Annotated in this window: 320 protein-coding genes and 3 tRNA genes (2 of these 323 running past the window's edge); 144 read left to right on the top strand and 179 right to left on the bottom strand. The window is 46.0% G+C overall.

Translation table 11 applies throughout. From position 1 onward, the window contains the following. Positions 1-2,320, top strand: the 3' portion of a protein-coding gene (locus BEL04_RS12710) for an outer membrane beta-barrel family protein (protein ID WP_066005258.1). It extends 89 nt beyond the left edge of the window; only the last 2,320 of its 2,409 coding nucleotides appear in the window; its start codon lies beyond the left edge, outside the window; it ends in the stop codon at positions 2,318-2,320. Positions 2,321-2,451: 131 nt separating this feature from the next. On the opposite strand, the gene BEL04_RS12705 is transcribed toward BEL04_RS12710, so the two are convergent. The 17 genes from BEL04_RS12705 to BEL04_RS12625 all read right to left on the bottom strand — a co-directional run bounded on the left by BEL04_RS12705 (position 2,452) and on the right by BEL04_RS12625 (position 24,173). Next, positions 2,452-3,990 (bottom strand): MFS transporter, encoded by a 1,539-nt coding sequence (locus BEL04_RS12705; RefSeq protein ID WP_066004375.1) that lies wholly within the window; start codon positions 3,988-3,990, stop codon positions 2,452-2,454. Positions 3,991-3,996: 6 nt separating this feature from the next. Then, on the bottom strand, positions 3,997-4,797 hold the full coding sequence (locus BEL04_RS12700) for a DoxX family protein (RefSeq protein ID WP_066004372.1): 801 nt from the start codon (positions 4,795-4,797) through the stop codon (positions 3,997-3,999). A 108-nt stretch (positions 4,798-4,905) separates the two neighbouring features. Further along, entirely contained in the window at positions 4,906-7,137 is a 2,232-nt protein-coding gene (gene bglX, locus BEL04_RS12695; RefSeq protein ID WP_066004370.1) for a beta-glucosidase BglX, read from the bottom strand. Between the two features lie 17 nt (positions 7,138-7,154). After that, positions 7,155-8,579: a glycoside hydrolase family 30 beta sandwich domain-containing protein gene (locus BEL04_RS12690; RefSeq protein WP_066004368.1), complete on the bottom strand. Its 1,425-nt coding sequence runs from the start codon at positions 8,577-8,579 to the stop codon at positions 7,155-7,157. Continuing rightward, positions 8,576-9,802, bottom strand: a complete 1,227-nt coding sequence (locus tag BEL04_RS12685; RefSeq protein ID WP_066004365.1) for a cytochrome c3 family protein — start codon at positions 9,800-9,802, stop codon at positions 8,576-8,578. The genes BEL04_RS12690 and BEL04_RS12685 overlap by 4 nt, the downstream gene beginning before the upstream one ends. A 20-nt stretch (positions 9,803-9,822) precedes the next feature. Beyond that, complete coding sequence (locus BEL04_RS12680; protein ID WP_066004362.1) at positions 9,823-11,286, bottom strand: glycoside hydrolase family 30 beta sandwich domain-containing protein; 1,464 nt, start codon at positions 11,284-11,286, stop codon at positions 9,823-9,825. A gap of 79 nt (positions 11,287-11,365) precedes the next feature. Then, positions 11,366-12,214, bottom strand: a complete 849-nt coding sequence (locus tag BEL04_RS12675; RefSeq protein ID WP_066005255.1) for a family 16 glycosylhydrolase — start codon at positions 12,212-12,214, stop codon at positions 11,366-11,368. Between the two features lie 61 nt (positions 12,215-12,275). Then, positions 12,276-13,142 (bottom strand): PKD domain-containing protein, encoded by an 867-nt coding sequence (locus tag BEL04_RS12670; protein ID WP_066004360.1) that lies wholly within the window; start codon positions 13,140-13,142, stop codon positions 12,276-12,278. A gap of 28 nt (positions 13,143-13,170) precedes the next feature. After that, positions 13,171-14,715 carry a RagB/SusD family nutrient uptake outer membrane protein gene (locus BEL04_RS12665; protein ID WP_066004354.1) on the bottom strand — a complete coding sequence of 515 codons (1,545 nt, stop codon included), beginning with the start codon at positions 14,713-14,715 and terminating at the stop codon, positions 13,171-13,173. Positions 14,716-14,729: 14 nt separating this feature from the next. Then, complete coding sequence (locus BEL04_RS12660; protein WP_083227912.1) at positions 14,730-18,164, bottom strand: TonB-dependent receptor; 3,435 nt, start codon at positions 18,162-18,164, stop codon at positions 14,730-14,732. 258 nt (positions 18,165-18,422) lie between these two features. Further along, entirely contained in the window at positions 18,423-19,454 is a 1,032-nt protein-coding gene (locus BEL04_RS12655; protein ID WP_066004349.1) for a FecR family protein, read from the bottom strand. A gap of 140 nt (positions 19,455-19,594) precedes the next feature. Beyond that, a complete protein-coding gene (locus tag BEL04_RS12650; RefSeq protein WP_066004345.1) occupies positions 19,595-20,215 on the bottom strand; it encodes a trans-aconitate 2-methyltransferase in 621 nt (206 codons plus the stop codon). A 217-nt stretch (positions 20,216-20,432) separates the two neighbouring features. After that, entirely contained in the window at positions 20,433-20,843 is a 411-nt protein-coding gene (locus BEL04_RS12645; RefSeq protein WP_066004342.1) for a YciI family protein, read from the bottom strand. A 4-nt stretch (positions 20,844-20,847) separates the two neighbouring features. After that, the gene (locus BEL04_RS12640; RefSeq protein WP_066004337.1) at positions 20,848-21,363 is read right to left on the bottom strand and encodes a DUF4199 domain-containing protein; all 516 of its coding nucleotides are present in this window, start codon (positions 21,361-21,363) and stop codon (positions 20,848-20,850) included. Positions 21,364-21,392: 29 nt separating this feature from the next. Beyond that, a complete protein-coding gene (locus BEL04_RS12635; protein ID WP_066004335.1) occupies positions 21,393-21,848 on the bottom strand; it encodes a response regulator transcription factor in 456 nt (151 codons plus the stop codon). A gap of 65 nt (positions 21,849-21,913) precedes the next feature. Continuing rightward, entirely contained in the window at positions 21,914-22,510 is a 597-nt protein-coding gene (locus BEL04_RS12630) for an RNA polymerase sigma-70 factor (RefSeq protein ID WP_066004334.1), read from the bottom strand. Positions 22,511-22,730: 220 nt separating this feature from the next. Then, positions 22,731-24,173, bottom strand: coding sequence for an NAD(P)/FAD-dependent oxidoreductase (locus BEL04_RS12625; protein WP_066004333.1), 1,443 nt, complete (start codon positions 24,171-24,173; stop codon positions 22,731-22,733). 128 nt (positions 24,174-24,301) lie between these two features. Between BEL04_RS12625 and BEL04_RS12620 the strand changes: the two genes are divergently transcribed. Beyond that, positions 24,302-25,090 carry a DUF4239 domain-containing protein gene (locus BEL04_RS12620; RefSeq protein WP_066004332.1) on the top strand — a complete coding sequence of 263 codons (789 nt, stop codon included), beginning with the start codon at positions 24,302-24,304 and terminating at the stop codon, positions 25,088-25,090. Positions 25,091-25,184: 94 nt separating this feature from the next. Here BEL04_RS12620 and BEL04_RS12615 read toward each other — a convergent pair whose 3' ends face one another. The 4 genes from BEL04_RS12615 to BEL04_RS12600 all read right to left on the bottom strand — a co-directional run bounded on the left by BEL04_RS12615 (position 25,185) and on the right by BEL04_RS12600 (position 32,882). After that, positions 25,185-30,671, bottom strand: coding sequence for an FG-GAP-like repeat-containing protein (locus tag BEL04_RS12615; RefSeq protein ID WP_139113029.1), 5,487 nt, complete (start codon positions 30,669-30,671; stop codon positions 25,185-25,187). Between the two features lie 98 nt (positions 30,672-30,769). Further along, positions 30,770-31,264 (bottom strand): hypothetical protein, encoded by a 495-nt coding sequence (locus tag BEL04_RS12610; RefSeq protein WP_066004326.1) that lies wholly within the window; start codon positions 31,262-31,264, stop codon positions 30,770-30,772. After that, complete coding sequence (locus BEL04_RS12605) at positions 31,254-31,724, bottom strand: sigma factor-like helix-turn-helix DNA-binding protein (protein ID WP_066004324.1); 471 nt, start codon at positions 31,722-31,724, stop codon at positions 31,254-31,256. Before BEL04_RS12605 ends, BEL04_RS12610 begins: the two co-directional genes overlap by 11 nt. Positions 31,725-31,853: 129 nt before the next feature. Then, positions 31,854-32,882: a class I fructose-bisphosphate aldolase gene (locus BEL04_RS12600; RefSeq protein WP_066004321.1), complete on the bottom strand. Its 1,029-nt coding sequence runs from the start codon at positions 32,880-32,882 to the stop codon at positions 31,854-31,856. Between the two features lie 176 nt (positions 32,883-33,058). Between BEL04_RS12600 and porV the strand changes: the two genes are divergently transcribed. Further along, the gene (gene porV, locus BEL04_RS12595; protein WP_254659572.1) at positions 33,059-34,195 is read left to right on the top strand and encodes a type IX secretion system outer membrane channel protein PorV; all 1,137 of its coding nucleotides are present in this window, start codon (positions 33,059-33,061) and stop codon (positions 34,193-34,195) included. Positions 34,196-34,334: 139 nt separating this feature from the next. On the opposite strand, the gene BEL04_RS12590 is transcribed toward porV, so the two are convergent. After that, entirely contained in the window at positions 34,335-35,363 is a 1,029-nt protein-coding gene (locus BEL04_RS12590) for a terminase small subunit (RefSeq protein ID WP_066004314.1), read from the bottom strand. Between the two features lie 767 nt (positions 35,364-36,130). Here BEL04_RS12590 and BEL04_RS12585 point away from each other — a divergent pair. The 12 genes from BEL04_RS12585 (at position 36,131) to BEL04_RS12530 (ending at position 46,140) form a co-directional block, all read left to right on the top strand. Further along, entirely contained in the window at positions 36,131-37,573 is a 1,443-nt protein-coding gene (locus tag BEL04_RS12585; RefSeq protein ID WP_066004313.1) for a hypothetical protein, read from the top strand. A 567-nt stretch (positions 37,574-38,140) separates the two neighbouring features. Beyond that, positions 38,141-38,716 carry a TerD family protein gene (locus BEL04_RS12580; RefSeq protein ID WP_066004312.1) on the top strand — a complete coding sequence of 192 codons (576 nt, stop codon included), beginning with the start codon at positions 38,141-38,143 and terminating at the stop codon, positions 38,714-38,716. A 10-nt stretch (positions 38,717-38,726) separates the two neighbouring features. Next, positions 38,727-39,392: a TerD family protein gene (locus BEL04_RS12575; RefSeq protein ID WP_066004311.1), complete on the top strand. Its 666-nt coding sequence runs from the start codon at positions 38,727-38,729 to the stop codon at positions 39,390-39,392. A 214-nt stretch (positions 39,393-39,606) separates the two neighbouring features. Beyond that, a complete protein-coding gene (locus tag BEL04_RS12570) occupies positions 39,607-40,320 on the top strand; it encodes an HAD family hydrolase (RefSeq protein ID WP_066004310.1) in 714 nt (237 codons plus the stop codon). Beyond that, positions 40,292-41,128 (top strand): phosphoribosyltransferase family protein, encoded by an 837-nt coding sequence (locus tag BEL04_RS12565; protein ID WP_066004309.1) that lies wholly within the window; start codon positions 40,292-40,294, stop codon positions 41,126-41,128. The genes BEL04_RS12570 and BEL04_RS12565 overlap by 29 nt, the downstream gene beginning before the upstream one ends. A 1-nt stretch (position 41,129) precedes the next feature. Beyond that, entirely contained in the window at positions 41,130-41,684 is a 555-nt protein-coding gene (locus BEL04_RS12560; RefSeq protein ID WP_066004308.1) for a TerD family protein, read from the top strand. Positions 41,685-41,781: 97 nt separating this feature from the next. Further along, on the top strand, positions 41,782-42,996 hold the full coding sequence (locus tag BEL04_RS12555; RefSeq protein ID WP_083227911.1) for a toxic anion resistance protein: 1,215 nt from the start codon (positions 41,782-41,784) through the stop codon (positions 42,994-42,996). Between the two features lie 9 nt (positions 42,997-43,005). Continuing rightward, on the top strand, positions 43,006-43,968 hold the full coding sequence (locus BEL04_RS12550) for a hypothetical protein (protein ID WP_066004306.1): 963 nt from the start codon (positions 43,006-43,008) through the stop codon (positions 43,966-43,968). An 8-nt stretch (positions 43,969-43,976) separates the two neighbouring features. Further along, positions 43,977-44,795: a DUF475 domain-containing protein gene (locus tag BEL04_RS12545; RefSeq protein WP_066004304.1), complete on the top strand. Its 819-nt coding sequence runs from the start codon at positions 43,977-43,979 to the stop codon at positions 44,793-44,795. 151 nt (positions 44,796-44,946) lie between these two features. Continuing rightward, entirely contained in the window at positions 44,947-45,399 is a 453-nt protein-coding gene (locus BEL04_RS12540; protein ID WP_066004302.1) for a phosphatidylglycerophosphatase A, read from the top strand. Between the two features lie 248 nt (positions 45,400-45,647). Then, positions 45,648-45,830: a hypothetical protein gene (locus tag BEL04_RS12535; RefSeq protein WP_066004300.1), complete on the top strand. Its 183-nt coding sequence runs from the start codon at positions 45,648-45,650 to the stop codon at positions 45,828-45,830. 85 nt (positions 45,831-45,915) lie between these two features. Then, positions 45,916-46,140: a hypothetical protein gene (locus BEL04_RS12530; protein WP_066004298.1), complete on the top strand. Its 225-nt coding sequence runs from the start codon at positions 45,916-45,918 to the stop codon at positions 46,138-46,140. Here the strand turns inward: BEL04_RS12530 and BEL04_RS12525 are convergent. From BEL04_RS12525 to BEL04_RS12510, 4 genes are read right to left on the bottom strand one after another with little or no spacing between them, the layout of a single operon-like run. After that, positions 46,131-46,883: a DUF72 domain-containing protein gene (locus BEL04_RS12525; protein WP_066004296.1), complete on the bottom strand. Its 753-nt coding sequence runs from the start codon at positions 46,881-46,883 to the stop codon at positions 46,131-46,133. The two genes, BEL04_RS12530 and BEL04_RS12525, sit on opposite strands and share 10 nt — an antisense overlap. Beyond that, a complete protein-coding gene (locus BEL04_RS12520; RefSeq protein WP_066004294.1) occupies positions 46,880-47,488 on the bottom strand; it encodes an alpha-ketoglutarate-dependent dioxygenase AlkB in 609 nt (202 codons plus the stop codon). The genes BEL04_RS12525 and BEL04_RS12520 overlap by 4 nt, the downstream gene beginning before the upstream one ends. Positions 47,489-47,518: 30 nt before the next feature. Continuing rightward, the gene (locus BEL04_RS12515) at positions 47,519-49,783 is read right to left on the bottom strand and encodes a M56 family metallopeptidase (protein ID WP_066004293.1); all 2,265 of its coding nucleotides are present in this window, start codon (positions 49,781-49,783) and stop codon (positions 47,519-47,521) included. A gap of 6 nt (positions 49,784-49,789) precedes the next feature. Further along, a complete protein-coding gene (locus BEL04_RS12510; RefSeq protein WP_066004290.1) occupies positions 49,790-50,191 on the bottom strand; it encodes a BlaI/MecI/CopY family transcriptional regulator in 402 nt (133 codons plus the stop codon). Positions 50,192-50,319: 128 nt separating this feature from the next. Between BEL04_RS12510 and BEL04_RS12505 the strand changes: the two genes are divergently transcribed. Continuing rightward, on the top strand, positions 50,320-51,675 hold the full coding sequence (locus BEL04_RS12505; protein WP_066004287.1) for a serine hydrolase: 1,356 nt from the start codon (positions 50,320-50,322) through the stop codon (positions 51,673-51,675). An 82-nt stretch (positions 51,676-51,757) separates the two neighbouring features. Here the strand turns inward: BEL04_RS12505 and BEL04_RS12500 are convergent, their stop codons facing one another. The 3 genes from BEL04_RS12500 to katG all read right to left on the bottom strand — a co-directional run bounded on the left by BEL04_RS12500 (position 51,758) and on the right by katG (position 56,339). Then, the gene (locus BEL04_RS12500; protein ID WP_066004286.1) at positions 51,758-53,056 is read right to left on the bottom strand and encodes a DUF885 domain-containing protein; all 1,299 of its coding nucleotides are present in this window, start codon (positions 53,054-53,056) and stop codon (positions 51,758-51,760) included. Between the two features lie 87 nt (positions 53,057-53,143). Further along, entirely contained in the window at positions 53,144-53,839 is a 696-nt protein-coding gene (locus tag BEL04_RS12495; protein WP_083227910.1) for a GDSL-type esterase/lipase family protein, read from the bottom strand. A 232-nt stretch (positions 53,840-54,071) separates the two neighbouring features. Next, positions 54,072-56,339 (bottom strand): catalase/peroxidase HPI, encoded by a 2,268-nt coding sequence (katG, locus tag BEL04_RS12490; protein ID WP_066004284.1) that lies wholly within the window; start codon positions 56,337-56,339, stop codon positions 54,072-54,074. Positions 56,340-56,559: 220 nt separating this feature from the next. On the opposite strand from katG, the gene BEL04_RS12485 reads away from it, so the two are divergent. After that, positions 56,560-57,141 carry a Crp/Fnr family transcriptional regulator gene (locus tag BEL04_RS12485; RefSeq protein WP_066004283.1) on the top strand — a complete coding sequence of 194 codons (582 nt, stop codon included), beginning with the start codon at positions 56,560-56,562 and terminating at the stop codon, positions 57,139-57,141. Positions 57,142-57,298: 157 nt separating this feature from the next. Then, positions 57,299-58,189: an SDR family oxidoreductase gene (locus BEL04_RS12480; protein ID WP_066004281.1), complete on the top strand. Its 891-nt coding sequence runs from the start codon at positions 57,299-57,301 to the stop codon at positions 58,187-58,189. 41 nt (positions 58,190-58,230) lie between these two features. Here the strand turns inward: BEL04_RS12480 and BEL04_RS12475 are convergent, their stop codons facing one another. The 7 genes from BEL04_RS12475 to BEL04_RS12445 form a co-directional block, all read right to left on the bottom strand. Further along, on the bottom strand, positions 58,231-60,426 hold the full coding sequence (locus BEL04_RS12475) for an alpha-N-acetylglucosaminidase (RefSeq protein ID WP_066004279.1): 2,196 nt from the start codon (positions 60,424-60,426) through the stop codon (positions 58,231-58,233). A gap of 13 nt (positions 60,427-60,439) precedes the next feature. Then, on the bottom strand, positions 60,440-62,008 hold the full coding sequence (locus tag BEL04_RS12470) for a glycoside hydrolase family 28 protein (protein ID WP_066004276.1): 1,569 nt from the start codon (positions 62,006-62,008) through the stop codon (positions 60,440-60,442). A 7-nt stretch (positions 62,009-62,015) separates the two neighbouring features. Next, positions 62,016-63,641 (bottom strand): sodium/sugar symporter, encoded by a 1,626-nt coding sequence (locus tag BEL04_RS12465; protein WP_066004272.1) that lies wholly within the window; start codon positions 63,639-63,641, stop codon positions 62,016-62,018. A gap of 59 nt (positions 63,642-63,700) precedes the next feature. Next, positions 63,701-64,912, bottom strand: coding sequence for an acyltransferase family protein (locus BEL04_RS12460; protein WP_066004270.1), 1,212 nt, complete (start codon positions 64,910-64,912; stop codon positions 63,701-63,703). 146 nt (positions 64,913-65,058) lie between these two features. Next, complete coding sequence (locus BEL04_RS12455; protein WP_066004269.1) at positions 65,059-66,735, bottom strand: RagB/SusD family nutrient uptake outer membrane protein; 1,677 nt, start codon at positions 66,733-66,735, stop codon at positions 65,059-65,061. 19 nt (positions 66,736-66,754) lie between these two features. After that, a complete protein-coding gene (locus BEL04_RS12450; protein ID WP_066004268.1) occupies positions 66,755-69,805 on the bottom strand; it encodes a TonB-dependent receptor in 3,051 nt (1,016 codons plus the stop codon). A gap of 52 nt (positions 69,806-69,857) precedes the next feature. After that, entirely contained in the window at positions 69,858-70,748 is an 891-nt protein-coding gene (locus tag BEL04_RS12445) for an inositol oxygenase family protein (RefSeq protein WP_066004266.1), read from the bottom strand. Between the two features lie 179 nt (positions 70,749-70,927). On the opposite strand from BEL04_RS12445, the gene BEL04_RS12440 reads away from it, so the two are divergent. Continuing rightward, on the top strand, positions 70,928-71,959 hold the full coding sequence (locus BEL04_RS12440; protein ID WP_066004265.1) for a LacI family DNA-binding transcriptional regulator: 1,032 nt from the start codon (positions 70,928-70,930) through the stop codon (positions 71,957-71,959). Here the strand turns inward: BEL04_RS12440 and BEL04_RS12435 are convergent. The 4 genes from BEL04_RS12435 to BEL04_RS12420 form a co-directional block, all read right to left on the bottom strand. After that, positions 71,956-74,250, bottom strand: a complete 2,295-nt coding sequence (locus BEL04_RS12435) for a GH92 family glycosyl hydrolase (RefSeq protein ID WP_066004263.1) — start codon at positions 74,248-74,250, stop codon at positions 71,956-71,958. The two genes, BEL04_RS12440 and BEL04_RS12435, sit on opposite strands and share 4 nt — an antisense overlap. 8 nt (positions 74,251-74,258) lie before the next feature. Further along, positions 74,259-76,568 (bottom strand): GH92 family glycosyl hydrolase, encoded by a 2,310-nt coding sequence (locus tag BEL04_RS12430; RefSeq protein WP_066005251.1) that lies wholly within the window; start codon positions 76,566-76,568, stop codon positions 74,259-74,261. A gap of 266 nt (positions 76,569-76,834) precedes the next feature. Then, positions 76,835-78,169, bottom strand: a complete 1,335-nt coding sequence (locus tag BEL04_RS12425; RefSeq protein ID WP_139113028.1) for a hypothetical protein — start codon at positions 78,167-78,169, stop codon at positions 76,835-76,837. After that, positions 78,166-79,494: a YCF48-related protein gene (locus tag BEL04_RS12420; RefSeq protein WP_066004258.1), complete on the bottom strand. Its 1,329-nt coding sequence runs from the start codon at positions 79,492-79,494 to the stop codon at positions 78,166-78,168. Before BEL04_RS12420 ends, BEL04_RS12425 begins: the two co-directional genes overlap by 4 nt. A gap of 585 nt (positions 79,495-80,079) precedes the next feature. Here BEL04_RS12420 and BEL04_RS12415 point away from each other — a divergent pair. Next, positions 80,080-82,515 (top strand): T9SS type A sorting domain-containing protein, encoded by a 2,436-nt coding sequence (locus tag BEL04_RS12415; RefSeq protein WP_066004255.1) that lies wholly within the window; start codon positions 80,080-80,082, stop codon positions 82,513-82,515. A gap of 30 nt (positions 82,516-82,545) precedes the next feature. Here BEL04_RS12415 and BEL04_RS12410 read toward each other — a convergent pair whose 3' ends face one another. Beyond that, a complete protein-coding gene (locus tag BEL04_RS12410; protein ID WP_139113027.1) occupies positions 82,546-82,806 on the bottom strand; it encodes a hypothetical protein in 261 nt (86 codons plus the stop codon). Positions 82,807-83,027: 221 nt separating this feature from the next. Between BEL04_RS12410 and BEL04_RS12405 the strand changes: the two genes are divergently transcribed. Genes BEL04_RS12405 through BEL04_RS12395 form a run of 3 tightly spaced genes read left to right on the top strand, consistent with a single transcriptional unit; the run spans position 83,028 to position 85,748 of the window. Further along, entirely contained in the window at positions 83,028-83,801 is a 774-nt protein-coding gene (locus BEL04_RS12405; RefSeq protein ID WP_139113026.1) for an NEW3 domain-containing protein, read from the top strand. 23 nt (positions 83,802-83,824) lie between these two features. Beyond that, on the top strand, positions 83,825-84,793 hold the full coding sequence (locus BEL04_RS12400) for an ABC transporter ATP-binding protein (RefSeq protein WP_066004247.1): 969 nt from the start codon (positions 83,825-83,827) through the stop codon (positions 84,791-84,793). Beyond that, positions 84,726-85,748 (top strand): ABC transporter permease, encoded by a 1,023-nt coding sequence (locus BEL04_RS12395; RefSeq protein WP_083227909.1) that lies wholly within the window; start codon positions 84,726-84,728, stop codon positions 85,746-85,748. Before BEL04_RS12400 ends, BEL04_RS12395 begins: the two co-directional genes overlap by 68 nt. Positions 85,749-85,916: 168 nt before the next feature. On the opposite strand, the gene BEL04_RS24705 is transcribed toward BEL04_RS12395, so the two are convergent. Beyond that, positions 85,917-86,045 (bottom strand): hypothetical protein, encoded by a 129-nt coding sequence (locus BEL04_RS24705; RefSeq protein WP_256389404.1) that lies wholly within the window; start codon positions 86,043-86,045, stop codon positions 85,917-85,919. 396 nt (positions 86,046-86,441) lie between these two features. Between BEL04_RS24705 and BEL04_RS24320 the strand changes: the two genes are divergently transcribed. The 10 genes from BEL04_RS24320 (at position 86,442) to BEL04_RS24700 (ending at position 103,539) form a co-directional block, all read left to right on the top strand. Continuing rightward, a complete protein-coding gene (locus BEL04_RS24320) occupies positions 86,442-86,594 on the top strand; it encodes a hypothetical protein (RefSeq protein ID WP_175404073.1) in 153 nt (50 codons plus the stop codon). A gap of 167 nt (positions 86,595-86,761) precedes the next feature. After that, positions 86,762-90,820 (top strand): two-component regulator propeller domain-containing protein, encoded by a 4,059-nt coding sequence (locus tag BEL04_RS12390; protein WP_175404072.1) that lies wholly within the window; start codon positions 86,762-86,764, stop codon positions 90,818-90,820. A 203-nt stretch (positions 90,821-91,023) separates the two neighbouring features. Next, the gene (locus BEL04_RS23870; RefSeq protein ID WP_139113025.1) at positions 91,024-91,632 is read left to right on the top strand and encodes an RNA polymerase sigma factor; all 609 of its coding nucleotides are present in this window, start codon (positions 91,024-91,026) and stop codon (positions 91,630-91,632) included. 626 nt (positions 91,633-92,258) lie between these two features. Next, complete coding sequence (locus BEL04_RS12380; RefSeq protein ID WP_066004238.1) at positions 92,259-92,594, top strand: L-rhamnose mutarotase; 336 nt, start codon at positions 92,259-92,261, stop codon at positions 92,592-92,594. 59 nt (positions 92,595-92,653) lie between these two features. Beyond that, positions 92,654-94,315, top strand: coding sequence for an alpha-L-fucosidase (locus tag BEL04_RS12375; RefSeq protein ID WP_066004237.1), 1,662 nt, complete (start codon positions 92,654-92,656; stop codon positions 94,313-94,315). 279 nt (positions 94,316-94,594) lie between these two features. Continuing rightward, on the top strand, positions 94,595-96,394 hold the full coding sequence (locus BEL04_RS12370) for a glycoside hydrolase family 97 protein (protein WP_254659571.1): 1,800 nt from the start codon (positions 94,595-94,597) through the stop codon (positions 96,392-96,394). A gap of 258 nt (positions 96,395-96,652) precedes the next feature. Next, positions 96,653-99,103, top strand: a complete 2,451-nt coding sequence (locus BEL04_RS12365; RefSeq protein ID WP_066004233.1) for a beta-galactosidase — start codon at positions 96,653-96,655, stop codon at positions 99,101-99,103. 93 nt (positions 99,104-99,196) lie between these two features. Further along, positions 99,197-100,618 carry a family 43 glycosylhydrolase gene (locus BEL04_RS12360; protein WP_066004231.1) on the top strand — a complete coding sequence of 474 codons (1,422 nt, stop codon included), beginning with the start codon at positions 99,197-99,199 and terminating at the stop codon, positions 100,616-100,618. A gap of 219 nt (positions 100,619-100,837) precedes the next feature. Then, on the top strand, positions 100,838-103,297 hold the full coding sequence (locus tag BEL04_RS12355) for a glycoside hydrolase N-terminal domain-containing protein (protein ID WP_066004230.1): 2,460 nt from the start codon (positions 100,838-100,840) through the stop codon (positions 103,295-103,297). 107 nt (positions 103,298-103,404) lie between these two features. Further along, positions 103,405-103,539, top strand: a complete 135-nt coding sequence (locus BEL04_RS24700) for a hypothetical protein (RefSeq protein ID WP_256389402.1) — start codon at positions 103,405-103,407, stop codon at positions 103,537-103,539. Positions 103,540-103,919: 380 nt separating this feature from the next. Here BEL04_RS24700 and BEL04_RS12350 read toward each other — a convergent pair whose 3' ends face one another. Genes BEL04_RS12350 through BEL04_RS12310 form a run of 9 tightly spaced genes read right to left on the bottom strand, consistent with a single transcriptional unit; the run spans position 103,920 to position 119,628 of the window. After that, positions 103,920-105,650, bottom strand: coding sequence for a LamG-like jellyroll fold domain-containing protein (locus BEL04_RS12350; RefSeq protein ID WP_066004228.1), 1,731 nt, complete (start codon positions 105,648-105,650; stop codon positions 103,920-103,922). Positions 105,651-105,680: 30 nt separating this feature from the next. Then, the gene (locus BEL04_RS12345) at positions 105,681-107,318 is read right to left on the bottom strand and encodes a DUF5008 domain-containing protein (protein ID WP_066004223.1); all 1,638 of its coding nucleotides are present in this window, start codon (positions 107,316-107,318) and stop codon (positions 105,681-105,683) included. 21 nt (positions 107,319-107,339) lie between these two features. Next, positions 107,340-108,050, bottom strand: coding sequence for a fasciclin domain-containing protein (locus tag BEL04_RS12340; RefSeq protein WP_066004222.1), 711 nt, complete (start codon positions 108,048-108,050; stop codon positions 107,340-107,342). 15 nt (positions 108,051-108,065) lie between these two features. Further along, positions 108,066-109,646 carry a RagB/SusD family nutrient uptake outer membrane protein gene (locus tag BEL04_RS12335; RefSeq protein WP_066004221.1) on the bottom strand — a complete coding sequence of 527 codons (1,581 nt, stop codon included), beginning with the start codon at positions 109,644-109,646 and terminating at the stop codon, positions 108,066-108,068. 12 nt (positions 109,647-109,658) lie between these two features. Then, complete coding sequence (locus BEL04_RS12330) at positions 109,659-112,769, bottom strand: SusC/RagA family TonB-linked outer membrane protein (protein WP_066005249.1); 3,111 nt, start codon at positions 112,767-112,769, stop codon at positions 109,659-109,661. A gap of 50 nt (positions 112,770-112,819) precedes the next feature. Beyond that, positions 112,820-113,905, bottom strand: coding sequence for a DUF5007 domain-containing protein (locus BEL04_RS12325; RefSeq protein ID WP_066004219.1), 1,086 nt, complete (start codon positions 113,903-113,905; stop codon positions 112,820-112,822). 5 nt (positions 113,906-113,910) lie between these two features. Next, positions 113,911-115,122, bottom strand: a complete 1,212-nt coding sequence (locus BEL04_RS12320) for a carbohydrate-binding protein (protein WP_066004217.1) — start codon at positions 115,120-115,122, stop codon at positions 113,911-113,913. Positions 115,123-115,133: 11 nt separating this feature from the next. Continuing rightward, on the bottom strand, positions 115,134-116,711 hold the full coding sequence (locus tag BEL04_RS12315; RefSeq protein WP_066004216.1) for a RagB/SusD family nutrient uptake outer membrane protein: 1,578 nt from the start codon (positions 116,709-116,711) through the stop codon (positions 115,134-115,136). A 28-nt stretch (positions 116,712-116,739) separates the two neighbouring features. Next, positions 116,740-119,628, bottom strand: a complete 2,889-nt coding sequence (locus BEL04_RS12310; protein ID WP_175404071.1) for a SusC/RagA family TonB-linked outer membrane protein — start codon at positions 119,626-119,628, stop codon at positions 116,740-116,742. A gap of 870 nt (positions 119,629-120,498) precedes the next feature. On the opposite strand from BEL04_RS12310, the gene BEL04_RS12305 reads away from it, so the two are divergent. Further along, positions 120,499-121,518 (top strand): LacI family DNA-binding transcriptional regulator, encoded by a 1,020-nt coding sequence (locus BEL04_RS12305; protein ID WP_066004211.1) that lies wholly within the window; start codon positions 120,499-120,501, stop codon positions 121,516-121,518. A 30-nt stretch (positions 121,519-121,548) separates the two neighbouring features. On the opposite strand, the gene BEL04_RS12300 is transcribed toward BEL04_RS12305, so the two are convergent. The 3 genes from BEL04_RS12300 to BEL04_RS12290 form a co-directional block, all read right to left on the bottom strand. Continuing rightward, positions 121,549-123,183, bottom strand: a complete 1,635-nt coding sequence (locus tag BEL04_RS12300) for a hypothetical protein (protein WP_066004210.1) — start codon at positions 123,181-123,183, stop codon at positions 121,549-121,551. 51 nt (positions 123,184-123,234) lie between these two features. Continuing rightward, entirely contained in the window at positions 123,235-124,191 is a 957-nt protein-coding gene (locus BEL04_RS12295; protein ID WP_083227905.1) for an ROK family protein, read from the bottom strand. 191 nt (positions 124,192-124,382) lie between these two features. Then, on the bottom strand, positions 124,383-125,414 hold the full coding sequence (locus tag BEL04_RS12290; RefSeq protein WP_083227904.1) for a family 43 glycosylhydrolase: 1,032 nt from the start codon (positions 125,412-125,414) through the stop codon (positions 124,383-124,385). A gap of 431 nt (positions 125,415-125,845) precedes the next feature. On the opposite strand from BEL04_RS12290, the gene BEL04_RS12285 reads away from it, so the two are divergent. Beyond that, the gene (locus BEL04_RS12285) at positions 125,846-126,967 is read left to right on the top strand and encodes an alginate lyase family protein (protein ID WP_139113024.1); all 1,122 of its coding nucleotides are present in this window, start codon (positions 125,846-125,848) and stop codon (positions 126,965-126,967) included. A gap of 59 nt (positions 126,968-127,026) precedes the next feature. On the opposite strand, the gene BEL04_RS12280 is transcribed toward BEL04_RS12285, so the two are convergent. From BEL04_RS12280 to BEL04_RS12260, 5 genes are all read right to left on the bottom strand, one after another. Continuing rightward, positions 127,027-128,895: a glycoside hydrolase family 97 protein gene (locus BEL04_RS12280; RefSeq protein ID WP_066004203.1), complete on the bottom strand. Its 1,869-nt coding sequence runs from the start codon at positions 128,893-128,895 to the stop codon at positions 127,027-127,029. A 166-nt stretch (positions 128,896-129,061) separates the two neighbouring features. Then, positions 129,062-129,577, bottom strand: a complete 516-nt coding sequence (locus BEL04_RS12275; protein ID WP_066004201.1) for a CHRD domain-containing protein — start codon at positions 129,575-129,577, stop codon at positions 129,062-129,064. A gap of 22 nt (positions 129,578-129,599) precedes the next feature. Further along, positions 129,600-130,514, bottom strand: a complete 915-nt coding sequence (locus BEL04_RS12270) for a DUF5017 domain-containing protein (RefSeq protein ID WP_066004199.1) — start codon at positions 130,512-130,514, stop codon at positions 129,600-129,602. Positions 130,515-130,533: 19 nt separating this feature from the next. Then, on the bottom strand, positions 130,534-132,594 hold the full coding sequence (locus BEL04_RS12265; RefSeq protein WP_066004193.1) for a RagB/SusD family nutrient uptake outer membrane protein: 2,061 nt from the start codon (positions 132,592-132,594) through the stop codon (positions 130,534-130,536). A 13-nt stretch (positions 132,595-132,607) separates the two neighbouring features. Further along, entirely contained in the window at positions 132,608-135,937 is a 3,330-nt protein-coding gene (locus tag BEL04_RS12260) for a TonB-dependent receptor (RefSeq protein ID WP_254659570.1), read from the bottom strand. Between the two features lie 652 nt (positions 135,938-136,589). Here BEL04_RS12260 and BEL04_RS12255 point away from each other — a divergent pair. The 5 genes from BEL04_RS12255 (at position 136,590) to BEL04_RS12235 (ending at position 146,019) form a co-directional block, all read left to right on the top strand. Next, positions 136,590-137,804, top strand: a complete 1,215-nt coding sequence (locus BEL04_RS12255; protein WP_066004192.1) for a glycoside hydrolase family 88 protein — start codon at positions 136,590-136,592, stop codon at positions 137,802-137,804. 86 nt (positions 137,805-137,890) lie between these two features. Further along, positions 137,891-139,807, top strand: a complete 1,917-nt coding sequence (locus tag BEL04_RS12250; protein ID WP_066004190.1) for a glycoside hydrolase family 97 protein — start codon at positions 137,891-137,893, stop codon at positions 139,805-139,807. Between the two features lie 16 nt (positions 139,808-139,823). Next, entirely contained in the window at positions 139,824-141,074 is a 1,251-nt protein-coding gene (fucP, locus tag BEL04_RS12245; RefSeq protein WP_066004188.1) for an L-fucose:H+ symporter permease, read from the top strand. Between the two features lie 125 nt (positions 141,075-141,199). Then, positions 141,200-142,816, top strand: coding sequence for a glycoside hydrolase 43 family protein (locus BEL04_RS12240; protein ID WP_217493639.1), 1,617 nt, complete (start codon positions 141,200-141,202; stop codon positions 142,814-142,816). 584 nt (positions 142,817-143,400) lie between these two features. Then, positions 143,401-146,019 carry a TIM-barrel domain-containing protein gene (locus tag BEL04_RS12235; RefSeq protein WP_254659569.1) on the top strand — a complete coding sequence of 873 codons (2,619 nt, stop codon included), beginning with the start codon at positions 143,401-143,403 and terminating at the stop codon, positions 146,017-146,019. A gap of 238 nt (positions 146,020-146,257) precedes the next feature. Here the strand turns inward: BEL04_RS12235 and BEL04_RS12230 are convergent. Next, positions 146,258-146,331: transfer RNA gene (locus BEL04_RS12230), tRNA-Asn, on the bottom strand. An 88-nt stretch (positions 146,332-146,419) separates the two neighbouring features. On the opposite strand from BEL04_RS12230, the gene BEL04_RS12225 reads away from it, so the two are divergent. After that, positions 146,420-147,337: a PfkB family carbohydrate kinase gene (locus tag BEL04_RS12225; RefSeq protein ID WP_066004186.1), complete on the top strand. Its 918-nt coding sequence runs from the start codon at positions 146,420-146,422 to the stop codon at positions 147,335-147,337. A 225-nt stretch (positions 147,338-147,562) separates the two neighbouring features. Here the strand turns inward: BEL04_RS12225 and BEL04_RS12220 are convergent, their stop codons facing one another. Both BEL04_RS12220 and BEL04_RS12215 read right to left on the bottom strand, forming a co-directional pair. After that, on the bottom strand, positions 147,563-148,996 hold the full coding sequence (locus BEL04_RS12220; protein WP_066004184.1) for a RagB/SusD family nutrient uptake outer membrane protein: 1,434 nt from the start codon (positions 148,994-148,996) through the stop codon (positions 147,563-147,565). A gap of 17 nt (positions 148,997-149,013) precedes the next feature. Further along, positions 149,014-152,202 carry a SusC/RagA family TonB-linked outer membrane protein gene (locus tag BEL04_RS12215; RefSeq protein ID WP_066004179.1) on the bottom strand — a complete coding sequence of 1,063 codons (3,189 nt, stop codon included), beginning with the start codon at positions 152,200-152,202 and terminating at the stop codon, positions 149,014-149,016. A gap of 568 nt (positions 152,203-152,770) precedes the next feature. On the opposite strand from BEL04_RS12215, the gene BEL04_RS12210 reads away from it, so the two are divergent. Together BEL04_RS12210 and BEL04_RS12205 are read left to right on the top strand one after the other, a co-directional pair. After that, positions 152,771-153,757 (top strand): aldo/keto reductase, encoded by a 987-nt coding sequence (locus BEL04_RS12210; protein WP_066004176.1) that lies wholly within the window; start codon positions 152,771-152,773, stop codon positions 153,755-153,757. Positions 153,758-153,895: 138 nt separating this feature from the next. Continuing rightward, positions 153,896-154,381 carry a hypothetical protein gene (locus BEL04_RS12205; protein WP_066004173.1) on the top strand — a complete coding sequence of 162 codons (486 nt, stop codon included), beginning with the start codon at positions 153,896-153,898 and terminating at the stop codon, positions 154,379-154,381. Here BEL04_RS12205 and BEL04_RS12200 read toward each other — a convergent pair. Then, positions 154,378-154,968, bottom strand: coding sequence for a TMEM175 family protein (locus BEL04_RS12200; protein WP_066004172.1), 591 nt, complete (start codon positions 154,966-154,968; stop codon positions 154,378-154,380). The two genes, BEL04_RS12205 and BEL04_RS12200, sit on opposite strands and share 4 nt — an antisense overlap. A gap of 198 nt (positions 154,969-155,166) precedes the next feature. Here BEL04_RS12200 and BEL04_RS12195 point away from each other — a divergent pair, with 198 nt between their 5' ends. The 3 genes from BEL04_RS12195 to BEL04_RS12185 are packed head-to-tail and all read left to right on the top strand — an operon-like array spanning position 155,167 to position 156,645. Then, on the top strand, positions 155,167-155,703 hold the full coding sequence (locus BEL04_RS12195) for an RNA polymerase sigma factor (protein WP_066004171.1): 537 nt from the start codon (positions 155,167-155,169) through the stop codon (positions 155,701-155,703). Then, on the top strand, positions 155,684-155,953 hold the full coding sequence (locus BEL04_RS12190; protein WP_139113023.1) for a hypothetical protein: 270 nt from the start codon (positions 155,684-155,686) through the stop codon (positions 155,951-155,953). The genes BEL04_RS12195 and BEL04_RS12190 overlap by 20 nt, the downstream gene beginning before the upstream one ends. Positions 155,954-155,958: 5 nt before the next feature. Further along, on the top strand, positions 155,959-156,645 hold the full coding sequence (locus BEL04_RS12185) for an ATP-dependent Clp protease proteolytic subunit (protein ID WP_066004166.1): 687 nt from the start codon (positions 155,959-155,961) through the stop codon (positions 156,643-156,645). A 114-nt stretch (positions 156,646-156,759) separates the two neighbouring features. Here the strand turns inward: BEL04_RS12185 and BEL04_RS12180 are convergent, their stop codons facing one another. The 3 genes from BEL04_RS12180 to prfB all read right to left on the bottom strand — a co-directional run bounded on the left by BEL04_RS12180 (position 156,760) and on the right by prfB (position 159,680). Then, entirely contained in the window at positions 156,760-157,437 is a 678-nt protein-coding gene (locus tag BEL04_RS12180) for a DUF4386 domain-containing protein (protein ID WP_254659568.1), read from the bottom strand. A gap of 87 nt (positions 157,438-157,524) precedes the next feature. Continuing rightward, positions 157,525-158,418 (bottom strand): alpha/beta hydrolase, encoded by an 894-nt coding sequence (locus tag BEL04_RS12175; protein ID WP_254659567.1) that lies wholly within the window; start codon positions 158,416-158,418, stop codon positions 157,525-157,527. A 172-nt stretch (positions 158,419-158,590) separates the two neighbouring features. Then, positions 158,591-159,680, bottom strand: a protein-coding gene (prfB, locus tag BEL04_RS12170; protein ID WP_217493638.1) for a peptide chain release factor 2 whose coding sequence is annotated in 2 segments (ribosomal slippage) — positions 158,591-159,619 and positions 159,621-159,680 — 1,089 coding nt in all. Because the reading frame shifts where the segments join, the coding sequence is not laid out codon by codon here. A gap of 155 nt (positions 159,681-159,835) precedes the next feature. Here prfB and BEL04_RS24315 point away from each other — a divergent pair. Next, entirely contained in the window at positions 159,836-160,033 is a 198-nt protein-coding gene (locus BEL04_RS24315; protein ID WP_066004159.1) for a hypothetical protein, read from the top strand. A gap of 24 nt (positions 160,034-160,057) precedes the next feature. On the opposite strand, the gene BEL04_RS12160 is transcribed toward BEL04_RS24315, so the two are convergent. The 3 genes from BEL04_RS12160 to BEL04_RS12150 form a co-directional block, all read right to left on the bottom strand. Continuing rightward, positions 160,058-162,481: a hypothetical protein gene (locus tag BEL04_RS12160; protein ID WP_139113022.1), complete on the bottom strand. Its 2,424-nt coding sequence runs from the start codon at positions 162,479-162,481 to the stop codon at positions 160,058-160,060. Positions 162,482-162,669: 188 nt separating this feature from the next. Continuing rightward, a complete protein-coding gene (locus BEL04_RS12155; RefSeq protein ID WP_066004157.1) occupies positions 162,670-162,849 on the bottom strand; it encodes a hypothetical protein in 180 nt (59 codons plus the stop codon). A gap of 6 nt (positions 162,850-162,855) precedes the next feature. Further along, positions 162,856-163,974 (bottom strand): DUF4407 domain-containing protein, encoded by a 1,119-nt coding sequence (locus tag BEL04_RS12150; RefSeq protein WP_066004156.1) that lies wholly within the window; start codon positions 163,972-163,974, stop codon positions 162,856-162,858. 261 nt (positions 163,975-164,235) lie between these two features. Here BEL04_RS12150 and BEL04_RS12145 point away from each other — a divergent pair, with 261 nt between their 5' ends. The 4 genes from BEL04_RS12145 to BEL04_RS12130 all read left to right on the top strand — a co-directional run bounded on the left by BEL04_RS12145 (position 164,236) and on the right by BEL04_RS12130 (position 167,557). Then, positions 164,236-164,550: a rhodanese-like domain-containing protein gene (locus BEL04_RS12145; protein ID WP_066005232.1), complete on the top strand. Its 315-nt coding sequence runs from the start codon at positions 164,236-164,238 to the stop codon at positions 164,548-164,550. Then, positions 164,550-164,738 (top strand): DUF6358 family protein, encoded by a 189-nt coding sequence (locus tag BEL04_RS12140; RefSeq protein WP_066004155.1) that lies wholly within the window; start codon positions 164,550-164,552, stop codon positions 164,736-164,738. Before BEL04_RS12145 ends, BEL04_RS12140 begins: the two co-directional genes overlap by 1 nt. Positions 164,739-164,763: 25 nt before the next feature. Beyond that, complete coding sequence (locus BEL04_RS12135) at positions 164,764-165,666, top strand: prohibitin family protein (RefSeq protein ID WP_066004153.1); 903 nt, start codon at positions 164,764-164,766, stop codon at positions 165,664-165,666. A 61-nt stretch (positions 165,667-165,727) separates the two neighbouring features. After that, positions 165,728-167,557 carry an ABC transporter ATP-binding protein gene (locus BEL04_RS12130; protein ID WP_066004150.1) on the top strand — a complete coding sequence of 610 codons (1,830 nt, stop codon included), beginning with the start codon at positions 165,728-165,730 and terminating at the stop codon, positions 167,555-167,557. Between the two features lie 195 nt (positions 167,558-167,752). Here BEL04_RS12130 and BEL04_RS12125 read toward each other — a convergent pair whose 3' ends face one another. From BEL04_RS12125 to BEL04_RS12110, 4 genes are all read right to left on the bottom strand, one after another. After that, entirely contained in the window at positions 167,753-168,451 is a 699-nt protein-coding gene (locus BEL04_RS12125) for a L,D-transpeptidase family protein (RefSeq protein WP_175404070.1), read from the bottom strand. 129 nt (positions 168,452-168,580) lie between these two features. Continuing rightward, positions 168,581-169,588: an inorganic phosphate transporter gene (locus BEL04_RS12120; protein WP_066004142.1), complete on the bottom strand. Its 1,008-nt coding sequence runs from the start codon at positions 169,586-169,588 to the stop codon at positions 168,581-168,583. 3 nt (positions 169,589-169,591) lie between these two features. Further along, positions 169,592-170,242, bottom strand: a complete 651-nt coding sequence (locus BEL04_RS12115) for a DUF47 domain-containing protein (protein ID WP_066004140.1) — start codon at positions 170,240-170,242, stop codon at positions 169,592-169,594. 197 nt (positions 170,243-170,439) lie between these two features. Beyond that, on the bottom strand, positions 170,440-171,816 hold the full coding sequence (locus tag BEL04_RS12110) for an aspartate kinase (protein WP_066004138.1): 1,377 nt from the start codon (positions 171,814-171,816) through the stop codon (positions 170,440-170,442). Between the two features lie 232 nt (positions 171,817-172,048). On the opposite strand from BEL04_RS12110, the gene BEL04_RS12105 reads away from it, so the two are divergent. Next, entirely contained in the window at positions 172,049-172,630 is a 582-nt protein-coding gene (locus BEL04_RS12105) for an RNA polymerase sigma factor (protein ID WP_066004136.1), read from the top strand. Then, a complete protein-coding gene (locus tag BEL04_RS12100) occupies positions 172,627-173,136 on the top strand; it encodes a hypothetical protein (RefSeq protein WP_066004134.1) in 510 nt (169 codons plus the stop codon). Before BEL04_RS12105 ends, BEL04_RS12100 begins: the two co-directional genes overlap by 4 nt. A gap of 274 nt (positions 173,137-173,410) precedes the next feature. Here BEL04_RS12100 and BEL04_RS12095 read toward each other — a convergent pair whose 3' ends face one another. Both BEL04_RS12095 and BEL04_RS12090 read right to left on the bottom strand, forming a co-directional pair. After that, on the bottom strand, positions 173,411-173,602 hold the full coding sequence (locus tag BEL04_RS12095) for a hypothetical protein (protein WP_066004132.1): 192 nt from the start codon (positions 173,600-173,602) through the stop codon (positions 173,411-173,413). A gap of 142 nt (positions 173,603-173,744) precedes the next feature. Next, on the bottom strand, positions 173,745-173,945 hold the full coding sequence (locus tag BEL04_RS12090; protein WP_066004130.1) for a hypothetical protein: 201 nt from the start codon (positions 173,943-173,945) through the stop codon (positions 173,745-173,747). Positions 173,946-174,151: 206 nt separating this feature from the next. On the opposite strand from BEL04_RS12090, the gene BEL04_RS12085 reads away from it, so the two are divergent. Further along, complete coding sequence (locus tag BEL04_RS12085) at positions 174,152-174,997, top strand: DUF2911 domain-containing protein (RefSeq protein ID WP_066004128.1); 846 nt, start codon at positions 174,152-174,154, stop codon at positions 174,995-174,997. A gap of 71 nt (positions 174,998-175,068) precedes the next feature. On the opposite strand, the gene BEL04_RS12080 is transcribed toward BEL04_RS12085, so the two are convergent. Further along, complete coding sequence (locus BEL04_RS12080; RefSeq protein ID WP_066004125.1) at positions 175,069-175,836, bottom strand: MBL fold metallo-hydrolase; 768 nt, start codon at positions 175,834-175,836, stop codon at positions 175,069-175,071. Positions 175,837-175,932: 96 nt separating this feature from the next. Here BEL04_RS12080 and BEL04_RS12075 point away from each other — a divergent pair, with 96 nt between their 5' ends. Then, complete coding sequence (locus tag BEL04_RS12075) at positions 175,933-176,292, top strand: helix-turn-helix domain-containing protein (RefSeq protein ID WP_066004122.1); 360 nt, start codon at positions 175,933-175,935, stop codon at positions 176,290-176,292. A 9-nt stretch (positions 176,293-176,301) separates the two neighbouring features. Here the strand turns inward: BEL04_RS12075 and BEL04_RS12070 are convergent, their stop codons facing one another. Then, positions 176,302-177,996 carry a sodium:solute symporter gene (locus tag BEL04_RS12070; RefSeq protein WP_066004116.1) on the bottom strand — a complete coding sequence of 565 codons (1,695 nt, stop codon included), beginning with the start codon at positions 177,994-177,996 and terminating at the stop codon, positions 176,302-176,304. Positions 177,997-178,104: 108 nt separating this feature from the next. Continuing rightward, a complete protein-coding gene (locus tag BEL04_RS12065) occupies positions 178,105-178,299 on the bottom strand; it encodes a hypothetical protein (RefSeq protein ID WP_066004115.1) in 195 nt (64 codons plus the stop codon). Between the two features lie 112 nt (positions 178,300-178,411). Here BEL04_RS12065 and BEL04_RS24310 point away from each other — a divergent pair, with 112 nt between their 5' ends. Next, a complete protein-coding gene (locus tag BEL04_RS24310) occupies positions 178,412-178,609 on the top strand; it encodes a hypothetical protein (RefSeq protein WP_066004114.1) in 198 nt (65 codons plus the stop codon). A 173-nt stretch (positions 178,610-178,782) separates the two neighbouring features. Continuing rightward, complete coding sequence (locus BEL04_RS12055; RefSeq protein ID WP_066004109.1) at positions 178,783-180,111, top strand: carbohydrate porin; 1,329 nt, start codon at positions 178,783-178,785, stop codon at positions 180,109-180,111. A gap of 287 nt (positions 180,112-180,398) precedes the next feature. On the opposite strand, the gene BEL04_RS12045 is transcribed toward BEL04_RS12055, so the two are convergent. After that, positions 180,399-181,412 carry a dipeptide epimerase gene (locus tag BEL04_RS12045; protein WP_066005230.1) on the bottom strand — a complete coding sequence of 338 codons (1,014 nt, stop codon included), beginning with the start codon at positions 181,410-181,412 and terminating at the stop codon, positions 180,399-180,401. A gap of 65 nt (positions 181,413-181,477) precedes the next feature. On the opposite strand from BEL04_RS12045, the gene BEL04_RS12040 reads away from it, so the two are divergent. Continuing rightward, positions 181,478-182,467, top strand: a complete 990-nt coding sequence (locus BEL04_RS12040; RefSeq protein WP_066004105.1) for a hypothetical protein — start codon at positions 181,478-181,480, stop codon at positions 182,465-182,467. Here the strand turns inward: BEL04_RS12040 and BEL04_RS12035 are convergent. The 4 genes from BEL04_RS12035 to BEL04_RS12020 form a co-directional block, all read right to left on the bottom strand. After that, the gene (locus tag BEL04_RS12035) at positions 182,464-183,099 is read right to left on the bottom strand and encodes a rhomboid family intramembrane serine protease (protein WP_371327588.1); all 636 of its coding nucleotides are present in this window, start codon (positions 183,097-183,099) and stop codon (positions 182,464-182,466) included. The genes BEL04_RS12040 and BEL04_RS12035 overlap by 4 nt on opposite strands. 117 nt (positions 183,100-183,216) lie before the next feature. Further along, positions 183,217-184,935, bottom strand: a complete 1,719-nt coding sequence (locus BEL04_RS12030; RefSeq protein ID WP_066004102.1) for a sodium/sugar symporter — start codon at positions 184,933-184,935, stop codon at positions 183,217-183,219. Between the two features lie 66 nt (positions 184,936-185,001). Further along, positions 185,002-186,333, bottom strand: a complete 1,332-nt coding sequence (gene xylA / locus BEL04_RS12025; protein ID WP_066004096.1) for a xylose isomerase — start codon at positions 186,331-186,333, stop codon at positions 185,002-185,004. A gap of 126 nt (positions 186,334-186,459) precedes the next feature. After that, complete coding sequence (locus BEL04_RS12020) at positions 186,460-187,941, bottom strand: xylulokinase (protein WP_066004095.1); 1,482 nt, start codon at positions 187,939-187,941, stop codon at positions 186,460-186,462. 169 nt (positions 187,942-188,110) lie between these two features. On the opposite strand from BEL04_RS12020, the gene BEL04_RS12015 reads away from it, so the two are divergent. Both BEL04_RS12015 and BEL04_RS24305 read left to right on the top strand, forming a co-directional pair. After that, positions 188,111-189,142: a LacI family DNA-binding transcriptional regulator gene (locus tag BEL04_RS12015; RefSeq protein WP_066004094.1), complete on the top strand. Its 1,032-nt coding sequence runs from the start codon at positions 188,111-188,113 to the stop codon at positions 189,140-189,142. Between the two features lie 66 nt (positions 189,143-189,208). Next, positions 189,209-189,379 (top strand): hypothetical protein, encoded by a 171-nt coding sequence (locus BEL04_RS24305; RefSeq protein WP_175404069.1) that lies wholly within the window; start codon positions 189,209-189,211, stop codon positions 189,377-189,379. Between the two features lie 304 nt (positions 189,380-189,683). Here BEL04_RS24305 and BEL04_RS12005 read toward each other — a convergent pair whose 3' ends face one another. Next, the gene (locus tag BEL04_RS12005) at positions 189,684-190,445 is read right to left on the bottom strand and encodes a hypothetical protein (protein WP_066004089.1); all 762 of its coding nucleotides are present in this window, start codon (positions 190,443-190,445) and stop codon (positions 189,684-189,686) included. Between the two features lie 240 nt (positions 190,446-190,685). Here BEL04_RS12005 and BEL04_RS12000 point away from each other — a divergent pair, with 240 nt between their 5' ends. Beyond that, positions 190,686-191,036: a DUF6249 domain-containing protein gene (locus BEL04_RS12000; protein ID WP_083227898.1), complete on the top strand. Its 351-nt coding sequence runs from the start codon at positions 190,686-190,688 to the stop codon at positions 191,034-191,036. A 58-nt stretch (positions 191,037-191,094) separates the two neighbouring features. Here BEL04_RS12000 and BEL04_RS11995 read toward each other — a convergent pair whose 3' ends face one another. From BEL04_RS11995 to BEL04_RS11985, 3 genes are read right to left on the bottom strand one after another with little or no spacing between them, the layout of a single operon-like run. Continuing rightward, on the bottom strand, positions 191,095-191,520 hold the full coding sequence (locus BEL04_RS11995) for a hotdog fold thioesterase (RefSeq protein ID WP_066004086.1): 426 nt from the start codon (positions 191,518-191,520) through the stop codon (positions 191,095-191,097). Continuing rightward, a complete protein-coding gene (locus tag BEL04_RS11990; protein ID WP_066004082.1) occupies positions 191,517-192,026 on the bottom strand; it encodes a DinB family protein in 510 nt (169 codons plus the stop codon). The genes BEL04_RS11995 and BEL04_RS11990 overlap by 4 nt, the downstream gene beginning before the upstream one ends. After that, the gene (locus BEL04_RS11985) at positions 192,023-193,237 is read right to left on the bottom strand and encodes a HAMP domain-containing sensor histidine kinase (RefSeq protein WP_066004079.1); all 1,215 of its coding nucleotides are present in this window, start codon (positions 193,235-193,237) and stop codon (positions 192,023-192,025) included. The genes BEL04_RS11990 and BEL04_RS11985 overlap by 4 nt, the downstream gene beginning before the upstream one ends. Before the next feature lie 227 nt (positions 193,238-193,464). On the opposite strand from BEL04_RS11985, the gene gltX reads away from it, so the two are divergent. Continuing rightward, positions 193,465-194,988 (top strand): glutamate--tRNA ligase, encoded by a 1,524-nt coding sequence (gene gltX, locus BEL04_RS11980; RefSeq protein ID WP_066004078.1) that lies wholly within the window; start codon positions 193,465-193,467, stop codon positions 194,986-194,988. A 42-nt stretch (positions 194,989-195,030) separates the two neighbouring features. On the opposite strand, the gene BEL04_RS11975 is transcribed toward gltX, so the two are convergent. Beyond that, the gene (locus BEL04_RS11975) at positions 195,031-197,262 is read right to left on the bottom strand and encodes a transferrin receptor-like dimerization domain-containing protein (RefSeq protein ID WP_066004076.1); all 2,232 of its coding nucleotides are present in this window, start codon (positions 197,260-197,262) and stop codon (positions 195,031-195,033) included. Between the two features lie 485 nt (positions 197,263-197,747). Between BEL04_RS11975 and BEL04_RS11970 the strand changes: the two genes are divergently transcribed. Beyond that, positions 197,748-198,644 (top strand): pirin family protein, encoded by an 897-nt coding sequence (locus tag BEL04_RS11970; RefSeq protein ID WP_066004075.1) that lies wholly within the window; start codon positions 197,748-197,750, stop codon positions 198,642-198,644. Positions 198,645-198,647: 3 nt separating this feature from the next. Here the strand turns inward: BEL04_RS11970 and purU are convergent, their stop codons facing one another. From purU to BEL04_RS11945, 5 genes are all read right to left on the bottom strand, one after another. Continuing rightward, positions 198,648-199,475: a formyltetrahydrofolate deformylase gene (purU, locus tag BEL04_RS11965; protein ID WP_066004073.1), complete on the bottom strand. Its 828-nt coding sequence runs from the start codon at positions 199,473-199,475 to the stop codon at positions 198,648-198,650. A gap of 35 nt (positions 199,476-199,510) precedes the next feature. Further along, positions 199,511-201,622: a beta-galactosidase gene (locus BEL04_RS11960; RefSeq protein WP_083227897.1), complete on the bottom strand. Its 2,112-nt coding sequence runs from the start codon at positions 201,620-201,622 to the stop codon at positions 199,511-199,513. A 153-nt stretch (positions 201,623-201,775) separates the two neighbouring features. Beyond that, on the bottom strand, positions 201,776-202,129 hold the full coding sequence (locus BEL04_RS11955) for a hypothetical protein (protein WP_066004070.1): 354 nt from the start codon (positions 202,127-202,129) through the stop codon (positions 201,776-201,778). A 171-nt stretch (positions 202,130-202,300) separates the two neighbouring features. Continuing rightward, positions 202,301-203,644, bottom strand: coding sequence for a PAS domain-containing sensor histidine kinase (locus tag BEL04_RS11950; protein ID WP_066004068.1), 1,344 nt, complete (start codon positions 203,642-203,644; stop codon positions 202,301-202,303). Next, entirely contained in the window at positions 203,634-204,989 is a 1,356-nt protein-coding gene (locus tag BEL04_RS11945; RefSeq protein ID WP_066005223.1) for a sigma-54 dependent transcriptional regulator, read from the bottom strand. The genes BEL04_RS11950 and BEL04_RS11945 overlap by 11 nt, the downstream gene beginning before the upstream one ends. A gap of 249 nt (positions 204,990-205,238) precedes the next feature. On the opposite strand from BEL04_RS11945, the gene BEL04_RS11940 reads away from it, so the two are divergent. The 13 genes from BEL04_RS11940 (at position 205,239) to BEL04_RS11880 (ending at position 232,243) form a co-directional block, all read left to right on the top strand. Then, complete coding sequence (locus BEL04_RS11940; protein ID WP_066004065.1) at positions 205,239-206,492, top strand: efflux RND transporter periplasmic adaptor subunit; 1,254 nt, start codon at positions 205,239-205,241, stop codon at positions 206,490-206,492. 117 nt (positions 206,493-206,609) lie between these two features. Next, positions 206,610-207,287: an ABC transporter ATP-binding protein gene (locus BEL04_RS11935; RefSeq protein WP_066004062.1), complete on the top strand. Its 678-nt coding sequence runs from the start codon at positions 206,610-206,612 to the stop codon at positions 207,285-207,287. Positions 207,288-207,430: 143 nt separating this feature from the next. Continuing rightward, positions 207,431-209,854 carry an ABC transporter permease gene (locus BEL04_RS11930; protein WP_066004059.1) on the top strand — a complete coding sequence of 808 codons (2,424 nt, stop codon included), beginning with the start codon at positions 207,431-207,433 and terminating at the stop codon, positions 209,852-209,854. Positions 209,855-209,963: 109 nt separating this feature from the next. Continuing rightward, on the top strand, positions 209,964-212,375 hold the full coding sequence (locus tag BEL04_RS11925) for an ABC transporter permease (protein WP_066004056.1): 2,412 nt from the start codon (positions 209,964-209,966) through the stop codon (positions 212,373-212,375). Positions 212,376-212,479: 104 nt separating this feature from the next. Next, positions 212,480-214,885 (top strand): ABC transporter permease, encoded by a 2,406-nt coding sequence (locus BEL04_RS11920; RefSeq protein WP_066004054.1) that lies wholly within the window; start codon positions 212,480-212,482, stop codon positions 214,883-214,885. Between the two features lie 118 nt (positions 214,886-215,003). Continuing rightward, positions 215,004-217,427, top strand: coding sequence for an ABC transporter permease (locus BEL04_RS11915; RefSeq protein WP_066004052.1), 2,424 nt, complete (start codon positions 215,004-215,006; stop codon positions 217,425-217,427). 99 nt (positions 217,428-217,526) lie between these two features. Next, positions 217,527-219,914, top strand: a complete 2,388-nt coding sequence (locus BEL04_RS11910; protein ID WP_066004051.1) for an ABC transporter permease — start codon at positions 217,527-217,529, stop codon at positions 219,912-219,914. A gap of 106 nt (positions 219,915-220,020) precedes the next feature. Next, positions 220,021-222,495, top strand: coding sequence for an ABC transporter permease (locus tag BEL04_RS11905; RefSeq protein WP_066004049.1), 2,475 nt, complete (start codon positions 220,021-220,023; stop codon positions 222,493-222,495). Positions 222,496-222,540: 45 nt separating this feature from the next. Then, positions 222,541-224,949 (top strand): ABC transporter permease, encoded by a 2,409-nt coding sequence (locus BEL04_RS11900; RefSeq protein ID WP_066004047.1) that lies wholly within the window; start codon positions 222,541-222,543, stop codon positions 224,947-224,949. Between the two features lie 215 nt (positions 224,950-225,164). Further along, on the top strand, positions 225,165-227,609 hold the full coding sequence (locus tag BEL04_RS11895) for an ABC transporter permease (protein WP_066004045.1): 2,445 nt from the start codon (positions 225,165-225,167) through the stop codon (positions 227,607-227,609). An 89-nt stretch (positions 227,610-227,698) separates the two neighbouring features. After that, positions 227,699-230,089, top strand: a complete 2,391-nt coding sequence (locus BEL04_RS11890; protein WP_066004044.1) for an ABC transporter permease — start codon at positions 227,699-227,701, stop codon at positions 230,087-230,089. Positions 230,090-230,216: 127 nt separating this feature from the next. Continuing rightward, positions 230,217-230,894 (top strand): ABC transporter ATP-binding protein, encoded by a 678-nt coding sequence (locus BEL04_RS11885; protein ID WP_066004040.1) that lies wholly within the window; start codon positions 230,217-230,219, stop codon positions 230,892-230,894. An 11-nt stretch (positions 230,895-230,905) separates the two neighbouring features. Continuing rightward, positions 230,906-232,243 (top strand): TolC family protein, encoded by a 1,338-nt coding sequence (locus BEL04_RS11880; protein ID WP_066004039.1) that lies wholly within the window; start codon positions 230,906-230,908, stop codon positions 232,241-232,243. Here BEL04_RS11880 and BEL04_RS11875 read toward each other — a convergent pair. From BEL04_RS11875 to BEL04_RS11825, 10 genes are all read right to left on the bottom strand, one after another. Then, positions 232,238-233,110, bottom strand: coding sequence for a DUF6268 family outer membrane beta-barrel protein (locus tag BEL04_RS11875; protein WP_066004036.1), 873 nt, complete (start codon positions 233,108-233,110; stop codon positions 232,238-232,240). The genes BEL04_RS11880 and BEL04_RS11875 overlap by 6 nt on opposite strands. Before the next feature lie 54 nt (positions 233,111-233,164). Further along, the gene (locus tag BEL04_RS11870) at positions 233,165-233,989 is read right to left on the bottom strand and encodes an N-acetylmuramoyl-L-alanine amidase (protein WP_066004035.1); all 825 of its coding nucleotides are present in this window, start codon (positions 233,987-233,989) and stop codon (positions 233,165-233,167) included. A 70-nt stretch (positions 233,990-234,059) separates the two neighbouring features. Further along, positions 234,060-235,287 (bottom strand): IS3 family transposase gene (locus tag BEL04_RS11865; protein ID WP_371327587.1). Its coding sequence is split into 2 segments (ribosomal slippage): positions 234,060-234,939 and positions 234,938-235,287, totalling 1,230 coding nucleotides; the frame shifts between segments, so codons are not numbered across the junction. Positions 235,288-235,392: 105 nt separating this feature from the next. Then, the gene (locus BEL04_RS11855; protein WP_175404068.1) at positions 235,393-240,240 is read right to left on the bottom strand and encodes a gliding motility-associated C-terminal domain-containing protein; all 4,848 of its coding nucleotides are present in this window, start codon (positions 240,238-240,240) and stop codon (positions 235,393-235,395) included. 231 nt (positions 240,241-240,471) lie between these two features. After that, positions 240,472-241,455, bottom strand: coding sequence for a glycoside hydrolase family 43 protein (locus tag BEL04_RS11850; RefSeq protein ID WP_066004029.1), 984 nt, complete (start codon positions 241,453-241,455; stop codon positions 240,472-240,474). A 2-nt stretch (positions 241,456-241,457) separates the two neighbouring features. Continuing rightward, positions 241,458-242,510: a LacI family DNA-binding transcriptional regulator gene (locus BEL04_RS11845; protein WP_066004028.1), complete on the bottom strand. Its 1,053-nt coding sequence runs from the start codon at positions 242,508-242,510 to the stop codon at positions 241,458-241,460. A gap of 92 nt (positions 242,511-242,602) precedes the next feature. Then, on the bottom strand, positions 242,603-244,462 hold the full coding sequence (locus BEL04_RS11840) for a PQQ-binding-like beta-propeller repeat protein (protein WP_066004025.1): 1,860 nt from the start codon (positions 244,460-244,462) through the stop codon (positions 242,603-242,605). Between the two features lie 85 nt (positions 244,463-244,547). Then, positions 244,548-245,447: a hypothetical protein gene (locus BEL04_RS11835; protein WP_066004023.1), complete on the bottom strand. Its 900-nt coding sequence runs from the start codon at positions 245,445-245,447 to the stop codon at positions 244,548-244,550. Between the two features lie 90 nt (positions 245,448-245,537). Beyond that, entirely contained in the window at positions 245,538-246,419 is an 882-nt protein-coding gene (locus tag BEL04_RS11830) for an AraC family transcriptional regulator (RefSeq protein WP_066004021.1), read from the bottom strand. A 202-nt stretch (positions 246,420-246,621) separates the two neighbouring features. Continuing rightward, positions 246,622-250,740, bottom strand: coding sequence for a two-component regulator propeller domain-containing protein (locus tag BEL04_RS11825; RefSeq protein ID WP_066004019.1), 4,119 nt, complete (start codon positions 250,738-250,740; stop codon positions 246,622-246,624). A gap of 246 nt (positions 250,741-250,986) precedes the next feature. On the opposite strand from BEL04_RS11825, the gene BEL04_RS11820 reads away from it, so the two are divergent. Then, a complete protein-coding gene (locus BEL04_RS11820; protein WP_066004017.1) occupies positions 250,987-252,648 on the top strand; it encodes a UxaA family hydrolase in 1,662 nt (553 codons plus the stop codon). 50 nt (positions 252,649-252,698) lie between these two features. Here the strand turns inward: BEL04_RS11820 and BEL04_RS11815 are convergent, their stop codons facing one another. The 10 genes from BEL04_RS11815 to BEL04_RS11770 all read right to left on the bottom strand — a co-directional run bounded on the left by BEL04_RS11815 (position 252,699) and on the right by BEL04_RS11770 (position 271,867). Continuing rightward, entirely contained in the window at positions 252,699-253,874 is a 1,176-nt protein-coding gene (locus BEL04_RS11815; RefSeq protein ID WP_066004016.1) for an alginate lyase family protein, read from the bottom strand. A gap of 140 nt (positions 253,875-254,014) precedes the next feature. After that, complete coding sequence (locus BEL04_RS11810) at positions 254,015-256,168, bottom strand: TIM-barrel domain-containing protein (protein WP_066004015.1); 2,154 nt, start codon at positions 256,166-256,168, stop codon at positions 254,015-254,017. Positions 256,169-256,250: 82 nt separating this feature from the next. Next, positions 256,251-257,234 (bottom strand): alpha-L-fucosidase, encoded by a 984-nt coding sequence (locus BEL04_RS11805; protein WP_066004014.1) that lies wholly within the window; start codon positions 257,232-257,234, stop codon positions 256,251-256,253. A 10-nt stretch (positions 257,235-257,244) separates the two neighbouring features. After that, positions 257,245-259,812 carry a glycoside hydrolase N-terminal domain-containing protein gene (locus BEL04_RS11800; RefSeq protein ID WP_066004013.1) on the bottom strand — a complete coding sequence of 856 codons (2,568 nt, stop codon included), beginning with the start codon at positions 259,810-259,812 and terminating at the stop codon, positions 257,245-257,247. A 112-nt stretch (positions 259,813-259,924) separates the two neighbouring features. Further along, positions 259,925-260,623 carry a hypothetical protein gene (locus BEL04_RS11795; protein ID WP_066004011.1) on the bottom strand — a complete coding sequence of 233 codons (699 nt, stop codon included), beginning with the start codon at positions 260,621-260,623 and terminating at the stop codon, positions 259,925-259,927. A gap of 19 nt (positions 260,624-260,642) precedes the next feature. Continuing rightward, positions 260,643-262,151 (bottom strand): RagB/SusD family nutrient uptake outer membrane protein, encoded by a 1,509-nt coding sequence (locus tag BEL04_RS11790; RefSeq protein ID WP_254659566.1) that lies wholly within the window; start codon positions 262,149-262,151, stop codon positions 260,643-260,645. A gap of 125 nt (positions 262,152-262,276) precedes the next feature. Continuing rightward, positions 262,277-265,414 (bottom strand): TonB-dependent receptor, encoded by a 3,138-nt coding sequence (locus tag BEL04_RS11785; RefSeq protein ID WP_066004008.1) that lies wholly within the window; start codon positions 265,412-265,414, stop codon positions 262,277-262,279. Between the two features lie 335 nt (positions 265,415-265,749). Continuing rightward, a complete protein-coding gene (locus tag BEL04_RS11780) occupies positions 265,750-267,108 on the bottom strand; it encodes a polysaccharide lyase 6 family protein (RefSeq protein WP_066004006.1) in 1,359 nt (452 codons plus the stop codon). 20 nt (positions 267,109-267,128) lie between these two features. Next, entirely contained in the window at positions 267,129-269,552 is a 2,424-nt protein-coding gene (locus BEL04_RS11775) for a glycoside hydrolase family 3 N-terminal domain-containing protein (protein WP_083227895.1), read from the bottom strand. A 146-nt stretch (positions 269,553-269,698) separates the two neighbouring features. Continuing rightward, a complete protein-coding gene (locus tag BEL04_RS11770; RefSeq protein ID WP_254659565.1) occupies positions 269,699-271,867 on the bottom strand; it encodes an alpha-galactosidase in 2,169 nt (722 codons plus the stop codon). Between the two features lie 221 nt (positions 271,868-272,088). On the opposite strand from BEL04_RS11770, the gene BEL04_RS11765 reads away from it, so the two are divergent. Continuing rightward, on the top strand, positions 272,089-273,342 hold the full coding sequence (locus tag BEL04_RS11765) for an MFS transporter (RefSeq protein WP_083227894.1): 1,254 nt from the start codon (positions 272,089-272,091) through the stop codon (positions 273,340-273,342). Between the two features lie 106 nt (positions 273,343-273,448). Here the strand turns inward: BEL04_RS11765 and BEL04_RS11760 are convergent, their stop codons facing one another. The 5 genes from BEL04_RS11760 to BEL04_RS11740 all read right to left on the bottom strand — a co-directional run bounded on the left by BEL04_RS11760 (position 273,449) and on the right by BEL04_RS11740 (position 281,242). Beyond that, on the bottom strand, positions 273,449-276,586 hold the full coding sequence (locus BEL04_RS11760; protein WP_066004001.1) for an efflux RND transporter permease subunit: 3,138 nt from the start codon (positions 276,584-276,586) through the stop codon (positions 273,449-273,451). A gap of 131 nt (positions 276,587-276,717) precedes the next feature. Continuing rightward, on the bottom strand, positions 276,718-277,815 hold the full coding sequence (locus BEL04_RS11755; protein WP_066003999.1) for an efflux RND transporter periplasmic adaptor subunit: 1,098 nt from the start codon (positions 277,813-277,815) through the stop codon (positions 276,718-276,720). A 34-nt stretch (positions 277,816-277,849) separates the two neighbouring features. Next, positions 277,850-279,121: a TolC family protein gene (locus BEL04_RS11750; protein ID WP_066003996.1), complete on the bottom strand. Its 1,272-nt coding sequence runs from the start codon at positions 279,119-279,121 to the stop codon at positions 277,850-277,852. A 74-nt stretch (positions 279,122-279,195) separates the two neighbouring features. Further along, positions 279,196-280,560 carry an ATP-binding protein gene (locus tag BEL04_RS11745; RefSeq protein ID WP_066003990.1) on the bottom strand — a complete coding sequence of 455 codons (1,365 nt, stop codon included), beginning with the start codon at positions 280,558-280,560 and terminating at the stop codon, positions 279,196-279,198. Between the two features lies 1 nt (position 280,561). Then, the gene (locus BEL04_RS11740) at positions 280,562-281,242 is read right to left on the bottom strand and encodes a response regulator transcription factor (RefSeq protein WP_066003989.1); all 681 of its coding nucleotides are present in this window, start codon (positions 281,240-281,242) and stop codon (positions 280,562-280,564) included. A 453-nt stretch (positions 281,243-281,695) separates the two neighbouring features. Here BEL04_RS11740 and BEL04_RS24760 point away from each other — a divergent pair, with 453 nt between their 5' ends. The 8 genes from BEL04_RS24760 to BEL04_RS11705 all read left to right on the top strand — a co-directional run bounded on the left by BEL04_RS24760 (position 281,696) and on the right by BEL04_RS11705 (position 290,824). After that, positions 281,696-281,773: a potassium-transporting ATPase subunit F gene (locus BEL04_RS24760; RefSeq protein WP_083227938.1), complete on the top strand. Its 78-nt coding sequence runs from the start codon at positions 281,696-281,698 to the stop codon at positions 281,771-281,773. Between the two features lie 25 nt (positions 281,774-281,798). Next, positions 281,799-283,514, top strand: a complete 1,716-nt coding sequence (kdpA, locus tag BEL04_RS11735; protein WP_066003988.1) for a potassium-transporting ATPase subunit KdpA — start codon at positions 281,799-281,801, stop codon at positions 283,512-283,514. An 82-nt stretch (positions 283,515-283,596) separates the two neighbouring features. Further along, positions 283,597-285,624, top strand: coding sequence for a potassium-transporting ATPase subunit KdpB (gene kdpB, locus BEL04_RS11730; RefSeq protein ID WP_066005213.1), 2,028 nt, complete (start codon positions 283,597-283,599; stop codon positions 285,622-285,624). A 102-nt stretch (positions 285,625-285,726) separates the two neighbouring features. Continuing rightward, positions 285,727-286,293 (top strand): K(+)-transporting ATPase subunit C, encoded by a 567-nt coding sequence (locus BEL04_RS11725; RefSeq protein WP_066003986.1) that lies wholly within the window; start codon positions 285,727-285,729, stop codon positions 286,291-286,293. 123 nt (positions 286,294-286,416) lie between these two features. Continuing rightward, positions 286,417-287,541 (top strand): histidine kinase, encoded by a 1,125-nt coding sequence (locus tag BEL04_RS11720; protein ID WP_066003982.1) that lies wholly within the window; start codon positions 286,417-286,419, stop codon positions 287,539-287,541. A 2-nt stretch (positions 287,542-287,543) separates the two neighbouring features. Further along, positions 287,544-289,256, top strand: a complete 1,713-nt coding sequence (locus BEL04_RS11715) for an ATP-binding protein (protein WP_066003981.1) — start codon at positions 287,544-287,546, stop codon at positions 289,254-289,256. 32 nt (positions 289,257-289,288) lie between these two features. After that, positions 289,289-289,468 (top strand): hypothetical protein, encoded by a 180-nt coding sequence (locus BEL04_RS11710; RefSeq protein WP_066003980.1) that lies wholly within the window; start codon positions 289,289-289,291, stop codon positions 289,466-289,468. Positions 289,469-289,477: 9 nt separating this feature from the next. Beyond that, complete coding sequence (locus tag BEL04_RS11705) at positions 289,478-290,824, top strand: sigma-54 dependent transcriptional regulator (RefSeq protein WP_066003978.1); 1,347 nt, start codon at positions 289,478-289,480, stop codon at positions 290,822-290,824. A gap of 185 nt (positions 290,825-291,009) precedes the next feature. Here BEL04_RS11705 and BEL04_RS11700 read toward each other — a convergent pair whose 3' ends face one another. From BEL04_RS11700 to BEL04_RS11685, 4 genes are all read right to left on the bottom strand, one after another. After that, positions 291,010-292,299 carry a leucine-rich repeat-containing protein kinase family protein gene (locus BEL04_RS11700; RefSeq protein WP_066003976.1) on the bottom strand — a complete coding sequence of 430 codons (1,290 nt, stop codon included), beginning with the start codon at positions 292,297-292,299 and terminating at the stop codon, positions 291,010-291,012. A gap of 102 nt (positions 292,300-292,401) precedes the next feature. Continuing rightward, positions 292,402-294,015, bottom strand: a complete 1,614-nt coding sequence (locus BEL04_RS11695; RefSeq protein ID WP_066003974.1) for a Na+/H+ antiporter — start codon at positions 294,013-294,015, stop codon at positions 292,402-292,404. Positions 294,016-294,117: 102 nt separating this feature from the next. Beyond that, positions 294,118-295,881, bottom strand: a complete 1,764-nt coding sequence (locus BEL04_RS11690) for a hypothetical protein (RefSeq protein WP_066003972.1) — start codon at positions 295,879-295,881, stop codon at positions 294,118-294,120. A gap of 154 nt (positions 295,882-296,035) precedes the next feature. Continuing rightward, complete coding sequence (locus BEL04_RS11685) at positions 296,036-297,568, bottom strand: hypothetical protein (RefSeq protein ID WP_066003970.1); 1,533 nt, start codon at positions 297,566-297,568, stop codon at positions 296,036-296,038. A 350-nt stretch (positions 297,569-297,918) separates the two neighbouring features. Here BEL04_RS11685 and BEL04_RS11680 point away from each other — a divergent pair, with 350 nt between their 5' ends. From BEL04_RS11680 to BEL04_RS11660, 5 genes are all read left to right on the top strand, one after another. After that, positions 297,919-298,512 carry a hypothetical protein gene (locus BEL04_RS11680; RefSeq protein WP_066003968.1) on the top strand — a complete coding sequence of 198 codons (594 nt, stop codon included), beginning with the start codon at positions 297,919-297,921 and terminating at the stop codon, positions 298,510-298,512. Positions 298,513-298,530: 18 nt separating this feature from the next. Next, complete coding sequence (locus tag BEL04_RS11675) at positions 298,531-299,187, top strand: hypothetical protein (protein WP_066003966.1); 657 nt, start codon at positions 298,531-298,533, stop codon at positions 299,185-299,187. A gap of 26 nt (positions 299,188-299,213) precedes the next feature. Further along, positions 299,214-299,972 (top strand): sensor histidine kinase, encoded by a 759-nt coding sequence (locus BEL04_RS11670; RefSeq protein WP_175404067.1) that lies wholly within the window; start codon positions 299,214-299,216, stop codon positions 299,970-299,972. A 2-nt stretch (positions 299,973-299,974) separates the two neighbouring features. After that, on the top strand, positions 299,975-300,652 hold the full coding sequence (locus BEL04_RS11665; RefSeq protein WP_066003961.1) for a response regulator transcription factor: 678 nt from the start codon (positions 299,975-299,977) through the stop codon (positions 300,650-300,652). A gap of 63 nt (positions 300,653-300,715) precedes the next feature. Then, positions 300,716-301,333, top strand: coding sequence for a hypothetical protein (locus tag BEL04_RS11660; protein WP_066003959.1), 618 nt, complete (start codon positions 300,716-300,718; stop codon positions 301,331-301,333). A gap of 72 nt (positions 301,334-301,405) precedes the next feature. On the opposite strand, the gene BEL04_RS11655 is transcribed toward BEL04_RS11660, so the two are convergent. After that, the gene (locus BEL04_RS11655) at positions 301,406-302,149 is read right to left on the bottom strand and encodes a hypothetical protein (protein ID WP_139113018.1); all 744 of its coding nucleotides are present in this window, start codon (positions 302,147-302,149) and stop codon (positions 301,406-301,408) included. 517 nt (positions 302,150-302,666) lie between these two features. Next, entirely contained in the window at positions 302,667-303,860 is a 1,194-nt protein-coding gene (locus BEL04_RS11650; RefSeq protein WP_139113017.1) for a hypothetical protein, read from the bottom strand. Between the two features lie 277 nt (positions 303,861-304,137). Between BEL04_RS11650 and BEL04_RS11645 the strand changes: the two genes are divergently transcribed. Further along, positions 304,138-309,738: an alpha-2-macroglobulin gene (locus BEL04_RS11645; RefSeq protein ID WP_066003952.1), complete on the top strand. Its 5,601-nt coding sequence runs from the start codon at positions 304,138-304,140 to the stop codon at positions 309,736-309,738. 197 nt (positions 309,739-309,935) lie between these two features. Continuing rightward, on the top strand, positions 309,936-312,302 hold the full coding sequence (gene pbpC / locus BEL04_RS11640; protein ID WP_066003950.1) for a penicillin-binding protein 1C: 2,367 nt from the start codon (positions 309,936-309,938) through the stop codon (positions 312,300-312,302). 48 nt (positions 312,303-312,350) lie between these two features. Here the strand turns inward: pbpC and BEL04_RS11635 are convergent, their stop codons facing one another. Beyond that, positions 312,351-316,742, bottom strand: coding sequence for a hybrid sensor histidine kinase/response regulator transcription factor (locus BEL04_RS11635; RefSeq protein WP_066003948.1), 4,392 nt, complete (start codon positions 316,740-316,742; stop codon positions 312,351-312,353). Between the two features lie 557 nt (positions 316,743-317,299). Between BEL04_RS11635 and BEL04_RS11625 the strand changes: the two genes are divergently transcribed. From BEL04_RS11625 to BEL04_RS11590, 8 genes are read left to right on the top strand one after another with little or no spacing between them, the layout of a single operon-like run. Next, on the top strand, positions 317,300-319,564 hold the full coding sequence (locus tag BEL04_RS11625) for a fasciclin domain-containing protein (RefSeq protein WP_175404066.1): 2,265 nt from the start codon (positions 317,300-317,302) through the stop codon (positions 319,562-319,564). 31 nt (positions 319,565-319,595) lie between these two features. After that, positions 319,596-322,865, top strand: a complete 3,270-nt coding sequence (locus BEL04_RS11620) for a SusC/RagA family TonB-linked outer membrane protein (RefSeq protein WP_066003945.1) — start codon at positions 319,596-319,598, stop codon at positions 322,863-322,865. Between the two features lie 19 nt (positions 322,866-322,884). Continuing rightward, the gene (locus BEL04_RS11615) at positions 322,885-324,453 is read left to right on the top strand and encodes a RagB/SusD family nutrient uptake outer membrane protein (RefSeq protein WP_066003943.1); all 1,569 of its coding nucleotides are present in this window, start codon (positions 322,885-322,887) and stop codon (positions 324,451-324,453) included. A gap of 11 nt (positions 324,454-324,464) precedes the next feature. Further along, on the top strand, positions 324,465-326,231 hold the full coding sequence (locus BEL04_RS11610) for a fasciclin domain-containing protein (RefSeq protein WP_066003941.1): 1,767 nt from the start codon (positions 324,465-324,467) through the stop codon (positions 326,229-326,231). A gap of 42 nt (positions 326,232-326,273) precedes the next feature. Further along, a complete protein-coding gene (locus tag BEL04_RS11605) occupies positions 326,274-327,746 on the top strand; it encodes a fasciclin domain-containing protein (protein ID WP_066003936.1) in 1,473 nt (490 codons plus the stop codon). Positions 327,747-327,770: 24 nt separating this feature from the next. Continuing rightward, positions 327,771-330,962 carry a SusC/RagA family TonB-linked outer membrane protein gene (locus tag BEL04_RS11600; RefSeq protein ID WP_066003933.1) on the top strand — a complete coding sequence of 1,064 codons (3,192 nt, stop codon included), beginning with the start codon at positions 327,771-327,773 and terminating at the stop codon, positions 330,960-330,962. A 37-nt stretch (positions 330,963-330,999) separates the two neighbouring features. Beyond that, positions 331,000-332,712, top strand: a complete 1,713-nt coding sequence (locus BEL04_RS11595) for a RagB/SusD family nutrient uptake outer membrane protein (protein WP_175404065.1) — start codon at positions 331,000-331,002, stop codon at positions 332,710-332,712. Positions 332,713-332,740: 28 nt separating this feature from the next. Continuing rightward, the gene (locus BEL04_RS11590) at positions 332,741-334,036 is read left to right on the top strand and encodes a hypothetical protein (RefSeq protein WP_066003931.1); all 1,296 of its coding nucleotides are present in this window, start codon (positions 332,741-332,743) and stop codon (positions 334,034-334,036) included. 562 nt (positions 334,037-334,598) lie between these two features. Here the strand turns inward: BEL04_RS11590 and BEL04_RS11585 are convergent. Together BEL04_RS11585 and BEL04_RS11580 are read right to left on the bottom strand one after the other, a co-directional pair. Next, entirely contained in the window at positions 334,599-335,378 is a 780-nt protein-coding gene (locus BEL04_RS11585) for an alpha/beta hydrolase (RefSeq protein ID WP_066003930.1), read from the bottom strand. Positions 335,379-335,499: 121 nt separating this feature from the next. Next, positions 335,500-336,027: a YceI family protein gene (locus tag BEL04_RS11580; protein ID WP_066005211.1), complete on the bottom strand. Its 528-nt coding sequence runs from the start codon at positions 336,025-336,027 to the stop codon at positions 335,500-335,502. Positions 336,028-336,494: 467 nt separating this feature from the next. Between BEL04_RS11580 and BEL04_RS11575 the strand changes: the two genes are divergently transcribed. Both BEL04_RS11575 and BEL04_RS11570 read left to right on the top strand, forming a co-directional pair. Then, positions 336,495-338,750: a histidine kinase dimerization/phosphoacceptor domain -containing protein gene (locus BEL04_RS11575; protein WP_066003928.1), complete on the top strand. Its 2,256-nt coding sequence runs from the start codon at positions 336,495-336,497 to the stop codon at positions 338,748-338,750. Then, complete coding sequence (locus BEL04_RS11570) at positions 338,747-340,696, top strand: sigma 54-interacting response regulator (RefSeq protein ID WP_066003926.1); 1,950 nt, start codon at positions 338,747-338,749, stop codon at positions 340,694-340,696. Before BEL04_RS11575 ends, BEL04_RS11570 begins: the two co-directional genes overlap by 4 nt. On the opposite strand, the gene BEL04_RS11565 is transcribed toward BEL04_RS11570, so the two are convergent. Genes BEL04_RS11565 through BEL04_RS11555 form a run of 3 tightly spaced genes read right to left on the bottom strand, consistent with a single transcriptional unit; the run spans position 340,697 to position 343,265 of the window. Beyond that, a complete protein-coding gene (locus BEL04_RS11565; RefSeq protein WP_066003923.1) occupies positions 340,697-341,371 on the bottom strand; it encodes a YoaK family protein in 675 nt (224 codons plus the stop codon). A gap of 2 nt (positions 341,372-341,373) precedes the next feature. Beyond that, positions 341,374-341,847, bottom strand: coding sequence for a Dps family protein (locus BEL04_RS11560; protein WP_066003921.1), 474 nt, complete (start codon positions 341,845-341,847; stop codon positions 341,374-341,376). Positions 341,848-341,894: 47 nt separating this feature from the next. Next, a complete protein-coding gene (locus tag BEL04_RS11555; protein ID WP_066005208.1) occupies positions 341,895-343,265 on the bottom strand; it encodes an alginate export family protein in 1,371 nt (456 codons plus the stop codon). Between the two features lie 404 nt (positions 343,266-343,669). On the opposite strand from BEL04_RS11555, the gene BEL04_RS11550 reads away from it, so the two are divergent. Together BEL04_RS11550 and BEL04_RS11545 are read left to right on the top strand one after the other, a co-directional pair. Next, entirely contained in the window at positions 343,670-343,903 is a 234-nt protein-coding gene (locus BEL04_RS11550) for a hypothetical protein (protein ID WP_175404064.1), read from the top strand. Between the two features lie 6 nt (positions 343,904-343,909). Continuing rightward, positions 343,910-344,281, top strand: coding sequence for a hypothetical protein (locus BEL04_RS11545; protein WP_139113016.1), 372 nt, complete (start codon positions 343,910-343,912; stop codon positions 344,279-344,281). On the opposite strand, the gene BEL04_RS11540 is transcribed toward BEL04_RS11545, so the two are convergent. From BEL04_RS11540 to BEL04_RS11530, 3 genes are all read right to left on the bottom strand, one after another. Continuing rightward, positions 344,278-346,236, bottom strand: coding sequence for a sigma 54-interacting transcriptional regulator (locus BEL04_RS11540; RefSeq protein WP_066005203.1), 1,959 nt, complete (start codon positions 346,234-346,236; stop codon positions 344,278-344,280). The genes BEL04_RS11545 and BEL04_RS11540 overlap by 4 nt on opposite strands. A gap of 10 nt (positions 346,237-346,246) precedes the next feature. Further along, the gene (locus BEL04_RS11535) at positions 346,247-348,529 is read right to left on the bottom strand and encodes a histidine kinase dimerization/phosphoacceptor domain -containing protein (protein WP_066003914.1); all 2,283 of its coding nucleotides are present in this window, start codon (positions 348,527-348,529) and stop codon (positions 346,247-346,249) included. 94 nt (positions 348,530-348,623) lie between these two features. Continuing rightward, the gene (locus BEL04_RS11530) at positions 348,624-349,829 is read right to left on the bottom strand and encodes a sensor histidine kinase (RefSeq protein ID WP_066003911.1); all 1,206 of its coding nucleotides are present in this window, start codon (positions 349,827-349,829) and stop codon (positions 348,624-348,626) included. A gap of 329 nt (positions 349,830-350,158) precedes the next feature. On the opposite strand from BEL04_RS11530, the gene BEL04_RS11525 reads away from it, so the two are divergent. The 6 genes from BEL04_RS11525 (at position 350,159) to BEL04_RS11500 (ending at position 358,175) form a co-directional block, all read left to right on the top strand. After that, on the top strand, positions 350,159-350,962 hold the full coding sequence (locus BEL04_RS11525) for an alpha/beta hydrolase (protein ID WP_066003908.1): 804 nt from the start codon (positions 350,159-350,161) through the stop codon (positions 350,960-350,962). Between the two features lie 19 nt (positions 350,963-350,981). Continuing rightward, positions 350,982-352,772: an amidohydrolase gene (locus BEL04_RS11520; RefSeq protein ID WP_066003906.1), complete on the top strand. Its 1,791-nt coding sequence runs from the start codon at positions 350,982-350,984 to the stop codon at positions 352,770-352,772. Positions 352,773-352,804: 32 nt separating this feature from the next. Continuing rightward, positions 352,805-353,815, top strand: a complete 1,011-nt coding sequence (locus BEL04_RS11515) for an MBL fold metallo-hydrolase (protein ID WP_083227891.1) — start codon at positions 352,805-352,807, stop codon at positions 353,813-353,815. A gap of 31 nt (positions 353,816-353,846) precedes the next feature. Further along, positions 353,847-354,773, top strand: coding sequence for an alpha/beta fold hydrolase (locus BEL04_RS11510; protein WP_066003901.1), 927 nt, complete (start codon positions 353,847-353,849; stop codon positions 354,771-354,773). A 131-nt stretch (positions 354,774-354,904) separates the two neighbouring features. After that, positions 354,905-357,157, top strand: a complete 2,253-nt coding sequence (locus BEL04_RS11505) for a histidine kinase dimerization/phosphoacceptor domain -containing protein (RefSeq protein ID WP_066003899.1) — start codon at positions 354,905-354,907, stop codon at positions 357,155-357,157. Positions 357,158-357,596: 439 nt separating this feature from the next. Then, positions 357,597-358,175: an outer membrane beta-barrel protein gene (locus tag BEL04_RS11500; RefSeq protein ID WP_066003897.1), complete on the top strand. Its 579-nt coding sequence runs from the start codon at positions 357,597-357,599 to the stop codon at positions 358,173-358,175. Positions 358,176-358,530: 355 nt separating this feature from the next. On the opposite strand, the gene BEL04_RS11495 is transcribed toward BEL04_RS11500, so the two are convergent. From BEL04_RS11495 to BEL04_RS11450, 10 genes are all read right to left on the bottom strand, one after another. After that, a complete protein-coding gene (locus BEL04_RS11495; protein WP_066003892.1) occupies positions 358,531-359,868 on the bottom strand; it encodes a TldD/PmbA family protein in 1,338 nt (445 codons plus the stop codon). Positions 359,869-359,874: 6 nt separating this feature from the next. Further along, a complete protein-coding gene (locus BEL04_RS11490) occupies positions 359,875-361,512 on the bottom strand; it encodes a TldD/PmbA family protein (protein WP_066003890.1) in 1,638 nt (545 codons plus the stop codon). Between the two features lie 530 nt (positions 361,513-362,042). Beyond that, entirely contained in the window at positions 362,043-362,420 is a 378-nt protein-coding gene (locus tag BEL04_RS11485; protein WP_066003888.1) for a hypothetical protein, read from the bottom strand. Between the two features lie 139 nt (positions 362,421-362,559). Then, positions 362,560-363,891, bottom strand: coding sequence for a TldD/PmbA family protein (locus tag BEL04_RS11480; protein ID WP_066005199.1), 1,332 nt, complete (start codon positions 363,889-363,891; stop codon positions 362,560-362,562). A gap of 4 nt (positions 363,892-363,895) precedes the next feature. Continuing rightward, positions 363,896-365,533, bottom strand: coding sequence for a TldD/PmbA family protein (locus BEL04_RS11475; RefSeq protein ID WP_066003886.1), 1,638 nt, complete (start codon positions 365,531-365,533; stop codon positions 363,896-363,898). A gap of 51 nt (positions 365,534-365,584) precedes the next feature. Next, positions 365,585-367,372 carry a hypothetical protein gene (locus tag BEL04_RS11470; RefSeq protein ID WP_139113015.1) on the bottom strand — a complete coding sequence of 596 codons (1,788 nt, stop codon included), beginning with the start codon at positions 367,370-367,372 and terminating at the stop codon, positions 365,585-365,587. Further along, the gene (locus BEL04_RS11465; RefSeq protein ID WP_066003881.1) at positions 367,369-369,471 is read right to left on the bottom strand and encodes a DUF4175 family protein; all 2,103 of its coding nucleotides are present in this window, start codon (positions 369,469-369,471) and stop codon (positions 367,369-367,371) included. The genes BEL04_RS11470 and BEL04_RS11465 overlap by 4 nt, the downstream gene beginning before the upstream one ends. After that, a complete protein-coding gene (locus tag BEL04_RS11460) occupies positions 369,464-370,975 on the bottom strand; it encodes a BatA domain-containing protein (protein WP_066003879.1) in 1,512 nt (503 codons plus the stop codon). Before BEL04_RS11460 ends, BEL04_RS11465 begins: the two co-directional genes overlap by 8 nt. Positions 370,976-371,063: 88 nt before the next feature. Then, the gene (locus tag BEL04_RS11455; protein ID WP_254659564.1) at positions 371,064-371,936 is read right to left on the bottom strand and encodes a DUF58 domain-containing protein; all 873 of its coding nucleotides are present in this window, start codon (positions 371,934-371,936) and stop codon (positions 371,064-371,066) included. Positions 371,937-372,075: 139 nt separating this feature from the next. Beyond that, complete coding sequence (locus BEL04_RS11450; RefSeq protein ID WP_066003877.1) at positions 372,076-373,077, bottom strand: MoxR family ATPase; 1,002 nt, start codon at positions 373,075-373,077, stop codon at positions 372,076-372,078. 153 nt (positions 373,078-373,230) lie between these two features. Here BEL04_RS11450 and BEL04_RS11445 point away from each other — a divergent pair, with 153 nt between their 5' ends. Beyond that, the gene (locus BEL04_RS11445; RefSeq protein WP_254659563.1) at positions 373,231-373,866 is read left to right on the top strand and encodes a DUF4159 domain-containing protein; all 636 of its coding nucleotides are present in this window, start codon (positions 373,231-373,233) and stop codon (positions 373,864-373,866) included. A gap of 77 nt (positions 373,867-373,943) precedes the next feature. On the opposite strand, the gene BEL04_RS11440 is transcribed toward BEL04_RS11445, so the two are convergent. Together BEL04_RS11440 and metG are read right to left on the bottom strand one after the other, a co-directional pair. Beyond that, positions 373,944-374,015, bottom strand: a tRNA-Arg gene (locus BEL04_RS11440). A gap of 132 nt (positions 374,016-374,147) precedes the next feature. After that, positions 374,148-376,214, bottom strand: coding sequence for a methionine--tRNA ligase (gene metG / locus BEL04_RS11435; RefSeq protein WP_066003871.1), 2,067 nt, complete (start codon positions 376,212-376,214; stop codon positions 374,148-374,150). 165 nt (positions 376,215-376,379) lie between these two features. Between metG and BEL04_RS11430 the strand changes: the two genes are divergently transcribed. Continuing rightward, positions 376,380-377,273, top strand: a complete 894-nt coding sequence (locus tag BEL04_RS11430) for an LD-carboxypeptidase (protein ID WP_066003869.1) — start codon at positions 376,380-376,382, stop codon at positions 377,271-377,273. Between the two features lie 2 nt (positions 377,274-377,275). Then, positions 377,276-377,683, top strand: coding sequence for a DoxX family protein (locus BEL04_RS11425; protein WP_066003868.1), 408 nt, complete (start codon positions 377,276-377,278; stop codon positions 377,681-377,683). A gap of 42 nt (positions 377,684-377,725) precedes the next feature. Here BEL04_RS11425 and BEL04_RS11420 read toward each other — a convergent pair whose 3' ends face one another. The 4 genes from BEL04_RS11420 to BEL04_RS11405 form a co-directional block, all read right to left on the bottom strand. After that, positions 377,726-378,091, bottom strand: a complete 366-nt coding sequence (locus BEL04_RS11420; protein WP_066003867.1) for a hypothetical protein — start codon at positions 378,089-378,091, stop codon at positions 377,726-377,728. 200 nt (positions 378,092-378,291) lie between these two features. Then, positions 378,292-379,293 carry a hypothetical protein gene (locus BEL04_RS11415; protein WP_066003866.1) on the bottom strand — a complete coding sequence of 334 codons (1,002 nt, stop codon included), beginning with the start codon at positions 379,291-379,293 and terminating at the stop codon, positions 378,292-378,294. A 31-nt stretch (positions 379,294-379,324) separates the two neighbouring features. Next, entirely contained in the window at positions 379,325-380,818 is a 1,494-nt protein-coding gene (locus BEL04_RS11410; protein ID WP_066003864.1) for a SusD/RagB family nutrient-binding outer membrane lipoprotein, read from the bottom strand. Positions 380,819-380,857: 39 nt separating this feature from the next. Further along, on the bottom strand, positions 380,858-384,112 hold the full coding sequence (locus BEL04_RS11405) for a SusC/RagA family TonB-linked outer membrane protein (protein ID WP_083227890.1): 3,255 nt from the start codon (positions 384,110-384,112) through the stop codon (positions 380,858-380,860). A 331-nt stretch (positions 384,113-384,443) separates the two neighbouring features. Between BEL04_RS11405 and BEL04_RS11400 the strand changes: the two genes are divergently transcribed. The 6 genes from BEL04_RS11400 (at position 384,444) to BEL04_RS11375 (ending at position 391,119) form a co-directional block, all read left to right on the top strand. Further along, on the top strand, positions 384,444-384,800 hold the full coding sequence (locus BEL04_RS11400; protein ID WP_066003856.1) for a PadR family transcriptional regulator: 357 nt from the start codon (positions 384,444-384,446) through the stop codon (positions 384,798-384,800). A gap of 33 nt (positions 384,801-384,833) precedes the next feature. Continuing rightward, positions 384,834-386,456 carry a PspC domain-containing protein gene (locus BEL04_RS11395; protein WP_066003853.1) on the top strand — a complete coding sequence of 541 codons (1,623 nt, stop codon included), beginning with the start codon at positions 384,834-384,836 and terminating at the stop codon, positions 386,454-386,456. A gap of 7 nt (positions 386,457-386,463) precedes the next feature. After that, positions 386,464-386,730 (top strand): hypothetical protein, encoded by a 267-nt coding sequence (locus BEL04_RS24300; RefSeq protein WP_175404063.1) that lies wholly within the window; start codon positions 386,464-386,466, stop codon positions 386,728-386,730. 196 nt (positions 386,731-386,926) lie between these two features. Beyond that, positions 386,927-389,392 carry an outer membrane beta-barrel family protein gene (locus tag BEL04_RS11385; protein ID WP_066003844.1) on the top strand — a complete coding sequence of 822 codons (2,466 nt, stop codon included), beginning with the start codon at positions 386,927-386,929 and terminating at the stop codon, positions 389,390-389,392. 802 nt (positions 389,393-390,194) lie between these two features. Next, positions 390,195-390,692 carry a hypothetical protein gene (locus BEL04_RS11380; RefSeq protein WP_139113014.1) on the top strand — a complete coding sequence of 166 codons (498 nt, stop codon included), beginning with the start codon at positions 390,195-390,197 and terminating at the stop codon, positions 390,690-390,692. Beyond that, complete coding sequence (locus tag BEL04_RS11375) at positions 390,685-391,119, top strand: putative toxin-antitoxin system toxin component, PIN family (protein WP_066003839.1); 435 nt, start codon at positions 390,685-390,687, stop codon at positions 391,117-391,119. The genes BEL04_RS11380 and BEL04_RS11375 overlap by 8 nt, the downstream gene beginning before the upstream one ends. Here the strand turns inward: BEL04_RS11375 and BEL04_RS24695 are convergent. The 3 genes from BEL04_RS24695 to BEL04_RS11365 form a co-directional block, all read right to left on the bottom strand. Beyond that, the gene (locus BEL04_RS24695; protein ID WP_256389372.1) at positions 391,103-391,231 is read right to left on the bottom strand and encodes a hypothetical protein; all 129 of its coding nucleotides are present in this window, start codon (positions 391,229-391,231) and stop codon (positions 391,103-391,105) included. The two genes, BEL04_RS11375 and BEL04_RS24695, sit on opposite strands and share 17 nt — an antisense overlap. Positions 391,232-391,311: 80 nt before the next feature. Further along, positions 391,312-393,378 carry a RagB/SusD family nutrient uptake outer membrane protein gene (locus BEL04_RS11370; RefSeq protein WP_083227889.1) on the bottom strand — a complete coding sequence of 689 codons (2,067 nt, stop codon included), beginning with the start codon at positions 393,376-393,378 and terminating at the stop codon, positions 391,312-391,314. A 44-nt stretch (positions 393,379-393,422) separates the two neighbouring features. After that, positions 393,423-396,683: a TonB-dependent receptor gene (locus tag BEL04_RS11365; RefSeq protein WP_083227888.1), complete on the bottom strand. Its 3,261-nt coding sequence runs from the start codon at positions 396,681-396,683 to the stop codon at positions 393,423-393,425. Positions 396,684-396,974: 291 nt separating this feature from the next. On the opposite strand from BEL04_RS11365, the gene BEL04_RS11360 reads away from it, so the two are divergent. The 3 genes from BEL04_RS11360 (at position 396,975) to BEL04_RS11350 (ending at position 398,789) form a co-directional block, all read left to right on the top strand. Continuing rightward, positions 396,975-397,178, top strand: a complete 204-nt coding sequence (locus BEL04_RS11360) for a helix-turn-helix transcriptional regulator (RefSeq protein ID WP_256389444.1) — start codon at positions 396,975-396,977, stop codon at positions 397,176-397,178. A gap of 83 nt (positions 397,179-397,261) precedes the next feature. Beyond that, on the top strand, positions 397,262-398,452 hold the full coding sequence (locus BEL04_RS11355; RefSeq protein WP_066003836.1) for a hypothetical protein: 1,191 nt from the start codon (positions 397,262-397,264) through the stop codon (positions 398,450-398,452). 67 nt (positions 398,453-398,519) lie between these two features. After that, positions 398,520-398,789, top strand: coding sequence for a hypothetical protein (locus BEL04_RS11350; RefSeq protein ID WP_066003833.1), 270 nt, complete (start codon positions 398,520-398,522; stop codon positions 398,787-398,789). Between the two features lie 3 nt (positions 398,790-398,792). Here the strand turns inward: BEL04_RS11350 and BEL04_RS11345 are convergent, their stop codons facing one another. From BEL04_RS11345 to BEL04_RS11295, 11 genes are all read right to left on the bottom strand, one after another. After that, on the bottom strand, positions 398,793-399,866 hold the full coding sequence (locus BEL04_RS11345; protein ID WP_066003830.1) for a hypothetical protein: 1,074 nt from the start codon (positions 399,864-399,866) through the stop codon (positions 398,793-398,795). A gap of 101 nt (positions 399,867-399,967) precedes the next feature. Further along, positions 399,968-401,017 (bottom strand): glycosyl hydrolase 53 family protein, encoded by a 1,050-nt coding sequence (locus tag BEL04_RS11340; RefSeq protein WP_066003828.1) that lies wholly within the window; start codon positions 401,015-401,017, stop codon positions 399,968-399,970. A gap of 13 nt (positions 401,018-401,030) precedes the next feature. Then, positions 401,031-403,019: a type I pullulanase gene (gene pulA, locus BEL04_RS11335; protein ID WP_066003825.1), complete on the bottom strand. Its 1,989-nt coding sequence runs from the start codon at positions 403,017-403,019 to the stop codon at positions 401,031-401,033. 68 nt (positions 403,020-403,087) lie between these two features. Next, positions 403,088-404,980, bottom strand: a complete 1,893-nt coding sequence (locus tag BEL04_RS11330) for an alpha-amylase family glycosyl hydrolase (RefSeq protein ID WP_066003823.1) — start codon at positions 404,978-404,980, stop codon at positions 403,088-403,090. Further along, positions 404,934-406,361: an MFS transporter gene (locus BEL04_RS11325; RefSeq protein ID WP_254659562.1), complete on the bottom strand. Its 1,428-nt coding sequence runs from the start codon at positions 406,359-406,361 to the stop codon at positions 404,934-404,936. The genes BEL04_RS11330 and BEL04_RS11325 overlap by 47 nt, the downstream gene beginning before the upstream one ends. A 35-nt stretch (positions 406,362-406,396) precedes the next feature. Then, positions 406,397-408,250: a glycoside hydrolase family 13 protein gene (locus BEL04_RS11320; RefSeq protein ID WP_066005189.1), complete on the bottom strand. Its 1,854-nt coding sequence runs from the start codon at positions 408,248-408,250 to the stop codon at positions 406,397-406,399. A gap of 11 nt (positions 408,251-408,261) precedes the next feature. Then, entirely contained in the window at positions 408,262-410,712 is a 2,451-nt protein-coding gene (locus BEL04_RS11315) for a TIM-barrel domain-containing protein (protein ID WP_066003820.1), read from the bottom strand. 137 nt (positions 410,713-410,849) lie between these two features. Beyond that, complete coding sequence (locus tag BEL04_RS11310) at positions 410,850-411,971, bottom strand: SusE domain-containing protein (RefSeq protein WP_175404062.1); 1,122 nt, start codon at positions 411,969-411,971, stop codon at positions 410,850-410,852. Positions 411,972-411,994: 23 nt separating this feature from the next. After that, on the bottom strand, positions 411,995-413,584 hold the full coding sequence (locus BEL04_RS11305; RefSeq protein WP_066003816.1) for a RagB/SusD family nutrient uptake outer membrane protein: 1,590 nt from the start codon (positions 413,582-413,584) through the stop codon (positions 411,995-411,997). A gap of 17 nt (positions 413,585-413,601) precedes the next feature. Continuing rightward, positions 413,602-416,583, bottom strand: coding sequence for a SusC/RagA family TonB-linked outer membrane protein (locus BEL04_RS11300; protein ID WP_066003813.1), 2,982 nt, complete (start codon positions 416,581-416,583; stop codon positions 413,602-413,604). 586 nt (positions 416,584-417,169) lie between these two features. Next, positions 417,170-418,777, bottom strand: coding sequence for a DUF6377 domain-containing protein (locus tag BEL04_RS11295; protein ID WP_139113012.1), 1,608 nt, complete (start codon positions 418,775-418,777; stop codon positions 417,170-417,172). Between the two features lie 237 nt (positions 418,778-419,014). On the opposite strand from BEL04_RS11295, the gene BEL04_RS11290 reads away from it, so the two are divergent. After that, positions 419,015-420,184, top strand: a complete 1,170-nt coding sequence (locus BEL04_RS11290) for a serine hydrolase (RefSeq protein WP_066003812.1) — start codon at positions 419,015-419,017, stop codon at positions 420,182-420,184. Here the strand turns inward: BEL04_RS11290 and BEL04_RS11285 are convergent, their stop codons facing one another. Then, complete coding sequence (locus tag BEL04_RS11285) at positions 420,185-420,670, bottom strand: YdeI/OmpD-associated family protein (protein ID WP_066003811.1); 486 nt, start codon at positions 420,668-420,670, stop codon at positions 420,185-420,187. It abuts the gene before it with no gap. 65 nt (positions 420,671-420,735) lie between these two features. On the opposite strand from BEL04_RS11285, the gene BEL04_RS11280 reads away from it, so the two are divergent. Continuing rightward, positions 420,736-421,662 carry a lysophospholipid acyltransferase family protein gene (locus BEL04_RS11280; protein ID WP_083227885.1) on the top strand — a complete coding sequence of 309 codons (927 nt, stop codon included), beginning with the start codon at positions 420,736-420,738 and terminating at the stop codon, positions 421,660-421,662. Between the two features lie 6 nt (positions 421,663-421,668). Here BEL04_RS11280 and BEL04_RS11275 read toward each other — a convergent pair whose 3' ends face one another. The 4 genes from BEL04_RS11275 to BEL04_RS11255 form a co-directional block, all read right to left on the bottom strand. Next, the gene (locus tag BEL04_RS11275; RefSeq protein ID WP_066003810.1) at positions 421,669-422,952 is read right to left on the bottom strand and encodes a glycoside hydrolase family 28 protein; all 1,284 of its coding nucleotides are present in this window, start codon (positions 422,950-422,952) and stop codon (positions 421,669-421,671) included. A gap of 353 nt (positions 422,953-423,305) precedes the next feature. Then, positions 423,306-423,959: a response regulator transcription factor gene (locus BEL04_RS11270; RefSeq protein WP_066003806.1), complete on the bottom strand. Its 654-nt coding sequence runs from the start codon at positions 423,957-423,959 to the stop codon at positions 423,306-423,308. A 6-nt stretch (positions 423,960-423,965) separates the two neighbouring features. Next, positions 423,966-424,751, bottom strand: coding sequence for a sensor histidine kinase (locus tag BEL04_RS11265; RefSeq protein WP_066003804.1), 786 nt, complete (start codon positions 424,749-424,751; stop codon positions 423,966-423,968). A gap of 625 nt (positions 424,752-425,376) precedes the next feature. Continuing rightward, positions 425,377-425,916, bottom strand: a complete 540-nt coding sequence (locus BEL04_RS11255) for a hypothetical protein (RefSeq protein ID WP_066003796.1) — start codon at positions 425,914-425,916, stop codon at positions 425,377-425,379. A 461-nt stretch (positions 425,917-426,377) separates the two neighbouring features. Between BEL04_RS11255 and BEL04_RS11245 the strand changes: the two genes are divergently transcribed. Continuing rightward, positions 426,378-427,151, top strand: coding sequence for a hypothetical protein (locus BEL04_RS11245; protein WP_066003792.1), 774 nt, complete (start codon positions 426,378-426,380; stop codon positions 427,149-427,151). 393 nt (positions 427,152-427,544) lie between these two features. Here BEL04_RS11245 and BEL04_RS11240 read toward each other — a convergent pair. Further along, positions 427,545-427,616, bottom strand: a tRNA-Glu gene (locus tag BEL04_RS11240). A 232-nt stretch (positions 427,617-427,848) separates the two neighbouring features. Between BEL04_RS11240 and BEL04_RS11235 the strand changes: the two genes are divergently transcribed. After that, positions 427,849-428,589, top strand: coding sequence for a glycosyltransferase family 2 protein (locus BEL04_RS11235; protein WP_066003790.1), 741 nt, complete (start codon positions 427,849-427,851; stop codon positions 428,587-428,589). 1 nt (position 428,590) lies between these two features. Here BEL04_RS11235 and BEL04_RS11230 read toward each other — a convergent pair whose 3' ends face one another. Further along, positions 428,591-430,465, bottom strand: a complete 1,875-nt coding sequence (locus BEL04_RS11230) for a hypothetical protein (protein WP_066003787.1) — start codon at positions 430,463-430,465, stop codon at positions 428,591-428,593. 103 nt (positions 430,466-430,568) lie between these two features. Next, entirely contained in the window at positions 430,569-431,432 is an 864-nt protein-coding gene (locus tag BEL04_RS11225) for a LysR family transcriptional regulator (RefSeq protein WP_066003784.1), read from the bottom strand. 84 nt (positions 431,433-431,516) lie between these two features. Between BEL04_RS11225 and BEL04_RS11220 the strand changes: the two genes are divergently transcribed. The 3 genes from BEL04_RS11220 to BEL04_RS11210 are packed head-to-tail and all read left to right on the top strand — an operon-like array spanning position 431,517 to position 433,922. After that, positions 431,517-432,107, top strand: coding sequence for a cysteine hydrolase family protein (locus BEL04_RS11220; RefSeq protein WP_066003782.1), 591 nt, complete (start codon positions 431,517-431,519; stop codon positions 432,105-432,107). Then, positions 432,104-433,228 carry a DUF2911 domain-containing protein gene (locus tag BEL04_RS11215; RefSeq protein WP_066003780.1) on the top strand — a complete coding sequence of 375 codons (1,125 nt, stop codon included), beginning with the start codon at positions 432,104-432,106 and terminating at the stop codon, positions 433,226-433,228. The genes BEL04_RS11220 and BEL04_RS11215 overlap by 4 nt, the downstream gene beginning before the upstream one ends. Before the next feature lie 19 nt (positions 433,229-433,247). Continuing rightward, positions 433,248-433,922, top strand: coding sequence for a M24 family metallopeptidase (locus BEL04_RS11210; protein ID WP_066005184.1), 675 nt, complete (start codon positions 433,248-433,250; stop codon positions 433,920-433,922). Here the strand turns inward: BEL04_RS11210 and map are convergent. Then, a complete protein-coding gene (gene map / locus BEL04_RS11205; protein ID WP_066003779.1) occupies positions 433,919-434,683 on the bottom strand; it encodes a type I methionyl aminopeptidase in 765 nt (254 codons plus the stop codon). The genes BEL04_RS11210 and map overlap by 4 nt on opposite strands. On the opposite strand from map, the gene BEL04_RS24295 reads away from it, so the two are divergent. Then, positions 434,670-434,927, top strand: coding sequence for a hypothetical protein (locus BEL04_RS24295; protein ID WP_175404061.1), 258 nt, complete (start codon positions 434,670-434,672; stop codon positions 434,925-434,927). The two genes, map and BEL04_RS24295, sit on opposite strands and share 14 nt — an antisense overlap. A gap of 15 nt (positions 434,928-434,942) precedes the next feature. Here the strand turns inward: BEL04_RS24295 and BEL04_RS11200 are convergent, their stop codons facing one another. From BEL04_RS11200 to BEL04_RS11190, 3 genes are all read right to left on the bottom strand, one after another. Continuing rightward, positions 434,943-435,365, bottom strand: a complete 423-nt coding sequence (locus BEL04_RS11200; RefSeq protein ID WP_066003775.1) for a hypothetical protein — start codon at positions 435,363-435,365, stop codon at positions 434,943-434,945. Between the two features lie 3 nt (positions 435,366-435,368). Then, entirely contained in the window at positions 435,369-435,737 is a 369-nt protein-coding gene (locus tag BEL04_RS11195) for a SnoaL-like domain-containing protein (RefSeq protein WP_139113011.1), read from the bottom strand. 94 nt (positions 435,738-435,831) lie between these two features. Next, positions 435,832-436,674 (bottom strand): AraC family transcriptional regulator, encoded by an 843-nt coding sequence (locus BEL04_RS11190; RefSeq protein ID WP_066003768.1) that lies wholly within the window; start codon positions 436,672-436,674, stop codon positions 435,832-435,834. A gap of 276 nt (positions 436,675-436,950) precedes the next feature. Between BEL04_RS11190 and BEL04_RS11185 the strand changes: the two genes are divergently transcribed. The 8 genes from BEL04_RS11185 (at position 436,951) to BEL04_RS11150 (ending at position 451,221) form a co-directional block, all read left to right on the top strand. Then, entirely contained in the window at positions 436,951-438,126 is a 1,176-nt protein-coding gene (locus BEL04_RS11185) for a FecR family protein (RefSeq protein ID WP_066003766.1), read from the top strand. A 181-nt stretch (positions 438,127-438,307) separates the two neighbouring features. After that, positions 438,308-441,925 carry a SusC/RagA family TonB-linked outer membrane protein gene (locus BEL04_RS11180; RefSeq protein WP_066003763.1) on the top strand — a complete coding sequence of 1,206 codons (3,618 nt, stop codon included), beginning with the start codon at positions 438,308-438,310 and terminating at the stop codon, positions 441,923-441,925. A gap of 16 nt (positions 441,926-441,941) precedes the next feature. Beyond that, the gene (locus tag BEL04_RS11175) at positions 441,942-443,495 is read left to right on the top strand and encodes a RagB/SusD family nutrient uptake outer membrane protein (protein WP_066003761.1); all 1,554 of its coding nucleotides are present in this window, start codon (positions 441,942-441,944) and stop codon (positions 443,493-443,495) included. A 34-nt stretch (positions 443,496-443,529) separates the two neighbouring features. Next, positions 443,530-444,489, top strand: coding sequence for a putative zinc-binding metallopeptidase (locus tag BEL04_RS11170; protein ID WP_066003758.1), 960 nt, complete (start codon positions 443,530-443,532; stop codon positions 444,487-444,489). Positions 444,490-444,517: 28 nt separating this feature from the next. Then, entirely contained in the window at positions 444,518-445,615 is a 1,098-nt protein-coding gene (locus tag BEL04_RS11165; RefSeq protein WP_139113010.1) for a thioredoxin family protein, read from the top strand. Positions 445,616-445,682: 67 nt separating this feature from the next. Continuing rightward, a complete protein-coding gene (locus BEL04_RS11160; protein ID WP_066003754.1) occupies positions 445,683-447,920 on the top strand; it encodes a DPP IV N-terminal domain-containing protein in 2,238 nt (745 codons plus the stop codon). Between the two features lie 31 nt (positions 447,921-447,951). After that, positions 447,952-450,459, top strand: coding sequence for a zinc-dependent metalloprotease (locus BEL04_RS11155; RefSeq protein ID WP_066003752.1), 2,508 nt, complete (start codon positions 447,952-447,954; stop codon positions 450,457-450,459). A 186-nt stretch (positions 450,460-450,645) separates the two neighbouring features. Then, entirely contained in the window at positions 450,646-451,221 is a 576-nt protein-coding gene (locus BEL04_RS11150; protein ID WP_175404060.1) for an RNA polymerase sigma factor, read from the top strand. Between the two features lie 164 nt (positions 451,222-451,385). On the opposite strand, the gene BEL04_RS11145 is transcribed toward BEL04_RS11150, so the two are convergent. The 4 genes from BEL04_RS11145 to BEL04_RS11125 all read right to left on the bottom strand — a co-directional run bounded on the left by BEL04_RS11145 (position 451,386) and on the right by BEL04_RS11125 (position 457,736). Then, on the bottom strand, positions 451,386-452,777 hold the full coding sequence (locus BEL04_RS11145; RefSeq protein WP_066003748.1) for a glycoside hydrolase family 43 protein: 1,392 nt from the start codon (positions 452,775-452,777) through the stop codon (positions 451,386-451,388). Between the two features lie 5 nt (positions 452,778-452,782). Beyond that, positions 452,783-454,861, bottom strand: coding sequence for an NPCBM/NEW2 domain-containing protein (locus BEL04_RS11140; RefSeq protein WP_066003747.1), 2,079 nt, complete (start codon positions 454,859-454,861; stop codon positions 452,783-452,785). Positions 454,862-454,894: 33 nt separating this feature from the next. Next, entirely contained in the window at positions 454,895-456,277 is a 1,383-nt protein-coding gene (locus BEL04_RS11135) for a glycoside hydrolase family 43 protein (protein WP_217493637.1), read from the bottom strand. A 460-nt stretch (positions 456,278-456,737) separates the two neighbouring features. Beyond that, a complete protein-coding gene (locus BEL04_RS11125; RefSeq protein ID WP_139113009.1) occupies positions 456,738-457,736 on the bottom strand; it encodes a hypothetical protein in 999 nt (332 codons plus the stop codon). Positions 457,737-458,219: 483 nt separating this feature from the next. On the opposite strand from BEL04_RS11125, the gene BEL04_RS11120 reads away from it, so the two are divergent. The 5 genes from BEL04_RS11120 to BEL04_RS11100 all read left to right on the top strand — a co-directional run. Beyond that, positions 458,220-459,071 (top strand): AraC family transcriptional regulator, encoded by an 852-nt coding sequence (locus tag BEL04_RS11120; protein WP_066003736.1) that lies wholly within the window; start codon positions 458,220-458,222, stop codon positions 459,069-459,071. An 87-nt stretch (positions 459,072-459,158) separates the two neighbouring features. Then, positions 459,159-459,575, top strand: a complete 417-nt coding sequence (locus tag BEL04_RS11115) for an OsmC family protein (protein ID WP_066003734.1) — start codon at positions 459,159-459,161, stop codon at positions 459,573-459,575. 38 nt (positions 459,576-459,613) lie between these two features. Beyond that, on the top strand, positions 459,614-459,826 hold the full coding sequence (locus tag BEL04_RS24510; RefSeq protein ID WP_217493636.1) for a hypothetical protein: 213 nt from the start codon (positions 459,614-459,616) through the stop codon (positions 459,824-459,826). A gap of 705 nt (positions 459,827-460,531) precedes the next feature. Further along, positions 460,532-461,155 carry an RNA polymerase sigma factor gene (locus BEL04_RS11105; protein ID WP_066003731.1) on the top strand — a complete coding sequence of 208 codons (624 nt, stop codon included), beginning with the start codon at positions 460,532-460,534 and terminating at the stop codon, positions 461,153-461,155. A gap of 48 nt (positions 461,156-461,203) precedes the next feature. Next, on the top strand, positions 461,204-461,373 hold the 5' end (the start) of the coding sequence (locus BEL04_RS11100) for a FecR family protein (protein WP_066003729.1). It continues 859 nt past the right edge of the window; 170 of the gene's 1,029 nt are visible here — the first part of the coding sequence; it begins with the start codon at positions 461,204-461,206; the stop codon falls past the right edge of the window.

The following is a 461,373-nucleotide window of genomic DNA, read 5'->3' as shown; positions in this document are numbered from 1 at the left end:
TAAAGGCTCCGTTACCGATTCGGTATCGCATAAGCCGGTAGAATTTGCAACACTCACCTTAAAAAACGCGGCTAAGCAGCCTGTTAAATCAACCCTCACCAAAACCAATGGTAACTTTATTTTCGAAAAGCTTACTCCCGGCAAATACAACCTGGTTTTGGTAAGTGTAGGTTATGTAACCAGGCAGGTACCCGTTGAGCTTACCGATAATCCGTCAAAAATTGTTGATCTGGGCGGCATAGCTTTTACCCCCAACAGCAAACAGCTTAAAGCGGTTAACATCAATGCCGATAAGCCCGTGGTAAGCCAGCAGGCCGACCGTTTGGTTTACGACCTCCAGGCCGACCCCGAGAGTAAGGTTTACAGCGTGCTTGAGATGATGCGCAAAGTACCGATGCTTTCGCTGGACGGGGATGATAACATTAAGCTAAAAGGTAACGATAACTATAAGATACTCATCAACGGCAAACCATCGAGCATGGTGGCGCGTAATCCCAAAGATGTTTTACGTGCGATGCCCGCCTCGAGTATCGATCGTATCGAGGTGATCACCACGCCGCCGGCCAAATACGATGCCGAAGGCCTTGTGGGTATCATCAATATCGTTACCCATAAAACTATCGACAACGGCTATAACGGTTCGGTTAACATCAGCGGGCGTTTCCCTGTTGGCGGCCCGGGCCTGGGCGGCAGCTTAACGCTAAAGCAGGGCAAGTTTGGCCTGTTTGTACAAAGCGGCGGCAACACTTACAACTCGCCCGAGGCCGGCAATTCGCTGAACCGCCTGACCACGGGGACAGACCCAACCAACCTTTTGCAAAACGGGTCACAATCGTCCGACAGCCGAAGCGGTTATTTTGGCACCGAACTGAGCTATGAGATCGATACGCTGAACCTCATAGCGGGCAACTTTAATATCAACGGCAACAGTTCATACCGCACCAGCGATCAGTCATCGTTGCTTACCGGAAGTACAGGGGTTTTGCAGGGTTACAACCTGGGCAACATCAGCAACGGCAACGGGCATGGTATGGATGCGGCTATCAATTACCAATTGGGCTTTAAGCATAGTAAAATCCAACTGCTCACGTTTTCGTACCGCTACCTGCGCTCCGAAGATATAACGTACAGTAATTTACTGGTAATCAATCCAGTGAACTATACACAGCCCAACTACCACCAAAATAATGATGCACTATCAAAAGAGCAGACACTGCAGGTTGATTACACCCACCCTTTCAGTAAAAAGTTAACGATGGATGTGGGCGTGAAGGCCATATGGCGTAATAACAACAGCGATTTTGAGTACCTGTCGCAAAGCGGCAGCGGTGAGTTTGTTACTGATCCGTTACGCTCAAACCTGTTTGATAATACCCAAAATATTTATGGTGCTTACAACAGTTACCAGTACACCCTGAAAGACTGGGATTTTAAAGGCGGCATCCGTATAGAGGAAACTGATTTTAACGGTGCAGGTATCAGCCGTACATACTTCAATGTTGTTCCTTCGATCTCGGTTAACCGGAAATTTAAAAACAATACCGGCATAAACTTTGGTTTTTCGCAGCGCATACAAAGGCCGGGCATTAATCAGCTCAATCCGTTTGTCGACCGCTCAAACCCCAACTTTTATAGCGGTGGCAACCCGGCTTTGAACCCTACAACGGCCAACAGCTATTCGGTAGGTTTTAACTCGTCTAAAAAAGTGCAGCTTAACGTTAACCTGGGTTATATCGGGTTTCGCAACCTCATCATGCCTGGTGTAACTTACGATCCGGCTACCCATGTCGTGATCAACATTCTGCAAAACACCGGTAAGGCACAGTTATTTACCTTTAGCTCTAATGTCAATTACAATATCACGCCAAAATGGAGCCTGAGTGCCAATGCCAACGTTGCGCACGGGCATGTGGTGGCTGTAGTAAGCGGTCAGCCACTCGAAAACCAGGGTTTTATGGAAAACGGGTACCTTTCAACCAATTACCGTTTTGCATCAGGCATGCGTTTAGGTGCTACCCTGAATGTGAGCGGCCCCGACCTGAGTTTGCAGGGTACCTCCAACTGGAACATCAACTCATCGTTTAGCGTGGGTAAGGATATCGTGAAGAACAGGCTTTCGTTCTCCTTCGTTACCAATAACCCCTTTGCCCAGTTTCGTAACTATCAGCGTGAGTTCTTTGGCCCCGATTTTGACCAGTTTACCACCCGGCAAAACTTTTACCGCTCGTTTAACTGCAGCCTGAATTACCGGTTTGGTAAGCTGAAAGACAATCTGAAAAAAGCTAAAAAAGGTATCCAGAATGATGATGGCGTTAATTGAGTTGATGTGCGAATGCGTGAATGTGCAAATGATTTCTACAGTGCATTAATTTTAATCCGCACATTAATTAAGAATTGGTTTATATGGTTCCCCGTCCGGCAGGCGTGCCGGGCGGGTTTTTTGTAAAAGGGTTACTTTTTTACCGCGCTGTTGCGGATGAAAGCTACGGCCATTAAAGCGCCGAGGAAACCCAGGCCGGCACTCAGTTTCATTATTTTCGAATAGGCGCTGATGAAACTGGTGTGATAGGCTGTTTCGATCTGGGCTTTACCCTTATCGGAGATGCCGGCCGGAGCGTGAGCATTACCTAAGTTGACCACCTGTTGTGCGACGGCCCGTTTCTGCTGCGCGTTGAGTGGCATCGCCTTGATCTCATTCTGTAAAGCGCCAGTGAAAAACAACACGGCCAAAGCGCCGAAAATAGCATTGGCAAACACTCCCGATATGCGCGACATGGCATTGTTTATGCCCGAGGCCGTCCCGCTGAAATGGTCGCTTACGGAGCCCATTACTGCCGCAGTTAAAGGAGCTACAGTAACCGACATGCCGAAGCCAAATATTAATATGCCGGGGAAAAAGGTTGTCCAGTAATCGGCAGAGCCATGGGTTTGTTTGATGAACGACAGGTACAACAACCCAAGCCCGGCAATAGCCGGTCCGCAAATCAAAAATAACCGCGGCCCGTGCTTATCGGCCAATGCACCGGCAAAGCGCGCTATCGAGATCATGAGGATGGTAAAGGGTAAAAACGTTAAGCCCGATTGCAATTGGGTATAGCCTTGTATCTGCACCATATTCAATCCCATAAAGAGCATGCCTGCCCCAAGCCCGGCATATAAAAAGAAAGTAAGCAGGTTTGCTCCCGTAAAGGTGGAACTTTTAAATAACGACAGCGGCATCATCGGGTGCTTGCTGCGCTTTTCTATCATGATAAAAAGTACCAGCAGCAACAGCCCGGCAATAACCGAACCGTAAGCCTGTATATGATCAAACCCAATAGCCGGTACACGCAAAAAGCCAAACGTAAGCAGCCCAAGGCCCAAAGCAATAGCTATGGCGCCGGGATAATCCAGGCGATGTTCGGGGCTGTCGTCCTTGCTTTCGTTAACACGGGTAGCTAATATCAACAGAGCTATCAAACCTATCGGGATATTGATGAAAAAGATATAACGCCACAAACCGGCATCCGCGAAAGCGCCGCCCAAAACCGGCCCGCCCATGGTAACTACCGTAGTAAATGCCGACCAGGTGCCGATGGCCTTACCCCGTTCCTGCGCGTTGATGGAGGAGGAAATGAGCGACAGGCTGCCCGGTATCATCAGCGCGCCGCCTATACCCTGTAAAGCTCTGAAGACAATAAGCATAATAACACCGGGAGCAAAACCGCAGGCCGCCGACCCGCAGATGAAAATAGCGATGCCAACCATAAACACCTTTTTACGTCCGAGCTGGTCGCCCAGCGAGCCTCCGATCAGGATCAGGGCAGCCAGCATTAACAGGTAGGCATTCAATATCCAGAAGAGATCGGTACCGCTGGCGTTTAAACTTTTTTGCAGGGCAGGCAACACCACGTTTAAGGCAGTACCGTCAATAAACGCCATGGATGAGGCCAGGATAGATGAGATCATGATCCATTTTCCGGCTTTACTGCTCAGCGCAACTGTTTCCATAATTGATTAGTTAACCACTGACAATTGATTTTGATTGTCCTTACCGTTTGCCGCTATTAAAAAGGCAATGCCGCTAAAGCCAAGCGCTTCGAAAACGCTGGTAATTTCATTACCGTTTTCCATGTGCGGATAAGCTATAGCACGGGGTATATGTAATACAATAAGCCAGATAAAGATCATAATACCAAGCAAATTTGCCGCGAGGCGTAGCTGGATATTAAAAATGATAGCCAGGCCCGAAATGATGAGCGCCACACCTGCAAAATAAGTCCAGAAAGTGTGGCCTGGTATCCAGGCAGGTACCAGCATAGCCACAAAAGTGGGATACATAAAATGCATGATACCGAAAGCCGTCATGGTTACCCCAAACAGGCAACGCCCGGATGGTATCAGTTTCTCTAACCAGGAGTTTACCAGGTTGACATGCCCCGGCGTTTGCGCGGCCGATTTAGCCACCACAAAAGCGCCGCCCGCATAAGCCATGATTTTAAAGGGATTACCCCAGCCGCCAAAAAAACGAATATGAGGAAATAATAGCCAGGGCAGGTGGAAAATAATCAGCAACAGCAATAACATCGTGCCCAGATAAACCGATACCAAATGCGCCCGGATATTTAGCAGAATGGCCGCACAGGCCAGTATCAATACGATACTTACCAGCCACAGGCAGGCCGTGTAGCCTGCAAACGATGTCGGCGACGGCGGTAAAATAACCGGTTTAAAGCCACCGTCCACTAATTGCTGTACGGCTATGGCCATCAGCGAAAGCGCAAAAAAAGCCCGCCATAGTTTGCTGTATCTTTCCATAAGGCTATTGGTTTTATGCAAGTTACAAATTAATAAACACTAATATTCGTAAAATAAAAAAGCGGCAGGCCATCACTGCCTGCCGCCACCAATCAACAAATAAACCGGTCAGTTAACCAATTCAAACTTGTCCTGCAGCAAAATATGGTCGCTCGAGTTGCCGATCATCAGCCTGAACTCGCCGGGCTCGGTGCCCCATTGCATTTGCTGGTTGTAAAATGATAATTGCTCCTTACCGATGACAAAGCTTACCGTTTTGCTTTCGCCGGGTTTGAGGGATATTTTTTCGAAGCCTTTTAATTCTTTTACCGGCCGGGTTACGGTGCCAACCAGTTGGCGCAGGTATAATTGCACCACCTCTTCACCGGCATATGGGCCGGTATTTTTAATGGTACAGGTTACGGTGGTGCTTTCGTTCTTGCTGAATTTGTTCTTACTGAGCTTCAGGTCGCTGAAGGCAAATGTGGTATAGCTTAAGCCATAACCAAAGGCATAACGCGGGCTGTTGGGCAGGTCGTTATATCCCGAGCGGTAGTTGATGCCCAGATCGTTTTGCGACGGCCTGCCTGTACTTTTGTAATTATAGTAAACTGGGATCTGCCCTTCGCTGCGCGGAAATGACATCGGCAGTTTACCCGATGGGTTATAATCGCCGAACAGTACGTCGGCAATGGCGTTGCCTGCCTCGCTGCCCAGCCACCAGGTTTGTAAAATGGCGTTGGCATGGTCGGCAGTGTAGTTGAATATCATGGGGCGGCCGCTCATGGTTAATACCACTACAGGCTTGCCGGTCTCAACAATGGCTTTTACCAAGTCTTCCTGTATACCGGGGATATGGATATTGGCCCGGCTTTTGGCCTCGCCGCTCATATCAAAATGCTCGCCAACGGCCATGATCACCACTTCGGCTTGTTTAGCTGCCGCGATGGCTTCGGCAAAGCCACGTTTGGAAGTATCGGTTACATCGCAACCTTGCGAATAAAGCAGGTTGGTATTGTTACCCAGTTTATTTTGCAGGCCTTCGTACAAGGATACCAAATGATCGTTCTCCCACATTACCGACCAAAAGCCCATCATATCTTTATCCGCCTTGGCCAGCGGACCGATCAGGGCAATATTTTTCAGGTTTTTTGACAGGGGAAGCAGTTCGTTGTCGTTTTTTAGCAGTACGATGCTTTTGCGGGCCACATCGCGGGCTATTTCGTGGTTCGGCGCCAAGTTCAGCACCTTGCTTTCGCGATCCTCGTTGCTGAAGCGGTACGGATCGTCGAACAAGCCCATCTCAAATTTTTTACGTAGGATTCGGCGAACGGCATCGTCCACACGGCTCATTGGCACTTTCTTTTCCTTAACCAGTTGCGCCAGGTTATTGATATAGCTATGACCTTCCATATCCATATCGTTACCGGCGTTAATGGCTTCTTCGCCGGCTTGTTTGCCGTCTTTGGCAAAACCATGGGCAACCATCTCGCTTATGGAGCCCCAATCGCTCACAATAAAGCCCTTGAAATGCCATTTGCCTTTCAGGATATCGGTTTGCAGGTAACGGTTGCCCGATGCGGGTATGCCGTTTAGTTCGTTAAACGAGTTCATGAAAGTGGCCGCGCCTGCATCGGCGGCAGCTTTAAACGGCGGCAAATAGGTTTCCCAAAGGGTACGGTCGCTGATATCGACGGTGTTATAATCGCGCCCGCCGATGGCTGCGCCATAAGCCGCGAAGTGCTTTACGCAGGCCATTACCGCATCCAGATTGCCTAAACCATTACCCTGGAAACCATGAACGCGTGCCGCTGCTATCATCGAACCTAAATAGGGGTCCTCGCCGGCGCCCTCCATTACCCGGCCCCAGCGTGGGTCGCGGGCGATGTCCACCATGGGTGCAAACGTCCAGTGTATGCCGCCTGCCGCCGCCTCGGTAGCCGATACTCGCGCCGATGATTGGATGGCCCGCATATCCCAACTCGCGGCTTCGGCCAAAGGGATTGGAAAGGTGGTTCGGTAACCGTGTATCACATCCAAACCGAATAGCAGCGGTATTTTTAGGCGCGATTGCATGGCATAACCCTGCACCATGCGGGTGTCTTTAGCGCCGCGCACGTTGAGCATAGCGCCAACTTTACCTTCTTTTATCTGCTGAAATTTATTGCCGTTTTCGGTAAGCGGGCCGGTAGCCAGTCCGTCGGCCGAGTATTGGTTCAATTGGCCGATTTTTTCATCCAAAGTCATTTTGGCTAAAAGCGCTTCCACCTTTTTATCGATGGCGGATAGTGGTTTTTGCTGGGCAAAAGTTACGCTGCCCAGCAGCAAAATGGTTAAGGCCGGTAAGGGTTTAAGTAACATAGGTTTGTGTGTGGTTATCAGTCGATTACTAAGGTAGCGATTGAATGTGGTAAAGCTGTTATTGCTGCACCCTGGCCTTTGATCAGTAATGAATAAGGGATGGCGGCATCGCCGCTGTTCATTACCACTACGGCAATTTTACCATCGGGGTTTTGGAAAGCGGTGGTCAGCAACTTGTCCCTGCTGGCCGAAACGGCTATCCTTTTTGCGCCGGGACGGATGTATTTGGATAGATGCCCGATGTAGTAATACTCGCTGGTGTAAATCAAACTGCCGTTGCGCGTATCGGCAATAATAGGCGAGAAACAGTAGTTGCCTACGTGGTTAGGGCCGCCTTTTTCGTCGAGCAGCACGTTCCAGTCCGTCCAGGCTACGGTGCCGATGTTGAGATCGTTGATCATGGAATACCCATATTTTTCGCCCAGGCTCCATTCGTTCACCCTGTCCATATTGAAACTCTCGGCGCAGCCTTCGGTAAATACCAGGTGCTTGCCGGGGAAGGCTTCGGCCACGCGGCGGGTATTTTCGAAAGCCATGCCGGCGCCTGTCCAGGTTTCGTACCAGTGGTAGCCTACACCCCAAACGTATTTGGCGGCGGCAGGGTCTTCCAATATGGTGCTCGCGCGATCGTAAACCAGATCGCGGTTATGATCCCAAACCATGAGTTTTTTATCGGCCAGGCCTGCTTTTTGTAAAGTCGGACCTAAATAATTCTTCACAAAGTCGCGCTCTTCGGTAGCGGTGAAAATGCAGCTTTCCCATTTTTGGGTGGCCATAGGTTCGTTCTGTACAGTCAAACCAAATATTTTGATGCCTTCCTTTTCGTATGCTTTGATGTATTTGGTGAAAAAGGTAGCCCAGCTTTGGTCGTACTCAGGCAGCAACTTACCGCCATGCAGCACATCGTTGTTGGTTTTCATAAATGCAGGCGGGCTCCATGGGCTAATGAACAATTTAAGTTTGCCGCCGGTAACTGCATCCACCGCTTTGATAAAAGGGATACGGTATTTTTTATCGTGACTGATATCGAAAGTTTTCAAATCCTTATCACCGGGTTGCACATAGCTGTACATATCGCTCGAAAAATCGCAGCTTTGCATATTGGTACGGCCCCAGGTGTAACCTATGCCTTTATCGGTGTCATAATAGGCAGTCAGAAACTCTTTCTGTTTATCTGCAGGCAGCTTGTAAAAAGTTTCGGCAGCAGCATCGGTTAAAGCGCCGCCAATGCCGATCAGGGTTTGGAATTTTTTGTTGGGATCGACAAAGATGGCCACTTCGGTTTCCACGGTTTGCCCCTTTGCCGAAAGATCGAGCGTTTCGGTTTTTGACAGCCGATGATCTGTTCCCCTGGCACTAACATATACAGTTACTTTGTGATGCTGCGCCTGTGCCTGCAAAAAGCAGCCGATAGCCAGCGATAATATCAGGTATTTTTTCATTTGATGTTTTTAAGATAGTCCATAATTTTTTGAGGTTGCTCAGGATAGACCGCAATGCGGTGCGTGCGTACCTGGTAGGGCGTAGTATTGCGTTCGGTGGCTGTTTGTACTGCGATGGCGCCCGATGCCTGCTCAGGCATGTGGCAGTCGATACAGTTTGTTTTAGTGGCGGCTCCCATTTTTTGCGTGCAGGCATTATGGTTAGCGGCGTTATGGCAGTTGATGCATTTTTGCGAATACATAGCCAGGTTGCCGCGATCGGTATTGTGGGCGTTATGGCAGGTCATGCAATCCATATTGCTCATTAAAAAACATTTGCTGGCGCTTAACAGGCCGTTTTGATTGCCGTGCACGTCGAGGTCGGCAAGGTTGAGCTTTTGCGGGAAATAATCGTGCACCTTAAAGTTTTCCAGCGTATCGCCGGGTTTAAAGTTAAAGGTCGATATCTCGAATTGATCGCGGTTGCCCGAATGGCAAACGGCACAGGTATTCAGTTTCTGATCGCGCGTAAGCGATTTATAGCTCACCATAAAATGCGTCTTCTTTTCGGCCGGGTTAGCCAGGTGAAACTCCACATGTTGTGCCGCAGGGCCGTGGCAGCGTTCACAGTCTATGCCGTATATCAGGCTGTTTTTTTCGAATTCGGGCTGCTGCCTGATGGCCGATTGCTGCGGCAATGCGTAAATGTACGAGGTATGGCACTCCAGGCAACGGGTAACGATCGGCCGGTCGAAATTGATGATGCCCTTGGCATAGCCGGGGCTGTTTGTCCACCCGTGCAGGCTTTTAAAGTACGACATCGGCAACTCGAACAATTTATTGCCTTTCCAGTACAGGTAGGTTTCGGCTTTTATACCGCCAATGGCTATATCAAAGCGTTCGGTTTCAATCTGCCGGCCGTTTACATAACCGGTTTGGTACAAGCCGCTGTCGCGTTTTTCCATTACCATTTTTTGCCCGGTACCAAAGTCGAACGTGTTTTGCCCCGCTGCAAAACTGCCATGCACCGTTTCGCTGCCGGCGGGTTTTGAGGTTTGCATGTGCGCCGTGTGCAGGTACGATGAATACACATCCTTATGACATTGCATGCAGCTTGCCGACCCGGCATAGGCCCTGCCGCGCGGATCCTGCGCTTTGCTTTGATAAAGGCACCGGGTAAGACAGGCGGCAATGGGTAAAAGCGCTATCAAAAAAACGATCGATGTTTTTTTATTGGGGATCATCAATAATAACCTGTATGTGTTTACCAAATATAGGTAGCCACTGCGCCGCCCGGCAACGATGTGCTTACTATTTTTGAGTTGAAGCCAACGTTGAATTGCTGTGCCGAGGCGCTGGTGTTCAGCACGATCAGCACTTTACTGCCATCCGTGTTTTTAAAGGCTACGTTAAGCAGGGTGTTCTGCTGATCGGATGCAATGCGCACAGCACCCGGACGAACAAACTTGGACGCATGGGCAATAATGTAATACGATACATTGCGGGTAACATTAGCTCCGCCGATGGTTACCGCGCCTAAGCAGGTTGAGCAGCCGCCCGATGTATGCGGGCCGTAGTTCGGGTCGGAGGCCAGGTTCCACTCCAGCACATTACGGCACCAGTTGCGGATAGCGCCCACGATCAGGTTGCTGATATGCCAGGCCAGGTCGCCGCCGAAATTACCGCCGCCAAAAGTGGCCTGCTCCGTAAAATACAGGTTTTTGTTAGGGTAAGCGTTATGCACCGGCCCGATGGAGTTGACTGATCCCCCGTAAAGGTGAAAGGCCGAACCATCCACATAAGGATTGGCAGCAGCATCGCCCAGGATGGTCGTTGCGTATTCGGGGTGGTCCGCATTATGATCGTAACAGATGATCTTGGTAGTAATATTAGCCGCTTTAAAAGCCGGGCCGAGGTTGTTTTTGATAAAATTTGCCTCATCGGCAGCTACCATCAGCATAGCCGGGTTATTGTAAGCGTTTAGGGGTTCGTTTTGCGGGGTAACGGCGTCGATGGTTATGCCATTGGCTTTCATCCCCTGGATGTATTTTACAAAGTAGTTGGCGTAGGCACCATAATATTGCGCCTGCAGGCTGCCGCCATAAAAGTTGTTATTATCTTTCATCCAGGCCGGTGCGCTCCAGGGGCAGGCCAGTATTTTAATGTTGGGGTTGATAGCGATGATCTTTTGCAGGATGGGGATAAGGTCGGCTTTTTCTTTATCGAGGCTGAAGTTCGATAAACTCACATCGCCGGGCACATCATCGTAACTAAATGTAGCGGCGCTCATATCCGATGCCCCGATGGTTATCCGCAGGTAGCTGATACCAATGTGTGCGCTATCCGTAGCAAAAAGCTCATTCAATAAGGCGGTTTTATGGGTCGCATCCAAACTATTCAGTAAATAGGCGCTGCCGCCCGTGAGCGCGAACCCAAAGCCATCGATGGTTTGATAAGTTTGCGTGGTATCTACATTGATGGTGGTATTGGAATTGGTTCCGGATGCAAATAACAGGGAAACGTTTTGTTTTTTGAGCAGTTGCGACTGATCGGCCTGGGTGAGCCACATATTGACATCGGTTTTAACCGGGGTTACGGGCGGAGGAGTAACCGGGGTAGTACCCCCGCCGTCATCGCCACCGTTTGATGATTTTTTTGTGCAGGCCGCGCCCAGTGCCAGTAAACCCGAAAGCAGCAAAGGGTAAATATATCGTTTTGTATTTTTCATCGGTTTAAAATTTTGGCAAATAGCTGGTTAGGGCTATCTCAAAACAGCCTTTTTAAGATCGTTAAGCAGGATTAGGATATCAGTTGGTGATCATTTTATAAAAACGCACATAATCTATCTGCATCGTTTCGGGAAAAGCGGTGTCGTCTACACCCTGTAAACCGCCCCAGTTGCCGCCGATAGCCAGGTTAAGCATTACATGGAATGGTTTATCAAAAGGCCAGGTAGCCGACGATTGCTTGCCATCGTTTAAATAAGTAAACACCAGGGTATCGTCGTAATAACCTTTAATGCCGTCGGGTGTCCAGTCGACCCGGTACAGGTGGAACGCGGTATTCGATGTCGGGATATTATAGGTGCTGGTTTTGGAGTTGCCGCCGTTATTCACCTGGTCGTGTATGCTGAAATGCACGTTGTTCGGGTCGTAACCAACCTGTTCCATAATATCGATCTCGCCCGAGTTTGGCCAGCCGCCGTAAGCATAATCGTTAGGTAACATCCAGATCGCAGGCCAGTTGCCTTTGCCCGCCGGTAATTGTGCTTTAACTTCGATACGGCCATAAAGCATGGTGTTACTGAATTTTGACGCCATGCGTGCCGAAGTATAGTTCATACCGCCCATGCTCTCTTTTTTGGCAACGATGTTAAGTATGCCGTTTTTTACAAAGGCGTTGTTGGTAGTATTGGTATAATATTCCAGTTCGTTATTTCCCCAGCCGCCGCCACCGGTATCATATTGCCATTTGGTTACATCGGGAGCGCCATCGGTGCTGAACTCGTCCGACCAGGTGACATTGGTATCGAAAGTATAGGTCTTGGGCGGTTGAGTGATGGGTACAAAAGGCGCCAGGTCGCCGTCGCCCGATTTTTTCGAACAGGCCATGCTTGCCAGCAGCAAAGGGTATATTAAAAAATGCATCTTTTTCATGGGTGTGACTTTTTTAGAAACAACCGGCGGACATGCCCGCCGGTTGTTAGCATAATTATTTTTATTGAACGCCACGCAATGTTACGTTGGTGAACGATACCCCGGTAACGCCGGTATTACTGCCGCCATTTTTAATGACCAGGTAATAAGTACCGGTAGTTGGTACGGTGAATGGGTTACCATTGCCCGCGCAGTTTAAGGTTGATAATTTACCGTTGAAAGCATTACCACCACAACCCGACCAGGTGTTAAGCGACATAATTTTTTGCCCGGTATTATAATCCTGCCCGTTAACCGGCGCTTTGGTATCCACCCAAACCTCAAACCAGCTATCGGTCATGCCGCTGCCCGATACCACCATATCAACAGCATACTTTTTGCCCGCCGTTAGCGTTAAAGCCTGCGCGATAGCGCCCGCGTTATAACCGGTTTGATTGGATGTCATTACGCTTTTGCTGGTATTGATCACCATGTTGTTGCCGGGGCCTACTACAAAATGTATCCATTTGGCATCGTCGGCAGCGCTGGTGAATTTACCACCCAAAACCAGGTTGCCAGAGTTAGGGTCGGATGTGGCAACGTTGATGGTTTGCGATGCCGTAGCCGTTGCGCCGCCAACGCCTATGGCGGTAAGTACCACATTGTATGAGCCTGCATCGGGGTAGAACACCGTATCGATAGCTTTGCTGATATTTGAGCCGCCGCCATCGCCTAAATCCCATTTAAGCGCGAGCAAGCCGCTTTCGTTTGCTTTTAATACGTAATAATTGTTTTTGCCCGATACCGGCGTTACGGTGAAAGACGCCGTTAAACCATTTGAGGTAATGCCGTTGCCGTTACCAAAGGTTTCGGGTTTGCAACCTTCGTATAAGGCTATGCCCAGCAAAGCGAAAGCTACGGAGCATACTTTTATCAGTTTTAATTTCATGATCTTTAATGTCTGCTATAGTTAATGATTAAAGGGTACCGCCCCACTCTTTACTCTGTTTAATTTTGGTATTGCTTAACTCGTTAAGCGGCACGGGCAATATTTCGTTTTTGCCGGCCACAAAGCCACGCGGGCCGAGCACTGTCGGTGCATCGCCCCAGCGCACCAGATCGAACCAGCGGTGTCCTTCGCCGGCCAGTTCCAGGCGGCGTTCCAGCTTAAGCGCTGCAAAGGTTGCAGGCAGCGGGTGGGTTAAGCCATCGCCGTAAGCGCGGCTGTGCACGGCGGTCATTAACGCTGCGGCGCGCACCAGGTCGCCGCCGCCGCGTATCAGGGCTTCTGCTTCCATCAGGTAAGTATCGGCTAAACGGATCTCATAAATATCCTGCGGGAAGTTAAGTTCGAAGTTGCCCGCGCCGGTTGATTTGTTTGATACCCGGCCGATGAATTTTTCCAGAAAGAAGCCGGTATTCATATAACCAGGCGTATAATCGGCAATGCCGTTAGCCTTTAAACTATCCAGGTTGGCAACGGTTGGTTTGTTGCGCGGATCAAAATGGATGGTGTTGAAAAACTCTGCTGTAAAAGGCAGGAAGCTGTACCCCGAAACATAGTCGGGCGCGCCTGCAACTTTTGTTGTGTAACCGCGCGGGCCGGTCATAATATTCAACACGTTACCTTCGGTACAAGCTATGCAGCCCCAGTTACCTGCAGATTGCGAAGTATGCGCCACCTCGAGTATCGATTCGCTGTTGAATTTGTTGTTCACGTTCCACAGGTCGCCGAATTTTGCCAGCAATTTATACCCATAGGTTGCGTTCAGCTGGCCCGGCGTGCCGTTAACTATAGCCAGTTCGGCAGCAGCCTGGGTCCATTTTTGCTCGTACAGGTAAACCTTGCCTAACAGTGCATGCAAAGCGCCCTGGGTTAAACGGCCGCCATCGGTACTTACATTAACGGTGTTAGGCAGGTTAGATTCGCCAATGGCGTCTTTCAGGTCCTGCTCTATCTGCGCATAAACGGCGCTTGGTGCAGCTTGCTCAACATTATCGATCTGGTCGGCCGGAACAGTGGATGTGATGAGCGGAACGTTTTTGAACAAACGCACCAGGTCGAAATAGAAATAGGCGCGTAACCCTTTGCATTCGGCAATAAAGCGCTTTCTCAGGTTATCATCCATCGGTACGGCAGGCAGTTTGCCTAACAGTACATTAGCGCGGAAAACGCCCGAGTAACCCGCTTTCCACAATTCGCCCTGCGGGCCGGCGGCAGGTGTGAGTGTGTAATTCGAAAACACCTGCAGGTCGCTGATGTCGGTTGCGTTACCACCGCCGGCAACATGGTCGTCGCTACCGGCATCCATGGCATTCTCTTTAGTTACGAAACCTCCGCCCTGCCAGCCAACAACATCATACACGGCAACAAGGCCATTAAATGCCTGGGTAGCATTCTGGTAATAGTTTGCTTCGAGGTTCGTGCCTTTAGGTGTGATATCCAGAAAGCTCTTTTTACAGGCGGTGAATAAAGTACCGCCTATCGCACAAATAACTATATACTTACTATACTTTTTCATTTTAGTTTCTTTAATTAAAATCCAACACTTAAACCAACCATGAACGAGCGTGCCTGCGGATAAAAACCACGGTCGATACTGAAGATGCCGCCACCGATTTCGGGGTCGTAGCCACTGTACTTGGTGAAGGTTAACACGTTTTCGGCGTTAACATAAATGCGCGCACGTTGTATGGCAACTTTTTGGGTGATTGCTTTAGGTATGGTATAACCTAACTGCAGCTCTTTAACACGGAAATACGATCCATCTTCGAGATAGAAGCTCGAGTTATAGGTAAAGTTGTGATTCAGATCGTTATCAGTTAAACGAGGGAAAGAGGTCGAAGTACCCGGGCCAGTCCAGCGGGTTAAGGCTTTGGTAGTATAGTTGGCATTGGCAATATCCAGGCGGTGTAAGCCCTGGAATATTTTGTTGCCAGCCTGCCCCTGGCCGAACATGATGAAATCAAAACCTTTGTAGCTCAGGTTAATGGTTAAACCATATTGCCAGCTTGGCGTAGGGTTGCCGATAAACGTACGGTCGGCATCGGTAATAACGCCGTCGCCGTTAAGGTCGCCCCATTTAAAGTCGCCCGGTTTGGCATTAGGCTGTATCCTTGTGCCGTTTTTGGTATAGGCATCAATTTCGGCCTGTGTTTGAAAAATACCCAGGTTTTGATAACCGTAAAACGCGTTATAGGGTTGGCCAACGGTAATGCGCGTAATACCGCCCTGAACGTTCTGGAAGCCTGCCCCATCTAAAAATGCCTGGCCGTTACCTAAGTAAGTAACCTGGTTTTTAAGGTGCGATACATTTGCATCAACACTTAGCTGGAATTTGCCTAACTTTTTCTGATAGTCGATATGCAGCTCCTCGCCGGTGTTTTCCATATCGCCGATGTTGGCTGCAGGGTTCGATATAGCGCCTATGTATAACGGGATAGGCGGATATTGCAGGATACCGCTGGTTTTCTTTTTATACCACTCGAAGGTTACGTTAAAATCGTGGAACACCATCGCATCAAAACCGATATTGGTTTGCGAGGTCGATTCCCATTTCAGGTTGGGGTTTGACGGTGCATCGGGGCTGTAGCCGCTGATGTAGCCGCCCGAAGTACCGAAAGCATAGTTACGGCCGCCGCCGATGGTTGAAAGGAAAGCGTTATCTTTAATGGCGTCGCTGCCCACCGAGCCATAGCTGCCGCGGATCTTCAGAAAGTCGATCACTTCATTCTTTGGCCAGAAGTTTTCTTTCGAGGGTACCCAGCCAACAGAAACGCCCGGGAACACGCCATATTTGTTATTTGTACCAAACCTCGACGAACCGTCGCGGCGCACAACACCCTGTACAATATAACGCTCGTCGAAATCGTAATCCAAACGGGCAAACAACGAGCTGATGGTGTGCTCCTGGCCTTCGCCGCCTGTTGCAATAATGCTGGTTGCCGGCAGGCTGAAGTTCATCGAGGCATCGTTAAAGTTATCAACCGGCAGGTTGTAGTACGTAACGTTGGAAGTGTACGAGCTGTTATCAGAATAAGCCCCCTGGCCCAACAGCGCGGTGATCGTATGTTTTTTGATGACTTTGGTGTACGATGCCGTGTTCTCCAGGTTCCAGTTCAGCAAACGGGTGCTGCTGCGGTTATAATTGTTTTGCGAGTTGGTGGTCGACGAATTAAGGTAGAATGTAGGGGTAAACGATTCGCTGCCATAAAACGCGATCTTGGTACCGATCGTCGAACGCAATTTTAACCCTTTGATGGGCTCGAGCTCTAAAAAGGCATTGCTTACGCTGTTATGTGCCCAGCCGTAATTGCCCAGGCGGGTTGAGATATAGGCCAGCGGGTTGGTGATCTCTTGCCCTACCACGCCCGATATGCCATAAGGATAGCCTTGTGCATTACGGCGCACCGGGTTGTTTGAATATGGCGGAGCCGATGCTGCAGCAACATCTGTCACCACGGCCGGGGTAATCGGGTCGAGGTTGATAGCCGAGCTCAGCGGGCCGCCGAACTCGCTGTTGGTATTGCCCAAACCCCTGCTTTTGTTATAGGTGTAGCCGGCATTGATACCGATGCTGATCCATTTGGCAGGTTTGATGGTTTCGTTAAGGCGGAAGTTGATGCGTTTGTAGTTTGATATATCGGTAGCAACAATACCATCCTGGCTCAGGTAGCCAAACGAAGTATAATACTGGTTTTTTTCGCTGCCGCCGCCCAGGCTTATCTCCTGGTTTTGGCGTTTGGCGCTGTTGTTAAAAATAAGCGATTGCCAGTCGGTACCGGCGCCCAATGCCGCCGGGTTTGCATATAGGGGCGCGTTGCCTGCAGCTACCGCCGCCTCGTTACGCAGGGTTGCGTATTGGGTTGCATTCAGCAGGTCGAGCTTACGGGCCGGGCCGGATATGCCGTAATAGCCATTATAATTAATTTGCGATGTGCCGGCTTTACCTTTTTTGGTAGTTACCAGGATAACACCTGCTGCAGCGCGTGTACCGTAAATAGCGGCCGAGGTAGCATCTTTCAACACCTCGATCGATTCGATATCCGACTGGTTAAGGTAACCTATGCCGCCGTTATCAACTACTACACCGTCGACAACCCAAAGCGGATCGTTATTGTTGAACGAGGTGATACCGCGGACACGTACCGTAGCGCCGTCGCCCGGCTGCCCGTCGTTCGAGGCGATAGTTACGCCCGACGTACGGCCCTGTAATATCTGCTCGATGCGGGTTACCGGCTGATCTTCAAACTGCTTTGAGGTAACGCCCGATATAGCGCCGGTGGTTACGCTCTTTTTTTGCACGCCATAGCCTACAACAACCACTTCGCTCAGGTTTTTGATCTCCTCAACCATGGTTACGTTGATAACATGTTGATCGCCTACCGGTATCTCCATTTTTTTGTAACCGATAAAGGCAATTACCAGCACGGCGTTGGGCCCGCTCACGTTTAATTTAAAGCTACCGTCGATACTGGTGTTGGTGCCGTTACTGGTGCCTTTTTCTAACACCGAAGCGCCAATGATAGGCTCGCCTTTGTCGTCGGTAACCTTGCCGGTTACCGGTATGCCTGCCTTCACTTCGGCCGATTCGATTTTATCGCCACTTTCGTTGCTGATCTCGTTTACCTGGTTTTCTCCGACGTGTACCGGCGAACGGCCCAATACTATCCGGTTTTTTAAAATCTCGTAATCGATGCCGTTTGGCTTTAATATTTGGTCCAGTACATTTTTTAACGGCTGGTTAACCGCATCGATCGATACCTTTTTTTGCATGTTGATCGAACTTTTGCTGTAGATGAACTTTACACTGCTGTTTTTTTGCAGGTCGGCCAGCGCATCCATCAGGGTGATGTTCTGCACGGTGAGGTTCACTTTTTTATCGAGCATATCCTGTGCCTTGAGCGAGTTGGAATAAGCAACGCCTGTTAACAGTATGGCCAGTAATATTTGATTTAATGTAATCTTCATGATTTGAAACCAGGGAATAGGTTTTCGTAAATGAAATTTCATATATTTGATTTTGTTTCTAAGTAAAAATGAGACAATTGAGGCCCCTTCACCATCAAAAATGGCGTTACAACCGGGCTGACTAAAACTTAGGAGTGGTCGCAACACTTCTAAGTTTTTTTGTTTTATGTAGCTGGGATTTTCTCTCCTCCGCGGCTGCGGCTTACGTAGGTAATTTGTTTTTCATATGCTAATTGGTTTTATGGTTAAATAACTGGTTTATTCGAGTTCGATGGTATTATCTTTAATTTCGTAGTTTACGTTAAGCGATTTCTTGAATGCTTCCAATACATCGGCCAGGTTAAAGCCGGCCATATCCGCGTTTAAGATGTAGTGGTTTACCCTTTCGTTTGTTACCTTGATATGAACATGGAATTTTGAGTTCAGTACAGGTACAATTTCGCTTAATGGTTTATTGTCAAAATTGAGGTTGGTGCGGTTCCAGGCCAAAATGCCCTGATCGGTCTCATTTTCGGGTTTCAGCAGGTTTTTATCAACCAGGAAAACCACTTTTTGATGCGGATAAAGCATCACATCGCCCTTTTTCAATACCAATTCGGCAGTGGGCTGATCATTACTTTTTATGCTTACCGATACCTTGCCGGTCAATACCGATACGTCGGCCGAATTGCTCAGGTCATTATCGCGCACGCGGAAACTGGTGCCCCAAACCTTAGTGATAATGGCGCGGCTGGTAATGATAAAGGGCTGCTGAGGGTTTTTGGTCACCTCGAAAAAGCATTCGCCCGACATGCTGATGCCGCGGAAACGTTTGTCGAATATCTTCGGAAACTTGATCTGTGAGTTGGGGCTCAGCCATACCACGCTATTATCGGGCAGTGTTGATTTATAGATCTGGCTGGTATTGTTGGTGATCACCACCAGTTCCTGCGCGGCGGCAGAAGCAATAGTATTATCCTTTAACCGGCCGGTTTGGGCAAGCCATACCCCGCCAAAAATTAAAAGCGACGCGGCTATGCCTGCAACAGCGTACCACGGCCTGAAGCCCCTGCGGCGCTCCGGTTCTTCGGTTACCCCGGGCACTGCTTCAACCTGAGGGGTAATATTGGTTAATATACGGTTGTATATCTGTTCTTCTAAAAGTTTTTCTTCGAAGATGGATAGGTTCGAAACATGATCGGGCTCTCCTTCCAAAGAGTAATACCAGTCTTTGATCAGGGCTGTTTCTTCGGCTGTACATTTCCCATTAATGTACTTTTCGAGCAACTCGGTTGATGGGATGTTTTTCATAAAAGGGAATAAAAGGTCGGTTTATAATAGTATAACGTTTAGCAAACGCGTACCCCCTACTCCCTTTTGAAATTTTTTAGAATATTATGATTTTTCTCTTTTAATAGTCTGTTTTTCCACTTATGACAGACTCGCGGGAATTACCGCACTGTTTTTGTTTTAAAGCTGCAAAAAAGAAAATTTTGCGTTGTCCCAAACGGGGTAACGTGGTCTTCTTTAATACACTTAACTTTTATGAATGCCGGATTTAAGCGCTCCTGCAACTGCTTTTCCGAATATTGTTTAACCGGCAAACCGCTACATTTTTCAGGGCCATTTTCAGAAAAGGTACCGATCACCATAAAGCGGGTTACTGCTTTTCCGGCGATTCTCAAATAAGTATCGATTTCTTGAGAAGTTGTTAAGAAATGAAATGCGGCACGATCATGCCACAGATCATACTGTCTGTCCGGCCGGAATGCTGTAATATCGGACATCACCCAATTAACTGTCGCGGCTTTGTCGCCAAGCCTGGTTTTAGCTCTTTCTAATGCTTCGCCGGAAATATCCAAAACGGTAATATCGGTAAATCCATCTTGCAGCAAATAGTCAACCAATTTGCTGTCGCCACCGCCAATGTCAATAATCCCGGCATTTTTAGGCAGGTCAAGATCGTTGATAAGGTCGAGCGAGATCCGCGGCACATCCTGCGCCCAGCTTACCTGCCCGGGCGCCTTGGTCCGATAAATATTTTCCCAGTGATCTTTCCTGTTCTCTTCCAACACCGATCTTAGGTTTTTAGCGTTTTTTGTTTGTTGTGCAGCATGATCATGGCTTTATCGGCCCCGACCTTCCGGATCTCTTTCTGTTAGCCAAACCGGCCCGATTATGATAACCTTGCCTGCAGGATTTTGACAAGCTTTCAAAAAAGGCATAGGCCCGGCAGTACCTTCAACCCGGTTGGGATGCCTTCAATATGTTCTCCCTTTTTCAGCATGATCAGTTAGTAGCCGTATTTTGTACAGCCCTTACTTCCACCGTTCCGCCCAACTCAAAGGTAGGACATTTGGCTGCAATTTGTTTGGCTTCATTCAGGTCGGCGGCATTGATAATTAGGAACGAACTCACCAGCTCTCCGTTCGCAATATACGCACCTGGTTTAGCATCCCCGTCGGCTTTTATTATTGTGGTACCCTCCGTTGGGAAACGGTAGCCTGCAGCGATTTTACCATGCCGGCCTAAGTCGGTCATCCATGCCGTCCAGTGCGCAATGTTGATTTTGATTGTTTCCGGGGATGCTCTTATATCTCCTTTTGAGCGGATGATCAATACGAACTGGCTGCTCTTTTGCTGCGCAAATACGGAGGTGGCAAGTAATGCGATGCCGATCGATAACAGGTATTTTTTCATGATGCTATTTTTTGGTTTTTACAAAGATGCCCATCACCAGGGCGATCACAACCCCGCAAATGGTTTGCCCGACCAGCGCCTGCACCACCTGGCCGCCGGTTGACCATTGCTGCTGCAAAGCAGGTGTGGCAGCGGTAACATCTGCCGGGCTTTTCCCGCTGGCCAATAGCGCTTTTTGGCTTTCCGATATCATATAGGCCGAATAACCCGGATCAACGGCCGTGCAGTAAACGACGCTCACAAGGGCCGTTATCATACCGGTAACCACCGCAATAATAAATCCGGTAAATACCGCCTGCCCGTAGGTCAGGTTGCCGCTGTTCGCGGTTTTGATACTTTGCATACCAATATAAATACCAATTCCTAAGATCACCAGGGTCAACAATCCTGTCAGTCCGCGTAAGGTTGCTGCATTGATATTCAGGTGCGCCTGCTTGCCCAGGCTGAAGGTAGTAACGGCGACTAAACCAACCGCAATGCCGGTGATGATCGCTTGCTTCCAGGGATATTTTTTATTCATGATGCAAAAGTGTAGGATTTATTGAATATCTATCTGCTTTCGGGGGATGGAGAAAAGGATGATTTTATCGTAAAAGCATACCGGGCATATATTTTTGAGGCCGATTTACGATCATTGACCTCCAATTTTGCATAAAGATTGTTTACGTGTGTTTTGACAGTAGTCAGCTCAACAAAATTGATGGCGGCTATTTCCTTATTTGTTTTTCCTTCATGGATCATTATCAATATTTGCAATTCTTTAGGTGTGAGGCAGTCTAAGGGGTTTTTATCTAAGTCGTTTTCTGCGGCGCGTTCTTTAGCACCATATTTTTTTGTGAGGAAAATCCCGGTGCCCAATGCGATAAGCACTGCAATAAGTATGGCATACTCATATTTTAAATAACGATAAACCAGGAAAAGGTTGGCTAACTGATAAAGTACGACAGCCCCGGCTGTTATCAGACTTATTCGCAATAGAATTTTTAGTGCCGGTAATTGAAGCATTCCCAAAGTTAAAAAGTTAACGGCTTGCTGAATACAGTCGGCCTCACTAAAAGTGAAAAACAGTCTTACTTAACAAACAGCTCGCGGATAGCGATCAGCAATGCCAGCGTAAGGTAATGGCTAAGCCCCAGTTGCAATTTTTTAAGGGCCTTGGTGAGGTGATTTTCGACGGTCTTTTCTGAAATGCCCAGGTAAAGAGCGATCTCTTTGTTCGATTTGTGCTCCTTGCGGCTTAAGGTATATACCGAGCGGCATTTATCGGGCAGCTGGTTGATCTCCAGCTCGAGGGTATCGGCCAGGTCTTTTAACAATATCTGTTCTTCTGTCGAATTATCGGTATCGGTATGGATCACCTTAAACGCTTCACGGTATTTTTCGCGTACCGACTCTTTGCGGAAGTGATCGATAACCAGGTGCATTACTGATGCATATAAAAAGGCATCGACACCATGATTAATGTGGAACGAGTGCCGCTTAAACCAAAGGTTGGTAAACAGTTCCTGTACTATTTCTTCTGATATTTCCTTATTTTTCAGGCGCTTGAATGCCGCGCCGTACAGCTTTTTCCAATACCTTTTATAAATCTCTTTAAAGGCATTAAGCTCGTCTTCCCTCAGTAATTCTACAAGTTCAACTTCCGACAGCTTAGCGTAATCAGTCATTTTTAGACGGCAATAAGTTTAGAAGGTCAATTGGTAAATATTAGGTGAAATTCCAGAAAATTATCATAATTAACAAAAAAATTACATAGAAATATAAGTATACAGCCAATGTGCTGGTTTTAATGAGGTTATTTGTAACGATCGCAAATCAATGTTACCAAAATGGCAACAAGTGTAAAATTGACAATAGTGTACTTTTTACACGAAGCCGGGATAGCCCCTATAAAGCTTTTAGCGGGATGTTAAAAATATCCCTTAATGCCTGCCGGGCGGAATGATAGCCGCACATGCCATGCACGCCGCCGCCCGGCGGCGTTGACGATGAGCAGATATAGATGCCTTTTGCCGATGTGCGGTACGGCGACCAGCGTAAAGCCGGGCGGGTAAACAACTGGCCAAGATCGGTAACTCCGCCGCCGATATCGCCGCCGATATAGTTGGGGTTATAAGCTTCAACCTGGGCGGCGTTCATGGTATGGCGGGCCAGGATACGGTCCTTAAAACCCGGCGCAAAACGCTCAACCTGGTTTTCTATCCGGTCGGTCATGTCGCGTACCGACCCATGCGGTACATGGCAGTAGGCCCAGGCAGTATGTTTGCCCTGCGGCGCCCTGCTGTTATCGAACAAGCTTTGCTGTGCCAGCAATACAAAAGGCTTTTCGGGGTGTTGGCCCTGCCACGTCTGTTTTTCGGAAGCGGCAATTTCGTTGATGGCGTTGCCGATGTGCACGGTACCGGCATGCCGGCATTGCCCGGCGGTGAACGGGATGGGCCCATCGAGCGCCCAGTCGACCTTGAACACGCCCATGCCATAGCGATAACGCTGCAATTGCCATTTATAAATATTCGAGAACCGGTGCCCGGCTATCTGCAGCAATTGCCGGGGTGTTACATCAAACAAAACAGCTTTTGCCGATGGCAGTTGCCCCATCGACCGGATATAAGTACCGGTTTCGATCTTCCCGCCCAGCGAAATAAAATAGCCTGCAAGCGCATGAGCTATCTGTTGCGAACCCCCTTTAGGTAAGGGCCAGCCGTTCAGGTGTCCGGCTGCCAGTAAAACCAAAGCCACTGCCGATGATGCCGGGTTGCTGATAGGCTGCATGCAGTGCGCCGCCATGCCCGCCAGTAAACCTTTGGCTTCGGGCGTTTTAAACCGCCCGGACAATGTGGTAGCCGGTTGTAGTGCTGCCAGGCCAAACCTGGCCATTTTTAGCGGGTGCTGCGGAAAACGCAATGGCCCCAGCACATTAGTGGCAATGGCGGGCCAATTGTTTACAATAGGCTGCATCAGTTTACGATAAGCGCCTTCGTCGGCGCCAAGTGTATGCGCAGTATCTGTTATTGGTTGATAGAGCGCGGCTGCTTTGCCATTATCAAACGGGTGCGCCGCAGCTATAGCGGGGTAAATAAATTCTAACCCGAATTTTTGCAGGGGCAGTGTTTTAAAAAAGGGCGAGGCTGCCGCAAGCGGATGAATAGCCGAACAAACATCATGAATATATCCCGGTAGAGTTAATTGCTCTGAGCGTAAACCGCCGCCGATGCTGTCCTTACCTTCGGTCAGCAGAACCGACAGGCCATGCTGCTGCAATAAAATGGCTGCCGCCAACCCATTTGGCCCCGAACCTACTACTACAGCGTCATAATCAGTTTTCACGATGGCTTATTGTTGATCAAGTATATCAATAAAAAATAAACCTCAAAAACTGAAAGTTTGGAACGTATCATTTTTAACTGCTGTTTTTATATATTTAAACTATCATATTAACCCTAAACCTTAGCGGCATCATGTATTACATCCTTCAATTACCACCGTTTTTATTGCTGTTTATCATTTTTGTGCTCTTTGGCAGTATCGGTGTAGCAGGTGTTTACATATTCAGAAAGTATATCAGGATCAGGTATAAGCGCGCCCATAACGAAGCCGTGGGTTTTACATTCGCCATACTGGGCGGTTTTTATGGCCTGCTGCTCGGCTTTGTGGTATTTTTTGTTTGGGATTCGATGAAAGAAGGACATAATAATGCCGACCGTGAAGGCAGCCTGGCCAAGGGTTTGTATCGTAACATCCGTTATTACGCGGATAACGACCCTGCCCAGCGCGAACTGATGAAGAGCTACCTGAAATATGTAAATTATGTGCTGTACAAAGAATATCCGGATATGGAGCACCTGCGCTCGCAGGGCGATAGCGGCCGTTTGTATTTTAACGATGTGTTTTACAAAATGGAGAAATTAAAAGGCAATGATGTACGGATGGCCGAAATGTTTGAACAGTTGAACGAACTGGCCACTTACCGTAGCCTGCGGCAACTGGATGGCGACTCGGCCATGAGCATAGAAATATGGGTGCCTATACTCATCGGCGCGTTTATTTTACTGGTATCGGCATTGATGATCGATATGGAGAGCGTGCGCCTGCACATGACGATTACCGCCATGCTGGGTATTTTTATCGGGATGGTAATGTATATCATTATTTTGCTCGATCATCCGTTTACCGGGAAAATACGCATTGAGCCTACAGGGTACCGCGATGTGATCACGATGACGCACGATGTTGACAGGAGCAATTAATTAAGATACGGATACCATCAGGAATTCGTACGAGATACGTTATCTTGCCTTGTTTAGGGTTGATGATGCTATGCTTAATATGATGATCTGCTTCTCATTGTTTTACTACTTTAAATACTTTCTCCAACTGATCTGTTGATAATTTGAGCATATAGATGCCTGGCATGAGGTTGCCCGGTGCTATCTCCACTTCGCCCGATACGTTATTAAATTGTTTACTGTAAACTTTTAATCCGGCAGTGTTGTATAATTCGATCGTTGCCGACGCTACCTGGTCATTGCCAATATTTACATGCAGCGTTGATGTGAACGGGTTCGGGTAAGCCGATACGCCGGTAGAAAGATCGATACGCTTTTGATAGGTGCCCTGGCAGGGTTTATCTGTAGTCACCATCAGGTCGTTTATCCCTTTGTTTAACGCCAGGCTGATGTTACTGTTCGTGGTTGTCGTCGTTACTCCATTCAGGGTAATAAAATAGGTATTGCCCCCATCCAGGGTAAGGTTTACACTTTGGATGGTATTGTTTACTGCTGCATATACCGACAGATCTTTCGGCTCAGTGATCACCACGGTAAAACACTGCTGGTAGCTACTTTGCCCGGCTACCGTAAAGCAAACATTATAGGTGCCGGCTGCCAGGTTACTGATGGTTTTGTTTGTAGTAAACGGATAGGTCGCGTTTACGCTGCCACCTGTTATGGTTGCCGTATAATTTAAATTCTGTGCTGCTGCAATACTGATCGTACCGTTGGCCGAGCCATGGCAGGTGGCACTGTTGGCCGATAAACTAAAGTTGGAGGCCGGGAGGGTGAAAACGCTGGAAACTATGGTAGTTGCCGATGTTTGGTTGACGCCGTTTAAAGTAATAGACACTGTATATGCTCCGCTTTGCGTAGCGGTATAACTTGCTGCAGTAGCGCCGTTTATGGCAACACCATCTTTAAACCATTGGTAGGCATAACCTGTACCCGGGCTGGCGGTTAATACTACGTTGCCCCCTTGCGTAAAGGTGGTTGAACCACCGGCGGTGATAGTTGGTACAGGTACAAAAATGAAACCGGGCAAATTACCTGTACCGCCAAAGGTTGTAACGCTTACGTTGCCCGTTGTGCCGGATGCCACCACGGCGGTAATAACGCTGGTTGATACCAGATTGTATGATGCCGCCGCCGTGCCCCCGAAGGATACCGCCGTAGCGTTATCCAGGTTTGCGCCACGTATAGTTATGGTAGTGCCCGCAGATGCCGTAGTTGGTGTGAATGAGGCAATGGCAGGTGGCTGCGGAACCGGTGGCGCATAGCGATAAATAGCGATCTTATTACCAGAAGTTGTTACCAGATCGGCCTTGCCATCACCGTCCAGATCGCCTATAGAAGTGCCTGCTGCTCCGGTATTAGTAATATTTACCATTGGCGAAAAAGACATGTTGCTGCTTGTGCTGGTATTGCGAAATATAGATAGACTCTGATAAGCCGTTAAAACTATATCTGGCTTTCCATCTCCATCAATATCTGTTAAAATTGTCGCAGCAGAGGGTAATGCCTTTAATTGAAATGCTGAAGCAAAATTGATGTTTGCGGTGGTTGATGTATTGCGTAAAATAAACAGGGTGCTGTCTGAGAAATCCGATACAATCAAATCCGGTTTGCCGTCACCGTCGATATCCCCCGAAGTAATACTTGTGAGCATATACTTAGTAAGTGAGGTATTTACACACGGTGCAAATGAATTATCAATTATACCGGGCACAGCCTTGTTTTTCAGTATCGATACACTTCCACTCTGACTTGTAACGGCAAAATCAGGCTTCCCATCACCGTCCAGATCATCAACCGCCAGCGCGGTTAAGCCTAAGTGGTTCTGAGCATCGGTGGCCGGTGCTGCCAGATAACTTTTAGGAGGCGAAAAAGTAAATGGCGTGCGGGAAATATTATGCATAACCCAGGCCGAGTTTGAAGGATAACCGGTATCTCCGCTGGCTCCGATAAGGTCGGGTAACCCGTCGCCGTCAATATCAACAAAACCACTTGCTGCCGGTATAGATTGTGTTATTGTTGTACCTGTGTAATTGGCGAAAGTAATGTTACCGGCAGTTGATATGTTCTTTTTAAAATAATATGCGTTTTGGCCGCCGTTATACGAACCGAAAAATATAATGTCGGGTTTACCGTCAGCATCCATATCCGCTACATAATATAATCCGTAAACAGCTTCGGTAAACACAACAGGTGCGGCAAATGATGATGTTGTCAGGCTGCCCGTGGTAGAAATATTTCGATATATCAACAATGAATTTAAACTGGTGATAACGTCGTAGCTAAACACAAGCAGATCAAGCTTGCCATCACCGTCAATATCTTTCAGCAGGGTATTGTTTCTAATCGCATTGACGCCGAGGGTTAATATCACGGGTGCAGCAAAATCGGTTGCTGCTATGCTCTGTTTTGAATTGAAAGTAACACTTACCGGAGTGTATGAATATCCGGCAAGACCGTTATCGGTATTTATTACCGATAAATTACTGTAGTTATTTCCAACCGGCACAGTAACTGATAAGTTAGTTGCCGATGCCGAAGTTATTTTTGCCTGAACATCGCCAAATAAAACAATGTTTTTTTGCGCTTGCGGGTTAAACCCGCTTCCGGTTATGGTAACTGTGCTGCCAATGGCTACCCGGGTTGGCGCAATCGAGGTAATAATCGGCGGTGTACTTTGGCTGACATTAAGCGGGCGATAATAAAATGGTTGGATATTATATCCTGTGGGCACCAATATATCGGGTAAACCGTCGCCATCTATATCTCCGATTGCCATATGGTAAGCGGTTGAGCGGATATTAAGATCAGTAACATAATCGAATGCAAGGTTACTGTTTGTTGTAGCATTATGTAGTATACCTATAGTGCTTTGTCCGTATTGGTCGCCGTTTATAGTAAATATGTCGGGTTTACCATCTCCATCCATATCTGCAATATAGACATCCGTTGGGCGGTCGCTATGTGCATCGAGCGTAACAAGCGCAGCAAAAGAGGCCGCCGAGATAGCACCCGGTACTGCTGTGTTTCTAAGTATGCCAACCCCGGTATTTCCATTCGATGGCAGTATGATATCAAGTTTGCCGTCGCCATCAAGATCGGCCAATTTAACCGACCAGCTTAAATTTGTTAAGCTTACCGGCGCGTCAAAACTTATCGAAGTGTTAGTAGATGTGTTTCGAAACACCGCCGCGCCATAGGTCACAATATCCGGTTTGCCATCGCCATCAATATCGCCGATCTGCGTGCCTGCGGTTGACGATAGATAATTATTCAGAATAACCGGTTGTGCAAATGAAATGGCGCCGGAAGTTGATGTATTGCGATGGACCGAGATATATCCTGCATTACCGCCCGATAATATAACATCGGGTTTACCATCCATGTTAATATCCGCCAAAGCTATCTCGGTGTATAAAAGATTGGCATATACCGTAAAGTCTATCCGTTTATCAAAAGCTACATGACCTGGAGTCGAAATATTATGCAGTATTGATAGTATTTGGGTTTTGCTGTTTATAGTGGCTATATCCGGTTTGCCGTCACCATCCAGATCTGCAATTTTAAACATGTCTATAGCGTCGCCTCCGTCAAAAAATACTACACCCGCAAATTGGCCCGTAAGCTGCTGATTCACCGACCCGGTATTCAACCATACGCCAATATTTTTAGTACTCAGGTCGGCTGTTATCATGTCGGGTTTACCGTCACCATCAATATCTGCAAGTTCAATACCCGTTTGCGATGCTGTTGTGGTATATGCATTGCCAGGTGTAGCAAAGTCGATCGTTTTGATAACCGAATTGTTCGGGTAGGTTACATTAAATGGCTTAATTGAAAAGCCTGTACGCCGGGTTTCTGAATTTAAAACGGATATTGGTTGATATGTTGAACCGGGAGGAACTGTAACCGCCAGTTGTGTATTTGTTGCCGATATTACTGTAGCGCGTGTAGCGCCGAAATATACTATGTTGTTGCCAACGGCATCTTTATTAAAGTTTAAACCGGTGATAGTAACCGTTGAACCGACGGGGCCGCTCCACGGTGAGACCGCACTGATGACCGGCGGGTTTGTTGGGTTGTTACGATATAATGAAAACGAGGCACCGCTACATACAGCAATTTCAGGCCTGCCGTCGCCATCTATATCACCTGTTACTGTTCCAGATGGCCCAAGGCCTGTAGCCAGATCGACCTTTGGAGAGAAAGATGAAGAGGTTATTGCTCCGCCGGTGTAAACATTGTGAAACAACGATATCGTATTATCGGTAAAATTTGATACAACAATATCCACCTGTCCGTCACCATCGATATCATTGACAGTGATAAAATTTGGCGATTTACCTGTAGTAAAATCAACTTCTGCACCAAACGAACTGCTGTTAATTACGCCGCCGTTGGTGGAGTTCTGTAAAATACAAATCGCATTGTTTAAATAATAACCTACTATCAGATCAAGCTTACCGTCACCCGTTACATCGGCAGCAATAATTGAACTTGGACTCTTGCTTGTTGCAAAATCAACCTTGGTGCCAAAAGATGCTGCACTTACAGAGCCTGTGACCGTCATAATGTTATGCAATACAGATACAGTATTCTGTGGGGTGTTGATTCCGGCAATGTCAAGCTTGCCGTCATTATCCAAATCGGCTACGGCAAATCGATAACATGCAATCGGAATATCAACTTTGGCAGCAAACGAATTTGAGTTAATGCTGCCTGTTGTAGTTTTATTTAACAAAATGGATAGCGTGGTTCCAGCGTTATCGGTTACCAGGATATCGGGTTTTCCATCACCGTCGATATCGGCTATATGTACATCGGAAAACGAAGATGTTAATATCGTGAAATCAACTTTAGGCGCGAAAGAAGAAGCATTTATAACTCCCGCGGTGGCATTGTTATGGTAGATGGAAACGGTGCCGCCGGCTGCGGCTATCAGATCGGGCCTGCCATCGCCATCTATATCTTGCACCATTAATAAACTTGGATTATTGTTGGTAGCAATATCAACCCTGGTTGCAAATGATGATGTGCTAAATGGCACATTTCTGGTTGAAGTATTGCGAAAAAGCGATATACTATTGCTTGTGTAGTTAGTGTTTAAAACGGCAACATCCAATTTGCCGTCACCGTCCAGATCACTCATGCATATAGGCTGAGGCACTACACCCGTATTAAAATCTACTTTAGCCTCGAGATCAGAACTGGTAAAATTCCCTTTGTTATCCGCAGTAACAATAAACGGCCTTACCGAATTGCCAGATAAACCATTGGCGGTATTTAAAACCGCTATAGGTTGATAAGTGCCGCCTGGGGGTACAGTGATGGTTAACGATGTTGGAGATGCAGCTGAAACGGTAGCCCGCACTCCGCCAAAAGAAACAATATTCGCAGAAGCAGAAGGGTTGAAATAAAAGCCGCTGATAGTTACCATGGTGCCTACCGGTCCGCTTGCCGGACTAAACGAAGTCACCAACGGCGCCTGCGCTACAGCCAATAATGTTATCAGGTATAACAGACAGAAAAGTAAATATTTTTTCAAACAGTTATCAGTATAGTTAAGTTAATAATTTACAGAAATTTTAACATATACAAGTATACAGTAAAACATGTGACGTTTCTATAAAACCATATCATAAATCAAGGCTGTACCGGCTGTTTCAACTCAGTTTTCAGCTCCAGTATCTGCTGCTGTGCCTGGCGGTTCTCTAAATAAAAATAAATGGCGCAGGCCAAAAATATCTTACCTAAAATAAATACGGCCGCAAAAATCCATCTCCAGTTTTTATGCACGCGTATATGGGTGCTTTCGGCTTCGATATCGATATATTGCTGGCCGCTGCCCTGTTGTGCCTGCCGTTCATAGCGGCGGCCGTTGAGTTGCAAGGTTTCAATTTCGGGCGTGGTGATGAGCTCGTTTATGCTATTCTCAATACGGTTCCACATACCGGGCGGCGGAGCAACAGCCATGTGTTCGGCAATGCGTTGCATATCAATTTCAAGCTCGTTTAAGGCTCGCTGTATCTCGGGATATTGTTTTTTTAAACGCAGCAATTCGAGGGCCTCTTCTTCCGAAGCCGAGCCCAGCACATACGATTCGAGAATACCGCTATCTATGTATTCCTTAATATTCATGCGATTGCTTTATAATAGTAAATGCTTCCTTTAAAATCTTGTTAACTGCAGCTTCGGTTTTATCGAGACCGAGCGCCAGTTGTGCCACGGTATACTGGTGATAATAAATATTGCAGAAAACCTGTCGCTGTTCATCAGTCATGCGGCTAACATATTTGTTGCCGGTTAACGTCGCATCCGGCTGTCCGCCGTAGTATCCGCATGCCTTTACCGTATCGGTAAAGGCAGATAACTCTTGACTGGCCAAACGCCGTAACTGGTGCCATGCACTGCTTTCGTCCCATTCGATGTGAGCAAACCGGGCAGCAATACAACCGAACACTTTCACAAGATAGTTTTCGGCCAGTTCCTTATCCTTAACAATAGCAATAATATAACCTAAAAGCATAGCGCCGTAGCTTTCGTACAGGCTCTGTATACTTACAGTTTTAGTTTTTAACCCCCGCTCGTTATTTAACATATCCACTTTCAATTGATCAAATCAAAAGTTCCCCATAGGTAGGTTTAAAGGCCGGCCAGTTAACCTGCCCACTAAAATATAAAAAAATGACAGAGCAGGAGTTTCGTTTTAACAAAAACGAAATTTTTTTCAGGCAGGCGATTGTTCTAACAATGTGCTGTATTTTGCTGCCCGGGCTATGGTATTGAGCTTTGCACGATGGTAAAGCAGCCTTTGGGCTCCGGCTACATTTTCGTCTTTACCTTTCCAGTAATCCATGGCTGGCTGCTGTATGGCCCTTGCAAAAGAGAACGTCAGGGCCCAGGGTAAATTATCGTGGTATTTTACATGCATGGCATTCAGGTGTGCCGTCGCATCGGTTTCTGATTGCCCGCCCGATAAAAATGCGATACCAGGCACGGCGGCCGGTACGCAGCGCAGCAGGCATTTGATGGTTTCGTAAGCTACCCTGCCGGCATCAACCTGTTGTGCCGACCTTAGCCCCGGTAAAACCATGTTGGGTTTAAGTATCATCCCTTCCAGGCATATGCGCTGTTTAACGAGCACCTCAAAAACAATGTGCAGTACCCTTTGGGTTACCTCAAAACAACGCTCAATCGTATTATCGCCATCCATCAGTACTTCGGGCTCGACGATCGGCACCAATCCTGCCTCCTGGCAAAGCGCAGCATAACGTGCAAGGGTATAAGCGTTTGTGTAGATATTCCCTTCGGTAGGCAGGCCATCGCCAATGGTAATTACCGCGCGCCATTTAGCAAATTTCAACCCGGCTTTGACATAAGCGGCTAAACGTTCGCGCAGGCCATCCAGTCCTTCGGTTATTTTTTCGCCCGGAAAAGCGGCCATATCCTTAGCCCCTTCGTCGAGTTTGATCCCCGGAATTATCCCCTGTTGATGTAAGATATCTAAAAACGGTGTGCCATCGGCTGTTGCCTGGCGGATAGTTTCGTCGAACAAAATAGCGCCGCTGATGTGCTCGCCCAAGCCGGGTGTTGTTACAATCAGCTCGCGATATTTACGCCGGTATTCGACGGTTTGCGGTATACCGGCTTCGGCAAAACGTTTATTGGCCGTAGGTATGCTCTCATCCATAGCCAGCAGGCCCTTATTACCGGCCATTAGCTTCAGGGCGGTATCGTTCAAAGCTTCCTTATTCATAGCTTAAAGATAATGTGTTTATAACAGTTTTTGGACATTTTCGTTTGCCGGTACCGCACAATATACATCCGCGGTAAATATTTTTTTGGGACTTACATATTTTAGTAGTTATATTTAACTTTCGGTAGTTTATTGCAAGCCGGTAAATATTGATGGAAACCCCAATACCCCGCATCATGAGATACATTTATGCATTAATTATATGCTCAGGTTTTTCGACGATGGCCTTGGCGCAAAGCAGCTCACAACCCATCAATACAGCTTTACCGTTTTTAAATATCTCGCCCGATGCGCGCTCCGGTGCCATGGGCGATGCCGGTGTGGCGCTTTCGCCCGATGCGAACTCGCAATACTGGAACGCCTCGAAGCTTGCTTTTTTGGAGAAAGAAACAAATTTCTCGCTGTCATACAGCCCCTGGCTGCGTAACCTCGTGTCGGACGTTAGCCTCGCCAACCTCAATTTTTCGCAAAAGCTCGACGACCGCAACACCATCGGTGCATCGCTGCGTTACTTTAACCTGGGTACGCTGAGCCTGTATGATGATAACCAAAACTCGCTGGGTACATCAAAACCTACCGAATTTGCTTTTGATGTGTCGCTGGCCCGTAAATTCAGCCCGAACTTATCATTGGGCCTGGCTTTGCGCTATATTCATTCCAACCTTTCGCAGGGCATAGCTACCGGCGCCCAGCAATACAATGCCGTGAATGCAATAGCTGCCGATGTATCGATGTTTTCGACACACGATGTGCGCGAGTTTGGCGGCGACGCTGTTTTTGCCTACGGTGTCAACATCAGCAACATTGGCCCCAAAGTGAGTTATGTAACCAACGGGCAGCAGTATTTTTTACCTGCCAACCTCAAAATAGGCGCCGCCAACACCTGGATATTTAACGATGATACCAAACTCACCCTGGCGCTCGATCTGAACAAGCTTTTGGTACCTACCCCGCCCCTGCGCGATGCCAACGGCAAGATCGTCAGCGGTACGGATGATAACCGCTCGGTGGTATCGGGCATCTTCGGCTCTTTCAGCGATGCCCCCGGCGGTATGAGCGAAGAAATGCAGGAGATCACCTACTCAACCGGCGCCGAACTGTGGTTCCATAACCAGTTTGCCTTGCGCGGGGGGTATTTTTACGAAAACCCCAACAAAGGCAACCGCCAGTTTTTTACCCTGGGCGCAGGCTTCCGCTACAACAACATCGCGATCGATTTTTCGTACCTCTTCTCGCAAACCCAATACAATGCTTTATCCAATACTTTGAGGTTTAGCCTGGGCTATAATTTGGATGGCAAGGGGAAGAAGTAGGCTTAATTTCGAACGTTCAATTTCGAATTTATTTTTTTTGATTTCTTCTTTTTGAAGTCATGCCGAACTTGTTTTGGCACCTCACAGGCAGAGATGTTTGCAAGTCATTTTTGAATTTTGAATTTTTCCTTTTGACTTTTTAAAGGGCGTTGCCTGCGGCCCGGGCTGTCCGCTCATACTGCACGACCTGTCCCGATACCCATCGGGAGGCCTTAGCCACGGGGCCGGTATCCGCTGCCATCCCTAACGCAGTTTCAGTCCGAAAGTCCGGTGTCCGAAAGTCCGCAAGATGCTTTTTACTTTCGGTCTTTCCCGACTTTCCGACTTCCGGACTTCTTCCAGCCAGGGGGGAAATTGTAAGCATATTTTCGATGTTTTCAGTTCCATCCTTCAAAAAAGCTTCTCGCTTCATGCTTCCGCCTTCTTGCTCACCCCCATCTTGATACTCGATACTTGCTACTTGATACTCCCGGGCACCCGGGCTAACATCCACCCCCTCCAGCGCCATCAGCGTCTTCAGCTCTATCCCCTCCAGCTCAAAATCCTCCTCCGGGTAATCCATCGGCAAGTTATCCAGGCTCCGGTCAACAACTGCAGTTGCTGCTACTTCTTCCGTCTTTCCGACTTCCGGACTTTCGGACATCGGACTTTCCTCATCTTGATACTTGATACCCGCTACCTGATACTTCTTCACCCCCACCGTTCCATAAAAATCCAAATGCCGCGCTATCTTATCCAGCGCGCTCATCTTGTTATGCAGCTTGATCTTGCTCTGCATCCCCACCCGGTAACCCTCGCCGTCCTGTATCTCCACAATATCATAACTGGCAATGGCTGCTTTCTCGTCAACGGTCAGTTCGTTCATCCGTTTCAGGCAGGCATATTCGTCGTAATAATTGCCCATATTGCTGAAGGCTATCTTTGATAGTTCCCGCAGGATCATATCATGCGTAATTTCCAGCCGCCGGCTGCGCCGGTTCATCGCCTCTTTTAAATAATGCTGAATTTTAGGCACATGCAAAAGTGCTCCTTTGCGGCTCGTGTTCTCGCTGTAGCCGCTGTTGATGGCAGCCTTAAAAGCATTAAAATGGGTCAGGTACTCATCGCAAAAGCGCTGCTGCTGGTGCGTGAGTTTGCCATAAAGTTCGTTTGTTTCGTCTGTGTTCATCGGGTTGGTCTATTTAAGTTTGATTATTACTATAGTAATGTAAAATCTTAAATATACGGAAAATTGTGGAAATTAACAAGATTAATTTATTACAAAACAAACCAACCATCGCCACTATGTCATTGCGGGGGACGAAGCAATCTCTCAGGACAAGTCTACTTGTGCAAAGTCTCAAACGGCCATTTTTTACCGGCGCAAGTTTAAGGGCTGGCTGTCATGGTGAGCCTGTCGAACCAGGGTGCGGTGCCTGCCTGCCGGACAGGGATTAACTTGTGGCTGAAATGGGTGCAGGGGCGCTTGCGATGGCTTATCGGCCCCGCTCGCCGCCGCGGGAGGGCTCGATACTTTTTCTTGATAAAAAGTATCCAAAAATCAAGAGAATACGATCCTTCGGCGCGCAAGGCCAACTCCCGGCCCGGCGTATTCTCGGCCCCACGCTCCAGTTAAATATTATTTGTGGGTTACCTCACAGATGCCTGTTTTATCCTGCACGTTGTTGGTGTTGTCACCAACAACTTTTGCCGCGCAAATTTGAAGGCTGGTGGTGCGGCGGGTTAACTTGTGCCTAAAGATTATTGAAGGCACAAGTACACTGCGCTCATTTGCCTGCGCTGCATACTTGCGCCAGAAGGGTGCTTAAGATGGAGTAAGCGTATTGCTTACTCTTTAATGTAGTAGTATTATCAGGAAGGTTACAATATTACAATTTTAATTATTTATATATTTACAATTCACCCTAACTATTATTAACCTAAACTTTAAACTCCATGGGAAAATCAGATTATGAATATCTTGACGAGGAAAGAAAAAAACTCTGGCACAAGGTAAATACAATTGAGAATGAACTACATAGCCGAATAGATTATGAAATATCAAAAATACCCGAGGATTATGTTAATGAATCTAAACAAGCTTCAAGAAAAGCCTCTGAATATAGAAACAAAAGTGAAGAATCGAAAAATACTATATCTCAATATTTAAGCGAAGTTGAAGAAAAAACAAATGAAATCAACCAAATTTCAGCTTCCATATCATCTTTAAGCGAAAAAATTAATACTGAGACAACGGAAGCAATAGAAAATAATCAAAGGATAAAAACCATACTTAACGAAATTGAAATAAGTAAAACTGGAATCACTGGAAATATTGAGGAATTAGAAGAAGTCTTTGAAGATTTTGATGAATTAACTGAGAAAGTTAAAAAACTTCAAGATCTTCTAACAGATGGTGACGATACATCAGCGAAAATAGAGACATTACATAGATCATTATTAACAAGAAAAAAGGAAATAGATCAAATCTACTACGATATATTTGGATATACGACAACTGAAGAAAATTCTAAAACAGAAGTAAAGGGCTTAAAGGATGAATTGGAAAGTGCCTATAACGAGTTAAATGAGCAGATAAGAACAGCAGTGGATACAGTTGAAGAAATCAAAACCAAAACCACTACCGACTATCAAAATATATTAACCGACATTAAAATGACCTATGCCACCCAAGCTAGTGGTTGGGATTTAAAATACACATTATTAGCCAATAAAATTGAAGCTTTATTACCAAATGCATTAACTGCTGGCTTGAGCTCTGCTTATTCGGAAAAAAAGGATGCTGAAATCAAAGAATATACGATTCTTAATAGAGCTTTCATTGGAGCGATTTGGGGTTTAGTATTTGTCTCACTTATACCTTTTATTATAAGTATAGTTTCATTAGTCAAAGAAAAACCTTTTGATAAAGTCCTTTTGGATATGCCAAGGTTAGTGCTTTCAATTTTACCGTTATACATTCCTGTGTTATGGGTTGCCTATTCATCAAATCGAAAGATGAACTTATCCAAACGACTCAGTGAAGAATACAGCCACAAGGAAGTATTAAGTAAAACATTTGAGGGATTGTCCACTCAGATTGACAACATATCCGATCAAAAAGTTTCAACCGATTTACGAAATAAGCTCTTATATAATATTTTGGAAGTTAGTTCTGAAAATCCAGGAAAACTCATATCTGATTACAATAAATCAGATCACCCTTTGATGGATGCATTGGACAAAAGCGTTCAGCTTAGCAAAGCATTTGAAAAACTTGAAAAAATACCTGGTTTAGCTATGATTGCTAATAAAATGAACAAGAAATCAAAGTCAATTTTGAATAAAGAAAATGAACGGATAAACAATGCCATTGAAAAAATAGAGGATGATGATTAACCACTTACTACCGCAAGCTCCGCGCTACCACAAGCGTCTCCCCGCTACCGCAAGCGTGCCGCTTGTGGTAAACTATGCAGGTCCGCTCAGCCAACGTTAACCCATAAATAATATTCAACTGGAGCGCAGGCCCGAGAATACGCCGGGCCGGGAGTATGGCCTTGCGCGCCGAAGGATCGTATTCTCTTGATTTATTCACGATGTGTTTATTTTTTTATCGGTGTTCATGAGCTCGCTCGCGCTCGGTTTTTGTTACTTTTTTATCAAGAAAAAAGTAAGAGCCCTCCCGCGGCGGCGAGCGGGAACCCAGATGCTATCGCAAGCGCCTTTGCAACCATTTCAGGCACAAGTTAAGCCACCGCACCACCAGCCCTTAAACTTGCGCCGGTAAGTAAACAAAACAATCCTAAGCTTTCAACATTCAAACTTTACAACCTTCCAATCACCACATCCCAATCAAAATCAACTAAATCCGAATTCCCACATCCGAATTCCAAAATTTCACCCAACATGTAATATTTTAGCGTAACATTACTCTAAATTTTATAATAAGCATTTACTAAAACAATGGCTATAAATCTTCAGAAAGGGCAGCGCATTGATATCGGCCTGTCGAAAATAAGTGTGGGTTTGGGCTGGAACCCCCACGAAGGCACCGGGTACGATTTTGACCTGGATGCCTCGGCGTTCATGATCGACCAGAACAGGTTGATCCCACAGGAGGAATTCTTTATTTTTTATGGTAATACCGACTCGCCCGACCGCGCCCTGCACCACAGCGGCGACGACCCGACAGGCGGCAACAGCGACGGCGGCGACGATGAGACGATATCGGTCGACCTGGCTAAAGTCGACCCGCGCATCGGCGAGATCTTATTCGTGGTGACCATACACGAGGCGCTGGCGCGCAGGCAAAATTACGGGCAGGTGCGCGATTCGTATATCCGCATCGTCGACGATGTAACCGGCCGCGAGATTGCCAAATACGAGCTGGGTGAAGATTTCTCTATCGAAACGGCGGTCGAGTTCGGTCGCCTGTACAAACATAACGGGCAGTGGAAGTTCGAGGCATCGGGTATTGGCTACCGAGAGGACCTGGCTTTCTTTTTATCCAAATATTACAAAGGGCAGATCATTAAATAAACCTAAAAATATGGCAATCAATCTGGTAAAGGGTCAAACCATCGACCTGAGAAAAAATGATAAAGGCGACACTTTCGACCTGTCGCAGGTAACTATCGGCCTCGGTTGGGACGTTCGGCAAAAAAGCGGCGGCCTGCTGGGAAAACTGTTCGGCGGCGGCGAAAGCGATGAGTACGACCTGGACGCGATAGCCTTTCTGCTCAACAGCAGCGGCAAAGTGGCCAACATGGGCCGGGCAATTGATAAAGGCGGCCGCCACATCAATATGTACGAGGGCGACGTGGTCTATTTTAACTCGATGATACACCCGTCGGGCCACATCTGGCTAACGGGCGATAACCGCACCGGTGCCGGCGACGGCGACGATGAACAGATCATCGTCAAGCTCGACAGCCTCGAACCGCAGTTCGACCGCATCGTATTCGTGGTAGCTATTTACCAGGGCAGGCAAAACCACCAGCATTTCGGCATGGTCGAGAACGCCTTTATCCGCGCGGTGGATGCCCGCGGGCGCGAGATAGCGCGCTTCAGCCTGTCGGGCGATGCCACCTTTAACGGGATGTGCGCCATGACCTTTGCCGAGGTTTACCGCCGCGACGGCACCTGGAAGTTCCGCGCCCTGGGCGAGCCGCACCCAACCGATAACTTTGTTGAGATACTGAAACAGTATACGTAATTGATTTAGGTTAAATCAAAAGCGAGGGCAATGTGCGATTCCCTCCCCCGGGAGGGTGCAGGGAGGGGTTTATGTAATGTGCAAAGCGTATGATACCCCTCCCTGCCAAATCACAGGCCAATACACCCCTCCCAAGGGAGGGAATTGAAAAAACCGGTTAACGGGGTTCGATCTTATAAAAACGGTATCTGATTACGAATAAAAGCAAACAAACATGCCCGCCTACCAACATTATTCGTTCGATCTGTGGTTAACGCTGATCAGATCAAACCCGCTGTTCAAGCAGCAACGGGCCTCGTATTTTCATCAGCACTACAACAGCCTGCACAAGCCGCTGGAGGAGGTGGAACGGATATTCCGCCAGGTCGACCAGCTGGGCAACAGCATCAACGAGGCCACCGGCAAAAATATCGGTGCCGACGAGCTGTACCTGATGGCGATCAGCCTCATTAACGACGGGCAGATAGCTTTAACGGATATCGGCCTGCCGGTTTTGTTTGCCGATATGGAGGCTTTGCTGTTTAAGTATATGCCTTTGCTTTACAGCGATGATACGGCGCCGGTGCTATCGCAATTAAAACAAACTGGCTGCACCATGAGCATTTTAAGCAATACCGGCTTTATCAAAGGCAGTACGCTGTGCAAGGTTTTAAATGAGTTAGGCATCGGCCGGTATTTCGATTTTCAGTTGTATTCGGACGAGGCCGGTCTGTCAAAACCCAACAAAGCATTTTTTAGGCTGATGCTGGATGAAATTTCAGCGTTAAGATATGTACCTTTAGATCAGATCATCCATATCGGCGATAACCCCCGGGCCGATATCGAAGGCGCACAGTCGGTAGGCATTAACAGCCTGCTGGTTAATTCGAACGATATAGCTATCAAAAAACTAATCTACGATGCTGCACAACATTTATTCGTTACATAAAATAAGCAACAGCACCAGCTTTGGTTTTGATGCCGGCCATTACAGCCGCTTTAAATTTGGCGATGGCGAAGTTTCGGCACGGTTCGGCACTGCGCTGGCCGAGGGTTTTATCAGCGATGTACTGGCCGAAAATCCAATCCATAATCAGACTGTAGTGATATCGAGCCCGTACTCGTTTATCCCGACGGCAACCTTCGCCATGAAGAACGCTTTTGTTTACAGGCTCAACCACTACCTCGCGGGGTATGGCTTACCCGTTGTGCAGGAAACCAAGGTTCACCGCACGATCACCTACAAGGAAGATTACGGCGAGCTGAATGCCGAGCAGCGCATGAACCTGATCGGCAACGACTCGTTCCACATCGATGCCGAATTTTTGAAAGGCAAAACGCTGCTATTTTTAGACGATATCAAAATAACCGGCAGCCACGAGCGCATGATACAGAAAATGATAACGCAGTACAACCTGCACAACGATATCCACATGCTGTACTTTGCCGAGCTGGCTAATGCCGACATCCATCCCAATATCGAAAACTACCTCAATTATTACGAGGTAAAATCGATTTTCGACCTGGAGCCCATCATCAATAGCGACAGCTTTTGCATTAACACCCGCATCGTCAAATACATTTTAAACTACGATCACGATAGTTTTACGGTGTTTTTAAATAACCAAAACAAAGCCTTTATTACCGAACTTTATAATATGGCTTTAGGCAACAGCTACCATACCATGGAGAGCTACCAGCCTAACCTCAACTACATTAAATATTATTTATTTACCGATAACAAAATATTAGCATAACATGGCAATCAATCTGCAAAAAGGGCAACGCGAGGCCATTAACGCGCCCAAATTTACCATAGGTTTAGGCTGGGATACCAATACCTCATCAACAGGCGCCGATTTCGACCTGGATGCCTCGGTATTTATCGTTGGTGATAACAAAAAAATACTGGCCGATGAGTACTTTGTGTTTTACAATAACCTCAAATCGCCGGACGGCGCGGTGGAGCATACCGGCGACAACCTGACCGGCGAAGGCGACGGCGATGACGAGCAGATCAGGGTCGACCTGTCGAAAATAGATTCGCGCGTGAGCGAAATTAATGTGGTGGTAACCATACACGAGGCTGATGCCCGACGCCAGAATTTCGGGCAGGTGCGCAACTCGTTCATCCGCATTTTTGATGGTGTTACCAACGAAGAATTGTTGAAATATGAACTCGACGAGGATTTTTCGATAGAGACTGCGGTAGAGTTTGGCCGCATCTACAAAAAAGACGACAAATGGAAGTTTGAGGCCATCGGCGCAGGCATGAAAGGCGGCCTGGCCGATTATTTAAAAAAGTACAACTAAAGTTATTTATCGCTAATTTTAATCACGGTAAAACGGCAGGTTTGTAACTTACTGTTGTTTTATCAGTCAAAAAATCAAAACCAAAAAATTGTCTGCAATGGAAACAACACCCGAAAATACAAACACCAACCCAACCGGCGAAACACCGGCTCCGGCTCCAGAGCCGACTCCGGTTCCGACGGTGCCGGTAACAGCCGAAACGCCTGCCGTTGTTAACGATATACCCGAACTAACGGTTAACCTGCCATCCACACTCAAAGTAGATAAGGACGGCAACGTGAACACCGCGGTAGTTACCGCCGCAGATCAGAAAAAATACGGCGAGATTAGCAAAAGCCTCGACCCGCACGACGTTAACTCGGTTTTAAACTTCGGCTCCGAGGTACAGGGTTCGATGGAAAAATACAGTAACCAGTTTTTAACTTCGGTACGCACCTATAATTCGGGCGAAGTTGGCGGCTTAATCACCGAATTGCTAACCGAACTGAACTATATCGATGTTGATGAGCTGAACCAGAGCGGCCTGAAAGGTTTTTTAATGAAGGTGCCTTTCCTGAAAGGCCTGGTAATGGATGCCAAAAAACTGTTCGCCAAGTATGATACCGTGGTGGATAACATCGATAAGATCACCAACAAGATCAAAGCCGGCCGTTTAAACTCCATCAAGGATAACAGTTCGCTGCAAACCATGTTCGACAGCAATGTGGATTATATCCACCAGATGGAAGACCTGATCATTGCGGGCCAGTTAAAATACAACGAGCTGAGCATTAAACTGGCCGAAATGGAAGGCCGACCTGCCGATTACAACGATTACGAAATTGCCGATATGCGCGAGTTTGTAACCCGTTTGGATAAACGCCTGGCCGACCTGAAAGTGGTTCGCTTTATCATGATGCAATCGTTGGCGCAGATACGCGTGGTACAAAACAACAACACCTCCATCGCCGATAAGGCACAGTCCATTATCTCGACAACCATCCCGGTTTGGAAAAACCAGCTCACTATTGCCGTGGCCCTGCAAAGGCAAAAAGCCAATGTAGAGATGCAGAAAAAGATATCCGACACCACCAACACCATCCTGCAAAAGAACGCCGACATGCTGAAACAGAACAGTATAGACGTGGCGCGCGAAGGTGAAAAGACCGTGGTATCGTTAGAAACATTGAAAAAAACAACGGCATCGCTGATCGATACGCTGAACGAAGTGAAACGCATACACGAAGAAGGCGCGCAAAACCGCAAGACTTTAAACTCCGAATTACAAAATTTAGAGGCCGAACTAAAGAAAAATGTGACGCAGGTTGGCTAAATTTGAATAATGGATGATAACCGGAAGGCGATATTAAACGATTCGAACAGGATAATCAGTAAACTACAGTTACTTTCTGTTTTTTTTGGCGACGATATTATTTACAAAATTTATCTGCGCAGCCAGGTTATTCATCAATTATTTGAAGATAACATCGAACTCGACATCAATAAACTGGAGTTGTTTCACCTCCAGTTTACTCAAACTTTAATCGAACTGCTGCGGCAGATAAAAAAGAACAACGAGAAGAGCATCCTCATTTTGCTCGATGAGATACAGATCAATAAGGACCTGATCGACAAGCTCAAAAGTTCTTTATTATCTGCCGACCAGTTTCGTAACGATCAGCAGCGGCAGGCACTGAAGATCAACACTTCGCTGCGCAAGCTGTACCAGGCCCTGTCGGATAATACGTCAGACTATCCTTTTTCAAAAAACATCAACGCGTTCAGCAACACCTACGCTGCCGACTTTTTTTACACCGTGGAGCCTTCGCTCATCAGCGAAATGACGCAGTATAACCCAACCGAAATTTACAGCAACGCCTACGCCACCATCCACAAAAAACTGATGGGCTTGTTGTGCAAGTACGATTTCAGGAGCAGTTTTTATTGCGGATTGAAGGCCGGCGAGCAGGTGCTCGAGGTATACAGCCTGAACGAAACCGACCGCTATTTTATCTACTCGCCGGCCAGGCAGCTTTTCCTGTTTTGCGATGTAACTCAAATCGATACCGCTAATCTGAATAATGAGCTGTCGAAAAAAGGGCAATTCATCCAGGAACTGACCGACAAGAACGACCAGCTGAACAACAGCATCAACAACATTAAAACAACTATCCCGGCCGAAATTAAAACCCTGCTGGTCGAAAATTACCGTAAATTAAACGATATTAATTTCTTACAAAGCATCAGCGAGGTTGATGTGCAGGCCAACATGCTCAAAAGCATGCTCAACACCGATATGATATAATACACAAAATGGATATACTACACACCCTGTTAGGCAACGACATTAAAGCCGGCCTGTTAGTTATTTTAAACCTGATCGTTATCGAAAGCCTGCTATCGGTTGATAATGCCGCCGTGTTGGCCACCATGGTGCTCGATCTGCCTAAAAAGCAGCGCAGCAAGGCCTTACGTTATGGCATTTTAGGCGCATATGTATTGCGCGGCGTGTGTTTGTTCCTGGCAGCCTGGCTGGTTAAAATATGGTGGCTAAAACCATTGGGCGGCCTTTACCTGTTATACCTCTCGTTTGGTTACTTTAAAGGCAAAATAAGCGAAGGTGAAGGTGGCGGCGATGACGCCGTTGATAAAGAGCAAAACTGGGTGTACAAAAAAATCGTCGGCTTGATCGGTACGCTTTGGGCAACCATCGTATTGGTCGAGATCATGGACCTCGCCTTCTCTATCGATAACGTATTTGCTGCCGTGGCCTTTACCGACCATGTGTTTCTGATCTATACCGGTGTGTTTATCGGCATACTGGCCATGCGTTTTGTGGCGCAGGCCTTCGTAAAGCTGATGGAAAAATTTACGTTTTTAGAGACCATCGCCTTTATCGTGATCGGCGTACTGGGCATTAAGCTCACCTTTTCGCTATACATTCACTTTTACCCGGATAGCGGCATAACCAAAGCCATGAGCGGCGAAAAGGCTGATATTTTCGTATCGGTATTTACGGTGGCTATTTTTGTTTTGCCGGTATTAAGCTCGCTGCTGTTCAACTTCCCGAAAAGGAATGTGATCAAGCCCGAGATTGCCGAAGAGGCCGAAGATGTACTGGATAAGCAATAGACAAAAATAAGCCGGGGCAGTGCGATTCCCTCCCACGGGAGGGTGCAGGGAGGGGTTTATATAAGCAGCATAACGTACAGGCCCCTCCCTGCCAAACCACAGTCTGCCCCGCCCCTCCCCAGGGAAGGAATAAAAAATATATCAATACACTATGATCAAGCTCTTAGCCACCTGGTTTGGCATCGGTTATATCAAAGGCGGCGGCACCATCGCAGCAGCGGTTACCTGCGGGCTGATCTGGCTGTTATGGCCAACCCAAGCCGGGCAAAACAACTGGATCTTTATCGCCATCACGGTTTTAATTACCCTTTTGGGGATATGGCTTGGCGATAAGGTTGAACCCTATTGGGGAAAAGACAGTTACCGGGTAGTGATCGATGAGGTAGCCGGGATGCTGGTAACCATGATCTGGGTACCGCATAACGTGTGGCTGCTGCTGGCCGGTTTCATCCTGTTCCGCTTTTTTGATATGGTAAAGCCCTTAGGCATACGCAAACTCGAAGACCTGCCTGGTGGCGCTGGCGTAATGCTCGACGATGTTTTGGCGGGTATTTACGGCAACATTATTTTGCAGGTTGCTGTATTGGCTCTAAGTTTGCGTTAAGGATTGCAGCGCCTGCCTGTCGGCAGACAGGGATACCGGCCCTGTGACTAATGCCTGAAGGCGTATGAGCGAAAAGCCTACCCCACAGGGGAACGCCCACACAACTGATACGATATAACAAGTCGGCCCCGGCATACCTGTCAAATCTATTTTTCTGCTTGTTTATTCAAAAGCTTTAGTTATCTTAGTGATATAGAGGTTATTCAACCCAAACCTGTTTTTAACCAATTATTAAAAAACCTAACGTTATGCCCTGGATGAAAGGCGAATACCCGCCATCGTACAAAAAATTGCCTGCCAAGATCAGGAACAAGGCTGTAGAGATCGCTAACGCGTTATTGCTTTATCATGGCGCAGATGAGCATGCAGCTATTGCCCTGGGTGCGCATAGCGCCAAAGAGTGGGCAAAAAAGCAGCCCTCAAAAAGATAGCGCAAGATCGCTGCTGTTTTGAATTTAACAGGCTTTTGCAAGCTTATATAATAATTTATGCTGTGTTTTTGCATAAATTGGCAGCATGCAAAACACACCGAGAGAAAAAAAGCAATGGGCAATCCCCGAACTGTTCATCATTGCCAGTACCGAAATCGAGAATAAAAGCCAGGCGAAGTACAACGAAAAAACTTTCATCAGTTCGCAGCTATTCCATACTCCAAGCGGCACCTTCAACCAGTTATTTTTTAAGAATGCCCCCGGCGGCGGGGTAGTTGGCTTTAATACAAAAAATGCCTATCACTCCTGATCGTTTACATACGCATTAAGTGTTTGCAGATTTTGCAAGGCGCTGCCGAGCGTATTGTTAAAGTAAGCGTAAACTGTTTTCCCACCGTTGCGCCAATCGTTAATATATCCCGCGTATTCGGCTAAATAATCGTCGGCGTAGCTTCCGCGATAATTGCTTTCTGTTCCGTGAAAGCGCAGGTACACAAAATCGGCTTCAGTTTCCATCATCGGTGCTGCAGATGCGGGCATATCGTGCAATACCAAACCCATTTTATGCTCATCCAGCAGCTTAAAGACGGTATCGGTATACCAGGTTTTGCTCCTGAATTCGATAGCGATATCCCACCGGTCGCCAGGATCATTATCCTGCAGGCAACCTAACAACCTCTCCAATTGCTTACCGTAAGTAATGGTAACACTTGCCGGGAACTGCACCAGTAAACAACCTGCTTTTGCGCCTGCACCGGTTATTACCTGCATAAACCGCCTAACGTCCTCTTCGGCAAAAGCCAAACCTTTATTGTGGGTTATACCGCGCCACAATTTAAAGGTAAATTTAAAGTCATCGGGCACCTCGGTAGCCCAGCGCTCAATGGTCCGCGCTAAGGGTATTTTGTAAAAAGTGCTGTTTATCTCTAAACTATTAAGCAGCGATCCATAATAACACAATCTGCTTTTACATTGGTACGCTTGAGGAAACAGCGTTTTATTGGCGACCGGCAACACAATATTACTGGTGCCTGAGTAAAATTGCCCTCTCATAAAATTACCCTGAAAGTCAGATTTACCCGTGCGCGCATTGGCCTGGTTGATTTGGCAATACGGTGCTCCCATTTTTGCTGCAGTTCGCCTTTCATTAACAGCAGTGAGCCGTTTTCGAGGTTTAGGGCATATTTACGGTGATGATCCTGCTTATGGCGGATGTCGAAACGGCGTACCTGCCCAAAACTTACCGAGGCGATGAGCGGCTGTTTGCCCAATTCGTTCTCATTATCACTATGCCAGGCAACCGAGTCGTTTGCATCGCGATAATAATTGAGCAATACACTGTTAAATCTTATGCCGGCGAAAGGTTCTATGCGGTTTTTAATTTCAAGCAGTTCGGGCAACCAGGGCATTGGTTTAAAACTCCCGCCGGTATAGGCGTAATTTTTACCGGTATCGCCATACCAGGCTGTTAATCTTGGCGTAACCACTTCTTTACCGTACATGGTCACTACACGCTGCTCCCAGGGCACAGTACCAATAAAATACTGTAAAAAGTGTTCGCTTTCGCTGATGCTGAATATCCCTGAATGATATTCAAGCACGTCGGCCGGTAAGCCGGGCGTTTGCCCTGCCTCGCTAAAAAAGCTCAGTTGCTCCATAGCTTAGCAACAGCATAAATGTTTTTCTGTTTACCTGCTCATATCTCTTTTATCCAAAAACACCCCGGTGCCGGTCATCTTAACGGGGCCATAGTACAGGCCGTTATTCGGACCGATACCATATTGCGCCTTCAGTTTTTGATGCAGGGCTTCGGGTTGTTTGTTGCCGTTAACGATCAGCTCATCATTGCTCAATCCAAACCAATCAACCGATGATGGATCGGGTATTACTTTTTCGTTGACCAAAGCAGCTATTACCCCCCGCACGCGTTCCTGATCGTTCGAGATATCTGCATGGTGCGCTTTCTTTGCACGCACACTATCCCTGGTTCGTGGTTTTGCATCGTAACCAGCTTGTGGTTTATCATAGCGGCTTTCAGGTTTGGTATGGTCCTTATCCCAGTCAGGCTTCGCAAATACATCACCTTTGCGCATTTTCCATTTTGCTAACTTTAACGTGTCGCCTGTCTTGCCGTCGCGTAGCATCATCGTACTGCCGTTTGTTTCGTTTTTCATTTCTACAACATTGCCATTCTCATCGATCTGCAAAAGCTTATCCTTTGTCGCCCGGGCCTTATCAGCACGCGCTTTGTCCTTTTCGGCACGTTCTTTATCCCTGGTCTGCATTTCGGCATCACGTTCTTTAGCTCTTTCATTGCGCTCTTTATCCTTACCATCATTCCTGGCTTTATATTCCTTATCTTTCTGGTTACGCACTTCTTCCTTAGCCCGCATTTCATCTCCGTGGGCCGCTTGCTTTTGTCGTTTGGCATCCATCTTCGCCATCTCGATATCGTGTTCATTATTCAGCAACTGCACTTTACCTCTTACCCTCCGGTCTTTATCCATACGGGTTTTGGTTATCATCCGGTCAATCCGGCTGATCAGCGATTGGTAATGGCCAAACTCCGTTTCGGGTATCACCACACCGTTGATGGTCAAAGCAGTTAACTTGCCATTCACAGTTTTTAAATAGTAGGTATTATTGATATCGTCCGTCACGGTAACTTCACGGTTCAGGCTGTCGGCATCGGTTTTGTTAAACTGCAGGCGCACCAGTTTGGGCAAAGTATCATTTAGCTGCTGAATGGCCCCGGTCATCTTTAATGTATCGGCCTTTAACTTCATGCCGTTTAAACCGGTTGCTTTTGCAGATAATGGAGGCGGCAAAGGCGCAGTATGCGGCACAATATGATTAACCATCGCCATAACCTGCTTTTTGATAAAATGCGCGCCATGCTTCACTTCCGACTGCGCCCTGGGCACAAAAACAAACATAGCCAGCAGCAGCATGCCCGATAACAACACCACTTTTTCGGCAGCGCTTAGCTTCTGGTTTTCGTGGCTCACCATCCGGCGCAGGCGGTTCATCAACTGGTTTTTGCGCAGACTCAGGGCCATGGCATAACCACCCTTACCGGCCCGGCAATCTTCAAAAGCCATCAGCGCTTCCAGGTAGTTGCGCTTGTGCTGCACGTGCGCCAGTACAATATCGTCGCAGCTGTTCTCGCGTTCCTCACGGATCAAGGCAGATATCCACCAGATGGCCGGGTTAAAAAAGAACACCGTTTCGACCACGCTTTGCAAAATATTCACCAGGTAATCGCGGCGCAGGATGTGTGCCAGTTCGTGATAGATCACCGATTCGATCTGCCCCGGCGAAAGTTGCATGATCATCTCCGCAGGCAATAAAATAATCGGTTTAAAATAACCTATGGTAACCGGCACGCTGATCAGTTTTGATTCTTTAAGGCCGACCGCTCTTGTAATACCGAGCTTTTCGGCAAAAGCGGTAACCTTATCCCGCCAAACATCGCCTATATCAAAAACGTTTACACTCCGTACCCTCCTTACATATAAAAGTTCGCGGGTGAGTTTTATGCACTTAAAAGCGAAGCACAACAGCCATACGGCAAAAATGATGGTCGAGTATTGATCGAGTAAACGAATAACGCGGGTATAGTTGAACCCGTCGACGGTTACCTCTGCATTGGTTGCAGTAACTACTGTTTGCCCCGCAATATCACTGCTTAAAGTGATCAGCGTATTGTTATCAGGATGTACGGGCTTGCCCAATTCGCTAAAAAAGGTAACCGCGACGGCTGTTACAAACAACATCAGTATCCCGCACAACAGGCGGTACCGCAGCTGAGCGGCAGCTCTGTTAGTCAGGGCAATAACCAGGCCGGCAAGTGCGGCGGCGATAATGCCGATCCAAAGCGAGTGGATAAACGTCCAGCAGATGGCTTTGATGGCATGATCGGACAGGTACGGGTTTAAAAATATTGTTTTCATAACCTTTTACTTTTGATCTATCTTTTTAATCAGTTCTTCAAACTCGGCGCGCTCTTCGGCCGAAAGTTTTTTGTTGCCTAACAACTGCATCATCAGGCTGCCTGCCGAACCATTGAACAGGTTATCGACCACTCTATCCAGCATGGCGCCTTTGGTTTTGTTTTCCTCAACGGCGGCGCGGTAAATATGCGTCATCTGGCTATCGTCCTTTTTCAGCAGGCCTTTCTCTATCATGATCTGCATCAGCTTTAAGGTCGACATATAAATTACCGGGCGTTTTTCCTGGTTGATCTGGTCGTTCACAAAACGGGCGGTCGAGGGGCCGTACTGCCACAGCACCTGTAGTATCTCCAGTTCGGATTTGGTAGGCTCGGATGATGCTGATTTTTCCTTTTTAGGTGATTTCATAAGTCAAACATAAGAATAATTTCTTATGTTCCAAATTTTTATTTAATATTGCCGGCAGATAACTGGCCATCAGCGCAATAAACATAAGAATAATTTCTTATTTAACCGTAAAAATTAAATCAAAAACAATGAAAAATCTAATTCTAACGCTATTTGCACTATTTACCGGCACAATAGTTTTTTCGCAAACAACATCCAAAATAAAGTTCGATCAGATCATCGATTCGCACTTTAAAGCCGATGAACCAGGTGGTACAGTAATTATAGCACGCCATGGCAAAATTATTTACGAACGAACTTTTGGCATGGCAAACCTTGAGCTTAACACAAAAATGCAGCCCGGTATGGTGTTTAATATTGGCTCCATGACCAAACAGTTTACCGCTGTGTGTATTTTGCAGCTAATGGAGCACGGCAAGCTCAATGTTACCGATCATATTAATAAATACATTGCCAATTGCCCCGATAGCTGGCAACAGATCACCATCGAAAACCTGCTGAGCCATACTTCGGGCATTGCCGATCAGCCCTTGCCCGACAGCAAGCCCGAAAACGTGGTAAGAGTGTACGCGTCAAAGCCGCTGTCATACCCAACCGGCACCAAATATTTTTATGCTAACTCGGAGTATGTGTTGTTAGGTTATATTATTGAAAAGGTGAGCGGCATGCCTTATGCCAAATATCTAAAAAACAACATTTTGATACCTGTTGGCATGACGAACACTTACATTCAGGATGAAGACAGTGTTATACCCAATAGGGCATCAGCCTATGTAAAAGGTAAAACGGGCTTCCGTAACGTAACTTTGCAGGGCGGCCCGGGCACCGCCGCGGGCATCATACTATCAACCACGCACGATATGCTGCTGTGGAACCAGGCCCTTGTTAACGGCAGGGTGATCCAAACAACATCGCTCTTTAAGGCCTGGACTCCCTTTAAACTCAACGATGGCAAACTTATAAACTATGGCTACGGTTGGCAAGCAGGCGGCAGTATACAGGGCAGCCCCATAATTGAGCACGGCGGTGTTGCCATTGGCTACGTTACAGATGCCCTGTATATGCCCCAAGAGGGTATTTATGTGGCCGTTTTTCTTAACCAGCGCAGTGCCCTGTCCGATTTTATCGCCAGCGAACTGGCGGCCTTATTTATCAATAAGCCATTTGTTATAAGCGCGGTTACTTTAAGTGATGATAGCCTTAAACGCTACTGCGGCACTTATGCCGATAGCACAGGTGCGCGTACAGTTACTTTGGTTGATCATAAATTATTTTATCAGCATGGCAGCGGCCCAAAATTGCCGCTTACCCCTTGCGGTATCGATTGGTTTTATTTTGATAATACCCAGGTAACGGGCGTTATCGGGCGCGATCCTCACGGACGAATTTTAGGTATGGCGCTGATAGACCGCCGCTACCCGGGCCAACGTCCACCAATGATGAAGCGAATTGATAGCCCGGACATACAAAGCCAGGCCAGGTAAGCTCAGTGGCATAAAATAAGCAAACGCCTGCGGGACTTTAAAAACAGAAGGTCCGTAGGCGTTTCGTCTAAAATGCACGCTGTCACCCATTACCCTTAAACACATTCTCCCGCACCATAAACAGCGGCAGCGAGCCGTGGTTCAGGATGCGGCCGTGGAAGTTTTTGATGTTGAAGTTTTTACCTTGTTTTTTGGCTAAAGCTTCTTTCCAGCTGAGGATTTGTACCGCGCCGTATTTGTAGGTAACGGCCTGTGCGGGCCAGCGGCGCACCCGGGCAATCTCGCGCAAGGCGATATCGTCCTGCCCGCGGATGTTCTTCTTCCAGAAAGCCAGGGCCTGCTCATCCGTCCAGCCGTAATAGTTAAGCGCCACATCCAAAGGCACACGCACCGCACGAACAATGTCCCACTGCCATTTGCCCATCTCATCATAAGGGGTTTGATACGCGCCCAACTGCTTGCCCAGTTCTTCGGCGTAAGCGCCCCAACCCTCGGCAAAACCTATGTAAAAAAACAATTCCTGCACTTTGGACACTTTGGTACCAGCTACAATGGAGTTTTGATAATGATGCCCCGGCACGCCTTCATGGATAAACAGCCAGTCGTACTGGCGTTTATTATAAGGCTTATCAAAAAGGTTATAATAAAAAGTGTTGTTGTTATAATAGCCCGGCGTTTGCGCCAGGGCGGCGGCTTCGCCGCGTTTAATCTGCAGGCTGGGTACGGTGGTTACGCTGAAAAGTTTAGGCAGGTGGGCATAAATCACAGCCCTGGTATGTTCGAAAGCATTTTTCACTTCATTAGTATCCGATGTAAAGAACGACGGATCATCCAGTTGTTTGTAAAAGGCATCTTCGCTTAAACCGGTTTGTTTACGCACAGCTTCAATATGCGCCTGTACACGCTTCACTTCGGCCAGCCCGAACCGGTAGATCTGATCTGGCGTCACATCATCGCTCACCCAGCGCTTTAAATAGTAGGCATACCACTCTTTACCATCGGGCAGGGTTATGATGCCTTTGATCGGCACTTCTTGTGCGGCGGCCTGCCTCCAGCGCAATTCGAGGTCAACACGCTGCAGGTTGATACCAGTCTCGTAAGCCATCAGCTGATAGTCGGTTTTTTGCAACGGGCTAAGCCTGGTTTGGTCGTACGCCGCCAACCCTGCTTTTATTTGTGTAAAGAAAGCCTGCTGATCTTTAATTTGTGCGACAGTACCAATATGCTGCAAATTGGTAACGTAGCTCAGATCAAGCTGCGGCATTTTAAGCGCCTTATAACCACTTACAAAATCGTCGGCAAATTCGTCGAAGTTTTTTTGCTGCGCCGATGCGGATAAAGAAATTACGGTAATAATTATAACAAGGCGTAGGGTCTTCATTGTCTTACGGGGTTTAACCGGTATGACAACGAAAAACAAAGGTTGTTACATGCCGGGGCAACACTTTAACTACGAGGATCAGCGAGTTTATCTGATCATCTTGGCCACAATCGGTTCGATCAGCTTTCGCGACCCGGCAGCATCCATGTGCAAGCCATCGGGCGACATGGTTTCCATATCCAATCCCGGGGTTTTAAAGCCGTTCACAAAAATACAGCCGGTTTTTTTAGCAATTTTTTCGAAAGCAATGCTTAAAGCTTCTACCCTTTTAGCGCCGCCGTCGTATTTTTCGGTACCGATGGTTTTTGAGCCATAAGGCGGTGGTGCGATGATGATGATCTTAGCTCTGCTAATAACAGGGTAACTGCTATGTTTGATCTTGTTGATCAGCTTTTCGAGGTTTGCAATTACTTCCTCCTGTTTATCGGCGAATATCTTTTTACAATCGTTGGTGCCCAGTTCCATCACCACAAAATCGTACGGGCGGTCTTTGGTATGTTCGGCAGCTTTTTTCAGGTTCTCGTCAATCACCATCAACGAGTTGAGCGTGGTATCGTTCAGATTAACAAAACCTATCGTCCGGCCCGATTTGCTGATATTGAACACCTGTGCCTTAGGCAGCGCATATTCGATCTGATGCGGCCAGCTCCAGGCAAAAGTGCCGTTGCTATCGCCAAGGGTAAAGATATTCAAGGGTTTGTCAGACAGTGCCGGGCCCTGCGCATGCAGCATAAACGGAATGGTTAAAAGCAATGCGAAGATAATGTTGATCTTGGATCTCATAGTGCGTAGAAATTGGACGGACTAATATACGATGTTATGGCTATCGCTCACTGCATATTGTGGTTTTGCACCGGTTGCCGAATGTACGTTGATAAACTTCAACCGGTCGGCATCTTTAATTCGGTTTATAAAACCAGCCATCATAGTTTAGGTCACTGTCCCGTGCTGTTATGTGATATCCATAAAAAAAGCGGCCGGTGACCCGGCCGCTTTCTACATCATCATAGTCAGATTATTTCAGGTCGAACCTGTCGAGGTCCATCACTTTGGCCCAGGCGGCCACAAAATCCTTAACGAGTTTGTCTTCGCCGCCTGCCTCGCCGTAAACTTCGGCAATGGCCCTTAACTCGGCGTGCGAACCAAAAACCAGGTCGGCGCGGGTGGCCGTCCATTTACGTGCACCGGTTTTACGGTCGCGGCCCTCGTATAGTTCCTTATCGGGGCCGGCAGCCGTCCATGCGGTGCTCATATCGAGCAGGTTCACAAAAAAGTCGTTGGTCAGTTGCCCCGGGCGTTTGGTCAACACACCATGTGCCGAGCCATCGTAATTGGTATTCAGCACACGCATACCGCCAACCAGCACTGTCAGTTCGGGCGCAGTAAGCGTCAATAATTGCGCCTTGTCTATCAGCAGGTCTTCGGTACGAACACGGGCCGTTGCTTTACGGTAATTACGGAAACCATCGGCTGGCGGCTCCATATAGTGGAACGATTCTACATCGGTCTGCTCCTGCGAGGCGTCGGTACGGCCGGGAGTAAACGGAACAGAGATATGATGCCCGGCATCTTTAGCCGCTTTCTCAACTGCGGCGCTGCCTGCCAGTACGATCAGGTCGGCAAGAGAAACTTTCTTACCGCTGTTATTGAATTCTTTCTGAATGCCTTCCAAAATACCCAGCACTTTAGTCAATTGTGCCGGGTCGTTCACTTCCCAATCCTTTTGCGGGGCCAAACGGATACGCGCGCCATTGGCGCCGCCGCGTTTATCGCCACCGCGAAAGGTAGATGCCGAAGCCCAGGCAGTAGATACCAGTTGCGAAACGCTCAAACCGGATGCCAGCACTTTTGCTTTTAAAGCCTCAATATCATTGCCATCGATCAAAGCATGATCAACTGCCGGAACCGGGTCCTGCCATATCAACACTTCCGCAGGCACATCCGCACCTAAATAACGGGCACGCGGGCCCATATCGCGATGGGTTAATTTAAACCATGCACGGGCAAAGGCATCGGCAAACTGGTCGGGATGCTCAAGGAAACGCCTCGATATTTTTTCGTATACCGGGTCGAAGCGCAGGGCCAGGTCGGTCGTCAGCATTTTAGGTGCATGTTTTTTGTTGGGATCGAATGCATCGGGTATCACCTCGCCTGCATTTTTGGCTACCCACTGGTGGGCGCCGCCCGGGCTCTTGCTCAGTTCCCATTCAAAACCGAACAGGTGCTCAAAAAAGTCGTTGCTCCATTTGGTCGGCGTTTTTGTCCAGGTTACTTCCAAACCGCTGGTGATGGCATCGGCGCCTTTGCCCGAGCCGTAGCTGTTTACCCAGCCGAAACCCTGCAATTCAATTCCCGCTGCCTCCGGCTCTTTATCTACATGGTCGGATGTGGACGCACCGTGGGTTTTGCCAAAAGTATGCCCGCCTGCAATCAGTGCCACGGTCTCCTCGTCGTTCATGGCCATGCGGCCAAAGGTATCGCGTATATCGCGCCCTGCGGCTATTGGGTCGGGGTTACCATCAGGGCCTTCGGGGTTTACGTAGATCAGGCCCATCTGCACGGCCGCAAGCGGCTTTTCAAGATTGCGTGCATGTATGTCGCCATCTGCTTTATCGTCAGACACCAATGTTGCACCGGGTTTTTCCACGCCTTCGGATCCGTGCGCATAACGCAGGTCGCCGCCGAGCCAGGTATTTTCGGCTCCCCAGTATACCGATTCATCGGCCTCCCACACATCTTCGCGGCCTCCGGCAAAGCCAAAGGTTTTAAAACCCATCGATTCGAGCGCAACGTTGCCGGCGAGGATCATCAGGTCGGCCCAGGATATTTTGTTACCATATTTTTGTTTGATTGGCCATAACAACCTGCGCGCCTTATCAAGGCTCACGTTATCGGGCCAGCTGTTCAGGGGCGCAAAACGCTGCAAACCCTGGCCTCCGCCGCCGCGCCCGTCGGTTATACGATAAGTACCTGCGCTGTGCCAGGCCATACGGATGAACAAGCCGCCGTAGTGGCCAAAATCTGCCGGCCACCAATCCTGCGAGTCGGTCATGAGTGCATGCAGGTCATTTTTCAACGCTTCCAGGTCGAGGCTTTTAAAAGCTTCGGCATAATTAAAATCCTTATCCATCGGGTTCGACAACGATGAGTGCTGCCGCAGGATGCTCAGCTTAAGCTGATCGGGCCACCAATCGCCGTTGCGGGTACCTGCACCGCCAACATTACTTTTCATACTCCCGTTATGAAAAGGGCATTTGCTGATGTCGTTTGAATTGTTTTCCATTGTTTAACTATTTGAGCGGTTATTAACTATGAACTAATTTGAATGGGTTATAAAGGTTACGTGGTAAACAGGTTGTATACAAACTTACCGATATTGTTCAAATATTTTTATCGATTGTTTTGATGTGCGATAGTTAAAATCTATTGGTTCGCAAGGGGCTTATAAAACACTCCAATTGGGTTGTGCCGGCAGTTTTGATTGTTTAATTTTGGATTTACCGATGATAACAGCATTTGAAAACTATCTCCGGCAGGAAACCAGTCTCAGCGATGCCGACATTCACCAGATCAGCTCACTGGCCATCCGGCGAAAGCTGCGCCGTAATGAATTCCTGTTTCGTGAGGGCGAGGTTTGCCGCCATAAGGTTTTTGTGATAAGCGGCTTGCTCCGGATTTTCGGTATGACACCGGATGGAGGCGAACATATCCTGCAATTCTCGCCCGAAACTACCTGGACCATCGATGCCGAAAGTTACGACAGGCAAACGCCATCGATCTATAATATTGATGCCGTGGAGCCAAGCGAACTGCTGTTATGGACCAAGGCCGATTTCGACAGCCTGCTGACCCGTATACCCCAACTGAAAAAATTTGCCGAGCAACTCATATCGGGCAATACCTATAGCGGCCGCCGCCGTTTGCTTACTGCCCTGAGCGCCACCCCCGAGCAAAAGTATGAGGATTTTGTACAGACATTCCCCCGCTTGCTCTCGCGCCTGCCCTTAAGGATGATTGCGGGCTACCTGGGCATATCGCTCAAAACACTTAACCGCGTTAGGCAGGCACAGTTGCTGCGCTCATAAAATCGGTTGTATATTTCTTATCAATGCCTGTATTGAAAAGGACGAGCTTGCTTGCGCGATGGTAATTGCGGTTCGATCATTACAGAAATTAAGGTCAAATGACCTTTTTTTAGCGCCCGCCTTCGCCCAATTTTGTTATCAATAAAATTGAAATGTTATGCATGTATTTGTAACAGGGGCCTCAGGCTTTGTTGGCTCCGCTGTAGTGAACGAATTGTTAGCCGCCGGGCACCAGGTACTGGGCCTGGTACGATCAGGTAAAGGTGCCCAACAGGTAAAAGCCGCAGGCGCCGGAGTTTTAATGGGCGATGTGAATGACCCGGCAATATTAAAACAAGGGGCCACTACCTGCGATGCCGTGATCCACACGGCTTTTAACCACGATTTTTCGCAGTATAAGGCCAATTGCGAAGCCGACCGCAAAGTGATAGGGACATTAGGCGATGTACTGGCAGGCACCGGCAAAACGCTGGTCATCACGTCGGGTATAGGCTTGTTGAGCTATGACCGCCTGGTAACCGAAGACGATCGGGTCGGGGCAGGTTCGGATGTGGTACCCCGGGCCGCCTCGGAGGAAGCCGCTGCCGCGGTAGCAGCCAAAGGCGTTAATGTTTATACGGTACGCCTGCCGCCAAGCGTGCACGATGCCGGCGATCATGGCTTTGTACCTATGGTGATCAATATCGCGCGTGAAAAAGGCGAATCGGCATACGTGGGCGACGGACAGAACCTGTGGCCTGCCGTACACCGCGCCGATGCGGCCGTGCTTTACCGGCTGATTATAGAAAGGCAACCCGAACTGAAAACACTTCACGCTGTCGGCCAAACGGGTGTACTCTTCCGCGATATTGCTGCTGCTATCGGCCGGGGCTTGAATCTCCCGGTAGCAAGCAAGAGTGGCGACGACATTGCGGCACATTTCGGCTGGTTTGCACACTTTGCGGCCCTGGGCTGCCAGGCTTCGGGACAGAAAACGGAGGACGCCTTAGGCTGGGCGCCCAAAGGCCCCGGGCTGATACAGGATATTGACGAGCACTACTTCAGCTGATCTTGACCACACCCCAACCGCAGTTTGAAACCACATTGTGGTTAGGGTGTGGTATTTACTTTATCCCCGTATTTACGATAAAGCCTCCGGGCCTCCTGTATGGCATCGCCCTGTGGTTTTACCGGGTAATCTTTCCTGGTGTTTGCCCATTGCCACTCCCAGTTTCTGATCTGACCGGCAAAGGCATCTTTGTCAAACGGCTTTTTGCCGGTTATGTCCAAAGTAAGCAGCCCAAAAAACTGCTCCCAGCGGGATTTATAAAAATCGTTAAACAAGCCGCTCCACTGCCGGCAGGCATATTCGTTAAGCGGGCAGTCTTTATCGCCCCAAAGAGTTATCAGATCTTTGGCGTTCATTTCATAGAGGTTCTTTTCGGCACCGGTTTTACCACAGCGGCGGGCATCGGCAACCCAGCGGCCCAGTAAAAAATCGTTCCGGGTGGCCAGCAGTTTGTCCATGTCAGTTATCAGATCAATAAACTCCGTGCTGTATTTTTTGAACCCGGCCAGATCTTTTTGCTGATAAGCCAAAACAAACTTGCGCTGTAGTGGGAGGGCATAATTGGCCAGTACCTGCCGGGTCAAGTCAACCAGGTCGAACCGGAAGCCGTCGCTTGCCGACAGATCGCCGGAGGCTTTGATCATCGCCTGCCATGCGGGCAGCAGGCCTTTGGCATGATAGTTTAACGACGTTCGTGCCCAGTGCGCTGTGCTATCGGTAGTCGGCCTGGCCTGGATGATGGATTCGGCGCCATCGCGTACGTACATATCGGCCGGTACGCTGTAAACGGTCTTGCGTAAAATATCCCACGCTTTAAAAGCGTCCGCGTTCTGTTTACCGTAGCGGTTAAGTACATATTCCGGCAGCCATTCATTTACGTTGATGGGTTGATCTCGCCAGGTATTAGCGGTTAAAAGCTCATACAGCACCGGGTTTTGTTCGATGCCTTCCATCGTGAGGCCGATGCCTTTCATCCGGCCGCTTTTAGGGTCGTGATAAGCTTCGGACGGTGCTTGTGCGGCTACATCCATCCTGCCGAAAAGATTGGTATTCGCACCAAAATTGTTCAGCATGTTCCATATCCAGGGCTTGCCGTAAAAGGCATTGGTACGTTTCCACACCGGTTCGATCTCGGTGGCGAGGTCGAGGATGATCATTTTATCATCAGGCACAGCTTTTAACAAAGCCTGGGTTTGCGGTTCTTTCCAAAATTTACGGTCGCTGTAAAACAACCAGCCCTGCATCACCCAAACGGCGGCAGTATCGGCCTGGTGCATCCCCTCGTATACCCTTGCGCTCAACTTACTGAGATACTCCGGTTCGTCTGACGGCGGCTCGTTCTCGTTAAAGGTATCGGCCGAGTACAAGTGGTCGGTACCCAGCAAAGCGGTTTGCTTTTGCAGGAACAGCTTGCCTATGCGGGCAAACATCGGGTCGGCCGAGTCGAGGATATAGGTATCTGCAAAGCCGTTCTTCCAGTTGGTAGCTTTCAACCTGGCATCGGGGAACTTATTTCTGAAAGCGGCGGGTACATGCCCGGTAAAGGCAGGCAACACGGGTTTCATACCCAAAGCGCGTTCGCGGGCGACGATCTTTTTTTGCAGATCGAAATGATCCTGCATCCACTGCACTGGTAAAGGGCCGCCCCAGCTATCCATGTTACCCATCCAAAACCACGAAAAGTACGATGGCCCGGTGAAAAAGCCTTTCAGCTCATCATCGGTAAAGCCAAGCTCTTTATAAACCTTGTACCAGGTATACTCTTCGCCGGTAATGGCCAGCGGCATGTTGATGCCGTGCAAAGCCATCCAGTCGATCTCTTTTTCCCAGCGCGGCCAGTCCCACCAGCTCATGCTGTAATTAAAGGTGCAGTAGTTAAGATAATAGCGGTATTGGTAAGGTGTTTCTTTCCTGATCTTTTTGGTAATCAGGGGTAATTTAGCCGGTAGTTTGAGGTTAGTGCCGTTCCAGGTAACCTGGCAATGGCAATATTCGGTGAGATAGTAGTACAGCGCTGACGCAATGGCAACACCGTTATTGCCCCGCAGAATAATCCTGCCGTTTTTACTCCCGAGTTCAAAGCAATCGTGGGTTGAATGCATATCGGCCTGCTGCACTACAAAAGAGTTTGCCCTTTGCGGGATTAGCCGTCTGATCAGTGCGTACGAGTCGTTCTGAGCCGATGCCAAAAATGGCAACAAACACCATGTAAGAAATAAAAATTTCGGTATTCTCATCGTTGGCGCGGCTTTACTTGATCAGGATATCCTTTGTTTGCTTACCTGCTACGTTAACGTTTACAGCAGCTGTTGTTGAGCTTTTGATCACCACCACCGGGCTGCTCTGTTTTTTATTGATGTGCAAACCATCAAGGTTCAAATTCTTCACATCATCAAAGATACAAGCCGTGCGCAGATCGTTTTTCTGACAGCTCAGTTTAACATTTTTAAAGTTGATGCCTTCGGCATGGCGCACAAAAAAGCCCCAGGCCGGTAGTTCGCCAAACATCGAAAACTCGGGGTAATTGCTGATAACCTCGGGGATTGCCGGGAGGTTATCGATGTTAAATTTTACGTAATCGGTTTTTGCGGTAGTGCCTTCGTAGGCGATGTCGATATTTTCCAGTGTTACGTCCTGTACAATGTATCCCGGGATGCCGTCTATACCCGATGGAAACACATGGTGCTTAAAGTTCACCGGCGGCCCTTCCATATGGTAACCCGCGTCGGGCTTACCGGCAGGCACCTGCGCTCTTACATTGCCGATGTAAACCCGGCGCAATGTGCCCGGAGCGGCATTTTTGTTGCGCTGCCCCAAGCGGATAAATATGGCGTTGCCTGTGTTTTTGGCGTTTACGTTCCTGATATCGATATCCTCTATAGCGCCACCGTCGACAGTTTCGATGGCGACAGCAGAGCGATAGGTATCGTAAACTTCGATATCGTGCACTTTGATCTTTTTAAAGCCACCAAAAGAAGCCGTACCCATTTTAAATGCACTGGCGCTTGAGCGGATGCGGCAATGGGATATCTCGATATTTTCACAGGCGCTGTTCGGATCAGATGATTTTAAACATACTCCATCATCAGCAACGTTAAAAAAACTATTGGTGACTTTAACATTCTTACAATCCACCAGGTCGATACCGTCATTATTCCAAAAGGTATTGCTGATCACGGTAATGTTGTCGAACACCATATCCAGGCAATCGCGGTAATCCTGTATCCAGCATAAACCATCCCTGATGGTGATATTTTTAACGGCGACATCTTTACAACCGGTAAAATCGATGAGGTGCGGACGGTTATTTTCTTCAGGGCGCATCTGGTGCCAGGGGTTATAAGTTTGCCATTCGTCATCTTTCAAAGTACCGGCCCTGAGCATGCGGTATATGTCTTTCAACAGCGCATCGCCGCGGCCGTCGATGGTTCCGGCGCCGGTGATAGAGACGTGCTGCGCCTTGTTAGCCACGATCAGTGCCGATGCCTTTTGCGGGCCGTAGTCGCTGCGGTTAACCGTGGCCAGCAGGGCTGCGCCTTTTTCGAAATGCAGTTCGATGTTCGATTTAAGCTCGATAACGCCCGTCACAAATTTACCCAGGGGTACCAGCACGGTACCGCCGCCGCTTTCGGATGCCGTGTTGACTGCCTTTTGTATGGCTTTGGTATTATCGGTTTTTCCATCGCCAACTGCGCCGTAGCGGGTTATCGGGTAGGTAGTGGTTTGCGCAAAACTGGTGGTTGCGAGTACAAAAGGCAGTACTAATACCGGTAGATATTTTCTGCGCAATGCAGCGAAATTATTAGCTGTAGTTTTCATAATTGTATTACCAAAAGATAGTATATAAAGCGGTAAGCACGCCGCAAATAATAACAGACCCAACGACAAAACTTCTGCTGGTACGGAACATCGAAGTATCGACTGCCAGCACGTGCTCTCCGGAAGGTTTTTTAGTGTTCAGGCTAATTGCTACCATTACGATTGTTATCACTACAAAGTCGATCGTCATCCTGTCCAGAAACGGATAGTCGGGAAAAGAGCCACGTGTCCACACCGGCAAAAACTTCAGTACTGTCGACAGTGGTATGGTGAGTATGGCACCTGTTAAAGCGGCAGCAGCGGTCGTACGTTTCCAAAAGAAACCCAGCAGGAAGATAGCCAGTACACCGGGCGAAATAAAGCCCACATACTCCTGGATAAACTGGTAAGCCTGATCCAAAGAACGGAGCGCCGGCGTAACGATAGCGGCTATCACCATAGCGATAACCACAGCCGTACGGCCTACAAACACCATCCTCTTTTCGCCGGCCTCTTTATTGATATACTTTTTATAGATATCCAGCGAAAAAATAGTACAGATGCTGTTGGCCTTGCCCGCCAGCGAGGCTACTATCGCCGCGGTAAGCGCGGCAAAAGCAACACCCTTTAAACCGGGGGGCAGCAAATTGATGAGTGTGGGATAAGCATGATCGGGTTTAACAACGCCGCCATCGCTCATCTCGGCTGTGAACATGCCTTTGCTGTGCAGCAGGTACATAATAATACCGGGCAGCACGGCAATTACCGGTACCAGCAGTTTTAAAAAAGCTGCAAACAATATACCCTTGCGTGCGGTAGGCAGGTCGGCACCGAGGGCACGCTGTACAATATATTGGTTGCAGCCCCAGTAGGCCAGGTTGTTGATGAGCATACCGCCTATCAATACCGAAATGCCGGGTAACTCTTTGTAGTTTTTGTTGGACGAATCGAAGATCATGTGGAAATGCTCCGGTGCATCGCGGCGCAAAACCGTTAGGGCCTTAAATATATTGTCACCGAAGCCGTAGTGCTGGGCCAGCAGCTCTAAAGCCAGGTAAGTGGTGATTAAGCCGCCGATAATTAAAACCAATACCTGTATCACATCGGTATAACCGATCACTTTCATCCCGCCAAGGGTAACGATCATCGAAAAAAAGCAAAGCCCGAAAATACTCCAACCAAAACTGATGGTCGAGATGGACGAGATCGCCAGCGCGCCCAGGTAGATGATGGAGGTAAGGTTTACAAAAACATAAACCAGCAGCCAGAATACGGCCATAATGGTACTCACATGATCGTTATACCTCACCGAAAGGAACTGCGGCATGGTGAAGATCTTATTTTTAAGATACACCGGGATAATGAAAATTGCTACCAGGATAAGGGTAGCAGCGGCCATCCACTCGTACGATGAAATAGCAAGGCCAAGGGCAAAACCCGAGCCAGACATGCCGATAAAGTGCTCGGCCGATATGTTGGACGCGATAAGCGAGGCCCCGATGGCCCACCAGGTTAACGACCCTTCGGCAAGGAAATACTCTTTGGCGTTAAGGCTTTTTGTGCGTTTTTTATAATAGATATAATAGCCGTAAACGGATACCATAATAAAATAGATAAAAAACACCACGTAATCGAGGGTATGTAATTTATTCATTAATTGGTTTATAATGGTTAGTACGTATCGTCAGACAAACATGCCCGACTGTATTATGCTCATAATTTAAGGAAAATCTTTTTGCGGTAAAGAAACCGCAGCAACAAAAGCTGGATAATCAATACCCCTATCCATACCAAAGCGTGCTGCCAGGGTGCAGGTACTTTATTGATCATCCCGCCAAAAACAAACTGCGCCGTCGATTCGAAATTGACCAAGCCGTGCGCGGCAATATAGATCAGGATAGAATTGGTACCTATCCAGATGAACGGCTGGCACCAGTTCTTAAATCCTGCAACATCAATAAGGCCGTAAAACGCTGCGAATAAAAGCAAGCTCCAGCCGCCGGCGTAAATAGTGAACGAGCTTGTCCACATATTCTTGTTAATAGGGAAGCTCATATTCCAAACGAGGCCAAGCGCTATTAAAGCAATGGCCATGAAAAGCATGATCCACATTTTTTTTAACGGAGATAGTTTACTTGCATCCCATTGCAAAAACCGGCCGGCAAATATGCCCATCATAGCCGTCGCTATTGCAGGTATGGTTGAAAGTAAACCTTCGGGGTCGTACACCTTGCGGTGCAGCTTTCCGGGTAAAAAGTGCTGATCTACCCATGCAGATAGATTCTCGCCCGGTGTTAACATCCCGGCGCCATGACCCGGAACAGGAACGCAAGTCAATAACAGCCAATATCCCATCAAAATAGCAACGAACCAGGTAATCTGCCATTTTAACGAGCTGTTTAAATAAATAACCGCGGCAAAAAAACAGGCAAGTGCAATGCGGCCCAGTACACTTGCAACCCTGGTTTGCTCATATCCGTTAAATTGTAAAGCTTTGTTTACTACCATTCCCAATAATATCAGCAGCACGGTGCGTTTAATGAGCCTGAGATAATGTTGCCTGGCGGGGATATTGGTATGTTGACCCTGTGCCCCCTGCCTGTTGTACGAAAACGGCATCGAAACGCCTGCAATAAATATAAATAAGGGGAAAATCAGATCATAAAAGGTAAAACCGTTCCAGGGTGAGTGGTGCAGTTGGTTACTGATGCCTACGGCGATACGTTCTATAACCGAAAGGTTGGCATTGGTGCTGATCTGCCAGTCAATATGGTTTTGGGTCAGATGGTATTTATCCTTAACTACGCCGGCAAAACCATGAAATATCTCCTCGCCGCTGATGATCCAGAACATATCGAAACCACGCAGGGCGTCGAGCGATAAAAGCCTGGCTTTTTTAGGTGGTGGAGTATCGGTTACCGGCATATCTCAGTTTTTACGATCAGCAAAATACATTTAACAATATACGGTTAAGCTGGGAGTAATAAAACGGTATATCAAATTGGCGCTTAATAAAAACCCCCGGCGTGGTGTGTGCCGCCGGAGGTTTTATCACAGTTAAGTTGCTTTTATTAATATCCCGGGTTTTGAGTCAGTCTCGAATTGGTAGCCAAAGCCGTAGTTGGGATAGGGAACAAACGGTGGTTAACATCAGCATCGGTTTTGCCTATGCCATAGCTGTTTTCAAACTGGCCGAACCTGATCATATCGTTACGGTGCCAGTTTTCCCATGCAAGCTCTTTGCAACGCTCTTTGTAAATATCAGTCAGTGTAACACTGGTTAAAGCGGCAGTAGTAGTGCGTACGGCTTTGATCTGGTTAACTAACGATAATGCTGTAGCACCCAAAGTAGCGGTACCGCCACGTAAAATAGCCTCTGCTTTCATCAGGATAATATCAGAGTAGCGGAACAAGGGTACATCGTTATTCTGGTTACGGCTGATGGTATTGGTATAATCGGCCAGGAACTTGATGTTACGGATGCCGGTATTCCAGGCAATCTCGTCGTTACCCAGGTCAAACGAGCCGCCGGTTCCAGGCCGAACCGAAGTTGACGAAAGCGGCGTGATCACCAAAGAATAAACATAAGCTGCCGAGGGGCTGCCGCCGCTATAGAATTGGTTATAACCTATGTTGGTAGTGCTCACCATAATCGGGGTTCCATCCTGCCAGTATTGCTGGCCGCTTAACCATTGTTTGTTACGGATATCGTTCGGATCGTCAAAATTAGCATAGTACTCGGCGGTGGTCATACGCGGGCCGCTTGGCTGGTTATTGGCCAAGCCGTTGCCTTTGTCCTTGTTCATTACCGGGTCGGTATAGGCGCCGGCTGTTGAGCCGGAGTATGAATAGCGGATACCCAGGTTACGGTTCAAATCATAACGCGCAAAAAACATATTGCCGCTGGTTGTCGACGCATCGTAAGGTATGGCAAAAATGAACTCTTTTTGCGATGGGCCATTTGTCGGATAAAATTGTTGCAGATAGGTCGACATTGGCTCGAGCGAGTAATTACCCGAACTGATGATCTGATCGCAGGCTGCTATGCAATCGTCATTACGTGATGTGCCTGTGTATACCTGTGCATTGAGGTACATTTTGGCTAATATAGCGTAAGCCAGGTATTTGGTTGGCAGGCCGTAGGTAGCAGTGCTTGGGTTTTTTAAGTAGGGGATAGCTAATTTTAGTTCGCTTTCTACAAAATTAAACACCTGCGACCTTGATGATGTAGGATTAGGGGTAGTAACACCATACAACGTATCCAGAGGTACGTTGCCGTACGAATCCAGCATATAGTAATAAGCCAGCGCGCGTACTGTTTTTAATTCGGCTAAGCTGGTGCTTTTGGCCGGACCTGCAGGGGCAGACGCCCTGATAACCGAAATAGTTTGGTTTGCTGTGCCGATAATGTTGGCCAGGTATGTCCAGGCCGAGTTTACCCAGGCATTATCTTTTGTCCAGGTGTGGCGGTGCAGCTCCACATATTTATTACCATCTATCCAGTTGGGTCCGAAGGTGGCTAATACGGCTTCATCGCTCGAGCAACTTTGCAGGAACCAGTATGACGTAGCGTAATCGGCACGCAGAGCAACAAATACCGGGCCCTCTGCCGAAGTAAACTGTGCATCGGTTTTTGGATACGAATCGGGCGTTATCTCTGAGGTAACGGCCACATTGAGTTTTTGGCAGGATGAGATGACGCCTGCAAGGGCAACCAAGCTCAATATCCCTAAAAATATCTTTTTCATGTCTTTTTAACTGTTTATTTTAAAACGATACGTTTAAACCAAGTAATAAAGTGCGTGTTTTAGGGTAAAAGTTGTTGTAATCGATACCCGGCGAAACACCGCCCTGGTTTATCTCAGGGTCGATACCTTTGTAGCCTGTAAGCGTAAACACGTTGTTGGCAGTAAAATACACCCTTATGCTGCTCACGTTAGTGAAAGGTTTCTTTAAAGTATAACCAAGCGTCGCGTTATCTAAGCGTACATACGATCCGTCTTCGAGGTACCTGTCGGAGTAGTAGGAGTTTTTGATGTCGGTGATCTTATCGCCCGAAGCGCTGTTAACAATGTTATTGATGGTAGCGGCTGATACGTTCGACAGGTCGGCACGAGTGGCATCCATGATCTTGCCGCCAAACGAACCCCTGAAAAAGAAGCCCAGATCAAACTTCTTATAGTTAATGGTATTGCTCCAGCCCACCAGCGCTTTTGGTTGAGGGCTGCCTAAATAAAAATAATCGGTACGGATGGCAGGTGCAGTAGTTGTGCCTGTGCCGTCGCCTTTATAAAAAAGCGAGTTACCGCTTGCATCTTTACCGGCATATCTCAGGCTGTAAAACTCGCCCAGTGGCTGCCCAACCTTTAATATTTGTAAAGTGGCATTGGTTTGGCCCGCACCTTCAGGGTCTGAGTACAAGGTATTATCGCTATTGCCATAGGCGTTTTGCAAGCTTGTTATGGTGTTTTGATTAGCCGCCAGGTTAAGCGAGGTCGACCAGCTGATATCGCCTTTAGATACAGGTGTAGCATTTAATACTACTTCGATACCTTTGTTATTGATACTGCCGCCGTTGGCATAGATCCAACCGCCCGGAACGATTGAAGACGATGCCGCGATACCAAACAACATGCCACTGGTATTTTTGTTATACCAATCGACAGAGCCTGAAATTTTACCGCCAAATAAGCCAAAATCAAGACCAATATTGGTGCTGGCGGTAGTCTCCCACTTCAGGTCGGGGTTTTGACCCTGGATAGGGCCATAAGCGCCGGCCTGTACACCGTTATTGTAATAAGTGCCTTTCGTTCCGTAAAGTAACTGCCCGGTGTAAGGGCCGATACCCGACGAGTTACCTGTTTGGCCATAGCTTGCACGTAATTTCAGATCGGATATCAGCGATTGTTTCTTCATAAAATCTTCTTCGCTTATCCTCCATGCAACGCTTACCGAAGGGAAATTACCCCAGCTGTTGTTTGCGCCAAATACCGAGCTGCCGTCTCTCCTGATCGACCCCTGCAACAGGTATTTATTTTTATAGCTGTAGTTTAACCTGAAGAAATCCGAGATCAGCAGGTATTCGCCGTAGGTTTGATCGTTGCCAAGGTTGATCCTGTATCCCGAAATAGCGTATGGGTTGCCTAACGACAGGTTTTGGAAACCCAGGTTATCCGTAGGGAAATTGGTGCTTGATGCGGTTAAACCATCACCATTGATGTTGTCCTGGTACGAATAGCCCAAAACTGCCGTGATCGAATGATCGCCGAAAGATTTATCCCAGGTTAAGAAGGTTTCTAATGTTTTGGCAGTGTTTTCGTATTCGCTGCGCAAAGCCGAACCGTTCGAGCCAAACAACGAACCTATCAGGGTATGTGATATCCCAATACCCGGATCGGGGTTGTTATAAAAGTTTGATGTCGGGTATTTACTAAAATAGCTGCTGTAAAACTCGCCGTGTAAGGCCGATGTTTTTTGGTACGACAGGTTTACATTGTAGGTCAGATCGAACGGCAGTTTAAGCTGGGTGTTAAACGCAGCCATGGTTGTGTTATATTTGGTTTGATCCTGCGCATTGCCAACTATGGCCAGCGGGTTAAAATAACCGGTGGTATTCAGGTTTTCAAAATAACTGCCATCGGTATTGTATATCGGTGAAATCGGCATGTGTTTAGCAGCCTGCAGTAACACAATATTTTGTAAAGGCTCGTTATTGGCAGCGCTGCTCATGTTGGATAAGCTTAAGCTGAATTTAAGCTTATCGTTTAAAGCATACTGATCGACATTTAAGCGGCCGATCACGCGCTCTAATGAGCTGGCAGCCAGTATACCCTGCTTGTTGAAGTAGTTGAGGCTGGCGCTGTAAGTGCTATGTTCGCCACCGCCGGAGAGCGAAATGTTGTGGCTGTGCGATATTCCTGTTGAACGCTCGATAGCGGCCATCCAATCGGTATTGATATTACCGGCGCTGATATCGTCGTTAGGCGAGAAAGCGGTATTGTTTGCAGTTACATACGAGCGCAATTGGCTGGCATTCATTAAATCGAGCTTGCTGCTCACTTTTTCCATACCCACATAGCCGTTGTAAGCCACCTGCGATTGACCTTTTTTGCCGCGTTTGGTAGTTATCATAATAACACCGCTGCTGGCACGGTTACCGTAGATCGCTGTCGCGGCGGCATCTTTCAATACATCGATTGACGCGATATCAGCAGGTGCAACCGAAGTAATATCAGCTCCCGGAATTCCATCGATCACATAAAACGGGGTGCTTGAGCCGTTAATGGTAGATGCGCCACGTAAAACAACGGCAGCCGGTTTGTTAGGATCGCCGCTCGAAGTAATATTAAGACCGGGAACTTTACCTTGTAACAACTGGCCCACATCGGCAATGGCGCCTTTGTTCAGTTCTTCGGGTTTAACGGTAGAAATTGAGCTCGACAAGGTTTTACGCGAGCTTGTGCCGTAACCCACTACTACCACCTCTTTAAGGGCCTTGTTAGCTTCTTCCAGAGTGATCTTATAGTTTTTTGCTGCCGTAACCGTCACTTCTTTAGTTGCGTATGATACAGAGGAAACTACCAGCACATCCCCCTCTTTAGCTACGATACTAAAGGCTCCGTTAGGGGTAGTAGCGGTACCCTTGCCGGTACCTTTTACGCCAATTGTGGCGCCAGGTATGGGTACGCCCTGGCTGTCTGATACAGTACCTGTTATCTTACCATCCTGCGCGAAGGTTTGCGATAAGCTAAAGGTGAGAAGCACCAGGAGCAGCAAACTCGTCCACTTGCTCCTGCTAAATTTTAGGTTTAATCTCATGATTACAGTAAAATTAGGTTCATATATTTCGGTTTATTAATTGTGTGGCTTTTTAAAATTTAAGCGTTGCAGGCAGATACTTAGCTACCAAATCCTCGTAGTAAGGTTTCAACTCCTGCCAGCTCTTCTGGTTAGGGTTTTTCGAATACAGGTCGTACGGGTTAAACAACGCTACCCATTTAAACATTTCATGATCATGGCCGTTCATCAAATGGTCGTAAGCGTTTTCGCGGTGCTGCGAATAAAACGAGTGGTAGCGCAGCATGTATAAGCCCGGTTCGGGGATATAATCTTTCATCATGTGGTACACATACTCATCGTGCCCCCACGACATGTGCACATTATCCAAACCGCAATTACGGGTATACACCCCAAGCTCCGTGTTGTACTGTTTATTGTACTTATCGGGGTTATCTGCAAAAAACTCCGGGTAAACTATCTTATCCGAAAAAGCGCATCCTACCGGGAAAGTATCGCCCACCACGCCCCATTGCGGCTCGTCGAACAGGCAAAGCACCTTGCCCATATCATGTATCAAACCCACCAATACCATCCAGTCGGGGTGCTTGTCGTTGCGTATCGCTTCCGATGTTTGCAACAGATGCTGCATCTGGTCGAGGTCGGTATCCGGGTCCGAATCGTCAACCAGTTGGTTCAAAAAGCTGAAAGCATCCCATATAGGCATTTCCTTACGGTTGAACCTTAGGTAATCGGCCTTTTTCTGTGTTACGTACTCATAGGTTTGAAATTTATGATTAAGACGGTAAAACTCTTTTACCCCGCTTTTTTCAGTTTCCCCATAGTTCCTAAACTCTTCTGCTTTTTTATCCTCGTTGATGCTTGAAGGGTCGGGGTAGCGGCGTAATACATCGTGCTCCCACTCGTCAAGATTAGATAAGGGCGTTAAGCTTTCGCCCGATAAATTGTTTCCATCCGAATTCATAAAATCTATATTTTATTAGTTAGTGGCAATAATTGGTTTGCCTGATAATTGGGTTATCGAGAATAAAATTGAGTAAATTACTTGTTACATTTTTTATTTGAACCAAGTATATTTACTTAACCGTTTAAGTAAAAAATGATAATTTGCACCCTTAAATATGATAGTTAACACATTTTTTCATGAGCAGCGTCACTATTAAGCAACTTGCCGAGCAACTACAACTGTCCACTGCAACCATCTCAAAAGCCTTGGGCGATAGCTATGAAATAAGCGAAAGCACGAAAAAAAGAGTACTGGCGCTCGCCAAGGAATTGAACTATATACCCAATGCCTATGCCGGCAGCCTGCGGCATAACAAGAGTAAAACCATCGGGGTGCTGGTACCCGAGGTTACCGATAGTTTTTTTTCGCTGGCGCTCAACGGTATCGAAGAAGTTGCGCTCGAAAAAGGATATCATACGCTGATTTACCTGACCCACGAAAAACTAAGCCGCGAAGAAGCTATTTTAAAAGCACTTGTTGGCGGGCGCGTTGATGGCGTGATCATGTCGGTAACGGTGGAGACCGATTCGTTCGGTCATATACACGAGTTTAACAGGCACCTGCCGGTAGTTTTTTTCGACAGGGTTTGCCCCGAAATAGATACGGCCAAAATTACAACCGACGATTTTGAATGTGGGTACAAGGCAACCCAGCACCTGATTGAGGCGGGATGCCACAAGATTGTTTTGCTGTCGATATCGAACAGCCTCTCCATTATCTCAGAGCGCACCAAAGGCTTTAAAAAGGCAATTGCCGAATATAATTTGAATGAGGACGACTGCCGGATTGTGAATTGTACCGAAGACCCGCAGCACAACTACGAACTGATAAAAGAGATGATGCAGAGTGATAACCGGCCCGATGGCATACTGGCTACCGTTGAAAAATTAACCACCGAGATATACCTGGCTTGCCAGCACCTTAACATCAATATACCCGGGCAGGTAAAAGTAGTGTGCTTCTCCAATCAGCCATCTGCTATAATACTTACCCCATCGTTAACCACCATTACGCAGCCGGCTTTTGAAATGGGAAAGGTCGCCGCCACAACACTGCTTAAATTATTGAAAAACAACACACTGAGATTGAAAGACGAATGCACGGTCATCCCGTCAAAGCTGATCATCCGCAACTCAACAACAGGGCAGGTTAACGATACCATCATTTAATGATCACCTGCCATTGAAGGCGGGGTTACCGCCGCCCCCCAACCTGTTTGTTTAGGCCCCATTTGCAGTACCAGTTCGCCGCCGCCCGCAATATCCTGGTGCTCTATCCACGATCGGCTATATGGCTTGCCATTCAAAAATGCGGCCTGTATAAACTGGTTATTGTCCGACAGGTCTTTAGCGATTATCTTAAAATCTTTACCATTGGTTTGATGCAGAACAGACTGTTTTACCATTGGCGAATTGATCAGATAGTAGGATTGCCCGGCATTAGGATACAGGCCCAGCATGTGAAATGCCAGCCATGACGACATCGCGCCCGAATCGTCATTCCCGGGCAGGCCGGCGCGGGTGCTGTTATAGTTTACGCTGATGATCTGCTTTATCCGGCTGCTGCTCAAATCGGGCCGGCCTATCCAATGGTACAGGTTGGGCGATAAAAACGACGGCTCGTTGCCCACATTGTAGTAACCGTTGGCAAAAAAGGTATCGAGCCTTTGACGAAATGCATCCGGCCCGCCGCAGGCATCAATTAACGCGGCTACGTTGTGCGGTACATAAAACGAATATTCCCACGAGCTGGCCTCGTAAAAAAAACCGCACCACCAGCAAACGCAGTTGGGCCAGTCCTGCGCGAGAGGGGTATAAGGTATGGATGTGATGCGCCCGTTGCTTTCGCCGCAAATAATACTGTCTATCCAGTGGCCGGCAGCATCTTTAGGCATAATAAAACCAGTCGCACCATGATCGGTTACCGGCCGCCAAAGGTTTTTCCAGTTATCGGCTTGTTTAAAAAAACGCCGGGCTTCGCCTTTACGGTTAAGCCCGTCGGCTACAACTGCCAGGCAGTAATCGTTATAGGCATATTCAACAGTGCGGTTACCGGCGCGTACAAAACGGTTTGATACATAGCCCAGGCTGTTATAATCGGTCAACCCGCCCCGCCCCTCCTTTTCCTCATTCCCGCCAGGCGGGATGGTCGCATCTTTAAGCATCGCTTCCAGCCCAAGGCTGTAATTAATGCCCTTTAGTTTTTTAACGTAAGCGTCGGCAATCAGCACATCGGCGTTCGAGCCGCCCTGCGTTCGCCCGTTACAGTTCCCGCTGCGGGCATCGGGCATATAACCATCATGCTGGTAGATGTTGAGCAAAGAGTTAACGATGGCCGCTTCGCGCGCTGGATCGATAAGGGTGATCAGCGGGTTCGACGAGCGGAAAGTATCCCATATCGCATAAAAATCATCATAATAAGGCGTTGCCGATTGCCATAGAGGGTTTTCGCCCGAGCGGTCGACCGGCATGAGCATGGTATGATACAAGCCGGTATAGAACATTGTTTTTTGTTCGGCAGAGGCCGAATTATCGAGTTCAACACGCTTTAACAGGTCTTCCCAACTATCCCGGCTATCGGCCAGTACCTTTTCAAAACTCCAGTGAGGCGCTTCTTCTTCAATATTCTGCCTGGCTTTCAATTCGCTGATGAACGATATGCCTATTTTTACCTGTACCTGCTGCAAGGCGGTATCATCAAAGTAAGCAAGCACCCCGGTTTTATTACCATCGTCGGCCTGCAATTTTACGCCGGGGTATAGTTTATCAGCTTTGTAACTGCTAAAACTATCGAAGGGTTTACTGGTAATGGCATAAAAATAAACTGTATAGGCGCTGCCGTTGTTCCAGCCGCCACGAATGCGGCTGTACCCTCGTATTTCGGTGCCGGATACCACTTCAATTTCCGACCCGACAAATTGCTGGGCTTCCCTTGCATCCGGGACAGGTTTTTCGCCCAAAAAGTCGCCCGCATCAAACTTAATGGCTTTGCGTGTGCCCGGCTTAAAGCCAAACCGATAGAACGCCACCTTGTTCGTACTGGTTATTTCAGCATTGATATCATATTGTTTCAGTTGCACACTATAATAACCAACACCGGCCTTTTCGTTCGCCCTCAGCGACTCCTGCTTAACCCGGTCGAAATTTCCCGCGAAAGGCATGACCAGGATGTTGCCGTATTTTGGGCCGCCGCCTGTGCCACTCACATGCGTCTGACTAAAGCCATAAAGCGGTATATCGAGGTCGGGCGAGTAACCGCTGTTGGAAGCTTTGTTAACGTCGGGCCCGGGTTTGATCATCCCATAAGGTCGCGATGGACCTACAAAAACATTACCCTGGCCTTCGGAGCCGATAAAAGGGTCGACATAGCGGTTATATGGATTGGTTTGAGCAGATGCAGGTATACCTGCTGTTAAAAGCAACAGCAAAACCCCGCATCGTTTTAAATGTGATAATATCATAGCTTATTCTATTGTGTTAATGAGGCCGGCTGATCTGCCGGGTTTACCGCCCAGTTTTTATCGGGCCTATCGGTTAAATAAAACTCCAGCAGACCGCCAGTCATGATCATGTTATGGGTGATGTAATTTTTACTGTAATACTTACCGTTAAACTTTACCGCGGTAATATAAGCGGCTTTAGCCGATGTAGCATGGGTACGCACGCTAAAATGTTTGCCGTTGGGCAACGCTATACTGTATTGACTAAACAGAGGGCTTGTTAACAGGTACTGGCCCGAAACGGGGTCTAAGGGGTAAAAACCCAGGGATGCAAAAACATACCATGCCGACATTTGCCCGGCATCGTCGTTACCGCTTAACCCGCCGGGGCCGTCGCTGTACTCTTCTTCCAATATTTGCTTTACCCTGAGTTGCGTTTTCCACGGCGATGGGGTATAGTTATACATAAAAGGTATCTGGTGACCGGGTTCGTTGCCGTGCCAGTATTCGCCCGCATCAAAAAGTTTATCCAAGGCGGTTTCCAGTTTACCGGCGCCCCCCATCAGCCTGGCCAGGCCTTTTACATCCTGTGGCACATAAAAAGTATACTGCTGGGGTGTGCCTTCGGTAATGTAAAACTCTTTTGATGACGGCCTGAAAGGCTGATACCAGCTTTGATCGGCATGTCGCGCCCTAACCATGCCAACCGACGGATCGAACACATTGCGGTAATTAAAGCTACGCGCCGTAAGCAGGGCGGCATCTGCGGTTTTATGGAGTGCTTTTGCTATCCGCGATAAGGCGTAATCATCATAAGCATACTCCATGGTACGGCTTACCTGCTCCTTTTTGTGAAAAGCTTCCTGTACCGAATCTTCAACGGGTATATAGCCATATTTAAGGTACGAAGTCAACGCCCTGCGGCCCTTACCGTCCTGATAATCCGTTTCCGAGGGGGTATCAAAAGCATTCTGCCGGCTCAACCGGTAAGCCTCATTGATATCGTAACCACGGATACCTTTCAGATAGGCCGAAGCGATGAACGCCGTAACATGATCGCCGATCATTTCGCCGGTATAACTGTTCCAGCAGGGAAAGATCGGCAACCACCCGCCTTGTTGCCCCTTTAGTATCATCGACCGCGCGCAATTATTGATCAGCTCCGGATTCAATACCCCGAACAAAGGCAGCTGCGCACGGTAAATATCCCACATCGAAAAATCGTCAAAATATTCGCCCTTAGCCGTCTTATTGATTTGATAATTACCGGCAAATTGCGGATAAGCGCCGGTTACATCATTAAATAACCTGGGCATCTGCATAGCATGGTACATCGCTGTATAGAATATACGTTTATTTTGCAGATCGGCGGTCTGCACTTTTATCTTACCCAGAGCTCTTTGCCATACCTGTTTGTTTTTGGCAACCAGGCGGCCGAAATCCCAGTCGGTTATCTCTGCTCTCAGATTGTCGAAAGCGGCGTTTAAACTGGTAAAAGAGGAGCCGACCCTTATGCAAAGCTTTTCGCCCTGCTGCATTTTAAAGCCAACATAAGCGCCAATATCTTTACTATTCTGCAGGCTGTCCGCTTTAATAAGCCGGGCGCCGCTATAGACGCCCGAAGTGCCGACCGGCCTTTCAAACTGTATCACAAAATAACCGCTGAACCCGGCAGGCTTACCCCAGCCCTGGTAAATACGATGAGCTGGGTTATAACCCCAAACCAGGCCCCGTTTGGCATCAACTTTGATAAAACCTTCGCCGCGATCGCTGTTGGGTGTAATGAGCAGGTATAAGCTATCCGTTTTTTCGGCTGTAAACTGCAGCATGCCGCAACGCCGGGTAGCTGTTATTTCGGTACGTAGGTGGTAGGCCGGTAACTTAACGCTATAATAATTGGGGGCAGTAACCTCATCCCGGTGCGAAAAAGCAGTGCGGTAATCAGCCGGCGATGTTTTAAGATGCCCGCCTACGGGCATAATAGTGAGGCTTCCGTAATCCTGTGTGCACGAGCCGCTCAACCAGTGCGTAGCCCTGAAGCCGGTTATCTGCGCATCGGCATAAGCGTAAGGCGGTTGGCACTTGGTCTCCGCGCGGCGGGTCTCGGCCGTCCACTGCGTCATGGCGAAGGGCAGGGTTACGGCAGGGATGGTATTGGCATTGAGCTCGGTGCCGCTGCCGTGCCTGGTTGCCGCGGCGGTTGTAGCGCCCGCTGTTCCGGATAAGGGTTGAACATAGGGTATAAGATCCTGCCCGTATAAGTTGCCGCCAAGCATCAGGGCTAAACAGCAAAGTGTAAGAATCAGCCTCAATCTCACTTTATTTATTTTGGATTGCATGTTTCTAAAAAATCTTTTTATGTAAAAAGATACGACGCTGCGTTGCGCAGCAGAGATCGCCCGCCGTATGCTGGTTAATAACTGATACACGAAATTATCAACTATGCCGGCTTTTCCTGCCTGCCGGCCCAAATTAGTTACGAAATCGTTTACGCAAAAATATCCCTCAAAGCGGCTAAAGCTGATACCGGTTAGCTAATAATAACGGGTATTTTATTTAGCTGTAACCCGGCGTGTAAGTGCCAAACCAGGCTCAATGAAAACGGCTAATTATGGTAATAAAAACCGTCGCCGCTGCCCAATATAAATGTCCCGTCGGGTTTAACGAAGTAGTAACTGATGGTTGCGGTAAAGCCGGTATTTATTTTGGTGTAGTTATTAACTGTACCATTGTATACACCTGCGTTTGGACTGGTATTCACCAAAAAATAAACCTTGTTATTATAAAACTGTATATTATTTACGGCTTGGGTAGAGGCATTATACTGGTAATAACTTTTATAGGTCCATTGATTTCTCGCCGGTGAAAAATTCGCTATCGTAGCATTATCCGAACCTATGTAGATACTGCTGTCGGGGGCTATCTGCAAGTCATAAGCTGCATAATTTACAGTTTGACCTGTTGTTGAAATTAACTGCCAGGTTTGCCCGTTATTAGCTGATGTCAGAAAATTGGTCCAGTCGTTAAAAAGGTAAATGGACCCGTTTGGTGCCTGTTTTGCGAGGTAATATCGCTGCGAACCATAGCCCACCAATAGCTTTTGCCAGAAACCGCCATTGTTGGTACTAAGATAAGGCCCATCAGAATAAAAACTAACCATTAAAACATTATCTGTAACCATGAACATCGTCGGCGAACCTGGGTAAAGTATCCCATTATTAATAGCTATCCAATTTTGCTGATCCTGTGTGTAATAAACACCTGTATTGGTAAGGATATACATCCAGCCTTTGCTGTTAAACTGAACATCGGTTATGCTCGACCAATTTGGCGCATTTGTTACCTTGTACCAGTTTATACCTCCATCTGCCGAAGAATAAAGGCCGTTATTGGCCATATACAATGTCTTTTTATCAAAAGTGGCAATTTTAGCATTGTAGGTAGGTGTACCGCAGCCGCATGCCCTTGCCCAACCTGTGGGCTTGGTACCCGTAGCACTAACAGTAACCGAATCATCGGGACCAGCGGTGGCAACGCCAGTATTTAAATTAATAAGGCTACTATTGTACAGGTATATTACCAGTTTTTGACTGGGATTATCGCAGCCTAGCCTCCATTTAATCCTGACCAAGCCGTCCGGACCGATGGTACCGTTGTAAAACTGCGATAAGATATTTTCGATCTGGCCGTTACCCTGAGCCATATTAAATTTAATGACATATTTATTCAAAGCCAGCCCGGCAGCAGGAGTAACTTTCACGATGATCGAATCGGTCAAATCCCGACCATAAACTCCACTTTGCGAATTTCCGCTCTTCAATGCCAGCGTACCTTTTGATGCGGATGAATTGCCTGGGTTATTATCCTTTTTGCAGCCCATTACGGCACAAAGCAAAATAAGTATTAAATATACTCCTTTAAAACCTCGAGGCTGTTTCATGGCTGAGTAAGGTCGAAGGTAAAGATCGCCGCCTGCTGCAATCCAAATATTGTTGTTTGATCTTTAATCACGGCTTTGTTGAGGCTGTAAACGCCGTAGTTATCTGCGCAGCGCGTGGTCCAGGTTAACCCGCCATCTTTACTTTCGGCCACCTCGCCGCTATTGCTCACAATGTAGCCGTGCTGCGCATTAAAAAAACGGATAGCTATAATTGGAAAGCGCAGCCCTGTTTTTACTACCGACCAGTTAATACCGTCTGTGGTCCTAATCAAAACGCCGGCTTCACCACCTGCAAAACCAAAATTATTGGTTACAAAAAACAACGTATTTAAGTAGTTATTAAGCTGAAGTGGTTGCTCCAGCCATGTTTTACCGGCATTGGTTGTTTTTACAATCTTACCTACGTCTCCACAGGCATACAAGGTATCCTTACCTTTAACAGCCATATCGCGAAAATTATTCAGAAAAGTAAAACCCTCTTGTGCCCAGGTTACCCCGCCGTCGGTAGTTTTTGCAATCTGCCCGCGCCAGCCGGCGGTATAAATAACCTTCCTGCTCAACATTTTATACACAGCCGAACTTCGGTCGCCCACAAAAGGCGGTGTCCAGTTCTCCTGCTTGTAAGTTGCTCCGCCATCGTATGTAAACCATGCATAATTATTTACCAGGATAACCAAACCGGTATCAGGGCCCGAAAACGCCAACTGCTCCATATCGTTATCCGATCTTATCGGCGCTCCCTGTATCCATGTTTTTCCGCCGTCTGCTGTTCTTATAACGCCCGAGCCTTCGCCTAATGCAATCGCATGATTCAGGTCTGTCATACTCAGATCATACAATACATTATACCCGCCCTGAGCACCTGTATAGATACTTGCCCAAGGCTTCCTGACGGTTGCCGATAACTTAACAGAATCGATAGCCTTACAGTTTACCGAACTACCCTGGGCAATATTACAACCTGTATTAGTGTAAAATGTTATTGAAGGCGCCGTAGCATTGGTGGCAAGCATCCAAAGAGCCTTTATATATATAGTTCCATTACTGCTTGTTCTGCCAATTACAGTGAACTGCCCGTAAGCAGCACCGGTTGTTGTAAAACCCAGCTTCGCCGTGTCTGCGGGATTGCCTGGTGTTACCTTCAATACAATTGTATCTGGCAATCGCTTCCCGGCATACCCCAGTTGGTTATTGCCGCTAACAACCTGGATGCTTGCAGTAACAGCACCGCTATTTGGTGTTTGATTTGCAGGGTCGCTTTTTTTACAACCGGCCAGGCTTAAACACAGCAGCGATAAAATTTTAAATTTGGTCTTAGATTTCATTATGGGTTCAGGTCTGCTAAGCTAATATTTATTTACCAAAAATTATTATTAGTAAGATATAGACAACTTACAATAACACGCGATGAACTTCGCGAATCGTTATCAGTATATTTTTCTACTTGCAAAACAGGGGTAACCCAACCTCTTCAAAGGTATAACCGCACCATCTTCCGCCAGTTGCGCGGGTTGTGCGCATACCCTTGCCAGGTATAAAACTGATGGCGCATGCCTTTCCATCCTAATAGCTCGCTAAACTCATAGTTATCCTCCCTAAACGGGTCGGTTTCGCCTATGGCCAGAGCATATCAATCCGGCGAATGTCCTGCAGCACATGCTCATTATCCATATTCGCCGTAAATTGCCGGGGCATGTTAAAGTAAATGTTTTTCGCAATCAGAAATGCAGGAACATTAGAATTAGCTCCGATAACATGACTGTAATAAAGCTAAAGGCATTTCCTGGCCGGGTAGCGAAAACATAGATTCTTAAAAAATATGGTACTCGGTAATGTAACCAACGCTGTTTGAATTATGCTTTGATTATAAGAATTATAGCTATATTTATTTAAGTTTTTAAATTTTAATTATGAGGAAGTTTTTTTTACCATTTTTCTTCCTGTTTCAATTTATCTACGCTTTTTCACAGGCTCCTAATATCTCATATACCAGCCCGCAAAACTATGTTGCCGGTACTGCAATTTCCCCCTTAACTCCAGTCAATACAGGTGGAGCGGTGCCCGTAGGTGGATATGGGCAAATTACCAACCTCGCGAATTTTACTAAACCTTGGGGATGTGTGACGGACGCTGCAGGGAATGTTTACGTTGCCGATCCGAGCCATTACGTTATTAAAAAAATTACACCATCCGGAGTAACATCTGTCTATGCCGGCAACGGGGTACAAGGAACGGCCGATGGCACTCTTACTACGGCGAGTTTTGGGGCGCCCCGCAACCTGGCTATTGATAATGCCGGGAATATCTATGTAACCGAAAACTCCTTACCATATACTTCGGTAAGGAAAATCTCACCTTTAGGTATAGTGAGCACTCTGGCAAAAGAAGGTAGCCCATCAACAGATGGGTCAGGTCCGCTTGTTAATTTCTCGCCAACTTGTATAGCAATAGATGTTGCTGGCAATATTTACGTAGGTGAGCACTATGACATCCGCAAAATAGATCAGACGGGAGGTATCAGTACATTCGCAGGTATCGGCGGAAACGGAGGCAACGCCATTGGTTATGTAGATGCAACGGGCACGACCGCCCGTTTCAACGGTATTGACGGTTTAGTTATAGATGCAGCCGGGAATATGTATGCGGCCGATTATTTCAATAACCATATACGCAAAATAACGCCATCGGCTGCAGTATCAACCATAGCAGGCGATGCAATGCCTTTCGGCACTACGCCAAAGATTGCAGATGGTCCGGCCCTCTCCGTTGATTTACCCGAACCACAGGGCCTCGCGATAGATAATTTAGGTAATATATACTTTAGTGAGAATGGGGTTTCCAGCCTGAGGGTGCTTACTCCCGCGGGTATGATAGTTACTGTGCCCACAGCAGGCGCTGCTCTTGGCAGCGTTTATGGAATAACCTATTGTAGCCAGAATAATAGCTTATATGTTTCCGATTATGATAATTCGGTGATCAGGAATATTTCTCTTTCGGGTTATAGCGTTAATCCCGCCTTGCCTGTCGGATTAATTTTAGATTCTTCGACTGGCCAGATCAGTGGCACGCCAACCTCCGCCAGCCCGTCAACAACCTATACTATAACTGCACGCAACCTATCGGGAATCGGCAGCGCGTCATTAACCATTACAGTTATCACCACTGCGCCGACGATTTCAGCTATCACACCAACAACAGCCGCCACAGGCAGCACAATTACTATTACCGGCACCAACTTTATCGGCGCCACGGCGGTGACTTTCGGAGGCGTAAACGCGGCAACATTCAGCGTTGTATCTGCTACTACCGCTACTGCAGTGGTAGGTGCAGGCGCATCAGGCAGCGTATCACTTACCACACCTGCTGGAACAGCTACTTTACCAGGATTTAAATATGTACCCGCGCCGACTATAACGGCTGGCGGCGAAACGACATTTATCATCGGAGGCAGTGTGGTATTATCAGCCAGTACAGGCACGGGCTATACTTATCAATGGATGAAAGATGGGGTAAATATTAGCGGCGCCACTACGTCAACTTATACAGCAACACAAAGTGGTTCGTATACCGCAAGCGTAACAGTGAGTGGCATTAAACAAATATCTAACGCAATAGCAGTTACAACAGTATTTGCGCTTCCGGCAACAAATTTTAACTTAACTGTAACCAGCGCATCATGCAGGGGTTCGAGCACCGGGTCTGTCAGTATTACGGCTGGGAGAGTTTTAAATTATGTCGTAACCATTACCGGCGGCTCTGTAAATGCAAGTTACCAGTTTGTTACAACAACTACAATTAACAACCTTGCTGCAGGCACGTATAATGTTTGCTTCAAAGTAATAGGCGAAAGCAACTATCAACAATGTTTTACGATAGTAATAGACGAACCAAAAGATTTAGCTGTTTATGTGGCCCTTAATAAAACAGGCAACAGCATTACACTGACAATGAATGGCGGCAGCGTTTATAATATCAAGCTAAATGGGGTAACAACAACCACTACCAATAGTTCCATTAACCTGAATTTATCAAACGGTATAAATAATATTGAAATTTCTACAGATAAAGCTTGTCAGGGTACTATCACTAAGCAGATTACACTATCAGACACGCCTGCGCCTTACCCAAATCCTTTTTCAAATACGCTGAATATAAACCTGGGAGATAAGATTCAGCCATTCGTGGAGATTTATAATCAAAACGGCTTGAAAGTATACAGTAAGCATTTTGCCGACCAATCGGGTATTGTCCAAGTCGATCTTTCTGCGTTAAGTACCGATGTATATATAGTTAGGATATCTTCAAAGACCGCTGACAACGTATTTAAAATTATAAAGAATAAATAACCCCTGCATCGACTATCGCTCGCGATTTTCTTATTGGAAAAATGGAATAATTGCTCCTAACTCCACCCGGTAGCGGGTCGTACCAAAAAAATAAATTAGTTCAGCTTTAGTTTCCACCAGGTCCAGGTGCAGCACAGCGTTATTGCTGCCTTCGTACTTGCCCGGCAAACGGGCCAGCATAACAACAATGCGGGCTAAGTTTTTACAAACGGTGATCAGGCAACCGCCGGCGCTGACAACAAAAAACAACCGCTGAGCTGCTATCCTGAACAAAGAGGAACTATGTCGCAATTGTTAAAAAATGTTAAAGCTATTGCATTTTTTGGGTCGGCTTTTTTTATTTGGACCGTCAATTTTAAACACTTTAAACCAACATTTTTCGAAGCATTTTTTGAAAGCTATTATTTAATCGTTTTAGTTCTTAGATCATGTTATTTAAATTCTCTACCCCCCGTTCCGGCGTATTGTGCCAATCTATTTATCTGTTTTTAATCTTGTCTACCAGCGGCTTCATGGCCCGCGCACAGCAGTCAGCTTCCGTGGCCCCTGGCAAATCAGGTTTCAGCGCCAAGCTGATGAATATTGAAGCGGCGACCAATGAAACTTTCCGTTACACTACAACACTGCACAATGGCTCGCCAAGCGCACATGTTTACGAGTTAAAGACAGACCTACCGGCCGGTTGGATGATCGCTTTCAAAGTAGACGGCAGCCAGCTGACCTCGATCAACATGGACGCCGGTAAATCGCAGGACATCGCCGTAGAGATCAATGCCGCTCCGAACGCTTCCCCTAAAAAATACATGATCCCTATCAAGGCGGCATCCAATGCAGATACGCTGTCGCTAAAGCTGGAGGCCGTGGTTAAAGGTTCTTACGGTATAACGCTAAGCACACCCACCGGCAAGCTAAGCGACGAGGTGACCTCGGGCAGCCAAAAACAGTTCCAGTTAGCCGTTAAAAATTCCGGTACGCTTCCGCTGAATGATCTGCAACTCTCCGGGCAGCTTCCTACCGGGTGGGAGGCTACCTATGACCCCGCTTCGGTCAAGCAGCTGGCGCCGGGTCAGACGGTAAATATAACCGCCACCTTAAAAGTGCCGGATAAAACACTGGCCGGTGATTATGCAGCCACCTTTACGGCTACTTCCAGCAGTACCAATGCGCAGATCGCTTACCGGCTGACCGTTAAAACCTCACTCCTTTCGGGTTGGATCGGCATCCTGGTGATTTTCCTGGCCATTGGCATCGTGTATTACCTCATTCGTAAATACGGGAGGAGATAAACCGCCCATTACCGTTTTTACCGATGAAAGATCCTATTATACAGCTAAAAGGCTTAACCAAGCTTTATGGCTCACAAAAAGCGGTCGATAACCTGAACTTAAATGTTGACCAGGGCGAGATCTTCGGGCTGCTCGGCCCGAATGGCGCAGGCAAAACGACAACGATACTCATGATGCTGGGATTGACTGAACCCACCAAAGGCTTGGCACAGGTTTGTGGATATAACGCGACGCGGAACCCGATGGAAGTGAAGCGGAAAGTAGGTTACATGCCTGACAGTGTCGGTTTTTACGACAACATGAGTGCCATGGAAAACCTGCTGTACATTGGCAGGCTGAACGGTATACCCGAAGACGGACTGCAGGCGCGTGCCGCCGAGACCCTGGAAACGGTCGGCCTGACCGCTGACAGGGATAAAAAGACCGCCGCCTTTTCAAGGGGCATGAAGCAGCGCCTCGGCTTAGCCGACGTACTGATCAAGCAGCCGGAGGTGATCATCTTAGATGAGCCGACCCTTGGTATTGATCCGGCAGGTGTCAAAGATTTCCTGGCATTGATCAAACAACTGAGCCGGCAGCAGGGCCTCACTGTTCTGCTTTCCTCGCACCATTTGCACCATGTGCAGCAGGTGTGCGACAGGGTTGGCATCTTCGTGGAGGGAAGGTTACTGGCAGAAGGCAACATGGAGAAACTGTCCGGCCAGTTATTCGGTGCGGCAGGGTATGTTACTTCAATTGCGCTGGAAGAACCGATAGCCCATCCACGGGCTTTAGAACCAGTTTTAAAAGGCTGGGAAGATATCGAGCAGGTATCTGTACAGGAAAACGAAATTGAGTTTACGTGCAGCCGGAACATTACACCGGCCCTGGTGCGTCTCCTGGTGGAAAATGGTTATAACATCACCCGTGTTAATCAAAAAAATTATGGACTTGAAGATATCTATCAAAAATATTTTGAATCCGGCATTCAAAAAGCCGGTAGCCCAAAATAGTTCCGGGGCAGGGCCATTCAGCGTAATGGTCCGTAAGGAGATAACCGATCATATCCGCAGCTGGCGTTTTGCCATACTCATCGGGCTGATCATTTTAACGTTTGTTGCCTCTTTGTATGTGTCGCTTAGCAATATCAAAGCAGCCATCGGGAACGTGAATGACCCGGACCATACTTTTCTGTATCTTAAATTGCTGACCACGACCGACAATTCTATCCCGCCGTTCCATATCTTTTTGAGCTTTCTGGCGCCCCTGCTGGGCATTAGCATGGGTTTTGATGCCATCAATGCTGAGCAAAATAGTGGCACCCAAACCCGGTTGATGGCCCAGCCGGTATACCGGGACAATATTTTGCTGGCCAAGTTTATAAGCGCACTGGTCGTCGTAAGCAGCTTATTTGCAACCCTTGCCCTGCTCATGATCGGCGGAGGGCTGTTATTAACGGGTGTACGCATGGAACCCCAGGAGTTGCTGCGCATACTCGGATTTTTGGTCGTCACCATCGCCTATGTCGCTTTCTGGTTAAGTTTATCCATTACATTGTCTATTGTTTTCCGGCAGGCGGCAACATCCGCACTCACCGCTATCGGCATCTGGTTGTTCTTTACCATCTTTTACCAGCTGGTGGTCAACCTGGTCATCCGGTCATTTTTACCAGACCCCGCCATGCTGACGCAGGAAGAGGTGATCAGGTACAACAACATCATTTTAAATATACTTCGGATAGCGCCTAACCATCTTTACACTGATGCGGTTGCTACTTTGCTGATGCCCTCTGTCCGCAGCCTGGGGCCACTGACGATGGAGCAGATGGCTGGGGCGGTCCCGTCGCCGCTGCCGTTCAAAGAAAGCCTGATGCTGGTGTGGCCACAGGTAAGCGGCCTGCTGGCATCCATGACCGGATGCTTTGCGCTGGCCTATTACCTGTTTATGCGGCGCGAAGTGCGGAGTTAAAAAACATGGTTTAATTTTAGCAAAAGTGGAATCGCAGCTTGCTTATTCGTTAGTAATGCTCCTGGTTATTAAGATGGTTGCGAAACGATTCTGAAAAGGGTCTTAACTATTTAGAAGGCCGGTAAACGCTATATATTTAAATGGCGTGGAAGGATAAGTATCGGTCACTCAGTAAGCCGGAAATACAGACGATTGCTTGCCGGTGACGCTGACCATGCCATGTGTCGCCGGTTCGCCGCAATAAGTCGCTGGCGTCACCTGCCAGAATCGCCATTGCAGAAAGATCGGCTGGGCCATTGGGTATTTTATTAAGGTGAAAAACCAAACCGGCTACGGCCTCAAAGTCAGTATTTACTTATACGCGCAAACTGCCGTCGACGACCTCTTGCCTTTCGTTTAGCAAGTATTGCCGCCACCACAGGGTGTCTATGAGTTTAATATAGCGTATGAGTATAAAGTATTAACAACATTGTCCATATAGCAGGTGTCCAGTCTCTCAAAGCAGGATAAAATGAGCATTCAATAAATCTTAAAGGAATGACAGATCTCTGATTTAACTATTCCCCGGGAAAGGATAAGCATATTATTAATCCATGAAACGACAGTCCAAACGTTGTGGTGCGATTAACTCAGTATGAAAATGATACGATCTGTAAAATTTTACAAAGCAAGGAAATACTTTTAAATTGCGTAATGAAAAAAAAACCGGAGCCAATTGACAAAATGTTTGATTTTAAAATTAAAAAGCTTCACGTTAGCCGGGAGCAAACATTATTGCACTGGAACGAAGTAAAATATAAGATCATGCAGATAGAATTAAACCGCAACAGGGCGGCCGGTAAATAACTTATGTTAATATCCGTACTTGCCTAATTAACCAATAAATCTTCAGCGCTGCTCCTGCTGAGTTAAATTAACTAATTAATAAAAAAGTACCCTGCTTTTTTAATATGGCATACATTTTTAATGTAAAATATAGTAGCCGCTGTTTGCGGGCAGCATCCATAAGCCTTTTGTGGGCTTTATGTCTGTCGATCAGAGCCGCTACGCCATACGTGCAGCAACTCGGAATAAAAGACGGGCTTTCAAACAACGAGGTCAGAACTATATTTCAGGATAGCAAGGGATATATTTGGTTTGGCACTTACGATGGTCTTAACCGGTACGATGGATATGAGTTTAAGGTATACCGCAGTAATCCTAACAAGCCAGGGGCAATTATTCATAGCTTTATCAATGCAATAGCCGAAGATCGATATCACAATATTTGGGTTGGTACACGACAGGGTGTAAGCGTTTTAAATATCCTGGAGGACAAATTTTCGCCAGCTTTTGCAATTCAGCCGGGTAATGGAAAACCTTTTCAGATACGCTCATATATCAACGACATCAAGTCGGACAAAGAGGGTAATATTTTTGTCGGCACGCAAAAATCCGGACTGATCCTGTTTAATAAAACCTCCGGCAAAACCGGCCTCGCCATACCTTTAAAAACTGGCGCAGGTACGCAATGGGACTATAATGTTTCGGCTATAACAATAATAGAAGGGCGCATGTACCTTTTCATAGAGAACATCGGGCTCTGTTATTATGACGCTTCAAGGCAAAGTATTGCTTTCATTGACGAAAAAATAAAAATAGCGACCTGCCTGTATGGAAACAAGCAAGATCTTTGGGTAGGCACCAATAACGGCCTGTATCATTATGATATAACCCGGCATGAATTTGATAAAGCATATTCTGAAAACAACAACGGCTTAAGCTTTAACCGGGTAAAAGGGATGCAAATTATGCCCGACGGGCAATTGTGGATTGGTACCGATGGTGGCGGAATAAATATCTTAAATACTGTGTCGGGCAAGATGAGCTACTTATTTGGCGGAAGTGATCATTATTCGTTATCAAGCAATTCTGTATTTTCAATTTTTTTGGATAAGGACGGCCGTAAATGGATAGGCACGTTGCGCGGCGGGGTGAATATTATTGATGATATAAAAGATCGTTTCCAAAATATAGTTCATGAGCCAACAAAATCCAATAGCCTGATCAATGATTTTGTTAAATCACTTTTGGAAGATAGGGACGGCCGTTTATGGATAGGGACAGACGGCGGCGGATTAAGTATCTGGGATAGGTCGAAAGATCGTTTTGAAAATTTTTTGCATAAAACCAACGTTGCCGGAACGTTGAGTTCTAACTTTATAACCAGTATTAAGCAGGATCATACCGGGAAAATATGGATCGCCACGTTTGGTGGTGGAATAGATCTTTATCAGAAGAGCACCAACACTTTTAAAACCTACACTGGCATTGATGCGAACGGCAAACCAGGACCGGTCGTATTTTTTATCCTGTACGAAGATAAAGACAGAAATTTATGGGCAAGCGGGCTGCAGGACGGATTATTTTTATATGACAGGGCCGCAGACCAGTTTAGGGTATTTGACCCAAAGCTGAAACACCTGATCTCTTTAGCTGAAGATAATGATGGTAACCTTTGGGGCGGTACTTTTGATGGAATATACCGCATTGATACCAGATATAAGAGTCATCACTATTTTGCTACCGGAGCACCGGTTAGGGCAATCCGATCCGCCGGAGCACAGCAGCTTTGGCTGGGTACAGAAGCAGGCCTGATACTTTTTGACCAGGGCAAAGATAAAGTAATTAAACAATACACCACTGATGATGGGCTAAGTAATAACAACGTATTGACCATAGAGCAGGACAAAAACGGCAGGCTTTGGATGAGCACCTATAATGGCTTATCAAGGTTTGATGTCAACCGGCGGGTATTTATCAATTTAAATCAAAGTGACGGCCTGCTAAATAAAGAATTTAATTATAACGCTTCTCTTGCTTTAAAAGATGGAGAAATGGCGTTTGGCGGTATTAACGGGCTAAGCCTGTTTTCCCCGGAGAAAATACTACCACTCGAAAGCATAAAGCAATTACTGATTACATCAATAAAAATCAACGACGATGCGTTGAGCGCACACCCGGAGTATATTACCAATACCAGTGGGCAAGATATCAAAGCCGTAACGATCCCTTATGATCAGGCATCGTTGTTGGTAAATTTTGCAGCCATCGCATTTACCGCACAGGAACGCATCAATTACCGTTACATCATGCAAGGATGGGATAGGCACTGGAACAACGCTGCTCAAGGGCGGAACGCATTCTACAGCCGGCTTGATCCGGGGGACTACGAGCTAAAAATAAATTGCAGCGATCGTGAGGGGCAGTGGACCGGACCGACCTTATCTTTAAAGGTCACTATCCTACCGCCCTGGTACCGGACGCTGTGGGCATATATGGGCTATCTCACTATATTAATATTAAGTATTTATTGGTATTGGCATCGTCGTTTACGCGAGGCGCGCCTGAAGTACGAAATACAACTGGCTAACGCAAGGGCCGAACACCAGCGAAGCCTCCAGGAAAAAGAGCATGAAATCAATGAGCGCCGGATTGAGTTTTTTACAGGTATTTCGCACGAATTCCGCACGCCGTTATCGCTGATTATCAATCCAATAAAAGACCTTTTGTCGCTCCCTGAAAATGAATATAGCAATGAGATGAATATTGTTTACCGTAATGCGCGGCGTTTATTAAGTTTAGTAGACCAACTGTTACTGTTTAGAAAAGCGGAAAAAGGGGCGGCCGATATGAACATCGCTCCTATGGATATCGCTGAAGTTTGTAAAGGCGCATATCTGTGCTTCGTACAGCAGGCTAAGGTTTCATCGATAGATTTTAAGTTGGTTCTTCCTGATGATGAGGTGATCATTTATGGCGACCGGGAAAAAATAGAGATCATTATTTTTAATTTGATATCGAATGCGATTAAATACACCCCTTCTGGCCAAAAAGTGCTGGTAAGCGTATTGACGGCGCCTGATGATGACTGGATAGAAATACAGGTATCAGACACAGGCAACGGAATTGCTCCCGATAGGGGCGGGCGCATTTTCGATAAGTTTTATCGGTCTGCAGAAGCTGTCAGCCTTACAAAGGCAGGGTTTGGAATTGGTTTGTACCTGGCTAAAAAGTTTACGGATGATCATCACGGCGAATTAAGCTATGAAAGCCGACCTGGCCAGGGAACAACTTTTCATCTGCGTCTAAGGCCGGGATTTGCACATTTCCCGGAACCTCATATTTGGGCAACGCCGCCGGCATCAACAGGCCTGTTAAGCGAATTGGCTGTTGAACCAGTGAATACAGAAGAGAAAGCAAAAAAAATTGGAATACCCAAGAAAAAAGACATCGTTACAGACAGCAAGGCGATCCTCATTATCGATGACGACAACGACATGCGTAAATACATCTGCAGCGTTTTGGAGCCGCTGTATCTGATTTATGAAGCAGAAAATGCCGAAAGCGGCCTAATCGCCGCAAAGGAAAAACGACCGGACCTGATCATATGCGACGTGATGATGCCGGGAATGAACGGGTTGGAACTTTGTGCCATTATCAAACAAACCCCGGCCCTAAGTTTTATCCCGATGATATTACTGACGGCCAGTTCATCACCAGGGAACAAAATAAAGGGACTTGAAAGCGGGGCGGACGATTATATCAGCAAACCTTTTGAAAAGGATATTTTAATGGCACGAGTGGCCAATCTATTACAAAACAGGAGCACCCTACAGAGTTACTTTTATGATGCCATTACATTTAAATCAACCAATGCCGATATATCAGAAGAATATAAGCTTTTTTTAGAAAAGTGTATCGAAGTAGTTGAGCAGCATATGACCGATACTGATTTCAACATCAAATTTCTTTCGGATGCGCTCGGCATGAGCCGGTCGAACATCTTCCGTAAAGTTAAGTCGTTATCCGGTCATAACATCACGGGCTTCGTCAGGTACATCCGCCTACGGAAAGCTGCCGAATTACTCATCCAAACAGATATGAATGTTAATGAGGTTGCGCTCGCTGTCGGCTTCAATGATATCAAATACTTTCGCACACAATTTTCAAAACTTTTCAACGTCAGCCCTTCCGATTTTGCCAAGCAAAATCGCCAGATATTTAAAAAGCGGTACACCCGGATCAGGTAAAACAACCACATCCGCCATATTTGGCCATATTACACCCTATAATTGGTCAGTTCATACCCGTTTTTTCTGAACGAATGATGTCATATTCGTTTTATAAACCAATTATGATCCTGCAACAAAATTTGATTACTCATCGCGACTGATATGATGTGGCGGTCAGGTATCAACGAACCAAACAGGGATCTGTATACAAAAAACCTAAAATGAATATCAATGATCAATTATCAGATTGGTGGAACGAATCCCTTCAGGGAAACATCGACTCCTTTGGCTGTATCCATTGTACCTTGCATGCCTCCCTGTACCATTACCTCATCAAAATATTAAAAGATGAGGATACCTGCGAGGACGTGTTGCAAGATATGTTTGTGAAATTATGGGAGCGAAAAGAAAGACTCGGGCCCATTAGCTTCGTTAAAGTTTACTTTTTCAGATGTGCGCGATCAATGGCTATCAACCACCTCAAAAATAAGCACAACCAGAATGTGCCTTTAGCCGAAGATATGGACGTGGATGTTGTTTTTTCGCACGAAGAGATTTTGGTAAAAAAGGAACACAATCTCCAAATGTCGCACATGCTCACCACCGCCTTGAATGATCTGCCCAAAAGACAACGTGAAATGATCTTTCTGAAATATTTTGATGGGTGGAAATATGAAGAGATTGCACAGGTAACCGGGATAAATTACCAATCGGTAGTAAATCATGTACACCGGGGAATATTGCAATTGCGTACTAATATGGTAGATAACAGATTTTCAAGAGCCGGTTGTATGGCCTTTTTATTTATTATTTTTACTAAATTGATTTAGTACATTAATCAACCGCTTGCAGTGCTTGGTTTCGGCGTAGTCAATTTACCCCCGTATTAAGCTTTTCTATCTTTAATAACCGCTTTATCAATACAACCAATACAGTCCCGTTCACGCCTTACAACACCTGTGAAAACTCTGACCAAACCATTATCCCGAGCGGAGGCCGTAGTACGATGCGGCCAGGCTGGGAACTTGTTTTTAAAGTAAAGGGGGCCAACGCGCCTTATAAAACTCGATTTGTAACAGCAATTTGCCCCGAGGGCGGTGGTGGTGACTATAGTACGACCAGCGGCACCTATGATCAATTAAGTTTTCGGGACCCTGACGTTTTCCCGCTAACAAAATAAATTAAAGCGAACGCTATTAAGGGCTCCAGCTTTCCGGCCGAAGTCTATTGTTTCGAAATCGCACAAAAAACCAATCACTGTTTGATTAAGGACCTGGCGGAGATATATAGTTATCTTTAATAGTCTGATTTGTACAAAAAAAAGTCAGATTAATATAATTTGAAACAAATACCGGTAAATATATTTGTTGATAGGGTTGCAACGCCAACGTATTCAATCCGCATATATATATTCACTTCAAAAACCAGCACCTGCCGTTTTTTATAACCTAATAAAATGAAAAGATACTGTTTGGCAGTTGACCTCAAAGATAATCCGGAATTAATTACCCAATATGACGACTGGCACAAAAAAGAGAATGCATGGCCTGCGGTCACAAAGAGTATTACCGATTCGGGCATCCATCTTATGGAAATTTACCGGACGGGTAACCGGTTATTTATGATCATGGAAACTGACGATAATTTTAGTTTTGAACATAAGGCAACCATGGATATCACGAACCCAAAAGTTCAGGAGTGGGAACAATTGATGTGGGAGTTTCAACAACCCCTGCCATGGGCCAAAAGCGGGGAGAAATGGATTTTGATGGACAAGATCTTCCAATTATAATACCAAACCGACTTTTATATCAAACCAACTTTATAAGTTCTTTATAAACCTCTTTTAAAATGAAACGCAGAACATTAATTAAAGGAATGGCTGTTGCTTTGCCGTCGCTGTACTTATCGCCGGCATTGGGCAGTAATCTTTTTGGCAGTCAACTTTTAAACGAGCCGATCGCAAAAGGCCCGTTCGAACCAACTTGGGAATCACTGCAGAATTATCAAACCCCTGAGTGGTATCGCGACGCCAAATTTGGCATGTGGGCGCACTGGGGGCCGCAATGCGAGCCTGAAGCAGGCGACTGGTATGCAAGAGCCATGTACGAGGAAGGCTCGTGGCAGTATAAACTTCATCTTCAAAAATACGGGCATCCGTCAAAGTTCGGATTTAAGGATGTGATCAATGTATGGAAAGCCGAAAACTGGAACCCCGAAGAATTGGTGAGTTTGTATAAAAATGCAGGCGCGCAATATTTTATGGCGCTTGCCAACCATCACGACAACTTTGACTTATACGATAGTAAGTATCAAAAACAATGGAACTCTACTAAGGTCGGCCCTAAAAAAGATTTGATTGGCGGTTGGGCAAAGGCAGCAAAACATAACGGGCTTCCATTTGGTGTGAGTGTTCACGCCTCCCATGCGTGGCGCTGGTATGAAGTGGCACAACGTTCGGATAAATCAGGCCCTTTTGCAGGCATCCCTTACGACGGAAAACTCACAAAAGCGGATGGAAAAGGGCAATGGTGGGATGGCCTGGATCCGCAGGCGTTGTATGCCCAGGACCATCCGTTAAGCCAGCGTAGTTTAGAAGATAATTCAATACACTCCCAATGGGGTTGGGAGAACGGCGCATACCCGCCAACACAAGCATATATCGACAAGTTTTATAACCGTACGATAGACCTTATCAACAAATACGATCCCGATGTCGTTTATTTCGACGATTCGCAGTTCCCGCTTTGGCCCATCAGCGATGCCGGCCTGCGCATAGCTGCCCATTTATATAATAAAAGCATTAAAGAACACGGCGAAGTTAGAGCTGTAATCAATGGAAAAATATTGAACGAAAATCAACGTAAGGCCATGGTATGGGATATTGAACGTGGCCAGGCTAACGAAATTGAGCCGTTGCCATGGCAAACCGATACCTGCATCGGCAACTGGCATTATCAACGGAGTTTGTACGAACACAATGGTTACAAAACAGCAAAAACAGTGATACAAACTTTAGTTGATATTGTAGCGAAAAATGGCAACCTGATGCTGAATATCCCTGTCAGGGGAGATGGCACCATTGATGAAAAAGAAAGAAAGGTAGTTGAAGGGATCGGCAAATGGATGAAAGCAAATAGTGAAAGTATTTATGCCACAAGGCCATGGAAGATATTCGGCGAAGGCCCGGCGCAGGATGCGGCATCAAAATTAAATGCACAAGGCTTTAACGAAGGTAAAGGGAAACCGTTTACTTCTCAGGATATTCGTTTTGCTACTAAAAATGATATCTTGTATGCCACTGCAATGGGTTGGCCGGAAGACGGAAAGCTGGTTGTAAAAAGTTTGGCCAGGGGCAAGGAGTATTTTCCAAAGGAAATTCAAAAAATAGAATGGTTGCCAACAAAACAACCTTTAAGTTTTGAAAGAAACCAGGATGGCTTAGTTATTTCATTGCCCGAAAAAACATCGGACGAGTTTAACTATGCAAATGTGGTGAAGATTTTTTCATAGCGCTTATGCGTCATTTGTTTAAAAATAATTGCTTTATAAACCCACGCTAAAACAACGACACGTCAAATACAATAAATCAACAACTTCGGGTGGATCGCTCAGCTAATCTTATAAAACTTTGAACATATCCGCATAGCCCGGTGGTATAAATATCGAAGTTGGTTGTCTGTCCCATAAATTAATAACATGAAATATCCATCAACCCGCAAAAGATCTTTTTTATTAAGTGTCATTCTGTTATCCCTGTGCCCGATCGTGGCCCGGGGCCAACAAAAAACAATGATTGTCAGCAGCCCCGACGGACAGATCAACGCCAGGGTTTATATATCAAAGGGTAAGTTAGTATATGATGTCATAGCCAACAAAGTAAAGCTGATCACGTCTTCGCGTTTAGGTTTAACTGTAGATGGTAGCGACCTGGGTGCAGATCCTCAATTTATCGCCGGACCTTCAAGTAGAAAGATCAGGGAGAACTATGACATCTATGGTTCCCATAAAAACGCACACAATGAGGCTAACGAAATAACTATCCCTGTAATATCAGCCAAAAAGCCATTCAAACTGATCCTTCGCGCTTATAATGACGGCGTAGCTATCCGCTATACTTTACCTGGTGATGCGAAATATATCAATGCCGACTCAACCACGTGGAATTTTTCGGGGAAGGTGAGCCAGGTAGCCTGGTCTGAACTAAATTCAAGTTATGAGGGGCTTAGCCATGTTACTTCGCTGCAATCGGTTCCTCAGGCAAAGCCGATAATGGGGCCGTTAACTTTCGATATAAATGGTTTTTTTGCCTCTATCTCGGAAGCGGATTGCGAAGACTTTTCGGATATGTCATTTATCAGGAACGAAAATTCTTTTATTGCGACTTTTCCATACGCCCCGGCCGGATGGACGATCCGGCCCCGTGCTGACAGCGCCCAGGCTATACTTAACGGCACTTACGACGGGCAAAAGGTAAGCCCCTGGAGAACAACGATCATTGCCAGGAACCTAACTGAACTGGTAAATTCAGACCTGCTTATGAATCTGTGCCCCGCACCCCAAAAAGGGAGCGACTTTAGCTGGGTAGAGCCCGGCCGTTGCCTGTGGCAATGGTGGAGCGTTGGCGCTCCGAAATTTGCTGATCAAAAAAATTGGTACGATGCAGCAGCCAGATTAAAGTGGGAATATTATTTAGTGGATGACGGGTGGCGCAACTGGAAGGAACCCGGCAAAGATCAATGGCAGTTGCTGGGTGAAGTGATAGACTATGGCAAAAGCATTGGCGTGAAGACACTTGTTTGGGCGAATTCGAATGAAATGCGGTCAGCAACAACGCGTTATTCGTATTTAAAACGAATTAAAGATCTTGGAGCATCCGGTATCAAGATCGATTTTATCCCTGATGCAACTTCTTCGATCATGCAATGGTACATGGCAGCTATGGAAGATTGTGCTGCCCTTAAACTGATACTAAATTTCCATGGAGCTGTAAAGCCAACGGGTTTAACAAGAACGTTCCCTGTGAATATTACCAGGGAAGCCGTCCGTGGAAACGAATATCATATGAGCCGGTATAAAAGAGTGGCTCCGTTCGAACAGGATGTTTCGTTACCATTTACCCGCCTGATGGCCGGCGCGGCAGACTTTACACCGGTGATACTCGACCCTGAGCAACTGTTATCACAAAAATTCACCTGGGCGCATCAGTTTGCACAAGCCATTGTATATCTTTCTCCGATTACACATTTCGCGGATAATTATAAATTTTACCTGGCCAGCCAAATGTTTGACCTGTTCCAGGAGATCCCTACAACATGGGATGAAACAAGGGTTTTGAATTGTACCAAAATGGGAGAAATTGTTGCTTTTGCCCGCAGAAAAGGTAATACCTGGTGGGTAGGGGTTATGAATGGGGCAAATGCGAGCGAAGTCAAAATCCCGTTAAACTTTCTTGCACACCCAACAAAGGGAACTTTGGTTTACGACGGTGTGAATAATGTATCCATAAACCGGCAGGAACAATTGATGAAGCCGGCCGATACGCTTACTTTACAGCTGTCGCCGGGAGGTGGCTTCGTAGCTAAATTATGACAGGCGAACCATTAATGTGATTCACCCAGGGTATTGTTACAGGGTCAAATATTTTCACGCTTGTTCGTAATAATCGCAGGTTTCAACGTCTTTTAACAAGAGTACAACGATTTAAGAATGAACAGCAGCAGTACCCAGCCTGTGTGCTTGCTTAAGATGGACATTTATAAGAGTATAGATTGCTTTTCATGTTGTCTATGGTTTGGATAGATGATGTAATCTATTTGACCATTATTTTATTTTTATCTTTTTGTTCTGATGTTAAAAAAAAAGCTTTTTCAGTTGCTCGTGTTGATGGCAGCATGCCTGTCATTAAGATCTCAGGATCTTCCACCGAAAAAATATTTTCCTTTTCCTGGCAAGATCAAATATGACGGCGCCTGCTTATATATCGAAGGTAAAGAAACCTTTATTTATAGTGCAGCTTTTCACTATTTCAGAACTCCCAAAGCACTTTGGAGAGACCGTTTTGCAAAAATAAAAGCAGCCGGTTTTAATACGGTCGAGACCTACGTTCCCTGGAATTTATGTGAACTGAATATGCCCAAGGGGCTTGATGACTATTCACAATTTAACTTTACTGACCTGGCCGACTGGCTGCACATGGCCCAGGACGAATTTGGATTATACACGGTTTTACGCCCGGGAGCATTTATTTGTGCCGAGTTTGCGGGCGGAGGATATCCGCGCTGGCTGGCCAGGTTTCGCCCGGCCGATGTTAACGGATTTTGGCTGCGAAGTGCCGACAAGCGCTATCTGGATTGGCACGACCACTGGTATAAAGCGTTCTGCAGGATTATAAAAACCGAACAGATCACCACCAGAGCACCCGGTAAAAAGGGTGTGATCCTCGTTCAGATCGAGAACGAGTATAACGCCCACAAAACTGGCAATAAGGCCTATGCATTGCAGCGTATGTACCAATGCATGCACGGTGCCGGCATCACTGTTCCAATCTTTACCTGCCTTACATCAGAGTGCCGAGGTAGCAAAGACGCCGTTTTATCGCAGGTGTTCGACTGCGATAACTATTATGTTGGGCTAAGAGACGCTGTTAGCTGTACGCGACGCATGGAAAACCTGAAGCAACAGCAGCCTGATGCGCCCGGCTTTGTTACAGAATTACAAGGAGGGTGGTTCTCTACCGTAGGGGGTACGTTAAGCGAAGATCATTACTCAAACGACCGGCACTTTTACGCGCTGGCCATGATGTCTATCGCTGGCGGGGCTACCGGCATTTTTCCGTATGTTTTTGTAGGAGGCACTCATTTTGCCGGCTGGGGCGCGAGAGGACAAACTACCACATATGATTATAATGCGGCTGTCCGCGAGAACGGGGCGCTATCAGCAAAATATTATGCCGCACAAAATGTGGGCGATTTTATTAAGCAATACGGCGCTCAACTCATCCATTCTAAAGGAGGAGTGTGCGCTTTTGACAATGCCTCTGACGAAATTGTCGGAGGGCTGCGTATTGCTGCGGATGGTACCCGGTTTGTATTTATTCATAATAATTCCCCTCAACACAGTCACACCGGCGCCGCGCAGGTTAAGCCCGGTAAAAACACCACCATCCAACCTATGTATAACATCGATCAGGACGGAAATAAAGTGCTGATAGGCGGTCAACATACGGCAGATACGGCTATGTCTTCGTTAACGGCCTTCCCTATCAATTATGACCTGGCGCCTATGGAAACCAAAGTACTTATTATTCCGCCCCACGGAAACCCTGAAACGGGTAAATGGTGGTTTTTCCAAGCACCTGCTACTAAATCACAGCCGCAGTTAAGCTTCCGTTTTAAGGATGTAAAAAAATATAATGAGGGTGCTGAGGGTGTTTGGCATCCATTGCCCGAAGGCATCTCTTTACCGGAAATGGGCATAAACGATGCCCGGTATGTTCGCTATCGAACTAAGTTTGATTTGGATGCGGCTGAAGCAGGCAAATATTCCCGAATGCTGTTTAACACTTTTTCGCGCGACATTATTAGTATAGAAGTCAACGGTAAAATCGCGCCCAGGATATATCCAGGTGAAAAATGGGCATCGGAGGTAACGCGCGAACGGGATAAATCGTTTACCTTCTTAAAAGATACCGAGTACGACAATCGTTTTGACTTAACCGGATTACTCAAAAAAGGGCATAATGAAGTGTGGCTGGTGTATGAAAATATCGGACATGAACATGGCTATTTCCCGATGGAGGAACTCTGTGGTATACGGGCAGCAGGGCTTGCCGTGAGCGACTCTTTGATTAATAAGAAACTTAAATGGGAATACGCGGATAACCTGGATGGTGTCCAGCAGGGATTTACCGTTGCTGCATTCCACCCTGAAAACTGGACCAGTGTTCGGCTGGATACCGTTTATAATATTCCGCGTAAGGGAAATCATATACAGCCTAAAGGCACGCAAGATGCTTTATTCACCTGGTACCAGTCTGAATTTATTTTGCCCGAAAATGCCGAAAAACATACCTGGCGATTGCTTATCAACGCTTCTGGCAATGGCTATATTTATGTCAACGGACACAACATTGGCCGTCATTGGGAACTGGGCCCGCAACGTGAATATTATATTCCCGAATGTTGGTTAAACTTCAAAAAGGGACAAAAAAACAACATTGTTCTGGGCTTGCGGCAAACCGTTAACGGGGCGACTATCAGAGCTATGGAAGTACGCAGCTACGACAATGAAGGTATCTAAACATGGAAGATTGGAGTGTTCCGAAACTTTTGGCTCGCACCGCGCCTGTCGCATCTCCTGTTTTTATTCACTAACCTAACTATAGCACATACTATGCCGTCAAAACTTAATTTTTTAAAACCCGAAAGAACAAAGGTTATTGCATACATCGCTTTCTCACTTTGCATAAACCACCTGAAGGCGCAAACAAATAATCCGTTTGGTCATCCTTTGATACCTGATATGATCGCCGACGCCAGCATTCAGGTGATCGATCATACTTTTTATTGTTATGCAACAACCGATGGTTATGATAACGGCTTAAAAACTTCCGGCCCGCCGGTAGTATGGAAATCAAAAGATTTTGTTCACTGGAGCTTTTCCGGCTGCTATTTTCCGTCGGCTGCAAAACAAAAATACTGGGCTCCAAGTAAAGTCATAGCCGCCAATGCTAAGTATTATATTTACCCTACTGTGAATGGCTTTATGTATGCGGCGGCAGCAAACTCGCCCGACGGGCCTTTCGAGTTAGTTATAAAGCCCGACACTTTTTACAATCCGTATACCTCATCAACACTCCTTAAGCCTGTAAAGGCCAGGCCGCCTGCCGGCATTGATGCCGAAGTTTTTGTCGACGACGATAAACAGGCCTACCTGTTCTGGCAAAGACGCAAAGCTGCAAGATTATATCCTGATATGATAACCGTTGATACCAATAGCATAACGATACCAACGCCCCGTTCGGGGTATTCTGAAGGTCCTATCTTTTTTAAGCGAAAAGGTATTTATTATTATCTCTACACACTTGGAGGGGCAGAAAACTATCAGTATGCCTATGTTACCAGTAAGGTGTCTCCGCTTGGGCCGTTTGATTTTCCGGCTAAAAATGACATCGTCACAACTACAAACCATGAGCTTGGTATTTATGGGCCGGGGCATGGCTGTGTATTTAACCTGCCTGGAACTGATGATTATTATTTTGCTTATCTGGAATTTGGCCGTGGAAGCACCAACAGGCAAACCTATGTTAACCGGTTGGAATTTGATGATGCCGGTGCCATCAAGCCCGTGCAGCTCAGTAAAGATGGGGTTGGCGCTTTGTTTAAAACAAAATGGCCTGAGCCTAAAAAGGTTTTTAATGCAACTTCGTCCAGTACACGTGCTGACTTGAAGATCAAACCTGAAGGTGATACCTCATTACATCGCAAAGAATCGTTTTTTCCATTGTTTGCTTTTGATGGTTCCAATGGTTCGCGGTGGATGGCCGCACCGGGCGATACAGAAAACTGGCTAATGGCAGATTTAGGTAAACCGGTCAAAATCAGTAGCAGTGAGGTTTATTTTGTGAGGCCAACAGCCGGCCACTCCTACCTTCTGGAGTATTCTGTTGATGGAAAGAACTGGACTCCCTGCGGCGGACGATCAGAAATACAAATGGTATCGCCACATACTGATAAATTTGACATAAAGGCCCGCTATTTACGCGTTAAGATACTAAACGGGATAAAGGGTGTTTGGGAATGGGACATTTACTGAACTACAAAACCGATTATTGTAATATACACTGATGATTACTAACTACAATTTCGAAAACATCAGATCAGCAAAAAGGGATATGGATTATTGCCCTGCAGACTGTCGTTTATCTGGCAAAGCGACAAACTTACGAAGCGAAAAATGTATCAATCCTAAACAATACAGCAGCCAGGGATCCGCGACGCTTCAATAAAACGAACAAAGACAACCATTTATCAGATGAGAAAACTTATATTTTTAATGTTATGCCTGCCCTTCGCCGTTGCGGCTCAGTCAACGCTGAAATTGTGGTACAAGCAACCGGCCAGACTCTGGACACAGGCCCTGCCCGTTGGAAACGGCCGTTTGGGCGGAATGATCTTCGGAAAAACCGCAGATGAGTTGATCCAGCTTAACGAAAGTACTTTATGGTCTGGAGGGCCGGTAAGCAAATCAGTTAATCCGGATGCGGCCAAATATCTGGCCGAAGTGCGGAATGCCGTTTTTGCAGGCGATTATCAAAAAGCCGAACTGCTCAGCAAGAAGATGCAGGGTGTATACTCAGAGAGCTATCTGCCGTTAGCCGATCTCCGGATCAAGCAAGACCTCGTTCGGGAAGAACCCGCAGCATATTACCGTGATCTTGATATCGCAACCGCTGTATCGAAAACGCAGTTCGTAGCCAACGGTGTACACTTTACCCGCGAAATATTTTCCTCTGCACCCGACCAGGTGATCGTCATTCGTTTGACCGCAGATAAACCACATGCGTTAACGATGAAGATCGGTGCCCATAGTGCCTTGCATTACCGCAACTCAGTCAGATCCGACAGCGTACTGGTATTAAGCGGCAATGCGCCGGCGCACGTTGAGCCTAATTATATCCGAAAACCAGATCCGGTCGTTTACGACAGTTCGGCAACGGCTTGTAAAGGCATGCGCTATGTGCTTTTAACCAGGGCCATACAAAACGGGGGTACAAGCACGATCGATTCCTCAGGTATAGCGATCAGCAATGCGACGGACGTACTCATTCTGCTTTCCGCAGCAACAAGCTTCAACGGCTTTGATCACTGCCCCGTAACCGAAGGCCGTGACGAGCTGAAACTGGCCGGACAATACCTAAGGAACGCCCAGGCAAAAAGCTATGAAGAATTACTAAAGCGGCATATTGCGGATTATCAGCAATATTTCAACAGGATGTCCTTAACGTTATACGGTGGTATGCCTGACCAGGGCGCCACCTTGCCGACGGATCAGCGGCTGGCAGCTTATTCCAATGGAAACGAAGATGCCGGGCTGGAAGCACTGTATTTTCAATATGGCCGTTATCTGTTGATTTCCAGTTCCCGACAAGGGGGCACACCCGCTAACCTGCAGGGAATTTGGAATAACATGATGCGAGCGCCCTGGAGCTCCAACTTTACGACAAACATTAACGTGCAGATGAATTACTGGCCTGCGGAAACAACAAACTTATCCGAATTGCACCAACCCCTGCTGGACCTCACGAGAGAACTCGCGGTAACCGGACATCGGACCGCCAGGGAGTTTTACGGGCTCGATGGCTGGGTTGTGCATCACAACAGTGATATCTGGGCACTTTCAAACCCGGTTGGTGAGGGCTCCGGCAACCCGATGTGGGCTAACTGGGCTATGGGCGCAAACTGGCTTTGCCGCCATTTGTGGGATCACTACCTGTTCACCCAGAATAAAGAATTCCTTAAAACCAGCGCCTATCCGCTGATGCGTGGGGCAGTCGTCTTTTCGCTGGGGTGGCTGGTCAAAGACAAGAGTGGCTACTGGGTAACAGCGCCATCCGGCTCTCCGGAGAACTCCTTCAAGGATGAGAACGGCAAACGCGGCTCGATCGCGATGGCCAGCACGATGGACATGTCCATCATCCGCGATCTGTTCACCCATTATTTGAAAGCCGCTGACCTGTTGCATCAAAACGACAAACTGAGGGATTCTGTTGCAGAAATGCTGCCGAAACTGTATCCCTTCCAAATCGGCAGACAAGGTAATCTCGTCGAATGGTTTAAGGACTTTGGAGAAACCGATCCGCACCACCGGCATGTTTCTCATTTATTTGGCTTATATCCTGGTGAGCAAATCTCACCGCTAACAACACCGGACCTGGCACAGGCGGCAAAAAAAACGTTGGAGATCAGAGGAGATGAGGGCACCGGATGGAGCAAGGCCTGGAAGATCAATTTTTGGGCTCGGCTGCTGGACGGTAATCATGCGCATCTGTTGATCCGCGATCTGCTGCGTCTGACCGGCGAGGAAGGCGGCAATTATGCCAAGGGCGGCGGTACCTATGCCAACATGTTCGATGCGCATCCCCCCTTTCAGATCGATGGAAATTTTGGCGCTGCTGCCGGAATAGCGGAAATGCTGTTGCAGAGTCAGGGGCAGGAAATTTACTTGCTGCCTGCGCTACCCGATGCCTGGAAGAGCGGCATAGTAAAAGGGCTGAAAGCGAGGGGTAACTTTGAAGTCAGCATCGCATGGAACAATAATCGCTTAACAGGCGGCACCATTACCGCTTTAACCGGAGGAGTTTGCCGGCTACGCGTGAATACGCCGGTTAAAATTGATGGTGCAGGTATATCTAAGGCAAGCGGTAAAGGTTATGTACTCGTCTTTAACACAGAAAAGGGGAAAAGTTACCGGATCGTACCTGGCGGCAAGTAATAAACCATCCTGCGGGGAGGTAATACCTTGCAGTATCAGAATTCACTGCGGTGGCCTGATTTGTAATAATTTAGGCCTCTCAGGCCACAACAGGAGAGCAATACACATTGGAATACCTGCCGGGTTCTACGCCTAATTATTACCTGTCGATAACCATGAAAAATTATGAGATGATGGATTTACTGAAAGTAATATCTGGCACCAGCGGGCTGGGTAACCTGCAGGCCGGGTTACCCGGATAAGAGAAACCGGCCATTGTCAGCGAATGCCTGTGTTTTGGGCAGTACCTAAACGAAGAACCGCACTATAAGAAGGGCAAAAACGGTTGAACTGCGCAAACAGGTTGTTTTAGATGTATCCTAAAAACCTGTGCTTTGACGGAATACGCGCCAGCCCCCTAATTAAACACTTCGTTTGACCCCGGCATGCAGACTAACATACAATTAAAGGAAAAAAACAAAGGGGAAATATCAATGTACATTTCCCCTTTGTTCGCAAATCAATCGCACCGGGCAACGTTTAAAAGTACCTCCGGCCCGGTTTTTGGGAATCAGCCTTCCAATGACAAAATGAAGGATGCCGGTTCCGTATTTTGATGGCGGCGAAAAAACGCTATGACCGATTAATTTAACCACACCCGGCCATCCAGCAGCCAGTTATCAGGAGGCGAAATCGTGAACCAGCTCAATATTTGCCTCGGTAGGTCGACATTGCGGGGCACCAACGTTGATAAAAAGGCTGTAGAAGGCGGGCAAATAATATCGCTCAAGCTATTCCATTGCAGGGTGGTAGTTGTACCGACGGAAATATTAAAATTATTATTTGCAGGGCTTAAATCCTTAATTACCAGCCCGCTTCCATCATTTCCAGGCCAGTAACCTATAATATAATTCCAATACGGATGACTTTTGTCAATTGTAGTATTGCAGGCATATTGTGCAATCACCGCGTCTGGCACGGCAACTTTCCATATCCGGATATCGCTTAAATAACCATCGAAAGTATTGGTATTATCTGTTTTAATGTACCCCATTCTAAGTGGTGCACTATTGTCTATGTTACCGATAGTTGCCGGTATAACAGTTTCTGAACCAACCAATAATCCATCCTGGTACATTCGCACTACTCTGTTAAAATTCTTATTGGTTATTACTACCGCACAGCTATGCCAGTTGCCATCCAAAAGGTTGCCACCGTTAATGGCAAAGCTCACATTGTTTGCATTATATAAAAGCAAGCGCCATGTATTGATCTCTATTGCGAGACTCCACCCTCGCCCGGTACGTACCGTAAGCGATGTATCCTTTTTTGACAATATGATTGGCCAATTATAACTATATACTCCGGCCCTGATGCTCTTTTTCACCTTAAACTCGATGGTAAAAGAAGAAGTATCACCCAAATTATAAATGGCATTATTGTTTTTAACTTTAGCAAATACAGAATTTACATCGTTATTCGCTGTCGAATATAAGTGCAGGAAGTTGCCTATATATTTATTCCCGGTGAAGGGCTTATCGATGAGTTTAGGCTGATAAGATGCATTATAAATAATGGTAAATGTGCTTACCGGTGTATAACTGAACACGGTGCCATCATTTTGAGCTGCCGGGATAGACGCCGGTCCGCCATGGTTTGATGTCACGACCACGAGCCAGTTTTCTTTGGCGTAGGTTTTTCTCGCTTTCAATGCCGTCATGATCTGGCCGAGGTACTGATCAAATTGCAAAATTGCATTTTTATATTGCGGAAAGGAGTTGTCGTAACCATATTGCATGCCTGCCGCGTTCACGCCATTAAATTCACCCACGATCAATGAAGCCGCATCATTCCCAAGTTCGCCAATGATCCCTGTTGCTACTGCCGCGTCGTTGGCAAACAGCTGGCTCTGATCAGTATTAGCCGAAAAATTGGCATTGAAAATAGGCGAGGCGGCAAACATGGCTATCCTGGTGTCGGGTTTTTGGTCCCTTATTCGTCTAAAAATGGTAGGATATTGGTTAAGATTATTACCGTTGAAAGTGTTGTCGATAACTTTGTGTTTCGCCTTGGTCACGCCGGTGAGCAGGTCGGCCCACCCATTACCGTCATTGGCTAAACTATCGCTGACAGAATACCACGAATAAATAGCATTATTTGTTAAAGCGGCGATATTGGTAGTGCCTGCATCGCGTACCGACCATCCCCTGGCTCCGTCAACTATCAGGTAAAGCACCTTCGGCGTTTTACTTACCGACTTGGTGGTATCTGAATAGCTCGCGTTAGACAACATCCTGTCAAATGGTTTACTGCATGCAGCCACCAGCCCAACCAGTGTCAGAAAAAACAGGGCTACGTTTCTTTGATTTTTCATATAATACTTTTATTTACTTTAATGACAGATTTATGGCTCGAATACTATTCTCGAAATATTGTTGACCGGAACTCCGTCTATCTGACTAAAACTGCCCATTAGTAAAACCGTCAGCTTTCCGGAAGAATTTATTGATTCGCTGATGTCTTTGATCGACCCTGTGAAATCACCAAGGGAGTTATAATCTGTTGCCAGGTCCCCAGTCGGGGTTAAGATCATTAAGCCGGCCCGCCGTACGTTGTTATAGGTTGTAAAACCGCCGTTAACCAGTATAAGTCCGTTTGACAATTGCCTGGCAAACGTAGGCAGCCCCTGCGGGGTAAACCCTTTTGAAACAAAGGTGGTGTAGAGCGAGCCATCTGCATTTAACATCGCGATACCTTTGGCATCCTGCCCATCATACGTAGTGAACGCGCCTGTAATCAAAAACTTGTTGGTTACGGGGCTATAACTGATTGAGTTGATTGCCCTGTCAGTACCCGCACCGCTTTTAAACGTTTGGTCGATCGAACCATTGGTATTTAAACGAACGATGCGAACAGCGGGGATACTATCAAATTTCACAAAATTTCCTACCAGGATAAGCTTACCGTCCGGTTGTAACACACCATCCGTTACCGAGCCGTTACCGCCGAGGCCGCCCCTGTGCGTCGATAGGTCGAACCGATAAGTTGAGTCGATGGAGCCATCAAAATTAAATCCGACCACTTGAAACGCCGGAATAGTGTCGACCTGTATCCTGTTCGTATAAACCTGATCATACCTGCGTTTGAGATAGTACCGGAAATTACCTATCGCAATCAGCCTATTTTGAAAATTGAGTAATTTAGTAATAGATCCACTAGTTCCTCCAAAGAAAGCCGGGACCCCCTTTTTCTTCGTGGAGTTGATAACAGGTACCTGTATAGAATCGGCAAATCCGTTGACATTAAGACGCGTAATGTTGCTCATATTGGTCAACGTCGATTTACCGTTATTGAAAAAGAAACTTCCGAAGCTACCCGCAACAAACATGTTTGTAGACGTAACCACAATACTGTTCAATGGCCCGTCGGCGCCACCGGATGTAAATGACAGATCGCAAGGCCCGTCTTTAAAGCTGCGTACAATACGGCGTATCGGCGAAATGATGCCTTTTGTGTCGTAATCCGTAAAAGCTCCAACCAATAAGTAGCGCCCGTCAGACATTTGATAGGCATTATTCACAGCACCGTTGGCACCGTTGAGTACCGCAAATGCAGGGTCGACACTAATTTTTCCAAGCACCTTGAAACGCGGGCCGAAAAAAACCTGGTCGCCAATAATCAAAGTGGTAATACCGGTGCTTGAATTTACCGGTACTTTTACTGTTATCGAAGCATCGTCTATGCTAACGACCTCTGCTTTTGTTCCGTTGAATAAAAAAGATAATTGATCTTTATAAGCTACAAGACCCGTAGCTGCAAAAGTCACAATAGTACCCGGGGCACCTTGCTGAGGGTTCGGCGCTGTGAGCAAGCTCAGCTGTATGCCAAGCGCAGGTTTACCCCCTGCGTACGGATTATCAAAAGCCTGATTCTTTTTGCAGCTATTCATACCCAGCAGGATGGTTAGTGCCAGTATTATTACATGGTAAAAACGATCCCGACCCTGAGTCGACCGTCTATATTTTTTTTTGGAGATATTCATGATATGCGTTTGGTGTTAACTTTATCGGGTAGCAAAAACATCTGTTACAAAATCATTATTGAAGCCGAACGTAGTATAATCATTCAGGGTGTGCACCACTCCGTTTGTCGGTTTAATGTCGGATGAGGCAATATCGTTTCTGATCCAGGTCGGGTAATAGTTAGGGTTGTTAAGATTTTGGATATACGAGATCGCGAGGTGCCTGTAACCACCGTATTTTATGCCGTTAACATCATCATAAATGACGCCTATGTTCAGGATGGTGTTGTTGTACGAGTAAAAATCCTGGCCGGGATAAAGGTTTAAAAGGCTAACGTCTAACTGCGGATAGTCCTTCAACCGGTTCGAACCTTTAAACATATACCGCATCAGATACTTGCGCCATATTTCCGGGCTGATCTCGTCCAATCGCAAAACAGTATCTTTACCGGCCTGATAAAGCATTTTGTTGGTACTGATCAATATTCTTTTAATAGAATGATTAGTTGGCGCAAAAAATGTCATATCATCTTGCTGAAAATTTTGCTCCAAACCCGCGATCTTGATGACCTTAGCGAGCGTGTCAAAATAAAATGTCTTCGCCTGCAAATATTGAAGCATATTACCTGGGTAATTCGGGTCCGATACGCCTCCGTCTACGTAGTATTTGTCTTTATTACAGCTAAAAACAAGCACTAAGAACGCGAGGACGATACTTAATTTGGAGATATTGTATAGTTTTGATAGCGTCATGTTCTTCTCTTTTTATTATTGCCAGTATTGGTTAAGTCTCATGTAAGGGTTATTTAACAAGGCAGAATTATCGATCGGCCATGTCCATCCCCCTCTGTCAAATTGGTCTTGTGTTAGAGGGTCGGCAGTCCAGGCGGGGTCCAGTATCCTGCCTGTGCGGATCAGGTCAAAATATAAATGCCCTTCACCCATCAGTTCCTTACATCTTTCATTAAAAATGGCGTCTTTGAGGTCTTTTCCGCCAGCTCCGGCATAATTAGGAGCGCCGGCACGTTGACGAATCATATTGAGCATGGCAGCTGCATCGCTGTCTATGCCCAGATCCGCAAGAGCTTCTGCACGAAGTAAAATGGCTTCGGCATACCTGAAGATGATGAGTCCCCATTCCGGAACGGCAAATATCCCGGTGGCCCCTGAAACTATATTACCCTTAAACTTAAGGAGCTGAAAATTCCCGTTCTCACTAAGCATATAACTATCGAACCATAGCGTCGCCCTCTTATCTGCGACGCCAGCCGGATACAAACGCTGTAAATAAGCCGCCTGAAAATAGGCATGACTGGAATTATTATCTGAGGCTACCCCTTTATTAGGATATCTCAACATCATTTCTCCAAAAAACGCCCGGGGATTTGGCTGGCCTTCATAGTTGATACTTTGGTCAAACTCAAAAATACCTTCGGTACTTCTCCCCCGCATTACCTGGTCAAAATTTTCTATGGGTAATAATTGATAAACATTACTTTTTATCAGCTCGTCACCAAGGCCGGCGGCATCCTGGTAATAAGCGTTCTGATTTGCTTTATCAAAACCGGCATTCCACATGTCCATATTCATCAGCAAGTCGTCGGCCGCACCCCGTGTAGCTCTGATGGCTAAAAAGGTAGGGTCGGGATAGACGAGGTAAAGGTTATCTTTATACGCTTTCAGATCTGCGATGCACTTATTGATCACAGATACCATATTTTCGCGGGGAAGCGGGGCTTGCTGGTAAGGAGCGGTGTAATAGGTCACATCACCATATATGCGGACCATCACGAAATACGCGAGACAACGGATAAAAACAGCTTCGGCCAGATAACGCTTTTGAGTTTGCGCATCGACACCCGGAACGCCCTTATTTACCCTGTCGAACATAATATTGGCGCCCTGTATTACCGAATAAAACTCATACCATTTAGTGATACTCGAAAAATTATATCCGATGCTGGTACCGAAATTTGCGTTAGAATTGAATGTGTTCCATACCTGCGACGCATCTAGCACGCCCGCAGCATTTCGTTGTAAATTATTGATTGCAAATTGATTATAGACTTTCCTGATATTGATCTCTCCCCCCGTATTGCTATTAGCAGAAGTCGCCGTGAGTATATATCCTGAACGCAATTCTCCGGTTGCGGCCACAAAAGCGGTAGAAGTATACTTATTTCTGAACTGCGCATACAGGTCGCTCACGAATGACTCGATATCAGATTGCGACTGCCAAAAGGTTACCCCGGTCAGTTTATCCAACGGTGTTACATTCAGGAACTTTTTACAACTGTACTGGCAGGTAAAACTCAATATTGCTATTAAACAAGCTATTCTCTTTTTCATAAATCGCTAATGTTAAAGATCCAGGTTAAGGCCCACATTATATGTCCGTGAAACGGGGTAACCTCCCGAAGCATCGTAGCCTAAGGCTGTCACATTTTCAGGGTTCGGGCCCGAATAAGGCGAAAATGTAATGATATTATTGGCCGAAAAATACAGCCTCAAACCGCTCAGCCCCAGTCTGCTGATAAATTTCTTATCAAATGAGTAAGCCAGGGTCACACTGTTGATCTTAAAATAAGATCCGCTTTCCTGGAACAAAGTCTGATCAGCCCTGAAAGGATTGATCGCAGCAGAACGGCTGTAGTCAAAAGGATTCGGATAGACGGCCTGGTCGCCGGGCCGTTTCCAATAATTCAGATCGCTTAATGGCAAAATCGCACTTGTATTAAAAGGATTATTTACCAGCGTTAAACGGGATGACAAAGCGCCATTGATGATATCCCGCTTGAATGTATACGACGCATTGACATTGATAGAAAAGCTTTTATAAGTTAGCACAGAACTCAAACCGCCTGTAACCACAGGCTGCGAATTACCTGTAACCTGTTTATCGTTATTATCAATCACATAATCGCCGTTTACATCCTGCCATATCGGGTCGCCTGCTTTAAAAAAGGCAGTAGAATTAGTGCTGGAACGCAACTTCAACCCTGTTACCGGGTCTACCGGTACCTGTTGATCGGTAGAATAGACGCCTTTTGTCTTTAATAAATAATTTGACAGGGTATTCCGGCCAACCTGCAAAACAGTCGAACCGCCCACAATGATCAGGTTTTTATTACCGGGTAGTTGTATCAGGAAGTCCTTATTAATGGCACCATTTGCCGTTATTGACCAAAACACTTTACTCTTATTAGAAAGCGGTCTGGCCGTTACAGCCAATTCATATCCATAGTCAAGCACGCCGGCATCGTTACTCAATACCGAAGAAAAACCGGTGGTGGTCGCCAAAGAAATAGATCGCTGCAGATTGGTTACCCTTTTATAATAGGTATCAAATATCAGCTCCAGCTTGCTGTCAAAAAACCCGAGATCCAGGCCCAGGTTGACGTCTGTCGTGGTAGTGGGCCTGAGTACGCTGTTAGGGATAGTCGTATAATCGATAGCAACCCTCGAACTACCCATATAATTGCCATTAGGAAAATAAGTACCGTATAATGAATATACATTACCCGATGGTTTTACGTTCCTTCCGGTACTTAATCGGATATCGCCAAAAGTGAGCCATTTAAGCTTTTCAAAAAAATGTTCCTTATTAAAGTTCCATTTAGTAGCAACAGAATAGTTTTTGGCAAAAGGGTTGTCAAAGCCCGACAAAGAGGAAGCGTCGAGCCTGTAGGTCAGATCTATAATGTACTTTTTCTTAAAATCATAAGAAAAAGCGCTGGCATACGAAACCGTATGTTCGTCGTGAAAGCTTTTAAGAACGCCACCGCCGAACGAGCCGGAATTGGCTCCCAGCGGCCCTTGTAACTGATCATTTGGTGTATTTTTCTGCCTGATGTAACCTGCTTGAAAACCTTTTACATATATCTCTCCGAACGTGTTCAGATTAATATTATGCTTGCCTTTACCAAAACTGTGAGTGTAGGAGAACCCTCCTCGCCCATATAGGTTCGAGCCTCTGTCGTTATAGGCATATACACCAGAATAGTTGTTATTTGCGGCAGCTGGTGTATACGTTTCCTCGGTATTTACAGAATAATCGTAGCTCGCTGTGGCACTCAGGTTCAGACCTTTAAACAGCTGGTAACCTAACTGCAGGTTAGGGCGGATATTTTTAGAATTATTATAATCCTTTACCGTCAGGTCGGCCAGAACGCCACTTGTTTCTTGAAACAAGGACGGACCGGGCAATAATGACGAAGCTGCTGCATTGGTAGCAACCCCGGTCTGAAACAGCCCTTGTCCATTACCTTTATTTTTCTTTCCTAAACCGCCCGAAACACCAAAAAAGATATGTAATTTATCATCAGGACGATAGTCGACATTCATGTTAATACTATAACGATCGAAGCCCGTATTCTGAATAATCCCGCTTTCTGAGTAATATCCGATATTAGCTTTGTAGTTGAACTTATTATCGCCGCCATCAATACTAACATTCTGGGTCGTATTGTAAGTGGTTCCATAATAAATCCCTTGCCAATCGGTAGAGTTCCTGTAAAACGCGTTCAAGCTGTCGGCCAGGATGGGGGTACCTGATATCCTTAAATAATCAGCATACGAACCCATTGCCTGGATCTCTTGTATTTTGGCGTCGCGTTCAGCCTTACCTCCTAATGTTGTCCGCAATTTTGGTGGTGTGTTCACAAAATAATTTGAGGTATAGCGTAAACGCGGCTTTGCTGAGTTACCTCTTTTCGTTGTGATAAGGATGACCCCATATGCGCCTCTGGATCCATATAAAGAGGTCGCCTGAACATCTTTTAACACTTCAATGCTGGCTATATCTTCTACGGGTATCAGCGACAGCGGACTGACACCGGGGCCGGGAGAATTATATCCGTAATCGGCCGTCGCGTCAGCTTCTACCGGTATGCCATCAATAACGTAAAGCGGCGATGTAGGTGTCAAATAGGACTGATCACCGGAGCCGCTCACATCAATACTCGAAACACCCCTGATCGCTACTGTTCCCCTGTAACCCGGGGCCCCTGTGTTTACCTGCACATTCAGGCCAGGCACTCTTCCCTGGAGCAAAGCTTCGGCATTAGATACCGGTATGTCCTGTATCTCTTTACCGGTAACAATAAAAGAGGAACCGGTAGTCTCCTCCCGGCTTCTCGCCTGATATCCCCTGATTACGACATCTTGCATGATGGAGGCATTTTGAGTCATTGCGACTGTTAGCTCTGTTTTACCGGGGTTAATGGTTACTTTCAGCTCTGCGTAACCTATATATTTGAAAACAAGGGTAGAGCCTTCGGGAACTGATACCTTAAAATTGCCCTTACTATCAGTAGCACCCAAGCCCTGAAGTTTCTTTCCGGATAAGGAAATCGTCACACCGATTAAGCTTTCGTTGGTTTCCCGATCGATGACCGACCCCTTGATGACCACTGATCTTACCTGTGCCAATAAACGGGCAGGCAGGCATAAGATCACTATAGGAATCATCATTAAAAATACTTTTCTGATCATACTGCGTAGTTGTTAATGTATTGAAGTATTTAATATTCGTTTTGAAACCTCGGGCTGTCGTTTCGGAAATGGAAATCTATCTCCCAGTCGCCTTGCCTGAATATGCTGAAATTAAAGTCTAACTTTCCCGTCTCACGGATGCCATTGAAACCCAAACGGGTATAACTAAACTCAACGGCCGCCTTTGTACCATCGGCCGTTGTATAGGCAGTTGGTAACATAACCAGTGGTATGGGATAAGCCACATCATAGCGTACGTACTGGTTGGTCATTTGCATATTAAAACCATGAACCAGCGTGGCCCATTTGGTTTGGTTGAACAAGGACGGATCTATCGGATTTTTCGCAGGATCTAAAAATTTAAAAGTTAATGAGTTACCGTTCCCCGTCCTTTTAAAATAGATGTAAACGTCCTTATTACCATTGCTCAGCGGCTGCCTGTTGTTCAGGCCAACCATGCCGGTCAATACCGTAGGCAGGATAGAATCTGTAGCAGCAGCGGGTGCTCCGGTTAGTGCGTTTAGGTTAGATGGATCGTACGGGCGTTCTCTGAACGGGGTAAGAGCCAGGTTTTTTAAAATCCTGCTGCCCCCGCTGTTGCTGATCTTAACATCGAACAAATAACCCAGCGGGGCGGTTGAACCTTGAAAATTAGGCAGCATGGCGTTGGTGGTTACCGGCCATAAAACAAATTCTCCCGACTTTCTTACCTCCCACAACGGATGATTCTCTAATGTGCGCTTGGCTTCGATTTCGGCAATGCTTTTTTCGAGACCGGTATAGGCTGCCGTCCATACTAAAGTTGGCTGCACCTGTAACGGCTGGGTTGCGGGCAAACCGGTGCCAGCATCGCGCATGTTGATGATCTCGAAAGTTAAAGGCAGCGTCGACCCGTCCGGGTTAAAAGATCCGCTGAATAAATTAGTACGCCCGATAATGGGTGAAAATGTCCTTACAGTATAATCTGCTTGTTCACTTAAAAAATCACTATCCGGTGGCACCCCGTACCATTTTTTGCAACCGGAGGCAGCACTTATAACGATTAAAATAGCCAGCAAAGACAACCGTGCCGACCGTTCTTTCGCGCCTTGTATCGTATTTTTTTTAAGATTCATATGTTTTAATTGACACGTTTAATAGCCATATTATTTACCTGAGTATCATTAGTTTCCCAATAAAAGCGCATAAGATGGACGCCGGCGGTTAGGTGGATTACCGGACTTGCTACCAGTTGCCATACCCACCACCCTTTGTTGTTTGGGAAGGTCATACTACCGGTCACATTCTTGGAATCAAACTCGATGTGGAACTTTTGTACCGGCGTAGCCGTACTGCCGTTACCCGCCCTGGTGGTAATCACATAATCTCCGTCATTCGGAACCTTTACTGTGTACAGGGTCCATTCCCCGGTTACCGTCCAACCGATAGAATAACTCGACGGATAAGCTCCTGCGGCATCGGAACCCGCCGGAACAGGGACGTCGATATCTACGCCTTCGTTAGGGCGGTAGTTACCCCCATTGTTTTTGGTTTCATTATCATGATAAGCGACGCCTTCGCCACCAGAATCGTAATCCTCCGCTTCAAGCACGGTATAGCTCCCTACCGTTGCCGGGAATAGAAATGGCCCCGTATAATTTACAGGCCTGAACGCACTGAGTTGGAACGGATACGATGTGGGCTTGATGTATTCGCCAAAACCAAATGGATGCGTAGATTCCAAAATATGGATAACGCCATTTTTGGTAGTGATATTGATAGCTGTTGCATTCGCCGTTACCCAGTCCTTGGTGAAAAGGCTCCTTTTAGTATATGAAAAAACGAGTTTAGCCGGCCCGCCACCAACATAGCCGGATGAGTTTGCCTTACTCAGTTTTCCGTTCATTGGGTATGAATAACGGACACCTTTAAGCATCAGCCCGTCACTATAAACCAGCGAATCAGCCAGATATTTGCCCCGGATAATATATCGGCATACCATGCTGTCCAACAGATTGGGAGCCATATCGTTCAAATAGACCGGCGGATTACCCAGAAGCTTCCTTGAGATATTTAATTTACTGACTACCTGCTGGAAACTTGAATTCGTACACGCAAATAAGGTGACGTTGTTATTTTTTAACGTATCTGTTAACTTCAGTTTGTCTACCACGAATAAAAGAGAGTCAAATACACCCGGCTGGCTTTTGAGGTAATCATAAATAGTTCCTTCAAAAGGAACCGTCGAATTTTGATAAGCATAGTCGCCGTTAACTTTGTTACAGGCTGGTAAAAAACAAGTAAGGGCCAGAAAGACTAAAACATATCCTCGAAATGAATTTAATTTTTTCATCTTCTTTATTTTTATTTATTCCAATAGGGGTTTTGCACCAGTAACGGGTTTTCGGCCAGTAATGACTTTGAAATAGGCCAGTATATACCCCCGTTCTGGATCAGCGCATTAAATACGGGATCATTATTTTTGATTTTTTTATACCTGATGAGATCAAACCACCGTTGCCCTTCGCCCATCAGTTCTTTCCGCCGTTCGGTAAAGATGGCATCGATCAGGCTTCCGTTCTTGAGTGGGTCATAATTGGTTAAACCGCGGTTGACCCGTGCAGCATTCAAATTGGCCGTAGCATTAGCCACATCGCCCAAAACAGCATCAGCTTCAGCCAACAAAAGTTCCATATCTTCGGGTCTGGAAAAAACGATGGAACTGGCATAGGAAGTAATCGACCCGTCTGATCCGGGGCCCGTGATCGTATTTAATGGTGGGTTATTATCCCTTATAATAAATACTTTCGTAAAAACAGGGATGGCCCGGTCAAAGGCGCCGAAATACCGGTCAGAATTCGGAGTTGCTGTAGCCGGATCCAGGTAGAAGCGGGTATCGTTAAGTTCATTAAAAATTGACAGAACACTGTCTTTAGGTACGTAGATATCCGGCAAAGACCTTTTTATTACATATGGAGCAGCTAAGGTCAGTTCCTCTAAACAGCCCGAATTAGTCGCCTCGCCGTTGATCATCGCATGATCAAAACCCCAAAGGATATTGTACTGGTTATTACCGAACTCGCCCCTGAACATCTGCCGCATCTGATCGACATTCATAAAGAACATTGTCTGATTACGATAGCCGATTGCTAAGGCCGGCAACTTCATATTATCAAGTACCCATTTGGCGCATTTCGCAGCATCTGCATATTTACCTTCCCAGGCGTATACATGTGCCAATATCGCATACGCGGAATGCTTCTTGGCTGGTTCCCATTCTCCCAGATACCAGGGATCGCGCGATTCTTCGGGTTGCGTGCCATTGTAAACAGTTGGCAGGTCTGTGATCGTGGCCAGTAGTTCTGATTCAATGAATGCTAATATCGTTTGCTGCTTTTCACGCGGTTTATTCGGGAATTGTCCGTCGTGTGAGGACAAAATAAGCGGCACATCGCCCCATAGCCTGACGAGGTAAAAATAGGTAAACGCTCTCAGCAGGCGGGCATGGGCTATATCAAGCTTCAGATCAGCCGGCAGATAATGCGGGTCGCGCTGTAAAATATTCGGAGCATTTTCCAAAAAATCGTTGGCAGCATTGATCACTGCATAAAATCTGCGCCAGTTGCATAAGGCGTCTACAACCGGATAAGTCGCAGTGAGGTTGTTTTCAGAAATGGCTTTCAGATCTAACCGGATAGTGCTTCTAAAATCGCCGCCACGCCCCTGAACCCCGCGCAGGTCGCCATACAGCCAGTAACAATCGTTATCACAAAGCGCCGCACGTGCCAGCCCGTATACGCCCATTAACCCGGCCCTGGCGTCGGCGATGCTGTTCCACATATTGATCTCGCCTACCAAACGGGTGGATGGCACATCAAGTATCTTGTTGCATGATAGGCTTACCATGCATAAAATGGCAATGAATGTGATTCTGAGTTTCATTTTGAATTGATAATGACGTTTCGGTTTTTTAAAGATCCATTTTAACACCTATGCTATAGGTACGGGCGATAGGCTGACCATAACCCGTATCATAACCTGTATAATCGACCAGTTCAGGATCGCGACCGGTATACGGTGTAATCGTAAAAACATTACTAATACTTGTGTAAATCAACATCTTACTGATAGTGGATTTTTTGCGCGCAAAAAAACTTGTCAGATCATAACTTAACGACAGGGAGCGCATTTTTATAAAGGAAGCATTCTCAAGAAAAAGGTCCTGATCTGTGCGGTAAGGTATCACAGGGCTCCATGGGTTGTAAATAGGATATCTGCCGTAATCTCCCCTCTTCTCCCAAAAAGTAATCTCCTTAACGGCGTTGATATTATTTGTACTCTCCTGATTGATAAAATCAAAACGTTTAGCCATATCCTGGTTAACAATGTTCCGGCCCAGATTATAATACATATTAATGGCCAATCCCCAGTTCTTGTACCTGAAATCGTTATTGAAGCCGCCGGATACTACCGGCATCGAATGCCCCTTTAGTACTTTGTCGTTGTTATCAACCGTATAGTCGCCGTTGTTATCCTTCCATTTTGGATCTCCGGCCTGGAAAGGGATGCCTTGAAAAGTTATCGGACTGCCGGTATTTGGATTCAGGGGCACTTCGGCTGAGTTGTTGTATATTCCCTGATTTTGGAATACCCAATATTGATCCACGGCATTACCTACTCGTAGCAGGTGGGTGCCGATGACGATCTGGCTCAGCCCTCCCGGTAATGCTTTTAATTCATTATGGTTATAATTTATATTAACCGATGATGTCCATTTCAGCTTGCTTTTTACAGGCAGTAATTCGGCAGTTATCTCTGCATCAACCCCTGTATTATTAATTTTCATCCCCGGCATTACGGCCGACGCATATCCATATTCAGCAAAACCGGGAACGTTGATCAGCTCATTATGATCAGTGCGCGAATAAAAATCCACGGAGGCCTGTAATTTGTTTTTCCATAGCGCGATATCCAAACCGGCATTTAACTGTTCAACATAAGCCCATGGTATGCCGTAGCCCACCCAGCCTGCCGTATAAGGGCGGTTTAAGGTTGCATCACCGGTATACGTTCCTAAACGAGGCTCGTTGGTATAGCCGATATCTACGGTATATTGCGGGCCTGCGGCGAAACGATCATCCTGCTGAACATGTCCTGCAAAACCATAGCTGGCTTTTGCATCGAGCATGTTTATTGTGGAATTCGCTTTAAGCAAATCATTCTTGATATGCCACGTTGCAGACAGTATGGGCGAATAAAACCAACGACTTGTGGGCTGCTGATTGGAAGACCCATCTGCACGTAACATCAAAGAAAACTGATATTTGTCCTGATAACGGTAGTTGGCGTTGGCATAGAAAGACTCCAGGTTATTTTTTGTCTGATCAACAAACCGGTAAGACAAAGTATTTAAAAACCCGAGTGTTGGATTATATGAAAAAAACGCAAGCGTTGGCGTAGTCGGACTATCGAATATGTTCAATTTGATATAATCGCTCGTCCCGTGATAAGCGTAACCATAGTTATAACGATAAGTATCCATTTGGAGATCCTGTCCTGCTTCGAGCTCAAGGAAATGCGTTTTGCGCCAGTCCGTTTTGTATGAAATAGTGTTGTTTATCACGACACGCTGGTCATACCCGAAATAATTGGCGACATAACTATTTGTCTCCAGCAAGGTACTCGGAAAAAACTCATCGCGATATCCTTCACGGTAATCAACAGCCAAGCGGGTGTTAACAGTAAATTTGCCAAATGTGAGTTTAGAGTTCAGGTATCCATCAGCAATATTGGATTTATTGTTGTCGAATGACTTATTATACTCGTTAAGGTACTGACCGTAATACAATTTATTGGGAGAGACGGGGTTTGTCAGATCGGGCAAATACCGCACATCGGCAAAGCGGTCACGTAAATTCTTGTTCCTATCCCTTAATAATTGAGTCCCATCAAAGGATATGGTCAGATCCAGCCACTTCGCAGGTTGCATATCTAATGCCATAGCAGCATTGAAGCGGGTGAGAGCAGTGCCATCGGCTACCCCGCTACTGCGTCCGTTACCAACGGCGATCCTGAAAGCGGTATTTTTATTACCTCCGGAAACCGAGATATTCGCATTGTATTGCAATGCATTTTTATAATATAGATCGGTCCAGTTTGAAGGACCGTAATAAACATTATACAAAGAATCTCTCAAATAAGGAGCGATACTTTGCTTTTGATCTTTGGTGGCGTATTTAGTATAAAAGGGCTTTCTGAAGTTGTTTTCTGATGCACCGTTTAAGGTAGTTACCGAATTTGGTGTTGCCACGCCAATATAGGTATTGAAGGATATCTTCTTTTGAGAGCCCGGCTTTTTCGTGGTAATGTAAATAATTCCATTCGCCGCCCTCGGACCATACTTACCGGATTCTGAAAAATCTTTAAGGACCTCAATAGATGCGATATTATCCAGGTCGAGGTTGCCCAGTAGATTTGTAGCAGGCCCGATCCGCGTGAAATCGTATTGTTGAATATCATAGGCGAAGGGGTGATCTTCTGAAATGACGGGGATGCCATCTACCACGACTGTTGGCTGTGTTTCATAAGCACTTCTTGCCGAAATGAGAGGCACCGAAGTGCCGCGTATAAAAAAATGCTGAACTGACCCCGGCTCGCCCGTGGGCTCCTCAATATAGAGGCCCGATGCTCGTCCTTTCAGATACTGTTGCAATACAAATCCGGGCAGCTTTGTTATTTCAGCACTATCCAGCAGCACCGCAGACGCTTTTTTTAAGCTGTCCCGTTTCTTTGGTTTGTTCAAATTCCTGGGCGCTGCTGCCTGCCCGGCAGGCTTCCGTTTACTGGCAGTCGTATCCAACTCTGAGCTTAAATTAGAATCAGACTTATTTTTTCCTGTTCCAAAGCTTAACGCTGGCAGTACTAAAAATGTCAACAATAAAAGTGTCGTAAAACGCATAATTAATTGGTTAGTTTCTGAGGGCAAACATTGCCTTACTTATAACGGTTCAACCTAATGGTCTTCAGTCTTCTTATCACCCTTTGACCTACCTCACATGTTTAACACGATCAAAGACATAAATCAAGTCGCACGGAGACCTGTATTTATATCGTGCTAACTGACATATAAGAGTTTTTGATAAATCGGGTTAGCCCTCGGATATGGACAAATTGCTGGCAGAAATTGAGTAAAAATCTTCTCATTCGATTATGGGTTAATATTCGGTTTAAATTATTGGTATGGTTAGCTAAGATTCGCACCCTGAAAGGGGGATATCTCTACATGGTAACATGGATAAGACAGTATCCCTTTTGTTTTATACTCTATTTTTAAAAAAAATTTCATTAATCCGATTTAAATAGCCAACAATCAGCTACTTACTATAAAAATCATTGAAGCCTTTACGCTGCTGCATGAATATTGCCATCAAGCGCCTTTTAAATGGCCCCGAAGTATTAGTATTTAAGCAGGTATAACTGAAATATCTAACCTGGCTAAAACCAATTTATGCCAGGATGACGCCTGTAAACACGTCAAATCCCTAAAATCGGTTTAGTATATTTTGACAGGAATTATTCAGAGACTACTCTCAGGTGTTCCTGATCTTTGCAAGATGGCTTTTTTTCTTACGGTTATCCGGGAAATTTGAACTAAAAGCATTCACCAATTCCGTGCTTTTTTTATATTTTGCATCCATTATCTATCAGCAAATTAATTTCACTACCTGTAATGAAAAAAAAGTTATCCATAAAAGATGTTGCCGAACAACTGAATGTATCCAAAACAACAGTTTCGTTTGTTTTGAATGGGAAAGCAGAGGAAAACGGAATCAGTAAAGCGGTACAGAAAAAGGTACTCAAGCACATTGAAAAGGTAGGCTACCGTCCTAATCGTATGGCTCAGGGTTTAAGGACCGGAAAAAGTAAAACCATCGGGATGCTCATTGAAGACATTTCAGATGCTTTTTTTTCATCTATTGCCCGAAAATTTGAAGAGATCTTCGGACAGAAAGGATACCGTATTATTTATGGGAGCACCGGCAACGACACCCAGGTCACTAAAGATCTCATTCAGGTGTTCCGTAACCATCAGGTCGACGGCTTTATCATCGCTCCCTCACCCGGGATCGAGAAAGATATTGAAGAACTGCTCCAAGACCATATCCCGGTCGTTATTTTCGACCGTCCGACAGAAGATATGGATATCAACTGTGTGCTGGTAGATAATTTCATGGGTACCTGTAAAGCAATGCAGCATCTTGCCGACAATAAATATACAAATACGGCCATGATCACATTGACTTCAGAGCAAAGTCAAATGAAAGAGCGTGAGCGCGGTTATCGTTCCTGTATGGCAAACACAGGCGTGGAACCAAGTATCATGAAAGTGAAATATCATGAACAAAAAGAAAAAGCGATCACTGATATCGAACAATTCCTCAAAAACAACCCTAAGATAGATTCCGTGTTCTTTACAACCAACTATCTTGCAGAAGCCGGACTGGAAGCTATAACAAATTTAGGCCTGACTATTCCCGGGCAACTTGGTATAGTTGTATTTGATGACGCAAACCTGTTTCGCCTGTTTAAGCCACCTATTACAGCAGTTTCTCAACCTATCGAACGCATATGCGACCAGGCTGTACTGCTTCTGTTCGAGCAGATGGAAGGCAAGGAAGCAACCGGCCCTAAAGTTATTCAATTGCCTACAACACTACATGTCAGAAACTCTACGATCAGGCAAGAATGACGGTTCAGCGCTACTGGCCGATTATTGGAATCATTTAATCCAGAAAGTCCGGAGCACTGGGTCTGCCGTTTGTATCTTCGGCTCATTACTATGCCCGTATTGCCAGGCAACCACCGTTACTTTAACAGGATATCTGGCGGAAGGTGGTATTAAAGTAAGACAGATCGAGCCGTTTTTGATTTCCGCAGGCCCCTCAGCAATATAAAACCCTACCGGCAACCCGGCGTCGCTGGATGCGGAAATATGTACCGATCTTGTTCCTCTCGGAACATCGGCGATGGCTGGAAAATCAATATGCTGCGGGATACCACTTTTATTAATCGGTGGGATGCGCAGCAGTGATTGTTGCACAACTGGCTTGAAATAATTATCCGACCGCGAAACAGCAGCGAACCAGCCTTCATAACTATGCGGGTTAGGAAAGAAACCGAGCTGAGGGCTCACCTGAAAGGTATTTTCATCGAGCTGGGTTATCGGTCCGGTTATCCTGCCGATTGTAATGTCTGTTCTTGCCGGATGATTAATCAGTTCTCCCTCCTTCTTTTCACTCCAGATGACAGGTCGCGGGCTACCTCCCGGTACGGTATCATAAAAAGCCGCGTGAACCTGGAAAGTAATCCCATCAGGTAAAGGCTGAAACTTCAATTCGACCTGCTGGTGGGTTGGAGATTGTTGTATAAATTTCCCGCCTTGCAGGTATCCGATCAATGGAATTTGCAAATGACGGTATTTTTCCTGGTAGGCAACTACTTTTAACGCTGTCTCGCGGTCAAAAAACCAAAAAGCATCAGCCCTGTTACCTTGATAATTCCTGACAGGTGCAGCCATTACAGGCGATGGATCGTGCCTGCTCCATTTCCCGACCAGCCAGCCAGTTTTAGTAGGATCTATAGGAATTAATACCGATGTTCCTTTACTTCCTGGTAGCCGGTATCGGATCACTTTTTTTATGTAAAACGCCAAAAAGTTTATTTTATCCTGGGTTGCGGCAAAATGCCCTTCACCGGGGCACGCAAGCATTGAAAGTGGCAAATAAGGATGTAATTGTCTTTCTTTAAGCCCTTCGGCAGACCAGTTGTCCGCTGCCTCGTATTCTCCCATCGTTTCCAAACAGGGGATAAAGTCAAGATTTCCGTTACCCCATATATCGGGCGCAAATTTAGGATCCCGGAAATAAGGCCATTGTCCGCTTACCGATAATGCTGCAAGCGCCCGCCCGGGCTTCCATACGGCCATATTGTATGGCGCGCTTGCAGCTGCCGAATGACCGATGCCAATAAAAGGGGCAGTTTTCAATTCTTCGTAGCCCGACGCGGTAGCTAAATCGCACATAAGCGTATCAAACATCCTGCCTGCTCCCTGGGCAAAATTGAAGCTGAGATCATATGCAGGACTCACCCATACTTCGGCGATATTCATTCTGGCAAGCTGATCGCGAAACGAGGCGTTCTCCAGAATGGACTGTTCCTCCATGTTATTCTGGCCAAATATAAATGCCCTGACCCGCTTGCAATGTTCTGGAATCCACAAGTAAGCACGTGCGTTGGGCAGCTCAGGATGCCCTGTCCTCACCGGCACCGACCATTGCCAGACCGCAGCGCACAGCGGTAGGCGGAGAAGTGAAATAAATAGCAGCAACCCCATCTTCAAAAAAAACCGTCTCATTTTGATCTGGGTATCAAAGTAACGTTGATCGTCAATGGTTTGTTATAAAGCTTAGAATGGTTCATAAAGAGGCTGAAACAATTCCACGGCGCCCTTAAGGGGGGCAATTTCACCCAATGCACCGATCTCTACCTTAACCGGAAGCCGTTTCCTCAAGTTACGGATAAAATAATTTGAGGCCTTAGTTATATTCCCGCAAAGTATCAAAAGATCTGGTTGAAGATCTGACAGATAGGGCATTAAAAAATCGCTTAAGTTAACCGCAAACTCATTAAAGATGACTTTTGCCGTCGGGTGATCGTTTGCCAGGGCAGCCAGCTCTTTAACTCCTGTCACGCTGATCCCGGTTTGCTCAAAATATCTTTTCAAAAACCAACGCGTAGAAAAATAATCATCAGCAATACTGTCCTTGTGGCGCTCACTTCCGAGGTTAATATCTCTTGTCGTCCGGCCATCAAACAATGCTGAACCAAAACCGGTACCCAACGTAACGCCGAGAACTTTTGTCCCGGTAAGCCTTGAAACCTCTCCGGCGATCGTGGACTCTGCGTCATTCCTGAATTGGATTCGTTCCGGCGGGACTCCAAGGCGGCCTGAAAGCGCTTTCCGAATATTCAAACCATATAGGGCCTCGTATTTATTAAGCCCCTTAATGTAGCAGATACCCTGCTCGTAATCGAAGGGGCCAGGCATAGCGATAGCTACCCCCAGAGGGTCGGGCCATTTCGCTGCGAACGATCCAAGCAGACATTTGCACCAGGCATCCAGAATACGATCAGCACTGGTCTTACTGCTAAATTCCACACGTTGGATGGTGTCATCCACAACCATGCGGGCGTTAACATCAAATAATGCGCTTGTGATATGGGAGCCCCCGATATCTGCTGTCAGAACGTAACTTTTTGGGTGCGTATTATTATTAATAAAGTTCATTTTCTTATTGGTAAGCATATCAGGAACAGTCGTTTGCGTAAAAGCGAGACCGACGACTTGGGGATATATTGTCATCGAGCAGCAATCAAAGTTATTTAACTTAATCGATTAAGTAAAACTTTTGACTAATTAATAGATAATTTATTGGATAATAATAACCGATTTACTAAACCATATTAGTAAGTATTGCCAATCAAGATAACCGGGCGAAACAGCTTCTGTTGTTTAGACGAATATTACAAATTTAGTACAGCACAGATCCCTTTTTAGTCGACTGCACTCGCCTTTCCACTTTTAACGTCAATAGTGAAAGGGCGAGGTGACGGCAACCACAGTTTCCCGTCGTCTATTTTAAGCGGCATCCATAAATAACGCGAATCCCACTGTTGCTGAGGCCGCCACTGGTCTCCCATAAAGAGCACGGTTGTTTCCTGTTGGCCGACCACCTTCAACAACATCGTTGACTGGGCGCCGTAAGTATTCGTTGCTGGTGGAGCAATGTCCTGAAATTCGGACCACGGACCAGAGAGCCTTGTTGCTGTCGCATATTTGTTTGGATTAGGCCGCCATCCGGTCAAGGCGGAACCGACTACATAGTAAAGCCCTTTATAGTGTACGATTGCTCCACCTTCCAATGGGGCTTGAATGAATGCGATCTCACGGTCGGCATCCAGGTAATCGTCGGATAGCCCTGCAATATAAAATCCTTTGGATGGCCTGCTCTCAAAGATTAAATAAGGGGTTCCGTCATCATCAACAAATTGTCCGATGTCGCGGCTCTCCAATCCTAAAGGCCGGAAAGATCTGATATATTTGAAGGGCCCCGTCGGTTTATCGCTTACAGCCACGCCAACCCTTGCATAAGCATAGCCCCATCCCGGGGTCTTCCGGTCGGTCCCGCGAACACTCCCGTCTATATGCATGTACATTACATATTTACCGGTTTTGGAATTAAAAAATACTTTCGGTCTTTCCAAAACCCATTTTCCTAACACCGTATCCGGTTTGGATAATACCAGTGCATTACCCCGAAATTTCCAGTTCATCAAATCTTTAGAACTATAACAACTCACATATCTGAAATTAGTATCTATCTCTTTACTCCGCTGCTCGCCATACCAGTAAAATGTGTCTTTAATTTTAATGATTCCGCCACCATGGGCCTGCACGTGATTACCCTGGTCATCTGGCCAAAGCTCACCAGGCTTTATTGTATCTGTTTTAATATCAATAGCATACGACACAGATATCTGGAACAATAGAATACTTAGTGAATAAATGAGTTTTTTGATTTTCATAAAACTATCTCGGATTTTTAAACTTTTGCCACAGGGCCTTAACCGCGCCGGCCATGTAATTTCAATTAAAGACCATTGATGCATGTTTCTATACTCATTTTTTTTGTGGTTTTGTTTTCATGAGGAATGATCTGTATCGATCTTGCGAAATTGTATTGTTTTAGTGTGCACCGCTATCGTCTCTGCGGTTCCCTGTTGATATTACTATCTTATATGACTTTTTTAGGCAGAATTACTTTATCCGTCATATTATTAATAACCTGAAAACGATTCCATATCAGCAACCATTAATGAATCATCAGTTTCTTTACAAGAAACTGAAAAGCGAAAATTATTATCAAATCAACAAAAATGTAATCTCTCTAAAACGTTTTAGCATTTTACTATCTTTGTTTTCTAACCATACTCTTAATAGTAAAATCGTTTGCTTTATGAAAAGAACTTTTTCAACGATAACTTTCGTAATTACGACAACATGCTGTTCGATTGCCCAAAAGACCTTTGTTCATCCAGGTATATTGCAAAACAAAGAAGACTTTGAGCACCTTTACCAAGTCGTTCAAAAACAGATACAACCAGCTTACAGTTCTTATCTGTTACTGCGTGATAATCCCCGGGCTTCGGCCAACTATACGATGAATGGTCCTTTCGAAACAATATCACGGGATGGTGAGTTTAGTTATACCAAACCTAAGTTTGAAGCCGACTTGAGCGCAGCCTATTTGAATTCGATCATGTGGATGGTAACTAAAGACGAATCTCATGCCAGGAAGTCCCTGGATATACTGGATGCCTATGCGTTAAAGTTACGGACCATACCACCTACCAATGATGCACCGCTACTGGCTGGCCTTGAAGGATTTAAGGTTGTGTATGCCACCGAGGTGCTTCGTTATACCTATAAAGGGATATCCTCCCAGCAATTGGCTCGGATTACCAAAATGATCACTGGTATTTTTCAACCTGTGCTGGACACATTTTATCATGTGCCGGCATATACAAATGGCAACTGGGGAGGAATCGTCACTAAAACGTACATGGCGATGGCGATATTTTTAAACAATGAGGCCATGTACAAAAAAGCAATTGATTTTTATTACAACGGACGTGACAACGGTACGATAAGAAATTATATAGACGGGGATACCGGTCAAATACAGGAAAGCGGCAGAGACCAGGGTCATTGCCAGTTAGGGTTAGGCGCATTGGCAACTATCTGCGAAATAGCCTATCATCAGGGCGATGATCTCTATTCTGCATTAGATAACCGTTTGTTAAAAGGTTTTGAATATGTAGCACGTTATAATTTAGGCGATGACGATGTGCCCTTTCGCAAGTGGAAAGATATGAGTGGCCGGTATAACAATTGGCCGGTGATCTCATCTATTGGTCGCGGCAAATTCCAACCGGTTTATTTTATGCCTTACCATCATTTTGTCTTGAGGAAAGGATTAAGTATGCCTTATACCAAAATGGTAATTGAAAAGATGGGAGTTGAGGATTTTGACCGGGACCAACCTGCTTTCGGCACATTTTTATTTTCTGGTAAGTAAAAAGTATAAACAATAAAAAAACCGAGGCCTCTTGACATCGGTTTTTTTATTGCAATTAGCTAAAGCGGCCTGATAATTACCGCCTGCCCAGTTGCGCTGCTGAGATCGAGTTGTAAATCACTTTTTTTGTTTACCCTAAGTTTCCTTATTCGAATACTCTTATGTCCGTCGTCCTCATAAATCGTTGCCTCATAGGATCTGTCGCCATCCAAAAAACCGAGCTTTAACCTGGTGTGCCAGGGATCATTCCCGGTGGCGCTGCCGATGTACCAAATATTGTCCCTTTTTCTGGCGACACTTATATTTTGAGCGATCTCACCTGCCAGATAACGGCTTTCATCCCAAACCGTGGGTAAGAATTTGAAAAAATCAATCTCCTCCTCATTGGTATAGTCGGATGGTTTGCCGTACCAGAAAATGCTCGGCAGCGGGCTAAAATAGATCACCGATAAAGCAAGCTGCTCACCCATGCTCACTTTTAGATTTTTGCTGAAATTAGAACGGCTGTTGGGATAACAAAATGTGAAATCTGCGGCTCCCGCCAAAAATCGTGTATACGGCAACACCATCGTATGAAACGCATCAGGACTGTTCTCATCTCCGCGGATACCTTCCTGGGATAACTGGTAAGGATAAGTACGGCTCAACCCGGTAGGTTTATAATGATCGTGGACGTTTAGTATAAAGCCGAAGTCATTCACTTTTCGCATAGCCGTGTCAAGCCATGACAAACCTTTTTGTGTACCACCGTCGACAAACCCAAACTTTAGCCCACTGACTCCCCATTTCTTGTATAACGGCAGGATGGTATCGAGTTTTTGCCTGAGGCCTACATAGTTGACATACAAGATCAAACCAATGTTTTTTCCCTTACCGTAAGCAACAATCTTTGGTATGTCTACCGCAGGTATCGGTACCGTAGGATCCGACGTTGTTCTAAACTCCGCTCCGTACCAGCCGGCATCGATTAAAATATAGCTAAAATTATGTTTTGCTGCAAAATCGATCCCGGCTATTGCAGCATCGGTGTTCACCTCGACCCTGACTACTTTCCCCGGTTTGACCACACCTGGATCTGTATGCGCGGCCGGCTCTGCGAGTCTGATATAAAGGTCGCTGTACTCATGAAGGCCGATCGCACTTTCGGCACAACAGATCGTTCTCCATGGCGTCTTAAAGCTGCCTTGATAACGGATCAGGGTATCTTTCTTAATTGCTGAGACCTTTTTGTTTCGGTATAAAGTATCGATATAGAAATGAAGCTTCAGATCGTTACGCCCCTGCCCTTTAATCAATACGCACTTGGAGTAATCCCGGTTATCCGCTTCTCCTATACTGAGATACAATTGACCAGGGTCGCACATTGTTGTCGGCAGATCCGAGGCATTGGTCAACTCGCTTAATTTTTGCGGGCTAAACACCGATTCCTCGTGGTATTGATAAACCGTAAAGTCGCGGGTCAGGTTAAATTGCGTTAGTTCTTCATCTATCATACTGGGTTCAGCAGTCGGTCCGTTTACCAGGTACCGAAAAGCGACTCCACCATTGAATACCCGGATCACGATACTGAAACTCATGCTCCGTGCTTTACATTTCAATATCAGCTCTTTATAATAGTTTTGGACGGTACTGGATTCGCCAAGCGGCCATGCAAATGTGTCTAAGTGGTCTACCGTGGTCTTTCCTGTAATGTTTACAGAGTCTCCTAAGGATCTCCCATTAATTTTTAATCCCATAGCAGACCAGGCCGTTATGTTTTTTTTATGATAGGTAAGCTGATAAAATATGGCGTTCTTGGGCCCGACACCGATCTGGAACGTTGTCTTTCCATCATGTGAGGTGACCTTTTCAATTGTTTTTACCTGGCTGTAACCCCAATAAAAAAAACATAGAGATAAAAATAAGGTTAGCATCGACTTTTTCTTCATCTCATTTTTTTGGTTTATTAGCTGTCAAATATAACTCTTAATCGATTTAGTATTGCATGTAATGTTACAACAGGACGGTTATTCGTTCCGTGATATCAGCCAGGCCCCATTGCATACGTACTCCGCGAAAACCCCCAATACTGCGTTAAAGGCTGATATATGTTCTTTAATGATCCGCGTAGGTAGTTGTGACATAAGATATCCTTCCCCTTACCGCGCCCGTCGGACTTGCCGTTGTATTAACCACAAAGTACCACAAGCCATTCCGGAGGTTGTCAAGATCAAAGTCGGATAAGGCATTAAGCTGAAAAATGGCATAGCTCGTGCTGCCTGCATTACCCGTAGGGAGCGGCGTACCAAACGTCGTAGGTGTACGCAATAATACGTAAGGCTGGGATGTGCTATAGGGCCCATAAAAAGAAACGGATGTGGCCGTACTGTCGAGTTGTGACCATTTCACCGTGTAATTAAAAACCTTGTTATTCGCATCAAAATATGCCGAAATGGTAGCAGTACCATTACCTGTCTTAGCGGGAATTGCTTGTGTGGCTGTTGCCGTCCCGGTGTACACTTGCGTACCCTGATCAACGAATGTTTCGTAATGCTCTTTATTACACCCCAACCATGTCATCGTTATCATAAATGATAGCCCGAGTAAAATCTCTTTAGAATTTATTTTCATAACTACTGGCGTTAACGGATATTTAATTTGTAATATTTAAGGTAATCTGCCGGATCGTTTTTGCCAGGCCTCCTGAACTTACGTTTTCACCGACAAAAGTTACCACGTAGGTGCCTGCCTTCTTAAATGTATACTTGTATTGTGAAAGCAAAACGGTGGTATTTTTGATATTCACCCCCAGGTCTGATGAGATGATAGACAGGTTCATCGGCCGGGAGATAGCCCAATCTTCGTCGCTGGAACTACCAATAGCCGGTGCATTAAACGTTAAAGAGGCGTTAGCAAATGACCATGTATTGGCAGGGTTAAGTACGGATAATATATTGCTAAAGCCAGCGGTTTGAATACTCCCGGCAACCACATTCGTGGTATCCCTAAAATAGCTTTTGATGGCCAGCGGTGTAACCGTCCATTTCCTTGACTGTGAAACCGCTGTAGCCGTGTCGGCCACGTACTTAAAAGCGATATATAGTGGTGCTGATCCTTTTGTCAAATCTTCTAAATGAACATTTCCAGAGGAAACTGAAGTTGTAGCAGTTGCAAATTTGGCCCGTGCCGTAATATCGGTCCAGCTTGCTTTTTTTATATTGGCAATATCCAAGATACCCGAATAATCTGTAGAAGCGAGCACAGTGATGTTATTGACGGAGGTTGACTGCGTGGTTGCGGATGGGGCCGTGGTCACGGTCGAGAAAGTCAAAATTGTGGAATCGGGCTGATCGCTCGTCCGGCTGGCGTTCGCATAGTTATGGTTGGGCTCACCCGAATAAAAAGTGATCTGGTCAGGATTAGCAGTAAAGATAAACTTTACCGTATCTCGTATAGTGTACGTAGTAGACGACGTTGTCACGGTAAAATCGTCAGGAGCTTTAATATCGACTTTATTGCACGCTGCGAGCACTCCGGCGATACACAATAGCGAAAGTATCTTTTTCATCTTTTTGGATTTAGCTAAATCAATAACCAGGGTTTTGTGTTAGTTTAAAATTATATTGCAGATCGTACGAGGGTATAGGCCACAGCAAGTCTCTGTTGCTGATGCCCTGGATTGGTGCAGTAGGTATGCTGGGATCGGTAAATTCGGTAGTATAAGCAGGGATCGGTGTATAATATTGCGAAGCCGAAGTACCGGCAAGGTCTGTAGCCAGGCTTTGAACTGTCTGAACAAAAATGCCCCATCTCTTCAGGTCGGGTTTACGCAATGATTCAAAGGCCAGTTCAAGATAGCGTTCCTTTTGCACGGCCTGTCTGAACTGGTCTTTATTCAAACCCGATAGCTGACAATTAGCGGAGGTTGTTGTCGTAAGGTTTACCGTGGCAGTAGCGGCGAGCCCGGCATAAGTAAATACGGCGCCTGTCGTTGCGGCACTCGACGCCCCGGAGGTTTGTGTAGGCGCAGTCGATGTTGAGGTACCCGCAGTGGTTACCGTATATAGTTTACCGGCGTTAACTACCTGCGCATTCACCGTATATGCGGTACCGGCGGCCCAGGGTGTGCCAATGATGACTGTCGGCGCCGACGTATATCCCGAACCCGCGTTGACAATGATGATCTGGGATATGGCCTTGCTTATCGTCGTAGGATAAGCGATCGCTGTTGCCCCCGAACCTCCCCCGCCTGTGATGGTAACCGTTGCAGGTGCCGTCGATGTGGAGGTATAGCCACTACCATTAGAGGTAATATTAAATGAATAAATGATAGGTGTCGAACTATAAGCCCTTGCGCGTACCTGATTAATCGCATTGTAAGCCACCGAAGTTGGCCCGTTGTTCACTTCGTTGTCCGCTTCGGCCAGCATCAGCAAAACATCAGAATAGCGCAGTACCGGGAAATTGGTGCAAGAGATGGTTTGCTGGGCAAGGCTTAATGGGGTTTCATATTCACGTCGCCATTTGCCTATTTGCCGGGACCAGATCTGGCCTGGCAAATAATACGACCTGGCCGACGAGGCATTGATCGTGTTATTGTTGCTGACCGTCCATCCATAGTTGCTCAGCGTCCAATCGCGACGAAGATCGCCTGGCTCATAGCTGCAATAAAGCCTCGCCTGGGTCTTTACATAGCCGTAATCGTAACCGTAATAGACGGTACTTGCTCCGGTGGCGATCTGACTGTTACCGATACCCGTAAAAACACTGAACTGCCCGCCCGAAGAAGCGGTGCCCGCTGGCATGACATTGAATCCTATCTCCCACATGTTTTCGGTATTGTAAGCATCCTGCATTTCGTTAATAAATACATTTTGGAAACTGGGCACCAGGGAATGCTGGCCCGAATTGACCACCTTAAGGGCCCAGCCTCTGGCATCCGCATAGCGTTTAGTGTCGTTCACCGGGCTTCCGGCCGCATACAGGCAAACCCGTGCCAAAATACCTTCGACAGCGGTTACCGATATCTTTTCCGAATAGCCAAGTGAGGCAAAGGTCTGATCATACAACATACCTTCTGCAGCAGTCATATCGGCAATGATCTGATCATAAACGGCTTTTACCGGTGTGCGTTCTATCTGTCCTTGTAAGGGATCTGTAGTAGCATGTAGCATAAGAGGTACATCCCCGTACCATTGCGCCAAAAGGAAATAGTAATACCCGCGTAAGAATAACGCTTCCCCTTTAGCCCTCCTGACGATATTAGCATCCACATTGCCTGATGTATTATCTACATTGTCAAGGAATGTATTACAATAGTCGATCGATTGGTAGCAGGCCCGCCAAAAACTGGTCAGATCCCCGTCATTCGGACCGGGGCTTGTATAATTGTACGTATTGTAACCATAGTTTGTGTTATAGTAATATGTTTCGTCGGTCCCCACCATTTCCTGGGTGGTATAATTTTTACTGTATAGCGCAGATTGCCTCAGGTTATTATACATGCCCGATAACGCCGCGTTGATCTGTTTAACCGTTCCATAACCGGTTATTGGCGTTAAAGCTCCTGTGGGTACGGTATTGAGTTGTTTGTTGCAGCTTGTGGCAACTAATGCGATTAGCGTGAGTATAATCAAAATTCGTTTCATGGTCTGTTGAATTTTATAAGCTAAGATTTACACCTAACGTTACCACTCTGGTTCTTGGATATGGAGAAAAGTCAAATCCGGGCGTCAGGTTATTGCCCGAAGCGGTTGAAACCTCTGGGTCAGGGCCGGTATATTTTGAAAGTGTCAGCAAATTCTGGCCACTCAGCGATAAGCGAAGCGATTTCATGCCTAAACGGGCAGCAATCTTTTTATCCATGGTATAACCAAATGACACGGTTTTCAGGCGGATAAAAGAGCCATCTTCTATGATCCGCGTAGAATACTGTCGTGTGCCATTGGTATTGGCATTAACCCTCGGATAATAATTGCTTGGATTCGTGGGGGTCCAGCGATTCACATAAACTTCCCACATATTTTTATTAACACCGCCCTGGTTGGCCGTTAAAGAAGAGCCGGACTGCGGAGCATCGTTACCACCTTCAAATTTTAGAATATTGGCATCCATGATCTGATTACCATATGACCACTGCATAAATACGCTCAGATCAAAATTTTGGTAAGTAAAATTATTGGTAAGGCCGCCGAAATGTTTTGGGTATGGATTCCCGATAGCGGTATAATCGCTGGCGTTGATCACGCCGTCGCCATTCAGATCTTTGAATTTGGGATCGCCTGGCTGTACTACAAGGGCCTGATTAGTATTGGGGCTTGCTAAAGTGTTTTTCCCTGCATAATAAGGTATGTTCTCTTTAAGTACATAATAAAAGCCGCTGGTGCCGTTAGGGACTTTGTAAAAATCATTCAGTTGATATAAACCGTCGGAGATATAGCCATAAAACTGCGCCACAGGTTGACCAACTTTAGCAATGTAATTCGCTTGTCCTTCGGCTGACTCGAACGACTTGGTTGTCAATAAAGCATTCTGTCCATTAGCCAGGGACAATACCTTATTTCGATTAAAGGAGATATTAAAACTGGTCGACCACATAAAATTTCTCTTTGCTATGTTGACTGTCGAAACAGTGAGCTCAAATCCTTCATTGCTAATGCTGCCCACATTTTCATAAGCAGTAGAGAAACCTGTAGAATAGGGGACATTCGCATTTAGCAATAAATTTTTTGTAGTTCTGTGGTAATAGTCGATGTCGGAGGTCAGGCGCCCCTTGAAAAGCGATACTTCAGAACCAAGGTCTGTCTCGTAGGTGGTTTCCCATTTCAGGTTATAGTTTGAGAGCGTTGAAACAGTCGTAGCATTAACATTCACATTATTAAAGGAAGTAAAGGCCGTTGAACCCGTCGCCAGCAGGGATTGGTAGGCAAAATCGCTGACCCTGTTGTTGCCAATCACCCCGTAACTTACCTTTAACTTTGCATCATCTATCCAGCTAAGTTTCTTCATGAAATTTTCAGAAGATATCCGCCACGCAAAAGCTCCCGAAGGAAAAAATCCCCATCTATTGTCTGCATAAAGTTTCGAGGTGCCGTCTGCTCTGAAATTAACAGTAAACAAGTACCTTTCTTTATAAGCATAATTCACTCTCGCCAAATATGATTCCAGTGCGTTTAAACTTGCGCCAGAATTTATTTGATACGGGGTACCTTGCCCAAGACCGGCGATACCGAGCGATTCATTAGGCAGATTTGACGCAGAAAAATAATCACTGTTTGAGCTGTTATATTGATAGGTGTGACCTATCAGTGCGGACACATGATTATATTTATTGAAATTTCTGGAATAATTCAATGTGGTTTCATTGATGAAAGAGAATGCTCCGCTCCTGGATATTGATCCGTTCACGCCATAGGTCTGGCCTGCGGCGGTCAGTGGGCTTCCAGACGCAGTGTTAGAATTGTTGAAGATATTTACCTGCCCGTTGATCGTTGTAAGACCGGCAGTTACCCGCAATACCAGGCCGGGAATGAATGTATATTCTGCATAGGTATTGCCTGTCAGCGTTGTATTAAATCGGTCGTTAACCTGGTTTTGTGTATTGATCAACGGGTTGATACTGGTCGTTCCGGGAACACCGCCATCATTGATATTGTTATCGACCAGTTGATCCAGGTAAAAACTCGGATCGCTCCCCGCATTTGAACCCAGCACCGGGCGATACGACCAGATGACATTCATTAAATTAAAAGCCGCAAGGTTCTGACCGTTTCCTGTGGGATTAGCTTGTACCGAGGGTATTTGACCAAAAGACTTCGTGTTGGCATAATTTACGTTAACACCTACCTTGAGCTTATCGGTGACATTTTGGTCGAGCACAATTCGAGCTTGATAACGCCTGAATCCGCTTTTAATGATCAATCCGTCCTGATCTGCTATATTGGCCGAAACGATATAAGATGTTTTATTGGTATTACCGCTAAGAGAAAGCGTGTGGTTCTGGAATGCAGGCCGCGCATTAAAAAGTAGCTTTTGCCAATCAATCGTCGGAGCGTTCCGGTAATCGGCCAATGTTTTCCCGTTGCTAAAATAAGCGGCGTTTGCCCAATATGGGTTGATATCATTTTGCAGTTCGACGAATTGATAGGCATTCATCAACTTTACATTATTGATAGACTGCTGGATCCCGCCGTTTGCATTATAATTGATCGTCGGTGTTGGTGAAGTTCCCTTCTTGGTGGCTATCACAATAACACCATTTGCACCGCGTGAACCATAAAGTGCCGTAGCAGAAGCATCTTTCAAAACGGTGATTGATGCAACATCCTGAGGGTTGATCGAATTGAAGTTCGCATCTTCCTGAGGAAATCCGTCAATCACATAAAGCGGCGCACTCGACTGGGTAACTGATCCAGGTCCCCGGATGATGATGTCCGCATTTGCGCCAGGCTGTCCGTCACCAGATACCACCTGAACACCCGCCACACGACCGGCCAAAGCCGCATCAAGAGTGGGGACCGGCGCCTTTTGAATGTCATTCATATTAACGACTCCAACTGATCCTGTTAAGTCTTGTTTCTTAACTGATCCGTAAGCCACAACAACGACATCGTTCAATTGTGATCGTGTGGCTTGCAAAATAACATTAATGACCGATTGACTACCAACCTGCACTTCCTTGATATTGTAACCGATAAAACTATAAACCAGGATGGCCGAAGGCCCGGGAACGTTAATACTATATTTTCCGTTGACATCAGTAGCGACTGCAACAGTACTACCCTTAATTTTAACGGTAACACCTGCTAAAGCCTCCTTGTCATCGCGTACCTGCCCGGTTACACGCAGGTTTTGTGCAAATGTTGCCATCACACTTAATACCAGTAATAGCGCAAGCACGAACGTCCTAACGATCAAACTACGCCAGAAGAGATGACATGGCCGGGTACGCAAAACATTTAGCTCCGAGGCTTTGGTAAGATTTTCGATCATAATTACTAATAGGTTAGTATGTTATTGGCTATCCAATACAATCAGGATTGTATATATTGAATCGATCAAAAGTATTATACTAAATCGATTTATCAAAATTTTTTAGGCAAAACTGTCAATCGATATTGCAATTATTGTAAATAAATAACTTTAACGATTTAGTTAATGATAATTTGTTAAAAAAAACGCAAAAAATTTGCTGCCTGACAAAACAAACGCTTTGTGTAGGTTTGGGCACTCTATAACGTACCGACTTAACCGGCTGTTTATTTCGTTCCCGCAATTTTTTGTTCAGGAAACGCCGTCCAATACCCGCTGATTACTCTAACATTGGATATTTAAATAAATCGTTTTAGTTAATTGGGTCGATTAGGACCTGAAATGAAGAAAAATATGATTGGATAAAAGGGTATTTTGATCAAATATCGTGCATTTCGAAATACGACACATTAAAGCCTAAATAGATATTTTATTCATTATTATAAAAAAATAGAGTAATACAAAAACAACTCTCAAAAAAAAATCACATTTATTACCAAATTTAAAAAAGTAGTTGATTTGATTTACTAAATCGATTAAACTGTTAGCTTTGAAGTTATTTATTTGAACGCACATAGGCCTGACCAGCACGACCGGGATTCCAACAAGTGTTATGATAAAAACATTAAAACAAAGACGAGTAATTACATTCCTTTCATTTTCACTCGTATCGTTAAGTCCGCTGTACGCACAAACGCTTAATGCGGATAAAGAGATCCACTATTGTGAACAACAGGCCAGTAAAACGCTTTTGCAGCTGCCACCCTTATCTAATGACCTTCCGCGCAGTATCGACGGTGGTAAAACAACCTGGCGCTGTACTGATTATGCCGACTGGTGTAGTGGCTTTTGGCCAGGAATACTCTGGAATTTATATGCATCTACCGGCAAAAGCGCTTGGAAAATGGCCGCAGAAAAATACACGGCCCAGCTTAAACCATTAGTTAACCATAGCGGATTCGATCATGACCTGGGCTTTATGATCTTCAACAGCTTTGGCCGCGGTTACCAGCTTACAAAACGCACAACTTATCATCAGCTTTTGCTGGCTGCTGCCGATTCGTTGGCAACACTTTACAATCCGAAGATAGGTACTATTCTCTCATGGCCAAAAATGGTTCAAAAAATGGGGTGGCCGCATAATACCATCATTGATAACATGATGAACCTGGAACTTTTATTCTGGGCATCGAAGCATGGCGGGGATAAAAAACTCTACGACATTGCTGTAAAGCATGCCCAAACAACCCTTCACAATCACTTTCGATCTGATTATTCAGCTTATCACGTGGTCGTATATGACACCATTTCTGGTAAAAGGATCAAGGGCGTTACGCATCAGGGATATGATGATAACAGCATGTGGGCGCGCGGCCAGGCATGGGCGATCTATGGATTTACCATGTGTTACAGGGAATCCAAGGACCCGGCATTCCTGACATTTGCACAAAAGGTAGCAGATGTATACCTGGACAGGCTACCTGAAGATCTCATACCTTTTTGGGATTTTAATGACCCTGCTATACCGCATGCCGCGAAAGACGCCTCTGCGGCTTGTATAACCGCTTCGGCCCTGCTTGAGTTATACGGCTATGTAAAAGACAGGCGCAAAGCCCGGCAATATAAGTCAAAAGCGATTAAAATGCTTAGTCAGCTGTCAACCTCAAAATACCAGAGCGGTGATACCAATCCGGCATTTTTACTGCATTCTACGGGTAATCATCCTGCGGGAACCGAAATTGATGCATCTATTATTTATGCGGATTATTATTACCTCGAAGCTTTAATGAGAGTAAAAAAACTACAAGCCGGCGTTAAAAAAATTTGATAATTAAGGATGCAGCCTGAATTTTCCGCCATAAACAGTCATCATTATCGCTCATATCACGATCGTAACAATATCTCTGATCAACCATGAAAAAAATATCATTACCCTACCTGCTTATCCTCGTCCTGGGAGCCATTTGGGCCTCTTCCCGCGCACAGCAAACTTCTATAACAACACCTGTCAAGCTATATTCACCTGATCACAGGCTTGAAATACAAGTTTATCAAAAGGCCGACGCACAGCAACATCGGGCCTTGTATTATCGCGTATATTTTAAAAACCAGCCCGTTATTCTGGAATCGCTTATGGAATTGGAAATGGATAATAATCTTTCAGAGCGGGCCATGGCACTTAAAGTAGACACACACCAACGTTGGTTCGAAAATTTATCGGTCAGTGCTGTCGACACTTTCTCTACGAATACCTCCTGGGTTCCGGTGGCTGGTGAACGGCATCAGTTACCTGATCATTACAATAGCGCAGTCATTAAGATGGTTAAAGACGATAATCCTATTTATACGTTAGATCTTGAGGTCCGCGCATATGATGAAGGCGCAGCGTTTCGATTCAGGTTCCCTGAAAATGCCAAAGGCACCTATTATAATATCACGGCCGAGCACACCGAGTTTTCACTACCCGAAGGCTCCAGGGCCTGGGTGGCAAGATGGGCCCAGGCTCCTTATGAGCTGCTGCCATTGAAAGATTGGCCGGATGAGAGTGAAAGACCATTAACCATCCAATTGCCGGACGGTACGTTTGCTGCACTGGCAGAAGGACAAATGACCGACTACGCCCGCACCAAATTCAGATTAAGCCCTGATAAGCCCAATACTATTTTAACATCGATGTTCGGCGGCGCAGAACTGATATCTCCCTTCGTTACACCATGGCGGGTAATTATGGTCGCAGACCGCGCGGGCGATCTTATCGAACATAATTACTTGTTGCCGACACTTAACCCAATCTCGCCTATCAAGGATGTTTCCTGGATCAAACCCGGCAAGATCATGCGGGTGATGAATCTAACGACTGCGGACGCAAAAGCGAATATTGATTTTGCCGTGCAACAACATTTACAGTATGTACTTTTCGATGCTAAATGGTACGGCCAGGTATTCAGCTTCAGTTCGGACGCGACGAAGGTCGCGATACCCGATTTTAACTTGCCTGAGATCATTCGCTACGGTACTCAGAACGGCATAGGCATTTGGCTATACGTTAACCAGCAGGCTCTTCTTGCGCAAAGCGACAGCCTTTTCAGCATATATCACAAGTGGGGGGTTAAAGGTGTCAAGTTTGGTTTTGTCCAGGTAGGCTCCCACCGGTGGTCGACGTGGACGGAAAAGGCGATCCGGCAAGCCGCCGACAACCAGTTGATGGTGAATATTCATGACGACTGGCGCCCCACCGGCGAGCAGCGTACCTGGCCAAACTTGATGACGGCAGAAGGTATAAGAGGCAACGAAGAGATGCCGGATGCTACACATAATACAGTTGTACCGTTTACGCGTTACCTGGCCGGCCCTGCAGATTATACGATCTGTTATTTTGATAAGCGGATTAAAACCACCCATGCACACCAGTTGGCTTTAGCTGCCGTTTATTACAGTCCGGTTCAAACATTATTCTGGTATGATTCGCCTTCCCGTTTTAAAAACGAACCGGAGCTGGAATTTTGGAGAGCTATCCCCACTACCTGGGACGATACCAAAGTAATTGACGGGGCTCCTGGTAAATTTATCATAACCGCCAGGCGGAAAAATGCCGAATGGTTCATAGGAGCCATCACCAACAACGATTCGCGCTCATTAAATATCTCGTTTTCGTTTTTACCCAAGGGGATAACCTATGATGCAACGATCTACAGCGATGATCCGAACGTTGCAACGGCTACGCATGTACGGCTACAACATTTACTGGTAAACCAGGGCTCTGTGCTTAAAGCTAACTTGCTTGCGTCGGGAGGCGAAGCGATCCATTTGATACCGGCAAACAACAAATAAATCTAAATAATTCGTTATGACAACAAAACCAGCTTTTACCGAGAAGCGATTTGTGATTACTTTTATTTTTGTAACCTCCCTTTTTCTCATGTGGGGCCTTCTTCACTCGATGAGTGATCTTCTGAATAAACATTTTCAGGATGTACTGCATGTTTCGAAAAGCCAATCCGGACTCATCCAGTTCTCCGTTTTTGTCGCTTACTTTGCCATGAGCGTTCCGGCAGGATATTTCCTTAAACGCTTCGGTTATAAATCCGGAGTCCTGTTGGGCCTGTTGCTTTTTGCTACCGGGTTGTTCCTATTCGTCCCCGCAGCGAACACAGCGTCATTCAGTTTTTTCCGGGTAGCCTTGTTTGTCGTAGGCTGCGGAATGGCAACATTAGAAACCGTGGCGCATCCCTTCGCTGCAGCTTTAGGCGATCAGCGAACGAGCGATCAGCGGGTAAATTTCTCCCAATCCTTCAATGCCGTAGGAACGATCATCGGACCAACATTAGCCTCTTTTTTTCTTTTTCATGGGATTAACGCCTCGTCTACCGATTTATCATCGGTTAAAACACTTTATGTCGGCATTGGCTGCGTGATCGTATTGATCGCAGTTGCATTCTTGTTTCTTCAAGTCCCTGTGCTGACTGATCCCCATGCCATCACCTCTTCAGCCGATGATGCAGCATTTAACGTCGACACAGAGCCCGGCAAAAAGCTATATCAGCACTCTCATTTTATTGCGGCCGTTATCGCACAATTTTTTAACGTGGCAGCCCAAAGCGGGACATGGGCTTACTTTATAAACTACGGACACGACGTGATGGGATTCGATAATGAAACAGCGGCCCGGTACATGAGTGTTTTTATGGCCATGATGGCCGCCGGGCGTTTTATGGGAACCTATCTTATGCGTTTTATCGCACCTAATAAGCTTTTAGCAACATTTGCGATGGGGAGTATTATCATGTGCGTCATAGTAGCACAAGGTTGGGGCTGGACATCTTATATCTCATTAATGCTGATCAATTTTTTCTTCAGTATTATGTTTCCGACCATATTCAGCCTGGGCCTGAAAAATCTCGGCAGCCATACTCAACAAGCTTCGTCATTTATTTCGATGGGGGTTGTTGGCGGCGCGTTTTTTCCGATGCTGATGGGCTTGATTGCCAATCATGACGTGGCCAAGGCTTATTACCTGCCGATCATTTGTTATGTAATTATTTTCTTGTTCGGTTTGCGATTATATAAAGTAAAGGTAGGCGGCTTGGCAGTAAAATAGGCCTGATTCAAATCGGATGTGAAGTCAACGGATGACGACAACTAAGCCTGAAGGCTTCATAGCTCCTTTACGGGCACGATGAACTCACGGTAGGTTTTAATGATGACTCTAACATATTCCTAATTATGACAAACACTATAAAAATTTTCGCTTTAGTAATGTGCTGCCAGTTTTTTTCGCAGCATGCGTCCGGTCAATTCAGCAATCGCTGGGGTGATCAGAGTGACGGAACATTTATTAATCCGGTGCTGCCTGCAGACTATAGTGACCTCGACGCTATACGCGTAGGTGATGATTTTTATGCCATTTCATCAACCATGCAATTCTCACCGGGCATGGTTATATTACATTCTAAAGATTTAGTTAACTGGGATATTTTGGGGCATGTGGTCGATGATCTTACCCGTATCAGTCCCGGGTTGAACTGGGATAAAATGAACCATTATGGCCGTGGCATATGGGCTGGATCCATCCGTTACTATAAAAAACGATTTTGGGTATACTTCGGCACACCGGATGAGGGCTTTTTTATGAGTTCGGCATCTAACCCATCCGGCCCATGGGAACCTGTGCACCCGCTATGGAAAGTAAGCGGGTGGGATGACTGTTGCTCTTTTTGCGACGACGACGGTCAGTTATACTTTGTGGCAACCAATTTCACACTCGACCGAACAACGAATAAAAAATATAATATCCACTTATTTAAAATGACCGACGATGGTAAAAGCCTTATCCTGTCATCCGATCGCATCATTCATCAATCAAGTGGAAGCGAAGCCAATAAACTGTACAAGTTTGGCCAGGTTTATTATCACTTCTTTAGTGAGGTAAAGTCCGAAGGCCGGGTGATCATGATGGAGCGCTCGAAAAGCCTTTCCGGGCCATGGGAGGTAAAGCAACTGAATCATGTGAATAAAACGGTTGATAGGGAACCTAATCAAGGCGGTTTAATACAACTTGCCAACAACGAATCTTGGTTCTTTACACATCATGGCACTGGCGATTGGGAAGGAAGGGCAGCAAGCTTGCTGCCGGTTAAATGGGTTGATGGTTGGCCGATAATCGGTTCGGTGGGAGCGGATGGGATTGGTAATATGGTCTGGCAGTCAAAAAAACCAATTAACCTTAGGAAAACCGCAACTGGGCTGGTTGCTAATGATTCCTTTAATCAGAAAGCCCTTCTGCCGCAATGGGAATGGAACTACCAGCCACGGGCAAATTCCTGGTCGCTGGCCGAACGTAAGGGCTTTTTGAGGCTTCGGTCCTTCCGCCCGATCGATCCGGAAAATTTACATAAAATAATCCTCAGGGCGGGTAATACCATTACACAGCGCAGCTTACGTACCGATAGTAATGTTGTCACCATTAAGCTGGACATCGCTAATATGGCCGATGGACAATATGCAGGTTTAACTCATTTTTCTACGGCCTTTTACACATGGGCCGGCGTTAAACAGGACGGACCGAACCGCTATCTGATCCTGATGGATAATGATAGAGAAACGGTTGCGGAAAAGCTGGATACCAATTGGTTATGGCTGCGGTCAGTGTGGGATCTTGCGGGCAATAACTATTATCTCTATAGCGTCGACGGAAAAAATTTCCTTCCTTTAGGCGGCACGTCAAAATTGGTTTGGGGCAGCTACCGTGGCGACCGTATAGGGATAGTTAATTATAACCTCAAAAATGATAGCGGGTATATCGATGTGGATTTCTTTAAGTATGAGTATTCAATGCAATAAGTCGGACCCAAATAATCCGGTCTTTTCTTTGAAGCTGAACAAACAGATCTGAAATACATGTTGAAACCGGAGCCGGACCGTTTGCTTGCTCAGTTTTTGCCGGAAGCAGGCTTCAGCTTAAAGCTGTCGAATGTTTTAGGATAAAGGCACATTTAATCTTCGTTATTTATTGGTGTTACAACGCGGTTAGAAAGGGCTAAAGCAATACGACTAACCATGTTTATAGCGCATCACTAAAATATTGTTCACAATTAATGTGGTTGGCTAATAATCGCAATAAATGATTAAAAAAAAGAGTATCAATATTTCCAAAAGGTGTCTATTTAAAAATGTCTACAATGAAAGATAACTCTCAAATGAAATTAAACTTAAAATTAATTGCTTTGCCAGTCATCATCTGTATTTGTTTTGTAGAAAAGGCCAGCCCACAACAACTAAACCGTTGAATGGCTGCTATTAAAAAAGATTGTATCCCCGTTGCCTCACCCTATGTTTTTTGACCAGGAAGCCATTCATTGTGGTCCACCATTTCAGGAATCTTTAAAATGCTAACCAACATCATCCCTCACTAATAATTATCAAAAATGACCATGAAATTGAAGTTTTTATTGTTCATTACGCTCCTGCCTGCCGTTACTTCAGGACAGGTTTATCAACGATATATTTTATTAAAAGATCAACTTATTGTACAGCTAACGGAGGGTAACCTGCACATCATTCCATTATCCGATGAGGCAATCCGCGTTCAATGGGAAAAGGGGCGCCTTAAAGAAGATCGTGAATTTGTTTTAGTCAATAAATTTCCTCCTCCGAATTTCAAATTCGAGGAAACATCGTTCAATCTTAAAATAATTACCGAAGCAATTACCGTTCTTTTTAATAAAAAAAATGGCAGTATCGAGTATGCAGATCAGGCCGGTAATATATTCCTTAGAGAAAAGCCGGGTGGAAGAAAGCTGAGGGCAGATAGTTTACTCCATCAGGCATGTTATGTTGCAGAGCAAACCTTCGACTCTCCAAAAGATGAATGTCTGTTCGGGCTCGGCCAGTTCCAGGACGGGCAATACAACCTGCGGAATATCAGCCGTAAATTAATACAAGTCAATACGCAGATATCTATTCCGTTCGTTTACTCCAGCCGGGGGTATGGGGTTTTGTGGCATCAATACGGCATAACTTATTTTAATCCTGCTGATAGCATTATCCCGCTTGTAAAAAAAGATACCTTTGGCGGAGTAGCGGGCGACAAGGAGGTTACAACCACATCCGGATCACAAAAAGTATCTCAAAAGCAATCACTTTATTCGGGCCAATTTAATGTTGACAAAGATGGTGAGTATACCTTTATGCTTGATCTAAAAAACATGGGTAATCGCCATCTTGTAATTATCGATGGGAAACCCTGTATAGATCAGTCAAATTTGTGGCTTCCCCCGGCAGCCAGCAAATTGGTACACCTTGCCAAAGGAAAACATAACGTGCAGGTTGTTTGCAATTCAGCCAACATACCATTACTCACATGGAAACCGGCAGAAGATGAGACGGTTTTTCGTTCTCCGAACGCCAAGTCGCTGGATTATGTCGTTTTTCATGGGGAAAGTGCTGATGAAGTTATAGGTGAATACAGAAAATTTTCGGGAAATGTTCCGTTGCTTCCTTTATGGGCTTACGGATTCTGGCAATGCAGAGAACGTTATACTTCGGGCCAGGACCTTGTAGAAACGATGAAGACATTCAGGCAAAAAAAACTGCCTGTGGACGTCATTGTTCAGGACTGGCAATACTGGGGTAAAAATGGCTGGGGTATTCCAAAATTTGATACGACCCACTATCCCAACCCACAGCAATTTATTCAAAAATTGCACGATTTGCATGCACACTTCTGTATATCTGTTTGGGAAAATCCGGCCAAGAACTCAGATATAGCCAAAGAAGAATATCTTGCAAAGGAACTCTATATACCTAATAGTCTGTGGCTTGATATATACAATCCCAAAGCTCAACAAACACATTGGAATGTGATCAACGAGAACTTATTTCGCTACGGCGTTGACGCCTGGTGGATGGATGCAACAGAGCCTGAAAACGATGCCTTAGCGGGAAAGAAAACTTACTTTGGTTTAGGAGATTTTTACAGGCTTACTTACCCTTTGTTTGTCAGCAAAACAATCTATGAAGGGCAGCGTAAAACCGACCCGCAAAAAAGAGTCACTATTCTTACCCGATCGGCTTTTGCCGGGCAGCAGCGCTATGGCACCATCAACTGGTCGGGCGACATTGGCTCAGACTGGGATGCCTATAAACGACAAATTGTAGCTGGCCTTAATTATTCACTGACTGGTATGCCCTACTGGACGACAGACATAGGTGGTTTCTTCCGCCCCGGCCCTTCACAATATACGGATGTGAAATACCATGATCTCCTTATCCGTTGGTTTCAATGGGGTGCCTTTAATAGCATATTCCGCATACACGGCTACCAGACAGCGACAGAACCCTGGAATTTCGGCCCCGAGGTGGAAGCCAGTATGCGCACCATGCTTAATTTACGTTACCGACTGTTGCCATATATTTATTCCGAAGCCTGGCAGGTGTCCGGTAAGGGATCAACTATTATACGGCCACTGGTAATGGATTTCAAGGATGATACAACAGCGAGGACTCTCCCCTATGAATACATGTTTGGTAAATCATTCCTTATTGCTCCGGTTACCGAGCCTGGTGTCTCTAAATGGTCTGTGTATTTACCCAAATCAACGGTGTGGTATAACTTTTGGAACGGTACAAAGCATAGTGGGAGCCAAACGGTAATGACTGATGCGCCAAAAAATCAGATCCCTGTTTTCGTAAAAGCCGGCTCCATTGTTCCCCTCGGTAAATTCGTACAATATTCTTCCGAAAAAACCATGGATACGCTGGAGATTCGGGTATACACGGGCAAAAACGGCGAGTTTAATCTTTACGAAGACGCCGGTGACGGTTATGATTATGAAAAAGGGGAATATACGATCACCGCCTTTAAGTGGAATGACCAAAAACAACTGTTAACCATTGCAGGATTAAAGGGCTCCTATCAAAAGCATCTGACGAACAGGGTGTTTAATATCGTTTTTGTCGACGATAATCACGGCGGTGGGATCGAAATGGGGAACCCTCAGCGAATAGTACACTATAATGGAAAGCTTATTGTGTTGAAGAGGTAGCGCCGGGAGATGACCGGTTAACCTTCGGGCACGAACATCAGTTCATCCGGATCACGATGAACGTGTGGTGCAGGGCGGCCCATTTGTTTCGGTGCTACTACAGCTTCCAAACAGGAGGGTATTTGTTGATCGAACCACTGGTGCGAACAAATTTTTCCTTCTTTTTGATAGGACTAAGGCAGATTTAGGTATTGAGAAAGCAAAAGGGCCAGCATTTCTGCTGGCCCGTCTACTTAAGCTCCTGAGGCTGGGCTCGAACCAGCGACCCTCTGATTAACAGTCAGATGCTCTAACCGGCTGAGCTACTCAGGAAGGCATTTCCGGTTTGGAGTGTGCAAAAGTATGATTTCCCATCTAAATTCACAATCTTTGTCAAAAAAATTTTAAAAAAGATTTATTCATGAGTTTAGTTGTTATTGGTACTGTGGCTTTTGACGCCATCGAAACGCCTTTTGGTAAAACAGATAAGATTGTTGGCGGCGCAGCCACTTATGCCGGTTTAGCTGCTTCCTATTTTTATGATAAAGTAAAGATCGTAGCTGTAGTAGGCGACGATTTCCCCGAGGCCGAGATTAAAGATTTCAATGCCCATAATATCGATACAGAAGGCTTGCAAATCAAAAAGGGCGAGAAGTCTTTTTTCTGGAGCGGCAAGTACCATAATGATATGAACAGCCGCGACACGCTGGTTACCGAATTGAATGTACTGGCAGATTTTGACCCGATTATCCCGGCAAGCTATCAGGACTGCGAATACCTGATGCTGGGCAACCTTACCCCGACCATACAGCAAACAGTGATCGGCAGGTTGCACAACCGCCCTAAGCTGATTGTGATGGATACTATGAACTTCTGGATGGACATCGCGATGGACGACCTGTTGAAAACTATTTCGATGGTCGACGTACTGACCATTAACGACAGCGAAGCGCGACAGCTATCGGGTGAACATTCGCTGGTAAAGGCCGCTAAAAAAATACTGGCCATGGGGCCTAAATATCTTATTATTAAAAAAGGCGAACACGGCGCATTACTGTTTGGCGAGGGCCAGATCTTCTCGGCACCGGCATTACCGCTGGCCGACGTGTTCGACCCAACCGGCGCGGGTGACACCTTCGCAGGCGGTTTTATTGGTTACCTGGCAAAAGTTGGTACCATTAATTTCAATAACATGAAGAATGCCATCATCTACGGTTCGGCCCTGGCGTCATTCTGCGTTGAAAAGTTTGGCACCGAACGCCTTAAAAACCTGGGAGATACCGACGTAGCGGCCCGTGTACAGGAGTTTGTAAGGCTTGCGCAGTTTACCATCGTTTAGTTGCGGATGGTTCATGGATAGCAGTTCATGGTGAAAGCTTTCGCTGATTCGTTGTTAACCATTTGACAGCTGGCCAGGCAAATCGTATGCCCACTTAAAAAGTTCAACAAATATTTGCCGGGGCCTGAAATCCCGGCCCATAAAAAAGCCGCCCTGAATTGCTTCGGGGCGGCTTTACTAAAAACTGATATATTTGCACGAACAGGTAGTATGCTTACCCTAAAACTATCTGCCTATCAGCGGATTATTTAACTGCTCGGCGTTAGACATCGGCCAGATATAGGTTGACCCAAAACCACCAACCGGAATAGCAGTAATTGTGCCTTTTGCCGGTATTGGAAGCCCCAGGCGCAACAAATCGGCCCAACGTAAACCCTCACCCAAAAATTCGATATTTCTTTCCTGGTAAATAGAAGGAAGGTCGGCTGTTGTAAACACGGTAGTAGGATCGGACCGCTGTCTCACCGCGTTTAAAAGTGCAATTGCCTGCGCATCCGAAGCTCCGTTTATCTTTACCCGCGCCTCTGCTAAATTTAAAAGCACTTCAGAATAACGCATTACGTTTGCCCAATCGAGGTATGGCGAACCTAACGACCATTTGGTGAGGTTCATCTTAGTGCCTGTTGTTTTAATAAATCCCCTCCGTGCATCGGTAGCTTTCCAGTTAACATCGGTAAACAACGCACTGCTTGGGTTAATGTAGTATTCGGTTGCCCCCGTGGTATTAAAATAATCGGCTAACGCGTTTTGCGAACCAACGGCTTCGGTCGTGGTGAACGGTTCGGAGAACACAGATTCGGTTGTCGTATACGGGCTTTTAAACACGTTGGCAATATTAGCCTGTAAGGCATACGCCACACCTGTTGTAGCTGTAAACGGCGCTGTAGCGGTAACAATTTTATTGGCTTCGGTAATTACGTTATTGTATTGCCCCATTGCCAGATAAATACGTGTTTTAAAGGCGATGGCCGTATTACGGGATGCCCGGATTGTATTGGATGTTGCATCGGTACCATACGATATAGGTAAAGACGCTTCAGCAGCATTCAGATCGCTTATAATTTGTGCATAAACCTGTGCTACCGTTGCCGGCGCAGCCGAAAAATCGCCGTAAGCCGAGTTTCCGGTTAAACGTAATGGCACACCGGGGGTAGCGCCAGAGCTAACCGAATAAGCCTGGCAATACATATCTAATAAAGCATAGTAGGATATAGCACGTAAGAACTGGGCCTCACCAACGTAATTTGCCGCTACTGCTGTACCGACGACAGCTGTGCCGTAAGTTTTCATACCGTCAATAAACAGGTTGCAATCATTAATGGCCGTGTAGCATTGTGCCCATAAATTCAGTGCTTCCGAACTGGTACCCTGTATGGTACCGTTCCAGGTTTGCAAACCTGTAACTGAGTTGTTGGTGGAGTTTATCCAGTTATCGGCTTTAATGTCGTTATAAATCTGAAAACGGCCGCCATATAGCTGGCCCGACCTTAGCGGAGCATACAACCCTGTAACCTGTGCCGAAATACGCGCCGCAGTTGAAAACGGAGCGCCATCCTGGTTTGAAATCGAAGTAGGCAACGGTTGGTATAACTGATCTTTTTGGCAGGAGTATGTACTTAGTACTACCAGGCCCAATAAAAATATGATTTTCTTTTTCATTTCGTTTAAATTAATAGTTAGAACTTAACGGAGAAACCCGCAGTAAGCGTCCTTCCGTTACCTATGGTATTCCTGTCTACACCCGGGCTATTATTGCTGGTGCCGTTTGAACTCACTTCGGGATCAGGACCCGGATATTTGGTAAAGATGAACAGGTTTTGACCAGTAACATACAAACGCACGCTCCTGATACCAACTTTACTCAATATTGTTTTAGGGAGAGTATAACCCAGGTTGATGGTTTTAACTTTCAAGAAATTGCCGTTATAAACGTTAAAGTCGGTAGGGAAAGAAGTACCGTTTGAAACGTTATCGCCAAAAATAACCTTAGGATAAGCGGCTTGTTGGCCGGGTGTGGTCCAATGGTCTAAAATGATGGTCGAGTTGTTCCAGAAACGCTGATCGGTTAAGGTGGCCTGCGTTCCGTAATAAACATAAAAACCAAGCTGATAGGTCATTAAAACATTCAGATCGAAGTTTTTGTAGTGAAATGTATTACTAATGCCCCCTACATATTTGGGTACACCGTTGCCATAATCAACAGCATCGGCAGTTTGGTTTATAGTATTTAAGCCCGTGCCCGCTGCGTTAAGATAAGGGCTGCCGTCGAGGTTAAAATACAATGCCTTACCGTAGATTGTAGTTGCGCCAAGAAAGTTAAACTCAACCGGCTGGCCGGCGGCATTCAAAAATATCCTTTCGCCGTTTTTAGGATCGACACCGGCCGACCTGATGATGTACAGGTCGCCAACAGAGCCACCAACACGGTTAATATTGGTTATTTCGAGGCTTGATGTCGAATAAGTGATAGGCGCCGGAGGGTTGCCCGGTATTAAAGAAGTTATTGCGTTTTTATTAAAGCTGATATTAAAGTTGGCGTCCCATTTGAAGGATCTTGAATTGATAACACCGGCGTTTAAATCAAACTCGAGGCCTTTATTATACAACGAACCTATATTTACTGACGGGGAACCCGGCAAACCTGCCGAAGGCGGCTCGGGGTAAGTTAATATCAAACCGGTAGTATTATTGTAATAAGCTCCTATCGAACCGGTGATGCGATCGTTCAGCACACCAAACTCAATGGCCATATCTGTTTTCGAGGTAAGCTCCCAGGCCAGTTGGTTATTGCCTGTTGCCGCCGGGAGAAGCGTGGGGACAGCATTAAACAAACCGCTCGAAGAATAAGTACCGTAAGACGAGTAGCTGTTAAGGCCGCTGTTGTTACCCGCACGCCCCCAGCCACCTTTGATCTTTAAGCTGCTGAATATTTTGTCGGCACCAATGTTTTTCCAGAAATCCTCTTTAGCGATCTCGTAAGCGGCTGCCACACTTGGGAAAATACCATATTTTTTATCCGCCCCAAACACCGACGACCCATCGCGCCTTAATGTAGCGGTTAAAAAATATTTCTGATTGAAGTTATAGCTTAAACGGCCAAAAAACGATACCAGGTAATCCTTACTCAAACTGTTTCCTGCTGTGGCTACGTTTACATAACCTGCCTGTATTACGTTAAAAGCCGGATCGGATAGTATGGTGCGCCCTTCGCCAAAACCATTAACCGAAGTTCCCTGTTGCTCGTTACCTAAAAGTAAAGATAAATTATGCTTCCCAAAGCTGTAGTCAAACTGGGCCGTGTTATCCCATAGCCACCGTTGGGTGGTACTATTCGTCATGGTAGCCGAGGCCGAATTGGTTGCAGCGCTGCCAGAGAAATTGTCTACCGGGTCGAGGAAGTTATCGTTAACAGCTGTGATATAATCGAGCCCGTATGTTGTTTTAAGGGTGATCCACGGCAGCGGTTTTAATTGCAGGTACACGTTGCTGGCCATGTGCGTGATCTCGCTGTTGGAGCGGTCGAGATCAATCGCTACCTGAGGGTTTGTGTAACTGATGGTAAAGCCCTTATTCTGCCCGATCCCGATAGCTCCGGTAGAGGGGTTGAGGTTGTATGTACCGTCGGGGTTGTAAACGGGTAAGTTTGGAGGAAGCAGCAAAGCTAACCGGCCCAAACCGGCGGTAGCATAAGCTTCGCCCGCTAATGAACCCGAAGTTGTCGGGGCAAGATCCGTCTGATCAGAATAAGACAGCTTCATACCGAGAGAGATGATTTTATTGGCATTGTGGCTGACATTCATCAAAATGCTTTTATTATTAAATTCGGTCGCTTTTAAAATCCCCCCTTGTTTACTATAGTTTGCCGAGAAATAATAATTTGTTTTTTCTGTACCACCCGATACATTAGCCGTAGTGTTATAGGCGATACCGCGCTGGTACACCACATTTTTCCAGTTTGTATTAATCGGGTTGCCATCAGCGCCGATACTTGCAACTACGGCAGTGCTTGCGCTTGCACCGGCATTGGCTATGGATTCTGTTTTAATGGCAATGTATTGGTCGGCATTTAATACGTCAGGCAATCTGTTTACAGTGGTTACCCCCATCCAGCTATCAAGCCCTACTACTGCATCGCCTTTTTTACCTTTTTTAGTAGTAATAAATACTACGCCGTTTGCCGCCCTGCTACCATAAATAGCCGTTGCAGATGCGTCTTTAGCAACATCTATACTTTCAATATCATCAGGATTAATGTTGGATAAAGCGTTACCGCCGCCTTCACCGCCGCTGTAATCGCCCGAAAGTGATGCAACGCCATCTACCACGATGAGTGGCTGCGAACCCAGGTTAATAGAGTTGGTACCGCGTATATGGAAAACCGGGGGGGTGTTTAATACTCCATTGGGTATAGTAATCTGTATACCCGATCCTTTACCGGCAAGCGCCTGCTCAAAGTTTTGCACCGGCTGCTCAACAAGGTCGCTGCCGCTAATGTGGGCAATACTACCTACGTTTTGCTTAGCCGATTGTGTACCATAACCAACCACCAAAACCTCGGTCAACGCTTTTGATGAAGGTTCTAATGCAATATTTATCACCGGGCCCGTGACAGGTACCGTTTGTGTTAAATATCCTATAAATGAAACCTGTAGCGATTGCTGCCCCGCCGGCACGCTGATACTGAATTTACCCGATATGTTGGTTTGGGTACCGGTTTTTGTGCCTTTTACAACCACGCTTACACCGGGTATCGGGTTTCCGTCATCTTTCCCGGTAACGGTTCCGGTAATTGTTCGGTTTTGCGCCTGGGCATGAGATGCCAGCAACAACAAAACCACCATACTGCTGAGTAGGAGTTTTTTCATTTTCGTTAATTAAAAGGTCAGTTAATAAATAAATCGACTTAATTTAATTAAGAAATGATAAAAAATCAATGTTAAGATTATAACAAACGTATTACTTTCGCATTTTTATTAAAACAATTAAAAATAATACAGTTTTTATAGGATTTTTTTTCTAAAATTTAAAAAAAGACTTGTTTTTTAAACTAATTATAACTTAATAATTAGTTTAAAATGAATTAATACTAAAATTATGGTGATTTTTATCTTAAAAATCACCATAATTTTAGATTTTTCTCAAAAAAACTTCAAAACACAATCTATTTTTGAGAATTATTCATCAGTAACACTCAAAATCAACCAATTATACTTAACAAATATTTCCTTCTAATTAACTTCGAAACATTAAAAAACACCGGAGTTTTTTGCTTTAATTACGATACCCGGCAACAACATCAGGCAAACTATTCTCCCAGGATGCCAAATGACTGGTGTATGATGATCTGGTTAACAGGAAAAGCCTAAATTTGTAAACAAATGTCAGGCAACGAACTGCCGGCCATGATCCCTTACCATTAACTACCGATGAACTATGAAATACAGGCAATTAGGCAATACCGGCGAACAGCTGTCGGCAATTGGTTTAGGCTGCATGGGCATGACCCACGCCTACGGCGAGCGCGATGATGCGGAATCGATCCGCGTGCTTGAGCTCGCGCTCGATCTGGGCATCAACTTTTGGGACACTGCCGATATTTACGGCCCGCATACCAACGAAGAACTGATAGCCAAAGTATTAAAGCCCAACCGCAGCAAGGCATTTATTGCTACCAAGTTTGGTTTTACCGGCGGCGCAGCCGGTGCGCGCAGTTTCGATGGCTCGCCGGCGTATATGCGCAAAGCTGTTGAAGGCAGTCTCAAGCGTCTGAATATCGATACCATCGACCTGTATTATGCCCATCGCATCGACCCGCAGGTACCGGTTGAGGAAATGGTTGGCGCAATGGCCGAACTGGTGAAAGAAGGCAAGGTGCGTTATCTCGGCCTGTCGGAAGCCTCAGCCGAAACGCTTAAAAAGGCTTGTATCGTTCACCAAATTGCCGCTTTACAAAGCGAGTATTCGTTACTTACGCGCGACCCTGAGCCTGAAATATTACCGGCCTGCCGTGCATTGGGCATTGGATTTGTACCTTTCAGCCCGCTGTCGCGGGGGTTGTTCAGCGCTGCACTGCCCGAGAGCGAGTCGGGCTTTAAGGCCGACGATTTCAGGATGACGATACCACGCTTTAAAGGCGAATATTACGAAAACAATACCCGGCTGGCTGCTGCTTTCGCAGAGCTTGCCCATGGTAAAGGCTGCACACCTGCGCAGTTGGCTTTGGCCTGGGTACTGGCGCAGGGCGATGACATCGTCCCGATACCGGGCACCAAGAAGCAGAAATACCTGCGGGAGAACGCCGCTTCGGTAGATATTTCACTGACAACGACCGACCTTTCCGATATACAGGCCGTAATAAACAAATACCCCAACACCGGCCCGCGTTATACCGAAGCCGGTATGAAGATGGTAAACCGGTAGATGTGCAGATGACTTGGATAATCTGCACATTTACGCATTTGCACATCAAATGTCAATATTCCTCAATAGTTGGCCAATTGCCGATAGGCTATGCTGCAAAATATGCTTTTACTTTGGCACAGCTAACCTGTTACCACGATGAACCGATACCTGTTTGGCCTGACTGGCCTTTTATTATGCGGCATGTTATTTGCCTTTGCACCTAAAAAAGATAATGCAGCCAAAGGCGAAAAGATATTTATGAGCCATGCCGACGATGCGCTTGCCGTTATTGAGCAGGGCGCCCTCAAACTGAACATTAAAGGCGTGGCCATGGTGATATTTGTGCCGGGCGACAGCACCCGCAGCTGGGTATCAAAAATGAAGGTGGTGGGCCTGATGAAAAAAGGCTCATCAAACCTGCTTGGCGTTGCCAGCACCAAGGCCGCCGAAATGGCCGATACTTACCAGGATAGCGGCAGCGGCATACGCCCGCCGCTACGGGGCGAATATGGCTATAAAGGAGGCGTGATCCGCAGAATGGGCCCGGGGTATATCATGGCGGTATTTTCGGGCGGCAGCCCCGACCAGGACAGGGAAGCGGCCACAAACGGCGCCGAGTTGCTGGTTAAATATTTTAATTAGTCGGGTTTGGTTTCGCTTACGAGGCGATTTTCGATGCGCCTGTCGGGGATGAACCAGATACAGGCCACCACCACATACAGCCCGAAGCTTACCCATGGGCAGAAAAAAGCCAGGACGATGGCCGTAGCATAAATAGCAAGTGATATTTTGCCTTTAAAATCGTTGCCGATAGCTTTGGCCAGCACCGAGTTTTCGCCATGATGACGCACTAAGGTAATGATCATGATGGTATAAGCGCTGGCGCACATAATCAGCATTGCGCCATAGGTGATAATGGGCCATTTGCTAAAATGGCTGTCGCCCATCCAGTTGGTTACAAACGGTATCAGCGAAAGCCAGAACAACAAATGCAGGTTTGCCCACAATACCCTCCCGTTGATACTATGCACGGCCTGGAAGGTATGGTGATGGTTGTTCCAGTAAATGCCTACATAAATGAAGCTAAGGGCGTAGCTGATAAATTTCCAGCTAAGCGGCTGCAGATCGTGCAGGTTAAAATGATCTGGCACTTTTAACTCGAGCACCATAATGGTAATGATAATAGCGATAACACCATCGCTGAAAGCTTCCAAACGGCCTTTATGCATAATTGAACTAAGATAGGGATTTGCTCAGCAAGTTTGAAATAAAGTAGCAGTAGCGGTTTTGTGGTTAGAAAAGTGACGTACTGACGAATTGCATTACTGCCACTGCTACTGTCACTTTTTCGCGCTTCCAAAAAAATATTTCTAAACTTCGGGTGATATTTCTTCACTAACTTACACTTGTATAAAAAAGGATAACTAATGGCAGAGCAAGTTGTACTCAAATCGGCTACGGACCGCGAAGCTTTCTTCATCGGCTTATACAAAAAGGCCTTCCCGGCTGTAGCACGCTATGTGGCGCGCATGGGTGGCACATTCGAACAGGCGCAGGATGTTTTTCAGGACGCGCTGGTGGTTTATTATGAAAAAACAATATCGCCGCAGGCAGATATCCGCGTAAGCGAAAAAGCTTATTTGTTAGGCATAGCCAGACACCTGTGGAACCGGGCTTATAAGGTCGTCGGCAAAAACCAGCCGCTGGACGATACCGATATCCCGGCAGAACAAGATGAGCAGCCATCTGCCGGTAAACTGATGCACTACCTCGAAACTGCCGGCCGGAAGTGCATGGAATTGCTGAGGGCCTATTATTACGATTACTTACCAGTTGGCGATGTGGCACAACAATTCGGTTACAACGGCGAACGCTCTGCCACCGTAGCCAAATACAAATGCCTCGAAAAAGTACGCGATACCGCTAAACAAAATTCACTCAGCTATGCGGACTTCATTGAATAATATCAAAGCCATCGAAGATCATCTTTTTGGCCGCGCCGATACGGGCGAAACCTTATTATTCGAAGCGAATATGATACTGAACAGCAACTTACGCGAGGACGTTCAGCATCAGCAAAACACCTATGCAGCCATCAAACAATACAGCCGCAAACAGCTTAAAGCCGAAATTGCCACCGTTCAGCAAAAGCTAACCGGACCTCAACACCAGGGTTTTATGCAGCGCATCATCAATCTGTTCAAAAAATCTTAAAATCTATGAATATCGATCGTCACGAATTTCGCAAATATGCCGTAAAGCATCACCGCATCGGCAGCCAGCATGTGGATAGTTATATTGGCCGCGCCGCCAATATCCCGACAGCCATGACGCCCTACATCACCGAAGAACGCCAGCTCAACGTAGCGCAAATGGATGTGTTCTCGCGACTGATGATGGACCGCATCATCTTTTTAGGCGAACCTGTGGGCGACCGCATGGCCAACATCATCCAGGCACAATTGCTTTTTCTGCAATCTGTGGATGCTAAAAAGGATATCCAGCTATATGTAAACTCGCCCGGCGGCGACGTTTACTCGGGTATGGGCATTTACGATACCATGCAGCTCATCTCGCCCGATGTAGGTACGATATGCATTGGCATGGCCTGTTCTATGAGTGCGATATTACTTTGTGCAGGAGCCAAAGGCAAACGTGCAGCATTACAACATTCGCGCATTATGATCCACCAGCCATCGGGCGGTGTGCAGGGTGTTTCGGCCGATATTGAGATCACCGCGCAGCAGATACTCAAAATAAAAAGCGACCTGTACAAGATCATAGCCAAACACAGCGGCCAAACGTACGATTGGGTACACTCCGCATCTGAGCGCGATTACTGGATGACCGCCGCCGAAGCCAAAAAACACGGCATGGTAGACGAAATTTTGGGAGATGTGGATTGAGGCAGCAGAGTGCATGGCGCGGAGAGCAGAGCGTAAAGTTTTTTGAATGTCATTGCGAGATAGAAAGCAATCGCTGCTTGCTACCTCGCTCTTCCTGGCAATCACATTAATAAATCAAACCAACTTTTTATCCTTTACCCCTGCTATCAACAGCCATAAACAAACCGATAACTCGCCAAGGCTGCCGGGGATAGTGATGAGTTTGCCGATAATGGTTTTGCTGTAGGTATGCGGCAGGAGCAAATGGCAGGCGAAATTGAGCACATAACCAAAGCAGCCGATCATCAATAAAACACCTATTATCTTTGGTAAAAAGCCCGACCTGAAAACCAGGTACCCAAACGGGAACAGCCAAAGTCCCCAAAATATAGAAGCAATCATGTTGCCGCTGCTGTAACTTTCCAGGTGAAGTATTACCTGCGACTGCAGTTTGTCAGGTCCGAATACTTTTAAATAAGTACCGTCGCTTATAAGCGTTAAAACATCAAAATTGTGGATCATATTGGCAAACGACAAAGGCACGCTTATGGCCGATAGCGCTACCATCAATACCGCGTGGGTTTGATTAACCGGGCTGAGTAATTTATAAAGCACCAAAGGTAATACCAGGAAGAGGATGTACCCAAGCAAGCCGACCAAAATACCCATCCGGAAAAGAGTCTCGGATGTGGTAATATTGCTGACCGTTGCTGTCGGGTCATCCCAATCAATGAGTGCAGACGGAACATATTTCAGGTAGAAAAACCCGGCGGCGATCAGCATTAAATATAAAGCTCCCGCTGTTCGTGCCATACTGTTTTTTGATTGCATTTGACCTATTTAACATTTTGACTATTAACAGGTTAAAATGTTACAAACCGTTTTAGCAATCAAATACGTTTATTTAGCCGCAGCCCCAAGCAAGCCGTTGCTATCCAGCCAATTCGCAGCCGCATTAAACCACTGGTCTTTGGTGGTTTTGTTGTTCAAGCCAAAGCCATGCCCGCCAGCCGGATAGATCAGCAATTCCGCTTTTATATGGTTGTTCAGCAAAGCATCGTAAAACATCAGGCTGTTTTGTACCGGTACCGTTCTGTCATCTTCGGCTTGCACAAGCATGGTGGTGGGTGTATTGGCGGTAACCTGTTTCTGGTTACTGTACAGGTCTATCTTATCGGCAGGGGCATCCTTACCAACCAGGTTATCGCGCGAGCCTTTATGCGCAAGGTCGCCAAAAGTAATTACCGGGTACATCAGGATCATAAAATCGGGGCGGAGGCTGGTATTTTTCGGGTTATCGATCACCGCCTTATCAAAATGCGTCCCCGCCGTCGAAGCCAGGTGCCCGCCGGCTGAAAAGCCGATGATGCCGATTTTGGCAGGATCGATACCCCATTCGGCGGCACGTTCGCGTACTATCTGTATAGCGCGCTGCGCATCCTGCAGCGGGCCGATGGTTTTATCCACCATGATCTGGTCGCTGGGTAAACGATATTTTAACACGAATGCAGTAACGCCAATTTCGGCAAACTTCTTAGCTACATCTGCACCTTCTTTAATCATCGACAGGTGCGCATAACCACCGCCGGGGCAAACAATTATCGCAGTGCCATTAGCCTTACCTTTTTCGGGGAAGTATGGCGTAATTGTCGGGTCGGTAACCATACTGCCGCTGCCATTCACAATTTTTTCGACATAATCGGCAGGTGCGGGTTTGGAGTTGGGTACACCGTTTGGGTACAGTTTTATCGGCGGTGCATCCTGTGCAAACAGGCTAATGGAAAATAAAGACATTAATGCTATAGTAAAAGCTGTTCGTGTAAACATGACAATAATAATTGGCTGCCCTAAAATTAGTGTTTTTACATCAAATTCATAATTTGTACAGGGATTGTTACCTATATCCAATAAAAAAGCCGGGGAACATATCCACCGGCTTTATTTCTTAAAAGAAGCATTTGCACATTTAATTCTTCCCGCCAAACTCCATCAAAAAAGCTTTCAGAAACTCGTCCAGTTCACCATCGAGCACGCCCTGCGCATCGGATGTTTCGTAACCTGTACGTACGTCCTTCACCAGTTTGTACGGGTGCAGCACGTAATTACGTATCTGGCTGCCCCATTCAATTTTCTTTTTATTGCCTTCAATCTCGTTGGTTATCTCCATGCGCTTGCGCATCTCGATCTCGTACAACTGCGATTTCAGCAAGCGTATGGCGTTCTCCTTGTTCTGCAGTTGCGAGCGCGATTCCTGGTTTTTAATGATGATGCCCGATGGTTTGTGGTATAACCGCACGGCGGTTTCAACCTTGTTCACGTTCTGCCCGCCGGCACCGCCCGAGCGGAAGGTTTCAAACTCGATATCAGCCGGGTTAACTTCAATTTCGATACTATCATCAACCAGCGGGTATACGTACACCGACGCGAACGAAGTATGCCGTTTGGCATTGGCATCAAACGGCGATATCCGCACGAGGCGATGCACACCGTTTTCGCCCTTCAGGTATCCGTAGCTAAAATCGCCGTCGAACTGCAGCGTAACAGATTTTACGCCGGCCACGTCCCCTTCCTGAAAGTCCTGCTCGGTAACCTTGTAGCCATTCTTCTGGCCCCACATAATGTACATGCGCATCAGCATACTGGCCCAGTCGCAACTTTCGGTACCACCGGCACCGGCAGTTATCTGTAAAACAGCGCTCAACTGGTCTTCTTCGGCGCTCAGCATGTTTTTAAACTCCAGGTCTTCGGCAACTTTCAGCGCCTGGTTAAACTGTTCGTCCATTTCCTCGGCGGTGGCATCGCCGCTCTGGTAAAACTCAAACATCACTTCGGTATCGGCAACTATGCTTTCAAGCTGCGCGTACGCGTCGGTCCACTGTTTTTTGTTTTTGATGGATGCCAGCACCTTTTCGGCGTCTTTGGGCCGGTCCCAAAAACCGGGGCTGCTGGTTATAGCCTCTTCGGTATGTAGTTCATCGAGCTTGCGTTCGATGTCAAAGATGCCTCCTCAGGGAAGCGGTTCTATCCCTCAAGTCTTGTAATTGTTCTTTAGTCATAACGCAAAAGTAGCGAAATTGTTGGAAGGTTGTAAGGTTGAAATGTTTGAAAGTTACGGCCTGAGTCACGGTTGAATATCTATCACATCCATGCGTGACCACTGTCATTATTCAACCCATTTTAAATACGCAAATTGCCTGAAAAGAGAAACACAATGATTAATCCTAAAACATCGATAATTAAGCGGCTGATGGCACTTCAAAGCAAACACGGCGATTATTTCCGGAGTCACGGTATGGATATCTTTTCGATAATTGTCATTAACCGGCAAACATCGGGGGTAAGTATTATAGGCGATGATGTTCCACTGGATTTAAAGTACGATATCGAGAGCATATTTTATATCCGGTGACTATCGTATACTATTGCTCTGCCATTATTTAACAACCAAAGTTCCCGTCGCATAAACCGGCCGTAAAGTTTTAGCATTTACGCCCTGTACCATGATGGTAAAATCGCCTTTAATATCACTCGTAAAAAACTCAAAACTCACTTTACCGTCTTTACCGGTATTCAGGTTAGGCGACCAATACACTGTGCTGCGCAATTCGGGTTCGTTTGAAGGGTCCTTATCATAATCGGGCAAGATAAAATTGTTGGGTGTACTGATGTTTTTCAGCAGGAAATGATTAGGCTGCACCTGCGATGCACAGCCATGATAGACCACCTGGTGCCCTTGATAGGTGTAGATGCCGCCATCTACCGGCGGGTTGCCGAATTTATGGTTCGGACAGTTGAGGATGTTGTAAAGACATACATAATCGTTACAGGTTTTCGAGGTAAAGTCGCGCCCGTCGAAAGACAGCCCCAGTGTCTTCACCTGGTTTTGTATTTTAACCTCGTGCAGCTGGATAGTGCCCTTCAGGTTAATGCCGGTTTTATCGTTCAGTTTAACCATGGTATTGTATGCATCCGGGAATCTGAACACGCCTGAGTAGGTGACAATATTATCGTACTCGCCTTCGTAATCATTGAGCTTGATAGCATACTTATCATAAAAATCCTGGTTCAGCATCAGATACTTTTTCTCGCCTGCTTGTGCTGTTAGACTTTCGGGGGGAATATAAAAAGTACCTTCGGGTGTTAAGGGAATCTCATCAATACTATTTTTCGATAGCATGATCAACGACTTTAAGGCCAAAGGTTTGTTCTTCAGACTGGTTATCTGCCCGCTAACGCCATCGGCACTTTTGAACATTTTGCGGTAGCCCTTGGGTTTATAATTTAAAATACTTGCCCAGTCACTGCCATACCATGTTTTGCCGGTCAGTATCGCATCCAGGTCGTTGGCGCCTGCATTACTGTAATGCTGGTCGGCAAACGAGCGGCTTAACGGTTTGTAATAGTAATTATCCAATATAGTAGTATAGCTTTCGGCGCTGATGCGTGTTTTTTCGACCACCGCTGCCGAGAGGTTAGCCAGGATAGGGTTGCCCGCCTCGCCTTCGGCGCTGATAGTAACCTTCACCTTCTGCCGCTGCCCGTAGCCCGGCTTATCTGTTTGTACCGATATCCTGATCTGCTCATTTTGCCTGTTCATCAGCAGGCGCTCGGCAGTAACCAGGCCCCGGCTGTTAAACAAGGCCAGGCTGAGCACCGCTCTTGGATATTGCGCGGCTGGAATATCCACATGCGCCGATCCTCCAGGCTCAACCAGTATCATTTTTCTCCACAACACTTCATCGTACGAACGTAGCACCAGTGTGCAGCTATCGCTTTTGCTTTGGTTGTGTATCAATGCCGAAAATCCATTTCCAGCCTTTATAACCTGTAAACTCCAGGCCCCCGGTTCTATTGAAGCAGTAAAAGCGATAGGCGTTTTATTGGTGTTGCCCGGCACTTCAAAATGATATTGTGATATGGATTGAGGAATGAAGTTAAACTGCGCTATACCATATCCATTGGTTTGCAAGCGGGCCATTACCTTATCGCCATCTTTTAAAATCAGAGCTGTCGGCAACGGGTTGCCTTTATTATCACCGGCTTCAACCACCACATGGTTATCAACTCCGGCAACCAGGTGCCCGCCTTCGGGCCATACTTTTACTATTACCGGGCTGGCTTCGTGCCGCAGGTTAAGGTTCAGGTCGGCCACGTCGTCATCTTTAGTAAAGCGTGCCTGTACTTTAAGCGTTTGGTCGTCGGTAATTTGCGGGTAGGTGAACGAAATAAACGCCTCGCCTAAAAAGTTAGTGGTTATTTTGCCGGCTTTTACCGGCTTATCATCAACTAAAAGCCGGTAGCTGCCTTTTACATCGGTAACGTAACGGTTGCCCTTTTTCAGCTTTACCAGTATATCCACCGGCGAGCCGCGCCGCAGTTTGGCGCTATCGGTAACGCCGGCCTCGGCTTCCATATTGTCGGCATTATTTTTAAATATCCTGATCTTTTGTACGAAAACCTGCCCGGCCGGTAAGTTCAGCATTGAGTTGGTAAAGGCATAAAAAAAATACTCACCTTCCTTCAGGGTGTCGGGCAGTAAAATATCGCCGTGCGCACGTACATCATACATCGGGAACTGCGCACTCAGCACCACTTTTTTATCGGCATCTTTAACACGTACAAAAAGCACCTTATTCTGCAGGTCGGTACCGCTTAACAGGTAAGCTTTAAACCAGATACTTTCATTGGTGAGGTAATTGTTTTTGTCGAGGTGTACGTACAGGTTACAAAAAGGGCGCTCGGCCTGGTAAATGGCCAACCTTCGTTTCAAGGTGTCGACGAGCGGATCCGTCTGCGCATGACACAAAACGCAAAGCAATGTGCAATGCAGCAGTATGAACAGGACAATTTTTTTCATGCGGTTTATGTGCCCGCATAAAAGTAGTTGTTTTTAGGTATAACTAATATGGATATATAGCTAATTGATTTTGACGGAAGGGTAGGGATGAGTTGGTTAAAATGTTGGAATGTTGGAGTTTGTTCAGCTGTGTTCTTTGAAGCTTAAAAGTTGAGTGTTATAAAATTTAGAAATTTTTGTTCAATCATTCAGTCAATCAATCCTTCAATGATTATTATCAGGGCGTTGCCTGCGGCCCGGGCTATCCGCTCATACTGCGCTACCTGTCCCGATACCCATCGGGAGGCATTAGCCACGGCCCGCCCCGAGTCCGTCGAAGGGCCGGTATCCGCTGCTATCCCTAACGCAACTCCAACAATGTCACCCAATATTTCTTAATCATACCGCTGCCTGCCCAAATCCCACTCGGCCTGGCCGGTGATGGTCTGCTTTCGCTTATCTATGGCCGTTTTTAAACGGTGGTCGTAGGTTTCGTCGGTAACGGCGATCTCATGGTCGCGGTCCTTATCAGCGTAATAATTATTGGCTTCCTCAATCCGCGAAAGCGCTACATCATACGGCCCCTTAGGCGACATCAGTTTTACGAACACCGGCAAACATTCAAACAGGATAAACAGGTAAGCGATGAACGATTCGGCCAGGTAGGTATCCAGGTCCTTGGTACCATCGTCTTTAAAAGCCAGTTGCCCCAGCGCCCAGTTACGGTCGGCGAAACCGGCTACGTTGGCCAGGCTGTCCAGTTGATGATCGTTGAACAGGGTAACACTGTTCAGGCCGTCCAGCTGTTTACGCTGGGTAAGGTAACTGTCCATCTTGTCCATATCGCCCTGCACTATCTTCAGCCGGTCTTCCTTTTCCTGCAAAACGCCCTGCTTTTGCTTGGCATAGGTGCCGTAACCTTTAATACCCGAAGTCTGGTTGGTCTTATCGCCAAAAACTTCCTGGTTAAGCTGATAGCGCGATTGGTTGATATCTTTGGTGAGCGAGTCGCGCTCCTTTTTCAATTCACTGTTTTTGGCTATCTGCTGGGTGTATTTATCGTTATAAGATTTTTGCAGGGTATCTATTTTGCGGCGCTGCCCGTTAAGGTAACTGGTTTTGAGTTTCTGGCGTATCTCCTTGTCAAATATCTTCAGTTCGAGCGGGCGCGATATCACCACACCGATCATGATGGCCAGCAAAATACGCGGCGACGCCTGTAATATCTGCTGGTTTACGGTGCCTTGTTTGTTAATGCTGCTGACGATATAGCGGTCCATATTAAAAATGGCCGTTCCCCACAGTAAACCGAACAAAATGGCAAAACCCACAGCAAAAGCGCTGCCGCTGAACACAAAATACATGGCATATCCGCCCGATAGGGAGGCAAACAACGCTGTGAAAAATATGGTGGCGCCAATACCTACATATTTATTGTGCTCGACCGGGTATTTCTTTAAGGTATCGACATGTGCGCCGCTGCAAAACCAAAAAAAACGCGTTACTTTCCTCATTTTAACTCCATATGTTGCTTTATTAAACGCCCGTAAGCGATTATTGTTACAGGTGAATAATGATTGAATGAAAATCTCTGAATCTGACAACATTTATTAAAAAAAACGCGACAAACAACCTCAACGCTTCAATCTTATAACTTTGCAACCTTCAAACTTTACAACCTTCCAACATCTCCCCAAACACCTTACACCTGCATGATCCATTTTTCTGTGATAAAAAATATACCTTTGAACTATAATTTGATACATCATAAAAAAATGAAAGAAATAACCGTACAGGAACTAAAAGAAAAAATGGATAAAGGCGAGGACTTTCAATTGATCGACGTTCGCGAAGAATTTGAATACGAAACCTCGAACCTTGGCGGTGTGCTGATCCCTTTGGCCGGCGTACTGATCGAGAAGGACAAAATTGCCACGGATAAACCTGTGATTGTGCATTGCCGCAGCGGTAAACGGAGTGCGGTTGCCATTATGCAACTGGAGCCTCTTGGCTATACCAACCTTTACAATTTACAAGGGGGCATCCTGGCCTGGGCCGAGGAGATTGACCCTAACATGAGTGTGTACTAATGGTACTGAAATTTATCCTCAACATATTGTATAACCTGTGTATTATCATCTGCGTGGTAGTGATCTGGTCGGGTTTTAAGAACCACAACTGGGCCTATGTGGCAGGTGCAACCTTTATTGGTGCGATGATCATCATCTTTAAATTACGCCTGATAAAGGATGTAAAGAATATGACAAAAAAGCCCTAACTTTCAGTATTAAATCAAAACTGAAATGTTTATAGCAATCATCGGTATAATCGTCCTCGTGGTGGGCATGGTTATCAAACAAGGGCAGTCGCAGGCGGCTCACTTTTCGCGCGCCATTACCATAGTTGGTGTGGTTATTACGGCCCTGGGCCTGTTAAGCTCATCGGTTAAAGTGATCGAGCCCGGCATGGTGGGCGTACAATCATTGTTCGGCAAGGTACAGCCCGATGTTTTGGAAAGCGGCCTGCACTTTATCGACCCGGTTGTCGAAGTAACCGAGTTTGACGCCCGCACGCAGAACTATACCATGAGCGCAGTGAGCACCGAGGGCGACAAAACCGGCGACGACGCCATCCGGGTATTGTCGTCGGACGGGTTGGAGGTCACTATCGACCTTTCGGTACTATACCGTGTGAGCCCCACGAAAACGCCTTTCATCCTGCAAAACTTAGGTACCGGTTACGTCGAGAAAATTGTGCGCCCCATTGCCCGCACGGCCATCCGCGACAATGCGGTATCGTACGAAGCGGTATCGTTATACTCAACTAAAAGAGCAGAGTTTCAGAGCCGGATATACAATGCCATCAGCACCGCCTTTGCCAAAAACGGTATCGAGCTGCAAAGCGTTTTGGTGCGTAACATCACCTTACCGGCATCGGTTAAGGCCAGCATCGAATCAAAGATCAATGCCGAGCAGGACGCTCAGAAAATGCAGTTTGTATTGCAGAAAGAGCGCCAGGAAGCCGACCGTAAGCGAGTTGAGGCACAAGGTATAGCCGATTATCAGAAGATCCTCTCGACCGGCCTGTCCGACAAGCAATTGCAATACGAAGCCATCAAAGCTCAGAAAGAGATCGCGCTTTCGCCGAACGCCAAGGTGATCATCATGGGCGGCAAGCCGGGTTCGATTATTTTGGGGAAAGAGTAAACAAGCAAAAGTATTAGGTAAACTGCCGGCGCTATTGCTATTTTAGCAGGATAATCCATTTATGGCACGTCAACCCATTGCTCCCGTTCCGCGCATCTCGCTCAAAGAAAGATTGATGGCCCTGGGTAACCTGCCGGCTTTTTTTAAGCTGATATGGCAAACCAGCCCCTGGATGACATCGCTTAGCTTTTTGCTGCGCATCGCCAAATCGGTTTTGCCGCTTTCAACCTTATACGTTACCAAACTCATTATTGATGAGGTTGTTGCGCTGAATAAAAGCCACGGTGGCGACTATCACCGGCTGTGGGAGTACATAGCCGCGCAGTTCGCGCTGGCTATCATTTCGGATATACTGGGCCGGGCTATGACTTTGGTTGACAGCATGCTGGGCGACCTGTTTGCCAACCACACCTCGGTGCGTATTATGGAGCACGCCGCCAAGCTCGACCTCGACCAATTTGAAGACTCTTATTTTTACGATAAGCTGGAGCGCGCGCGCCAGCAAACTACCGGGCGCACGGCCTTACTGTCGCAGGTAATGAGCCAGGTGCAGGATCTGATCACCATCGGCGCTTTTGCCGCCGGCCTGCTGGCCTTTAACTTCTGGCTGATGGCTTTGATGCTGCTGGCTGTTATACCCTCATTTTTAGGCGAGGCCTATTTTAACGATCGTACCTACGCGCTTACCCGCGGCCAGACGCCCGAACGCCGCGAACTGGACTACCTGCGCTATATCGGCGCAAGCGACGATACCGCTAAGGAAGTAAAGATATTCGACCTATCGGGTTTTATTATCGACCGTTTTAAAAAGCTGTCGACCAAGTTTTATCGCGAAAACAGCCAGCTCGCTATCAAACGCTCAGGCTGGGGCGCATTCTTCTCGTTTATCAGTACAGGTGGTTATTATGCTGCTTACATGATCATCGTTTACAAGGCCGCTACCGGCCACAGCACCATAGGGCAGCTGATGTTTATGGCCGGCTCGTTCAGCCAGATGCGCAGTTTGGTCGAAGGTATTTTATCGCGCTTTACCACGGTTTCGCAGGGTGCCATCTACCTGCGCGACTTTTTCGACTTTTTCGAAATAGAGCCTAAAATTAAACCGCCTGTTAACCCCGTACCTTACCCTAACCCGGTTGTGTATGGGTACACTTTCGAGAACGTGGGCTTTAAATACCATAACTCCGAACGCTGGGCAAACCGCAACCTGAACTTTACCCTCAAGCCCGGCGAGAAACTGGCGCTGGTAGGCGAAAACGGCGCCGGGAAAACCACGTTGGTAAAACTACTGGCCCGGCTTTACGACCCAACCGAAGGCCGCATACTGCTTGATGGTATCGACCTGAAGGAGTACGACATCGATCAGCTGCGTATGCATACCGGGGTCATCTTCCAGGATTTTCTGCGTTACCAGTTCTCGATGGCTCAAAACATCGGTGTTGGCAACATTAAGCATGTCGACGATATGGATATGATACGCTCCTCTGCAAAACGCAGCCTGGCCGATGCACTGGCCGAAAAATTAGCCGGCGGTTACGATCAGATGCTCGGCCGCAGGTTTAACCAGGGTGTCGACTTATCCGGCGGCGAATGGCAAAAAGTGGCCCTTGCCCGCGCCTATATGCGCGATGCCGAATTATTGATCCTGGATGAGCCTACCGCCGCTTTGGATGCACGCGCCGAGTATGAGGTATTTCAGCGCTTTGCGCAATTGACCGAGGGCAGGACTGCTGTGTTGATATCGCACCGCTTTTCGACCGTGCGCATGGCCGACCGTATTTTAGTTTTGGATAAAGGCGAGCTGATCGAGATCGGCAGTCACGAAGAACTACTGGAAAAAGGTGGCCGCTATGCTGAACTGTTTAACCTGCAGGCTGCAGGGTACAGATAGTCTTGGTTAACGTCAGGTCAATTAAAAAACCGATTGTCATTTCGAAGGAGCAATGAGGAGTTGGGTGGTTGCACGACTGAGAAATCTTCTGCGATTGCTATAATCGTCGTGCATTTCGCAGAAGGTTTCTCCTCATGCCCATGCTGAGCCCAACGCTATTGGTCGAAATGACATACGTTTTCATATCCCATAATATTAATTAACATGCTGAACGCCGCTAAACCAGTACTCTTTATTTTTGATTCCTGCTACCGGTGGCACATGGTATTTTTCGAACAGATCGTACCCCGGTTTTAGCGTTCGCCAGAATTTTTGATACGGCAACCTGGCATAGGCCGCAAACTTTTTCGCCGTCATCCTGAAAGGGAAAATATCTACGTCGATCTTTTCCTGCCCGGCCTCAAAAGCTTTATACATCAAGGTATAGATCTCTTCGATGCGTGGATTCGTCATGGCATAGCAGCCTATTGATGCACAATGACCGTGTATCATAATCGCATCACCGGTATAGCCCTTTATTATTTCGAGTTTATTGGGATAGCCTATATTTACAGCCAGGTAATAGTTGCTTGCCGGGTTTAGCTGCGCAGGAGTTATCGTGTAAAACCCTTCGGGGCTTTTTCCATCGCCCGAGCGCGTTTTGGTACCCAGTCCGCCCGAGAAAAAACATATCTCATAACTTTTATACAAATGGTAACGGCTGCCGTGTTTCAGCCAAACCTCGAGCAGGCCTTCGTCTTTAATGATACGGATATACATCGGCGAAGCCAGCACAAAATGCCTGCCGGTCAGTTCTTTTTGCATACGCGGCCAAACGTTTTCGCGTACGTCGCTGGCCAGTTTGCTATCGGGCAGGTCGCGCTTCGCTGCCGGCATCCATAATGCAATAAGCATTACATAAAGTTTAAACATTGCGAATAAGCGTTAAGGTATTGCATCTGAAACGCAAACTTACCGGCAATATTTTATTAAAAACTAAATTTTTAGTTTTTCAATCGTATTTGTTTATGAAAGGCTGATTCCTTAAATCGCCAGGGACTTGATAGCGAAGAATACGATGCCGGCGATCAAAGCCGAAATAGGGATGGTGATGATCCACGCCCAGATGAGGTTGATAGTAACCCCCCAGCGCACAGCCGACACCCGTTTGGTTAAACCCACGCCAATGATGGAACCTGTTAAGGTGTGCGTGGTTGAAACCGGTATGCCAAACTGTTCGGTAATAAATAGTGTAACAGCGCCTGCTGTTTCGGCGCTCACCCCTTCGAGCGGGGTAACCTTGGTTATTTTGGTGCCCATTGTTTTCACGATCTTCCACCCGCCGCTCATGGTACCCAGAGCAATTGCAGAATAACAGGTTAAAGGTATCCACTCGGGCATAGGCGCCCCTTTCATGGATGGATAGTAAGCCAGCAAAGCCACATAAATGATACCCATTACCTTTTGGGCATCGTTACCGCCATGTGCAAAGCTCAGCGCGCCCGAGGATACGAGTTGCAGGCGTTTAAACCATTTTTCGGTTTTAGACGGCCTTGCATTTTTGCAGATATGTAAGATGGCGATATTAATGGCAAAACCGATGATGCTGCCTATAATGGGCGCCAGGAATATAAAGGCAACTATCTTAATGATCGGACCCGCATTAATCGCATCAAAGGCGTTCTGATGCAAAAACATGGCATTGGTCATGCCGGCACCGGCAAAACCGCCTATCAGCGTATGCGAAGAGCTCGAAGGTATACCAAACCACCAGGTAATCAGATTCCAGGTAATGGCTGCTACCAGGCCCGCCAGGATCACATCAAGTGTAATAAAATTTTCGTGTACGGTTTTGGCTATGGTGTTGGCAACCTTATGGTCCTTTACTAAAAAATAGGCCAGAAAGTTAAATGCTGCTGCCCAGATAACAGCAGCCAGCGGTGATAGCACCTTGGTGGATACTACAGTAGCGATAGAGTTAGCCGCATCGTGAAAACCATTGATGAAATCAAAAATTACGGCTAAACAAATAACCACAACAAGTAGCGTCATATACTATGCGTTTTTAACTAAGATGGTTTCCATTACGTTAGCTACATCCTCGCACATATCGGTGGCATTCTCTAAAGTGGCCAATATTTCTTTGTATTTAATAAGCGTTATGGCATCCTTTTCGTACAGGAACAAATCGGCCACGGCACGGTCGAACACGTAGTCGGCCTGGTTTTCGATGCTGTTAATGCGGATGCACGAATCGGCTATGTTGCGTACATTTTTAAGATCTTTCAACTCGCGTACGGCTTTTTCCATATCAACGCTGGCCTGCAGTATCAGGTCGGCCAGTTTGCGTATAGGCACGGTAAAATCCTCGATCTTGTACAGGTTCATGCGGTTTGCGGCACCCTGTATGTTATCGGCAATATCGTCGATGGCGGTTGCCAGGGTATGGATATCTTCCCTGTCGAAAGGGGTGATAAAATTTTTGCCTAATTCAAGATAAATCTGGTGCGTAAGCTCGTCACCAATATTCTCCAGTTTATCAATTTGCTTGTAATACTCGTCGCGGGCCTCGGCATTATGCGAGTTTACCGTTTCGACCAATACAGTGGCAATGGCAACCACGTTGCTGGCGGCCTGTTCAAATAGCGGGAAGAAAACTTTTCGGTCTTTGGGGACGAAGTATTGAAAAATGCTGTTTAGCGACATTTGTCTTTATAGTTTGTGAAGTACAGACAGGCAAAGATAACCTCGCTATGTTAAGTTAATGTTAAGCAATAAAAAATGATGAACTTCGGAGGATACTATGCGCAATTATGCTAAACAGGTCAGATTACAACAAAAAAGGCTCCTAGCGACGACAAACGCCGCCAGAAGCCTCCGTTTATCTTAACAATAGCTAAACTTTAGGCCATTGCTTTATTCAGCGCGATGATCGCATCATCAAAATCTTCGCGGGCTACCAAAAACTGGATGTTTACCTTGCGTAAAGCAAAGCCGGCGCTCTTGATGTCGATATTGGCCGCCGAAAGCGCCCCGGCCGATTTAGCCAGTAAACCTACCTGGTCCATATTCGAGCCTATCAGGCAAACCATCGCCATTTTTTCGACGGTTACTTTTTCAAACTTCTCTTCCAGCTCCCTGATCAGCTCCTTGTTAAAATCCTTCTCCCATATCACGATCGAGATGCTGTTGGCGCTGGTTGCTTTAAAATTGTAGCTGATGCCAAGGTCATAAAACACCCGCATAATCTCAAAGTCGGTACCTACGTTGCCTACCATTAACGGGTCGTAAATATCGATCATCACCAGCTTGGTAGTACCGGTAATCACCTCCACGCGCTTATGCGGCGATACATAATCCTTGGTGATCAGCGTACCCGGGTGCTCCGGCTCGAAGGTATTTTTAATACGCAGGTTGATATTGTTGATCTCGAGCGGCTTGGATGCTTTAGGATGGATGGCTTCCATACCCACATCTGCCAGTTGATCGGCCACATCGTAATTGGTAAACCCTACCGGGATACAGTTATCCGTCCCAACCAAAACCGGATCGGCACTGCACAAATGGTATTCTTTATGGATGATGGCTTCCTGGGGTTTAACGGCAACGGCTATCTTGCAAAAGGTTACCTCGCTGTATCCGCGGTCAAACTCGCGCATAATACCTTCGGTACCTTTGGCGTAGCCGGTTACTATACAAATGGTTTTATCGAACTCGATATTGCTGAAAGTATGCTTAATGCGCTGATCGATGGTGTACGATTTATGATCGTGGAAGCCGCTCAGGTCGACCAGCGTGGCGTTGATACCCATATTCTGCAAGATATTGGTAAACACGAAAGCCGAGTGGCTTTCGCCGATAGATGCCAGAATCTCGCGCGCGGCCTGTAAAATGCCTTCTTTGCTTACATAGCCCGATGCCAGTATGTTGGCCAGGTTATCCAGGTATTGCTTGGCATCATTAACACGATCTTCGATAAATTTATCTGCAAGCGGCAGGTCCAAACCCAGGCCTACGTATTTTTTATTGATGGTTTGCAGGCTCACGATCAACTCGGCCAAAGCGTGGTGAAACTCCTGGTATTTGGCAATACGATGGTAAACGCCTGGCTCACCTGTTTTTTTATTCTCTAAAAGCAAATTGGTTACGCCCGAAAAAGCCGATACCACGAAGATACGGTTGTACAGCTCATCGCCTTTACGCTCAAATAAAATAATGTTATTGATGACATCTTTTAAGGCACTCATCGATGTGCCGCCTATTTTTTCTACTGTTAGCATTGTTATGTATTGATCCTAAGCAACGTATCCGCTAAGGTGGGCGCAAATTTATAAAAATAGCTGAAAAATTGTCGACTGGTTTTATAGATAACCATAACAGATATTAAGGGTAGCAGTTATCACGTGCCGCTATTGGCGGTGCAGGCGGCGCTCATTCTTCTCATCTAATTTTAACTATTTTTACATCTGCCTGTAACCTCATATACCTTACCCGCGTCAGAGACGTTAATTAATGCAAAGCAAGTATACCGATACCGAACTGATAACCCGATCGCTGGCCGGCGACCAGGCAGCCTATGCCGACCTGATCAGGCGCCACCAGCGGTTTGTGTTCACATTGGCACTGCGCTTTGCCAAAACGCGCGAAGACGCTGAAGAAATTGCGCAGGATTGCTTTGTAAAAGCATACCGCTCGCTGCAAAGCTTCAACGGTGAAGCAAAATTCAGTACATGGCTGTACAGCATTGTATATACTACCGCAATGACATTTTTGCGTAAAAAAAGGCTGGATACCTCCTCGATAGACGACGAGAATACCTACCTTCAGATTGAGAATAAACCCGGCGGCTTCGACGGCGACCTTGCCGAGCAAAAATCGCGATCGTATTATCTGAACAAAGCCATCGAACAATTGCTGCCCGACGATGCCATGGTCATCACATTGTTCTACAAAGGCGAACAATCGCTCGAGGAAATAGGGCAAGCTATGGGAATTGAGCCCAATAACGTAAAGGTTAAACTATTTAGGGCAAGGCAACGTTTAAAGGAACGGCTGGAGCTTACATTAAAACACGAAGTAAACGAACTGATATGAATAGTGTAGAAGAAAAGATATGGAACTATATTGATGGCAACTGCAGCCCCGACGAGCAGCAGGCTATGGATATACTGATAGCGACCGATGATGTTTACAAACGTAAATACCACGAGCTATCGAAACTGAATATCGAGTTTTCGTGTATGATGGAACTCGACGAACCATCGATGGGCTTTGGCTACAAGGTGATGGAAACCATCCGTACCGAGAACGCGATGAAGCCTTTAAAGGCAACTATTGATAAGCGCATTATAAAAGGCATTGCCGCCTTTTTTGTGGTAAGTATAGTTACCTTGCTGGTTTTTGCGCTTATTAACGTAAGCTGGACAAATACAAACAGTACAAATACCCTGTTATCAGGTCAGGATATTAAAATACCGCAATTGGGTAATTATCTCAACGGAACCGTGTTGAAAGTTTTTATTTTGTTTGATATTGTACTGGCGTTGTTTTTGGCAGACGGTTACCTGCGCAAAAAACTGAACAATAGGCAGACACAATAGTATACACTGTCTGTCAATTGCAACAAAACAAGGCAAAATGAATTGTAAACACATGTTTTTAAAGCGTAAAACAAGTTTGGTACAGATATTGTATTACACTAAAACGAATCGGTAAACTTACCGGTTTAATTGTGATAAGGTTTAGGTTGAAAGTCCCCTGGAGCAAGTCTGGGGGGCTTTTTATTTTTTCAGGCTTATTAAGCCAGGTCTGCCATTCTCCGATCAATATCAATAAATCCTGAGTCCTGCTTCTTGTCTCTTGATTCCCCCTTCACTACGACAGGTATTGATGAATGGTCGGTATGATACCATTCGCAAAACTATTGTGGCTGGGCGTATTGAGATACCATTTATGGCCGGCTGGTGTAGGCTGACTGGTATAGTTATGCTCGTGAGGGCCGCTAATGGTTTTTGCGGCAATAGCTATGATATGCAGTTCGGGTTTGTGCCAGCTTTTCTTTTTCATATGTGTGATGAACTATGAATGTATAAAGATAACAAAAACATTTCAGTGCCTATGCCTCGAAAAGCACATGAAAAACAGCCGATTAAGCGTAACAGTTCTTCCCGGCGCCTGGCCGGATACGCAACTTTCAACGGCCGCCTCCTTACGACAGGTATTGGAGAAGGGTTTTTGTAAGATTGGTTTGAAACAGGCTGTGGTTTGGCGTATTGTTAAAAAGCCCACGGCCTTTTGGCGTTGCGTGGGTTGTAAAGGCGTGTTCGTGAAAGCCGTTAATGTATTTCGAAGAAACATCTGTAGTAGCTATAATGTGCAGTTCGGGGTTGGCCCAGGTTTTCTTTTTCATAATCAAGGGGTTTCGGTTACCTAAAGATAGCTAATAAATAATATTTTCAAATATGCCCGCATTTAAGCGGCACAGTAAATAACGCCCGATGATATCTCGCCTTGTGCCCCCTTTTTGTCTCTCCGATGGTGATTTCTGCATACTGTTAAAATCTGTAATATTTATTAGCTTCGTATAGTTAACTTGTAACCAAATAAACTATCGCAATGAAAAGATTTACTTACCTTTTATTACTGGTACTGGCCGTTTCAGGCATCAGTACCGCAAATGCACAGGGGCTTAAAATACCCGCTGCAAGCTCAACCCAAACTATTACGCAGGATCTTGGCCTGGGTAAAATTACCATCGTTTACTCGCGCCCGAATGCTAAAGGACGTGTAATGCTGGGCAAGCAAGAGCCATACGGCACCGTTTGGCGCACCGGTGCCAATAGTGCAACTACCATTACCTTTACCGATGATGTAACCATCGAGGGTAACAAAGTGCCGGCTGGTACTTATGGGTTATTCAGTATTCCCGATCCTAAAGAGTGGACCATCATCCTAAGCAAAACCAGCAAAACCTGGGGCGCCTACAGCTACAAGCAGGAAGAAGATTTTTTACGCTTCAGGGTAAAAGCCTGGAACATAAAAGAACCCGTAGAAACCTTTACCATGCAGTTTGAAAACGTAATGCCTACTGCAGCCGACCTGCACCTGGCCTGGGAACATACCGCTTTAACCTTCCACATTACTACCGATGTTGATGCCCGCGTAATGGCCAGCATCGACGAAGCGATGAAAGGCGAAAAGAAACCATACTTCGCGGCAGCGCAATATTATTACGATAACAATAAAGACATGGCTAAAGCGCTGGAGTGGATAAACGAGTTGGAAAAAACACAGCCAAAATCGCAGTTTGTAAAAGTTTGGAAGGCCCGTATCCAGCTCAAGGCAGGCGACAAAAAAGGTGCCCTGGCTACTGCCGAAGAAGGCGTACGCTTATCAAAAGAAGCTAAAGACGGCGAGTACGAGCGCTTAAACGCCGCCGTGGCCGCACAGGCAAAATCGTAATCAGTTGATGGTTCATGGATCATGGTTCAGCGTAACGGTATTTTCGCATATGAGCCATGATCTATGAATTATTAGCTCTTTTCTATAAACACCTCCCCATCATCCGGTACAAAACATCTATCTGCAAAGCTTTCCGACTTTAAAGCTGCTTTAATAAACGCCCTGCTTTCTTTACCGTGATTTACAGCCTCCAGATGTACTACGTATACTTTGGCCACAGGCGCGTAGCGGCATACTTTTATTACATCGTTAATATCCATTACAATAGGGTCGCCGGTTATAAACCTTGCACCACCGCCATTCACAATAATATGGTTCGGCTGGTAGTTATCTATGGCGTCCTTCACTTCCCGGCACCAAATGCTATCGCCGGCAACGTAAAGCTTATTTTGCCCATGAGTGATCACATAACCCGAAACAATCCCCATTCGCTTGCCGGTTTCGCCGGTGCCGTGCTGACCGCCGGTGCGGATGATCTGTATGCCGTGCCATAGCAACGTGTAAGCCAAAGGCAGGAGGTTCACAAAGCCGGCTTTTGTCAGCACCGGGATATCTGCCGGCTGGCAAATGATCGGCATATTCTTAGGGATGAGTTGCTGCGCAACCGTATCCCAATGATCGAGGTGTAAATGGGTGAGCAGTATTGCATCTGTTTGAGCAATGATCCGTTCGATCTCCATGCCGCTTACCGGCAAATCAACCAGCGGGTTTTTCAGATCGTTGCCTGTATGGTTAAAGGGCCCATAACTGCCTTTGGGGGCAAGCATAGGGTCTATCAATAAAGTTTTGCCGTTAACGGTTAAAATTTGCGTGGCATTGCGTAAGAGTTGTACCTTCATAATAAAGCATTTAAATTTGACGCGGCAAAGATGAGCCTCCCGTTTTGCAAGCCCAAGAAGGTTACCTTTTGGTAACCCGTTCACTATTTGGTAACCATGGATAATAAAGATTTTAAACATTGCGGCCTCGAGGTCACCCTTACCATGCTGTCTGGAAAATGGAAGCCTATTATTCTTTATCATTTGTTCGGCACCAGCGAGATGCGTTTTACCGAACTATGGCGCATCATACCCAAAGTGACTAAAAAAGTACTGCTCGAACATTTAAAACAACTGGAAACCGACGGGCTCATTACCCGCGAAGAAAAACATACCTTTCCACCGGAGGTATATTACAAGATCTCGGAAAAAGGGAAAGCCCTCGGCCCGGTACTTGCAGCTTTGGATGCCTGGGCAAATGAGCATGCCATAGCGGAGGTTAATTTGAAGAAGAGCAAGGGGCGGATTAGTCGTTAAGCCTCCTACCTACCTTGGAAGTTTGGGTGGGGCTGCTTTCTCCACAATAACCGCTATAACAATCACCAAAACGCAACCTATCGCGTTCAGCCATAAATAGGCCACCATTTCGCGGAAACCCATAATGAGGATGGAGACCTGCGTGATCACAGCAGCGATAAACACCGCCCGGCCTTTTACATGCTTTAGGTAAAAAGCCACCACAAACACGCCTAAGATGGTGCCGTAGATATACGATCCTAACTGATTAACAGCTTCGAGCAAATTGCCCAGGTGCCCGGCGTAAAGCGCCATGCCGATACATACCAGCCCCCACACAACCGTCGACAATCGCGACGCGGCAAGGTAATCCTTTTCGGATGCGTGGGGGTTGATAATGCGTTTATAGATATCAACTACCGATGTTGATGCCAGCGAATTAAGCGCGCTCGCCATCGACCCCATCGATGCTAAAAAGACGATAGCGATCAGCAAGCCTATCAGCCCTTTAGGCAGGTAACGGGTAACAAAAGTTAAGAAAACATAGTTAGTATCGTTGGTATCGGTTTTAGGATCGGCCTTTTTTAATACTTCGATCGCCTTCTGACGGATAGCATTGGCCTGCCCGTCGGCAGCCTTCAGCTGCATCTGCGCCAGGCTGATCCTGCCCTGATCGTGCGTTTTTAAAGCCGAAACCATATTTTCGGCCGCGTTCTTTTTAATCGCGAAAGCCTGGGCGTATTCCTGCTCATCCTGTTTAAACTCGGCAGCGTATCGGCTTTGCTTAACCTGTTCAACCGCGTAGTTGTTAAAAAACACCGGCGGCTGGTTAAACTGGTAAAACGCAAAAACCAGGATACCGATCAGCAATATCAAAAACTGCATGGGTATTTTTACCAGTCCGTTCATGATCAAACCTAAACGGCTTTGCCCTACCGAGCTTCCCGTAAGGTAACGCCCAACCTGGCTTTGATCGGTACCAAAATACGATAGCTGTAAAAAAAAGCCGCCGACGATGCCGCTCCAGATGTTATAACGGTTGTTCGGGTCAAATTTCCAGTCGATCACGTTCATGCGGCCAAGTTTGCCTGCCAGGTGCAGCGTATTACTCAGCCCTGTACCTTTGGGCAGCAGGCCGTACCCCACAAAACCTGCCAGAAACAAGCCCGCGAAAATGATGCTCATTTGCAGCAGTTGTGTGTAGCTTACCGCTTTTGTGCCGCCGTAAACCGTATAGCATATAACCAGCCCGCCAATAAACAGTGTAGTGTAGGTAACGTTGATATGCAAAATGGCCGACAGAATAAGGGCGGGCGCATAGATGGTGATACCCGTAGACAAGCCGCGCTGGATCAAAAACAGCAGGGCAGTTAAGGCGCGTGTTTTCAGGTCGAAACGCTGCTCAAGGTACTCGTAAGCAGTAAAAACTTTAAGCTTGTGGAATATGGGTACGAAGGTAATGCACAGCACGATCATGGCCAGCGGCAGCCCGAAGTAAAACTGCACAAAACGCATCCCGTCGCTGTAGGCCTGCCCCGGCGCCGATAAAAAGGTAATAGCGCTGGCCTGGGTAGCCATAACCGAAAAACCTACGGTATACCAGGGTAACGACTGATCGCCAAGAAGATAGTTATTGATGTTTTTGCTGCCCCTGCTTTTCCAAACGCCATAAATAACGATGGTTAAAATGGTTACGGCAAGAACTATCCAGTCGGTAAGGCTCATTCAAAGTGTTTGGTGATGAGCCAAAATACAAAAATTAGCACAACAAGCCATGCCATCACAATGCCATAAAACCTGTTCCAGCTACTGATAAACGGCGGGAGGTCCCTGTCAGACTTTTTGTTCACGGCCCTTAACCAGCACGTTCACAAAGAAAGCAGCTGTAAGCAAACCTACTACACCGCCAACAGGTACCCAGATAAAACCTTTTTCTAAAAAGAAACCGGTTATCATGCCAAAAACCAAACCGACAACATAATATAAATAATCGTAGCTTTTTTCTTCGGGTGTGTGATGTTGTGTCATGTCCTTTTTAATATATACCGGCAAAAGTAATTGATAAATTGTTGTTTAGCAAACAGAGTTTACAGTAATTTCTTACAGTAAGATTATTTTTCGGGTGGTTGGTTCTTGAAGTATGGAATTACTTTTGCAGGTTGTAATTAGTGATGGTTTTGTGGTATTAAGGTATTTTGCCCGTAAAGGCGTGAAGCCGCAAAGCGATGAAATTAAAATTCTTAGCAGCTTTGCGAGAATTACTGTTGGTATTTGGGCGTTGCCTGCGGCCCGGGCTATCCGTTCATACTGCACGGGCATTAGCCACGGCCGGCCCTAAACTCAACGCGCGGCAGGCATCCGCTCCCACTAACGCGTATACGTCCTTGACGAAAAATTTCGGTTCAACATCGGTTGCAATTCAACCCAGGCAAGGAAGTCAAAGATCACAAATGATATTTATTTTTAGGTAAGTCTAAAAATTATATTAGATTTGCCTAATAAATTAATGCTATGAAGAAGTTCTTACTCAAAATAATCATTCTGTTTGCCTGCCTTTCAGCGAAGGCGCAGCTGAACTATACTGCCGACAGCACCGAAAAATGGAGCCAGCATTTCCAGCTCACCGTTATCGATCAAAGCCATAATGCCTTTAAGGCACCTTATTCGGGAGATAACAGTTTAAGCCCGGCACACGAGGAAGCTTTATCCATCACCACGTCATTATTTTTCGGGCACAAATTATGGAACAACGCTTCCATTTATTTTAACCCCGAAGTTTCGGGCGGCAGCGGTGTAAGCGAAGCGCGTGGAGTGGCTGGGTTCCCAAATGGAGAAACATTCCGCATCGGCAGCCCGGCACCGGCCTTGTACCTGGCGCGCTTGTTTTACCGCCAATATATCCCGCTAAGTGATGCCCGCGAACTTGTGGATGCTGATGCCAACCAACTGCGGGAGTATGTACCACGCACCCGTTTGGTGATTACCGCCGGTAAAATTGCACTGTCGGATATTTTTGATAATAACCAGTACAGCCACGATCCGCGCAGCCAGTTTATGAACTGGGCACTGATGAGCAACGGCGCCTGGGATTACCCGGCCAATACCCGCGGCTATATTGATGCCGTTGTGCTCGAATATATCAACCCATCTTGGGCGCTGCGTGCGGCAGGCAGTTTAACACCAACTTACGCCAACGGACCCGATTTTGACTATAACTACTTTAAAGCTCACGGGCAAACCATCGAGTTTACTAAGTTTACCGACTTTGACGGGCACAAAGGCGCCATCCGTTTGCTGGCTTACCGTAATGTGACCAAGGCGCCCGCTTACCGCGATGTAATCAACAGCTACAACAACAAAACCGATGTTTCACTGGATGTGATCGACGGTAAAAACTATGGTGGCGTTAAATATGGTTTCGGCCTTAACGGCGACCAGGAGCTGAACAAAAACTTAGGCGTATTCTTCCGCGCCGGCTGGAACGATGGTAAAACCGCTACCTGGGCCTTTACCGAGATCGATCAAACCCTGAGCGTGGGTTTTAACTGCAAAGGAACCGCATGGCACCGGCCGGATGATACTTTCGGCATAGCCGGCGATATCAACGGTATCTCCAAAGATCACCGCGATTTTCTGGCCACAGGCGGTTACGGTTTTATCATCGGCGATGGTAAACTAACCAACTATAAGGCCGAAAGTATCTTTGAAACCTACTACAGCGCAAAGATCAACACCAATCTGTTCGTATCTGCCGATTACCAGTTCGTAGCTAACCCGGCCTACAACGCCGACCGCGGCCCGGTAAGTTTTTTTGCGATCAGGGCGCATGTGGAGTTTTAATGGGATTTCACCGATTGAGTGCGATTACACTGATTTCGGCTTGCTACATGCCATCAAACTTTCCAAAGCCAAAAAATGAACAAAACAATGAAACGAGCAGGCAGGAAATCCCGAATACAATCTCGATTACTGTAAGGGCTTTAATAGTTAATGACGCCCCCGATCTGATATTAATATCTGGTAGTAATTTCTTCAATTTAAAACCTGGGGCTGGCAAGGTTCATACCTATCAGGCAAATAAGACCCACTGTAGCAAGAAGAAATATTATAAGTAACATAAGGCAGTCCTATTTAAACTCCAAACCCAAGCCATACCCATCATTCAACACCCATTTGCCATCAGCAAACCCAGGCAAAACGTAAGGATTGTTAGTCGTGAGGAAAGGCCCGTCCAGGTCGGCCCAATCACAAAGAGGGGCCAACGCGGCGGCGGCTAAAGTAGCGCAGCTGGTTTCGCTCATGCAGCCTATCATCAGTTTTAAACCAAGCTCACGGGCTTTAAGGATCATCTGGTGCGCCTCGTACATGCCTGCCGATTTCATCAGTTTAATATTGATGCCATTATACACACCTGCGGCTTTGGTCACATCGGGCAGGCGTTGCACCGCCTCATCGCCGATGATCGGCACCGGGCTGCGTTCGCTCAACCAGGCATTACCGTCCATATCGGTTTTGAGCATGGGTTGTTCTATCAGCAATACTCCCTGCTCGTGCAGCCAGTGGCACATATCCAGGCTTTGCCCGCGGTCGGCCCAGCCCTGGTTGGCATCCACAAACAAAGGCACATTGGTAACACTGCGGATGGTATTGATCAGTTCTTTATCACTATCGCGGCCAAGCTTTACTTTGATCACTTTAAAATCTTTGGCGTCCTGCAGCTTTTTAACGATCATCTCCGGGGTATCAATACCTACGGTGAATGAGGTTACCGGCATTTTTGCCGGATCGCTGCTGTACAGTTTCCAGCAAGGTTGCTGTCGCAGTTTGCCGTCTATATCGTTCAATGCTATATCGATAGCTGCCTTGATAGCCGGCTGGTCGGGAGCGATTGTATCAAGATAATGATTGATCGCAGCAAAATCGAAAGGATATTTAAACTGCAATACATCTACCTGTTTTAAAAAATCGGTAGCACTTTGTATACTCTCGCCCATGTAAGGCACCATCGATGCTTCGCCATAACCCGTTAAACCCTCATGGTGCAGTTGCACCAGCATCAACGGTGTTGAGGTACGCGAAAATTTAGCAATGGTAAACGTATGTTTCAGTTCGAGTTCGAAGGGTTGATAAGTCAGGTGCATGTTAAATTCAAAACTATAAAAAACGATCAAATCCCGGCAATCAAAATCAATCTTATCTTTGTGGCGTGAGCGTCCAACTATACCACCCTTTCGAAACCTTCAATTTCAGCAATAAGCAATGCTTTTTAAGCGGCGAGACTTTACAAAGCACCGAAGAAAAAACAGCCGTTTTCCCGGTTTGGCTGATGAACCGTTACGGCCTGGCCGATCAGCCGTTTAAGCTGCTCGACGAAAGCATGGCCACCTACAAAGATCTGAAGATACCTTGCGCGGCGCACATCAATGAGCAATACCTGGAGCCTTTGGAAGCAGCAGTAGCCGAAGCTTTTGATGGCGGTTATGAAGCGATGAAGGCTTTTGATGAGTTTCAACTGTTCCGCTGGGCGGGTAAGCTACTGTACGGCATTATCTTTAACGAACTGCAGATCGCCATCAAACAATCGCGCGCTCAAGGCGAAGATTTTAGCATGTCGCAGTCCATTATCCATAAGTTCAGTAACCTGCACCTGATGCTGCAAAGTATTAGCCAGCCGATGGTTTTTGAAGAGTTTAAACCGTTCAGCCTTTTCCTGTTCAAGGTTAACAACCCCGAAAACGAATTTGCTTACCGCGACGAGATCAACACGCTTACCTTCTCTATCCGGTTAAAAGATTTTGGGCTGATCATCTGCCTGCAGGATAACGGGGCCAACCGCAATTATCACCGCCACATCCTGGAAAAGATCGAAGGGCAAAAGCTGCACCCTATACAGTTCGAGGAGTTTTGCGGGCGCATCTTCTATTCAGCTTACCTGTTTAACCGTTTGCCCGAGTACAATATTTTGCCTGTAGGCGATGAGATCTTTATAGAGGCAATGCCCTTACGGGGAATGAGCGCCAAGCCTTTGTTCGATGACTGGCTGGGCAAAACCTATGGCCAGGTGCTTGAAAATTTTTGGAAGCGATGGGGGTTCCTCCTGCTCGAGATCATCAAAAACCCCGAACACCCGATGAGCTTTTTGCTCGATAAGGATGAGAACTTTATCCCTGCCGATGGCATCGACCTGCCGCTTTAATGCAAGCCCAGGTGGTTACGCAGGATAAGGAAAAACGATGGCACCACCATAGGATATAAACTGATGGTGATAATAATTCCGCACACGGCGCCATAAAAGTGCGCGTCGTGGTTAATATTACCTATACCCCGCCTTGAAGCGTACACACAATAAATAAGATATAAAACTCCAAATACGATAGCCGGGATAGGCACCGGAATGAACATCAGGTAAAAATCCCGCATAGGGCTAAACATAATAAAGCCAAACACCACCCCGCTTATAGCGCCAGATGCGCCCAGGCTATGGTACCAGTAATCGTTTTTATGTTTTACCACTGTGGGCAGATCGCTCAAGATCAGGCAGGCAACATACAACATGCCAAATTGCCAATGCCCCATAAAACGCTCCAGCTGAAAGGCAAAAAAGTAATACGAAAACATATTAAAGAACAGGTGCGGGAGGTCTTTATGGATCAACCCACTGGTAACTAATGTGTATACCCGTTTGCCCTGCGCCACACTGTACGGATGCAGGATGAATCTCTCGTAAAGCTCATCGCTGTTAAAAGCCAGCAAACTGATAGCTAACGTTATCACAAAAATGGCAGCCGCGACCGGCGTATCCCTGATGGCTATTAAAATATCGTCCAAATGTATGCGTGTTATCTGATGCAATGATACGTGATTTTGTATGGATAAGAAATACGCGCAACAAAAAACCCGGCACATTGCTGCACCGGGTTTTTAATTATTATAAGGTTTGATGGATTACCAGAAAACTGTATACAATACTGTTAAAATAAGGCAGATAATTACCGAACCGATAGCAAAGCCCGGCGTAACCTTAAACATTTTGGTATCTACCTCGAGGCCGTTAGGTACAACACCACGGCGGTTTTCGATGATGCTGATCAGCCACATACCAACTACGCTGATCAGGAATACGAAGCCCATCCTGTCGAAGAAAGGGATTTCGTATGCGCCGCCATTGCTATAGTTTGGAGCGTAAAAGCCATAAGGAGTTAAAAAGCTCAGATCGGCAAAGCGCGGTAAGAATTTGAACACGATAGATAATACGAAACCGCCTACGGTAGCAAATAATGCTGCGTTCGAAGTAGCTTTTTTCCAGAAGAAGCCTAACAGGAACATAGCCAAAATACCCGGCGAGAAGAAACCGGTATATTCCTGGATATAGTTAAACCCTTGCTTACCTTCGCCCATTAAAGCCTCGCCCAACACGTAAGCCAGAGCTACACCCAAAGCCATTGATATGGCAACCGATATTTTACCCAGGTTAACCAGTTTCTTTTCGGAAGCTTCGGGGTTAATGGCTTTTTTATAGATATCGAGTGTAAAGATGGTGGCAATACTGTTTACCTTACCGGCAAGCGATGCCACGATGGCCGCGGTTAGCGCCGCGAAGGCCAAACCTTTCATGCCCACAGGTAACAGGTTGAGCAGCGATGGGTAAGCCTTGTTCACATCGGTAATACCGTTGTGGGTAAGCATGCCTGCGGCATCGGCAGTATGGAACATACCGCGTTGGTACAATACATAAGCTGCAATACCCGGGATAACCACGATAACCGGCATTAACAGTTTCAGGAAACCGGCGAATAAAATACCGCTGCGGGCAGTTTTTAAATCAGCACCTAACGCACGCTGGGTGATGTATTGGTTACAGCCCCAGTAGTTTAAGTTGGTGATCCACATACCGCCGATTAACACGCTTAAACCGGGAAGATCCACGTAGTTTTTATTGTCTTTATGAAAGATCATGTGGAAGTGGTCGCTGGCTTGCTGGGTAACCTGTTTTAAACCGCCGAACATGCCGCCTAAATCTTTGGTGTTGCCTGTCGGGTCGCTCACCAGGTTGAGGGCAATATACGAGGCCACCAAACCACCCAGTATCAGGAAGAATACCTGGATAACATCGGTATAACCGATAACTTTCATCCCGCCAAGGGCGATAATTACCGAGAAGATAGCCAGTAAAATAATGCACAGACCGATAGAGAACTCAGGTGCGATACCGTGGATGGCGATAGCGCCCAGGTAAAGGATAGATAACAGGTTTACGACGATGTATAAAAACAACCAGAATATCGCCATAATCATGGCCACTGTACCATTGTACCGCTGATGCAGGAACTGCGGCATGGTAAATATTTTGTTCTTCAGATAAACCGGGATGAAAAACACGGCTACGATAACGAGTGTTGCGGCTGCCATCCACTCATAGGTAGAGATGGCCAAACCCATTTTAAAACCCGAACCGCTCATACCGATAAATTGTTCGGCCGAGATGTTCGACGCGATCAATGAGGTACCGATAGCCCACCAGGTTAGTGATCCTTCAGCTAAAAAGTAGTCGTTCGAGGTGGCGTTAACGTTCTTTTTACGTTGGTAAACCCACCAGCCATACGCGGCTACAACGATAAAGTAAAACAAAAATACCAGGTAGTCACCGGTTTGGAGTGTTTTCATTTTGAGTGTTTAGGTTAATAAAATGGTTCTTCTCATACACGTTAGTGTATCTTTTACAATTATATATCAAATATAATTGTTAATCAAATTTTCTAAATATTCTTGTTTACCGCTTGTAACGGCCGGTTCGCCGTTTTCAACAGCATAAGCGCGCAGATCTTCGAGCGAAAGTTTGCCCGTTTCGAACTCTTTGCCTTTGCCGTTATCAAACGATGCGTAACGGTCGGCGCGGATCTTTTTGTATTCGGATTTTTGCAGGATGTTATCGGCAATGATCAGAGCACGGGCGAAGATATCCATACCACCAATATGCGCGTAAAACAGGTCGGCCGGATCGGTCGAGTTACGGCGGATCTTGGCATCGAAGTTAACTCCGCCTCCCTGTATGCCGCCTCCTTCTAAAATAACCAGCATGCATTCTACTATCTCGTTAATGTTGTTCGGGAACTGGTCGGTATCCCAGCCGTTTTGGTAATCGCCGCGGTTAGCGTCGATGGAGCCTAAAGCGCCGTGGTCAACAGCCACCTGCAGTTCATGTTGGAAAGTGTGACCAGCAAGCGTAGCATGGTTAACCTCCAGGTTTAGTTTAAAATCGCCCAGCAGGTCGTACTGGCGTAAAAAGCCCAGCACTGTTGCGGCATCGTAGTCATATTGATGTTTTGACGGCTCGCAGGGTTTGGGTTCAATAAAAAAAGTGCCTTTAAAGCCCTGTTTGCGGGCATAATCCTTAGCGGTATGTAAAAACTTGGCAAAGTGCTCCTGTTCGCGTTTCATGTCGGTGTTGAGCAAGGTCATGTAACCTTCGCGCCCACCCCAGAAAACATAGTTTTCGCCGCCCAATGCGATGGTTGCATCCAAAGCCGCCTTAACCTGTGCAGCGCCATGCGCTAATACGTGGAAATCGGGGTTGGTGATGGCACCGTTCATGTAACGGCGGTGCGAAAACAGGTTAGCCGTTCCCCAAAGCAGTTTTACGCCGCTGGCGGCTTGTTTTTGTTTGGCGTATTCAACCAAAGCCTGTAAACGGCGGTCGTTTTCGTTAATATCGTTGGTATAATCAACTACATCCACATCGTGAAAGCAGTAGAAAGGCAGGTTAAGTTTTGTGAGGAACTCGAAAGCAGCATCCATTTTGTCTTTGGCACGCTCAACAGCATCGGCTTTTTCGTTCCACGGAAAAATGTGTGTCGGCTCACCAAACGGGTCGGCGCCGCTGCCTACAAAGCTGTGCCAATAAGCCCCTGCGAAACGGAAATGATCCTTCAACGTTTTGCCTGCCACTACGCGGTTTTCGTCGTACCAGCGAAATGCCAGCGGGTTATCCGATTGCGGACCTTCGTATTTAATTTGGCCTATCCCTTTAAAAAACTCTCTTTCACCTGTGATGATGTTTGCCATGATGTATTGTTTAATTATTCTGTTATTAGCCTCCTCTAAATCTCCCCCGCAAGGGGAGACTTTTTGTAAAGCTGTATTAATTTAATTCGCTTGGGGTCCTCCCTTGCGGGGAGGGTTGGGTGGGGCTTATTCCACTTCCAGTTGTTTATTTAAAAGTTGCTTCCATTCCTGGTATATCGGTTCATAGTCATTCCTTTTCGGTTCAACAACTTTCACCCTTTCCATATTGCTGAAAGCTTCGGCCGGTTGCTTGTAAATGCCGCTGCCAATACCTGCGCCTAAAGCCGCTCCTACGCTGCCATCGTTCTTGAATAGTTCCACCGGTACGCCTGTTGCATTTACAAATGCCTCTGTAAACAGTTGGCTTAAAAACAGGTTGGCCTGCCCGGCGCGTATCACCGAGGGGTTCATGCCATTTTCGCGCATGATATCTAAACCATAACGGAAAGCAAACACGATACCCTCCTGCACGGCACGGAAAATATGTGCCCTTGTATGCAAATTGAGATCGATATTATGAAAATGTACGCCCACCATTTTATTGCAAAGCATACGCTCGGCGCCGTTGCCGAAAGGCAAAATGCGCAGGCCATCGCTGCCTAATTTTATTTGCTGGGCTTCGGCATTCATTTGCTGATAGCTGGTACCGGCGCCGAATAAAGTCTTCGTCCAGCGGTTTAAGCTGCCGGTACCGTTGATACACAGCAACACCCCCAAACGTTTTTGCTCCCCGGTATGGTTAACATGCGCAAAAGTGTTTACGCGCGATTGCTGGTCGTAAGCCAAAACATCGCTTACGCCATAAATCACTCCGGAGGTGCCGGCCGTAGCGGCAACTTCGCCGGGGTTCAGTACATTTAATGATAAGGCATTGTTGGGCTGGTCGCCGGCTTTGTAAGCTACCGGTATGCCTGGTTTAAGGTTAAGTTTTGATGCGATATCTGGCTTTAACTGACCGTGCTGTGCAAATACCGGTTTAACGGTTGCAAAGAAATTTGTATCGAAGTCAAAGTATTTTATCACATCTTCAGACAACCGATTGCATTGAAAGTCGTAAAAAATTCCTTCGGATAATGCAGAGGCCGAAGTAGTGACCTCACCGGTGAGTTTCATGGCGATAAAATCGCCCGGAAGCATGATTTTATCGATTTTATTGTAAATATCCGGCTCGTTTTGTTTTACCCAGGCCAGCTTTGAAGCGGTAAAATTACCCGGCGAGTTCAATAAATGACTTAAACAAAAATCGTGACCCATTACATCAAAAGCCTTGTCGCCAATTTCCACAGCGCGGCTATCACACCAGATAATGCTGTTTCTGAGCGAATTCTGGCCTTTATCAACCAAAACCAGGCCGTGCATCTGGTAAGCGATACCGACAGCGGCAATATCTTTCGGATCGAAGTTTTTGTTGGATTGTGCCAGTAAAATGGCCTTTTGCACATGCTCCCACCACATTTCGGGCGACTGCTCGGCCCAGCCGGGCTGTGTTGAAATAATAGCCGACTCGGTATCGGGGTACTGCGCCGATGCGATACATTTTTGTTGTTGCGCGTCGATAACCGACACTTTAATAGACGAAGTACCTACATCAATACCCAAAAGAAGCATGCAACAATTGTATTAGTTTATAAACGGAATATGAGTTCGTGTTTGTTAAACACTAATTTGTGGTAAAATTATTGAATATTTTTTAAAATGCAATCGGTTGTAATTTTATTTGCAATATTTTTTTTACTTTAGTTGCAAAGATGCCATTCGGCCTATCTTTGCAACCTGAATGAAGAATAAGGAAATCACCATTTATGATATTGCCAAAGAGCTGGATATTTCGCCTGCTACGGTAAGCCGCGGCCTGCGCGATCATCCCGCCATCAGCAAGAAAACCAAGAAAAAGATCATGGACATAGCCAAGTCAATGGGTTATCGTTCAAACACTTTTGCCAGCAGCCTGCGCTTAAACCGCACCAATACCATAGGGGTAATTGTTCATCGCCTGGATAGTTTTTTTGTATCGACGGTTTTGGCCGGGATGGAAAAAATTGCCAGCGAGTCGGGCTACAACCTCATCATCAGCCAGTCGCTCGAGAGTACTGAAAAAGAGATCGCCAACGCCAATACCATGTTCAACAGCCGTGTCGACGGGCTGATGGCATCCCTGGCTTACGATACTGAAGATATCAGCCATTTTATGCCTTTTATTGATAAAGGTATCCCATTGCTATTCTTCGACCGCGTGTACAACCACAAAAACTGCCCGGCAGTGGTGATCGATAACTTTAAATCGGCTTACGAAATTACCACGCACCTCATCGAGCAGGGCTGTAAAAAAATAGTACACGTTACCGGCGACCTGAAACGGAATGTATACGCCGACCGTTACCAGGGGTACCGCAAGGCTTTAGCCGATAACGGGCTTAAATTTACCGATGACCTGCTGATCATCAACTACCTGAACGAGCACGTCGGCCCGAACGTTGACGCCGTGCAGCAGATACTGGCTATCGACCCGCTGCCCGACGGCGCCTTTATCACCAACGACGCTTTTGCTGCCTATTGCATGCGCGAATTAAAAGCCGATGGGATATCCATACCCGGCGATATTGCTATTGCCGGTTTTAACAACGACCCGATATCGGGCCTGGTTGAACCTAACCTCACGACGATCAATTACCCGAGCTACGAGATGGGCGAAGTTGCGGCGCGGACGCTGATCAACCACCTCAAAGGCGCTTCGAACATGATGCTGACGGATTCGATCGTATTGAAATCGGAACTGATCGTGCGGGAGTCGTCGTTGAAGAAGGGGTAAGTAAGAAGAGGGTTCTTGAATATCAAATGCATTTTTATTATTTTCGTATAAAAAGCAAGAGCTGTTATGACCCATCTTACTATCGATAAAAAGAAATATGTGCTTATTCCTGAAGAAAGCTATCAGGAGTTGCAAAGGCAAGCAGCGTTAAAATGGAAACCCGAAAAAACGCTCTCCATTGAAGAAGCTCGGGATTACAGTAAAAAGCTCATCAATAAATGGGCTTCCGACAAGTAATTATCCGCGAATCTGTTGCATATGCTATTGCCGAGGTCTCCTGGTATCTTGAATCAGAAGGTCTTTTGGCTACCGCCGAAAAATTCTCGAATGAGGCATATGATTTTATTTCAGCATTAGGCGATAGCAGAAAAGGGTACAGGCTATGCCGTGACCCTGAGAGAAATCTAATGGGATACAAATGTATTTCCTATCGAAAGAAATACACGATTGTGTTTGTTGAACTTGACACCGAAATTATTGTTTGCGAGTTTATTCTTTCTAAGTTAATTTATTGGTAATAGAGTCACTAAAGCCTTTATCTTTAAAACCTTCGTCCCAATATCACCTTAAATATCGCATGATCCGACGCCTGGGTACCGTAACCGATGCCGGCGTTAAACTCCCAGTTGGCGCTGTAGTTTAAGTCGGTAGCGATATAAAACTGGTGGTCCTGCTCGCTTATCGGGTCGTAATGAAAAAACGGGCCCGTACTGCCATAGTACTCGATGCCCAATGCCACTACCTTGCTTACGTCATAGCTGGCCTTTAAGTTGGGCGAGAATATGTAGCTCTCGTTATCGCCGGTACCGGCAAAACTATGGTCGACAGTAGGGTTGAAAGACACGTAAAGTTTATCCCATTTTTTATCGATGATAGGGCGGATCTCCAACGACGAGGTACTCTCCGAATAAGCCGCCTTCTGGAAGCCGAACTCCACCGATAAGCTGACGCCTACCGGCCAATGCCAGCTTTCGGGAGCTGCAACCCTCGGGCGTATATGCGAGCCTACATAAGCGGTGCGGCCATCGCTGCCAACGGAGTTAAAAAAATAAAAACCCGTCTCGAACCAGGTGGTCCAGCCGTGGGTTATTTCGATTGTTTCGTGTTCGACGTGGTTGGTTGGCAAGGTACCGCCTGCATCGGTAAACCTGGTGCCATTGAGCGTAAAGTTGCTGTGCAGCTCAACCATGGTATGACCCTTATCCATGGTTTCGGAACCGTAAACCTGTATCTCGTAATTATCCTGCGCCCGTACGCATAGAGCCGATACGGCAAAAAAAGCGGTAAGTAAATATTTGTGCATGAGGTTAGTTTGGTATAAAGTTGAGAAAAAATATGATGCGGGCGAAGTGCGATAACCTATCAAACAAAAAAGTTACGCTTTAAACATGGAGGTGCCAGCCCTTTATCGGGTGGGATAGCTTGCCGCACTAAAAAATTAAAAAAATAATTTACCAGCGTGTAACCTGCTTAAAAAACGTGTAGTCATAGCTTACAAATACACAATAATTAACAGGTATATTAACAATTAAAATTACACATTATGGAAGCCGGCGTTTTAATCCCAATTTTAGTCCCAATAAGCATGTTTGCTATGATTTTCGGGATCGTTTATCTGCATAAAAGAGAAAGAATGGCCATGATAGAACGTGGAATGGATCCACGCGCCTATAAAACGCAGCCTGCACCTTTTAAATATTTAAAGTGGGCGTTGTTATTGATCGGTACGGGGGTTGGCTTATTTTTAGCTACGATATTAACCCAGTTTGTTTTTACCAAATGGGATACCGATAACCCATCTATTCATTTTTCGCTAATAGGCATTTTTGGAGGTATAGGTTTGTTTGTATCGTATCTTATAGAGAAAAAAGAAACTTTTGATAAGAAGGAGTAGTCTTGAGTCGGGAGTCCATAGTCATGAGTCAAAAAGGCTCCCGGCTCATGACTCCGGACTAACGACTGATAATAGCTACCGTTAACCTGCTGATGCAGTTCATCTTGCCCCGGTCGTCGTACATTTTAATATCCCAAACATGGGTTTTGCCCCCGATATGGATGGGCGTGCAGATGCCGGTAACATAACCACTCTTTACCGGGCGCAGGTGGTTGGCATTCACTTCGAGGCCAACGGCCATCAGCTTTTCAGGGTCGATAATCAAGCTTGAGGCAATACTGCCCAGGCTTTCGGCCAATACAACCGATGCACCGCCGTGTAAAATACCATAAGGCTGATGGGTGCGTGCATCCACAGGCATGCGGCCTTTAATAAAATCATCACCTATCTCGGTAAACTCGATACCGATCAGCGCGCCGATGTGATCTTTGTGGCGATCGTTGATATCGCTCAACTGCGGTTCGCCAAACCAAAGCCTGCTCATAAATAATGTTTTTTCAGGATATTAACGTGGTGATTGGCATGCCCGGCAATGATGTACAAAAAGGCATTCACGGTAATGCGGTGCCCGCTCGATATGCCGCTTAATTGCTTCTGCCCGTCGGTAAGGCTGTTGAAAAGGTACAGGTTGGCTTTGCGCACCGCCAAAAACTCGTCAACCAGGTCGCTCATCTTCATCCCATTAAAATGTGCGTTCGCTACATAATCGTCCTGCTCAAAACCGGGCAGCGGCGCCGTATCTTTTCGCGAAAAGCGCAGCAGGCGGTACGCCATAATACGCTCGGTATCGGTAAGGTGGCCTATGCTTTCGTTAACCGTCCATTTGCCATCAGCGTAAGCATAAAGCGCCTTGCTTTCGGGTATCGATCTCAAAAAAACGTTCAGGCTATCGTACTGCTGGTTCAGTATTTCAACAATATCCCCATCGGCTACCGTGTCGAGGTACTGCGTTTGGTAGGGGATGTAATCGCCGGGTTGTGGTCTGTTCATGATTCGGTAGTTTGATTTTTTAATGCGATGCGGAAGGTGGTGCCCTTGCCTAATTCGGAGTCTTTTACATAGATCTGGCCGTTATGGTAGTTCTCCACCATCCGCTTGGCCAACGAAAGGCCCAGGCCCCATCCCCGTTTGCGGGTAGTATAACCCGGCTGAAAAACGGTGACGAATTTTGAACGCGGGATACCCTTACCGGTATCAGATACATCGATAAACACCTGCTTTTTTACCTGGTTTTGCCCTACCTCTATGCGGATGGTGCCGCTCTCTTCGATGGCGTTGATGGCGTTCTTTAATAAATTTTCGAGCACCCAGGCAAACAGCGGCACGTTCAAAGCAGCCTCGAGATGCGGATCGCCGACAACCTCAAAGTGTATCTTGTTGCTCACCCGAACCTTGAAGTAGTCTACATACTCTTTGACCACCTCGTATACCGAATGATTCTCGAGTTTGGGTTTGGAGCCGATCTTCGAGAAACGGTCGGCAACGATCTCCAGGCGTTTCACATCGTTTTCCATTTCGGCGATAAGCGGGTCTTCTTCGGCCGAAAATTTATCTTTAATGAGCTCGATCCAGGCCATGAGCGACGAGATGGGTGTACCCAACTGATGGGCCGTCTCTTTGGCCAGCCCTACCCATACCTGGTTCTGCTCCGATTTGCGCGATGAGCTGAACGCCGTATAAGCCACCAGCAGAAATACCGCGATAACCGTAAGCTGTATGTACGGAAAAACTTTTAACTGGGTTAGCAAGGCCGAATCCTGGTAATATACCAGCCAGTACTGCCCGCTAAAGGTATCTATCTTGATGGGGCCGTGCTGCTCGCGCATGTACTCCAGTTGCGCTTTGTAATATTGCGGGTCGTATCGCAGGGCTTTTTTATCGGGCTTGGCGCCTACGGCAGGCTGGATGTAAGTTCGTGTGCTATCCAATCCGCGGGCAAACAGGATATCGCCTTTATCATCAACCACGATAGCGGGCACTACCAGGCTATCGCGGACGGTGGTGATAAAGTTAAACGAATCATTATCATCGGCCGCAAGCAGCATTTTAACGCTCAGCGCCCATAATTGCGCGCGCGTACGCTCGCTTTTGGCTATGCCCCTCACCAGGTAACGGGTGTAGAGCAGCGAGCCGATAGCGATAACTACGGCAAAAGCGAGTAACAGATATTTCCAGCGGCGTTTACGTTCGTATGGGTTCATCGGTAATCCAAATTAAACGATTTCATTTTGGATTTTCATATTTCGGGTGTCGGATTTGGGATTTCGGATTTTCTCAAAGTGTCAATACTGTGAGTTAAGAAGCAATGACCGTGTATATTTAATATATTTTTCTCACCCCGTTGCAATTTTATGAGGAAAATCGGGTAAATCCGAAATTGAACATCCGAAATCGAAAATCCGAAATCCGAAATCCTTACTTTTGCCCCATGTCACAATCCAATGTCCGCGTCCGTTTTGCGCCCAGCCCGACAGGTGGTTTACACCTGGGCGGTGTGCGCACCGTGCTGTTCAATTACCTTTTTGCGAAAAAGCATAACGGCACTTTTGTGCTGCGTATCGAAGATACCGACCAAAGCCGTTATGTTGAAGGCGCCGAACAATACATTCTGGACTGCCTGCAATGGTGCGGGCTGAACCCCGACGAGGGCCCGGGCATTGGCGGCCAGTATGCACCTTACCGCCAAAGCGAGCGCAAAGCGCTTTACCGCGAGTACGCCGAGCGCCTGGTTGCCCAGGGCCACGCCTACTATGCTTTTGACACGCCCGAAGAACTCGATAAAAACCGCAAGGAAATACCTAATTTTCAATACGGGCATGTATACCGCAGCCAGCTGCGCAACTCGTTAAGCCTGAGCGAGCACGATGTTGATCTGATGCTGGACAATGGTACGCCGCATGTTATCCGGATAAAAATGCCTGCCGATGAAACCGTGCGTTTTACCGATATGATACGCGGCGATGTGAGCTTTGATACCAACCAGGTTGACGATAAGGTTTTGCTCAAAGCCGACGGGATGCCTACCTACCATTTAGCGGTTGTGGTCGACGATTACCTGATGAAGATAAGCCATGCTTTCCGCGGTGAAGAGTGGCTGCCATCGGCGCCGGTGCACCTGCTGCTGTGGAAGTATTTAGGATGGGAACAACATATGCCGCAATGGGCGCACCTGCCTTTGATATTAAAACCCGACGGGCACGGTAAGCTGAGCAAGCGCGACGGGGCCAAATTCGGCTTCCCGGTGTATGCTATGGACTGGCTCGATGATAAAACCGGCGAACTGACACCGGGCTTCCGCGAGATGGGTTTTTTACCCGAAGCGTTTTTAAACCTGTTGGCCATGTTGGGCTGGAACAGCGGTACCGACCAGGAAATATTTACCATGGGCGAACTGATCAATGCATTTTCGATTGAGCGGGTGAACAAGGCCGGGGCTAAATTTGATTTTGAAAAGGCCAAGTGGTTTAATGCAGAGTGGATAAAGAAGATGAGCGGTGAGCAGTTGGCAGAGAGTGTTATAGGTGTTTTAGACCGTCATGCCATTACTGTTACCAACGATGACTATCTGGTTAAAGTGATAGAGGCTGTTAAAGACCGCTGCACCTTATTGAATGATTTTTATACACAAACCTTGTACTTTTTTGAGGCACCGGTGCAATACGATCTGGTCGCCGTTAAACCAAAATGGACCGATGAGAAAACGCTCTTTTTTAGCGAACTGATCACCCGTTTTGATGAAGCGGAGGTTTGGGAACCGATGCAGTTAGAGATATTGTTTAAGTATCTTACCGACGAAAAAGGCTTTAAAATTGGCGATGTAATGCTGCCTTTCCGCATTATGCTGGTGGGCGGCAAATTCGGCCCGCATGTTTTTGATATTGCGGCCCTATTAGGTAAGCAGGAAACTGTGGCGCGGATAGAAAAGGCATTGGTGGCTTTTAACGCACTATGAAGCTTTGACAACTTTTTTAAAGTTGTCAAAGCTAAAAACTCTTTATGGCATCGCGGGTGTTGCAGACGCGCTTAAATAATCGGCTAACCGGTTAAGTTGTTGTGCCACTACTACTATCTGCTGCTGCGCCTCCGTAAAGTTGCGCTGCTCGATGGCTTCGCGTATGCCGGGTAAGGTTTTAACGCCATAACCGGTATAAAAGCCAGGAGCATAAATGGTATGCTTGTACCAGCCCCGGCGAGGCAGGCCGTCTGCCGAAAGCAATTGTTGCTCGGCCTGGTACAGTTTTTTATTCAACGCCTCATTATCGCCGCCCGTTTTTGTGGCTTTGCTCCATATCTCGGCCATATCGTTGGCACTTTTTTCCAGCTTGTGCAGGGCGTTTTGGAGCGGTGAAAAATCAAGATAAGGTACATCGGCTTTAGCCACAGGCGGCTTTACTGATTTTGTCGGATCGGCGGCTAACTGGTAATTGTTCGCCCTGATTGCCTGATTATCAACCGATGTGTTTTCGCGCATGGCATCTGTCAGGTCGGCAACTTCGGTACTGTAACGGTTAATGGTTTTATACAGACTGCGGAAATCAAATGGCAACAGGTCGGCATTGGCCATTCGGAGCGCTGCACGCCCCGCGGTTTGCGCCAGTGCCACGCCGTATTGAAAATTCGGATCCTTGAAACGCACATAATCATCGTACGAATCGTAAACCGAGTGGTATTCGCCTCCCGGATCTTCGCCGCCGAAACCAAAATCGAGAGAGGGCACGCCCAGGTGTTGTAAAAACGACGAATAATCAGAGCCTGATCCCATAGCGCCAATACGGATGGTTTTACGTTCCATAGCTTCCTTTTTAGCCTTTGATGTTGCAGCATTCACTATTTCGCGGGCATGGCTGCGCTCGTACACGCTTACCTTAGTTTGCGGGTCTGTTACATCGTGAGCTATTTCGTCAACAAAGCCCTCCAGGGCATGCGAACCCGATGCACCCAGGAATCCACGGCCGTTGCCATCCGAATTAATATATACTACGGCTTTTTGCTGCAATTCTTTGCCGTGGTCCTCGGCCCATTCGGTCGAGCCCATCAGCCCGGGTTCTTCGCCGTCCCAGGCGCAATATACCAAGGTGCGTTTAGGTTTCCAGCCTGTTTTTAACAGGTCGCCTATGGCCTTGGCTTCATCATCCATTGCAGCCTGCCCACTTAGCGGGTCGCCGGCACCGTTTACCCAAGCATCGTGGTGGTTGCCCCGCACTACCCACTCGTCGGGGTAAGCTGAGCCTTTTACCATGCCGATCACGTCATAAGCGGGCACCATTTTCCAATCGAACTCGAGTTTTAAATGTACCACAGCTTTGCCCGGGCCTACGTGGTAAGTGAATGGTAACGCGCCACGCCAGTCGTCGGGTGCAACGGGCCCCTCAAGTGCAGCCAGTAAAGGCTGCGCATCATGATAGCTGATGGGCAGTACCGGGATCTTTAACAAGTTAGTGGCGTTTTCACGTTTTAAGCGAACAGCATCTTTGGTGGCGCCTATACCAGGGGTTAAGGGATCGCCCGGATAGATTACCATATCCATTACGGAGCCGCGCTGAGCTCCGTATTCGTTTTTAAAGGCCCCTTTAGGATAAACATCGCCCTGGTAATAGCCATCGTCTTTAGGGTCGCTGTAGATAATACAACCTATGGCGCCATGTTCCTGCGCTACTTTAGGTTTAATACCGCGCCACGAATGCCCGTATTTGGCTATGACAATTTTACCCTTTACGCTGATGCCCATGGCATCAAGCTTTTCGTAATCTTCAGGGATGCCGTAATTTACAAATACCAGTTCGGCAGTAACATCACCATCGGCGCTCCAGGCATTATATATTGGTAATTGGCCGTCCTGGCCACTGGTGGCATCTTCTTTTAAAGCCGGCTCTTTTAAAATGGCAGTATATTTTGTTGGCCCGGTCATTTCGAGTACACGGGTTTTAGGCGTGGGGAAAAGCACGTTATAGGTTTCGATATGAGCATCAAAACCGTAGCTTTTAAGCTTTTCGAGAATTATACCGGCGTCGGCCTTACCTCCCGGCGAACCAATATGGTGCGGCTGGGATGACAACAGCTTAATGGTTTCGCCAATGCGTTGCGCACTAAGCGACTGATCGAATTGCGTTTCGGCTTTGATCTCGGCAGCCAATGACTGGCCGGTAAAACCGGTAATCGTTTTTTGTGCCACGGCGCATGGAGCAATCAACAGCGCGGCCACACTAAGGGCGTACAGTTTGTTCATGTAAAAAAAGGGTCAGTTGTTAACGAAAGTGAATATAATAATTTTACGCTTTAAAGGCAATAAAAGCGGGTAATGTAGCGGAAATTTTGTATCTTGTATCATGAAAATGCACAGATTGCAAGAATGAACATAGGCCAAGCGGATTGGAAAAAAGTATAGAACACCGAAAAATTTCTTACAATATCCCCCCTGCTTTTGTTCATTGGTTGATGTGTTCATTAGTTTATTGGTCTGTTATGATGGTGAGACATGGGTATGCCCATGTTATACCCATGAGTACCCATGTGTTTTTATGGGTACAAAAAACACAAAAGCCGCAATTAGGGCATATAGGGGCATATTTGATAGAAAGTATAGTAAAAATACCCATATTTACCCATGTGCTTTTAGTAGCAAGTAGTTAGTATCAAGTAACAAGACTATAAAAGGCATACTTGATACCTGATACTTGCGACTTGATACTTTAAAAACACCGAAGAATACCTATGTCTAACATCAATCTCATTATTGAAGAACGCCCGCGCAACATCGGCAATTTTATGGTTGGCCGTTTGCTGCCCTTTAAGGATAAGCGCATGGTTGGGCCGTTTATCTTTATCGATCATATGGGCCCGGCAACTATGCCTGCGGGGCAAAATTTTGATATCCCGCCACACCCGCATATCGGCTTATCGACGCTCACCTTTTTGTTCGACGGTAATGTGATGCATAAGGACAGCCTGGGCACCGAAATGGAAATTACGCCCGGACAGGTAAACTGGATGACCGCCGGCAAAGGCATTGTACATTCGGAGCGGACACCCGCGCGTTTACGTGATGGCGAAAAGAGCCTGCACGGTTTACAGATATGGGTTGCCCTGCCAAAAGAGTTTGAAGAGATGGAGCCGACATTCTTCCACGCTAATGCCGAAGAGCTGCCTTACTGGGAAACAGACGGTATAGCTTACCGGCTCATCGCAGGCGAAGTGATGGGCAAAAAATCGCCTGTGCCGGTTTACAGCAAGCTGTATTTTTTAGAATTGAAAAGCAAATCGCGGCAAACGGTAAAAATTGGCAACGAATTATACGGCGAGGCCGGTTTATATATTTTGGATGGGAGTATTGAAAGCGAGGAGACAACCTTCGAACCCAAGGAGTTGCTGGTAGCTAAAGACAATACGCTGTGCGAGTTTACCATGAACCCTGATACCACCATTTACTTTTTTGGCGGCGAGCCTTTTGCCGAAGAGCGTTTTATTTACTGGAATTTTGTAGCGACCGACCGCGAAAAGATAGAGCAGGCCAAACAACGCTGGCGCGATCAGCAATTTGACCGGGTACCCGGCGAAACGGATTTTGTACCGCTGCCGCTGGAAAATCCAAACCTAAAGCCGCATAATTAGTATTTATTCGAACACTACGGTCTTGTTCTTGTAAACAAACACGCGGTCATCGAACACCAACTGCAGGGCTTTTGCCAATACGGATGTTTCGATCTCTTTACCGGCTTTTACCATATCGGCTGTGGTAAAACTGTGATCAACGGGAATGATCTGCTGAGCGATGATCGGGCCTTCGTCCAGGTCGTCAGTCACAAAATGCGCCGTGGCGCCAATAAGTTTCACACCGCGTTCAAACGCCTGCCGGTAAGGATTAGCGCCGATGAATGCCGGTAAAAACGAGTGGTGGATATTGATGAGCTTCCCGGCAAACCGTGCAGTAAACCCCGGAGATAAAATGCGCATAAATTTAGCCAGCACTACATAATCCGGATCATATTGTGTGATCACTTCGCCTATTTCATCTTCAAATCGTTCTTTGCTTTTTTCTTCGTGCGATAGCCAAAAGAACGGCACGCCAAAGCGCTCGCAAATGTTTTGCAGGTTGTTATGATTGCCGATAACGCAGAGCAGATTAGCTCCAAGGGTACCAAAGTAATTGCGTATCAAAATGTCGGCCAGGCAATGGTATTCTTTGGTTACCATTACCACAATGCGTTTTTGCGGTTCGGGGTTGATGGTGATCGTAGCATTATGAGGCAGTACATTGCGCAGTTTCTGTTCAAACTCGTCGCTTACACTACTTTGCGCTACCTCTATCCGTACAAAAAACCGGTTCTCAATTGCATCCACATGCTCACGCATGGATATGATATTGAGCCTTTCGTTAGCTATCACGCCCGATATGGCCGCTACCAATCCAACCTTATCCGGGCATTGTATAACGATGATCATGCTTCAAATAAAAACAAAAACATTGAATAAAAGCACTATTTCCAAACAACCACATCGGCCGGGTTGAGTATTTTACTACCGATCAGTATTTTAGCCGTTGCCGGGATAGGCACAAGGTACGGTTTGGCCGAGTAGTTTACGCCCACCCAAAAGCCGTCGCGCCACTCGAGTATCACACCTTTGGGTAAATTGGCTACCGGGATACCGGCCTGCTCGTAAACCTTTTTCAAAGTGGCTTTTTCAAGCTCGCCGTCATCGGTATCCGGGCCAACAAATGTAACTGTGCCTTTGCCTAACTTATGGTTGATCACAGCGGCACGGCCTGCGTAGTACTGGTTGCTGTAACTTGCCCAGGTTTCGGTACCCGGCACCGGGTCGACCACATCGGCCCAGTTGTTCCATTTATAGGTTTTCAGGCCCATTTTTACAGTACCCCAAACGGTATCGGGCAGCAAATCGTAAAACGAAACCTTAGCGCCAATGAGTTTAGAGATCGGCTCGGAGTAATGCATCTCCCACAGTTTGTCGTTACGGTCTTTTTGCCCGGTACGGCAACTGAGTACAAGGTGACCACCATTCTCAACGTACTGCGTCCAGCGTTCAACCAGTTTGGCGTCCAGCAGTTCGTATGCCGGAGCGATCATCACGGGATATTTGCCGAAGTCTTTATTCTCGGTAATCACGTCAACCGGGCAGTTCAGCTCTTTCAAGGCACCGTAATAACGCATCAGGTGATCCATAAAGTTCCATTGGTTGGTTTGCGGCTGGTTATCTTCTTCCCAGCGGTTATCGGGGTTATACAGTACCGCTGTCAATCTGGAAGCATAGTCCTTTGGCATTTTGGCGTTCGGGTCGTAATCCTTTTTGAGGCTCTTCATCTCTTTGATCACCTTGATGTACTCCTGCCCGCTGCGGCTCGGCGTAACGCCGTCGGTGCCTATGATGCCGTAATGGTATTGCTCGCCGCCGGTAAGTGGTTGCTTAAACCGGTAGTTGCAAACAAATTTATTGCCGCCGGCGAAAGCATGCCATATCCACATACGCACCACGCCGGGCATAGGCTGCGAATTGAATTTACCCCAATTTACCTGGCCGGGCTGCAGTTCCATTACGCCGGTCGTGCCGTTTATCGGCCTGAACAGGTCATTCGAGAAAGCGATGCTGGTTGGCGATCCCATCCTGAAACCTTGCGGGCCCAAACCTTTATCGTACCCGGCAACCAGGTATTTGGTATAAGTCACAAAGTCGAGATTGGTAAAGCGGGTAGGGTCGACCTGGTCGTGCGTAGGCATCAGGTTGGTAGTTATCCATTGCTCAGGCAAAATGTACTTACGCAGGATATCGTACTGCATGCCCATAAACCCGGTCACTTCATCCGCGCTGAAGCGTTTAAAATCCAATATGGCAGCAGGGTTTGCCTGCGCGATGAGCTCTTTATTGTTCGGGCAGCGTACCTGGCTAAAATCGCTGTAGCGGATGCTCCAAAAGGCTGTTCCCCAAGTTTTATTGAGGGTTTCTATATCGTGATACTTGTTCTTCAACCATTTTTGAAAGCTGGCTTGCGCCGCCGGACTGTAATCATATTGCCCGTAGTGCGATGGCTCGTTATCCAGTTGCCAGCCCCATATGCGTTTATCGGTGGCGTAATGCCTGGCAATGGCTTCAACCATTTTGCTCACATACTCGCGGTACACCGGGCTCGACCAGCTGCACTGTTGCCGCGAACCATGCTGCATGGTCACGCCAAGTTCGTTCACCATCAAAACTTCGGGGTGCTTTTGCTCCAGCCAAACCGGCGGCGTGGGCGACGAGGTGCACATGATTACCTTGATGCCGTTCTGGTGTGCAAGCTCAACGGCTTCATCGAGCCATTTAAAATCAAAATGGCCTTCTTCGGGTTCGATAAATGCCCAGGCAAATTCGCCAAAGTGCGTAAAATCAAAACCGACCTCGGCCATTTTTTTCAGGTCGCGCGCCCAGTATTCGTGCGGCCATTGCTCGGGATAATAATATGAGCCTATCGGCATCAGGTCGGCTTTCGGGAAGAATTTATCGGCGCTTTGCGCGTTCGCGGCATTTGACAGCCAGGCTAATAGCAAACAAAGGCACACACCGGCTACATGGCGGAAGGTTTTGAGCGGTAACATGCTGCTTGTTGGTTTAAGGCAGCAATATATTTATTATTTGTCAGTTTGACACAGCACAAAAAGAAAAACCTTTGCAGTGCCCTTGTATCATCCATCGCGCGGCAGATGATGCAAAGCACCGCAAAGGCAAACTCATAAAAAAGCCACCTGTAATTACAGGATCAATATCAACAATAAAATGATAATGATGATGGCACCGACCGATAAATAAATACCACCGCCGCCGCCGGCCGCGCTAATGGCGTTTGCTTCGTGGCGCATTTCTTTTAATTCAACTTTCAGTTCTTTCTTTTCGGCACGTGTCAGGCTCGATTTATCCATCGCTCTGATCTCGTTCACCCGGTCTTTAATTTCTTCGATGCGTGCCTGACGCTCTTCGGCGGTCATCGTCGCAATATATTCTTTGGTATAAGGTGTGTAAGTTGTGATTGGGGTAGCGGCCTTTGATGTGTTGATGGCAAACAAGAATAGCAATGCAGTTGCCAATAGGTACATTTTTGTTTTCATGGAGGGATGTGTTTAGTTATCTACTAAAGGTTTGAAAGCGGGAATTGTTTTGGAAAAAAGAAGCAAGTGGCAAGAACCAAGCGGCACCAAGACCCTTTGCTGTTAGAAGTCTCCCGGCTTCAAACGAATATACATGCAGTTTTCAGACTACAAAAATTCCATTAGTGATATCTAAAACAACAACACAAACGCCGAACCTTCACCCAACACCGATTGCACCTGGATATTGCCTTTATGCAGTATCATAATTTGCTTGCACAAACTTAAGCCGATACCGCTGCCGGTTTTGCGGGTGCTGAAGAAGGGGATAAAGATCTTCTCGATCAGGTCGGGCGGCATACCCACGCCGTTATCGGCAATTTTGAGTTGAGGTTTACCGTTGGGGCGCAGCTCGGCAGATAAAGTAATGCAAGGATTTGCCCTGTCTTTCACCGCTTCGATGGCGTTTACCAATACGTTGATCAGCACCTGTTCTATCAGGTTAATATCCACCTCAATAGCCATTTGCGGGTCGCGCAGTACAATATCCAGTTCGATATTCTTTTGATCTAAGGTGGGTGCCATTAAACTGCTGAGGTTCTCAAACAGGTCGCGCACCAGTATTTTGGTCAGGTCGAGCCGGGTAATTTTGTTTAAACTGCGGTAGCTTTCGGTAAATTTGAGCAAACCCTCGCTGCGGCGCTTAATGGTATCGATGCCCAGTTCCAGGTCGTCGAGGTCGCCACCTTTGTTTTTATTATCCTGCGAATAATTGCGCAGGCGGTTTTTCAGCGTGTCGGCCAGCGATGATATCGGCGCTACCGAATTCATGATCTCGTGCGTCATGACGTTCAGCAGCTTTTGCCAGGCTTTGCTTTCGGTTTCATCCAGCGCCTCGCTCACGTTTTGAAAAGCCAGCAGGCGGTAAACTTTGTCGTCAATCCGCATCACGCTCACGGTCAATAATATTTTGATCACCTGTTTGTTGCGGGTAACCGATACTACCTTGCTATCGCCGGGCTTAATGGCCATCGCCTCGTTATACAAAGCTTCGTCGCGCTTTTTAAGCGATTCGATGGTTTTAAGGTAAGGGATGCCGAATATTTTTTTGAACGATTCGTTCATCCAGCCTATTTCGCCTGTTTCTTCTTCGTACGATATAATGCCGTTATCAACCAGTTCGAGTATCTTTTGCAGGTAATGGTATTGCGTTTCTCGCTCGCGGCTGATCACTTTAAATGTAGTATTGATATCGTTGAACCCCTTGCGCAAAGGCTTAAGTTCGGTAGGTGCGCGGCCAACATCAAAGTGTCGCGAAAAATCGCGGTAATGTACCGATTCAGCAAAAGCTTCCACCTCGTCCTGCGCCTTTTTCTGAAAGCGCAAAAAATCGTATAGCTGATAGGCGATGATGGGCAGCGTGATGATCAGGTAGATATACCACTCCTTAACCATCAAAAACGCGGTAGCCAGCAAGGTTATAAACAACAAGGCTATCCGCAATAAAATGCGCCATTCGTAACGTTTAAATATCATACTTGCTCAATCTGCGGTAAAGCGCGGTACGGGTAAGTCCCAGCTCTTTTGCGGCGCGGGTTATGTTGCCGTTGTGTTTTTCTATCACCCGTAAAATGGTGTTTTTTTCAACCATGCTCAGCGGCATATCGTCTAAAGGCTCGGGAGCTTCGGGCGCTGTTTCAATCGATGAAAATATCAGGTCGGCAGCTTTTAACACCGCGTCATCGGCCATAATTACAGCTCGCTCAATGGTATATTGCAGCTCGCGCACGTTACCGGGGTAATGGTAACTGTTCAGCTTTTGCAAGGCACTTTCGTCGAAGCTGATAGCCGCTTTCAAATATTTAGTAGCATATACTTTAGCAAAATGCTTAGCCAGCAAAGCAATATCGGTATTGCGCTTACGCAGCGGCGGCATGGTTATTTCAACGGTATTGATACGATATACCAGATCCTTACGGAAACGATTTTCGTTAGCCAGTTCGTGCAGCGGTAAGTTGGTGGCGCATATCAGGCGGATATCAATATCGGTTGGCTTGTTATTACCCAGGCGCGTAACCTGCCTGTTTTGCAAAACGGTTAGTAATTTGGCTTGTTGCTGCAGCGATATATTGCCTATTTCATCCAAAAATAAAGTACCGCCGTTAGCATCTTCAAAACGGCCGACACGTTCTTCGCGGGCATCGGTAAAAGCACCTTTTTTGTGCCCGAACAATTCACTCTCGAACAAAGTATCCGTCAGTGCACCAACGTCTACCTTAATAAAAGGCTTATCCGCCCGCATCGACCGTTCGTGGATAGCTTTCGCTATCAGGTCTTTCCCCGTACCATTCTCGCCCAGCAGCAATATATTGGCATCGGTAGGCGCTACTTTGTTCACTTTTAAAAACACATCCTCCATCAGCGGCGATTCGCCTAAAATAGTTGTGCCCGATGTACTGCTTTTGACAGTGACTTTCGCCGATTTTGGCCCGCCTTTTTTATCCAGCAGGTCTTTAATGGTATCTATCAGCTTATCGTTATGCCATGGCTTTACAATAAAATCGGCCGCACCTTCTTTTAAGCTGCGTACCGCCAGGTCGATATCACCGTATGCCGTGATCATGATCACACAGGCATCGGGCTTCCACTCTTTAATTTTTCGCAGCCAATACAAACCTTCGTTACCGGTATTGATAGCGCTGGTAAAGTTCATATCCAGCAGGATCAGGTCGGGTGTATTTTTTTGCAGCAGCCAGTTCAGGTTTTCCGGGTTTTTCTCGGTTATCACTTCCTGTGCTTCTGTCTTCAGCAAAAGCTTTACGGCTGTCAACACGTCGGGGTCGTCGTCGACAATTAAAACGGTGGCTTTTTTAAGTAGCATGGTTAGGGTGAAAATACAAATAAATATTTTTAATAAACCCATAGCAGTAATCTAACCATAAATGTAAATTGCTGTAATACAGTTTTATTGGCGCATCGCACAAAAAACAACTGTATCATAACCGTACACCTGCTGTTACAAAAGCGTACGCAGGTTATTTTAAAACAGCCTCTATATTGCTGATAAAGAGCCATTTATTTTATGGCATGTTCTTTTGGGTAAAGTTTAAACTGAAAATAAAATTATACTGTGGATAGAGTTATTGAGAAAAAAAAGTGGAGCCGTAAACGCATATTAACTATTGCCGGTGTAGCCGGTATTATCGTGCTTATTGGCGTCAGCTACTACTTAACATCGGGTAAAAGTAAGTTAAATGTCGATACCGAACGGATCACCATCAGCGAAATTACCAGGGCGCCATTCCAGGTTACCATCCCGGTAAACGGCGTGGTGATGCCGATAACAACTATCTATCTCGACGCTGTTGAAGGTGGCCGTGTTGAAAAGGTTTTTGTTGAAGACGGCACCATGCTCAAAGCCGGCGATCCTATTCTTAAACTATCCAACACCGACCTCGAGCTAAGCCTTGCCAACCAGGAAACCAGTGTGTACGCCGCGCAAACCCAAATGCAGATCTCAAAAAATAATGCTACCCAGGCTACCATCAGCAAGCTCAATCAAATGGCCGATGTGGAGGATGCTTACAACGAAGCCGAACGCGTGTATAAGCTGGATAAACACCTGTACGAACAAAAAGCCATCGGCATGCAGGAGTACCGCCAGGCCGAAATTGCCTACAACTACCAGGTAAAACGAAAAAGATTAACTACCCAGATATTAAAGCAGGATACCCTGCTCATCAAACAGCAGGAGCAACAGGCTAAAGAGCAGTACGCCCAAATGAAAACCGCGCTCGACCTGATGCGCAAAAAGGTATCCGATCTGGTTTTGCGCGCCCCTGTCGACGGGCAACTCACCTCGCTCGATGCCGAGGTTGGCCAAAGCAAAAATGTCGGCGGCCGCCTGGGGCAGATCGACGTGACTACCGGCTATAAGGTACGTGTTGATGTTGACGAGCATTACCTGTCGCAGATATATACAGGCTTAACAGGTACATTCAGCTTTGCCGATAAAAACTATACACTTAAGATAAAAAAGATCTTCAGCCAGATAACCAATGGTAAGTTCGAGGTGGATATGCAATTTGTAGGCGCCGTGCCCACTGGTATACGCCGCGGCCAGACACTGCAAATACTGCTTGCGCTGAGCGACGAAAGCAAACAGGTATTATTGCCCAAAGGCGGCTTTTATCAAACTACCGGCGGTAACTGGATATTTAAGTTAAGCGACGATGGCAGAACCGCCTACAAGGTTGATATACAGCTCGGGCTGCAAAACACCGATTACTTCCAGGTATTATCCGGGTTGAAACCGGGCGATAAGGTAGTAACATCGAGTTATGAAACTTATGGCGATATGCAGGAACTGGTACTGAAGAAATAGTCCCACCTGGCCTCCCCTTCAGGGGAGGAACCAGAAAATGGATAGATAAATGGAATTATTAAAATATTAAACAAAAAATAAAAAAGTCCCTCCTTCAGGAGGGGTTTGGGGAGGTCTATGATCAAAATTACTGCACTCGAAAAATTTTACCGCACCGAAGAGGTCGAAACCATCGCTTTAAACAAGCTATCCATTGAAGTTAAAGAAGGCGAATTTGTGGCCATCATGGGTCCATCGGGCTGCGGTAAATCAACCTTGTTAAATATCCTGGGTTTGCTGGATGACCCCGATGGTGGCAGCTACCTGTTTAACGGTACCGAAGTTGCCCATTTTAACGAGCGCAAACGTGCCGATCTGCGCAAGCATAACATAGGGTTCGTGTTTCAGAGCTTTAACCTGATAGACGAGCTGACCGTTTTCGAAAACGTGGAGCTTCCGCTGATCTACACCGGCGTACCATCGTCAGAGCGTGTTAGCCGGGTTGAAAAAGTGCTGGATAAAATGCAGATCATGCACCGCCGCAATCATTACCCGCAGCAACTATCAGGTGGGCAGCAGCAGCGTGTGGCAGTAGCCCGTGCGGTGGTGAACAACCCCAAACTAATACTGGCCGATGAGCCTACCGGTAACCTGGATAGCAGCAACGGTAACGAGGTAATGGAGCTGTTAACCGATTTAAACGAGCAAGGCACAACTATCATCATGGTTACCCACTCTGAGCACGATGCCCGTTACAGCCATCGCATCATCCGCCTGCTGGATGGCCAAACGGTAGTGGAGAATATTATGATATAATTAGTGAGTAGTGAATGGTGAGCGGTGAATGAAGATGTAAAAAGAAATTAATAAATGATCAGTTAATTAATGTGCATCTAAAGGCCCTTCTGCTTAACCGGCAGAGGGGTTGATGGATGAGATTATCAAATAACCCTCAGGCAATGATCAAGAACCATATCAAAATAGCATGGCGTAATCTGGTGCGGAACAGGACCTTCTCGCTTATCAACACTGTTGGTTTGGCAATTGGTATTGCTGTGTTTATTTTTATAATGCAATATATCGCTTTTGAGTGGGGCGCCAACCGCTTCCATAAAAATTACAAAAAACTGTATCGCATCAGTACTGTTTATAAAGAAGGCAACAGTAGCCATTATATCGCCCCGGGGTTTGCGCCTTTACTGAAAACCAACTGCCCTGTTATTGAAAACTATGTGCGTATTGCTGATGTAGCGGGTAACGGTATTGTAAGTTACCTGGCTGATAGAAACTCCGATCTGAAATCATTTCGCGAAGACAAAGTAGCCTATGCCGATCCTGACTTTTTGAGGATATTTAGTTTTCCGGTAATACAGGGCGATGCATCTTTAAACGAACCGCAAACATTAGCCCTATCCAAGTCTGTTGCCAGAAAATATTTTGGAGAAGCCAGTGCCATTGGCAAGGTGCTTACCGTAAATAATCAATTTGGGCATACCTTGTATACCGTTACTGCAGTTTACGAGGATATGCCTGCGCAATCAGACATTAAAGCCGATATACTCCTATCCTTTAAAACGTTAGAAAACCCGGCATTACGTAACGATAATGATTGGGCAGACCCTAAAGGCCTGAAATCAGGCTTTGTAAATACTTATCTGTTGTTGAAAGATAATGCCGATACGCAGCAGCTTAGTAAACAGATAAACAATACGGTTCATCAGTTGCAGCCCGAAAACCAAACCGACCCGATGGTTTTACAATCTTTTAGCGATCTGCACCTCGCTCCATCATTTAATTATCCATTACAAACGTTTGGCAACCTATTGCTGGTTAGCTTGTTTTTATGTATCGCAATATTGATATTGATAATTGCATGGGTAAATTATATCAACCTTTCAATCGCTCAATCGCTAAACCGCACCCGCGAAATCGGAGTGCGCAAGGTGTTGGGAGCTGTGCGCAAACAGCTGATCGGCCAATTCTTATGCGAAACGTTCCTGATCACACTGGGCGGTGTTTTTTTAGCATTGCTTATTGTGATTTTATTACAGCCTGTCTACAACGATTTTCTGGATAAAAACCTGTCACTGGCTATTTTGATGCAAGGATGGGTTTGGCTGATAGCGCCGGCCCTTATCTTATTGGGCTCACTGCTGTCCGGCGGCTATGTCGCTATCGTACTAAGCTCGCTTAACCCCATAAAAACCATCGGTAATAAGTTAGATGGTTTTACAAGGGGAATTTCATTAAGGCAGGGGCTGGTGATCTTCCAGTTTACAGTATCTATTGTTTTTATCGTATCAACATTGGTTTTATATAAGCAATTGGGGTTTATGCATAACCAGGATCTTGGTATGCAGGTTACCCAACGACTGGTGATTTCGGGGCCTGAAATAAACGGTGGTAAACTTCGTTCACAAAGCTTCAAAAACCAACTTGCGGCCTTGCCTTTTGTTCAAAAATATGCAGCCTCAAATGATATTCCCGGACGTGGATATAACTTCTCGGCAGACGGAATTACACGCCTTAACCCTACCCCCGGGGATGAAAAGAAAAGCTTTTCTATGTTACTAATAGACAATAACTACTTTGATACCTATGGTATCCAGCTTGTGTCGGGTCAAAACTTTACTGCCAACGATGTGCAAAATGGCTACTCCAATGCGCAGCGCATAATTATCAATCAAAAAGCGGCAATACAATTTGGGTTTAAGCGCGAAGATAACATTGTGGGGCAAAAAATAAACTGGGGTAAGCAATTTGAAATTATTGGTGTAGTTAAAGATTACCATCACCTATCGTTACACGAAGCGATACAACCAATGATATTTTTACCCGCGGTATCAACCGGTTTTTATACCATTAAATTAAATACGGATCACCTGCAGGATAAGCTGAATACACTCAAAAATTTATACGCAAAACAATTTCCCGGCAATCCGTTCGCCTATTTTTTTCTGGATGAAAATTATGATGAGCAATATAAAGCAGAGCAAAAGTTAGGAGATATATTCATTACGGCAGCTTCGATAGCTGTATTTATAGCTTGCATGGGCTTATTCGGCCTGGCAAGTTTTATTGCCAGGCAACGCACAAAAGAAATAGGCATACGCAAGGTATTAGGGGCAAGCGTGCTAAATATTGTCCGCTTAATATCAACCGATTTTTTGAAACTGGTAATCGTAGCAATAATCATCGCATCGCCCATTGCGTGGTATGCCATGGATAAATGGTTACTGAACTTTGCCTACCGCATCACAATCCAGTGGTGGATGTTTTTGCTGGCGGGTACTATGGCAATTATAATCGCTTTTATTACGGTGAGTTTTCAATCGGTAAAAGCGGCATTGGCAAACCCGGTTAAGAGTTTGAGAAGTGAGTAAGAAAGTCAATAGTCGATGGTCCATAGTTAAAATATAAAATGAAAAGACCATGGTCTATGGACTATCAACCATGGACAAAATAACATAATAACTAAATAACCCAATAACTATGCTCAGAAACTACATCAAAATAGCGTGGCGCAATTTATTGAAGCATAAAATATTTGCTTCGGTAAACATTACAGGCATGGCTGTGGCCTTTGGCGCGGTTATTTTGCTGAGTATGACGGCCTTTTACGAGCTTTCGTACGATGGCTTCCATCAAAATAAAAACAGTATTTACCAGCTATACCGCGAAGAACATACCCCCGCCGGCAACGATAATAACACCTCGGTATCGGCACCGCTCACCCCGGCTTTAAAAAACGCTTTTCCCGGTCTGTTAGCTTCACGCTTTGGCGATTTTGGCGGTACGGTTATCCGCTATCAAGGCAAGGAGTTTAATTATACGGTACGCACCGTCGACCCGGACTTTTTCAAAATGTTCAGCTTCCCTATCCTCGAAGGTAATCATGCTGAGCCTTTAAAGAATCTGAACGATATTGTTATCGCCAAAACCATCGCCGAAAACATTTTTGGCCATGCAGATGCTGTTGGCAAAGTGATACAGGCAAAAGTAAATAACGAGTGGCGCAACTTTACCATCTCATCGGTTATCAGCGATAACCCCAAAAACTCGAGTATTGATTACGACCTGATCGTGCGTTTTGAGCAGTCGCCAAATTATGCCGGGGGCAAAGATGATTGGGACATGAGCGATCACATCCTTTTTTTACAGCTGCCTGCCCAGGTTAACCATGCTCAGTTTGAAAAAAGGCTCATCGGCTTTACACACAAATACCGGGCAAGTACCATCGCTATGCTCAAAAGCAACGGCGGGCATCCCGACAGCGACGGCGAATATTACCGGTTGCGTTTAATCCCGCTTCCTGACTGGCATTTTAACAGCATCAGTGCCATGAACAACGGTACGAGCAAGTTTTACCCGTACCTGCTGCTGGTGATCAGCATATTTATTTTGTTTATCGCTACAGTAAACTTTATCAACCTGTCGTTAGGCAGGGCGTTTACCCGCGCCAAAGAAATTGGCGTACGCAAGGTATTGGGAGCAAGCAAAACACAGGTCATTATACAATTTTGTACCGAATCGGTGATCATCTGCACGGCCTCGTTGCTGATAGGGATGCTGCTGGCCTACCTGCTTTTCCCGCAGTACAAGCAAATATTTAACCAGTCTGTCATACTCAGTAGCTTATCGGGGAGCCTTTTGCCGGCTTACTTCATCGCCGGGTTTATCGTGGTTGCGCTATTAGCAGGTGGTTACCCGGCTGCCATCCTGTCATCGTACAAAATAGCGCAAACGGTAAAGGGTAAGATCAATACCGGCAAATCAAACAGCATGCGCAACGGCTTAATGGTGGTGCAGTTCGTGATTTCGAGCGTACTCATTATTTGTACAACCGTAGCCTGGCAGCAGCTTAATTATTTGCGCAGTAAATCATTAGGCTATAACAAAAGCCAGGTTATCAGCATCCCTATCGGCAGCAATATCGATCCGCAGCGCGCTTTGGAACTGATGCGTGTAAAACTGGCGGCCAACCCGCGCGTAGAAAGCGTTACCGGCACCGATATGAATATGGGCCGCGGGCGCGATAACAGTGCATCCACATCCCAAATGTCGTTCGATTATAACGGCAAACATATTAAAACGCACTGGCGCCGTATTGACTACGACTACCTGAAAACCCTGCAACTGCAATTGGTATCCGGCCGCGATTTTTCTAAAAGTTTTGGCACTGATACCGCCTTTGTGCTCATTAACCAGCAAATGGCTGCCTTACTGAGCAAAAAAGATGCAACCGGTACAACCATCACCATCGATAATAAAAAGCTGCAGGTAGCAGGTGTGGTTAAAGATTTTAACTTTCAATCCTTACGCAAACAGATAGAGCCGCTCACTATGCTGATGCAGCCACAGTGGCCCATCAGTTACATTTTCGTACGCGTAAAACCCAACGACATGCCGGCCGCTATGGCATCGATAACCGCAATGTGGAAACAGGTTAACCCTAAAGCCGAAAGCGACCCTTCGTTTTTAGATGAAAATACCGAGCGCCAGTATCAAAAAGAAAGCCGCTTATCCAAAATATTTATCAGCGGTGCGGTTTTAACCATCATCATATCGTGCATGGGCTTGTTCGCGATAGCGGTATTAGTGATCAGCCAGCGCACCAAAGAGATCGGCATCCGTAAAGTACTGGGCGCCAATATCTCGTCGATCGTGGCATTAATAGCTACTGATTTTATGAAGCTGATCTTGATATCGGCTGTAATTGCTTCGCCGATTGCCTGGTACAGCATGAACAGCTGGCTGCAGGATTTTGCTTACCGCATCCATATCCACTGGTGGGTATTTGTACTGTCGGGCGCTGTTGCCATGCTGATCGCATTTGTAACTATCAGCTTTCAGTCGGTAAAAGCGGCGCTGGCAAACCCGGTTAAGAGTTTGAAGAGTGAATAAGAAAGCCTATAGTCGATGGTCAATAGTCCATGGCTAAAATTGAACAAAAAAATTACTATGGTCTATGGACTATCGACCATTGACTAACTAATAACACAATAACCATGTTAAGGAACTACATCAAAATAGCTTTACGAAACTTATCGAGACATAAGGCATACTCGGTTATCAATGTATTGGGTTTGGCTATTGGCATTGCCAGCTGCCTGTTGCTGTACATAGTTGTGAGGTACGAAAACAGTTACGATACCTTTCAGCCTAATTACAGCCGTATTATGCACGTGGTTACCGCGGATAAGTTTCCGGATGGGATGGTTTATAACTCCGGTGTACCGTTCCCCATGGCGGATGCACTGCGTGCCGACTATCCCAGCATAAAAACCGGCGCCATATTTGCGTCTCCTGGCAGCCAGGTAACGGTTTTAAACAGCAATAAAAACGATAATAAGTTTATCGAACGCAACGGCCTGTTTTATTGCGAACCGCAGTTTTTTGAAGTATTTCAATACAATTTTTTGGCCGGCAACGCCAAAGTCTTGGCCGAGCCTAATACCGTTTTGCTGAGCAAAGATATGGCCGTTAAGTACTTCGGCGATTGGAAAACGGCGATTGGCAGGCTGCTCAGGATCGATAATGCTTTAACCTTAAAGGTATCGGCCATTATTGACAATGTGCCTGGCCATTCGGATTTCCCGTTGAAGATAGTAGGCTCCTTTGCTGCAATGAAAACCGCGGCTGCAACTTATGGGTACGAGCCAACCTGGTTTGGCATGACCAGCAACTACCAGGTATTTATGCTGCTGCCGCCCGGTATCACACAGGCCGCCATCGAAACACAGTTAAAACAATCGAATGTTAAGTTTTACGGGGCGCATGCCTATACTAAACGTACACACCTGTTGCAGCCTTTGAGCGATATCCATTTCGATACCGATTTCTCAAACTTTGGCGATCATATCACCAGCAAATCAAAATTACTCACCCTTACGCTGATCGGGGTGCTCATCATCGTAATGGCCTGCATCAATTTTGTTAATTTATCAACCGCAAAAGCCGTTACCCGCTCGAGGGAAGTTGGTGTACGCAAGGTTTTAGGCAGCAGCCGCAAACAACTGTTCTGGCAAATGATGGGCGAAACAGCCCTGATGGTTTTTATAGCTACAGCGCTTGCATTGCTTATCGCTGCGCTGGCGCTGCCTTACATTAAAAACATCATGACGATACAGGAAACCCTGAGCATCCTTCGTACCGACATCCTGTTGTTTGTACTGGCTGGCATCATCGTGGTAACCTTTTTATCAGGCATTTATCCTTCGCTTATCCTTTCGGGCTTTACCCCTGCCTTGGCTTTAAAAAACAAGATCACTTCGGCCACCGTCGGCGGTATCTCACTAAGGCGCGGATTGGTAATTACGCAGTTTGCCATATCGCAGGTATTAATTATCGGCACCATTGTGGCCGTAAGCCAGATGGACTTTATCAGCAAAGCCGACCTGGGTTTTAATAAAGATGCCGTGCTGGTTTTAAACGCCAATACCGATAGTGCTGCCATATCGCGGCAAGCGGCTTTTAAGCAACGTTTACTGCAATTGCCAGGCGTACAATCGGTAACCTTCAGCAGCGATGTGCCGCAATCAGATAACGACTGGCAAACCAACTTTTCTTACGATCACCGCCCCGACGAAAAGTACAGCATCGACCTAAAATTTGCCGACCCCGACTATTTTAAAACATTTGGCCTGAGGTTTCTGGCAGGCAGGCCGTTCGCTTTAGCTGATACCATAAACGAAGTAGTTGTTAACCAAACTTTGCTGGCTAAACTGCACGTTGCCAAACCTGCCGACGCCATAGGCAAACAAATACGTATAGGTACCGCCCCATGGAAAAACATTGTCGGCGTAGTGCAGGATTTTAAAACCAACTCGCTGCGCGAAAGTGTAAAACCCGTATTTATTTCAACACGCAAGAAGTACTACAGCGTAACATCGGTTAAGCTGCATTCGGCGAATGTTTTACAGGCGCCTCAAGCCATACAGGCCGAATGGAATAAGTTCTTCCCCGAATACGCCAATACTGCTTCGTTTTTAGATAAGAGCATCGAAAACTATTACCAGCAGGAAGGCCAGTTATCGCTGGTATACAAAATATTTGCGGCGCTGGCCATTTTTATCTCGTGCCTGGGTTTGTATGGGCTGGTATCGTTTATGGCCGTACAAAAAACAAAGGAAGTGGGCATACGCAAAGTGCTCGGCGCCGGTGTGGGGCATATTATCTATCTGTTTTCGAAAGAGTTTACATTGCTTATACTGGCAGCTTTTATAGTAGCGGCACCGGTAGCCTACTTTTTAATGCATAACTGGTTAGAAAATTTTGTTTTCCGCATTGATATCGGTGCCGGGGTGTTTGCAGCAGCTATATTAACATCAGTAATTATTGCCTGGTTAACCGTAGGCTTTAAAGCCGTAAAAGCAGCCTATGTAAACCCGGTAAAGAGTTTGAAGAGCGAGTAGTCTTGAGTCGGAAAGTCAGCAAGTCCGAAAGACAACTGCGAACTGGTATTTAAATATAACGATATAGAACTTCCGGACTTCCGGACTTCCCGTCTTCCGGACTAAGAAACCAAATAGCATGATCAGAAACTATCTAAAAACCACATACAGGTTCTTACTCAAGAACAAAACATTCAGCTTCATCAATATCGTTGGTTTGGCTATAGGTGCCATGTGCTGTATCTATATCTTATTGTACGTGCAGGATCAGAATAGTTATGACAAGCATCATAAAGATGTGCAGGATATTTACCGGGTTACCACCACTTTATCCCTTTCGGGCGATAAGCATATCCATGCAACAGTATCTCCGCCGATAGCGCCCGCCCTTAAAACCGATTTTCCGGAAGTGCAGCAATATGTACGTGTGGTAAACACCCTCGGCGTAAACAGGCATTTGTTGAGCTATAAAGAAAAGTCGTTTTATGAGAAGGACATGTTTTATGTCGACTCGACCTTTTTTGATGTATTCAACTATCATTTTGTGAATGGCTCGCCGCAAAAGGCCTTAACCGAGCCTTACTCTATCGTGCTGTTTAAACCTGTGGCCGATAAACTTTTTGCCGGCGACGACCCTATCGGCAAAACTATAAATATTGATAATGGCTATGGCAAGCACGATTTTAAAGTTACCGGTGTGATTGACGAGAGCCTGGGTAAAACCCATATCAAAGCCAGCATGCTTGTAACCATGCATAGTGGCGGCATTGGCGATTATGTATTGCGAAACCAGATATGGGCCGGTAATAATTTCACCAATTCGTATATCAAACTACATCCGGGAGCAAGTGCTGAAGCTTTAGAACAAAAATTGCCCGATTTTTTAAATAAGCACGGCGAACAGCAGCTAAAAGAGCTGGGGATGCAAAAAGCGCTGCACCTGCAACCCGTAGCATCGATACATACCACTCCGGGCTATGAGGTAGAGCAAAGTAAAACCGTAAGTCCATCATTTTTATACATATTACTAGCTATCGGTATCATGATACAGGTGATAGCCTGCATCAACTTCATGAACCTGTCTACCGCCCGCGCCTCAAAACGCGCCAAAGAGGTTGGCGTGCGCAAGGTGATCGGCGCCGGCAGGTTTGATCTCGTTAAACAATTTCTGGGCGAATCATTCCTGCTTTCGTTCATCGGTGTATTGCTGGCTTTGCCTTTGCTGCTGGCGGTAATGCCTTATTTAAACGGTATAACCGGTGTAGTTATCGGTTTGGCATTTTTAGCCGATTACCGCATTTGGCTCATGCTCGCGGGCATTATTTTAGTAACCGGTTTTATTGCCGGCAGCTACCCGGCGTTTTACCTTTCGGCTTTCCAGGCCATCAAGGTAATCAAAGGTAATTTTACCAGCTATGTTTCGGCGGCGGGCATACGGCGCTCGCTGGTGGTATTCCAGTTTGTGCTTGCTGTTGTGCTTATTTCGGTTATCATTATTATCTATAGCCAGTTATCATTCATTAAAAACCGCGATCTCGGCTTTAACCAGAAGCAGAAGCTGGTATTTGGTTTTTATACCAACGATACCCAGGGCAAAATGACCAATTTTGCCAACGACCTGCGCCAGATGGCCGATGTAAAAGCAGTAACCAAAGCGGATAATTACCTGGGGCAGTTCATCGGCCACGACCATGGCGTTTACCCAGCAGGCGGTAATATGGCAACCGCCATTGATGCGCAAAACATAGCAACCGACGAATATTTTGTGCAGGCGCACGGCATACACATCTTAAACGGCCGCGACTTCAGGCAGGGCGATACCGATAAGGTGCTCATTAATCAAACACTGGCAAAACGATTAGGGCTCGACCCTCAGAAAGCCATCGGCGCGAGGCTTTACACACAATATAACCCCAACCCGGCAACTTATGTTGAAGTGGCCGGTGTGATGAAAGATTTTAATTATAACTCGCTGCACATCGAAGTGAGGCCGTTTATGCTGGTTTACAGTAACGATAACACCCGATTTGTAAATATCGTGGCGTCGGTTAACAGTAGCGACTATAAACAATTGCTCGGCAAAATTGAAGCTGTATGGCATAAGGATATCCCATCAGCACCTTTCGATTATGCCTTTTTAGACGAAGAAGTACAAAGGCAATACGAAACCGAGGTTACGCTTTCGCAGATCATCAACCTGTTCACGCTCATTGCCATATTTGTTTCGTGCCTGGGTTTGTTCGGGCTGGCAGCCTTTAGTGCCGAGCAGCGCAATAAAGAAATAGGTATCCGTAAAGTGTTAGGGGCAAGCGTTACCGGCATTGTTCAACTACTATCTAAAGATTTTTTAAAGTTGGTGTTCATCTCCATCATCATAGCTACACCCATAGCCTGGTATGCCATGCATAAATGGCTGCAGGATTTTGTATATCGCGTAAATATCAGTTGGTGGATGTTTGTACTGGCAGGCACCATTGCCATTATTATTGCATTTGTAACGGTAAGTTTTCAATCGGTAAAAGCTGCGATAGCCAACCCGGTAAAGAGTTTGAGGAGTGAATGAGAAAGTCCATAGACAATGGTCGATAGTCCATGGCTAAAAATTTAAGAAAAATACCATGGTCCATGGACTATCGACCATGGACATAATAACCCAATAACCATGATAAGGAACTACGTCAAAATAGCATGGCGCAACCTGGTAAACAATAAGGTTTACAGCGCCCTAAACATTGTTGGGCTTGCCGCGGGTATGGCCGTGGCTTTGATCATTGGTTTATGGGTTGCCCACGAGTATTCGTACGATAATTTTTTGCCTAACGGCGATCAGCTTTACCAGGCCAAGATAACCTTTACCAGCACGCACGATGGTATGCACACACAGGATGCGATGTCGTTACCGATAGGTGATGTACTAAAAAAAGACTATCCCGAAATTAAATATGTAGCCCGTGGCGATTGGGACCAGAAACACGACCTGTTGGTTGGTGATAAAAAGCTGTATCTAAATGGGATGGGCGTTGGCGCCGATTTTTTGAAGATGTTTCAATTCCCACTGGTAAAAGGGAGCGCGGCTACGGCGTTGAGCGATCCGTATACCATTCTGCTAACCGAATCGACAGCCAAAGCCTTATTTGGCGATGCCGACCCCATGGGTAAAATGGTAAAGTTTGATAATAAAGACAACCTGAAAGTTGTAGGTATTTTAAAGGACCTGCCAGAAAACTCGTCGCTATATTTTCACTATTTATTCCCTTTTGAATACCTGGTAAGCGCTCTTGACTGGATGAAAAGCGCGCCCACCAGCTGGACGAATAATTCGTTCCAGATTTACGTAATGCTGCAGCCCAATGCCAGCTATGCCGAGCTTGAGCCTAAAATAAAAGATATTGTAAGCGCACATAGCGAAAAGATGCGCCCTGCAAAACCGCAGATCATGCTGCACGCGCTAAAAGACTGGCACCTCCGTTCGGAGTTTACGAACGGCAAAGTATCCGGCGGGTTTATTGACTATGTGCGCATGTTCGGCATCATCGGCCTGCTGGTTTTGCTGATCGCCTGTATCAACTTTATGAACCTGTCGACCGCGCGGTCGGAGAAACGTGCGCGCGAAGTTGGCGTACGTAAAGCTATCGGCTCGCAGCGCAGCGATCTGATCTTCCAGTTCCTAACCGAATCGCTCCTGATCACCTTTATTGCCTTTGCCTTGTCGATAGTTATCGTACAATTGGTCATACCTTCATTTAACGCACTGGCCGATAATAACATCTGGATACCCTGGGGTAACCCTGTTTTCTGGATCGTTATGTTAAGCTATGTAGTTATAACCGGCTTACTTGCAGGCAGCAGGCCGGCATTTTACCTGTCGTCATTTAATCCTGTAAAGGTTTTAAAAGGCAGCATACAATTAGGTAAAGCAGCAGCGTTACCACGTAAAATACTGGTAGTGGTACAGTTCAGTTGCTCTATCGCTTTAATTATCAGCACCGTTATTGTTTATCAGCAAATACAACATGTTAAAAACAGGCCCACTGGCTACAGTGCTGACAGGCTGGTGGCTGCCGATTTGAGCACCGACCTGAACGAGCATTACACCGCCCTGAAAAGCGACGTGATGCAAACGGGCCTGGTAGAAAATTTTACAAGAGCTTCGGCACCGGTGACCGATATCTATGCGCACACTTCTGTTGACGATTGGTCGGGTAAAAGCGCAGGCGAGGAATCTGTAAATATCGTGACGCTCTATGTATCTGATAATTATTTTAAAACTACCGGCATGCAGCTACTGGCCGGACAAAACTTTGCACCCAAATTTGAGTTGGATACCGACAACGTCATCTTAAATGAAGCCGCTGTTAAACGCATGGGGCTTAAAGACCCTATCGGGCAGCTCATCAGCTGGAATAGCCACGGCAGCGGCAGGGTTAAGGTGATTGGCGTTGTAAAGAATACGGTGATGGGCTCGCCGTATAAGCCCGTTGAACCGGCTATTTTTTCGCACGGGCAATGGGGCACCAAAGCCGTATTCAGGTTAACAGCCAATGCCAATACCCACCAGGCCATGGGCAAAATTGAGCAGATATTTAATAAATATAACCCGGCATACCCATTTAGCTACAAGTTTGCCAACGATGAGTATGATCAGAAATTTAATCTCGAAGTGTTAGTAGGCAAACTTGCCGGGATTTTTGCCGGCCTGGCCATCTTTATATCCTGCCTGGGCCTGTTTGGCTTAGCTGCCTACGTCGCCGAGCAACGCACCAAAGAGATAGGTATCCGTAAAGTACTGGGCGCAAGCATTACCCAGGTATGGATGTTGCTATCGACAGATTTTGTGATTTTGGTAGGCATCAGCTGCATCATCGCATCACCCATAGCATTTTACTTTTTGCACGATTGGCTGCAGAAGTACGAATACCACATCAACATAGGCCCGGTAGTGTTTGTGGCAGCGTCGGTGCTGGCGATAATGATCACGCTTTTAACCATCAGTTTCCAGGCCATTAGTGCAGCACTGGCAAACCCCGTAAAGAGTTTGAGATCGGAGTAATTAATAAGAATCAAGAGCCAAGATGCAAGAATCAAGACAGGTATCGTGTAAGCAAGCCACCAATGACTAATGAACTAATGAACCGATGAACCAATAAACTAACAGCATGTTAAAGAACTACGTAAAAATAGCCTGGCGTAACCTTATTCGTAACAAGGTGGTCAGTATCATCAACATAAGCGGCTTAGCCATTGGCTTTGCCTGTGTACTGCTTATTGGTCTGTACATTAAGAACGAGTTAAGCTACGATCGGTTTTTTAACGATGCCGGCCGGATATACCGTGTAAACCTGGATGCCAAAATGGGTAACGATGAGGGCGTTATCGGGCATACGCCGCCACCGGCGGGAGCAGCGTTAGCAAAAAACTTTCCCGAAATTGAGAGTTACACCCGCATACTTTTACCCGGCGATGAAATTCTGCATTACGAAAACAACGGGCAGAAAAAATCGCTGACCGAACGCAACCTGCTGGTTGTCGATTCGAACTTTTTAAGGTTTTTTAATTACCCATTGATCATTGGTGATGCCGCAACCTGTTTCAGCCAGGTCAACTCGCTTGTATTAACCCAAAAAGCAGCCAAAAAATACTTTGGTAATGAATCGCCTGTCGGTAAAACTTTGGTGTTCGACGAAGATCAAACACCTTTTGTTGTTACTGCCGTGTTAAAAGATATCCCGCAACAGTCATCCCTGCAGTTCGACATGCTGCGCAGCACTGCAAGCTTCAGGCCGGTGGCACACTTCGGCTGGAGCTGGGTATGGTTGCAAATGGGCACTTACGTTAAGCTTAAACCAAACGCACCGGCCGATCGGGCAAGCATAGCCCGGTTGGAAAGTAAAATTCCGGCAATGATAGCAGTTGAAGCGGCAAGCGCTTTTAAACGGGTAGGGCAACCTTATGACGAGTTTAAAAGAAAAGGCGGCCGTTGGGACTTAAAGCTGCAGCCATTAGCCGATGTACATTTGTATTCGGCTACCATCGGTACGCGATACTTTGAGCAGGGCGATATCAAGTACGTATACATTTTTGCGGCAATAGGTTTATTTATCATGCTGCTGGCTTGTGTAAACTTCATGAACCTCTCTACCGCGCAATCAATCAAACGGAGCCGTGAGGTGGGCATCCGCAAAGTATTAGGGTCGTTAAAGGCGCAGCTCATCAAGCAGTTTATTACCGAAGCAATGTTGTATAGCTTACTGGCCTTAATTATTGCAATTGCTTTGGTTATACTGATGCTTCCCGCTTTTAACCAGTTATCAAACAGGGAACTCACAGCCCTCTCTTTGTTCAATGTTAAATATGTTACCGGTATTTTACTTTTTGCGATGGTTACCGGTGTATTTGCGGGCAGTTATCCGGCGTTTTTCATGACATCGTTTAACCCCGTAAATATTTTAAAAGGCAGTAACTTATTAAAAGGCAAAGGCTCGGGTTTTATCCGCAATGGTTTGGTGGTATTTCAGTTTTGGGTATCAACGGTGCTGGTAATCTGCACCATTGTGGTTTACAAACAATTGATCTACAGCAAAACCCAGGACCTTGGCTTTAATAAGGAAAACATAGTTATTGTGCCCAACGTAGGGCGGCTTGGCGCGAGCCAGGAAAGCCTGAGGCAGGAACTGATCAGATTACCCCAGGTGGTTAATGCTGCCATATCGACGGGCCTGCCAGCCGAAAGCTCGTTCGGGGATACGTATACACCCGAAACAGACCGTGCAAATACGAAAAATGCGGAGACCAATATCGATCTTTCGTCGTTTATGGTTGACGAAGCTTTTGTGCCAACCCTTGGCCTGAAACTGTCAGGCGGAAGAGTCTTCTCACAAAAGTTCAATGATTCGTCATCCGTCCTTTTAAACGAAACTGCCGTAAAACAGATAGGCTGGAAAGATCCGATCGGTAAAACAATTACGTACCCCGGCAATAACTATCAGAAGTTTACCGTGATCGGTGTGCTTAAGGATTTCAATACCACATCGTTCAGAAACAGTATCGCCCCTTATGCTTTGTTCTATACCACATCCAAAACCTATAATATCCGCTCATCGTACCTGACGGTGAGGATAAAACCCGGTAACTACGCCGAAACACTCAACAGTATCCAGGCTAAATGGAGGCAATTTGCGCCATCGCTGCCGTTCGATTACAGTTTTATGGACGCCGAATTTGATTCGCTCTACCGGTCCGACCGAACCATGAGTAAAGTGTTGAGTGTATTTACCGCGTTATCGGTATCGGTGGCCTGTATGGGCATGCTCGGCCTGGCCATGTTTACAGCAGAGCGGCGCACCAAAGAGATCGGCATCCGCAAAGTGCTGGGCGCATCGGTGCAAAACGTGGTTACCATGCTCTCGAAAGAATTTGTACGGTTGGTGTTAATCGCCTCGTTACTCGCCTTCCCGGTTGCCTGGTATGCCATGAATAAGTGGTTGCAGGATTTTGCCTATCGCACAGGTATCAGCTGGTGGATATTTATCCTGGCATCGGTATTAACTATGGCTGTAACGTTAGTAACCATCAGCTTCCAATCGGTAAAAGCAGCAATTGCTAACCCGGTAAAGAGCTTAAGGAGCGAATAGAACAAGTAGCAGTTAGAAAAACCAATCAACTAATGAACTAATATCATGATCAAAACTTATTTCAAAACAGCCTGGCGCTATTTATTGAACAATAAAACTACTACCCTCATCAGCATAGCTGGTTTGGCGGTGGGTATTTGCTGCTTTTTATTGTTAACTACTTACCTGCTTAACGAGTTGCGATATGATAGGTTTTACCCTAACGCAGATAGGATTGTCCGGGTGGGGAATAATTACAAAACCATCAACGATAACCAGGAAACTAATTCGGCCGTTACACCAACCGCCGTAGTGCCGGTATTTAAAAGGCAGATTGCCGGTATTGAAGATGGCGTACGTATTTACAACTATTCGGGCTATAAACCTGTAACAGTGCAATATAAAGATGACCTGTTTAATGAAAAAAAGGTATTGTTGGCTGATGATTCATTTTTTAAAATATTCGGCTTTAAGTTTTTGGCCGGCAATGCGGCTTCGGCTTTAAGCACACCTGGTTCGTTGGTTCTAACGGCATCAACCGCTAAAAAATATTTTGGTAACGATAACCCGGTCGGCAAAATACTAAAGGTCAATCAAACTAACAATATGATGGTTACCGGTGTAATAGAAGATGTACCTGCTTACTCGCAGATCAAGTTTGATATGTTGGGTAGTTACAGCATGCTCGACAGGTCGAAAGTGTTAAAATGGGACTCGGGTAACGATTACTCATACTTTTTGTTAAAACCCGGGGCAGCCGCAACATCCGTACAGCAAAAGATGAACCTGTACCTGACCGATGTTTTAAAAAGCCAGCAAAAACCAGGCAGGCACGCCTGGTTTACACTCGAAAAGCTCACCGATGTACATTTGCATTCGTCGCTAAGCAATGGTTTGGAACCATCGGGCAATATCAAATACATTTACATCTTAAGCTTTGTGGCAGTTATTTTACTGGTGCTTGCCTGTATTAATTTTTTAAACCTGGTTACCGCCCGCGCCGCCGAACGCGCACACGAAATTGGCGTACGCAAAGTAATGGGTGCGCAACGCAAACAACTTTTCATCCAATTTATTACCGAGGCTGGTTTAATTACTCTTGCATCTTTGCTTATCGGCCTGGCATTGGCCTATCTGGCCTTCCCTGCATTCAGCAATTTTGCGGGCAGTCAATTAGGCTTATCAACCTGGAGGTTTACCTGGCTGGCTCCTTTACTATCGGGCTTATTTATCACGGTAACTTTGCTGACAGGTGCCTACCCGGCATTGTATTTATCAGCGTTTAAGCCGGTAACCAACATGAAAGGCCACGGCAGCAGCAAAAACGGCAATCTGCGTAAAGGTTTGGTGGTGCTCCAATTCGTGGTATCTGTTTTTTTCATTATCTGTACGCTGATCGTCGGGCACCAGCTGCGTTATATCCAAAGTATGGATACCGGTATTAACCGTTCGCAGGTGCTGGTAATGGATATCGGCGGAATGCCCTTTAATAAAATAGAGACATTTAAAAACGCTATCAGCACACAACCCGGTATTAAAAGTACCACGGCATCATACGACTCGCCGGTTCAGATCAAAGGAGGGTACACCATTACCCAGGCCGAAGGTAAATCGCCCGACTACAGTTTATCGATAACTGGCATCCCGGTTGAAAGGGGTTTTGTTAATACCCTGGGCATTAAACTGCTGCAAGGCAGCGATTATACACCCGCTGATGAAAAACAGGTAATGACCGACACTTTTGCCAACCGTAAATACAGCTTTATTATTAACGAAACGGCAGCAAGAGCGTTGGGCTGGAAACCCGAACAAGCTATAGGTAAACGTATCGGTGTAAATGGGCGTATCGGCAAAGTTAAAGCCGTTACACGCGATTTCAACTTTGCATCGCTGCATAAATCCATTACCCCGGTAGTGCTCTTTGCCGAGTACGACTGGTTTAGTAAACTGCTCATCAAAACATCGGCCGGCAATTTGCAGAATACCCTTACCGGGATCAAACAAACCTGGAAGTCCTTTTACCCGAACACCCCGTTCGAGGCGCATTTTCTGGACCAGGAATTCGACGAAATGTACCAGAACGAACAACGCACCGGGGGCATACTCAATATATTTACGGCTGTTACCGTTTTTATATCGTGCCTGGGCCTGTTCGGGCTGGCCATATTTACCACTAAGCAACGCTTTAAAGAGGTAAGCATCCGCAAGGTGCTGGGTGCAAGCGTAAGCAACATTGTAGCCTTGGTATCTTCCGACTTTTTGAAACTTGTTTTTACCGCTATTATTATTGCTTCTCCTCTGGCCTGGTATGCCATGAACAGGTGGCTGCAGGATTTTGCTTATCGCATAACCTTAAGCTGGTGGATATTTGTTTTATCTGCCGTCCTTACCGTCTTACTGGCATTTATCACGGTAAGCTATCAAACGCTTCGTGCGGCATTGATCAACCCGGTTAAAGGCTTAAGGAGTGAATGATCTGGTAAGTTGTTATTGGTGAGTAGCGAAATAATACGGCGCCCTAAAAAACTCACCATTCACTATTGACAACTCGCCATGTGTATCAAAACCGTACGCCTGCTGTCACAATAACGAACATAAAATTTGCTCATTTTTGTTATAAGTATCTATAAATCAACAAATTAAATATTTGGTATATTATTGTAGCCCGTTTGATTAAATTTAGAATCGGTATGCTGAAAAACTACTTTAAAACTGCCTGGCGCAGCCTGATGCGATTCAAGGTATTCACGCTGATCAATATATTGGGTTTGGCGATAGGCATAAGCGCGTCCCTCGTCATATACCTTATTGTAAATTACGATTTTACCTTCGATAAATTTGAAAAGGATAATGACCGGATATACCGGGTAGTATCTGACATGAAGTTTTCGGGCAATCCTTATCATAATAGCGGTGTACCCGCCCCGGTTGGTGAGGCCGTACGTAACGAGTTGAGCGGTATCCACGTGGTTGCCGCTTTCCATCAGCATAACTCCGAAACCAAAGTGATCATCCCCGGAAATACCAAACAGCCCTTGATTTTAAAAAACCAGGATAATCTAATTTTTGCCGATGCCAACTATTTTAAACTGATACCATACGAATGGATAGCCGGGTCGGCAAATTCGGCGCTGAATGATCCGCTAAAAGTGGTTTTAACAGATAAGATCGCAAAACTGTATTTCCCCGATCTGCGTGCCGACCAGGTTGTGGGCCGCCAGGTGATATACGATAGCATAGCTACTACGGTAACCGGTGTAGTAAAAACGCTGAGCCATAACAGCGACTTTACTTTTCACGATTTTATATCGCTTTCAACCATCCCAGCCACGGGGTTAAAAAAGAATTACAGCTGGGATAACTGGGGAATGACGAATGGCTCATCGCAATTGTATGTTAAACTAAACCCGGGCACAACACCCGGGCAAATTGAACAACAACTGCGTGTACTCAACACCAAATATGTAAAAAAGCATAAGGGTTTTGAATCGGCCTTTATGCTGCAACCGTTAAGCGATTTGCACTTTAACAGTAATTATCGCAACTATAATGGGCGGCTTGCCAGCAAAGGCACTTTGTACGGCTTACTCACCGTTGCCGCATTCTTACTGCTATTAGGCAGTATTAACTTTATTAACCTGTCAACCGCGCATGCCTCGCAAAGGGCCAAAGAAATCGGGATCCGTAAAACGATGGGCAGCACCAAAACACAGCTCATTATCCAGTTTTTAAGCGAAACATTTTTGATAACCCTGCTGGCCACTATTTTATCGGTGATACTGGCACCGGTGCTGTTTAATATATTTTCGGGCTTTATACCCAAAGATCTGCATTTTAGTTTGCTGCATCAGCCCGATCTCGTCGCGTTTATGATCTTACTGGTTATCACAGTTAGTGTGTTATCCGGCTTTTACCCATCGTGGATATTATCCCGCTACAACCCGGTACTGGTGCTCAAAAATCAGGCGTATGCCAACACCGGCCAAACCCGCCGCGTATGGATCCGTAAATCGTTAACGGTATTCCAGTTTTTAATTGCCCAGTTTTTTATAATGGGCACGTTTTTGGTAGCCAAGCAGATACATTATTCGCTCAACAAAGATCTTGGCTTTAAAAAAGATGCCATCATTAGTTTTAGCACGCCGTTTTTTAGCAAGCAAGCCAACAACCGAATCGTGTTATTGAACAGGTTAAAAAATATTCCCGGCATCGAAATGGTTAGCCTCGGTGGCAATACCCCGGCTACTAACGGCACAAACTCCGGGCAGGTTAACTACAAAGACGGAAAGAAGGACATACAACTGGACGTGCAGTTTAAATATGGCGATACGAACTACCTGAAATTGTACCACATTAAACTGCTGGCAGGCAATAACACGCACGAAAGTGATACCGTTAAAGAAGCTATTGTGAACGAAACCTACGCGCATATGATCGGCTTTAAAAATGCCGCAGATGCAGTCGGTAAAACGCTCGACTGGAGCGGCGTAAAGCTCCCGGTAATTGGTGTAATGCGCGATTTTAACCAGGAATCGTTACATGCTGCGATACGGCCGCTGATATTTACAGGCGCAAGCAGCAATAGTTATGAACTGCATGTAGCTTTAGGCCCCGAAAACAATGACGGCACAGCCTGGAAAACTACCATCGGCAAAATAAGTAAAGCGTATAAGGATATTTACCCCGAGGACGATTTTGAGTATGAGTTTTACGATCAGGCCATTGCTAAGTTTTACGAAAAAGAACAACACATATCGAGCTTGTTAATCTGGGCTACCGGGCTGGCCATATTTATCAGCTGCCTTGGTTTACTGGGACTGGTTATTTACACCACCAGCCTGCGTACCAAAGAGATCGGCATTCGTAAGGTCCTGGGCGCTTCGGTTACGCATTTGGTTGCGATACTATCGACAGACTTTGTAAAGCTGGTATTGATATCTTTTATCGTTGCTTCGCCGGTAGCGTGGTACACCATGAATAATTGGTTGCAAAACTTCGCCTATCGTACCACAATAAACTGGTGGATATTCGCGCTGAGCGGGGTTTTAATGGTGCTGATAGCATTGGTAACGTTAAGCTTTCAAACCATCAGGGCGGCGGTAGCCAACCCGGTGGATAGTTTGAAGAATGAATGATTTGGTGAACGGAGAGTAGTGAGCAGTGAATGGAACAAGTTCAATAAAATATCATGATCAATTAACACAATAACTAAATAACCACGGTTATGATCAGAAACTATTTTAAAACGGCGTATCGCAGCCTTAAAAAAAACAAAGGCTTTACGGCTATTAATGTTTTGGGGCTATCGGTTGGGTTGGCTACCTGCCTGCTCATTGTTTTTTATGTGGTTGATGAGCTAAGTTACGATCGTTACAACACCAAAGCCGACAGCATCTATCGCATAACTGAAACCGCACGGTTAAATGGCAACGAACAGGTGTTCGCCGGATCGGAAAAGCCATTGCTTTACGCCACTAAAGATTTGCCGGAATTTGAAAAACAGGCAAGGTTCATCCCGGTGAATACGCTGTTCCTTTCCGCCCAAAAGTTCCGCATCAAAAAAGGGAATAACGACATCCAGGAAAAGAACATCGTTTATACCGACTCGCGCATATTCGACATTTTTACTTTACCCGCCATTGGCGGAAAGCCCGCACTGGATGAGCCACACACCGCAGTAATTACCCAAAGCACCGCCCAAAAGTATTTTAACACGAACGATGTTGTCGGTAAAACCCTTACCATTAACGATACCAGCTTTTACAAAATAACCGCTGTTATTAAAGATGTACCTACACAGTCGCATTTTAATTATGATTTCTTTTTATCGTACTCGTCCATCCCTGAATCTACACGTGGCGGCTGGGGGTACGGCGGGGTACACAACTACGTAATGCTTAAACCGGGAGCCAATATTAAAAAGCTGGAAAGCGAAATGCAGGCCATTGCTTATAAACACTATCCCGAATCAATGCATACCAACGGTAATTATTTGACCTATACTTTAACACCGTTGCTGGATATCCACCTGCACTCCATTGCCCAATACGAGTTGATGGAGAAAGGGAGCATCCAATACGTATACATATTTTCGGTAATTGCCATATTTATATTGCTGATAGCCTGCGTTAACTTTATGAACCTGGCCACAGCGCGCTCCTCAAACCGCGCGCGCGAGGTTGGTGTACGCAAGGTATTAGGTTCGGCACGCAAATATCTCATCCTCCAGTTCCTCACCGAGTCGGTTTTGGTGACATTGGTTTCAACCGTTATCGCTGTACTGTTGGCCTGGTTGCTTATGCCTTTCTTCAACCAACTGGCAGTAAAACACCTGGCTTTTACTTTAAGTTCGATGCTGTGGTTAATACCATCATTGTTGCTTATCGTCGTAGTTATCGGTTTCCTTGCAGGATCGTACCCGGCGTTTTTCCTGTCGGCTTTTCAACCTATCGAAGTATTGAAAGGCAAACTATCTACTGGCTTTAGGGGCAGTTTTCTGCGCAGCTTTTTGGTGGTTTTCCAGTTTTCCATTTCTATCTTCCTCATCATCGGCACACTGGTTATTTATAATCAATTAAAGTTTATCCATAACAAAAACCTCGGTTTTAACCGCGACCAGGTACTGATAATTAAAAACACAGCGGTATTGGGCAACCAGGCTAAGATATTAAAGCAGGAAATTAAGCAAATGTCCGGTGTGCTTAGCGCCACCATGAGCACCTATCTGCCAACCGGCGAAGACCGCAATGTAACGGGTTTATTTCCGGCTTTACCGATCGATATCAAACAAGATGTTTTATCCGATTTTTGGCCGGTCGACGAGGATTATATCAATACCTTAGGCATTAAGCTCATCGCGGGGCGTAATTTCTCACCACGAATGGCGTCAGACTCATCGGGACTGATCGTGAACGAAGCCTTTGTAAAACGCTTTGGTTTTAAAGATCCGCTTAACAAAACCGTGTACCGCTTTAGCTTCGGCCTGCAGGCCTTTCATATTGTTGGTGTGATGAAGGATTTTAACTTCAGCTCCTTACGCGACCAGATAAAACCTGTTGCCCTGGTTTATAACGAAGATCGTGGTTCTGTAACTGCCCGGGTTAGTACAGCCAACCTATCGGGATTAATAGCGCAGATAGAAAACAAGTGGAAAAACTTCTCACCCAACCAGCAGTTCAGCTACTCGTTTATGGATGAGGATTTTGATGCCACCTACCGCGCCGAGCAACGCATTGGTACACTGTTTATATCCTTCAGCACATTGGCTATTTTGATAGCCTGCCTTGGCCTGTTTGGCCTGGCTGCTTACGCCGCAGAGCAACGTACCAAAGAGATCGGCATCCGTAAAGTATTAGGTGCAAGCGTATCAACCATAGTCAATATGTTATCGATGGATTTTATCAGGCTGGTGTTTATCGCTATCATTATTGCATCGCCGCTGGCCTGGTACGCTATGAACCGGTGGTTGCAGGATTTTGCCTATCGTACCAACATCCAATGGTGGGTTTTGGCTGCCGCCGGATGTATGGCCGTGCTGATCGCTTTTGCTACCATCAGCTTTCAGTCCATCAGGGCGGCTTTGGCCAACCCGGTTACCAGTTTAAGGAACGAATGATTTGGTGAGTAGTGAATGGCGAACAGTGAGTGGGAAAACGGGAATAATAAAATGCAAGTACCATGGTTTATAGATCGACCATGAACCTAATCAACAAATGAACTTAATAAACTAATGAACCAATAAAATGCTATCACTCAAAAATATTTCAAAGCACTACAATGTAGGCGGTAACAAAACTTTTGTGCTCAACAAAATCGATCTGGATGTTGATGCCGGCGAATTTATCTCCATCATGGGCCCGTCGGGTTCGGGCAAATCAACCCTGCTCAACATCATCGGTTTGCTGGATGAGCCATCCGAAGGTTATCATTACTTTTTGGGAGAAGCCATACATAATCTCAAAGAAAAACAACGCTCGGCTTTGTATAAAAGCAATATTGGTTTTGTTTTCCAGGCCTATCACCTGATAGACGAGCTCACCGTTTACGAAAACATCGAAACCCCGCTCATTTACCAGGATGTAAAAAGCAGCGAACGTAAGGCGCTTGTTGCGGATATCCTTGATCGCTTCCAGATCGTCGGTAAAAAAGACCTTTTCCCGGCACAGCTTTCGGGCGGGCAACAGCAATTGGTTGGCATAGCACGCGCATTGATCACCAAACCTAAATTATTACTGGCCGATGAGCCTACCGGTAACCTCAACTCCAAACAGGGCGAGGATATTATGGAGCTCTTCCGCAAGCTCAACAAAGAGGATGGCGTAACCATCATTCAGGTTACCCACTCCGAAAAGAACGCCGAGTTTGGCTCGCGCATCATCAACCTGCTCGATGGTAAGATCGACTCATCGCGCAATATCTGAGTTTTACAAACATGAAATATCTGCAATATATATTCTCTCTGTTTTTTATCGCGATAAGCATTAACATGGCCTTTGCCCAGGCACCCGATACCACTTTAACCCTGCAGCAATGCCTGGATATCGCCATCAAAAACAACCTGGTAGTTAAGCAAAGCGAGATACAGATGGAGCGCAACCGCATCAGTTACCAGCAGGCCCGCGAAAACATGCTGCCCAGTTTTAACGGCTCAGTTGACCATAGCATCAGCGATGGCCGCAGCCTCAACCCCTCAACCAACCAGTATGTAAGCACGCAGTTTACTTCTGCAACGTATGCCTTGAACAGCAGCCTTACCCTATCAAGCGGGCTAACCCTGCAAAACGCAGTAAAGCAAACATCGCTGGCATACCAGGCCGGTAAAATGGATTTTCAGCAGGCTAAGGATAACCTTACCCTCAACGTTATTACTTCGTACCTGCAGGTACTTAACGCCGAAGACCAGCTTACCCAGGCTAACACACAATCCGTGGTATCGCAAAAGCAGGAAGAACGCCAGGCGGTATTGAACAAAGACGGTGCCGTGCTGCCATCTGCTTATTACGATCTGAAAGGCCAGGCTGCTGCCGATAAACTAAATGTGGTGAATGCCAAAAGTACGCTCGATATTGCCAGGCTAACCCTGCTGCAACTGATGAACGTGCCCTATAACAAAAACGTAAGGATACAACGTCAGCTGGCCGATCAGCTACCAGTGCAATATAACGAAACCGCCGACCAGATCTACAACAAAGCACTTACCGACCTCGCTTATGTAAAAGCTGCCGAACTGCGCCGACAAAGTGCCGAAAAAAGTGTACAGATAGCTAAAGGTGCCTTGATACCATCCATTTCGCTGGGAGGTAATTTAGGTACCAATTACTCGAGTTCGGCAAGCGGCGGTACCAGCGTGGGTTATGTCAATCAGCTGCAAAACAATTACGGTACGTCGTTGGGCGTGGGTATCAACGTGCCTATCCTAAACTATTTTCAAAACCGAAATAAGATCAAATTAGCCAAGCTCGATCTGTTGAACACGCAATATATTGAGCAAAACACACGTATTCAACTTCGCGAAAACATCGATCAGGCTTACGTGAACATGTCTGCCGCTTACGATCGTTATAAACTGCTGATCGAGCAGGTAGATGCTTTTGCCGAATCGTTCCGGGTGGCCGAGATCAGGTTCAATGCGGGAGTATTGACCTCTGTCGATTTCCTGATTGTAAAAGGCAATCTCGACAGGGCAAAAACAAGCCTCATCAGCAGCCGGTACGATTACCTCATCCGCACCAAGATATTAGATTATTACCAGGGGCGGTTATCGCTATAATTTGCAGGCCAAACTCAGGTTGAGGGCCAGGCCACTGTACTTTTGTGTAAAGTAGGGTGTATAACTACCGCCGCCTATGTTCCAGCCGTAAATACGCAGGGGCACGGTCTGGTCCTTCTGATAAATATCCAGCTTGCGGCTGCCTATGCCTAAAAAACCACCTAATGTAAGTTTGTTATCAGGCATGTATTGGGTAGTGATACCAAAGTTTGAGCTGCGGTATTGCACGTATCGGCTGTTAAATTTAGTGGCGCTAAGCCTGTACGACCCAAAGTCGCCTTTAAAGCCGCCGCCAAGCGTCCATTTATCGTTCAGCTTAAAATCCAGCCGGGGTACCAAAGGCAGTGGCCCGCTCAGGGTAATGTTATCGCTGATGTGCCAGATCATGGTCACGATCGGCAATAGCTGACTGCCGCTAAACTGGTACTGGTAACCCAGGCCAAACCCTAAGGCAAACTTTCTGCTGGTTGGCGACAGGAACAACACTTCCGATTTAAAGCGCAGGTCTTCGCCCGAAATATCGTTAAAATCCGATGCCAGCAATGGCTCAACATGAATAACCATGATGGTTTTTTCGCCGAGTTTGGTATGGTAGCCCAACGACAGCCCAATGGTTTTGTACGACGCGCTATCCAGCAGCGAATGGGTATCGTTTACATTCATCAGGCCTAACTCAGGCCCAAGGCTAAAACCTTTCCCTATCGGGAAAGTCATTTTGATACTGTTACCGATAAACGTACCGCCGCCTTTGCTGGCGGCAGTTTTTCCGAACGAAAAATCGTACGAAAGTTTATCATCGTTTTGTGCTTTCGCGAAAGAACAATAGCAGAGCGTTATCGCTAACAGCAGCGGTTTAACCAGGCGCATAGTGTAAAGTTTAGGTGCCTAAATATACAAAAACGCCTTAAATAAAAGCTTATGCTAATACTTCTGATAAACGTTGTACAGGATGTTCAGGTCAAGCTGCGTCCATTTACCTTTGATATCGCTTTGTACAAAATGGCGCTTAAAGGCTACGATGGCACTGTTCAGATCGCTGGTATCATAACCGATCAGGCGCAAGGCAATAACCGGGTCGAAGTTATCGGGAGCAAGCTCCAGCACATCGTCGCTCCAGTAGCCAAAGCTATGTTCGGCCATTCTTTTCCATGGGAAGAGCGGTCCCGGGTCGGGTTTACGTTTTGGTGCAAAATCTTCGTGGCCGATAAAGTTAGCGGTAGGTATGCTATAAGCTTTTTTTAGTTTGGTTAACAGGCTGATCAAGCTGTTGATCAATGGTTCGCTAAAAGGCTCCTCCCCATTGTTATCTAATTCGATGCCTATTGAGCAGCTGTTCATATCAATCACGCTGCCCCATTTGCCGATACCTGCCTGATTGGCGCGCAGGTAATCGTTCACCATGTGCACTACTTTACCATCACGGCCGATCACATAGTGCGCACTAACTGCGGTGCGTTTTAAGGTAAAGGTGCGCTCCGTCTCGTCTAACGAGTTTTGCGCCGTGTAATGGATGATCACATATGCAGGTTTACGGATACCAAAGTTTACGGTGCCTACCCATTCAGAGGGGATGCTCATGCCCATCGAATCGGTTAACATAGCGGGTTGTTCCGATTTTAGTATACGTGCGAACGAATCCGCCTGGTGAGTATAAACTTTATTGGTTTTATAGTATTTGCCTTTAGGCGAACAAGATGCCAGCAAAACAAGTACAGCGAGACATAGATAAATGTAGATGTTTTTCATTCAATTAATAATAAGGGTTAACGGTGTGCTAATTAACTAAATAACTCTGTCGAGTCCTAAAAAAGGTTGACTATTTTTGGTGATACAATTTTACTTTAATTTTCTTTTGTTTATGCATTTGAATTGGTGTTAACATACTGCAACTCAAATGCGGCCTGTAATGATTATAAGTGAATATGCTTTGTTCTACTTGTTTCATTGCTTCTTTAATGTCGTTCAGCTGATCTGCTAAGCCAAACTCATCCTTGAGTATCCCATTGACCCTTTCAGCAACTGCATTTTCATACGGGTCGCCATTTTCCGTCATGCTGATAGCGATATGGTTTGCCATCAGGCACTCCGTGTAAAGCTTGCTGCAATATTGCAAGCCTCTGTCCGAATGATGGATCAGTGCCTGGTCTTTGTATTGTCTTTCGTTTAAAGCCATTTTCAATGCTTTATGGGTTGATTCTGCCGTCATATTATCACACAGTTCATAACCCACGATCTGCTTTGAATAGGCATCTGTAATTAAATGCAGGTACACATTACCCTCTGCTTTTGTATCCAGGTAAGTGATATCTGCCACCCAAATCTGTTCAGGCCGGTTGAGTTCAATATCCTTTACCAAATTAGGGTATTTACGCATCCAGTGACTGGAATTGGTTGTTCTTACGTATTTTCTACGTGTCGGCACCAGCATATTTTCTTTCCTTAACAACTCAAACAAGCCATCCCTGCCTATAGCAACTCCTTGCTCTTTTAACAGGTAGTGCAGCTTGCGGGTGCCCAGCCGTGGCAGCTTGCGCCGTAAGTTCAGCACAAACGGCTTCAGTTGTCTCCAGGCCGCCTCGTTCTCATTTTTGCACTTTACCTGTTTATAGTAAGCCTGTTTACTCAGGCCAAACAATGCACAACAGCGGCTCACTTTGCGTGGCCGGGTTTGGGCAAGCTTACTGATTATTTGGCGGCGCCTTTTTTAACAGATCGATCCCGTCTTCTTCTTTGATTACTTCAATCAGTGTTTCATACGCCAGTACTTTAAACTTCTCGTCTTCCAGTTGCCTTTCCAGCTCTTTGATCCGTTGTCTTAACTTATCCTTCATCGGTCTGCCTACAAGGGCTTTGTCTTTATAATGCAAGTTACCAAATTGTTCGCTCCATCGCGTTATGCTCGACTTACCGCCTATACCATACTTCTCCCGAAGTTCTACACGGTTCAACAATCCCTTGTTCAATTCCTGAACTACCTGCTTTTTAAACGCCACACTGTAACGCTTTGAGACTCCTTCCGCCTCTCTAACTAGTTGATTCTTCATCTTGTTGACTTTTTTTAGTCAACTTTTTTCAGGACGGGACACTCTGATAACCCATCGGTATTTATGGGTATTTTTTGTGTTACCGCGCTTCAGCATATTTCTAAGTTAGCGTACAATCGAAACTGCTCCGCTAAGTTTATCCGTTTTTGTCCCGAGGTCTATCAGGTAATAATAGGTGCCTACCGGCAATAGTTTACCCTTATAGGTGCCATCCCATGCTGCGCTATAACCTTTGGACTGATATACAAGCGAGCCATAACGGTTGTATACATTTACCTGGCAGTCTGGATAATAGGCCAATGCTGCAATACTCCAGGTATCATTAACACTATCACCGTTGGGGGTAAATGTATTGGGTATAATAACAGGTGGCAAAGGCAGCAAAACTACGGTAAATGGCAAACTGGTAACAGTTGCCACACATCCGTTACTTAGTGTGATTGTACAGGTGATAACATCATTGTTTTTTAGTTTATTGGTTGTAAAAGTACTGCTGTTAGTGTTCTGGTCAACATTGTTAACCTTCCACTGAAAGCTTGCAACAGAGCCGGTATTGGCGGGGATGGCAGTAAATGTGATATAAGTGCCCACATAAACATTATTTGCCGATGCGCTAATAGTAACCGATGGGCCGGGATTGGCAGGTGCAATTACACCAACGGTATCGCTGTTCGATGTTGCTGTTACCGGGGCAAAGCAGCCACCGCTGGCTGTTAAGATGCAATTAACGATATCGCCGTTAGTAAAATTGCTGCTACTGTATACCGTGCTGCTGCTACCGACATTTAAGCCGTTAACTTGCCATTGATAGGAAGGAGACGTACCTACGTTTACCGGCATTGCTGTAAAAGTAACTGGTGTGCCGGGGCAAATGCTTGTTGTGGCAGATGACTGTATGGTTACAGCCGGTGTTAAATAAGGATTAACTATAATACCTGTTATTTGATTTGAAGTGGTACTGACCGGGCAAATATCATTGTTTGTTACGGTACACTGTACAGTGTCTGTCGACGTTAAGGCATTGGCAATAAAAGTACTGCTGTTAGTGCCTGCATTGCTGCCATTGATCTGCCACTGGTAGGACGGACCGGAGCCGCCGTTGGTAGTTGCCGCAGTAAAAGTGACCGGCGTCCCGGCGCAGATACTCACATGGTCGGCCGTTATACTGATCGTTGGGTAAACAGGCACAGCAACCGTTAATGTTTGCTGCTGCGATGAAAAACCATCACTTGCCGTAATAACAGACGTGCCCGGGCCGATGATATGTATTTTATTATTAACAATGGTGGCAACAGCTATATTACTGCTGGTATACGTAATTGCGCTTCCGCCATTGTTTGTTGCACCGGGATCGAAATCAGCGGAGCATATCGTCTTGGCCGTAATTGCCGGGAATACCAAGCTGGGTTCGACCTCTATATTGACAATGGTTTGACTGCTGCCCCCGATATTATAGGCGGTAACCGTATAATCGGTTGCCGGCCAAACTGCAGTAGGCGTTCCGGTAATGATACCGGTTGTAGGGTCAAAGCTTAAACCCGGAGGCAAAGGTTTATCAATAGTATAGCCCGTTACAATAATCTGCCTGATGAGATTATTGCCATAATCAGTTACATAAACCGAGCCGGTATTATACACCTGGATATCATTCGGATGGTTAAAACTGGCCGCTTTGCCTACACCATTTACTGACCCCACAATACCACTGCCCGCAAGCGTGCTTACAACACCTGTTGGATCTATCTTCCTGATCAGGCTATTGCCTAAATCAGCAACATAAACATTTCCTATGCCATCTGCCGCCACGCCACCCGTGGCTCCGAAAGTAGCGCTTGCTGCAGGCCCGTCGGCCGAGCCGGCAACGCCTGTACCGGCATAGGTGCTCACCTGCCCGGAGGTACTGATCTTCCTGATCCGGAAATTACCCGGATCGGATACATATAAAGTACCATTAACATCGGCCGAAATAATATTAGGCGTATTAAACGATGCGTTTGCAGCAGCCCCGTCGGCCCAGGTAGCTGACCCGTTACCGGCATACGTCGTTACAACGGCGCCCGAAGTAATTTTCCTGATACGGTGATTAAAACTATCGGCCACGTATAAATTGCCCCACAGATCGCACGAAATACCATAGGGATAGTAAAAGCTTGCTGCGGTACCTGTGCCATTGGCAAAAGCCTGCGACCCGGAACCGGCATATACTGTTACAACGCCCGATGGTGTTACCTTATTGATAAGATTAGCCGTTGTATTAGCAACATAGAGGTTCCCGTCGGGGCTGATAATAACTCCATTAGGCAGGTTAAACCCCGAGGCAAAAGTGGTGACCATACCGGCCGAAGATATTTTTCTGATCAGGCTATTGTCCCTGTCGGCCACATAAAAGTTATCCGAGGCATCTTTGGTAAGCCTGGTAGGGCTGTTGAAAGTTGCCGATAATGCCGGGCCGTTTGCCGAGCCCCTTGCCCCGGTACCGGCAAAGGTAGTTGTTAAGCCATATATCGTTGCAGGTACCGCACCGCCTTTATTTGTCGGAGCCAGCGGCGAAATAGTTGTATTAACAAAATACTTTTGAGGGGTTTGATAACTGATATTAGGGGCAGGAGGCAAAACTACCTGTATATCAACCGTTGTCGAGCTGCTGCCATCGGCATTGTAAGCGGTTACCGTATAAGTTGTAAGCGGCCATATTGCTGTAGGCGTTCCGGTAATGATACCGGTGGTCACGTCAAAACTTAAACCGGGCGGTAGCGGTTTGTCGATGGTATAACCGGTTAACACTATATTCCTGATCATGTTGTTACCTGCATCTACCACATTCAAGTAGCCGGCCCGGTCAATGGTTACACTGGTTGGATAATTGAAGCTGGCCGATGTTCCTATAGCGTTTACCGCACCGGGCGTCCCGCTGCCAGCAAGGGTTGTTACTATGCCCGCGCTGGTAATCCGTCTAATCAAATGATTATATTCATCGGCAACATATACATTACCCGATACATCAGCAGCAACCCCGAATGGTATATTGAAACTCGCCGCTATCCCTGTGCCGTTTTGCGATCCTACCGAACCACTTCCCGCAAATGTTGTTACAGTCCCGGCTGGTGTTATTTTTCTGATTAAATGATTATTCCGGTCTGCAACAAACAAATTTCCCAAGCCATCAAATGCAACCCCTGATGCGCTATTAAAAGTTGCCGACGTACTCGGCCCGTTTACCGAACCCTGTGATCCGGTTCCCGCAAACGTTGTCACTACACCTGCCGGAGTAATTTTTCTGATAGCATTGTTGATCCTGTCAGCAACATACAAATTTCCAGTGGCATCAAATGCCAGTCCTTCAGGCCCATTAAAACTTGCCGATGCTCCGGCGCCATTTACAAGGGCACCTATACCGTTTCCTGCAAAGGTGGTTACAACTCCGGAAGGGGTAATTTCTCTGATTAATTGATTCTGCTGATCGCTGACAAAGATATTTCCAGATGGATCAAGTGCTATGCCACCGGGATAATTAAAACTTGCGGATGCCCCCGTCCCATTGGATGATCCTATACTGCCGTTCCCTGCCAGAGTGGTCACAACTCCTGCAGAAGTAATCTTTCGGATAAGATGATTATAGGTATCACTCACATAAATATTACCCGAATTATCTATAGCTGAGTTATATGGGTTGTAAAAACTCGCTGTAGCTGCGTTGCCATTCGTGCTTCCGGCAATCCCTGTACCGGCTATTGTAGTAACCTTCCCGTAAATGTTAGGTGGTACCGCGCCACCTGTATTAACAGGAGCTAACGCTGCAATTGGTTGATTGAGCGTATATATATTAGGAGTTGTGTAACTGATGTTGGGAGGATTTAACACAATAGGGGCGCCTGTCACCGCAATGTTTATATTGGTACTGCTGCTGCCACCGCTGTTATAGGCAGTAACAGTATAGGTTGTTGATGGTGATACCGCCGTTGGTGTTCCACTTATTATACCGGTGGCAGTATCAAATACCAGCCCGGCCGGCAGGGCTTTATTTATCGTATAACCGTTTATTGCCACTTTTCTTACAAGGCCATTATCGGCAATAAAAAGGTTGCCCAGCCCGTCCAGGGCAAGCCCTATCGGAGAGTCAAACGTAGCAACATTCCCATAGCCGTCGGTTGTGCCCGATTGCCCGTTACCCGCTACAACAGAAACCACACCGGTAGGGGTAACCTTCTTTATAGTATAACTCTGCTGATCTGTTACATAAAGGTTTCCACTGTCATCAACCCTAACCTCGCGCGGAAAACTAAAACCTGTGGCGAAAGTAGTAACACCCCCCGCCGGAGTTATTTTCCTTATCGCGTTATTCCCCGCATCGGCGATGTATAAATTACCGGCATTATCAATACCTACACCTGTTGGCGTATTAAATGTTGCCGATGTACCGGTGCCGTTGTTAAAACCAGTTGCTCCGCTACCTGCAACAGTGGTAACAACCCCTGCTTGAGTTATCTTTCTGATTGCGTTATTTGCCTGGTCGGCCACATAAAGATTTCCGGCAGGATCAATAGCCAGCCCTCGCGGCGCATTAAAGCTTGCTGCTGCTCCCGTTCCGTTTATAAAACCCGAATTCTTCCCAGCGATAGTCGATACCAGGCCGCCTGGTGTTACTTTTCTGATGAGATTAGTTTGCTGATCGCTCACGTACAGGTTACCGGCACCGTCTATTACCAAACCGTCCGGCTCGCTGAAACGGGCTGCCGTTCCCTGCCCATCGGCAGTGCCCGGAGCCATACTGATACTCCCGGCCAGGAGAGTTACCGTTCCGGTCGGGCTTACTTTTTCAATTTGGTTGTAATACCAAACAGCAACGTACAAATTTCCCTGCGGATCAACCGCAATACCTGTCAAATTCAGAAATACAGAAGCTGTTCTGCTGCCCGCAACCGTGCTTACCTGCCTGTAACCTGTTGCAGGCACCACCCCGCCTGTATTTACAGGATTTAGGGGCGTAATGGCCTGATTAACCGTATAAGTATTAGGTGTTTGATAACTAATGCTTGGTGCCTGGCCATAACTGCGACCATAACATATTAACGTTATAACAAAAAAAAATGCTTTTATACAGCTACCAGATTTAAAATGAAACGGACAATTTGCTCGAGGATATGACATACAGCTTCAGTATTGCCAATATATAAAAATATCCAATTATTTAATCCCCCTCGCAATAACTCCTTCGTTGGTGATCTTTACCGGCTGAATGTTGCCATCGGCATCAAAATTCATTTTATCAATGCAAACTACCCGGTGGTTGCCATCAGTTTCGCCCAATGGCCGGCGGTGGTAAACAATATACCACTCATCCGTTCCCGGCACATTGATCACTGAGTGATGTCCTGCCCCGGTAGCGATAGCCGGATCCTGCTTTAAAATAACGCCGATGCGTTTAAACGGGCCGGATGGCGTATCGCCTATGGCATAAGCAACCCGGTAATCTGGCCCCGTCCAGCCGCCTTCGCTCCACATAAAATAGTATTTGCCTTTGCGCTTAAACATCACCGGGCCTTCCACATAACTTTCGGGCGTAATCTCTTTAAAGGTAGTTCCATCACTAAAAGGCTCAAAGCCGTTAAAATCGTTTTTAAGTTTAGTGATATTACAATGCCCCCAGCCTCCGTAGATCATATAATACTGTCCATCGGTATCTTTAAATACAAACTGGTCTATCGGCTGCGCCCCGTTAATGATCTTGCCTAACAAAGGTCTTCCTAAATAATCTTTAAACGGGCCTTGGGGCTTATCGGCTACAGCCACACCAATGCCGCCAACAGCATTATCATTCTGGATATCATTAGCACCGAAGAACAGGTAGTATTTATTCCCTTTATGAGTAACGGCAGGCGCCCATAAGGCACGTCTGACCCATTTTACGTTTGAAGTATCCAGCACGTGCTCATGTTTCGTCCAATGCACCAGGTCGGGCGACGAAAAACCATCCATAAAAACCTGTTTGTTATATTTATCGCTATAGGTGGGATATACCCAATAGGTTTTACCAAATATCTGTGCCTCAGGGTCGGCATACCAACCCGGAACAATGGGATTGCCCGATGGTTGGTTTTGCGCCATAGCGCCAATGGCGCAAAAGATCAACGCAAGCGTAAAGCTGAAATGTCTTGTTGCCCGCCACATAGTTAACCGATGCGTTTATTGGTCGAGTTACCTACAATCAACTCGGTATTATAGGCGTGGGTGGTAAACTCGGTGACCGGGTAAGGCGAATGTGAACTTTCGATAATGAGCTCGACTGCTTTTTTACCCATATCGAAAGCCGGCTGCCTGATGATGGTGAGCGACGGATCGAATATCCTGGTAAACTCGGTATTGGTAAAGCCTATCAAAGCGATGTCTTCGGGGATGCGGATGTTGAGTGTTTTCAGCGTCTCAAAACTCTTCATCGTTATCCTGTCGGATGCGCCAAAGATGGCCTGCGGCCTGTCGGGCAGGCTCAGCAGCTTCTGGATATTGTCGGCCACTTCCTGCGGGTCGCGCCCGCTCTGGCGGCAAAAGCAAATGTATTCGTCGCGGACGGGTATACCGTTATCGTGCAAAGCCGAAATGTAGCCATCCCGTCTTTCAATCGCTACCGAAAGTTTCTCCGAACTGGTAATGTGTGCAATTTTGGTATACCCCGAATCGATAAGATGTTTGGTTGCATTGTAAGCACCGGTAAAATTATCGCAGCGCACCTTAAAAGTATCCAGCTCGTCGGATGTACGATCTAACAACACAATAGTAGTACCCCGCTGCTGCAACTGCTTTAAATATTCAATATTTTGCGATGGCGACGACATGGAGATGATCAGTCCTTCTACCAGGAACGACGACAGGTTTTGCAGGAAAACCAATTCCCGCTCGGGCGATTCGAGCGTTTGGCAGATCACCAGATTATAACCTTGCTCGTAGGCGACAGCTTCGATCCCGTCGATGATCTGCCCGAAAAAGTTATTGCTGATGGCCGATACTACAACACCTATGGTTTTGCTTTTGCCCATTTTAAGGCCTTTGGCAATCGGGTTTGGCACATAATGGTTTTCGGCTGCATAATCTAAAACCAGTTTTTTGGTTTTGCTGCTTACCTCGTGGCTATCCTGCAGGGCACGCGATACAGTTGATACCGACATGCCTAATGCTTTCGCAATGTCTACCAATCGTATCGAACCCTGATTTTGTTGTTCATTACTCATTTTGCGGGATAAGAGATAACCTTAAATACAAATTAAGTGTTTTTAATCAGATTTTTAAAGGAAGGTCGATTCTGTTCAGCAGGTGCTCAATACTACCCGTTCTTTTCGCGGTATCGCAAACAGCAAATCTTGCCGTCCATGGTACTCACATAAACCGTATTGCCATCGGGCTGTACGGGGTTAACCAAACTATTCGAAATTTTATATCCCCACAAGATTTTACCCGTTTGGGCTTCAATCGCATGAACGATCCCCGAATGTGTAGGGATATATACTGCGCCATGATCCTCGATAATTGGTGATGGGTCAAGCTCATAAGGTAATTGTATGGCGGCTCTCCAGGCTACATGCATCGAGTCAGCTTTCACCGATACACCAAGCACCTGTCCGTCCATAGTCTTCACATAAACCAGGGCGCTATCTGCGGAAAGTCCCATCGATTCGCGCACGCGTATCTTTGGGTCGAGCCTGCGCCACAAAACCTTGCCGTCAGCAGCATCAAGAGCGGTCATATATCGGTCGGGCGCTACAATAAATAAGCGGCCGTCAGCCGCCACCGGGTAACAGGCCGCAGCCGAGAACATCCGGTTTGATGAGCCGTTACTCCATTGCCAAATCAATTTGCCGCTGGTCATATCCAACGCGTATAAGCCATTGGCCCAATCGCCAAAGTAAACCGTGTGCCTGTAGATGAGCGGCTTGTCAACCACAAATCCTTTTACACGGTCAAAATCCCAAACCAATTTACCCGTATTCATATCAATCGCACGAAAGTGCCCGTCCGAAGCGCCGATATAAGCAATATTATTGCTAATCACCGCCGAGCCCAGTACCGGCCCCGCAGCCTGTTGTTTCCACAACAATTTACCGGTATTAATATTAAGGCAGTAAACATCATGATCCGACGATCCTACCACAACTTTGTCGCCGCTTACGGCCGGGGTCGAATATATTTTGCCGCCGGTAGCATAAGCCCACAGCCTCTTACCTGTTTCGTTGTTCAGAGCAAAGATCAAACCTTTGGTGTCGGCCAGTACGAGCTTGCTGCCGTTCATGGCCATCCCGGCACCGATATCGCTGTCGTCCTGGTAGGTCCAAATTGCTTTTGGCGCGCCATATTTGTCGTTCATGGCATACGATGGCCGGTAATATCGCGCGGTATCCCTGTCAAAATGATGATCATATAGTTTTAGCTCGGCCCATTTACGCATTTTTTGAGTTATGGGGTTACGCTCCTCCACCATCACTTTACCGTTATCAAACGTTACGATGTTATAACCGCCAACACTATCTTTCGCCCTCAGGTTCGACCGGCCCATAATGCCGGGGATACCTTCAAAGTTATACTTGTGGTTATTATGACCATGTCCACACAAAATGAGCTGCGTATTTTTCTTTTTCAGCATATCCATCACCGTATACCAGTTGTTTTGCGATGAATCCTGCGGATAGTGGTTAAGGTAAATAACTGGCGTTCCGGGTTTGGCCGACTTTAAAACAGAGTCGAGCCATACTACATTTTCGCGCGGTACCTGGCCCGGCCCCATACGCATGTTCGGGCCGGAGCTTGTAGCTGCGAACAGGTAGCCCCCGTAGTTAAAGGCAAAAGTTTCAGCGCCAAATATTCTACGAAAATCGTTACTCCCGCTTTCCGACCAGTTCGAATCGTGGTTACCCGGTATAACGTACCATTTAATGTGCAGGCTGTCTAAAAGTTGTTTGGCCAGGTTTAATTCGGTGCAGGCGCCAAACTCGGTAATATCGCCGGTGATGACAACGAACTTCAGATCGTGCTGGCTGTTGATATCTTTTACCGTGCGGCGCAGGTCTTCGGCAGCGGTAGCGTTACCGATATGCGTATCGGATACGAATGCAAATTTGAACGATTGGCCAAAACCGGCAGCAGTTATCAGCAACAGCACCGTTAAACAAACAAAAACTTTATTTTTCATTGGGAGACAGGAGACTTGCATGGGATTGCAATTTACTACTTAATCGCTTTGCAGAATAGTAATAACGTTATTCATCTCTTAAAATTTATCCGCCTCTCGACCCATCCTGGCCTATCAGATCTTTGCTGTTGTGCCCACCTGTCTCATCACCCGATAATTGTGCCGCCAATCTTACTTTTTGCTGCGTAATGTTCATCAGGTCCTCTTTCAGCGAATCGAGATCAAAACCCTGCGGTGTTTTGTTATTTTTTATGAAACTGTGCGACAGTACGGCATAAGCTTCTTCGGCGTAAGCGAACCAAAAATCCCAGGTCATTCTGCGTTTTTTCCCCCAGCTAATGCAGGTAAGGCCTTTTTCATCGTAAGCCAGTACACAAATTGCATGCCCGCCGTACGATCCAGGCGCGCCGTCGCCAACCGGCCCGTCGGGCGATAGTTCCCAAACCTTTTGTCCTTTGATGGTTGCGGGCAATTGAACACCCACATATATGCCGCCAAATAAAAAAATAGCTTCGGTAACATATTTTTTGGTATGATGGTTTACTGTTGCGAAAGCCGTTATCTCGTGGCCGCCAATGCCATTTTTGCGCCAGTATTTTAGCGCATCGAGCGCGGTGGCGCCTTTATCGTTGGCACCGGTTTTAGGGTCGTAACCTGTTAAGGCCGAGTATGCTTTTACAATTACCGAGTCGGGAGGCAACACCGGCTCGCCTATATTCAGCGTCCAGCACTGTATCATATGGCCTGCCGCGGCAAGGGTACAATCGTGCAGGTGTAAATTTTTCATGGCTCCCCAGCGCGATTTCTTTTTGGCTGTCCAGTCGCACGCGGCGGGTACCCCGGGCATATCCACCTTAAGATATTTGACATAGTTAAGGGTACGCGCATCCGTCTTGGCAGGATGTTTCCCCGGTTTTCCGATCACAGGTTCGGCTGCAGGCATATAGGTGATGTTTTGCTGCTCAAATATAATGCAAAAACACATTGTGAAATATGCTCGTGGCCAAAACAAAAAAAGCGCAGTACCCAAGGAGGGCTGCGCTTTGCGGGATCGGCAAGTATGAAAAAACTGGAATTATGATGAAGCTTGTTGCATAAACTCTTTTTGATAGTTGAGCGGGCTTTTGCCGGTTATCTGTTTAAAGAATTTGTGGAAACTTGCAAAATTGTTAAATCCGCTCTCGTAACATAGTTGTTTAATGAGTACTTTGTTTTCGATGAGCAGTTTGCACGCATGCCCTACCTTTAGCTCAATTAAAAACTGCGAATAGGTTTTGTGCGTGTGAGATTTGAAATATCTGCAAAACGAGTTAGGGCTTACATAAGCAATGGCCGCTATCTCTTCGAGGTGTATCTTGTTCCTGAAATTGGCGAGCGAGTATTCGTAAATGGCATTGATCCGCTCATTGTCCGACGAGGCGTTGGCATTGTGGCTAAACCCCAGCGATGACAGCATCGTGATCTTATTACAATTAGCAATGGTATTCAACGCCTCCATCAGTAAAATAATCTTCTCGGTACCTTCAGCTGTAAGCATCCTTTCGAGTATTTCGGCCACCACTGTTTTGGTTTTGCCGTTGATCTTGATGCCGCATTTGGCTTTCTCTAATACGTTTTTGAGCGCTTTATTTTCTGGAAGCTGTAAAAACTGGTCGCCCCAAAAATTCTCGCAAAAGTGAGCAACCCTTACGTCGGCACTGTGTTTGGGGTCTTCCTTAAAGTACGATTCATCAAACCTCCAATAGTGCGGCAATTGAGCGCCTACCAATACAACATCGCCCGCTTTAAAATGGCTGATGTTATCGCCGATAAATTGGGTGCCTTCACCTTTTTTAAAGTGTATCAGCTCAACCTCGGCATGATAATGCCATTTGTTATTAAAATGTGGAACCAGATCCTGGCGCACACTGAAAGAGTGTGCAGGTCCTTTTGAGACTTTGAGTAGTTGTGGTTTCATAATGGTTTATTGGTGCCTCGGTGGCATTGGTTTATAATTGACAGATATCTCTATCTGCCGGTTAAACCAAAGTTAGCTGCCAAAGCTTTCAGAAAACCATGTGACTTAGGTAAGAATTACCCGACAAATCTGTTTTTTACAGGAGGTGTTTTAATCGAATTAACCAACAAATAACTCACAATCAATACATTATATCAACACCCTATATTTCGGTGGTTTTTTGCACAGGGTGCTCCTTAGGGGTATAACCGAAATGCTCTTTAAAGCATTTTCTAAAATAATCCACGTCCATAAAACCTACCATGTAGGCCACTTCGTTAACCGTAAGCTGACCTTGTTCGAGTAATTGCGCAGCACGTTTAACGCGCACTGTCCTTATAAACTCAATACCTGTCTGGTTGGTGAGCGATTTTATTTTTTTATAGAACGAGCTTTTACTCATAGCCACTTCATTGCTCAGTTGCTCAACGCTCAGGTCGGCATCGGTAATATGCTGCTCAATATAATTCAGCACTTTCATCAAAAAGGCTTCGTCGAGGTTGCTTATCGCGATATTCTGAGGCTCGAGTTTAATCTCTTTCTGGTAGCGCTCGCGCAGCTTCTGCCGGTTTTCTATCAGGTTCCAAACCCGCGCCTCGATCATGTTAAAATTGAACGGCTTGGTGATGTAATCGTCGGCCCCTGTTTCCAGGCCCTCCATTTTAAATATCAGCTGGGTGCGCGCGGTAAGCAAAATAACAGGTATGTGGCTGGTATCAATATCCGATTTAAGCCTGCTGCACAGTTCGATACCATTAAGGCCAGGCATCATAACATCGCTGATAATAATATCCGGGCTCACTTCTTTTGCCAGCTGCAACCCATCCAAACCATTAACCGCAGTATGAACCTCAAAATCGGCAGCAAAGCCTTCTTTAATAAAATTCAGCACATCCTCGTTATCTTCCACAATCAGCATCGAGAAGCTTTCGCGATCATCGTGCTTCAATATTTTCGCTTTTTTAAGCTCCAGTTGCGCTTTAACCGACTTCTCGGTTTGGGTATAGCTTAAAATATCTTCGCTATCATGATAGTTACCGGCTATTTCATTGTCTTTTAAATGCTCTTTACCCAGCGGCAGTTCGATACTGAAACGGGTTTCGCCCGGTTGACCGGCCACTTCCGGCCTGCTTTCAACACTTAATTTACCATGATGCAACTGGATCAGTTCTTTTGAAAATGCCAGTCCCAGGCCGGTGCCTTCTACTTTAATGGTATCCTCATAATGGTTAAACTGGCTAAATATCTTATCGATACGATCTGCAGGTATGCCGCGGCCATTGTCTTCCACCACGATCAGTGCGTTACTACCTGTGGCCGATACCGAAACACTTACCTTTCCATAATCTGGCGTAAACTTTATCGCATTGGACAGCAGATTATACAACACCTTTTCCAGCTTATCCCGATCGAACCAGACCGGTATCGCGACATCCTTCGCGTTAAATTTCAGACTGATGTTTTTGGCTTTGGCTAATCCGACAAAAGCCAGTTTTATCTCTCTGACAAAGATCACAATGTCGCCTTCGGCAGCCTTCAGGTGCATATGCCCGCTTTCGAGCTTTCGCTTATCCAGCAATTGGTTGATCAGCCTGATGAGCCGTTCGCCATTTCGCTGCATCAGCATCAGCTGGTTCTGCACTTTGTTATTGCCAATGTTCATCTCTATCATCCGTTCAATCGGCGCCATGATCATGGTGAGCGGCGTTTTGATCTCGTGCGAGATATTGGCAAAGAAACTTAGCTGTTTTTGTGCCAGTTCCTGGTCTTTGGCGTGGCTCAGCGATTCAAACTCGAGCTCATTTTTCAATCTTTCGGTTTTTTTCGAGTACGCGTTAAACAAATACAGCAGGAAGATGATCAGGGCGGCATAGCCCACAAAAGCATACCAGGTTTTATACCAGGGGGGCAAAACGGTTATTTTTACAACCCTGGGCGTTTCGTTCCACACCCCGTCGTTATTGGCGGCTTTAATCTTAAAATAATAGGTGCCCGGGTCGAGGTTGGTATAGGTTGCAATAGGCTGGTTGCCCACGTAATGCCAGTCGTTATCCGAAAAGCCCTCCAGTTTAAACGCAAACTGATTTTTATCCGGATTGATATAGTTTAATGCGGCAAACCTGATGCTGAAAAAAGCCTGGCTGTATTTTAATGTGATTTCGTTGGTTTCGTCAATAGGCCTCTGCAGCGGCGAATCGTCCGCACCAAACCTCACCGGTTTATTAAATATCGAGAAATCGGTAAACACCACCTGCGGTTTTACACTATTGATCCTGATCCTATCCGGATTAAATAACGTAATACCATTAATACCGGCAAATACCAGGTTACCATCGGGTGTTTTAATTGCGGCACCAGTCGTAAACTGGTTGCTTTGCAAACCGTCGGCAACACCATAATTGGCTACTCCCAGCGCGCTTTTATCAAACGGAGGCTTAAAAGTTTTAAAGGTGATGCACGATATGCCCCGGTTGGTACTCACCCAGAGCCGCCCGGCCTTATCCTCCAAAATGGCGTGGATACTACCATTGGCTATGCCCTGACTTTCGTTAATACTATAAACCCGGCTGGCCTTTGCATCAAAGTAATTAAGCCCTCCGCCATCGGTGCCGATCCACAGCCTGTTCTTCGAATCTCTGAAGATGGATAGCACCGCGTTGTTATTCAGGTTATAATAATGCGCTTTATCAATCAGGTAGCCCGCCGGCTGATGAGATGACAGGTTGAGCATGCACAGGCCTTTGTTTTTTTGTCCTATCCACATCCTGTCGCCATCTTTAAAAATAGCAGTGATGTTATTTTCGGGCGTTTGATAGTAATGCAGTTGGTTGTTATTTTCGAGATAATACAAGCCGCTGAAATTCGATCCTATCCACAATCCTCCCGCATCCCGTTGTAACACATAGCTGTGTATAAAACCCGGCAACGAGGGTTTGGCTATGAGGTTAACGGGCGTAAAAGTGCCAGTATGTTTATCAAAAACCGTCAAACCGCTACCGGTAGCTATCCATAATTTGTTGGGATCGGTGTGGTTCTCAATAGCTTTGATACTATTGCCCAGGAGCTCGCGGCTTGCGCCGTTAAACTGGTAATAAATATGAATATTCTGCAGGTCGCTGTTTAAGTGGTTAAGTCCGCCATCATCTGTGCCTATCCAATAATCCCTATCGTTACCATTATTAATAGCATTAACAATACCGTACGACAGTCCGTTGTTATTACCGCGCTTTAGTCCGAGCGAATAAAAGTTATCGTACTGGCTGTATACCGAGTTGAGCCCACCGTTATAGGTGCCTATCCAGATGTTGTTCTCATTATCTTTGAAAATACACCTGATGGAGTTTTGACTCAGCGAGTTTGGATTGATCGGATCGTTTATAAACGACCGTATTTGTTTGGTTTGGGTATTGATGATATTCAGGCCTTTTTTTGTCCCCACCCATATCATGTGGTCTTCACGTTCGAGCACACTTCTTACCGTGCTGCTTAGTAAGCCTGTTTCCTGGGTGTAGTTAACACAGGTGGCCTCCCTGGTGTTATAGTAAAACAAGCCGTTCGTCTCGGTAGCTATCCAATAGTTTCCCTCGTGATCCTGGATAATACTGCGGACCAGTGGATCCAGCAACCCGGAATTTTGCCGGAGGACAGCAGGCAATGGTAAAAAAGCGCGTTTTTGCAGATCGAATATCTTGAGGGCGCCCCCCGCGCCTATCCATAATTTTCCTTCATGGTCAATATACAAACAGGTGACCTTGCTTTTACCGCATATATCCGATTTGGAAAGCAAGTGCGCCCTGCTGTCTGCGCTGCGAGGGTCTAAATAGTATAAGCCATGGTCGGACGTACCTACCCAAAGTACGCCATTTTTATCCTGGGCAATATCCAGCACGGTATAACTGCCGCTGTTATCGTTGGCTTTGTAGCGTGTAAAACATTCCTTATCGGGATTGTACACGTTCAGCCCATCAATGGTGCCTGCCCAGATATTGCCTTGCCTGTCTTTAAATAATTTATTGATCTTATTATTGCTGATACTACCGGCATCCTTAAGGTCATTTTTAAAAACCTTAAACTCCAGGCCGTTAAAGCGGCTTAGTCCATCAAACGTGCCAACCCAGATATAGCCCTTGTTATCCTGCAGCACCGACATGACCGTATTTTGCGACAGCCCGTTATCAACATTAATATTCTTAAAAACCAGTTGATTTTGTGCATATCCGTTGCCCGCCTGTAAAAAATGCAGGCAAAGAAAAATAAGCAGTATGCGCGATACCCTGTTCAAAAATTTAAAGCGTTTAGCGGTTAGTGGTTAGTGTTGTTGCTAATTTAATTCAAAAATACGTACAAAAGCCTTAGCTCATTAAATCAGTACGTTTTATTTATTATTAACATCAAAAAGCACATTAAATTATGCCAAAATAGCTTAACAAGTTACTCATCTCCCGAATGATAAATTTTAGCAGGATGCTTTCTTTGTATTAACAATTTTCATCAGGCAATACCGTATTGCAATAATTGTCAAAACAACATGTTAAATACACCTCATACCTTTTTACAGATACATCCTAAAGATAATGTACTGGTTGCGCTGCAGAATCTAACCAGAGGCACCTCAGTAAATCATAACGGCCAGAACATTGTATTAATAACCGATGTTGCCGCTAAGCATAAATTCGCTATTACCGATCTGCAACCGGCCGACCCTATTTACATGTATGGCGTATTGGTTGGAAAAGCAGTTGAGCCTATAGAAAAAGGTGCCGCCATTACCACAAAGAACATCCGCCATGCTGCCGAAGATTTTGAATTGGGCCGCCGTAAAACCGACTGGCACAAGCCACAGACCGGCGAGTGGGAGCAAAAAGAATTTATGGGGTACCACCGCACCGATGGTTCTGTTGGCACTGCAAACTACTGGCTGGTGATACCTTTGGTATTTTGCGAAAACCGGAACGTTGAAGTATTGAAGGATGCATTGGTGAATAAGCTGGGTTATAAACGGCCCAAGGCTTTTGAACACGATGTAGACAACCTGATCAATTTGTACCAGACAGGCCGCTCGATCGAAGAGATCCTGACAGCAGATATCCACGGTACACCATCGGCCAACGGGCAGCACCGTGTTTTTAAAAATATAGACGGCATTAAATTTTTAACCCACGATATGGGCTGCGGCGGTACACGGATGGATTCGGATAGCTTATGCGGTTTATTGGCCGGGTATATTACACATCCCAACGTAGCAGGCGCTACTGTTTTAAGTTTGGGATGCCAGCATTCGCAGGCAAGTATCTTAAAAGCCGAAATACAAAAACGCAACCCCGAATTTAACAAGCCGTTGCTGATATTGGAACAGCAAAAGGAGGGTACAGAAAGCCATCTGCTGCAAAAAGCCATTAAACATACCTTTGCCGCATTAATGGAGGTAAACAAAACCGAGCGCCAGCCTGCGCCTATCAGCAAGCTTTGCATTGGTTTGGAGTGTGGCGGTTCGGATGGCTTTTCGGGTATATCGGCCAACCCGGCATTGGGTTATGTGTCTGATATTTTAGTAGCGCTTGGCGGTTCGGTGATCTTAGCCGAATTCCCGGAGTTGTGCGGCGTTGAACAGGAGCTAAGCGACCGTTGCATTGACGAGGATACCGCACGAAGGTTCATCAGCCTGATGCGCGTGTATAACCGGCGCGCCGAAGAATCGGGTTCGGGCTTTTATGCCAACCCTTCGCCGGGCAACATTCGCGATGGTTTGATTACAGATGCCATTAAATCGGCAGGCGCCGCAAAAAAAGGCGGCACCTCGCCCATTACCGATGTACTCGATTATCCCGAAAAGGTGAGCAAACCCGGCTTAAATTTATTATGCACCCCGGGCAATGATGTAGAAAGTACTACCGCCGAAGTTGCCGCGGGCGCCAATATCGTATTATTTACTACCGGATTGGGTACCCCAACCGGCAACCCAATAGTCCCGGTTGTTAAAATTTCCACCAACTCAGCCATTTATAACCGGATGCACGACATTATCGACCTGGATTGCGGTACCATTATTGATGGCACTGAGACCATCGAGCAAGCCGCCGAACGTATCTTAGATCATGTGATCGAAGTAGCCAGCGGCAACGTGATCGTTAAATCGCAACAATTGGGGCAGGATGATTTTATTCCGTGGAAACGAGGGGTTTCGTTGTAAAGCCGTATTCAAGATTTGACAACTTTTAAAAAGTTGTCAAATCCAAACGCTTAATCCATCCAGATCAGCGGATGCCGTACCGGCAAATTCCTGATCACCTCTTCAACTTTCGGGTCGTGATTGAGGCGCTTCCAGGTGTTGAGCCATTCAACGTTCTGATAAGCCATCGCACCAAACACCAGCGAAGGCTGTGCTACGGGCCACTCGTCCCAATACATCACATCGTGCGCAAAGGGCCACTTGCTTTTATCGTTAAGAAAAGGGTATAAATAACTGATTGCTGTTTTTATCGAGCGGCCGTCAACTGTCTGATACTCCCAAAGATTATTGTTTTTGGTAGATAGTATCTGACAAAGTGTAGTCAAGGCATCCAGATCAAAAATGGAATAGCCAAATGGTTTGGTACGTTTCAGCTCCAGCGGCAGGCTTCCATCGGCCGCTACCTGGTTTGGCAGAAAAATGTATTTATAACGGTTGCTACAGCTATCCATCACCGTTTGATTATGCGTAAAACGTGCAAAGCAGGCGGTTTGCATAGCCCAGCAGGTACCGTGATTATTTTTAGCCGCTTTTTCTTCTGCTCCGTTTTTGCTGGTGGTTAACCATACGATGTATTGTGCGAACCAATCTTTAACGCCTCTTACCACGTTTTTATCTATGGCTTTGTCGTTTTCCATCGCCATCAGGCCCTGTACTACTTCCATCAGTTGAATGGTATCGATAATACCGATACCCCTGCCGGTAGTAATACCTTTTAAGGCCTGCGCATATTGCAGGTTAGGGTTCATCAACGTTTCCGGATCAATAAACCATGCTCTAAGATGCACGATAGCGTGTTTAACATATTTAACATCATGCGTAAGTTTGTAAGCAGATGCCAATGCACCGATGATCCTGCTAAAACGGATCATCGCCAACCGGTGCGCCACAAAGTTCTCGGGGTTGGTCATGCCATCCCTTTGGATGTACGGACCGTTCGGGTTTTTAGGATCGGGCCACCAGTAATCGCCTTCCGAATAAAAATCGTGCTTACCGCCCGCGCTGCGGCTGCAGGTTTCGGCTGTTACTGTTATCGGTTTCTGCTGCATGGCCCACTCGGCCTCGGCCATTACACTTTTGCGTAGCGTGGCAATAATTTCTGTTTTAAATGCGGGCTCATCGGCAGGTTTTACCATAGTAAAGGCCGAAAGCGAAACGAATAAAAAAGCGGTTATAATATTTTTCATATCCTTAGTTTAGCGAAGATATACGCTTAAAACATCAAATTATTCAGCGATATTAGCAAGATGCCTTAGGCACGGATTGACCTTGATACTTGCGTTCGTTTGTAACGAGCGCTTAACGTGTTCTGGCGATTGCATCGCCTCTACTCCGTCATCATTTTAAAAGTAACCTTACCCACGGTATTTGGTTTGCCGGCTGCCGCGTTGCTGATACTGCCTTTTAACTGACCATTTACCTTTTCAACCTTGATATCCCTAAAGCTGTACTCGCCTTTTTCGTAATTAAAAGTTTCGCCGTCGTCGTCATATAAGCGATATACGCCGGGCTTATCGCCGTAATAACGCACTTCGATATCTACTTTGTCACCTGCCTTTGGCGCATGCAGCATAGCGGGCATCATGGGGATAATACCGCCGTCCTTTACATACACCGGTATCTTGTCCAAACCCGGCGTAACGGTGATTACCTGCCCATCGCCGGCCAGCTTGCCGGTATAAAAATCATACCATTTACCTTTGGGTAAGATGACGGTGCGGGTTGTTTGCCCGGTAAACATGGGTGCTACCAGGATATTTTCACCAGCCATGTACTGGTCTTTTATTTCTTTTTGCGACGCCTCTTCGTACGGGTTTTCTTCGAGGTTTACTTTCTTCTTAGGCGCGACATCTTTTGCTACCTCAATACCTTGAAAGCCCGGCTCCAAATTCATAGCCCTGAACGGCGGTATGCCCTGAAAGTGGTATTTGGCAAACTCGCTGTACCAATATGGCATCATCTGCATACGCAGGTTAGCCAGTTGTTTTACCAGCTCGGCCACTTCGGGGAAAGTCCAGGGTTTGGTACCGCTGGCCCAGGCATTGATCATCGCCATCGGCGAAAATATGTTCGATTGGAACCTGCGCAACCATTCCTCGGCAGTTTTTGAGGCGCGTACTTCTGGAGTCCACAATACGCCGGCAAAACCACTGTTAATTAAAGCCGTAATAAAATCCTGGTGGTTATAATAATCGTTGTAAATAACATAAGGTAACCTGCTGCCGCCACCATTTGATGCGCGCACCAAACCATAAGTGCGCTGGTTTTTATCGTGGTATAACTCGGTAATGTAGCGCTGCATCATCACTCCGTAAGTTTGGCGCATTTGCTCGGCGCTATGGCCCGACGGAAAAACTGCCACATCGGGCCACAGGTAAACATCGCCACCATCAACCTCGTCCATTTTATAACCGCTTACGCCGATATCCACTTTATCTTTACCCAACTGGCCGAAAAAGATCTTCCTGGCTTCGGGCATGCTGATATCGGCCACGGCCCCGTTCCAAACGGTAAAAGTGCCGGTATAAGGCAGAATATTTTTATAGATCGGTGCCTCGGGCGATATGTATGGGTTAGTCCATAAATTAATGCGGATGCCTTTTTTCAGCATATCCTGTACCAGTGCTTTAGGTTCGGGGAAACGGGTTTTATCCCACTCAAAAGTACAAGGGTACGATTTGCTTTGCCAGCCCGGCTCCAACCCGATAAAATCCAACGGATAGCCTTTATCTTCAAAAGCCCTGGCTTCTTCGGCAACGCCGTTGGCATCGGTTAAGCGCTGCATACGCTGGGTAAAGCCCAGGCCCCAGCGCGGCGGCAGGCAACCACCACCATTTAACAGGTTATACCGGCGCACAGCGTCCATAGCCGTTGGCCCGCCAAATACGTAGATCTCGGCTCCTTCGGCAGGTACCAGCATCTCTACATTATCCGAATAGGGTTTCGATACCCAATTCTTATCCAGGTTCCTGTCCTGCACTTTGGCCGGCGTTTTGCTATCGCGCATCACGGCAGTACCGGCGTAAACTTTAATGTAACGGGCACAATTGATAAAAACGCCGTATCCTTTGGATGATACATAAAAAGGTGTGGGGCAATGCGTATGCCCATCGTCCTTACCGGCATAATTGTCTACATGCAGGGTTAATATTTTACCGCGCTGGTGCACGGTTTGAAAGTTCAACCCGAAACCATATAACTGCTCTTCCTTTTCGAGCGGGAAGCTCAGATAGGTTTTACCATCAATAATTTTAGCGCTGATATCCGCCTGCTGCAAGGGAAATTTGGTTTCGCCCATTTCGGCCAGGCCGGCATGGTAAGGCACAGCGCCTCCGGCCTTCAGCAGGTCGAAAGCTTCGGGTTTGCCGGCAACAGCTTTCCATATGCCGGGTTCAACCTCATTCCAGTTTAATTGCTGGGCATTTAATGATATTGCGGCAAGCAAAAACAAACCACATAAAGCGTATTTCAAAAATTTCATATCAGGCTTACAATGCCGCAATTAATGTATAATGGACAATTGTTTGTTATCGGGTGTTGGCTTGTTATTCAGCTTTTTTGCCTTAACGGGATATGGTTTTGCCTATCGCACTTAACTGTTCAATATATGCCGGATAGATTAACCCACTGCTTTGTATGGGCGCGTCCCAGGTCATGGCGCCGCCTGCATCGTTTATTTTTTTGGTATAACCGATGATCTGCTCCAAAGTAAAACGCGGTTTGCCCATGCCCCATTTTTCGCCAAGGTTACTCAGGGCATGTATCTGTTTGTCATCTACCTTACCATCGTATGGGTGGTTAATGGTCACCAGGTCGTCTTTATTGATCTCGCCGGCAATGTAGTCTTCGTAAGGAGTAATGCTGCTGAGCCGGTAAAAAACTCCCGGGTTAAAACCTACAATACTGTTAGGGTTACCCGCCCGTGCCGCGGCCGCGAAGCTTTTAAAATTGGGCGTGGTTTCAGTACGGTACATGATATTGGGCCAGTAACAACCATCAAACCACCAACCATCAACTTTTGTACCCCATCGTACCGACCATTCCCTGATGATCTGTTCCCAGTTGTTTTGAAATTCTTTGTTAGGATGCGGGCCGTTTTGCCATTGTAAAGCTCTTTTAGCTGTCGAATCGCCGTTAGGCGCACCCGATGGCATGTAAACGATGAGTTTTAAACCGCGTTTATGCAAAGCGTCCGACAGGTCGGCTATCAAATCGCGCCTGGAGCATTTGCTTGGTTTAATGCCGACTATCTTATCATAAGTGCTATTCGGTGCATCATAAAAGCCCGAGTTTTGCCCGATGGTAAATATCATGTACGATGCGCCAACACCTTTAACCTGGTCGGCTAAAGCATTCACATCAAAATGATCGATCAGTTCGTTCCATTTGGCTACATCAATTTTAAGGTTCTCGGTTTGGCGCAACCAGTCGGGCAGGTAATGCGTCATCACACCAAATTTTGCCTTTTGCATCCAGGCAGCCCTATCCTGCGCATGCACCTTGATACACAGTAAAAGCAGCAATAAAAAACAACAGCGTTTCATCATTAGTGTTTATTTATAAAGGTACGATGGTATATTTTTTACCTTTTTCGGTTTTAAAATCGATGGTGTATTGTTTAGCTACAGGCAGATCGGTTAGCGTTACTCCATCTTTCTTTTGATATTCCGGCTTAGGCTCGCACTGATCCAAAGTGTTTGGGTTTGCACCTGATGCCTGTTTGAATGTTACTCCAGCAACCTTTATTGGCGTAGCGCTGCTCACCCTGCAGTTACCGCCGTCGTTCGAAGTAATTACCGCTTTGTTCAATTTGCCATTGCTCCAGTTAATAGTCACTTCAAAGTTGCCGCGGGCTTTAATACCGCTTATACTACCGCTTGGCCAGGCATCAGGCAGGGCTGGCAATAATTCAAGCGCGCCGGTGTGGCTTTGCAGCAGCATTTCGGTCATACCTGCCGAGCCGCCAAAATTGCCGTCGATCTGGAATGGCGGGTGCGCATCGAACAGGTTGGGGAAAGTTCCGCCACCTGTCATCTTAATGGTCGATGTCGGGTCGATAAAATTGAATGCCGAAGCCAGTATTTTATAAGCATGGTTACCATCGTGCAAACGTGCCCACCAGTTTACCTTCCAGGCCATCGACCAGCCTGTACTTACATCGCCCCTGAAGATCATCGACTGTTTAGCTGCCGCAGCCAGGTCGGGCGTGCTTTCAACCGAAATAAACTTACCCGGGAACAAACCAAACAGATGCGAAATATGGCGGTGCGTATCTTTCGGGTCGTCCCAATCCTGGAACCACTCCTGTAACTGCCCGTACTGCCCAATGTGTAAAGGATATAATTGTGTTTCGGCCTTTTGCAAACGGGTTACAAATGCGGCATCAGTATTTAAAGCTTTCGCGGATGCGATGCAATTGTTGAACAGCTCGCGGATGATCGACATATCCATGGTGCTGGCCATGCTGATCTCGTATTCCTTACCGTTAATCTTAACCGAGTTTTCTGGCGATACCCCGGGGTTAGTAATGAGGTAACCTGTTTTAGGATCTTTGATGAGCCAGTTGAGCATAAACAAGGCCGCGCCTTTCATCAAGGGGTAACCAGTTTTGCTTAAGAACACCTTATCGCCGGTAAACAAATAATGTTCGTACAAATGCGTACTCAACCACGCCCCGCCCATTGGCCATGCCGAATAACGCGTGCTGGCTTTCGGGTCGGTATCGTAATTGCCTACGGTTGATGTTTTGGCCCAGATATCCGAGTTGTGGTGCTCAACCCAGCCTTCGTTGATGTTGTAATTTATTTTAGCCGTTTTAGCTCCGTTAACAGATAACTCTTTTATAAAATCGAATAGCGGTTGATGGCATTCCGGAAGGTTAGTGTTTTCGGCCAGCCAGTAATTCATCTGGGTATTAATATTGGTAGTATAGTTGCTGCCCCAGGGTGGTTGTACGGCATCGTTCCAGATGCCTTGCAGGTTTGCCGGCGGCGTACCTGGCCTTGAGCTGGCTATCAGTAAATAACGCCCGTATTGGTAATATAAGGTTTGCAGCTGCCTATCGGGGGTATCAAAGTTAAAATGCCTCAAACGCTCATCGGTAGGTTGTTTCAACATCCCCGCATCGGCACCCAGATCGAATTTTACCCGTTTAAACAGTTTTTGGTAATCGGCAATATGGGCTGCTTTCAGCTTATCATAACCATTTTTTAATGCGTTATCCATGTGAGCGTTTGCTGCCATTGCCGGATCTTTACCCTGCAAACCCGGCGAATGATCAAAACCGTTAAAGCTGGTAGCTTCGGTTAAATATAAGGTCACGGCGTCGGCGCCGGTTATCTCTAATATGTTGTTATTGGTTTTGATTGACCCGCCCGAAGCTATTGCCTTCAGATCGATCCGGAAGTTCATCCCTTCGCCTTTGGCATCATCATACACTACCTGCTGGGGTTCGTAATCGCGGTTGGCTACATATTTAGGCGCTTTACCTTTAAGCACCAGCTCATCATTGCTTTTTTCGGCTACATTAAAATGCAGCTTGCTGCTTAGGCTCGCGGCAAAATTAATTGCACCTTTTTTATCCGCGGTAATGCGCACTGCCATTACCCTGCCAGGATAACTTATCCAGGTTTGGCGGGTATAGTTTACGCCATCGGCTTTATATTTTACTGTAGCGATGGCGTTGTTCAGGTCCAGATCGCGATAGTAATTGCTGGCTGTAGTATCGTTAAATTTAAAATCGAGGTGCAGATCGCCCAAGGGCAGATACCTGGCCGAGTAAGTACCCTGCAAACCTTTTTTAAACAGAGCTGCACCTTTGGTATAATCGCCATCAAAAATAGCCTGGCGTACCTGGGGCAAATACTCAGGGCCCCTGGGGTTGTTACCATCAACCGGGTAGCCCGACCATAGGGTATGATCGTTGAGCTGAAAACGCTCGTGCACAACCTTGCCAAAAACCATTGCCCCGGTAGTGCCGTTGCCTAAAGGCAGGGCTTCTTCCCATGCGGTTGCCGGTTTGTTGTACCATAGTTTAAGGTTGTTATCATACTGATGCCTTTGGGCAAAGGCTACTTCGCTTATTAACAGGGCAGTAGCGAAAGCGGCATATTTAGTTAAATTCATTTAAAAGGTTTGAGGTAAGATAGCTGACAGTGGATTAAATTAAAAAAGTTAACAGGGTGCTGTATATAACACTCTGTTAACTTATATTAAAGAGGGGGGTATTACAATTTAGTTATTGCGGTAAATTAGGGTTTACAGCAACCGACATTACATCCACAACGCCATTGGTTGCTAATAAATCGCTGGTATTTACGTTCATCGATCCATTCAATTGTATTGGATAGTCGGATGTATTGCTTGGCGACGCATTAAGCACCTTAATGGTCATCGTCGACGTTGGGTTTGGTATAAACGGTGCCGAGGTAAAGTTAAATTTAAAGTTCACCGGGTTTGTGGCATAAGTGCCTGGCGCAAGCAGGGTATTGGCTACGACGTCGTATACCGGCAAATTATAGTGCGTATATTGCCCCTGCAAAATCAGGTATTGCAGGTAATTTTTTACATCCGCTGCGGGGTAACTCTTCCAACTGGTACCGGCCTTATTTGCGGAGGTAAATACTCCCGCCCAAACTGCTTTAGCTGCAGCCTGGTTTAGAAACAAATAGGTGCGGTTAGGCTTAATGTATTCGTTGGTATCAATACCCGAATAGATGATCGCGTCGTACATCCTGCGGAACAGGGTATCGCTTGGCGTAGCGTTTTGATACGCACGCGACTTTAAGTATGCCCACGCTGTTTTGTTGAGATGTGCATCGAGGGTATCTGTTGTGCTGCGGGTAAAGTCTTTCTGCAACTTCATACAACCGGGCATGATGATTGCCGCCGACGATAACACCACCAGCATTATTATGATATATTTGATCTTTTTCATTTCGATTATGCTTTAATGATTAATAGCCGGCATTTTGGGTTAATAAACGGTTAGCATTAAGCGCGTTTTGACTTAACGGCCAGTATATCTTATTCAAATCCTGGAAACCTGTTTGTGCGGTACCAAATATCCGTTGACGACGCGATACTATCGGGTCCATCACGGTTTTCACATTGCCTGTACGCACCAGATCGAACCAACGCTTACCTTCGCCGAATAACTCATATTGTCTTTCCAGCAAAATAGCATTCTCCATAGCTGCAGTAGTGGTATATTGCGTTGCCGGAATTGGAGTAACCGTTGTTGCCGGTGGAATTGGGTTCCTTGCCCGCACATAAATAAAGTTGAGGTATTTAAGCGCGTTAACCAGGTCGCCGGTTTGGGCGTAGGCCTCGGCCAGGGTTAAATAAATATCACTCAAACGATACATTACCAAATAAACATTTAAGTTTAATGCTGTTTGGCCAGTTGCAAGGATGTTGGCTGCGTTATAGTTGGTAACAAAGTATTTCAAAGTTTTGTCGCCGTGAGCCAGGTACGAGCCGGTTGGTGTAGCAAGGGTATCTATCGTTTTACCAAAACGGGTATCCACTTTGTTATTCTTTTTCCATCTAAAGTAAAGCGCCGTATCCATTTGCGCCGGGTTATTACTTAACTGGGTGGTCATAGGCAAACAGGCGCAGCCATTTACTGTATTATCCCAGTTGATGCTCCAAATACCTTCTGGTGATGCCGCCGGAGTAAGAAATGCGTTCTTCCAGGTAGCCTGACTTTCCAGGTTGGTAGCAGATGTGCCGGTATAAGCAGTACCCAAAGGCGATTTTGCTGTAAACAGCTTCTGTATCCAGGTAATAGCATTTTGATAGTCAGACTGGCTGCCATTTGGCTGACCTGCGCGCCACATGTACACATCGGCCATCATAGCACAAATTGCGCCTTCGTTAATATTCCAAACAACCGGGGTTTGGTTTTTTTGGATCAACGAGTAAGCTTTAGTCAAATCGGGAATAATCACCGAATCGATAATTTGCGCTTTAGGCACTCTGGTTTTCGCCGGCGGCTGGGTTGCATCGGTATAAGGCGTTGTCCATACTACGGCATCACCCCAAACCCTAACAAGATAAAAGTAGCATTCGGCACGCATGGCATAGCTTTGTGCCAACGCGTTGTTTACAATGGTTGCAGTGGCCAGATTATCGTACTGAGGAACCTGTGGTATGTACTTGATATTGGTATTGGCCCTGTATATAGTACGGTATAAACCACCCCAATCGGCTGTCGCGTTGTTAATGGTAATGGCATTAAATGATAACTCGGTAGAGGTATTGTTGTTATACTGGCCACGGTCAAAATTATCCGACCGGCCTTCGCCCCAATAATTGTATCGGCCACCATACGCTTCTGTCTTATCGCCTCCCGCATCGCTTCCGGTACCCGGGCCGGTCATCTCTTCCTGGAACGAGGTATACATACCCGCTAAAGCCGCGGTTATATCCTTGTTACTTCTGAAGTACTGATCCAAGCTCACTGAATCTAACGGATTTTCCGTTACATCTTTAGTGCAACTGCTTATCACTCCAACTATGCAGGCAAAGACAGTAACACCTATAATTCTTTTTATTATTTTATTGCTAAAATTCATCTTCGTAGTTTTTAGAAACCAATGTTTACGCCAAAACCAATCTCTCTTCTTTTTGGATACTTACCGTTATCAAACCCAGGTGTGAGCACTGAGCCGCTAAATTCAGGGTCGAACCAGCTATAGTCGGTCCAGGTAAGCAGGTTATCACCGTAGGCGTATACCAGGAAGCTTTTAGCGCGGATCTTCGATATCAGTTTCGGGCTGATTGAGTAGGTCAGTTTTACGTTAGCCAGCCTGATGTACGAGCCATTTTCCAGGTACAAGCTATTTGTACCGTTGCTAATGTCGCCATAAGTATCTTTGTTAGTAAATAACGGATATTTGGCAATATCGCCCTGATGCAACCATGAGTTATAAATGGCGTCGACAGTAGGTGGCGAATAGGTTGAACTGTTGGCATTCTGGCCATTGGCTGTTGAGTTATAAACTTTATTACCGAACGATGCATTGAAGGTTACGTTTAATGTAAAGCGTTTGTAGGTAAAGTAGTTGGTTAAGCCAAAGAAACGCGGTGGTATACCGTTACCTAAAATCTGCTTATCATTAGCATCAATTACACCATCGTTGTTAACATCCTGCCATATAACGTTACCGCCTTTCAGGGTTAAACCATTACGGGTAAGCTGGTGAATAGCGCCGGTATAAGGTACACCGTTATCCAGGAAACTGGTAGCGGTTTTACCATCGGCCGATACGCCAACCGGGGTAAGTATGTCACCATTAGCTGCGTACGAGTTTGACACATCATACTGGTACACACCTAAGTTTTTGTACAGGTAAAAATCGCCTACATGGCCGCCTTCCTGTATAATGTACGAGCCCGTATACATGGTGGTATGGTTAGCCAGAGCTGTAATTAAACCGGCCTGTTGGAAGGTTGCGTTAGCGCTGATATTCCAGTTAAAGTCTTTGCTTACGATAGGCGAACCGGTTAAGGTAAGCTCCAAACCGCGGTTATCTATATCGCCCAGGTTAACCGTTACTGTACCCGAACCTGTTTCTTCAGGCAGGGCTGTAGGATATAATAATCCGCTGGTTTTTTTAATATAATACTCTGGTGTAAAGGTTAAACGGCCTTTCAGGAAGGTCAGATCCATACCAAAATTTTGGGTAGTGGTGGTTTCCCATTTAATGGCATTGTTACCCAATACCGAAGATAATGCCGCCGAACTGTTTCCGTTATATGAGGCATTGGTATTGTCACTTCCGAAGTTGATTAGCGTTGCATAAAGATAATTCTTAGATAATTGATCGTTACCTAACTGTCCGAAGCTATAGCGCAATTTACCATCATCCAGGAACTTCCTTGTCCAGCTCATGAACTTCTCGTCGGTAAAGCGCCACGCGATAGCGCCCGAGTAAAAGTTACCCCATTTGCTATTGGGGCCGAACCTTGAAGAACCGTCGCGACGGTATGTACCGGTTAAAATGTATCGCGATTTGTAATCGTAACCCAAACGGCCAAATAACGACTCAGTGCCAAATGCAGTGGCGCTTGTGCCGGTTTTGGTTAAGTCAACAATACCTACGTTTGAGGTATATACCAGCTCGCTCAGGTAGTTGTTATCGCCTATATCATACTCATCGCTTCTAAAATGCTCGCGGCTAAAACCTAAAGTACCATTTAAATTATGCACGCCTTTAAAGGTGTGGTGATAGTTTAAGAAGGTTTGCACCTGGTATGAGAACTGACGGACATCAGTACTGCTACCCACGTCGGCACCGGTACCACCGCTGGTTAAAATAGTAGGCGTAAACGATTGGGTAGTTGGATTGTTCAATTTTGCGTTAAAGCTACCGGTCAACTTCAGGTCTTTAGTAAACGAATAGATAGCCGACACATTATACTGTGCCAGGTAGCTGGTTGCGCCATTGGTTTGCAATAAGGCATAAGCAACCGGGTTACGTTTTGATTCTACATAGCTTGCCAATGTACCGTCAGGGCGATAGATCGCTGTCCATGGGTTACGCTCAAATATTTGTTTGATACTTGTACCAACCGGGATATCATTACCTGTTTGGTATGCGAACGACAGATTATTGGTCACCTTGAACTTCTCATTCGGTTGAAAATCAACGTTGATAGTAGATTGCAGCCTTTTGATGTAGCTGTTGATCACGATCGATTGATCATCGATATAGCCGATACCAGTATAATAGGTTAAGCCTTTTTGGCCACCGCTTATACCCAGGGTATAGGTGTTTTTATTGGCTGTTCTGAACAACAGATCCTGGTAATCGTTATCAGCGTTCAGGTAATGGTTTACCGAATCCTGGTTGATGCCATTGTTACCATCACCGCGGTTTTTACGATAGTAGCGCAGATCGTTTGCTGAAGTTGTAGGCAGGCTGTGAGCCAGTTTACCAAATAAATGGCCGTAAGTAGCTGTTATTGAGGGCTTACCTTCCTGCCCGCGTTTGGTAGTTATTAATATTACACCGTTAGCGCCGCGCGAACCATAAATAGCTGCCGAAGCGGCATCTTTCAAAACCTCGATCGAAGCGATATCGGTAGGATTAAGGTAATTAGCATCGGTGCTGATCACACCATCAATTACGTACAATGGGCCGGTGCCCGAGTTTACTGTACCGGCTCCACGGATAACGATGGTACCTTCGCCTGATGGGTCGCCGTTATCGTTGGTAACCAAAACGCCGGCGGCCTGGCCTTGCAGAGCATCAAATAGCGTTACCGGCTGGCGTTCGTCAATTTGTTTAGCGCTTACGGTGGCTATAGAACCTGTCAGGTCGCGTTTTTTAACTTCCTGGCCGTAACCGGTTATCACAACCTCGCTCAAATCGTTCGAGGTTTCCTTTAAAGTGGCGTTAATTGTACGGCGCGTGCCTACCACTTCTTCGTGCGGGTTGTAGCCAATATAGCTAAATACCAGGATTGCTTTATCATCGGCTACTGATACGGTATACTTACCATTAATATCGGTAACTACACCGGCAGTTGTACCCTTTACTTTTACAGTTACCCCTATCAGCGTTTCGCCTTTGGGGTCGGTAACGGTACCGGAAACTTTGATACCGGCATTTTGTGCATGCACTATTGATGCACTGATCAATAAAACAAGCATCAGCAAAGATAGCCGCAAAATGTGGCCGCCTGCCGTCGTAATTTTTTGAGTAAATAGTTTGACCATAATACTAATTGAGATTAGGATTCTGTTAATAATTAAGGAGTTAATTAAAAAATACCGGGAAAATTTAGAGAATAGAGGTGCGTCATAATTTGGTTCATCATCATTTTGGTTAAAGTGGTTTGGAGAAAAACTTGGTTATAAAATTGGTTAATGCAAGTACCTAATTATTTAATTAAGCCCATTGCTTGGTATTGGCAAATTATTCAGCTATTTTGACAATAAATGGTTTAACGCCTATAAAACTGTGGTTATTACACTTAATGGCCATTATCCCGGGTTGTAAACAGCCCGCGATTTCTGACCCGCTTTAAATACAATTGGTTTGGGTTTATTGTTTATTTAGGAGCCTTATATCCAACATCGGCAGCGGTCAAAATATAGCCGGCTGTGCCATTGGTATTGCTTTCTATCCTGCCATTCGTGGTAACCTTAACCAGTGGGTAGTAAAGTTTAGCTTCTACACCTGCCGGAGCATAATATCCGCCTGCCGACCGGGTAAGTTTAGGATCGGCTTGCGTAAAACCTTCTGTCGGTATGGCGCCAGCATTTTTTACATTAAATAAAACATTACCGCTCCACTTGGCATCAGGATACGGACCGGTTATCGTTGCTGCAGGGCCGCCGCCTTGTATAATATTATTACTAAATGTGGTGGATGTTGCGCCCATGCCGTTGGTACGCTGGGTCATGACATAGTTTTCGGGATTATTGACCAGGATATTATAGGATATCACTACCCGGTCGGGTCTGTCGTGAGCAGTTAGTTGGGCGCCGTCGGCAACCTCACCATCGCCGTTGCCTATAGTTATGGCCGGCTTACAGTTTTCAAAGTAATTTCCCACAATAAAATGGTCGTCGCCAAAAATGCGCAGGCCCGGTGTGTTGATAAAGTAGTTACCATAAACGACGGATTTATTACCGTGCCTCAGGGTAAATTGTGCAGGGCAATTGCGGATGGTATTGTAACGCAAGGTAACGCCAGATGCTTTTACTGAGATCAGCTCATTTTCGCCGGCACACTGCTCGAACAGATTATACTCTACAACGCTGTTACTGGTCGATAGGCTAAAACCGCTTAATCCGAACTGTAAGGTTTCGGCACCATTTTTACCGCCCTGGCTTACATAGTTATTAAAATAATTATGATGGATGCTTAACCTTTCGGCGATTTGCTTGCCCGTTCCGCGGATAGCCAGGAAACGCCCCATCGCATTTTTATTCTGAAAAGTGTTATGATCTATCTCGTGATCGCTGCCGGCTATGGTGAGGTCCTCACCGTCGCCGCTGTTTTCAAAAATATTCTGTGTCCAGCGGCAAAACCTGCTGCCCCCAGCTGTTTTAGCTTTGGATGATTTGTGCGTAAACTTAAACCCTTTAATGGTAACATATGCCGCACCGCTTGCCAGGTTAAAACCGCCGTTACCATTAATTTCGGCATTACCGATAGTTTCGGCGCAGATGATGATCGGGTTTTCTTTTGTCCCTTTCCGGTCGATCGTAATATCTGCTGTGGTATAATATACGCCGTTGGCTAATATCACTACATCGCCTGCTTTGGCATTATTGATAGCACTTTGCAAAGCATCAATTGATGCTACCTTAACGGTATCGGCAAACGCAGCGGTACACAGCCACAAAACAGCCGCTATACATAAGCTTACTTTTTTAGTTAATGGGGAAGTTCTCGGGTTCATGGTTTTATAATGGATAACTGTTAATCAGTAATGGTGAATTGTTTTTTAAGGCGGATATCTTCGGACGAACTGCCCATGCGCACCTCAAAAGCGCCAGGTTCAACAACCCAGTTCATATTCTTATCAAATAGCGAAAGATCATCGGGGTGCAGGGTGAATTTTACAGTTTTGGTTTCACCAGGCGCTAACGAGACGCGCTCAAAACCGCGCAGTTGTGTATCGTAGGTTACTACACTGCTCACCATGTCTTTTAAATACAGTTGTACCACTTCGTCGCCTTTAACTTTGCCGGTATTTTGAATGGTTACGCCAACCTGTATATCACTTGTTTTATGCCCGTCGCAGTTGATGGTTAAATTGCTGTACGAAAATGTGGTATAGCTTAAGCCGAAGCCAAAGGGATATAAAGCTCCATTTACACTGGTTTTGCCATAGCCGTTTGGCCCCTGGCTGGGCTGGTTAGCCTGCGAATTTGGTTTAAACGGAAAATTAAATTCGATCTGGCCTGTTGTTTTAGGGAAGGTTATAGATAGTTTACCGCCCGGGTTATAATCGCCAAAAATACTTTCGGCAATAGCCTGTGCACCGGCATTATTCGGGAACCAGGCTTCAATGATGCCGTCAACATAACGGTTTGCCCAATTGATAGTTAAAGGTTGCCCGTTGATAAGCACCAGCAAAACAGGCTTACCGGTAGCTTTTAAGGCTTCCAGTAATTTCTCCTGCCGGCCAGGCAGATCAAGCCCCGTGCGCGATTTAGCTTCGCCAACCTGGTCTTCATCTTCACCCAGAACGGCTATCACTACATCCGATTGTTTGGCCTGCTGTACTGCGTCATCAATACCTCTTTGTTCATCGGTAGTTAGTGGTGTATTAATGATCTCGCTTTCAGGCCAGGTGGCATCAACCACATTGCAACCTTTGGCGTAGCTCACCTGTGCACGATTGCCCACGTAGTTTTTAATACCATCAAGCACGGTCGGTGTTGCGATATTCGACGGGCCATAACGGCTGATCAGGTACCTGGTAGCAGTAGCCAGCGGACCGGCAACCAAAATTTTGCCTGTTTTTTTAATGTCAAGCGGTAAAAAATTATGATCGTTTTTGAGCAACACAATAGATTGCCTTGCCATATCCACCACAAAATCTTTGGTCTTTTTAGGATCAATGATCTCGTCGGCTTTTTTCGGGTCGGCAACATAGGGCTGATCGAACAATCCCAGTTTGAACTTAACCCGCAGCACATCGGAAACGCGGCTATCCAGCGTTTTCATCGATACCTTGCCTTCCTTAACCAACTCGCGCAATGGGTTAATAAAAGCACCCGGCATGGTAAAATGGGTGCGAACGTTCAACCCCGCTTCAAACGCCTGCCTTACCGCATCTTTAGCGTCAGTTGCCACATGGTACTTAGTGTAGATAAACTCTACCGCCTCACTATCCGAAACAACATAGCCTGTAAAACCAAATTTCTCTCGCAGCAGCTCAGTTAAAAAGTAATAGCTGCCTGTTACCGGCACACCATCCCAATCGTTATAACTGCTCATAATGCCCAGGGGATGCGCTTCCTGGATCACCCGCCTGAAAGGGTACAGAAATATCGACTGCATTTCGCGCGGCGCAACATGCGGATCAGTACGCGCGTTACCATCACGCCCGCCTTTGGGCACGCTGTAAACTGCAAAATGCTTTACCGTTGCAGCTACATGCTGATCCTGGATGCCCAGGGTCATCTGTTTGCCCAGTTCGGCGATCAGGAAAGGGTCTTCGCCATAAGTTTCAACCACGCGGCCCCAGCGTTGGTCGCGCGACGGGTCGAGGATAGGCGCATACACATTGGTATAACCCAGGGCTTTTGCTTCACGGCCAACGATCATCCCACCCTCATAAACCAGGCTTTTGTTCCAGGTGCTGCCAATAGCAATGGGCGATGGCAGCGGTGTGGCCCTATCGTGGTTAAGGCCGTGCACGCCCTCGTTGCTAAAATCAACAGGAATGCCCAGGCGGGTTTCTTCAACAAACCATTTTTGTATGGCATTGATAGCTTCGGCGTGGCGGCTGTACGGGTAGGAGTATTTGGTGTCCGATTTTGGATGATACGCCAGTCCGTTGAGTTCTTCGTCAATATTGGCTATGCCGTCTTTCCATATCTCGTTCTTCCATTCGGGCGTAGGCATTTCATCCTTCAATACGCGGCCGTAGCCGTAAAGCGTGGCTGTCTGGCAGGTCTTTTCTTCAACGGTCATCTGCGAGAGCAGATCGGCTACCCGGGCGTCTGTCGGTTGCGATGGATCTTCAAACACATCCATTTTGCCATTCTTGTTAAAATCTATCCATCCTTTATGGTAAATAGATTTTTGCTGTGCGCTTACATCAGTGCCCATCAGCACAATGCAACTTACAACCAGGCTGATATGTTTAAAATCCCTGCGGAAAAAGTCCATGTAAATATTCAATAATTGGTTACAACATAGTTTACGGATAAACTCCATGCAGCTACGTCAAAAGTAGGTTTATAAGCGCCGCAATATTATGGCTTATCAGCTAATAACTAACGGTTATTTACATGCAATGTAACGTTAACCTTTCATTATTGCTGAGTGATCTCGATAACATTGCTGGTTTGAGGTAGGATCTTACCCGCCGACAGATTCAGGCCTACGGTCATCAAATAATCGCCGCTGTATACTTTGCCGCTATCGTTAAAGTTCGATTTGATGCCGTCCATCATATTGGTTTCTTCAACCTTGTAGTTCTTTTGAGGGTCGAGGCCCTGCAATTTTACGGTGTTAAATTGCGCTTTGTAACGCACATTTAAAAAGTAGTTAAACAGTACGGCCTTGCTTTTGGTATCGTTAACATACATTAAAACAGCACGGTCTTCGTCGTAAGGCGATATCAAACGGTACAGGTCGCCGTACCAGATCACATTATTTAAGCGGTTATAGTTTTTGATGGCCTGTTTGCTGAATTGCACTTCGGCATCGCTCATTTTTTTTACGTTGATATCGTAACCCAAACGGCCCATCATGGCTACATCGGTGCGGTATTTGATGGATGCAGTTTTGCTCCATTGGGTAACGTGTGCCGATATGGTGATAGACGGGAAAAAGTTGGAATAACCCCACTGGATGAACACTCTTTCGAGCGGGTCGGTGTTATCGCTCGGCCAAAATTCGGTGAAGTATTTAAGCGCGCCGTATTCGGTACGGCCACCACCACCCGAGCATAGCATCATGAGCAAATGCGGGTATTTGGCCCTTACTTTATCCAGAACATGATAAAGCCCCAGCGTATAATCAACATACACCTGCGATTGTTTATCCTTTAAATATGGCGAATAGGTATTGCTCATAGTTCTGTTGCAATCCCATTTAATATAGGCGATGCCCGGGTTATTGGTCATCATGTTATCTACAATGCTGTAAACATAATCCTGCACCTTAGGGTTTGTCAGGTCGAGCACTAATTGATTACGCTGGTAGTTTTCGTCGCGGTTAGGCAGTTTCAGTATCCAGTCGGGATGTTTTTCGTACAGTTCGCTTTTAGGGTTTACCATTTCGGGCTCGAGCCAGATGCCGAACTTAATGCCTTTGGTTTCGGCCTGCTTTACCAGGTACTCCACCTTATGTGGTAGCTTGGCTTTATTTTCTTCCCAATCGCCCAGGCCGGCTTTATCGTTATCGCGGGGGTATTTGTTGGCAAACCAACCATCGTCTAATAAAAACAGGTCGACACCCAGCTTGGTCGCATCATCAAACAAAGCTACCAATTCGTTTTCATCAAACTTAAAGCCGGTGTTCTCCCAGTTGTTTAATAAAGTCATGCGTGGTTTGGTACCGTCGGTAATACCGTACTCACGCGCCCATTTGTGCAGGTTGCGGCTTGCCTGCCCTTTGCCCTGGTTGCTATAGGTAAAAATAAAGGCGGGTGTGGTAAAGGTTTTGCCCGCATCCAGGTGATATTCGGATGCCACCGGGTTAATGCCCGATATCACCCTGAGCGAGTTATGCTCATCCATCTCAAACTGGAATTGGAAATTACCCGTCCAGGCCAGCGAACCTGCTACCACTTCGCCGTTGGTTTCATCGGCCTGCTTGTTCAGCGCAAGCATAAACAAAGGCGCTTCGTACATATCGGCACGGGTACCCAGTTTACTGTCGATGATCTTGTTGCCGGTAGTCAGCTCGTCTTCCTGCATCTTCATTTCCCAGGCCCAATCGCCATGGTAATGGGTAAGCCAGTATTTTTTTGCATCAAAATGCAACATGGCCGAGGCGTAATTGGTCAGTAACAATGGCGTTTTCTCATCGTGTTTGATCTCCGTCCATGCTTTGATCACATCTTCTTTATCAAATGCCTGATAGTGCAAAGCTACCTCAACCGGGTATTTCGGATCTTTTAAATTGATGACCGTTTCGGTAGCATCATCACCGCTATGACTGGATATTGTATTAATGTATTTAAGCTCTAACGACGGGTTGCCATCAGCATGCGTAACTTTAATGGCCGGCTCAAACTGGTCTTCCATCCCGCCGGTAATATAGGCCTCGTGTTTGGTGCTGTTCAATTGCGCGTAATCGGCAGTATTGAGCAGGCGCTTCCCAAAGTACGATTGGTAAACCCTGCCACTCTTACCAATGGTCAATACCAGTGAAACATGCCGGGTTTGCACTATAATTTGTTTATCGTTTTGCGCATAAGCACTAACAGAACAAAAAAGCAGTATGGCAACTGCGCTCTTTTTCAGGATCATCATACAATAAAGGTTTTAGCCGGTTTATAGCTGGGATTGGTTATTACGGGCATAAAAGTAACGCAAATTAAGTATAGCGGGTAGCCTTTTTATTTAATTGTTCGGGGTACAATTAAAACCATTTTAGTTAACACAACACTCAGCTATATTGACATGCTATTCAGCCTAATTGGATTTAAACAATTTGATGTAAATCCGTCGCCAGTTTAAATTTTGACAGAGAGATGTCGCTGAAAAGCATCCGCATTTTATCAATTATCATCAGTTTTGTGCCATTTATGAAAGACAAAAATTCGGGCATAGCCATCATTTTAGCTTTTGCCCTTTTACCTTTATCCGGTTTCGCAACCGACATTTACATCCCTTCACTACCTGCCATGGCAGGTGCTTTAAGAGTAAACAGCGTTGATGTGCAGCTAACCCTAAGCCTGTTTTTGATCAGCTACGGCGCATCGCAACTATTTGTGGGCAGCTTTTTGGATAGCTTTGGCCGATACAAAGCCAGCCTGGGCGCTTTATTGATTTTTGCTGCAGCAAGCGTAATCATAGCAACCACCCGCAACCTGTACCTTATCTACCTGATGCGGATCATTCACGGCTTTACTGTCGGTACCATAGTAGTAGCTAAACGCGCTTATTTTGTGGATCTGTTTACCGGCGACAAACTCAAGCATTATTTAAGTTTGTTTTCCATCATCTGGTCGGCCGGGCCTATCGTGGCACCGTTCATCGGTGGTTATCTCGAAAACGTCTTCGGCTGGCAATCGAGCTTTTATTTTTTAGGAGGCTTTGCCTTTGTGATGGCCGTGTTGGAGTACTTCTTCAGCGGCGAAACACTGGTTAAGCCAACGGCATTCCAGCTCAAAAATATCCTCAACATTTATAAAACGATGATCAGCACGGCAACCTTTACCCTGGGCATTGTAATGCTGGGGCTGGCTTACGGCATGGTGATGGTTTATAACATGACGGGGCCTTTCATCATCGAGCACCACCTGAACCTTTCGCCGGTAACGGCCGGCTACAGCTCGCTCATTTTAGGCTTCGCCTGGATGACGGGCGGCTTTATCGGTAAGGCGACCATTAATAAACCGTTCTATAAACGTTTAGTGGCTAACCTTGGGCTACAAACCTTTTTTGTTACTACCATGATCGTTAGCCTGCAGTTTGTGAGCAACTTGTATTCATTGATATTTTTTGCTTTTGCTATCCATGTATCTACCGGCTTTACTTTCAATAATTATTTCACCTTTTGTTTGGCTAAGTTCCCACAAAACGCGGGTATTGCCGGCGGACTGACCGGTGGCATGGCTTACGTTATCATTTCGTTTTTAAGCTACGGGGTTGTGAACATCTTTCCCGCAAAGGATGAGCGTAACCTGAGCTACAGCTACCTGGTGTTTATTATTATCTCAATATTGGTGATGCTGACTATCTATCAGTTCAGGAAGAGGGAGCGGCAGATCGCCCTCAAATAAAAAAGCCCCCAAGCCTCGCGCTCGGGGGACTTCTCCCGGGTTCATCGAATGGATGTGATGAAACCCTATCTAAACAATTAAGGGAAGGGCGTATTTACGATGTTTTTCAGGTGTGTATTGCTCCTATCTTCTTTAATAGTTTACGGTTTTCGCGGCGGTGTATCAGCCTGTGCACCAGTGCGTATATTACAGGTAGTATCAGTAAGGTTAATATGGTGGATGTTACCAAACCACCTATTACCACAATAGCCAGTGGTTTTTGCGTTTCGCTGCCTATGCCGGTTGATATGGCCGCAGGCATCAGGCCAATGGCCGCCATCAGGGCCGTCATCACCACCGGGCGCACGCGCGATATCACACCATCCAATATGGCCTGGTCGAGCAGCATGCCTGCCTCGATATTTTTGCGGAACACGGATATGAGGATCACCCCGTTCTGGATACAAACCCCGAACAGCGCAATAAAACCTATACCGGCCGAAATGCTGAAGTTGATGCCAGTAATATGCAGTGCCAGGATACCGCCGATGAGCGCGAAGGGAACATTTAGTATTACCAGCGAAGCATCCTTAACATTACCGAATGTGATGAACAGGATCAAAAAGATAACCAGCAAGCAAACAGGCACTACCCGCGATAATGTTTTTGATGCCCGTATCTGGTTCTCAAACTCGCCGTTCCATACAAACGAGTAGCCCTGATCGAGCTTAACAGCTTCGTTTACCTTTTGCTGGCACTCGGCAATGGTGCTGCCCAAGTCGCGGCCACGAACCGAGAATTTTACAGCAATATAGCGGGTATTGTTATCCCGGTAAATAAATGCCGGGCCGGTGAGTATGCGGATATCGGCAATCTCTTTGATAGCGATCTTTGAACCGTTAAGCGTAGGCACCATCAGGTTTTCGATCTTTTCCTGCGTATCCCTGAACTGCTTCTGATACCGTATACGGATATCAAAGCGGCGCTCACCCTCATACAGTTCGGTAGCGGCCTTACCGCCTATCGCCATCTCGATAACCGCATTGGCATCGGCCGTGCTTACACCATAAAGGGCCATCTTACGCTGATCGAGCTCTATCCTGAACTCGGGTTGCCCTAAGTTTCTGAAACAACCCAGATCCTCAACCCCGCGGATATTCTTCATCACCTTAAGCACATCGTTGGCCTTTTTGTCGAGCACATCAAAATCGGGCCCGAATATTTTAATCGCCATCGAAGCGTTAACCCCGGCAACAGCTTCCTCCACATTATCACGTATCGGTTGCGAATAGTTGAATACCGCACCTGGGATCTTTTTCAGCTGGGTATCCATCTGGGAAATCAGTTCATCCTCGGTCAACCCTTTAGGCCATTCTTTTTTATTTTTAAGATCAACCTGTATCTGCACGTTTAAAAAACCTTTAGGGTCGGTACCATCGTTGGTGCGGCCCACCTGCGACAGGGTTTGCTTTACCTCGGGATATTTGCCCAGTATCTGCATCATTTTTTGGCAAATACTTACCGACTCGTTAAGCGACACGCTCATCGGCAACTCGGCTTCAACCCATAAGGCGCCCTCGTTCAGATCGGGTAAAAACTCGGTACCCAAAAATTTGGCCGAGAAAAAGGTGAGCACCATAAATATTACAGCCACCAAGATGCTTGCTTTCGGGAACTTGTATGTGTAGGTAAACATGCGGCGAATGCCATTCTCAAAAAAGTTAACCACAACGTTATGCTTTTCGCGAACGTTTTTACGTAGTAAGATGCTCGATAAAGCTGGCACCAATGTCAAAGTAAATATCAAGGCTCCCAACAAGGCAAAACCCAGGGTATAAGCCAACGGCGAAAACATTTTCCCCTCAACCTTTTGGAAGGCGAAGATGGGTATCAAACAGGTAATGATAATAAGCTTGGAGAAGAAGATAGCCTTACCCATTTCGGCACCAACGTTTTTAAACAGGCCCAGTTTGGCCAGTTTATTAAACTTATCCATACCAACTTCTTTGGCGCGATGATCGAGCGCGACGAATATGCCTTCGACCATCACCACCGCACCATCGATAATGATCCCAAAATCCACAGCGCCCATCGAAAGCAGGTTAGCACTCATGCCCTTGATACGCATACAGAAGAAAGCGAACAGCAACGATAGCGGGATAATGATGGCAACGGTAAGCGTAGTGCGCCAGTCGGCCATAAACAAAAACACGATGACCGTTACCAGCACAATCCCTTCCAGCAGGTTATGGATCACCGTTTCTGTACAAAAATCCATCAGGTTGGTACGGTCGTAAAAGGTATCGATCTTTACATCTTTAGGCAGGATGCTCTCGTTCAGTTCTCTCACCTTATTGCGCACGGCAGTCAGCACTTCGGCCGGGTTTTCGCCTTTGCGCATTACGATAATGCCCTCTATTACATCATTCTGCTTATCGCGACCAACCTGCCCCAGGCGCGGCAGGCCCGACTCTTTGATATCGGCAACGTCCTTAGCCAGTATAGGTACGTTGTTTACATTTTTAATGATGATGTTTTGTATCTCATTAATATCATTGATCAAACCAATGCCCCGCACTACATAGGCCTGATCATTCTTTTCGATCACATCGCCGCCTACGTTAATATTGCTGCGGTTAATGGCATTGTAAACATCGAGCGAAGTGAGCCCGTATTTTTGCAGCAAGGCCGGGTTAACGCTTACCTCGTAATCTTTTTCTTCGCCGCCAAAGCTGTTCACATCGGCTACGCCAGGTACCGATTTAAACTGGCGATCGAGCACCCAATCCTGTATGGCGGTCAGCTCGTGTAACGACTTGGTTTTGCTTTTCAACGTATAGCGATAGATCTCGCCTGTAGGGCCGTAAGGCGGTTCGATCTCGGGTTTTACACCATCGGGCAAGTCGGCGTTTGCCAAACGGCTCAGTACCTGTTGGCGGGCAAAGGCATCGTCAACATCATCATCAAAAATGATGCGGGTGTACGATAAGCCAAAGGCCGAAGTGGTGCGCAGATTTGATTTTTTTTGTACCGAGTTCAACACCGTTTCTATCGGGATGGTGATAAATTTCTCCACCTCTTCGGCGCTGCGGCCCGGCCATTGGGCAATAATGATGATCTGGGTGTTGGTTACATCAGGAAAGGTTTCGATAGGCGTATTGCTGTAGCTCCATACACCTATCACCACCAAAATAGCGGTCATAAAAAACACAAAGTAGCGGTGCCTTAACGAAAAGTAGATTATATTTTTAATGAATTTATTCATTGTTGTTTAGTCGTTTGTCAATGGTCATTGGTCGGTTGGTCGCAGTAAGTATTCATCGGAAAGTTGTGAGTGATATAATGGGCATTCTCTCTATTTACCCTTCTACCCATTCACCGCTCACAACTCACCAATTAATCTCCTGTTATTTCATCATACAAAAGCAACTGGTTTTTGGATACTACCTTGTCGCCCGGCTTTAAACCCGAAGCGATATAGGTTACATCGTCTACCGTTTTGATGATACTTACCTCGCGTACTTTCAGATCGCATTTATCATTGTAAACCACTACATAATTTTTGCTACTGTCGAACACTATCGCCTTGGCAGGTACCGAAACCGACTCCGACTTTTCGTTGTTGGTGATGGTTACGTTGGTAAACATCTGCGGCTTTAACAACATATCGGGGTTGGGCAGAACGATCTTGATCTTCATTACTTTGTTATCAGGGTCGAGCACCGAACTAACCTCGTTCACCTTACCGGTAAACACCTTGCCGGGATAAGCAATGGTAGTTACGCTGGCAGTGTATCCCGCTTTTACTTTGCTGATATCCGATTCGAATACGTTGGCCCATATCCACACATCTTTCATGTCTGAGATAGTGAACATGCTGCCGTTGTTATCCTGGCGGATGAAGCTGCCGGCAGTAATATTTTTTTCGACCACATAACCGCTTTGCGGCGCTTTGATGATGAGCATACCGTTGGCGCTGGTATTGCCGCCGCCGTTGATAGACAATGCCGATTTAACCTTGTTGTTTGCAGCCACGGCCTTATTGTAGTTTTCTTTGGCTTCGGTAAAATCGCGCTCGCTGGCGATGCCGTTTTTGTACAGGTACTCGGCCTGTTCTAACTGGCGTTTGGTTACCGATACATCCGACTGGGTCGACGACAGATCGGTATAATTACCGGCTACATCGGCACTGCGCATAATAGCCAGGGTTTGGCCTTTGGAAACCTTATCGCCAAGCGATACCTTCACATCCAACACCTGCCCGCTGCTGAACGGGAACACTTTGACTACGTTGTTATCATCGTTGGATACCTCACCCGAAAGGATAAGCTCGTCCTTCATCGTAGTAGTTTTAGCCGTATCGATGGTGATCATCTTAGCCATCGAATCGCTTACGCAAACCTGTGTGTTTACAGTAGCTTCCTGTTTTTTGTCTTTGCAAGCTACCAGTAACATTAGCGTGCAAAGGCCGGTAACATATATTTCTCTCTTCATTATCGTGTATTCTCGTGTGTTAGTACTTGGGATATTATGGTTTTATTACGGGTGCACCAACGGCAAAATCAAGGTCGGCTACGGCTTTTTGCAGGTTATATTGCTGCTGAAACATCTGTAGTTTGGTGTCTTTATACGAGTCGAAGAAATCGATAAACTCCACCAAACTTATCTGCCGCTCTTTAAAGCTTTTCATCATATTTTTAAACAGTGTATCGTACTGATCGTTAAACTGTTGTTGCTGCGTTGAAAACAGTTGCTGGTTCAATTTATATTCGTTAATGGCGGCAACAACATCGTTTTTCAGATGCGCTTCGTTATCTTTTACCGTGTTCTCCTGGCTCATCATGCTGTATTTGGCCGATTTGATATTGCCCTGGTTGCGGTTGAAGAATGGCAGCGGCAGGCCGATCTGCAAACCATAATAGTTTTGCGCGTAGCTGCTGTTCTTATCATACGATGCACCGATGGTTACATCGGGCACGGCCATAGCCTTTTGCAGATCGAGGTTATGCTGTGCCGACACCAGTTGCGCCTGGTTCGACAGGTAATCGGGGCGGTTTGTTTTGGCCTGTTCGATCAGTGCGGCGATATCGAGCGTAGCGTTTTTGTTTGGTACGGTATTGATCTGCGGGGCAATGAAAGTGGTTTCCTTTGCCTGGATGAGGGTTTTCAACTCAGTTTGCAGGTCGTTGATCTGTTTGCTGTTTTCAAGCATATCGTTCTGCAAGCCGAACAGCAGGGCTTTCAGGCGGATCAGGTCCCTCATCGAGGTATTACCTGCATCGTACGATTTCTGAATGGCATTAACCAGGTTAGTGGCCGATTCGATCTCGTTTTGATAGACCTTGTTCTGATCGATTAGCGTGGCCAATTGGCTGAAATCTAATTGCAGATTATAACGCAGGTTACGCATCAGATCGTTAAACTCGGCCTCCTGTACTTTAACGTTATCTTTAGCTACCTGTACCTGTTTGCCGCGTTTGCCTGCAGTGGTGAAAACCTGGCTTAACTGCACATAAACCTGCCCCAGGGTAGCATCATGATAAAAAAACTTATTACTGCCGCTATCGTGGATGTTTTGATCCGTACTTAAAACCGGGTTATCCCATAGTTTAGCCTGATCTACAAGTGCTTTGGTTGATTCGATATTATATTTTTGAGCGAGCAACTGGAAGTTATTCTGAAGAAACTGCTTCTCAGCATCCTGGAAAGTCATTCGTAATGTATCGGTTTGGGCATTAGCCGTACCCAAGGGAATAATCAATAAAAATGGTAAAAGCCCCTGCACAAATTTTAACCGCATAGTATGTATTCAATTTTGGATGGTCAAAATTAAATGGCGGTTTAAGGCGCGAGATTAGAACGGGATTAGAATTTTTAAATGTTGTGTAAAAACTCTGTGGTGATGGTGGTGCCAACGCCTTCGGTAGACTGGATAGAAAGGGTACCGTTAAACAATTGGATGATCTTCTGTGTAACGAATAAGCCGATCCCGTTGCCAGCAAAATTGCGCGCGTTAGGGCTGCGGTAGAATGACGCGGTTACCTTGCCGATATCTTCGGCCGGGATACCGATACCCTGGTCGGCCACGCGGATACGGATGAGGTTCTCATCAGCGTACAAATCGCAGACAACCTGCTTTTGCCCTGAAAATTTAAAAGCGTTGCTCACCAGGTTATTCAAGGCAATGAACATGAGTTGCCGGTTGGCGGGCACGGTAAGCAGGGTTTCGTTTTCGGGCAGGCGTTCGATGTTCACTTTCAGCATACCTGCGCCCAGCTTGCTGTTCCAGATGTCGTGTATTTCCCACAATAATTCGTCCATACGTACCGGAGTTAAAGCTGCGCTGTTATAATCCACATCCACCTGCGCCAGTTCCATCAGGCCGGAGATGGTATCCATCAACCGCTCAGATTCTTCGAGCACCAGTTGCAGCGTCCTTTCGGTTTCTTCTTTACTGCGCTCTTTGCTCAGGGCCAGTTCTACTTCGCCGATAATGCTGGTTACAGGTGTGCGCAATTCGTGCGAAGCATTGGTGACATAGGTTTTCTGTAGTTCAAAATCGCTTTCCAGGTGCGCAAGCAGGCGGTTAAAATTGCGGGCCAGTTCGGTTATTTCATCCCGGTTGTTGCCCTCGTTAACCCGCACATTCAAATGCGATGATTTAATACGTTGCATTTGCTTCACCAGGTCGTTTAGCGGTGAGAGCGCCTGTGTGGCGAATATCCTGCTAACAAAATACAACAGGGCTCCGACTATAAAAAACACAACCAGGATGATCTGCAGCATCCGGTCCAAACGGCGCAGGCCATCGGTATCGAGAGCCGAAACCAGGATCACAAAATTACCCTGATTATCTTTGTAGTAAATCCCGACAACCTGGTTTTCGCCATCGGTATATTCCAGGTAACCGCGCCGCCTTACAGTTTCTATCGTCTTGCTGTCCCAATGGCCTTCTTCATCATGGATAAAGGCAGCGGCGTTCCGGCTGTCGTACAGGCGGATCACTTCGGACGGAAGGCTTTTCAGATAGCGCTCGCGAACGCGGTTCAGCGAGTCGGCCGTAATCTCATCGGCTTCCAGGTAAAGCTGTGCCGCTACGTTGGCGCGATCTTTCAGATGATTATAAAAATCATCCTTGATGAAAGAGTGAAACGAGAGGTAAATAGAAGTCAGCACAACAAGCAATACGCCAGAGCCTATCAGACTGAAATACAACGAAAGGCGGTTCTTGATCTTCACGTTAAAGCTCTGTTTTAAAGATATACCCTTTACCTATCACCGTATGAATATATTTACTGTCGAAACCTTTCTCCAGCTTATTGCGCAGATAGTTAACATAAACGTCGACTACGTTGGTACCCGTATCAAACTCAATACCCCAAACCGTTTTAGCTATCACCTGCCGCGATAGTATCTTATCGGCATTACGCATCAGCAACTCCAGCAGGGCAAACTCTTTGGTGGTGAGACTTATTTTTTTCCCCGCCCGTTCGGTAGTATTGTTATTGGTATTTAAAGTGATATCGCCGATCGTAATCATATTATCGGCATCATCTTTTCTTTTCCGTCTGAGCAGAGCCTCTATCCGCGCCAGTAATTCTTTAACATGAAAAGGCTTTACCATATAGTCGTCGGCACCGGTGTTAAGGCCTTTTACCTTATCGTCGATACCGCTGAGGGCGGTGAGCATGAGTATCGGTATATTTTTATCTTTTTGGCGGATGTACCTGCATACGTCAACACCGTTTACATGCGGCAGCAATACATCGAGGATGACCAGGTCGTACACCCTGGCCGGGAACTGCTTCACCGCCTCGGCGCCATCGCGGCTTACATCAACCTGGTAATTATTCTCTTCGAGCGCCTTTTCGATAAAAGCTGCTACCCGTTGTTCGTCTTCGATGAGTAAGATATGTGCCATAAGTTGGTGCAAACAAATATAATGAGTTATCGCATTGGATAAATTTTTCATCCTAACCTATCAATATCAACAAACCTTATCATTTTGATATGATTTAGATCATATCAAACACGGTTCAAAATCACTTTAAATTATTGATAATCAAATAATTTTATAACTCCTGCCGCTATTGGCATTTTCATTGGTGAGGCCTTTATCAAAATAACAACAATGAAAGAGCAAAACCTTAAATACACCACTAAAGAGAGGGTCGCCATCGTATTGGCATGGCTTTTTATGCTGGCAATACTTTATATGATATATCTCAAGGTAAAAATGCTCATCGCTTAGGTCAGGAACATAAAACCCTATCCATATGGACATCACACAAATCCTCATTTACTTATTACTGTTTATAGTCATTTTCTGGCTATTCTTCAGATCCGTTAACTACTTCGAAAAAATCTAACCGCTATGATCGCATTATTCATCGTAGCCGTAGCAGTGTTCTTCTACATGGTCTACGTGCTTTTAAAACCCGAAAAATTTTAACAACCCTTCAAAAAATTAAAACACCATGAATACAGCATACGCAGGTACTATCTTTATGTACGTGGCTACTGTAGCCCTCGCTATTCCGCTTGGCCGCTACATTGCCAAAGTATTTAAAGGCGAGAAAACCTGGTTCGATTTTATTGCGCCGCTTGAGCGTCTGATCTTCCGCCTAAGCGGTATTGACACCAAAAAAGAAATGAACTGGAAGCAGCATTTGATTGCGCTGCTATCCATCAATGTGCTTTGGTTATTCTATGCATTTTTTTGCCTGATGTTCCAAAACCATTTGCCTTTAAATCCCGACGGTAACCCAGGCCAAACGCCCGACCTGGCCTTTAACACGGCTATCAGCTTTATCACCAATACCAACCTGCAGGATTACTCGGGCGAAAGCGGAGCTACCTATTATACCCAATTATTTGTATTCACCTTTTTGCACTTTGTAAGCGCCGCAACCGGTATTGCAGCCATGATGGTGGTATTTAAAGCCATGAAAGATAAGGTTACCGATAAACTGGGTAATTTTTGGGATTTCTTCGTAAAATCCATCACCCGCATATTATTACCGATAAGCTTTGTTGTAGCCATAATTTTGGCTTTTAACGGTACACCAACCAGCTATAAGGGTAAGGATACTTATATCAGCATGCAGGGCGATACGGTGCATGTTTCGCGCGGGCCGGCAGCTGGCATGATCGCTATTAAACAAGTCGGCACCAATGGCGGCGGCTGGTATGGTGCCAACTCAGCGCACCCGCTCGAAAACCCTAATTACCTGACCAACATTGTCGAAAACATCAGTATCATCCTGATCCCGATAGCGCTGGTATTTGCACTGGGCTTTTATCTGGACAAAAAGAAACTGGCCTGGGTAATATTCGGTGTCATGACGCTCGGTTTTATGATCGCTGTTTTTCCGTCCATCAATGCCGAAGTTGGCGGCAACCCCGCCATTGCTCACCTGGGCATCAGCCAGCCGGGCGGCTCGATGGAAGGTAAAGAGGTGCGGTTCGGCGCGGCTGCCTCGGCTTACTGGGGCGTATGTACCACTGTTACCTCAAACGGTTCGGTAAATGCTATGCACGATAGCATGATGCCGGTATCGGGCATAGCCCAGATGTTTGATATGATGATCAACGCTTTTTACGGCGGCGTTGGTGTTGGCTACTTAAACTTCTACATCTTCATCATCATCGCGGTGTTTATATCGGGGTTGATGGTAGGGCGCACACCCGAGTTTATGGGGCGGAAGATCGAGGCCCGCGAAATGAAGATAGCTTCGCTGGTAGCCCTGCTGCACCCTTTTATGATATTGGTGAGCACCGCGATAGCATCCTACGTATTAGTACATTTCCCTAATATCAACTGGGCCGAAAAACCATCGGCGTGGTTAAATAACCCAAGCTTTCATGGTTTTTCGGAAATGCTGTACCAGTTTACATCAAGCTCGGCCAATAATGGCTCGGGTTATGAGGGGCTGGGCGATAACTCTATTTTCTGGAACGTATCTGCAGGCCTGGTTATGATCATCAGCAGGTTTTTACCGATCATCGGCCCTGTAGCTATTGCAGGTATACTGGCCAACAAAAAATTCGTTCCCGAAAGTGCCGGAACATTAAAAACGGATACAGGTACCTTTGGTGTCATGATCTTCGCGGTTATCATTATCATCGCCGCGTTGTCATTCTTCCCGTCGCTTGCCTTAGGTCCGATTGCTGAACATTTTTCTTTTAAATAATCATAAGACCATCATGAGCTTCAATAATTAAATAAACATGGCCCATGATAGCTTCATTGCCGTTAAAAAACAAATTATAGTAATGAAAACTCAAAATACACTATTCCAGGCCGAGCAGGTGAACGACGCACTAAAACAATCGTTCGTTAAACTTAACCCTCGCGTACTGATCAAAAACCCGGTGATGTTTACCGTTGAAATTGGCACCGTGGTGATGCTGATCGTGAGCATCTACTCATTTGCCAACAAAGGCCAGGGCAGCTTTGGCTATAACCTTACGGTATTTATTATCCTTTTGCTTACCGTACTGTTCGCCAACTTTGCCGAAGCAATTGCCGAAGCGCGTGGCAAGGCACAGGCCGAAAGTTTACGTAAAACCCGCGAAGAAACACCTGCGCGTTTGCTGGTTAACGGTAAAGAAACCCGTGTAATGTCGTCGCACCTAAAAAAAGGAGACATCTTCATCTGCGAAGCAGGCGATAACATCCCGACTGATGGTGAGATCATCGAAGGCATCGCCACAATTGACGAATCGGCCATTACGGGCGAATCTGCACCGGTTATCCGCGAGTCGGGCGGCGATAAATCATCGGTAACAGGCGGCACCAAAGTATTGTCCGACAGGATAAAAGTAATGGTGACCACCCAACCCGGCGAAAGCTTTCTGGATAAGATGATCGCACTGGTTGAAGGTGCTTCGCGCCAAAAAACACCTAACGAGATTGCATTGACCATTTTGCTGGCCGGCTTTACGCTCATATTTGTGATTGTTTGTGTTACACTGCAACCCTTTGCGGCCTATGCCAATACACCTATCACAATAGCCGCCTTCATCTCCTTGTTCGTTTGTTTGATCCCTACAACTATCGGTGGCTTATTATCGGCCATCGGTATTGCGGGGATGGACAGGGCGCTGCGTGCAAACGTAATTACCAAATCGGGTAAAGCTGTTGAAACCGCGGGCGACTTGGATACCTTATTGTTGGATAAAACAGGCACCATTACCATTGGTAACCGTAAAGCAACCCACTTTCATCCCGCCGACGGTGTTGATGTGCAGTTCTTTATCAGCACGTGTGTTTTAGGTTCGCTTGCGGACGAAACACCCGAAGGAAAATCCATTATTGAGCTTGCACAGGCCATTAACCCAATGGTATCGCTAAAAGTACCCGAAGGCTCGGTGTTCATCAAATTTACAGCCGAAACAAGGGCCAGCGGTTTGGATACCCCGGATGGCTTACGTATCCGTAAAGGAGCTTTCGATTCGATCCGTAACACAGCCACCAAAGCAGGTCATTTATTCCCTGCCGATGTAGAAGCAGAAGTTAAAAAGATAGCTTCGAATGGCGGTACACCGCTGGTAGTATCGGAGAACGAGCAGATCCTTGGTGTAATTGAGTTACAGGATATCATTAAACCCGGCATAGCCGAACGTTTTGAGCGCCTGCGTAAAATGGGTGTAAAAACAGTTATGGTTACAGGTGATAACCCTCTAACTGCCCGTTTCATCGCCGAAAAGGCTGGTGTGGACGATTTTATTGCAGAAGCAAAACCCGAGGATAAAATGAACTACATCAAGAAAGAGCAACAAGGCGGTAAACTGGTTGCCATGATGGGCGACGGTACAAACGATGCTCCGGCATTGGCCCAGGCCGATGTGGGTGTGGCCATGAACAGTGGTACACAAGCTGCCAAGGAAGCCGGCAATATGGTTGACCTGGATAACGACCCGACCAAGCTGATCGAGATCGTGGAGATAGGGAAGCAGTTATTGATGACCCGCGGCACATTAACAACCTTCTCTATCGCTAACGACGTGGCTAAGTATTTCGCCATCGTTCCGGCCCTGTTCATGGTATCGATACCAGCATTGGGAGCACTTAACATTATGAAGCTACATAGTCCCGAATCGGCTATCTTATCAGCGGTGATTTTCAACGCCATCATCATCCCATTGCTTATCCCGCTGGCCTTACGCGGTGTGGAATACAAACCGATAGGTGCCAGTGCGCTGTTACGCCGCAACCTGTTTATTTATGGCTTTGGCGGGGTAGTGATTCCATTCATCGGCATTAAGCTGATCGATATGTTGGTCGGAATACTGATATAGGAATAGTATTGCGATGGGCGTATTGCGTATTGCGACCAAAGCAAACTCTACATAATTACAGAAAATCTCAATACGCATATCGCAATACTCAATACTCGAAAAATGAAAACATATTTTTTGCCATCAATCAGGATCACCATCGTGCTGATCGTATTATGCGCAGGCCTGTATCCTTTATTAGTTGCGGCCGTAGGTAAATTAACTCCCGGCGGTGGCGATGGCGTTGCCGTTACCGTGAATGGAAAAGTAGTTGGTTATGCCAACGTGGGTCAAAAATTTACAAAAGACAAGTATTTTAACTCGCGCCCCTCGGCTGCCGATTATAAAGCCGATGCTTCGGCCGGTTCGAACAAGGGCCCGACCAACCCCGATTACCTGAAAGACGTTGAAAAACGCATCGACACTTTTTTGGTACATAACCCCGGCGTAAAACGCGCGGATATCCCTGCCGAACTGGTTACCGCTTCGGGCAGCGGCCTCGACCCAGACCTATCGCCCGCAGGCGCTAAGATACAGGCAGCGCGGATAGCCAGGGTGCGTGGTTTAGCTGTCGACAAAGTTTTGGCTTTGGTTGATGCTCACACCCAAAAACCTTTGTGGGGATTATTCGGCCCCGAAAAGGTGAATGTGCTGCAATTAAACGTAGCTTTAGATGAAGTGAAGCCATAACCATCACGTCATTGCGAGGCACGAAGCAATCTCTACGAATGCAGATCCGATTGAATGTATCGATCGTCCTATGTAGAGATTACTTCACTGTCGTTCGCAATGACGCTTTAGAGAAATATCCAAATGGATGAAAAAGAGCAATCGGGAGAGCATTTTCTCGAACTGATCAAGCGATCGAGGCGGGGAAAGTTCAAGATATATATCGGCATGAGCGCTGGCGTAGGTAAAACATACCGGATGCTGCAGGAGGCCCAGGCCTTGTTGCGCAATGGCATCGACGTAAAGATCGGTTATATCGAAACCCATAATCGCCGGGAAACCGTCGCCCTGTTAGAAGGATTGCCTGTCATCCCGCGCCGTAAACTGTTTTACAAAGGCAAGGAACTGGAGGAGATGGATTGCCAGGCCGTGATCAACCTGAGGCCCGAGGTGGTGGTGGTTGACGAGCTTGCGCACAGCAATATCGAAGGCAGCAAGAATGAGAAACGCTGGCAGGATGTGGTAGATATCCTTAACGCGGGCATTAACGTGATCAGCGCCGTAAACATCCAGCACCTCGAAAGCCTGAACGAAGAGGTTGAGAAGATAACCGGAACAGCAATCCGCGAACGCATCCCCGATAAGATGCTGCAATTGGCCGACGAGGTAGTGAACATCGATTTGACTGCCGATGAGCTGATAGACCGGCTGAAAGAAGGCAAGATATACGACGAAAAAAAAATACCCACCGCGCTGAATAACTTTTTCCAGACCGACCGTATTTTGCAACTGCGTGAGCTGGCTTTGAAAGAAGTTGCTCATCAGCTGGAGCGCAAAATCGATACCGAGATACCCAAAACCATCAAGTTGCGGCCCGAGATATTTTTGGCCTGCATCAGCACTAACGAGGATTCGGCCAAGATCATCATCCGCAAAACGGCCAGGCTGGCATCGTACTACCGCTCCAAATGGTACGTGATGTACGTGCAGACCAGTAGCGAGAACAGCGATAATATCCGGCTATCGGCACAACGCTTCCTTATCAACAACCTGAAACTGGCGACCGAATTGGGTGCCGAAGTTATTAAGGTAAAAACCAATAATATTGCAAAGGCTATTTGGGAAACGGCCGAGCAATATGAGATAACGACTATTTGTATCGGCAAGCCGCATTTTAAGTTTTACCAGCTGGTACTTAAAACCGCGGTGTTTACACAACTGCTTAATAAAATGAGCAAAACCAATATCGACCTTTTAATACTATCCTGACTATGAGCATTAAAAATAAACTACGCGCCGGCATAACCTTTTTGTTTTTGATGGCGCTTATAGCAGCCGGCCTCGCCGCCTACTATCTGAACCGCCTTTCGGCCGATTCGAAAGATATTTTGAAGGACAATTACCGAACTTTAATTTACACCAAAAATATCAGCGAGGCACTTGATAACGCTAACCGGACTTACACAGTCGCGACACAAACTGCCATCATTGAAAAAAACCTGATTGCCCAGGAACATAATATCACTGAACGCGGCGAACGTGAACTGACGGGCGACCTGCGTTTAAATTTTGAGCGTTATAAAACCGCACTCAGCCGTCACGAGCCAACATCAACCTATAGCAATACGATGAAGAATCTGCTGTATGGTATAATGCAGCTCAATATGGCAGCCATTGAGCGTAAGGATAAAACAGCGGCCAATACCGCCAATACCGCAGTCATTATCGTATCGTTCATCGGTTCGCTATGCTTCTTAATCGCCTTTACCTTTATGATCAACTTTCCGGGTTATATCGCCAACCCCATTGCCGAACTGACACAGGGCATCAAGGCAATAGCTGGCAAAGATTATAAGAAACGCATCGCGTTTTCGGCGAAAGACGAGTTTGGCGAACTGGCAGATGCTTTTAACCAGATGGCACGGCAACTGGATATTTACGAGAACAGCAGCCTGGCCAGTATCCTGCTCGAAAAAAAACGGATCGAAACCATCATTAACTCCATGCACGATGCCATTATCGGTTTGGATGATAAAATGTTCATTGTGTTTGTTAACAAGGTTGCCTGCAATTTGATGGGCATATCCGAAGAAAAACTGGTAGGTGAGTACGCCCCCGATATTGCGCTGGAGAACGACCTGCTGCGCAACATCCTGCACGCCGACCAGACGCGCATGAAGATATTTGCCGATAACCGCGAAAGCTATTTTACCCGCGAGGTACTGGATGTGGTTAACGAGAACACCAGTACCGGCAAGGTGATCATCCTGAAAAACATCACCGAGTTTCAGCAACTCGACGAAGCTAAAACCAATTTTATAGCTACAATCTCGCATGAACTGAAAACACCGATATCGGCTATCAAAATGAGCCTGAAATTATTGGAAGACGACCGTATAGGCGCCATTAACGCCGAGCAGAAACAGTTGTTGCAAAACATTGAGGACGATGCCCGCCGCCTGTTACAGATCACGGGCGAACTGCTGGATATGGCCCAGATCGAAACGGGCAAGATCCAACTGAACTTTGGCAGCACGCACCCGCAAAATATTGTAAATTATGCTGTGCAGGCTATCAGATTTATCGCCGATCAGAAAAATATCAGCATACAGGTTGACTGCCCCGATACGTTGCCCACGGTCAGGGCCGACCTGGATAAATCGACCTGGGTGCTGCTCAACCTGCTGTCGAACGCCATCAAATACAGTCCCGAAAAATCGACTGTCAAAGTCTCCGTTCAGCGGGCTTCGAATAACAGCATACAGTTTTCGGTTAAGGATCATGGCCAGGGCATCGACGCCCGATACCTGTCGCGCATATTTGAGCGGTATTTTAAAGTTCCGGGCGGCAGCCCCGATAAAACCGGGACGGGGCTCGGGCTGGCTATTGCCAAAGATTTTATAGAAGCGCAGGGTGGCAGCATTAATGTGGAGAGCGAGATTGGCGATGGCAGCAAATTCTATTTCCTGTTACCTGTGGGTTAGGTTAAGTCAGTTTACATTTAAATCAAATCAATATGCTTATCTTGTTAAAGATTGCTGCTATATTGGCCTTTATTATTGTACCGCTGGTGCCTCAAAAAAGAAAGATCGGGATTGACGACCATGAAGTTTCTGATCTTGTTGTAGATGAGGGCGGCGATATCCACAATAAAGACGAAGATAAAAACCAGAGGCTTAGCGCCCGAAAAAGATAAACAGCCCGCATGGCATCAAAAGGTAAATTACTGATTATTGATGACGAAGAACGTTTGCGAAAACTGCTTTGCCGCATTTTGCAATTGGAAGATTACGAAGTAGTAGAAGCCGCAAATGCAAAGGAAGGACTGCGTTATATGGATAATGACGCCATTGATGTGGTGATCAGCGATGTAAAGCTACCCGACCTGAACGGCATCGAGCTCACCAAAAAAATTAAAGAACAGCATCCGGAAACGGAAGTGATCGTGCTGACGGCTTATGGCACCATCAACGACGGGGTAATGGCCATCAAGAACGGCGCTTTCGATTATATTACCAAAGGCGACGATAACGAACTTATCATTCCGCTGGTAAGCAAGGCGATGGATAAGGCCGTATTGCAGCGCCGTGTGCTCAGCCTGGAAAGCAAGCTTAACAACAAATTCGGTTTTGAACGTATCATCGGTAATTCGCCTGCAACGCTGGCCGCTATTAAATTGGCCGAACGTGTTGCCGTTACCGATACCACCGTACTGCTGTTAGGCGAGACCGGAACGGGCAAGGAGGTTTTTGCCGAGGCGATACACCAGGCCAGCCCGCGCAAACTCAACCCTTTTGTGGCGGTAAATTGCAGCGCCTTTACTAAAGAACTATTGGAGAGCGAACTCTTCGGGCATAAAGCCGGGGCATTTACCGGTGCCGCAAGAGACAAACGCGGCCTCTTCGAGGAAGCCAACAGCGGCACTATCTTACTTGATGAAATAGGCGAACTGGACCACGATCTGCAGGCTAAACTGCTGCGCGTTTTAGAATCGCAGCAGTTTATCAAAGTTGGCGATACCAAAACTACCAAGGTTAACGTGCGGGTACTGGCTGCTACCAACCGCAATTTGCAGGATGAGGTGGCGAAAGGCAATTTCCGGTCGGACCTGTTTTACCGGCTTTCGGTTTTCCAGATTACCTTACCCGCCCTGCGCGAGCGGAAGAAAGATATCGGCCCGCTGGCTAAAAACTTTATCCAATATTTTGCCGGCAAGGTGAATAAAAAGGTAACCGGATTTACACCGGATTTTTTACATCAGTTAGAAAAATACGACTGGCCCGGCAACGTGCGCGAATTGAAGAACATTATTGAGCGGGCCATTATTTTATGCGACGGGCACGAGCTGGATGCGAGTTTACTGCCTTACGAGTTTGAGCATCATACCAAAACCTCACCGGCTAACGCGTCATTCGATCTGGCTTCGGTCGAGAAATTCCATATTCAGCGCATCCTCAAACATACCGAGGGCAACAAAGCCGAAGCGGCACGGCTACTCAACATCGGTATAGCTACGCTCTATAGAAAACTGAATGAATATAAATTAGAGTGATGGAGTAAAACTAAAAACCATGTCATTTCGACGAACAGAGATGGGCTGCGCGCAGGTGTGAGGAGAAATCTTCTTCGAAATGCACAACACCTTACTAATCGCAGAAGATTTCTCAGTCGCGCAACCACGCGTTCCTTCCCCCGCTCTTTCGAAATGACACGGTTTTTGTTTTGAGCTTCCTGTCTTCAGCTAAGCAAAGCGATCTCACTGTCCAACCAACTAAAATCCGGCCTTGCAGCAACTTCCGGATCAACACAGATATCACTCAACTCACGCAGCCTTTTCAATGCTGCATGTCCGGGATCGGTACATAAGCAGATCAAATCATCCAATAAGTGGCCAAAAGCGCTTACTTCAAGCCGTTCGAGGGCCTGCGCCATCCTGGTATCCTGCCTGTCATAAAAACAAGCGGCGCCAAAATCACCGAAAAGCGTATTGCCTTCATCATCTATCAGTGTATTGTGCGCATACAGGTCGGCATGCATAATGCCTTTGCTGTGCAGATGTGCCACCAGCGAAGCAATCGTACCCGCAATCTTCAATGCCTGGCCGGCTGAAATTTTCAAATCTTTATCAAAAACATCGCGCGTACAGCTTTCAAAACTCGGGGTAATGCCTAAATTGAAAAAACGCTGCGGTATTAATTCCATAACCAAACCCTTCTTATCCTCGGGATGCCCGGCAATCTGCCCACGCAGCTGTACCAGGCCCGGGTGCGCACCCGCAACAATATAAGCATGCATCTCATCCTCGGGCAAACCATCGCTGGTTACAGCGCCTTTGAATATCTTTACCGCAATCTCGTCATCGCCCATTTTGGCTTTGGAGATGATACCCGAAGCACCTTCGCCCAATTGCTTATCTATTTGCAAAGCATCCCAGCTGATAAATCCGATCGCCTCGGCCTGTGGCTTTATGTTAAACAAGTTACCCGAAAATGCCAGCCAGGATAATTTAGGCATATCAAGCAGCCAGACCGGCAAGCCTGTTAAACGGTTGGCCGCTATGCGCAGTAACGATAGATTCCGACACCGGCTCAATTCTTCGGGCAGGCTCGTAAGCCTATTCCCGGCAAGCATCAGCTTTTGCATCCGGTGGCAATTACCTATTTCGGCAGGTATTTCTTCGATGCGGTTATTGGTAAGTATCAGCCAGCGAATATTGGGATTAAGCGCTCTGGCCGGTATCTCACTGATCAGGTTCGATTTAAAGCCCACGATATCCAGGCTTGGCAGGTCAGCCAGAACTTCAGGAAGTTTGGTAAATAAGTTCTCTGAGCAGAACAGTATCTTCAATCTTTTGAGACGGCCCAGGTCGCCCGGCAAGGAGTTCAATTGGTTGCGCGACAAGTCGAGTATCTCGAGCGTAGCGGCCAGTTCGAATATCTCGCGCGGAAATTCAGTCAGCCTTTCCGAAAGTTTAAGTGATGTAGCGCCCTGGTATTTCCCTTCGCGCAGTTGTTGTAAAGTTTGCATAGCTTGCCGCCAAAATAACAAATTTGCAGAGAGCACCGGTAGTTATAAACAGGACATTCTTTTTTTTGATGCCGAAAAAACATCATCTGCATTGCTGAACATCTAATTATCGGCTTCAAAATGCTGCCGGAGTTTTTCTTCTTCCAGGTCGAGCAGTTCAAATTGATGTTTGACCAATTCATCGCTGATATTCTCTTTTTTATTGAGTTCGAGCAACAAAGCACGTTGCTCCTGCAGTAAATGCGCCATAATTTTGCGGTAGTCTTTATAATATGCTTCAGCGCGCTCTTCGGGCCCGTCTTTATCCCAATCTTTCAGCAATTCCATATCAGCATTGTAGCGCAATATCAGCCCCTTTACCATGTTATTGGTTTTAGCCTCTCCACTGTAGGTTTCATCTAATATTTTCAAGCTCAGATGTGCCAGTTTTTTGCGTACCAGCTGGCGTTGCTGTTCAATGGTCAGGATGAGATCGGGGTCGGGCATGTTGATCCACCTCACTATCGTCGACAGTGTTAAACCCTGCAGCACCAGTGTAACCAGTATCACCGTAAAGGTGATAAACAATATCATATCGCGGTTGGGGAATGGCTGCCCATTGTTCAGCATCAACGGTACACTCAAAGCAGCTGCCAGCGATACCACGCCCCGCATACCCGTCCAGCCGAGCATAGCAGGCGCTTTCCATCCGGGGCTGGGGTCGGCCACCGTAATAATATGGCTCATCACCATCGTAATAATGGTAGCTCCGTACGTCGATACAAAACGTGTTACGATCAATACCCCGGTAATGATCAGGCTATAGGTAACTGCCGGTGCCAGGCCGCCGGCACCCAGGCCGTTGATCACAACCGGGAACTCCAATCCTATCAAAATAAAAACCACGCCGTTCAGAATAAAGGCCACGGCTTCCCAAACATTAATGCCCTGCAGGCGGCTGCGGTATGAGAGGAACTCGTGCCGCCGGGCCGACAGGAAAAGCCCGCCGCTTACCACAGCCAGCACTCCCGAAAAATGGAACTCTTCGGCTGCCATATACATGGCATAAGGCGTAATAAAAGTAAGCACCACATCCATATTGGTGGTGGTAGGCAGCCAGCGGTGTACGGCATAAAACACAAGCGCCACAGCTATGCCGATAGCAATGCCCATAACTATAACCAGTACAAAATCAACCGCAGCGGCCTTGAAAACAAACGAACCCGTAAGCACTGCCGCCAACGCAAAACGGAATACCACCAAACTTGATGCATCGTTCAGCAAACTTTCGCCTTCAACAATAGTGACAAAACGCTTGGGTACTTTGATATTTTTTAAGATGGCGCTGGCCGATACGGCGTCGGGCGGCGAAACGATACCGCCCAATAAAAAACCGGTAGCGAGAGTAAAACCGGGTATAATAGCCGCCGATACAAACGCCACAACGCACGAGGTGATGATTACTACCGGGAAAGCAAAGCTGCTGATCACCCGGCGCCATTTCCAAAGATCCTTCCACGAAGTATTCCAGGCAGCTTCGTAAAGCAGTGGCGGTAAAAAAATCACAAAAATCAAATCGGGTTCTATCTGGATACCCCGCAAAAATGGCACAAAACCCAGCGGCAGACCTGCCAGCACGAGTAATATGGGATAGGCAACCCTGATCTTCTGGGCCAACATAACCACAAACAGGATAATGACCAATAAACAGGAGTATTGTATGACGGCGTGATGCATGCACTAAAATACAATAAATACCTCGCTATTATTATATAGATAAGCGCGGGATCTTCCTTTGTAAAGAAAACCCGCGCTTAAAAATTGATTACGTCCTGATGTTTATGGGAGAACATTACAACTGCCACCCCAGGAAACATTGTTATCTATGACGATCCCATCCTGTAGGTCTGTAACAGCAACATCGCAACATAAAGCCCAACCGCTTGGATTTAGAATGTATAATTCGAGCTGCTGGCATACACTCACGCTTGTCGACGAGGGCGTATCTGCAGTACCGGCGGGCAGACTGGCTAAAACAGTGCCAAGCTGAACAACGTCAAGACCGACTGTTGCATAATTATTAACCGTAACGGTAATATTAGGAGCCGGGTTTGGCAACAATGCCGGATCGAAATTCGATGGCGGATTGGTTATAGCAGTAGCCGGGAGCGGCGGAAGGGATATCCCTTCGCATATCGCAAACTGTGCTGCTAAATTCGGAGCACCACCCCAGGTAGTTTGCGTAAGCGGTGCCGACGCAAGCTGGTTGTAAAGACCGAAATAGGCTCCCTTTTCAAAAAACTGAAACGCAACCTGGCCCGATAACTGGCTGTACAGATTTGAAGCCTGTAAAACGTGGGATACAATTTTCCAATCCCTGGTGAGTGGCGGTTGACCTGGGGTAGGGAAAGTAAGCCCTCCTGATTCGGTCAGAAATACCGGTACAGGGAGCAATTGCACTTCTTGCGCCAAACCATCATATGATTGCATTGGTCCGCCGTTAACATAACGGTAGCTGTTGATGCCGATGTAATCGGCCCTTGATGCCTCATCGCCGCTGGCATAAAATTCAGCAACAACATCGGTTCCAATCAACCCGGGGTTAGGTAACGAAGCCTGCGGGCCATCCTGCATAGCCATACCGACAGGCACAGCCCGGTAATTTTGAGCCGTCATGTAAGCTTTCATATCCCTGATGAAGGATTTCATTACCGCAGCACACGAGTTTTCTAATGCAACAGTAGCGGCTACGTTATCATTTAGCTGGGTATACATTTCTCCCGGAAAAATAACTTCGTTGCCTACCGAAAATGCGAGCGTGTTATGATATTTCTGAAAGGCATCGATAACGCGTGTGCCACGCTGGTATAACGATAATGAATATGCCGGGTTCATCCTGTTAACGCAAATTTCGGGTGTTACCAGTTCAACCATTACATAAATGCCATTGGTAGCAAGCAGGCGCATAACCCGGTCGTGCGACAGGGTGGAATCGACCTGGTAAACCCTGATGGTGTTGACATTCAAATAAACCAGTTGTGGTATAACGGCCGTAGCCATGTAGTTCAGGTTAACATCGGCCAGCAGATCGGTCGTGTTGTTGATGGCGGTATCTGCAGATAAGGCTACACCATTCACCATAAAGCGGTTGCCAAATGAGCTGATAAAACATTTACCCTGGGTTGCGATAGGTGTTATATTAAAATCGAGGCTACCGTTATTGTTTGAAATATCAGTGACTATAGCACCATTTACTGCCGGGTAAATTAATGGGGCAGATTGCACCAAATCACCGCTTGCCGTTTCGCACTCGGCATTTAACGTAATAGTGATGTTCTGGCCGCTAACCTGGTAACTGCCCGCTGGCACGTAAATGCCTAACTGGTTGTCGGCGTTAGGTGCCGATCCGTTCCCAGGTATAATGGATAGGGCTCCGTTACTGATAGCAATATCGCCTATCGTATTGGTTTGCTGTGCGGTGTAAGTTAAAGGGGTACAATTAACTAAACTGCCATTTTGCTCAATTTGAGCATTAATGGTTACTGAAATATTGCTACTGGTAAGCTGGTAACTACCAGCTGGTAAATATTGATTTTGACTCATGGGGATAAAGGTTTAGATATTTTTAATCTTAAGGTTTTTTAGGTCACCGTATGTTTAAGTTAATAGGTTATCTTTTTTCGGCTCATCCAAACCTGCAGAGCCCCTTCTTTCGAAAAAAGCCCTGCAGGGAAAGAAGTTTAAAACAACGATCCTGTTATTTAGCGCCTGGCCAGGTAAGCGAAGCGCCGATTACAAAGGCGGTTTGATCGTTTGAAGGCAATGAGCTTGGGAACGATGGGGGCGCCATAGTAATGGTAATCGAGTTACTTGAGTAATCAGATACATGGGAAGTGTAAGTGCTTGTTGAACTGCCACCGCCAAAATCGATACCCAAAAAGTCGACACCCCATGATGTAGTGGTTGTGAAAATCTGGTTTATCTCGTCGGCATTTATCGTGGTAAAGGTTAACTCCATTGCCGGCAGTTGCGAGATAAACAGGTTATTCAATACACCGAAGTTGCCGTCCTGGTTAAAATTGTATGCGCTTGGCGGCATGTAAGGGCCAGAAACCGCCGAATTGTAATTTACGGCCTGGCTCAAAATGCTTGGCAGCCACCAGCCAGCGCTTGTTGAGATGTTATAGGCGCTCGGCACCATGCTGATATTGGTTACACCGTTAAAAGTCATGGTTACGTCGAGCTGGGTGATATTTTCAGTTATGGTCGACAGATCGTAGCTGGCCGAAGTGCTGGCATTTATGCCGAAAAAACCAACACCCACAGAAACGCCGGCACCACCGTTCACACTAACATTGCAGGTTGAGTTATCAATGTCTGTTACCGTCAAGCGGACGGTAAAGCTGCTTCCTGTTTCCAATCCGGTTGTGATGGTTGCAGCCGGCGGGTTTAATATCCATTGGGGTTCGCAGCTCGATACCGGGCCGTTATCGTCAACCAAAGCCATCCAGCCGGCAGGCGTCGGGTTACTGGTCGAATAGTTAACGGGCCCCTGGATGTTTTTCAGCACGTTCGACAACTCCGACACAACAGCCTGCTGTGCACCGATAATGGCGTTGGCCGCCCCCATTTTATTAACGATCGCGATCAGTTGTTTGATCAATTGTGCTGCACCCGGCGGCGCGTACGGAAGCAAAGCGGCGGGGTTTGGAGATTGGAAAAAGGTAGTATAGCTAACCGGCGGCATTGTTGAACCCGATGGTTGCGACCAATCTAACATCTGCTGCAGCACATAATTATACTGAGCCTGTGTTGTACCTGCGGGCACGGTCGAGTACCCGCCGTTGATGTAGTTGCTTACCAGTGTAGCCATATCGCCGGTGTTGTTCAGGTAAGCCTGGTTAACAGTAGCCTGGTCGGTTGACGACAACACGTAAGAAATGGCAGAAAACGCATTGTAAAGCGCGGTGTTTAAGCCATCGCCATTGGTGTAGTAGTTGTTGTTGATTTGATTGTAGGCAAAAAGGTTGTTGATGTAGTTCCAGGTGTAGGCATTAAAAAACGAACCGTTTTGCCAGTAAAAGTGTATCGGCCCGAGCGAATCGGTGCTCACCGGCAGCCAGGTGGTTCCCTGCGAAATGGTTTGGATAATAGGATTTGCGGCCGAATACGTGGCGGCCTGGAAATCGGCCATTAAAGAGTCAAACGGGCCGACACCCAGTGAAGCAGCCCTGAAATGTTTGGCTGCGCTTTTTCTTTTTGGCGCAGGTGAAAGTGTTGCAGTACTCATGATTTGTTCGATTTAAATTGTCCTACTCATCAGGCTTTTCGGATTTCGCCCCTGTAATGATCCCCTCTACAGGCAGGCCCGTTTTTTTTAGTGGTAGCTGGACTCCACCCGTAAAAGCTTTTAGCACTACAAATTTGGATCATCGAACAACACGGATTCAGAGCAATAATACGGGTTGTGCGGAACAGGTATTTATACCTGTTTTTAAAATATTACGAGTATTAATACCTGCCCTATCAAAAAAATATCAAACATTAATACCTAATTTCGACTAACAAATAAATACCCAACGACGTAAAAACCTGCTTATCAACATTATTAAAATATCAAACCCCTAAAATCTATGTAAAATGAAAAAGATCACAATAAGCCTGTTCAAGTTCGTATCAGTTATCATTATAGCTTGCGTATTTGGTTTTATTATCGGCTCGATAGGCCTTTGCCGGTTGTTTCATACCGGCTGCCCTGCCCCTGTTAACCCAGTAGACTCCGTAAACATGCACGATTTTGTACCCAGATCAACGGCGCATAAATGGACGAAATCGTACGATTCGTTATGGACAATTATGGGCAATGGGGTGCCGGTACCGCTCAAATACTTTACTGTAAGATCACAGGACCTGTTATGTGCAATGGGCATAGATACGGCCTGGCAATATCAAACTGCGCACCGTTATATCCGCTTAACCATCGGTTACTCCGACTCGCTAAAGCAATTAAAAGCTTACATACAACCCGTTGTAGATGCCGATATTACCAGTAAGAGCAGTCCTTTCCCCGCCGGCAGGGCCTTATTCTTTAATAAAAAAGGCCAGATAGTTGATTCGCTTGGTAATCGGATCGACAAAAACGGCCATATAATCCAAAGCAACAGCATGCCTGACAGTTTAGCGCTGTTTGTCGGCGATCTGAACACCCCGTGCCCGGCTACCTGCGGTAACTGATCAAAACAACAATAAAAAATGAGCATCACTAAAGCCATATTAATAGCATCGGATATCCCGGTGCTATTGGTGTTTTTTTTCATGATCGCCCGCTATCGTTACCTCGAAAACACGTTAAAAGTGTTCTGGTGGTTCATCATGTGTTCGGCCATTGTGCAAATCATAGCGTTGGTTTTATGGTTATTGCAAAAAAATAACCTGCCCTTACTGCATTTTTACGTCCCTGTGGGTTTCGCACTGCTGGTCTGGTATTATAAAATGGTGTTAGCCAAACTGATAACTAAAAGGGTGATCAATGCAGTTATCTTATTATTTGTTTGTTTTTCGATCGTTAACTCTATTTTCTTCCAGGGTATTTTTATATTCAACTCTAATGCTTTAACTGTCGAATCTATCCTGTTGATTATTCTTTCGATATTTACCTTTATTGTATTGTTAAACCAGGAAATGCATGCCATACCGCAGTCTGTAAAGCAAAGCTTAAGCTGGATAAATTCGGGCGTACTTATTTATTACGCATCCACTCTATTGCTGTTTTATTTTGCGAATTATTGTGCGCGGCATTATTCAGTAAACATTAACACTTACGACTGGCTGTTTCATTCGGCCGCATCGATCACTATGTACATTTGTTTTTTTGTTGGTATATGGAAGCAGGTAAAGGAATATCGTTAGTAGATATTATTATACCTTTTACAATTGTGCTTTTCGTTATCGCGGTGGGCGTGGTATTATTGTACGTAAATTTTCAGAAAAACCTGTACCGGCAGCAACTGGATAAAGCGGCGTTAAAATCGAGCCAACAGGAAGATCTGCTCCGGAACAGCATCCAGGTACAGGAAGAAGAGCGGAAACGCGTGGCGTCCGATCTGCACGACGAATTGGGCGCCGTGATTTCGATCATCCGAATGAACCTCGTTTTAATACAACAAAAGGTAAAGAAACAGGAGGACGCTGCTCCTGGGATGGAATCGGCCATCGAGGGGCTGATCAGTTTATCAGAAAGCGGCATATCCAGCGTGCGCAACATCAGCCACCAGTTAATGCCGCCGCAACTGGAGTTGTTCGGCCTGATCAAAACCCTGGAGCGTTTTGCCGAAACGATCAATGCATCCGGAAAAATAGATATCTGTTTATCGGTAAAAAACGAGCTCCCCGAGATGGATTGGCCCGTTACCCTGGGTTTATACCGCATTAGCATGGAGCTCATCAATAACACGATAAAACATGCAGGCGCCAAAAAAATAACGATGGAATTTGATTACGACAACCATCAACTGATGCTCAATTTTAAGGATGACGGCAAAGGGCTGGATACCAACGGCGACAGCACCGCAGGCATGGGTTTTAAAAATATGGAGATCAGGATAAGCGCCTTAAAAGGAAATATTGCGTATGGTAACAATGCCGAAGGCGCCGGTTTTACGGCGGCGGTTAAAATACCTTTTAATATTGATTAACGATGGAAACCACAAGTGCGATTAATATTGGGATAGTTGAGGACCAGGTACTTTTCAGGGAAGGCGTTAAAGCGATATTAAATAACTGGGATAACTTTAACGTTGTTTTTGAAAGTGCCGACGGCCACTCGGTGATAGAAAAACTGGGTAAAACCACAGTTTTGCCCGATGTCATGCTTGTCGACCTGTCGCTACCGCCTAAGGACAGAAAAGAGTTTAGCGGGCTGCATGTAACCCTGGCGCTGGCCGAATTATACCCCGACATGAAAGTGCTCATCCTCTCGGTGCACGATGATGAAAATTTTATTACCGAACTGGTAAAACATGGCGCACACGGTTACCTGGTGAAAGACAGCGACCCACAGGAACTGCACGATGCCATTGTTTCCGTGCATACCCTTGGTTCGTACATCAATGCCCGTACGCTCAAGGCCATACAGAGCAGCATGGGCCGGAAAGTAAAAGCCAAAAAACTGCTGGTGAATATTTCGCCGCGCGAAGAAGAGATATTGCGGCTCACCTGCCAGCAGCTCACCGCCGAAGAAATTGCCGAAAAATTATTTATCAGCGTAAAAACGGTTAACGGGCACCGTAATAACCTCTTAATTAAAACAGGTTCGCGCAATGTTACGGGGCTGGTCATCTATGCCATCAAAAACGATATTGTAAGTATAATATAATACCTTACACATAATGGGTTTAATAAATAACGTATTTTTATAATACAATTTAAACCTGGCAACATGAATATTCTTCTTAACTTCATCAATAACTCCATTGACAACGGTGCCCCTTCCATCGTTATCTTTCAAAAAAACATGGCAGCCGGTTTTGACGAATTGGCCGTCGCCTGGAAGGTACTCGAATATGTGGGGCAAGGCGATAACCATCCGTTTACGTTTCCGATGGACATGCAGATAGGTGCAAGCGATAGCTGGGGCAACTATATGCCGCAATTAAATGCCAGCAATGGGCAACTTTTCCAGGTCACATTAACGGCTTCAGGTGATAGATTAAGCTATGCGGGACCGGCTACTTCGGCAAAAGAGGTTCAGTTTCGGAACGGCCTGGCACAAGGCGCCATCAACGCATGCATTTATAAAAGCGGGCGGTTACTGGCCGTAAAGAACGGTATAGCGCCAAACCAGCAAGCCGCTTTTGAGTTTAAACCCACCATCTGGATAGGCGTTGCAAGCCAGGTAGTGCAGGGCGAAGTAATGAACTCGGCGATCATATCAAACATTAATACCGAGCTATCATTATTGGGTGTCAAAAGCGCCGATATCGTGATGACCGGCGGCGGGCCGGGACCTTCATCAACACCTTATAAGTTTAGCTTAAATAATGTGGTGATGGCGTAGACATTCGCAAAATAATCAAACAAAAAAGCCCCTATCGGGGCCCTTTTAACAACATTCAATTAACAGACAAAGTTACGAGCGCGTACAGTTACCATTAACCAGGTTAACTACATAGGCTGTTCCGTTTACCACCAGGTTGGCCTGGTTGTTACCCGTAAAGGTAATGGTGCCGTTAAAGCTGAACGAACCGTTGTTGCTGGTGCCGCTCAGGGTAAAAGTAGCACTGCCCGAAGCAATAGTACTGCCACCTTTCGGGATAGAAAGGCTGGTTACTGTAATATCCACATTGCTGCTGCCTTTGCGCATATTGCCTGTTTTTTGTGTAAAGCTGCCGGTACGTTTATACTCGCCGTTAACGCTGTAAGCAGTACTGCTTTGCGCCAGGCCGCCTACGTTAAAGGTTAATGTACCCGAGTCGGTGCTGGTCAGGCTGGGCCCGTCGTACGAGCCGGTGCTGGTTGCGTTGCCGCTCACATTGTCGGGCACGTTGTTTACGCAGTTAAGCGTATAAGTGTAGTTAAAGCTATAGCTGTAGGTAACCGATGCGCCCTGCGGGCTCTGACGGTTAAAGCTATAGGTTTTGGTGCCGCCGCAACCGGGGTTGGCATTAAAGGTAAGCTGCGCATTGGCGGTAACATCAACCGATGCGCCGGCCATACCGCCCGAACCTGATGACACAGAATTGGCCATGATGTTGGCCGCATCGTCGGTAGATATTGATGCGTCGACCGTACTGCCGTTATTTGATTTGGAGCACGCGCCTACAGCCAGTAGCAACACTATGGCAGGTAGTTTAAGAAAGTTAGTCGTTTTCATAATAAGTAAATAATTTAGTATACAGTTAAGTACCTGCAAAAACCGTGCGGGTTTACCGCCCTGTACAATTCGCTCCACCCGGCTACCTGCAAATGCCGGATTGTGCTTGCTTTTACAACAATTCACCATAATGGCGGATATTTCGGAATGCGCAAAGCCCGATATATTTTTTGGAATTATCCTTCCATCTCTGCCCATTTTTTGCTACATTGCAGGTAGAGCTGAAAGCGCAAAGCAGAAAGCCCGAAGGCTGAAATAAATCTTACTTTATCCCCCCTGTTTGGGAAAATGACCGAAGATCTGAGCGACTGAAAGGCTTAATGGTTTAATGGGACTTGTACAGCGGCTCTGTAAAGCGTAGCGATTTCTTAGTGACTTGCAATAATGCGCTAAGAAATCACATCCGAAAAAATTAATAATAGAAATATTACTAAGCGGAATAAAATTTATACAAGAAGTATTTTGGATCTGGTTTGAGAATGGCGCTTGGATAGTATTGCAGGTGTTTCCGATACGCCTACTCCCCTACGATCCATTTGCCGGCCACCTGGCCGCGTGTCCTGTCCAAAAGCGCGGCGATGTTATAGCTCAGGAAGCCGGAGAGTGCTTTTAAGCGGGCCGCACGCTTTACATTGTCTACATTGCGCACGTATCTGTCTTTATGCGCCTGAACGGCTAAAGCTTCAACCCGTTCCAGGTCATCCGCACTTATCTCGGGGGTTGCAAATTTGGCCTTATTCGCCGCGGTTTTGCCAACGGCCTTGGCTTCTTCGTTAATGAAGTTAGTGTAGGTTTCGTCGTCGTGATCGTCGGCAATACGCTCTCCGCGCTCGTCGTCGTTCCTGAGGCCCATAACGGTTTCGTACTGCCCCCTTCGCGTATCAAACGCACCCTGTTTGCCTGCTTGCGGTATCCCGCCAAAAAAATCATAAGCACCCATTGCTGAGTATGCAGGCGTGAGTACATTAACCGTTGCTAAACCCATCTGGCCTGCAAATCTTGCAAACTCGTGCATCAGCACCGATCCGATCCCCAGGCCTTCGGGCTGTGCTTCAAAATGTTTTAAATCGATACTGGCACGAGTAAGATCGTATTGTATATGTCCTGCTATTTGAGGGTTCGCACTTAAAACGTTGAGCTTATCCCCTTGCTTGGCCACGGTGAACGATACATCACCCCTTGTTCTTGAGGTATATGTGGTTCCGGCGGTAGCATATTGCCGAACGTTTTGAGCAAACAGCAGTTCAGCCCGTTCGGTGACTATCAGCCCTTCCAGGCCGGGCAGCGCGCCGCGTATGCCCACTACCCTGGCAGTTGTATCATTTTTGTGCCCTTCTTTCCAAGTGGCGATAAGCGTTGTCATCAAGTCCAGCTTCCGGCCGCGTGCTGCATAATCATCTTCGGGCAGTACTTTATATTCATTTATCGCTTTCACTATTTTCTTCCAGGTACTGAAATATCCGGGCTGATGTAGTATCACCGCTGCTATAGTGGCCGAAGCCGCCCAGTCTGCCGGTTTCATTTGTGTTACCGCAGCGGCGCTGTTATCACCTTGTAGCTGCTCACTTTCTTCTGCTCTTTGCAACAGGCTGTCCTGCGCTTTGGTCTTTTGCTGTAGCACAGGCACAGCCGGTAATGATTTTGCACCTGTTGCTGCTGTGTGTGCTGCACGCGATGGCACACTTACGTTTATACGGCTTTCATGAAGCATGGCATTGATGTGATATGTAAATATAATAACATTCACTTATCATATTTTATAAACACGATATTTTCAGAACAAATAAAAGCGTTGTAGACACACACTGTTAATACATGCAAAGAAGATCACAACACTATATTTAGATAACCGGCAAAGAGGGTGAGCGTTTGGTCAGAACACCAGATATTCTTCAAATTGACCATTCGCGTCAGCCCATAAATATTTTTTTCAAAAAAGTATTTTGTGTTATAAATTTTATAATTTACATCACAAATCCCAACACATCATGTCGTCATTTAAAAGCTCTCTTTTTAGTAAAGCGGGCATTCTGTATGCCTTATCGTTCGTAATACTGGCAAGCGCAATTACTTATTATTTTGTTCGCAAAAGCAAAAAAACGGGGCTCGATAGTACGTTTAGCCAGTACATCGAATCGTACACCACGGGTGTCATTTCTAAAGAAAGCGGCATACGCATCAGGCTGGCCGGCAATGTGGAAGGGATGCATGTGCAAAACGATGTTTTGCCCGATGGTATCATCGATATATCGCCATCGGTAAAAGGCAAAACCTATTGGGTTGATGCGCGCACCATCGAGTTTAAACCCGAAAAAAACCTCGACCCCAATACACAATACAATGCTAAGTTCGCTTTGGGCAAAGTGATCAAAGTACCTGATCGGTACGACGAGTTTAAGTTCGACTTCCAAACCATTCGGCCCGATTATACCGTAACGTTTAACGGCCTGCAAACATCCACACGCACAGCAACGGATATGATGAAGCTGGAAGGCGTGATCCAAACCGCCGATGCCGAAAAGAACGACCTGATCGAAAAGATCATCGCGGTAAACTACTCGTCGGATACGCATATCAGTTGGCAGCACAACGCTTACACGCATACCCATACGTTTACCATCGATAAGCTAAAGCGACTGGCGGATGGTGTGAACCCGGTTACGGTTTCGTGGGATGGCAGCCCGCTGAATGTCGACAAAAAGGGTAATCAAAAATACGATGTGCCTGCCATCGGCGATTTCAGGGTACTGGATGTTAAAGCCGTGCAGGACCAGGAACAATACGTGCTCATCCAGTTTTCGGATGCGATCATGGTTGGGCAGGAGCTAAACGGATTGATCGGCATCAGCAACACCACCGAACCGGCTTATACTATCGACGGCAGCCAGGTTAAAGTTTATGCTACCGAACGCCTTGATGGCAATTACAGCGTATTTGTAAACCCGGGCATCGAAAACATATCCCACAAAAAAATAACCAAAAGCTACACGGCCAATGTGTTTTTCGAGAATAAGCTCCCGGCAGTTACCATCCCCGGCAAAGGCGTTATTTTGCCAAGCTCGGGCAAGTTATTAATGCCTTTCGAGGCGGTTAATTTAAATGCGGTCGACGTCAGTATTATCAAGATCTACGAAGACAACGTGCCGCAATATTTCCAAAATAATGATATCAACGGCGATAATGAGCTGCGCCGCGTAGGCAAACCCATCGTGCAAAAAACCATCCGTCTGGATGGCGATAAATCGGTAAACCTCAATAAAAAAACCCGCTTTATGCTCGATATCGACAAGCTCTTCCGCAGCGAGCCGGGAGCGATCTACCGGGTGATCATCGGTTTCCGTAAAGAATACTCGTTATATAGCTGCAAAGACGGCGGGCCGACCCTGAAAGATGCCGACGATGAATACCATTACGAAGGCGAGTACGACGAGGGCAGCAATCAGGCATCTATTGATGAGGATGACAGCTTTTGGTCGCGCTACGATAGCTATTACCCATCGGGCTACAACTGGCGCGACAGGGATAACCCCTGCACCGATAGCTATTATACCAAACAAAAATGGGCCACACGTAACATCATCGCATCAAACATAGGCCTGGTGGCCAAACGGGGCACCGATAACAGCATGATAGTGGTTGCTACCGATATTATTACCGCGCAGCCTATTTCGGATATCGAGCTCGACCTGCTGGATTACCAGAAACAGGTGATCTACAAAGCCACGTCCGATAGTTACGGGCTGGCTAAATTCGATATCAAGCGCAAGCCTTATCTGCTGGTGGCCAAACGCGGCGATGAGCGTGGCTATCTGAAACTGGACGATGGCAACTCACTGCCCCTAACCCGCTTTAACGTCGGCGGCGAAGAGGTGCAAAGCGGCTTAAAAGGTTTTATCTATGGCGAACGCGGCGTATGGCGCCCCGGCGATAGCATTTTTGTATCCTTTATTTTGGAAGACAAACAAAACAAGTTACCACCCGACCACCCCGTAGAGCTGAACTTTTATAACCCCACCGGGCAACTGTACACCACGCTTACCCGCACCGCTTCGGTTGATGGATTTTACAGCTTCCACCTGGCAACGCAAACCAATGATATTACCGGTAACTGGAAAGTAAAGATAAAAGTTGGCGGGGCAATGTTTGAGAAGAACATCAAGGTGGAAACCATTATGCCTAACCGCCTGAAACTGAACCTGAGCTTCGGCGACCAGAAAGAACTGACTAAAGGGCAAAACACCACCGGTACCTTAAATGCCAAATGGCTGTTCGGCGGCATCGCGCAAAACCTTAAGGCAAAAGTCGATGCTTATTTGTCATCACAAAAAACCACCTTTAAAAACTTTGAGGGTTACGATTTTGATGATCCTACCCTGGCGTTCAGCACCCAGGTCCAAAACGTTTTCGACGGGCATCTGGATGCCGAAGGTAACACCATCATCAACGCCGACGTGAATGTAGAAAAACAGGCTCCCGGCCAGCTGAAAGCTAATTTCGAGGTTAAAGTATTCGAACCGGGCGGCAACTTCAGCATCAACCAGGTAAGTATCCCGTACAACGTTTACCCGGGTTATGTAGGTATAAAAGCCGAAAAAGGCGATGCCCTTTCGGGGATGCTGGTAACGGGCAGCAACCACGAGTTTGATATTGCGGATGTAGATACCAAAGGCAACCTTATTGGCGGCAGGCGCAATGTAAGCGTGGAGTTGTATAAGATACAATGGCGCTGGTGGTGGGATAGCAGCGGCGACGAGGTAAGCAACTTTACGCAGGACAAATACAATAAGCTCATCCGCACCGAAACAGTTACGCTTAACGGCGGCCGTGGCAAATGGAACCTGAAAATTGCCGAGGCCGACTGGGGCCGCTACCTTATCCGCGTTAAAGACGAACAAACCGGGCACTCAACAGGTAAGATCGTTTATTTCGACTGGCCGAACTACGCCCAGCGTTTGCAGGAGGATAACCCGACCGAGGCCGCGATGCTCTCATTCACCTCGAACAAACCAAGCTATAAAGTTGGCGAAGATGCCGTGCTCACCATCCCAACGATGGCTAATGGCCGCGCGCTCATTAGTTTTGAGAACGGCACCCGGGTTTTAAAAACCGATTGGATCAATACGCAAAAAGGCGAAACACAGTACCACTTTAAGGTAGAAGCCAACATGGCTCCCAATGTGTTTGTGAATGTTACCCTGTTACAGCCGCACTCCCAAACGGTAAACGATTTGCCGATACGGATGTATGGCGCAATCCCGCTATTGATAGAAGACCCGCAAACGATATTGAAACCGGTGATCAATATGCCTGATAAGATACGGCCCGAAACTACTTCGGCCATTACCATATCCGAAGCATCAGGTAAAGAGATGACCTATACCGTAGCCATTGTCGACGAAGGCTTGCTGGATATTACCAACTATAAAACACCCGATCCGCACAGCGCATTCTACGCCCGCGAAGCCCTTGGTGTCAAAACCTGGGATCTGTTTGATTATGTGATCGGCGCTTTCGGCAGCGATCTGGAACGTATCCTGAGCATTGGCGGCGACGCCGGCGGTAAATCGCTCAACAAAAACATTTCGGTAAACCGTTTTAAACCGGTAGTGAAATTTATGGGGCCGTTCCACCTCAGCGCGGGCGAAAGGCAAACCCACGCCTTTACGCTGCCGCAATATATCGGTTCGGTTAAAGCGATGGTGATTGCCGGCCACCAGGGCAGTTACGGCTTTGCCGATAAAGCAGTTGCTGTAAAGAAACCGTTAATGATACTGGCTACCCTGCCAAGGGTATTAGGCCCGTCGGAAAAAGTGCAGCTGCCGGTAACCGTCTTCGCGATGGAAAATAATGTAAAAACGGTTAACCTCGAGGTACAATCCAACGCATTCAGTAACCTTGCCGGCAACAACCGCCAAACGGTAACCTTTACCAAAACCGGCGAACAGATGGTCACTTTCGACCTTACTGTGAAAGATTTCATAGGCGTAGGTAAAGTAAAAGTGCTCGCGCAAAGCGGTAACGAAAAGGCGGCTTACGATGTCGAACTGGAAGTTCGTAACCCTAACCCGCCCATCACCAAAGTGACCGAAAAGGAAATGCTGCCCGGCGAAACCTACACTACTGATTATAAAGCCATCGGCATGAACGGCACTAACAAAACCACCCTCGAAGCATCGACTATCCCCGCTATCAACCTGGCCAAACGGTTGGATTACCTGATCGAATATCCGTATGGCTGCGTGGAGCAAACCACCTCGGCCGTATTTCCGCAATTGTTCCTGGCGCAGCTTACCGATCTTTCCGACTATCAAAAAGCCGTAACCAGCCGCAATATCAAATCGGGTATCAGCCGGTTAAACGGCTTCCAGGTAGCGGGCGGCGGCCTGAGCTACTGGCCCGGCGTAGGCGAAGCCGATGAATGGGGAACCAACTATGCGGGGCATTTTATGCTGGCGGCACAAGCGGCGGGTTACACCCTGCCAGTTGGCTTTATCGATCATTGGAAAAACTACCAGCGCAAAACAGCATTATCCTGGGCGCCCGACTCGCGCAGCTTTTACGGAGCCGACCTGGTACAAGCTTATCGCCTGTACTTACTGGCATTGGCGCACGCTCCCGAACTTGGTGCCATGAACAGGCTGAAAGAGTTTCCGTACATCAGCGTAGAAGCTAAATGGCGACTGGCTGCGGCTTACAAACTGGCTGGCCAGCCCGAAGTTGCTGCCAATATGATAGCCGGTTTACCAACCGTTATCAAGCCTTACTATACCCTGTACGGCACTTATGGGTCTGATCTGCGCGACGATGCCATGATCCTGGAAACCCTCACTTTATTGGGCCAGCGTAACCAGGCATCGGCAGTAATGCGTAATATCGCATCCAAACTATCCATCGATACCTGGTACAGCACCCAAACCACCGCCTACAGCCTTATCGCTATTGCCGAATACTGCGGCAAAAATACCGGCGGCAGCAAGTTGCTGTTTAATTACCAGGCGGGCGGAGCAAAGGCTAACGTGAGCTCAGCATCGTATATCTGGTCGCTGCCGGTAAAAGCACAGTCGGGCAGGGTAACCTTGCAAAACACAGGCAAGAACAAATTATACGTGCGCCTCATCCAAAAAGGGCAACCTGTAAGCGGCGATGATGTCAAATCCATCGATAACCCCGATGTATTACAGATGCGTGTATCGTACTTTAATTTAAAAGGCCAGCCGGTAGATCCGTCAAACCTGAAACAGGGGACAGATTTTGTAGCGCAGGTCACCATCAAAAATCCAGGCCGCCGTGGCCGTTATGATAATATGGCGCTCTCGCAGATCTTCCCTTCGGGCTGGGAGATACTCAACACCCGGATGATGGATAATGAAGAAGCCTTTAAACCATCACCGTCCGACTATATCGACATCCGCGACGACCGTGTATATACCTATTTTAGTTTGCCCGAAAGTAAGGAGGTTACCTATTACGTAATGCTTAATGCAGCTTACCTGGGCCGCTTCTATCAATCGGCGCCATACTGTGAGGCCATGTATCAAAAATCAATAAGCGCCATGACAAAAGGGCAATGGGTTAATGTGGTGAAATAGTGAGAGGTGGGTGGTAAGTAGTAAATAAAAATAAAAACGTCATTGCGAGCGGTAGCGAAGCAATCTCTACATAGGATGATCGATGTGTTAATCGCACCTGTATAGCATAGAGATTGCTTTACCGAAACAAGTTCGGCACAGGCTGTGCCTCGCAATGGCGCTTGAAAGAGACAGATCAGTGTAATTGCAAATAATCGGTGAAATCCAAAAGAAATAAAATTGTACTCGGCTCTGTAACGCTGGCATTCCTGCTCTTCTTCTGGTTTTGCTTACCGCGACATTTGTTCCGTGCGCCAACATCGTTTGTGATAGATGATGACCATGGGCAGCTTTTAGGCGCATCCATAGCGTCCGACGGGCAATGGCGCTTTCCGTATAATCCCAATGTACCGGCCAAGTTTAAGGCCTGTATCATCGCTTTTGAAGACCAGCGTTTTGAGCATCATCCGGGTGTCGATCCCATGGCACTGGCCCGGGCCGTTAAACAGGATATCAAAGCCCGCCATGTGGTGAGCGGCGGCAGTACTTTAACTATGCAGGTCATCCGGCTGGCAACCCGTAACGACCGTACCATCTGGCAAAAAGTGGTCGAAATTTTCCGCGCCATGCGATTGGAGCTGACCCATTCCAAAGCCGAGATACTGGCACTCTACACCAGCAACGCGCCTTTCGGCAGTAACGTGGTTGGCTTGGATGCCGCCTCATGGCGATACTTCGGGCGCAGCCCGGATAAACTCTCCTGGGGCGAAATGGCCGCGTTGGCCGTATTACCCAACTCGCCATCGCTGGTGCATCCCGGCAAAAACAAGCTCATCCTGATCAAAAAACGCAACAGTCTGTTAGATAAGTTATGCCGGTTACATGTTATCGATGCTACAACAGCCCGCCTGGCCAAAGCCGAGCCCGTGCCCGAAAGGCCCGTCCCACTTCCGCAACTTGCACCACACCTGCTCGACCGTTTTAAGAACGACCATGCGGCTAACCAGCAAAACGGCACCCGTATTACCACAACCATCAACTCGGTACTGCAGCAAAATGTTACCGATATTTTAGAACGCCATCACCAGGTGCTCAAAGCAAACGATATCCGTAACGCGGCAGCTATTGTGCTGGATGTCGAAACCGGCCAAACACTGGCCTATGTAGGCAATATCTTCCATACCGATGAGCCGGAGCTGGAGAGCAATGTAGATGTGATAGCCGCGCCGCGCAGCCCGGGCAGCACGCTAAAGCCTCTGCTTTATGCCGCCATGATGCACGATGGCCTCATCCTGCCCAACAGCATCATTCCCGATATCCCCACACAAATAGCGGGCTATCATCCTGAGAATTTCGATCTTGGTTATGATGGCGCGGTTCCTGCCTCAAAGGCCCTGGCGCGCTCGCTCAATATCCCGGCGGTGCGTATGTTGCAGCAATATAAATATGAACGCTTCCATGCGCTGCTACGTACCATGGGTATCACCACCTTAAAACAACCCGCCGATTTTTATGGGTTATCGCTCATCCTTGGCGGCGGCGAAAACAACTTGTGGGAACTCAGTGGCGCTTACGCGGATATGGCCAGGGTACTTAACCATTATCATCGTTATAAAGGCCTTTATGATCGTGCCGACTTCCATAACCCTTGCTACACCAAAGCCGAAGCAGCCAAGCCGGTATTGGAAAAAGGCAGCCTGCTCGATGCAGGATCAATTTATTATACGCTACAGGCTATGGAAGAAGTAATGCGCCCCGGCGACGAGCTGTTATGGCAACAATTTAGCTCCACCCAGCGCATCGCCTGGAAAACCGGCACCAGCTTTGGCTTCCGTGATGGCTGGGCGATAGGCATAACGCCCCGCTATGTAGTTGGTGTTTGGGTAGGTAATACCAATGGCGAAGGCAGGCCCGGCTTAATTGGTGTGAGTACAGCCGCACCTGTCATGTTCGAGATCTTTCGCCAATTACCGGTTACCCGCGATTGGTTTGACATGCCTATGGGCGAGATGGCCCGCATTGGCGTTTGCCGCGAAAGTGGTTACCGTGCCGGTGAATATTGTGATGATGTGGATACCCTATGGGTACCAAAAACCGGACTGAAAGCCCCGGTATGCTCCTTCCACCAACTGGTGCACCTGGATGCCAGCCGCAAATGGCAGGTAACCGGCGATTGCGAACCGCCTGCCAATATGGTCCACCAATCGTGGTTTGTGCTGCCGCCATCAATGGAGTATTATTACCGCAGCAAAAACTACCAGTATAAACAACTGCCCCCTTTCAGGCCCGATTGCCCGCAAACGCGCCAGCAGCGAACCATGGAGCTTATCTATCCTAAAGACGGCGCTAAGGTATACGTGCCTTTGGAAGCCGACGGCAGCCGGGGGCGTATGATATGCACTGCCGCGCACCGCAACGGGGGCATCAAAATTTTCTGGCACCTGGACGACCGCTATATCGGTGAAACTGTCGATTATCACCAATTCGCTCTAAACCCGTCGGCAGGCAAGCATAAACTCACCCTGGTTGATGCCAACGGCAGCCGCTTACAAATATTTTTTGAGGTGCTTGATAAAGGAAAGTGAACTCTTCTAACCAATCTCCAATTATCCATCCGCCCGGGTAATCTCGCTCTATTCCTCGGCTTTCTTTTGCTTGAGATAAGCCGAGGGAGATACCTGGTATTTATCCCTGAAACATGTACTGAAATAGGCCAGACTGTTGAAACCAGACATATAGCCTGCCTCCGATATCGTATACTTCCCTGTGTCGAGTATCTGCCTGCTCCGTTTAAGCCTAAGCTCACGCATAAACTCGACAGGGCTTAACGAGGTGAGACTTTTCAGTTTCCGGAAAAAGGTTGTCCTGCTCATGCCGATCTCGGATGCCACATCATCAATATTAAAATCCTGATCGCCAAGCTTTTGTTCCACGATTTTGATCACATCCTCTAAAAAGGTTTCATCTTTTGAGGTCATGACGGGTAAATTGGTCTCTTTACCCCAATGGAATGGTTTGTCGGCCTGATCACCTGTAAATCTTTCGAACAGCTTTTTACGCGAGCTCAGCAAATTTTCGATAGCTGCTAACAGAAGGGCATTACTGAATGGTTTGGTGAGGTAAAAATCGGCACCGTATTTTAACCCGTTAATCCGGCTCTCGACCGACGATTTGGCCGTGAGTAAAATAACCGGGATATGGCTGACATCGTGGTCGTGTTTAATTTTATCCAGCATTTGTATACCATCCATTTCAGGCATCATTACATCCGAGATAATAATATCCGGGTAAGTGCTTCTTGCAGCGTTCAAACCTTCCAAACCATTGGTAGCGGTTAATACCTGGTAATGATTGTTCAGTTTATTTTCAAGAAAATTGCGCAGGTCGGGGTCATCTTCTACAATCAGTACTGTCGCCTGGCCGGCATCAGCTGTATTGTACGTTACAATCTCGGGGACTGGTATCTGTTCTCCGTTAATCACTCCGGTTGCAAGAAACTGCGCCGCTTCGCCAAGTTCTTCAAGGCTGAAATGGTCGCAGCCCAACCTTAGTTCTAATATAAATGCCATACCGCCTGCAGCATTCAAATGTGCCGACAACCTCCCTTTATGGCTTTGAGCCAAACCACGGGCAAGCGCCAAACCTATGCCCGTACCTTTCAAATGGGTATCGTTCGCACTTTGATCTTCGTGATATAGCTCGAATATGGTTTCCAGTTGCTGCGGTTTCACGCCCTTACCTTCGTCTTTTACTGCTACTTCTATCCATTCGCCATCTTTTGATTCGGATAAAGCCAGGGTAATGTTTTTACCTTCCGGCGAAAATTTAAAGGCGTTTGATAACAGGTTATAAATAATGATTTCTATTTTCCCGGGGTCAGTCCATGCAAAAATTGTTTTTGCCGGTACCTGGATATCATATTTAATATCCTTCTCTTTGGCAGCAGTTAAGAAATATGCACCGGTTTCCCTGACCAACAAGTTAAGATCAGTTTTTACAATATTCAACTGCATTTTTCCGCTCTGTACCTTCCTGAAATCAAGCAACTGGTTTGTAAAACGTACCATCCGCGCTACGTTACGGTTAATGATTTTGAAATACTCACGGCCTTTGGGAGAGAGGGTTTCCGTTTCAGAGAGCTCTTCCAGCGGGTTTGATATTAAGGTTAGCGGCGTACGGAGCTCGTGCGAGATGTTGGTAAAAAACGAGAGCTTTACCTCGGTCAGTTGCCGCTCAACTTCTACTTTATTGCGTAACCCGATCATTGTAGTAATGATATTGCCCGTTAACCAGAGGGCGCTGCCCGCCAGCACCAGGTAGATCAGATAGGCCCACCAGGTGAGATAAACAGGTGGCCTGATAATAATTTGCAGGGCTTTTTCGGGCACATTCGAGAACAAATCATCACTATAACCCCTAACCCTGAAGATGTATGTTCCGGGGGGCAGGTTGGTATAGATCGCTTTATGCAGATCGTTGACAATATGCCAGGTGGTATCAAAGTTTTCTAATTTATAGCTGTAGCTGATCTTGCTGTAATTCCGGTAGTCCAGCACCGTATAATCTATACTGATCGCATTTTGGTCATGATTCAGTGTTACAGATTTTGTTTCGTTGACGGTGTACTTCAAAGGCGAATTTTCGACACCGGGTATAACATTTTTATAAGACACCTGCATATTCGTCAACACCATGTTCGCCGGCAAACGGCGGGTACTGATCTCGCCTGTTTTAAATGAAATATAACCATCGAGGCAGCCGAAAAACAACCTGCCATCGGGCGCTTTTAAACATGCGGCTTCAGAAAAGTTTGTCTTGATGCTGGCTTCAAAAGGGTCGTAGTTTCTGAAAGTTTCAGCCCTGGTATCCAGGCATGCCAAACCGGCAGCGGTGGCTATCCAAAGGTTATTCTCATTGTCGGCCATCATACTAAGCACCACATCGTTAGGTAATCCTTTTGCCGTGGTAATCGTTTTAAACTTTACCTTACGGATATCGTGACTATCAACTATAACCTTACTGATACCGCCGCCAAAGCTGCCCAGCCAAAGCTGCCCGGTATTATCTTTACAGATATATTGCACGTTGTCTGTCGCCAGGCTATTCGGGTCGCCGGCTATTTTTTTGTAGTTTATGAAGTTGTAATCGTCTTTATCCGGCTTATTTCCGTCAAAAACCAAAACCCCGTTTCCGCTTACCACCCAAATGTTACCATCATTATCTTCACAAAGGTCGCGTACCATTTTAGCCTGGGGGAAAGGATAGTTATGGAACGTATTAAAACAATTCCGGAACTGATAAGAACTGCCCTCGGGAACGAGAAGATTTATCCCGCCACCAAAAGTGCCTACCCATATCCTGCCCTTGTGGTCCTCAATAACCGAGTAAACCTTATCATTATTCAAACTGTTTACATCTCCCGGAATAGTCCGGTACTGGGTTAAACTATACGATGTTTTAGCGTTATTTGCCGGCGTAGCTTTAAATAAACCATCGCCCTTAGTCCCCATCCAAACGTTGCCTTTGCTATCCTGCATGATCGAGTAAACAAAACCGATATGGTTGAAGTGGTTTGCAAATGCGTTTATCTCCTTGTTGTGATCATATACATGTACCAGGCCATCCATCGTGCCTATCCAAAGCAATCCTTTGGCATCCAACATCATGGCACGCACATCGTTTTCTGCCCGCGAGCGTGGTTTTGCAACCGGCTGGGTATATTTAAACCCGTTTGCCAGCGGAGCGATCTTGAATATCCCCCCATCCTTGCCGCTGAGCCACATAATGCCGCTGGGATCGAAATATAAGGCATTGATCACATTGGAAAATTTTTGAAAAGGCGAGCCCGGTTCATCAAAAAAATAATCGACCTGGTCTGTAACCGGATCATAATAGCCAAAACCACCGCCCCGCATGCTAACCCACAAAATGCCGTTAACATCGGTATCTACATGATAACCCCGGCTTGATGAAAGATAATCCGGTTTCTGGGCGAATGATTTAATGATGCCCGTTTGCGGATTGTACTTAACAACGCCGTTTCCATCAGGCTCCATCCATATCTGCCCCATCCGGTCTTTATACAAGGAATGGTAAACAGCATGATCATTAATGTTAGCCGGCGTTTTCTGATGCGTCGAAAGGTTAAACCTGATCAGCCCTTCGCCGCCGGTAGACAGGTAAACCTCACTGGCATCCTTTATACAGATACCATTTACAGAAACACCGCCGGTAACCTGCACCGATACAAACGTCCGCCGGATTTTATCGTAAATTACCAGCCGCCCGTTTGCGGTACCAAAATAGATCAGCCGGGAGCCCTCTGTGATGCATTTAAACGTAGTATTAGATATCTCCCGGATTGATGCCGGGTCAAACTTAATCACATCATAGCTGCCATTATCCTTCCGTACCAAAGCATCGAGGCCGCCGGCCGACCCGATCCATAACATACCATCTTTACTGATGTGATGAAAGTTGATCCGGTCGCCCTTAATATGTAAATTATTTTGCTGGTCGTTTGAGTAGTAAACGAGCAGGGGTGGTTTGCCCGACCTGTTTTGCACATAGTACAAACCCTGCCTTTTGGTAATAAACCACGCGCCGCCTGCAGGGTCGGCAATGATCTTATCGATGATCAGCTGCTCGTCGTGAAACTTTTTATAATATCCCTGGAAAGGGTCCACAAAGGTTTCGGTGGCCTTGTCAAAACGGTAGACCTTGTAATCGAATGTCTGAACCCATAAATAAGCGGCCTTATCTTCTACGATATCCTTTATTTTGTCGGAGTGAACTATGGAGCTATCACCGGGCCGGCCTTTATAGACAACAAAATTATGCCCGTCGAAACGGTTCAGACCGTCAAAAGTTCCAAACCACATAAACCCTTCCCTATCGCGCGTTATGCAGATAACGCCATCGTGCGAAAGGCCATCTTTGGTACCATAATGGGTGATCTCGCTTTTGATTTGCCCATACGCCGTTATTGATAACAATACGCACAGGCAGATGAAAAGGTATCTCATTGAGGTTTAGATTTGGGCAATTGGTTCAATATTTGCTCCCTGTGGGTAATTTTGCGATTACAACAATCGCCGAAACACAATAGGCAGCATATCCATCGATGGATTTCAAATATATCACTTTTGAATCCAATAAACTGTCATGTGGCGACCTGCCCCAGCTGTGCAGCGCGAACCAGATCAGCAGATGACCGGCCCGTTTACGCCCAAATGCCATCCAAACATTAAACGCCCGCATAAGCTTTACTTTACTGTTCCAAAAAATTTAAAAACTGCATTTATTAGTCTTATAAAGCCTTTTTTGGTTAATTATCTAAAGCAATAGGTCAATTATTGAAAGTTATTTATGCCAAAGCAGGATACTTTTGAGCATCAATTATAAACTCTGCCTGTCGTATTCAACGGCGATCCTTTAAGAAACCAGGCTTGATCTCAGATCAAACGCCCAGGCGATTCTATCAGTATCTCCGATCGTAAACCTCGGGCAGTAGCATTGCCAGCTAGTAAACCAATTAATGTCGCCACCGGGGCGAATAGTAAATCATTATAAACAATTAAGTATGATTAGATTTTTACGACTAACCGTTCTGGGAGGCTTGTTGCTTGTTGTGGCAACCGGTTGCAAGAAAAAGGCGTTTGATGACTACTACGCTGCTCCCGGAAACATAGGCGACCCCATTTTTCAGACCTTACAGGAGCGGGGCAATTTCAAGCATTTTACGGCGATTATAACCAAAGCCGGCTATAAAGACATTTTAAGCACAACCGGTTGGTGGACAATGTTTGCGCCAAACGATGCCGCTTTCGAAAAATACTATACCGCAACCGGTTTAACCGATGCCACGGTAAGCGATTCGCTGGCTAAATCAATTGTAAAGTATTCGCTTGTATTTAACGGTTACCGCCAGGACCAGCTCAGCATTTACCAGACAGCAGGCACAGCCGGTGTTGCAGGGCAGGCCTTTAAACGCAAAACCGCTTATTACGATTGGGTGCAACCGTTTTCGGACGGGGTACATAGCCGAATCATAGCCACCAACCGCAATAACGGCTATAAAAGCGGCGCTACAGCCTATAATTATATGGATGGCGATAACAATAACAAGTACATCCCTTACTTTACTGATGCGTTTTTATCTACCGCCGGGCTCTCGCAATCAGATTATACGGCATTCTACCCCAATACTACCTATACCGGGTTTAATGTAGCCGGGGCTAAGGTGATCACTAAGGATATCGTATCGAGCAATGGCTTTGTAAACGAAATTGATCAGGTTATTGTACCGCTTAAAAGCTTTGATCAATACCTGGTTTCTAATTCAAATTACAGCGAGTTTAAAAAACTGCTCGACTCGTTAGCGCTTTTTAATCAGGATGCTTACGTAACGCACAACTTTTTTGTGGCTACCGGCTCAAACGACCAGGTTTATATCCGTTCGTACGACGGGCGCCTGGCATTTTCGCCAAATAACGAAAACTATCAGGATCCGCTCACTTCGTCGTATATCGCCAATGCATCGCAATCCAATGGCTGGTCGATGGTGGTGCCGAACAATGCGGCCATGAACGCATATCGGAAAAAGATATTAGCCAAGCTTGGCGGCTCTTTTTTTAAAACTGCTCAACCATCGGTTGTGATCGATTTTATCAATTCGACGATGTGGCCTTCGAGCTTATGGCCGAGCCAGTTTAAAAGCGGCACAAACTACGAACTTGAGGGAACGACCATGGCAGGTACCGATATCGCTGACAAGCAAATATTAAGCAACGGTATATTTTACGGTGTAAATAAATCGCAGGAAGCAAACGTGTTCCGCACTATTTACGGCATCCCGTACCTCGACCCTAAAACCAACATGACCTACCAGGCAGAAGCTTACCTGCCAACCGGTATTAAACCTCAAATTACACAACCCGGTGTAAAAAATACGTACTTCATCATGTCCGATTCGGTTTTAACGCTTAACGGATGGCGCTACAACGATGCCAGCGCAGGTACAAGCACTACGGCCTGGGGCTATAAAGCGTCAACATCGACCAGTTATTCGCACAGCCTGGTTTACCGGGATATTGCGCTGCGCATGTTCGAAACCGGTGTATTGCCCGGCATCGACCTGGCCAACCTGAGCGGCAGCGGTATTATCGAAACCATTAACCACGAGTACATCAAATACAACAACAACCGCATACAAACCAGCGGAACGGTTGATTCGGGTACAGATCTGCGGGTGCTTGCAACGGATGCTTCAGCTATCAACGGCACGGTATACTATGTTGATGGCCTGCTGTCGTTCACCTCAAATAACGTTGGGCAGCACCTGCAAAACCTGGCAGCATTGTACCCTGCAAGCTACTCTTCGTTCTATACCATCCTGTCAACTTCCAACATTTACAATACCAGCACCAAGGCAATCACCGGCGTAGGTACCAGCACCGATAATAATTACACTATCCTGGTTCCGACAAATGCGGCCATATCCAATGCCATCAAGGCCGGTTTATTGCCCGGCAACAAAACTACAGGTGCGTTACCAACCTCGGCGCCTACTGCGCAACTGGATATCGACCTGGTACGGAAGTTCATCCTGTATCATATCATCAATGGCGCTTCGATAGTTCCGGATGGTAAAAAAGCGAACACCTTTATTACCATGCTTACCAACGAATCGGGCGGGGCAACTTATGTAAATGTGACCAATCAGCCGGGCAGTATGATCATTACCGATCATAAAGGTGTGAACGCCAACGTAGTGGTGAGCACAAGTAATAACCTGTCCAATCGTACGGTAATTCACTCTATTGATAACTATCTGAATTACAACTAACAAAAGAGGAGACCAATTTAAACCATCATACATGAAATCATCTTTACTTAAAAGCTTTTGCCTTTTAATGATAGCTTCCGGCGTATTTTGTACCCGGTCGCTGGCACAGGCGACGCAAGGGGTAACCATACGCGGGCAGGTAATTGATAAAAAAGACCGGCAGGCAATTATCGGGGCCTCGGTTATCGAGTTTGATAAGGATCACCGTACCGTAACGGGGGTAACCACAGACATTAACGGTAACTATGCCATCAAGATCTCAAACCCCAATAACCAGCTTTCGGTATCGTACATAGGCTACAAAACATTCCTGTCGGGCTCAATCGGCGATAGGCGACAGATCAACGTGTTGCTTGAAAGCAGTGAGAATAACCTGAACACGGTTAATATTGTGAGCAACGGCCGTAGCGTAAATACAGGCACCGGCTTAAATATTGACGTCCGGAACTCCACCCTGGCAACCGCTACTGTTAACGCCAAGGATCTGGAAGAGCTCCAGGTTTCGTCGATCGATCAGGCGCTTGCGGGCCGTATGCCGGGCGTCGATTTCGGTTCATCATCGGGCGACCCGGGTGCCGGGATGACCATCCGCATCAGGGGAACCGCGTCTATAACAGGTAATGCCGAACCGCTTATCGTGCTCGATGGCATGCCTTATGAAACCCAGATACCTGCCGATTTTAATTTCGGCACGGCCGATGACCAGCAATTCGGCCAGTTATTAAACATCGCGCCAACGGATATTAAAGACATTACAGTTTTAAAAGATGCTGCCGCGACAGCAGTCTGGGGCTCCAAGGCGGCAAACGGTGTTTTAATTATCAATACCAAAAGGGGGCAAATGGGCAAGCCCGTTGTTACTTATAATTTCAGGGGAACGGCAAGCAAACAGCCCAAATCCATCCCGATGCTTAACGGCGACCAATACGCAACGCTGATACCCGAAGAGTTTATGAACGCAACCGGCGTGCCACTGGATTTTTTAGGCAACAACGGCCAGAACAAAGCTTTTCAGCACGACCCTTTAGATGCTTATTACTACTACAACTACAGCAACAATACCGATTGGATAGGCTTAATAACCCGCGTGGCCTATACGCAGGATCATAACATATCGATGAGCGGCGGTGGCGAAAAGGCCAGGTATTATGCATCTGTGGGGTATCTAAACCAGGGCGGTACTACGTTGGGAACTGATCTGAACCGTATCACCGCCAAGATCAACCTTGACTACGTAGTATCGAATAAATTACGCTTCCGTACCGACCTGACCTACACCCACATCAACAACAGCCTTAATTACGATGGCTCGTTACGCTCGGTGGCATATAATAAAATGCCTAATATGGCTCCTTATGCTTATGATGAATACGGCAATATAACATCGGTCTATTTTTCGCCGGCATCAAACATACAAGGTAAATACCCGGATACCTATAACCCGCTGGCTTTGGCCAATACCGGTGTGAGCCACCTGTACGGCGACCGCATTACCCCGCACTTTACCCTGCAATACGATATGCTGCCATCGCTGCTGGTATCAACGGTCGATGTGCAGTTTGATGTGAATAACAGTAAATCGAAAACGTTTTTGCCGCAGATAGCCACCGGCCTGCCAAGTACCGATAAGAGCGTTAACGCAACCAGCGATAATGATGGCGACTCGTATAACGTACAATCGAAAATAAATTTTATTTACACGCCAAACTTAGGCGACAAGCATAACCTGCAGGCTTTGCTGTCGCTGCAAACCAACGAAACCAATACTGCTTCGTATACCTCTTCGACTGCGAATACTGCTTCGTCGTTCCTTCAGGACCCGACTAATGCAACCGAAATAAACCCATCACTTAACTCGGTTCAGGGACTGTCGCGCAGCGTAGGTGTGTTATTGCAGGGTCAATATTCCTTCCTCGATCGTTATATCATTAGTGTTAACGGCCGGGTTGACGGTAACTCAAAATTTGGCCCGAACAACCGTTACGGCTTTTTCCCTGGTGTTGCCTCGCGCTGGCGCATCTCGGATGAGCGCTTCATGAAAAGCTTTAAGTTTTTGAGCGAACTGAGCTTGAGACTAAGCTATGGTGCTTCGGGCGAGGCTCCGGATGCAAGCTATTATGGCACGTATACTCCGTTCAATGCCACTTATAACGGTGTGGCTGCGGTTGCCCCGTCAAACATTCAGCTTTCATCTCTAAAATGGCAAACGCTCATCGGAAAAAACCTGGGGATAAACCTGGGCCTGTTCAATAACAGGGTAATAGCTGATGCTGAGTTTTATCAGAACACCACGAAAGACCTGTTTTACCAGGGCCTGGCTATACCGAGCAGCAATGGCTTTCAATCGGTTGATATGAATATCGGTACCGTGGACAACAACGGCTGGGAAGTGAGCCTTAATACCGTGCCCATTAAAACCAAAAGGCTGATCGTTGGCTTTGATTTTAACATCGCCCGTAACGCAAACAGCATTACCTCTGTATCTGATGATTACCCGCGCGAAAGCTCGGTGGGCGTGCCGGGACTGGGCAAATACAAATCATACCTCATCATCGGTAACCCTTTTGGCTCGTATTACGGCTTTAAATATAAAGGGGTTTATAAGGATAAAACCGCAACCATTGCTACCGATGAGAACGGCAGGCAAATCATCGGGCCGAACGGGCAGGTGGTTTATATGCGCTATAACTATCCCCAGGTCGATTATACTTTCCAGCCCGGCGACGCGATGTACGAGGATATTAACCACGACGGCAATATTGATTACCGCGACCTGGTTTACCTCGGCAATGGCATCCCAAAATTTGTGGGCGGTTTCGGACCTACCATCACTATTGGCGGTAATTTCAGTCTGAAAGCATATTTCAACTTCCGCTGGGGATACGACATTGTGAACGGCGCCAAAATTACAACAACCAATATGTATGGCGTAAACAATCAAAGCACTGCTGTTTTAAGAAGATGGCGCAACCCGGGCGATGTAACCGACATACCAAGAGCGCTGTACGGGGCCGGCTACAACTGGCTGGGATCCGACCGATATGTGGAAGACGCGTCATTCGTTAGGCTGGCATCAGTTACTGCCAGGTATAACCTGCCAAAACTTTTGCTGCAAAAACTAAAATTACATATGGCCAGCATCTATCTCACCAGCCAAAACCTGGCTACGTGGACGAACTATACCGGCCAAAACCCTGATGTATCGACGGTGGGTTCGGTTAACCCGTTCTCATACCCGGTTGATAATGCGTTAACGCCGCCGGCAATTCAATATACTGTAGGTGTCACCATCGGATTTTAACTATTAGCACAAGAGCAAAATGATCAAAAAAATTAAATATAAGTTTCTGTTACTGGTAGTAATATTCACCACCGGTATATCGTCTTCGTGCAATAAATACCTGGACACCAAACCGCAGGACGGTTTGGTGCAGCAAGATTACTGGAAGACAAAAGAGCAATTAGGTGCCGCTGTTGCAGGATGTTACGTGTCGCTCATCGTTCCTACTACTACCAAAACAATCCCCTTGGCCAAGTACCTGTTCATTTGGGGAGAGCTGCGTGCCGATATGGTACAAAGCACGAACGATCCGGCTGCTTCGGGCTTGTCAACATCGGGCTTAAGCACGCTTCAGCGCGATGAGTTGGATATGATGCACGACGACCTGGTATCAACAAACAGCCTGTCGAATTGGGAAGCTATTTACCGCACTATTAATTACTGCAATAATGTAATCAAGTACGGGCCTACTGTTATTAATAATGATAACACCTTAACTCAAACCGCATTAAATTCCTATCTGGCTGAAGCCCGTACACTTCGGGCGCTGATGTATTTCTACCTGCTGCGCACATTCGGCGAAGTACCCTTAAAGCTCGACCCTACGGTAACCGATACCGACATTAAACCGATAGCTAAAAGCAGCCAGCAGGATGTATACAATCAGATTATCAGCGATTTGCAATTTGGGGTACAAAACGGCGTACAGTCTTATGGCAATATAGCAGATGATAAGGGCCGTATCACCAAGTATACCGCTGCCACCATCCTGGCCGACGCCTATCTGTGGATGGAAGATTACCAAAAATGCATCAATGCCTGCGATATGGTTATCCAGTCGAATATGTACCAGTTATTACCTGCGGGTATCCAGCCGAATGATTTTCTGAATAATGTTTATACCAACGGCAACTCGGTTGAAGGCATATTTGAGTTTCAGTACAACCTGCAGGCGCTCAATCCTTTTTACGATATGTTCGCCAATACATCGCACGATTTCATGGCCGCCGACTGGATCGTATCCGGCAATCTTTATGGTATAGACCCCAACGACGCAACAGATAAAGATATCAGGGGCAGCGGCACTTCCTATCTCGAGTCGAATGGCTCCATCATCAAGTATACAAGCAATAAAACCACCACTACATCTTACACGCACTGGTTTGTTTACCGCTACCCGGATGTATTGCTGATGAAAGCCGAGGCGCTTGCCTGGGTTAAACCCGGCGACGTTACTAACGGCACACAGGCAATCACCCTGGTTCACCAGGTACGCAACAGCCGCCATGCGCTTAGCTCTATAAACAGTGCCGCCGTTTCCGATCCCGATCCAACATCGGCGCTGGCGGTTTCGACCTACGTGTTTAACGAGCGTGCCCGCGAATTCGCCTTCGAGGGTAAAAGATGGTACGATATACTACGCAATGCCAAACGCAACAATTACGCTAACGAAAACATATTGCTGGATATCGTAGCTTCAAGCGCACTGCCCGCAAAACAACAAACGGTGATCAATAAATTCCGCGATCACCGCAGCCATTATATGCCAATTTTCTCAACCGAATTGCAAACAAACCGATTGCTGGTTCAAAATCCATTTTACCAATAAAAACCAAGATCATGGAAAGAAACTTTAAAAAACCAATCGCATACGCCCTGTTCGCAGGCGTATTATTGATCTGCATGTGGGGTTGCGTGAAAGAAACCATCAAACACACCACCTCTGATACGGTAAACATTACCCAGTATTTTCAAAACAACGCAGACTTCTCCGAGTTGAGCAAAATACTCGATAAGGCCGGAACTGCATCCTATTTAAAAGCCTACGGCTCGTATACCTTTTTTGCACCTACAAACGCGGCCATCAGGCAGTATCTGAAAGACCTGGGTAAAAGCAGTGTTGATGATATCAGCGCAAGCGACTGGAAAGATTTTGTAAGATTCCACTTATTACAGGATTCGATCCCAACCTCACGCTTTACCGATGGGAAGCTGCCGAACCTGACGATGTACGGCCAGTACCTGATCACCCAATCGGTTAATATTGCCGGGGTGACAAAAACATGGGTAAACAGGCAGGCATACATTATTACGCCTAATATTGTGGTAGGCAACGGCCTTATCCACACGATAGACCACGTACTGATACCAGCCCGTTTAACACTGGCTCAAACCATTGAGGCAAACCCCAAATACAGCATTTTTACGCAGATATTAAAGGCCACAACCTTGTATGATACATTGAACGTGGTACCAGCCAATAACCCCGATAGTACCAAACGCTGGCTAACGGTAATTGCCCAGACCGATTCGGTGTATAATGCAGCAGGCTTCAGCAACTATGCATCGGTATTGGCAAAATACTCGAATACGGGCAATCCGAAGCTGCCGACCGATAGCTTGCACCTGTATATGGACAATCATATTATCTATGGCGCTAAATACCTTGCAGACATTATCCTGGATGCCGCACAGCGCACGCTTGCCCCGTCGCAGGTATTAACAACCAAACTTTCAGGCCAGACCGTATTGATTAACGACGATACTTTTAACGGCATTTATGAACCCGGTTTTATCCTGAACCGCCCGTACAGCGATGTGTCGGCCAGCAACGGCGTTTTACACGACGCATCCAAAAACTTTGTAATTAAAGTGCGCTATCCGTATGCCGTATTTTTTGATGTGTGCGCCATTCCGGATATCATGAAAAATACTGCCGTTTACAAAAAGGCTACCTATATCTATACCACCGATGCCGATATGCAGACTGTAGCCGATATCAAATTTTCGGGGCCGATCAGCTCCAACACAGCCAATACTCCGCAATATGTATACGGCACCGGCCAGGGCACAAGTAAAACATCCTACAACGTGGATATTTTCAAATGCCCGCTCAGTGCACCGGGCGGCAGCTATCCAAACTGGGTTGAGTTCAGGACACCGCTGTTGGTACGCGGGCAATATAAAGTTTGGGTAGGCTATTACCAGCAACAGCAATCGACCAGCAACGGTGGTACGCAGTGCGAGGTTTCCGCTTCGATGGGGCTCGACGGTACCACGACCCGCGATCCGCTGCTGAACGCGCGCACGCTAAACTTTATCACCAAACGCCCGGGTTTAACTAAAACGGTTAACGGCGTATCTGTTACCGATGTGGATGCCGAAGAAGCTATCGGTTTTAAGATCTATATGGCTAATACCGCGGGTTCGCAGGTTGCCAGGCTGATGGGAGTGGTTAATGTCACCACCACCGGCAGATACTGGTTCAGGCTGACCGGGGTAAACGGATCGCAGACCACCAATAACATCGATATGATCCAGTTTATCCCTGCTAACGCCAATCAGCAGATCCCTAAGTTTAACCCGGATGGATCAATAATCCCATAACGATTCAATGAATTAGTAATACCGATACGAATTATCAAAAAAATGATCAGACATAAAATAACATATACCATAGGCGCGATAGTATTACTGGCGGTTGTTTTATTCTCGGCCTGTAAAAAAAGCTGGGATAACCGCGACTCCGTAACCGACCCTGCACTCGACAAAACCCTGGCCCGGCAGATCAGTGAAACCGGCGATCTGAGCCAGTTCAACAACTGCCTGGTAAAAACAGGATACGATAAAGTGCTGGCCTCATCAAACTCGTTTACCGTATGGGCGCCAACCGATAATGCCATGAAAAATATCGATCCATCGATCCTCACAGACACAGCCAAACTCAAAAAATTCGTTCAGAACCACATCTCGCACCAGGCCTATTTTGTGCGGATGCCGCAGCCATCGTTAAAGATCAGGACACTCAGCGGCAAAAATATCACATTTACGGCAACTGCTTTCGACGATGCCAACATCGTTAAAGCCGATGTGTATGTAAACAACGGCGTACTGCACACCATCGATGCTGCATCGGCTCCCAAGCCAAATGCTTACGAGTATCTGTTAAGCTCGGTTGGCAGTAAGCAGAAAGCTTTTATCCAGGGCCTGTTCCATACCGAAACGGATACCTCCAAAGGTGTGAAGCTTTATACCGACCCGGCAACTAAAAAAACAGTGTTCCAGCCCGGAACTACCTTCCCGGTAACTAAAAACACCTATTTTCAAAGAGTTTCTGATATCAGCAGCGAAGACAGCCTGGTTACTTACATCATCTTAAACGACCAAGCTTATGATGCGGAGAGGGCCAAGATGGGGAAATATTATACCGTAACCTCATCAGCTGCGTCAACAGATACAGCTACACAGTTTGCTGTGGTTAAAGATCTGGTGATCAATCACGTGTACGATATTAATAGTCTGCCCGACTCGATGCTTTCTGTCGGCGGCGTAAAAATACACCTGGATAAAAGCGCTATTGTTTCCACCCAGCAATTAAGCAACGGCGTGGCTTATGTGGTAAACAGTATCAGCTATACCTTGTTCCAAAACAAGATACCTAACATTATCATACAGGGAGAAGCGCCCGACTCATTGCGTGTGCCCTCGGCAGTTTCGATTAAAACCAAGAAGACACCCGCAGGAGTAAAGTATACCGACATACAGAGCGCCAGCATAACCTCAAGCCCCGATCCGCTTTACTACTACAGGTATAAGCCGGTGGTTAACTCGGTAAAATACCAGGTTTACTGGCGTGCAGTAAACGATATTCTTACCGCGCCTTTTAACATGAAGGTGGATTTCAGCTTAACATCTCATTACCCTAAAGCGGCAGAAACTCAGCTGGCCACCGTAGGCTATAACTCATCGGGCGTATTGAATTACAACGAAGTTTACCTGGGCACCTATACGTCGGCCAATTATGGTTCGCTGTATACCTTCCTGGTATCGGCTACGGGTGTAACCAGTACTGCCCCGGCGGCGCTGTCGCTCGATTATATCAAATTGGTCCCAGTTAATTAACGTTTTATTTATACATAAAAGTTTATGCAATTTTTTACAAAACCGGCAAAAATACTTCTCTTACAAAGTGTTCTGGTTGCCGCAGCGGGATCAGTACTTGCCCAAAAGGCGGCTCCTGCTGCCAGGGCCAGTACAAAGGATGCAGCAGTTCAAAAAATACAGGTAGGCGGTATTATCAAAGATGCGGCCACAGGCAAGCCGCTGCCGGGTATCAATATATCTGTAGCCGGATTTTCTGCCGCCCTGGCCGACGATAAGGGCGCGTTTAAAATAGATGTTCCCCGAAGCAATTCGGTGTTAATCATTTCAGGGCCAGGTTATCAGCGTAAAGAGATAGCCCTGATGGGCCATACCAGCGTGAATGTTGATCTGTTCGAAGAATCATACAACTCGGCTTATAGCCTGGTTACCCTGCCTTATGGCTTGCAATCCAAAAACAACACGCCCTATGCCGTATCCCCGATCAATACCCAGGGCAGCTGGGACCGACCGGCAGAAACACCGGATACTTATCTGCAGGGCCGCGTTGCCGGCCTGGATGCGGTAAGGCGCTCAGGCACTCCGGACATAGGCGCCGATCTGAACCTGCGTGGGTTTAACTCTCTCTTTGCCACTACCCAGCCGCTGGTTATTGTTGATGGAATGATATACGACACCGGCAATTACGGTAATTCGATGATTGCAGGACATGTGAGCAACAAATTCGCCGATATCGACATCAAGGATATCGACAACGTTACTGTGATTAAAGACGGTGCAGCCATGTACGGCACACGGGGGGCTAACGGCGTTATACTGATCACTACCGGCCGCGCTAAGGACGTTGCCACCCGCCTGGATTTTTCGGCATACGGCGGGTATAACTCCAACATTAAACAACTGCCGGTGATGAATGCTGCCGATTACCGCATTTATCTTGCGGATTTATTGAAAACAGCCCCGGGAATGACTGACGCAACGATACAATCGCAGCCCTATTTTAATGATAACCCTAATCCGGATTATTACACCTATCATCAAAACACCAACTGGCAAAACCTGGTAACCAACAGCGGTTACAGTCAAAACTACTATTTAAAAGTATCAGGCGGCGACAATATTGCCACTTATGCCTTATCTATGGGCTATTTAAAAACCAATGGGTTAACTGATAACACCGGCCTTACACGCTACGAAACCCGCTTTAATGCTAATCTTAACCTATCTACAAAACTGGTGGGTAAGATCAATGTGGCTTTTACCCGTAGCCAGCAGGACCTTCGCGACCAGGGCGAGGCCTACAACACCAACCCTCTATACCTTGCCTTGGTAAAAGCACCGTTCCTGTCGCCTTACGAAGTTTCTTCAACCGGCGCTTTCTCGCCCAATGTTGCTAACAGTGATATATTTGGCATCAGCAATCCCTTAGCGGCCGTAAGCACCAAAGTGCAGGATATTAACCGCAGCTACCGGTTTTTCGGTTCGGCATCGTTTGATTATATCCTCAGCAAAAAGCTAACCCTATCCAGCTTGCTGGGCCTCACGTTCGACAAGGTACGCGAGAATATTTTTATCCCGGCAAACGGCATAGCGCCGCAGGCCTTCAGCAACTTTATTGCCGCCGATGAATCAGAGGCCAACGTGCAGCGTTTTCAGTCGATATACAACGACACCCGTTTGGCTTATAAAACCAAACTGAACCCATCGCAGCAACTCTCGGCAAATCTCGGTTTCAGGTATGCCGGCAACAGCAGCGAATCGGACAATGGCATAGGATATAATACCGCCAGCGATAGCTTTGTTACCCTTGGGGGCACGGTTAACTCAACCCGCAACATCAGCGGCTCATTGGGAAAATGGAACTGGCTGAATACCTATCTGAATGCTGACTATTCCGCGTTCGACAAATACTTCCTGTCATTTAACCTGGCGGTAGATGGCTCATCGCGGTTTGGTACAGCAATACCGGGCTCGCTTACTATTAACGGACTTAAATTTGCGGCATTGCCTTCTTTATCAGCTGCCTGGCTTATCTCTTCCGAAAAGTTCATGGCCAATTACCAATTTATCGAATCGCTTAAGCTGCGGGCAAGTTATGGCTTTACGGGTAACGACGACATAGGCAATTATACAGCCAAGACTTACTATGTTTCTCAAAACTTTGTAAACCGCGAGGGCCTGGTGCGCGGCAACATCGGCGACCCGGCTTTGAAATGGGAAACCACATCCAAACTAAATTTAGGTATCGATGCCTCGGTACTGAACGAGCGCCTGACGGTAAGCATCGATGCTTATCGCGATAAAACTTTCGACATGCTCATCCTGCAACCGGCCATCACTGCATCGGGTTTCAACTATACGGTAAGCAACGGAGGCAGTATGCGTAACGATGGTATCGAGCTGGGCATTAACGGCCGGCTGATCGATAAAACGGCCTGGAAATGGGATATGGGTATCAATATCGCTGCCAATCGTAACAAGGTGCTTAGCCTGCCGTTGGGCAGCTTTATTACCAACTATGGCGGTGCTACCATCCTTACAGCTACCGGCCTGCCTGCTAACCTGTTTTACGGTTACAAAACCAACGGCATTTTCCGGTCGGATGCCGAAGCTGCTGCTTCGGGCCTGAGCTACAGGGATGGCAAAGGAAATTCAATAGCTCCACAAGGCGGCGATGTAAAATTTGCCGATGTAAACAACGACAAGGTTATCGACAGTAAGGATATGCAGGTTATCGGCAACCCGAACCCAAACTTTTTGGGCGCTTATACCAATACGCTGACGTATAAGCGGTGGACGCTAAGCACGATGTTCACTTTCAGTTTCGGCAACCAGATCTATAACAGCACGCGCGCCTCACTCGAGTCATTCAGCGGGGCGCAAAACCAAACGCAGATTGCCGTTAACCGCTGGCGCAACAACGGCCAGGCAACAGATGTGCCGCGTGCAGCCTGGGGCGACCCGGCCGGTAACGCGCGTTTTTCTGACCGCTGGATTGAGGATGGCTCGTACCTGCGCCTTAAAAATGTTGCTCTAAGTTATAACATTCCGGTAAAGGGTAGCCTGCTCCGGTCGGCAACGGTATATGCAACCGGCACCAATGTATTTGTGCTCACTCATTATTTAGGTTATGATCCGGAGTTTAGTGCAGCAAGTATGCCTTTTGCGCGTGGTGTCGACACCGGTTTGGAGCCACAGTTCCGGTCGGCACAATTGGGTGTACGTATAGGCCTGTAAGTAAATGACAGTTTTTACCAATAGCAACATGAAGTTTATGAATAAAAATTTAAGTGGTTTTGCAAAAAAGGGTTTAGTGCTTGTGCTGTGCATGGGCAGTATGCTCTCCTGCAAAAAAACCTTTGATATACAACCTGAAGATGCCCTGCAACAAAGCCAGATGTACCAAAGCATCTACGATGCCGATGGCGTTATCCTGGGTATCTACGGCCAGTTTGTTGGCCTTGCCGATAAATACGTATTGTTAAACGAGCTGCGCGGCGACCTGCTCGACGTTACCCTGAACTCGGATACCTACCTGAAGCAGTTGAGCACACACACGGTAACACCCGATAATCCGTATGCCGACCCGCGGCCATTTTATAAGGTGATCAATAACTGTAATGATGCGCTGGCCAACTTTACCGTCATGCACCAGAAAAAATTGCTCGCCGATCCTGAATACTATCAGCGATACGCCGATATCGGCATCCTGCGCAGCTGGATGTACCTGCAGCTCGGTATACACTATGGCAATATCCCTTACGTTACCGACCCGATTGCCAACGTAAACGACCTGGCGGATGTTTCGAAGTTCCCGCGTATCAACTTCGACCAGTTACTTGATCAGCTGATCGCGTTCACCAACACCATCCCAAAACAATACCTCGATCAAAACACATCCGCAGCCAGCCCAACCCTGATTATGGCAACCAGCACTTACCCGATCAGGGATGGTGTATCTAAATTCTTTATTCACCGCCGCAGCTTTCTGGGCGATCTGAATTTATGGAAAGGTAACTACCTCATCGCATCTTCTTACTATAAAGACGCGATGGAAACAGCAAGCACCAACGTGTCATCCTCCGATTTCAGCATCAGCCTGTACGATACCTACCGGGTAGGGAACGACAATAGCGGCCGTAACACTTTGTTAACCACCGGCACGGTAAACCCATGGCAAAATATCTTTTCCAACATCATTGGTGAGTCCGAAACCAGCTTTGAAAGGATGTGGGTATTGCCGCTCGATCAGAATTATGGTACAAATCCATTCATCAACCTGTTCTCGGCATCTGCAGGTTACTTGGTAAAACCTTCGGCGCTTTCGATTGCAAACTGGGACAACCAGCTACGCGCCGATGGCAGCATAGGCGACCGCCGCGGGCCGAACGCATCGTACAAAATAAACAACGGTAAGCCTGAAGTTTTGAAATACACCGCTACTTATAACCCCTTAACACCGCTTACTACAAAAACCGGTATCTGGATATTGTACAGGGCCGCAACGCTTCACCTGAGATACGCCGAGGCAGCTAACCTGCAGGGCCGCAACCAGCTTGCCGGGGCGCTAATTAACCAGGGCTTGTACACCGACCTGCCAACTAAAATATCTACTTACAATGGCGTTAACGATACCTATCCGTTTAATTTCGATGCTTCGAAGGGAACGGTAAACGGCAACTGGTACCGCAATATCGGTATCCGAGGCAGGGCGGTCGATCAGAGCGTGACGTTTGACCCTGCTAACCTGGTTACCGATACCGAAAATAAGATCGTTAACGAAGATGCGCTTGAAATGGCTTACGAGGGCTATCGCTGGGCAGATTTGCTGCGCATAGCCTTAAGGCGCCAGACAACCGACCCTAACTACCTGGCCAACAAGATAGGCGCAAAATTCGACGCGGCCGGAAATAGCAGCGATGCAGCAGCGGTGAGGGCGCGCCTGGCTGATAAGGCAAACTGGTACCTGCCGTTTAAATGGCAATAGTAATTAATAAACATTGTTATAAGCACTTATGATCTACCGTAGAATACATATTACCGCTTTTTTTAGTTTGTTCGCTTTATTTAGCTATGCCCAGCAGCTCGCTTTCCCGGGCGCCGAAGGCTTTGGCAGATTTGCCACGGGTGGCCGCGGCGGGCAGGTTTATCATGTAACCAACCTCGACGATTCCGGCTCCGGTTCTTTCCGCGATGCGGTGAGCGTACCCGGGCGCACAGTGGTTTTTGATGTGGCAGGTGTAATCAATATCAAAAGCAAAATTGCCGCTAAACCGCGTATAACCGTAGCGGGCCAAACTGCGCCGGGGGATGGGATTGTGGTTTATGGCACCGGTGTCGGTTTTGCCGACAGCAGCATCATCAGGTATGTACGCTTCAGGGGCAGCATCAATATGCCCCGCGGCGCCTGTACAGTGACCGCGGATAACGCCAAAGACGTAATATTTGACCACGTAACCGTCGAATGGGGCCGCTGGGATAACTTTCACATCAAGGGTACGTCAAACATTACTTTACAATATTGCCTTATCGGCGAACCCATAGACCCGCAACGCTTTGGTGCATTGTTCGAAGACCCCCACAACGTAACCGTACACCATTGCTTATGGATAGACAATCACAGCCGCAACCCCAAAGCAAAAGCAGGTATCGAATATATCAACAACGTGGTATACAACTGGGGCGTAAACGGCCTTGTGGGCGGGCACTCAGGTGCTAACCACTACCAGGATGTGATCGGCAATTATTTTATTGCCGGGCCCAATTCAGGCCATGCCTTTTTGGGAATGTTCACTACAACCGATCATGTTTACCAGCGTGGCAACTATATCGACATGAATAAAGACGGCATTTTGAACGGCAGGCCTGTAAGCGACACGGATTTCGTAAGCAAGCACGTAAAACCCGCCATCATCGTCGACTCCAACTCGTTAAAAGGCGCAACCCTGCAACACAAGCCCAACTTTAAGCTGGATGTAAAAGTTGATGAGGCCGAAGTTGCTTATCAAAAAGTACTGACAGGTGCCGGGGCATCGCTGCACAGGGATGAGATTGATAACCGTATCATCGGCTATCTCCGTTCGTTAGGCAAAGAAGGTAAAATATTTAAAACCGAGGCCGAGGCAGGTGGGCAGGGAAAAATTAAGCCAGCCAGGTCGCCACAGGATTCGGACGGTGATGGTATACCCGATGATTGGGAAACCGCTCATGGCCTTGATCCGAAAAATGCGAAAGATGCTAACCTGATGGCCGGCAAATCGGGTTATACCAATCTTGAAAGCTATTTAAACAGTCTTGTTCCGGCTAATTAGTATCAGCCGATTTTTTGGGTTCTGACTTATGCTTGTCTCTTCATACAGTTAATAATTGGTTAGTGGCTTATGCCCGAAACAACAATGGCCGCCGCCCGGTGGCCTTGTTGTTTTTTACAATGCAAACCAGCTTACATCGGTTATCATTCTGATTCGCCTGATACTGTATACAGAAACTTTGTTTCGGGTAGACCCAATTGTGAATTTGTTTTGGCCACACATATCGTCGTCCTACTTCACGCTAAACTGAAAGGTACCCGAATCAGAGGTGTTGCCGGCTGCATCTTTGGAGTAATACTACACTATATCTGGCAAGTGTATCTGAACCAGGAGGCCCTTTTTTTGAGGTAAAATAAATTGTATCCCCTTACCCTCTTGCCTAAATTAAACAGAGTTCTTGCTTTCATTGTTCGTATCATTCGGACTCAAATCGGCTTAAACAGCGTCATTTAACACCACGCCAACTCTATTTATTTCATTTACCCATCAAACAAAAGCGCAGCTCCTACGTACAGGAACCGCGTTTTTGCGATCGCAATAAAACTGAGCAAGGATACTCTGATCAAAGATGACCGGCGGCATTTTCAATAACAGCGGCGACAGCTTTAGCCTGCGACATGTAAAGCGTATGGCTCCCTTTCAATTCGGTTACTACCGAACCTGCGCGTTTGTACATAGTACGCTCAAGCACAGGGTTAATACTTTTATCTTCGGTAGCTACTATAGCGTACGAGGGCTTGCTTTTCCAGGCGGCTTCTGTTAGAGGTGTTAAAAACGATTTGACAGCAATGGGTTGTTGAGAGTCGGCCATAAAACTTGCTTTGTCGTCGGTTTGTTCGGCAGCAAAACACTCTTTAAACTTTGCTTTATCAAAATAAACTATCCCTTTTTCATCGGGTGGTAAAATACCATTAACCGGTAGCGGGGGCCCCGATTGGAGCAGGCCAATGGCGGTCTCCCCCTGTTCGGGCACAAATGCGGCCACATAAACCAGTCCCGCCACTTTGGGTGAAATACCTGCCTGAGTAATAACCGCCCCTCCCCACGAGTGCCCCACTAATACAACCGGGCCATCCATTTTGTCAAGCGCAAGGTTAACGGCGGCCACATCGTCTTCGAGCGATGTTAAAGGATTTTGCACGAGGGTAACGTTATAACCGTCTTTTTTCAGGATTTTATAAACTGCTTCCCATCCGGATGCATCCGCGAAAGCTCCATGAACGATCACGATATTTTTTACCGGGGTTTTTGCTTGTCCAAAGCTATCGATGCATATCATCGTTAAAAATAAAACAGCTGCCATTAAGATGAACAGCCTTTCGAAAGTTAGTTGATTTTTCATGAGTATAGGTAATTAAGCTAACAAGCCTTCGCATCAATACTTTTTGAACCTTCCTGACATCAGGTATGCCATTATGATATAATAAAGCCTTTTCATGCTACCCGCCTGCTGCGTGTGAATATTAAGATTTAATTAATTGAATATCACAATTGATGCGAATCTCGTCGCTTACCACAATTTGCCCCGCTTCTGTTACTGCATCCCATGTCAGCCCGAACTCTTTGCGGCTTATTTTACCGGTTACAGTAAATCCTGCCTTGGTTTGATTATACGGGTCTGTTACAATGCCGCCAAAATCTACATGAAGCACAATAGGTTTGGTAACACCTTTGATGGTCAGGTCGCCACGGAGCAGGTATTCATCTGCATCGGGCTCAAACTTTCTGCCACTGAAACTGATCAGCACATGCTGCTGGGCATTAAAAAACTCTGCCGATTTTAAATGTGCATCGCGCTGATCATTTTTGGTGCTGATCGAATCAACGTCGGCAGTAAATTCAATTTCGGACGCGGTTGTAAAATCATCGCCATCGGTCAATACTTCCAGGTTGTACGAATGGAAGTACCCGGTAATAGTCGTAATCATCAGGTGCTTTACCTTAAACTGCACTTCACTGTGTGCAGGGTCGATTTTCCATTTTGTTGTCATAGTATTCGCTTTTTTTGTTTGATAGCAAGACAACGAACCAAGTGCCATCATATTAAAACATTGATAATGTGGCTATTACAAAAAAAACCTACGAACCGTGATTACTTTATAAAGTGATTTTATTTCGTAAAGCAGCTATATACCGTTACTGCATTGGGTATCTGCGATACAGACCGGTAAATGCACGTGCAGCAATAATTCTCCGGGCAACGATATATCGTGTTTAACGCAACGATATATCGTTGCTGGCCCGGCATTTATAAACCAGCTATTAACTAAAAACAACGATTTTAATAGGTCTGTGCCGTCTTTTTTGCCTTTATCGGCGTCAGTACTTTATATATCCATAAAACGGCAGGGTTTGTGACTTGCGAAAACGTTGTGCCGGCCGTCATCATGTCAACACTAATCAAACCGGGCGGCAGAACTATCTAACACCCGCTATTTCACAATTTACTGCACACCGGATGGCTAAAATTTTAAATTTTGCGTTATTTTTTTCATTCGTAACCGTTTATGCCTCTGCGCAACCAACTCCTCCTAAAGATGTAAACATATTATACAAACAACTGCGCGCAAGCAGCGCCGATACCGGGCGAGTAAGCATCTTGTTAAATATCAGCCGTTACTACAATGCTGCCCAGGTCAACCAGCCGGCATTGCCTGACAGCGCCCTGGCGACAGCCAGTCGTGCAAGCCAGTTGACCGGTAGGTTATCATTTAATGAGGGCGTGGGTTTAAGTTACCAGTTGATGGCCCAGGCGTGGTGCAAAAAAAAGGATTTTAAGAAGAGTGATGAACTGATCAGAAAAGCAATCGCTGTTTTTGTGAGCCACAATTTATACCGCGACGCGGCCGAAGCATATTTAAACATGCAGGAGTTTTATCTTTCGGCCGGGGGGCAGGACTATAAGGTAATGATCCGCTATTACGAACAGGCTTTACCTTTATTTGAAAAATCGGGCGCAATACTCCGCGCCGCCGCCACCCTGAATGTACTTGGTGATTTTTACCTGCAGATTGATGATTTTACCCACTCCATTGCCGACCTCGAAAAGGCCCTGGCCTATTACCAATCGAAAGGCTACCGGTATTTGCAAAGTATTTATACGCTGCTTGGCGATGATTACCGCTGCCGGGATAACTTGCACGAGGCTTTAAAATATCAACTATTGGCGGTAAAAACCGCAGAGGCTGTAAAAGATAGCAGTATGGAACTGTGCAGGATATATAACCATACCGCCCTTGTTTATTACGCAATTACCCAGGTTACCCAGGCAAGTTATTATTTTAAAAAGGCAATAGCCGTAGCCGAAAAATATCATAGCGAGGATATGATCGATCTTTCATCAAACCTGGCACATAGCTTAAATGCGGGCAATTTACCGGCAGAAGCTATTGCGGTACTTAAAAAAAGTGATAAAGAGTTTCCGCAGCTTACACCCGAAAAGCGCATGTCGTACGATATAAGCTACCTGGTTGCTTACGTAAAACTTAAAAAATACCGGGAGGGCCGGCCTTATTGCGAACGTTTGTTAAAAAATTATGATGCCTCGTACAATAGCCCCAGCGAAAAATCGAACGCTTTAAGAGCTCTCCTGATGTACAACATAGGCGTCGGCAATTACAATAAAGCAGCAGCATTAATACCTGTCTATAAAAAAGCCATAGGGAATGTCCGTCTTAAAAACAGAGTCACATACAACAGCTATCTCTATAGTTACCAGATAGATTCGGCCCGTCAGAATTATCTTTCGGCGATGCAGAATTACCGCATCTATGTTAGGCTTAAAGATTCGGTACTGACGGCTACCATCAATAAGCAGATGCAGGAGCTGCAGGTGCAATACGATACCGAGAAAAAAGAGAGAGAGAATTTATATTTAAGAAAAGAGAGCCTGTTGCAGGCAAGCCGTATTAAGCAGGCCGATCATATCCGCAATCTTACGCTCACGGGCATCGTTTTTCTTTTGATCATCGTTGTGCTGCTTTATTTTGGTTACAGGGCAAACCGCCTGAATAGTAAGGCGATCAGTGACCAGAACGTTATGCTCAACAAATTGGTGGCAGAGAAAGAATGGCTGCTTAAGGAGATCCACCATCGCGTTAAAAATAACTTGCAGATAGTTATGGGCCTGCTGCAGCGGCAATCTTCCTATATCGATAACCAGGATGCGCTGATCGCCATACAAAACAGCGAAAACCGCATGCACTCCATTGCTTTGATCCATCAAAAGCTTTATCAATCCGAAAATCTCGATTTGATCTGCATGCCCGAATATGTTAACGAAATGATACAGCATTTAAAAGTTAGCAGTAACTTAGATAACCGGATATTTTTTGAAAAGCAGGTGGATGATATTTACCTGGATGTAACGCAGGCCGTGCCCCTGGGCCTGATACTGAATGAGGCCATTACAAATGCCATTAAATACGCGTACCCGGCAGACGAAGCCGGGATTATTTATATTTCGTTGGTTAAAGGTAAAGGGCCGCTGATTCACTTAACCATTGCTGATAACGGACCGGGCCTCCCCGAGGGGTTTGACATCGGCAAAGCCGAATCATTAGGCCTCAACTTAATGAAAGGATTAAGCAAGCAATTGGGTGGAAGTTTTGATATCGCGAATGAGGATGGTTGCATGATAAACATTAGTTTTGAAACGGATGTGTTCGGCAGAAACATTATGGAAACAGAGTTAAGCTCAGCTAAAAGATTATGAACAAGAAAAAGGTACTGGTAGTTGAGGATGAATTTATTATTGCCGATGTTTTGGCCAATATCCTGAAAACTGCCGGCTATGAAGTTTGCGGCATTGCCGATAGCGTAAAAGAAGCAATGCAGATGATAGAAGAGTTTGCGCCTGGGTTTGTATTACTGGATATTTACTTAAAAGGTAAGCTGACGGGGATAGACCTGGCGCACCATCTTACCGAAAAAAACATACCGTTTATATATATATCGGCCAACTCAAACCAAAAAGTATTGGAGGCGGCAAAGGTAACCAACCCTTATGGCTTTGTAATCAAACCTTTCCGGGAGAAGGATGTACTTATTGCTTTGGATATTGCGCTCTATCGATACGAAAACCAGATGGAGAACGGCTTAAGGCAAAATGCTGTATTGCAAAAAAAAGCTGCAGAAATTTTAGCTTCGGCGGCAAGCTGGACGTACAAAATATTGCAGATGGGCAAAACGCTGCAACCTTACGTCCCGTTTGAGTTTTTATCGGTGGGTATGAAACAGGAAGCAGACGAAAGTTTTTATGAAATAGGTTTTTCGAGGATCGGGTTTGATGAATACCAGTTTATAGGCTGTGCAGAACTGATGGTAATCACCAACCGCAAAGAGCACGAGTTGGCCAAACTTAAAGCAAATGACCAGGCCGATCTGATGGCCACCTGGTACGACGAATTTGAATTGGATATGCTTTTAAAGTCGCCCTCGCTAAAAAAGCTTTATGTAGAAACCTATAATCTTAAATCACACCTGTCGGTACCCATACCGGTAACCACAGGGAAATTTTTTTACTTTAATTTTTATAGCCGGAGGGTCGGTGCCTACCAGGCTGATAACCTGGTGGTTTGTAACAGGCTACAACCATTGCTAAGTAATTTTATGCAAAGCATGTTGTATGCATCCGACAGCCCTTTTATAGCCAAAGCAAATAACCACGAAATTAACCGGCAGACAACACCAGCCGGACAGGCCAACCCGTTTAGTGGTATTATCGGCAGCAGCCATTTGCTGCTCAATGTTTTTGATAATGTGATACAGGTGTCAAAGTCCGACTCTTCGGTACTGATATTGGGCGAGAGCGGTACCGGTAAAGAGAAGATAGCCGAGCGTATCCACTCGTTATCGTTAAGAAAGGATAAACCGTTTATCAGGATAAATTGCGCTGCACTGCCAACCTCGTTGATCGATTCTGAACTGTTCGGTCACGAAAAAGGCGCCTTTACGGGGGCGTACGAACGGAAAACAGGCCGTTTTGAGCAGGCACATACCGGCACCATCTTTCTGGATGAAATAGGCGAACTTCCTTTAGAGTCACAATCAAAATTGCTGCGCGTTTTGCAGGAGAAGGAGATTGAGCGCATCGGCGGCCGTACAACTATTAAAACCGATGTCCGTATCATTGCGGCTACCAACCGTAATTTGGATAAGGAAGTAGCCGAGGGCCGTTTTCGGCTTGATCTTTTTTATCGTATCAATGTTTTTCCGATAGTGATGCCGCCCCTGCGCGACCGCAAGGAGGATATACCCGACCTGGCTGCCCATTTCTTAAACATCTACGCCCGTAAAACCGGCAAAACCGTACGCGGTATTGCGCCGCAGGTGATAGCAAACATGCAGCAATACCATTGGCCGGGCAATATCCGCGAGCTTGAAAATTTAATAGAGCGCAATGTACTGCTTACCCGCGATGATATGATCACCAACATGGTGCTGCCAACTCAATTGGAACAGCCCCCCACTGCTACGCTTGCCAGCGCCACAGTTACAACCATGAGCGAGGGCGAACGAGCCCATATCCTGGCGGCGCTTAAAAAGTGCAACGGTAAGATATGGGGAGAAGGCGGCGCCGCCAGTTTATTGAATATACCGCCTACCACTTTAAACTCAAAAATGAAAAAGCTGGGCATCCGTAAAGATTTCGGCGCCTAATTAAGCTATTGTTTGACGAAGCAGCTTGTTTGCCCCAAGCCACGCTAACATTAATACAGCCGGGAGCAACACTGCTACCAAGCCGTATTGTTTGGCCATTAAAGCGCCTGCAAGGCATCCCATCAAAAAACCGCCGATTAAAGTAATCTGTTTTTTAAAGCTTGTCCATACTTCGGTATTGGCGGCGGTAATGCCTTTAATCAAATCGAGCGAAGCCTGGGTTACGTTACCCGTCATTACAGTTGTTAAACCATAAGTTGCCTTGTTAAACAGTTTACCGAATGTGTTTTGAAACGCCATAGCTATTACAATCAGTATCGCAACTAACTGCACCTGCCAGCCGCTGCCCTGCCCGTTATTCAATAAAAACACTGACACTACACCGCTGATTAACAATAGCAGCGCTTCTAAAACAAGCAATGTGTATATATTGCTTGTTTTTTTGGCGATTTGCCCGCCCAGCATTACCGCCAATATAAAAACGGGAAAAGTGAGCAGTTTTTGCCAGCTTTGATGATCGGAGTGTTTAACAATATCATAAGCAAACACGATAAAATTGCCGGTAACGTGAGCCGAAAATAATTCGCCTGCGGCAACAAAGGTAAGCGTATCGCAAAAGCCGGCCGCAAAACACAGCAGCAGCGTGGTATTCCTGGTGAATTTTTCCGTGTCCATCGTTACCTGATATGTGCTCTTAGCATCCAGGCCATTTTTTCATGTTTTTCCATCAGGGAAGTAATAAAATCGCTTGTGCCGGCGTCTTCCAGGTCGTTTGCAAAATAATTAATATTCTCCCGCAGATGAATAACCAGGCTTTCATGGTCATTCAATAATTCTTTGATAAAACCTGACCCGGTATTTATACTGTGCAGTTGCTCGGTAAAATGGGTGAGTTCAAGGAAACTTTTCAAAGTAGCCGGGGCGTAATGCCCAAGCGAACGGATCCGCTCGGCCACATCATCCATTAGTTCGTCCAAAACCTCGTACTGTGTTTCGAAAAACAAATGCATGCTGTGAAAGTCTGGGCCCTCCACATTCCAGTGAGCATTGCGGGTTTTGGTATACAACAAAAATTCGTCTGCCAGAATGCTGTTTAGCGCATGTGCAGTTTTCTCCAGGTTGATGGCTTTTATGCCGATGTTTGGTTCCATAGTTTATAGTTTTAAAAGTGAATGGTTCAATAGGTGTTTATCCGTACTTAGAATTTGAAAGTTATCGTACTGCCTACCATTAAAATATCTTTGCCGGGCCCGGCTTCCTTTAAATAGTCGCCGGCACTAAACCAGGTAAATTCCTCTCTTAAATATAAATATTTATTGGGCGTATATTCAAATGCCCCGCCTAACTGGTTGCCGATTTGTTTTGATACGCCCGCCTGGCCTGCGTAGAGCAATGCGCCATTTACGGCATACAGGCCATCGTTTGCGGTCATGCGCCAAAACATGTCGTAATCTGAAGAAAATACGAGTTTTTTGGTCAGGTTAACCTGGACGTATGGGTGTAAGTCGGTTAGGTTGTAAGGGCCGATCAACGCAGCCAGCCCAAAATATGCTCCTTTGGGGAACAGCGGGTTAAAGGTATTCATTCGGCCGTCTTTAGGATTTGTATCGCCGCTGATAGCCTCCGTCTTTAACCCGACTTGCGGTTTGCCCTGTGTTTTATAAAACGTGTAAGAGATATTTGCCGAAGCTGTCCAGGCCGAAATAGTATTGCCTGCAAAATTGCCGAACTGATAAACGCCTTCTATATCGTATTGCCAGGCCTGTGTGGTTTGCCACAACCTTGTACCTGCAGAGTGGCGCGTTTCAGCACCTTTGCCGTCATTAAATACGGCCGCCTTTTTATAGATGCCCAAATAATAGATATCAAAATTTTGAACTACGGGCACCTTGTTAAAAACTCCGTAGGCCCCCCAAAATTGCGTGCCATTGTTAAAACCATCATCAAAAATATTGGGCTTGGCAGGCACGTAGCAAGAGTAAAAAACATCAAGTTTGATATCCTTGCCGCCGTACATCAGTTTGGCAGCATCAAAAGATTGCCGGTTATTCGGAGCCTCGCGTACGGCCACTAAACGCTGCGACCCATAAGATAATTCCTGCCGGCCTAAGCGTAAAGTCAGGTCCTGACCGCCGGCTGATGTGACGGTATAATCGATAAAAGCCTGGTGCAGATCGAGCGGGTTTTGATCTACCGGCGATGGCATTTCTGCTTCGCCATTAGCCAAACTGCTTTGCAATTGTACAAAAGCCCTGAAACGCTTCCCCGAATGTAAATCTATATGCCCAAGGTAGCGGGTTAGGATAAAACCGTCCTTATCCTGCGGCGCTTCGCCCCAGCCCTCGTTGTTAAAGTGAAAATACTGGTAACGTACTTCGCCGCCAAAGCTGAAATAAGTAGTCTTATCTTTTGAAACAGGGTTAAATTTGAGTTGATGGTACCAATTAGCCGAAGTATCGTTGGCGAGATAGCTGTAATTTTCATCATACCGTAACGATTTGAACGGAACTTCCTGCGCCATGCACGCGCAGGAAGTAAGGATAAAAAATAAGATAACGAGGTTTTTCATAAAGGTTGATGATAGGGTCGCTGAATCGGTGTCTAAAAAAATGATGTTCGTATTGTATACCGTGTACAACACAAATACCAACAGTATAAACCTTTGATTATTAAATATTTAAAATTAAAACCACATCGAACAGTAGCTTTATTTCGGAGTTTTACCGGTTTTTTAACGATATAACGTTGTCGTTGAAATCTGCCTGAATTACTTGTTTCAAAAGCACTTTAACCGTATTTCGTTGCCGGGGGGGGGGTGAATTGCGAAATAGCGTTTTTGTTATTTTCACACACACTTACAACTCATTCACAATTAGATAGTTATTTATTTGGAACACTGGTTGAACCTGGTTCAAAAACAGAAACATGAATCAGCAGCCAACAAAAAAACTTAATCGCAGCTTAACCAATTGGGTGATACGATTACATCAGATAGGATACACCGACGACTTTTTAGCAGTCAACAGAGACAAGCTGCAATGCGTTCAAAGCGGAGAAAACTTTGCCATTAGCGATTTGCACGTAAAATTGATAGACTGCGGATACGATCTGCTTACCCGCACTTATCAATACATTCACACTATCGATACCCAGGTAGGCTATCGTGGTTTACTGATCACCAACGGCATTTTAAGATTAACTAATTGAATGCGCATGAAAAGCAATATAACATTGAATATGCCCAACTCTGCGGCATTGCGGAGACTGCTGGAAAACCATCTATACAAAGTATTTGCAAATAATGCCATCGGCAAGTATCTTACTATGGATGACTGCGGAACTGAATTTCGGCCGATCAATAGTTTATCCGATAATGTCCTTGCGCTCCCGTATATTAAAATGACCTATCAGGCTTGGATTGAGATGGATGCCGCCGACAGATATGCTGTACTTAGCAAGTTTCACCATCTGTATGCAGGTTTGCAGGTTGTTAATACCGGCAACCGTAAAACAATGATCTTCTGTGCGTTATTCGTTCATGAGTTTGCCGCTGTTTTAGCAGAGGCCATGCAATGGCCCGATTAAAAGTCGCTCACGTGTTTACGGGTAATGCCTAAACGTTTCATTTTTGAATTAAGCGTTGTAGAGGGTACCTGGAGCAATTCGGCCGCACCTCCGGGCCCTGATATACGGCCGTTGCACTTTCTCAGCACCAACAAAATATAATCCCTTTCGTTATCGTCGATAGACTTAATACGTGTACTTTCCTCCGGCGTACCGGCAGCCCCGGGTTTGCTGGCAATAGTAACATGATCGATAACCAAACCTCGGTTTAACAAAACGCTTCGTTCTATCAGGTGTTCGAGTTCGCGTACGTTGCCGGGCCAGTGATACGCGGCCAGATCATTCAACGCCTGTGCCGATAACGACATACCTGGCTTACCCACCCGCTCCCCATACTTACGGACAAAAAAAGCTGCCAGTTCGGGCAGGTCTTCCTTCCGATCGCGGAGTGCCGGTAAATGTATCGGGAAGATATTCAACCGGTAATACAGATCGAGTCTGAACTTGCCGGCCGCAACTTCTTTTTCCAGGTTGCAGTTCGTGGCTGCAATTACCCTTACATCTATTTTAATTGTCTCGCGGCCGCCAAGTCTTTCTATTTCTTTTTCCTGCAATACCCTGAGCAATTTGGCCTGTGATTCGAGTGGCAGTTCGCCAATCTCATCTAAAAATATAGTACCGCCGTTTGCCAGTTCAAATTTACCGGTGCGCTTGTCAACGGCTCCGGTAAATGCGCCTTTTTCATGCCCGAATAATTCAGATTCGATCAAATGCGTGGGCAACGCAGCGCAGTTAACCGTTACTATCGGTTTATTTTTACGGGCAGATAGATTGTGTACCGATTTGGCAAAACGCTCTTTTCCGGTTCCGCTTTCCCCCAAAATCAGCACTGATGTTTCCATGGGCGCCACCAGGGTAAGGTGATCTAAAGCCGTCAGTAATAAATGGCTGCTGCCTATAATGCCGTCGAAACCGGGTTTGGGGGAGTTTTTTTCTGTTTTACTGTTACCTGCCTGGCTAACGGCGCCGGTGATAGCCGTTTCTGTCCTATCCGGACAGGTGTTTAATATCCCTTCTATCACCGGGGCAAGCGTTTTTTGTAAACGCCTGGCCAGGGCCAGGTGCTGGTTATTGTAGATATCGTTCTTACGGCTGTAAAACGATATGGTAAAACCCCGGTGGCCAGCCACAGGTATAAATATGGACAGGTTGGCATCCATTTTAAATAGCCGGTTTACCAGGCTTTTTTCTGCATTACAGCCGCAAGCATTTATAAAAGCCATGCCGTTATAAACAGCAGTTTCAACGTCGTCTTCGGTGGGTTCCTGTATTTTTAGCAGCTCGTGTTTTTTTAACCCGGCTATCGATAATAGTTCTTCGAAACCAATAACCTGGTACTCGTTAAACCCGAGCCGTAAAAAACTTGTCCCACGGTAAGGGATACTGTCCATGTTTTTCATCCCGATGGCCGCGTAGTCAAAAGGGATATGCGGTTGCAACAGTTTGGCAATTTTTAAAAGTATCTTTCCCCAGGGGCTATTATCGGCCAGGACATCTGCTAATGCCCCCAGAAGTAACAATTCGTTGTTTTTACGTGCCGATATATTTTGCCCGTGCAGGTATTGTGCAATTTCGAGGCTTACCAAAACGTCTTTCTCCCGAAAAGGCTTAACCATAAACCCATAGGGATTGGTAGCCTTGGCTTCTTCGAGTATTTTTTGATTAGAATTGGCCGACAAGTAAACAAAGGCAATATTCTGCTCTCCTAAGTATCGCGCCAGATCTATTCCCGTCAACCGGCCATTTAAATGTATATCAAGCAATACGAGTTCGGGCTGATATCTGGTTATCATTTCTTTTGCCTCTTCTACCGAGTCGGCGATACCGCAAACATCATAGCCCGCATCTTCGAGCGTGATGGAAAGATCGTTGGCCACAATAAATTCGTCTTCAACAATGAGTATTTTTTTATGCATAATCATAGGCTTAAACCGCTTTCAAAAGTTTCTCATCAACAAAATCCACAATTATTGTTATCCCTTTGCCACTTTCAACCCTAAGGCTGCCACCCAACTGTTTGCTCAGGCCGCGCATTAAGCTCATGCCTAACGATTTGCTTTTAGCGAAATCTATAGTTTCAGGCAAGCCCACCCCATCATCATGTATGATAAGCGTGCACACCCCTTCTTCCCGTGGTTTCAGGGTAATGCTGATCTTACCGTTACGGTTACCCGGAAAAGCATATTTGATGGCATTGGTAATGGCCTCATTCAATATCAACCCCAAGGGCACTGCCCGGGTAACATCCAGTTTGGCGTGGGCAATATCCGTTTCAAACGTTATACGCGGGCCGGTGTCGAAGCTTTCGCGCAGATAGGCGATAAGATCGGTTATATAGGCTCGGATATCAACCAAAGCCAGGTTTTCTGATTGATATAGCTTTTGATGAATTAAGGATATGGATTGCATACGGTGCTGGCTCTCGCGGATAGCTTTGTATGCAACATCGTTATCAAGGTAGTTAGATTGCGAGCTAAGCAGGCTGATCACTATCTGCAGGTTATTTTTCACCCGGTGGTGAATCTCTTTCATGAGCCATTCCTTTTCCTGCAACAGATCGTCTTTTTGATGTACCAGGTTGGTTAACGATTGATTCTTCTGTTCAATTTCTAATTGCTGCACCTGCAATTGCCTGTTTACGCGTTGTTTTGAACGATAACTGTTATAAGTGAGCGCCAAAAGGATCAGCAACAACAATACACCACCTGCGATGAGCTTTTGTGTTGTTTTTTCCTGGGCAAGGTTAATTTTTTGCAGGCGCGCCTGATTGTTCAGCAATTGAACACGATCTGCTTTTGCTTTGAGCTGCTGATCCTTTTTCTCTGTTTCAAACTGGATCTGCAATTGGGCGACCTGTCTGCCCTCTCTCTCGTTCCAGATGCTATCCTGCAAGCTGTTAGCTATTTTCAGATTTTTGTAAGCCGATGCAAGGTTATTTTCTATCGAATCGAGCGCGGCCTGCCACGAATAGGTCAAAGCCAAAGCCAAAGTATTGTGTTGAGCGGCCACTGCTTTCCTCATCAAGCTTAAATGCGCCCGGGCAGGTCTGTCCTGGTGCGTGGCGATATAGTATTCGACCAGGTAGTTTTGAATAGCCAGCATAAAGCTGTTGTTTTGCTTATCTTTTTTGATGGCCGTTTCAATGCGGTCGCAATACACCTTAGCCTCTGTAAATTTTTTTAAACTCACATAGCATCTCAAAAAACAAAGATCAAACCCAATGTGGCGCGTTATTTCGGCAGCTGGAAATTGCTTAGAGACTTTTTTTAACATATCGGCACAATCAGCAAACCGCCCCTGGGCCGTCATAACCTGCGCAATAAGTACATATTCGTTTATCTGCGTTTGTATGTCTTTACATCTTGTGGCAACATTTAGCGATTTTTGAAAATATAACAACGCAGGCTTAAGCTCCTTCATATTATAATAAGTTATACCGACACGGTTGTAAACCGCACAAGCCTGCATAGTAGTATCTTTGCCCAGCTCTGTCATTTTAACTGCAAGTAAACCATATTCGAGGGCCTTGTTTAAATTGCCGAGTTGTGCGTTAACAGAGCCCAGCAAATCATATAACCCTTCTTTGTCAAACACTCCGGCGTATTCTATAAGAGCTTGTGCCTGCTGGAGGTATTGCAATGATTTGAGGTTATCGCCAGCCACGTAATAGAAATCGCCCAGCACTTTCAAAGTAGCTTCCTCGCGATTTTTTGCAGTTGTTTTTTGAAATAATGCAAGCGCCTGCTGGTAATACGCTATTCGCACGTTGATGTCTGTACCGCCAAAATACTGGTAAAACTCTTCCATATTTAAAACCACTTCGGCGGCTTCCCGCAAAAGCCGGTTAGCTACAAACAGGTTTTTTGCCCGGCGCAGGTAATCCATTGCCTTCGCAGTATCTCTCTTATTGCGCCAGGTTTTAGCTTGTGCGGTATAGCTGTTTGCCAGTCCGCGTTTATCATTAAGCGTCAGGCTTAATTTTTCAGCATCTGTGCCATAAGTCATGGCCCTGTTTATTTCGTGTGATGGATCGGCCAGGTTGTTATAATAATCAGCCAGTTTCAATAACGTACTTAATCGCGATGTATCAGGCCTGCTGTTTAGCAGGCGCGCCTGCAACGCCGCCGGGTTAGGCACCTGCGACAATGCATTACCAACGATTACCAGTAAACCAAAGGCAAACAAAATGGCCCGGATGTATACAAACATTTTCTTTCGACAAATTATATTCACGTTTTTTCTCCCATCTCCCGCCCTTTTGCAATATCTGTTCCTGTATTTTAACTAACTGAAATACAATTATTTAATTCGTTTTCGTATCTGCTGGCAATTTCACCCTATCGTCAAATGACGATATATCGTCATTTACGGGCGTTTCTCCGGAGGTATTATCCATCGGGAATTCGATTATGACAATCAGGCCGTTTTCGTTTCGCATATCCAGGCGGCCACCGAGTTGCCGGCACATACTTTTGATAAGCTTAATACCTAAGGATTGGCAGAGATTGATGCTGAATCCGGGTGGCATACCGGGGCCATTATCGGTAATGCCAAGTTTTAGATATTTCCCATTTACACAGCTCAATGCAACCTTGATATATCCACTACCATCGGCCGGAAAGGCATACTTAAGCGCATTGGTTATTGTCTCGTTCAGGATCAAACCAAGCGGGACGGCCCGTAAAACGTCAAGTTCTATATCATCTATCTTCAGTTTGATGCTGATCTGGTTGCCGATGTCAAAGCTTTGCTTCAGATACTGTATCAATTCCTGCGTGTATTCGCGCATATTGATAAGCGCCCGGCTTTCTGACTGGTAAAGCTTTTGGTGAATAAGAGATATGGAGTGCATACGGTACTGGCTTTGGCGAATGGCCTGCCCTGCACGCGGATCGTTTAAATAGGCCGACTGTGTATTGAGCAGGCTGATAACCACCTGCAGGTTGTTTTTAACCCGGTGGTGAATCTCTTTAATGAGTAACTCTTTCTCTTCGAGCAGCTCGTCTTTTTGGCCCGCCAAACACAGTAACGACTCGTTTTGCTTGTTGATCGCATCTTGTTGAGCCTGCAAACGAGAATTGGCCTGCAGTTTTAAGCAGTACTGCCAAAAGCTAAGCGCCAATAACAATGCTGAGGCAATAAGCAAACCAACTATTATTTTACGTATCAGCCGAGTTTGCCCAAGGTTTTTATTAACCAGGGTGTTTTGATTGGTAAGCAGGGTGATATTTTTTTCCTGCGATTTAATCGCCAGATCCTTTTTAGCTGTCTGGAACCGGGTTTGGAGCCGGCTGACTTGCCTTTTTCCGGCTATGTCGAGCATCGAGTCTTTCAACCGGACGTATCGTTTTAGATGCTTAAATGCCGACAGGTAATCTTTGCGGACGGAATCGGAATGGCTTTGTTTAAGTAACAGGCGCAGGCGGGCTGAATCGTTGCGTGCCGGCGCCTGCGCCGAGGCGATATATTGGCAAATAAGAAAAATAATAACTGCTAAAGGTAGTCTCATCGAACCGGGGCTTTACATAAAGCGGGCCAAAGCGCGTAAACCATGGGTCCTATCTCAAAAATGATGAGTATCAGGATAAAAAAGTGCGAAATCTACCCTCTTTCTAAAAAAGTACACATCTAAATATCGCTGAACTATTTGCGACAACGATATATCGTTGTCGCCGAAAAATACCCGCGCTGTTTACCCTATATCGTTGCCCGACGAGGGCACTTAACGATATAAAGCCATTTATTATCAACCTAAAACGATTAATTACTTCATTATCAAATAATTAAATAAATGGCTCAGAGCTTGCCATTAGTGGTTCATACCAAAATATAACGGACATGAGCACACTTCATCAACAAACAGCGCTGATCCAATCAAAAACTATCATTTTTATTACCGGGGCGTTTGTAAGCAATGATTGCTGGGACGAATGGAAACCCTACTTCGAACAGCAAGGCTATAAAACCTTAGCCCCTGCCTGGCCCTATAAGGATGCACCAGCCTGCAGCCTGCGCCAAAGGCACCCCGACACTGATATTGCGAGCCAACGACTGGCTAACTTGACCGCCTATTTTACCGCTATCGTAGCGGGTTTGCCCGAACGGCCCATTCTTATCGGTCATTCGATGGGTGGATTGATTACACAGTTAATCGTTCAAAAAGGGTTGGCTTCCGCAGGCATAGCCATCCATTCGTTACAACCACAGGGCATCTTTACATTCAAATTCTCATTTTACAAAGCCGGCTGGGGCGCTTTGGGCTTCTTTACCGATACGCGCAAAACCTACCTCATGTCATTCGCCAAATGGCAGTATGCCTTTACTAATGACATGCCGTACGACGAGCAAAAAGAGGCCTACTACAGTTTGCTGGTTCCCGAATCGAAACTACTGGTACGTGATGCTACAACGCCCGCAGCCAAAATAGACTTTAAAAGGCCCCATGCACCGTTATTATTCATTTCGGGCAGTGCAGACCATTTTATACCGGCATCGCTTAACTATAAAAACTTCAAAAAGTACTCGCACCATCAATCTGTAACCGATTATAAGGAGTTTGCCGGCCGCAACCATTTTGTACTCGGCCAGCCCGGCTGGCAGGAGCTCGCAGATTTTATTTTGAACTGGTTAACAAAAATCTAATCCTATAAAACTCATCAACATGAAAAACCTACACACATTAATCAAAGGTCTTTTGTTGCTGCTGCTCGCTATACCGGTAATAGCAATAAAGGCATCGGCACAGCAAAAAGCCGATCTGATCATCTACAATGGCAAAATTGCCACTATGGCCAAACCCGGCGAGTTTAAACAAGCTATAGCCATGCAAAATGGCCTGATCTTAGCCACCGGCAGCACACAGGCCATCTTAAAGCTGTATAAAAATAAAACTGCCAGGCTGGTAAACGCCGGTGGTAAAACAGTTGTGCCAGGCTTGAACGACAGCCACATGCACGCCATACGCGAAGGGCTCAATTTTAATATGGAACTGCGTTGGGACGGTGTAAAAACCCTGAAACGCGCCATGGAAATGCTGAAAGAGCAAGCCGCCAGAACGCCTCCCGGCGCCTGGGTTAAAGTAATAGGCGGCTGGAACGAGTACCAGTTTGCCGAGAAAAGACAGCCGACAATCGATGAAATAAATGCAGCCGTGCCCGATAAGCCTGTATATATTACTTATTTGTACGGTAAGGCTTTCCTTAACAAAAAAGGGATCGAGGTACTGGGTTATGATAAAAACACCGACTACCCCGGCAGCTTGATAGAATTGGATAAAGACGGTAAACCAACCGGCTTAATGTATGCCAAAGAAACGCCCATGGCCATATATCGTACGCTGGCGCTCACCGGTAAACTCACACCCGAAGAAAGGATCAACAGCTCGGAGCACTTTTACCGCGAGATCAATAGCTTTGGCATCACCAGCGTGGTGGATGCCGCCGGAGGCTCTCAGAATTACGATGCCGATTACCAGGCATCGTTAGCGTTGGCCAAAGCCGGTAAATTAACGGTACGCACGGCCTATTACTTATTTGCCCAGCAAAAAGGCAAAGAGTTTGAAGATTACGAAAAATGGATAGCGCAAACCTACCCCAATAAAAACGACCATATATTGATGGCAAACGGTTATGCCATGGAGGGCGCCGGCGAAAACCTGATAGCCAGCGGTGCCGATTTTGAAAACTTCCTGGAACCAAGGATCGTGCTTTCGCCAGGTATGGAGGCCGATCTGGAGCCGGTTATTCGCCTACTGGTGAAAAACCGCTGGCCGTTCCGCCTGCATGCTACCTACGGCGAATCGATAGACCGTATGCTGAACGTATTTGAAAAGGTAAATAAAGATACGCCATTTAACGGTCTGCGCTGGTTTTTTGACCACGCCGAAACCATTACCGACGCCGAGCTGGCCCGGGTTAAAGCACTTGGCGGTGGTATAGCGGTCCAGTTCAGGATGTATTACCAGGGCGAACTTTATACCAAAATGTACGGGCTTCCCCAAACACAACTGCCGCCCATTAAAAAAATGCTGGCGATGGGTATCCCGGTAGGCATGGGCACCGATGCGCCGAGGATATCGACCTATAACCCATGGATGGCGCTGCATTGGCTGCTTACCGGAAAAACCATCGGCGGGATGCAGTTTTGGCCCAAAGACCAGGTGCTGGATAAGTTTACCGCACTAAAACTATATACCTCGGGGAGTGCCTGGTTTTCGGGTGAGCAGGATGTTAAAGGCAAACTGGTTAAAGGCATGTATGCCGATATGGTTATCCTGTCGGACGATTATTTTACTGCCAGCACCGAAAAAATTAAACACATCACCTCTTTAATGACGGTGGTAAACGGAAAAGTGGTTTATGCCGCCGGCCCGTATGCTGCCCAGTGCCCGCCAATTGCAGATGTTATTCCGTCTTGGTCGCCTGTGAAATACTTTGGCGGTTATCAAAAATAAAATCATCAACCTGTATCAAAAATCTAAAAAAAATGAAAAAGCTAAATTTAAAGCAGGCCATTATTTGCCTGATATTATCGTGCTTGTGCCGTGTGGTGTTAGCCCAGGCGCCTATGCCGCCAACTATTCCGATCTGGGATGCCAACAAAGTAACGCTCGAACTGCATAAAGTTAGCAATGATATTTATGCAATTATCCCTGCGACTGCCGAAACAGAGACCAGTAAAGGCATCCCGCAAGCAACAACAGGCGGGTTTATAGTAGGCGAAAAAGGCGTGATACTGATAGAAGTAATGCTTACCAAACGTTTGTACGACCAGGAGATAAAACTGATACGTTCGGTAACCGATAAGCCCATCATTTTCGCGGTAAACACCAGCGACCATGGCGATCATTGCTTTAGTAACTACCTGCTGCCACCATCGACAAGCATTATTCAAAACGAATTTGCACGGGAAAACCTCTCGAAAAACTACGAAATCATCAAGAATTTTATGGTGGGGTTATTTGGTAGCGGCAGAGGGATCGAAAACACCGTTTTTCGCCCCGCGGACATTGTAATCCCCAAAAACAGCAACCTGAAAGTCGATATGGGCGGCGGTAAGGTTGTTGAGTTGCTAAACGTGGGGACAGCACAATCGCCGGCCGACCTGTTTGTGTGGATGCCAAATCAAAAGATATTTTGGGCCGGCAACCCTTTTATTGCCGAAAGTCCGGCTATCCCCTGGCTGTTCGACGGATACTTTTTAGAACCTGCAGCCAACCTGAAAAAGATGTACGACTTTTTACCCGACGATGCCATCGTCATACCGGGCCATGGCCGCATCACCAATAAAGCAGGTATTAAATATACTATTGACTATGTGGAAGAGCTAAAGAAAGAGGTACAAGCCGCGGTAGATAATGGATTTACCCTTGAACAAACCAAAGCAACCGTAACCATGAAAGATTATGATAAAGGCTATGTACTGTTCAACTGGCTGCATTATGGTTACAACCTGCCTAACGCTTACAAAGACATTAACGATAACAAGAAAAAATAATCAGTAAATACACTTAAAAACCAAAAAAATCATGAAATCAATAACAAAAATCAAACACTTTGCAGCTGCTCTGCTGCTTACAGTATTTGCTGGTAGCGTAATGGCCGCAGCACCCGCCAATCCGCCGGCAAATTTTAAACATCAATATGCAACAGTAAACGGCGTTAAATTGCATTATGTAATTGGCGGCAAGGGCGAGCCTTTACTCCTGGTACATGGCTTTGGCCAAAACTGGTATATGTGGAACAGGTTACTGCCCGAGCTATCCAAACACTTTACCGTAATAGCGCCCGATATGCGCGGTGTAGGCGAATCGGGCAAACCGGCGGGAGGCTATGATAAAAAGAACATGGCTGTTGATATGCACGAACTGATGCAGAAACTGGGCTACAAACATATTAACCTGGCAGGGCACGATATCGGGCTAATGGTGGCTTATGCTTATGCCGCGCAATTTCCGGCCGATGTAAAGAAATTAGCTTTGATGGATGCTTTGCTGCCGGGTATCGAGCCTGTTTGGAGCCAGGTTAAATCGCAGGCATGGTGGTTCGGCTTTTTTGCGCAACCGCATTCGGGCGAGATTGTTTCGGGCAAGGTTGGTTTGTTTTTTACCGACTTCTGGCCGACGGTGGGCTTTCAAAAAAATGCTTTTACCAAAGCCGAGGTGGCCGAATTTATCAGGGCCTATTCCGTTCCTGGTGCTACTACCGGCGCTTTCCATTGGTTTGGCGAGTTTAACCAGGATGCTAAAGACAATATTGAATTTGCCAAACATAAACTACCAATGCCGTTGCTGACCGTAGGCTCGGATCATTTTTCGGGTTCGTTCCTGGCGGCGCATGCCAGGCTGGTTGCTGTTAACGTGCAAGAATCCATCATTAAAGATTCGGGCCATTGGGTGGTGCAGGAGCAAACTGCCCAGGTGCAAAAAGCATTGCTGGGATTTTTTCTGCAATGATTAAATTATACTATGGGAGACGACTTTTTTGCGTGTCCCGTAGTATTTGCTATTCGTGATTTGATATCGTGCGGCAATACGGGCAATTGAGTAATTATCGCTAATTTAGCATAACCAAGCACCTCTGCTGCATGAAAAACGCCAGGATATGGCTTATCACTATCGTTATTATTTTAGCCCGGTATCCTGCAGCCGGCCAGGCGCTTACGCCAACTGTGCATAACCCGTACACGGTGAAAGCCATGCTTCGGAACAACCCATCGGATAGCTTAAGGGTCGACCTGATCCAGCAACTTGGTTCATTCCAGCTCCTGAAACCCGGCGGCGAAAAGATCAACCTCGACAGCGGGCTCAACTATTACCTTTATGCACTTAAACTTTGCGATTCGCTAAAACTGCGCATCAATAACAGGTACGAGGCCATGTTACGCGTAGGCGAGGCCTATTTCAGGTTAAAGAACTTTGAGGTGGGCAAGCGTTATTTCAACTCAGTTGTCAAAGCTTACCAGTTGGCCGGCGACAAAAAACGCGAAGCCCGCACCTGGTTGCGGTTTGCCATAAAATTAAAAATGGGCAATGGGGCGAGGCCGGAGATCATCGGGTGCCTAAACAAGGCGCTTGCGCTTTACCGGCAATTGGGCGATGTTGGGAAACAGGCAGAAGCATTGATGGAAAAGGGCATTGTTTACCGCCTGCGCATCAAACTCGACAGCGCCGAGACAAACTTGCTCGCGTCCCTGAAGCTTTATATAACTACCCGCTCGCCCGAACTTACCCGCTTATATTTCCAGTTATCGCTGGTTTACCGTAATACCGGCGATCTCAGCAAGGCCTTAGCTTATATATTAAAGACCCTTGATGATGCAAAAATGCGGGGCGATACACTGAAATACCTGCAGCAGTCTGAATATTATGGGCAACTGGGTTATGTATACGCCGACCTGAACAACCCCGAGGCCAGTTTGAAGAGCTATCGCAAATCGATACAACTCTCAACAACGAATAATGTCAATCACATCACATCTGATATCACTTATTTACACCTGAATGAATTGATGCGCGAATCACTCGTTATTAACCAGGGAAAACAGGCCCTGGCCGAGATTCAGCAGGTTATTAACGAGTACCCGCCGGTCGACAGTATCCAAAGAGGGCACCAGGCAGAAATAATGGGCTTATATTATAATGATCTTAAACAGTTTGATAAAGCGGAAGCATATTTTAAAAAGATGGTAAAATATTACCACAGCGAGGTCATTGACGAGTCGTGGGGGAATAAAATACTGGCTTCATTTTACATCGCACAAAAAAAATACAAGCCGGCCAGGACTTATCTTGATAAAGAATTTAGGAACATTGATACCCGTAGCCAGGCATATTTGAATGCTGTTGAAGATGAGATGTTTTATTATAAGATCGATTCGGCCAAGGGCAACTTTGTTTCCGCACTTGAACATTTCAGAAAATTTAAACAGAAAAACGACTCTGCCTTCGGAGTAGCCAAAAGCAAAGAAATTGCGGAGGTAGAGGCCCGGTACGAAACCAGTAAAAAGGAAGCAGCGATCACATCGTTACAAAAAGATCGACAGTTGCTTACAAAACAGGTTACACAGGCCACCTACATCAGGAACCTGACCATCGGTGGTGTTGTGTTGCTGATAGCTTTTATTGCCGTACTGTATAATAGCTATCGTTTTAAGCAGCGCAAAAATGATAAGTTAAACGAACTGCTGCAAGAAAAAGACAACCTGCTGGTAGAGAAAGAATGGTTGTTACGGGAGATCCACCACCGCGTTAAAAACAACCTGCAGATTGTTATAGGCCTGCTACAACGCCAGTTATCATATACCGACAATCATGTTGCGCTTTCGGCTATTCAAAATAGCGAAAACAGGATGCATTCCATCGCGCTCATTCATCAGAAACTCTACCAGTCGGATATTTTAGACCTGATCGGTATGCCCGAATATGTTAACGATTTGGTGCAACACCTGAAAGACAGTTTCGATTTGGGCAGCCGGATAAATTTCGAGAAGCATGTAGATGAGGTATCCCTTGATGTATCTCAGGCGGTACCGCTTGGCTTGATCCTGAATGAGGCGATAACCAACGCTATTAAATATGCATATCCCGAACAGCAACCGGGCACTATCTTGATTTATTTGACCATGAAATCACCCGAAGAGGTTACGCTTCTTATCAAAGATAACGGCATCGGTTTACCAAAAGGGTTTAACCTGGAAAAGATAGACTCGATGGGGATGAACCTGATGAGGGGCCTGAGCAAGCAATTATGCGGCAGTTTCGACATTGCCAGCGACAATGGCGTGAGCATTGCGATAAGTTTTAAAACAGAATCGTTTACAACTACCCAAACGGTATAAGCAGCATTGTCTTAATGGGTCTTCTTTACTCGTCGTTTTTGTGAGCGGCATTGCAACGCCATGCCATTAATCTCTTGCATTATAGCCAACTGCATTTTACCAATGACCAGAGGCTATGGTATGTCGTTACCGCCATCGCCAAATAACGGTATTTCGAAATCTTCCTGAATATCGTGCAAACACTCGCCATTTTTTGAGATAACGTAAGTCATTAATATTTAGATCATTGTAAATAATTGACTTACAGTAGTTTAAATAATTGGCTTGTTAATAGCATATGTACTGGCATAACAGTAAAACTATACGCATCATGAACAACTTGGAAACCGCCACTAAAAACAACAACAGGTTACATCGGCTCCGGGGCCGTTTGTTCGGCGCATACCTGTATGCTATTCAAATTTTCCACATTCTGTATAACTAAAAATCAAAAACAATTATGAAAAACTCAATCAAAATCGCGGCCCTTTTAGTAGCTATTATGGGCAGCAGCTTAGCCTCAAAAGCTCAAAGCAACAAAACCGGTAACGCAAATGGTGTAATTTTAAATGTAGCTGCTGAGTCGGGCATCTCTTTGGGCGATGCCCGGGATTTGCACAAATGGGGCCTGGGCGGTTCAATCGGTATTGATATCCCGGTAGCCAACCAGCTTTTTGCAACGGCCAATGCCGGTTATCAAAACAACTTCGGGATCAAAAATGTGGCAGGCACCGGCTTAACTGCTACCAACGATCATTTATTGCCGGTTAAGGCCGGGCTTAAATACTTCCCTGTGAGTATTCTGTATATCCAGGGTGAAGCTGGAGCTATTTTCTCACTGAATAAAGATGACGCCGGCTATGCCAAAAACACCGCATTTTTGTACACCCCGACAATAGGCGTACAACTGCCTTTAAGCCGCAGCAGCTACCTGGATGCAGGTATTCAATACAAAGGCTCAACCAAATTTAATAATTACGATAACAGCAGAGAAAATATGCTGGGCCTGCACGTTGCCTACGCTTTTTCTGTTAAATAAATCTTTCAATAATCTTTTAGGGCCATGGAGTGATCCATGGCTTTTTTGCGTCAAAGCAAAAAAAGCAGCCCCTGTATACAGAAACTGCGTTATCGGTGGTCCCGACGAGACTTAAATACAACCTTTAAATACCTGTTTCTGACTCTTTGAGCTTCAAATAAGTTTAAAACGCCCCATGCGAACTCATAAGAATTTTACCTATTTAGCTCCCCTATCAAGCCCGTGCGGTTTTAGATCAACGCAATGACGATTGGGGGAAAATGTCTGTGTCAAAGTACTCACAGTATTTATACACGTCGCAAATAAAAACGCCATCCTTTGTAAGATGGCGTCAATATTATTAGGCGAGTAGCTTTTACACCGCATCCGATAATGACGAAAAGGTAAAATCCCTGATCCGCATTGGCGGTATAATGGCGCTCGAATTACTTTCAGCGCTAACGGTACGCTCGGGTATGCCTAAAGCATCCAGGTTGTTGAGCATAATTACCGGGCTTTCGTTAAACCTGAAGTTTTTGATCGGAAACTTGATCTCGCCGTTTTCTATATAAAAAGTACCATCGCGGGTTAAGCCGGTGTATAGCAAAGTTTGAGGGTCAACTTCGCGGATGTACCACAAACGGGTTACCAGTATGCCTTTTTCTGTTCCTTTTATCAGCTCGGCTAATGTTTGCGTACCTCCTTCCATAATCACGCCACCCGGAAAAGGTACAGGCTCAGTGCCTTTTTTTGCCGCCCAATAGCGTGAGCAGCTTAGCGTTTTTACAACGCCTTTTTCTATCCAGGTGCGTTTGATCTGCGGTTGGCCATCGCCGTTCCAGGTAAATGTAGGTAATAACGGGTGTCGTGGGTCAGAATATATAGTTACCCGTTCATCCACAATCTTTTCGCCAAGTTTGGTGCCGCCATCTTTTTTGCTTAAAAAGCTGCGGCCTTCATCGGCGCTGCGTTGGTCAAGGCTACCGTACAGGTTCTCGAGTAATACAACGCCTGCTGCAGGCTCTAATATCACGGTATATTTACCCGGCTCGAGCGCCTTTGCCCCGTTTGATCCGGTAGCCTTCTGGGCAGCTATTTTTGTAAATTTCAGAGTATCCATATCGGCCAGCGCTTCATAATCGCGGGTAGCATAGCCCGATCCTTTGCCATCCTCGGTTTTCAGGGTGGCCGAAAAATTAATATCGCTGAATTTGGTATAGGCAAACAAGCCGCGCGAGTTTAGCACGCTGCTAAAGCCCGTGGTATTTTGCAAAAAACCCGCCGCGGTAAGTTTATTCTCCTTGGCTACCTGCAGGCTCGCTGCAACAAGGTCGGTGCGTTGTTTTGGTGTGATATCTGCCGTGCTTTGTTCAAATGTTTTGGAGGGCGGGCCAAATTCCTGCGGACCCATCATTGGCATATACTCCGGGTTTTCGGGCGCCAGGTGTGCCAGTTCTTCGGCATCGCGTACAGCTTTTTCTAACGAGGCGTCGTCAAATTCATTTACGGTGGTAATACCCAGCCTTTTACCGAATGCCGACGAGATTGACATGCTGATCTGGTCGATATTCCCGCTGGTTGATACCGAATTACGTGCATACCGTATGTTGCCCGACTCGGAACCATTAAGCCCAATCGCGCATTCGTCGGCTTTTGAAAAGTTAAGCGCCCTTTGCATTAAAGAGCGTGCTTCGTTTTCACTTAATATTGCCATGTTTATTTAGATCTTTCTTGCTGTGTTAATTACGTTAACTCCTTTAAAATGCGCGGTAGATGAGCCGTGCGATACCGCGCTTACCTGCCCGGGTTGTCCTTTTCCGTCAAAGAAAGAACCGCCTAAACGGTAATCGCTCTTATCGGCCACAGCCGCGCACGAGTTCCAGAACTCCTGCGTATTGGCCTGGTAAGCCACATCGTTCAACATCCCAACTATCTTACCGTCTTTAATTTCATAATAAAGCTGTCCGCTGAACTGGAAATTATAACGCTGCTGATCGATAGAGAACGAGCTGTCGCCGATGATGTAAATGCCTTTTTCTACATTTTTGATCATATCGGCAGGTACCAGCGGCGCTTTACCCGGCTGCAGCGATACGTTAGGCATGCGCTGAAACTGTACATCGCTCCAGTTATCGGCATAACAGCAACCCTGCGAGGCATTTAAACCCAGGATATGCGCCTGGTCGCGGATGGTTTGGTAATTAACCAGGATACCATCTTTGATCAGGTCCCACTGTCCGCATTTCACGCCCTCATCATCATAACCCACTGCGCCCAGCGAGCCGGGCTGCAGTTTATCGGCAACAATATTTACGTTCTTGCTTCCAAAATTAAATTTGCCGCTTTTCCATTTATCTAAGGTCAAAAAGCTGGTACCGGCATAATTGGCCTCATAACCTAACACACGGTCAAGCTCGGTAGGGTGGCCAACACTTTCGTGGATGGTTAACCACAGGTGCGATGGATCAAGTATCAGATCGTATTTACCTGCTTCTACCGATTTGGCCGCCATTTTTTGACCAACCTGCACAGCGCCAACTGTGGCATCTTCCAGCATATCGTACCTGTCGCGGTACAAGGTGGTTGGCGCGCCTTTTATTTTATCGGTTTCGCGGGGGATGAGGTATTCGTAGCCCATGCCGCGCGGTGCGCTCAGCGCATTGCGATTTGCAAACTTGCCGGTTTTAGGGTCGATCTTAGTGATGGTAAACGTAGGCCAGATCCGGTGGATATCCTGATCGATATACGACCCATCCGACGAAGCAAAATATTTTTGCTCGTTAACCAAGAACATATTCGAGCTGATGTAATTTGCGCCGTTCTTCATAGCAGCAGCATTAACGGCCAGCAACAGGTCGGTTTTTTCTTTTATCGGTACCTCAAAGGCATTCCGTTCTATCGGCGCTTTCCAGCTTACTTCGCCATAGCCTTTTTGCGGCGCCAGTATTACCGGCTCGCTTTGTATGCGTGCGTTTTCTTTAGCAATGGCTACGGCAATACCGGCAGCTTTGGCAATGCTGTCGTTATCCAGTTTATCGAGGGCGGCAAAGCCCCAGCAGCCGTTCGCCACAACGCGTATACCCATACCGTACGATTGCGTGTTGACCACGTTCTGCACTTTGTCTTCGCGCGTAATGACAAACTGGTTAAGGTACCGGCCTATGCGCACATCGGTATAGGTTGCACCTTTTGATCGTGCGGCGTTTAAAGCCACATCGGCCATTCGCTTTTTTAATACAGGGTCTATCCGCTCCAGGGCGACCTGCGCATCAATTGGCGATCCGAATACCGGTATCCGCGAAAGCATTGAAGCCCCTACACCCATGCCGGTGAGGTAAAGGAAGTTTCTTCTTTTCAAGGTGATAAAATTTTTTGTTTCCTAAATATAGCGATTTACCAATACTCCTTACATATTGTACATAAATATTTAAAGAAAATATAATATTCCCCCCTTTTGGGGGGATGGTATTGAACGACAAAACACTGTTGATGGCAGTGGTCTTTTAACAGATTCGTGTTCATTGCTTTTTTCTCAACAAAAAATCCGAAAACATGGGTATTTATGGGTATTTTTTTAGTAATTATCGGCGCTCAATTATCAAATTTGCAATGATTTTGCATCATGTATCTTCACCTTGTCATTGCGTGGGGGAACAACGAAGCAATCTCTAAAGACAAGCAACTTTACACGTATTGCGCAGACCTTTCTCAGGGATTGCTTCTCCCGATATGCATCGGGAGAAGCAATTACATATTATAAAAAGCAGGGGGGAAATTGTAAGAAATTTTCGCCACTATTTAGCTTTCCACTTCGCGCTTCAAGCTTTCATTTACCTTAAATATACGCATTTGGGGGCATAAATGCAATATGTTTTTTCTCACTTAAAATCAAACCCCTGCCTTTAAAGGAGAGTTTTTTAAATAGTCTCGCCACGCTTCTACGATAACTTTGAAATCTTTAGTAGGCAATGTAAAATCCGGGGGAATACTATTATCAGCTTCATAATCGTCTAAGTCTATATATATCCTCGTGGTTGAAACATCCGTAATTAGTATTTGCAAACTTTGGGTATAGGTATCATAAATTGGTATATCATTGTTCAGCACAGCATTAATACCAAATAGCAATCTGTTAACTTCACTTAGCCTGTAGTGATCTCCGATCAATTGTGACATTGTAGTATTAATTGAGGAAATTCGATTAAGCTTTGGAAAATCTACCGAAGAGCTAAAATTAACTTTGTAAAGATCTAAAATCTCATTCATTTCCTGTCTTTATCAGTGTCCATTATCTAAGTTACTCAAATCCCATCCAAACCCAAAAAAGCCACCCGCTCCCGGATGGCTTTAATTATTCGATCAAGCAACATTCAATCACTCAATCATTCAAAAATCAATCATTAAACTACACCGCGTCGGATAACGACGAGAACGTAAAGTCCCGCACCTTCATCGGCGGTATCATATAGCTCCGGTATGATTCTACGCTGATGCTGCGCTCAGGTTTGCCCAAAGCCTCTAGGTTGTTGAGCATAATTACCGGGCTCTCGTTAAAGCGGAAGTTTTTTACCGGGAACTTGATCTCGCCGTTCTCAATATAAAAAGTCCCGTCGCGGGTAAGCCCGGTTAACAGCAACACCTGCGGATCGACCATGCGGATGTACCACAGGCGCGATACCAGGATGCCTTTTTCGGTACTTTTGATCATTTCTTCCAGCGAAGTGTTACCGCCCATCATAATAATATTTTCAGGTCCGGCTTGCGGTGCAACGCCTTTCTTTTTGGCATAGTAGCGGTTATAGCTCAGGGTTTTTACAACACCTTTATCAATCCACACGGTTTTTTCGCGCGGGAGGCCGTCGCGGCCCCAGGTTGAGGCCGGCAGATCGGGATCGAACGGATCGGAGTAGATGGTTACCTTCTCATCCATCAGTTGCTCGCCTAAACGGGTGCCGCCGCCTTTTTTACTTAAAAAGCTACGGCCTTCATCGGCGCTGCGGGCATCGAAGCGGAACATGTTTTCCAACAGATAAGTTGCAGCAACCGGCTCCAGTATCACGGTATATTTTCCGGGCTCAAGGGCGCGTGCACCAATTGATGCATTGGCTTTCATGGTGGCTATGCGTGTCGCCGATTCGGTATCCAGTTTGCTCACATCGGTAAAACCGCGGGCCGCGTAGCCCGAAGCTGTACCGGCATCGTTACGGGTGGTTACCGAGAAGATCACATTGGTACCCTTGTTATAGGCAAAAAAACCTTTCGAGTTCATTACCGCGCTAAAGGTGGTGCTGTTCTCTAAAAAGCCTGCGGCGCTTAAACCTGCCTTTTTGGTCACATCCAAACTTTTGGCTACCAGGTCGGCCCGGGTATCCGGCGTCATGGCGGCTGTTTTTGGGTTATAGGTTATGGCTTCCTTAAAAGTTGCAGGGCCGGGCATTTCTTCGCGCTCCGGGTTTTCGGGTGCGAGCTGTGCCAGTTCTTCCGAGCGGCGTACAACGCGCTCTAAAGCCGCGTCATCAAACTCATCGATATTGGCGCTGGCGCTTTTTTTGCCGTAGGCCGATGTAACCGATAAACCTGTTGTACTGATATCGCCGGCTGTCGAAACGGCGTTTAAAGCATAGCGTATATTGCCGCCCTCGCTGCCAAATAAACTTGCTTCGCACTCGTCGGCTTTTGAATAACTAAGCACTTTCTTTAATAAAGCCTGTGCTTCTTCTTTACTTAATATAGGCATACAATTATCCGATCTTTCGTTTAGTATTAATAACATTAACTCCGTTAAAACGCGCGGTCGACGAACCATGCGATACCGCGCTCGATTGACTGGGCTGGCCCTTGCCATCGTTGAACGATCCGCCAAGGCGATAATCCTTCTCGTCGCAAACCGCCACGCACGAGTTCCAGAACTCCTGGGTATTGGCCTGGTAAGCTACATCGTTTAACATCCCAACAATTTTACCATCCTTAATTTCGTAGAACATTTGCCCGCCGAACTGGAAGTTATAGCGCTGCTGATCGATAGAGAACGAACCATCGCCAATGATATAGATACCTTTCTTAACGTTTTTGATCATCTCGTCGACACTCAACGGGGTTTTACCCGGCTGCAGCGATACGTTAGGCATGCGCTGGAATTGTACATCGCTCCAGCTTTGCGCGTAGCAGCAGCCCTGCGAAGCATTTAAGCCAATGATGTGCGCCTGATCGCGGATGGCCTGGTAGTTTACCAAAACGCCATCTTTAATAATATCCCACTTACCGCATTTCACGCCTTCGTCATCATAACCAACAGCGCCCAATGAGCCATATTGCAGCTTATCGCCAACAATATTGACATGCTCGCTGCCGAAATGGAAGTTTTTCGATTTCCATTTGTCTAAAGTTAAAAAGCTGGTACCTGCAAAATTGGCTTCATAGCCCAACACCCGGTCGAGCTCGGTAGGGTGGCCAACACTTTCGTGGATAGTTAACCACAGGTGCGATGGATCGAGAACCAGGTCGTACTTACCCGGCTCTACCGATTTAGCCATCACCTTTTCGCTCGCTACCCGCGACATTTGTTTAATGTCTTCGAGCAGGTCGTAACGGTTTTTATAACGCGTAACCACACCGGTCACCTTTTCAGCATCAGAGGGTGTTAAATACTCATACCCCAAACCTTTTGGCGAGCTTGAACCACGGATGGTTTCAAAAACACCCAGTTCACGGTCGACCTTACTGATGGTAAAGTTTGGATAGATGCGGTGGATATCCTGGTCGATGTACGAACCATCGGTCGAGGCAAAATATTTTTGCTCGTTAATCGCGAATATGGATGAGTTAACAAAGCTTGCGCCTGCTGCAGTAGCAATGCCATTGGCATTCAGCAACAGGTCCACTTTTTCTTTAATTGGCACCTCGAAGGCGTTCTTTTCGATAGGCGTTTTCCAGCTTACTTCGCCATAGCCTTTTTGCGGTGCAAGCTCAACGGGTTTGCCACCTATTTTGGCATTGGCTTTAGCCACGGCTACCGCTTTGGCGGCAGTAGCGGCCATGCCTTCCTTGGTCATCAGGTTGGTGGCGGCAAAACCCCAGCAGCCATTGGCTATCACGCGGATACCCACGCCATACGATTCGCCGCTACCAATATTCTGCACACGGTTTTCGCGGGTGATGATGGCCTGGTTAAAGTAGCGGCCTATGCGCACATCGGCATAGCTTGCACCTTTGGCTTTAGCGGTGTTTAGGGCGGCATCGGCCAGCTCTTTTTTAATTTTTACGTCCACGTACTCTAACGCGGCGGCCTGGTCGACCGGGTTACCAAGCGATGGCAAACCGGGCAGCATTAAAGCTGTTGCACCAATGCCCGATAAATAAAGAAAATCTCTTCTTTTCAAAGTTTCATCCTCCTTTGTTTTTTTTATGTTAGTTTTTAGCGTTTTTGACGATTATCTTACCGAAAACTTTGCCTCGGCCCATAAGTACGTACACGCGGCGAGCAAAAGCAGGTAAAACCAAATTTTGGGTATTTGTCTACTAATTTGATGTACTTTTTGTCCTGCGTTGGTGTAATTTAACAAATTTTCTTTCGCGTACCGATTTGTAACAAAAATCTTGCGGCAGTTTTTCACCGTTTGCCAATCATTGTCGCCAAAAACATAAATATCGCCTGCACTGCCGGTAGTATTGCCCACATTTTGCCAACCTGTTTTGCTGCTCCAAACACCCCCCGACCATAAAAAAGGTACCGCGTCGCTTTGCGCGAATGCTGGCTTTACTCCCGCAATAGTTACAGAATCGGGCTGCGATGCGCTTAAAACTTCAACATTAATTTGTTGGTTAAAACCGGCCAGTTCATTTAAAACAATTAGCGACCTTGAAACCGAAACCTGCCGGGCCACCTTACCGATCAATAGCGACCAGTAAGCCGTATAATCCTGCTCATCACCGGCGAGCATCCAATTGTAGGTATTATTTAAAGTACTAAAGATTACCTTCCCAGCACCAGCCATCCCCGCGCTTATCAGCGACCTGTTTTTAATATCACTTGCCAAAACCTGCGTACCTTGTTTGTATACGATGTTCACCGGATCGAGCCTGAGCGCTTGTGTTGGCTGGGTTTGCCCCGATAAAACCAAGGTTGATGAATTTTGGGTTTGCCCCGATGTGCGATATACCGGGAAACTGCTTTGAAACCACGAATCGTTTTTGCCGGTGCTATCTGCTCTGACGATCAATCCCAAACCTTTTTGGGTTACCTGCTGCTTTAACGCTGCCGACTCGCCCGAGTTTAGATTCTGTAAGGCCAGCTGATCGCCCACTACTACATCAAAGTTTTGCAGCGTAGTTGCCGATAATCCCGTTAAGGCAATTTGTGGCGCGTTAATAGCCTCGGTGCTGTATTTATCTTTACTGATAGTGGTACGCACGTGCACGGCATAACCGTTCGCGCTAAGCCAGTTCTTTAAAAAGCGGTTTTCAAAATCAGGTGATGAGGCTAATATCAAAACCTTTAGCGGCTTAACCGGGCCGATATGCAAAGGCAAGCTTTCGTTCTCCAAAGTATCCTGTCCGCTTTTCACGATCAGGCGATAAACTATATTGCCGGCAGTTTTGGGCGTAGTGTGCAATTCAAAATCGCCGCTTGTTTTTACAGCGACGGAATCCAAAGTCACATTCAGTCCTTTTAAGATCACCAGGTAGTTCTTGTTTTCCGGATCATTAAATCTGCCCTGAACTTTTAAAACTTCGCCAGCTTTTAAATTGTGGTTCCAGCCGATAGAACTGATGCCTGTTGGCTGTGGCGCAGGATGAAAAGCAACCGGCATCCCACTCAAAACTTTCATTTCTTCTTCATCCAAACCATAACCTAATATGTGTAGCCCGGTTATGCCAGGATGATCTGCCCTGACTTCGGCCAGGTTATTTAATAAAACAGCGGTAGGATATTCCTTTTTTATTGGCGATGACGTGGTAAAAACAGGCACGTAAAGGTATTTTTTTAAACTATCGGCATTAAAACCATCGGTTAACAACACAGCTTCATGCTTGTCCGAAACCGTTTGCCCGGTTTGACAAGTAAGAGGTATAGCGATACAGGCCAACGCCGCAACAGCAATAGCTACTGCGATAATGCGTAAAACCAGGTTGGCCTTACTAACCCTTCGCACCTCCTTCCAAACCGAAATGGAAAGCAACACCAAGCAAACTATCGTTACTATGCTATTCCAGGTCATTTGTTCAGGTTTTTATAGTACTGCTGCGACAGGCCCATATCCGGTTGTGTTGATGCAGTGCCTGGCAATTGTTTAGCGGATTGTAATGTTTGCTGAATGACTTTCTCCACTAAGCCGATATCGGGCAGTTGTGCCTGCTTTGGCACCGCCAAAATACGGTGCATCGCACTAACCGAAGCCAGGTATATCCCCGGCTGGGCTGCTGCTTTAGTACTTAACTCCTGCGCGGCCAATTGCAGGGTATGAAACGAGGTGGAATTAATTTCAGTACCTGTTTTTAACAGTTCCAATACCGCTACCGAATTTTTCAGGGTAATAAGCTGGCTTTCGGCAGGCTTGATAGTATAATGCACATCGGGCTCGATGATCTTTTTCAACTCGCCGCTCAACCGTTTTTCCATTTTTAATGGCGGTGGTTTAAACGCCGACTTAGCCACATAAGCCCGTGATTTTTGCTGCAGATCTTTCAGTAATCGTAATGCCTTGTATGCAAACGGCAAAGCATCCTGTGGTTTATACAGGCGCAGGCGCAGTTCGGCATTCCACATTTCGGTCAAGGTAGCCTTAAGTTGCTCTTTTTGATTGGGCTCAAAAAATCCGGCATCTTCGGCATTGTCGTGCTTATCGGTATACGCATCCATGATCTTGTTGATATTGCTGAAGTCGGCAGGGTTGCTCAGCTGGTCGTTGCCGCCTGCGGCCCCAATATCCGATTCCGATTCTTCACCCAAAAACTTGCCGTAGCGTAAGCGCAATAGTTTCTGATCGGTACCCAGATCGTTACTGCGGTTTTTAAAGACCTCAGTGCTGATGGTATCTTTCTCTTTCAGCAAACGTTCAGCATCAAGAATGATCTGCCGTTCGCTTCTAAAAAACTCAGGCTTAAAATCAACTCCGTTAACCATACCGTTCATGCTGAATAACGCGGCTGTATCCTGTATCGAAACCGTGTAAGCATCAGTACGGCTTTGCTGGTTGTGGTTATCGGTAGCCTGGATAAAAAAGTAGAGCTCATCGCCGGGCTCCATGCCCAGCTTTTTTAGGTCTATGAATTTTTTAAGGTCATATTTTGCATTGCGCCCGGCAAACGATTGGTCGAACGGAATTTTATACTCTTTAAATTTAACCGCTTCGCCGGTGCCTTTCGCTACGGTAGCCATTATAAGGCCATTGCTGATGCCGTAATCATCCGTCAGCTGTGTGCTGATATTCACCTGTGGCTTTTCGCCCCCATCAATAAAAGTATAAGGCTTGGGTGTGAGGATGCGGATAACGGGCGGGTTATCTTTGATCACTTCGACCTGGTACAGATCAGATAATTTGCCATCGATGCTCACCTGGTAAAAACCCGGCTTGTTAATGCTTTTTTCAGCAGTAAAATTGGTGTGATCCTTATCGGGTACTAAGCGGATCTGATCAGTCTCATTAAAAATTAAACTCAATTGCTTTACAGCGATATTGGTTTCGATGTTCCATTTAACCGTACTGCCTTCTTCCACGTTTAATGTAAAGCGGTTTTGTTCGCGCTTAGCGCGATTGGTATATGCCGGCGGGATAATTTCCAGTTTTTGTGAGGCTATTTGCGGCAATACCTTTTCGGGAATCTGCTTTGCAGTATCTGCAGCCGAATGATTTGATAAAGCAGATGACCCTGAATGCAGTATTCCGCTTTTAGCGATGGCGAAGCTTACTGCCAGCATCAACACCAAAAATAAAGCAGCTCGGCGCAGATGTTTAGTAAATTGTTTGGGTGTATCGTTTAATTGTTGTAAAGCAGTTTCTACTTTGGCAAGCTGTAGTTTTTCGAGCAGGTTTAATTCACCGGAAGGTTTGAGCACCAGTCCGCAGCTTTCTTCCAGTTGAGGGTGATACAGGTTGAGCAAAGCAGCAACTTTGGCCCGGGTAATTTTCCATGGCCTTGTAAAGGAGAGCAGCACCAGTAAGCTCATCGCGAAAAGCGCCACAGCCCATCCCAATCCTAAAACAGCAAAACCTAAAGCCCCAATCGCTAACGCAATCAAAACATTGGCCACGACTTCATAAGCTACCCAACGGCTGCGTAATGTATCAAGCTGCTCTATTCCCTGCCTTTTATCCATTGGTAAGTGTTGGTTTTTTGTGCGACAGGAAACGTTCGGATATAAACAGTACGATCAAAACCAGCCAAACGTAATGCGACAGATCGGTATCCTCTGCTATCGCCGCAAGAGTTTGCTGACCGGAACTTGCATATACAGGCATTAATTGCTGTGCGCTTATTATTCGCCTGTCATATTTCAGGCTTTGCGCCGATGGCTGATCGTTAGCCATTAAATTCAGCAACATCCTCGGAAAATTATCGTTCCAAACCAGATCGCTCCAGGATGGGTTAAAGCGGCTGTAGAAACGATACAGCGTAAGGTTTTTATCTTTTTCGGCACTTAAAACGGTGTGGCCGTAGCCATCGCGCCAAACCGGGCCTGCACTGCTTTTGGGCGACTGGATCAATTTATAGGAAGGTACCTGTGCGTTGTAATTGCCCACTTCAAAACCGTTTCCTGCACTCAGCCACGAAGCCGTGTTTTGTTCTTTGCCGCTTTGATAAATAAACAGGTTCGAAGCCATATCGGGCGCGGCTTTATCTACCGGTTTATTGGCCAGCCAGAACAGCCAATCATATTTTTGTTTAACCTGCATTACGTTGTTGTAATATACAAGTTGAACCTTATGCGGAATAAATGTCGATATCGCTTTTAACGCCGCGTTTAAATACGCTGCATCAACCTGACTGTTATCGGCAACTATGGCGATGCGAAAAACAGCCGTATCGGCTATAACAGTTTGCTGCGGTTTGCTTTTAAGCGATACGCCCGCGCCGTTATTATTGATAGCCGTGTTAAACAAGGCGTTGCTTTGACCCGGTTGCAAGGTGTACCAGGCATAGGATGTGCCTTGCGGGTTACTGCTGCCTTTAACCACCTTTATATTATTATCGGCAGCAAACCAGGCTTTCTCCACCCATTCGCTCACCGAATCAGCAGGGGTGTAGGTTTGCCAGTGCAGGTTGGCGGCTACGGTAGGTTTACTTCCCGCGAAATGGCTGAGCAAATTGTCGGTAAACAAATATAAGGGTAGGTTGGCCGGTTTTTTAGTATTCAGCCGCGCAAGAATATTCCAATAGTTGGTGATAATAGTATCTGTTACCCTGGTAGTGTCTTTAACTATATCTAATATATTAGCCTTCGTAAACGCGGCATCAAAATAGTGAAATTCGTAACCAGCGTTGGTTAGGGAATCTACCGGCTTTTTAAACTTCGCGTAAGTTTCTTTAAAAGTTTCTTTGGGTATCATCACCCAGCCTTTTATTTTACTGTTATTTGCCCTATGTCTTAAAAATGGCTGCGCTAGCAAACCTGCCAGTACTATTAAGATCAGGCAGCGCAGGATGAGCAATAAAATATCCTGCAACCTGAAACTGCGGCTGCTTTGCTGCGACGCCTCACCCATGAGCGAAATGCTGCCCACCTTTAATATCTTACCCGACCGGATATTCCACAGGTGGATAGCCAACGGTATCAATACCGCGGCAATCGCTGTGAACCATATGGGCGCTAAAAATTGCATTTTTTAGCGGTGAATGGAGAGTGGTAAATGGTGGGTCGTCTTCATATTTTTTGTCTTGCTTCCTGCCTCTTGCTTCATGCTTCTGGCTCTATATTCCTTTATTACGTTGTACCAAAAATTCGCGTAAAGCTTCGTCTAAAGGGTTGGCGGTACTTAACATTTTATATACGATATGTTTGCCCAGTAATTGCATGCGCAGATCCGACAGGTGTTGCTCCAATGTCTGCTGGTATTGCTTTTTTGCCTGCGTGTTTATGGGGATGGTTTGCCTGGTTTCCAGGTCCTCGAGAGTGGTGTATCCTTTAAAGTCGAAGTCCAGTTCGTTCTGGCCCATTAAATGGAAAACGATCACCTCGTGTTTAAGAGCAGCCAAAGTATCCAGCAGTTTGGTGAGCTCTTCACCGGCCTGGTACATATCGGTAATAAAGATTAGCAGTTCCTTGCGCCCGGTACCGGCAAACAGCTCCTTGTAATGCATGGGTTTGGTAAACGTACCGCCGGGTTGTATTTGCTGCAATTGGTAAAACAAGCGCTGCAAATGTTGCGGATCCTGCTTTGATGGCAGCGAGAACAAACTGCCATCCTGAAAAACATTTAAAGCAATAGCATCCCCCTGCAGGTTGGCCAGGTAAGCCAGCGAGGCAGTTAAAAAACGCGCGTAATCGATCTTTTTAACCCCATCGTCCTCATGGTTGATGGAGGCGCTGGCGTCTACCAAAAAACGCACGGAGATACTGGTTTCGATCTCCGATTCGCGGATGTAGTACCGGTCGCTGCGGGCAAACATGCGCCAGTCGAGCCAGCGCAGATCATCGCCCGGCTGGTAGCTGCGGTACTGGCTAAACTCTAAACCAGGCCCTTTTACCGTACTTTTATTATAGCCATTCATAAAGCCGTCAATAACCGTTTTCGCCACGAGGGGCAAATCTTTAATGGTCATTAAAACTTTAGGGTCCAACATAGTTTCGGATTGTTATTTCGGATGTTCGATTTTTCACTATTGTATGTTTTCAGCGGTGCTCAAGAGGGCTACGCCGTTTCGGATTTATTTTTATCTGCCAACGTCGCAATACGCATATCGCAATACGCTATACTCAGACTTAAACCCTCGGTCGTTCAACAACTTTGAGCAATTCGGCAGTTACTTTGTCTGATGTGATTCCTTCTGCTTCGGCTTTAAAATTGGTTAAAATGCGGTGTCTCAACACGGGTACGGCCATGGCGTGGATGTCTTCCATCAAAACCGAATATCTGCCTTTGAGCAGCGCCCGTGCTTTGGCGGTTAATATTAGCGCCTGCCCTGCGCGCGGGCCCGCTCCCCAGCGTACCCACTCTTTAATATACGGTACGGTTGTGGTATCCGGCCGCGTAGCGCGGATAATGCTGCTCACGTACCTTATCAGATCTTCGTTTATCGTTACCTGCCTTACCAGTGCCTGTGCCTGCTGTATTTCGGCGGCGTTAATAATGGCTTTAACATCGACTTTTTTTGTACCGGTGGTGCGGTTCAATACTTCAAACTCTTCGGCCTCGGTTGGGTAGCCAATTTTGATAAGCAATAAAAATCTATCCAATTGCGCTTCTGGCAACGGGTAGGTTCCGGCTTGCTCTATCGGGTTTTGGGTGGCGAGGATAAAGAATGGTTTATCCAGCGGATAGGTTTGTCCGCCGTAGGTTACCTCAAACTCCTGCATGGCTTCCAGCAGCGCCGACTGTGTTTTGGGCGGCGTACGGTTGATCTCATCCGCCAGGATAATATTCGCGAAAAGCGGGCCTTTGTTAAATTTAAAAAAACGCTTACCGGTAACATGGTCTTCTTCCAATATCTCGGTGCCTACAATATCGGTCGGCATCAGGTCGGGCGTAAATTGGATGCGCCTGAAGGATAGCTCCAGGGCTTGCGACATGGTTTTTACGATGAGCGTTTTTGCCAGCCCGGGTACCCCTTCCAGCAGGCAATGCCCGCCGGCCAAAAATGCCACCAGCAATTCGTCGAGTATTTCGTCTTGCCCAACTATGACCTTTTGTATCTCTGCTTTTAAAGTTGGCAGCTTTGCCAATAGTGTTTTTATATCCGCTTCGGTGAGTTGTGCCTGCGCCATTAGTTTATTTTGAAGTAGTTAACTTTAAGGACACAATATATAGCGCTTTTAGTTTAAGGCGTAATTTTTTTCAAACATTTGCAGTAAAGTATCCAAATATTTACAAGATAGATACAAATCAGCAGTCTTTCCTTAAAATATTGTACTAATTTAGTGGCTACTACCATGGCGATCAATGCGAAATTCACCTTTACCCGATTAAGCTATCACAGCGGCGATTGGGATACCGACCAGCGCATGCCCGTAAATGTGCTGAACTCGCTGCTGGAATATACCACCATCCCTTTCGACCCGAAGGAAAAAGTGATCGCGCTGGATAGCAATGATATTTTTTTAGCGCCTTTTTGCTACCTGAGCGGGCACAAGCTGGTACAGTTTGATACCAAAGAACGCGAGAACTTTAAAAAGTACGTGCAGAACGGCGGCTTTGTTTTTGTGGATGATTGCAACCACGATATCGACGGGCTGTTCGCCAAATCGTTCGAAGCGCAGATGGACGCTTTGTTCGGACATGGCTCGCTGAAAAAGATACCCAACAATCATCCCATCTATAACTGTTTTTTTAAATTCGATAAACCGCCCAATACCGTTTTTGAACTAAACGGCTGGGGCGACGACCTGATACACGATTACCTGAAAGCCATTGAAATAAACGGCCGTATAGCCGTGCTTTACAGCAATAAGGACTACGGCTGCGAGTGGGATTATGATTTTAGGAACAAACGCTTTATGGCCGAAGATAACACCAAGTTTGCCGTAAATATTGTGGTATACGCGATGGGGAGTTAGGCATCTACTCTTCGTCATTGCAACTTTACCTATAAAACTAAAAACGCAGCTCCTGTATACAGAAACTGCGTTATCGGTGGTCCCGACGAGAATCGAACTCATATCTAGAGTTTAGGAAACTCCTATTCTATCCGTTGAACTACGGGACCTTTTTGTATTTCGAATTTCGGATCTTCAATTTCGAATTTGCGCACCCGACCTTCTTGTGAATTGCAAAAGTGCAAATTATTGATGAATGTGGAAAATGCATTTATACATTTACCTATTTGCGCATCTGCACATTAGCGAACTACCGATCCATTAGGCATCCAATTGATGGGCGATACAAAGTTCAACTTGCCTTCGGCGTTCTCGCTCATCAGAATCATGCCTTGCGACAGGATGCCTTTGATCTCGCGCGGTTCCAGGTTCACCAATATGCTTACCTGCTGGCCGATAATGCCTTCAGGCTCGTAATGTTCGGCTATGCCCGATACTACGGTACGCTGATCGATACCGGTATCGATAGTTAGTTTTAGCAATTTTTTGGTTTTTGCCACCTTTTCGGCTGCCAATATGGTACCTACGCGTACATCCATAGCGGCAAACTGATCAAAGCTGATGTTTTCCTTTGCAGGGATAACGGCCTGTTCGGCAGGTTGTGCCGGGCCTTCAATAGCTTCTTTTTTGGCAATAAGTTTCTGCATCTGACGCTCTATTAGCTCGTCTTCTATTTTTTCAAATGGTAATTCCGCCGGGTTTAACTGATGCCCATTCTTGAAAAATATTCCTTCGTCAAAAGTTATTACATCCTTAGGCCAATTCAACATGTGTAATATTTTTTTGGCCGCCCCCGGTAAGAATGGCTGTAAGCAACATGCCAGGTGCCCTACAAGCAACAATCCATTGTGTAGTGCCAATTTCGCATCTTCAGGATTAGTTTTAACAGTTATCCAAGGCTCTTTCTCGGTAAGATAGCGATTGCCTAAACGAGCAATCTCCATCATAGTTTGCTGTGCCTGGCGGAATTTATAGCTTTCAAAACTGCGCTCAATCTCATCGTACAAACGTCCTAATTCGTTGTTCAGGTTTTCATCCTGCAAAGTAATGGTAGCTGTTTCTGCCTCAACTTTACCACCGTAAAATTTATGCATCAGTATCATTATCCGGTGCACAAAATTACCCAGGATGGCTACCAATTCGTTGTTTACACGCGCCTGGTAATCTTTCCAGGTAAATTCGCTGTCGGCAGTTTCGGGTGCTATGGCTGTAAGGTAATAGCGCAGCTCGTCAACTTTACCAGGCAGGTCTTCGAGGTACTCGTGCATCTCGATGCTCCATCCGCGGCTGGTGCTCATCTTATCGCCTTCGAGGTTCATAAACTCGTTGGCAGGTACGTTATCGGGTACAATAAATTCGCCGTGCGCGTGCAGCATCACCGGGAACACGATGCAATGGAAAACAATATTATCCTTACCGATAAAATGCACCAGCTTGGTTTCTTTGTCCTGCCAGTAAGTTTTCCAATCTTTATTGTTATCAATTGCCCATTGTTTGGTTGCCGATATATAGCCTATAGGTGCATCAAACCATACGTATAGTACTTTACCATCGGCGCCTTGTACAGGTACTTTAATACCCCAGTCCAGATCGCGGGTAACAGCGCGCGGATGCAAACCGCCGTCTATCCAGCTTTTGCACTGGCCGTATACGGTTGTACGCCAATCGCCGGCATGGCCTTTCAATATCCATTCTTTCAACCAATCTTCATACTTATCCAAAGGCAAATACCAGTGTTTGGTTGGCTTTAAAACGGGCTTGTTGCCGCTTAGGGTTGATCGCGGGTTGATCAGTTCTTCCGGACTTAACGATGTACCGCACTTCTCGCACTGATCGCCATAGGCATTCTCGTTACCGCAATTCGGGCAGGTACCAATAATATAACGGTCGGCTAAAAAAGCCTGGGCACGCTCATCGTAATATTGTTCCGATTCGCGCTCAACAAAAATACCTTTATCATTCAGATTGGTAAAAAAATCCTGGGCGGTTTGGTGATGAATAGGCTCGCTGGTACGATGATAAATATCAAACGAAATACCGATCTCTTCAAAGCATTTTTTTATCAATGCATTATATTTATCAATGATAGCACGGGGCGTAGTGTGCTCCTTCATGGCCTGGTTGGCTATGGCGGTACCGTGCTCATCGCTACCGCAAACAAATACTACTTCGCGCTTTTTTAAGCGCAGGTAACGGGCGTACAGGTCGGCAGGGATATATGCACCCGCCAGGTGGCCAATATGCTTGGGGCCGTTGGCATAAGGCAGCGCGGCTGTAATGGTGTATCGTTTATAAGCTTGCGTTTCCAAATTATTTTAAGCGTATTTTTATAATTCGGCAAAGATACGGATTTTGAATAGTCCGAAAGACCGGATGACCGAAAGTCAGAAAGATTTAAAATAGTAAAAATAATTTTCGGGATATTTCTTGCAGACTTACGGACTTTTCCGACTTTCGGACTAACAACCAAATACATGACTCCACCTTACCTGAAAAAAGGCGACAAGATCGCCATTACCTGCCCTGCTAAGAAACTCCCTAAACCTATGACCGATGCTGTTACACTACTGCAAAGCTGGGGGCTCGAAGTGGTTATAGGCGAAACCCTGAATGCCGAATACCACCAGTTTGCCGGGGATGACGATCTGCGCGCGCGCGATATGCAGCGTTTTTTGGATGATGACAATATCAAGGCCATTATTGCTGCCCGCGGCGGGTATGGCACTGTACGGATAATTGACAAACTTGATTTCACCCGCTTTGTTCAACATCCAAAATGGCTTGTCGGTTTTAGTGATATCACTGTTTTACATGCCCATATCTGTGCCAATTATAGCATACAAACTATTCATGGGCAAATGCCGGTTAATGTATGGGATGCGACACCTGCATCTTTGGAAACCCTGCGAAAAAGCCTTTTTGGTGAAGAGGTTAAATATGAGGTGGATGTATACCCGTTAAATCGCAAAGGCGAGGCAAGCGGGGTGCTGGTTGGCGGCAACTTAAGCTTGCTGATATCGGTATCAGGATCTGTTTCGGATTATGATTACGACGGTAAAATATTGTTCCTGGAAGATGTAGGCGAGTACCTATATTCGATAGACCGCATGATGCGTGCATTAAAACGGGCAGGCAAACTTAAAAACCTGGCGGGCCTGATTATTGGTGGTTTTACCGAATGCAAGGATAACGATATCCCATTCGGCCAAACAGCCGAAGAAATTATTGCGGAAGTAGTTAAAGAATACCATTACCCGGTTTGCTTTAACTTTCCGGCCGGGCATATACCGGATAACCGGGCGCTGGTATTTGGCAAAATAATTAACCTGAAGGTCGAACAAAATAAAACTTACGCATATTATATATAATCATGGCAATGTTATCAAACTTAGGCAATTACCGCAATTTCGGTCTGCTTGTTATGCGGGTGGGCCTCGGCATCATGTTTATTTTACATGGTTATCCCATTCTGCTGGGCGGCGCCGAAAAATGGGCGGCTATTGGTTCGGCAACAAAATATGCGGGTATCCATTTTTTGCCGACCTTTTGGGGGTTAATGGCGGCCTGCACCGAAACCTTTGGTGGTTTTTTGTTAGTGATAGGTTTAGCGTTCAGGCCTGTATGCCTGCTTTTATTATGTACGCTAATAGTTGCGGCATTAATGCACTTCGGCACCGGAGGAGGGTTAGACCAGGCCGCACATGCAATAGAAGATGCTGTTGTTTTTGCTGGTTTAATGTTTGTTGGGCCAGGGAAGTATAGTGTAGATAAGAAGTAAGAAAGCCCGGCAAATACCGGGCCTTTGTGACGTTAAAAATTTTTAAATCTGGGGAGGGCCATTAAAATCAAAAAAAGTTACATACACCCATAATAGCGTGCCCGGAACCCCTCCATTATGATCCCAAGTGCCCGAGTATGGAGCAGATACCGAAACACCACCAACTTGTATATCGACAATATTGCCGCTCGATCCGCCATAATTATCTCCGTATACTTCGTAAGAAACTCCATTAGCATAAATGCTACCGATATCCCAGGTTGTGGGGCTCTTCTTTGAAAACACCCTATGGGGGCTTTTAGAAGGCTTTACTAAAACACCCGCAGGTGATTTGTGAACTGACTTGAACGCATGCAATGATGGAATAATTAAACACAACAGAACTGCGATAAATAATAATTTTTTCATAGCCTTAAAAGTTTAAGTGATTAATATTATTACTTAAATATAATTACTAAAACCACTGTAAATCAAAATAATAACATTAACTTATGTCAATAAGATATGTTAATATCGTTAGTCGTCCAAATAATCACGACTTACTTTAAACAAAAAGGCTCCCCGAAAATCCGGAGAGCCTTTTTTACTTCTTGGTTGTTAACTACAAATTATCTCGATTTTTTGTAGGTCCAAACTTCATCCCAAGTGGTACGAACCTGGTTTGCAGACACTAACGCACCACCAACCATATTGTATTTGATCGTTATTTTACCATTTTCGTAGGCATTTACGGTTCCGCTTGGATCCAGCTGGGCGTAGCGGCCGTTGCCGGCAGGCTGGCCGTAATGGTTAGTAACAGCAGTTATTTTATCATTTGCCAGGTTAAATGTAAGCACCGGCATAAATGAGCCGTACGCACTTGCACCGGTACCCGTATTGAATACAATACCATAGCCCTGCGCATAACCGGCACTATAGTTGTCGTACACATCGCAGGTATTGGCAGAAGTGGTTCTTAACTCGTATTGGTATGGCGTAACCCCAACCAGAGTTGAAAGTGTATTTACTTCAGCGAAAGCAGGATTAGTTATATCTACCATTGTGCCGGATATCGTATAAACACCATCGTATTTGTTTTTGATAGCTATCGTTGCCAGTATAGTATCCAAACCGGCCTTTTGAGTTAAGCCACCGGTGTTAGTAACAGCATACGCTATGGCATATTGTTTTGAAAGGTCAACTTTGCTGCCGTCGATATTGAAAACAACGTTTTTCGCGAAATCGCCAGGTCCAAAAGTAAATGTCAGGCTGGTTGCGCTTGCGGTTACCCCTGGTGCAGACGCCACCGTATATAGTGTTGATGGCATTGCCGAGTAAGGGGTGCTATGAGCCGCAAGGTAAGCAGTTGTGATGTCGGTAAGCACAACCGTATTAGTCCCTTGCAAAACAGTGCTGCTTGCTGCATCTCTTCTAACACTAAACATGGTCACCGGTTTAACGGTGGTGAAAGGCGAAAAAAACTGGTTATAAACCTTGGCTTCGGTTATCCTTACATATGAGGGGCCCGCGTCGCCGGTTTGGTTGCCTGTGTATTTGTCTTTAACGCAAGCGTTTAACAAAACCATAACCGAGCAGCTCAGTAACAGGCATTTTAAAAAATTCTTTTTCATAATATCTTTTATTTAAAATTTCTTTACTCAATTATTGATCCCACCAAACTCTCGAATCCTGCTTATCACCACCGGTGTACCTTGCAGCTGCCGCGGAAGCATTCACACCATTGGTGCTATACTCGGCTGCGGTATAAGTAAAGCGGCTAACAATCAGTTTCGGGTTATTTGTAGCACCTGTACCAGGTTTAATGCCAAGCGGATTATTGGCAAATGCTGTTCCGGTAGTACCGCCATCGCGTGTTGTAGTTGTTAAGCGGTAGATATCCCAGCCCATAAACCCGTCAGGATAACTGGCCAGGTACCTTTGCTGAATAATTTGCTGGAAAGTAGGTACAGCTGCACCTGATGCGTTTACGTTCGTCATGTACGTCACGCTTGGATCTGCCAGTCCCCACTGCTCAAATGACTGAACGATACCTGCCTGGTAGGTTGTGGCATAGGTTTCGGTTGTCCATCCAAGAGCAACTGCATGTGCGCGGGCCAGTAATGATTCAGATGCGCTGATCATAGTCAATGTACTGGTAGGCGTACGTTTATCCGCACGTAAAACCATGGCCCAGTTTGGATTAGCGGTTGTGAAAATAACGGTAGAAGTACGATCGCCGCCCGGAGGGATACCTACGTTTGATGATACCGTACCGCCCGATACGTTGTTCGGGTCGTTAAAAGCACCACCATATACTGTTGCCCTTGCATCGCTTAAGCTTCCTAATAAATCGGTCATGGTTTTGCTTTCGGCATAATCCGTTCTACCATCGTACAGGTTGAACAAAGGATCTTTATAAGTGCCGGATGGGTAAGTTAGCGCAAAATTATCAGTATTAGTGGTAATGCTTCCACCTGCATCGGCAAGCGCAGCTTTAAACTGAGTAGCTGCAAAATCAGATGATGTAGGCATTTTTTTCGACATCTGTAACGATATCAGCATACGCAAAGAGTTGGTAAACTTTTTCCACTTACTTACATCTCCACCATATATCACATCGCCAGATAGTGCCGAACCATCAAATTTGGCTTCGGCGGCAGTTAAACTGGCCAGCATGCTGGTGTAAATGCTTTGCTGGGTATCATACGCCGGGTTGGTATATGCCAAACCTTTTAGGGCCTGGCTGTACGGCACATCTCCCCAGGCATCGGTGATATGCCAGAAGATGTATTGCTGCAATACCGTCGCGGCTGCTACCATGTTATTGCTTGGGTTGAGATTAATGATATTTTGCAAATCGTACAAAATACCGCTGTACTCACCAATAAAAGCGTACTGCGGAAGTGAATACAATGACACTGCCGGATACTGTGTTTCGGCAAAGTATTGCGAATACTGGGCGCCATTAATCGCTTCAAGCTGGGTGGAGGCATACAACGGTAAGGTTAATTCGACGTTGGTTAACAGAGCCGACGGGATCGGTACCGTAGTAGCAGATGGATCGACATTGGTATTACCAAAATCGCTCGGTTTTTTACAACCCGCAACACCCCAAATGAGTACTGTTGAGAGTGTATATAAAAATATTTTTTTCATGTTGTGTCTCTTTTAAATTATTCTTTCGTTCTCAGATGATCAAAAACCTACTTTTAAGTTAAAACCAATGCCCCTTGTTCCAGGCAATTGTCCGGACTCGCCCGATACTGAAGATATCTGCGATGGGTCAAAATCTTTAGTTTTTGCATAAATTAACAACAGGTCTGTTCCCTCGATCTGGAAGCTTGCGTTTCTCACATATTTTGAGATACCTAACTTTTTAACCGGGATGCGATAGCTTAAACCGGCCTCACGCAGTTTGATAAAAGTTAAGTCGTACACAAACTCATCACCGGTTTTGTTATTGTAGTTGTTTTGATAATAAGTGTATGCATCAACATAATAGCTAACTGGTTTGCCGGTTGTAGCATCAACGCCAACTGTGTGAACGCCACCACCGTTTGCAACAGGGTCACGTACAGGTACGCCTTTATCATTTAAGGCAGCAGTACGCGCAGTTAAACCGCTATATGAACCCCAGAAATCAGATAATGAAGAGAATTTACCACCTACCTGGCCATCGATGTTTACGTTAAGTGTGAAATCTTTAAATATGGTAAAGCTGTTTTGTACACCACCTGTGTGCTTTGGAAGCGCGCTGCCAAAGGCAGTTTTAGGATTATTGGTATAAAAACCGCTCGAGTTTAAAATAGCATCGCCATTGGCGTTACGGGCTATACCGTTACCATATATCTGGCCCCAGGGCATGCCTTGTACCTGGTATAAACCTGGTATCTGGCTGTAGGTGTTGTTGTTAACCAAAATGGCACCAATGCCGTATTGGTTGCTGATCTCGTCAACATAATCCCTTAACAGGTTTGAGTAGGTGGCGGTAATTGTCCACGAGAAGTTTTTGATTCTAACAGGTGTACCTGCCAATACAAAATCGATACCTTTTTTAGTGATCTTACCAAAGTTTGTTAAAATACTGGTGAAACCGCTGGCGGCATTTACCGTCACCGAACCAGGTAAGCCCTCGGTGCTGCCATCCCAGTAAGTAGTGGTAAACTGGATACGGTCGTTCAGGAAGCTAAAGTCAGCGCCTATCTCCTTCTCTGTGGTTACAGCACCGTGTATGGTTGCGTCAACATAAGTATCCGGTGTTTGCATTAACAGGTTGCTGCCATTGAATTTTTGTGCCGAAACACCGTAAGCGGCGCCAGGGTACCTTCCAAAACCAAAAGTGGTACCAGAACCCAGGGCTTGCGGCACCTGTCCATAAGTTGCACGTATTTTACCTAAGGTTAACCAGCTCGACTGGCTTTTCAACAGATCGCTGAACACGAATGATAAGCCGATCGATTTTGATAATACCGAGTTGTTTGAAACCGGCAAAGTTGAAAACCAATCGTTACGTACGGTACCATTTAAAGTCAACATGTTTTTGTAACCAACTGATGCCGTTGCAAAAAGAGCATTATATTTTTCTTTCTGACGGGTATTGCCAATTGTTGGTGCATCTACGGAGTTGTTTATGGTAAAAAGATCGGGGATGCTCAAACCATTGTTGGTATTGGCCGACATATCGGCATAATTATATGAAAAACTATCGCTACCTGCATTTACACCAACCGTAAAATCCTTTATAGTTTTATTATAAGTAACTAAAAACTCATAGTTTTCGCGGTTAGAGTAGGTGTTTGATGTTCCGTAGTAACCTTTGTTCCTGCTTTCGTTACCGGTAGTTTGTACACCGCTTTGTGCTAACTCAGATGCGAAAGTGGTGCTGGCATAAGTGGTGTTTTGTTGCTTACGGTAGGTAAACTTAAAGCTCAAATCGTTGTTAAGTTTATAAGATAACGAAACGTTGCCGTATAACCTGTCCCGGTTGTTTGCCTGGTTAACCAAATCCTGGTAAGTATAAAAGTTATACCAGTAGTTACCTGCGTAAAAAGCATTCGGGTTGTTTGGATCATAGGTGTTAGGATCAGCGTGGTTCCAGCTTGCGTAAATACCGTTAGGCGTACGCAAACCTCTCAGCTCTTTCATGATACTCATATCCAGATCGCGGTGAAACCATTGGTTAAACGAACCTGAAGTTTGGTTGCTGTAAGCATCGTTTACCAAACCATTTTGTTTTTGGGTAAGGTAAGTAATGTTTGCAGCTAAAGTAAAGTGCTTGTTTAAGTTAATGCTGGTGTTTAAGTTAAGAGATGTCTTTCTTAAATCCTGATCAGGTACTATACCTTTTACTATTTGATTACCAAAGCTAAAACGGATATTGTAATCGTCGCTTGCTTTACTCACAGCTATGGTGTTATCATAATTTACACCTGTTTGATAAAAATCGCGTGCGTTGTTGGGGTTGGGTGTTAATGAAGCTGTTTTGTATGAGTATTGTGTACCAGGGTACCAGGCATACCATGGAATATATTCCTGGCCTGTCATTTTAGGTCCCCAGCTGCTATCATCGCTGTAATCGGGGTAATATTTGCCGCTCAGAGCCTGCCATGCGGTCGGATCACCGGCTTTCCACACATACTGTGTTAAATCCGGGTTGTTGCCACCAGCATAAGTATTTTGGTAGTTAGGCAAAACATACGCCATGTCGTATTTTGCACCCAAATTTAAATCGACATTCAAGCCGTCGCCTTTTTTCCCTTTTTTGGTGGTCATTACGATAGCTCCGTAAGCACCTTGCGAGCCAAATAAAGCTCCTGCTGCAGCACCCTGTAATACCGAAACGTCTTCAATATCATCAAGGTTGATGTCGTTAGAGTTGGGTAAAATAGTCCCGTCTACAACATAGATAGCGCCGTTACCTGCGCCAAAACCTGTTGCACCACGAAGCCTTACTTCTGTTTGGCGGTCTAAATCGCCTGCCGATTGGCTGCGTACCTGGATACCGGCAACTTTACCGGCCAATGCATTATTGATGTTTGGCTGGCGAATTGTATTCAACTCTTCAGAACTAACACTCTGTGCCGAGTTAGAATTGGTGCGCTGATTTGTTTTGATACCGAACGCGCTGGTTACCTCAACTTCGGCGAGGGCTTTGCTTGATACTTCGAGCGTGGCGTTTACCACCGAACCTGTAATAGGTTTTTCAATAGTACCGTAACCAATAAAACCAAATACTAAAATTTTTCCGGATTCCGGAACTCTGATAGAGTATTTTCCGTCGGCGCCGGTAATAACACCTAAAGAGGTGCCTTTTACCTTAACGCTAACACCAGGGATGGGGCCGCCATCCTCTTTAGCGATAACCGTACCGGTCACAGTACGGCTCTGTGCAAATACCTGGGCTATACCAAGCCACAGGAAACACAAACTTACGAGTAGAAGTTTTTTCATTTCGTTAATAAATAAGATCAGTTAATAGTTAATTAATTATAAAAGTAACGTTACGATTTTGAAATAGCAAGGAAATTACAAAAACAATGTGCGATAATCACCAAAAAAGCTCGATTATAACCTATAACCATTTGTAATACAGCGGAATGTTTTTTGCCAAAAACTTCATAAAAGCCGTGATAAATATGATAATGATAATATGAAATGGTTTTTTTGAGAAAATTACATTTTATATAAGTGATTTTTTGAGAAGTAGTAAAAATTAAAATTATTTACACTTTTTTAGTACTATGTATTGCATAATACAATCCAAAGCATATATCTTTGTATTATGATTGTAGAAAACACACAAACGCAAATGCGAAAGGGGATATTAGAGTATTGCATACTCTCGATCATATCCAAAGGCGAAACCTACGCATCAGATATAATTGCCGAATTAAAAAAGGCCAGACTGCTTGTAGTTGAAGGGACTTTATACCCTTTACTGACACGGCTAAAAAACAACGGGTTGCTTAGTTACAACTGGGTCGAATCCACATCCGGCCCCCCAAGGAAATATTACGTGCTATCGGCCGAGGGACGTGTCGTACTCGAGCAGTTAGATACAACCTGGGCCGAGCTGTCGTTCGCCGTGCAAACTGCTTTGGAGGGCCGAAACACTATTAATCTTAAAAAAGATATCTGATCAGGATCAAACCACAACATCATAAAAGAAATCATGAATAAAACTATCATCATCAATATAAACGGAACGGTATTTCATATCGAAGAAGATGCCTACGAGGTATTGAAAAGCTATATGACCGATGTTAAGCGCCACTTTGCAAATGCCGAAGACAGCCTTGAGATCACGACCGACATTGAAAACCGCATTGCCGAAATGTTTACCGAAATACTGGCCGGCGAAGCTAAACAGGTAATTGTTACCGCCGATGTAACCAGGGTTATATCGCAAATGGGCACAGTTGAAGATTTTGAAACCTCGGCTGCAGATCCGGATAGCATTTTCGCGCGGCATCAAAACACAGCCAGCGCACGCAAGCTTTTTCGCGACCCGGACGACCACCTCATCAGCGGCGTATGTGCCGGTATCGGCAATTATTTTGATATCGATACCGTTTGGGTACGCCTGGCATTTGGCTTAGCTTTTGTTTTATGGGGCAGCGGCCTGCTGCTATACATTATATTATGGATAATTGTGCCTAAAGCAGTAACCCGCGCCGATAAAATGGCCATGAAAGGCGAAAAACTCGATTTGCAAGGTTTTAAAAAGAACTTTGAAGAGGAACTGAAAACCGTACAGCACTCTGTGAGGAACGCCCACGCCGAAGTGAGGCCCTTTGTTTACCAGTTCCGCGATTTTATAAGCGATTTTTTTCATCATCTGGGGATGTTTTTGGGCGGCACAGGCAGGCTCCTTCTTAAACTGTTCGGTATATTTATCCTGGCTGTTTGCCTCGGTTTGATGATCGCATCGCTCGTAGGCTTTATTGTGCTGATGGTTTACGGCAACGATGTTTACCATATATTCCCTTTCAGCGTACTCAACTATGGCTACAGCGGCATATTGTACGTAGGCATTTTTGCCCTGGTGCTCATCCCGTTACTGGCCATTGCCTTATTAACTATAAGAGTGATATTTAACGGAAATACCCTGGGCCGCTCAACTGCTTATACTATGCTTATCATCTGGGTAGGGGCATTAAGCATTGTTATTTATTACTCGGCTAAAATAGCTAACCAGTTTAGAGAAGAGGCGTCGTTCAGCCAAACCATTACTTTAAAACCCGCTGCCCAGAATGTTTATCACTTGCAGTTAAACGATGTAAAGTATCTCACCAAGGATGACAGCGTTGAACTGGACATTGGCTCGAAATTTAATGGCCGTGTTATACTCGACAATAACTACAACGATAGAATGTACAACAATGTACACATCAACATTGAGCAAAGTGATGTGAAACAGGTTGTCTTGGTCGAATCATTCAGCGGGAAAGGCAGCCATTACGAGGATGCCTTAAAAAATGCTCAAAACGCAGTGTACAATTTTGTTCAAAAGGACTCGGTGCTGATCTTCGATCGCAAAGTAACCTTGCTGAAAAACAAATTGTGGCGCGACCAGCAAGTTAAGTTAACCCTCAAGGTACCTTACGGCACCGAATTGGTCATCGACGAAAAATTAAACTACCTGATTGATAACTACGCTGATATTGACGAATGCAAGAGGTTAAACAAAAGCCCTGAGTGGGTATCGGCACCGTTTATTATGGAAAACAATAAGCTGCAATGCAAGGTTGATACACTTTCGCAACCTGCAATAGCAATACCACCTGCAAAATAAAACAGCTATGAAACACGCTTTAGTTTTTTGTATGATGATCTTCACTTTCAATGGTGCAGGCATCAAAACTCCAAATACATACAGCGTATCAAACAATAGGCAACTCTGCGGCCTGGGGATAAATCCCGGGCTGCGCGCTTATTGCCTGAAAAAAACAAAAAAAGAAAAACTTCGCTGCATTGCAGGGCTTGGCTGTATATCAACCGCTTTTAAAAACTCGCTGCATTTTATTGATAGCAGTATTTTGAACCAACTGGTACCTTTTTTTAAATAAAATTAAAAATTGGTGTAACCAAAGCCACCTAACTTGCATCTTACTACCAAACGCCCGGTAAATATGATGAGTGCAACCCCCACCTCCTGCATCGGGAGTAACAAATAATTATTAACTAACATTTATAATTAAAAAAGAAGGCGATTTCTTTTAATGGGATTTTTATTGACAATTTTTTATCACAATTATATCATATATGAAACCACTTTACATTAAAATACTGATACTGCTCACCGCTACCGCCTGCCTGGTAGTTACAGCCGCATTAGCGCAAACGCCCGCCAAGCCAGCATATAAAGTAAGCGGCTCGGTTGTCGATGAAACCGGCAAAGGCGCGCCCTTTGCAACTGTAGCTTTATTAAAGGCTAAAGATTCATCACTGGTTAAAGGCGCCATTACTAACGATATCGGCGCTTACAACTTCGACCATGTGGCCACCGGTACCTATATTGTACGCGCTACCGTGGTTGGTTATGCCAAAAGCTACAGCAAACCTACCGTAGTTAATGCAGGCGCGCCTGAAGTTAGCGTGCCTGCACTAAGACTCGCCAGCACATCAAAAGTGCTCAAAGGCGTCGAAATTACCTCAACCAAACCCCTGGTTGAGCGCAAACTCGACCGTATGGTAATGAACGTTGAGAACAGCGTACTGGCTGCCGGCAACGATGCTATGGAGATATTGGAACGTGCTCCGGGCGTTACGGTTGATAAAGACGATAACATCAGCGTTAAAGGCAAACAAGGCGTCACCGTAATGATAAACGACAAGTTGACGCACTTATCATCGGCACAACTGGCTACCCTGTTACATTCTACCGATGGCAGCACGATCAAGTCGATCGAGATCATTACCAACCCTTCGGCTAAGTACGATGCTGCGGGTACTTCGGGTATCATCAATATCGTACTGAAAAAGAACAGCTCTGTCGGCACTAACGGTACCATAACTGCAACAGGCGGATACGGCGCCTATCCCAAAGGCAACGCCACGCTATCTATCAATCATAAAGAGGGCAACCTCAACTTTTATGGCTCATACAATATAGGCGGCAGGCAAAACTCAAACGATATTTATATCGACCGGCTCATCGATACCTCTGGCAAACAAACCTATTTTACACAGCATACATTTATGCCATCGAGCAGGTATAACAACACTTATCGTTTAGGTGTTGATTATGATATGGGTAAAAAGAATAGCATAGGCCTTTTGTTTAGCGGTTATTATAATGGCGAAAACGACAGAAACGTTAACAATACTTCAATCGGTTCAAAACCGGGCCTTACCGATTCGCTGCAAAACACCACGTCGACCATCAGTCAAACCTATCATAATTATGAGTTTGACCTGAACGATAAATTCCGCATCGACAGCTTAGGCCAGGAGATCAACTTTGATGTTGATTATACCAACTTTACCAACACCAACAACGCGCTGTATAACAACTATTACCTGTTTGCCAACGAAAGCCAGCAGCACCCGCCGCTTATCCAGCGCAACCAATCGCCATCAAACATCGAGATCAATACCGAAAAGATCGATTATACCCTGCCTTTCCATAAAACCATGAAATTTGAAGCCGGGCTAAAATCCAGCTATGTTAAAACCGATAACAACCTGCAGGCCCAGCTACAAAACAGCGGTGGCGCTTTTGTGAACGATACCACACGCACCAACCACTTTATCTATAAAGAAACCGTAACCGCTGCTTATGTTAACCTGAGCAGGGTATACAAAAAAACACAGGTACAGATAGGTTTAAGGGCCGAAAACACCCATTCTATCGGTAACTCGCTTACTACCAAACAAATTGTCGACAGAACATATACTGATCTTTTCCCGAGCGTATTTATCAACCACAGCTTATCAGCTAACCATGAGATCGGCTTTTCGTACAGCCGCCGCATCGACAGGCCGCAATACGATAACCTTAACCCTTTCCAATACAATTTAGACCAGTACACCTACGAAAAAGGCAACCCTTTTTTAAACCCGCAGTATACCAACTCGTTCGAAGTTGATTATACTTATAAGCACACCATCAACGTAAGTTTGAACTATAGCCATACCTACGATGTGATCACGCAGATCATCCTGCCCGATAACGCCCGGAAGTCGACCTATCAAACCACCCTCAACTTAAACACACAGGATGTTTACAATATCAACATCAACGTGCCTTATACCTTTACCAAGTGGTGGAGCGGTAATGCAAACTTAAACGCCAACTACTTACTGATAAAGAGCAAGGCATTGCTTGGCGCCGACCTGGATGCCGGTGCACCTGCGGCGCAGTTCAGGGCGACCCAAAGCTTGCAGCTGAACAAAACATTAAGGGCCGAGATTTCGACAGGCTACCAGTCGCCACAAACCTATGCGGTTTTAAAACTAAAAGCGCAATACTGGACAGATATGGGCATAAGCCAGGCATTGTTCAATAAAAAAGCCAGCGTTAAGTTTTCGGTGAGCGATGTGTTTAACACCCGCAAAAACGCCGCGACCAGCCTGTACCAAAGCCTCAACTTTGCGTTTCACCAAAAGAACGAAACCCAGATTGCGCGCCTGACCTTTACCTATAACTTTGGTAATTCAAAAATTAAGGCCCGACAGCACCAAACCGGTGCCGAAAGCGAAAAAGGCCGGGTGAATACCGGGAACTAATTTTTAATGTGCAAATGTGAGGATGTGCAGATATGCAAATTCTCTCAAAGCAATCCCCGACTTGCAGAGTCATCAAGGGATTGCTTTTTTGCTTATAGCCCTCGGCTTCAAACATGTTTCTACTCCATACAATCACAAATGACTAATGAACCAGTGAACCAAACACATGGGTATTTATGGGTATTTTTGCAAAGTTTTTAACTAAATCCCCGTTTCTGAAGCCCCAGGGCCACATTCCCATTTTCAGCACCCATCAAACACATGGGTATCACATGGGTATTCATGGGTATACCCATGTCTCATCGCCATAACAAATCAATGACTTAATGACTAATGAACTAATGACAAACAAGGGGGAAATTGTAAGAAATTTTTCAAAGAAATTGCTGGTCTTTGCTCCTTGATCCTTATTCTTTGCTCCGACCCAAAGCAGCAATAAAACTTATAAATATACTAAAATGATGGCGTTTTCACAAGCAAATTGGGTTGAAACCACGACTTATTCTCACCGCCATGTCATTGAGAGGAAGAGCGCGCTGAAAGCAGCGATGGCATAAGATAAAATATAGCGCGACATTTTATACGTTTTGGAACCCTCGTAAAGTTTAGTTGCCAAAGTACACAGAGTGGATTGGTTAGGCTTGAAAGGAAGTGGAGTCTGGCGCCCCAATTAAAACTCTCGCGAATCTTTTGTCGTTTTAAATTTATAAGTTTGTTTAGTAATACATTAATCTATACTACTCTGCCTGTTTTTTAATAACTAATGCAAGGACCGATGTTATCTATAGATAGCCATTATCTAATGACTGCACTGATAGATAGTTTTGAAAAAAACCGAAAACTATCAGAGCAAGCAAAAACATTCGTAGGAACTTCAGAAAAGAAGATGTCCTTCTTAATTCGCATTGAGCTCGAGTTCATTTATCTTTTTAAAAAAAGAAAAAACATTGTGGAGGCATATACGAATCTCCGTACTCTAAAAAAGATGTTGAGGGAAATCTACAAAAAGTTTTCTCAGTCAGATATTAGAGAGAAAAATGACATTTTTCTCGAAATTGAGAAAGTTAGCGGGGGGCTGGTGGAAATTGTAAAAGAAAAACAATATCTTTTAGTCTTGCGCCTATATCGCAATCTTACTGACAAATTTACAATTGAACTTTTCAATTTTAAACAAAAACTAAAAAAAGAGCTCTTTGGGGATTTCGAAAAAAGGAGTGATGAGCTTCAAAAAAACATAGCCAAGGCGGTAAAGGATAAAAACATCACCCAACAAGATCTTGACGCCTGGGTAAATGAGTAAGCTTCGCGTCCTTCTGGATACTAATATTTTCCTGGTTTCGCTGGCCTCCAATTATAGTTATCACTGGATATACCAATCCCTTATCGAAAACAAATTTGAGTTAGTGGTATCTAACGAAATTTTAACCGAATACCAGGAACAGATCAGTATCAGATACGGTATTGAACTAACCGACGCTTCGCTCGATTATTTACTTTGGCTACCAAACGTCATATTAAAGAATCCGTCTTATTTATGGCAGTTGGTTGAAAACGATAAAGACGACAACAAATTTGTTGACTGTTATGTAGCCAGCCAGGCCGACTTTATCATCAGTAACGACCGCCATCTTCACCAAATAAAAAACAACCAGTTTCCACCAATTGCCGTTTTAAATTATAGCGAATTTGAAGCGGAGTATAAACTCAACATCACTTCCCAACCATAAACACCGCGTTACTAAACGGCACCTTAACATTTTGCCAAAAGCTGCGGAAGAGCGGGTCGTCGGCCATGTAGATGATGTTGCCATACCCGGTATCCTGTAAGTTAAAAAGCAAAGCCCGCAGTTGGGCTGCGGGCCTGCTTACTAAATATGAACCAAATACAGGGAGAAACCAATCAACCCTGTAGCCGGTTGTTAATACCCGTTGGTACCAAAATCCGCCGCGTTGGTAATCTGGCTCAGGAAGCTGAACGGGATAGGGCGGTTATAGTGTATAGCCGGATTAAAGTTTGCGGCGGCTGTAGCGTTGTATGATGCCAGGCGGGTTTGAAATGCTTTTTCGCGTTTTAAAAGCGCCCAACGGCTATACTCGCCACAAAGCTCGCGGGCGTATTCATCAAAAACATCGTTCATGGTAGCCGTGGTCAGCATCATACCGGTCGCAGTATTAAAATCAGCGGGGTTCCTGCAGGCACGCTGCCTCAACACGTTTAAATATTGGGCGGCATTGCCACCAACGTGAATGGTAGCTTCAGCGTCGATCAGGTAAACTTCGGCCATCCGCATAATCATGATATTACCTAATTTTTGCTGGAAGTTACCCCCCAGCCATCCGCCATCAAAGTTGTGGTTGAACTTCATCATAGCCGGGAATAAGTTGGCGAGCGCTCCGCCGTTTGGCAGGCCGTTGTTTGATAAAACCGCTTTGTAGGTACTGCCTGTCGCGTCCGACGGATCAAACAGGTCATCAATATTGATTGTTACATACCGGCGGGTCGCTTTATCTGCTGCAGTAAGCGGGTCTTTGCTTAAATAAACAAAAAACCTGTCTTCGTCCTGAGCCAGCGGGTAAGGGTGCACATTGGCATTGGCAACGGTTTGTAAAGCCGCAACAGTGCCTGTATGATTACCTTTGGTCCAGATCATCGGGATATATTGCCATGTGGCATTTTGCGAAGCATTTTTGGCATTGACATCGGCATACGGATAAATAACCTGCCCTATGTGCGAAGGGTCGATACCGTATTTGGTGCACATTGCCGCAGTAAGGGTAACGCTGGCGGCCGCATAAGTTACGTTTGCAGGGGATGGGGCTCCGCTGCCAAGGCTGGCAATGGCCTGAACACCCGAGTAGTTTGCAAACGCAGTTACGAAGGTATTCTCCCAGCGTTTATCATACGTCGCGTTAAAGCAATTGATAAGGTATTTGGTAGGCGCTACAAACTGCTGGTTCAAACGGCCGTAATAGCCGTTAGAGGTATTTGAGTTTACGCTCCTTTTAAACAGATCGGCAGTACCAAATGCATCGTCTAATTTGGGATAATAATGCAGGTAGATATTGGGTTTAGAGTTACCCGTAAATACATCGTACGATGGATCGTAAGGGTTAAGGCCATAGGCTGTAAATAAAGCTTCGGCGTTGTTCCGGTTATTGGCAGAGGCAAACACTTTTGCAAAATCATCATACATCGCGGCGTTATACGAGGCCATGTTGGTGATCAGGTCGTCGGCGACTTCCTTAGCGCGCTGCCAGTACGATTTTCCGTTTTCGCTCAACCCTTCGCCTGCGCCCTGCGCATAAACACGGGCAAGCAAACCAAGCGCAGCTTTTTTGGTTACACGCGCTGCGTTGTTTTGATACGGTGTTACCGGCAAATCTGCAGCAGCCGCTGTCAGGTCGGCTATGATCTGGGTATAGATTTCGGGGATAGGCGTGCGTACGGGTGCCAGGGTTTTTGTCGGATCATCGTTTACAATTAACGGAACGCTGCCAAATTGCGCAACTATTACCGAATAATAATATGCCCGCAAGCATTTGGTTTCGGCTACCAGGGTTTTGATGTCGGCGGCGTTGGCGGCACCGTCTGTGAGCTGGGTTGAGAGGGCAATGGTTTTGTTGCAGGCCGCGATCGATCCCCAGGCAAAATCCCATACGTTTTTGATAATACCCGAGCTTGTAGTAAACGCTTCATAAGCCATAATATCCTTGTACTGGTTGTGGCTGTTGAACGAGAACGTCCACAGGTCGGTACCAACTTCCGAAACCAGGCCATATTGCATACCGATGAGTGAGCCAAAAAGCCCGGTATAGCAATTGGTTTGATAGGCTTTCCAGCCGGCGAAATTGGTGAGCACATTTTGCTCTGATAAAGACGTTGGGTTGAACTCGTCTAATTTTTTACATGATGATATGCTCATGCCAAGAAGCAGCAGGCATAATCCGCATTTATAGATCCCTCTTTTTATATGTTGATTTTTCATGTTTGTATTTTTTATGTTTTCAGCTATAAAATTTGCCGATCCTGTTAAAGTGTTACATCTACGCCAAACACAAGCTGTTTAGTTAACGGGTAAGCTAACCCACCATTCATTTCAGGGTCGTAATCTTTGAGGAAATGACTTTTAGCAATGATGAGCGGGTTGGTAATGGTTCCATATACACGCAACCTTTGCAAGGCTATCTTTTTGGCGATCGTGGCTGGCAATGTATAGCCAAGTGTTACATTTTTGACTTTAAAGAAGGAGCCGTCGACATAATTCAGACCCGAAAAGCCGACCATGGTAGAGCTTGTTGACAGGTAGTTCATTACCGGGAAATCGTTCGACGGGTTTGTCGGCGTCCAGTAGTTAAAAGCAGCCGGGAATGTCCTCGAAGGGCTTGCATTGGTCGCAAAGCCGTTTGGCTGGTACCATCCCATCATGTTGTAGCTGATTGTTTGCCCCCAGCGCATATAGCTGTATACGGTCAGGTCGAAGCTCTTGTACCTGAACTGATTTTGAAACCCGAGCGACCAATCGGGGCTGTTATGTCCTACAGGCTCATAATCGTTAGCGCTGGGCTTATAAACATTGTTTGCGGCTGTAAGCGCAGGATTAAAGGCCTGGGCCGAGGCAAGATTGGTATAATAGTAAGTAGTTACACCGTTCACCTGTTTAGAGTATACGCCTGCTGCAAGACGGGTTATTCCCGGAATATCAACCATCAGATCGCCGGGGCGTGCTCCGAAAGCCGCAGCATCAGCTTCCTGACCTATTTGCCAAACGCCGTCTATCTTAAAATTACGGAAAGAGTTTACCGCCTGACCAAGCATCAGCGTATATGGCGTGTTGGTGTTGGCCACATTGTCGGTACCATCGGTTATTTTAAGGATCGTTTCCCTGTTGCGCGAATAGGTAATTGACGACGACCACTCAAAATCTTTGGTAACGATATTGCGCGTATTCAGCGCTATCTCAAAACCTTTGTTGTTGGTTTTGGCTATGTTGATGTTGGTTTGATAATTTGTTCCCGGAGTGTAGGTGCCATAAATACTTGGCAGTGCCACGGCGAAGATAACGCCATCGGTATTGGTATTGTAATAATCGGCCGACAGGTTGATGCGGCTGCCAAACAGAGAAGCATCCAAACCGATATTGGTTGTTGTTGATTTTTCCCAGGTCAGATCGGGGTTGGTTAAAAATTGCGAGTTTTTATAAATAGGCTGAGTGGTGCCGCCTAAAGACGCGTTCCCCGACTCTACGTTCGAAACCGAGCTATACGGATCAATTTTAGCTGTACCTGTAATACCCCAGCTTCCGCGAAGCTTCAGGTCGTCGAGCCAGTTTTTGGTGCCGGTCATAAAAGTCTCCTGCGATATTCTCCAGCCTGCAGAGAACGCGGGGAAATTAGCCCATTGATTGGTAGTATACAGTTGCGATGCCCCATCGTGACGTACGGTTGCCGAGAAAAGGTATTTGCTTTTATAAGAGTAATTCAAGCGGCCGATCAAACCAAATGTCTTCGACATGGTGTAAGATGATGTAGCAGTAGTATTCACATCGCCGGTAAACTTGTACCATTCAAAATTATTGGATGTAATGTTACTTTGTAACATCTGGGTATTGGTATTCTGATTGTAATAGTAAGAAGTAACACCGGTGAACGTCAGTTCGTGATCCTGCTGTACTTTGAGGTTATAGGTCAGTACGTTTTCCCACTGTAATCCCTGGTAACGGTTTTGAGTAATGCTTGCCTTGGCAATATTGGCGTTCGAATAGGTATACGCTACCGAACCTATACCATCAAACCGGTATGTATTTGAATAGTCCATGTGGACACCGGCGCGCGACAAAATGGTTAAACCTTTTATCGGCCTTACTTCTACATAGGGGTTAAAAAACACTTTCGTATTATTATCTACGTTTGCATAAACGCCCGGCTGATAATCGAGCAGCAGGTTATACACGTTATTACCCAGGTTGGTATTCAACGATCCGTCAAGGTTATATGGTTGTATAAGCGGATCGGTAGTCAGGGCGTTTTCCAGTTTGTCTTGCGCTTTATTCCTTACCACGTATGATGCCTGCACGTTGGCTCCCACCGAAACCCATTTTTTTATCCTGTGGTCGAGGCGAATGCTGGTTGAATATTGTTTGTAATCGTCGCCGTTGTACTGCCCTGCTTCATTTTGCAGGTTAAGAGATACGTATGCCCTGGTAGCTTCCGTACCGCCGGAAGCGGCTAAGCTATAGTTTTGCGTGATTGGGTTTTTTCGCAGCAGAACTTTCGCCCAGTCAACAAACTGGTTTTGCTGGTACAAGGCATACCTTTGTGCACCAAAAATGGTCGGGTCATCCGCAGGCGACTGCCAAAGCGCCCCGGTGGTTGTCCATTTACTGTTCGTTGCATCGTATACATAACTGTAAGCATCCCGTTTGGCACGCAGATAATCCTCACCGCTAAGCATTTTCGGGGTAACCGACCAGCCGTTATAACCCAGGTAAGAGTGGAAATCGACATTCATTTTACCGGCCTTGCCGCTTTTTGTGGTGATGATAATCACACCGTTAGCGCCCGCAGAACCGTAAACCGCAGTCGACGAAGCGTCTTTCAGGATATCGATAGATTCGATGTCGTTTGCGTTAATGGTAGAGTAGTCTCCCGGCAAGCCATCGATGATGAACAAAGGCGTACCGCTGGCGGTGAACGACCGTGTACCGCGCAGCTGAATATTTATCCCGGCACCGGCCTGCCCCGATGTGCGGGTAATATCCAAACCGGGCACTCGCCCCTGCAATGATTCTATAGGGTCGGGGCCTGGCCTGGCTGTAATTTCTTCAGATTTAACCGATACGACCGAACCTGTCAGGTCGCGTTTTTTTGTAGTACCATAACCTACAACCACTACCTCGTTGAGCTCCGAGTTCAGCTCTTCGAGCGTAATTTTGATACTGGTGCGGCTATTAACAGCCACCTCCTGTGTTTTATAGCCTATAAAGCTAACAACCAGTACATCGCTGCCCGAAGCGACTGCTATCGTAAACTCGCCATTGGCATTGGTCGCAACGGTTTTGCCGGTGTTTTTGTCTTTAACGGTAGCGCCCGGCACCGGCGCGTCTTTTGTATCTGCTACCGTACCTTTAATGGTAAGGTCGGCCTGTTTGTTCCGCAAGCTTGTTGCTGCCGGTGTGCCTGTAGCCTGTGCGCGGACCAGGGTGGGCGCCGGGAACGCAAGTAAAAAGGGGATCAGGAACAAACATCCTCTGCCAAATCGCAGGGAAACTTCTTTGTGTAAAGTTGTGTTCATAGTATGAGATTTAGTTAATTGGTTTACTATATATGAGCTTCTGTATCGGCTGTTACCACTGCACGCAGAAACATATGAATACCAACAATACCGGAGTGTAAGATTAAGATAAAGTATCGGGCCACTCTTAAATAGCCGGTATTTTTATTTCTTAAAAATGTACCGACTAATCTTAGGCTAAATAATTGGTGCGAACTATAACAGTTACTCGTTCAACAAATATCAAGTGCGGCAGGCAAGCACAATTGGCGCGATTTATCTATTTATTGTACAATTTTATCATTAATTTAAATCAGCCTTACCGGGCAAGGCCCTGTGGAATATATCCGCATGGTAAAGATCAGGCATGCCGCCATGCTGATCGATACCGGCCAATATTCTATTAAGGAAGTATCACACATGATCGGCATCCATGATACCAAATACTTTTCGCAACGCTTTAAGGAAGTGATGGGAATGCTGCCAAGCGAATATAAAAAGCAGCACCAGGGTTAAGGGGGCTCGCCCGAAATATTACTCCTGATATTTTATATTTTTATATATTAGTGTTACCTCTGTATCAACCTCAACCGCCTGTTATGAAAAATCTGATCACCGCCATCTTTGTTATGTTCGCTGTTACTGCGATGGCAGCCCCCGATAGTACAGCCGCCAAAAGCGATAGTGTTTTGCAGGTTACCTCGGCTTACAAAGTAGGCAGCAACCCGTCGCAGATAGAGCTGTTCGACATCATCGCCGTAAAGGTAAAGGGTTTTAAAACCTTGCTGGCCAAGGCAAATGCGGGCGGTATTAAACGCGATATCAAACTTTTTTTAGAAGGACGGCAGATGGACGGCTTGCCCGTAATTATTGGCGAACCGCACGGCAATGAGGGTGAGCTGCAGTTTACCCTCGAACGCAACAAGGTTAATGATGCTGAATGGACACCCCTGCTGGGTTCGCCCGAAAGGAAAGACTTTTTTGCCAGGCCGCTGGATGTAAGCGTGGGGCTCGACCATTCGTACCCCGAAAGCAGCACCGCCCGCATTAGCTTTACCCGTATAGAAAGAGGCTGGTTTTACGGCTGCGTTATCGGCCTGCTGGTTTATTTTGTAGTGCTGATCTATGCCGGCAAAAAGTCAAACCTGCTACGCAACCCCGAAGTGGATCTTAGTCCGCTTAATATTGCCAATAACCCTAATGCGCTTGCGCCTTTTAGCCTGGGCAAGGTGCAAATGGCGTTCTGGTTCTCTGTCGTGCTGATCTCGTTCCTGTTTATCTGGCTGATTACCGATAATTATGATCTGATCACGCCAGGCATTCTCGGCCTCATCGGCATTAGCGGCGGTACGGCCCTGGGCGCCACGGTAATCGACTCGAACAAAAACGAAGAGAGTATTAAAAAGATACTCGCATTACAGCAACAGCAAAATACGGTGCAGGCTACCCTGAGTAATTTGCGGGCCATTAACCCTCCGGGGCCATCGACTGCGGGCGACATCCTGTATAATGTGAACCTTGATCAGCAGCTCACCAGCAACATTAATCACGAATTAAAAGGGCTGCAACTGCAAACCAAAGGCTTTTTGAATGATGTGCTGACCGATGCCAACGGCTATAATTTTCACCGGCTGCAAATGTTTACCTGGACGCTGGTTTTAGGCGTGGTATTTATTTACTCGGTATGGTCGGCGCTGACCATGCCCGATTTTTCATCAACCATGCTTGCCGTGCAGGGCTTAACCTCGGGTACTTACCTGGGGTTTAAGTTTCCGGAAAAACAGGCATAGGCAGTAATTCATCAAAACCATTTGGCTTTTCGATCCTTTATTAAAGGCATTATTAGTACAATTGACGATGAACAATTATCAGCAAAAATGGATCGAAGTTTTAAAGGCTGCCAACCTTAAGGGCTGGGAAATAACCGAGCAGGATGATGACATTCTGATCATGATGCCCAATATTACCGATTTGAAACTGGTGCGCGATAATTTACCCGAAGTGATAGCTGCGCTTTCGCTGGATATTGATGAGCCGAAGGAGCGTGTAAAATTCATCTTCCATAACAATCACGAAAACTTTGAGTATACGTTGAATCCTACCGAAAAGGATTTGAATGAAGGGTAGCTTTTAATCAGAAATTCTCACCAGGCAATTTGCGCCCACGGCTTTATAATACCCTAATATTTTGCCTTGCTCATCCTGTATTTTTACTACCTGCATTGCCCACACTGTTAAAGTACGGTGTAAATACGGCGACACTTCACTACCGTGTGTTATCATGTTGTCTGAGTAGATCGATAACTTTTTGCCGGTATCATTCACCACCGTTAGTTCGGCCCTTTTTGTATTGTTATAAACATACAAATTGCTATTATCAGCCACCTTTAAGGCCGGTTGCATATTTATAATTGCTGGTTGCAGCATACTATTGTATATCGAATCTACCAGGTTATAGCCCCCTTCATCATATTCGCGTAAAGCATCAGGCCCATTCGTAACCTCGGGTCCTTTGATTTTATTTAAAGCCTTGGGGTTAGCACCAAAATAGTAAATTGACATTTCGGCCCAATACTCCTGCGGATTGGTTGCAGCATATTCATTTTTCCAGAGCCCTTTGCTTATTGACTTGTGAAATTGAGCTATGATTTTATTCCGGATACTTTGGTCGAGTCCAAAATCCATAACAACATGTGCAAACTCGTGCGCGCATACATCGTAGCTGCCATAGTTATCTCCATAAAATCTCAATAAATTTTCTTCAGGGCAGCAGGCGTAAATATCACCCAATCCACGTGCCCTGTCATTTATGCTTTTATACATCAACCCACGATTATCTTTATAAGGTTTGCCTTTTAGTTCACGATATTCGGGCAAATCAGATGTTTCCTGGTTGCTGGCTATAATATGCATTTCGGCCCCGCGTTGTATCAAATTATGCCGTACCGCAGGCATGTATTTTAGCATAACCTGTATCTTCATTCCGGCAAGCACCAATGCATCATCGCTTACCCGTTTAGGCGCGCGTACGATGATGCTATCCGCCATGAGAGATTTGCCATAAAACCCAAAAACCGGCGGCTCTACTTTTACTACTTTTAGCTTTTCCTTCTGTTTTGATACGGGGGCATTTTGCGCATAAACGTCATTAAAAATGATACCCGTTAATAAGATTAATAAGATATTGTATCGGTTTAGATTCATCAATGATATAGCGGTTTGACAAGACTAATATATCAATTGATAAGATGTATTATCGCTTAATTGCAAATAATGATTGCTAAGACCTATCTACTTAAAAAGAATCAATTCACCAGAAACGCATCCAGCGCGCTGGTAGGTTTGCCAGAGTTATCAAAAGCTCCTAACGTGTAATTCTGCCAATTGTAACATTCAGGTTCCCAATAAAAAACACCGAGGCCGCTATTATTACTTACCGAATTCACTTTACTGATGATATCGCTCAAAAACGATTTGCAGGCAGCAGGCGAGTTAACATCCATCCCCACTTCAACAATCATAACCGGTTTGCCATAGCGGCTCACCATATCATTCATATTAACAAGGCATTGGTTATCCAGGTCAGCCCAGTTTGTGGCTGACGGATAGAGCGACATACCGATGATATCGTAACTGGCATTGCTGGCCTTTAACCCATCGAACATCCAGCGGAACAGGCTGTTATCATACCCGTTTGAAATATGGACGATAACTTTTATCGCATTATTGACAGCCTTTACAGCACTATAACCGCTATTAACCAAAGCTGCAAAATTGGTCATGCTTTTTGATGCCCGCCCGTCTTCCCAAAGCATGCCGTCGTTGGTTTCATTACCCACTTGTACCCATTCGGGTGTAATGCCGGCGTTTGCCAGACTGCTCAGTACATCATAGGTGTGGTTATAAACCGAGGTTTTGAGCGCGTTGATATCCTGCGAGGCCCACGCGGCGGGCTTGGTTTGCTTACCCGGATCGGCCCAGCTATCGCTGTAATGAAAATCGATCATAATACGCATGCCTAAGTTTTTAGCACGGGTGGCTTTGGTTATCACATCGGCTTTATTGCACCACCCGTCGGACGGGTTTACCCAAACCCTTAACCGGATTGAGTTGATGCCTTTATCTTTTAATATCTGTAACAGGTCCTGCTGTGTACCGCTGCTGTTGTAGAATTTATAGTTGCCCGCCTCCATCTGCGTAAGCCAGCTTACATCGGCACCTTTGGCAAACCCGCTGTGCAGGGTAGTTGTGGTATTATTTTGCTGTTGTTGCGAGCTATCGCCGCCCCCGCTTTTACCGCAGCTTACTATCGATATCAATACCACTAAAATAAATAACAGTGCTGCTTTTTTCATGGTAACGTTAATGTTAATTATGTAAAATATACAAAGCAGTACCCGCAATGTTTAACTCGCCCTCAACGCCGGTACGGATGCCTTTTTCGTTGACGCTGTTCTCATCGCCAACCAAGGTAAAGCTGCCCTGCGGCAGCTTTACCTTGCGGGATGCCGGATTGCCGTTAATAACAATCAATATATTTTTCCATTTATCGCCGTTGGCGTTGCCTTTGATCTGGTAGACGATCAGGCATGGATCAACCTGATCGGTAAAAGTCAGGTGCGACGCGATCATATCGGTTGCCGGCATCCTGAACGCAGGGTGGTTGCGGCGCAGCCAGACCAACTGTTTGTAATAATTAAACACGGCATGATATTTTGTTTTCCGATCCCAATCGATCTGGTTGATCTCATCGGGCGATTTATACGAATTAGCCACGCCCTGCTTGGTGCGCAAAAATTCAGCTCCCGAATGCAAAAATGCCACACCCTGCGAGGTAAGCACCACGGCATTGCTCAGCTTGTCCATCCTGATCAATTCATCTTCGGTAGCATTGGGGTTGGATATTTTTAAACGATCGAACAGGGTATTATCATCATGGCAGGAGACATAGTTGATGCACTGGCAGGGTTGCGCCGCCCATGCGTTTTTTGAATAGTTAACCAATTGATAATTAACCTGCGGATGCTGCGTAGCCGCTACGATACCAAATTTTACCGATTCGGCGTTGCCCGGCGCGCCGCTTACAAAACCTTTGGCTTTCACATCGTTCCAGCCGCCTTTCAGGCCGTCGCGCATGTCATCGTCAAAAGCGGCAATTTGATTTAATCTGGCGGTGTTCTTTTTTACGGCCCGCTGCTCTTCGGGCAACGGGCTATTGCCTGCCGTCCAGCCTTCGCCGTAGATAATAATGGTGGGATCTATCTGGTGCAGGGCGCTGCTGATGGCATTCATGGTTTCGATATCATGAATACCCATCAAATCGAACCGGAAACCATCCAGATGGTATTCCTTTGCCCAGTATGCTACCGATTGGACCATAAAATTGTGCATCATCTGTTTTTCGGATGCCGTTTCATTACCGCAACCTGTCCCGTTAGCATACGTGCCATCGGCATTCATCCGGTAAAAATAACCCGGCGCAAACTGGTTAAAATTGGAGTGTTCCGCATCGCTGGTATGATTATACACCACATCTAACACAACCCGCAAGCCGTTGGCATGTAGAGCTTGTACCATCTGCTTAAACTCTTTTATCCGCACATTGCCATTATAAGGATTTGTGGAGTAGCTGCCTTCGGGCACATTATAGTTTAAAGGATCGTAACCCCAGTTGTATTGCTTTTCGCTAAGTTTGGTTTCGTCGACCGTGTTATAATCAAACGATGGCAACAGGTGCACATGGGTAACGCCAAGCTTTTTTAAATGATCCAGGCCCGTGGCTTGCCCGGCAGTGTTTTTGGTGCCTGTTTCTGCCAATCCCAGAAACTTGCCTTTATGTACAATACCCGAGTTTTGGCTGATGGAGATATCGCGCACGTGGGTTTCGTAGATCACAGCGTCGGTAAAGTTTTTAAAGGCAGGCTTTTTATCATTTTTCCAGCCGGCGGGATCAGTACTTTTCAGATCGACCACCATACCGCGATGGCCGTTAACGCCTGCTGCTTTGGCATAAATATCCGGCGCTTCTAATAACCATTTACCGTTTTGTTTTACCTGGAAAGTGTAATACCTGTTTTTGATATCGCCCGTTACACCGATTACCCAAACGCCGCTCTCATTCCTGTTTAAAGCTTCATTGAATGTGGCATTTCCGCCTTCCCCGGCATCGTACAACCTCAGCCTTACTTCATCGGCGCCGGGCGCCCAAACTTTAAAAGTGGTTTTAGCCGGAGTATAATTCACCCCAAGATCGTTACCGCTGTAAACCGGCACATCGGCTACCTGAGCTGTTTTGTATAAGGGTAATAAAAATAAGTTCAAGCAGGATAACAGTAAAACAGGTTTAAAAATACTCATGGCTTTGATTACACTAATTTATGCCGTTTTGTGTAAATGCAAATGCCCCGGCAAGTCGGGGCAATCAATTATTTTAATACTGCCGTGCTGTAAATATGGTACTCGCCCGGCGCCAGCGTTACATTGGTAAACGTAGTGCTTACGCTGATGGTATTACCGGTATAGTAATCGTAATAGGTACCCGTTGCCGGGAACGCTACCGACGAAGTTTGTGTCGCCACATCAAAATTGGCTACCACCATTACCTTAACATCGGTGCCGGTAAGCGCTATTGATTTGATGGCTCCTGTACTGGTATACAATACATTGGCTGTCGTGAATACCGGGTTGTTGATCTTCATCCTGATCAGCTTGGCGTAAGCATTATACAATCCTTTGCGCAGCGGGTCGCTCATGTATTCCCAGTGCGGGGGTTTATCGCTCAAACGGCTGGTATTATTGATACTGATATCATAACCGCGCTCGCCGAACTCCCATATCATTTTCGGCCCGGGTGTGCTCAACATATAAGCCGCGGCGGCTTCTACGCGTTTCAGCCCGGTTGCCAGGTCTTTTACATTATAACTACCGCTTGAATTACCATAATTTTCATTCTTAAACTGAATGCGTTCCTCATCGTGGCTCTCCATATAACCCACCAGGTAATCGGGGGCGGTAAAGGTATGCGGCGTAAAGAACAGACCCGTCAGATCGGATGTGCCTACCCATCCCATGGTTGCTTCATTAAAATTATAGTTCATATTGTTCCAGTGCATCATGCCGTCGGCCGACTCTTCCTTTTCTTCCTGATCGGAAGCGAAGTTCTCCAGTATCACATAAAAATTATTCGGATCGACGCTTTTGATAAAGCTGTTATAGTCCTTCCAGATAGCTACACGGCTGGCATCATACTGGCCCCAGGAGGCTTCGTCGGTAGTAACTTTTTGGGTGAACCCTTTGGCCAGATCGAAACGGTAACCGTCGATATGATACTCTGTCATCCAAAACTTCATCACATTTTTTGCGAAATATTTAGTCGCAGCACTTTCGTGGTTAAAATCGTACCCCACATTATCGGGGTGCGTCGGGTCGACGTTGAACCACGGGCTGTCTGAAGTTGGTTTTTGCGTACTGGTATTGAAATACAGCTGCACCATCGGCGACGAACCGAACGAGTGGTTTAACACCATATCCAGTATCACGGCCATACCTTTCGAGTGACAGGCGTCAATAAAGGCTTTCAGATCGTTTTTGGTACCATAGTATTTATCGGGCGCAAAATAAAAGTCGGGGTTGTACCCCCACGAGTCGTTCCCTTCAAATTCGTTCACGGGCATCAGCTCTACTGCATTCACGCCAAGGTTACTGAGATAGCTCAGGGTATCTATCAGCGTTTTATAGCTATGTGTAGCTACAAAATCACGAACATGCAGCTCATAAATAACCAGGTTCTTTTTATCCGGACGGGTAAAACCGGTGGTTTTCCAGGTATAGGCGGTTTGGTTGTATTGAAACTCGCTTACGATGCCGGTTTGCCCGGATGGATAGGTTTTTAAGTTAGGATAAACGCTCGACGGGATATAGCTGTCGTTCGCCGGATCCAATATCTTCTCACAATAGGGGTCAGCAACTTTCAAAGTGCCGTTCACCAGGTATTGATAGGAATATTCTTTGTTCGGGTCGAGGTTATCGATCTGTACCCACCAGCGCGTACCATCAGGGGTCTGGTTCATGTTAACAGCCGTCCAGTTGTTAAAATCGCCTATCAGGCCAACGGTAGTTTTGCCGGGCGCATATAAATTAAATATGGCCGATGTACCCGAGTTGATGAATGTAACGCCATCGTTAGCGCCGCTTGGCAAAGGTTTACCGTTGGTAACGGTTGTACCGCCGCCGCCATTATCCGTACCGGGGTCGTTCTTTTTGCTGCAGGCACTAGTTAATGTCGTGGCTATCAGCAACAAATATATTATCTTCTTCATTGTCAGATGTTTGTTTAGTAGTTATTGGTGCGATAGATGGTGTAAAACGGATATCTTTATTATCCTGTACATATAGTACCGAAACCGCGGCGCACAGCATAAAGATTCCCGCGAGCACCAGCGCGTAAATGGCGTGCCCACCAAATATGGTTTTCACAATCCAGCCGCCGAAGAAACCGTTAATAATTTGCGGAAAAGTGATAAAGAAGTTAAAGATGCCCATGTAAACACCCATTTTTTTAGCGGGTATCGAGCTTGATAAAATGGCGTAAGGCATAGCCAGTATGCTACCCCATGCCAACCCAATACCAAACATGGATACGATGAGCATGTTTTTATCGTGGATAAAAAATATCGATAATAAACCGATACCACCTGCTACCAGCGAAAAGGCGTGTGCAATTTTACGACTGGTGGCACGTGCTATCGCCGGAAGGCACAAAGCATAAATAGCCGAGATGCCGTTGTATACGCCAAAGCAAATACCAACCCAATCGCCGGCCTGTTTAAAGCCTGCAGATGTGGTATCACCGGGCGCAACATGATAGATGTGCTCGGCTACAGCCGGAGAGGTAAATACCCACATACTGAACAGGGCGAACCAGGAGAAAAATTGTACCAAACCTAACTGGCGCATGGTGCGCGGCATGGCGGCAAAATCTTTTAAAATGACACCGATGCCTGCTTTTTGTTCGGCCACTTCTTCCTCAGGATGAAATTTGGCGTATTGCTCGGGTGGATATTCTTTAGTTTTAAAGATGGTCCACAACAAACAGGCTATCAATACAATGCCACCGATATAGAATGAATAGATCACGTTATTGGAAACATGCCCTTGTGCGGTATTGGTATCGTTAATGAAATGTGCCAGTACCCACGGTAAAATGGAACCCGCAACAGCGCCCAAACCAATTAAACAGGTTTGGATAGAAAAGCCCGAACTACGCTGACTATCAGGCAAATTATCGGCAACCAAAGCGCGGAAAGGTTCCATCGCTACATTAAACGAAGCATCCATGATCATCAGTACGCCCGCGCCAACCATTACCGGGGGCAAGAATGACAGTAAAGCTGCATTCGGCATAAACAACAGCGCCACTCCCGAAAGGATGCCACCTGCCAGGAAATACGGTTTACGACGGCCAAGCTTGTTCCAGGTGCGGTCGCTGTAGTGGCCTATTAACGGTTGCACGATCATGCCTGTGATAGGCGCGGCCAGCCAGAAAAGCGACAGGTGCTCCACATCGGCGCCAAAAGTTTGCAGAATACGCGAGGCATTGCCGTTTTGCAGGGCAAAGCCAAACTGGATACCCAAAAAGCCAAAGCTCATATTGAATATCTGCCAAAAAGTAAGCCTGGGTTTTTCTACAACTTTTCTCACGGTGGTTGGGTTTAATTTGGTAATTACCGGCGCCTTTATTTTTTAAGTTCGAGCACCAGCGTTGTTTTAGCCGGTATGTTTATGGTATTGATATCACTCAATGTTTCGTTGGTTACAATATTGGTGGCCGTTTTAAAGCCGCTCATGCGTTCTGCAAAACGGTCGGTTTTTAGGTCTTTGCTGTCTTTGACATCGCTGTTATAGATCACCATTACGGTTTTCTGCGTATCGTACCTGAAGTATACATATACGCCCCTTTGCGGGATGTATTGCATCAGCCTGCCGGTTTGCAAAGCGGTAGTGCTGTTGCGGTATCTGATCAGCGTGCGCACATAGTTAAAAGCTTCATTCTCTTTTTCAGTACGCCCTTCGGCAGTAAACTTATTTACCTTATCGTCGGGCCAGCCGCCTGCAAAGTCAGATCGTACCAAGCCGTCGGGGTTACTTACACCAGCCATCAGTATTTCATCGCCATAGTACAGTTGGGGTATGCCACGCATAGTGAGCAGTATGGCCATGCCGGCTTTGTACTTGTTGAAATCTTCGCCCACTACCGAGTAAAAGCGGCTCATATCATGATTATCCAGAAAGATACAGTTGCGCATCGGGTTTTGGTACATAAAATCCTGCGCAAGGGTTACGTACAGCTTATTTACGCCCCCATCCCAGCTTTCTTTGCCGTTCAGCGCTTCGTTAATAGCGTCTTTCAAAGCGGCATCGGTAACACCGGGGAGGTGTGTGTCGAAACCCCGGTTTACCGTATTGCCCTGCATAAAAAACGCTTCGTTGGCTACCTGGTTATCCAGCACTTCGCCGAAGATGGACAGGTGCGGAAACTCGGCCTTTACTTTCTGCGCCCAGTCGGCCATATAAACAGGGTCGTTATACGGGTAAGTATCTAATCTAAAACCATCTACGCCAGCATACTCCACCCACCAAATGTGGTTTTGGGTGAGATAGTTCTGCACGTAGGGGTTGCTCTCGTTCATGTCGGCCATGCGGCGGTCGAACCATCCATCCAGCATTTGCTTACGATCGCTCTCAGGAGCGTTCGGATCGGTCACCGCGCCGTAGCGGAAGTTTGAGTTGGTGTACTTTGGCCATTGATGTACCCAGCTTTTCATGGGCATATCGGTAATGGTCCAGCCTTCGGTGCCGGCATGATTGTGCACCAGATCTTTGATCACTTTCAAACCCATGCTGTGGCATTTCTCTACATATTGTTTGTAAAGCTCGTTGGTGCCGTAACGCGGGTCGGTTACGTAATGATTGGTAACGGCATAACCATGGTATGATGCGTGAGGTTCATCGTTCTCAACCTCAGGGGTCATCCATATAGTGGTTATGCCGAGATCTTTCAGGTAATCCAGGTGGTTCATCAGGCCCTGTATATCGCCGCCGTGGCGCGAATACATCGAGTCGCGGTGGATACCTTTTTCGCGCATATTGGCAAACGAGTCGTTAGACGGGTCTCCGTTCGAAAAGCGATCGGGCATCAGCAGGTAGATCACATCCTTGCTGGTTACGCCCTGCGCCCTGTTTGGCGAACGGTCGCGGTTATTCAATGTGTATTGGTATTGCAGCGGCTGGCTGCCTGCTTTATCGAACGCAATGGTAAAGCTACCCGCCTTGGCTTGCGCCGATATTTCGAGATCAAGAAATAAATAGTTCGGGTTTTCAACCTTGTTTATCTTAACCAGCATTACACCGGGATAGCTCATTTTCACACTGCGCGAGGCAATATCCCTACCATGCACAATGAGCTGAAGCTTAGGGTTCTTCATGCCTACCCACCAAAAAGCAGGCTCAATTCTTTCCAGATCGGATATCTGTGCCGATGCGATGCCGGTTAAAAGCAAAAAGAAGACAAGCGATATCTTAAATTTCATAAAACATATCATTAGTAAGCCAAAGTGATCTGGCCGCTATCATTTTTAACTATTATACTTTTTACTTTTTCGCCTTCTGTCGCATTCTCCGAACCTTGCGGATCGAATTTGGAAAGCGGACTTAGCAATACCGAAAAATCATCGTTCAGGTTGGCTTGCTTACCATTAATTTTTACCGATGTATTGGCAAACCCATGCATTACCAATTTGATGTTGTTGAATTTTGATGCAAACGAGCCATCTACTTTACCAAATGTTATGGTTTTATGCGCGGCATCGTACACTATCGCGCGTTTGTAAAAAGCGCCGTTCTCGTAGTTGTAGCTCTCGCCGTCATCCTCGTAATACACGAAGCTGTTATTCACGTCGCCCTGGTAAATATGTACCGTCAGGATATCATCGGGTTTTTGCGAAGTAGATTGTACCAGCGACTGCATCGGGATGATGCTGCTTTGTTTTACATAAACCGGCAGTTTACGCTGGCTCAGCTGGATGATCCTTTGCTCGCCACCGTTCTGCACTTCGCCGCTGTACAGATCGTACCATTTACCTTTCGGGAAATAAACCTTGCCAAATTTGGCATCGCCCTCAAAAGGCGCTACCAAAAATGCACTGCCGAACAGGTATTGGGTATCAAACTGCCCATCGTACACATTTTTATCAAACGTGTAATCGATAGCCAGGGTGCGCATTAAAGGCAAACCACTCTGGGTAGCCTCGTAAAACGATGAGTACAGGTAAGGTAATAGCTTGTAACGCAGACTAACGTAGTTACGCGATATCTCCAGCACTTCTTCGCCAAACGTCCAAGGCTCGGCTGATTTGGTGTTTACCGCGGTATGATTGCGGAAATACGGATTAAAGGCACCTATCTGCATCCAGCGGGCAAACAATGAAGGTGTCGGGTTGCCCGTAAAACCACCGATATCCATCCCTGTAAAGGCAACACCGCTTACACCTAAGCTGTTAAGTAAGCGCACGCCCGCCAGCATATGGCTGTCTTCGGCACGGTTATCGCCCGTCCAGATAGCCGAGTAGCGCTGAAAGCCTGCATAACCTGCACGGGTTAACACAAACGGGCGCTTGTTGAATGCTTTTTGCGCACCCTCAAAACTTGCCCTGGCCATCTGCATGGCGTAAACATTGTGTGTTTGCAGGTGCGATGCCATGCGCCCATCGTAATTAAACAAAACGTTATCAGGTATTTTCTGACCCCAGGTGGCGATTTCGTTCATATCATTCCAGATACCGCTGATGCCGTCGTCACCGTATTTTTTCATTTCAGTCCCCCACCAGGCACGGGCCTTAGGGTTTGTAAAATCGGGGAAGTGGCACCAGCCCGGCCAAACTTCGCCGCTGTAGTTGGTACCATCGGGATATTTGGCAAAAATATCGTTAGCTAAACCGCGTTCGTACACGCCGTAACCTTTTTCAATTTTCACACCCGGATCGACGATCACCGTTAACTTAAAGCCCATATCCTTGAGCTTATCGGTCATGGCTTTAGGGTTGGGGAAACGGTTTTGGTCCCAGGTAAATACTTTATAATGGTCCATGTAGTGGATATCCAAGGTGATACCATCTGCCGGAATTTTTTTCTCTCTTAAAGTTTGCGCTATCCTGAAAACTTCGGTCTCCGGGTAGTAGCTGTAGCGGTTTTGCTGGTAGCCCAGGCTCCACAGCGGCGGCATTTTCATGCGGCCGGTTAAGGCGGTATAAGCCGTAATGATATCGGCTACGTATTTGTGATAGATAAGGTAATAATTCATCTCGCCGCCACGGGCGCCGAATGATGAAAAGCGATTATTGCTGGCCCCGAAGTTAAAATCGGTTTGGTAGGTATTATCCAGGAATATGCCGTAGCTAATGTTATGATGTATCCCGATGTAAAACGGAATGGTGGAGTAGATGGGATCCTGCCCGGTTGAGTAGCCGAAAGCATCGGTGTTCCAGTTGGTGTAACCGTTGCCTTTGCGGTCAAGCGGGCCGGTCTTCTCGCCTAAGCCTATAAAGCGCTCGCCATCCTGCATTTTTTTGTAGGTGGTTACCGATTCGTTTACCCATGATGTGGTTAAACCGGCTTCATCCTGGCTGATCACTTCGCCATCTTTGGTATAAAATGTTACGGCAAACGGCGTTTTGCTGATCTGCACCTTTAGAGAGTCGGTGCTGATGCTGATGCTGCTGGCATCCTGTGTAATATTGGCCTTAGTAGTTTGCGGCTGCGCGATGACTGCGTACGAAAAATCGGGAGCCAGGGCTTGTTTATCTATACGCACCCTCACCACATTGGCATTGTAAACCGTTACCAGCGCATGGGCATTATCGGTAGTGATATCTACCTGCTGGCCGTTGATATTTACATTGGTAACATTGCCGACACCCTTAACCTGTGCCATTAATAAGCATGGCGAAAGCAATAAAAAAAGAAGCAGTAAACGGTAGCTGGAATGGTCAGTCATGGTTATTTAGCGGGTATTAATGATTTATTGATTATTTAATTGTTTTAAAAATAACCAATAGCATTTTAAAGGGTGTAAAAAACCTACCCGCCCTATAAAAAGGGCAGGCAGGTAAAACTATGAGATCAGTTATTAAATTATTGTTTTACAGAACTATAGGTGGTAGTAACGGCCGGAACTGTACCTTTAGCCGCTGCCGGCGAGTAGAACGATACCGCGTAGTTGCCATTAGCTGCGACAGGGATATTGTCGTTGCTGGTATCATTCAGGGTATTGGCTATACCATAACCTTCGGAGCCTGATTTAGGGATACCCCAGCTAAAAGTCCAGTCGTTATTTTGCCTTACTTTAAATGAGCCGCTCGAAACCAAAGGAACAGTAGCGGTCCACATACCGTTACCATCGTTAACATATTTCATGGCAACATCGGTACCCCAGCCTTGTGCGGCATCGCCAATAATGCTGTAATAGTTTGCCGGAACTATTGACATGGTGTTGTTATTGGTATTCAGAGTTACAAGGTAATAACCTGCTGTTGACGGCGCATAGAAGTTGTTTGAACCATTATAGGTTACCGAGTAGTTTGACGAAGTGCCCGAAGTGCTGGCAGCATCGTTGGTGGCGTATTTGTTATCCCAGTTCTTTTTAGGGGTTACCAAAAACTGGTTATTACCTGCGGTAAAGTTGATGATACCCACGTAGATGCCGTTGCCGGTAGCCGAGTACAGGCTGTCCTCCTGCGGGCCGGGATTGGCCCAGCCTTCGTAAGCACCAGGCACATACAGCCACGATTTGAGGTTAAACGGTGTAACAGTAAGCGTCAATACATTGCTGTATACAAAGGTATTGGCATTGATAGCGCTTTTTACACGCACGCTAACCTGCCCGCTGACATTACCCTTAGCACCGGCTTTTAACAAAATGTTGTTGAAATCGTTGGTGTTGAAACCCTGTGTAAATACATCCGGGTTCATGGATACCGTGTACGGGTTGGCCCAGTTATCGGTTGGTACATCTATCTGCAAAGTGTTGGTGATAGCCGCGTTGTAACCAAAATTGGGCTGCACCAAAGTAAAAGTCTCCACGATTGAAGGATCGGTGAGTTTGGCGTTGTTAAGCACCAGTGTAGTAGCCGATGCACTGAGCTGCCCCGGCGTGCCATTGGTGGCGGTGATAACCGCACCATCTTTTTTACACGCCGAAAGCATAAGAACAGTTGCACCGCTCAGCGTTAATATTTTATTGAATAATGATTTCATATCCATAATTTTTTAATTGAATATTAATATCCAGGGTTTTGAACTAAGTTAGGGTTAGCCGTTACATCGGTAGCAGGCAGCGGGTACAGTGCGCGGTAATCAGGAATTGATGTACCTGCCAATACGCCGCCTTTGAAAGGCCACAGATAGCTGCCGCCGGTAAACATACCAAAACGGATCAAATCGGTACGGCGGGTGGCTTCCCAATACAATTCTTTCATACGCTCATTCAGCACATCAGATAAGGCGATGGTAGTCATATTGCCCGATGTGTTGCCGTAAGCACGTTGGCGCAACAGGTTAAAATAGGTAAGTGCCTGTGCGCTGCTGCCACCGGTGCCGCCACGCAAAACTGCTTCGGCGTAGTTGAGGTAAACCTCGCCTAAGCGGAACAGCGGGAAATCGGTTGAGCAAAATACACTTGCACCGGGCAGGGTTAAACCGCCTGATGTAAGGTTGGTAAATTTGGTAACCGCAAAACCCGAAGTAAAGGTCGACAGGTCGGTAGTATTTTTGGTTGTACCACCACCGGTATAGAACATGGCACGTTTATCAGTATTACCGCTATAGTCGCCAAACAGGTTTGGCAATACCTGGGTGGTATGGTTACCGCTCCAGCCGCCGCCCGGAACACCAAAGTTAGCCGGGCCTTCGGCGCCGCTTACCGAACTGTTAATGATGAAAGTAGTACCGCCGTAGTTTTGGGTATTTACCAAATCGTACTCAACAGGAAGGATCACTTCAGGGTTATTGACGTTATTATCTGCGGTAAACAGGTTTTTGTAGGATGTACTCAGGCTATAACCTGCACCGATTACCTTGCTTGCATAAGTGATGGCATCGGTATAACGGGCGGTACCTGTATATACCTGTGCGTTGAGGTACATCCGCGAAAGCAGCGCCCAGTCGGCAGCCTGGTCAACCCGGCCGTACTCGTTGGTTTTCGGCGCTTTTAATAACGGCTCAAGAGCTTTCAATTCCGATTCGACATAATTGAACAGGTCGGCGCGTTTGATCTGCGGCGGCAGGGATTTGCCTATAGGCGATGTTTCGGTCACAAACGGAGGGTTACCAAACATATCCATCAGCACCCAGTACTGGTAAGCACGTAAAAAACGTGCTTCGGCGCGGTAGTAGCCTATCTCGGTGGCATCTGTTCCGCTGATGCCTCGGGCCGTCAGGTTAGCTTCTGTTGCTTCGTTGATATACGAGTTTGCCAGGGTGATCTGGTACAAGCTGCGGTTATACAAACCCAGCAGGATAACGTTGTTGGATGTCCAGCTGTTGTTGTGAAAATCGGGTACGCCCGGGTCGTTCCAAACGCAAACTGCTTCGTCGGTCGGCAGCTCCTGTGCGTTCCAGTATAAACGAACAAAATCAGATGTACCGGCATCTATACCGGCAATATCGCCGCTGCCTGCGCCGCTGCTCCCGGTGGTTGCAAACGCGCCATAAACCTTAGCCAGGCCCTGCTTATAGCCAAGCGGGGTGCTGAATGCTACGGCATCGGTAGTGGTATTGATCGGGTTCCGGTTAAGGTCATTCGTACATGAAGCCAGCCCCCCCGCTATCGCAAGCACTAACAAAGATTTTTTTACTACTATATTTTTCATCTCTTTATCGTTAAATGTTATTTAATGCCAAGGTTAATTCCTAAAGTATAAGTGCGCGGGCGCGGATAAGTATTGTTATCGATACCCGAGAATACTTCCGGATCGAGGCCGGTATAATTGGTTATTACAAATACATTCTGGCAGTTGGCGGTAATGCGCAGGCTGCCCAGGTGTTTATTGTTAAACTTACCGAAGGTGTAACCAAGCCCTACATTATCCATACGCAGGAAAGAGGCATTTTGTACCCAGTAATCGCTCAAATAATTGTAACCGGTAAAGCCTGAAGCATAAATGCCGGTTGTGGCATTATTAACTACACCTATGTTGTTGATGATGCTGCCACCTGTAGCTAAGTTGGCGTCTACGTTATTGTAAACGTAATTACCCAGGTTAGCGCGCAATACGGTGCTAAGGCTCCAGTGTTTGTAACTGAACGAGGTGCTGAAACCCATGGTAACCGGAGGAGCTGAAGCATGGTATAAATATTCGTCGGTCGCTGTTACGGTACCATCGGCATTGTTATCAGCATACACACCTTCTAAAGGTTTGCCGTTAGAACCAATGATCTGTTTATACAAATAGAAAGAATACGGAGTATGGTTCAATGCGTGTAATTGTACATAATTACCGGTACCGCCCGATATACCGCCTGTAGGTACACCCACGCTCGATGGATCGGGAACGAGGTATAAATTAGTGATTTTAACCGAATTGAAGGCGATGTTATAATTAACCGTCCACGAAATATCTTTGGTTTTAACCGGAACCGCATTCAGGTTTAACTCAATACCGCTGCTGTTGGTATTACCCACGTTGGTTGTTAAATAATTGGTAAAGTTCGTACCTGCCGGAATTGGCACCCGCGAAAGCAGATCCTTAGTTTTACGCACGTAGACATCCACCGAGCCGTAAATGCGCTGGTTTAAGAAACCAAAATCCACACCACCGTCAAAAGTATTGGTGGTTTCCCATTTTAAGCTGGTATCGTAGGCTGATGGGGTATAACCATTGTAAAAAGTATTGCCAAACTGATATTGGGTATCATTAGTAGTTAACGAGTAGCTAGGGATGTAACTGTAATAAGGGATACCATCCTGCTGACCGGTAACACCATAACCTAACCTGATCTTCATATCAGATATCACCTTGCTGTCTTTCAGAAAATCTTCTTCGGTTAGACGGTACGAAACCGCCGCTGCTGGGAAAACGCCCCAGCGGTTATCCTTGGCAAATTTTGACGAACCATCCGTACGAATTGAACCCTGTACCGTAAACCTGTCGTTATAAGTATAAATTAAACGACCGTAATAGGATATCAGCGTGTACTGGCCTTGTCCATACGGATAAAGCGGTGCCGTTGTATTTGGCATTGGTTTTCCGTTAGCGCTTAGCGGCTGATAGTTATAGGTTGTTGTTAAAAAATCATAATAACCATAGCCTGCCTGGGCATTAACAGTACTTTTGATCGATTTCAGATCGCTGGTATAATTCAGGTAGTATTCAATGGTTTTATTAGTGTTTTTTTGCAGATACGGTGTGCTGTTGCCCAACGAGGTAAATGATTGTGCTGCACTTGCCGGAACCTCTGTACGGCCTGAACCCTTAGAAACATCGTAACCAAAGTTGGCGTTTGCCGATAATGCCTTAAGGAAAGGGAACTGATAGTTTAACATCAGGTTACCGAACGAACGGTAAACATCAGAGGTATTATGGTTGTCATTGATCAGCGCAACCGGGTTACGTGGCGTGTTAGGGTTTAAACCGCTGGCAACAGAACCGGGGGTGTTATACGATTCGTAATAACCATTGTAAGGCGATTTGGAATCGTACACCGGCTGGGTTGGGTCGAATGATAAAGCTGCGCCTATAGCACCAGTGTTGGCAAACCTGGAGTGCTGGTAGGTACCGTTCACGTTCAGGTCGATCTTTAACGAATTGTGCAGCAGCGATGGGTTTAAGCGCAATGCAGCAGAACTGCGTTTGATATTATCCGTTTTCAGGAGACCATCCTGATCAAGGTAACCTAACGATAAGCGGTAAGGCAATATTTTGGTTGAGCCCGAAAAACTGAGATTGGTATTGCTGGCAAACGCGTTTTGGTAAATTTGTTTTTGCCAGTCGGTATTGGCGCTGCCCAAAGTAGCAGAAAGCGAAGGCTTATTAGCTGCCACATAAGCGCGAACCTGATCAGCAGTTAAAACCTGAATGGTCTTTGCGGTTGTGCCTATTGAAGTTTCCTGGTTAACATTGATTGCCATACTGCCTTTGCTGCCTTTTTTGGTAGTGATGAGTATAACACCGTTTGATGCACGTGAACCGTAAATAGCTGTTGATGCGGCATCTTTTAAAATGGTTTCGCTTTCAATATCATCGGCATTGATGAGGCTAAGTGCGCTAGCCGCGCCACTGATGCCGTTATTGCTCAAAGGCACGCCATCAATCACGATCAGCGGATCGTTGCTGGCGCTTAGTGAAGCTCCACCACGGATACGTATCGCACTTCCCGAACCCGGGGCCCCATTTGATGTAACAGAAACACCTGCTACCTTACCCTGGATCAATTGCTCGGGCGAAGTAACGGTACCGGTCTGGAAATCTTTTGATGATACCGTGGTGATTGCACCGCTCACATCTTTTTTACTTTGGGTACCATAACCAATCACCACAACCTCGTTTAACGATTTGGTGTTAGGTTGCAAACCCACATTAACTACGGCCGAACCATTCAATGTAACGGTGCGGGTAACGGTAACATAACCCAGGAACCTGAACTCGAGGGTTATAGTGCCATTGTTTAAGCCGGATATTTTATAATTACCGTTAGCGTCGGACGAGGTGCTTTTTTGCGAGCCCTGTACCGCAATGGTAGCCGCAGGCATAGGCTGGTTGGTTTCGTCGACGATTTTACCGGTAATGCTGCCGTTTTGTGCAAATGCCATTGCCGAGATAATGAGCATTGAGCATAACAGCATCCACTTTTTTAGATAACGATTTCTCATATAATTTAAAATTTAGGTTCGTTTAAGCTTTTGTGCCAGATCGTTCTTTTTGTTCAAGACTTAGTTGTTGGTAAAGCTTTTGTTGTTGTTATAATTGGTTTGAGTGCTTTTGCATGTAAAGGGTTGTTACATGGTTGGGTTCATGTCGGGTAAAATGTCTTCATACGCAATAATTTGTTTTGGTCAGTTTATAATTCTTTTGGCTGCAAAATCTTCGGGCAATGCGCATCCGGTCAAGGGTACTATTGCGCCGAACAATAAAACTTGTTAATAGATTTTTAGTACAGTAAAATTGGTTCTCTAAAATTGGTTGCCTGTTTATACGCTGTTAACCCTGTCGGGCTTTGTTATATAAACTACAGCAATACAAATTTGTGCCGGATAATTGCGAATAGCTATTTGTTTATGAAAAATTTAAAAAAATATTGCATTTTTAAAATACAAATCATTTATAATCAATATATTATAAAAAATAGCGATCAAAAAAATATAAACCGTTTATATGTTTTTTTAAGCATTTTTGGCCCTTAAAAACAATTTAAACGCTGTTTTGGGTGACAAGTAAAAAAGGAAAATGAGGCTGAATTTATTTCAGATCGACGGCCTTGATCTCCATAATGCGGTGGTCGAACTGATCGCCGGGGACAAGGGCCTTTGCCTTGATACGCATCTTGTAGACGTAGATGGTTTTTTCGGAGTATTCGAGGATCTTTGCTATGGTTTCGGTATCGTTAATGCCCATCCGCATCAGGGCGAATATGCGGAGGTCGGTAGTTAAAACTTCGTGTTCTTTGGGCCAGATCTGGTCCTCTTTTTTAAACAGGGAGTTAAACTCGTCGATAAAATTGGGGAATATCTTGATGAACACATGATCGAAAGTATAGAACAGGTTATCCCTGTCTTTTTTGATATTGATCTTATCGATGATGATCTGTATATCATCATACTTTTTGATGGCCAGTTTGGTATCGATAGATCGTTTGAGCTTTTCGAGCTGTAAAATATAGCCCGATATCACATTAAAGAAATAGCCGATGTATTCCTCCTTGATCTTGGTGCCTTCGGTAAGCCGCTCGTTGATCTTTTCGAGCTGTACGTTTTTATCGTCGATGATCTTCTCTTTGGTTTTCAGTTTTTTAAGCTGTTTCGACAACATAATCGAAAACCAGATGACCAGCAAGGCCAACGCGGTTATGGATGCCAGGTAGATCAAAAAGCGGCTTTTTTCGCGCTCGATGTAGTTAAGCTTTTCGGCAGCCACGATAGGTAGCAGCGTGCCTATCTGTATTTTGCGCTGGCGCGCACCGTAAAATTCGGCATCGGCCAGGGCCTGCTCCAGGTATACGTAAACGTTTTTGATATCGCCGGTTTTATACAGCAATTCGGCCAGCCAAAACAGCGCGACCGTTTCTTTGGTCGACGACTGGATATCGCAGATGCTGGCCCGGGCCAGCAGGTCGGCGCACTGTTCGCGGCGGGCAGCATCATTGGCATAGATGTTCCCCAGCGTTGAGGCAACAATAGCCGTTTGGTGCAAAGTTAGCTTATGATGATCCAATAACTCGTTAAAATCGGTTTCGGCCGACTGCAGGTTACCGTTTTTGAGTTTTTTGTATCCTGTGAGGTAAATTTTATCGTACGAATTGGGCTGTGTTAACGCGATGGCCGAATCGATAAATTTATTGGCCAGATCGGCGTAGTAGGGTGTGTAGTGATGGTCGTTATCGTAACCTGCACAATCGTAATACGCCCGGGTAAGCAACGAGTAGTATTCAAACTTCACGCTGTCGTCGAGCGAGGTGACGTCGATGCCTTGCAGGCTGTCGAACGTTTCTTTGAACATACCCGATGACAGCAGGATAAAACCGATCTTGATCTTGCTGTAATATTCCTTTGAAGGTGATTTGAGGATATGGCTTAGCTCCTGCAGCCTGCCCGCGTATACATATGCCGAATCGTACTGGTACGATTTGTACTCATCGTACAGTTTAAGGCAAAGGTTATACTCGTTTTGCAGGTTTACTTTGGGGGTAACAGCCAACTTTTGCTTAAGGACCCTGATGGTTGTTTCTTTTTGCTTATCGTAAACAGCCTTTTTATTTAATTCTTCTTTCAGATTATCCAGCGCAGCAGATTGTGCGAAGCATGACATCCCAAACAAGAAGAAAAAAATCAGGGTAAAGGTTATTCTCATCTGCTGTTTTATACTCTGTTTAAGCACAAAGGTTATACAAATTAGTTTATCTTAAAAAAAGCTTTAACTGGTTTACGGGCCGGTAAAAGTAAAGATATTATGTTTAACGCTATTGGAGTGCATAAACATCAAAAAGTCAAAAATATTTTTTCGTACCCGGCCCTTCGTCGATACCAACAACCGGTACACATCATATCCTGAAATTGTTATCTTTAGTTTTGTTAACGATCATCAACCATGACAAAATTATTCGGCTACCGGAGTTTATTGGCGGTATTTTTAGTTTTTATAATTACATCACCCGCAATAGGCCAGGCACAAAAAGCAGAGGCCGGTATGGCACAGATCATGAAGGAGCTTGACGCAGCCGGGGTTTCGGTGGCCGTAGTGAAGGATAACCAGATCGTTTATACACACTCCTTTGGTTATGCCGATATAGAAAGCAACAAGCCGCTTACCGATAACCATATTTTCCGCATAGCGTCGATATCCAAATCATTTTCGGCAACGTGTATTATGCAATTGGTGGAGGCCGGTAAGCTTTCGCTGGATGACGACATTGGTAAACTGATCGGCTTTAAGGTACGGAACCCGAAGTATCCCAATACGGTTATCACGTTGAAAATGCTGATGTCGCACACCTCGAGTTTGAACGATAGCCAGGGCTATTTTAGTCTGGATGGCGTCAACCCCGATAAAAACCCGAACGCCGCCAAATGTTACAACAGCTACGAACCGGGCAAGGGTTTTTTGTATTGTAACCTTAATTATAATATGGTAGGTACGGTAATTGAAAGAACAACCGGCGTACGCTTTGATCAATATGTAAAACAGCACGTGCTCGAACCTTTGGGCTTGTATGGCGGTTATTGTGTCGATTCGCTGGATAAGAGCCGTTTTGCTACCTTATACGAATACGATGACAAAACCCATAAGCTGACACCCGACCCCGGCGCTTATAACCCGCGGACCGAAGAGATCAAAAATTACGTAATGGGTTATAGTACGCCTATATTCTCGCCAACAGGCGGCATGAAGATATCGGCAACCGACCTGGCTCGCTACATGATGATGCACATGAACTATGGCAAGGCCAACGGCGTGAGGCTAATGAAGCGCAAACATTCCAAATTGATGCAGACCAAAGTATCCGACAATGAGGGCGGCTACGGCCTGGCCCTGCGCGGCGCACCCGACCTCATTGCCGGCGAACATATGATGGGGCATACCGGCTCGGCATACGGGCTGTACAGTGCCATGTTTTTCGAACCGAAAAAGAAGTTCGGTTTTGTGGTGATTACCAATGGCTGCAACCCGGCCTTTATGCCCGGCAGCGACGATATCTGCCTGATGCTTCGCCGGAGTATAAACTGCCTGTACGACAACTTTATCAAACAAGTCAACTGATCACGGTACCCGGACATTGGCGGTATTGCCTTGTAGCTGTTTAAGCACTTTTTGAATATTCTTCTCCAGCGTTTCGGGAGTTTTGAGGTTGTTGATGTAACGCAATACTTCCTTCCGCCTGGAGAATGTAAGCGCATCAAACCGGTGCAGCAGGCCATTTTGCTGTAGTTGCTGCAGTAATTTCGGGTGTATGGGGTGCTCCTGCTCCGGGTCACTCGTATCCTGTTCGATAACAAGGTGAGCCACCTGCCCTACCATCTCTCTTATCTTTTTGATGGTGATGGTATTGATATATAAACGGTATGGCGCATCTTTTACCGGCACAAGCGATTTAGTGAAGTAAATGCCGTTCACAGTGCCTTTAATACGGATATATCCTTTAACCGCTTTAAGCCGTGAGGTGATCTCTGCGGGCACATCTACACCATAATTGATGCCTGTTTTATAGATAACAGCTTTAAAAGTATATGATGTTTTTTGGGGCATAAGGCGTTTTGATCAGGCTAATTTATGTAATTATAAACACGCTTAGCTTTAACTATCAACAAAATATGCAGGGGTTTCGTAATTTTGCCCGTTCACGGCAATTTACCCCGTTAAAAAAAATGATCAAAAAAGCCTTTTCTATTTTGCTTTTAGGCTTGCTCTATCTCATATCGCTTCTGCCTTTCTGGTTGCTGTATCTCATTTCGGATGTGATTTTTTTGCTGTTGTACTACGTGGCAAAATATCGCCGCAAGGTAGTTGCCGATAACCTGCGTAACGCTTTCCCCAAAAAAACACCCGCTGAACGGGACCGTATCGAAAAGCAATACTTTAAATACCTGGCCGATCTGCTTGTCGAATCAGTAAAATTACTCACTATATCACAGGCAGCAGTCGCAAAACGCATCACTATCTCAAACAAGGAAATTATTACAAATGCTTTTGCCAATGGCAAGAGTGTTATCGGGGTATTGGGCCATTACGGCAACTGGGAACTGGGCGCACTGCGTTTCAGCCTTTTGTTTGACGAACCGCGCGTCATTGTATATAAACCGCTTAACAACAAATTTTTTGATAGTGTGTTCACCAATATGCGCTCTCGGTTCGGGGCAACGCTGGTAAGTATGCGGCAAACTATGCGCAAGTTGGTGGAGTTAAAAAACAAACGTAGCATCACGGTAATGGTAGGCGATCAAACACCCGGTGGCCCCGAAGTAAATTACTTTACCTCATTTTTAAACCAGCCTACGGCCGTGTTTTTAGGTGTAGAAAAGCTGGCCAAACTAACAGACAGCGTCGTAGTATTTTGCGATGTGCGCGTAACCAAACGCGGGCATTACCATTGCAATTTTGTACAGTTGTTCGATCAGCCTAAGCAAACCGCCGAACACGAGATCACCGATACGCACGTGCAGTATCTGGAACAGGTTATCCGCCAGCAACCCCAATACTGGCTATGGTCGCACCGGAGGTGGAAGCATAAGCCTGCATAACGTAGCCTATTGTTTCGCAGGTGCGGCCATTGAAACAGCCGCGCCGTTAATTTTCACATTCTCCATGGTCAGGCCTTTCAGGTTAGCTGCTTCTGAGCCGGTGTTCTTCAATTGCACATCTACATTTTTCAGGGTCATGGTACCGAACTCGGTGCCCGCGTTACCGGCAATACGCCCCATAGAGCTGCCCTCACCCTTTACATTGCTGATGGTAATGTTGCGCACCAGCGATTTTGGCGCCGGCTGGCCTTTCAGGTCGAAATATTGAGTCCAGGGCGCTACGGTAAATAAAGTAGCCGAGCCTTCCATAGTAATATCATCCAGACTGATGTTTTCGTATTGCTGCGGGGTATCGGGGCGCAGTTTCAGGCGCAGCACGTTTACATTGCGTGCTGTACAGTGTTTAATCTCTACATCTTTAACCAAAGTAGCCTCGCTGCCGCAGGTCATTATACCGCCGCCTTTTTCGAACACGCAATCGTGGATACGGATACGCTCAACCGGCGGGCTGTCTTTATCCTGCAAAGCAAACGGACCTTTCGAGCCTTTAAGCGCGATATCGTCGTCACCTGTCGAAAAAAAACAGTTACCGATATCGATATCCTGTGAGCTATCCACATCGATACCATCAGAACTTGGTGCATGATCATCCGGCACGCGGCCGCCGGGTGCTATAAAACGGCAGTTATCAACATTAACCTGCTGGTTTTTGTACAGGTGCAAATTCCAGAAGCCTGAGTTCAAAAAGGTGATGCCTTTCACTTCAACATCCTTGCAATTTTGGATAAAGCAAAGCTGCGGGCGCTCAACGCTCAGGTTGGTGGTTTTAGGGTCGGCGGTGCGGCGGCTGTAAAACAGTTTCCAGAAAGGTTCGCCGTTACCATCAAGCGTGCCGTTACCGGTAATGTGCAGGTGATCGCATTTATCAGCGTTCAACAGAGCCATGCGCCAGGGTTCGGTATGGCCTTCGATGCGGCGTGGCTGTTTAGGATAATCCTCGATATTTTGCGAACCGCGCAGTACCGAGCCTTCCTGCATTTCGATGTTAACACCAGGTTTTAAAAAGATGGCCCCGCTTAAAAACACACCTTTAGGAATGATAACCGTACCGCCGCCGTTTTTGGCGCATTCATCAATAACAGCCTGGATGGCTTTGGTGTTCAGTGTTTTGCCATCGCCAATGGCGCCACGCTCGGCAATGTTATAGTTTTTTTTACCTGCAGAGGCGAAGGATGCGGTTAAGCAGAAAGGCATAAACAGCAGCAATGCTATCGCGATATGTTTTTTCATAAATGATCAATAACGGTTAAAACTGGTTTTTGCGAACTTACGGATGATTAGGAAAACAACCGTCCTGTGGTATCATGGGCAGAGGATTAGTTGATCATCGACCGGTAATGCTCGCCGGCTTAGTTTAAGGATGTTTTGTGCCCACAGACGGTTTTTCGAATATTGATGAACGCTTTGTAAAGGCTAATATTAAAAAAACATCGCCATGGTGTGTTAGGTACTAAGGGGGGCCCGCGGTCGTGTAGACCCGCTGGCCAAACGCGGCAGGCACGGGTTAATGCATAAAAGTGCTTTATGATATTAAAAAAAACTGTTTTGGCCTGCTTGTAGCAAAGCCAGCCAGGGCGGGGTAGTTAGAATTTTGCTATATTATTTTTCAAGGCGAACAATACCAGCCCAGTTCTCGATTTAATCTCGAAGCGGTTAAACAAGGCGTCCCTGTAATTATCAATGGTATGCGGGCTCAGGCACATTTTTTCTGCTATTTCTTTATAGGTAAGCTCAGAGCAGCAGAGTTCCAGAAATCTAATCTCGTTCGCTGTTAATTCATTAACAGGCCCGGTTGTAAGGGTATTATCCTGAATAGAGCGTAGCAACTTGCCCGAAACAAGGCGGTTCAAAAAGAAGCCGTGCTCGGCAATGGTTTTGATCGCGTAGAAGAGGTCGGAAGCGTTCGATTCTTTAAGTATATAACCGCCCGCACCGTTCTTTAACATTTTTATAATTGGCTCGTCTTCCTCAAATGTACTTAAGGCCAACACCTTTACCGATGGGTAATTTTGCTTTAGCCACAGCGTTGCCTCAAAGCCATTTACCAGGGGCATAGTAATATCCATCAACACAACCTCCGGTAAAGCTTGTTTTGCTATTTTTTCTTTCAGCTGTGATCCGTTGGCTACGTCAAATACAATTGTTATTTCTTCATTTTCTGATAGCAAGCTGGCTATTCCCTGCCTAAAAAGGGTATGATCATCAACAATAGCAATCGGTATTATTTTATTTTCCATGCTTTATTAATACGGTATACGAATTTTTACTTCAGTGCCCGATCCGGGTACGGTAATAATACTGACATCTCCAGAAATTAAGGCCGCTCTTTTTTGGATATTAAACAGCCCCATCCCTTTTTTTTCTTTTAGCACCTCTTCTTCAACAAACCCATTCCCGTTGTCTTTTATTAACAGTGTCAAATACGGCTCCTCCTGCTTTATAGCAACATTAATTGCGGTAGCTTCGGCATGGCGTATAATGTTGTTTAGTACTTCCTGAAACGTGCGAAAAAGTATGATCTCCTTATCTGACCGTTCCCCCTTCGGCACATAATTACTGTCGAAGGTTATTTCATGCAGCATTGCCGCCCTTAAATAGTCGAGTTCGAACTTGATGGCTTCGGCAAGGCCCAAGCTAATTAGTTCCTGCCCGTGAATTAACCTGGATAGCTGCCGCAGTTCATTTGTTGCCCGTTTTGCCAGTTGTGTAGCCGATTCAACTTTTTTTGCAACCCGCGATGGATCGTTGGGATTAATGGTACTTAGCGTAACAATTGTTAAGCTAAGCAGCTGGCCAATATTGTCGTGCAGGTTACCGGCAATTGTTTGCATAGTTTGTTCCCGAACTTCCATCTGGCTTTTTAAAAGCTCATTTTCGAAAGTGGTTTTCAACCATTCTTTCTCTTCTTTATGTTTCTTTTTCCGGTGGTTGTATAAAATTACGTAAATGATAATAGCTACAGGGGCAATTAAAAAAATTACACAAGATATTAGAACGAGGAACGTGAGGTCTTTTGCCTGTATCTGCATATAAATGAATAAGCCCAGCTTGAATATAAGATAACATTTAAAATATTAAAAACAATGTACCTGGCCGAATGCGTGAAAACCCCGGGATACTGCACCAGGTAGCTAAAAAAAACATTAGTGGCTACGCCGCCAAAATAAAAACAAATAGTGCCGTTTACCCACCAAAATGGTGCGTAAGCGGATAATCGCCTGTATTTTTCTTCTTTTAGTAATAGATAGTAATAGTAAACCGACGCCAAAATTAATTGTACCGACAACAGTGTTGAGGTTACTGAAGTAAATGCCTTAAAATGGAGAATTATTAATTCTGAAAAATAGAAAACCGCGAATAGGCTGAGCCATGCAACAAGCAGTTTTTTATGGCTATGATAAGGCTTGTACAAATAGTAAAAAAAGCAATTTTGAACAAAGCATTCAACCGGTAAAAAAACATTATAAACTGCAAAGTTTGGTTGCCGTAATGTATGGTGTACATAAATACCTATACCTTCTACCATGCAGGTTATAAGCAAAAATAAGATAAAGGCCCGCCATACGGGGGCCTTATCTTTATATAAGCAAAACAAACTTACCATTAGGCAAAAAAACTCTGCCGTGGTGTTTATGGTAATGTACGCCTGCATGTTTATTTAATATTGCTATCAACTAACGTGGCTCCAACGACGTCGCAATTTGATGGCGGCGGGCACATCTCGCCCTGGTTTTCCGGAGATGCCTTAAAGGTAAATACATGGCCCTTCTTTGCCGGCTCTGTATTGTCCAAATGCACTTTAGGGCCTCCGTTCGTTGTCCTCAGCTTGGTTGTTGAAACCATAACCAGCGTAGCATGATCCCAGTAAGTACTGTCAATATGTATGTCGTTCATTTTTGTCTTATCATAAGCAGCAAAATAAAAACGTATACCATCGCCACCGTCCTTTTCTATGGTATCAATAAGTTTTTTTAATCTACCTATCGGGAACCATACACTCCGGGTATCGGCCCAGTTTTTATCTTTTTTTAACGAACGCGGGCCAAAATTATTAATCAGTCGTTTTGCGACATTAACGCTAATAATGGTGTCGTTCAGTGCAGTATCGGCCGCAACCTGGGTGGTGTTGTTTACCGAGGACTTGCACGCGTTTAATAGTAGTGCTGCAGATAAAATAGCGATCAATGTTTTCATTGTTTTGTTGGGTTTAGTTTAAATAATAAGTGAAAAAATAGTAATAATAAATTCATAACAAAGCAATAAAATTCAACTTTCATACCCAAGGGTCAAAATCTCTTTTTTGCCTGGCTAAAAACCTCTTTACACCACCTTTTTCCTCCTTTAAAAACATAGGATAAAACCAGTGTTCAATACCCTGTTTATAGCCTTCTCCAGGATTTAGAGGCCGCCTACCTTAGCTCCTGTTGATAAGCATGCACCACCGGTTAAAAACAACTTAAAAATTATAATGATAAACAAGCAGTAAACAGAAGGCTCTTAAACCCAACATATACCAAAACCCATTTGACCGCCTGTCGCGGGATATAGGCGACTTATAAAATTTCAAGTCGAAATGGTATGTGGCGGCATTAATGGCGCACAGGCTGCTAATTAAATTAACAACAAAAAGTAAAAACCTAAAATCTGTAAAAATCATGAGCACTGAAAAAAACAAAAGCCTTTATCTGACTGCAAAAGGCACTGCCGGTATCTGGACCTACAAGATCGATACCCCTGATAAACCCGTACAATTAGCGGCAACAGCGCCATACGGTTTTAAGGCTGAAATATTAATTGGCAACACCCTTTATCTAACTACCAATGGCAGCACCGACGGTATATGGAAATATGAAATTGGTAGCACAGGCTTGCCCGTTCAATTAGAACATACTGCCGGCTTTGGTTTTGACGCCTTAACAGCTATTGAGAACACACTTTACCTGACCGGGCAAGGCAAAGGCGGTATATGGAAATACCAAATTGACGACTATGAAAAACCGGAGCAAATTGAAGGAACGGAAGGGCTGGGCTTTAACGGAATAGTAGCTCAAGGCCACACACTGTATATGACCGCGCGCGATAGTGGTGGTATATGGAAATATGTGCTTGGCAGTGCTGACAAAGCAAGGCAACTGGTGCCGACTGAAGGGTTCGGTTTTAACGGAATAATAGCCGTTAACGGAACGCTTTATTTAACCACACAAGGCAGTGATGGCATTTGGACATACAGAATAGAAAGCCTTAGCAGGCCCCTCCAACTTCCGGGAACAAAGGGCTACGGCTTTTTGGGCTTAATTATGTTGGATAAAACCATCTATTTAACTACATATGGCAATGATGGAATTTGGACATACCAAACCTTCGACCAAACGCTAACACAAATAGCGCCAACCATGGGTCTTGGCTTTGTTAGTCTTGCCAGCCGCTAAAGTTCTTAAACTTGCACAAAGGCATTTTTGTGCGTTTGTTTTATAGCCCGGCGGTCACCCAAAGTAAGACCCTGATTCTTTATATAGAATTGGGGTTTTGCTTTTATCACTGTACTTTAGACGATTGCGTGTTTTTTGAAAACTTTAGGACGCACGAATGACGCGACTAAAACTTTGATTGTTTTTTAAAACTTTGACTATTGGGATGAATTAAAAAAGCCCACAAATCAAGGATTTGCAGGCTTTTCAAAGCTTTGACAATGCTTTTGATGGTCCCTCAGGGAATCTAACCTAATTTGAAAGCACGCTCTCGGAGCGGTTTTCAGTTCTTTTGAATCTGTAGTGCCACGAATGACGCTACCCTATTCCTTTTTATGGTCTTTAGTGACCAAGTAGCCCGTAGGGGAATCGAACCCCTGTTTCAAGAATGAAAATCTTGCGTCCTAACCCCTAGACGAACGGGCCATTATTTTAAGTTTAAGCAAACCAAACTGGCATTTCGCTTAAACCGGGTGCAAATATAGCGGAATTTTGCTATTTCAAAAACATAAATACAATATTCTCGGGCATGTGATTTTTGCTGCATTTACGGGCAACCACTACCATCTGGCAACCGTATGGTTATTGATGTTGAACCTGTTTAGTACCTGTATTTTATTGGAAGGCTTCCGGTGTGTTTTGTGGATGGGGGAGCGCTATGCTTAAACTCAGTGTTGTTATCCCCGCACACAACGAGGAAAGCCTCATTGGCGAAACCCTGACGGTTGTACATAAGGCACTCCTCGCCGAAAATATCGACCATGAACTGGTTGTTATTAATGATAACTCGAAAGACGATACCGAAAACATCCTGGCCAAACTTTCGCAGCAGATCAATACCCTTACTTATTATACAAATCCCGGCCCGCATGGTTTTGGCTATGCGGTAAGGTATGGCCTTGAGCGCTTTACCGGCGATTGCGTGGCGGTGATGATGGCCGACCTGTCTGACGACCCGGCCGACCTGATCCACTTTTACCGAACCATGATTGCCGAAAATGTGGATTGCGTATTTGGTTCACGCTTTATAAAAGGAGGGAAGATCTATGATTACCCGCGTATTAAATTATGGATCAACCGCACCGCTAATATGATCATCAGAGTATGCCTGGGCATACGGTATAACGATACCACCAATGCTTTTAAATTGTACAAAAGAAGTGCAATTGAGGGCGTAAAGCCTTTTTTAGCCCCGCATTTTAACTTAACCATCGAGCTGCCGCTAAAGGCAATAGTGCGTGGCTATTCATATAAGATACTACCAAATTCGTGGCGCAACCGCGAAGCCACCAAATCCAACCTCGACATCCGCGAAATGGGTAGCCGCTACCTTTTTATTTTGTTATATGTACTGATTGAAAAGTTCTTCACCAAAGGCGATTTTAAAAAGAAATGGTAAGCTACTTTACTATGAAAGCTTCCAAAGTTCCATCCTCCTTAAAATAACGGCCATCATACTGAAGGCTTATTTTCCTGATAGCAGCCGGATGTTTCCCGGTTATCAGATCAGTATATTCGGCATCGTTGGTGATCATATTACCAACATACAGGCCTGACTTGAGCAACTCCACCGATGTTTTATAGGCAAACCATTTACCGTCGCCGCGCATATAACTTATCTGCAAATGCGGCGGCCTGTGGAGCAGCGCTTTTAAGCTGCCGGTAAGGGTATAGCTAATATCCAGTTTGATGAAGTTAAAGCCATCGGTATTGATAGCATCTTTGATGGGGAATGTTTGTTTTTTAACGGTAGTGAAACTTAAAGGGATGGCAGGAGTACGCCGTTGTAAAACCAACCGGGGCCTTTCGTTCGATGTGAATGTATCAACCAGGGTATAATTTTTCAGGATAAAAAGATTGACCAGGCTTTCGTCGTTAAATGGGTAACGGTTATCAATCGCGTCGTAATCGTATATCAGAAACTCCGGGGCCTGTTTTGTATAATGCTCGTAGTTCTTTCCCTCCAGAGTGGCGGTGTAAACCGAAAAAGATTGAAAGACCGGCCTGGGGCTATAATTGAGCTTATTCTCCATGGCATATTCCCCATCCCATGGGAAGACATCAACTGTTTTTTTGCCGATCTGGGCCAGCACAGGCTGTGGCATATAGCGCTTGCCGGCCTGGTCGAAGCAGGTGATCGTATTATATTCGCCAAATTGTTTTGCATAATCCTTCGGGCCGATTACACGGGTAATAGCCGATACGTCGATGGTCCGGGTTTCGGCAACAAAGAAGAGGGCGAATACAATTATGATCAGCGCATATTTTAACTGTGGTTTTTTGACAGTTATCCCATCAAAACCAACTATCAATATAAGCGGCGCGATAGAAAAATACTCGTATAAATGTTGCACATCGTTACGCAGTATGGATTGCTTTTGCAACAAAAAGATAAAGATGATGCAGGCAACAGGATACAGCATGTGTTTAAATTTCTTCTCCCGTAACTGCCGCCACAATTGATAGCCGAACCATAGCAACATGGCAAAAAACAACAGGTAAAGGTTGTATTCGATATGATAATGGCTTTCATCCAGGTACATGATATCGTTATAACCTTTGATGATCTCGAACGAGCCGGATATGTAGCTAAATACCGAAACATGCAGCAGCATTGCCGATAAAATAACAAGGCTTATGAAGAGCAAAAGGTTGAACAATAATTTTACCCGGGTTATTTTTTTATGGATGAGCAGATTGATAAAATGTGCGCCCATGAGTACGATGCCGATGAGGCCGGTGTTCATTTTGATATAAAAGGCCAGCACAGCAAGCACGATCAGGATGCCGAGGAAAACCGGGCGTTGATCATCAAAAGTTTTTTTCATCCAGTAAATGATGAAGAAAAATACAACCCACGACAGGTCGGACCCGAAAAAGGGGTTAACCACGAGCAAGATGCAGATCAATATCGCCGCCGCCAGAAATTTATCTGCCTGATTTTTGATAAAATCGCTAAAAACGAAATAAAAATTAACGACCATAAAGCCATCAAACAACAGGAAAAGCCATTTCGAAATACCAAAACCAACCCTGGTAGAAAAGAAAGCCAGCGGTCCGTAAGTGTACAGAATATCCTTACCCCAAACCATATGTTTTGCCAGCGCATAATTTAAGGTCATCGTCCACGACACATCAAGCCCCAGCCAGCTCGGGCCTTTATCAACCAGTTGGGGATGTATCGCAAAAGGCGTATTTACCATGCAGATAGCCAGTAAGGCTGCAAAACAAGGCCAGATAAAAGTGGCCTGCAATGGTTTTTTGGGGTTGAACATCGTAGTTTATGGGGCCAGACTGCCGTTAAATTAATGATATTACGGAATAAGTTGGACTTGGTTGCTTAGCATGCAAACTATCAAATATTTTAACCAACCACTTTTAAAACATTTGTATAAACCTGGCTAATTCTTCATCGCGGCTGCGCAGCCAAAAAAGTGTCATCGTTACTTTTTGCGGAAGGTTCTTCAGCTCCATGAGTTTTACGTTCATGTTTGCACCGCGCACCGACGAAACCGGCTCGATCGAAATCCCCAACCCGGCTTCAACCAGGCGCAATACCCCTGTCGAGTGCGCCGACTCGTGCGCTACTTTGGGCTTAAACCCGGCATCCTGGCAAATCTGTAATATGGCTTCAACATAACCTGCTCCGGTTGCAAGCTGCGGCAAGATAAATGTCTCATTTTTTAAGTCGATTATGCTGGCAGGCTCATTTTCCTTAAGGGGATGGCTGACCGGCAAGATCAAAACAAAGTTTTCGCGATATAGTATCTTGGAGTTTACAGCCGATGGTAAAATAATATTAGGAGCTATACCTATATCCGTTTTTCGCGCCAGCAGCGTTTCCAGTTGCTGTTGGTTGGATGTTTCTTGTACGATAGTTTTCAGGTTCGGCCATTTATCCTTCATCTTAACCAAAAAGCCGGGCACTACCGTATTCATGGCCGAGCTGGCGTGCGTAACCCTGAGCTCGCCTGCCTCGCCGTTATGCACCTGTGCTGTCTTGATGATGGTTTTATCCAGATCGTGCACGATGCGTTCGGCCTCGTGCCTGAAAAAAATACCCGCTTCTGTTAGAGTCACACTGCGTTTACCCCTGTCAAAAAGTAGGGCGCCTATTTCATTTTCCAGCAATTGTATTTGCCTGCTCAACGCCGGTTGAACTATGTTGATCTGCGCGGCGGCCTTTCTAAAATTAAGGGTCTCGCATAAAACCAGGTAATTTTTTAGCTGCTGAAAATCCATTTGATCAAAAATATTTATCAATTAATCAAAATTAAGCATTTTATTTTATCATTTAAACAGCCGTGATTTGCAGGTACAGATCACATGAAAGCATCAGAAAAAACAATAAGTATAGCACAACGCCCTGCATTGCTATTGGTTGATATACAAAAAGGATTTGCCGATGTAGCCTATTGGGGAGATGAGCGAAACAACCCGGATGCCGAATTACGGGCCAGCGAATTATTAAACGCCTGGCGGGCTATGGGTTTGCCTGTTTTTCATGTGGCGCATTGTTCAACTAACCCGCGTTCGCCGCTGCATGAGTCAAAGCCCGGCAATCAATTTCACGAGCTGATCAAACCGGCGCAGGGAGAGCCGGTCATCAAAAAAAATGTAAACAGCGCCTTTATCGGTACAGGCCTGCAACAGCGGCTCAACGATGCGGGCAGTACCACACTGGTTATTGCAGGCCTCACCACCGATCATTGCATCTCCACCACTACCCGCATGGCAGGTAATTTAGGCTATCAAACCTTTTTGGTTGCCGATGCAACTGCTACGTTCAACAAAAAAGGTATCGACGGGCAAAACTATCCGGCCGAACTGATCCACCAAACGGCATTAGCCAGCTTAAGCGATGAGTTTGCAACAATTGTAACTACCGATTTTATAAAACAAAACATATCATCATGAAAAAACATCTTACATTGCTTTTGCTCATTCTTGCTTTCCAGGTATCTTTTACCGGATGGGTTAAAGCACAACTAACCTCACTGCCCCGAGGCGGCAATAAACGGGCAACGGTAAGCGAAGAGATCGGCATAACCGATGTCATGATCCGCTACAACCGCCCGGGTGTTAAAAAAAGAGAGGGCCATATCTGGGGCGAACTCATCCCGGTAGGTTATACCGAACTGGGCTACGGCGCTAAAAAGCCGGCTCCCTGGCGTGCCGGTGCCAATGAGAATACCACCATCGAATTTACCACCGATGTTAAAATTGAAGGGTACGATCTGCCGGCCGGCAAATATGGCTTTTTTGTAGCTTATGACCCGGGCGAATGCACGTTGATCTTTTCAAAAAATTCGACATCGTGGGGTAATTTTTTTTACGACCCGGCCGAAGATGCTTTACGTGTAACCGTAAAGCCCATAAAAACCGATAAAAGTGTTGAATGGCTTAAATATGAGTTTACCGATCAAACCCCCGAAAGCGCTACCATTCAATTACAGTGGGAAAAACTGGTCATCCCGTTTAAGGTTGAGGTGGATGTGATCGCTACGCAGATCGCGTCGTTCCGCAAGGAGCTTCGCGGAGATAAGGCCCTGCCCGAATCGTGGGAAGCCTGGAACCAGGCCGCCGCCTATTGTGCGCAAAATAAAACCAACCTGCCGCAGGCTTTAATGTGGGCCGATAGCGCTACCAGCGTAACATTTGGCGGTACCGAAAGCTTTTACGCCTGGCAAACCAAAGCAAGCATCCTTGAGCAGTTGGGGCGCGGTACCGAAGCTGCTGATGTAATGAAGAAGGCCATGCCTTTTGCAAGCCAGATACAGGCATACACCTACGCGGCAGGCCTGGTAGATGCCAAAAAGCCAAAAGAGGCCTTCGAGATATTTAAAATGAATTACGATAAACACCCTAATTCGCTTTTTACCAATATAGGCATGGCAAGCGGGTACTCGGCCCTGGGCGATTATAAAAAGGCGCTTACGTTTGCACAAAAGGCATTGCTACAGGCCAAAGGCGGTAATAAGCTGTTAATTGAAAAGAACGTAAGGGATTTGCAAAACGGAAAGGATATGAATGATTAACGGCATAGCAATAAATGGTATGAACAACACTAAACAAAAACTGGCCCTTGCCGAACAAAGATCAAAAGAACTGTTTGCCGCTATCGAAGGGCGCGGATTAATAGCACCCGGTAAAACCGAAAGCGAACTGATAACAGAGATAGTGGAATTAGCTAAAAACGAATTTGGAATAGAGGAGTTTTGGCATAAAAAAATTGTACGGGCAGGCGTAAACACGCTGCAGCCTTATAGCAGTAACCCGCCTGATGTGGTCATTCAGAACGACGATATGGTGATTGTAGATTTCGGCCCGGTTGTCGACGGCTGGGAGGCTGACCTGGGCAGGACTTACGTTATTGGCAATGACCCGTTAAAGCTGAAGCTGAAAAGCGATATTGAAACCGCCTGGCACGAAGCGAGGGCCTGGTATGCCGGGCAAAACAACCTTACCGGTGCGGCATACTTTAACTATTTAACCCAACTGGCAAAAAAGTATGGCTGGGAGTATGCAGGCGAAATAGGCGGCCATATCGTTGGGCATTATCCGCATGAGCAGCTTGCCCCGGATGATTTGGGTTTGGATATACACCCCGATAATCACGCCGGTATTTTGCAAAACGATCCGGAAGGTAAACCGAGACATTGGATCCTGGAGATCCACTTTGTGGACAGGGAAAAAAATATCGGCGGTTTTTTCGAGCAGTTATTAAATTAATCCCAAATGCCGTTCTGTGCGGTAAATATTACGGGCAGCCCATCGGTGACCATAATGGTATGTTCGTGCTGTGCAATAAAGCCGCCTTTATTACCGGTTAGCGTCCAGCCATCAGCTCCGGTATTGGCTATGGTCGACCGTGTTGAGATAAAGGTCTCAATTGCCACTACCGAATTCTTTTTAAAACGGATGGTGTTAAACCTGTCGCAATAGTTGGCAATCTCGTGCGGCTCTTCGTGCAGGCTGCGGCCTACGCCGTGCCCGGTGAGGTTCTTGATGACCGTGTAACCTGCTTTTTTGGCTTCGGTTTCGATCAGCCGGCCAACCTCCGATATCCTGACACCACCTTTAATGCTGCCGATCGCTTTTTTTAATATCTCTTTTGATGCGGCTACCAGTTTGCCGTGACCGTGGATGTCTTGCCCAATCACAAACGAACCGCCATTATCGGCCCAGTAACCGTTCAACTCTGCCGATACATCGATATTGACCAGGTCGCCGTCTTTCAATATCTTATGATGAGATGGTACGCCATGCGCGGCTTCCTCGTTAACACTTATGCAGGTAAAGCCCGGAAAATTATAAGTTAATGCAGGTGCAGACCGTGCACCCAATTGCGCCAGCAACCCGCCGCCATATTCGTCGAGCTCCTTTGTAGAGATACCGGGCTTGGCATACTCGCGCATCTTCTTCAAAGTAATGGCTACAGCATCGCTTGCCTGCTGTATCCCTGTCCTTTCGTTTTCGGTGGATATCGACATTATTAATTTGTTATATGGAGCAAAATTAGTAATTAATAACGGCACACCATGTTACCATGCTAAAAACAAAAAGCCTCCAACTTGTGTTGAAGGCGATCTGCTTTTTCAGGTAGAGCAAACAGGATTAAAGCCTAACTTTTTAGCCGATTTATATGCGATTGAAAACACCGCGCATTTCATCTCATCTGCAAACGAACGAGAAGTCTTTATTCGTCAGCTCCGTTGTGGCAGACGCTTATGTTAGCAGGCTGGCTTCTGCCTAATCAGTGTCTTTTATTTGGCGCTGTATCCAGTAAATATTGGTCAAGGCAAGCAGCAGGAAAACAGCAGGAATGAATGGCGGTTTTATTTTTAAAGGTAAAACTGCTGCCGGAACATTGGGTTGTAAATGAACGTAGATCGCGGTAAGCATCATAGGAATGATGGCAGCAGAGGCCAGCAAGATGCCCAACCTAAATTTCTTCTTTGCCAGATTTTTGTCTGTCACCAAACAAAATATAAATGCCGATCCAACCATAATTTCGCCTGCAATACCTACCCACATAGGAATATACGCTGCCAAGCCACTGTTTTTCATCTGAACAGCAAACCAGCCATTGATGGTTGGGCTTAAAACTTTTAAAATACCGAACATCAGCATGGCGATGCCCAGGAACCAGGAAATTAATTTGATAACTTTCATTTTTCAATAAAAAAACTGCTCTGAAACGATCTTTCCCTCTTTTACCTCAAAAACACCGATCTCCTGCAAATTCATACGGGGCTTGCCCTTCAACGTGAGGTCCCTGCCCAGCACAACGCTGAAAAAATTGCCGGCTATGAGCGGTTCACTGCAAAAATCGCCATGGATTTCCGCTATCATTGCTGCCCTTGCCTTGGCTTTAGCCTTTACCGCCTCTAACCCTCTGGTGGTCGTCGGGATTCCCATGGCCAGGGCATGTTCGGGTTCTTTGCAGATGATGTCCTGCCCATAAAGCTCATCAACGATCTGTTCTCTTTTATTTTCCAGCATCAGCCCGTAATACCGGTTAGCAACTTCCTGTGTTGTCATCATATATTTTTCTTATCCCAAAATTATCACCCCGATAATGAACCGGCTTGGCGATAAGGTTCAATAAATGGTCAATCAGGTTCAAACGGAGGGATCGTTATGGCCTATGGGCATTTCTAAAAGCCAAAGGCGTTTGCCGGGTGTGTTTTTTGAATACTTTGGTGAAATGGGAAGCGTCGCTAAATCCGGTTTGAAAACAGATCTCACTTACCGAATAGTCGGATTGCTTAAGCAGTTCGATCGCTTTTTCCATTTTTTTTGCCCGCAAATAATTGGCAGGGGTATCCTGGTAAATGTTTTTAAACGCCCGCTTAAAGGAGGATAGGCTAAGGCCGGCCAATTGTGCTAATTCGTTCATCGAGAAATCAGCGTACAAATGATGTTGGATCACGTCTTTCAAATTTGCCTGCCTGGGAGAAAAAAGGTTAGTTATTAATTCTGCTATGGTAGCGGCATTTTTGGTTTGTAACAGCAAAAGGATCAGTTCCTTTATTTTCAATAGCAGCAGCTCTGAATTGACCAGGCCGGGATTTTCAAAATAGAAGGCCAGGCTGTCGATGAAATGATGGATGACACTGTGGTTTGCAATGAGTTTCGCATGTTGGCCGGTAGCCTTATGTTTTACGAACTGGGGCAGGGTATCTTTATAAATTTCCCTGAGCAGGTCAGGGTATAAGTGTACCGCATAAACTTCAATGGTTGCCGGTGGTGCTTTTGGTATAAAATCGGCAAAGTAGTTACTGCAATCCAATAAGACACTTTCAGTAGCGCCTATGGCTAATCTTTCAGTAGGTGATGACAAAAACGTCCCCCCGGTTTTGAAATACACAAAGCAAGCTTCGTTTTGAAACGTTGCCCCAAGCCGGAAAGGTGTCCTGATGATGAATTTTTCAATTACCCGTTTGTTCCCTAAGTCAAAATGCTGCCGGCTGATTATCATTTTTTGCAACGCGCTACTATACAAATCTACTTAAAAAGCCAAATTGAAAAACTTTGGTTGAATTTGGCAATTGGATTTGCTCCACATCGTGTTCATCAGGTAATTCTGCTTCTGCGAAAAGGGTGAAAGCAGCTTATGTTGTTTACGCGTTTTCGGGAACGCGAAAAAATATTTTATCGGGGGCAGTACTTTCTTCTTTCTGTACCGTCTTTCATGTATAGTTTAAGAAATTGTAAATTATAAAACATCAAATTCTGAACTTTTTAAAGATCCTTTATGGCGGTAAATACAGATAGATTACAATACTTACTAACCCAATACGCAAGTGAAGCTTGTACAAAACAAGAGCTGCTTGAATTGTTCGAAGCGATGGGGCAGGATGCGCATGACACTATCCTGCAAACTACTATGGATTCGATATTGGCGGGCATAAAACCGGATGATGCCACACCGGGCATAGATAAGGAAAAAATATTCAATAACATTATCAGGCCGGCAGCTATAATTCCTTTTTATAAACGTGTCTGGTTCAGGGTATCGGTTGCGGCGGCAGTTGTTTTTACAATTGGCAGCGTATTGCTGATAAAAAACCGCGAACCCAAACAACAGCTTGCATCGGCTTCAAATATCGAATTCAGGAATGATGTGGCGCCGGGAAGCAACAAAGCAACTTTAATATTAGCTAACGGAAGATCTATTTCGCTTAAAGATGCGCAAAAAGGGCAGATCGCGAAACAGGGTGCCGCAATTATTACTAAAACAACCGACGGGCAAATTGTTTATAACACTTCTCCGGTTTTGCAAAACAGCGATAATGTGGATATGAATCTTATCGAAACCCCAAAAGGCGGCCAATGGGATGTTACCTTATCCGACGGTACCAAAGTTTGGTTGAATGCATCGTCATCCATTAAATATCCTTCAACATTTGCTGCTAATGAGCGTAAGGTTGAAATAACCGGTGAAGCTTATTTTGAAGTGGCCCACAATGCGGCTAAACCTTTCAGAGTAATTACAAAGGGGCAAACCGTAGAAGTATTGGGTACCCATTTTAATATAAATGCGTACGATGACGAAAATACTGTAAGGACAACCCTGTTACAGGGGAAGGTAAGAATATCCAAAGGCGCCAAAGCGGCGGTGCTGATGCCGGGACAGCAATCAACTACTTTATTTTCAGATAACACTATCGCAGTTAAAGAAACAGATACAGAACTTGCTGTGGCATGGCATAATGGTTACTTCCAGTTTGAACAGTCGGATATACATGATGTGATGAAGCAATTATCAAGGTGGTATGATGTGGATGTAAAATTTGAGGGAAAGGTTACCCGGGATAAGTTTGGCGGGAGCATGCCCCGCGATGCCTCTTTGGGCCAGGTTTTACATACGCTTGAACAAAGCATGGTTCGTTTTAAAATTGATGGAAAAACAGTAACCGTTACAGAATAAAAAAATCTGGTGGTATTTATATAAATACAAAAGAATAGGTAATGGCGTAACAGCCAATATAAAATTTCAGATAACAGCATGACAATGACGGCCTGCATAGGGTAAAATATGCAGCAAGGAGGTTTTTTGCCTGTTTTTTTCTGAAAAAAGAACTGCTTAATTGATTTAAAACTATAAATATATGACTCAAAACTTTACTTTTTACGACCGGTATTTTAAACGGCATTTATCATTTAATAAATCTCCGATACAAAAGTTATCACTTTGTTTGTTTATTATTTTGCTTTCGGCATTCTTAGTAAAAGCACAGGCCCAAACAGTTTCATTATCGGTTAAAAACACACCTTTAAAAACCGTTTTTAAATCGATAACCAAACAAACCGGTTTTGTGTTTTTCTATAATTATAGCATACTCGAAAAAAGCAAGCCGGTAACTATTGACCTTAATAAAGTCACCTTAAAGCAAGCGCTCGATGCCTGTTTTGAAAACCAGCCATTTACTTATGCAATCCAGGGTAAGCAGGTTACGGTGATTGCAAGGCCTTCCCAAAAGATTACTGTCGACCCCAGGCTAAACATCCTCGTTAAGGGATTTGTTAAAGACTCATCCGGTGCGCCCTTGCCCGCAATAACTGTATTAGTGAGGGGTACTACTCAGTACACCACAACCGACAAAGACGGCAAGTTTAATATTTCGGCCCCCATAAGAAGTTTCCTGGTTTTTTCTTCAATAAATTATAATGCCAAAGAAGTTATTGTAGATGATAAAAGTAATGACCTGGTTATAACACTAACCCGGAGAGTTATTCATTTAGGCGATGTACAGGTTATTTCGACCGGTTATCAGGACCTCAGATCGTCAAATATTGCAGGCGCAGTAAGCAGCATTAAAGCAAGCGCTTTATACTTTGACGGAACAAATACCCTTGAGCAAGCGCTTCAAGGCAAACTTCCGGGTGTTGTAGTTACCAACCAAAGCGGGCAGGTGGGTACCAGGCAAAAAGTGCGGGTACGAGGCACATCAACCCTGCTTGGCTCACAGGAACCGATCTGGGTTGTTGATGGCGTTATACAGGAAGACCCGCTGCCTTTTAAGGCAACGGTACTAAGCACTACTTTAGGCAATGCCGGTAACGCCACAAAAGATAATTTTGATTACATCAGAGATTATGTAGGATCTTCGATAGGCTGGCTTAACCCAAATGATATTGATGAAATCACCGTATTAAAAGATGCTTCGGCAACGGCCATATATGGTGTAAGGGCGGCAAATGGTGTTATTGTTATTACCACCAAAAAGGGGCAGGTTGGCCCGCCGGTTATTACCTATGGCATTACTGTAAATACTTCCGAAAGGGTTACTTACGATCGGTTAAACCTGATGAACTCGCAGGAACGTATCGGGGTTTCTGAGGAAATATATAACCGGGGCTTAGTTGGCGGAACAAACCTTAATACCAGTGTTGGTTTTGCCGGTGCCTTAAACGATTACCTGTTTGGCCGTATAACATACACTCAATTTAACGCACAGGTAAAATACCTCGAAACGCTGAATACCGATTGGTTTAACATACTTTTCCGTACACCGTTAAGTGTTAGTCAAAATGTTAGTATATCTGGCGGAAATGCCAACACGCGGTATTACGGCTCTTTCGGTTATAATTCAACCAACGGGACTGCAATTGGTAACGACCTCAGTGGTTTCACCGGCAGTTTTGGCATCTCAACCCAGGTAAACAGCAAGCTGTACATTTCGGCAAAGTTGTCAGCATCAAGCAGAACCACCGACGGCTTTTACCTTACCGATCCTTACAGCTATGCATCAAAAACAAGCAGGGTAATACCGGCTTATGACCAATCGGATAACTTATTTTATTATGCCAATAGTGCGGGCAGGCAATACAATATAATTAATGAGTTGAATAATTCGGGTTCGTCAAACAAACAGCAGGCGTTCAATGCCAATGTTTCGGCGAGGTACGATATTATCAAAGGGCTTACCTTGCAATCGTTGTATAGCTTAAACAATTCGTCAACTTCGGGTAATACCTACGCTACCGAAAAAACAAGTTATATCGCCGGTATTCGTAATTACGATTATGGTACCGTTAAACCAACAGATTTTGCCTATTTAAACAGCAAGCTCCCTATAGGTGGAGAATACAATGCTGATGACAATCAGAATCTGTCATGGAACTGGCGTAATAGCTTGTCGTATACAAAAACAATCCATAACAAGCATGTTTTTACAGCATTAATAGGCGAAGAATTTAATAGTTCGCACTATACTGGGATGTCGGCGACGACCTATGGTTATTTAAGAGATCGGGGATTAACATTTGCTATAGTTCCGTCTCAAATTTCAACCAGCGCCACCACAAAAGCAGCCAATACCCTGGTTGATGCACAGATTCATAACAAAACAGACAGGACTGCAAACAACGTTGGCGTTTACGCTACGTTAAATTACTCGTATGATAACCGCTATGTACTGAATTTCAGCGTCAGGAACGATCGTTCTAACAGGTTTGGGCAGTATACCGAGGAAAAATTTAACCCGGTACTGGCCGGTGGTTTAAGGTGGAACATTGCCAACGAAAAATGGTTTGAACATACCGATTGGCTGTCGGGCTTGAGCATGCGGGCCAGTTGGGGATATCAACGCAATGTGGTAACCAACGTAAGCCCCGATCTGATCCTGAAAATTCCAACCTCTCCGGCGGCGGCCGTTACAGACCAGTTTACCGGAGATTATTTACTCACTGTTGGCTCGCTGCCCTACGCCGATCTGCGGTTTGAAAAAACCATCAGCACTAACCTTGGTTTTGATATGTCGTTATTCCAAAACAAGGTGCAGGCAAGTATAGATTATTACCAAAAAACAGCCCGCGACCTGGTTACTTATCTTTCGGTACCGGCGGAGTATGGCGTGGCCAGTATGCCTATTAATGGCGGCTCGTTAACCAACAGGGGCTTCGAGGTTAGTGCTGGTTTTACCCCGGTACGTACCCGGGACTTTACCTGGACGGTTAGTTTGAATACCGCAAAAAACTTCAGTGATCTGGTTAAATCGGGTTTCCAGGTAAATGCTACCTGGCGCACTGCAGCTTCGGGCGCGTTTAACAAAGAAGGGTACCCTGTATCGGGTCTCTGGGCCTTTGATTTTACCGGGATTAACCCGGCTAATGGTTACCCGACCATTAACCTACAGGTTGCTGCTAATGGCACCCCGGTGACCGATCCCACATCTTACATGAAGTATGTTGGTAAAGCCGATCCTGATTTTACCGGTGGCATTGGCATGAATTTCAGGTACAAAAAACTAACCTTAGGTTCAAATTTTAACCTGCAGGTTGGCGGAAAGAAATTTTTAGCTCCGTTATATAGCCTGACCAATGGTGTACCATCTGAGTTTGATAACCTGTCGAGAAGTATTTTAAACCGTTGGACGCCGGCCAACACTACCGCGACAATACCCGGCTTGCCCGATGCCACTGTTGGTAATGGAATTTTATTGCCCGACGGTAAAACCTATACCAATGTTTATGAAATGTACAGCTATAGCACAGCAAGGGTGGTTAACGCTTCCGAATTGCGGTGTAACAGCATTAACCTGAGTTACTCGCTGCCCGACAAAATTGTTACCGCCCTGCGTTGCAAAAGCATCAGGGCCGGCGCAGGTGTTTCACAGCCCTTTGCCATTGTAAGCAAAGATTTTAATGGCGTTGACCCGGAAGTTGCTGCCGGGGGCCAGCCGCGTGTAAGGTCGTACTCATTAAATGTAAATGTAAGCTTCTGATTTTAAATAGATTGACATGAAAAAATATATCATATACACACTATTGGTTTTGACGGTTAGCTTACCGCTTGGCTCGTGTAAAAAGTTTTTGGCCGAATCCAGCCAGGACGAGTTAAAACCTACCACTGCCGATGATCTGGCGTCGGTAATGTACAGCGATGCCTATCCATATATACAGGTTACAGATACGTATACCGATTTGCTTACCGACGATATACAAAGCAACGGCGTGCAGCAGTTAAACGGAGCACCCAACCCTACTTATCTGCCTTTTTCTAATAACGGCACCCCTATATTTACCTGGAGCCCGTACATGTTTGATAATATCTCGGGTACCGCTGGCTCAAACGTGTCTGATTTATCGGGCGTAAACTCATGGACCATTTATTACGGCAAAATTAAAGGCTGCAATGTGGTGTTAGATTATATCAACTCCGTATCGGGCACCGCCCAGGCTAAAAATGCCATAATTGGTCAGGCTTTATTTTTGAGAGCTTTTTATTACCTCAAGCTGGTTACTTTATACGGGCAGCCCTATAGCGGGGCCGGTATCGATCCTGCAAGAAGCCTGGGTGTACCCTTGATTCTGACGTCAAAGGTTAGCGATGTTTACCCTGCAAGAAATACCCTTGCAGAGGTTTATAAACAAATAGAGGCTGATCTGTTAACCGCTGCCGACCTGTTGAAAAACAACTATACAGCGCCATCCGTGTTCCGCGTAAGCCATGTTGCTGCTTATGCTTTATTATCAAGATTATACCTGTACATGGGCCGCGATCAGGATATGGATAACGTGATACTGTATGCCAATAATGCATTGGCAATTAAGCCAAGTGTTACCCAATTGTCAACTTATTTTACATCGGCAACGGCACTAAGTACGGCTGGCATATACGATCAGACCTTAAGCCAGGAGGTGATATGGTCATATGGCCTTAATCAAAACACCGGTATAGCCAATTTTTATGTTTCAACCGGCAATGTTCTTGTTTTAGTGCCGCCATTTACGCCATCATCTTCGTTACTGGGGTTGTATGATCAGGGCAACGGAACAACCAACATGGGCGACCTGCGCTATAAAACCTATTTTACACGTTATACAGGCACCCCTTCGTACGTTATGCGGACCGGTAAAATAGGATCGCAGACCTATGGCGCACAGGGTATGCGCGTTGCCGAACTTTATCTGAACAGGGCCGAGGCCTGCATAAGGCGGTATATGAAAACTGCACAAGGTGCAGATATGACCCAGGCCCTGTCAGACCTTAACTACCTGCGCCAAAACAGGTACGATACGCGTAATACCGCTTATGTGCCGGTTACTTTTACAGATGCCACCCTGGCCTATAAGTTTTTACAGGATGAGCGCCGCAGAGAGCTTTGCCTCGAGGAAAACTTCAGGTGGGTTGATATTAAACGCTGGGGGCTGGGTGTTACACACAGCTATACCGACCCTTACGGAACAGTAACATCGTATACTTTAAATCCCGGAAGCAATTTGATCTATGCATTGCCCATCCCCTATGATGTGGTAGCGCGTAATTATAATCTTCAACAAAATCCAAGATAAGGAACTGTTTTATTCATCTTAAAAACATAAAGACATGTACAAGAATCTGTGTATTTCGCTAAGCATATTGTTAAGTATGCTGTTACTGTTTCAATCGTGCAAAAAAGAAGCAGCACTTGTGGCCTCCGATCAGAATATTGGTTATACTGTACCACAGGGCAACCATCCATACGACAAAACCATCGTCGATTTTTATAGCAAATATGGGGTTTACCTGCTGTATAAATTCAGCGATAAGGATACTTATTGGACACCGCTCGGCTGGAAAAATTCGGTATTAAGCACTACAACGGCCAATTTTTGGTCGACCGGATATTTGGCAACCCAGGCAGATACCACTTCGTCCGACTATATCACCAGGCAGCTGGTAGTTTTAAATAAATTATGGTTTGGCTTTTACAGCGATAAGTTTTTAAAACAGTTTTTACCGGTTAAGATCATGTTGTGCAATACGGTTGATTCTGTTTATTCAAAAGTAGTTTCATTTGGCCCTCCTATAACATATGCAAGGGTTGATACTTATGTGGGCGCCTGGTATAACTACGATAACTTGTGTGTTGGCTATGGCAATTCATCGGCGGCAACTATGGCACAAAAAGATTCGATCGCGTTTGCCAAAAAAGTGAACTTCATTTTTATGCAAAGCATCATTACACGTAATTTAAGTGCCCCAACAGCCGATTTTACCGCTATAACCAATTATGGCGTAACCTATACCAGTACCGCTACGGCTTATACAGCCGGCATAATTGCCCCATATAGCGGGGTAACATCGCAATTGGATTGGGCGCAATATATGCAGGCCATGGTAACCTGTACCGAGGCTACGCTCAATAAAAGCCAGGCAAATACCATCAGCTCTTTTACCGGCATATTAAATGTTACGAAAGACACTAACGGAAAGATAAGGCAGCGCTACAACATCGTAAGGAATTATTTTATAAACAATTACGGTGTTGACCTGCAGGCTATCGGCAATTACGCCGGGCGATAGGTATAAAAGCTGTCATAAAACGAAAAATATGAAAAGGATATTATTGTTACTAATGCTGATCGCCGGCGTTGCCAACGCGCAAAACAACGGTATTTTATTCGAAAAATCTTCACTATCTGCATCATTACTCAAAGCAAAAAATGAAGATAAACTGGTGTTTGTTGATTGTTATACCGTGTGGTGCGGCCCGTGTAAAGAGATGGCTCAAAACGTATTTACCATAGATACCGTTGGCGCATTTTTTAACAGAAACTTTGTAAATGTGCAGCTGGACATGGAAAAGGGTGAGGGTAAAGCTGCCCATATCAAATACCACGTGGAGGCCTACCCATCATTTTTATTGTTGGATGGTGATGGTAACCTGGTGTACAAATTTGTAGGCGCCATGAGCGCGAAAGAATTTGTAGCAAAGATAAAAGAAGGGCAAAATCCGTCAAACAGGGTGGCAGTAATGAATAAAATGTATGCCGATGGTAACCGCTCCAAAGATTTTTTAAGGGAATACATCAAAGTTAAAATCGATATGATGGAAACGACGGAAGGCGCACAAATTGCTGAGCAGTACTTTGACATGTTATCGCCTGCAGAAAAGCTATTACCCGAAAACTGGTACCTGTTTAGCAATAACAGATACGCCATGTATGTGTCTGACGTGCACAGCCGTAATTTTAATTATCTGGCAGATCATTGGCGCGAGTTTGCGACGGTAAACGGTAAAGAAGCTGTACAGGAGCGATTGGATAATATGTACAGGAAAACGGCAGAATATTGTTTACACGGCTGGTATTTTAAAAATAGTCGCGGTAAAGATCATCCTTATCAACAAGCTGAATTTGATAACTATCGGACCCAAATAAAAGCTACCGAGTTGGAAAACAAGGAAGGCCTGATTGTTATGATGGATATGGCACAGGCTGCCGGGCAAAAAGATACTGTTGGACTTGCTCACTTATTTCGTGACAAGTTTGCCATTTTGAGCAAAAAAAACCAGTCGATCGTATTCACATACATGTTGTCGTATTCAAAAAAGGGCTCTCCTGAGGCTCGCCTGGCGTATAAGGAAGCGATGGATAACGTTATCCTTACAGCCAAGGACGATAGAATTATACCATTAGCCAAACATTAAAATGCGGATAGTTCTAAATACGATACTGCGCAGTTGCTTTTTTATTGAAGTCATTTTTTTATCAGCAATGCCAGGTCTGCGGGCTCAGCAAGCCAACTTTGCCGCTGCCGAAAAATACGATGTTGCAAACTTGAAAAGCCGCGTCGGGAGCGACAGGGTGCTACCTTTCTTCTTTAAAAACAGCGACCGGTTCTGGTTTATTTTTGATGACGAGGCCGGAAAAAATTATTACTACGTCGATCCCGCAAAGGGAGTTAAAACCCTTTTGGTTGACAGGCCCTTTATCTTAAAAAAGCTGGCGGAACTCCGGAATGAACACATTGATTCGACAGGTTTAACTGTAAACCCGCCATTTAATGCCACGGCTAATCAAACAACTGTCGAACTTAATTACAAAGGCAGCAAGTATGCTTATGATTTTTATGAACATAAGCTTGGTGCTTTACCTAAAGAAAATTTTCATCCGGCACCGGCAATAATGGGCACGGTATCGCCTGATAAAAAGTGGGTTTTGTATGCACGCAGATCTAATCTTTACCTCAAAAAAAATGGCGACAACAGTGAAATTGCCTTATCGCATGACGCTGCGCCTTATTATTCATTCGATATTAACGAGGGCGATAGCCTTAATAACAAAAACACCTTGTGTAATGCTATCTGGCTTGGCAACACCGGGTGTTTTTATGTTATACGCAAAGATAACCGCAGGGTAAAAACATTATCGTTAGTATATTCTCTTGCTTTCCCGAGGCCAAGGGTAGAAACCTATAAATACGAGTTACCCGGCGATGCAAATGTTACACAGTACGAGTTGTTTATTGGCAATGCCGCTACCGGAAAAATGCTTAAAGTCGATGCCGGCAAATGGCCCGATCAGGAATTATCTGTGGTTAAAGCCGATGCCCAGGCTGGAGAACTGTTTTTTTTACGAAAAAAACGAACCCGCGATGAAATTGAGCTTTGTGCCGCAAATATGCAAACCGGAGCGGTAAGGGTAATTATTAACGAAGTAAGCAAGCCCTATATTAACGATGAGCTATTTAATGTTTCTGTTTTAGATAAAGGCAAAGACATCCTGTGGTGGTCAGATCGCTCGGGCTGGGGGCATTATTACCATTATTCGGGCAGTGGCCGCCTGCTAAACCAGGTAACCCGGGGCAACTGGACTGCAGGTAAGCTACTACGGATCGACACGGCAAAAAATACCATCTACTTTTACGGTTATGGTAAAGAGCCTGGGCGCAACCCCTATTATCCGCATGCATACAAAACAACTTTGGATGGAAAAAAACAAATTCTTTTAACCCCCGAAGACGCCTCGCACCAGGTATATTTTTCAAGTACCGGAAACTATTTTTTAGACAATTACTCGCGCATAAATCAAACGCCGGTCACTGTTTTACGTAACAACAAAGGAAAACTGATATGTGAGCTTGAACGCCCTGCTTTTAAAAAACTGTTTGATTATGGCTGGCGCACACCCGAACCGTTTACGATTAAGGCAAAAGATGGCGTTACAGATTTGTACGGTATTATGTGGAAGCCATTCGATTTCGACCCTTCAAAAAAATACCCGGTCATTTCGCAGGTATACCCCGGCCCGCAAACAGAAACCGTTTGGACCGATTTTACCGTATTTGATAAATACGATAATGCTCCGCTTGCTCAACTGGGTTGCATTGTAGTTTGCATGGGGCATCGCGGCGGGTCGCCTTTGCGGGGTAAAAAGTATGCTACCTATGGCTATGGTAATTTGCGCGATGCTCCGTTAGAGGACGATAAATACGGCCTTGAACAGCTGGCCCAGCGTTTTAGCTACATTGATATTACCCGCGTTGGCATATTCGGTCATTCGGGAGGGGCGATGATGGCCACTGCTGCAATATGCACTTACCCCGGTTTTTATAAGGTAGCTGTGGCATCGTCGGGCAACCACGATGATAACATATATAACCGCAATTGGGGCGAGGGCTACCAGGGGATAAAAGAGTTTGATGATACTACCAAGGTAGGCATTGTTAAAACATCGTTTAAATTTAAAACCGACGTTAATCAAACCCTCGCCAAAAACCTCAAAGGGCACCTTTTATTAGTGACCGGCGAAACCGACCAAAATGTCCACCCAGGAAACACCTACCGGATGGTTGATGCATTGATCAGGGCAAATAAAGATTTTGATATGCTGGTTTTGCCGGGCCAGTCGCACCATTACGACGAGGTTTATCAAACCTTTTTTGAACATAAAAAATGGCAATATTTCGCTAAGTACTTACTCGAAAACAGCGTATCTGCTGATAACAGATAGCACACTAACTACTAAATAAAAATAATTATAAATGAACAAGATCGCTTTACTTACTTTTTTGTCTCTTGGCATCGGCGTTGTCGCTAACGCGCAGGAAGCTGCTAACCGCCCGCCTGCAACACCCGGCCAGGCAGTTCCCGCAACTCTTAAAGCCGCTCCTAAACCATATAAAGATATTATAACGGCTAAGGCCAAAACCACTGTGGGCTTGTTTACAGTTCATAAAATTGAAGACAAAGTTTACTTTGAGATCGCAGACAGCATTTTAAACAGGGATATTCTGATAGTTAGCCGCCTTGCAAAAGCAGGTGCAGATATGCGCAATACGACCGCGATGACCGGTTATGCCGGCGATGAGCTTAACCAAACGGTAGTCAGGTTTGAACAGGGGCCAAACAATAAGCTATTTATCCGCGAGCTATCATACAGCGAGCGTTCTAAAGATTCGACCCAGGCGATGTTTAAAGCTGTAAGCAATTCTAATGTTCAGCCAATTGCATTGGCTTTTGATGTAAAAGCTTATAAAAAGGACTCGTTAACACATCGGCAAACCGCTGTAATTGATATGACGGATATTATTAACGGGGATAATGACCTCTTTTTCTTCGGATCGGCCAAAGGAAAGTTTGGAGTTGGCGCATACCAGGCCGATAAATCTTACCTGCTCGACGTAAAGACCTTCCCGATCAACACTGAGATAAAAACAGTCAAAACGTATTTCAGGGCTATGGGCAATGCTATGCAAAGTACAAATGGCGTGGCTGCACCCGTACCGCAGGGCACCCCTAAGCCTGTAACTGTCGAATTAAACACTTCGATTGTATTGCTGCCTCAAATACCTATGCAGGCAAGATATGCAGATGACAGGGTAGGTTATTTCAGTTCTGACTATACCGATTTTGATATCAACCAACAGGGTATCAAGCGGGTTTCTGTTATAGAGCGCTGGCGCCTGGAACCCAAAGATGCAGACATAGAGAAGTATAAAAAAGGCGAGTTAGTTGAGCCTAAAAAACCGATCGTTATTTATATTGACCCCGAAACGCCCGCTAAATGGGTACCTTATCTGATACAAGGCATTAACGATTGGCGGGCTGCATTTGAAAGGGCTGGTTTTAAAAACGCTATCATTGGGAAAACAGCCCCTACGCCGCAGGAAGATCCAAACTGGAGTTTAGATGATGCACGCAACTCGGCACTGGTTTATAAGCCATCATCCATTCCTAATGCAAGCGGCCCGCATATTACGGATCCGCGCAGCGGCGAGGTGATAGAAACGCATATCAACTGGTACCACAATATTATGAAGCTGGTGCACGACTGGTACTTTGTTCAGGCCGGAGCTATAGATCCTAAAGCACGGAAAATGCAGTTTGATGACGAGTTAATGGGGCAGTTGATCCGTTTTGTTTCTTCGCATGAGGTTGGCCACACGTTGGGCTTATTACACAATTTCGGGTCGAGTTCATCAACCCCGGTCGAGAAACTGAGGGATAAGGCCTGGGTAGAAGCGAATGGCCATACCCCATCCATTATGGATTATGCCCGTTTTAATTATGTAGCCCAACCCGAAGATAATATCTCGGAGATCGGCATATTCCCGCGGATTGGCGAATATGATAAGTGGGCCATAGAATGGGGTTATAAATTAATACCTGAAGCGAAAAATGCAGATCAGGAAATACCTATATTAAACAAATGGATCATTGCTAAATCCGCCGACAGGCGTTATTGGTTCGGGAGTGAAAACAACACCGAAGACCCGCGTATGCAAAGCGAGGATATCGGCGATAACGCCATGAAAGCAAGCGACTACGGCATAAAAAACCTGAAAAGGATTATGCTCCACTTACCCGAATGGACCAGGCAGGACAATGAGAGTTATGAGGAGCTGCAAAACATGCACGAGCAGGTATTTAATCAATTTAGCCGGTACATTGGCCATGTATTGAAAAACGTTGGCGGCAGGTATGTAGATTCAAAGTCGGTTGAGCAAGCCGGCGCGGTTTACTCAGTCGTACCTGCTGCAACACAAAAAGAGGCAATGGATTTTTTGAATAGGCAGGTATTTACTCCCCCACTTTGGGTAGTTGATAAACGGATACTGGATTATACCGGAAGTTCGCCGATTGAGATCATCACCTCATTGCAGGAAAGTGCATTGGTAAGGTTATTTAACGGTACCAGGATAAACCGGATGCTTGCAGCGGAAGCGATGGACCCTACAACCTATAAAGTAACGGATATGTTTAACGATCTGGATAAGTATATATGGACAGAGTTGGTTACTAAAAAGCCGATAAGCATCTATCGCCGCAATTTACAGAGAAGCCATTTAGATAAAATTTGTGCTATTGTAAAACCAGCGACTACGCTTGTGATAAGGGGATCTGATCTAAACAGTATCGCTAAAGCGGAGTTGATACATTTACGGGTAAAAATAAGGAGAGCATTACCGGCAATTCATGATACACAAACCCGTGACCATCTTAATGATATGCTGGGCAAAATTGATGCTGCATTAACAATTAAAGGGTAGGATGATACGACTAATCCCATGAGTGAGCAAAATTTTCGATAGGAAACCCATTTTCGGCTTTAAAGGCACATTAATTGCAAATAAATTGCAAATTAATGTGCCTTTTCTTATATTGCATGTTAATTTATACATTGATATACTGTTAATTAGCGATTGGTGCGACGGCTTCAACCATACGAAGAAAGGTTGTTATTTAATAAGATAGCAGCAGGAGATGAAATGGCATTCAGAACGATTTATGATGTCTATTTTGACCGCATTGCTGCTTATGTTTTTAAAATGTCTAAATCGGAAGAGGTATCTGAAGAAATAGTTCAGGACGTTTTTATGAAATTGTGGGTTAACCGCGCTGCATTACTGAATGTGGAGATGCCCCAGGCCTATTTGTTTTCTATCGCCCGTAATAAAACCATCGATTATCTTCGGAAATTAGCTAAAGAAACGAATTTAATCGCATTGCTTGCCGAGAATATACAGCATCATACCAACAATGCCGAAAAACGCATCGAAACGCAGGAATTACGTTCCTTAATTGCTAAAGCTATAGCCCAATTATCTCCTCAAAAACAAAAAGTGTTTCAATTAAGCAAATATGAGGATCTCAGTCATGATGAAATAGCCCGGGAGTTGAACCTGTCAAAGAGCACTATTAAAAACCACCTTTCTGAAACGACACAGTACCTGCGGCGAAATCTGAAGATCACCCCGAATTCAGAAATCCTGTTTTTGCTTATTTTAATTGATCTCATAAAAAAACAATAAGCTAAGTGATTATTAAAGCGTAATATTATCCGTGGATACCGTTTGGGCCGCGGCCGCTAATTTTCGGTCATACACCCGACTAAAAAGTGTAAATTCAAATTAACCAATAAACCTTTATTGGTTATAATATGGGAAAATTCATCATTCCTTTAAATTCTACTTTATCATTTAGCGTTAAACTTCCACCAGTCGAAATTGAAAAGGTCGCCATCACCACCTTCAAAAACGAAAAACAGGTCGTGAATCCCTTTTATGCCGGTCACATTGCAGGTTTGAATTGCCCAAACGGCATCATTACCTGTGGATGCAACGTTTAAAGTCCCGATCAATGGCCCGGTGGGCGTATCGATATGAAGATTGATCTTCCCTCCATTTAAAGCCGTGGCGATGCGGGCTTCATAAGATACTGCACCTCTGCCAAAATCAACGCTCCTCACTTTGATATAGCCGCCATTATTAATCCTGGTCACATAAACACCTGTTGCCGCATCCTGGGCTGTTTTTACCCCTTCTGACCACGCAATAGTTTCGGCCTCTACTTTTTTATAAGGATTTAAAGGGGCCGCGCTCTTGGTAACACCTTCCTTAGTAGGGTTTATTAATGGGATGGAACCATCCGCATTAAATTGAAAAGGCTCAATACAAACGGAGCGCTTAAAACCGCCACCGCCGGGCAGGCCTGCATTATGGTAAAACAAGTAAGGCTGGCCTTTGTATTCTATGTAACCCGGGTGGTTGGTGAAGGCCCCGCGATTTTTGATTACATGCATAATGGTATCTTTATAGACCCAGGGCCCGAGAGGGCTATCGCTGGTTGAGTAGGCCAAGTGTTCAGGCACGCCTCCGGCCGGATAAAGCATATAATACTTTGATTTTCTCTCGAACAGCCAGGGCCCTTCTTCGTAATCGGCAGTGCGGCTATTTATTTTTTTTTCGCGGTGGCCGAAATTCATATCATTCATGTTTTCCATTACCACACCCGTTTTCTGGTCGTACGAAATCATATCTGCATTTAATTTCACGTGCCATAAATTCGGGTTGCCCCAATATAAATAAGCCTGGTCATCACTATCGATAAAAACTGTCGGGTCGATATAACCGTATCCAACCAACAGTGGTTTTCCCAGCGCATCTTTGAAAGGCCCGGCCGGGCTATCGGAAACGGCCACTCCTATAGCATTTCCACCATTTTTTTGGTTTACGGGCAAATAATAATAGAATTTGCCATTACGATAGATACATTGCCCCGCCCAGGCGTCGCCCCTTGCCCAGTCAAATACCTTGTATGATAATACGGCGCCAAGATCGGTCCAATTAACCATGTCGGCCGATGAATAGCAGCGCCAGTCGTTCATGGTAAAAAAATTACGAACAGTAGTGTCCTCATCATGGCTGGTGTATAAGTAAACCTTGCCGTTATAGATCATCGGCGCCGGGTCGGCCGTATAGTGGGTTTGAATAACAGGATTTTGTGCTTGTAAGCCTGCGCATGTGGCCAGCACAGCAAGCAAAAAAATTGCCGGGGTGGCTCTTCTTTTCAGCTTTGCATTATTCATTGCTCTTAATATTTATGTGTTAGTTTAGTCACAGGTGAAAATTTATATAATAATACGCCATGAGGCGGCACCTCGATTTGCAATTTACCGTTCTGGGATTCGATTGTAGCCACCGCTTTTTGCCGCCATACATCTCTGACATTAAATCGTCCTTGCAGGCCAAGCTTCCTAAAATCCTGGTAGGAGAGGTCGACGCGATCTATACCGAAGTTGCAGAACCCTATCGCCTTACTGCCGTCTTCGAGGTCTTTCTCATAAATCCGCAGTTCTCCGATGGTTTGCAGGCAGGTGCCTTGCTTGCCCAGGGGATCCTGATTTATTTCTATTACTTCATCATTGGTGAGCAGGTTTAAGGTAAAATCATCTAACCTGTCCATATCGCAACCAATCAGCAACGGCGCCGCAAAAAGGCTCCAAAGGCTGATATGTAAATATTGCTCATCGGGTTTCAATTTACTTGGATGCGGGTTTCCCCAACCCACTTGCCCAACCACCAGCATGTCCGGATCGTTCCAATTACCCGGCCTTGCATATGGCGCTGTTCTATCCTGCGCCAGAGCGATATTTTTAACACTTGCCCAGGTATCGGTAATATCGTTAGTGGTTCGCCAGCAGTTGCCGTTTACAGAATCCCCCCATTTCCAGACGTCCGACATACCATACTGGCACACGCTGAAAACAATATCGCGTGGTTGCTGGCGAAGATAGTCGCCCATTATTTTGAAAGGTTTAACAGCGGTAGTCAACTTATCGCCTCCTTTGTATGATAGAGAAGATATCTGATACGGGTCGTCACCGGGAAGCCCGTCGATCACGTTGCCGTAACTGCACCAATCATATTTTAAATAATCAAAGCCCCATTCGGCATAACGCGCTGCATCCTGCCTTTCGTGGCCATAGCTGCCTGCGCAGCCTCCGCATGTCCACGGGCCGGGGCTCGAATAAAGCCCGATCTTCAGTCCCAGTCCGTGCACATAACCGGCAAGGCCTTTCATATCGATAAAGCGGGAGTTAGGTACAATATCACCTGTTTCGCCCCGTAGTTTCCCACGCAATGAAGAATCCTTGGAATTCCGGTTATTTTCCCAAAAATCATCGATATTGATATAGGTCCAGCCATGGTTGATCAACCCGGTTTTAACCAGGGCGTTGGCCGCCTTTTTTATTTTATCGGCCGATACTTCCTGGGCAAAACAGTTCCAACTGTTCCACCCCATTGGCGGCGTGAGGGCGATCCGGTTGCCGCACTCAATCCTAAGCTGCCTTTCGGCGATCCCTTTGGCGTTTTTTGCTTTGATCAGGACCATGTAAGTTCCGAGCTGGGTAAGTACCCCCGTAATCTGCCCCGTTTGAGAATTGATCTGTAACCCTTTAGGTAAATGGTAGGCTGAAAACTTCATGGGCCTGTCGCCGGTTGCAGTAACTAAATGCAAGAATGGCGATCCCGGACGAACGCCGAATACTTTGGCCCCTGTCAATTTAGGAAATGCCGCCGGCTTAGGCGTTAAAATATATGGTTCGCTGCTGATGGGGTTATACGTTTTGAAACCGGTTACTCCTGTGGCTTCAAAACTTGCGTCGGCCCAATCTACATGGTCGTAATACTCACCGTTACCGCCATCGGTAACAATTAACTCTACCCTGCTAATGCCATCGAGTGCAACGTTACACAATTTAGGAGGATCGCCAAGGTGCATTATTCCGCTGGCCCATAATGTTTTGCCGTCGCCGGCTACAATAAATTCGGCAGCGGGTTTTTGGCCCTTTACCTCATCATCAATACCAACTTTCGCCGTAAACGATTTGGCTTTACCCTCGGTCAGGATGGTAAGCAAGCTTGCTGCATGGCTGCCAAAGCCACGCGCGAAAGTTATTCCTGCAATGGTGAGCGGGTGCCCGTCGACAGACTTATTCCGTTTTGGCACTCCATACCCCTGCGTGGCGGAGCTCAGATCCAGGTCATCCAGCCATACGGTTTGCGTTGGCTGTTGCGCCGAAACTTCGACATTAAAAAGAAGAGAAACAGCGAAAAAAAGGCTTGTTCTGATACCGGATAACGTTCTGAATATTTCTGATTTAAACATATTTTAAGAAAAAACTGGTAAAACGTGTGGTGGCTATTTACTGTTTAATTTCCACCAATCAAAGTAAAATAACTCTTTCTGACCTTTAAAAACAATATACAAATCATGAACGCCGCTGATTTTTTTAACCGGAGCCGTTAGCGTTTTCCAAACATCGCCTTCTCCTTTGCCCGTAACTTCGACATTGGCTATCAGCGGCCCATCAATCTTATCTGCATGAAATTCGATACGGCCGCCATCCATCGATGCTACGCTTACTTCAACAGAGGTAGCTTGCCTGTAAAAGTCAACGCCCTGCACCTTGGTAAAATCGCCATTGTTGATATTCGTCAAAATAATCCGGTCGGCAATTTTTTTTCCTTTATCCCAGGATACATTTCGTTCCCATTCGGTTTGCAGGTCTGTCTTCAACCCTTCGCTATATGCCATTGTCTCTGCCTCGACACGGTTAAATGGGTCAAGCGTGCCAACCTGCGCAACATTTTTAGACCAAAAAGGTAATTTTTGTATGGTACCATCCGGATTGTAGGTTATTTTTTCCAGGCATACCGAGCGCCTCTCATAATGTTTAGACATGTTTTGCTTCAAAATGGCATAATCGAACCCAAACAAATACGATTCATTTTTGAAATCAATAATCCCGGGATGATTCCCACTGGATCGTTTATCCCCGTCCATAATCATCCCTTTGTATTCCCAGGGGCCGGCGGGTGTTTTACTCGTAGCATACCCGATACCTTCGGGGCAGCAAGTAGAAGCATAGGCCAGGTAATACCGCCCATTACGCTTCCACACCCAGGGGCCTTCCTGGTAGTGATACGGATCGGGCATGCCTTTAACCTTGGCAATTGTTGGATCTTTGATAATAGATCCCGAATAAGAAATCATGTCCCCGTTCAGCCTTACGTAATACAAATTCGGATTTCCCCAATACAGATAGGCCTGGCCATCATCATCAATAAAAACAGTCGGGTCGATATCGTCACTGCTGTTTTTGATCAACGGCTTACCGATAGGATCTTTGAATGGCCCATATGGATTATCAGCTACCAGCACACCGATACCAAAGCCAGGCATGGGACAGTACATGTAGAATTTATTGTTTCTGGCGATAATTTGTGGCGCCCAGGCGCCATTGTCGGTAGTGACCCATTTAAAATCCTTTAGTGACGCAATGATACCCCGGTCTCTCCAGTTCACCATATCAGTTGAAGTGTATAATAACCAGTTTCGCATCTTAAAACCGAAAGCGTCGTCCTCATCATGGCTGGTGTACAGGAAGACGGTATCCTTGTATACCATCGGTGCCGGATCAGCAGTGTACTTGGTCTGAATGATAGGATTTTGTGCCTGGCCTGGCTGCATAAAGCCAAAAGCTGATAGCAGTAAAAGTGTAAACCAAATTCTGTTCATCATTATATTGGTAAAAGCAATACTCAATTTGATTAAATGCTTTAGGCAAAGCTAAGCCTGTTCTTTTTACGATACGGCTATATATGTTTATTAAAATAGCTCGAATGTTCAACAGGTGCAATCTATATAGGTTGCAGGAACGATTTACGGCGACGGTAGGATTCTCTCAATACCGTACAAAGATGCTCAGGCTAATCGACGTACAAGCCATCGCAATATTCAATCAAGTTAAAGGAAAGGAGGGGAAGCGTACCTGGTTAAGCAAAATGGAATCAAACGAAAAATGCAATAAACGCTATAAATTTATAGGCTTATTGCATTAATCTTACCGGTAGCGGGAACGCGGCAATTCTCGAACTTTTATGAAGATCTTGAAGTAATTTCAAATAATACAATGATGCTGACTAAGCTTAATTACATCTCCACTTATCCCCGCAAACCCCTCTAACAGGTAGCCGGTATGTTATCTTTGGATATCGCCGTTCTCTGCTTTACCAGGCTCATCAAGCAATTGAATAGAGGATGCCGGGCCCAGATTTGGATCGGCCCATTGGCGGAGCGCCCAAACTACCTTTTTATCAGGAGTTACTTCAATTACCTGCACAACCTTTTTCCAGTCGGCTTTTTTTACACCGCCATACCAGTTACATATCACGGTGTTGCCATTGGCCAGCCTGCTTACCTCCTGCACAGTATATAAGGTTATCCCGGGCAGGTCGTTTTTATTAATTTCCCATACAATCTCTCCTTTGGGGTTCACCTCGCGAACATAGCCATGCTGGTTGCCGCTTATCAATGTGTTTCCGTTTTTCAATCTTACTGCCGCCCAGGCCGACGGAGCATCAACCGACCAGAGCTCTTTCCAGTCCTTATCATACTCCACTACTTTTCCAAGCCCCAGGTTGGCAATGAGGTAAGTACCTGCATTTGTATACCTGATATGCCTGAATTGCCCGTGTATGGTATTAGAATCGGTAATTGATTTGGTAGGTAAAACATGCTCCATTTCTACCTTCCCCGTTTTTATATTGATAATAAGAGCCTTGGCGGGGAGCCCGTTCTGGCAAATAAAAACCCTGTCAAGGCCAATAGGTTGCGCCGTATGAATCTGAGCGCCATACGGGGCCTCATAATTCCAAACCACTTTTTTGCTTTGGGTTATCTCGGTAGCGCCGCTTAAGCGCGAAAAAAGAATGTTCCCGTTAGAGAGCATTGTTGCATCGCCATACTCTCCATAGGTGCCCATTACAAATGTCCAAACCACCTTTCCGTTTTTAACAATATACATATTTTGGTCGGTCATTTTATGATCCTGCCATTCGCCGGCATACAAAAAAGGGTGCTGGTTTAATCCTGAACCCGGTAATGCCGGCAACGAATCCGGAGCGGATTGTGCGACAACTTTGTGCGCTATAAACACATTCAAGAATAATGTTAAAATCGCGCTTTTGTATTTCATCATATATCCGGTTTAATAATTAAAATTTATAATCTTACTTTTCTTTTTGGGGTAAAGTTGTGTTAAATTCTAATCAGCAATTTTGCGCTGCACAGATCAAATTTAAAAGGTTTTCCCTGACCGATATTTTTATTAATTGGCTTATATATGAGCAATTTATGCAAATTCTCTTTGATGTTGCCGCGGACTTATGAAAGCTGGCAAAGTTATTGAAGCCTCTTTCGTAACATACTTGTTTAATAAGCCTCCTATTATCGACCAGCAGCTTACAGGCATATTCCAATTTAGCTCCAGTAAAAACTGGAAATAGGTTTTTGTGTGTCCGGGATTTAAAATATTTGCAAAATGATATTGTTTTTAATAACCCATCCGGACCAACGAGGTATAAGTATTTAGGCACAAGCAACGCTTCATACTCCGCAAGCACCCGTTTTTTTGGTATTTTAGCTATTCAAATTTACACTCCCGTGGGGAGTATTTAAGAAAATGCAAAGCAACTATAAAAAAATCGATCTGCTTGGAAAGCCTTTCCTCCAAAAGTTGGTGGTAAAACCTCCCTTTGCGTATGATTTTCCGGTGGAAGAACGTGCCTGCTTTTTATATGTTTTGCAGGGCGAAATGCAGTTTCAATTTGAGGATGACCAAACGGATATTCCTGTTAATCACTCGCTGTTATTGAATTGCCTTAACTCCGGGAAACAAATTCGTAATACCAGAGACACCAGCGCGGGCGAAGTAGTCATCGTTACCTTTCACCCGGAAATTTTAAAGAAAATTTATGAAAGAGAATTGCCGGCGATAATTCAACCAGGCAAATCCATATCCAACCAATCGCATGGCAGGATCAATAATGAGTTTCTGATCCAGAAATATATTGAGGGATTGCTTTTTTATTTTGAGAACCCATCACTGGTAAATGATGAGATATTGATCTTAAAACTGAAGGAGATCATCCTTTTATTATCCCAAACGCAGCAGGTTGAAACCATTCAGGTTATTTTATCCCAGCTTTTTTCACCTGCAAAGTTTTCCTTCAAGCAAATTATTGAAGCCAACCTGTTTGCTCAGATCAACATTGAAGAATTGGCGCAAAAAACTAATTTAAGTGTTTCGTCATTTAAAAGAGAGTTTGCCAAATTATACAACGATACGCCTGCAAATTATATCAAGAACAAAAAGCTGGAAAAAGCCGCAGAACTGCTTTTGGCTTCTGATAACCGCATTGCCGACATTGCATATAATTGCGGGTTTAATGATCTGGCTAATTTTACCAAAAGCTTTCATGATAAATACCACCTCTCGCCAACCCATTACCGGCTGAACCAAATTGCCAAGTAATTGACCTGAATCACAAAACGCGTTTCCCGGCTGTGCTGCACCTTTGTATTGTCAATATCGACGATCAAAATTTAAATCATAAACAACATGAAACGCACAGCAAAAGCACATTGGGAAGGCACCATTAAAGAAGGTAAAGGCCAGTTAAGTACCCAAAGCGAAATTTTAAACCAAACCAACTACAGTTTCAAAACCCGTTTTACCGGCGAAGAAAAGGGCACCAATCCGGAAGAGTTGTTAGCCGCTGCACATGCCGGATGTTTTACCATGGCGGTTAGCCTGGCGTTAACAGAAAAAGGATTCAACCCTACATCGTTGGATACCGAAGCCACCTTAGTAATGGAAGGTGTTGCGATCACAAGTATCCATCTGGCTATTACAGGCGTGGTACCGGGTGTCGATGCTGCTGAGTTTGAAGCTATCGTAAACGGTGCGGAGAAAAATTGTTTGATCTCGAAAGTATTGAACATACCCATTAGTTCAGACGCTCGCCTGGTATCTTAATCTTTTTTTCATTACAGCACTCTTCAATTTTTATTAAAATGAGCTTAACTAATTTAGGGATATTTCATACGATCATTGGCATAACAGCCATTATTGCTGCTGTGATATCCTACATCAGGTTTGGTAAAATAAACCTAAGGCATAGTTCCGGCAAGATCTATTTGTATACAACGGTTATTACCTCGTTAACGGCATTAGGTATATCAAAACATGGCGGTTTCAATGCCGGGCATATTTTGCCCTGTTCATAGTTGTGTTGGTAGTAATAGCTTACCTACTTAATTTAAGAAAAAAGGGGAATACAAAAGCGCGTTTTTTCGAGAATTTCCTTTTGTCCTTTAGTTTTTTCTTATCGTGGGTTCCTACGGTTAATGAAACCTTAACCCGTGTTCCAATCGGACATCCGCTGGCTAAGGCACCAACAGACCCTATAATAGCAAAAACATTGCTTGTTATTTTAATACTATTTATAGCAGGATCGGTTTACCAATTTATAACGCAGAGAAAAATTAACAGAACTCCGCTGGTTGATTAAGTAGCCAGAATGAACCTGGTTCAGCAAAAAGGAACATCTGACCGGTGGTCCTTTTTGTTTTTTATCCGTTTCGGTTATAAGCCGGTATTTTGTAATTAACTTCATGCATGGCTGGTGTGTATGAGCACCGTATGATCAGAAATAAATCAGGCAATTACCTATTATAGTAACTGCCTGATTTTTAGGTAGGTGAACGGGACAATTCCCGAACTTTTTGGAGCATTTAAAAGCGATTACCAATTATAGCATATGCATATAACTATTGTTTAAGGAGCTTACTTCTGTTAATACATTGTGCACTTTAACACCCTTTTAAAATTAAAAAAGAGCTACTGCGAGACATGTCGATAACATGCGATACCTTCGGGTAGAATCTTTTAAATCCCAGGTTTTCATTATATTCGCTTTAAGGTGTTTTAAAATGCGGAAAGGAAAGGACTTAAAGGAAGAATGGAATGCTTTCATAAAAAAGGAAAGTGAGCCTGCTTTTTACGACCTTTACACGCATTATTTTCATTATCTCAGTTATATCGGGTTAAAAAAGGGATTTCCTGCAACCAAAGTAAAAGATAACATTAATGATCTTTTCCTTTATTTATGGGAAAATCGCACAACCCTTCAGCATACCCTTAATCATCATAATTATATACTCACAGCATTTCTTCGCAAACTTTACAGAAAAGAAAGTTTTAGCTCAGACGAGAGTTTGAAGCTTAATGAGTTAGAGGAGTTTGGTATGGTTCCTTCTGCGGAGGCGGTTCATATCATTAATGCTTCATCGGCCAATGTTAGCCGTATACTTAAAGAGTATGTCGGTCAATTACCCCAAAGCCAGCGTAATATGGTATATCAAAAATTCTATTTGGGCTTATCATACAAAGAAATAGCCGAAAATAACCAAGTCTCAATCAATACGGTATATAACACTATTTATAAAGCTGTAGATAAGCTTAGATCGCTTATGGGAAAAGAACAATTAGGCATTCTTTCTATTGCCATCACTATCCTAACAGCAATATTTTTTATTTTTTTCAAAAACCGATAGTGAAAACAGGTGCTTTGCTGCTCTATTTGCTAAAATCGCAAATAACACATGCAAGACAAAGACTTATCAGGCCTGATCGAGGATGAAAGTTTCCTGAACTATTGCTTGGGCAAAAACGCCGAAGACATTCGTTATTGGGAGAGTTGGCTAAAAGACAATCCGGGTCAGCGCGAAAAAATTGATGAGATCAAAAACCTGATCATTTTGCTGGGGCACGA

This window comes from Mucilaginibacter sp. PPCGB 2223, from assembly GCF_001705515.1.
Classification (GTDB): Bacteria; Bacteroidota; Bacteroidia; order Sphingobacteriales; family Sphingobacteriaceae; genus Mucilaginibacter.
The sequence above is the reverse complement of the archived record's forward strand: the minus strand, read 5'-3'. Positions and strand labels throughout refer to the sequence as shown.

Excerpts from the sequence above, each read along its gene's own strand:
- BEL04_RS12705 (WP_066004375.1), bottom strand. The coding sequence starts at position 3,990 with ATGGAAACAGTTGCGCTGAGCAGTAAAGCCGGAAAATGGATCATGATC.
- BEL04_RS12700 (WP_066004372.1), bottom strand. The coding sequence starts at position 4,797 with ATGGAAAGATACAGCAAACTATGGCGGGCTTTTTTTGCGCTTTCGCTG.
- bglX (WP_066004370.1), bottom strand. The coding sequence starts at position 7,137 with ATGTTACTTAAACCCTTACCGGCCTTAACCATTTTGCTGCTGGGCAGC.
- BEL04_RS12690 (WP_066004368.1), bottom strand. The coding sequence starts at position 8,579 with ATGAAAAAATACCTGATATTATCGCTGGCTATCGGCTGCTTTTTGCAG.
- BEL04_RS12685 (WP_066004365.1), bottom strand. The coding sequence starts at position 9,802 with ATGATCCCCAATAAAAAAACATCGATCGTTTTTTTGATAGCGCTTTTA.
- BEL04_RS12680 (WP_066004362.1), bottom strand. The coding sequence starts at position 11,286 with ATGAAAAATACAAAACGATATATTTACCCTTTGCTGCTTTCGGGTTTA.
- BEL04_RS12675 (WP_066005255.1), bottom strand. The coding sequence starts at position 12,214 with ATGAAAAAGATGCATTTTTTAATATACCCTTTGCTGCTGGCAAGCATG.
- BEL04_RS12670 (WP_066004360.1), bottom strand. The coding sequence starts at position 13,142 with ATGAAATTAAAACTGATAAAAGTATGCTCCGTAGCTTTCGCTTTGCTG.
- BEL04_RS12665 (WP_066004354.1), bottom strand. The coding sequence starts at position 14,715 with ATGAAAAAGTATAGTAAGTATATAGTTATTTGTGCGATAGGCGGTACT.
- BEL04_RS12660 (WP_083227912.1), bottom strand. The coding sequence starts at position 18,164 with ATGAAGATTACATTAAATCAAATATTACTGGCCATACTGTTAACAGGC.
- BEL04_RS12655 (WP_066004349.1), bottom strand. The coding sequence starts at position 19,454 with ATGAAAAACATCCCATCAACCGAGTTGCTCGAAAAGTACATTAATGGG.
- BEL04_RS12645 (WP_066004342.1), bottom strand. The coding sequence starts at position 20,843 with ATGAAAAAATACCTGTTATCGATCGGCATCGCATTACTTGCCACCTCC.
- BEL04_RS12640 (WP_066004337.1), bottom strand. The coding sequence starts at position 21,363 with ATGAATAAAAAATATCCCTGGAAGCAAGCGATCATCACCGGCATTGCG.
- BEL04_RS12635 (WP_066004335.1), bottom strand. The coding sequence starts at position 21,848 with ATGCTTCAATTACCGGCACTAAAAATTCTATTGCGAATAAGTCTGATA.
- BEL04_RS12630 (WP_066004334.1), bottom strand. The coding sequence starts at position 22,510 with ATGACTGATTACGCTAAGCTGTCGGAAGTTGAACTTGTAGAATTACTG.
- BEL04_RS12620 (WP_066004332.1), top strand. The coding sequence starts at position 24,302 with ATGTATTACATCCTTCAATTACCACCGTTTTTATTGCTGTTTATCATT.
- BEL04_RS12610 (WP_066004326.1), bottom strand. The coding sequence starts at position 31,264 with ATGAATATTAAGGAATACATAGATAGCGGTATTCTCGAATCGTATGTG.
- BEL04_RS12605 (WP_066004324.1), bottom strand. The coding sequence starts at position 31,724 with ATGTTAAATAACGAGCGGGGGTTAAAAACTAAAACTGTAAGTATACAG.
- BEL04_RS12600 (WP_066004321.1), bottom strand. The coding sequence starts at position 32,882 with ATGAATAAGGAAGCTTTGAACGATACCGCCCTGAAGCTAATGGCCGGT.
- porV (WP_254659572.1), top strand. The coding sequence starts at position 33,059 with ATGAGATACATTTATGCATTAATTATATGCTCAGGTTTTTCGACGATG.
- BEL04_RS12590 (WP_066004314.1), bottom strand. The coding sequence starts at position 35,363 with ATGAACACAGACGAAACAAACGAACTTTATGGCAAACTCACGCACCAG.
- BEL04_RS12585 (WP_066004313.1), top strand. The coding sequence starts at position 36,131 with ATGGGAAAATCAGATTATGAATATCTTGACGAGGAAAGAAAAAAACTC.
- BEL04_RS12580 (WP_066004312.1), top strand. The coding sequence starts at position 38,141 with ATGGCTATAAATCTTCAGAAAGGGCAGCGCATTGATATCGGCCTGTCG.
- BEL04_RS12575 (WP_066004311.1), top strand. The coding sequence starts at position 38,727 with ATGGCAATCAATCTGGTAAAGGGTCAAACCATCGACCTGAGAAAAAAT.
- BEL04_RS12570 (WP_066004310.1), top strand. The coding sequence starts at position 39,607 with ATGCCCGCCTACCAACATTATTCGTTCGATCTGTGGTTAACGCTGATC.
- BEL04_RS12565 (WP_066004309.1), top strand. The coding sequence starts at position 40,292 with ATGCTGCACAACATTTATTCGTTACATAAAATAAGCAACAGCACCAGC.
- BEL04_RS12560 (WP_066004308.1), top strand. The coding sequence starts at position 41,130 with ATGGCAATCAATCTGCAAAAAGGGCAACGCGAGGCCATTAACGCGCCC.
- BEL04_RS12555 (WP_083227911.1), top strand. The coding sequence starts at position 41,782 with ATGGAAACAACACCCGAAAATACAAACACCAACCCAACCGGCGAAACA.
- BEL04_RS12550 (WP_066004306.1), top strand. The coding sequence starts at position 43,006 with ATGGATGATAACCGGAAGGCGATATTAAACGATTCGAACAGGATAATC.
- BEL04_RS12545 (WP_066004304.1), top strand. The coding sequence starts at position 43,977 with ATGGATATACTACACACCCTGTTAGGCAACGACATTAAAGCCGGCCTG.
- BEL04_RS12540 (WP_066004302.1), top strand. The coding sequence starts at position 44,947 with ATGATCAAGCTCTTAGCCACCTGGTTTGGCATCGGTTATATCAAAGGC.
- BEL04_RS12535 (WP_066004300.1), top strand. The coding sequence starts at position 45,648 with ATGCCCTGGATGAAAGGCGAATACCCGCCATCGTACAAAAAATTGCCT.
- BEL04_RS12530 (WP_066004298.1), top strand. The coding sequence starts at position 45,916 with ATGCAAAACACACCGAGAGAAAAAAAGCAATGGGCAATCCCCGAACTG.
- BEL04_RS12525 (WP_066004296.1), bottom strand. The coding sequence starts at position 46,883 with ATGAGAGGGCAATTTTACTCAGGCACCAGTAATATTGTGTTGCCGGTC.
- BEL04_RS12520 (WP_066004294.1), bottom strand. The coding sequence starts at position 47,488 with ATGGAGCAACTGAGCTTTTTTAGCGAGGCAGGGCAAACGCCCGGCTTA.
- BEL04_RS12515 (WP_066004293.1), bottom strand. The coding sequence starts at position 49,783 with ATGAAAACAATATTTTTAAACCCGTACCTGTCCGATCATGCCATCAAA.
- BEL04_RS12510 (WP_066004290.1), bottom strand. The coding sequence starts at position 50,191 with ATGAAATCACCTAAAAAGGAAAAATCAGCATCATCCGAGCCTACCAAA.
- BEL04_RS12505 (WP_066004287.1), top strand. The coding sequence starts at position 50,320 with ATGAAAAATCTAATTCTAACGCTATTTGCACTATTTACCGGCACAATA.
- BEL04_RS12500 (WP_066004286.1), bottom strand. The coding sequence starts at position 53,056 with ATGAAGACCCTACGCCTTGTTATAATTATTACCGTAATTTCTTTATCC.
- BEL04_RS12495 (WP_083227910.1), bottom strand. The coding sequence starts at position 53,839 with ATGAGATCCAAGATCAACATTATCTTCGCATTGCTTTTAACCATTCCG.
- katG (WP_066004284.1), bottom strand. The coding sequence starts at position 56,339 with ATGGAAAACAATTCAAACGACATCAGCAAATGCCCTTTTCATAACGGG.
- BEL04_RS12485 (WP_066004283.1), top strand. The coding sequence starts at position 56,560 with ATGATAACAGCATTTGAAAACTATCTCCGGCAGGAAACCAGTCTCAGC.
- BEL04_RS12480 (WP_066004281.1), top strand. The coding sequence starts at position 57,299 with ATGCATGTATTTGTAACAGGGGCCTCAGGCTTTGTTGGCTCCGCTGTA.
- BEL04_RS12475 (WP_066004279.1), bottom strand. The coding sequence starts at position 60,426 with ATGAGAATACCGAAATTTTTATTTCTTACATGGTGTTTGTTGCCATTT.
- BEL04_RS12470 (WP_066004276.1), bottom strand. The coding sequence starts at position 62,008 with ATGAAAACTACAGCTAATAATTTCGCTGCATTGCGCAGAAAATATCTA.
- BEL04_RS12465 (WP_066004272.1), bottom strand. The coding sequence starts at position 63,641 with ATGAATAAATTACATACCCTCGATTACGTGGTGTTTTTTATCTATTTT.
- BEL04_RS12460 (WP_066004270.1), bottom strand. The coding sequence starts at position 64,912 with ATGCCGGTAACCGATACTCCACCACCTAAAAAAGCCAGGCTTTTATCG.
- BEL04_RS12455 (WP_066004269.1), bottom strand. The coding sequence starts at position 66,735 with ATGAAAAAGATATTTTTAGGGATATTGAGCTTGGTTGCCCTTGCAGGC.
- BEL04_RS12450 (WP_066004268.1), bottom strand. The coding sequence starts at position 69,805 with ATGAGATTAAACCTAAAATTTAGCAGGAGCAAGTGGACGAGTTTGCTG.
- BEL04_RS12445 (WP_066004266.1), bottom strand. The coding sequence starts at position 70,748 with ATGAATTCGGATGGAAACAATTTATCGGGCGAAAGCTTAACGCCCTTA.
- BEL04_RS12440 (WP_066004265.1), top strand. The coding sequence starts at position 70,928 with ATGAGCAGCGTCACTATTAAGCAACTTGCCGAGCAACTACAACTGTCC.
- BEL04_RS12435 (WP_066004263.1), bottom strand. The coding sequence starts at position 74,250 with ATGATATTATCACATTTAAAACGATGCGGGGTTTTGCTGTTGCTTTTA.
- BEL04_RS12430 (WP_066005251.1), bottom strand. The coding sequence starts at position 76,568 with ATGCAATCCAAAATAAATAAAGTGAGATTGAGGCTGATTCTTACACTT.
- BEL04_RS12425 (WP_139113028.1), bottom strand. The coding sequence starts at position 78,169 with ATGAAACAGCCTCGAGGTTTTAAAGGAGTATATTTAATACTTATTTTG.
- BEL04_RS12420 (WP_066004258.1), bottom strand. The coding sequence starts at position 79,494 with ATGAAATCTAAGACCAAATTTAAAATTTTATCGCTGCTGTGTTTAAGC.
- BEL04_RS12415 (WP_066004255.1), top strand. The coding sequence starts at position 80,080 with ATGAGGAAGTTTTTTTTACCATTTTTCTTCCTGTTTCAATTTATCTAC.
- BEL04_RS12405 (WP_139113026.1), top strand. The coding sequence starts at position 83,028 with ATGGCCCGCGCACAGCAGTCAGCTTCCGTGGCCCCTGGCAAATCAGGT.
- BEL04_RS12400 (WP_066004247.1), top strand. The coding sequence starts at position 83,825 with ATGAAAGATCCTATTATACAGCTAAAAGGCTTAACCAAGCTTTATGGC.
- BEL04_RS12395 (WP_083227909.1), top strand. The coding sequence starts at position 84,726 with ATGGACTTGAAGATATCTATCAAAAATATTTTGAATCCGGCATTCAAA.
- BEL04_RS24705 (WP_256389404.1), bottom strand. The coding sequence starts at position 86,045 with ATGGCCCAGCCGATCTTTCTGCAATGGCGATTCTGGCAGGTGACGCCA.
- BEL04_RS24320 (WP_175404073.1), top strand. The coding sequence starts at position 86,442 with ATGAAAAAAAAACCGGAGCCAATTGACAAAATGTTTGATTTTAAAATT.
- BEL04_RS23870 (WP_139113025.1), top strand. The coding sequence starts at position 91,024 with ATGAATATCAATGATCAATTATCAGATTGGTGGAACGAATCCCTTCAG.
- BEL04_RS12380 (WP_066004238.1), top strand. The coding sequence starts at position 92,259 with ATGAAAAGATACTGTTTGGCAGTTGACCTCAAAGATAATCCGGAATTA.
- BEL04_RS12375 (WP_066004237.1), top strand. The coding sequence starts at position 92,654 with ATGAAACGCAGAACATTAATTAAAGGAATGGCTGTTGCTTTGCCGTCG.
- BEL04_RS12370 (WP_254659571.1), top strand. The coding sequence starts at position 94,595 with ATGATTGTCAGCAGCCCCGACGGACAGATCAACGCCAGGGTTTATATA.
- BEL04_RS12365 (WP_066004233.1), top strand. The coding sequence starts at position 96,653 with ATGTTAAAAAAAAAGCTTTTTCAGTTGCTCGTGTTGATGGCAGCATGC.
- BEL04_RS12360 (WP_066004231.1), top strand. The coding sequence starts at position 99,197 with ATGCCGTCAAAACTTAATTTTTTAAAACCCGAAAGAACAAAGGTTATT.
- BEL04_RS12355 (WP_066004230.1), top strand. The coding sequence starts at position 100,838 with ATGAGAAAACTTATATTTTTAATGTTATGCCTGCCCTTCGCCGTTGCG.
- BEL04_RS12350 (WP_066004228.1), bottom strand. The coding sequence starts at position 105,650 with ATGAAAAATCAAAGAAACGTAGCCCTGTTTTTTCTGACACTGGTTGGG.
- BEL04_RS12345 (WP_066004223.1), bottom strand. The coding sequence starts at position 107,318 with ATGAATATCTCCAAAAAAAAATATAGACGGTCGACTCAGGGTCGGGAT.
- BEL04_RS12340 (WP_066004222.1), bottom strand. The coding sequence starts at position 108,050 with ATGACGCTATCAAAACTATACAATATCTCCAAATTAAGTATCGTCCTC.
- BEL04_RS12335 (WP_066004221.1), bottom strand. The coding sequence starts at position 109,646 with ATGAAAAAGAGAATAGCTTGTTTAATAGCAATATTGAGTTTTACCTGC.
- BEL04_RS12330 (WP_066005249.1), bottom strand. The coding sequence starts at position 112,769 with ATGATGATTCCTATAGTGATCTTATGCCTGCCTGCCCGTTTATTGGCA.
- BEL04_RS12325 (WP_066004219.1), bottom strand. The coding sequence starts at position 113,905 with ATGAATCTTAAAAAAAATACGATACAAGGCGCGAAAGAACGGTCGGCA.
- BEL04_RS12320 (WP_066004217.1), bottom strand. The coding sequence starts at position 115,122 with ATGAAAAAATTAAATTCATTTCGAGGATATGTTTTAGTCTTTCTGGCC.
- BEL04_RS12315 (WP_066004216.1), bottom strand. The coding sequence starts at position 116,711 with ATGAAACTCAGAATCACATTCATTGCCATTTTATGCATGGTAAGCCTA.
- BEL04_RS12305 (WP_066004211.1), top strand. The coding sequence starts at position 120,499 with ATGAAAAAAAAGTTATCCATAAAAGATGTTGCCGAACAACTGAATGTA.
- BEL04_RS12300 (WP_066004210.1), bottom strand. The coding sequence starts at position 123,183 with ATGAGACGGTTTTTTTTGAAGATGGGGTTGCTGCTATTTATTTCACTT.
- BEL04_RS12295 (WP_083227905.1), bottom strand. The coding sequence starts at position 124,191 with ATGACAATATATCCCCAAGTCGTCGGTCTCGCTTTTACGCAAACGACT.
- BEL04_RS12290 (WP_083227904.1), bottom strand. The coding sequence starts at position 125,414 with ATGAAAATCAAAAAACTCATTTATTCACTAAGTATTCTATTGTTCCAG.
- BEL04_RS12285 (WP_139113024.1), top strand. The coding sequence starts at position 125,846 with ATGAAAAGAACTTTTTCAACGATAACTTTCGTAATTACGACAACATGC.
- BEL04_RS12280 (WP_066004203.1), bottom strand. The coding sequence starts at position 128,895 with ATGAAGAAAAAGTCGATGCTAACCTTATTTTTATCTCTATGTTTTTTT.
- BEL04_RS12275 (WP_066004201.1), bottom strand. The coding sequence starts at position 129,577 with ATGAAAATAAATTCTAAAGAGATTTTACTCGGGCTATCATTTATGATA.
- BEL04_RS12270 (WP_066004199.1), bottom strand. The coding sequence starts at position 130,514 with ATGAAAAAGATACTTTCGCTATTGTGTATCGCCGGAGTGCTCGCAGCG.
- BEL04_RS12265 (WP_066004193.1), bottom strand. The coding sequence starts at position 132,594 with ATGAAACGAATTTTGATTATACTCACGCTAATCGCATTAGTTGCCACA.
- BEL04_RS12260 (WP_254659570.1), bottom strand. The coding sequence starts at position 135,937 with ATGATCGAAAATCTTACCAAAGCCTCGGAGCTAAATGTTTTGCGTACC.
- BEL04_RS12255 (WP_066004192.1), top strand. The coding sequence starts at position 136,590 with ATGATAAAAACATTAAAACAAAGACGAGTAATTACATTCCTTTCATTT.
- BEL04_RS12250 (WP_066004190.1), top strand. The coding sequence starts at position 137,891 with ATGAAAAAAATATCATTACCCTACCTGCTTATCCTCGTCCTGGGAGCC.
- fucP (WP_066004188.1), top strand. The coding sequence starts at position 139,824 with ATGACAACAAAACCAGCTTTTACCGAGAAGCGATTTGTGATTACTTTT.
- BEL04_RS12240 (WP_217493639.1), top strand. The coding sequence starts at position 141,200 with ATGACAAACACTATAAAAATTTTCGCTTTAGTAATGTGCTGCCAGTTT.
- BEL04_RS12235 (WP_254659569.1), top strand. The coding sequence starts at position 143,401 with ATGACCATGAAATTGAAGTTTTTATTGTTCATTACGCTCCTGCCTGCC.
- BEL04_RS12225 (WP_066004186.1), top strand. The coding sequence starts at position 146,420 with ATGAGTTTAGTTGTTATTGGTACTGTGGCTTTTGACGCCATCGAAACG.
- BEL04_RS12220 (WP_066004184.1), bottom strand. The coding sequence starts at position 148,996 with ATGAAAAAGAAAATCATATTTTTATTGGGCCTGGTAGTACTAAGTACA.
- BEL04_RS12215 (WP_066004179.1), bottom strand. The coding sequence starts at position 152,202 with ATGAAAAAACTCCTACTCAGCAGTATGGTGGTTTTGTTGTTGCTGGCA.
- BEL04_RS12210 (WP_066004176.1), top strand. The coding sequence starts at position 152,771 with ATGAAATACAGGCAATTAGGCAATACCGGCGAACAGCTGTCGGCAATT.
- BEL04_RS12205 (WP_066004173.1), top strand. The coding sequence starts at position 153,896 with ATGAACCGATACCTGTTTGGCCTGACTGGCCTTTTATTATGCGGCATG.
- BEL04_RS12200 (WP_066004172.1), bottom strand. The coding sequence starts at position 154,968 with ATGCATAAAGGCCGTTTGGAAGCTTTCAGCGATGGTGTTATCGCTATT.
- BEL04_RS12195 (WP_066004171.1), top strand. The coding sequence starts at position 155,167 with ATGGCAGAGCAAGTTGTACTCAAATCGGCTACGGACCGCGAAGCTTTC.
- BEL04_RS12190 (WP_139113023.1), top strand. The coding sequence starts at position 155,684 with ATGCGGACTTCATTGAATAATATCAAAGCCATCGAAGATCATCTTTTT.
- BEL04_RS12185 (WP_066004166.1), top strand. The coding sequence starts at position 155,959 with ATGAATATCGATCGTCACGAATTTCGCAAATATGCCGTAAAGCATCAC.
- BEL04_RS12180 (WP_254659568.1), bottom strand. The coding sequence starts at position 157,437 with ATGGCACGAACAGCGGGAGCTTTATATTTAATGCTGATCGCCGCCGGG.
- BEL04_RS12175 (WP_254659567.1), bottom strand. The coding sequence starts at position 158,418 with ATGTCTTTATTTTCCATTAGCCTGTTTGCACAGGATGCACCGCCGATA.
- BEL04_RS24315 (WP_066004159.1), top strand. The coding sequence starts at position 159,836 with ATGATTAATCCTAAAACATCGATAATTAAGCGGCTGATGGCACTTCAA.
- BEL04_RS12160 (WP_139113022.1), bottom strand. The coding sequence starts at position 162,481 with ATGAAAAAAATTGTCCTGTTCATACTGCTGCATTGCACATTGCTTTGC.
- BEL04_RS12150 (WP_066004156.1), bottom strand. The coding sequence starts at position 163,974 with ATGAGGAAAGTAACGCGTTTTTTTTGGTTTTGCAGCGGCGCACATGTC.
- BEL04_RS12145 (WP_066005232.1), top strand. The coding sequence starts at position 164,236 with ATGAAAGAAATAACCGTACAGGAACTAAAAGAAAAAATGGATAAAGGC.
- BEL04_RS12140 (WP_066004155.1), top strand. The coding sequence starts at position 164,550 with ATGGTACTGAAATTTATCCTCAACATATTGTATAACCTGTGTATTATC.
- BEL04_RS12135 (WP_066004153.1), top strand. The coding sequence starts at position 164,764 with ATGTTTATAGCAATCATCGGTATAATCGTCCTCGTGGTGGGCATGGTT.
- BEL04_RS12130 (WP_066004150.1), top strand. The coding sequence starts at position 165,728 with ATGGCACGTCAACCCATTGCTCCCGTTCCGCGCATCTCGCTCAAAGAA.
- BEL04_RS12125 (WP_175404070.1), bottom strand. The coding sequence starts at position 168,451 with ATGCTTATTGCATTATGGATGCCGGCAGCGAAGCGCGACCTGCCCGAT.
- BEL04_RS12120 (WP_066004142.1), bottom strand. The coding sequence starts at position 169,588 with ATGACGCTACTTGTTGTGGTTATTTGTTTAGCCGTAATTTTTGATTTC.
- BEL04_RS12115 (WP_066004140.1), bottom strand. The coding sequence starts at position 170,242 with ATGTCGCTAAACAGCATTTTTCAATACTTCGTCCCCAAAGACCGAAAA.
- BEL04_RS12110 (WP_066004138.1), bottom strand. The coding sequence starts at position 171,816 with ATGCTAACAGTAGAAAAAATAGGCGGCACATCGATGAGTGCCTTAAAA.
- BEL04_RS12105 (WP_066004136.1), top strand. The coding sequence starts at position 172,049 with ATGCAAAGCAAGTATACCGATACCGAACTGATAACCCGATCGCTGGCC.
- BEL04_RS12100 (WP_066004134.1), top strand. The coding sequence starts at position 172,627 with ATGAATAGTGTAGAAGAAAAGATATGGAACTATATTGATGGCAACTGC.
- BEL04_RS12095 (WP_066004132.1), bottom strand. The coding sequence starts at position 173,602 with ATGAAAAAGAAAAGCTGGCACAAACCCGAACTGCATATCATAGCTATT.
- BEL04_RS12090 (WP_066004130.1), bottom strand. The coding sequence starts at position 173,945 with ATGAAAAAGAAAACCTGGGCCAACCCCGAACTGCACATTATAGCTACT.
- BEL04_RS12085 (WP_066004128.1), top strand. The coding sequence starts at position 174,152 with ATGAAAAGATTTACTTACCTTTTATTACTGGTACTGGCCGTTTCAGGC.
- BEL04_RS12080 (WP_066004125.1), bottom strand. The coding sequence starts at position 175,836 with ATGAAGGTACAACTCTTACGCAATGCCACGCAAATTTTAACCGTTAAC.
- BEL04_RS12075 (WP_066004122.1), top strand. The coding sequence starts at position 175,933 with ATGGATAATAAAGATTTTAAACATTGCGGCCTCGAGGTCACCCTTACC.
- BEL04_RS12070 (WP_066004116.1), bottom strand. The coding sequence starts at position 177,996 with ATGAGCCTTACCGACTGGATAGTTCTTGCCGTAACCATTTTAACCATC.
- BEL04_RS12065 (WP_066004115.1), bottom strand. The coding sequence starts at position 178,299 with ATGACACAACATCACACACCCGAAGAAAAAAGCTACGATTATTTATAT.
- BEL04_RS24310 (WP_066004114.1), top strand. The coding sequence starts at position 178,412 with ATGGAATTACTTTTGCAGGTTGTAATTAGTGATGGTTTTGTGGTATTA.
- BEL04_RS12055 (WP_066004109.1), top strand. The coding sequence starts at position 178,783 with ATGAAGAAGTTCTTACTCAAAATAATCATTCTGTTTGCCTGCCTTTCA.
- BEL04_RS12045 (WP_066005230.1), bottom strand. The coding sequence starts at position 181,412 with ATGCACCTGACTTATCAACCCTTCGAACTCGAACTGAAACATACGTTT.
- BEL04_RS12030 (WP_066004102.1), bottom strand. The coding sequence starts at position 184,935 with ATGAAAACACTCCAAACCGGTGACTACCTGGTATTTTTGTTTTACTTT.
- xylA (WP_066004096.1), bottom strand. The coding sequence starts at position 186,333 with ATGGCAAACATCATCACAGGTGAAAGAGAGTTTTTTAAAGGGATAGGC.
- BEL04_RS12020 (WP_066004095.1), bottom strand. The coding sequence starts at position 187,941 with ATGCTTCTTTTGGGTATTGATGTAGGTACTTCGTCTATTAAAGTGTCG.
- BEL04_RS12015 (WP_066004094.1), top strand. The coding sequence starts at position 188,111 with ATGAAGAATAAGGAAATCACCATTTATGATATTGCCAAAGAGCTGGAT.
- BEL04_RS24305 (WP_175404069.1), top strand. The coding sequence starts at position 189,209 with ATGACCCATCTTACTATCGATAAAAAGAAATATGTGCTTATTCCTGAA.
- BEL04_RS12005 (WP_066004089.1), bottom strand. The coding sequence starts at position 190,445 with ATGCACAAATATTTACTTACCGCTTTTTTTGCCGTATCGGCTCTATGC.
- BEL04_RS12000 (WP_083227898.1), top strand. The coding sequence starts at position 190,686 with ATGGAAGCCGGCGTTTTAATCCCAATTTTAGTCCCAATAAGCATGTTT.
- BEL04_RS11995 (WP_066004086.1), bottom strand. The coding sequence starts at position 191,520 with ATGAGCAGGCTTTGGTTTGGCGAACCGCAGTTGAGCGATATCAACGAT.
- BEL04_RS11990 (WP_066004082.1), bottom strand. The coding sequence starts at position 192,026 with ATGAACAGACCACAACCCGGCGATTACATCCCCTACCAAACGCAGTAC.
- BEL04_RS11985 (WP_066004079.1), bottom strand. The coding sequence starts at position 193,237 with ATGAACCCATACGAACGTAAACGCCGCTGGAAATATCTGTTACTCGCT.
- gltX (WP_066004078.1), top strand. The coding sequence starts at position 193,465 with ATGTCACAATCCAATGTCCGCGTCCGTTTTGCGCCCAGCCCGACAGGT.
- BEL04_RS11975 (WP_066004076.1), bottom strand. The coding sequence starts at position 197,262 with ATGAACAAACTGTACGCCCTTAGTGTGGCCGCGCTGTTGATTGCTCCA.
- BEL04_RS11970 (WP_066004075.1), top strand. The coding sequence starts at position 197,748 with ATGTCTAACATCAATCTCATTATTGAAGAACGCCCGCGCAACATCGGC.
- purU (WP_066004073.1), bottom strand. The coding sequence starts at position 199,475 with ATGATCATCGTTATACAATGCCCGGATAAGGTTGGATTGGTAGCGGCC.
- BEL04_RS11960 (WP_083227897.1), bottom strand. The coding sequence starts at position 201,622 with ATGTTACCGCTCAAAACCTTCCGCCATGTAGCCGGTGTGTGCCTTTGT.
- BEL04_RS11955 (WP_066004070.1), bottom strand. The coding sequence starts at position 202,129 with ATGAAAACAAAAATGTACCTATTGGCAACTGCATTGCTATTCTTGTTT.
- BEL04_RS11950 (WP_066004068.1), bottom strand. The coding sequence starts at position 203,644 with ATGATATTTAAACGTTACGAATGGCGCATTTTATTGCGGATAGCCTTG.
- BEL04_RS11945 (WP_066005223.1), bottom strand. The coding sequence starts at position 204,989 with ATGCTACTTAAAAAAGCCACCGTTTTAATTGTCGACGACGACCCCGAC.
- BEL04_RS11935 (WP_066004062.1), top strand. The coding sequence starts at position 206,610 with ATGATCAAAATTACTGCACTCGAAAAATTTTACCGCACCGAAGAGGTC.
- BEL04_RS11930 (WP_066004059.1), top strand. The coding sequence starts at position 207,431 with ATGATCAAGAACCATATCAAAATAGCATGGCGTAATCTGGTGCGGAAC.
- BEL04_RS11925 (WP_066004056.1), top strand. The coding sequence starts at position 209,964 with ATGCTCAGAAACTACATCAAAATAGCGTGGCGCAATTTATTGAAGCAT.
- BEL04_RS11920 (WP_066004054.1), top strand. The coding sequence starts at position 212,480 with ATGTTAAGGAACTACATCAAAATAGCTTTACGAAACTTATCGAGACAT.
- BEL04_RS11915 (WP_066004052.1), top strand. The coding sequence starts at position 215,004 with ATGATCAGAAACTATCTAAAAACCACATACAGGTTCTTACTCAAGAAC.
- BEL04_RS11910 (WP_066004051.1), top strand. The coding sequence starts at position 217,527 with ATGATAAGGAACTACGTCAAAATAGCATGGCGCAACCTGGTAAACAAT.
- BEL04_RS11905 (WP_066004049.1), top strand. The coding sequence starts at position 220,021 with ATGTTAAAGAACTACGTAAAAATAGCCTGGCGTAACCTTATTCGTAAC.
- BEL04_RS11900 (WP_066004047.1), top strand. The coding sequence starts at position 222,541 with ATGATCAAAACTTATTTCAAAACAGCCTGGCGCTATTTATTGAACAAT.
- BEL04_RS11895 (WP_066004045.1), top strand. The coding sequence starts at position 225,165 with ATGCTGAAAAACTACTTTAAAACTGCCTGGCGCAGCCTGATGCGATTC.
- BEL04_RS11890 (WP_066004044.1), top strand. The coding sequence starts at position 227,699 with ATGATCAGAAACTATTTTAAAACGGCGTATCGCAGCCTTAAAAAAAAC.
- BEL04_RS11885 (WP_066004040.1), top strand. The coding sequence starts at position 230,217 with ATGCTATCACTCAAAAATATTTCAAAGCACTACAATGTAGGCGGTAAC.
- BEL04_RS11880 (WP_066004039.1), top strand. The coding sequence starts at position 230,906 with ATGAAATATCTGCAATATATATTCTCTCTGTTTTTTATCGCGATAAGC.
- BEL04_RS11875 (WP_066004036.1), bottom strand. The coding sequence starts at position 233,110 with ATGCGCCTGGTTAAACCGCTGCTGTTAGCGATAACGCTCTGCTATTGT.
- BEL04_RS11870 (WP_066004035.1), bottom strand. The coding sequence starts at position 233,989 with ATGAAAAACATCTACATTTATCTATGTCTCGCTGTACTTGTTTTGCTG.
- BEL04_RS11850 (WP_066004029.1), bottom strand. The coding sequence starts at position 241,455 with ATGTGGCGGGCAACAAGACATTTCAGCTTTACGCTTGCGTTGATCTTT.
- BEL04_RS11845 (WP_066004028.1), bottom strand. The coding sequence starts at position 242,510 with ATGAGTAATGAACAACAAAATCAGGGTTCGATACGATTGGTAGACATT.
- BEL04_RS11840 (WP_066004025.1), bottom strand. The coding sequence starts at position 244,462 with ATGAAAAATAAAGTTTTTGTTTGTTTAACGGTGCTGTTGCTGATAACT.
- BEL04_RS11835 (WP_066004023.1), bottom strand. The coding sequence starts at position 245,447 with ATGTGTTTTTGCATTATATTTGAGCAGCAAAACATCACCTATATGCCT.
- BEL04_RS11830 (WP_066004021.1), bottom strand. The coding sequence starts at position 246,419 with ATGAAACCACAACTACTCAAAGTCTCAAAAGGACCTGCACACTCTTTC.
- BEL04_RS11820 (WP_066004017.1), top strand. The coding sequence starts at position 250,987 with ATGTTAAATACACCTCATACCTTTTTACAGATACATCCTAAAGATAAT.
- BEL04_RS11815 (WP_066004016.1), bottom strand. The coding sequence starts at position 253,874 with ATGAAAAATATTATAACCGCTTTTTTATTCGTTTCGCTTTCGGCCTTT.
- BEL04_RS11810 (WP_066004015.1), bottom strand. The coding sequence starts at position 256,168 with ATGAAATTTTTGAAATACGCTTTATGTGGTTTGTTTTTGCTTGCCGCA.
- BEL04_RS11805 (WP_066004014.1), bottom strand. The coding sequence starts at position 257,234 with ATGATGAAACGCTGTTGTTTTTTATTGCTGCTTTTACTGTGTATCAAG.
- BEL04_RS11800 (WP_066004013.1), bottom strand. The coding sequence starts at position 259,812 with ATGAATTTAACTAAATATGCCGCTTTCGCTACTGCCCTGTTAATAAGC.
- BEL04_RS11795 (WP_066004011.1), bottom strand. The coding sequence starts at position 260,623 with ATGAAAAAGATCAAATATATCATAATAATGCTGGTGGTGTTATCGTCG.
- BEL04_RS11785 (WP_066004008.1), bottom strand. The coding sequence starts at position 265,414 with ATGGTCAAACTATTTACTCAAAAAATTACGACGGCAGGCGGCCACATT.
- BEL04_RS11780 (WP_066004006.1), bottom strand. The coding sequence starts at position 267,108 with ATGAACCCGAGAACTTCCCCATTAACTAAAAAAGTAAGCTTATGTATA.
- BEL04_RS11775 (WP_083227895.1), bottom strand. The coding sequence starts at position 269,552 with ATGGACTTTTTCCGCAGGGATTTTAAACATATCAGCCTGGTTGTAAGT.
- BEL04_RS11770 (WP_254659565.1), bottom strand. The coding sequence starts at position 271,867 with ATGATGATCCTGAAAAAGAGCGCAGTTGCCATACTGCTTTTTTGTTCT.
- BEL04_RS11765 (WP_083227894.1), top strand. The coding sequence starts at position 272,089 with ATGTCGCTGAAAAGCATCCGCATTTTATCAATTATCATCAGTTTTGTG.
- BEL04_RS11760 (WP_066004001.1), bottom strand. The coding sequence starts at position 276,586 with ATGAATAAATTCATTAAAAATATAATCTACTTTTCGTTAAGGCACCGC.
- BEL04_RS11755 (WP_066003999.1), bottom strand. The coding sequence starts at position 277,815 with ATGAAGAGAGAAATATATGTTACCGGCCTTTGCACGCTAATGTTACTG.
- BEL04_RS11750 (WP_066003996.1), bottom strand. The coding sequence starts at position 279,121 with ATGCGGTTAAAATTTGTGCAGGGGCTTTTACCATTTTTATTGATTATT.
- BEL04_RS11740 (WP_066003989.1), bottom strand. The coding sequence starts at position 281,242 with ATGGCACATATCTTACTCATCGAAGACGAACAACGGGTAGCAGCTTTT.
- BEL04_RS24760 (WP_083227938.1), top strand. The coding sequence starts at position 281,696 with ATGATCGCATTATTCATCGTAGCCGTAGCAGTGTTCTTCTACATGGTC.
- kdpA (WP_066003988.1), top strand. The coding sequence starts at position 281,799 with ATGAATACAGCATACGCAGGTACTATCTTTATGTACGTGGCTACTGTA.
- kdpB (WP_066005213.1), top strand. The coding sequence starts at position 283,597 with ATGAAAACTCAAAATACACTATTCCAGGCCGAGCAGGTGAACGACGCA.
- BEL04_RS11725 (WP_066003986.1), top strand. The coding sequence starts at position 285,727 with ATGAAAACATATTTTTTGCCATCAATCAGGATCACCATCGTGCTGATC.
- BEL04_RS11720 (WP_066003982.1), top strand. The coding sequence starts at position 286,417 with ATGGATGAAAAAGAGCAATCGGGAGAGCATTTTCTCGAACTGATCAAG.
- BEL04_RS11715 (WP_066003981.1), top strand. The coding sequence starts at position 287,544 with ATGAGCATTAAAAATAAACTACGCGCCGGCATAACCTTTTTGTTTTTG.
- BEL04_RS11710 (WP_066003980.1), top strand. The coding sequence starts at position 289,289 with ATGCTTATCTTGTTAAAGATTGCTGCTATATTGGCCTTTATTATTGTA.
- BEL04_RS11705 (WP_066003978.1), top strand. The coding sequence starts at position 289,478 with ATGGCATCAAAAGGTAAATTACTGATTATTGATGACGAAGAACGTTTG.
- BEL04_RS11700 (WP_066003976.1), bottom strand. The coding sequence starts at position 292,299 with ATGCAAACTTTACAACAACTGCGCGAAGGGAAATACCAGGGCGCTACA.
- BEL04_RS11695 (WP_066003974.1), bottom strand. The coding sequence starts at position 294,015 with ATGCATCACGCCGTCATACAATACTCCTGTTTATTGGTCATTATCCTG.
- BEL04_RS11690 (WP_066003972.1), bottom strand. The coding sequence starts at position 295,881 with ATGAGTCAAAATCAATATTTACCAGCTGGTAGTTACCAGCTTACCAGT.
- BEL04_RS11685 (WP_066003970.1), bottom strand. The coding sequence starts at position 297,568 with ATGAGTACTGCAACACTTTCACCTGCGCCAAAAAGAAAAAGCGCAGCC.
- BEL04_RS11680 (WP_066003968.1), top strand. The coding sequence starts at position 297,919 with ATGAAAAAGATCACAATAAGCCTGTTCAAGTTCGTATCAGTTATCATT.
- BEL04_RS11675 (WP_066003966.1), top strand. The coding sequence starts at position 298,531 with ATGAGCATCACTAAAGCCATATTAATAGCATCGGATATCCCGGTGCTA.
- BEL04_RS11665 (WP_066003961.1), top strand. The coding sequence starts at position 299,975 with ATGGAAACCACAAGTGCGATTAATATTGGGATAGTTGAGGACCAGGTA.
- BEL04_RS11660 (WP_066003959.1), top strand. The coding sequence starts at position 300,716 with ATGAATATTCTTCTTAACTTCATCAATAACTCCATTGACAACGGTGCC.
- BEL04_RS11655 (WP_139113018.1), bottom strand. The coding sequence starts at position 302,149 with ATGAAAACGACTAACTTTCTTAAACTACCTGCCATAGTGTTGCTACTG.
- BEL04_RS11650 (WP_139113017.1), bottom strand. The coding sequence starts at position 303,860 with ATGCTTCATGAAAGCCGTATAAACGTAAGTGTGCCATCGCGTGCAGCA.
- BEL04_RS11645 (WP_066003952.1), top strand. The coding sequence starts at position 304,138 with ATGTCGTCATTTAAAAGCTCTCTTTTTAGTAAAGCGGGCATTCTGTAT.
- BEL04_RS11635 (WP_066003948.1), bottom strand. The coding sequence starts at position 316,742 with ATGAGATACCTTTTCATCTGCCTGTGCGTATTGTTATCAATAACGGCG.
- BEL04_RS11625 (WP_175404066.1), top strand. The coding sequence starts at position 317,300 with ATGATTAGATTTTTACGACTAACCGTTCTGGGAGGCTTGTTGCTTGTT.
- BEL04_RS11620 (WP_066003945.1), top strand. The coding sequence starts at position 319,596 with ATGAAATCATCTTTACTTAAAAGCTTTTGCCTTTTAATGATAGCTTCC.
- BEL04_RS11615 (WP_066003943.1), top strand. The coding sequence starts at position 322,885 with ATGATCAAAAAAATTAAATATAAGTTTCTGTTACTGGTAGTAATATTC.
- BEL04_RS11610 (WP_066003941.1), top strand. The coding sequence starts at position 324,465 with ATGGAAAGAAACTTTAAAAAACCAATCGCATACGCCCTGTTCGCAGGC.
- BEL04_RS11605 (WP_066003936.1), top strand. The coding sequence starts at position 326,274 with ATGATCAGACATAAAATAACATATACCATAGGCGCGATAGTATTACTG.
- BEL04_RS11600 (WP_066003933.1), top strand. The coding sequence starts at position 327,771 with ATGCAATTTTTTACAAAACCGGCAAAAATACTTCTCTTACAAAGTGTT.
- BEL04_RS11595 (WP_175404065.1), top strand. The coding sequence starts at position 331,000 with ATGAATAAAAATTTAAGTGGTTTTGCAAAAAAGGGTTTAGTGCTTGTG.
- BEL04_RS11590 (WP_066003931.1), top strand. The coding sequence starts at position 332,741 with ATGATCTACCGTAGAATACATATTACCGCTTTTTTTAGTTTGTTCGCT.
- BEL04_RS11585 (WP_066003930.1), bottom strand. The coding sequence starts at position 335,378 with ATGAAAAATCAACTAACTTTCGAAAGGCTGTTCATCTTAATGGCAGCT.
- BEL04_RS11580 (WP_066005211.1), bottom strand. The coding sequence starts at position 336,027 with ATGACAACAAAATGGAAAATCGACCCTGCACACAGTGAAGTGCAGTTT.
- BEL04_RS11575 (WP_066003928.1), top strand. The coding sequence starts at position 336,495 with ATGGCTAAAATTTTAAATTTTGCGTTATTTTTTTCATTCGTAACCGTT.
- BEL04_RS11570 (WP_066003926.1), top strand. The coding sequence starts at position 338,747 with ATGAACAAGAAAAAGGTACTGGTAGTTGAGGATGAATTTATTATTGCC.
- BEL04_RS11565 (WP_066003923.1), bottom strand. The coding sequence starts at position 341,371 with ATGGACACGGAAAAATTCACCAGGAATACCACGCTGCTGCTGTGTTTT.
- BEL04_RS11560 (WP_066003921.1), bottom strand. The coding sequence starts at position 341,847 with ATGGAACCAAACATCGGCATAAAAGCCATCAACCTGGAGAAAACTGCA.
- BEL04_RS11555 (WP_066005208.1), bottom strand. The coding sequence starts at position 343,265 with ATGAAAAACCTCGTTATCTTATTTTTTATCCTTACTTCCTGCGCGTGC.
- BEL04_RS11545 (WP_139113016.1), top strand. The coding sequence starts at position 343,910 with ATGAAAAGCAATATAACATTGAATATGCCCAACTCTGCGGCATTGCGG.
- BEL04_RS11540 (WP_066005203.1), bottom strand. The coding sequence starts at position 346,236 with ATGCATAAAAAAATACTCATTGTTGAAGACGAATTTATTGTGGCCAAC.
- BEL04_RS11535 (WP_066003914.1), bottom strand. The coding sequence starts at position 348,529 with ATGTTTGTATACATCCGGGCCATTTTGTTTGCCTTTGGTTTACTGGTA.
- BEL04_RS11530 (WP_066003911.1), bottom strand. The coding sequence starts at position 349,829 with ATGAGACTACCTTTAGCAGTTATTATTTTTCTTATTTGCCAATATATC.
- BEL04_RS11525 (WP_066003908.1), top strand. The coding sequence starts at position 350,159 with ATGAGCACACTTCATCAACAAACAGCGCTGATCCAATCAAAAACTATC.
- BEL04_RS11520 (WP_066003906.1), top strand. The coding sequence starts at position 350,982 with ATGAAAAACCTACACACATTAATCAAAGGTCTTTTGTTGCTGCTGCTC.
- BEL04_RS11515 (WP_083227891.1), top strand. The coding sequence starts at position 352,805 with ATGAAAAAGCTAAATTTAAAGCAGGCCATTATTTGCCTGATATTATCG.
- BEL04_RS11510 (WP_066003901.1), top strand. The coding sequence starts at position 353,847 with ATGAAATCAATAACAAAAATCAAACACTTTGCAGCTGCTCTGCTGCTT.
- BEL04_RS11505 (WP_066003899.1), top strand. The coding sequence starts at position 354,905 with ATGAAAAACGCCAGGATATGGCTTATCACTATCGTTATTATTTTAGCC.
- BEL04_RS11500 (WP_066003897.1), top strand. The coding sequence starts at position 357,597 with ATGAAAAACTCAATCAAAATCGCGGCCCTTTTAGTAGCTATTATGGGC.
- BEL04_RS11495 (WP_066003892.1), bottom strand. The coding sequence starts at position 359,868 with ATGGCAATATTAAGTGAAAACGAAGCACGCTCTTTAATGCAAAGGGCG.
- BEL04_RS11485 (WP_066003888.1), bottom strand. The coding sequence starts at position 362,420 with ATGAATGAGATTTTAGATCTTTACAAAGTTAATTTTAGCTCTTCGGTA.
- BEL04_RS11480 (WP_066005199.1), bottom strand. The coding sequence starts at position 363,891 with ATGCCTATATTAAGTAAAGAAGAAGCACAGGCTTTATTAAAGAAAGTG.
- BEL04_RS11470 (WP_139113015.1), bottom strand. The coding sequence starts at position 367,372 with ATGACCTGGAATAGCATAGTAACGATAGTTTGCTTGGTGTTGCTTTCC.
- BEL04_RS11465 (WP_066003881.1), bottom strand. The coding sequence starts at position 369,471 with ATGGATAAAAGGCAGGGAATAGAGCAGCTTGATACATTACGCAGCCGT.
- BEL04_RS11460 (WP_066003879.1), bottom strand. The coding sequence starts at position 370,975 with ATGCAATTTTTAGCGCCCATATGGTTCACAGCGATTGCCGCGGTATTG.
- BEL04_RS11455 (WP_254659564.1), bottom strand. The coding sequence starts at position 371,936 with ATGTTGGACCCTAAAGTTTTAATGACCATTAAAGATTTGCCCCTCGTG.
- BEL04_RS11450 (WP_066003877.1), bottom strand. The coding sequence starts at position 373,077 with ATGGCGCAGGCACAACTCACCGAAGCGGATATAAAAACACTATTGGCA.
- BEL04_RS11430 (WP_066003869.1), top strand. The coding sequence starts at position 376,380 with ATGACTCCACCTTACCTGAAAAAAGGCGACAAGATCGCCATTACCTGC.
- BEL04_RS11425 (WP_066003868.1), top strand. The coding sequence starts at position 377,276 with ATGGCAATGTTATCAAACTTAGGCAATTACCGCAATTTCGGTCTGCTT.
- BEL04_RS11420 (WP_066003867.1), bottom strand. The coding sequence starts at position 378,091 with ATGAAAAAATTATTATTTATCGCAGTTCTGTTGTGTTTAATTATTCCA.
- BEL04_RS11415 (WP_066003866.1), bottom strand. The coding sequence starts at position 379,293 with ATGAAAAAGAATTTTTTAAAATGCCTGTTACTGAGCTGCTCGGTTATG.
- BEL04_RS11410 (WP_066003864.1), bottom strand. The coding sequence starts at position 380,818 with ATGAAAAAAATATTTTTATATACACTCTCAACAGTACTCATTTGGGGT.
- BEL04_RS11405 (WP_083227890.1), bottom strand. The coding sequence starts at position 384,112 with ATGAAAAAACTTCTACTCGTAAGTTTGTGTTTCCTGTGGCTTGGTATA.
- BEL04_RS11400 (WP_066003856.1), top strand. The coding sequence starts at position 384,444 with ATGATTGTAGAAAACACACAAACGCAAATGCGAAAGGGGATATTAGAG.
- BEL04_RS11395 (WP_066003853.1), top strand. The coding sequence starts at position 384,834 with ATGAATAAAACTATCATCATCAATATAAACGGAACGGTATTTCATATC.
- BEL04_RS24300 (WP_175404063.1), top strand. The coding sequence starts at position 386,464 with ATGAAACACGCTTTAGTTTTTTGTATGATGATCTTCACTTTCAATGGT.
- BEL04_RS11385 (WP_066003844.1), top strand. The coding sequence starts at position 386,927 with ATGAAACCACTTTACATTAAAATACTGATACTGCTCACCGCTACCGCC.
- BEL04_RS11380 (WP_139113014.1), top strand. The coding sequence starts at position 390,195 with ATGACTGCACTGATAGATAGTTTTGAAAAAAACCGAAAACTATCAGAG.
- BEL04_RS11375 (WP_066003839.1), top strand. The coding sequence starts at position 390,685 with ATGAGTAAGCTTCGCGTCCTTCTGGATACTAATATTTTCCTGGTTTCG.
- BEL04_RS11370 (WP_083227889.1), bottom strand. The coding sequence starts at position 393,378 with ATGAAAAATCAACATATAAAAAGAGGGATCTATAAATGCGGATTATGC.
- BEL04_RS11365 (WP_083227888.1), bottom strand. The coding sequence starts at position 396,683 with ATGAACACAACTTTACACAAAGAAGTTTCCCTGCGATTTGGCAGAGGA.
- BEL04_RS11355 (WP_066003836.1), top strand. The coding sequence starts at position 397,262 with ATGAAAAATCTGATCACCGCCATCTTTGTTATGTTCGCTGTTACTGCG.
- BEL04_RS11350 (WP_066003833.1), top strand. The coding sequence starts at position 398,520 with ATGAACAATTATCAGCAAAAATGGATCGAAGTTTTAAAGGCTGCCAAC.
- BEL04_RS11345 (WP_066003830.1), bottom strand. The coding sequence starts at position 399,866 with ATGAATCTAAACCGATACAATATCTTATTAATCTTATTAACGGGTATC.
- BEL04_RS11340 (WP_066003828.1), bottom strand. The coding sequence starts at position 401,017 with ATGAAAAAAGCAGCACTGTTATTTATTTTAGTGGTATTGATATCGATA.
- pulA (WP_066003825.1), bottom strand. The coding sequence starts at position 403,019 with ATGAGTATTTTTAAACCTGTTTTACTGTTATCCTGCTTGAACTTATTT.
- BEL04_RS11330 (WP_066003823.1), bottom strand. The coding sequence starts at position 404,980 with ATGAAGAAGATAATATATTTGTTGCTGATAGCCACGACATTAACTAGT.
- BEL04_RS11320 (WP_066005189.1), bottom strand. The coding sequence starts at position 408,250 with ATGAAATTTAAGATATCGCTTGTCTTCTTTTTGCTTTTAACCGGCATC.
- BEL04_RS11315 (WP_066003820.1), bottom strand. The coding sequence starts at position 410,712 with ATGACTGACCATTCCAGCTACCGTTTACTGCTTCTTTTTTTATTGCTT.
- BEL04_RS11310 (WP_175404062.1), bottom strand. The coding sequence starts at position 411,971 with ATGAAATCATTATTCAATAAAATATTAACGCTGAGCGGTGCAACTGTT.
- BEL04_RS11305 (WP_066003816.1), bottom strand. The coding sequence starts at position 413,584 with ATGAAAAATATAGTAGTAAAAAAATCTTTGTTAGTGCTTGCGATAGCG.
- BEL04_RS11300 (WP_066003813.1), bottom strand. The coding sequence starts at position 416,583 with ATGAGAAATCGTTATCTAAAAAAGTGGATGCTGTTATGCTCAATGCTC.
- BEL04_RS11295 (WP_139113012.1), bottom strand. The coding sequence starts at position 418,777 with ATGAGAATAACCTTTACCCTGATTTTTTTCTTCTTGTTTGGGATGTCA.
- BEL04_RS11290 (WP_066003812.1), top strand. The coding sequence starts at position 419,015 with ATGACAAAATTATTCGGCTACCGGAGTTTATTGGCGGTATTTTTAGTT.
- BEL04_RS11285 (WP_066003811.1), bottom strand. The coding sequence starts at position 420,670 with ATGCCCCAAAAAACATCATATACTTTTAAAGCTGTTATCTATAAAACA.
- BEL04_RS11280 (WP_083227885.1), top strand. The coding sequence starts at position 420,736 with ATGCAGGGGTTTCGTAATTTTGCCCGTTCACGGCAATTTACCCCGTTA.
- BEL04_RS11275 (WP_066003810.1), bottom strand. The coding sequence starts at position 422,952 with ATGAAAAAACATATCGCGATAGCATTGCTGCTGTTTATGCCTTTCTGC.
- BEL04_RS11270 (WP_066003806.1), bottom strand. The coding sequence starts at position 423,959 with ATGGAAAATAAAATAATACCGATTGCTATTGTTGATGATCATACCCTT.
- BEL04_RS11265 (WP_066003804.1), bottom strand. The coding sequence starts at position 424,751 with ATGCAGATACAGGCAAAAGACCTCACGTTCCTCGTTCTAATATCTTGT.
- BEL04_RS11255 (WP_066003796.1), bottom strand. The coding sequence starts at position 425,916 with ATGAAAACATTGATCGCTATTTTATCTGCAGCACTACTATTAAACGCG.
- BEL04_RS11245 (WP_066003792.1), top strand. The coding sequence starts at position 426,378 with ATGAGCACTGAAAAAAACAAAAGCCTTTATCTGACTGCAAAAGGCACT.
- BEL04_RS11235 (WP_066003790.1), top strand. The coding sequence starts at position 427,849 with ATGCTTAAACTCAGTGTTGTTATCCCCGCACACAACGAGGAAAGCCTC.
- BEL04_RS11230 (WP_066003787.1), bottom strand. The coding sequence starts at position 430,465 with ATGTTCAACCCCAAAAAACCATTGCAGGCCACTTTTATCTGGCCTTGT.
- BEL04_RS11225 (WP_066003784.1), bottom strand. The coding sequence starts at position 431,432 with ATGGATTTTCAGCAGCTAAAAAATTACCTGGTTTTATGCGAGACCCTT.
- BEL04_RS11220 (WP_066003782.1), top strand. The coding sequence starts at position 431,517 with ATGAAAGCATCAGAAAAAACAATAAGTATAGCACAACGCCCTGCATTG.
- BEL04_RS11215 (WP_066003780.1), top strand. The coding sequence starts at position 432,104 with ATGAAAAAACATCTTACATTGCTTTTGCTCATTCTTGCTTTCCAGGTA.
- BEL04_RS11210 (WP_066005184.1), top strand. The coding sequence starts at position 433,248 with ATGAACAACACTAAACAAAAACTGGCCCTTGCCGAACAAAGATCAAAA.
- map (WP_066003779.1), bottom strand. The coding sequence starts at position 434,683 with ATGTCGATATCCACCGAAAACGAAAGGACAGGGATACAGCAGGCAAGC.
- BEL04_RS11200 (WP_066003775.1), bottom strand. The coding sequence starts at position 435,365 with ATGAAAGTTATCAAATTAATTTCCTGGTTCCTGGGCATCGCCATGCTG.
- BEL04_RS11195 (WP_139113011.1), bottom strand. The coding sequence starts at position 435,737 with ATGATGACAACACAGGAAGTTGCTAACCGGTATTACGGGCTGATGCTG.
- BEL04_RS11190 (WP_066003768.1), bottom strand. The coding sequence starts at position 436,674 with ATGATAATCAGCCGGCAGCATTTTGACTTAGGGAACAAACGGGTAATT.
- BEL04_RS11185 (WP_066003766.1), top strand. The coding sequence starts at position 436,951 with ATGGCGGTAAATACAGATAGATTACAATACTTACTAACCCAATACGCA.
- BEL04_RS11180 (WP_066003763.1), top strand. The coding sequence starts at position 438,308 with ATGACTCAAAACTTTACTTTTTACGACCGGTATTTTAAACGGCATTTA.
- BEL04_RS11175 (WP_066003761.1), top strand. The coding sequence starts at position 441,942 with ATGAAAAAATATATCATATACACACTATTGGTTTTGACGGTTAGCTTA.
- BEL04_RS11170 (WP_066003758.1), top strand. The coding sequence starts at position 443,530 with ATGTACAAGAATCTGTGTATTTCGCTAAGCATATTGTTAAGTATGCTG.
- BEL04_RS11165 (WP_139113010.1), top strand. The coding sequence starts at position 444,518 with ATGAAAAGGATATTATTGTTACTAATGCTGATCGCCGGCGTTGCCAAC.
- BEL04_RS11160 (WP_066003754.1), top strand. The coding sequence starts at position 445,683 with ATGCCAGGTCTGCGGGCTCAGCAAGCCAACTTTGCCGCTGCCGAAAAA.
- BEL04_RS11155 (WP_066003752.1), top strand. The coding sequence starts at position 447,952 with ATGAACAAGATCGCTTTACTTACTTTTTTGTCTCTTGGCATCGGCGTT.
- BEL04_RS11145 (WP_066003748.1), bottom strand. The coding sequence starts at position 452,777 with ATGAATAATGCAAAGCTGAAAAGAAGAGCCACCCCGGCAATTTTTTTG.
- BEL04_RS11140 (WP_066003747.1), bottom strand. The coding sequence starts at position 454,861 with ATGTTTAAATCAGAAATATTCAGAACGTTATCCGGTATCAGAACAAGC.
- BEL04_RS11135 (WP_217493637.1), bottom strand. The coding sequence starts at position 456,277 with ATGATGAACAGAATTTGGTTTACACTTTTACTGCTATCAGCTTTTGGC.
- BEL04_RS11125 (WP_139113009.1), bottom strand. The coding sequence starts at position 457,736 with ATGATGAAATACAAAAGCGCGATTTTAACATTATTCTTGAATGTGTTT.
- BEL04_RS11120 (WP_066003736.1), top strand. The coding sequence starts at position 458,220 with ATGCAAAGCAACTATAAAAAAATCGATCTGCTTGGAAAGCCTTTCCTC.
- BEL04_RS11115 (WP_066003734.1), top strand. The coding sequence starts at position 459,159 with ATGAAACGCACAGCAAAAGCACATTGGGAAGGCACCATTAAAGAAGGT.
- BEL04_RS24510 (WP_217493636.1), top strand. The coding sequence starts at position 459,614 with ATGAGCTTAACTAATTTAGGGATATTTCATACGATCATTGGCATAACA.
- BEL04_RS11105 (WP_066003731.1), top strand. The coding sequence starts at position 460,532 with ATGCGGAAAGGAAAGGACTTAAAGGAAGAATGGAATGCTTTCATAAAA.